Here is a 326,835-nt window from a genome sequence, read left to right as displayed (position 1 = left end):
GCCGGCAAGAAGGTGTCGAACTACCGCTATGGTTCCGTCGTCTTCGCCGACCGCGGCGGCTCCTGGTCCTGCCAGCCACCCGGCGGCTGCCCGGTGCAGCCCACCAACGGGGTCAACGTCGAGTTCGGCGGCAGCTTTGCGATGGAAGGCAGGCCCTTCCACATTCGAAGCGCCAATGTGCCCTGATCGGCCAGTTCGATCCAGCTGACTTCCGGCCCGCCTCGTGCGGGCCTTTTTTTGTCCGGCCGCGGCATGGCCTCGTCGTGTGCCCCGATCCGTCGCGCTTCGATCTAGCGACTCACCGGCGCGCCTTGCACGGTCCTGTTTCTTTCTGCGTTCAGCACAGCCAACCGCTCGGGCGTCCCGACGTCGGTCCAGGCGCCCTGGTAGAGCTCGGCGCTGATCCGACCGTCGGCCATGGCGGCGCGCAGCAGCGGCGCGAGGGGCGCCTTGACGCCGCCGGGATTGCCGGCCGGGATGTCGCAGTACGGCGGCGCGAACAGTGCCGCACGGTACAGCCCGATGGTCGAGAAAGTGTGCTTCGCCGGCGCCTCGTTCAGTGCCAGCCCGCCGGGCGAGATCCCGAAATCGCCGCGCGGATTGTGCGGCGGGTTCGGCACCAGCCACAGGTGCGCGAGCCGTGCGCCAGCCACGAAACGGTCCACCGCCGCCTGGCTGAACGCGAAATCCGGCGCGAACACGTCGCCCGCCAGCACCCAGAAGATGCCTCCCAGCAGCGGCAGCGCGCGCACGATGCCGCCCGCCGTCTCCAGCGCAGCGCCGAAGTCGCGGCCCTCGTGCGAATAGACGATGTCGGAAGCGGCGTGGCGCGGCCCGAAGCGCGTCGCGATCTGTTCGCCGAGCCAGTCGGTGTTGACCACAAGCTGCGTGAAGCCGCCGGCCGCCAGCGCCTCCATGGGCCATTGCATCAGCGGCTTGCCGTGCACCTCGAGCAGCGGCTTGGGCCGCTCGTCGGTTAGCGGCCGCATGCGTTCGCCGCGACCTGCGGCCAGAATCATGGCCCGGATGCTCATTCGGCGGCCTTTCCCGGCATGGTGCCGCGTTGCAGCGCATGCCGCTCGGCCCGGACCGGCGCGAACACCGCCTCCAGCGCCCCCATCAGCGCGCGCGCCTTGGCCGAATGGTCGGCGCCGAAATTGCAGACATAGACGTCGAGGGTCGCGCCGCGCTGCTCAGGCCAGGTGTGGATGCACAGGTGCGACTCGGCCAGCAGCACCGTGGCGGTCACGCCGCCAGGTCCTCGCGGCCCCGCCGGAAACGTGTGGAACAGCGTGCCCACGGCCTGCAGGCCCGCGGCCTCGACCGCCTTCACGCATGCGGCGCCCAGGAGCTGCGCGTCCACGAGCCAGGCCATGTCGCATGCGCAATCGTGGAGGTCGGCGGTCAGGTGCAGCCCATGCATGGCCGGCACTCTATCAGCCCTCTGCCCCGCCTCCGGGCGGGTGCCAGGCACCGCCCGCTAAAATCGCGGGCTCCCCAACTGCTCCCCAAGAAAGTTCCGACCACATGGCCAACCAAGCCCTGATGGCCAACGCGATCCGCGCGCTGGCCATGGATGCCGTTCAACTCGCGAACTCCGGGCATCCGGGCGCACCGATGGGCATGGCCGACATGGCGGTCGCCTTGTGGGGCGATCACCTCAAGCACAACCCCGTCAACCCGCAGTGGTTCGACCGGGACCGCTTCGTGCTCTCCAACGGCCATGCCTCGATGCTCATCTACGCCGTGCTGCACCTGACGGGCTACGCGCTGCCGGTGGAGGAGCTCAAGCGCTTCCGCCAGCTGCACAGCAAGACCGCCGGCCACCCCGAAACGGGTGTCACGCCCGGCGTCGAGACCACCACCGGCCCGCTGGGCCAGGGCATCACCAACGCGGTCGGCTTTGCGCTGGCCGAAAAGCTGCTGGCCGCCGAGTTCAACCGGCCCGATCACCAGATCGTCGACCACCGCACCTACGCCTTCCTCGGCGACGGCTGCCTGATGGAGGGCATCAGCCACGAGGCCGCCGCGCTGGCGGGTGCCTGGAAGCTGGGCAAGCTGATCGCGCTCTATGACGACAACGGCATCTCGATCGACGGTCCGGTCAAGCCCTGGTTCATCGACAACACGGCGGAACGCTTCAAGGCCTACGGCTGGAGCGTGATCGGCCCCATCGACGGCCACGACACCAAGGAAGTGTCGGACGCCATCCACCAGGCCCGGCAGCAGGACGAGCGCCCCACCCTCATCATCTGCAAGACGCAGATCGGCAAGGGCAGCCCCAACCGCGCCAACACCGCCAAGGCCCACGGCGAGCCCCTGGGGACGGACGAAATCGGCCTCACCCGCACGGCGCTGCAGTGGCCGCACGAGCCCTTCGAACTGCCGCACGCGGTGTACGAGGAATGGGACGCCAAGGCAGCCGGCGCGCAGCGCGAAGCGGCGTGGAACGACAAGTTCACCGCCTATGCCAGGCAGTACCCCGACCTGGCGGCCGAGTTCACCCGCCGCATGAAGGGCGAGCTGCCGAAGAACTTCCACCAGACCGCTTTCGATGCCGTGGTCACGGCCCACACCAAGGCCGAAACCGTGGCCTCGCGCAAGGCCTCGCAGCTGGCGCTCGAAGCCTTCACCGCCGCCCTGCCCGAGCTGCTGGGCGGCAGCGCCGACCTCACCGGCTCCAACCTGACCAACACCAAGAGCACGCCGGCCTTGCGCTTCGATGCCAGCGGCGCCGTGGTCCGCACCCAGGGCAACGAGCAGCTGCCCGACGGCATGCCTGGCCGCCACATCAACTACGGCGTGCGCGAGTTCGGCATGGCCGCCATCATGAACGGCGTCGCGCTGCACGGCGGCTTCATTCCCTACGGCGGCACCTTCCTGACCTTCAGCGACTACGGCCGCAATGCCATCCGCATGGCGGCGCTGATGAAGCAACGCGTGGTGCATGTCTTCACCCACGACTCCATCGGCCTCGGCGAGGACGGTCCCACGCACCAGTCCATCGAGCATGCGGCCTCGCTGCGCCTCATCCCCAATCTCGACGTCTGGCGTCCCGCCGACACGGCCGAGACCGCGGTGGCCTGGGCCGTCGCGCTGCAAAACGCTACGCGCCCGACCGCGCTGCTGCTGTCGCGCCAGAACCTGCCCTACGCGCCCAAGAAGGACCTGAGCGACATCAGCAAGGGCGCCTACGTGCTGGCCGAGCCCGACGGCTTGAAGAAGAAGCTGCAGGCCGTCATCATCGCCACCGGCTCCGAAGTGCAGCTCGCACTCAAGGCCCAGGAGCTGCTGGCCGCGAAGAAGATCGCCGTGCGCGTGGTCTCCATGCCTTCCACCACCACCTTCGACCGCCAGGACATCGCCTACAAGAAGAGCGTGCTGCCGCAGGGAACCCCGCGCATCGCAGTCGAGATGGGCGCCACCGACGGCTGGTGGAAGTACGGCGTCGCGGCCGTCGTCGGGATCGACACCTACGGCGAGTCGGCGCCCGCCGGCGTATTGTTCAAGCACTTCGGCTTCACGGCGGAGAACGTCGCTGCCACGGTCGAGACGGCGCTCGCGCGCTGATCCGGCCGCACCCAGTTTTCAACTTCCAGGAGCAAACCACATGGCTATCAAACTCGGCATCAACGGCTTCGGCCGCATCGGTCGCAACGTGCTGCGTGCGGCGGTGCAGAACTTCAAGAACGACATCGAGATCGTCGCGATCAACGACCTGCTCGAGCCCGAATACCTGGCCTACATGCTCCAGTACGACTCGGTGCACGGCCGCTTCCAGGGCGAGATCAACGTCGAGGGCAACACCCTGATCGTCAACGGCAAGAAGATCCGCCTGACGCAGGAACGCGACCCGGCCAACCTCAAGTGGGACGAAGTGGGCGCCGAGGTGGTGCTCGAATCCACCGGCCTCTTCCTCACCAAGGAGACCTGCCAGAAGCACCTCGACGCCGGCGCCAAGAAGGTGATCATGTCGGCGCCGAGCAAGGACGACACCCCCATGTTCGTCTACGGCGTGAACGACAAGAAGTACGCCAGCGAGGCCATCATCAGCAACGCCAGCTGCACCACCAACTGCCTGGCGCCGCTGGCCAAGGTGCTCAACGACAAGTGGGGCATCAAGCGCGGCCTGATGACCACCGTGCACGCCGCCACCGCCACCCAGAAGACCGTGGACGGCCCCAGCAACAAGGACTGGCGCGGCGGCCGCGGCATCCTCGAGAACATCATTCCCTCCAGCACCGGCGCGGCCAAGGCTGTCGGCGTCGTCATTCCCGAGCTCAACAAGAAGCTCACCGGCATGAGCTTCCGCGTGCCGACCTCCGACGTCTCGGTGGTCGACCTCACCGTCGAACTGGTGAAGGAAGCCACCTATAAGGAAATCTGCGCCGAGATGAAGGCACAGAGCGAGGGCGCGCTCAAGGGCGTGCTGGGCTACACCGAAGACAAGGTGGTCGCCACCGACTTCCGCGGCGACCCGCGCACCTCCATCTTCGACGCGGAGGCCGGCATCGCGCTCGATGGCACCTTCATCAAGCTGGTGAGCTGGTACGACAACGAGTGGGGCTACTCCAACAAGTGCCTGGAAATGGTGCGGGTGGTCGCGGCCAGGTAACGCGCCCTTCGCTCCCGATCGGAACGCGCCCCCTGGGGCGCGTTTTTTCTTGTGCAAACGCTTCCGGCGGCCGTGCCGCCCCCGAGCGTCGGCCCCATCGGCCGAGCCGGGTTGCCTATGCGGCGGTCGGCCTCAAACGGGCCAACGACGTGATCGGGCATGTGCTCCAGATCGCCCGCGTCGACATGGGGCGTCGTGCGTGAGCGTTGCAGCCCTTCGAAGCCTTCGCTACGTCGACGAACGGATCGCGTTCAGCCTGCGCGTGCAGCCGGCACGCAAGGCGCGGCGCATCGCCATCATGTCCAACCCGATAGGCGCGTGCTGGTTGATGTGCCGCAGGAGACGTCCGACGCCGCGCTGCAGGCGGCCGTGCAGCGGCGCGCGCACTGGATCAGCCGCCAGATCGCGGCTGTTCGAGAGCGCCTTGCGCATGCGTCGCCGCGCGCGCATGCCAGCGGCGAGTCCTTGTTCTATCTCGGCGGGCGCTACGTGCTCAAGGTCGTCGTCGACGAAGGCCGGGACGGCCCCGTGCGCTTGCGCGGAAAGCGCATCGAAGTCGCAGTTGCAAATGGCGATGCTGCCCGCGTGCAGGCGCTGCTCGATGCCTGGTACCGCAGGCGTGCCGGCGAGGTGCTGGCCGCGCGCCTCGCGGCCCTCGCGCCCTCTCTGAGCTGGGTCCGCACGCCGCCGCCGATGCAGCTGCGCGTCACGAAGAAGCGATGGGGCAGCTGCTCGCCAGCAGGCCGTCTCCCGTTCAACCCGAATCTCGTGAAGGCGCCGCGCGAATGCATCGACTACGTGCTCATCCACGAGTTGTGCCATCTCGGCGAGCACAACCACGGTCCGCGCTTCCACCAGCTGCTGGACACGCTGATGCCGGACTGGCGCCGGGTCAAGGCGCGGCTGGATGACCTGGTGGAGCAGCTGATGCCCGGCTGAGGCCCTGCGCGGCCCAGCGCCCCACCTGCGCCGCAAGCCACGCGCCATCGTCCAGCGGCAGGTCGTGCCCGGCACTGGGGTGCTCCGCGATTTCCACGCCCCACTGGCGCGCCAGTCGCCGTGAGCAGTTCGGATTCACCAGGCCATCGCAGGCACTCGCCAACACCAGCAGCGGCACCGAAGGCGCCTTCGCCGGCGCCCGATAGCGCGCCGCCGCCAGCACCTGGCGCACCGCGTTCGACGGTGACACCGGCCGCGCCTCGCGGATCGCCGTCCAGTCGTCGAGCACGGCCATGCCGCCGTCGGCGTGGCGGGTGGTGAGCCGCAGGATCGTCGCCTCGCGCTCGCGAGCGCCCTGCCGCCCGAAGGCCAGCCCGAGCAGGGCGCAGTAGTTGCCGGGTCGCAGGCGCTCGTAGAAGGGACTGAAGGGTCGCAGGCTGGTGTTGATCAGCACGCAGCCTGCGAGCTCGCGCGGATGCTGCACTGCCCAGTCCACCGCCGCCATCGCGCCCAGCGACATCGCGAGCAAGCGGTACGGCGGCGCGATGCCGAGCGCGCGAAGCTGCTCGCGGCAGGCTTCCATCGCGGGCCCGATGCGCGCCGGGCTGCGCAGCGCGTTCAGCCGCCCGTTGCCGGGGAGGTCGAGCGCCACGATCCGCGCGGCGGGAAAGCGGTCCTGCAGCAGCCCGACGAAGCGCCCCCAGTGCCCGCTCTCGCGCGTGAGTCCCCGCATCAGCACCCAGGTCTCCATCAGTGCCTCCCGTACCAGCGCGCCAGCGCCTGCTGCTCGTGCTGCGTGCGTCGCGTACCGGTGGGCAGCCAGCGTTCGTGGCTGCCGACGGCGCGGGTGATGAAGTCCAGCCATCCGATGTGCTGGCGCAGCACGCGCTGGTGACGGTGCTCGATCACCGGGTTGAAGATGCCGTGGCGCGAGAAGAGCTGGCGCGGGTTCTTCTTGACCCACAGCCACGACCCCATTTCGAGCGTCACCGGCAGGAACACGCTGCCCGGCCGGTGATCGGCGCCCAGATAGAGGTGGTCCCAGAGATCGCCGTGCGCCAGATACTGCCGGCTCTGCGGCTCCAGCTTGTAGCGATGGTGCAGCAGGCTCTGGTCGAGGATCTCGCACAGCGCGTGCATCTCCGCCAGGTGCCCGATGGGTCGCGTGGTGTGCGCATACGGGAACCAGATGCGGTCGGTCAGGCCGAAGCCCGAGTGGCAGTCCACCGCCACGCTGAGCGGCCGACCCAGCAGCTCGGTCTCGACCAGCGTGCACAGCGCGGCGCTCTCGCATTCCATCGGCGCGGTGGCAGCGCCGCGGTACCAGGGCAGGTTCGCGCTGATGCGCTGGCCGCCGATCAGGTAGGGCACGCGCTCCTTCGATTCGATGGGCGCGTTGCGCATCAGGTCGACGCCGTTGGGATTGGCGCGCGTGCCGAGCCACATGCCGCCCGGATTGACCAGCGGCATGAACACCAGCCGCATCGTCTCCAGCTGCCGATGCAGCGTCTCGTCCCAGGCGAGCCGCATCACCAGGCTGCGCAGGTAGGCAATCGCGACCTGCGCGCCGATGCGCTCCAGCCCGTGCACCCCGCCGAAGAAGCCCACGGCCGGTGCGTCCGGGCGCGTGCTGCCGAGCAGAAAGGCCTGGACCGGGAAGCGCCGCGCGCCGGCCGCCACTTCGCACAGGACGCGGGTCTCCAGGTGCGCGCCGGCCAGCTGGATCAGCTGCGCCAGCTCCAGCAGTTCGGGCATGTCCGGGGGATTCACGCGTAGGATGGCATACAGGGAAAGGGAGCGCGCAGGATAGCGGCAATGCATGCCATCAACATGTCATACAAGTCCCTTAGCGTGGCGAAAGGGCACCCGTCGAGGGCACCCGCCACACCATGCAATCCTCCCTCCTCTGGCCTCCGAACCGTCATGCCTTCCGCGCGCTCGGCGGTGCCTTGGTGTGGGGCCTGATCGAATTCGTCGCCCTGGCGCGTTCTCGGCGCAGCGCGCGGCGCGCGGCCAGGACCTGAGGACGTTCAGTCTGCGAGGAACTTCGGCAGCTTGGCCAACAATCCGCTGGCCGCCAGTTCATCGCCATGTCGCCCGCGAAACTCATTTCAGAGACTGTCCATGGCCTGCGCGACCGCCTCATGGCAGGCCGCCTCCTCCCCGGGTGAGCTCTGCTCATCGATAGGAACGATGGGGAATGAGCTGGAGCACAGGACGGGCACGTTCGGCTCAGCTTGCTTCCTGCCTTGCCGGCGACGGACCCTTCGTCGCCGTTCGAACGTGCCCCGAAACGCTCAGCCCTTCGGCGCCTCGAACACGCCGACCATCCAGCTGACCCCGAAGCGGTCCTGCACCATGCCGAAGCAGGGCGAGAAGAAGGTCCGCCCGAGCGGCATCTGAACCTGGCCGCCCTCGCCGAGCGCCGCGAACTTGCGCTTGGCATCGGCCTCGTCCGCCACGGTCAGCGACAGCGAGAAGCCACGGAAGACGGGCGCCTCCTTGGCCATGCCGTCGGAGGCCATCAGCGTGGTGTCTCCGATCTTGAACTCGGCGTGCATCACGTTGTTCTCGGGAGGCGGACCGGACATCTCGGCGCCGCCGCACATCTCGGCGTTGTCCATCGGTTCGGGGCTGTCCTTGAAGCGCATCAGCATCGTCACCTCGGCGCCGAGCTTGGCGCGGTAGAACTCGAGCGCCTCTTCGCAGCGGCCTTCGAAGAACAGGTAGGACTGGACATGCATGGCAATCTCCTTTGGGAGTGGTGGGTGGGTGAGGGATTCGATTCGTGCGGCGCTCAGGCCTGCGGGAAGGCGCTCATGTCCATGTACGCGAGCTCCCACATGTGGCCGTCGAGGTCCTGGAAGCCGTGCTGGTACATGAAGCCATGGTCCTTCGCCTCGGTGGGCGTGCTGCCGCCGGCGGCCACGGCCTTGGCGACCTGGGCATCGATCTCGGCCCGGCTCTCGCAAGACAGGCACAGCAGCACCTCGGTGGTCTTCGAGGCGTCGGCGATGGCCTTGGGGGTGAAGGTCTTGAAGTAGCTTTCGACCAGGAGCATCGCGTAAATGTCTTCGCTGATCACCATGCAGGCGCCCTGCTCGTTGGTGAAGCGCGGGTCGAAGCTGTAGCCGAGCGCCCCGTAGAAGGCCTTGGACTTCTCGAGGTTCTTGACAGGGAGGTTCACGAAGATCTTGTTGCTCATGTCTGGCTTCCTTTGGGAAAAAACGCGTTGGTAGAGGGAAATTCCGTCGTTGTGTACAACGTCCACAAAACAATAGCAAAGATAATGGACGCTGTCCACATGAATAACGACCCGACGCTCCCCAGCCCCGTGCCCCCGGCACGCAGCACTTATCGCCACGGCGATCTGCGCCGGGCATTGCTGGAGGCGGGGGTCGAGCTGGCCCGGCAGGGCGGCCCGGAGGCGGTGGTGCTGCGCGAGGCCACCCGGCGTGCCGGCGTCGTGCCCAATGCGGCCTACCGGCACTTCACCAGCCGCCAGGCGCTGCTGCTGGCCGTGCGGGCCGCGGCCCTGTCGGCGGCGGCCGGCGCCATGGAGGCCGAGCTCGCCGCGGTGCCGCGCGAAGGCTCGCCCGCGGAGATCGCCCGCGCGAGCGTTCGCGCCATCGGCGCCGGCTACCTGCGTTTCGCCCAGGAGCAGACCGGCCTGTTCCGCACTGCCTTCGGCGCACCGGTGGAGTTGGAGGACCCTCCCAACGCCGCCAAGGGCGGCGCGAGCGGTCTCAACCCTTTCGAGCTGCTGGGCGCCTCGCTCGACCAGATGGTGGCGGCCGGGGTCCTGCCCCCCGAACGTCGTCCCGGCGCCGAGTTCCTGGCCTGGTCGGCGGTCCACGGCCTGGCGCTCCTGATCATCGATGGCCCGCTGCGCGGTGCGCCCCGCGAGCAGACCGACGAACTGGGCCGCAGGCTCCTGGAAATGGTGGAAAAGGGACTATGAGCCGCACGGCCGCTGCGAAGGCGAATGGCGCAGTGAAAGCACGCATCCCCGCCGACATCGATTTCCTCGCGCCCTCGCACGAGGTGGCACCGCAACTCATCGGCCTGGTGCTGCTGGTCGGCGGCGTCGGCGGCCGCATCGTCGAGACCGAGGCCTACGACCGCGAGGACCCGGCCTCGCACAGCTTCAGCGGGCCCACCCTGCGCAACGCTGCGATGTTCGGACCGCCCGGCCGGGCTTATGTCTATCGTTCCTACGGCATCCACTGGTGCCTCAACTTCGTTTGCCGCGAAGAAGGGCACGGCGCCGGGGTGCTGATCCGCGCGCTGGCGCCCACCACCGGGCTGGAGCGCATGCGCGCGCGGCGCGGCCTCGACGACATCCGCCTGCTGTGCGCCGGCCCCGGCCGGGTGGCGCAGGCGCTGGGCATCGACGGTGGGTTCAACGGCAAGCGGCTCGACCGGCCGCCCTTCGCGCTGCTCGCCGCCCCCGACGATCACCCGGCCGTGGTGGTCGAGGCCGGGCCGCGCATCGGCATCTCGAAGGCGGCCGACGTGCCCTGGCGCTTCGGCGAAAAGGGCTCGCCCTTCCTGAGCAAGCCCTTCAGAACTCAGCGCGCCTGAAGGTTCTCCTCGCGCGCGATCTGCTGCAGGCTCTCGTAGATGAGCCGGCGCGGCGCGACCTTCCAGCCCATCAGTGCTTCGATGGCCGCGACGGCCCGCATGGCCAGCAGCGAGTGCCCGCCCAGGTCGAAGAAGTTGTCGGTGCGGCCGATCTGCTCGACCCCCAGCAGTTCCGACCAGATGCCGGCGATGAGCTGCTCGCCGTGCGTGGCCGGCGCTACGTAGCTGCGGCCGTCGGCCAGGACGACGTCCATCACCGGCGCCGGCAGTGCAGCGCGGTTGACCTTGCCGTTGGGCAGCAGCGGCATCGCGTCCAGCGAGACGAAGTGCTGCGGGATCATGTAGTGCGGCAGCCGCGTGCGCAGGTGCTCGCGCAGCACCGGCGGCGCCGGCGGCACCGGGCCGCGCGAGACGAAGTAGGCCACCAGCCGCACGTCGTCCTCGCGCTCCGCGCGCGTCACCGCCACGCAGTGCGCCAGCTCGGGATGGTCGAGCAGCGCGGATTCGATCTCGCCCATCTCGACGCGGAAGCCGCGCAGCTTCACCTGGTGGTCGGCGCGGCCCATCAGCTCGAGCAGCCCATCGTGGCGCCAGCGGCCCAGGTCGCCGGTGCGGTAGAGGCGCGCACCGGGCTCCTCGCCGAAGGGGTCGGGCACGAAGCGCTCGGCCGTGAGCTCGTCACGGTGGTAGTAGCCGAGGGTGACGCCGGCGCCGCCGATGTAGAGCTCGCCCGGCACGCCGATCGGGCAGGCATGGCCGTGCTCGTCGAGCACCCAGACGGTGACGTTGTCGATCGGCCGCCCGATCGCGATCGCCTTGCGCGGCTCGACCACCTTCCACCCGGTGGCCCAGACCGTGCTCTCGGTGGGCCCGTAGATGTTCCAGAGCTCGGCCATGCGCGCCAGCAGCTGCTCGGCCAATATCGGCGGGAGCGACTCGCCGCCGATCAGTCCGCGGAAGCCCGGCGCCCCGGCCCAGCCAGTCTCGAGCAGCGCGCGCCAGGCCGAGGGCGTGGCCTGCAGCAGCGTGGCCCGATGCGTCTCGAGCAGTTTGCGCAACGCTGCCGGATCGTGCACCTGCTGCTGCGAGGCGATGATCACCTTCGCGCGCACCACCAGCGGCAGCAGCAGGTCCAGTACCGAAGGGTCGAAGGAAGGGCTGGTGATCGCCAGCACGCAGTCCTGCGCCGTCAGGCCCGGCGCCTTCACCATCCCGGCCAGGAAGTTGACCACCCCGCGGTGCGGCACCCGCACGCCCTTGGGCTGGCCGGTGGAGCCGGAGGTGTAGATCAGGTAGGCCTCGTCCAGCGGCGTGGCGTCGAGCGCGGTGTCGGGGGCCAGCGGCTCGTCCGGATGCCCGGCCGCCAGCTGCGCGTCGTCGACGGCCAGCATCGGGATCGCCAGCCCCTCGAGGATGCCGTGCGTGTCCTGCTGCGCGAGCACCGCGGCCAGGTCTGCATCGGCCGCCATGAAGCGCAGGCGATCTGCCGGGTAGTCCGGGTCGAGCGGCACGTAGGCCGCGCCCGCCTTCATCACCGCCAGTTGCGCGATCAGCATGTCGGGGCTGCGCGCAATGCACAGGCCGACGCGCCGGCCGCGCGCGATGCCGCGCACGCGCAGCGCGTGGGCCAGCCGGTTCGAGCGCGCCTCGAGCTCGCCGTAGCTCAGCGTGCCGCCGGCTGCGTCGATCACCGCCACGCGCTCGCGCACTTCCGGCGCGCCCAGGTCCAGGTAGTCGTGCACCAGCTGCCGTGCGGGCAGCGGCGAGCGCGCGCCGTTCCAGCCATGGCGCAGCAGGTTGAGCTGCGCCGGCGCGAGCATCTCGTGGGTCGAGATCCGGCGCTCGGGCTGCGCGAGCAGCCGCTCGACGAGCGCGAGGTAGTTCTCGAGCATGCGCGCGGCGGTGGCCTCGCTGTAGAGATCGCTCGCGTATTCGAGGTGGATGCGGTGCGAGAACTCGGTGTCGATGTGCATCGACAGGTCGAACTGCGCGGCCACGCGCTCGAAGTCGAACTCGTCCACCTCCAGCCCGAAGAGCTCCGGCTCGCCCACCGGCGCATTGAGCACGTTGAAGAGCACGCGTACCGGGCCTTCCGGGTGCAGCGTGCGGTCGTGCCCCAGCGCGTCGATCAGCTCGTCGAAGGGCGCGTCCTGGTGCGTGTAGGCCTCCAGCGCGTTGCGGCGCACGCGATGCACCAGCTGGGTGAAGCTGGGGTCGCCCCCGAGATCGGTGCGCATCACCAGCGTGTTGACCAGCGTCCCCACGAGCGGCTCGGCGGCGAAGCGGTGGCGGTTCGCGATCGGCGTGCCGATCGCGATGTCCTCGCTCTTCGCGTGGCGCGACAGCATCAGCACGAAGGCCGAGAGGTAAACCACGAAGGGCGTGACCGCCTCGCGCCCGCCGAAGTCGCGCATCGCCTCGCGCAGCCGCGGCGGCAGCCCGGCCGAGACGCGCGCGCCCCGGTGGCTGGCCTTGGCGGGCCGCGGAAAGTCGGTGGGCAGGTCCAGGTCGGGCAGGTCGCGCAGGCGCTCCAGCCAGTAGTCGAGGTGCGGCCGCCGCGCTTCCACCGCCGCCGGACTGCGCTGCCAGGCCGCGTAGTCGGCATAGCCGATCGCCGGCGGCGCCGACAGCGGCTCGCGCCCGGCCGCCAGCGCGCCATACGCGGCGAGGGCTTCGCGCATCAGCAGCGCCCCGGCCCAGTTGTCGGTGATCGCGTGGTGCAGCAGCCAGAACAGCACGTGCTCGCGCTCGCCCAAGCGGATCAGGGTCGGCCGGTGCAGCGGCGCCTGCGACAGGTCGAAAGGCTGCGCCGCGCGCTCGGCGAGCAGCACGCGCGCCTGCGCGTTGCGCTCGCGCTCGGGCAGCCGGCTGAGGTCGATCTGCTCGATCGGCACTGCGAGCGCGGGGAGGATCGCCTGCATCGGCTCGTGCTCGCCCATGACAAAGCAGGTGCGCAGGCCCTCGTGCCGCTGCACCATGGCGTCGAGCGCCTGCTGGCACAGCGCCGGATCGAAGGCGCCGCGCAGCCGTATGGCGATCGGCACGTTGTAGGCGGTCGATGCGGGGTCGAAATGCTGGATCACCCACATGCGCCGCTGCGAGAGCGAGGCCGGCAGCGGCGCGCCGCGCGGCACGGGCTCGATGCCGGCCGGTGCCGCCGCCCGGCTCTCCAGCGGCTCTTGCTCGGCCTTCGCCACGTGGGCCGCCATCGCGGCCACGCTGGCATGCTCGAACAGCTCGGCCAGCGGCAGCGCCACGCCGAAGCGCGCCGACAGCCGCGAGAGCACCTGCGTCATGCGCAGCGAATTGCCGCCGAGCTCGAAAAAGCTCTCGTGCACGCCGAAGGCGCGCGTGCCCAGCACTTCGCACCAGATGTCCCACACGGCCTGCTCGCGCTCGTCGCGCGGCAGCACGTAGCCCAGGCGCTCGCGGCGCTCGGCCTCTTCCGCGCGCTCGTCGTGCACGGGCTCGGTGCCGGCATCGATCGGCACCGCCAGCGGCAGCTCTCCGGCCAGGAAGGCCTCCCGGCAGCGGTGGCGTTGCACCTTGCCGCTGGAAGTGCGCGGCAATCCGCCCGCGCGCAGCAGGGCGATGGCATGCACCGGCAGGCCGTGTTCCACCGCGATCGCGCGGCGCACCGCGCGGAACACCGCTTCGACGTCGGCCTCGGCCTGCGCGCGCCGGTCCAGCTCCAGCGCCAGCACCACGCCCTCGCCGGCCGGCGTCTCCACGGCGAAGGCCGCGCCGAAACCCGGCCGCAGCGCGGGATGGGCGCGCTCCGCGGTCCACTCCAAGTCCTGCGGATAGTGGTTCTCGCCGTGGACGATGATCAGGTCCTTCAAGCGGCCGGTGACGAACAGCTCGCCCTGGTCGAGAAAGCCGAGGTCGCCGGTGCGCAGGAAGGGTCCGGTGCCGTCCGCCAGGTGACCGCCGAAGGTGGCCTCCGTGGCTTCGGGCTGCATCCAGTAGCCGCCGCCGACGCCGGGCGAGCGCACCCAGATCTCGCCGATGCAGCGATCGGCGCAGGCGTGCTGGTTCTCGTCGACGATGAGGATTTCCGTGTCCCGCATCGCCTGTCCGCAGCCGACCAGCCGTCGCCCCTGCGCCGCGCCTTCGGGCAGCGGGTCGAAGCGATGGGCCAGCAGGGCCCCGGCGTCCGCCGACACGATGCGCGGCGCCGCTTGCAGCGTGCTCGCGCTGACGCCCAGCACCGCCTCGGCCAGGCCGTAGGACGGCGCGAACACCCGCGCGGGCATGCCCGCCGCGCCGAACACGGCGAGCACGCGATCGACCGTATCGGCCTTGACCGGTTCGGCGCCGCAGTTGAGCGACACCAGGCTGTCCAGGCGTGCGCCGAGCGGCTTGTCGCCCAGCGCCTGCAGGCAGGCGACGAAGGCCGAGTCCGGCGCGCCCGTGTGCGTGATGCGATAGGTCTCGATGGCCTCGAGCCAGCGCAGCGGCCGGCGCAGGAAGGCCACTGGGGACATCAGGTAGCCGGCGGCACCCGCCACCACCGGCGCCAGCACGCCGAAGGCCAGGCCGTAGTCGTGGAAGTGCGGCAGCCAGCTGAGCCCGCGCGAATCGGCGCTCGCATCGGCTCCGGCGATCATCGCGCGCACGTTCGCCAGCACATTCAGGTGCGACAGGCGCACGCCGCGCGGCGCGGAGGTGGAGCCCGACGTGTACTGCAGGTAGGCCAGCGCCTGCGTATCGATCACCGGCGGAACGAAGTCCTGCGCAACGGCACCCAGCTGCGCCGCATCGGGCAGCGCGGTCCAGCGCGCCATGGCCAAGGTGGCGGGGTCCAGCGCGGTGGCCGCGGCGTCGAGCAGCTTCGCGCTGGTCAGCACCAGGGCCGCGCGAGAATCCGCGATCACGCTGCGCAGGCGCGGTGCGGCGTGATGCAGGCGGATCGGATCGGGCGCCGGTACCGGCACCGCCACCCGGCCGCTGAGCAGGCAGGCCCAGAACACCCGCACGAAATCCAGCCCCGGTGGAAAGGCCAGCAACACGCGGTCGCCAGGACGGGTCGCGGTCGCCAGCCAGGCGGCGATGTGGTGGACGTCGTCACGCAGCTGCGCATAGCTGAGCTGCTGTGCGAGGGACAGGTCCTCCGCCAGGAAACCGTAGGCCAGCTGCGTCGGCCGGCTCGCGCATTGCTCCTCGAAGACAAAGGCCAGGGTGTCTGGTGCCACGGTGTCTTGTGACGGTCCGGTGGCGGCGGGCGGCAAGCTTTCGAGCGACGGCGGATTGAACATGTAAGAGCGGGCCCCGGCGGTTGAGAGGTCACATCGTGGAAGGCGCAAAAAAGCCCGGCTTTTTTGCCATTATGTTGCGCCGCAGCAGGCCGGCCGTCTTCGGCACTTCGATGGCGGCTTTGTCTGACAAGACGGGACTTTGCGCAAGGGGGCGGCCACCGGTTGCGCGCCCCGGCTGGCGAGCACAGGGCAGCCGACGCGGCAGCCTGGAACGAGGCTGCCGGGGCTTTAGAAGAGTGCTGTTGCAGGCGCGAGCGCCGCGCGCTCAGGCGTCCACCTTCACCTTGCCGTCCCGCACCACCCGCCCCCACTTCTGGATCTCGGAGGCGATGAACTGCCGGAACTTCTCGCGCGAGCCGCCGCCGTCCTCGGCGCCGTAGGTGTCGAGCCGTTCCTGCACGTCGGGCATCGCCAGCACGGTGTTGACGTCGCGGTTGATCTTTTCAGCGATCGGCGTCGGCAGCTTGCCGGGCCCGGCCAGGCCGTACCAGGTGGTGGCCTCGAAGCCTTCGAAGCCCTGCTCCTGCATCGTCGGCACGGAAGGGTGGCCCTTGGCCCGTTTCAGCCGCGTCTGCGCCACCGCCGTCACCTTGCCGCTCTTCACATGCGGCGTGGCGGCGGTCATGGTCTCGAAGCTGTACTGGATCTGGTTGCCCATCAGGTCCGCGAGCAGCGGCCCGCTGCCCTTGTAGGGCACGTGCAGCGCATCGACCTTGGCCTGCAGCTTGAACATCTCGAGCGCCAGGTGCTGCGCAGAGCCGGCGCCGGCCGAGCCGAAGCTCACCTTGCCGGGCTCCGCGCCGCACAGCGCGACGATGTCCTTCACCGTCACTGCCCTCTGCGCCGGCCCCGCGATCAGCAGGTTGGGCGTCACGCCCACCAGCACGATCGGCACGAAGTCGCGCTCCACGCTGTAGCGCAGCTTGGGCTGCAGGGTGGGCGCCAGCGCATGGCTGTTGATGTGCGCCATCAGCAGTGTCGAGCCGTCGCTCGGCTGCGTCGACACGTACTCGGCCGCGAGCACCCCGGCCACGCCGCCCTTGTTCTCCACGATCACCGACTGGTTCCACATCGTCGTCAGCTTCTGCGCCACCACCCGCGCCAGCGCGTCGGTGCCCCCGCCCGGCGGAAAGCCCACCACGATGCGCACGGGGCCGTTGGGCCATTCCTGTGCGAACACGCGCGGCACGCCGAGGGTGGCCGCCGCAGCGCCTGCTGCCTGGATCAAGGAACGTCGTTGCATGGGTGGGTCTCCTGGTTGGTTCGGTTCCGGTGGCCTCGATTCAGGCCGCCTTCTTCAGCGCCGCCGGCACCGCATGGCTCGCGAAATGCTCCATCGCCGCCTGCACCCCGCTGCCCGCGAGCTTCACGCCGGTGAGCTTCAGCCCCATCTCCACGCCGGCCACCATCGCGACCAGCGTGAGGTCGTTGCTGTCGCCCAGGTGGCCCATGCGGAACATGCGGCCCTTGAGCTTGCCCAGCCCCGTGCCCAGCGAGAGATCGAAGCGCTCGTGGATCAGCCGCCGCAGCGCATCGGCGTCCACCCCTTCGGGCGTGATCACCCCGGTCAGCACCGGCGAATGCACGGCCGGGTCGGCGCACTGCGTCGGCAGGCCCCAGGCCTTTACCGCTGCGCGCACGCCTGCGCCCCAGCGCTGGTGGCGCGCAAACACCTGTGGCAGGCCTTCGCCCAGCAGCATGTCCAGCGATTCGCTCAGCCCGTAGAGCAGGTTGGTGTTGGGCGTGTAGGGCCAATAGCCGCCCTGGTTCATCTCCACGATCTCGTCCCACGCCCAGAAGGCCTTGGGCAGTTTCGCGGTCTTGCTGCGCTCCAGCGCCTTGGGCGACAGCGCGTTGAAGCTGATGCCCGGCGGCAGCATCAGGCCCTTCTGCGAGCCGCTGATGGTCACGTCCACGCCCCACTCGTCATGGCGGTAGTCGGCGCTCGCCAGGCCCGAAATGCTGTCCACCATCAAGAGGGCGGGGTGGCCGGCCGCGTCGATCGCGCGGCGCACTGCCGCGATGTCGGAGGTCACGCCGGTGGAGGTCTCGTTGTGCACCACGCACACCGCGCGGATCTTCTTGTCCGTGTCCTGGCGCAGCCGCGCCTCGATCAGGTCGGCCTGCACGCCGTGGCGCCAGCTGCGCGGCAGGCCGGTCTCGTCCACCCCCGGCAGGCTCAGGAACTCCGGCGCCAGGCCGAGGCGCAGCGCCATCTTCTGCCATAGCGAGGCGAAGTGGCCGGTCTCGTACATCAGCACCGCGTCGCCCGGGCTCATGACATTGGCCAGCGCGGCTTCCCAGGCGCCGGTGCCCGAGGCCGGGTAGATCACCACCGGGTGCCGGGTCTGGAAGATCTGGCGGATGCCCGCGAGCACCTTCAGGCCGAGCGCCCCGAACTCGGGCCCGCGGTGGTCGATGGTGGGCAGGCTCATCGCGCGCAGGATGCGGTCGGGCACCGGGCTGGGGCCGGGGATCTGCAGAAAATGGCGGCCGGTCGGATGAAGGTCGAGTTGCAGCATGGGCGATCCTTTCCTTTTTAGTTTTGCATGCAAAATGCATTGGACCATGATGGATTACCCTGAAACAACCCCGTTGAAGCGCGTAGGTTTTGCATTCAAAATGCACCGGGAGGAAAACAAGCCATGGCAGAAGTGATCGAGATCTCGCGGCTGGCGCTGCACGACCAGGTGGCGGCGCGGCTGCGCACCATGCTGGTCGAAGGCCAGATCGCCCCGGGCGCCAAGCTCAACGAGCGCGAGCTGTGCGAGCAGCTGCGCGTCTCGCGCACGCCCCTGCGCGAAGCCATCAAGCTGCTGGCGGCGGAGGGCCTGGTCGACCTGCTGCCCAACCGGGGCGCGGTGGCCGTCAAGCTGACCGAGGCCGACGTGGAAAACGCCTTCGAGCTGCTGGCCGCGCTCGAAGGCCTGTCGGGCGAGCTGGCGGCTCGCCGCATCACCGAGCCTGAACTGGCCGAGCTGCGCGCCCTGCACTACGAAATGATGGCCTGCTTCGCGCGCCGCGATCTCTCGGGCTACTACCGCATCAATGCGCGCATCCACACCGCCATCAACGAGGCCGCCAAGAACCCGGTGCTCACCAGCACCTACCGCGCGATCAATGCCCGCGTGCAGTCGCTGCGCTTTCGCACCAACCAGGACGAGGCCAAGTGGAAGCACGCGGTGGCCGAGCACGAACGCATGATCGAGGCGCTCGCCGCCCGCGACGCGGCGGCCATGCGCGAGGTGCTCGTCGAGCACCTCAACCGCAAGCGCGACACGGTGCTTGCGCTGCTGCGCGCCGGCCAGATCTATCCCACGGCAGCCCAGGCGGGCAAGCGCTGATGCGCATCGATCCCGCCAGCCACCTGCAGCCCGCCGGCACCGTGCTGCCGCCCAACGAGGTCTGCGCCCAGCTCGCGCGCCGCCTCGCGGCCGAGACCGAGGGCGAGGTGCTGTTCGACGATGCCTCGCGCGGCCGCTACGCCACCGACGCCTCCATCTACCAGATCATGCCGGTGGGCGTGCTCGTGCCGAAGACCGAGCGCGACGTTGCCACGGCCATCGACATCGCGCGCGACCTGCAGGTGCCGGTGCTGCCGCGCGGCGGCGGCACCAGCCAGTGCGGCCAGACCACCGGCGCAGCGCTGGTCATCGACAACAGCAAGCACCTGCGGCGCGTGCTCGAGCTCGACGTCGCCGAGCGCCGCGTCACCGTCGAGCCGGGCCTGGTGCTGGACCATCTCAACGCGCAGCTCAAGCCGCACGGCTTGTGGTTCCCGGTCGATGTCTCCACCAGCGCGCAGGCCACGCTGGGCGGCATGGCGGGCAACAACTCCTGCGGCTCGCGCTCCATCGCCTACGGCAACATGGTGCACAACGTGCTGGGCGCGAGCGCCTGGCTGTCGGATGGCGAGCTGGTGGATTTCGGCCCCGTCGCCACGCTCGGCGCGCGCGCCGCCGGCATTGCGCAGCATGTGCAGCAGCTGGCCCGGCAGCACCGCGCGGAGATTGCCGAGCGCTGGCCCAAGGTGATGCGGCGCGTCGCCGGCTACAACCTGGACATCTTCGACAACCAGAGCGAGCGGCCCTACACCGCCGACGGCAGCGTCAACCTCGCGCACCTGCTGGTCGGCGCCGAGGGCACGCTGGCCTACACCCGCAGCCTGACCCTGCAGCTTTCCGAGCTGCCGCGCGCCAAGGTGCTGGGCGTCGTCAACTTCGCGAGCTTCCACGCTGCGATGGATTCGGCCCAGCACATCGTGAAGCTGGGCCCCACCGCGGTCGAACTGGTCGACCGCACGATGATCGAGCTGAGCCTCGCCAACCCGGCCTTCAAGCCGACCATCGAGAAGGCGCTGATCGGCAAGCCGGCCGCCATCCTGCTGGTCGAGTTCTCGGGCGAGGACCGCGCCGCCCTGCTGCACCGGCTGCAGCAGCTGGCCGAGCTGATGGGCGACCTGGGCCTGCCCGACAGCGTGGTGCGCATGCCCGAGGAGGCCGCGCAGAAGAACCTGTGGGAGGTGCGCAAGGCCGGCCTCAACATCATGATGAGCCTCAAGGGCGACGGCAAGCCGGTCAGCTTCATCGAGGACTGCGCGGTGCCGCTCGAGCACCTGGCCGCCTATACCGACGGCCTGACGGAGGTGTTCGCCAGGCACGGCACGCGCGGCACCTGGTACGCCCACGCGTCCGTGGGCACGCTGCACGTGCGGCCCATCCTCGACATGCGCACCGACGGCGCCGCGAAGATGCGCGCCATCGCGGAAGAAGCCGGCGAGCTGGTGCGCAAGTACAAGGGCGCCTTCAGCGGCGAGCACGGCGACGGGCTGTGCCGCGGCGAGTGGATCGAGTGGCAGTTCGGCCCCGCCATCAACGAGGCCTTCCGCGCCATCAAGAACAAGCTCGACCCGATCGGTCTCTTCAACCCCGGCAAGATCATCGACCCGCCGAAGATGGACGATGGCGCCCTCTTCCGCTTCGCGCCCGGCTCCGCGCCACGGCCCTACCAGCGCATCCCCATCACCCCGGTGCTCGACTGGTCCGCCTGGAACGTGCAGGCCGATCCGGTGACCGAGGAGACCACCCCGCCCGGCTCCGGCGGCGACGTCACCGGCGGCTTCGCCAAGGCCGTCGAGATGTGCAACAACAACGGCCATTGCCGCAAGTTCGATGCCGGCACCATGTGCCCGAGCTACCGCGTGACGCGCGACGAGCAGCACCTTACACGCGGGCGGGCCAACACGCTGCGCCTCGCGCTCTCGGGCCAGCTCGGCCCCGACGCCTTCACCGGCGACGCCGTTCGCGACGCCATGGACCTGTGCGTCGGCTGCAAGGGCTGCAAGCGCGACTGCCCGACCGGGGTGGACATGGCGAAGATGAAGATCGAGTTCCTCGCCCACTACAAGAGGAAGCACGGCCACACGCTCGCCGATCGGCTGGTCGCCCGGCTGCCGGACTACCTGCATACCGCCAGCCGCATGCCCTGGCTCTTCAACCTGCGCAATCGCATGCCTGCCCTCGCCCGCCTCGGCGAGCGGCTGCTGGGGCTGTCGGCCAGGCGTTCGCTGCCGGCGTTCCGCGCCGACACCTTCTGGAGCGCCCGCGACGCGACGCTCTTCACCAGCCGCGACATGGTCATCGCCGCCGCCTGCAGCGGTCGCAAGGCCGCGGTGCTCTTCGTCGACACCTTCAATGGCGGCTTCGAAAGCGAGAACGCCTGGGCCGCCGCGCGCGTGCTCAAGGCCGCGGGCTACCTGCTGCATACGGTCGAGAAGCACAGCGGCCACCATTGCTGCGGCCGCACCTACCTCGCCAACGGCATGGTGGACGAGGCCAGGGCGCGTGCCGGTGCCCTGGTCGACGCGCTGCTGCCCCTGGCCCAAGAGGGCGTCCCCATCGTCGGGCTGGAGCCCTCCTGCCTGCTGACCTTGCGCGACGAGACCCTGGCCATGGGCCTGGGCGACAAGGCGCAGACCGTCGCGGACCAGGCGCTGCTGTTCGAGGAATTCATCGCGCGCGAAATGCGCGAGGGCCGCTTCAAGCTCGGCTTCAAGCCCGCCGGCAAGCCCATCCTGCTGCACGGCCACTGCCACCAGAAGGCTTTCGGCGCGGTCAGCCCCATCCTCGAGGTGCTGAAGCTCATCCCCGATGCGAAGCCCGAGCTCATCGAGAGCTCCTGCTGCGGCATGGCCGGCAGCTTCGGCTACGAGGCTTCGCACTACGACGTGTCGATGCGCATGGCCGAGGCCGCCCTGCTGCCCGCGGTGCGCAGCCGGCCCGATGCGATCGTGCTGGCCGACGGCACCAGCTGCCGCCACCAGATCGCCGACGGCGCGCAGCGCGAGGCGGTGCACGTGGCGCGGCTGCTGGAGTCGCTGATCGCCTGAGCGGGCCGGCGCGAAGGCGCTTGCTAGGCGTCGCCATCGTCGATCTCGCCGCCGATCTCGTTCGCCAGCCGTACTGCCTCGGCCAGGTGCGACAGCTCCAGCGCGTGCTGCCGCGCGAGCCTTGCCAGCAACTTGCGCCCCTTGGGCAGCAGGTGCACCTCGACCAGGCGCCGGTCGACGGTGCTGGGCTGGCGCCTGACCAGGCCCGCTTCCTCGCAGCGCGACACCAGTGCCACCACCCCATGCGGCTGCGCCTGCAGGCGCTCGGCGATCTCGCTGATCGAGGCCCATTCGCGGCCCGGGAAGCCTTGCGTGTGCAGCAGCACCTGGTATTGCTGCACGGTGATGCCGGCCTCGCGCGCCGCGTCCTCGCTGAATCGCATGAAGCTGCGCAGCCGGTGCCTGAATGCCGACAGCGCCTCCAGGCGCAGCTTCGACGCGCTCTGCTCGTTATTGGACATGTTGTTCTCTACCCGCTGGAAGTCCCGCAATGTAGCAAGGCGCCTCGCCTCGTGCCGGCGTGGCACGACCGCCGGGCCAGGGTAATTACTCATGATGTGAGGTAAAAAGCCTCATACCATGAGGTAAATCGATCGCGGCGCCGTGACGGGCCTGCATTCGCATGCAGGACGGGCGTCGCCCCTGCCCGCGCGGCTTCGCGCTGCGCATGCCGACCGGCTTTCGCCGGGACGGTGGTCGTTTCCTCCTTTTCCCGATCCTTCGAAAGTGCATTCATGAAAATCAGGAGCCAAAGAGACTTCTTCGCCGGGTTGATGTTCGCCGTCGTCGGCGCCGCGTTCGCGATCGGCGCCACCAACTACAGCATCGGCACCGGCGCGCGCATGGGCCCAGGCTACTTTCCGCTCATGCTCGGCGTGCTGCTGGCCGTGCTGGGCCTCGGCGTCGTCCTCGGCGCCATGACCATCGACACCCCGGACGGCGAGCCCGTCGGCCGCATCGCCTGGAGGCCGCTGCTGCTCATCATCGGCGCCAACCTGGTCTTCGGCATCCTGCTGGGCGGCCTGCCCAGCATCGGCCTGCCGGCCATGGGGCTGATCGTCGCAATCTACGCCCTGGTCGTCGTCGCGAGCCTCGCGGGCTCCACCTTCCACATGAAGTCGGCGCTGATCCTCGCCACCGTACTGGCCATCGGCAGCTATCTCACCTTCATCCTCGGCCTGAGCCTGCAGTTCCAGGTCTGGCCCACCTTCATCACCGGCTGAGGAACGCATCGCCATGGAGCTTCTCGACAACCTCGCGCTCGGCTTCAGCCACGCCGTCTCGCTGCAGAACCTCGTCTACGCCTTCGTCGGCTGCCTGCTGGGCACGCTGATCGGTGTGCTGCCCGGCATCGGGCCCGTGCCCACCATCGCGATGCTGCTGCCGGTCACCTACGCGCTGCCGCCGGTGGCCGCGCTCATCATGCTGGCGGGCATCTACTACGGCTCGCAGTACGGCGGCTCCACCACCGCCATCCTGGTCAACCTGCCGGGCGAGTCATCGTCCGTCGTGACAGTGATCGACGGGCACCAGATGGCCAAGCGCGGCCGGGCGGGCGCAGCACTCGCGACCGCCGGCCTGGGCTCGTTCTTCGCGGGCAGCGTGGCCACACTGGTGCTCGCGGCCTTCGCGCCGCCGCTGACCGAGCTGGCCTTCAAGTTCGGCCCGGCCGAGTATTTCTCGCTGATGGTGCTGGGCCTGATCGGCGCCGTGGTGCTGGCGTCGGGCTCGCTGCTCAAGGCCATCTGCATGATCATCCTCGGCCTGCTGCTGGGCCTGGTCGGCACCGACGTGAACTCGGGCGTCGCGCGCTACAGCTTCGACATTCCGGAGCTGACCGACGGCATCAGCTTCATCGCCATCGCGATGGGCGTGTTCGGCTACGGCGAGATCATCGCCAACCTGTCGAAGCCCGACCACGAGCGGCAGATCTACACCGCCGAAGTGCACGGGCTGTGGCCCACCCGCGAGGACTTCAGGCGCATCGTGCCTGCGGCGCTGCGCGGCACCGCGCTGGGCTGCTCGCTCGGCATCCTGCCCGGCGGCGGGTCGCTGCTGTCGGCCTTCGCCTCCTACACGCTCGAGAAGAAGCTCAAGCTGGGCGCCAACGAGGTGCCGTTCGGCCAGGGCAACATTCGCGGCGTTGCCGGGCCCGAATCGGCCAACAACGCCGGCGCGCAGACCTCCTTCATCCCGCTGCTCACGCTCGGCATTCCCGGCAACCCGGTGATGGCGCTGATGGTGGGTGCGATGACCATCCACAACATCCAGCCCGGCCCGCAGGTGATGACCAGCAACCCCGAGCTCTTCTGGGGCCTCATCGCCTCGATGTGGATCGGCAACCTGATGCTCGTGGTGCTGAACCTGCCGCTGATCGGCATCTGGATCAAGTTCCTCTCCATCCCCTACCGCTGGCTCTTCCCGGCCATCGTGCTGTTCTGCGCGATCGGCGTGTACTCGACCAACAACAACACCTTCGACGTCTGGATGGTGGGCCTGTTCGGCATCGTCGGCTATGCCTTCCACAAGCTGGGCTGCGAGCCGGCGCCGCTGCTGCTGGGACTGATCCTCGGGCCGATGATGGAAGAAAACCTGCGGCGCGCGCTCCTGCTGTCGCGCGGCTCGTGGGAGGTGCTGGTGACGCGGCCGATCTCGGCCGGCCTGCTGGTCGCCGCGGGGCTGATGCTGGTGATCGTGCTGATGCCGGCGGTCAGGTCCAAGCGCGAGGAAGCCTTCGTCGAGGAAGGCTGACGGTTTGATGGTCTTGCTCCCTCCCGCCCCGGGGAGGGCTGGGGTGGGGGCACGAGCGCGCAGATAATCTTCCGATGCGGCTCGACGACACCTTGCGCACCTCGATTGCCGAGCGCCTTCGCCGCTTCGAGCTGCAGGCGCTGCACGCGCCCGGTTCGCGGCGCGCGGCCGTGGCGCTGGCGATCGTCGAGGAAGGCTTCGGCGCCGCGCTGCCCGGCATGCCGGCGCCGGCCGCGTGGAGCGACCAGGCCGCCATGCTCCTCACCCGGCGCCCCTCGCACATGCGCAACCACGCAAGCCAGTGGGCGTTGCCCGGCGGGAGCATCGACGGCGACGAAACGCCGGAACAGGCGGCATTGCGCGAGCTGCATGAAGAAGTCGGCCTGCAGCTCGACGAGCCAGCGGTCCTCGGCCGCCTCGACGACTTCGTCACGCGCTCCGGCTTCGCCATCACGCCTGTCGTCGTCTGGGCCGGCGCCGCACGCGAGCTGGTAGCCAGCGAAGCCGAGGTGGCGAGCATTCACCGCATCCCCGTCGCCGAGTTCATGCGCGCCGATGCGCCGCTGCTCGACGCCATCGACGACAGCGTGCATCCGGTGCTGCGCATGCCGGTGGGCGACACCTGGATCGCGGCGCCGACCGCGGCCTTCCTCTACCAGTTCCGCGAGCTGTGCATCGCCGGGCGCGTCACCCGCGTCGCGCATTTCGAGCAACCCGTGTTCGCGCGCAGGTAGCCGAGAACACCCCGAGGTCGACGACCATGAACCCCGTGATCGCCCGATCGATTGCCGAGAAGCGGAGGCTGCGCTTCTCCTACCACGGCCGCACCCGCCTGGTCGAGCCGCAGTGCTACGGCGTGGGCCACAAGGGGACCGAACTGCTCCGCGTCCACCAGATCCAGGGCGGCACCCAGCGCGAGCCCTTGTTCGATGTCTCGAAGATCGGGGACCTGGTCCTGCTCGACGAGGTCTTCACCCGGCCGGGGCCCAATTACAAGCGCGACGATTCCGCGATGAAGACCATCTACTGCCAGTTGTAGAAGGCGGCCGCCCCGAACTCCTCTCGGCCTGCGGACGCCCCGCCTGCATTCAGGGCTTTTTCGTGATGGTCTTGGCTGCTTCCTTCACGTCGCCGACCTTCTTCTGGACAGCCCCGCCAGCCTTGTCGGCGGCGCCTTCGCTCTGCAGCCTTTCATTGCCGGTTGCCTTGCCGACCGTCTGCTTCACGCTTCCCTTGGCTTTCTCGAGGCCGCCTTTGACTTGATCCTTGTTCATCTCAGTTCCCCTTGAAGGTGTCGCCGCGGGTGCTGCTGCACCCCCGTGCCACTGCCATCTGGCAGCAGGCGATATGTCAACCCCCGCCAGTGCACGGAGCGAACTACTTCGCCTCGTCTTGGTGTAGTACACGCCTGACTTCTCGCCGGATTACCCGTTGCGCCGGCCTCGGCCGTCTCGTGCGTGCCCGCGCAACCTGCCGCGCGGCAGCTCATCTGCAGCGCGCCCTTTGCCTACACCCACGCGCGGTGGCCTCTTCGGCCACGCGGTGGTCTGGCGGCAAGACTGCGCCTTCATTATTCAACCCGAGGAGCAAACCATGAACACAGCCACCTATGACAACCGGCCTGGACGCGACGCGACCATGCGCACGGAACCCGAGCTCTCGCGCCCAATGGGCTGGCGCCGCGTGTCATGGGGCGCGATCGTTGCGGGTGTCGTCATCGCGATGACGCTTCAGCTGCTTCTGAGCCTGCTGGGCGCAAGCCTCGGCCTGAGCACCATTGACCCGATGAAATACAGCAGTCCCGATCCGGCTACGTTCGGGCTGGCGGCCGGTGTCTGGTGGGTTGTCAGCAGCGCATTGGCGTTGTTTGCAGGCGGCTGGGTAGCCGCCCATCTTGCCGGCGCGCCCGATAAGACCGACGCCTCGCTGCACGGGCTGCTCACCTGGGGCCTCGCGACCATCGTGACCGCCTACCTCCTGACCTCTCTGCTCGGCGCTGCGCTCGCAGGCGGAGGCAAGCTGCTGGGAACGGCCGCTACCGCAGGTGCCGGCGCTTCCGCGCCCGTGGCGGATGCAGTGCGGCGCCAGATTCCTTCGGACGTCTCGATCGACAACCTGAAGAACCAGGCCCAGCAGCGACTTGCCCAGGGAGCGAGCCCGGGTGCGGCACCGGCCAATCCTTCCGCACCGCCCACGGAAGAGCAGAAGGCGCAAGCCGAAGCCAAGGCGCGCCAAGTGGCCGACGAGGCCGCGAAGCGCGGAGCCCAGGCCGCGCTCGCTTTGCTGCTCGCGATGGTGGTCGGCGCGATCGCCGCGACCTTCGGTGGTTCGCTCGCTGGTCGCCGCTACTGGGTGACGACCGACGGCGCGGTGCGTCGATGAGTTTGCGTCAGCGGCGACCCCGCACTGCACGGCCGCCAACCACACTGCAAGTGTGAGTGAGTCGGCTCTGGCGGACCTCGCGCTCTACCGAGCTCATCAATGCACCCTCTCGCCGCTCAACGCGATTTTCGTCGCCCGAGCGGCGCTACGTCCGACATTGCATGGAGCCCATGAAATCGATCTTTGATCTTGTGCCGGCTGCGGCACGACGAGGCTTACGCCCTCGAGCTCTTCCATATTCCTAAAGGAGAATGTCATGACGACTCACCGCACCGCCGCTTTGGCCTTGGTCCTCGGGCTCGCATGTGCCGTTCCTGCGGTTTCGCAGACCACCGGGGGAACCGGAAGCACAAGTGCTCCAACTACGACCACGTCGACGACCGCCCCGATCGGCGGCGACAGGGATCGAGATTGGGATTGGGGCTGGCTGGGCCTGCTCGGCCTGATAGGACTCGCCGGGCTTCGCCGTCCTCGGGACACGACGCTGGGAGGCACCGGCACCACGCGGACAGGGACCAGATAGCAAGCCTGCGCGCCGGTCGCGCTGCAGCTCTTTGCCAGCTGGACAGAGCTACGTGCGCTGGTACATCGCCCACTTCAAGGTCAAGAGGTCAGCCGCGATCTTGGCGGCGTTGACCCCGGCATACGCTTCGGAAGGATCGAACTCGAATGCCTCTTGATACCGGACGATTTCCGCGTAGTCCTTGTCGAAGACCATCGGACCCGTGAGCTCGGCCGGATCGGTCCCGGCCGGGAGTGCCAGAAATTTACTGGGATTGGTGGCACTCTGGTAGAGGTCGACGCTCAACAGGTTCATACATCAGTCCTCGATAGTCCGGCGAATAATTGCCTGCATCCGCGCCGGGCGCAATCGGCGCCGGCCTACACGGCGTTTTTCACGAATCTCAGGTGAATCACGTTCGGCGCCGGGACCGTGTTCACCAAGGCGAGCGCATGCAGGGCTTCGACGCCGTCGAACAAGCGCTCGCCCCCTCCGAGCAAGATCGGAACAAGGTGCAGCTGCATCTCGTCGACCAGGCCAGCCTTCAGGTATTGCTGCGCAGCGCGCGCGCCGCCCGCGAGCGCGACGTCCTTCCCGCCCGCCGCGCGCCGGGCCTTATCCAGCGCACTCTCGATCCCGTCGGTCACGAAGGTAAAGCTGGTGCCTCCCTCCATGATCAAGGGGTCGCGCGCGTGGTGCGTCAGCACGAACACCGGGTGATGAAACGGCGGGTTGCGGCCCCACCAGCCGTTCCACGGATCCGTCGTGTTCCACGGACCGGGACCGCCACCGTACATGTTGCGGCCCATGATGGTCGCGCCGACGTTGGCAAGCTCTTCCTCCATCACCGGCGTGCTCTCGTTCACCACGCCGCCCTCCATGCCATGCGGACGCCGCCAGGCCTCTACCGGGAACACCCACTCGTGCAATTGTTCCCCGCCAATGCCGAGTGGCTCCTGCAAACTTTGATTCGGGCCGGCGACGAACCCGTCCAGCGACATCGAGATCCTGAATCGAAGCCTTGACATGCTGTTCACCTGTTGATGCGAGGCAACGAGTCTAGGAGCCGCGGATGCGTGCGGCAATGACAATGAAACCGCGGTTCCTGCCTTGGGTGGAGATCTGGTTCTTGCCCAAGGGCCACGTCGGCAACGCGTACCCGTTCTCTCCCCGACGTAATGGGAAGCAGACCCGGAGGTAATGCGACAGCCCCAGCCGCATTGAACCGACGGACGCCAGACGAGCCAAGCTATCGGCACGACGATACATCGTCCGTTCAGTCGAGCGTCACGACCGCGACGTAGAGCTCCACCGCCAGCCAGCCGACCAATGCCGCAGCGCCGATGGCCAGGAGCACCGAAGCGGTTGCGCGCCCGGTACCAAGAGACGCCTTGCTCGCCATCGAGCGGCCAGGCGCCCAATGACCTGAAAGTCGCTTCATGAAACGATTGTCGATCGCTCGCTGCGCAACGCAAAAGGCACGCTGCACGCAGGGTCTGGCCAGCGGCCTCGGCGGGTAGAGGCCCGTCCTACTCCTTCGCGAGAAGCGGAACGCCAGCGGTCCTGCACGCTTCGATGCCGCCCGCGACAAAGCGCGCATCGAAGCCTCGTGCGCGCAATGCGAGTGCGGTAGACCGCCCGATGTCCAGACCGTGCGCGCAGTACACGAGGACCGGCTTGCTGCAATCGAGTTCGCTGCTCCAGGACCTCAGGCGGGCGGGGTCGCGCCAGTCGGCGCCGGCCACCTTGTCGCCGGCCACGAAGAAAGTGGATGCGCGCCGCACATCGATCAGCTGGTCCGCGGCAGCCGCGGCCGCCAGGTCTTCAGCCCAGGCGACGGCGTCTGCAGCGACCGCTGCGCCGTACCGTTCGTGGACGGCCTCCCACCGGATGTTCTTGATGAACGCATCGACATAGGCGCCAGCCTTCGAGCCGAAGTCCATGTGGTACGCATGCTCGTACATGTCGAGCGCCAGGACCGGCGTAGCCCCGGCCAGCAAGTGTGCATGGTCTGCAGCCCAGTGATTCACCAGACGGCCCTCGCGCGTGGACCACGACAGCAGCGCCCAGCCGGATCCGCCGCCCATCGCCTTGGCCAGCGCCATGAACTCGGCGTGCCAGCGGTCCACCGAGCCGAAGTCGCGCTCCAGCGCGATCGACAAGCCGCCGTCCGGCAGCACGCCGTCGCCACCCAGGTTGTCGAAGTACAGCTCGTGCAGCCAGGCTGAATTGAAGGCGATCAGTTCCTCTCGCTTGAGCCCGTTGACAACGAACACCGGCGTATGGGCCCAGTCCAGCTGGGACAGTTGCTGGCGGATCGCGTTCAGCCGCTTCACCGCGCCGGCGTAGTTGTTCTCGTGGTGGCTCGCCACCAGCCGCTCGGACAGCCCGTCGAGGCGGGACACGTCGACGGCCAAGGGACGCAGTTGCAGATCCATGGGACCTCCTTGACGACCTCCCGCAGCCTCGTTGGTGACGATGTCGGTCATTGGACGCGTGCCTCAGGCCTTGGTGCGCGCGGCTTCGCGCTCGAAATGCGCGTACAGCGAATCCAGCACGCCGCCGATCTCCGCGAGCAAGGCGTCGTCGTCCGGCAGGCGTTCGCGCGCGCCCGCGAGCACGGCTTCGAAGCCCGCCCCCTCGGGCGCCGATCCGCCTCCTGTGTCGAGCGAGCGCACCATCGCCCCCAGGCGCATGAGCGCCGGGTCGTCCTCCAGCCCGAAGCTCGCCACCAGCGTTTCGAAAGTCACTCTCTCGCCGACGTGGGTGAAGGCGGCGCCATCGAAGTCGAAGCCGAGCGCCTTCCGCGGGCAATCGGCGGGCCTGGCAAGCCACTGGAACCGCGCGGCCGGGTCGATGAAGCGGCGGATCAGCCATGCGCTCGCCACGCGGTCGACCCAGAGCCGACGGCGCGTTGCCCACAGGCGGCCCTGGTAGTCGGCAATGTTCAGGCGGGGAATCTGGCCCTCGGCTTCATGCGGCTCGTCGGGCGACAGCAGCGCCTCGATCCGCCGGCTGAGGTCGGTCCACGCGGCTTCGGCTTCGAGGCTCCCTTCGCCGGGGAAGAAGTCCGTGGCGAGGAGCGCTTCGTAGTCGCGGCGCAACTTTTTTTGCAGGCGCGTCAGATCGTTGACGCCCATGGAAGGAAGGGTCGCTCCTGCTTCCTTCCAGGCCTTCAGGAGTGCCGCGTAGTCCTCGCTGCGATCGAAGAGCTGCGGGTAGCCGGCGGTGTCTGCAGCGCTTGCCGGCGCAATCAGCATGAGCCAGGCGCTGCCGCCTTCGCGAATGCATTCGTCTGCCAGTTCCTGCAGGGCATCGCGATGCATGGTGTTGAACGGGAGCAGGTAGGCGCCGTCGCGCAGTGCAGCGCAGCCCAGGGTCTTGAGCGCGCGCCAGATGCGCATGCGGGCCGTCGCGCCCTGGGTCGGCAACGAAACGATCAGCAACAGCCACTGCCCGGTATCGCCGGAGGTGTCACGAGATTTCATGTAGAGAACAATACACCTATGTGATGATCGCTACAACGAATGACCCCAACCTTGGAGTAGCGGTGAATTCCAAGCCCTTTCCTCGCCCGGCATCTGGATTCGGATGGCTTTTGCCCGTGGGTGTCGATCCCGGTGCGCTGCCCTTGCTCGTCGCGAGGGGGTTGCGCGCTTTCGGCGACGGCTACATGGCCGTCCTGCTGCCGGCCTACTTGCTGGCCATCGGGCTCGGTACCCTGGAGGTCGGTATCGTGAGCACCGCGACGATGCTGGGCTCGGCGCTGGCCACGCTGGCGGTGGGTGCGTGGGGGCACCGCTTCCCGGGCGGGCGCCTGTTGCGCTGTGCGGCCCTGCTGATGGCGGCGACGGGGTTGGGATTCGCCGGCCTGTCGTCGTTCTGGCCTCTGCTGATCGTGGCAGTGGTCGGCACGCTCAACCCCAGCTCCGGCGACGTGAGCGTTTTTCTTCCGCTCGAACACGCTCGCCTCGCCTCGGCTGCGCAAGGCAATGCGCGCACCGCGCTGTTCGCACGCTACAGCCTCGCGGGCGCGCTGTGCGCGGCATTGGGGGCGTTGGCGGCTGCGGTGCCGGACTGGCTGGTGCGTCACTCCGAGCTGGCGCGCGTCGATGCGTTGCGCGGCATGTTCCTCGTGTACGCCGCGATCGGCCTGGCGGTTCTCTGGCTGTATCGCGCGCTGCCGTCACCCAATGGCCACGCCGGCGCGAACAACCTGCCTCCCGCTCCGGCGCCGCTGGGGCCTTCGCGCGGCGTCGTGATGCGCCTGGCGGCGCTCTTCAGCGTCGATGCCTTCGCGGGCGGCTTGACGGTCAACGCCTTGATGTCGCTCTGGCTGCTCGAGCGCTTCGGACTGTCGCTGTCGCAGGCCGGCGTGTTCTTCTTCTGGACCGGCCTGTTGAGCGCCGCATCCCAGCTCGCGGCACCACGGGTCGCCCAGCGCATCGGGCTGTTGAACACGATGGTTTTCACGCACTTGCCGGCCAACATCTGCCTGGTACTGGCTGCTCTTGCGCCGAGCCTTCCGATCGCCTTGGGATTGCTGTTCGTCCGCAGCGCCTTGTCGTCGATGGACGTGCCCACGCGCACTGCCTACGTCATGGCCGTCGTGACGCCAGGAGAACGCAGCGCCGCGGCGAGCTTCACGGCGGTGCCGCGGAGCCTGGCGGCGGCGATCAGCCCGACGCTGAGCGGCGCGCTCTTCGCCGCAGGCTGGATCTCGATGCCGCTTATCGCATGTGGCGTGCTCAAGATCGGCTACGACCTGGCGCTCTGGCGAGCGATGCGGCGCAGTCCGATCGACAGGCAATGATGGCGAGGCCCTACGACCGGCGCCCGTTCAGGTAGGGGTGGTGAGAACCGGAAGCACCAACGCGTGCTACCTTCAAGCTCGATGAACCGTCGACACCTGCTCCTGGCCAGCCTGCCGCTGGCCCTGGCTCTTGCAGCCTGCGGAAAACGCAAGCCTTCAAGTTCCGTACTGAAGCCCGATGCACGCGTGCTGGCGCTGGGCGACAGCCTGACCGTGGGCTATGGCGCCACGCCCGAGCAGGCGTGGCCTGCGATTCTGGCGCAACTGACCGGCTGGCAGGTCGACAACGAAGGCGTCAACGGCGACACCTCCGCCGGTGCGCTGGAGCGCTTCCAGGCGCTGCTGGCGACAAGCAGCTACGACGCGGTACTGGTCGGCATCGGTGGCAACGACATGTTGCGCGGCATGTCCCAGCAGACGACGAAGGACAACATCGCCGCCATCGTGCGCTCGGCACTTGCACACACGCCCTACGTCGCGGTGATCGCAACGCCGAAACCCGAGCCGCTTCGTGCAACGGTGGGTTCGCTCAGCGATGCCGGCTTCTACGAGGAGGTGGCCAAGGCTGAGAAGGCGCTTCTGATTCCGGACGTGTATTCCACCGTCTTGTCGGACGCGGCGTTGCGGTCAGACCGCATCCATGCCAATGCGCAGGGCTACGCCGTGATCGCACAGCAACTGGCCGACAAGCTCAGGGCCGCGGGTTGGCGCTGAGCAGTACTCGCTGATTCCTGCTCCATCGACGAGCTTCCTCAGCGACTTCGCAGCGATTGCTGCGCTGCAGGTCTGCCCGGTCATCAGAAGGTGCGTGGCCTGAAGAAGACGCCTCCGGTTCTTTTTTGCGCAACGAGTCCCAGCAGAGGTGAGCCCTAAAGTATTATTTGGTCACCCCCAGCCCACCTCGCGTACCCAATGTTCCGTACAGACGCTTCAGGCGCGCCTCGCCCCTTTGCAAGTCCCCCGCCCGCGCCTGAGCACGCCAAGGCGGCGCCCCTGTCCGCGAACCGGAGGCGAGACAGCAGCTTTCATCGGGGCGTGAAGCGCGCGCTCGACATCGTCATCGCGACGGGCCTCCTTCTTCTCCTGTCGCCGCTCCTCCTCGCGATCGCCTTGTGCGTCGCGTGCAGCAGTGGCCTGCCGCTGATCTACACGCAGAAGCGGATGGGCTGCCAGGGCCGCCCCTTCCGGTTCTTCAAGTTCCGCTCGATGCGCAACGGCGCCGATCACGCCCTGCAGCAGCACCTGCGCGCCAGCCCTTCGGCGCGCGGTGAATGGAACGCCTTCCAGCACCTCGCCGAAGACCCGCGCGTGACGCGCACCGGCCGGATCCTGCGGCGGTTCAGTCTGGACGAGCTCCCGCAACTGTGGAACGTGCTCAAGGGCGACATGAGCATCGTCGGCCCGCGCCCCTGCATGGAGCGGCAGATCAGCCTTCACGCCAGGGGATGGGCGCACTACTGTGCGATGCGCCCGGGAATGACCGGCCTCTGGCAGGTCAGCGGCAGAAACGACCTGACCTACCCACAGCGGGTCGAGCTCGATGTCGAGTACGTGAACAAGTGGTCCCTGGGGCTGGACTTCATCATCCTGCTGAAGACCCTTCGCGCAGTGCTTGCCGGCGGCGGCTGAGCGCGAACGAACGGGCCGACGCATGTTGGGCAAGAGGATTCTGCTCGTGGGCGCACATGCGGATGACGTCGAGCTCAATGCGGGAGGCTCGATCCACAAGTGGCGCGGCGAAGGGCGCGACGTTGCGATCGCCATCCTCGCAAGCCACGACTCGCAGGTTCGCCACGAAGAAGTCGAACTGGCCGGCAAGCATCTCGGCGTGGATCAGATCTTCTGGCTGGGCGGGAAGGACACGTCGCTGCACGACGGGTTCAATCATCTTCTGGTCGGGCTCGAGGAACTGTTGCGTCGCTTCGAGGCCGACACGGTGATGACGCATTTCCATGCCGACACGCACCAGGACCACGCCACGGCGTACAGGATCAGCATTGCCGCGGCGCGGAAGGTATCGAACTTCCTGATGTTCAAGCCCACCTATCCCAGCGGCAGGCCCGACATTCCCTTTCAGCCGAACGTCGTCAGCATTCTGTCGAAGACCGACATGGACGCGAAGCTGCGCGCCATCAACGCGTTCGAAAGCCAGCGGGCGAAGTACGGCGGCGATTCCTGGGCGCAATCGATGCTTGCCGTGTCGCAAGGCGATGCTTGGACCTACGGCGGCTTGCATGGCTACGCGGAGCTGTTTCAGCTGGGCCGGCTTCGTCTCTGACTGCACAGTGGGGCGAGGAAACGCCTGCCTTCATCGAGCAAAGCCTGCGCGTTCACGCTGCCTGGAAGAACGCCCGAAACCTGGTGATCGCGAGGATCAGAACGTCACCTTGACCGAGGGCGCGCTGCGCTGGGCCTCGCCGTGGAACACCGCCTCGATGTTGTTGCCGTCGGGGTCGAGCACGAAGCACGCGTAGTAGCCCGGGTGATACGGCCGCTCGCCTGGCGCGCCGTTGTCCTTGCCGCCTTGCGCGAGCACTGCCTTGTAGAAGGCGTCGACCATCGCCCTGTCCTGCGCCTGGAAGGCCAGGTGGTGGCGCCCGGTCAGGTGGCCCTGCGCGGCTTCGCTGTCGGCAGTCGATATGAACAGCTCATCGGCCCAGAAGTAGTCCTTGCCGGTGCCGCCCATCGGAATCTTCAGCACCTCGAACGCGGCCTCGTAGAAAGCCCGGCTCGCGGCCAGATCGCGCACGACGAGCTGGATGTGGTCGATCAGCCGACCGCGGTGCAACTCCTGTGTTTCCATGCATACGCTCCTTTGACTTTGGTGGCCGGTTGACGCCTCTTGCGCGGTCGTCGGACGGCACACTGCCTTTCAACCATGCGCCAACGGAATCTTCAATGAAGGAGATGCCGTTGCGCTGCCCTTTGTCCTCATCGCAGTTGTTGAAGATGATATGTGCATGCCGGACCTTGTAGGCGAGGCGAACGACTTCCTGCATGATCTCGCGCAACTCCTGGTCTGGGTGGTCGTAGTCGAAGCGCTCGGCCGCCGAGTTCGCTTCCTTCGGATAGAAGCGCCCGCAGTCGATGAGGGTCTTGTCAGTCCACGGGGCGGTTCCGACCAGGATGCTGCTCATGGCCGGATGCTAATGGCTCGAGCCATCGTGTGGCAGCCTCGTCGGGCGCCAGGCTTCGCAAGCGCTCGTCCTTCCACAGATCAGCGGCGAGCTCGTCGAGCTGATCCGGGTCGATGGTGCGCCACTGCCTCTGAAGCCGATGGGCGCAAACGGCAATCCAAATCTCGCGGTCCATGGCTATACTGTACGTCCATCCAGTATTTTTCGCATGTGTTCGCCATCGTCTACCGATGCCGCCGAGAGGGGCAACTGCTGCACCGCGACGACATCGAGGCCGAGCCGGCACACGGCGAGCTGCAGGTGTTTCGCAAGGGCATGAAGCGTGTGGCCGTGCTGCTCGGCCGCGATGGCGAGAGCTATGTGATCCCGTTGCTCGACAAGGCCAAGCTGCTGGCCCTCGACGATCGTGGCTTGCTGCTGACCGGCGTCGAGATCTACCCGACCCGCAGTGGCAAGGGCACGGGGCCGATGTTCGTTCAAACGTGGTGGTGCGAGCTCAATCCCAAGACGCGTTCGACGGTCGCGAACCCCGCGGAAGCGCGTCGGCGCGAACGGGAGCGCCAAGCGCGGGAAATGGGCGGCGCGCTTCTGCGTCGTCCGATGCGGCGCGGCAACTACGAGTCATGAGCGCGAACGCTAGCGCCCTTCCGCGCGAAAGCAGCGAACCGTCGCCATCATCCGGATGCGCCGAGTGGCGTTGATCGAAGGGGTGTGCAGCAGACGCAGGTCCATGAGAACGATGTCCCCCGCACGGCCCGACATCTCGATGACTTCGAGCCCCATGTCGCGAAGCACATCCTCGCCACCTGGTGTTGCCTTCAAGGCATGGCGCAGCTTGTGGTGGGTGGCGCTGTCGATGCGGTGCGAGCCCGCGACGGCCAAGGTCGCACCGCCGCGCGGTGCGACGTCGTCGATCAGAAAGAAGGCCTGGATGCCGGGCAGGCGATCGAGTCCGTCCGCGCCGATGTCGACGTGCCAGTCGAGTCCGCTCAGCGTCCATTCACCCTGCTGGGGTAACGACAGCAGCAGTTGAGCATCCTGCGGGCAGGACAGTGCGCCGCCCGCGAGCGCGTTCATTGCAGCAAGCAGCTGGCCGGTCATGAGGGTGCCTTGCAGGCCAGACACCTTGACCGAGTTCGACACTCTCCCGATCTGCTGGAAGACCGGCAGCTCTTTCAGTTGCCTGGAAACGACTTTCCCGGACAACCAGATATTCAGCCGCGCGAGCTCCTTCTCGATGTGGCGCTTCGGTGCCTGCATCCGGGCCTTCGGATGAAAGCCATTCAACCGAAGGTAGCCCTGCGTTCTGAAAAACTCGATGTGATCCGCCTGCATGTGCCTGATACCCCGTGAATCTCGATCTGTTGCCGATGCGGACGGCGCTCGCATCGCGTCATCGTCGTGACATTGCGGTTGCCTAGTCTCGGGACTCCCCAGTGCGAAGAACCGATGCATAAGACATGACCACGAACTCCCGCCGCAAATTCCTCCGGAACACCGCCACGACCGGCATCGCCGCCGCCACGCTGGCCGCCTTCCCTCCGAGCATCCGCCGCGCGCTGGCGATCCCCGCGCACCACGACACCGGCACCGTCAAGGACGTCAAGCACGTGGTGCTGCTGATGCAGGAGAACCGCTCCTTCGACAGCTACTTCGGCACCTTCAAGGGCGTGCGCGGCTTCGGCGACCGCTTCGCGATCCCCACGCCGAACGGCAAGAACGCGTTCTATCAGACCTACACGAAGACCACGCCGGCGAGCACCTTCGTGCCCTACCACCTCGACGGGAGCAAAGGCAACGCGCAGCGCGCCGGCAGCACCCCGCACGCCTGGTCCGACTCGCAGGCCGCCTGGGACCATGGCCGCATGTACAAGTGGCCGGACGCCAAGAACCAGCTCTCGATGGGCTACTACGAAAGCGCGGAAGTGCCGTTCCAGCGCGCGCTGGCCGACGCCTTCACGCTGTGCGACCACTACCACTGCGGCATGCACACCGGCACCATCGCCAACCGGCTGTTCTACTGGAGCGGCACCAACGGCCCGAACGGCGTCAGCCCCATCGACGGCAGCAAGGTGCAGGTCGCCGCGCTCAACAACCAGTTCAACGCCGGCAACGACATCGGCGCGTCCACGCAGGGCTGGACCTGGACCACCTATGCCGACCGCCTCGAGAAAGCCGGCGTGAAGTGGAAGGTCTACCAGAGCCTGATCGACAACTTCGGCTGCAACGAAATGATGGGCTTCCGCCACTGGCGCGCCCAGATCGAGCAGATGCCGCCGGCGCGCCGACCGGTCTACGTGCCGGCCACGGACATCACGCAGCCGGTCACCGCCGCCGGTCCCTTCTACGACCCGGTGGTCGACGATGCGCTCAGCCCGCTGGCCAAGGGCTTCCACAACACGATGCCCTACGGCTTCCTGGAGACCTTCCGCGAGGACATCCAGAACGGCAAGCTGCCCGCGGTGTCGTGGATCATCGCGCCCTCCGCCTACAGCGAGCACCCCGGACCGTCGAGCCCGGCCAAGGGCGGCTGGTACGTGCAGCAGGTGCTGGACGCGCTGACGGCCAACCCCGAGGTCTGGAGCAAGACCGTCCTCTTGATCAACTTCGACGAGAACGACGGCTTCTTCGATCACCTGCCCTCGCCCTCGGCGCCCTCGCGCAATGCCGACGGCACACTGGCCGGCGGCACCACGATGAAGGACGAGGACGTGGCGGTCGAATATCACAACTACACGCCCGCGACTCCGACCCAGCCCGCCATGGACGGCCGGCCCTACGGCCCCGGTCCGCGCGTGCCGCTGTGGGTGGTCTCGCCGTGGAGCCGCGGCGGCTGGGTCAACTCGCAGGTCTGCGACCACACCTCGACGCTGCTGTTCCTCGAGAAGTGCTTCGGCGTGGCCGAACCGCAGATCAGCGCCTATCGCCGCGCCGTCTGCGGCGACCTGACCAGCGCCTTCAACTTCGAGCGCCCCAACGACGAGGCGCTGCCCACGCTGGCCGGCCGCCGGACCAAGGCCGAGGTCGATGCGCTGACGGCCGCCCAGCAGGCGCTGCCGAAGATCGTTCCGCCGGCGGACCTCGCGCTGCCGGCGCAGGCGACCGGCGTGCGTCCCTCGCGCGCCCTGCCCTACGAGCTGCACACCACCGCGCGCGTCGATTCGTCCAGCGGCCGCGTGCAGCTCGCCTTCGCCAACAGCGGCCGTTCCGCCGCCGTGTTCCACGTCTACGACAAGCTGCACCTGGCAGACCGCGTGCCGCGCCGCTACATGGTCGAGCCGGGCAAGCAGCTCAGCGGCGACTGGGCCGCCGGCACCGACGACGCCGGCCTGTACGACCTGTGGGTGCTGGGGCCCAACGGCTTCCACCGCCATTTCAAGGGCGACTTGAACCGGCTGCGCGCCGCGGGCGCGCCGCTGCCCGAGATCCGCGTGGGCTACGACGCGCGCAAGGGCGACATCTACCTGCAGATGCGCAACGGCGGCCGGCGCGATTGCCGGTTCACCGTGCAGCACAACCTGGCCTACCCGCGCCTCGACGGACGCGGGGCCGGCGGCAAGGACGGACGCGACGACCATGACGATCACGGCCACCACGACCGCGACCATGACGGCGACCGCAACGACCGCAACGATCACGATGACCGCGGCAACAAGCCCCGCGCCCCGTGGAGCGTGCGGGTGAAGGGCGGCGACGACGCCAGCATGCGCTGGAGCCTGGACGCCACCGGCAACTGGTACGACTTCGTGGTGACCTGCGACGCCGACGCCGCCTTCTACCGTCGCTTCGCCGGTCGGGTCGAGACCGGCCGGCACTCGGTGAGCGATCCGGCGATGGGGCTGCCCGAGCGCTTCTGAAGCGGTGATGGAAGCGCCGCCGTTCACTGGAGTAGCTTCGCCTCCGGCTGCGGTGCTATTCGCCTTCGGAGCGGCCGTGCGGCTCATGGCGGCGCGCCTCCGCGCTGACCCTAGTGGTCAACCGGGCGTGCGGCTCCCATAATCCGCCCACCCCGAAGCGGGTCGCCGTGGTCGGGGGCGAACAACAACCTTCGACAAGGAGCCGAACCATGACTCAACGTGTTTCCTGGCGCGTGCGGGCCGCGCTGATCTGCCTGCCCCTGGCCGTCGTGGCATGTACGGCGATGAGGCCCGGCGGCTCGGGAAGCGGGGGCATGAGTTTCTTCGTGAGCAGCGTCGGTGGCGGCAAGGGCGCCGACCTGGGCGGGCTGGCCGGGGCCGACCGGCATTGCCAATCGCTGGCGGCGGCGGCTGGTGCCGGCGGCAAGACATGGCGTGCCTACCTGAGCACGCAAGCCAAGGACGGCGTGCCCACGGTCAATGCGCGCGACCGGATCGGCAATGGCCCCTGGTTCAACGCGAAGGGCCAGTTGATCGCGCGCAACGTCGAGCAACTGCACGCGGCCAACAACATCACCAAGCAGACGGCGCTCAACGAAAAGGGCCAGCTCGTCGAAGGGCGCGGCGACACGCCGAACCGCCACGACATCCTTACGGGCTCGCGCACCGACGGCACCGCCTTCTCGCCGAACGACACCGACATGACCTGCGGGAACTGGACGCGCAGCGGCACCGAAGGCGTCGCGATCGTGGGCCATCACGACCGCGTGGGCCCCACGACGGACCCCTGGGCCACCTCGTGGAACTCCTCGCATCAATCGCGCGGCGGGTGCAGCCAGCAGGCGTTGCGGGGGACCGGCGGAGACGGCCTGCTCTACTGCTTCGCCACGAACTAGTTGCGCTTGCCGCTATCGGTCGCCGGCCTTCTTGCCGGCAGCCGGCGGCGGTTCCTTGTTGGTCTCGGGCTCCATGTCCTCGCGCAGCCCGTAGGCAGCCGAGTCGTCATGCTCCGACGCTTCCGCGTCCTTGCGCTTGGCCGCCATGCGCTCCGGCGGCGCCGGCCCGGTGTCTTCGCTGCCGCTCTTGGAGCGCTTGCCGCTGAACTTCTCGCCGGCCCCGATGTTGTCGGTGCCGCCGCTGGTGGTGGGGCGCGTTCCGTCCCCGCTGCCGGAACCCGAAGTGTTGCTCATGCTGGTCCTTTCATGTGCGGCTACTTGCCGCCTGCCGGATGGCCGTGCTGCGTGCCCGTCGGGTCCGCAAGCTGAACCGCCCGTCCTTTCTGCCACGCGTCTGCGCCATCCGCGATGGCCGGCGCCGGTATGTCCTCCCGCTGCTTTTTCTTGTCCGCGCTGGCGATGCCGAAGCGCTTGTCGCGCTCCGCGACCATCGCTGCATCCGCCTGGCCGTCCGCCGTGAAGCCCATCATGACCTGCGGGATGCCGATGGGCAGCTGCTTGTTCTGGTCGGTGTGCCAGGTGTGGAAGGTCTTTCCGTAAGTGCCGACGAGCTTCTTCATCAGCGCATGCTCGGCCGCATCCGGAATGCCCGGTGCGATCAGCTGGCCGGACTTCACTTCATGAACGTGGCTGTGCCACAGCGCCTTCTCCTGCTCGGGCAACGTGTTGAACAGGCGTTCGCTCACGATGTACTCGACGCCCATGAGCTTCGCATCTTTGACGTTGCCGTCGTAGATCACGCACTGGATCAGCTCCTCGTTGAGGATGGCGCAGTAGTGGTGCGCCTCCATCTGCATATGAGGACTGCCGTTGTAGAAATGGAAGCCGTCCAGGTAGGCATTGATGGCTTCGATCGGCGGCTTGTCCTGCAGCGCCGCGGCACCCGCCTCCAGGGTGCGTGTGCTGGCTTCCTTGGCGGCCCCGGGCGCCGGCGCGTTGGACGCCGTGTTGCTGCCGCCGCACGACACGAGAAGCGTGCAGGCCGCAAGCAGGGTGCTGGCGATCGGCGTGCGCATCGAACTCGGATCTCCAGGCATCGGCAACTCCTTTCATTGGCTGGATGCGACCTCGGGCAGTTTGTCGCGGGGCGGCCGCCCGCTTGACGGCGCAAGCGGCCTCTTGTTGCAGGACGGGGTCGCAGTCCGTCGGTGCTGCGCGGCGCCGCGCGTTCGGCGCGCGCCTGCGGCCTTCTCATCCTGTTCCGGCGGATGGCCGCGACGCCCGGCCCGGAGTCTTCCGGCTGACGATGGGCTGCACGAAATCGGGCTGGAAGCAGCGGCGGCTCCCGTCGGCGAACTCGATCGTGATCGACAACGCATCCGCACTCACCACGCTGCCTTCGCCGTACCGCTTGACCCGGACCGGCTGGCGGGCGACGAAGGCAGGCGGCGGCAGCCGGGGCCGTGCGGGATGCCGCAGCTTCGGCGCCTCGCTGTCCGCCGCCGCGTCCGCCGCTGCCATGGCCGCCTCGTGTTGCGCGATGCGGCGGCAGTTGTCGCAGTTGCCGCAGCGCTCCTGCGGTGCTTCTTCCTCCAGGTAGGCGAGCAGCACCTGCCAGCGGCACTGCCCGCTCTGGGCATAGAACACCATCCGCTCCAGCGTCGCGTTGTCCTGCTCGCGCTTGCGGCGGTAGGCGGCCAGGAGTTCATGCACCTGGTCGGCGGCGAGGTCCGCGCGCAGCAGGCGCACGCGTCCTTCCCGATCGACGCCGACGATGCGCCGGTTGCGCAGCATGCCGACCGCCGCCTTCAGCTTGTTCTGCGGCAGGCCGGTGCTGTCCTTCAGGTCGGCCAGCGGCTGGCCGCTGGCGTGAGGCGGCTCCCGTTCCAGCGCCTGCAGGAGCGCGTCGAGCTCCTCTTCCGTGGGATAGCGCCCTGTCAGGAAGAACTGCTGCAGCGCGCGGTCCCGGCGCAGGAACAGCAGCGTGCAGGCCGACGGCTTGCCGTCGCGCCCGGCGCGGCCTGCCTCCTGGTAGTAGGTGTCCAGGCCCGAGGGCATCTGGTAGTGCAGCACGAAGCGGATGTCGGCCTTGTCGATCCCCATGCCGAAAGCATTGGTCGCCACCATCACACGCAGGCGATCCGCCATGAAGGCGTCCTGTGCCTCGCCCCGTTCGGCCGCACTGCGACGGCCGTGATACAGCCCCACCGATTCGCCCTCCGAGCGCAAGGCCTCGTACACCGCTTCCGCCGCCTTCACGGTCGCGGTATAGACGATGCCGCTGCCCTTCGTCCCGCCGACCAGCGCGAGCGTTCGGCGCAATCTTTCGTCCTCGCGTGCATGCTGTTCCACCGCGAAGTGCAGGTTGGGCCGGTAGGTGCCGGTATCGATCCACCCGGACCTGGGGATGCCGAGCTTCTCCATGATGTCGGCCGCGACCTCGCTGTTCGCCGTCGCGGTGAGTGCCAGCACGGGCGGATCGCCGATCTCCTTGGCGACGGTGCCAATGCCCAGGAATGCCGGCCGGAAATCGTGCCCCCACTGCGAGATGCAGTGCGCCTCGTCGACCACCAGAAGCGCGATCCTGCGTCCCCGCAGCAGTGCCGCGAAGCCGGCGTCGGCAAGCCGCTCCGGCGTGGCGAACACGAGGCGTGCCGAGCCGTCGCGCACGGCCTGCTCGCCCGAGCGGATCTCGTCGGCTTCCACGTGGCTGTTGAACTGCACCGCCGCAATGCCCAGCGACTGCAGCTTCTCGCATTGGTCCTTCATGAGCGCGATCAGCGGCGATACCACCACCGTGCAGCCTTCGAGCAGCAGCGCCGGGAGCTGGTAGCACAGCGACTTGCCCGCCCCCGTGGGCATGACCGCGAGCGTGGAGCGCCCGCCCAGCACGCGCTCGATCACCTGCCGCTGCCCCGGGCGCAAGGCCTGCAGTCCGAAGACGGTGCGCAACGTGCGCTGCAGCCTGCGTTCCGGAATGGGCATGACGGGTCTCCTTGGGTGCGGGCCGCGATCAGACATGAGCAGCCCCGGCCCGGCAAGTAGGACGACAGAGGTTTCGCGGACCAGCGTCCCTCGCGCTGCGTCGAGCTGCGTCGCGCCACGGATGAGCTGCAGGCGAGCCTCGCGTTCCACCCTTCCGCTTTATCGACATTTCTCCGCGGCGCGCTCCTACGCGAGTCCCGATGACGTCACCACAAGCTGTGCTTCCCCGCAACCACCCACCATTGGAGCCCACGATGCCCACCACCAAACGTTCCGAGCCCGACGCCTGCAGCCTGCTCGACACCGACCACCGCAATGTCAAGAAGATGTTCAAGGAATACGAGACGCTGACCAGCTCGAAGGCGGCCAGTTCCACCCAGAAGAGGCGCGAGCTCGCCAACGAGATCTGCATGGAGCTGACCGTGCATGCGCAGATCGAGGAAGAGATCTTCTATCCGGCCGTGCGAGAGGCCATCAAGGAGACCGACCTGCTCGACGAAGCCGAGGTCGAACACGCGAGCGCCAAGGACCTGATCGCCCAGATCCAGGAGGCGACCGAGGTCGACGACAAGTTCGACGCCAAGGTCACGGTGCTCGGCGAGTACATCGACCACCATGTGAAGGAAGAGCGCAACGAGATCTTCGTCAAGGCGCGCGCAGCGCGCGGGCTCGACCTCGTCGCCCTGCGCGAGCAACTGGAGACGCGCAAGGAAGAGCTGATGGGCGAGCTCACCGGCACGGCCGCGTGACCCTTTCCCGACGTGGGTTGGCGGTGGCCTGGCCACCGCCTTTTTTCCGCCCAGCAACGGAGCACGCCATGAACAACCTGGTTTCCCGTTTGTTGCCGACCGCAACGAACATGATTCGCCTGGACCACACGCACGTGATGTCCACCTTCCACCAGTACAAGGCCAGTGCGCCGGCCCGCGTGAGAAAGGGCCTCGCCTCCACGATCTGCACCTCGCTGGAGGTCCATGCCAGCCTGGAAGAGGAGATCTTCTACCCGGCCGTGCGCGAGGTCACCGAGGATGCGCTCATCCGCGAGAGCATGGCCGAGCACGAGGAAATGAAGCGGCTCATCGGGCTGCTGCGCCGGATGGAGCCGGAGGCCGTCGACTACGACGAGACCGTGATGGCACTGATGCGCGAGGTGCTGCATCACGTGGCCGACGAGGAAACCGTCGTCCTGCCGGCGGCCGAGCGCCTGCTCGCCGACAGCCTCGGCGAGCTGGGCGCGCGCATGACCAAGCGCCGCGTGCAGCTGGTCGCGCCCCGCAGCGGCGAGATCGCGCTCGACATGGGCCGCGCGGTCTCGGGCAACACGGCGGCGCTCTCGATCGCCGGGCTCGCGGCCCTCGGCCTGTTGTGGGCCAGCCGATCCGGGCGAGCGCGGCGCCATCTGCCGCGCAAGACGGCCTTCCATCGGTAGCCGGCCGTGGAACCGTGGTGGCCATCCGGCGGCGCATCGCTGCGCCCGCGCCGCCGGCTGCCGCTGCGGCGCTGGGTGGGCATCGCCATCGTCGTGGCGGGCGTGGTCATCCTCGCCCACCAGGCCTTCGAAGGCGTGGCGCGTGGCGACGCGCGGATCCAGGGCGCGCTGATCGGCGGCATGGTCGCCGCGCTGGCCACGGCCCTCGGCACCTTGCCGGTGCTGCTGTCGCAGCAGTTCTCGCAGCGCAGCTACGACACCATGCTCGGCTTCGGCGCCGGCGTGATGCTGGCCGCAAGCTCCTTTTCGCTGGTGATCCCCGGCCTGGCAGCGGCCAAGGCCCAGGGTGCCGGTGCGTGGGGCGCTGCCGGCATCGTCGGCGGAGGCATCGTGCTGGGTGCGCTGCTGCTGCTGGCCATCGACCGGGCCGTGCCGCATGAGCATTTCGTGAAGGGCCTCGAAGGCCCGCAGGCGCGCACCTTGCGGCGCGTCTGGCTGTTCGTGCTGGCCATCGTGCTGCACAACCTGCCGGAGGGGCTCGCGATCGGCGTCGCCTTCGCCGGCACCGATCCGGTCGGCGCCGCCGCCCTGGCCACCGGCATCTCGATCCAGGACGTGCCCGAAGGCCTGGTCGTGGCCCTGGCGTTGCGCGGCGTCGGCTACGGGCGGGTCGCCTCGGCGTCGCTCGGCGTCGTGTCGGGCCTGGTGGAGCCGGTCGCAGCGGTGGCCGGGGCGGTGCTCGTCACCATCTCCGCCACCATGCTGCCGTGGGGACTGGCCATGGCGGCGGGCGCAATGCTCTTCGTGATCAGCCACGAGGTCATTCCCGAATCGCACCGGCAGGGGCACGAGGCCTTCGCCACCGGCGGGCTGGTCCTCGGCTTCGTCGTCATGATGGTGCTGGACACCGCGCTGGGCTGATCGCGCGGTGGAGCCGGACGGCTACCGCTCTGCGCTGCCGGTGCGCCCATTCCGTTGCGCATCGATCGATCGTTCGGCCTCGAGCCAGTCTTCTTCTTCGCCGCCGGGTGCCTTGCCGCGGCGCTCATAGGCGGCGTAGGCCGCTTCCCGGATGCGGGCTTCGCGCGATGCGTCCGGCTCGGTGCTCTCCTCGCCGCCGGCGTCGGCACCGGCGTCGGCAGAGCCGAGATCGGCTGCCCTGACTTCCGCTTCGAGCGGCAGCACATCGCTCGATGGCGGCTGCTCGACGGCGTCCTGTTCGGCTTTGACGGAGCGTGGCATGTGGGTGTCTCCAGGAAGAAGTGAAGGGGCGCGCGTGAACCGGCGAGCGCTCATCATCGAAAGTGAACGCAGGCAGGCCTCGCGCTCCACGGGCAAGCGGCGGGCCCGCTCCGGAGGGCGGGCCTCGTGTGGCTCAGCGCTTCTTCACAGGCGGCGCCTGGTCGGTCTCCGTCGTGCGGTTGGTCGAGCCGTCGCCCGGATGCCGACCCGTGAGCCCGCCGGCAGTCCCCACGCCGGGCGTGCGCAGATGGCCCTCCCGGGCGGCCTTGGAGGTGGAACCGCTGGCGTCTTCCGTGCGCCGCTCTTCGACGACGCCGGTGTCGCGCTTGCGCGTGGCGGGCGGCTTCGCGCTGTTGCCTTCCGCGTTCATGGGCGCGGTGCCCTTCGGATTGCCGGTCGGCTGGGCGACGGCCGGAGCGACCGCTGCCGCCAGGGCCCAGAGGCCCCAGTGGAGATTGGCGCTTCTGCGAAAACAGGAACTCAGGGACTTGTTCATGGGGACTCCCGATGGTTGGGCCCAGACCCTCTGGGCTTCATCAGTTCCCATGCTCGGCATTCGCGCCGCCCGAGGACCCCGGCACCGGTCCTTTTTCCTTGTAGTCCAACGCTACATCGCGTCGCGCAGCCGGTAGTACAGCATGCCGAGCACCAGCGCCGGCGTTCGCAGCAGGGCCCCGCCGGGAAATGCGCGATGCCGAAGGCGCGCGAACAGATCGAAGCGTTCCACCTGCCCCGCAATCGCCTCGGCGGCCAGCTTGCCTGCCATGCCGGCCATCGCGACACCATGCCCCGAGAAGCCCTGCAGGTAGTAGATGTTGGGGTGAAGCCGGCCGAAGTCCGGCGCCTTGTTCATCGTGATGTCGACGAAGCCGCCCCACGCATGCTCGATCCTCAGGTCGGCGAGCTGGGGAAACACGGCGAGCATGCTGTCGCGCATCTTGTCGATCAGCTTGCGCGGCGTCTTTCCGCTGTAGCTGTCGCCGGAGCCGAACAGCATCCGGTCGTCGGCACTCAGGCGGAAATAGTCCAGCACGAAGTTGGTGTCCGAAGCAGCGGCCCGGCCCTGGATGAGCGCCTCGGCGCGGCTGTGGCCCATCGGTTCGGTGGCGATCATGTAGGTGCCCACGGGCATGATGCGCGACGACACCTCCGGCGCGACGTCGTCGCCGTACTCCGCGAGGTACACGTTGCCCGCCAGCAGCACGAAGTCGCAGTGCACCTCGCCCTGCGCGGTGCGCACCACCGGACGGCTGCCGCGTTCGATCACCTGCACGGCCGAGTTCTCGTGGAAGCGCACGCCCGCGGCGCGTGCGGCGGTGGCGAGGCCCAGGCAGTACTTCAGGGGATGCAGATGGCCCGAGCCGGCATCGAAGATGCCCGAATCGAAGCGCCCGCTGGCCAGCCAGCCGCCGATGTCGCTGCCTTCGATCCATTGCAACGGATAGCCGTAGAGCTGCATGACGTGATCCATCCACGCACGCAGGGCGCGCGACTTCGCCGGCTTGACCGCGAGGTTAAGAAAGCCGTCTCGCCAGTCGCAGTCGATGCGGTGGCCGGCGATGCGCTCGCGCAGCAGGCGCATGCCTTCGACCGAGATCTCCCACGCGCGCCGCGCATCCTCGCGCGAGAACTGCTTCTCGATCGCGGCCTCGCCGTCGGCGCCGAAGCCGACGATCACCTGCCCGCCGTTGCGTCCGGAAGCGCCCCACCCGATGCGCTGCGCTTCCAGCAGCGTCACCGCATAGCCACGCGCCGCCAGCTCCAGCGCGGCCGACACGCCCGCGTAGCCGCCGCCCACCACGCAGACATCGGCCGACGTGACCTTCGCCAGCGGCTCTGCCGGCGCGGGGCGCGCAACGCTGGCCTCGTAGTAGGAGTTCTCGACGACGCCGAGTTCCTTGCGCAACAGCACAATTCAGCTCACCCGGAAGTTGAGGAACTGCCACAGGTCCTCGAGGTCCTTGTCCTCTTCGAAAAGCGGGCTGCGGTCCTTCAGCGGCGTCCAGTCGCCCCAGACACCGACCACCTCGCCGAGGTAGGGCAGCGCCGTTTCCAGCACCGTCTGGTGGTCGAGATCGTCGGGCTCGACCGGGCCCGCATCCGGGTGGCGCAGTGCCCAGGCCATGCCGCCCAGGATGCCCGCCGCCACCTGCAGGCTGGTGGCGTTGTTGTAGGGAGCCAGGGCGCGCGCCTGCTCGATGGTGAGCCGCGAGCCGAACCAGTACACGCCGCGCGGATGCCCCATCAGCAGCACGCCGAGCTCGTCCATGCCTTCGACAATCTCGTCGCGCACGATGCGGTGCCTGTGCTGCAGCTGCCAGTTCTTTCCGGCCAGCTCGTGCAGCGAGAGCACGGCATCGTCGCTGGGGTGGTAGGCGTAGTGCACGGTGGGGCGGTAGACGACCGCCCCGTCCTTGCGCAGGCTCAGGTGGTCGGCGATCGAGATCGACTCGGCATGCGTCACCAGGAAGCCGTGGTAGGGGCCTTCGAGCGGCGTCCAGCTGCGCACGCGGGTCATCAAGCCCGGGCGGCGAAGGTAGATGGCGGCGTCGCTGCCGAAGCCGTGCCGTTCGGCATCCGCGGGCCAGTGCCGCTCGTGCGTGCCCCAGCCCAGCTCCGCAGGCTGCAGGCCTTCGTCGACGAAGGCCTCGACCGACCAGGTGTTGACGAACTCGTCGCGCTGCTTGCGCTGCCTGGCCATCTGCGTGTCGCGCTCCGCGACATGGATGACCTTGATCTCCAGCTTCTGCGCCAGCGCCGCCCATTCCTCGTAGCTCGCCGGCACCGCGTCGAGCTGCATCCGGTTGTCTGCCGCCATGTTGAGCAGGGCCTGCTTCACCAGCGCCGAGGCCAGGCCCGGATTGGCGCCCTGCGTCACCACGGCGGTCGGACCGCTGCGCTTGTCCAGCCTGTAGGCCAGCAGCTCCTCGCGCAGGCTGTAGTTGGAGCGCCGCGACAGCGGCAGGGAGGGGTCGTCGTAGCGCCCGCCCCAGGGCTCGTTGCAGGTGTCGAGGTAGAGCACGTTGTGCTGCCGGCAGAGCCTGATCAGTGCAAGGCTCGACACGTCGATCGAGAGATTGAGCAGAAAGCCGCCCCCGACCAGCAGCGGCTCGAGCACCGCGGCATGGTTGCCTTCTTCGAGCTTCGCGACGATCACCTCGACGCCGAATTCGGCCGCAATGCCGCTCTCGTCCTCCTCGGTCTTGACGATCTTCACGTTGGAAGGATCGAGCTCGAAGTGCCGCAGCAGCAGGGGGAGAACCGCCTGGCCCATGGCGCCGAACCCGACCATGAGCAGCCCCTTCACCCGCGTCTTCGAATTGCTTCTGGCCATCTCTGTTCGGAAAGATGTACTGCAGGATTTACACGCAGGCCGGCCGAGCCCGGCGCCTCGATCAGGCGCTGCCTTGCATCAGCCGCCCGTCAATGACCTCACGTGCCTTGCGGGCGAGCGCTTGCATCGCACTGCTGCCGTCGCGGTGGCGTGCCGACAGCATGACCCGGCACACGAACTTCGATCGCTCGTAGAGATCCGCATGTCCCGAGACGATTCCTTCCGAACTGGCACCGTCCAACTCCACCTTGACCTTCCAGCCCTGGTAGTCGAAGTCATGCGATGCCTTGTTGACTGCTCCCTGGTCGACCGTCGCCCCCTTGCTGGCCGTGCTTGTCATTCCGCTTCCCCGGTTTTCGGCGGCGGCACGATGCCGCACGTCCGATCCAGGGGAAGGTGGCAAGGTGCATGCCAGCCCTCGCAGCACCCGTTCAGGCGCCGCCGATGCCGACCGTCACATGCCCGGTGCCGCCGCAGTCGGGGCAAGACTCGTTGCCTGAAATCCGTCCGCTGCCACCACAGCGGCGGCAGATCCCTTCGCCGGTTCCCGGCGTGCCCGGCGGGGCCTCGTCGCCGGCCTTCGGCGTCGTGGGTTCGATCGCCGCGCCCGGGTCTTCCTCGCCGGCGACCGACGAACCGCTCTCGTCGTTCGGCGGCACGGCCCGCGGTTGCTGTTGCTGCTGCTGCTGGGCTTGCTTCTGCTGCTGTTCCATCTCGCCTCCTGAACGGGTCGTTGGAGCAATGGGTACAACATCTCCCGTCTGCGTGCACCGTGGCGCGGGCGCAGAGGCCGTGCCGGAGTCGGACGTTTTCCTGCACGCCGGTGTTGCCGGCGACGACGCCGCGAGCGCGGCGCGCAAGCCCTCCTCGTAGCGTGCTGCAGCGGCTTGCATCGGCGGGTCTGCCGCGGCGCACGCTGCCATGGCTTCATGGCAGCGTCCGAGCTCGAAGGCGAGGTAGCACAGGCGGCTGAAGCACAGCAGCGCCGGGTTCGGCACGCGGCCGCAGCGCGCGATCAGCCGCGCCACCTCGTCGGTGGAAAGCTCGAACTCCACCGCGGCCCCGGCGATGTCCCAGGCGAGGTCCTGGCAGCCCACCAGGTCGTGCGCCGCATGATGGTCGACCGCGTCCGTCTTGAGGATGAGCGTGCCCGCCGTGAGCCACTCCCACGCGTGCAGCCGGTTGTCGGTCTCGATGCGGCGGAGCGCACGCGACAGTTGGTCCAGTGCCGGCTCCCACGCATCCCACGCCGCGGCCAGCCCCGCGCCGAGCACGGCCTGCGTATTGAAGCGGCCCATCTCCCAGAGGCTGCGCACCGAGGCGCCGGCGCTCTCGCACGCCGGGAACGCGCGCGCACGAAAGCCCAGGTAGTCGCCGAGGCGATCGATCAGCCGGGCCCGCAGATCGCCGGCCGGCTGCGCCGGCATCGGCAGCAGGTCGTCGCGCCAGCGCTCGACCATGAAGCCGTGGCACAGCCCCGCGGGCTGGTTCACGAAGCCGGCCGCGGCCAAGGCTTTCGCGCGCACGTACTTGCGTTCCCCTTCCCGGCCCAGGCCGATGAACCTTACCAGCCAGCGGCCGTCCGCGGTGTCCGCGAGGAACTTGCGGCGCTCCCAGGCGGGATGCACCGGCGGCGCTTCAGCGGCCGGGCGGCGCTGGAGTCCGCGCCAGCGTCCGCCCGAGATGTCCTGCAGCGGCGCCCGCAGCGGCCCGACCAGCGGCGCGATCCAGTTCTCAAGGCCGTGCGCCGGCCGCTTCGGACGCAGGATCGTCTGTTCGAAGCTCGCCGCGTGCACCTGCGCGCAGCGCCACACCGCGAGCACATCCGGGCTCGCCATCGCGCCGGGCCCGTTCGCATGGCCGACGAAAAAATGGAGGCGCCCGGGCGCGACGCCGGCATCGAGGAGCCACCGTCCCACCGCCGCCATCGAGGAGCCCGACAGCCCCGGACCTTCGTCCACTACCGCGAATGCCGCCGCATGCATGTGGCTCGCGCTCGCGCCTGCCGCCAGCTGCCGTGCGAACGGATGCCCGCTCGGCCGCAAGGTCCTCGGACATCCGGCGCCGAGGCCGGCCGCGACCATGGCCGACAGGCTGGTGCCGATGCTTCGAATGCCGAACACCTGCCACGACGACGCGTCGAGGGCCCGTGCCGTCTCCAGGTAGCTCTCCGGGTAGAGGGCGTAGTAGGCATAGCCCTCGGGGCGCTTCAGTTCGATCGGCTCGTGCGGCAGGTGGTCCGCGCAAGCGGCAAGCGTGGCGGCCGGCACGCAGCCGCCGTCCTCGAAGTCGCTGTCCCACGAGAGCGCGCAGCACCGGGCCAGCGCGCGCGCGAGCGACATCGCCGCATCGGCAGCGCCGTGCTGCGCATCTGCAAGCCCCTGCGCGAACTCGCCGGCTTCGATCAACGCACCCACGAGGCGTGCATGCCGCGCGAGTCCCGGCGGCCGCAGCGCAAGCTCCCGCAGGCAGCGCCGCAGGCGGGCGAGCACGGCGGCAGCGTCTTCATGGCGGACGGTGTCTCCATAGATCAGCATCACGCACTACGTCTGGCGACTCGCATAGGCGAGTGCCTGGAACTCGTCGAAGTTCGGTACACGCCAATCGACATTGCTGGTCGAGCGATGGTTCTCCAACCACGCGCACCAGCAGGCGAACTGCTCCGGCGAAGGCGACACCAGCGGGCGCTGCTTCTTCATCATCGCGAGCGCGTCGAGTGGCGCATGGCCCCGCTGCACCAGCACGCACAGCGCGAGCGTGGCCGAGCGGCCGATGCCGTGCTCGCAATGAATCAGCACGCGCTGCCCTGCGTCGAGGAACTTGTTGGCAAAGCGGATCCCGCGATCCAGATCAGGCATCGCCACGCCGCACATGTCCTCGGTCGGCAGGTGCAGCAGCGCGATGCCGTGCCGGCGCAGCACGACGGCATCGGGCTGCGTTTCGCCGCGCAGGTCGATCACGGCCTGGATGCCGTGCTCGCGCGCGAGTCCTTCCGCGCGCTCGCTGGGGAAGCTGCCGCCGACGGCGAGCCTGTCGTCGATCCAGCTGAAGTTCGGTTGCCAGGTATTCACGGCAAACACACTAGCGCCTTTGAATGCAAAGCGCCGCAAGCGGCAGCTCATCAATAGGGTCAACCGCGGCGAAGGACTTCGTCCGGTTTCTCGCCACCGAAAACTCTGCTAGGTTTTTGTGCACTTCAACTCTCCACTCCAACTTCAGCGAGTCCACGCCATGCGCATCTACAACGCCCAACGTCGCATCCTCGTCACCGGCGGTGCCGGCTTCCTCGGCAGCCATCTGTGCGAGAAGCTGCTCGCCGAAGGGCACGAGGTGCTGTGCGTCGACAACTTCTTCACCGGCACCAAGCGCAACATCGAACACTTGCTGGAGCACCCGCGCTTCGATCTCATGCGCCACGACGTCACCTTCCCGCTGTACGTCGAGGTCGACCAGATCTACAACCTCGCCTGCCCCGCGTCGCCGGTGCACTACCAGCATGACCCGGTGCAGACCACCAAGACCAGCGTGCATGGCGCCATCAACATGCTCGGCCTGGCCAAGCGCCTGCATGCGCGCATCCTGCAGGCCTCCACCAGCGAGGTCTATGGCGACCCGGACATCCATCCTCAGCCCGAGAGCTACTGGGGGCGCGTCAATCCCATCGGCATCCGCAGCTGCTACGACGAAGGCAAGCGCTGCGCCGAGACGCTGTTCTTCGACTACCACCGCCAGCATGCGGTGGACATCCGTGTGGCGCGCATCTTCAACACCTACGGCCCGCGCATGCATCCGAATGACGGGCGCGTGGTGTCGAACTTCATCGTGCAGGCGCTGCGCGGCGACCCCATCACCATCTACGGGGAGGGCCGGCAGACGCGCAGCTTCTGCTTCGTCGACGACCTGATCGATGGCCTGCACCGCTTCATGGAATCCGAGAGCGCGGGCATCGGCCCGGTGAACATCGGCAACCCGGGCGAGTTCACCATCCGCGAGCTGGCCGAGCTCGTGATCCGCCTCACCGGCTCGCGCTCGAAGCTGAGCTTCGCCCCGCTGCCCTCGGACGATCCGCTGCAGCGGCAGCCCCGCATCGAGCTCGCGCGCGACATCCTCGGCTGGCAGCCCCGCGTGCAGCTGGAGGAAGGGCTGACGAAGACCATCGCCTACTTCGATCGCCTGCTCGGCGAAAGCGCCGCGCTGCAGGTGACTGCCCCGCGCGCGCCGCAGCACCTGGCGCCTGCTGCGGCAACCGTCGCCAAGCATCTCAAGCCGCGGGCGAAGGCGCGTCGCGCGGCGCAGGCGTGAGAAAGGGCTGAGCCAAGGGCTGCGCCACGCTGGGAAGGCCCGGCGCATAGCGCCGGACCATCCGCGCGCAGAACTCCGCGTACTCGCCGGCCACCAGCGGCGGGCTCGTGTGGTGCGCGGCCACGCCGCGGTGCTCGGGTGTGAAGCAGAAGGTCAGCGTCAGGTCGAAGTCCTCGAGTGCCCGCATCTGCCGGTCGAACCAGCGGTCCGCGCCGGGGCGGAAGCTGTCGGCCCAGCTCAGGCCGGTGCGCAGGCGCCGCACGCCGAGGCGCCGCAGCCATTGCACTGCATCGTCGAGCCGATGGTCCTCGAAGTGGAACCATTGGCAGATGCCCATCTCGGGCGTATAGGCCCCGAAGTGCCGGCTGGCCAGCTTGGGCGAGCCGTCCTCGCGCAGCAAGCCCATGTGGAAGTGCCGGTAGTAGCTCGAGCCCTCGGCCTCGCGATGCCGCGTCGTCGCCGGCCACGCCTTCGGCAGGTCGTACAGCGAGTACCAGTGGATGCGCGGTACGCGGCCCAGCAGCAGTTCGGCCGTGCGCTGCAGGCCGAACTCCTGCACCTCCTCGGCGCCGAAGGTGGAGATGCCCACTTCCGTCACCCACACCGGCAAGGGCGTCACGGCCTCGATCTCGGCAATGCGCGCCGGCCACTCGTCGATCTGCCAGTGGTTCCAGTCGAGAGGGAAGCCATGCACCGCCACCGCATCGAGCCCGTCGAGCACGCCCTGGTCGCGCAGCCGCTGCATGAAGAAGGGATCGATCGGCGAGATGCCGCCCAGCACCTGCGTCAGGTCGGCGTTTTCGGCGCGGACCGCTGCCGAGGCCTCCTTGACCATTGCGCAATAGGCGCTCCACTCCGGATCGAGTTCGAGATCCCAGTGCGACTTGTTGTTGGGCTCGTTCCAGAACTTGACGGCTTCGATCATGTCTGTCTGCTCTTGCTTTCGGGCGGAACGATCGCTTCCTCGGTGGCTTCTGCCGGCCGCGCGGACATCGGCGTGGGCGTAGGCGCGAGCGCCTCGGCATCGCCGCGGATGAAGGCTTCGACGAGCTCGCGCGCCTCGTCGTCGGTGAACTGCTGCGGTGGCGACTTCATGAAGTAGCTGGCCGGCGCGAGCACCGGGCCACCGATGCCGCGGTCGAGCGCCAGCTTGGCGCAGCGCACCGCGTCGATCACCACCCCCGCGGAGTTCGGCGAGTCCCACACCTCGAGCTTGATCTCGCAGTTGAGCGGCACGTCGCCGAAGGTGGTGCCCTCCATGCGGATGTAGCACCACTTGCGGTCCGTGAGCCAGGGCACATGATCGCTCGGCCCCACGTGCACGTCCTCAGTTTTCATGGGGTGACCGAGCTGGCTGGTCACCGCCTGCGTCTTCGAGATCTTCTTGGACACGAGGCGCTCGCGCTCCAGCATGTTGAGGAAGTCGGTGTTGCCGCCGAAGTTGAGCTGGTAGGTCCGATCGAGCTGCACCCCGCGCTTGCGGAACAGGTCGGTGAGGATGCGGTGCACGATCGTCGCGCCCACCTGCGACTTGATGTCGTCGCCGATCACCGGCAGGCCGCGCTCGGCAAAGCGCTGCTGCCAATGGCGCGACGATGCGATGAAGACCGGCACGCAGTTCACGAAGGCGCAACCCGCTTCGAGCACCTGCTCGGCATACCACTCGGTGGCCTTGGTCGAACCCACCGGCAGGTACGACACCACCACGTCCGTGCCGCTGTCCTTGAGGACCTGCGCGACGTTCACCGGCTTGGCGCGGGCCTGCGGCACCACGCCGCGCAGGTACTTGCCGATGCCGTCGAGCGTGGGGCCGCGCTGCACCTTGACGCCCAGCTGTGGCACCTGCGCGAAGCGGATCGTGTTGTTGGGCGCCTGCAGGATCGCCTCGCCGAGGTCGAGCCCCACCTTGCCCGCATGCACGTCGAAGGCCGCGCTGAACTCGACGTCGCGCGGCCGGTAGCCTGCAAGATCGACGTGCATCAGGCCCGGTACGAAGGCATTGCCCGAGGCTTCGCTGTAGAAGTGGACGCCCTGCACCAGCGACGAAGCGCAATTGCCGACGCCGATGATCGCGACGCGAATCTTGTTCATGGATCGATGACCTCTCTGCTCTTTGTTGATGCGAGCCTCCATCATGTGCGCGCATGCTGCATACCCCAGCTCAGCAGTGGCGTAACGAAGCCTTGTTCCTACATCTCAGTCAGTTGCATCGCACAGAAAACGTGGCGGCGACATAAGAGGCTCTGGCCTTCAGCAGCGGTCGACTGCCTTCATGCGCGACCGGTCCGTCAACAAACAAGAACAGGGACTTCCTTCCATGTCGCAGCTTGTACTCATTACCGGGGGGGCCGGCTTCATCGGCTCTCATCTCGCGGACGAACTTCTTGCGCGCAATCTTCGCGTGCGCGTCCTCGACAACCTCGCCTCGCAGGTGCATGGCAGCGACGCCCGAAGGCCTGACTACCTCGACCCCGACGTGGAGCTGATGCACGGCGACGTGTGCGACCCTTCGGCGGTGCGCAGTGCGCTGCGCGGCGTCGACGCCGTCTTCCACTTCGCTTCCGCGGTCGGCGTCGGGCAGAGCATGTACGAGGTGATGCACTACACGCGCACCAACAACCTCGGCACCGCGGTGCTGCTCGAGGCCTTGATCGAGAAGCCGGTCGCGCAGCTGATCGTGGCCTCCAGCATGAGCCTCTACGGAGAAGGCCTGTACCGCACCGCGGGCGGCGAGACCCGTGTCGTGGGCGAGCGTTCGCTCGAGCAGCTGCGCCGCGCCGAGTGGGAATGGCGCGACGGGGACGGAGCGCCGCTCATGCCCGCGCCGACGCCCGAGACCAAGGTGCCGGCACTGGCCTCGGTGTATGCGCTCTCCAAGTTCGACCAGGAACGCATGTGCCTGATGATCGCCCGCGCCTACGGGATGAAGGCGGTCGCGCTGCGCTTCTTCAATGCCTACGGGCCGCGCCAGGCGCTGTCGAACCCGTACACCGGCGTGCTCGCGATCTTCGCCTCGCGCCTACTGAACGACAGCCCGCCCCGAATATTCGAGGACGGATGGCAGCAGCGCGACTTCGTCAGCGTCTATGACATCGCGCGTGCCTGCCGTCTCGCGCTGGAGACGCCGGCCGCGGCGGGCGAAGTCTTCAACATCGGCAGCGGCGAAGCCCGCACCGTGCGCGAGATCGCGCAGCGGCTCGCCGCGGTGACCGGCAAGGAGCATCTGCAGCCGGAGATCACGGGCAAGTACCGGGTGGGCGACATCCGGCACTGCTTCGCCGACATCTCGAAGGCGCGCGACATCCTGGGCTACACGCCGCAGGTCAAGCTCGACGACGGACTGGCCGAGCTGGCGGCCTGGCTCGAAGGGCAGGCTGCCGTCGACCGCGTGGCGCAGGCGAGCGCCGAACTCGATGCCCGGGGGCTCGCAATATGACGCGGCCCAACGGAAGCAAAGTCAGGGTCCTCAACGCAAGTGCGGCCCGCGAAGGGCTCACGCTCATCACCGGCGGCGCCGGCTTCGTCGGCGCCAACCTCGCACATCGCCTGCTGTCCGAGAAGCAACCGGTGCTCGTGCTCGACAACCTGTCTCGCGCAGGCGTCGAGCACAACCTGGCGTGGCTGCGCAACACGCATCGCGAAGGCCTGGAGATCGCCGTCGCCGACGTGCGCGACGCGCAGGCGGTGGAGCGGGCCGTCGCGCGTGCGCGCCGCGTGTTCCACTTCGCGGCGCAGGTGGCGGTGACCACCAGCCTGGTCGATCCCCGCGAGGACTTCTCGATCAACGCGCTGGGCACGCTCAACGTGCTCGAGGCCGCGCGCGCGCAGCGCGTGCCGCCCTCGGTCATCATGACCTCGACCAACAAGGTCTACGGCGGCCTCGAGGACATCGCGCTCGAGCTGCGCGGACAGCGCTACGCGCCCGTGTCGCAGGAGCTTGCCGCGCATGGCATTCCGGAATCGCGCTTGCTCGATTTCCACAGTCCCTATGGCTGCTCGAAGGGCACCGCCGACCAGTACGTGCACGACTACGCGCGCAGCTTCGGCCTGAAGACGGTGGTGTTCCGCATGAGCTGCATCTACGGGCGGCATCAGTTCGGCACCGAGGACCAGGGCTGGGTCGCGCATTTCCTGCTGCGTGCGCTGGAGCGCAGGCCGATCACGATCTACGGCGACGGCCGGCAGGTGCGCGACATCCTCTTCGTCGACGACCTGGTCGAGGCCTTCCTGCTGGCCGACCGGCACGTCGAGCGGCTCTCGGGCCAGGCCTTCAACATCGGCGGCGGGCCGGACAACGTCATCAGCCTGCTGGACCTGCTGCAGCACATCGAGCGGCTCGACGGCATGCGGCCGCGGATCGAGGCGGGCGGCTGGCGCACCGGCGATCAGCGCTACTACGTCTCGGACATCCGCCGCTTCCGGGAGGCCACCGGCTGGACGCCGCGGATCAGCGCTGCCGAAGGCATCGAGCGCCTGCATCGCTGGCTGCGCGAGATGCGCGATGCCGCGGCCCCGGGGCTGGCAACGGACATCCGCACCGGCTGGGAGCCCCAATGCTTGCCGGCGTCATAAGCGCACCGCGCGAGGCCACGCTGGCGCGCGTGGAGCGGCCCGCACCCGGCCCGGGGCAGGTGCTGCTGCGCCTCGAAGGCTCGGGCGTGTGCGCATCGAGCCTGCCCTTGTGGGAGGGCCGCTCGTGGTTCGACTATCCGCAGGCCGCGGGTGCGCCCGGGCACGAAGGCTGGGGCCGCATCGCTGCAATCGGCGAGGGCGTGCAAGGCCTGCGCGAGGGCATGCGGGTCGCCGCGCTGAGCTATCGCGCACATGCCGAGTACGACGTGGCGGATGCCCAGGCCGTGGTGCCGATCCCGCCCGAGCTCGACCATGCCGTCATGCCGGGCGAGCCGCTCGGCTGCGCCGTGAACATCTTCCGACGCAGCGGCATTGAGGCAGGCCAGACCGTGGCCATCGTCGGCATCGGCTTCCTGGGAGCCCTGCTCACGCGACTGGCCGCGAACGCCGGTGCGCGCGTGATCGCGATCTCGCGCCGGCCCTTTGCGCTGGAAATTGCGCGGGAGGCCGGCGCCGCCGAGACCATCCTCATGGACGAGCACGCGCGCATCCTGGAAGAGGCCAAGCGGCTCACCGAAGGGCGCTGGTGCGAACGCGTCATCGAAGCCGTCGGGCTGCAGTGGCCGCTGGATCTCGCCGGCGAGCTCACGGGCGAGCGCGGGCGGCTCGTGATCGCGGGCTATCACCAGGACGGTATGCGCCAGGTCAACCTGCAGCTGTGGAACTGGCGCGGCATCGACGTCATCAACGCGCACGAGCGCGACCCGGCCCGCTACATCGAAGGCATTCGCGGGGCCATCGAGCTGATGGCCACGGGCGTGCTCGACCCCGAGCCGCTGATCACGCATCGCCTTCCGCTCGACCGGCTGGGCGAAGCGCTGGAGCTCACCCGCAAGCGCCCCGACGGATTTCTCAAGGCCGTGGTCACCAGCAGCTGACATGGGCGGAGGAGGAAAACGAAGTGAGCGACATGAGCGAAACAAGCGAACTGATGGTCGAGGGCGCACCGGCAAGCCCTGCACTCGCCCTGTCGGACGCAAAGCGCAGGCCGCGCCTGGGCTTCCTCGGCGTCGGCTGGATCGGCCGGCACCGCATGGAGGCGATCGCCGCGGATGGCGCTGCCGAGGTCGCGGCGCTGTGCGATGCCGGGCCCGAGGCGCTCGGCGCTGCGGCGGCCGCGCATCCGCGGGCGGCACGGGCATCGTCCTTCGATGCGCTGCTCGACGACGATCTCGACGGCATCGTGATCGCGACGCCGAGCGCGCTGCATGCACAGCAGGCCGAAGCCGCGCTGGCCCGCGGCCTGGCCGTCTTCTGCCAGAAACCGCTGGGCCGCACGGTCGTGGAGAACACCCGCGTGATCGATGCGGCGCGCAAGGCCGGGCTGCTGCTGGCGGTCGACCTCTCGTATCGCCACACCGCCGCCATGCGCCGCGTGCGCGAGCTGGTGGCCGGCGGCGACATCGGCGAGGTGTACGCGGTCGACCTGGTCTTCCACAACGCCTACGGGCCCGACAAGCCGTGGTTCCGCGACCCGCAGCGCTCGGGCGGCGGCTGCGTCATCGACCTGGGCATCCACCTCGTGGACCTGGCGCTGTGGACGCTCGGTTTTCCGCGCGTGCTCGAAGTGCAGAGCACGCTGTGGGCGCAGGGGCGCCGTGTCGGCCCGCGGCCGTCGGTGGTGGAAGACCATGCCATCGCGCAGTTCGAACTGGGCGGTGGCGCCGTCGCGCGGCTCGCCTGCTCGTGGAACCTGCACGCCGGCTGCGATGCCGTCATCGAGGCAACTTTCCACGGCACGCGCGGCGGCGCGCGCCTGCGCAACCTGCGCGGCTCCTTCTACGATTTCGTGGCCGAGCGCCTTGACGGCACCCGGGCCACGCTGCTGGCCGAACCTCCGGACGACTGGGGCGGCCGTGCCGCGGTCGACTGGGCGCGCCGCGTCGCGGCCGGCGCGGGCTTCGATCCCGAGGTGGCGCGCGTGGCCGAGGTGGCGGCGGTGCTGGATGCGATCTATGGCCGCTGAACGCCCGCTCCATGTCCTGATGACGGCCGACTGCGTGGGCGGCGTCTGGACCCATGCGCTGGAACTGGCGGCAGGGCTCGGCACGCTTGGGGTGCGGGTCACCCTGGCCAGCATGGGAGCGCGCCTCACCGAGGCGCAGCGCGCGCAGGCGGCAGGCATTCCGGCGCTGTCCCTGCACGAGAGCACGGGGCGGCTCGAATGGATGGACGATCCCTGGGACGATGTCGCCGCCGCGGGCCGCTGGCTGCAGCAGCTCGAGCATGCGCTGCGTCCCGACGTGGTGCACCTCAACCAGTTCGCCTTCGGTGCCTTGCGCTTTCGTGCGCCGACGCTGGTGGTGGCGCATTCGTGCGTGCTGTCGTGGTGGCGCGCGGTGCGCGGCGGCAGCGCGCCTGTGAGCTACGACCGCTACCGCCGCGTGGTGGCCGCAGGCCTTTCCGGCGCCGGCCTGGTCGCAGCGCCGACGCACGCGATGCTCGCCTCGCTGGCCGAGAACCACGGGCTTGCGCGGCCCGGCCTGGTGCTGCCCAACGGGCGCAGTCCCCTGGCCTACCGCCCAGCGGCCAAGCAGCCGGTGGTGCTGTCGGCGGGGCGCCTGTGGGACGAGGCCAAGAACCTGGCCGCGCTCGAGGCCGTGGCTGCGGAACTCCCCTGGCCAGTGCGCGTGGCCGGCGCAATGCGCAGCCCCGGCAGCCCCGGCGGCGCCATGCGCGAGACGCGCGCGGTGCAGCCGCTCGGCGAACTCTCGCCTTCAGCACTGGCTGCGCAGATGTCGCAGGCCGCGATCTATGCCTTGCCCGCGCGCTACGAGCCCTTCGGCCAGAGCGCACTCGAGGCGGCGCTGTCGGGTTGCGCGCTGGTGCTCGGCGACATCGACAGCCTGCGCGAGCTGTGGGGGCCGGCCGCGCTCTACGTGGCACCGGACGACCACGACGCACTTCGAGATGCGCTGCTGCGCCTGATCGCGCAGCCGTCGTTGCGCGACGAACTGGCGCGCAACGCGCGGGCCCGCGCGCTGCGCTTCACGCCCGCGCGCATGGCCCACGCCTACCGCCGTGCCTACCGTCAATTGATCGCGCACGCCTCGCCGCCGCGAACGCCGCGCCTGGAGGAGTTCTCATGCGCGTCGTGATCTTCTGCCACTCGCTGGTGTCCGACTGGAACCATGGCAATGCCCACTTCCTGCGCGGCGTCTGCAGCGAGCTCGTCGCGCGCGGCCATGAGCTCGCAGTCTACGAACCGCGGGACGCATGGAGCCGCGTGAACCTGCTGGCCGAGCACGGCGAGCCCGCGCTCGCCGCCTTCGCCCGTGCCTACCCGGAGCTTTGCAGCCACTTCTACGACGAGCCCACGCTCGACCTGGACGAGGCGCTGGACGGCGCCGACCTGGTGCTCGTGCACGAGTGGAACTCGCATGCGCTGGTCCGGCGCATCGGCCTGCACCGCCGCGCCAGCCGGCACTACCGTCTGCTGTTCCACGACACGCACCACCGCAGCGTGACCGATGCGCAGGCCATGGCCCGCTACGACCTGTCGGAGTACGACGGCGTGCTCGCTTTCGGCAACGTGATCCGCGACCTGTACCGCGCCCGCGGCTGGGCACGCCAGGCATGGACCTGGCACGAGGCGGCGGACGTGCGCCGCTTCCACCCCATCGAAGGCCTCGCGCGCGAGGGCGACCTGGTGTGGATCGGCAATTGGGGCGACGACGAGCGCGAGGCCGAGCTCGGCGAATTCCTGCTGGAGCCGGTGCGGCAGCTCGCGCTGAAGGCACGCATCCACGGCGTGCGCTATCCCACGCATGCGCTCGAGCGGCTGCAACGGGCCGGCATCGACTACGGCGGCTGGCTTCCCAACCACGAGGCGCCGCGCGTGTTCGCGCAGTACGCAGTCACCGTGCACGTGCCGCGCCGGCCCTATGCCAGGGCTTTGCCAGGTATCCCGACCATTCGCATGTTCGAGGCGCTGGCCTGCGGTATTCCCCTGGTTTCCGCGCCTTGGAACGACGCCGAAGGGCTGTTCCATCCCGGCCGCGACTACCTCGTGGCGGCTGACGGCCGGGCCATGAAGCGGCACCTGCGTGCGCTGCTGGCCGATCCCGAAGCCCGCCGCGAGCTGTCGGCGAACGGGCGGCGCACCGTGCTCGCGCGCCACACCTGCTCGCACCGCGTGGACGAGCTGCTCGCCATTCTTGCCGAGCTCCGGCCGGCCGCCCATGCGGCGCCCAGCATCGCGTGAACCAAGGAAGAACAAACATGGACATCGCCTTCTTCGCCTCCAGCCTGGTCTCAGCCTACTGGAACGGTGCCGCGACCTACTACCGCGGCATCGTGCGCGCGCTGCACGAGCGCGGCCACCGCGTGCGCTTCTACGAACCCGATGCCTACGGGCGCCAGGAGCACCGCGACATCGAGGACCCCGACTGGGCCGAGGTGATCGTCTACCCGGGCGAGGGCGAGCACCATGCGCTGCGCATGGTCGAACAGGCGCGCGGCGCCGACCTGGTGGTGAAGGCCAGCGGCGTGGGCGTGTTCGATGCGCTGCTGGAGGCCGCGGTGCTCGACCTCAAGAGCCCGCGCACGCGGGTCGTCTTCTGGGATGTGGACGCGCCCGCCACGCTGGAGCGCATGCACGCAGATCCGTCCGACCCCTTCCGCGCGCTGGTGCCGGGCTACGACCTGGTGCTCACCTATGGCGGCGGGGAGCCGGTGGTGAGCGCCTACGAGGCCTTCGGTGCGCGGCGCTGCGTGCCCATCTACAACGCGCTCGATCCCGCCACCCACCATCCGGTGGAGCCGCTGCCGCACTTCGTGGCGGACCTGTCCTTCCTGGGCAACCGGCTGCCGGACCGCGAAGCACGCGTCGACGAGTTCTTCCTGCGTGCCGCCGCCCAGCTGCACGAGGCCCGCTTCCTGCTCGGCGGCAGCGGCTGGCAGGACAAGGCGATGCCCAGCAACGTGAAGTACATCGGCCATGTCTACACGGCCGACCACAACGCCTTCAACGCCACGCCGAAGGCGGTGCTCAACATCAGCCGCGACAGCATGGCCCGCTACGGCTTCTCGCCCGCCACGCGGGTGTTCGAGGCCGCGGGCGCCGGCGCCTGCCTCATCACCGATGCGTGGGAAGGCATCGAGCTCTTCCTCGAGCCGGGGCGCGAGGTGCTGGTCGCATCCAGCGGCGACGAGGTGGCCGCGCACCTGGAGCGGCTGGACCCCGTCTCCGCCCACCGCATCGGCCAGGCCGCCTGCAAGCGGCTGCTGGCACATCACACCTACGCGCACCGTGCCGCGCAGCTCGAGGCCCTGCTCGAAGGCCGCGAGACGGCGCGCGTGCCGGAGCTGGCGCAGTGAGCACACCGAGCCCACTGAGCCGCGAGGAGGCCCGTCCATGAACCAAGCCCCGCTGCGCATCGCGATCATCGGCCTGTCGATCACCTCGTCGTGGGGCAACGGCCATGCGACCACCTACCGCGGCCTGGTGCGGGAGCTGGCCGCGCGCGGGCACGACGTGCTCTTCCTCGAATGCGACGTGCCCTGGTACGCCGGCCATCGCGACCTGCCGCAGCCACCCTTCGGCCGAACGGTGCTCTACGAAGACCTGGATGCGCTGCAGCGCGACCATGCCGCGGACATCGGCGCGGCGGACCTGGTGATCGTCGGTTCCTTCGTGCGCGACGGCGTCGATGTCGGCGACTGGGTGCAGGCCGAGGCCTCCGGCCTCAAGGCCTTCTACGACATCGACACGCCCGTCACGCTCGCGCGCCTGCACGAACCGCCGCCCGGCGAGGCGCCCTACCTCGAGGCGCGGCAGATCGCCGGCTACGACCTGTACCTGTCGTTCACCGGCGGCCCCACGCTGGCCAGGCTGGAGCGCGAGTTCGGCTCCCCGGCGGCCCGCGTGCTCTACTGCGCCGTCGATCCCACGCTCTATTTCCCCGAGCCGCTGCCGCTGCAATGGGACCTGGGCTACATGGGCACCTACAGCGACGACCGGCAGCCGCGTGTCGAGCGCATGCTGCTGCAGCCGGCCCGGCAGTGGCACGAGGGCCGCTTCGCCGTGGCCGGCGCGAAGTACCCGGGCGGCATCGGCTGGCCGCGCAACGTGCAGCACATCGAGCACCTGCCGCCTGCCGAGCACCGCGCCTTCTACAACCGTCAGCGCTTCACGCTCAACGTGACGCGCGACGACATGATCGAGGCCGGCTGGTCGCCCAGCGTGCGGCTGTTCGAGGCGGGGGCCTGCGGCACGCCGATCGTGAGCGACCGGTGGGAGGGCATCGAGACCCTGCTCGAGCCCGGGCGCGAGATCTTCCTGGCCGACTCGGCGGCCGAGGTGCTTCGCCTGCTGCGCGAGCTGCCGGAGGACGAACGCCTCGCCGTCGGCGAACGGGCGCGCAGCCGCATCCTGGCCCAGCACACGGCCGCGCACCGCGCTGCTCAGCTCGAAGCCTATGTGCACGCACTGCGTGCCCGCGAGGCCGCATGAAGGAGCGCGCTGCCATGTCCCGCCCCGAGGCCCGCGCCGCGGATGCCGACGCGCTGCAGCGCCGCATCGACGCGCTCGCGCCCTGGTTTCACAACCTGCACCTGCCGGGCGGCGTGCAGACCTTGCCTCATCACTTCCTGGGCGGCGACTTCCCACGCTTCAAGTGGCAGCAGATCGAGCCCTTCGTGCCGGCCGACCTGCGCGGCTGGCGCGTGCTGGATGTCGGCTGCAATGCCGGCTTCTACAGCTTCGAGCTCGCGCGCCGCGGCGCATCGGTGCTGGGCATCGACGTCGATGACCACTACCTGGAGCAGGCCCGGTGGGCGGTGCACGAGTTCGGGCTGGAGGCGCAGGTGGAGTTCCGCCGCATGGAGGTCTACGAGATCGCCCGCTCCGAGGAAGCGTTCGACCTCGTGTGGTTCATGGGCGTCTTCTATCACCTGCGCTATCCGCTGCTGGCGCTGGACCTGCTGGCCCGCCGCACGCGGCGCCTGATGATGTTCCAGACCCTGACCATGCCGGGCGATTCGGTGTATGCGAACACGGCCGACTGCTCGATCGAGGACCGCACCCCGCTCCTGGAGTCGGGCTGGCCGCGCATGGCCTTCATCGAGCACCGGCTGGCGGGCGATCCGACCAACTGGTGGGCGCCCAACCATGCCGCCGTCGAGGCCATGCTGCGCTCCAGCGGCCTGCGGGTGGCGGCGCGCCCGGGGCACGAGATCTATCTCTGCGCCCCTGACGAAGAGGCAGCGCGCGCCCGCGCGCTGTACGCCTCGCAGTTCGAGGCGGCATCGGGGGTGATCCGTGGGCGCGGATGAGCCTGCGGTTCCGCAGCCGCCGGACCCGAGCGGCGCCGGGGAGATGGCCGGCCTCGTCGAGCGCAACATCGAAGCGCTGATACAGCGGCGGCGGCAGGAACAGCGAGAGACCGGCCTGCAGGACCGGATCTCCGATGCGATCACCGCCTTCGCCGGCAGCATGAAGTTCGTCTACCTGCACCTGCTCATCTACGGCGCATGGATCGTGGTCAACCTCGGCTGGGTGCCGGCGGTGCCCCGCTTCGATCCGACCTTCGTGGTCCTCGCCATGGTGGCCTCCGTCGAGGCGATCTTCATCTCCACTTTCGTGCTGGTCAGCCAGAACCGCATGGCCGCGCAGGCGGACCAGCGCGCCGACCTGGACCTCCAGATCAGCCTGCTGGCCGAGCACGAGATCACGCGCCTGGTCACGCTGGTCGGCGAGATGGCCCGCCGCATGGGTGTGCCCGAGGCGCACGATCCGGAACTCGAGGAGCTCAAGCGCGATGTCGCGCCCGAGCAGGTGCTCGACCGCATGCAGCAAAGCGAGCGCAAGCTCGGCGAATGAGCGGCCGGAACAAGCAGTCACGCCTCGGGCATGCCCCTTGCCCACTCCCGGGGGGGCCGCGGCCCGCTCCTGAAATTCACCCCGCTGGACGAGGAGGTACTCAAGCGCGTCCGTACCGGCAGCCTGGCTCCCGCCTCGCATAATCGAACATCGACCTGAGTCGCCCGCCCAGCATGGCCCAGGCCCCACGGACTGCGAGCCATGAACGACTTCAAGCCTGACCACTTCGAGGAAGAGCATCCCGAGCTGCTCGACAACGTCGTCCCGACGCGGGGCTACCAGTTGACGCCGCTCGTCGGGCTCGGTGGCTCGGCCGGCGCGATCCAGGCACTGCAGGCCTTCCTGCACAGCGTGCCGCCCGAAAGCGGCCTCGCCTTCGTGGTCGTCCTGCACCTGGCGGCCGAGCGCGAAAGCATCCTGGCCGAGATCCTCCAGCGCGCCACCCCGATGCGTGTAATGCAGGTGCAGGAGACCAGCAAGGTCGTGCCCAACACGGTCTACGTCATCCCGCCGGGCAAGGCCATCAAGTCGGCCAACGGCTATCTGCGACTGACCGAGCTGGAGTCGCAGCCCGGTCGCCGCATGGCCGTCGACTACTTTTTCCGCGCCCTGGCGGACAGCCACGGGCCGCATTCGGCGGCCATCGTGCTGTCCGGCGGCGACGGCGACGGGGCCATCGGCATCAAGCGCGTCAAGGAGCGCGGCGGGCTCACGATCGCGCAGGACCCGAACGAGGCAGAGCATGCCAGCATGCCGGATGCGGCCATCGCGACCGGCATGGTCGACTGGGTGCTGCCGGTGTCGCACATGGCGGCCCGCCTGCTGGACTACTACAAGATCGAGAAGACGCTGCGGCTGCCGCCGGAGGAGGGCGCGCAGCCGGCCAGCGAGCCGCCGGCCAATTCCGACGAGGCCATCCTGCGCGAGATCCTCAATTTCCTGCGCGCGCGCACCGGGCGGGATTTCTCCTATTACAAGCGCGCCACCATCGTGCGCCGGATCGGCCGCCGCATGCAGGTCAACGGCGTCGACGACCTTCCGGCGTACCTGAACTGCATACGCACCCGTTCCGGCGAAGCCGGTGCGCTGCTGCAGGACCTGCTCATCAGCGTCACCAACTTCTTCCGCGACGCCGAATGCTTCGAGGCGCTCGCGTCGCACATCCCCGAGCTGTTCGTCGGCAAGGGGCCGAACGACACGGTGCGCGCCTGGGTGACGGCCTGCGCCACCGGCGAGGAGGCCTACTCGGTCGCCATGCTCCTGGCCGAGCACGCGCGCACGCTCGACGTGCCGCCCACCATCCAGGTGTTCGCCAGCGACCTGGACGAGCACGCGGTGCAGGCCGCGCGCGAGGGGGTCTACCCCGCCGCGATCGAGGCCGATGTCTCCCCGGAGCGCCTGCGCCGCTTCTTCGTGAAGGAGCGCGACGCCTATCGCGTGCGGCGTGAGCTGCGCGAGACGGTGCTGTTCGCGACGCACGACCTGCTCAAGGACTCGCCCTTCTCGCGCCTGGACCTGATCACCTGCCGCAACCTGCTGATCTACCTGGACCCGCCGGCCCAGGCGCGGGTGTTCGACGTGTTGCACTTCGCGCTGCTGCCGGGCGGGCGGCTGTTCCTCGGCACCTCCGAATCGGTGGACGAAGGAAGCCGGTATTTCACCGTGCTCGACAAGAGGCACCGCATCTACGCACACCGCGCCGTGCCGCGCGCCGCCGTGCCGGTCCAGAGCGGGCCCAGCACCCTGGCCCTGGCGCTGGACCTCCGGCACGCGGGGGCGGAAGCGCCGGTCATCGCCGGCCAGGCGTTCGAGCAGCAGAACCTGATCGCCGAACGCCGCGGGAACGCCCCGGCCACCCGGGGCAGCTCCTGGGGAGAGCTGCACCTGAAGCTGCTGGAGCACCTGGGGCCGCCGTCGGTGCTGATCGACGCCGAGCACGACATCGTGCACCTGTCCGCCAGCGCGGCGCAGCTGCTGCAGCATGCGGCGGGCGACCCGACCCGCAACCTGCTGCGGCTGGTCCCCTCGGCGCTGCGCATCGAGCTGCGCACGGCGCTGCTGCGGGCCACGCAGAGCGGCGAAGCCGTCGAGACGCCCAAGGTGCAAGTGCCGGTCGGCGGCGAGAACCGTGCGCTCACCATGCGATTGGTCCCGATCAAGGATGGCCACCATGAAATGACCCTGGTGCTCTTCGACATCGAAGCCCCCGGCGCAGCGCTCTCGCCCGCGCCGGCGTCCGAGGCGCACCCGCACTCGCCGCTCGTCACCCAGCTCGACCGGGAGCTGGAGCGCATGCGCATGCACCTGCGCGACACCGTCGAGCAGTACGAGACCTCCACGGAGGAGCTGAAGGCCAGCAACGAGGAGCTGCAGGCCATCAACGAGGAGCTGCGCTCGGCCACCGAGGAACTGGAGACCAGCCGGGAAGAACTGCAGTCCATCAACGAGGAACTGATCACCGTCAACCACGAGCTCAAGACCAAGGTCGACGAGCTCGCGCATGCCAACAGCGACATGCAGAACCTGATGGACGCCACGGCGATCGCCACCATCTTCCTGGACCGCGAGCTCTGCATCACCCGCTACACGCCCATGGCGGTGCGGCTGTTCAGCCTGATCCCGGGCGACCTGGGCCGGCCCCTGAGCGACCTGATGCCCAAGCTGCAGTACCCCGAGCTCGGCGCCGATGCGCAGCAGGTGCTCGAGCGGCTCGCGCCCATCGAGCGCGAAGTGGGGCGCCCGGACGGCAGCTGGTTCCTGGCGCGGCTGTCGCCCTACCGGGCGGCCGAGGACCGCATCGCCGGCGTCGTGCTCTCCTTCATCGACATCAGCGAACGCAAGAAGGCCGAGCAGGTGAGCCAGTGGCTGTCGGCCGTGGTCGCCTCCTCGATGGACGCCATCATCAGCTTCTCGCTGGAGGGCAAGATCCTGAGCTGGAACGCCGGCGCCCGCCGCGTGTTCGGCTATTCCGCGGAAGAAGCCGTCGGCCAGCCGCTCGACCTGCTGGCCGGCGAGGAAGGCGACGCGGAGCGCCTGCTCCAGCGGATCGCCGAGGGGCAGGGCATCGAAGCCCTGGAAACGGTGCAGCGCGCCAAGGACGGCAGCGCCATCCACGTGTCGCTCACGGTGTCTCCGGTCCGCGACGCCGATGGCGCCGTGGCCGGGGGCACCGCCACGGTGCGCGACATCGGCGAGGCCAGGGAGGCGGCGGAAGCGCTGCGCGGCAGCGAGGAACGGTTGCGCCTGGTGGTGGAGAACGCGCGCGACTACGCGATCTTCTCCACCGACCTCGAACGCACCATCACCAGCTGGAACAAGGGCGCCGAGCAACTGCTTGGCTTCACCGAGGCCGAGGCGCTGGGGCGGCTGGCCGACATGATCTTCACCGAGGAGGACCGGCGCGCCGGAGCGCCGGTGCAGGAAGCACATACCGCGTTGACCGACGGGAGAGCCGCCGACGAGCGCTTCCACCTGCGCAAGGACGGCAGCCGCTTCTGGGGCAGCGGCACGATGATGCGCATGCAGGACAGCTCCGGCGCCGCCGTCGGCTTCGTGAAGATCCTGCGCGACCAGACACAGGCCCGCGAAGCGCAGGCGGCGCTCAAGCGCAGCGAGGCCGAGCTGACGAATGCACTGCAGGAGAACGAGGCCGCGCGCACCCGGCTGGAGGAGGCCGACGCCGCCAAGGACCGCTTCCTGGCCGTGCTCTCGCACGAGCTGCGCAACCCGCTGGCCGCCGTGACCAGCGCCGCCGCCCTGCTGACCGAGGAATCCACCACGCCGCCGCAGCGCGCGCAGGCGGCACAGATCGTGAGGCGGCAATCCCGCACCATGAAGGTCCTGCTCGACGACCTGCTGGACGTGTCGCGCCTGACCGTGGGCCAGCTCGAGCTGCACCTGCAGGACGTGACGCTGTGCAGCGTCGTCGAAGCCGCGCTCGAGACGGCCGAGCCGCTGCTGAAGGCCGCGCAGCACCGGCTCGTGACCCGCGTGCCGGACCAGCCGGTCTACGTGCGCGTCGATCCGCTGCGCATCGCGCAGGTCATCGTCAACCTGCTGACCAACGCGGCCAAGTACACAGCGCCGGGCGGCGAGGTGTCGCTGCAGGTGGAACCGGGTGACGGCGAGGTGGTGATCCTCGTGGGCGACAACGGCATCGGCATGACGCCCGAGACGATCGGCCGCGTCTTCGATCTCTATGCCCAAGGGCCGGCCGCGGCGCACCGCAACAACGACGGCCTGGGCGTGGGGCTGGCGCTGGTGCGCAACATCGTCAAGCTGCACGGCGGCCAGGTGGAGGCCGAAAGCGAGGGCCCGGGGAAGGGCAGCTGTTTCCGCGTGCGGCTGCCGCTCGGCAGCGCGCCGGCCGCCGCGTCGTCACGGCCGCCGGCAGCGGCCCCCGTCCAGCTCGGCAGGACACGGGTGCTGATCGTCGATGACAACGAGGACGCCGCGTGGACCCTGTCCATGCTGCTGAAAGCCGGGGGGCACGAGACGACGGTCGCCGCGAGCGGCGCGGAAGCCCTGGTCGCCGCCGGGTCCGCGATGCCCGACGTGGCCGTGCTGGATATCGGCATGCCGGGCATGAACGGCATCGAACTGGCCGAGCGGCTGCGCGCGATGCCCTCGGGCAAGGAGCTGGTCGTGATCGCGCTTACCGGCTGGGGCAGCAAGACGGAAGGCATGAATCTGCTGGAGCGTGGCTTCGACCTGCATCTGAGCAAGCCGATCGAGGCGGATCGGCTGCTCGCCGCGATGGCGCAGTTGCTGCAGGAACGGGACGCGGCGTAGGGAAGTCGGGACACCCGTCCCGGCCGGCGCTACCAGGCGTGAACCTCGCTCGGCTCCCCCAGCAACAGCATTCCCACCAGCCGCCGCCGGTGGTCGACCACCGGCAGGCGGCGTACCCGCGCATGGCGCATCCGGCCGACCACGTCGTCAACGGACTCGTCCTCGTAGCAGCACAGCAGCTCGGCGCTCATCAGGTAGCCCAGCGGCGTATGGGCCGGCGGCAGCCCGCGGGCAACGCCGCGAACCGTGATGTCGCGGTCGCTGACCATGCCTACCAGCCGGCCGGCATCGCAGACCGGGATCACGGCCACGCCGAGCTCGGCCATCAGCTGGGCGGCGGCCTGGGCGGTATCTCGCGGCGACATCGCGCGGACGCCGCGCGTCATGTGGTCGGAGACTGTCGTCATGAAATGCTTTCGGTTCGAGTAAGGATGCGCAACGGTGCGCGTCCCCTGCCCGCGGACCGGCAAGCGGCATGCCCGGTTCGTTCCCGCCTTCTTCAGAGCCGGTATTCCTTCAGCCGGTTGTAGAGCGTCTTCATGCTGATGCCCAGAAGCGCCGCGGTGCGCTCCTTGTTCTGGCCACAGTACTCGAAGGTCGCCAGGATGAGCTGCCGCTCCACCTCCGCCAGCGGCGTCCCCACCCTGATGCTGAGCTCCCGGTGGCCGCCCCCCGGCTGCCCGGGCGGCGGCTCGGCACTTGGCCGCTGGGGTGGCCTTGCCGCTTCCGGGCCGGGCAGCTTCGGCAGCCATTCGCCGTCGATCTCCGAGCCCGCCGCCATGACCCACGCGCGCTGCACGGCATTGCGCAGCTCCCTTACGTTGCCCGGCCAGGGATAGGCCTTGAGCCGCTCCATGGCCTCGGGCGTGAAGCGCTTGGTCGTCTGCTCCTGGCGCTGCAGGTCGTCGAGGAAGCTGCGGGCCAGCAGCGGGATGTCGTCGGCACGCTCCCGCAGGGGCGGCAGCGAGATCGGGAACACGTTCAGCCGGTACAGCAGGTCTTCGCGCAGCCCGCCACGCATCACGGCCTCCGCGGCATCGCGGTTGGTGGCCGCGATGATGCGCACGTCGGTCTGCTGCAGCTGCGTGGAGCCCACGCGCATGAAGGTGCCGTTCTCCAGCACCCGCAGCAGCTTCACCTGCAGGTTCAGCGGCATCTCGGTCACCTCGTCGAGGAACAGGGTGCCGCCATGCGCCCGCTCGAAGAAGCCCTGGTGCTGGCGTTCCGCGCCGGTAAAGCTGCCGCGCTCGTGGCCGAAGATCTCGCTTTCGATCAGGTGCGGCGAAATTGCACCGCAATTGACGGCAAGAAAGGGCTGCTCGCGCCGCCGGCTGAGGTCGTGCACCGCCTTGGCCACCAGCTCCTTGCCGGTGCCGCTCTCGCCGTGGATGAAGACGCTGACCGCCGTCTCCGCGACCCGCGCGATCTGGCGATAGATGCTCTGCATGGCCTCCGAGGCGCCGATCAGCGGGCCGAAGCGGCCCGTCTCGCGCCAGTGCTCGGTGATCTCCGCCAGCTCCGCGCGCAGCTTGGACGGGCGGATGAGCCGCGACAGCAGGCCCTTGAGGTGCTGCGGATTGACGGGCTTCACCAGGTAGTCGGCCGCGCCTAGCCGCAGCGCCCGGATGGAGGTCTCCAGGCTGGCCTGGCCGGTCATGAGCACCACCTCGGTATCGGACAGCAGCCCGGCATCTTCGAACAGGTCGAGCCCGTTGCCGTCGGGCAGGTGCAGGTCCAGCAGGAGCAGGTCGGGCTGCTGCATCGCAAGATAGCGGCGCGCATCGCTCAGCGCCCTGGCGATGGACACGGAATGACCCTCGCGCTTGACCAGCATGGCCAACATGCGACCGGAGTCCTCGTCGTCTTCAACGATGAGCGCGTGTCCCAACTTGCTATCTCCTCTTGCCCTGCACTTTCCGTGAACGTGAATGCCACGAAAGGCTGAACCCGGATTGAATCATGGCGCGTACGCTGCCCATGCGGTCTACGCCTGACTGCTGAGCCGCTGTGCGGCTTTGCGCAGGGATTCTGTCAGCGCGGTCATACGGCCAAGCTGTCTTGCGATGACCTGCCGGGCCTGCGCCTGGAGTTCAGGGTCGTCACCGGATGTTTCGAGGAGTTGCAGCGCTGCCGCCGCCGCCCCGATCGGCGTGCGGAATGCGTGGTCGAGGCGGCTGGCTTCCTCCGCATGGGCCGCGAGTGCCTGGCGCAGCGCTTGCAGCTCGGCCTCGGTTTCGGGGTCGATCTCGGGCTTGGCCGCGATGTGGTCCTCGACACGCGCCGCGCGTCCGAAGACGGCGGCGGCGACGGCCGCTCCAAGGCCAAGCACCGCGAAGGATGCGGTACGGGCCGCGGAGGCGAAGGCTGTCTGTTTCATGCTGCGAGTGTCGGACAAAGCGGCGCGGGCCAGGGGCCGGATTACATCGCAAGAGTTACAGCAAAGGATGCTGCTGGAAACCCGCCCCTTGCCAAAATGAAAACAAAAGAACTCTAAAAGGCTGGGTTCTGCCCTGGCACGGGTGTTGCGCAACTCGCGGCCCCACAAGGAAGACCATGAGCTCCATCGCCCTGCAGGTCCGCCCCATCCAGACCCTGGCTTTTTCCCCACGGCTGCAGCAGGCGGTCCGCTTGCTGCAGCTCTCCGCGCTCGACTATGCGCAGGCCCTGCACGAGGCCGCCGATGCCAATCCCTTTCTGGAACTGGAAGAGCCGACGGGCCCGGATTCGGCCGGCTTCGAAGGCGCCGAGTGGTCTTCGCAGGCGGCCCTCGACCGGCTGAGCGCCGGCCCGGCCTCGCTAGGCGGGGGCCTGTCGCACGAGGAGAGCGCCGACGCGCTGCAGCGCATCCCGGCGGCGGTGTCGCTGCACGAGCACCTGCACGCGCAACTGGGCGTGCTCAGGCTCGACGCGCAGGAGCGCCTGCTGGCTGCTGCGGTGGTCGAGTCCTTGGACGACGACGGCTACCTGCGGATCTCGCTCGAGGAGATCGGCGCATTGGTCGGCGATCCCGGCGAGGATCTCATGCCCGCGCTGAAAGCGGCGCTCACCCGCGTGCAGTCGCTGGACCCCGCGGGCGTCGCTGCACGCAGCGTGTCCGAGTGCCTGCTGCTGCAACTGGGCGCCATCGACGACGCGCCCCTGCGCGAGCTGGTGCGCGGCATCGTCGCGGACCACCTCGAGGACCTGGCCGCCCGCAACTGGCAGCGCATCGCCCTCGCGCTGGGCGAGCCGGTGGCGCGGATCAAGCTCGCGGCCGAGCGCATCCGCAAGCTCGACGCCCGCCCGGGCTGGCGGCTCGATGCGCAGGCGCCGACTTTCGTCACGCCCGACGTGATCGTGCGCAAGCGGCACGGCGTGTGGACGGCCGTGCTCAACGAAGCCACCGTTCCGCGGGTGAAGCTCCATCATGCCTACGCCCGCATGTTCGAGCAGCAGAGTGCCACGGCGAGCCCGGAGCTGCGCGGCTGCCTCGAGAACGCCCGCTGGACGGTACAGAACGTGGGGCAGCGCGTGTCCACCATTCGCGACGTCGCGCAGGCCATCGTCACCAAGCAGAAGCTCTTCTTCGACTACGGCCCCCTGGCGATGAAGCCGCTGGGGTTGCGCGAGATCGCCGACGCGGTGGGCGTGCACCCCTCCACCGTCTCGCGCGCCGTTCACCACAAGTACATGGCGACGCCGGCCGGCGTCTTCGAGCTGAGGTACTTCTTCTCGCGCGGAATGCAGCACGCCCACCGCGGCGCGAGCGCGCCGACGGCGCTGCGGCAACTCGTGGGTGAACTCATCGCGGCGGAGCCGAGCGGAGCGCCGCTGAGCGATGCCGAACTCGCGCGCCGCCTGACGGACCAGGGCTTCCGCATCGCGCGGCGCACGGTGACCAAGTACCGCCAGGCGCTGCGCATCGACCCGGTCGAGCTGCGCGCCGCGGCGCGGGCCTGAAGCGCCGGCGCCCGGCCGCGCAGGGGCCGCATCACTTCTTCGTCATCTTCTCGGCGTGCGCCAGGTGCTCCTCGACCACGGGGAGCATCTTCCCGGCCAGCGCCTTCAGGTCGCCGTCCTTGGCACTGGCCTGGGTCTTCTGCAGCAGTTCGCGCGTCTTGCGGTGGTCCCCGACGCCCATCTGCGACATGTACTGACGGTCGAAGCGTGCGCCGTCCATGGTCTGCAGCGCCTTCAGCGCGGCCTTGTGCTTCGTGTCGGGCTCGCTCGGCAGCGTCATGGCCTTGACCTGGGCCAGTTGCTGGACATCCTTCAGCGCCGCCGAATGGTCGTCCACCATCATCTGGGCGAACTTCCTGACCTCGCCGTCCTGCGACTTCTCCAGAGCCAGCTTGCCGGTGGCGATCTCCGCCATGTTGGCCTGCGCGATGTCGCGCAGCATGTTCCGGTCGGCCCGCTGGAGCTTGCCGGCGGGCGACAGGGCGCCGGGCGCGACCGTGACGCGGGTGGTGTCGCTCTGCATTTGTGCGGGCACGCCGCCGATCGCGGCACAAAGAACGCCGGCCACCGCAAGCGTCCGCAGGATCCCGGTTTGCGTCATCTCGATCTCCTTCGAAACGAGTGAGGGGGCCGGGGCAGCGCGGCACGCGGCGTGCCCGACGGGGCCGACGTGAACTCATCAATGAAAAGAGACAGGAGCGCACCCGGGGGGCCTACACGGATGGGCCGGGGGCCGACGCAGATTGCACTCCCGCGGCACCAAGGCCGTCCGGTCCACCGTCCAGTCCAACCCCTCACTTCGAAGGATGCCTCCATGTTCTCTCACAACAAGCGACTTCAATACACCGTGCGCGTGAGCGAGTGCAATCCCGGCCTCGCCAACCTCATGCTCGAGCAGTTCGGCGGGCCCCAGGGCGAGCTCGCCGCCGCCATGCGCTACTTCACCCAGGCCGTCGGCGAGGACGATCCGGGCCGCAAGGACATGCTGTTCGACATCGCCACCGAGGAGCTCAGCCACCTCGAGGTGATCGGCACCATCGTCGGCATGCTCAACAAGGGCGCCAAGGGCCAGCTCGCCGAGGCCGTCGAGACCGAGGCCGAGATGTACAGGCGCATCACCGGCGCGGGCAACGACAGCCACCTCACGCAGGTGCTCTATGGCGGCGGCCCGCCGCTGGTCAACTCCGCGGGCGTGCCCTGGACTGCCGCCTACATCGACACCATCGGCGAGCCGACGGCAGACCTGCGCTCCAACATCGCGGCGGAAGCGCGCGCCAAGATCGTCTACGAGCGGCTGATCGCCTGCACGGACGACGCCGGCGTGAAGGAGGCGCTGGGCTTCCTGATGACGCGCGAGATCGCGCACCAGAAGTCGTTCGAGAAGGCGCTCTATGCAATCACGCCGAACTTCCCGCCGGGCAAGCTGCCGGGCATGCCGGAGTTCACCGGCGTGTACTTCGACATGTCCAAGGGCAACGAGGTGCGCGGCCCCTGGAACCAGGGCCCGCGCTGGGATTACCGCAGCGACCCCGAATCGCAGATGGCGGTGGACGGCGGCAGCGGCGAACCCTCCGTCTCGCTGACCGCGGACGAGCAGGCAGCCTGCGACGACATGGCCCTGCGGACTACCTCGGATCCGGCCAGCGACCCGCCGACCGGTGCCGAGCTCGGCATGGCCCCGGACGACCCGGATGCGCCCGTGAAGGCGAAGAGCGCATCCACCCGCAAGCCGAAGTGAAGCGGAGGCCGCAAGAACTGCAGCAAGCCAGGTGAAGGAAAGAAGCGGGGTTCGCCACAAGCGCACCCCGGCTCTCTGCGAGGCACGAGGTCCTGAGGTGGCACGTCGTTTGCCATGGCGAAGGGGGCAGCATTGTTTGGCGTGCTGCTGCTTTCCTTCCTCTTGCTACCCAAAAAGGAGTCTTGATGGCTTTGAACGACGACGACGATATCCTGCGCGCAGCACGCGTGCGCCGGCGCGGCTTTGCGGGCATGGACCCTGCGCGCCAGCGCGACATTGCCCGAGAGGGCGGGCGTTCGGCGCATGAGAAAGGCACGGCACACGAGTTCAATTCGGCCGAAGCGCGCGCCGCGGGATTGAAGAGCCGCATCGGCCGAAGCAAGCGCGAGGAGCCCTGAAGGGCAGAAAAGGCCCTGGGGCGGCAGCGGCGCGCAGGCATGTGCATTGCCGCGGCCAGGGCCATGAAGATCGGGCTGCTCACCTTCCACCGCTGCATCAACTACGGCTCCTACTGGCAGGCGCGCTGCCTGCTGCAGGCGCTTCGAAGTCGCGGCCACGATGCCGTGCTGCTCGACCACCGATCCCGCAGCATCGACATGGCGGAGTGGCGCTGCGCACTCCGCCCGGCGTGCCCGGCGCGCTCCCATTCGGATCCCTCGGATCGCTCGCTCTACGCCAGCAAGACACGCCGCTTCTTCGACGCGCTTGCCGCGCTTCCCTCTTCGCCCGGCTTCGACCTGGACTCGCCTCGCGGAACGGACGGTTACGACCTGGTGATCGTCGGCAGCGACGAGGTCTGGAACCTGGACCACCCCTGGTACGGCAACTGTCCCTTGTTCTTCGGTGAGCGCGTGGGGGCTCGCCGGCTGGCCGCGTACGGTGCGAGCTTCGGCAACTATCCCGCGGGCAAGGGACTTCCACGCGCCTGGGCGGAGCGGCTCTCCAGCTTCGACCTGGTCTCGGTGCGCGACGGCAACTCGCAGGCCATCGTCGCCGGCGCGTTGGGGATCGAGCCCGAAGTCGTCCTCGACCCGTGCCTTCAGTTCCCCCTGGGTGCCGAACACCGCGAAGCGAACCGCACCGAGCAGGCCGATGCCTACGTGGCTGTGTATGGCCACAGCTTCAGCGGATGGTTCGCCAATGCCGTGCGGGACTGGGCCAGGCGCAGGGACCTCAGGCTGGTGAGCATCGGTTACCGCAATGCCTGGGCCGATGACAGCTGGATCTCGGCGGGGCCGGAGGACTTCAGGCATTTCATGGCCGGGGCGCGCGCGGTCGCGACCAACTTCTTCCACGGCTGCGTCTTCGCCCTGCGCGAGTGGAAGCCTTTCGTCTGCGAACGCTCGGCCTATCGCTCGATCAAGCTCGGCGAGCTGATGGCGCTGGCCGGGACCTCGGAGCACCTGGTCTGCGAGCAGAGTCCCTGGCAGACCTACGACGCTCGCCTGGACGAGCCGCTCTCGATCGACATCGCGCGACGGCTCGAGCAACGGCGTCGTGTGTCGGAGGCCTACCTGGACCGGGTCCTGCTGCAGGACAGCCCGCTCGAGGAAGAGCCGCGTTATGCGGCGTGATGCTGCCGAAGCGATGAGCCGCACGGCCGCTTTGAAGGCGAATGGCACCGCAGCCGAAGGCGAAGGTACTCCAGTGAGTCCGCGCGACATGCAGCGCGCGGGGCTCTGCGTGGGCTGCGGCGCCTGCGTCTCCCGCGCTCCCGCTGCCGGCGCAAGGATGATGCTGGATCGCCATGGCGAGCTGAAGCCCGCCGGGCCCGAAGCGTGGATTGCGAGCCGCTCGGCCGAGTTCGCGCGGCTTTGCCCCTTCTCGCCGTCGGCGGCGGACGAAACGACGATCGCGCAGGCGCTCTACCCCGATGCGCCGCAGGTCGATCCGATGGTCGGGCGCTTCGAGTCCGCCTACGTGGGCCATGCGGCGCAGGGGCAGTTCCGCGCCGAGGGCAGCTCAGGAGGGCTGGTGAGCTGGGTGGCGGCCGAGCTGTTGCGCGTCGGCCTGGTCGATGGCGTCGCGCACGTGGGCGAGGGCGATTCGCCCGGCGACGGCGAGCCCTTCTTCCGCTACCGCATCTCGCGCAGCCCCGAGGAGGTGTGCCGCGGCGCCAAGTCGCGCTACTACCCGGTCGAGATGTCCGGCGTGCTGTCGATGATCCGCGCCGTGCCGGGCCGCTATGCCGTGGTCGGCGTGCCCTGCTTCATCAAGGCCATCCAGCTGCTGCGCCGCGAGGACCCGGTCGTGCGCGAGCGGGTGGTCTTCACGCTGGGACTGTTCTGCGGCCACATGAAGAGTGCGCGCATGGTGGAGAGCTTCGCCCATCAGGCGGGCGTTCGGTTGGAAGACGTCCGGCAACTCGACTTTCGCGTGAAGGACCCGCAGCGGCCGGCCAACTGGTACACGGTCCAGTTCACGCTGCGAGACGGGCGCACGTTGCGGCATGACTGGTTCCACCTGGCCGAAGGCGACTGGGGCTCGGGCTTTTTCCAGAATGCCGCGTGCAACTACTGCGACGACGTGGTGGCGGAGACCGCCGACATTGCTTTCGGCGATGCGTGGGTGGAGCCTTACTCCAGCGACGGACGGGGCACGAACGTGATGGTGGTGCGATCGGCTCAGTTGCGCGAGCTGATCGATGGTGCCGTTGCGGAGCAGCGCCTGCGCCTGGAGAGCGTCGACGCGGCCTTCGTGCAGCGCACGCAGGCCGCGGGCTTTCGCCAGCGGCGCGAAGGGCTGGCCTACCGCCTGACCTGGCGGCGGCGAGGCCTTCGGCCGCGCAAGCGGGTGCCGCCTTCGGCTTCGTCGCTCGGATTGCGGCGCAAGCTCGTCTATCGGATGCGTGCAGCGATCACGATGTGGAGCCGCCGCCTGTATCGCCTTGCAACTTGGATCCGGTTGCCGGGCCTGTACCTGCGCTGGGCGAGGGCGGCGACTGCGCTCTACCACGCGCTCGCGTATTCGCGCGGATGGATCGGGCGAGTGCTGGACCGCTGCGGGCTGAAGGACGAGACGGTGAGGGAGTGAGCTCTTGTTCCCTTTCCCTGAGGGAGAGGGAACAAGTCCCGCGCGCGAGCGAGCTGCTATGCCGCGTGCTCTTCGCGCAGCACCTTTGCCGCCGCGACCATCGCCTGCAGCTTGCCAACCGCCGCGTCGCGCGGCAAGTACTTCATGCCGCAGTCCGGCGCCAGGATCACGTTCTCCGGCTTCACGTAGGGCAGGGCGCGCCGGATGCGATCGACGACGGCGCCGACCGATTCCACCTCCGGCGTCGACAAATCGATGCAGCCCACCATCACCCGCTTGCCGTCGAGCGCGGCCAGTGCCGAGCAGTCCAGGTGCGATTGCGCGGTCTCGATCGACACCTGCCTGCAGCTGCACTGCGCCAGCTCGGGCAAGAAGGAATAGCCGCTCGGCCGCTCGTGGATGATCGCCGCGTAGCCGAAGCAGATGTGCACCGCCGTCGTCCCGGTGATGCCATCGAGCGCGCGGTTCAGCGCCGCCAGCCCGTACTGCCGCGCCTTCTCCGGCCGCGCCTGCATGTAGGGCTCGTCGATCTGCACCACGTCCGCGCCGGCCGCGAAGAGATCGCGGATCTCCGCGTTCACCGCCTCCGCATAGTCCATGGCGGCCTCTTCCTCGGTCTTGTAGAAATCGTTCTGCGCCTGCTGCAGCATGGTGAAGGGGCCGGGCACGGTGATCTTCACCTGCCGGTCGGTGTGGGCGCGCAGGAACTTCAGGTCGTCCACCTCCACCGGGTTCCGGCGGCGGATGCGCCCGACGATGCGCGGCACCGGGTTCGGATGGCCGGAGCGGTCCAGCGCCGTGCCGGGGTTGTCCAGGTCCACGCCATCGAGCGCGGTCGCGAAGCGGTTCGAGTAGCTCTCGCGCCGGATCTCGCCGTCGCTCACGATGTCCAGGCCGGCCTCTTCCTGCGCGCGGATCGCGATGAGCGTCGCGTCGTTCTGCGCCTCCTCCAGGTACTGCGGCGGAATGCGCCACAGCTCGCGCGCGCGCACCCGCGGCGGGAAGCGGCCCGCCAGCTTGGCACGGTCGATCAGCCAGTCCGGCTGCGGAAAGCTGCCGACGATGGTGGTGGGGAACAGCATGGGCTTCTCCAGAAAAAGGAATTGAACGGTCCGAATGGAGGATTCAAACGCCGAGGTACACGCGCTGGATCTCGGGCCGTGCCAGCAGCTCCTGCGGCAGGCCTTCGGCGACCATGCGGCCTTCCTCCAGCACATAGGCGCGCTGCGACACTTCCATCGCCATCGCGACGTTCTGCTCCACCAGCAGCACCGACACGCCGTCGGCGTTGATGCGCCGGATGGCCGCGAACATGTCGGCCACGATGAGCGGCGACAGGCCCAGCGAGGGCTCGTCCAGCAGCAGCAGGCGCGGCCGCGCCATCAGCGCGCGGGCGATCGCCACCATCTGCTGCTGGCCGCCCGAGAGCTCGCCCGCCGGGCTCGCGAGCTTCTCCTTGAGCGCCGGAAACAGCTCGAGCACCTGCGCCATCGACTGCTGCCGCTGCGCCTTGGCCTGCGGCAGCAGGCTGCCGAGCTCCAGGTTCTCCTGCACCGTCATGCCGGTGAAGAGGCGCCGGCCCTCCGGCACCAGCGCGATGCCGGCCTCGCAGAAGCGGTGCGCCGGCAGCCGCGTGATGTCCTGCCCGTCGAACACGATGCGCCCGCTGCGCGCGCGCAGCATGCCGGCGAGCGTCGCGATCAGCGTGGTCTTGCCGGCCCCGTTGGGCCCGACCACGCACAGCAGCTCGCCGCTGCGCAGCTCCAGCGACACACCCCACAGCGCGTTGGCCGCGCCGTAGGCCACCTGCAGGTCGTGTACCTCAAGCATGGGCTGCCTTTCCGAGATAGGCGCTCATCACTTCGGGCCGCTGCATCACGTCGCGCGCCGTGCCCTCGGCCAGCAGCTCGCCGTGGTTGAAGACCACGATGCGGTCCGTCAACGCCATCACCGCGCGCATCACGTGCTCGACGAAGACGATGGTGGAGCCTTGCTCACGGATGCGACGGATCAGCGCCACCGCGTCGTCGATCTCGCTGGGCGTCAGCCCGCACAGCACCTCGTCGAGCAGCACCAGCCGCGGGCGCGAGGCCAGCGCGCGCGCCAGCTCCAGGAACTTGCGCTGGTGCAGGTTCAGGTCTTCTGGCCTGGCGTCGCGCTTGGCCTCCAGGCCGGTGAACTCCAGCCAGCGCATCGCCTGGCGGTTGGCGTCCGTCGGATCGCGCACCGCGCCACCGAACATGGTGGCGATGGCCACGTTCTGCAGCACGCTCAGGTGGCCGAAGGGGCGCGGGATCTGGTAGGTGCGCGCGATGCCGCTGCCCGCGATGCGGTGCGCCGGCAGGCCGTTGAGGCTGCGGCCCTCGAACTCGATGTGCCCGGCGGTCGGCGTGTAGTGGCCGCTGACGACATTGATGAAGGTGGACTTGCCCGAGCCGTTCGGCCCCAGCAGGCCGAGGATCTCGCCGCGCCGCACTTCGACGTCCACGCCGGCCAGCGCGCGCACGCCCTTGAAGGACTTGCTCAGCCCCTTCACGCGCAGCAGCACCTCGCCTTGGGGCGCCGCACTCGCCACGGCCGCAGCGCCGAGCACTGTCGCCACCGGCGCAGGCGTCACGACGGGCGAGGCCACCGGCGCGCGCCGCCACAGCCGCTTCACCCGCTCCAGGATGCCGTCGGGCATGAACAGGATCGCCGCGATCAGGATCGCGCCGATCAGCGCCTTGCCTGCGATCGCATGGTCCGCCGCGGTAAAGCTGTAGAGCAGCCCGGTGATCGCCACCGCGCCGATGGCAGGCCCGGCCCAGTGGCGCGTGCCGCCGAGCACGCTCATCAGCACCACCGTGAGCGGCACCGTGATGGTGAACACCTCGCCCGCCGTCACGTACGACAGGAAGAGCGCATGGATGCCCCCGGCCACGCCAGCCAGCGCGCACGAGACGGCCAGCGCCATCAGCTTGTAGCGGTAGGTCGGCACGCCCAGCACCTCGGCCGCTTCCTCGTCGTCGTGGATCGCGAACAGCCCGGCGCCGAACTTCGAGACCTGGATGCCCCACGCGATCAGCAGCGTCGCCACCGCCGCGGCCAGCGCCAGCAGGTAGAAGGTGGACGAGGCCGTGGGCCCGACCTTCGGCACCGCCACCGCTGCCAGCGAGACGCCGTTGCCGCCGTCCAGCGGCGTGTTGACCACGATGGTGCCGATCACGAAGGTGATCGCCAGCGTCAGCAGCGCGAAGAGCTCGCCGCGCACCGCCTTCACCCGGAACACGATCGCGCCCAGCGCCACGCCCAGCACCATCGCCACGCCCGCCGCGGCGGGCAGTGTCCAGAGGAAGGGCCAGTCGTAGCGCGCCATCAGGTTCGCGCTGGTGTAGATGCCCGCGCCGAAGAAGGCGCCGTGCCCGAAGGAGAAGTAGCCCGAGTAGCCCGAGAGGATGTTCCACGAGGTCGCGAGCACCACCCAGTGCAGCATCAGGTAGAGCAGCGAGTCGTAGAAGGCGGGCAGGCCGAGCTGCGGGACGAAGGCGAGCAGCACGCCCGCGCCGAGGATCAGGAGCGGGGTGCGCTTTCCTGCTCCCTCCCCCTTCGGGGGAGGGCTGGGGTGGGGGCGCTGGGCGGCAGCTGCGTCCGAGGCGGTGGATACGCCGCGTGCCCCCAACCTGGCCCTCCCCCGAAGGGGAGGGGAATGAAGTCCGATGCCTTGTTTTGTCATCAAGCGGCCTTTCCCGGCCTGAACAGAAGAATCAGGATCAACAGCGTGAACGACACGATCGGCGCCCACGAAGGCGCCGTCACCGCCATCGTCACCGCCTCGCTCACGCCGATCAGCACTCCCGCGACCAGCGGCCCGAGCGCGCTGCCCAGCCCGCCCAGCATCACTGCCGCGAACACCACGCCGACCCAGGCGTACATCTGCGAGGGCGTGAGCGTGAAGCTCAGCGCCAGGCACACGCCCGCGATGCTCGCGAGCGCCGCGCAGGTGCCGGCCAGCAGCAGCCCCAGCGCCTTCTCGTTCACCCCGAAGGCCGCAGCCACCGGCCCGTCCTGCGCGGCGGCGCGCAGCGCGCGGCCCAGGTCGGTGTAGCGCAGCACGCCCCACACCGCGAAGGCGAGCGCCACCGCGATCACCAGCGTGATCAGCTCGGGCACCGGGATGTACAAGCCCGCGAGCTTGAACTTCTGCTCGCCGTAGTGCGACTCGAGCTTGCGAAAGTCCGCGGTCCAGATGGACTGGATCACGCTCTCGGCGATGCCCGTGAGCCCGAAGGTCAGCAGCAGCGAGTTGAAGGGCGTCACCGCGAAGCGCGCCATCACCCAGTGCAGCCCCGCGCCCAGCGCGAAGAACAGCGGCACGACGATGAAGAGCGTCAGCAGCGGGTCCATGCCCATCGCCGCCATCTGGTAGCACAGGTAGGCCGCCAGGAAGGCGAAGGCGAAATGCGCCAGGTTGATCAGGCGCAGCAGGCCCCAGCTGAGGCTGAGCCCCAGTCCCATCAGCCCGTAGAGCGCACCGACGAAGATGCCGGACAGGATGGACTGGGACAGCAGCGAGATGCTGGGCAGCGTAAAGCCTGACATTTCAAGGCGTGATGAGTTTCGCGCCGCCGGAAGTCACTTCCTTCGGCCACACCACCACCCACTTGCCGTCCTGGATCTGCTTGATGCGCATCAGGTCGTCGCCGAAGTTGCCGACGCCGTCGAAGCGCAGCTTGCCCTGCAGCGTGTCGACCTTGTTGGCCTTGAGCCAGGTGGCGATGGCCTTGTCGTCCAGGCTCTTGGTGGCGACCACGCCCGCCTCCAGGATCTGCCACGCGGTGTACGAGGCCGCGGCCTGCGTTTCCACCGAGGTGTCGGGGAAGCCCGCCTTGGCCGCGCGCTCGGTGTAGAGCTTCACGAATTCCGCCGCGCCCTTGTTGGCGGTGAAGGGCGGCTGCGCCTCGAAGATGGTGGCCGACAGCGCGTTCTTCGCTTCGGGCAACGCAAGCAGCGGCCCGGGCGCCGGGTACAGGTAGAAGTGCTGCGGCGGCAGGTAGTCGATCTTCTTCATCGCATCGAGCAGCAGGTTGCCTTCGAGCCCGATCGCGCCGACCCACACGAAGTCGGGCTTGGCATCCTTCACGCGATTGGCGATCGGGCCGAAGTCGCGGTTGCCGAAATCCCATTCGAGGAACAGCACCTCGGTCAGCCCGCGCTTCTTGAGCACCTCGCGCGCGCCCGCGCTCATGAACTGGATCGAGGGGAACTTGCTGGTGACCACCGCCACCGTCTTCGGCGGCTTGGGCGAGGCGGCGAGCGCATCGAAGAGCGTGTTGGGCACCGTGGTGGCCGGGTCGGAGCCGATCGACCATGCCGGGAACTGCATGTCGTACTTGGCCAGCGACGGGATGCCCAGCGTGTGGTGCACCAGCACCTTGTTGTAGCGCTGCGCCACGCCCATGGCCGAGAGGATCGCGCCCGTCGCGTAGGGCCCCATCAGCAGGTCGACCTTGTCGGCGGTCACCAGCTGCTCGTACAGCGTGCGCGCCAGGTCGGGCTTGGACTGGTCGTCCTTCACCACCCACTCCACCGGCCGGCCCAGCAGGCCGCCGCGCTTGTTGAGCTGCTCGACGTAGATCTCGCCCACCAGCTTGTGGATCTGCGCCGTGGCCGAGAGCGGGCCGGTCAACGCCAGCGTGCTGCCGATGCGGATCGGCTGGCCCGTGGGCTGCTGCGCCAGCGCGAAGCCGGCCGCGGCCAGCCCGATGGCGCCCAAGGCGGCGCGCCGCCCGATGCCTCGAAGGTTCTGCTGCGTCTTCATGGTTCCTGTCTCCTATCAGTTCTTGTGAGCGAAACGAACAAAAAGCCGTCAGTCCACCTGTGCGCCCGAGCGCTTCACCAGCCCGGCCCACTTGCCCAGCTCGGACTTGTTGAAGGGCTGCATTTCCTCGGGCTTCATCGGGCGCGACTCGATGCCCTGCTCGCGCAGCTTGGTCATTACCTCGGGCTGCGCGAGCGCGGTGGCGCCGGCGGTGCGCAGTTGCGCCAGCGTCGCGGCCGGCGTGGCGGCGGGCGCGTACAGCATGAACCATGCGACCAGGTCGAAGTCGGCAATGCCTTGCTCCATCACCGTCGGCACGTTCGGCGCTGCCGCGCTGCGCACCGCACCGCTCGCGCCCAGCGCGCGCAGCTTGCCGGCCTTGACCTGCGGCATCACCGCGGCCGGGTGATAGAACATGAAGTCGACCTGCGATGCGATCACGCCCGTCAGCGCCATCGCGCCTTCCTTGAAGGGCACGTGGATCATCTTGCCGCCCAGCCGCTGCGCCAGCAGCTCGCCCGCGAGATGGCCCGAGGTGCCATTGCCGGCCGACGCGAAGGTCACGCCCTGCGGCTTGGCGGCGGCCTGCGCCAGGTCCTTGAGCGACTTGATCGGCGAATCCGCCGCCACCACCAGCAGCGTCGGCGTGTAGCCGATGAAGGCCACCGGCGCGAAGTCGCGCATCGGGTCGTAGGGCAGCTTGCTGAAGAGCGCGGCGTTGATCGCGTGCGTGCCCACCGTGCCCATCACCAGCGTGCGTCCGTCGGGCGCCGACTTGGCGACCATGTCGCTGCCGGTGGAGCCGCCCGCGCCCGCGCGGTTGTCGACGATCACCGGCTGCTGCAGCGCCTTGCCCAGCGCCTCGCCGACCACGCGCGCCACCGTGTCGGTGGTGGTGCCGGCGCCGAAGGGCACGACCATCTTGACCGCGCCCCCCTTGTCCTGCGCCTGTGCCTGCATCTGCATCACCGCGGCGGCGAGCATCACGCCCGCGGCGAGCAGCTTGCGCAGGCTTGTGTTCATCGTCATTGCTTGTCTCCGTTGTCTTTTGTCTGTGTCGGGCTGTCTGCGCTATTTGCGCTTCAGTGCCGCGCGTATCTCGTCGTTGTGCTCGCCCAGCATGGGCGGCGGCCGCACCTGCAGCGCGCGCTCGCCATCGAAGCTCACCGGCGAGCGCACCGTGCGAAAGAGCCCCATCACCGGATGCTCGGCCGAGGTCATCAGCTGCAGGTGCTTGGCCTGCGGGTCCTCCAACGCCTCGCTGGTGTCGTACATCGGCGCGTTGGGCACGTCCTCGCGCTGCAGGCGGCGGCACCATTCGTCGCGCGTCTGCGTGGCGAAGCGCGCGCCCAGCAGCGCGATCAGCGCCTCCTGGTTCTCGATGCGCGCGTCGCGGGTGGCGAAGCGCGGGTCTTCGAAGATGTCGGGCTGCTCGATGGCCACCGCCAGCCCGCGCCAGAACTTCTCCGGCGAGGACATGTGCAGCGCGATCCACTTGTCGTCCGCGCAGCGCAGCACGTACGACTGCGACACGCTCGGCCGGCTGTACGGCCCCATCACCTCGTCGACCTGGAAGAAGTGCGTGAAGGCATCGAGGTTGAAATGCGCCATCGCCTCCAGCATCGACACCTCGACCTTGCGGCCGATGCCGGTGCGGCTGCGCTCGTAAAGCGCGCCCAGCACGCCGTAGGCCGCGTAGAAGCCGGTCAGCGAATCGGCGATGGCCGGCCCCACCACCCGCGGGTTTTCGGGATTCACCAGCAGGTTGAGAAAGCCGCTGGCCGCCTGCGCCACCGTGTCGTAGGCCGGCCGGTTGGCGGCCGGGCCCGTCGAGCCGAAGCCGCTGATCGCCACGTAGACGAGCTTCGGGTTCAGTGCCTGCAGCCGCTCGGCGCCCACGCCCAGCTTCTCCGCCACGCCGGGGCGGAAGTTCTGGATGTACACGTCCGCATCGGCGATCAGCGCGTCCAGCACCTCGCGGTCTTCGCTGCTCTTGGTGTCGAGCGTGATGCTGCGCTTGTTGCGGTTGTAGGTCTGGTAGTGCGGGCTGTACAGGCCGTTCTTGAAGGCGCGGAAGGGGTCGCCCGTGCCCGGCTGCTCCACCTTGATCACATCGGCGCCCAGGTCGCCCAGCAGCATGCCGGCGGCCGGCCCCGTGATGAAGGTGCCCTGCTCGATGACCTTGAGGCCTTGCAGCACAGGGATCATGCGTGCTTCCCGAAGCCCGCGGGCACGTCGCCGTCGTATTCCATCTCGCGCGTCGCCTGGTACGACAGCGCGAAGCCGATGGGTTGGCGAATCTCTTCCACCATGTGCGCGATCAGCCCCGCGGTGCGCGCCAGCATCGGCACGCCCTTGAGGCCTTCGACCGGGAAGCCCGCGCCCAGCAGCACCGAGGGGATTGCGCCCGATACGTTCAGCTTGAGCGGCTTGCCCAGCAGGTCGGGCAGGAGCCTTTCGCAGGCCTCCGCGATCTCCACGAAGCGCAGGCTCGTGCCCGCTGCCTTGGCCGCGTCGAACAGCGCGCCCACGCGCTCGTCGCGCTCCTTGTGCAGCGGATGGCCGTAGCCGGGAATGGAGCGCCCGGCCGCGCGCCAGGCCTGCATCACCGAAAGCGCGGCCTCGTCCAGCGCGGTGCCGGCCTGCGCCTTGGCATCGATCTCCACGTACATGCGCCCCGCCGTCTCCGACGAGCCCAGCACCACCGAGCCGCAGCCCAGGATGCCTGCCGCCACCGCGCCCTGCATCGCATCGGGTGCCGCGGCAAAGGTCATGCGCGCGGCCTGCACGCTGGGCACCAGCCCGTGCTCGGCAATCGCCACCAGCGTCGCGTTCAGCACCGCGGCCTGGCCCGCCGTCGGCATCTGGCCGGTCAGCAGCAGGAAGAAGTGGTCGACGAAGGAGATCTTGCCGATCAGCTCCTTCGACAGGTCGCGCCCGCGGATCACGATGGTGTGTTCGTCCGAGGTGCAGATGGCCGTGCGCGGCACGGTGGCCTTGCCGATCTTCATGAGGGTCCTTGCAAAAAAGAGAAAAGGGACTCAGGCCGCGGGTGCAAGCCTGACGTCGAAGCTCGCGGAGTAGTAGGGCACCTGCATCTCGCGCCCGTCCACCGCCTTGCCCGGCGCGTGCTTCTCGAAGTCGACCACCAGGCTGTCGCGCTTGCCGAACACCGCGTCCTGGTCGATGTACGGGCTGCCGCCGACGAAGACCTGCGTCGTCAGCGTCACATGGCCCGGCGCCGAGACCATGAGATGGATGTGGCCCGGCCGGAAGATGCTGCGCTTGGTGGCATGCATCATCTGCCCCACCGGCCCGTCGTCGGGGATGGGGTAGTAGGCCGGCCGAATCGACCAGAACCAGTAGCGCCCCTGCGCATCGGTTCGGAAGCGGCCGCGCGCGGCCATGGTGGGCTCGCTGCTCAGCTGCACGTCGTACTTGCCTTCGCCGTCGCCCGACCACACGTCGAGCACCGCGCCTTCCAGCGGCTTGCCGTGCACGTCGGTCACGCGGCCCATGTAGAAGGTGGGCTCGCCGCGCGCGCTGCCGCTGATGTCGGCGCCCAGCGGCATGTCGGGCGCACCGGCCCAGTAGAACGGGCCTTCGACCGTGGCCTCCGTCGCCTCGGTCGCGCCCTGCGCACCGCCGCTGGCGCGCGCCTGGTCCAGCGCCACCACCATCATCGACAGGCCCAGCGTGTCCGACAGCAGGATGAACTCGGGCCGCTTGTCGGTCGAGATCTGCCCGGTCGCCTCGAGGAACTTCATCGCCGCGAGCCATTCCCCGGGCTTCAGGTCCACCTCGCGCGCGTAGGCATGGATGTGCTTCACCAGCGTGGTCATGAGCTGGCGTAGCCGCGGATCGGGCGTCTTCGCGAAGGCGTCGAGCACGTCCTGCGTGATGCTGTCCTGGTTGTAGTCGGCCATCGCCTTGTCTCCTGTATATGGCCGGACGATAGGCCGCGCAGGAGGCCGCGACAAATGATGAATTTCCATGGATATCATCGACGGCATCGATCATTCGCAGGGGTTTTCATGGAGATGCGGCATCTACGCTATTTCGTCGCCCTGGCCGATTGCCTGAGCTTCACGCGGGCCGCCGAGCGCGTGCACGTGACCCAGTCGACCCTGTCGCACCAGATCAAGCAGCTCGAGGAGGAGCTGGGCCAGCCCCTCTTCGAGCGCATCGGCAAGAAGGTGGTGACCACCGAGGCCGGCGAGCTGCTGCGCGGCTTTGCCTCGCGCGCCCTGAAGGAGGTGGACCAGGGCGTGGCGCTGCTGAAGCCCGGCGCCGGCAACCTCACCGGCAAAGTGCGCATCGGCGCCACGCACACCTTCAACATCGGCCTCATCCCCGAGTGCGTCGCGCAGTTTCTCGCGCGGCATCCCACGGTGCGCATCAGCGTCGAGGAGCTGGCGGCCGAGGTGATTGCCAAGCGGCTCGCGGCCGGCGAGCTCGACCTCGGCATCTCCTACCGGCCGCAGGACCCGACCGGCCTGTGGTTCGAGCCGCTCTACAACGAGGAGATGGTGCTGGTGGTGTCCACCGCCCATCCGCTCGCGCACCGCAAGCGCATCCGCATGGTGGAGCTGCACCGGCAGGACCTGGTGCTCGTGGCCTCCAGCTTTTCGACGCGCACCATGCTCGACGAGTGCTTCCACGCCTGCGGCGCCGAGCCGACGGTGGTGGCCGAGATGTCGACCGTCGCGCCGATGCTCGCGCTGGTGGCGCGCACGATGATCGGCTCGATCGTGGCGATCAACGCCGTACCCGAGGCGATGGCGGGGCTGAAGATGATCCCGCTGGAGAGCCCGACGCCGGTGAGGACGCCCGGCATCCTGTGGCGGCTGGGGGAGAGCAAGCCGGCGGCGGTGCAGTCCTTCGCGGTGATCCTGCGCAAGACGGCATTGGGCAACAGCCTGCGGCGCGAAGGGCCGGGATGAAAAAGCGGCCCTTGCGGGCCGCCTTTTTTAACTACGCGATGACTCAGCGCCCATCACGATCGGAGTCGCCGGGAACTGCACGTTCGACCTTGTCGCTGACGCGTTGCCAGGCATCGCGCGTCGCGTGCTTGGCGCGCTCCCATTCGAGCGAAGAGCGGCCGCGCGAAGTGCCCCAGTCGCGGCTCAATTCCGGCTCGACCTCGTCGAAGCTGCGGTTGGGATAGCGCGAATACGCATCGACGCCGTAGCGGTACGCCGGCGAATAGTCGTCGTAGCTCGATCCCTGATCGACGTAGGGGCGCCCGGTGTAGTTGTCGCGCCAGTACGCGTCTTCCGCCTCCGGATCGGCCTTGGCCATGCGGCCGGCGACCGCTCCAGCCACCGCGCCCACTGCTGCCCCGACAGCAGCGCCGACGGGACCGGTCATGCCGCCGACAGCCGCGCCTGCAGCTGCACCTCCTGCCACTCCACCTGCGGCGCCGCCCACTACCGCGCCAACGCCAGTGGCGGCTGTCTTTTCCTTGGGGTCATTCTGTTCGGCCATCGAAGTCTCCTTGGTTGAAAGCTGGGAGAACCAAGGTTCCGACCGCCATGCCTCGAAGCACAGCGTCGATGGTCCCGTCAGGGTGAAGGGGGGCGGCTGTGCCCCGCGACAGTGCAGGCCTACATTCAATCTGGCAAGAAGCTTGAGGCCATTGGTTGCCACTGCAGGACTCTCTGCCTAGACTCGGTCGCATGACCACCACCCTTGTTTGCACCCACCTTGCATTGGCCGCACTGCTCCTCGCTGCGACCTACGCACGTGCGGTCGCAAAGAAGGCGCGTCGGCAATCGACGCCCGCACTCTCCTGAGCCCGGCGGTCCGCTCCTCCCCTTAGCGCAACCATCCACCGCCGGGCACCCAGCCCCGCGCGCCAGCGACCGCGTTTGAACACGTCCGGCCGAGGCGACGACTCGACGTAGTCGGCCACGCCCGCTGCTCGAACGCGAGCCCCTTTCTTGACACCCCGCAGCCGCGTGGCCGTCGACGCCGTCGATGCCCGCGGCGGGCGCCAGCCATTCCGAGCGATCTGCCATGACTCCTCACTCCATCCTCGCCGTCACCGATTTTTCCAGGCAAGGCGACTACGCCCTCGCCCGCGCGGGGCACCTCTGCGCGGAACACCGTGCAGCGCTCAAGCTCCTTTGCGTGGCGTATCCCGGAGAGCCGCCGCCGCCCGATGCGGCATGCCGGCTGGCGCACCATGCGCTGCAACTTCAGCAGCGCCACGGGATTCGCGTGCGCGCGCTGAACCAGATCGCCTTTTCGCCGGATGACGTCCTGGCATCCGCGCGCAGTGCCGACCTGTTGGTGTGGGGTACCGCCCGGGTTCGCGGTGTTCGCGCCTTCCTGACGGGCCAGCCCGTCGAAGCCGTGCTCCGTCAGTGCCGGCGGCCGGTTCTCGTCGTGCGGCGTCCGGCCCATGCACCTTATCGCAGCCTGGTCGTGGCGGTCGACTTCTCGGACGCATCGCGCCGGCTGGTAGACCTCGGCTTCGCGCTCAATCAGCACGCCGACGTGGAGCTGTTCCATGCCATCAGCACCGCCAACGAGGGCAAGCTTCGCTATGCCGAGGTCTCGGAGCAGGCCATCAAGGTCTACCGGGACCAGTGCCGGCGCTATGCGCAGGACCGGATGTTCTGGCTGACCGACTCCTACGACGCGCGCCGCAATCGCGTGCTCTCCGCCATCGGGCACGGGGACCCGGCACGACAAGTGCTCGTGCAACAGCAGCGCAGCGGCGCCGAGCTGGTCGTCGTGGGCAAGCATCCCGCATCGGCCCTGTCGGACTTCATCTTCGGAAGCGTTGCCCAACGCGTGCTCGACCGCGGCAGCGGCAGCGATGTGCTGGTAGTGCCTCATGACCTCGAGCCGGCATCCAGCACGACGGCAGTCGAGCGACTGCAAGCGGGACCGCGCACAGTGCGGCGGCTGCGGGCGGGGGTTGGGCGGCCCGGCGCCCTTCAGGCCCACGCGACGCTGTCTGACATAAAAGGGGCAGCTCAGCAGTAATGCTGCAAACAATGCGGAGTCTTTCAAACTCTTACACCGCTCCGGCAGGCGAATTCCGGTCCGGCGGTCCCCCCACAGCCGGCCGTCAGGACACTGACGAGCCGGACTCCGACGATTTCGATCCTTTCGCGTTCGGCGAGCTCGAGACGATCATCCCCACCACGGAGGCGCAGCGCGAAGTCTGGCTTGGCGATCGCCTGAGCGAGGAAGCAGGGCTGGCTTACAACGAAGCCAGCGCGTTGCGGCTCGCCGGTGCGCTGGACGAAGCCGCACTGCAGCGCGCGATGGTGCGCCTGGTGGAACGCCACGACAGCCTTCGCGCGACCTTCTCGCCCGACGGCACGCAGCTCTTCATTGCGCCACCTCCCGGCTCCGTGCTGCAACGCATCGACCTCTCGCATGCCGATGCGGCGGGACAGCAGCGCCTGCTGTCCAAGGCCTTCGACGCGGCGGTCCGCGAACGCTTCATCCTGGAGCAGGGCCCGCTCTTCCGCGCAACGCTCTACCGCACCGGGCCGGAAGACCACACGCTCCTCATCAGCGCCCACCATGCCGTGTGCGACGGCTGGTCCCTGAGCGTGATCTGCACAGAGCTCGGCGAGCTCTACGCGCACGAGCGGGGCCTGCGCCCACTGCCGGAGCCGGCGCCTCACTACGCGGACTATGCGCAATGGGAAGCCGACGAAACGGCCAGCCCGCGCATGCAGGCCCACATCGACTACTGGCTGGGCCGCTTCGCCGGCGGCACTGCGCCGGTGCTCGAATTGCCTCTCGACCGGCCGCGCCCCGCGGTGCGGACTTTCGAATCGCGCCGGATGGATGGCCTGCTCGACGCCGAGCTCGTCGACGGCGTTCGCAAGCTGGCCGCCGGATCGAGCGCCAGCCTCTACGCCGCGCTCTTCGGCGCCTTCGCCGGCCTGCTGCATCGCCTCACCGGACAGGACGACCTGGTCATCGGCATCGCCGCCGCCGGCCAGCTCGCCAGCGACATGCCCCGACTCGTCGGGCATTGCGCCAACCTCCTGCCGCTGCGGGTTTCGGTGAACGCCGAGACGCGGCTGGCGGAGCTGGCGAGCCAAAGCCGCGGCCTGCTGCTCGATGCCTTCGAGCATCAGAACCTCACCTACGGCACGCTCCTCAAGAAGCTGCTGGTGCCGCGCGACCCGAGCCGCCTGCCGCTGGTGAGCGTGCTCTTCAACGTCGATGCCAGCACCGAGCGCGCCGCCGGCGAGTTCCCGGGCCTGCAGGCGCAGCTGCGCAGCATCCCGCGCGCGTACGAGAACTTCGAGCTCTTCCTCAACCTCACGCCCGTCGCCGGCGGCATGCAGTGGGAAGTGCAATACAACGTCGACCTGTTCGACGAGGAGACCATCGTCCGCTGGATGGGCATGTACGAAGGTCTGCTGAGGGCCGCCGTGCGCGAACCCGGCGTGGCGCTCGGCGGCGTCGACCTTGTCGATGCCACCGAAGAAGCCCGCCTTCTTGCCCTTCAGCCGGCACCCACCCCGCTCTCGCGCGGCGGCCTCGTCCATGCAGGCTTCGAGCAGACGGCGGTGGCGCAGCCCGATCGCACCGCGCTGCGGCACGATGGCCGGCAGTGGACCTACTTCGAACTGGACGCGCGCGCCAACCGGCTGGCCCACGCCTTGCGCGCTCGCGGCATGGGGCGCGGCGAACGCGTCGGCCTGTGCCTCGAGCGGAACGCGGACATGCTGGTCGCCCTGCTGGCGGTGCTCAAGTGCGGCGCAGCCTACGTGCCGCTGGACCCGGATTTCCCGAAGGCGCGCCTCGACTACCAGGCAGAGGATGCGCGGCTCGGCCTGCTGATCACCACGTCCGGCATCGCCCACGCGCCGAGCGCCTGGTGCGAGGACGGCGATGCGCAGGTGCTCTGGCTGGACAAGGACCTCGAATGGCTGGACGCCCCGGCCACGCCGCTGCACCCCGGCCCGCGGGACGCGCAGCCCGGCGACATGGCGATCCTCATCTACACCTCCGGCTCGACCGGCAAGCCCAAGGGCGTGGGCATCGCGCACGCTGCGGTGGCCAACCTGCTCCAGAGCATGCGCGAGACGCTGCGCATCGGGCCCGAGGACCGCGTCGCGGCGGCGACCACGCTGAGCTTCGACATCGCGGTGATGGAGCTGATCCTCCCGTTGGAGACCGGCGCGGAAATCGTGCTGGTCTCGCGCGAGACGGCCAAGGACGGCCAGGCCTTCCGCCAGCTCATCGAGCGCGAGCAGGTCACCGTGCTGCAGGGCACGCCCACCGCCTGGCGCCTGCTGCTCGATGCGCAATGGCAAGGCGGGCCCGGGCTGAAGGCCATCACCGGCGGCGAGCCCCTGCCCCGCGACCTGGCCCTGGCGCTCAGCGCGCGCTGCGGCGAGCTCTGGAACATGTACGGGCCCACCGAAACCACGGTGTACTCGACCGCATGGCGCGTGGACCCTGCGCAGCTCGCGCGCAACGGCATCTCCATCGGCCGGCCCATCGCGAACACCAGCGTCTGGATCATCGATGCCCAGGGCCAGCGATGCCCCGTCGGCGTGCCCGGCGAAATCTGCATCGGCGGCGCCGGTCTGGCCATCGGCTACTTCGACCGTCCCGAGCTGACGCAGCAGTTCTTCGTTCCCGACCCCGCTTCGAGCACCGGCGGCCGGCTTTACCGCAGCGGCGACCGCGGCCGCTGGCGCAACGATGGCCTGCTGGAACACCAGGGCCGCCTCGACCACCAGGTCAAGGTGCGCGGCTACCGCATCGAGCCCGGGGAGATCGAGGCCTGCTGCAACGATGTCCCCGGCGTGGGCGCCAGCGTCGTCGTCGCGCGCGAGGACCAGCCGGGCGACGTGCGCCTGGTCGCGTATCTCATTGCGGCATCCGGCGCGCAGGTCGACACTTCGGGCGTCAAGCAGGCGCTGAGCGCGCGGCTTCCGAAGTACATGCTGCCGCAGCACTTCGTCGTGCTCGACGAGCTCCCGCGGCTGCCCAACGGCAAGATCGACAGGAAGGCCTTGCCCGCGCCCGGCGCGTCTTCTTTCGGTGCCGCGCAAGCCGCCGAGCTCGCGCACACCGCCGCACCGCGCGACGAGCGCGAGCGCATCGTGCTCGCGGCCATGGAGCAGGTGCTGAGCCTGCCGGGCCTGGGCATCCGAGACGACTTCTTCGCGCTGGGCGGCCATTCGCTCCTGGCCTCGCGCCTGGCCACGCGGCTGACGCGCGAGTTCGGCGTCACCGTGCCGCTGCGCACGCTCTTCGCGGCGCCGACGGCCGAGCGCCTGTCGGCGGCCTTGGGCGAACTGCAGGCCAGCGGCGTCGCACCGGTCGAGCACATTCCCCGCTGCGCCGGGCGCAGCACCGCACCGCTCACGCCGATGCAGGAACGCATCCTGTTTCTCGAGGAACTGCATCCCGGCCGGTCCGTCTACAACACGCCCTCGGCCCACCGGCTGACGGGCCCGCTGGACGCGAAGGTCTTTCATGACGCGCTGCGCGAGGTCGTGCAACGCCAGCCCGTGCTGCGCACATCGTTCATACGAGATCCGAAGACCGGCGAGTTCACCGCATCGATCGCCGCCGACGCGCCCGTCGAGCTGATGCGCATCGACCTGGGCGACCTCCCTGCCGACCAGCGCGAGCCGGAACTCGTCGAGAAGCTGCAGGGGGTGGCGGACCAGCTGATCGACATCCATCGTGCGCCGCTCTTCAACGCCGCCCTGATCCGCATGGGCGAAGACGACCATGTCTTCGTCTTCGTGCCGCACCGCCTGGTGTGGGATGGCGCTTCGGTCGACCTGCTCATCAACGAACTATCGGCCGTCTATCAGGCCAGGCTGAGCGGCCTGCCGCACGCGCTGCCCGAACTGGCCGTGACGCACGGCGACTATGCCGAGTGGTACCTCGACTGGCTGGCCTCGCCGCAGTTCGAGGAACAGCTGAGCTTCTGGAAGAAGCGCTTTGCCGATGCCCCGCCGCCCAAGGCCTTGCCCACCGACCGGCCGCGCGGCGCAGGCATGACCGGCCAGGGCCACACCTACTGGATGGCCGTCGACAGCGAGCTGACGCAGCAGCTGCACGCCGTGGCGCGCAGCCACGACGTCACGCTGAACATGCTCACGCTCGGCGTGTACGTGCTCCTGCTGGGCAGCGTGGCCGATGCGCGTTCGCTGGTCGTCGCCACGCCCGTGCGCGGCCGCCAGATCCCCGAGACCGAGCCGGTGATGGGCATGTTCGGCAACCTGCTGCCGCTCCCCGTCGCATTCGATCTCCAGCAGACGCTGGGCCAGTTCATGCGGTCGCTGAAACAGCAAGTGGTTTCGGCGCTCGACAACCAGCAGGTTCCGTTCGAGCGCTTCGCGGGCGAGCCGGAATTTTCCGCGCGTGCCAAGGGCGTCGGCCTGTACCAGGTGCTGTTCTCCTTCGAGGACACGCGCGAGCGGGCGCAGAGCCTGGGCCCGCTGCAGCTTCGCCAGGTCCAGGTCTCGCAGCGCGGCGCCACGGAGGACCTCGGCCTGTGGCTGACCGAGGGGTCCACCGGCCTGGAGGGCGGCCTTACCTACAACGCCGACATCTACCGGCGCGAAACCGCGTTTGCCCTGCGGGACCGTTACGTGGAGTTGCTGCGGCGCGTGGCCGAGCACCCGCAAGAGAGCCTGGCCGCCTTGGTCGCCGGCGGCGATTCGGCGGAAGCCGCGCAGCTCGTGCACCTGTCGCGCGGCGAAGCGGCCGAGCCGCCGTCTCGCGAGCGCGCCGAGCCTGCGTTGGGCCTGGCCGCGTCCGCGTCACCCCCTGTCGCGCTTGCCCCCGGGCAGCTGCAGCTGGCGCAGCTCTGGGCCGACGTGCTCAAGATCGACACGTCGGACATCCGGCCCAGCGACAACTTCTTCGACCTCGGCGGCGATTCGCTGCAGGCCATGCGCGTGATCCAGCTGGCGGAACGGACCCTCGGCTTCCGCACCGCGCCGCCGCGCTATGTCTTCGAGAACCTGGGCCAGCTCGCGTCGCGCGAGGCTGCCTTTGCCGAGCCCGTGGGCGAAGCGCGGCGCACCGGCAGCGGCGCGAAGCTCGACGATGTGCCGGTACGGAGCCTTCTCGGCCGAATGTTCTCCGGGTGGGGCAAGGCGCAGAGAAGCAGCTGAGCTCCCCGGAGCGGCTGGCCGCTCCCATTGCATCGAGAGTGCGCACCCGTCGACTGCATTTCGGTCGGCAGCGCTTGCTCAACACTCAATCCAAGCAACATGCCACGTTTTCTTCGATCCATTGCAGTCACCGTCGACGAGCCCGATCCGGGTCATTTCTATTGGGTCCTGCTGGAATCGCAAGGACCCGACGGCGAGTTTTACCTCATCAACTCGGCGCCTCGCGGGACTGACAGCTATGAGCATGCGTTGCAGGAGGGCGTGAACGCGCTTCGCAGGCTCTATGAGACGCACGAGCTCGGTCCGCGTCGCGAAGCGCTGGAAGAGGAAGAGAATCCTTCGGGCTGGACGCCGCTGATGTAGCCGCGCGGCTGCATCGGTGGCATTCCAGTCGCGCACCGTGTGCCCTACGCAAGTCGAAGCCGCAACTCCCGGAGTCGTGTTCATGCCGCAGCAGCATCAGATCTTCAAGACACCGTTTGCAAAGGTGTACCCGATGTACGTTCAAAAGGCCGAGCGCAAGAACCGTACGAAAGAGGAGGTGGATCGAATCGTTTGCTGGCTGACCGGCTACGACCAGGCGGGCCTGCAGCGGCAGATCGAACAGCAGAACGATTTCGCCACCTTCTTTGCCCAGGCCCCGGCCATGAATCCGAACAGCTCGCTGATCAAGGGCGTCGTCTGTGGTGTTCGCGTCGAAGAAGTCGACGATCCGCTCATGCAGAAGATCCGCTACCTGGACAAGCTCATCGATGAACTCGCGAAGGGCAAGAAGATGGAGAAGATCCTGCGGCAGCCGTAGTTCGCACGTCTACGAACGCCGGCTAATTCGACCTTGCGTGATCTTTCTGCGGCAGCGTCGAGTCACCTCTCACGAACAGGAGACTCGGGTTGATCCACGAATGGAGCTGGTAAGCGCGTTCTTCAAGATATTGGAGCACTGGATTGGTGTTCAGGGTGCTGGCCTCTATCCCGTGGACCTCGATAAGGATGAGGCGAGGGGCCCAACGCTTGAAGTCATGGGACTTCAAGATCTCGATGTCGTACCCTTCTGCGTCGACCAGAAGCATCTCCAGGGGCTGATCGCCAAGATGATTGTTCAGTACGTCTTCGAGGCGAAGGACGTCGGTCGAAAATACTTTCGGCTGGATCTGGAGCTTGGCTGCCGCGTCATCGGCGGCCTCTTTATCCATGGTGTTCCAGACGGACGGCTGGTCGAAAACGTAGAAGTTCGCTCTGCCGCGCTCCGGGCCTATGGCGACTTGAAGATTGATGTCTTTTGGCCGTACGCGATCGAACAGGCGTTTGGTGCCGGGGGTCGGGTCGATGTTGATGCAGCGCCAACCGCGCCTGTAGAACAGATAAGTGTTCGAAAATTTTATGGGTCGAAACGAACCCACATCTACGATCCAGCCAGGCCTGACGACAATGCCACGGTCGTGCTTCAACCGATCCAGGAATGAGGCTATATGAACATCTTCGCCGAATTGTGAGAAAGACAGAGTGCGATCTCTCAGGGCTATCAAGCGTTCGAGTACACCGGTTGCCCGGACTTTTTCGGCAGCTTTCCTGAAACGACTCATCTTTGGCCCCCCAAGACAGTTCCGAACTGCTGCGCAGCGAGGAGAGGCGGCAGCCGTAGTTCCGTGGGGCGGCCGCAGGGGGCTCAGTTGCCCAGGTGATCGGGGTCGTCTTCGTCCGCTTCGCCGGGGCCGGTGGCAGGCGGCTGGCCATTGGCCGGCACGACCAGCACGTCGGCCATGTCGGGGCTGAAGCCACCCAGCGTGGGGTCCTTTGCCAGCTGCTCCACGATCGCCATCGAGGCGTGGTAGCCGATCTTCTGGATGTAGCCGCCCGACTTGGTGCCGATGCCGCCGCGCAGCTCCAGCAGCACCGAACCTGAGCCGAGCAGGCCATAGGCGTTGCGAGAAATGCCGGGCTCCGTGCCACCGGGGTAGCGGCTCAGATTGGCATACGGGTACTGGGCCAGGGTCTCCGCAATGATCACCACCACCCGCTTGGCCATGGTTTTGCCGGCATTGAAGCGCGCCAGGGCCGTCGGGTCTACTTCCTGCAGCCGTGCCGCGGTGCCGTCTGCGGTGGGGTAGAGCGTGGAGGCGGTCACCAGCCGGCCGTCGTGCACACGGTCGCCCTGGTGGTGCATGTCGAGCGCCACCACCGGCTTGAACTGGTCGTTGATCCAGCGGACGTTCTTCGCCTCGGGCACCGGGTTGCCTTCGGACACCAGGTACGGCCCGGTGCTGTCGATGTCCTTGGTCTCGCAACTGGTGACGCCGGTGGTGAGGTTCGGATAGTTCGGATTGTCGAGCGGGCACTCGGGCCGGAAGGCGTGATACCGATTAATGTCGTAGCCGCGGCCGCGCTGGTAGAAGGCCGGCAGCGGATTGACGGTGAAGCGCGGGTCGTAGTTCTGCCGCCAGGGCACCTGGTTGCCGTTGGTGTCGGTGAGCGGCGTGCCGTCGGGCATCTCGCCGTCGAAGCCGTCGACGTTGACGCGCGGCACCACCACGACGGTGAGCGAGTTGCGTATCACCTTCGACGCGTTCGAGTTGTTCACCAGCGTGCGCACGAAGTTGACGGCCGAGTCGCTGGTCTCCATTTCGTCGCCGTGCTGCTGCGCGATGATGAGCGCGGCAGTGGGGCCGTTGCCGATCACCACATAGGGCACCAGGCGGCCGGTGTTGCTCTTGTACGGCGCGTAGCGAAGGGTGGCGGCGCCGTTGGAAGTCTGTACGGCGCTTTCGAGCGCCTTCAGCATCTGCGCATAGCTGCGCAGCGAGGCCAGGCTCTCGTTCTCCCCGTTGGGTCCGTTCGGAATGGTGGTGGGCTGGGCCGAGGCCAGGCTTGCGAGGAAAGCTGCAACTGCGGCGACGGCCGCCACTCTGGATTTGAGCATCGCTGACTCCTTCTGATTGTGGTGCCCCGACCGGACGGCGGGACGGTGGATCCTAGGGCGGGGCGGGGCCGCATGCAATGCCCGGACCAGGAACGCACTCGATGGTCCCGGCGCCTGTCGCATTTCTTCAAGATCGAGATGCGCAACGAAGAATAAGCTCGCGTCCATGCCGCGCTCCGAACGAACCCCCGCCAGCCTCCCCGTACCACCGGGTGCAGCAGAGACCCGCGCCGATGCTGCCGCAGATCCAGAGATCGAAGACCTGGTCCTGCGCGCCACGCAGGCCCACGCAGCCTTGATGCGTGGCGACCTGGACCGCTATCGCAGCTCGATCACGGTCACGGACGATTTCACCCTGATGGCGCCGTTCGGCGGCAAGCCGACACGGGCAGCCGAACTTTCGAGCGAGCGGTGGGACTCCATTGCGCGCTTCTTCCGCAACGGCAGAGATTCGACGTTGGAGGTGGTGCAGGCCTATCGCTCGGCCGACATGGTGGTGATCGCCGCCATCGAACGCACGCATGTCGAAGTCGGAGGGCTGCCGGGGCAAGACTGGGCGCTTCGCGTCACGCTCGTTTTCCGCAAGGAGAAGGACCAGTGGATGCTCGCGCATCGTCATGCCGATCCGCTCGTCGAGGGCATCAGCCTGGAACAGGCGGCCGCGCTGTCTGGAAGACACTCCTCGTCATAGCCTTGCATGGCCGTCGTAGTCGGGCGGCTTCAGGCGAGCTTGTCCTTGAGCTGGTAATAGGCCCCTACCAGCGGCAGGAACCACGGGGGCCCGACATGGCCCGGGATCGCGGGCCAGTCGAAGTCCTTCCAGGGATTGAGCTCGGTGCGCCCGTCCATGACCTCCGCCATGATCGTCCCCATCAGGGTCGACATCTGGGTGCCATGGCCGCTGTAGCCCATCGAGTAGTAGATGCCGTTGCGCTCGCCGGCGCGTGGCAGCCGGTCACGAGTCATGTCGACCATGCCACCCCAGCAATAGTCGATGCGTGCGGCGCGAAGCTCGGGGAACACGTCGTGCAGCGCGGCCCGCAGGATCGCGCCGCTCTTCTCGTCCGAGTTCGGATTGGAAACGGCGAAGCGGGCGCGTCCACCGAAGAGCAGCCGGTTGTCGGGCGTCGTCCGGAAGTAGTTGACCAGGTTCTTCGTATCGACCGCCATTCGGCGCCGCGGCAACAGCCGGTCGAGCGTCTCTGTCGGCAGTGGTTCGGTGACGATCAGGAACGCGCCGACCGGCACGATGCGGCGCCGGATCCAGCCCAGCGGGCCCGTCTGCGAGGTTCCGCTCGCCAGCAGAACCTGCCTGGCGTTGAACCGGCCCTTCGGCGTGTCGAGCTCATGGCCTCCGCCGGGCGCGGGTCGCAGGCCGGTCATCGGCGTGTGCTCGTGCATCTGGACGCCACGCCGCGCCGCCGCTTCTGCCAGGCCGCGGACGAAGCGCCCGACGTGCATGCCGGCGCCTTTGCGGTAGATGAGTCCGCCGTAGAAGCGATCCGACCCCACCTCCCCGGCCAGGTTTGCACGGCTCACCATCTCCGTGTCGGGGTCGACGTTGGCGGCCAGCAGTTCCTGGCTGCGCGCCAGCTTGTCGTAGTGCTCGGGCTTGGCAGCGAGCTTGATCTTGCCAACGCGCGCGAAGCTGCAGTCGATCTTCTCTTCCGCCACCAGGCGCTCGACCGTATCGACTCCGGCATCGAACGCGCGATACAGGCGGTTGGCGACGTCCTTGCCGAGCTTGGCCGACATCGTGCCGTAGTCCTGGGCAAAGCCGTTGTTGCACATGCCGCCGTTGCGACCCGAGGCGGCGTGCCCGATGGTCTCGGCTTCCAGAAGCACGACGCGTGCACCCTTCTTGGCAAGCGCCAGCGCAGCCGAACAGCCCGTCAGGCCGCCGCCGATCACCGCCACGTCGCAGTTGCCCTGCACCGGTCCCGCAGCGGAACTGCGGAAGGGCTCCGAGGTGTCCAGCCAATACGAGGTCAGCTTCATAACGGCCTTTCCAGCGTCTTCGAGCGCAGCATCGCGATATCTCCTAGTTGAACGACTGGTTGGCCAGCGCGAACATGCGTGCTGGCCCCGCCGGCGGGATGTGCGGCCCCTTCACCATGGTGATGGCATCGCCGACCTGGTGCAGCCCAATGCTTTCGAGCCAGTCCCCGAGCTGCGAGGCGGCAGCGGTGTCGACACGGACGAACACCTGGCCGAGACGTGCGAGCGCGGCTTCGATCAAGGTGCGCGCATCGGCCGCACTTTCGGCGACCACGGGACCGATGACGTAACCGCGGCCGAACAGGCGCGAGAGGGCATAGCCGCACGGCTCGCCGTCACGCACGAGCACGTGGCCCTCACCTGCCTGGATGAGCCCGTCGAGCATCTGCCGCCTGGCCCAGCCCGTGGCCTGCTGATCGAGACGCGCCACCGCCTCGACATCCGATGGCGCCATTGCCCTGACCAGGCTGCCCGGTGGCGCCTGGGGGTGCGCGTCGGGAACGCCTTGATGCTGTTGAATGACGCCGATGCGGACAAAGCCGCGCCTTTCATAAAGCGCCAGGCCTTCGGCCGTCGAGTTCAGCGTGAGGGTCCGCGGGTGCGCCGCTGTCAGCAGCGCATCCATCAGCCGGGCGCCGTGGCCACGGCCTTGGGCAGCCTTGGCGACGATGATCATCCCGGCTGAAGCATGGTCCTCGCCGTAGGCCCACCAGGCCGCAGTCGCGATCACTTTGCCGGCGCCGTCGCGGAGCACGAAGCCCTGGCCGAGCTCGAGCGCGAAGGCCCAGTCCTCGAGCCGATAGGGCCAGGACATCTCTTGCGAAAGCGCAAGGGCGCCTTCCAAGTGTTCCGTGCCAAACGGGACCAGCGACACCTCGTCGTGCGGCAGGCGTGGATTCCCCGGCGTCGTCGCAATCGCTTCGGCTTGCGCCTGCTTTCTGGCTGTGGCCTGGCCCAATGTCGTGCTCCGGTTGCTTGTCCGATGCGGCCTGCCGGATGCGGACCGGCGCCGCCCAAGTGAGATGACCGGATGTTGCGCCTGATCGACTGAACCTACAATTTATCGAACCTGCATAGCGAGTTAAGGTGCCACTGAATGATCAGCTCCGAGGACCTGCGCTTCTTCAACGTTCTGGCCCAGTCCGCGTCGCTCGCTGAAGCTGCCCGGAAGATGGATGTCACGCCGCCGGCCGTCACCCAGCGCCTGCAAGCATTGGAAGCGCGGATCGGCATCCGGCTGATCGACCGTTCCGGCCGCAGGCTGGTCCTCACCGACGAAGGCGATCTGGTCGCATCGCACGGCACCATCGTGGCCGATGCGCTGGAGGCGCTGTCCGAGGCATTGGCCAATCGCAAGAAGTCCGTCAGCGGACATCTGCGCATAGCCGCCCCGCACGGCTTCGGCCGGGTGCATGTCGCACCGGTGGTCGATGCGTTTGCAAAGGCGCATCCTGGCGTGACGGTGACCCTGGAGCTTGCCGACCATCCCGGCGCGCACCTGCTCGAGAGCAGCGACGTCATCGTCCACATCGGACCGCCGGGTGCCCAGAACCAGATCGTCACGACGCTGGCACCGAACCGGCGCATCCTCTGCGCCAGCCCGGACTATCTCGCCAGTGCTTCGCCGATCCAGATGCCTTCAGACTTGTTGCGGCATCGATGCCTGGTGCTGAGAGAGAACGACGAGGACGTCACGCTGTGGCGCTTCGTGCACGCTTCGCGCGAGTCGGAGACCGTCCGCATCCGTCCCACCATGTGCAGCAATGACGGCGCAGTGGTGCGCGACTGGGCGGTGGCAGGGCGGGGCGTCGCGATACGGTCGGAGTGGAACGTCGCTGCCGATCTTGCAGCCGGTCGGCTCAAGCGGGTGCTTGCGAACTGGGATGTTCCTGCGGCCGACGTCGTCGCCATGCTGGGCACCCGCTTCGGGCGCAGTGCGCGGGCTACGGCTTTTCTGGCGATGTTGCGCCAATCGCTTGCGCCGCCACCTTGGAGGAGGAGGGCGGTGCGATGACGACGCTGCTGGCCGAATAGCCTGGACGATAGATTTCCTGCGTAAGCGAGACTTTGTGCCTCGCCTCGAGGGCCAGGCTCCACCAACAATCGCGGCCTCATAAGAACAACCGGAGGCCCGCCCCGTGCCCACGAGCCAAGAACGACAACAACGCGGCAGATCCGCGAAGACCCTCGTCGCCGTCATCGCCATCGCCCTCTCGCTGAGCGGCTGCAGCACGATGGTGGCGTACACCCCCAAGGCGAACGCGCCCCTCCAGACCCTGAAGTACACCTAGGGCGTCGGCACCCTCGCCGAAAGGAACGAGACCCACGAGATCTTCATGTACCCGACGTTTCGCACGCAGGGTACGACCATGCCGACCTTCACCATTCGGCTACGCCAACAACAGCGGCGAGGCCATCGACTTCACGCCGGACAACGTCAAGGCCTTCTTCCGCGGCCAGCCGGTGCCGATCTAGCCTTCACTGATGTCTTACAGCGACGAAGAGTTCAACTACGGGCCTGTGATAGTGCTCCGCGGTAAACACAAGGGCCGGATCGGCGAGTTCGACGACGACACAGTCCGTGGGGGCAAGTTGCATGCGATCGTCAAGTTCACGCACCCTCTGATCACAGCGCACTACACCTACATTCCCGTTCACTATCTTGACGCGCCAAACACCCGGCAGTTGATGGCGCGATTTGATGAACTGTTCTGGCTGCTGTCACCATTCAGAGGGCGGTCGGTCGACGGCGAGGCCCGAGTCTCGGCGCTTGAAGAATTTGCATACGTGTCAAACCTACTAAGCGATCGCATGTTCTCCGCTCAGTTTGAAAAAGGCCCCAATGGGGCCAAGGTGTTCATATCGCACTCGTCGATTGACAAACAGTTTGTTAGGGGCTTGGCAGTTGATCTGGCTGCTAAGGGTCACCAACCTTGGCTTGATGAATGGCAAATTCTCGCGGGCGAGTCCATCGTGGAACGAGTTGGCTCAGGAGTTGAAAATGCAGACCTTATGGTTGTTGTCCTCTCTCGCGCAGCGGTAGCATCAAAGTGGGTCGAGAACGAGTGGCAGGCGAAGTACTGGACTGAAGTAGGCGAACGACGGGTGGCGGTTATCCCGGTTGTGCTCGATGATTGCGAGGTGCCAACCCTTCTGCGCCCAAAGAGGTATGTGGACTTTCGCCACGACTATACGTCTGCTCTTGAGTTGCTAATAAAGTCCATCGCTGGGCACTATGGACGAACGGGCAAGGGTTAACAGCTCAGTAGGGAGGACAGTTGATCGGCTACTCCGACCGGCTGCCGCTCATCTCGAACATCTGGCGCCGTAAATGCACACTTCACCGGTCCCGGCTTGGCTCGCCCTTCGCACGCCTGCTTTTGATCATCCGGAGCGGCTGTCTGCTTACAGCGTCGCTCGGGACTCTTGGGTGTCGGGCCTTAAGGACGCTTGCCGTGCGACGAGAGCACCACTGTTGCGTTGCGTGGTTTTCAGTTCGAAAATCCACCAGACGACGTACTTCAATCGCTGAAGGAGCGAAGCTTCATGGTCAACACTAGGATCTGTGAATACGTCAGGTTAGACGCGGACGTGTCGGTGGATAGGGCTATTCTGACCGAACTCAACTCCATGAAGGTTGAAGACCTGGAGCTCGAATTCGTTGCAGCCTGCGCTGCTCTTGATCTGTCTGGTGTTGTGGAGAATCTGCAACTCTTGCTTGGTCTGAGGATGAGAAATCCATTAAAGAGTTTGCGTACGGGAAGTCGTTCGCCGTTCGATTGCTGATTGCAACGCTTCAAAAGTCGTGCGCTAACAGGATCACCGATTTGGCTGGTCATACTCGGTGGCGGCGCAAGGCGACGCATAGTCCTCACTCCAGCGGAGCGCAAACGGTCGGCCGTTCAGCTCGTTAGCCGATCAACTCCTTTCACCTTAGCCGTATGCTGAAGACCTTTGATTCGTTCCGTAGCCACTGCCACTTGCTCAGAGGCAAGGTTCTTTACACCGGGGTCAGGGGAAGGCCATTCCGTGTTGAAGTTGAAGGCGGCGCTGTCTTCTTCGTTCCTGAGTCTTCTGGAAAGCGCCGGACAGCGAGCAGCGAGAAGACGGAACGTGTGCTTTCTCTCCTCGCGGAGTCTAACGAGTGGTCGCCGGGAAAGTACCAAGCGATCACGTATCACGCCTCATACATCCTTGCGGTTGCACAGCATGCAAGGGGCCTAACAAGTCCTTGACTGCCCTGGGCCGCGCTGTATGCCGTGCATTGCACGTCGGGGATCGGCGATGGGGCGACAGCCCCTGGCCCGAGCGGAACTCCAAGTAGCGAGTTCTGTGACTACTTTCGCTGCGAAGCCGATATTGTGTGAGCCTACACCTCGTATGTGAGCTCTGCTAAGAAGGAACTGACGTGCCATACCCGATCGATCGCAAGTTGGTGGTTGCAGTCTCCAGTCGTGCCGTGTTTGATCTGGAAGAGGCGAACGGAGTGTATGACCGGGAAGGCGTCGAAGCCTACCGAGACTACCAGCGAAAACGTCTGGACGAGAGGCTTGCAAAGGGTGTCGCATTCCCATTTGTGAAGCGGCTCCTCGCGCTAAATGACCTTTATCCGAGCCAGAAGCCGGTAGAAGTAGTGGTCCTTTCTCGGAACAGCCCTGAGACCGCTCGCCGGTTCTTTAGGTCGTGTAAGGAATATCGACTCGACATTTCCAGGGGAGCGTTTCTCTCAGGTCAAGACCCGTATCCCTTCGTTCGCCCGTTCAATGCCGCTGTCTTTCTAAGCGCCAATGCAGATGACGTCGTCGCTGCGACCGAGGCGGGCTTGCCCGCAGGACTTGTCCTTCCAGGCGCAGCAGAGGACGACGAGGGCGATCACGAGTTTCGTATCGCGTTTGACTTTGATGGCGTTCTTGCCGATGACAAGGCTGAGATTGTGTATGGCGACGGAAGACTGGATCTCTTTCACCAGCACGAGGTCGAAAAATCGGCAATCCCCCATGACCCGGGGCCACTTAATGACCTGTTCACCAAAATCGGATACTTTCAACGTTTGGAGGCCAAGAGGGCGGCGGAAGACCGAAGCTACAGGCCTGCGATGCGAGTCGCAATCGTGACTGCACGGAATCACCCTGCAGACGAACGCTTGGTAACCACACTTGACGACTGGGGAATGAATGCAGCCGAGCTTTTCCTTATGGGTGGGATTGAGAAGAGACGCGTCCTAGAGGTGTTTAAGCCTCACATATTCTTTGATGATCAACGCGTCCATCTCGACGCAGCTTCCGCGGTTGTGCCCTCCGTCTGGATACCCTTTGGATTTAGAAACAAGGAGCAAGTTGAAGCCGCGGTCCACGAAGTCGCTGCAAAGGTTCAGCATGTGCAAGATGGCGTTGCGGCGAAGTGAACTCGAGGATTTTCTTCCGCTAGACGGCAGTCGGCACACGAGCGCCCGAATTCCAACGGCGGAATCTACGGTGCAGCAACAAGCCAGGACTAGTGGCGAGGCCGCAACTCACGTTCGGTAACCAAGCGTCTGTAGAGGACTCCTAGCACCTTGACCGGAGCCTCCTACGCCGGAGCCGATTGGCGACCAGTGCATCCGGCTGTCTTCCAACGGCAGCATTGAACGGATTAATGCTGCAATGGATGCGCCTTCGCGCGCGCACTTCCGATGACCGTGAAGGGTTAGCCGAATCGAAGCGCGTCCGCAAACGTACACGAACCGCCCGACAGTTTGAGGGATTCCAAGATCGACCCCTGACCTTCTTGCCCCCGAATGAAAACGGCCCGGGGGCCTTTCTTGACCTTTGCCCAGCGCCTCAGGCTTTTCGGCAGCTTTCAGCCAGTCCTTTTCCAACGGCGTGAGTTGACCTGCCATCACTGTCCAGGGCAGTCCACGCGTACCCCGTCCTTTGAAGGAAGTGACGCCTGTCCCTAGGGTGTACCCTAGGCGTTTCGCAAGTAGCGCAACCTCAGCAGCCTCGTTCAGCGCGGCTTGAGAGTCGAGGTCGTCCATGTGAAGCGAATACGCTGTCTTTCGGCCGCGAAGGCGCTCAGGTATCCGCTCAGGTTCATAGGCATAGTTATCTCGGTCTGCGGCCCAATTACGCTGTCTAGCTCAGGGTGCAGCGGTCGGCAGTCGAAGCGTCTGAACTGCTCCGTAGCTGACACACGCGATCCCGAGGATGGACGTGACGTAAGCCAGGCAGATGCCGATCCGTATCGCTTTGCCGATCCATGGGGGCCCATTCATCATCCTCACTTCCGTGGCTTGGGGATTGAAGGATTCGCGCCACTGCTTGTGCACGGCGAGCTGGCCAAGGAGCACAAGGAACGTGATGCTGAGGGCTAGGATCATGCCGATGGTCAGCAGGTACCAACCATTGCGGATGGCGAACAGGCCGTACGGCGCCAGTGAGGGCACCGGCTTGTCGCTCAGGAAAGCGCCAATGGTGATGCTCAGGATACCTCCGTCAACGAGCAGCAGGAAGTTGCAGAACGTCCCGATCCGGTTCCCTAGATCGATCATGTGAGTATTGAAGAGCGTCGCCGCACCAGTGTCGAGCGGTTGAATTGCCACAGCGTCACCTCCTGAGGTTATGGAGCGCGCAGTCTATGCGCCAACGTCCAGGCGCCGACCTCCGCGGCCAAACCTTGAACAAGGGCGCTCCTTGTGAGTGAACTGCGGAGGAGGCTCCAGGCCGATCACTTGCTGCGCTCCCCAGCGTAGGGTCCCTCCGACAGCAACCGGGGCCCACCTCGCACAGCACGAGCCCGTCGCAGGCGCCAAATGAAGTCGTAGTTCGCTTCAAGGAAACACTATGTCCACGATCAACACCGCGCTCGCCGCGACTTGCCTGGCGCTCGCATCCTTCTGTGCCACGGCCCAGACGGGAGCACCGGGAGCAACGGGAGCACCCCCCACCCACCCCGCGACCGGCGGCAGCGACGCAACGTCCACACCGAGTCCGACCACCCCTCCCACGCATCCGGCAGGTGGCACCAGCGGCGCCACCCCTGACGCCACACGCAAGCAGAACCAATCGGGCGACGCCTCCAAGGAATCCGCGGCCGCGCGGGACAGTGCAACGCGTGCCAATGCCCGCAGCACCGATCCGGCGGCGAAGGACAACATGCCGAAGCACCCAGCCGCGCAGCCGAAGTAACGACTGCCGGAATTGGACTGGTAGGTCAGCGCGAGTTCGGCCGCGTATGCCTCGATCATTCGGGAGCGTTGGCTGACCCCCGTGCGTGTGCGCATGAATTGCGGCGCTCAAGTGCTCAATGCGTGCGCACCAATTCATGCTCCGCGATCGAGCGCCAATAGAGTGCCTCGAGCAAGACAGGCAGAGACCCGCAGACACCTGAACTGCTAGGGGACCAATCGAGCGCCTGTCTTCCAACGGCAGCACCGAACGGATCACGCCTCGGGTGACGCTGTACGAACAGGGACCTTCCATCCCTCTGTGCTGAACGAAAGCCGCAGTGTCCGCTCTACGAAAAACGCAGAGCCACCTACTCAAACCCCTTGAACTCCACCACCGCCCTCACATACCGCGCCTCTTCCTGCGGCGTCAGCGTCGCCTCGATCTCATCCAGCTCGAGCCGCTCCAGGTCATACGCAACCCACTCAAAAAGATGCGAGGCCGGCATGTCCGCCAGATCATCCTCATCCACCCAAGGCTGCAGCCGCACCGGCGCACTGTCCAGCAGCATGCGCAGGTAGATCGCCCGCTTGATCTTCAGCTCGACGCGCTCCTCCGGCGTCATGGCCAGCCGCAGCATCGTGAGCTGGTTCTCCCATGCGACCACGCTGCGCGCGCGTTCCTCCAACCGGGCCGCCCCTGCGTGCGCGCGTGACAACCAGGCGACCCGCCGGCATTGCTCGACGACCCTGGCGTGAGCCAAGCCTTGCAAACTCCGCAGTGCGGTCTGGACGATGGGGTGCATGGTGGAAGCTATCAAACAGTCGGCAGGCCGGCCTCACGAGTAGGACGATGAACACTCCGAGCGACATCGAAGGCGCACTTCATGTCAAAAGACATAGCGGCAATGGCTCATCCAAGTACGGCAAATCCGCCTACGCAGTGGATGGCTGCTGTCCCAGCGGATTCCCTGGCTCGCGCCCTACCTTTGTCCGCTTCAGATCAGAAACGGGAGAACCACATGCCAATCACAGCCACCGCGGCGCGTCCGCCCTCCAAGTTCCTGCTGCTGGCCGAAGGCCGGGCGGTATGGGAAGCCGGCGCGACGCTCGCGCTCTGGCCGCTGCTTCAGTTCGCGCCTCGCGGCGACGGCCACACGGTGATCGTGCTGCCCGGCCTCGGCGCGAGCGACGGGTCGACGGAGATGCTCCGCAAGTTCCTCGAGACTCGGGGCTACACGGTCGAAGGCTGGGGCCTCGGCACCAACTGCGGGCCTCGGCCGGGCGTGGAAAAGGGCCTGCTGGACTTGCTTCGCCGCCGGCACGAAAGCTCGGGCAGCAGGGTGAGCCTGGTGGGCTGGAGCCTCGGCGGCGTGTTCGCGCGGATGCTGGCCTCGAAGTCGCCCGAGTCGGTGCGTGGCGTGGTCACGCTGGGCAGCCCCCTGCACGGCAGCCCGAAGGCCACGCGCGCGGCCAAGGTGTACGAGCTGCTGAGCGGCCGGTCGGCCCACGACCCCAGGCGCCAGAAGTGGGTGCGGCCGACGCCGCTGGTGCCCGCCACGTCGATCTTCAGCCGCTCGGACGGAATCGTGTCCTGGCGCAGCAGCTTCCAGGAAGCGACGCCGTTCACAGAGAACATCGAGGTCGAGGCGAGCCACCTGGGCCTGGGCGTTCACCCGGCGGTGTTCTATGCGGTGGCAGACCGGTTGTCGCAGCCGGAAGAGGGGTGGGCCCCCTTCGCGGCCCCGGCGAGCCTGCGCCCGTTCTATCCCGACCCCGCGCGGCCTTGAGCCGCACGGCCGCTCCGAAGGCGAATAGCACCGCAGCCCAAGGCGAAGCTACTCCAGTGATCCCGCGGCCTGCTTGCCCGCTGTAGGCGTTTACCTCTGGCGCTCTTGTTCACTCGGATCTACCCTGTTTCCCATGACCGACCAATACCGCCGTCTTGCCGTTTTCGTGGACCGGCCGAGTCCGGGCAACTTCAACTGGATCCTCCTGGAGAGCACGGACGACCCAGCCGTCTGGCTCGACCTGGAGACGGGCGACGAGACCTACGACAACTGGCGTGAGGCCTACGACGCCGGCAACGAGGCGCTGATGGCTTACGTCGACGACGAGCTCGAAGGCCCGGTGGAGACATCCCCGGGCGATAGCGACGCCGAGTGATCGGACCAGCGGGACCTGCGAGGCCGCCGGCTGCGGCGCAGGCCCTAGAGCCGAACCTCGGCGATCCTCGCGCCCTGGAGCGAAACGCCGGCTTCCAGGCCCACGTTGGTCAGCACGAAGCCGACGACCGGCTGGCGCATCGTGTTGGTGTCGATCCTGCCGTTGGCGCCGACGGTCGCAGCGGCGACGCTGGCATCCACCCCTGCCGTCCAGCCCCTGCTGTTGCGGAACTTGTCCAGCGCGTCCTGGGTGGTGAACACATAGATGATCGCCCTCGAATGCCCACCGGCCTGGAAGCCGATCGAGCCCGCCGTCGTGCTGTAGTAGGCCTGCGTGCGGTTGCCCACGCGCAGCGCGCCGCGGCCGTACTCGGCGCCGATGCCCAGGCTTCCCCCAACCACCGACGGGAACACGAGCACGCCGCGTGACCTGGCGATCAGCTCGCGCGAATCCGGCACGGTGTCGTAGAGCTTGGAGAGGGTGGCGTCGACCTGCGCATCGATGGACGCACGCGACGAAGTGGCGCTTGCGCGGTCGTCAGGGCGCGTCGTGGTGCAGCCGACGAAGGCCGCGCTGCAGGCGGCGAGCGCCGCCATGGTGCAAAGGGTTCGGAGCTTGTTGGTGTTCATGGCCGGTCCTTTCCGAACCCCAAGATGCGACCCCTGGCGGCCATTGGTGCCGGCCGCTTGCGCATCAAGGTGTAGGACGATCCGCGCCGCCGCTCGTCCCTCCGGCATGCGGGCCATCCGCATCGCCTTTCACGCAGGCGAAGATTCAGGTCGATTGACCGGTGGCGTCACCTTCTCGCGAAGCACGCCGTTGATCTCGGCGCCGAAGATCAGCGTGGTGGCGCTGATGTACAGGAACACCAGCGTCGCGACCATCCCTGCAAAGCTCCCGTACAGCAGTGCCAGCTTTCCGGCGGTGCGCAGCGTGTAAGACAGCGTTGCGGCAGCCGTCACCCACAGCGCCGCGCCCACCAGGGCGCCCGGCAATACGGTGTACAGCCGCTGGGGAATGTCGGGCAGCCAGCCGTACAGCAGCGCGTACAGCGCTGTCAGCGTCAGATAGGCCAGGCCGTAACGCACGCTGCGGTGCATCCAGAGTGCCTCTTGCCGATCCCCGGCACTGGCCTCTATCAGCTGCCACACGTAGGGCATGACGATCACCGAGCTGAACGCAGCCAGCACTCCAAGCCCCACGACGCAGGTGAACAGCGTGACCTTCAGGCGCGCTTTCCAGAACGAGAGGCCGCGCTCGATGCCGTACGAGCGGTTGAGCGCCGTGCGCACCGCCTGCATGCCCGAAGAGGCCGTCCACAGCGTAGCCAGCACGCCGATGGTCAGCAGGGCCTGGTTGCGCTGCGCCAGCACCTGGTCGATGACGGGCTGCATGGCGTCGCGCACCAGCTGCGGCGCATAGTCCGTCACGCGCCGCGCCAGCGCCGCCACGTCGCCAGGCTGCCCGACGTAGGCAGCGGCGGCCGACACCAGGATCAGCAGCGGGAACATCGCCAGCACCCACGAGAACGCCAGGCTGCCCGCCTGGTTTGCACTCTGGTGCTGGATGTAGTTGCGTATTGCGAGCACGACGACGCCCAGTCCGGGCGCAGCCAACACGGCGCGCCGCACGCGGCTCCAGGCATCGCTCAGGAGGCTCACGACCGGCCTCCGCGCGAGCAGCCGCTATGAGAGCCGCCGCAGATAGTCGTCCACGCTCGCCGAGAGCTGCTCGCCTGCGGGCAGGCTGCCTCCGGGCGTGAAATGGTCGACCACTTCAGGCAGCAGTTCGGACAGGCCGCTGCGTGCCTCGTCGTCGCCGATGCCCGCCTGCTGCGCGATCTGGTGCAGCTGGTCGTGGCCCAGCACCTCGTCGATCGCGTGGGGCGGCAGCGCTTCGTTCGCGCCGGTGCCGACCCAGGAGTCGGCCTGCCGGCCGTAGCCCCGCTGCGTGAGCTGGCCGAGAAGGTCGCCGAGGCCCCCGCTGCCTCCGGCACCTCCTTGCTGGCCGCGCTGGCTCAGCATGCCGAGCACCACCGGCAGCAGCGCCATCAGCACGGGGCTCATGCCGCCGCCGCCGAACCGACCGCCGCCGCCGAGCTGACCGCCACGGCGACCGAGCGCGTTGCCGGCAAGGCCGCCGAGGATCTGGGTAAGCAGTCCCATGACCAACTCCTTGATTGAACTGCAGCCAGCGTCGTGCGAGGGGCACTGCACCCCTATAGGACAACGCCTCCAAACGCGCGAGGCGAAACACAGCGACCGGCGAGGCTGCAGCCCCGCTCGAAGGCCACCCTATCCCGCCACCAGAAAGCGGACGATAAGGCCCAGGCAGCCTGCAGCGATGAAAGCCGCGACCGTCGTTGTGACCAGGCCGAGGGTTCCGTCGGTGCTTTGCTGCGACGCCTGCACAGTAGCGCTGGATATCGTCGCCGCCGCCGTCTCGAACGCGGGGCTGAACGGGTTGTAGAGCGCGCCGCCGGGGCTTGCGAAATCCGGCACGGTACCCTCGGCATCGACACGGTCGAGCTGCTGGCCCGTGCCGGAATCGATGAAGGGCGCCTTGCCGCTCTCGGCCGCCGACAAAGCGCCGGCTGGGGCCAGCAAAAGCGTTGCCAGGCACAGGCCTGCCCGTGCCTGGCGCGCTCGATGCTTTCTGTTTCCGCTGGCCACCATGGAGCTCTCCTGGGTTGGCGCGGCGCACTTACCGCTTGTTGCCCGTCAGCCTGTGCGCCTGATGATTGCCGAAGGTTAGCGGAGAAGCCGTGCAACTGAGCACAATCGCCCCGGAGGTGATGACGACGCTTGCAGTGTCCGATGTGCCCGGCTCTCCGGCATCGACGAAGGTGAAGCTGATCGTCGCGGGCTGGCCATTGAAGGTTCCGGTGCCTTCGCCCACGAAGGTGTCGAAGGGCGCGGTAGGCGGTTTCTGGTCGATGGCTGGGTCGTCGCTGCAGAGGCCTTTGGTCAGCGTGGTCAGGTGGAAGTTGTCGCCACCGGAGAAGTTGATCTGGAGGTTGTTGGGCTCCGCCGGATCGGCGCCTTCGAACGCGCCGCCGGTTCCGCAGTGCAACTCGAATCCGTGGGTCACTCTTTGGGACCCACCGTAGTAGGGGCAGAAAAAGCTGCCACCGCCAGTCATTCGGCCCGCTTCGTGGGCCCATGCAGAACTGATCGTCAGCGCCGCGAGTGCTGCGCCAGCGCAGAGCACGGCTTTACCGAGAGGTTTGTTCATGATCTTCCCCTTGCCCCGCCACGGGCGGTGATACCAGGGCCAAAGCCGATCAACCCAGAAAACTGAACATGTCCACCGACAGACGCTCAGGCCCCTCGGGCGCAAACGTTGTACGCCCAAAACACGGCGCGCTCTATACAACTAATGGCCTACTTTGCAGCGCAGGCGGACCGCCTCCACGGGCCGTGCAAATCCCTTCAGCACGAGCGGGCCCGCGGGTTCGCCGTCGACGCTGCCTTCGATCGATCCCCACACGCGCTGCGACACCAGGATTTCGCCGCCCTGCGCCTCCCCGCATAGCCGCGCCGCGAGGTTGGTCACGGTGCCGATCGCACCGTAGTCGATGCGCCCCGGAAAGCCGATGCCGCCCAGCGTGGCGAAGCCCTGCGCGATGCCCACGCCCATCTGCAGCGCGTGCCCGCGCTTGCGCCAGCGCCCGGCCAGCAGCGCGACGTCGCCCTGCATCGCCAGGGCCATGCGCGCGGCGCGCAGGGCAGGGTCGGGAACCGGTGCCGGGTCGTTGAAGAAGACCATGATCCCGTCGCCGGTGAAGCGCTCCAGCGTGCCCTCGAACTCGAGGATGCGCTGCCCCATTGCCGCGTGATAGTCGGCCAGCACGGCCATCACTTCCTCCGGGTCCGCGGTCTCGGTGAAGGCGGTGAAGCCGCGCAGGTCGAGGAACACGACGGTGATCTCGCAACGATGGCTCTTGAGCGGATCGGCGGCGCCGCCGTTGACGATGGCCTCTGCGAGCTGCGGCGAGAAGAAGCGCCGCAGCCGGCCCACGCGCTCGAGCTCGCGCACGCCCTCTTGCACCCGCTGCTCCAGCGTGCGGTTCCACTCCGCCAGCGCGCTCCTCTGGCGTTCGACCTCGTCGTAGAGCTGCTTGATGCGAAGCAGCGACTTCACGCGCGCCAGCAGCTCGGCCTGCGCGACCGGCTTGCTCAGGAAGTCGTCGGCGCCGGCCTCCAGGCCCTTCACCCGTTCCCTGGCCGGATCAAGTGCGGTGACCAGTACGACGGGGAGCATCGCGTGGGCCGGATCGGCGCGGATCGCGGCGCACACCTCGTAGCCGCTCATGCCCGGCATCATCACGTCGAGCAGCACCAGGTCGGGCTTCTCGTCGGCCAGCTTCTGCAGCGCCTCGGGGCCGGAGGCGGCGATAACCGGCCGGTAGCCCTTGGCGCCGAGCAGGTCGGCCAGGAGCTTGGCGTTGAGCGGCGTGTCGTCGACGACAAGAATAGTGAAAGTCATCGCCGCAGACGCCCCTCCTTCATCATGCGCTGCACCGTCTCGCGAAACTGCTGCAGCTGGATGGGCTTGGTGATGAAGGCGTCGAAGCCGGAGCTGACGACCTTCTGCTGCTCGTCGGGCATCACCGAGGCCGACACGGCGAGCACGGGCACGGCGTCGAGCGCGGCGTCGCGGCGGATCTCGCGCAGCACGGCAATGCCGTCGATGTCGGGCAGCTGGATGTCCATCAGCACCAGGTCGGGCGGCGCCTCGCGTGCGAGGCGAAGGCCCTCGCGGCCGGTCGCTGCCTCCAGCGTGGCGTAACCCTCGTGCCGGAGGATGTCGCGCACCAGCTTCATGTTCTTTTCGTTGTCCTCGATGATCAGGACGGTGCTCAAGGTCGGGGTCATCACCTGGCTCCCGGCGTCATTCGATCACCTGGTCGGCGCTCACCAGCACGCTGTGCGGAATGGTCAGGCCGAGCGCCTTGGCCGCCTTGAGGTTGACGGCGAGTTCCAGCTTGGTGCCCTGTTCGAAGGGGATGTCGCCCGGCCTGGTGCCCTTCAGGATCTTGTCGACGAAGCTGGCGGCGCGGTAGAAGAGCGCGGACCAGTCGCCCTGGTAGGAAAGCAGGCCGCCGGCATCGAGGTAGGCCGCGCCACCCCAGACCGACGGCAGGCGGTGCTTCGTGCACAACGCGCCGAGCTGGGTGCGCTCGGTCCAGATCATGGGGTCGGCCACGAGCGAGACCGCGTTCGTGCCCGCGCCCACGATGGACGCGAAGGCGGGCTCGAAATCATCCGGCCCGCGCACCTTCTCGACCTGCAGCGCCACGCCGATGGCCGGTTCCCACCTGGCCACGCCCCGCGCCAGTTCCTCCGGCGGCACGGTGTTCGGGTTGAACACGATGGCGAAGCGGCGCGCCGTCGGCAGGACGTCCTTCAGGAGCTGCAGGCGCTTCTGCATGAGGCCGTCGAACGCGGCGGAAATGCCGGTGATGTTGCCGCCTGGGCGTATATGGTCGGCGACCAGTCCCGACTTCACCGGGTCGTCGACGCCCACCGCGATGACTGGAAGGGTCTTCACTTTCTCCTTCGCGAGCAGCGCCGGGCGCGGGCTGGTAGTCATCAGGATGTCGATGTCGAGCCGGAGCAGTTCATCCAGCAACGCGGGCAGGCGATCGAACTTTCCCTCGGCCCACCGCATGTCGATGGACAGGTTGCGCCCCTCCACATGGCCCAGCTCGCGCAGCCCCCGGCGCAACGGTTCGATCTGCGCGCGCATGGTGATCGGATCGGGGGTCGAGGCGCTGAGGATGCCCAGCCGCGCCTTGCCGGCCCCCCGCGGCTGTGCGCCCGAAGCCGCGGCGAAAGCCGCGAGCGCGGCGACGATTGCCACGCGGCGGGACAGCGGGATGACGAGTCGGTTCGATGCCATTCGATCACCTCCTCTGCGCCTGGCGCGCCGTGCGCGGGATGTGGAAGCCCGGGCGCCATGTTCCTCCTCTTGCCCTCGGCGATCAATCCCGTTCTTGGGGCGGGTCCCCCAACACCCGCCGAGGCAGCACGAAGGCGAAGGTCGAGCCCCTGCCTGGGGCGCTTTCCAGCCGCAGGGTGCCGCCGTGCAGCTCGACGAAGCGCTTCGCCAGCGCAAGGCCGAGGCCGGTCCCCTCGGCCTTGCGCAGATAGTCGCCACCGACCTGGCGGAACTCCTCGAACACCAGCGCCTGCTGGTCGGCGGGAATGCCCACGCCGGTGTCCACCACCGCGATCTCGACGGCCTGGTCGAGCGCGCGGGCACGCAGCGTCACGCGCCCGCCCGCGGGGGTGAACTTGACCGCGTTCGACAGCAGGTTGATCACCACCTGCTTGAGCTTGCGCGCGTCGGCCACCCAGTCGCCAATGGCCGGGTCGGTCTCGAGCGCCAGCGTCAGCCCGTGCCGCAGCGCGCGCTCGCGCACCAGCGTGACGGTGTTGTCGAGCAGCATCGGCAGGTTGAAGCTCGACAGGTCCAGCTCCATGCGGCCGGCCTCGATCTTGGACAGGTCGAGGATGTCGTTGATCAGGCTCAGCAGGTGGTGGCCGGAGTTGTGGATGTCCTTCAGGTATTCGAGCTGCTTGTCGTTGACCTCGCCGAACATGCGCTCGGCCAGCACCTCGCTGAAGCCGATGATCGCGTTCAGCGGCGTGCGCAGCTCGTGCGACATGTTGGCGAGGAACTCCGACTTGTGCTTGTTGGCCAACTCGAGCTGCGCCAGCGCGTCCTGGGTTTCGTTGATGAGCCGCAGGTTCTCGATGGCGATCGCGGCCTGCCCGGCGAAGGTCTCCAGCAGCTCGACCTGGCGCTGCGGCGTCTCGCCGGCGTCGGTCCAGGCCACGGCAATGGCGCCGATGGGCGTGCCGTCCTTCAGCAGCGGCACGCCGAGCATGCGGCGCCAGTGGCCGGTCGTGGCGGTGATCGGGTCGTAGACGGCCTCCGCCGAAGCGTCGACGATCGTCACCGCCTTGCGCGACGCGATCACCCGCCCGCTGATCATGCGCGGGTCCGGTGGCCCGGGGTAGAAGCGCTTGGCGTTCTCGACGGCCGAGGGCGTCCAGTTGCGCTGGCCCACCAGGTGCACCAGGCGGCCGTCGTAGCGGAACACCGCGGCGGTCGGGCTGCCGAGCAGCCGCACCGCGCAGTCGAGGATCGCCTCGAAGACCGGCTGCACGTCGGTCGGCGACTCGCTGATGACGCGCAACACCTCGCTGATGGCGGTCTGGTAGGCGAGCGCTTCGCGCAGCTCGGCGGTGCGTTGCTCGACCTTGCGTTCCAGCCCGGCATACGACTCGCGCAACTGGGCGGCCATGCGGTTGAACTGGTCGGCCAGGCCTTCGAGCTCGTCACCGGTGCGGACCTCGATGCGCCGGTCGAGGTCGCCGGCGCCGATCCGTGCCGCGCCTGCCTGCAGCGCACGCAACGGGCGCACCAGCGCGCGTGCCAGGAAGAAGGTCGCCGCGATCGAGGCCAGCACCGCCAGCACGAGCACCAGCCCCATGCGCTGCAGCATGACGTACAACGGCGCGAAGGCCTCGGCGCGGGGCGACTCGACGAACACCGTCCAGCCGAGCGACGGAATCGGCGTATGGGCCGCCAGCATTCGTTGGCCGGACAGGTCGCGCGCAAGCTCTCTCGCGCCGTCAGCCTCCGCGCCGGGCCGCAGCCGTGCCGCCACCTGTGGCAGCGCGCTCATGTCGGTCTTCTTCAGCACCAGGCTGATGTCGGGGTGGGCGATCAGCGTGCCGTCGGCGTCGACCACGTAGGCCAGGCCGCCCGCGCCGATCCGTATGCGTGACACCACGTCCCAGACGAACTTCAGGTTGAGCTCGGCCATCGTGACGCCGCCGCCGGGCCCCGCCGGGCGCGCAAGCGTCATGTAGGGCTCGGTGCCCATGCGGAAGTGCACGGGGCCGAACGCCGTCCGGCCCTCGATCGCGCTGCGGAAGGCCGGCTCGGCCGAGCGGTCGACAGCGCTGCCGAGCTCGTTCATCGCCAGGCGTGAGATGCGCAGCTGTTCGTGCCCGGTGCTGTCGATCCACGCCACCTCGGTGATCGGCGGTGCCTGGCGCAGCAGCTTCAGGTATTCGATGTAGCGTGCCTCCCGCGCATTGCTGCCGGGTCCATCGGCGCGCGGCAGCGCGGTCCAGCCCAGCTGCTGCTCGATGTTCAGCACGTATTGCTCTATGCGCGCGGCTGCGGCCTGGGCCTTCTCGGCCTGCAGGGCGACGACGTGCGACTGGTTCTCCCGGTACGAGAAGTAGATGACGACCGCGCCGCTCGCGACGAGCATGCCGCAGACCAGCGTGATGATCAGCAGCGCGTACTTGGGGAACAGGCGCCAGCGGCGCGCCGGCCGTTGCAGTGCCTCCGCTCGCGGCGCAGGGTCCGGTGCCGGCGGCGCCGGGGACGAGCCCGGTGGCGCGCGGGCCATGTTCGAATCCGCGTCGATCAGCATGGACACCTCCACCGTGTGCCGGTCCATTCATCACCGGATGGCATTGTGGTTCAGTCCCACGACGCCGCACAGGGGGAAGCTGCGGAGGCCGCGGCCAGGGGCACGACACGTTGTGCCGCCGCACGACAAGTGATACGGTCGAACGGCCCGCCCGCCCGCTCGCGAGAGCCAAGCGACCAAGGAGTGCCCCGTGGGAGACCTGCACCACCCGCTGCAACCGGGAGACCCAGCGCCCGGATTCACGCTCCCCGCCGCCAACCGCGAAGGCATGGTGTCGCTCGCGGACCTGCGCGGGCGCCCCTTCGTGCTCGGCCTCTTTCGCGGGCTGCACTGCCCCTTCTGCCGCCGCCAGGTGAGGCAGCTCGCCGACATGCAGCCGGCCCTGCGCGCCGCAGGGCTCGAGGCAGTGGCGGTCATCAACACGCCGGTGGAACGCGCCCGCCTGTACTTCCGCTACCGGCCGATGCCGCTGCTGTTGCTCGCCGACCCGGATTGCCGCACGCACAAGGCCTTCGGCGTGCCGCGCATCGAATTCCTGCCCGAGGACAGCAGCGAGACGCCCGAATGGCCTTCGCGCACGCGCATGGCGGACTTCGAGGCGGCACGCGTCAACCCCACCGGCGAGCTGCCCCAGCCCACGCAGCCGATGGCCGCGAACGCCGTGCTCAATGCGCAGGACGGCTTCGAGATGGACGACACCGACAGCGCGATCCTGGCGAGCCACGGCACGCAGCTGGCCGGGCACTTCCTGATCGATGAGGCCGGCACCATCGCCTGGGAGCACATCGAGGCGCCGGATGGGCCCAGCAGCCTGTGCTACTTCCCGGACGCGGCGCAGATCGTCGCGGCGGCCGGCGCGCTCCGGCGCTGAGCCTTCACTCGGTCACTCGGCCGCGACGGCCCGGGCGGCATTTCCAAGGACGCCGTCCGTGGCGGCATAACCGCCACCCCTGAGCAGGCTGGTGTCCGTCGACTCGAACTTGCAATAGGCCGGCACCGGCGTGAGCGACCTGCTGGGCGGGAAGGAGGGGAACTGCATGGCGCGGTCCCGCGTCGGCTCGATCGTGAAGGTGGTCACGCGGTCCGGCGTGGGGGTGCCGTCCGGCTGGGTTTCTTCCGTGTGGTAGGTGAGGGTCACTTCACGCGCGGTCGTGCCGAGGTTCACGAGCGTGCACGAGCCGATCTGATTGGCTTCCAGGAAGAAGGGCGGCGTCGCCAGAACGGTCGGCGCCCGCTTGCCCGCGCCGCCATGCTTGCGCCCGTTCTGGTCGGCCGATGCGGGCAGCGCTATCGCCATCGACCCGAGGGCCGCTGCGGCGCAGACGATCGTCCAATGCGTGAAGCTGCGCTTCGTGCCGCGTGCCGCCGGAGAAGAGAGATCTTCCATGACTGGGTCTCCATCTGAATCTGGGTTACGGATGCCGGCCTTCACTGGGCCACGATGGTGCTGAGAACGCGGCCGCCTTCCAGGACCGCGGCACTCGCCCGCAGCACGCTGGTGTCTGCCGATTCGAAGATGCACCAGTTCCCTGTCGGGAACGGAACCACCCTCGGGACGCTGAAGGTAAAGGACCGGATCGGCCCCGGCGGCAGTGTGATGGTGGTGACGGTGTCCGGAAGCGGCCCACCGCCGCCGATCAGCCTGAATTCGGTGTGCTGGGTCACGGTGACTTCCTGGGGCTCGGTGCCCACGTTCGCGACCGAGCAGACGAAGCTCTGGAGGTTGTTCCAATACAAAGGCGGCGTGGCCAGCAGCGTCGGCGGCTTCTTCCGCGGTCCGCGGTCGTCATGGTCGTTCGGGTCGGCCGATGCGGGAACCGCCATCGCCAGGCAACCGAAGGCAACCGTGGCGCAGGCGGCCACGCAATGCGCGAGTCTGCGGCTTGCGCCACTCGCAGTGGAATGAACCGGATCTTGCATGGCTCCGTCTCCAACTGAATGGCCGCTGTGTGGACGACTCGAATGCGCGGCAATAGACGAGTCGTGGGCGTTGCCCGTTTTGCCGCGAAGTGTAGGTGCGACTCGATCGAATTCAACTCCTCAACACTGAGCTTGAAAGGCCTCGCCGGCGTGGGGCCCGAAGGGCTGAAGCCGCGAGACAAGGCAGCTTCCTACAAACGGAATCGACATCCGGCCCTCGGCGCGTGCTGCAGGCCTCACCTAGATTGGCGCTCGCGCCCAGGGAGGGTTCGCGGCCGTAGACATCGGGCTTTCACGCCGAGCACCAGCCGCCCATCGGATTCATTCTTCATGATGTTCTCGCGCTCATGCGCCCTCGCCGTACTGGCCGGGGCGGGCTTCGTGATGTCGACCCCAGCCCTCGCCCAGCCTTCGCCCGCGCTGGATCGCTTCAGCTTGTCGGTCGGCGCCTTCCATGCCGAACCCACGCTCGACGCCGGGCTGAACACGCCCTACGGCCGCTTCGACACGCGCGACATCGAAGGCAGCAAGGTGACCATGCCGCGCATCACGGCCGATGTGCTGATCGGCGACAGCCATGGCTTGTCGCTCGACTACTACCGCTTCAACCGCGACTACGGCACCGGCTTTGCGAACAGCTTCGCGGTCGGGCCGACCTCGGTCACGGCGCTGGGCAACGTCAACCTCGACCTCAAGCTGGACTTCGCCAAGCTGGCCTACAAATGGTGGATCGGCTCGGGCAATACGGTGCTGGGCCTGGGCGCAGGCCTGGCTTACTACCGCGTCAGCCTCGACAGCAACGCCCTGGCCGGCGTGAACGGCGCGGTCGCGACCTTCAGCCAGCACGACAGCGACGACGCCTTCGCGCCGCTGCTGGAGATCGGCGTGCGCCACGCCATCAGCCCCGACCTGCGCCTGTTCGCCGATCTTTCGGGCGTGCGCAAGGGCGGCAGCAACCTGCGCGGCCACATCTACAACGCCGCGCTCGGCGTGGAGTGGTTCCCCGTCAAGAACGTGGGCGTGGTGCTCTCGTATGGCGTGAGCGAGATCGAGCTCAAGCGCGACTTCGACGCGCTGAGCAGCACGGGGCGGCTGCGCGTCAAGCTGAAGGGGCCTTCGGCCTTCCTCAAGGCGCGGTTCTAGGTTTTGCCGGGCTTGCTCCCTTTCCCTCCGGGAGAGGGCGGGGGCGAGGGCACCGCAGCTCACCCGGCGCACAACGTCAGTCCCGCCGCAGCCTCTCGAAGGCTCGCAACAATTGCGCCCCAGCATCTGCCAGGCTCCCATCGTTGCGCACCTCGATCGCGTGCGGCGGCGCCCTGAACACCAGCGCCCGCTGCACCCGCGACTCGACCATCTCCGGCGTCTCGCGCCCGCGCGCCAGCAGGCGCTGCCGCAGCACTTCGAGGCTGGCCGTGACGTGCACCACCGTGAGATGCGGAAACTTCGCGACAGCCTGCGGCAGGTAGGCGCGCGAGCCATTGACGAGCACCCAGTTGCCGCGATGCAGCGGCGCGAGTTCGTCGTGCCGCACGCCGTAGCGCAGGCCGTTGGCCTGCCAGTCGAGCGCGAAGGCCTGCGCCTGGTGCAGCAGCGCGAAGGCCTGCTCGCTCACGCTGTGGTGCTGCTCGTCGCCGTGGCGGGTCGGCCGCGTGATGGTGCGGCGCGCCAGGTGCAGGGGCAGGTGCGGCGGCAGGTGGTCCTTGAGCCAGGCGATCAGGCTGTCCTTGCCCGCGCCCGAGGGCCCCATCACATACACGAGCTGGCCCTTCACTGGAGTACCTTCGCCTGCGGCTGCGGTGCCATTCGCCTGCGGAGCGGCCGTGCGTCTCATGCCGCCAGCTCCATCTGCTCGACCAGCATGAAGTCCGCGCCCGGCCGGGGCTCGACGAAGAGCGAAAGGCTGTCGACGCGGCAGGCGGGCAGGGCATCGAAGCGGTGGCGCGCCGCTTCTTTCAGCGCCTCGATCGCCGCGGGGGCTGCGTCCTTCAGCGGGCCGGTGAGCGAAAGGTGGAAGCGGAAGCGCTGCAGCACGAAGGGGTAGCCCCAGCGCAGCAGCAGCGCGTCTTCCTCGGGCGTGAGCCCGGCCGCGCGGCGGCGCTCGAGCTCGGCCGGCGCAAGCGGCGCCGCCAGCGGCTGCAGGCGGGTGACGCAGGCGGCGGCCAGCGCATCGATTGCCTGCGAATCGCCGTCGGGCACCAGTGCAAGGAAGTCGTCGAGCATCGCGACCTTGAGCGCCGGCAGCGAGAAGGCTTCGAACTCGGCGGCGAGTGCGCGCAGGCTGGCGCGCAGCCGCACTTCATCGGTGCCGGGCGCCAGCGCGAAAGGCGCCTTGAGCGTCGCATGCCAGCCATAGCGGCGCGGCGCCTTCGTCAATCGATGCAGCTCGGGCGCGGACAGGCCAGGCACCGGCGGCTGCGGCAGCGGCTCCCCGCGTGCTGCGCAGCGGCCCAGCCAACGGCTGCCGGCCACCCACCACGGGCTGTGTGCACGCGGCGCGAAGTAGACCGCGAAGCGATGCGCGGACTCATTCATCGTGGGTCACCGTCAGGGTGATGCGGTCGCCCGCGAACCAGGTGCGCGCGAACTCGATCGGCTGCGCCTCGGTGTCCACGTTCACGCTCTCGACCAGCAGCACCGGCCGCGCGACGGACTGCCGCAGTTGCGCCGCCACCTCGGGCTGCGGCATCTGCGCGGTGATGCGGCTCTCGTGGCGGGTGTAGTCGTCCACGCCGTGGGCGGCGAAGGCGGCGGTGATGGAGCCTGTCTCGCGCACCACGGCCTCCAGCTTCGCGAAGCGCGGCAGCGGAAAGAAGCGCTCGCCCACGTGCAGCGGCTGCTGCTCGGCCTCGCCCAGCACCTGCAGGCGCAGCAGCGTGCTGCGCACCGGCACCTGCAGGGCGCGCGCCTGTGCCGCGCTCGCGCGCACGGTGCTCGCGTCGAGCACGCGCAGCCCGCCGCGCAGGCCGGCCAGCGCCATGTTCTGGTGGTGCCGCGTGCGCTTGGCCAGCACCAGCTCGACGGCGAACTCCTCCACGTAGGTGCCGCTGCCCTGCGTCACGCGCAGCAGGCCCTGGCTGCTGAGGCTGGCCAGCGAGCGCCGGATGGTGTGGCGGTTGACGCCGAACTGCTCGGCCAGCGCGTGCTCCGAGGGCAGGCGCTCGCCGGGCGGATAGACGCCGCGCGCGATGGCCTCGGCGAGCTCGGTGGCGATGCGGGTCCAGAAGCTGTCACGCGCAGGGCGCGGCGCGATGGCCAGCGCAGGGGAAGACGTCGTCGTGGTTGTCATGAAAAGGACATGGGTCGCGCCTAAGCTGGCGCCAGTGGTTTAATTTGTCTATACAACTTTCCCAGAGTATCACCCCGATGTTTCATGCCTTTGACAACCATCCCGCGAACCGGCCGCTGGGCCGCGCGCAGTGGATGGCCGTGTTGGCGCGGGCACCGCTTTCGATGCTGGAGTCTGCGCTGGGCGAGCATGCGCAGCGTACGCCGCAATGGCTGCGCGCGCCGGAGACGGGTCTCATGATGGTCCAGGGCCGCGCCGGCGGCACGGGCGAGCGCTTCAACCTCGGCGAGGTCACGGTCACCCGCTGCGCGCTGCGCCTGGCGGGCGTCGCGCAGGAAGGCGCGGCCGTCGGCGTCGCCTACGTGCTGGGCCGCTCGCACCGCCACGCGCAGCTCGCGGCCGTGGCCGACGCGCTGCTGCAGGACCCGGCGCAGCAGGAGGCGTTCGACGCCAGCCTGCTCGAGCCCGTGCGCCGGCACCTGGCGCAACAACGTGCCGAGCGCCATGCGCGTGCGCAGGCCAGCAAGGTCGAGTTCTTCACCGTCGCGCGCGAAGCGGGTGGTGCGGATGGCGATGAAGAGGAAGAGCAATGAGACGTCCTGCGTCGGCCTTGTCCTTGTTGGAGGATGCGGTTTTGCTCTCTTCCCCTCCGGGGGAGGGTTGGGGTGGGGCACTCGTTTCGTTCGATTTCGTACGGTGCTGTTGTGTTGAGTGCGGAGCCGGGATTTCGCCCCGGCGGGCGAGTTACTTTCTTTGTCTCGCCAAAGAAAGTAACCAAAGAAAGGCGACCCCACTGCGCGTGTCCCTTCGCTTCGCTACGGGCAACCTGCGGTGCTCGCTTCAGGCGGGGTCCGCGCAAACTCGCTTCGCTCAAACACGCGCGGCCCTTTTTCCGCCTGAAGCTGCGCTCCTCGGCGCGCGCAGAGGGGATTGGGGGACGGTCGGGCCATTGCTTCGCTCGGCCACCAACGGCCTCGCTGCGCGAGGCCTGGAACAGGTGCATGCGTGTGCGCTCGGACGTGAGCATGAGCATGGCTGCGAGCACCAGCACCAGCACCAGCACCAGCACCAGCACCAGCACGAGCGTGCGAGTGCGCGTGTGCGTGTGCGCGAGTGTCAGCGCGAGCGAGGACCCGAAGCTCACGCCAACCTGCACACCACACAAGGACGCGCCATGGCGCGTTGGACTCCAAGTCCCCTCTGCGCGTGCCGAGGAGCGGAGCTTTTCGCGGATAAAGGGCCGCGCGTGTTTGAGCCGAAGGCGAGTTTGCGCGGACCCCGCGAAAAGCGAGCACCGCAGGTTGCCCGTAGCGAAGCGGAGGGACGCGCGCAGTGGGGTCGCCTTTCTTTGGTTACTTTCTTTGGCGAGACAAAGAAAGTGACTCGCCCGCCGGGGCGAAATCCCGGCTCCGCACTCAACACAACAGCAACGTACGAACCGACAGCAGCAAGTACGACCCAACAGCAACGTACGACCCAACACCCAACCCCACCAGCCGCAACGACACCCCCAAGCTCGCACCGCAGCCGAAAGCATTCTGATGAGCACCACCATAAGCACCCCTGATCTGTCCGCCGTGGGCGCGGGCTTCTCCGACCTCGCGCTCGGCAGCCAGGCCGTGTTCCGCGCCGCGCTCGAGGCTCTCTCGCACCCCGGCCGCATCGTCGACCTGCCGCACGATGCGCAGGTGCCTTCGCGCGGACATGCTGCTTCGGCCGCGCTGCTGCTCGCGCTGCTCGATCCGGATTGCAAGCTGTGGCTATCCCCTTCGCTGGCATCCAGCGATGCCGCCGCATGGCTGCGCTTCCACAGCGGCTGCACGCTGGTGGACGATCCGGCCCAGGCCCAGTTCGCGTGGATCGCGAGCAGCGACGAGGCGCCGGCGCTGGAGCGCTTCGCGCAAGGCACGGACGTCGCGCCCGAGCAGTCCGCCACTTGCGTGGTGGACGTGCCCTCGCTCGCCGATGGCGACGACGACGAAGGCTGGACCCTGAGCGGCCCCGGCATCCGCACGCAGACGCGCCTGTGCGTCGACGGCCTGCCCAGCGACATGGCGCACCGGCTGGTGGCGCAACGCGCTGCGCAGCAGGCCGCCTTCCCGCGCGGCGTGGACCTGTTCCTCGCCACGCAGCACCAGATCGTCGGCCTGCCGCGCACCACCCGCATTGAACTGGAGGGCTGAAGCCGATGTATGTCGCAGTCAAGGGCGGTGAGACCGCCATCCTCCAGAGCTATCGGCTGCTGGCCGAACAGCGCCGCGGCGACAGCGCCACGCCCGAGCTTTCCGTCACGCAGATCCGCGAGCAGCTCAAGCTGGCCGTCGACCGCGTGATGACCGAGGGCTCGGTCTACGACCCGGAACTCGCCGCGCTCGCCATCAAGCAGGCCGCGGGCGACCTGGTCGAGGCCATCTTCCTGCTGCGTGCCTACCGCGCCACGCTGCCGCGGCTCGGCATGAGCCTGCCGCTGGACACCGCGCGCATGCAGCTGGACCGCCGCATTTCCGCCACCTTCAAGGACCTGCCTGGTGGGCAGGTGCTGGGCCCGACCTACGACTACACGCAGCGGCTGCTCGACTTCACCTTGCTCGCCAACGGCGAGGCATCCGCGCGCAGCGAGGCTCCGACGGCGGCGGTGGAAGCGCCCGCCGCCACGCCGCGCGTGGTGGACCTGCTCAACCACGAGCGCCTGATCGAGACCCGCCCCGTGCCCCCCGGCGATCCCGCGCCGGCCGACCTCACGCGCGAGCCGCTGCGCTTTCCCGCCGACCGCGCCACCCGCCTGCAGAACCTCGCGCGTGGCGACGAAGGCTTCCTGCTGGCGATGGCCTATTCGACGCAGCGCGGCTACTCGCACAGCCATCCCTTCGTCGGCGAGATCCGCTTCGGCAGCGTGGCGCTGGAGCTCGCGCCCGAGGAGCTGGGCTTTCCCATTTCCATCGGAGAGCTGGAGATCACCGAGTGCGAGATGGTCAACCAGTTCGCCGGCAGCAAGACCGAGCCGCCGCAGTTCACCCGCGGCTATGGCCTGGCCTTCGGCCACAGCGAGCGCAAGGCGATGGCGATGAGCCTGGTCGACCGCGCGCTGCGCGCCGACGAACTGGGCGAGACGGTCGAGTCGCCTGCGCAGATGCAGGAGTTCGTGCTCTCGCACAGCGACAGCCTGGAGGCCTCGGGTTTCGTGCAGCACCTGAAGCTGCCGCATTACGTGGACTTTCAGGCCGAGCTCGAGTTGGTGCGGCGTATGCGCGCCGCCGTATCGGCCGAGGCCGAGGGAGCGGACGAATGAACGAGCAGCAGCAAGACCCCCACATCAACTTCGCCTACCTCGACGAGCGCACCAAGCGCATGATCCGCCGCGCCATTCTCAAGGCGGTGGCGATCCCCGGCTACCAGGTGCCCTTCGGCTCGCGCGAGATGCCGCTGCCCTACGGCTGGGGCACCGGCGGCATCCAGGTCACGGCCTCGGTGATCGGCCCGCGCGATGTGCTCAAGGTCATCGACCAGGGCTCGGACGACACCGTCAACGCGGTCAACATCCGCCGCTTCTTCGAGCGCACCACCGGCGTCGCAACCACCACCCGCACGCAGCAAGCCACGCTCATCCAGACTCGCCACCGCATCCCCGAGACGCCGCTGGCGGAGGGCCAGGTGCTGGTCTACCAGGTGCCGGTGCCCGAGCCCATGCAGCGGCTGGAGCCGCGCGAGACCGTCACGCGCACCCTGCACGGCCTGGCCGAGTACGGGCTGATGCACGTCAAGCTCTACGAAGACATCGCGCGCTACGGCCACATCGCGACGACGTACGACTACCCGGTGCTCGTGAACGACCGCTACGTGATGTCGCCGTCGCCCATCCCCAAGTTCGACAACCCCAAGATGCACATGAACCCCGCGCTGCAGCTCTTCGGTGCCGGCCGCGAGAAGCGCATCTACGCCGTGCCGCCCTACACGCCGGTCGAGAGCCTGGGCTTCGAGGACCATCCCTTCGAGGTGCAGCGCTGGGACGCGACCTGCGCGCTGTGCGGCGCGACCGACAGCTTCCTCGACGAGCTGATCACCGACGACAAGGGCACGCGCATGCATGTGTGCTCGGACTCGGACTACTGCCAGTCGCGGCAGCAGGCGCAGGCCGAGTCGCCGGTGCCGCTGCCGGCCGGCCACATGGAGGAGCTCGCCCAATGAGCGCAGTCATGACTGCTCCCCAGCCGCTGCTGCGCGTGCGCGGCATCGGCAAGCGCTACGGCGCCCGCGTCGCGCTGCAGGACGCGAGCTTCGACCTCTGGCCCGGCGAGGTGCTGGCCATCGTGGGCGAGTCGGGCTCCGGCAAGTCCACCCTGCTCAATGCGGTGGCGGCGCGCGACAAGCCCGACGCGGGCAGCGTGCAGTTCCAGATGCGTGCGGGCGGCCTGCGCGAAGTGTTCGCGATGAGCGAAGCCGAGCAGCGCCTGCTCGCGCGCACCGACTGGGGCTTCGTCCACCAGAACGCGGCCGAGGGCCTGCGCATGGACGTCTCGGCCGGCGCCAACGTCGGCGAGCGGCTGATGGGGCTGGGCGAGCGGCACTACGGGCGCCTTCGCGCCACTGCCACCGAATGGCTGGCGCGCGTGGAGATCGACCCGGCGCGCGTCGACGACGCGCCGCGCACCTTCTCGGGCGGCATGCGCCAGCGCCTGCAGATCGCGCGCAACCTGGTCACGCGCCCGCGCCTGGTCTTCATGGACGAGCCGACCTCGGGGCTCGACGTGTCCGTGCAGGCGCGGCTGCTCGACCTGCTGCGCCAGCTCACGCGCCAGATGCAGCTCGCCGCGATCGTGGTCACGCACGACCTCGCGGTGGCCCGGCTGCTGGCGCACCGCATGATGGTGATGCAGCGCGGACGCGTGGTCGAGGCCGGCCTCACCGACCAGCTGCTCGACGACCCGCAGCATCCCTACACCCAGCTTCTCGTCTCCTCGGTGCTGCAGCCATGAGCCGCACGGGCACGCCGAAGGTACTCCAATGAACCGACCCCTGCTCCAGCTCCAGGGGGTGGCCAAGCGCTTCACCCTCCATCATCAGAACCAGCTTTCGCTGCCGGTCTTCGACGGCGTCGAGCTCAGCGTCTCGCCCGGCGAGTGCGTGGTGCTCGACGGCGCCTCGGGCCAGGGCAAGAGCACGCTGCTCAAGCTCATCTATGCCAACTACAGCGCCAGTGCCGGCCGCATCCTGGTGCAGCCGCGCGAGGGCGAAGCGGTGGACGTGACCGCGGCCACGCCGCGCGAGCTGGTGCGGCTGCGCCGCGACACGATCGGCTACGTGAGCCAGTTCCTGCGCGTGATCCCGCGGGTGCCCGCGCTCGACGTGGTGGCGGAGCCGCTGGCCGAAGACGCCGGTGACGACGCCGAGGGCATCGAGGCCGCGCGTGCCGAGGCGCGCAGGTGGCTCGAGCGACTGCGCATTCCCGAACGCCTGTGGCACCTGCCGCCCGCCACCTTTTCCGGCGGCGAGCAGCAACGCATCAACATCGCACGCAACATGATCAAGCCCAAGCCCCTGCTGCTGCTGGACGAGCCCACCGCCTCGCTCGACGCGGCCAATACCCGCACCGTGATCGAACTCATCCGCGAGGCCACCGCGCGCGGCGCGGCGCTGGTCGGCATCTTCCATGACGCCGAGGTGGGCGCCGCGGTGGCGACGCGCCGGGTCGACGTGGCGGACTTCAGGAGCGTGGCATGAGACGCCGGGCCGCTCCCGAGTCGAACAGCACCGCAGCGCATGGCGCGGAGGTCGCCCTATGAGCGGAGCCATCGTGTTCTCGAATGCCCGCATGGTGCTGCCAGGCGAAGTGGTGCGCGGCAGCCTGTCGGTGGCAGACGGCCGCATCGCCGCGCTGCACAACGGCCACACCGGCGTGGCCACGGTCGACCTCGAGGGTGACTACCTGCTGCCGGGCCTGGTCGAGGTGCACACCGACAACTTCGAGCGCCACCTGATGCCCCGCCCGAAGGTGCAATGGGCCGAGATGCCCGCGCTGCTGGCGCACGACGCCGAGGTGGCCGCCGCCGGGATCACCACCGTCTTCGACGCGCTGGGCGTCGGCGAGGCCGACACCGAGAGCCTGCGCGGCAGCACCTGGAGCAAGACCCTGGCCGCACTCGACGACTGCAGCGAGAAAGACCTGCTGCGTGCGGACCACCACCTGCACGTGCGCTGCGAGCTGCCCGCGCCCAACACCATCGAGCTTTTCGAGCCCTTCCACGGCCATCCGCGCGTGTCGCTGATCTCGCTGATGGACCACACGCCGGGCCAGCGCCAGTGGGAGAACATCGAGGTCGCGCGCATCTACTACACCGGCAAGAAGGGCTGGAGTGCCGAGAAGTTCGAGCGCCAGGTCGCGCATGCCGCCACGCTGCAGGCCCGCTACGCCGAGCCGCACCGGCGCCACTTCGTCGACTACTGCGCAACGCACGGCATCGCCCTGGCGAGCCACGACGACACCACCGTGGCCCATGTCGAGCAGGCGCATGCCGAGGGCGCGAGCATGTCGGAATTCCCGACCACCCTGGCCGCCGCCGCGGCTGCGCGCGAACGCGGGCTCTCGACCGTGATGGGCGGGCCGAACGTGGTGCGCGGCGGCTCGCATTCGGGCAATGTCTCGGCGGCCGAGCTGGCTCGGCAAGGACTGCTGGACATCCTGTCCTCCGACTACGTGCCCGGCAGCCTGCTCGGCGCAGTGATGCGGCTGGTCGCGGACGAGATCCTCACGCTGCCGCAGGCCGTGGCCACCGTCACGCGAACCCCGGCCCGGGCCACCGGCCTGCACGACCGCGGCACTCTCGAGCCCGGCCTGCGTGCCGACCTCGTGCAGGTGCGCATGGCCGAGCTGGCGGACGGCTCGCGGCATGCGGTGGTGCGCGGCGTGTGGCGCGAGGGGCGGCGCGTGCTCTAGGGGCAGGGCTGGCCTGCATGGCGCCCTCATTCGAGGGATGCGTCGCCATCCTTGCGAATCGATTCGCGGTCGCGGTGCCTCTCATGGCGACCCAGGGTACTGTCGAGCGCGCGCCTGAGTTTTTCGCTTGCGCCGCGGAAGGCCTCGTCGATGCTCGGCGCGTGCTGCGTCACGGCCAGCGGCTGCCGGCCCGCGACACGGGCTTCCATCGCGCAGCGCTTGTCGCCCGCACCCCCCTTGTCGTGGTTCTCGTCGCTCAGGTACACCTCGACGCGCGTCACGTCGGCAGAGAAGCGATCCAGCGACTGCCTGATCTCGTCGCCGGCCCAGCGCTCGAGGGCGTCCTTGTTCTCGAGGCCGTTGCCGGTGTTCACTTGTATCTGCATGTCAGCTACCTTTCGATCTGTTGAACTCGATGCAATGCGCCTTCAGTGTTGGCGCGCATCCGGCATCCCTGCGTAGGCATTTGGCGCCAGCTCCACCCAGACGGGCGCGTGGTCGCTGGCGCCGGGGCGGCCGCGCACCTCGCGGTCCACACCGGCCGCCGTGAGCAAGGGCGCGAGTTCGCCGTTGAGCAGCACGTGGTCGATGCGCAGCCCGGCGTTGCGCGGCCAGTGATTGCGCCAGTAGTCCCAGTAGGTGTAGATCGCCTCGTGCGGATGGAGCGCGCGGATCGCGTCGGTCCAGCCCTGGTCGAGCAGCCGCGCGAACGCGGCGCGGCTCTCGGGCTGCAGCAATGCATCCTTGCGCCACGATGCGGGGTTGTAGATGTCGGCATCGGTGGGAACGACGTTGAAGTCACCCGCCAGCACCGCGGGGAGACCGCAGTCGAAGAGCCTGCGCGCGTGGGCGCAAAGCCGCTCGAACCACTCCAGCTTGTAGTCGAACTTGGGGCCGGGCCATGGATTGCCGTTGGGCAGGTAGAGGCAGCCGATGATCACGCCGTCGACCACGGCTTCGATGTAGCGGCTCTGGTCGTCCTGGCTGTTGCCGTCGAGGCCACGCCCGGTCTCGATCGGATCCTTGCCGCGCGCCAGGATGGCCACGCCGTTCCACGAGCGCTGGCCGTGGAAGACGACGCCGTAGCCGGCCTCGCGCAGCGCGGACGCCGGGAAGGTCTCGTCGGGCGACTTCAGCTCCTGCAGGCAGGCCACGTCGGGCCTGGACTCGTCGAGCCATTCGAGCAGCCGCGGCAGCCGGCTGTTGATCCCGTTGACGTTGAAGCTGGCGATCTTCATGGCGAGTGCAATCCGGTAGCGGCGGAGTCGCGATCATGGCCGCAGTTCCTGCGCGAAGCACGTAGGTGCGGTGATCCATTGCGCCGATGATTTTCGGAAGCGTGCCACGCCCGCCGGCGACTGCGCGCGGCGGACCGCTGACACGTACCCGTCGCGAAAGCGTCAAGCCCACGTCACACGGCGTGATCAGACTTCGGTTGTCTAGACGACTTAGAAGCCGACGATGGAAACAGCCCTGCGCATCCGCCAGCTCAACAAGCATTTCGCCAGCGGCAGGCATGCCCTGCGCAACATCGACCTCGACGTGCAGCGCGGCGAGATGGTGGCGCTGATCGGCGCCTCCGGCTCCGGCAAGTCCACCCTGCTGCGACACGTGGCGGGACTGGTGGCGGCCGACGGCGACACGGATTCGCTGATCGAGATCGACGGCCGCCGCGTGCAGCAGCGCGGGCGCGTCGACCGCGACATCCGCCGGGTGCGCGCGCAGATCGGCTTCGTGTTCCAGCAGTTCAACCTGGTGGCGCGGCTGCCGGTGCTGGTCAACGTGCTGGTGGGCTCGCTGCACCGCATGCCCTGGTGGCGCAGCTGGACGCGGGCCTTCACCCGCGAGGAGCGCACGCTGGCCCTCGAGGCGCTGGCCCGCGTGGGCATCGCGGACTGCCAGGCGCAGCGCGCCTCCACCCTCTCCGGTGGGCAGCAGCAGCGCGCCGCCATCGCGCGCACGCTGGTGCAGGGCGCGAAGGTGGTGCTGGCCGACGAGCCCATCGCCTCGCTGGACCCGGAGTCCTCGCGCAAGGTGATGGAGATCCTGGCGCGCATCAACCGCGAAGACCGCTGCACGGTGATCGTCTCGCTGCACCAGGTCGACATCGCGATGAAGTACTGCCCGCGCGTGGTCGCGCTCAAGCAGGGCGAGATCGTCTACGACGGGCCCTCGTCGGCCCTCAGCGCGCCGCTGCTGCGCGAGCTCTACGGCGTGCAGGCCGACGAGCTGCTGGCCCCGCCTTCGAACGAGGCGCAGGTGCACGTGCTGCCGCAGCCCATGCTGGTGCCGCTGGCGGCGGCGGCCTGATTCCTCTCTTCCTCTTTCCTTCCATCTTTCAAACCTGGAGTCACTCCATGATCAAGAAACTGTGTGCGGCCCTCGCGCTGGGCCTGGGCATGACGGCCGTGCTCGCGCAGGACATCGCCTTCGGCATCATCTCGACCGAGGCGACGCAGAACCTCAAGCAGGACTGGCAGCCGCTGATCGACGACATGAGCCGCCAGACCGGGCTCAAGGTCACGGCCTTCTTCGCACCCGACTACGCCGGCATCATCGAAGGCATGCGCTTCAACAAGGTGCAGCTCGGCTGGTTCGGCAACAAGTCGGCGATGGAGGCGGTGGACCGCGCAAGCGGCGAGGTGTTCGCGCAGATGGTGAATGCCGACGGCACCCAGGGCTATTACTCGCACCTGATCGTGCACAAGGACAGCCCGCTCAACACGCTGGACGACGTGCTGAAGAACGGCAAGTCGCTGAGCTTCGGCAACGGCGACCCGAACTCCACTTCCGGCTTCCTGGTGCCCGGCTACTACGCCTTCGCGCAGAACAAGGTGGACGCCAAGTCGCTGTTCAAGGTCATCCGCAGCGCCAACCACGAGACCAACGCGCTGGCCGTGGCCAACAAGCAGGTGGACGTGGCGACCAACAACAGCGAGAACATGGACAAGATCAAGGAGCGCGTGCCGGAGAAGTTCAAGGACATCAAGATCATCTGGACCTCGCCGCTGATCCCGCTCGACCCGCTGGTCATGCGCAAGGACCTGCCGGAGGCGACCAAGACGAAGCTCAGGAACTTCTTCTACAACTACGCCAAGACCGATGCGCGCGAGAAGGAGGTCGTCATGAAGATCTCCAAGCTCTCGGGCTTCAAGGAGTCGAGCGACAAGCAGCTGATCCCGATCCGCCAGCTCGACCTGTTCGGCCAGCGCAACAAGATCGAATCCGACAGCGCGCTCGCCGATGCGGACAAGAAGACCCGCCTGGCGGACATCGACAAGAAGCTGGCAACACTGAACTGACGCCGACGCGGGCGGCCCTCGCGCTGCCTGCCTTCGCGCATTCATCCACTCATGCTCTCGACAGCCTTGACTTCCCATCCGCCGCTGCCGGTCGTTGCGCCGCCGAAGCGCAACCTCGCCTGGCACATCTCATGGGCCCTGCTGCTGTTGCTGCTGGCCGCCTCCTGGGAGGGCGCCGACATGCGGCCCCTGGAGCTGCTGCGCGACTCCGGCAACATGGCCACCTACGCGGCCGAGTTCTTCCCGCCGGACTTCACCGACTGGCGCATGTACGCGCAGGAAATGGTGGTCACGCTGCAGATCGCGCTGTGGGGCACGGCGCTGGCGGTGGTCTCGGCCGTGCCGATGGCGCTGCTGGCGTCGGCCAACATCGTGCCCTGGTGGATCTACCAGCCGATGCGCCGCTTGATGGACGCCTGCCGCGCCATCAACGAGATGGTGTTCGCCATGCTCTTCGTGGTGGCGGTGGGCCTCGGGCCCTTCGCGGGCGTGCTGGCGCTGTGGATCCACACCACCGGCGTGCTGGCCAAGCTCTTCGCAGAGGCGGTGGAAGCGATCGACCCGCAGCCGGTGGAAGGCATCCGTTCCACCGGCGCGAGCGCGCTGCACGAGATCGTCTACGGCGTCATCCCGCAGGTGATGCCGCTGTGGATCTCCTTCGCGCTCTACCGCTTCGAGTCGAACGTGCGCTCCGCCTCGGTGGTCGGCATGGTGGGCGCGGGCGGCATCGGCGTGGTGCTGTGGGAGATCATCCGCGGCTTCAAGTACGACCAGACCTGCGCCGTGATGATCATCATCGTGGTGAGCGTGAGCCTGCTCGACCTGGTGTCCGCGCGCATCCGGAAAGTGCTGGTCTGAGGCAGCAATGGCCCTGAACGTGCAAGACATCGCCCGCCTGCTCGAGGCCAAGGGCCAGCGCCAGTACGGCCGCGAAGCCGTGAGCCAGCTCGCGCATGCGCTGCAGTGCGCCGAGCTCGCCGAGGATGCCGGCGAGACGCCCGAGACCATCGTCGCGGCGCTGCTGCACGACCTCGGCCACCTGCTCGCGCCGGAGCGCGCCGAGGAAGCGGAGCAGGCGCAGCAGCAGCGGGACGACCTGCACCAGTACATCGCGCTGCCCTTCCTGCGCGGCCTGTTCGCGCTGGCGGTGCTCGAGCCGATCCGCCTGCACGTGGATGCCAAGCGCTACCTGTGCGCGGCCGAGAGCGGCTACCGGGACACGCTCTCGCCCGCATCGAAGCGCAGCCTGGAGCTGCAGGGCGGCGTCTACACCGACGAGGAAGCGCAACGCTTCTTGGGCCAGCCCTTCGCGGCCGAAGCCGTGCGGCTGCGGCGCTACGACGATGCGGCCAAGGTGCCGGGCAAGGCGACACCGCCGCTCGCCCACTTCATGGGCCTTGCCCGCTCGCTGGCCCGAAGCTGAACGCTTCTTCGTCTTTGCAGGATCGGGCAAGTTCGCGCCACGATCCGGCATGCGGCGCAAGCTCTTCGGGGCGGATACTGTTCGGCCCAGCAGAAGGAGCATCTCAATGCGATTCAGGAAATTCGGCCGCACCGGCCTCTTCGTTTCGGAACTGTGCCTCGGCACCATGACCTTCGGTGGCGAGAGCGGGATATGGAGCCAGATCGGCAACCTGCAGCAGGGCGACGTGGATGCGCTGGTCGGCCGGGCCCTCGATGCCGGCATCAACTTCATCGACACGGCGAACGTGTATGCCGACGGCCGTTCGGAGATCATGACCGGCCAGGCGCTCAGGAATCTGCAGGTGCCGCGCGAGAACGTGGTGATCGCGACCAAGGTGCTGGGCGAAACCGGCACCAAGGGCCCCAACTCGCGCGGCCTCTCGCGCTATCACATCCTCGAGAGCGTGCAGGCCAGCCTGAAGCGGCTGCAGCTGGACCACATCGACCTCTACCAGGTGCACGGCTTCGACCCGGCCACACCGATCGAGGAGACCCTGCGCGCCCTCGACAGCCTGGTGCAGCAGGGCCTGGTGCGCTACGTGGGCGTGTCGAACTGGGCGGCCTGGCAGATCGCCAAGGCGCAGGGCATCTCCGAGCGCCTGGGCCTGGCGCGCTTCGAGTCGCTGCAGGCCTACTACACCATTGCAGGCCGCGACCTGGAGCGCGAGCTGGTGCCGATGCTGCAGAGCGAGCAGGTCGGCCTGATGGTCTGGAGCCCGCTGGCGGGCGGCCTGCTCAGCGGCAAATACGGCCGCAACAGCGAAGCCGAACAGGGCAGCCGCCGCACCACCTTCGACTTCCCGCCGGTGCAGCTCGACCGCGCCTGGGACGTCATCGACGCGATGCGCAGCATTGCCGAGGCGAAGCAGGTCTCGGTCGCCCAGGTCGCGCTGGCCTGGCTGCTGCACCAGCCGGTGGTCACCAGCGTGATCATCGGCGCGAAGCGCGTGGACCAGTTGGACGACAACATCGCGGCGACTGCGGTGAAGCTGAGCGGCGAGGAGCTGGCGCAGCTGGACAAGGTGAGCGCGCTGCCTGCGGAGTATCCGGGGTGGATGCTGGAGCGGCAGGGCGGGGCGAGGCGGCAGCAGATGGCGCAGTGAGCGTCAAGCGCCGCCACTGCGGAAAGCGCACTTCAAGGGTCCATGTCTTACCGTTTGCCGGTAAGCGCCATATAATCGCGCGGTGGCGATCCAGTCGCTTTCCTGTCCCGACACTGAAGAACTGTTCACCAGGGGCAAGAACGCTCGATTCGCCAACATCAAGGAGGTCGCGACCCGGAAGCTGACGCAGCTGGAAGCAGCACCAACCTTGAATTTCATGAAGATGCCACCCGGCAACGATCTGAAGTTCTACGACGATGCATGGCACGTGAGGATCAATCAGCAGTGGCGATTGACCTTCAAGTGGGGGGATTCAGGTCCCTACGAAGTGAAGATCGAAGACCCTCACTGAGCGCTCGCGGGCAAGAGCAGAATGCCCGGAGATTTCTTTAAACCTTGCCGCGTGTTGCGGCCCGTTGGGAGACGGCTTTTACGAAAGGTACGAGGCCATGTTCAAGAATGGAATGCGCCCGGTCCATCCCGGCGAAGTCCTTCGCGAGGACTATCTGAAGCCCCTGGGCATGAGCGTCAACGCGCTCGCCAAGGCGTTGCACGTGCCCGCCTCCCGCATCAACGACATCGTGCTCGAGCGTCGCGGCATGACTCCCGATACTGCCCTGCGCGTCACCCGCTACTTCGGTGGCGACGAGACTGACGCCCAGGGGTGGGTCAACTTGCAAGCCGCCTATGACTTCAAGACGGCTGCCAGGAACGTCGGCAAGACCATTGCCAGGGAAGTGCGTCCGCGCGACCAGGACCAGACCGCGCACGCGTAGTCGGTGTGCGTGGCCGCTCCGCCCGCATCCCGGATCGGATCGGCCTACTCCGCCCGCACGCCGTTGCGCAGCACGCCGATGGCGTCGACCTCCACCTCCACCACATCCCCCGCCTTCATCCACACCGGCGGCGTGCGCTTGGCGCCGACGCCGCCCGGGGTGCCCGTCACGATCACGTCGCCGGGCGAGAGCGGTGTAAAGGCCGAGATGTGCGCGATCTGGCGCGGGATGCTGTGGATCAGCTTGTCGGTGGTGGTGCGCTGCATCTCCTGGCCGTTGAGGCGCGTGACCAGCGTCATCACCTGGTTGTCCGCGATCTCGTCGCGCGTGACCAGCCAGGGGCCGAAGCCGCCGGTGCGGAAGAAGTTCTTGCCGGCCGTCCACTGCGGCGTGGCGCTCTGCCAGTCGCGCAGGGTTGCGTCGTTGTAGCAGGCGTAGCCGGCGATGTGCTGCCAGGCCTCGGCCTCGGGGATGCGGCGCCCGCCGCGGCCGATCACGATGGCGATCTCGCCTTCGTAGTCCAGCTTGCTCGATTCGGGCGGCAGCACGATGTCCTCGCCGTGCGCAAGCTGCGACTCGGCCACGCGCAGGAAGAGCGTGGGCTGCTCGGTGACGGTGCGGCCGGTCTCGCGCACGTGCTCGCCGTAGTTGAGGCCCACGCAGACGATCTTGCCGGGGTTCGGGATCACGGGCAGCAGTTGCACGTCGGCCAGCGGCAGCGATTCCTTCGCCTGCGCCGCGGCCTGCGCAGCCCCGGCCAGCAGGTCGGCTGCGATCAGCGCCTTGAGGTCCGCCGCACGCGTGCCGAACACGGCCCGCAGGTCGATGACGCGGTCGCCCTGCACGGCGCCGTAGCTGTCCTGGTCCTGGTAGCGGTAGCTGATGAGTTTCATGATGAAGTGGAATCCGGTGTAGACAGAAAGAAGAAGAAGGGGGAGCAGGCCTTCACGCCAGCCGCGCCGCGATGCGCCCGGCGCCTTCGCTTACCAGCTGGACCAGCTTGCGCGTGTCGACGATCGCCAGGCGCGAGGTCTCCAGCACCAGCGACAGTGCGCCCCAGGCGCTGCCGTCGCTCTTGAGGATCGGCGCGGCCACGGCCGCCAGCTGCGGCTCGAGTTCGCCCACCGAGAGGTAGTGGCCGGCCCGGCGGATCGCCGCGTAGTACTTGCGGAAGTCGCTCCACTCGCCGGGCAGGCCGCAGCGCACGGCCTCCTCTCGGCGCGCCTCGAAGACCTTGCGCAGCTGGGTCGGCGTGAAGGTCGCGAGAAGCACCTTGGGCGCACCGCCCTGGAACAGGGGCCGGGGGCGGCCGCGCCCGTAGGCCAGGGTGGCGGGCATGCTGCCCATCTCGCGATGCGTGTCGAGCACCTGCGTGCCGAAGAGGCCGGAGGTCACGCAGTCGAAGCCGGTCTGCTGCACCAGCTCGCGCATGACCGGGATGCCCTCGCGCAGCACCGGGTCGGCGCGGCGGATGTAGTGGTCCAGCAGGATGATGCGCGGGCCCAGCGTGTAGTGCGAGTTCTCCACGCGCTGCAGCAGGCCGGCTTCGAGCAGCGTGCGCACGTAGCGGTAGCCGGTGGGCAGCGAGACCTCCAGCGCGGCCGCGATGTCCTCCGCCGTGCGCGAGAGGCGCTGGTCGTCGAAGAGATCGAGCACGCCGAGCATGCGTTCGAGGCTGGAGTTGGATTTTTCTTCGCTCACGCGGTGTCCTTGCAGTCGGTCTTGCAATCAGTCTTGCAGTCATGGCGCGACCGGCAGCAGTTGCGTGAGGTGATCCAACTCGCCGGCGGTGCGCGCGACCCCGACGATATATCGGTCGGGCCGCAGCACGACCGCGTCGGCTTCGTGCGCATCCAGCCACTGCGCGAGGCAGGGATCGGGCCGGTCGATCACGATCGCGGCGGCGCGCTGCCAGCGCTCGGCCGTGGCACGCGAGACGCCCGCGATCGAGCCGTTGCGCCCGATCACCGCGATGCGCCGGCCCAGCAGCTCGTCGAGCAGGCGGCCATCGGCCAGCCGCGGCTGCGGGAAAGGGCGGCCGGCCGGCGCGCCCTGGCGGATGTCGAAGGCGCCGGCGCCCAGCGCCTGCGGCGGCAGCTCGAAGACCTCGGGCTCGCCGGCGCGGAACTTCGCGTCGCGCTCGGCCGCTGCCTGCGGGTCGGTGGTCTGGATGATGTTGCCCAGCCGCACCGCCAGCTCGATCAGCGTGCGCACGTGCGGCGCCCGTTCGCTCTCGTAGCTGTCGAGCAGCGCGGGCGATGCATGTCCGCGCAGCACCGCCTCCAGCTTCCACGCCAGGTTGGCCGCATCGCGGATGCCCGCGCACATGCCCTGGCCGAGGAAGGGCGGTGTCTGGTGGCAGGCATCGCCGGCCAGCATCAGCCGGCCGCGGCGCCAGCCTTCGGCGATGACCGAGTGGAAGGTGTAGATCGCGGCGCGCTCGAGCGTCGCTTCGGCCGGCGTGATCCAGCGGCCGACCAGCCCCCACAGCGTCTCGGGGGCCAGCAGCGCTTCGCGATCGTCCTCGGGCAGCACCATGATCTCCCAGCGTCGGCGCGCGCCGGTCACGTTGCAGTAGGTCATGGGCCGGGCGGGGTCGCAGTGCTGCACCGTGTGGTCGGGCAGGTCCACGTCCTTGCGGAGCATCACGTCGAACACCAGCCAGGGCTGGCGCAGGCCGAGGTCGTGCATCGGGCTGCCCATGTGCGCGCGCACCGGCGAGCGCGCACCGTCGGCGCCGACGACATAGCGGGCATTGAAAGCGAGCGCACGGCCGTCCTCGAGGGCGCGCACCGAGAGCGTCGCGGCGTCGTCGTGCTCGTCGATGCCGACGAGCTCATGGCGCAGCAGCACCGATACGTTGTCGAAGCGCTCGAGCCCTCGGCGCAGCAGCGCCTCCAGCTCGGGCTGGTGAAAGTAGTAGTTGTTGGCGCAGCCGTGCGGCCCCAGTGCCGCGGTGCCGCCGCGGATCAGCAGGGTCTCGCCCGCGGCATTGACGAAGTGCATGCCCTGCGTGCCGGGCCGCGAGATCGCCAGCACCGCCTCGCGCAGGCCGATGCTCTGGAACACGCGCATCACCTCGCCGTCGAAATGGATCGCGCGCGGCAGCGGGTAGATGGCGCCTTCCTTCTCGATCACCAGCACCGACAGGCCCGCTCCGCCCAGCAGGTTGGCCAGCGTGGCGCCGGTGGGACCGAGGCCGACGACTGCGACGTCGAAGACGGTCGAATCATTCACGCTGGTCTTGCTCCATCTGACGGGCGACCTGGGCCTGCCATTCGGCGCGGCTCATGAACTTCGGCAAACGCTTCGCGATCGCCTCGGCGCGCGCGAGGATCTGTTCGTCCGATTCGGCCAGGTCGATGGGCTGGCGCAATGGCTGCTCGCAGTACCACGGCGTGTCGACGAAGAGCTCGAGCCGGTTGCCTTCGGGGTCGCGGCAGTAGATGGAGATGGCGTTGCCGTGCGTGACCGGCTGCACGTCCTGCGCGCCATGCTCGACCAGGCGGCGATGAAAGCGCCGCAGCGTCGCGATGTCCGGCACGCGGAACGAGATCTGGTTGATCGGGTTGAAGGGCAGCTCGGCCGGCCGGCCCGTCGCCAGCACGATCTGGTGGTGCTCGGCCGGGTCGCGGCTCAGAAATACGAGCTGCACCGCGCCCAGGTCGCCGGCGTCGGTCTGGGTGAAGCGCAGGGCCTCCTTGTAGAAGCGAGCCATGCCCGCCAAGTCGCGCACGTAGAAGCCGATGTGGCTGAACTGCAAGGACAGGGTCGGGGGGGCGGCGTCCGGTTGTTGGCTCATGACGGGTATCTCGAGACGATAACGATGAAGGTATTGTGGAACAGAAGACCTCTAAAACACAACAAGATTATCGTATTTTGACAAAGGATCGATGTTTTCGTAAAATGCCGACGACCCCACCCTCATCAGGAGACATCCATGAAGCCACCCGCCTCGCTCGCCTCCCGCCTGCTCGCCGGCGCCACCTTCGCGCTGGCCGCGCTCGCAGTCCACGCGCAGGACTACCCGGCCAAGCCGGTCCGCATCATTGCCCCCTTCCCGGCCGGCAGCGGACCCGATGCGAATGCACGCGAGATCGCGGCCGAGCTCACCAAGGTGCTGGGCCAGTCCTTCTTCGTCGAGAACCGCCCGGGCGCGTCGAACATCATCGGAACCGAGGCGGCCGCCAAGGCGCCGGCGGACGGCTACTCGCTGTACATCGGCACCACGAGTTCGCTGTCGGTGGTGCCGCATCTCTACGCGAAGCTGCCCTTCAATGCCGAGCGCGACTTCGCGCCCATCAGCCTGATGGGCGTGCTCAACACCGGCCTGATCGCCACGCCGGCGCTGCCGGCCAGGGATGCGCGCGCACTTATCGCCGAGCTCAAGGCCAAGCCCGACTCGGTGACCGTCGCGACCGCGGGCATCGGCAGCTATTCGCACCTCTCGGCCGTGTGGTTCAACGACGCGGCCGGCGTGAAGACCAGCCTCGTGCCCTACAACAGCAACAGCCCCTACACCGACCTGCTCGGCGGCCAGGTGCAGCTGATGTTCGACGGCCTGCCCGCGGCGGCCGGCAACATCCGCGCGGGCAAGCTCAAGCTGCTGGCCATCACCGGCAAGGCGCGGCATCCGAGCTTCCCCGATGTGCCGACCTTCGCGGAGGCCGGCCTGCCCGATTACGCGCCCATCGCCTGGCAGGGCCTGCTCGCGCCCGCGGGCACGCCCCAGCCCATCCTCGACAAGCTCAGCGCCGCGATGAAGAAGGCCTGCGAGTCGAAGGAGCTCGCCGACAAGTGGCGCTCCTATGGTGGCGAACTGCGCTGCAACACGCCGGCCGAGTTCAGCGCCTTCATCGAGGCCGACCGCGCGATGTGGGGCCGGGTGATCCGGCAGGCGAAGGTCAAGCTGGATTGAGGGTGGCGCCGTTGCCGGCCCGGGTCATCGCCTCGGCCTCCTGCACGATCCAGTCCTCGAACGCGCGTACGCGCTCGGGCCGCGGATCCTGGTCGCGCCAAGCCAGGTAGTACGCGCCGGCCGTCGGCACCCGCAGCGCGAAGGGCGCCACCAGCCGGCCCGAGGCCAGGTCATCGCGCACGAAGGCGTCGAGCGCGACCATCACGCCGAGCTGGTCGGCCGCCGCCTGGTAGGCCAGCGCGGCGTTCTCGAACTTCAGGCCGCTGTTGCCGTCGATCTGCGGCGCGCCCGCTGCCGCGAGCCAGGCCGGCCAGTCCTTGGGACGGTTCATCGAGCACAGCAGCACATGCCCCGCGAGCTCGCCCGGCTCGCGCAGCTGCGGACCGCGCTCCAGCAGGCCCGGCGCGCAGACCGGCACCAGCGTCTCTCCGAACAGGCGACGGAAGCCCGGGCCCATGGGTGCCTCCGGCTCGGAATGGATGCTCACGTCGACATCCTCGCGGGTGAAGTCGGCGCGCTCGTGCGAGGTGGTGATCTGCACGTCGATGCGCGGATGCAGCGCGTGGAAGCGCGCCAGCCGCGGCACCAGCCAGCGGATCGCGAACGTCGGCGGCAGCTTGATGCGCAGGCGGCGCTCGTCGGGCTTGGCCTGCAGCTGGCGCGTGCCGTACTCGATCTGGTCCAGCGCCGCACGCACCGTGCCGAAGTAGTTCTGGCCGGCCGGGGTGAGCGAGATGCCGTGGCGTCCGCGCTCGAACAGCGCCACCTGCAGCCAGCCTTCCAGCGTTGCGATGTGCCGGCTCACCGCGCCCTGCGTGACGCACAGCTCCTGGGCGGCGCGCGTGAAGTTGCCGCATCGCGCCGCGGCTTCGAAGGCGCGCAGGGCATTGAGGGGAGGCAGTCGGCGTGGCATGTGGCGTGGCTCCTTGGGCATGAGTTTTGATCATGCCTCTCATGCCTTAATTGTGATTGCCGCGAAGCGCCTGCGTTCTTAGCATCGTCCCCACTACAAGACCGGAGACAAAGCAATGACGATGAAGAAAGCGCATGCCTGCCTGATGGCCGTGCTGCTCGCCGCAAGCGCCGGGGCGGGCGCGCAGGCCGCGGGCAGCGGCTACCCCAACCAGCCCATCAAGCTCATGGTGCCCTGGCCCGCCGGCGGCGGCGTCGACACCACGGCACGCATGATCTCCGAGCCGCTGGCGCAGAAGCTGGGCCAGCCCATCGTCATCGACAACCGCGGCGGCGCGGGCGGCAACATCGGCACGGAGCTCGCGGCGCGAGCCAGGCCCGACGGCTACAACCTGCTGATGGGCTCGATCAGCCCGAACGCGGTCAACGTCCACCTCTACAACAAGCTCGGCTTCGACCCGATCAAGGACTTCGCGCCCATCGTCTACGTCTCGGCCGTGCCGAACATCCTGGTGGTGCCGGCCTCCTCGCCCTTCAAGACCGTCAAGGACGTGATCGATGCGGCCAAGGCCAACCCGGGCAAGCTCAACTACGGCTCCGGCGGCGTCGGCTCCTCGCAGCACCTGGCGGCGGTGCAGTTCATGTCGGCCGCGAAGATCGACATCGTGCACGTGCCCTACAAGGGCACCGCGCCGGCCGAGGCCGACCTGGCGGCGGGCCACATCTCGCTGATGCTCGACACCACCACCTGCCTGCCCTTCGTGGCGAGCGGCCGCATGCGCGCCCTGGCCGTGGCCTCGAAAAAGCGCAACCCGGCGCTGCCGGACGTGCCCACCTTCGACGAGGTCGGGCTGCCCGGCGTCTATGCCTCGTCCTGGTACGGACTGATGGCGCCTGCGGGCACGCCGCGGCCGATCATCGACAAGCTCAACGCGCAGGCCAACGAGGTGCTGCAGTCGCCCGACATGAAGCGCCGCATGGCCGAGTTCGGCGCCGAGGTGGGCGGCGGCACGCCGGAGGAATTCGGGCAGTTCATCGTCTCCGAGATCAAGCGCTACGAATCGATCGTGCGCCTGTCGGGGGCCAAGCTGGACTGATGCCGATGCCTGCTTCTCCCGCTCCCCGCACCCTGTTCGACAAGATCTGGTCGCAGCATGTCGTGATGCAGCGCGACGACGGGCAGAGCCTGCTCTACGTCGATCGCCACCTGGTGCAGGACGGCTCCGCGCCCGCCTTCCAGATGCTGCGCGAGCGCCGCCTGCCGGTGCGACGCCCGGACCTGGCCTTTGCCACGCCGGACCACTACGTGCCCACCGCCTCGCGCGACCTCGGCCGCATCGCCGATCCGGAAAAGCGCGCCATGGCCCAGGCGCTGGCCGACGACTGCGCCGCGTCCGGCATCCGCTTCTTCGGCCTGGACGACCTGCGCCAAGGCATCGTGCACGTGGTCGGCCCCGAGCAGGGCCTGAGCCTGCCGGGCATGCTGATCGTCTGCGGCGACAGCCACACCTCCACGCATGGCGCATTGGGCGCACTGGCCTTCGGCATCGGGGCTTCGGAGGTGGCGCATGTGCTGGCCACGCAGACCCTGTGGCAGCGCAAGCCGCGCACGCTGCGCGTCAGCGTCGACGGCCGGCTGGGTGCGGGCGTGACCGCCAAGGACATCATCCTGGCCGTCATCGGCCGCATCGGCGCCGCCGGCGCGACCGGCCATGTGATCGAGTACGCGGGCAAGGCGATCCGCGCGCTGTCGATGGAAGCGCGCATGACGGTGTGCAACATGTCCATCGAGGCCGGCGCGCGCGCCGGGATGATCGCGCCCGACGACACCACCTATGCCTGGCTGGCCGGCCGCCCGCAGGCGCCGAAGGGCGCCGACTGGGAGGCTGCGCTCGCCCGCTGGCGCCAATTGCCCGGGGACGAGGACGCCGCCTTCGACCGCGAGATCGCGCTGCATGCCGACGAGATCGCGCCCATGGTCACCTGGGGCACCAGCCCCGAGGACGTGCTGCCCATCTCGGGCCGCGTGCCCGATCCGGCCGAGGCGGCCGATGCCGACCGGCGCGCGGCGATGCAGGGCGCGCTTGCCTACATGGGCCTCGCGGCAGGCCAGCGGCTGGAAGACGTCGCCGTGCAGCGCGTCTTCATCGGCTCCTGCACCAACGGCCGCATCGAGGACCTGCGCAGTGCCGCCGCGGTGGCGCGCGGCCGCCGCGTGGCGGAGGGTGTCGAGGCCTGGGTGGTGCCCGGCTCCGGCCTGGTCAAGCAGCAGGCCGAGGAAGAGGGCCTGGACGCGGTGTTCCGCGCGGCCGGCTTCCAGTGGCGGCACGCGGGCTGCTCGATGTGCCTGGGCACCAACGGTGACCAGGTCGCGCCGGGCCAGCGCTGCGCCTCCACCTCCAACCGCAACTTCGTCGGCCGCCAGGGCCCCGGGGCGCGCACCCACCTGATGAGCCCGGCCATGGCCGCCGCCGCCGCGGTGACGGGCCGGCTGACCGACGTGCGCACACTGCTGCAGACGCACTGAGAACGCACGCCATGCAAGCCTTCACCCAGCTCGATGCCGTGGCCGCGCCGCTGCCGCGCATCAACGTCGACACCGACCAGATCGTGCCGGCGCTCTACCTGCAGAAGCCGCGCGCCGCCGACTTCGGCGAGTTCCTGTTCCGCGACGTGCGGCACGACGCACAGGGCGTACGGCGCGCGGACTTTCCGCTCAACGATCCGGCCTATGCGCAGGCACGCATCCTCGTGGCGGGCCGCAACTTCGGCTGCGGCTCCTCGCGGGAGCATGCAGTGTGGGCGCTGGTCGACGGTGGCTTCCGCGCCGTCATTGCGCCGAGCTTCGGCGACATCTTCTTTTCCAACGCGCTGAAGAACGGCCTGCTGCCGGTGCGCCTGCCCGAGCCGCGCGTCGAGGCGCTGCTGGCCCTGCTGCAGCGCGAGCGCGGCGCGCGCCTGCGCATCGACCTGGCCGCGCAGCGCGTGCACGCAAGCGACGGCGGCTGCGATGCCTTCGAGATCGATCCCTTCGCGCGCCACTGCCTGCTCGAGGGCCTGGACGAGCTGGACTACACGCTCGGCCAGTCCCGGCGCATCGAGGCCTTCGAGCGCGAGCGCGCCTCGTTCCTTCCTACCGTTCCATCTGCCTGAAGAAAGAGTTGTCCTCCATGAAGATCGCAGTGTTGCCGGGCGACGGCATCGGCCCCGAAGTCACCGCCGAGGCCGTGCGCGTGCTGAAAGCCGCGCTGGGTTCCAGCCAGGCCATCGAGCTGGTGGAAGCGCCCATCGGCCAAGCCGGCATCGACAGTGCCGGCGACCCGCTGCCGCCGGCCACGCTCGCGATTGCGCGCGCCGCGGATGCCATCCTCTTCGGCTCCGCCGGCATGCCCGGCGACGAGGCCATCCCCTTCGCCATGCGGCCGGGCGCCAGCCTGCTGCGGCTGCGGCAGGACCTGGGCCTGTTCGCCAACTTCCGGCCGGCCTTCCTCTTTCCCGAGCTGATCGGGGCCTCCACCCTCAAGCCCGAAGTCATCGAGGGCCTGGACCTGATGATCCTGCGCGAGCTCACCGGCGACGTCTACTTCGGCGAGCCGCGCGGCAGCGGCACCAATGCGCGCGGCGAGCGCGAAGCCTTCAACACCATGCGCTACTCCGAGCCCGAGGTGGAGCGCATCGCGCACGTCGCCTTCCGCACCGCGCGGGCGCGCCGGCGCAGGCTCTGCTCGGTGGACAAGGCCAACGTGCTGGAGGTGATGCAGCTGTGGCGCGAGGTGGTGACGCGCGTCGGCGCCGAGTACCCGGACGTCGAGCTCACCCATCTCTTCGTCGACGCCGCGGCAATGCAGCTGATGCGCGCGCCGAAGCAGTTCGACGTGATCGTCACCGGCAACATCTTCGGCGACATCCTCTCGGATGCGGCCGCGATGCTGACGGGCTCGATCGGCATGCTGCCTTCGGCCTCGATGGCTGCCGGCACCAAGGGGCTGTACGAGCCGGTGCACGGCACGGCGCCCGATATCGCGGGCAAGGACCTCGCGAATCCGCTCGCCGCCATCCTCTCGATGGCGATGATGCTGCGTTATTCCTTCGGGCTCGCCGGGCACGCGGACCGCGTCGAGGCGGCGGTGCGCAAGGTGCTGGCCGAGGGCCTGCGCACCGGCGACATCTTCCAGCCCGGCATGCGGCGCGTGGGCACGCGCGAGATGGGCGAGGCGGTGGTGGCGGCGGTGCGGGGCTGAGGAGGGCGCATCAGCGCGCGAAGCTGGCCTTGAGCTGCGCGTAGGCCTTCGGGTCCTCTTCCCGCAGCGCCTCGATGTCCTGCTGCAGGCGCTCCAGCCTCGGCAGTCGCGCATTCTTCTTGATGCGCGCGATGTCGTCCGCCAGCGCCTTGAAGTCCTCGATGCGCGGATCGCCCTTCGCGCCGGCCGGGAGGCGCTCGACCAGGACCGAGATCGCATCCATCAGCCGCCCGATCTGCCGCCCGTAGCTGTGCTGCTGCAGCACATCGCGCTCGATGGCCGGCGCGGAGGAGTTGTTGTAGGTGACGTTGAACAGCGACCAGCCCGGGTTGATCTGCTGGTCGAGCCGTTGCGGCGCGACCGATGACCACGGCCAGGGCGGCACGGTCCAGTTCCACCACCCGTTTCGGGCGGCGCTCAAGTCCGCCGCGCCGCTGTCGTCTGCTGCTGCCATACGTCCTCCTGCCCGGCGCATCGGGCGCCACTCGCATCGTAGTCCAGTGGCCTGCGCCGTATCATCCGCCATGAGGGGGAGCGCATGTCCCGCAAACCAGTGGCCCTCGCCAAGCTCTCGCGGCCGCGCCTGCACGACGTGCTGCCGCGCACGCGGCTCCATGGCCTGCTCGACAAGGCAGCCAGGCGTCCTGTGGTCTGGCTCTGCGCGCAGCCTGGCGCCGGCAAGACCACGCTGCTGGCCGCTCATCTGGAGGCACGCAGGCGTGGCGGCATCTGGTACCAGGTCGATGCCGCCGATGCCGATCCCGCCTCCTTCATCTATCACCTGCGCCTGGCGGCCGGCGCACCCGCGCAGCTGCCGCTGCTGACCCCGGAGTACCTGCCTGACCTGCGCGGCTTCGCGCGGCGCTTCTTCCGCGACCTGTTCGCCGGCCTCGGCGCGGAAGCGTCGCTGGTGCTCGACAACTTCCAGGAGGTGCCCGAGGCCTCCGGCTTCCACGCGATCATGGCGGAGGGCATGGCCCAGGCGCCGCCCGGCGTCAACGTCTTCGTGCTCAGCCGCGCCGAGCCGCCCGCGGCCTATGCAGCGCTGCTCGCCGGCGATGCGCTGGCGCTGGTCGACGGGGAGCCGCTGCGCCTCACGCCGGCCGAGACGCGGGCCATTGCTCGCAGGCGTGGCGTGCTGGACGAGGCGCAGGTCGATGCGCTGCAGGCGCGCTCGCACGGCTGGGCGGCCGGCCTCACGCTGCTCCTGGCGCGCACGCCCCGCCGGGCGACTGCTCACGGGGAGGACGAGGCCGAGTCCCTGCAGCATGTGTTCGGCTACTTCGCGCAGCGTGTGTTCGACGGCACCACGGCGGAGCACCGGCAGGCGCTGATGCAGCTGGCCTTCCTGCCGCTGATCACGGTCCCGCTGGCCGAGCGGCTGACCGGCCTGCAGGGCGTGGATCGGCTGCTCGACCATCACTACAAGCGCCACCTCTTCACCGACCGGCGCCGGGTCGCGGGGCCGGGCGCGAGCTACGTGTTCCAGTTCCACGCGCTGTTCCGCAGCTTTCTCCAGCACCAGGCGCGCACGGCCTGGAGCGCCGCCGAGCTGCGCTCGCTGGCGCGCCGTGCGGCGCAGTCGCTCGAGGACCAGGGCCACTGGGAGCAAGCGTTGCCACTGTTCGAGGAAGCCGGCGACGACGAGGCCTGCGTGCGGTTGGCCGTCACGCACGCCGAGAGCCTGCTCGAACAGGGCCGGCGCCAGACCTTGATCGACTGGCTCGCCCGCATCCCGGAAGCAGCGCGCGAACGCGAACCCTGGCTGGGCTACTGGGAGGGCCGCGCGCTGATGGCGACCGCGCCGGATCGGGCCCTGCAGCGCCTGCAGGCGTGCTACCAGCGCTTCGCCGGCCAGGCGGATGGGGTGGGCCAGCTCGCCTGTGGCGCGGCCGTGGTGCAGACCTTCTGGCATGCGCGCCTGGGTTGGTCCGAGATCACGCCCTGGGTCGATCGCCTGGAGCCGTTGATGGCCGGCGAGCCGGTCTTTCCCTCCCGCGGCGTCGAGCTGCTGAGCCTCTCGGCCCTGCATGCCGCGCTGGCCTTCTGCCGGCCGGGGCATCCGGCCGTTCGCACGCTGGGGCCGCGGCTGCTGGCGCTGGTGGACGACGCGGCGATCGACTGGAACCAGCGCCTGGCGACCGCCACGCACCTGATCACCTACTTCCACAACGCGGCCGAGCACGAGCTGGCGCTGCGCCTGATCGCCAAGGTGGATCCTGCCGTCGAGACGCTGCCGGCCAGCGCGCTCAATCGCGCCTTCTGGTTCGTCTTCCGCGCCATCCACGACCTGCGGCAGGCGGACTCCGATGCCGCCGCCATGCGCTTCCAGCGGGCCGAGGACCTGGCGCGCGAGGACGGGCTGCCGCACGCCGAGTTCGCCGCGCTGCAGTTTCGCGCCTACCTCGACCTGACCTTCCGCCGCGCCGCCGAGGCCCAGGCCCGCATCGCGCGCATGGAGGCCCATCCGGCGCGCGGCAGCCCTGATGCGGAGATGAACTTCTTCGTCGCCTGCACCATGCTCGCGCAGCTCAAGGGCGAGACCCGGGCGGGGCTGGCCTTTGCGCACCGCGGTCTCGAAGCCGTCAAGCGCGTCGCCGCGGCCTACTTCCAGACCGTGTTTCCCGTCCTGTTCGCGAGCGCCCTGGCCGACGGCGGCGAGGCCGACCGCGCGATGGCCATCGTCGAGCACGCACGCCGGTTGTCGCGCGGCAGCTACCTGGAGGCGATGGAGGCCCAGCTGCTGCTGGAGGAGGCCTACATCGCCCACGTGCAGGGCGATGCCGCGCGCGCCCTGGCGCGGCTGGCCGAAGGCTTCGCGCTGGCTGCCGCCGACGGCACGCGCGCGGCCTATGCGCATCGGACGATCACGCGCAAGCCGCTGCTGCTGCACCTGGCGCTGGCGGCCGGCATCGAGACCGAGTTCGTGCGCCGGATGATCCGGCGGTGGCGCATCGCGGCTCCGGCGCAGGAGCCAGCGCAGTGGCCCTGGCCGGTTCGCGTGCGCACCCTCGGCGAATTCGAGCTGCTGGTCGAGGACCGCCCGGTCGAATTCGGCCGCAAGGCGCCGCGCAAGACCTTGGCGCTCCTGAAGGCCATCGTCGCGCGCGGCGGCAGCGCGCCCGAGGGCGTGCTGGTCGACATCTTCTGGCCCGTCGAGGCTGGCGACGCGGCAGCGCGCTCATTGGCCGCCGCGGTGCGCCGCCTGCGCGCGCTGCTCGGCGAGGAAGAGGCGGTGGTCCAGCAGGGCGGACAGCTCTCGCTCGATCGCGCGCGGGTCTGGGTCGATGCCTGGACCTTCGAGCGCGCCCTGGCGGCGGCGCACGCCGCTCCCGGCGGCGACGGTGCGGTCCTGGGCGAGGCCCTGGCGCTTTACCGCGGCGCCTTCCTGGCGGAGGAAGAGGGCGAGAGCTGGCCGGTCGCCATGCGCGAGCGCCTGCGCGGCAAGTTCATCCACGCCGTGGCCGAGCATGCCGGCCGGCTCGAAGCCGCGCGGCGCGACGAGGAGGCGATCGCCTGGTACTTGCGCGGCCTCGATGCCGACCATGTGGTCGAGCCCTTCTACCAGGGCCTGATGCGTTGCTACCACCGGCTGGACCGCCTGCCCGAGGCGGTGAGCAGCTACCGCCGGCTGAAGCAGACCCTGTCCGTCACGCTCAACCTGCCGCCTTCGGCGGGGACGGAGCAGCTCTACCTGGCCCTGCGGCTGGCCGAAGCCCGGGCGCTCAGCGCACGAACGTCGCCAGCGGCCCGCCCGAGTCGCGAATAAGTAGCCAATAAGTAGAGGCCTCCTCCGGACACTGACTCCATCGAAAGAAGGAGTCACCGTGAGAGAGATACGCAGCTACCTGATCCGGGTCTACCGCCACGAGGCCGAGTCGCTCGCCGGCGTGGTGGAGGACGTGCAAAGCAGCCGGATCGCCCCCTTCCAGTCCCTGGCCGAGCTGTGCGAGGTCCTGACCGGCCGCCGCCGCTTCGCGCGCCGCACCGTGCCCCGCCGGAGGGCGGCGCCATGAATGCAGCCCTGCACCCGCTCCAGAAACGCCCAGGTCTCCGCCCTGTGGCCGGCCAGCCTGGCGCTGGGCCTGCAACCGGGCTTCTGATCCCTTTTCCCAACCACCCGAAAGAGAGACTCGCCATGACCAAGACCCTTTCCACCCTCGCCCTGTCGCTCGGCCTCGCCGCTGCCGCGTGCCTGGCCCATGCTGCCGGCAGCACCACGCCCGTGATCTATCCCGCCAAGGGCCAGAGCGCCAAGCAGCAGGACAAGGACAAGTACCAGTGCTACGGCTGGTCCCGCGAGCAGACCGGCTTCGATCCGGCCCAGCCCGCAACCGCCGCTGCGTCCGCTTCCGGCATGCCGCCTGGCGCCTCGGTCCGCGGCGCAGCCGGCGGTGCCGCGATCGCCGCGATCAGCGATCACGACCCGGCCGGCGGCGCCGCTGCCGGCGCCCTGGGCGCCGCGGTGCGCGGTCGCATGAAGGAGCGCCAGGCCGCGCAACAGCAGCAGGCCGCGCAGACCCAGCAGAAGGCGGGCTACGACCGCGCCTTCAAGGCCTGCATGGAAGGCCGCGGCTACGTGCTGCGCTGAACCGATGTCCCTGGACGACGAGGAGCTACCGATGAATTCCAGTACCGCGCTCGCCCTGCTCGGCGCTGCTGCGCTGCTCGCCGGCGGCTGCGGCCAGAAGAAGGAGCCGGCCCACGAGGAGGTGCGTCCGGTGCGCAGTATCGTCGCGGGCGAAAGCAGCGGCTCGGTGGGCGCCACCTACTCGGGCCAGGTGCAGGCCCGCTACGAGAGCAAGCTGGGCTTCCAGGCCTCCGGCCGCATCGTGGCGCGGCTGGTGGAGGTGGGCGCCCACGTGAAGCGGGGCCAGCCGCTGATGCGCCTGGACCCGGCGCAGGAGGCGCTGCAGGTGGTCGCCGCGATGGCCAGTGTCGACGCGGCGAGGAGCCGCGTCGCGCAGAACCGGGTCGACCTGCAGCGTACCGAGCAATTGCTGGCCCGCAAGTTCGCCTCGCAGGCGGAGGTGGACCAGCAGCGCCTGGCGCTGGCCGAGTCGGAATCGCAGCTGAAGTCCGCGCTGGCGCAGCAGCAGATCCGCGTCAACCAGCGCGGCTACACCGAGCTGGTGGCGGACCGCGACGGCGTGATCGCGGCGATCAACGCCGAGGCCGGCCAGGTGGTCAGTGCCGGCCAACAGGTCGTGACGCTGGCGGCCGACGGCGAGCGCGAGGTGCTGGTGAGCGTGCCCGAGTCGCGGGTCGACGAACTGCGTCGCGCAAAAACCCTGCAAGTCTCTCTGTGGGCCCAGCCCGGGCAACGCTACGAAGGCGCGCTGCGCGAACTCGCGCCCGATGCCGACAGCGTGACTCGCACCTACTCGGCGCGCATCGCCATGAAGGACGCCCACCGCGCACTGATGCTGGGCATGACGGCCTCGGTCTTCCTTCCCGACGTGGAGGGCCGCTCGGCCATTCGCCTGCCGCTCACGGCCATCCACCACCGTGACGGCCAGCCGGTCGTCTGGGTCATCGACGCCGCCAGCGGCCGGGTGGCGCCGCGCCCGGTCGCGCTCGGCAGCGCGCAGAACGACAGCGTGCTCGTGGCCAGTGGCCTGCAGGGCGGCGAGAACGTGGTCACGGCCGGCGTGCACATGCTGCACGAGGGGCAGAAGGTGAAGCTGGCAGCGACACCTTCGGGAACCGCGGGAGGCCAGCCATGAGCCGTATCAACCTCTCGGAGTGGGCGCTAGAGCACCAGCAGATGATCATGTTCCTGCTGCTCCTGCTCGGCCTGGCCGGCGTCTTCGCCTATGGCCGGCTGGGGCAGAAGGAGGACCCCGAATTCACCGTCAAGACGATGGTGGTGCAGGCCTCCTGGCCCGGCAGCTCGGCGCAGCAGATGGCCGAACAGGTCGGCGACAAGCTGGAGAAGAAGCTGCAGGAGATCGCCGAGATCGACTACACCAGCAGCTACGCCAAGCCCGGTGTCACGCAGATCAAGGTCAACCTGCGCGAGGACACGCCGCCGCAGGCCGTGCCCCAGGTGTGGTACCAGGTGCGCAAGAAGCTGGGTGACATCCAGACCTCCTTGCCCCAGGGTGTGCGCGGGCCCTTCTTCAACGACGAGTTCGGCGACACCTTCGGCAACCTCTACGCCATCACCGGCGAAGGCTTCGGCTATGCCGAGCTGCGCGACTACGCCGACGCGGCGCGCAACGAGTTCCTGCGCGTCGCGGACGTCAACAAGGTCGAGCTTGCCGGAGCGCAGGACCCGAAGATTCACGTCGAGGCCAGCAACGCGAAGCTGGCCTCGCTGGGCATCGACCCTGCGCTGATCGCCTCCACGCTCGCCGCGGCCAACACGGTGGAGGCGGCCGGCACGGTGCAGACCGCGTCGGAGCAGCTGCGCCTCGCGGTGAGCGGCGAGTTCGACTCCGTCGAGAGCATCAGGAACATGGGCATCCTCGCCGGTGGGCGCATGTTCCGCCTGGGCGACATCGCCGAGGTGCGGCGCGGCGTCGTGGACCCGCCCACCTCCAAGATGCGCTTCAACGGCCGCGAGGCCGTGGGCCTGGCGGTGAGCATGCGCAAGGGCGGCGACGTCATCCGCCTCGGAGAACAGCTGACAGCCACCGTGGCGCGCATCCAGGCCAACCTGCCGGTGGGTGCGGAGATCCATGCGGTGTCCGATCAGCCGCGGGTGGTCGCGGAGTCGGTGCACGAGTTCAAGAAGAGCCTGCTGGAGGCAGTGGCCATCGTGCTGCTGGTGAGCTTCTTCTCGCTGGGCCTGCGCACCGGGCTGGTGGTGGCGCTCAGCATCCCGCTGGTGCTGGCGCTGACCTTCCTCGTGATGTACGTGCTGGGCATCGAGCTGCAGCGCATCTCGCTGGGCGCGCTGATCATCGCGCTGGGCCTCCTGGTGGACGACGCGATCATCGCGGTGGAGATGATGGCGCTCAAGCTCGAGCAGGGCTGGGACCGCTTCCGCGCCGCTACCTACGCCTACACCGCGACCGCCTTTCCGATGCTCACCGGCACGCTGATCACCGCGGCCGGCTTCCTGCCGGTGGGCTTCGCGAAGTCGGGTGCGGGCGAGTACGTGTTCTCGCTGTTCCAGGTGGTGGGCATCTCGCTCATCCTGTCGTGGATCGTCGCGGTGCTGTTCACGCCGTGGATCGGCTTCAAGCTGCTGCGCGAGCAGCCTCATGCGGCCGGCCATGACGAGGACGCGATCTACCAGCGCGGCTTCTACCGGCGCTTTCGCGGGCTCGTCGAGTTGTGCCTGGTGCATCGGCGCTGGGTGATCGGCATCACCGTGCTGCTCTTTGCCGGCGCGATGGCGCTCTTCGGCGCAGTGCCCAAGCAGTTCTTCCCGGCCTCCGACCGGCCCGAGCTGATGGTCGATCTCTGGCTGCCGCAGTCCGCCACCTTCGAGGCCAGCCAGCGCCAGGTCGAGGCGCTCGAGGCACAGCTCAAGGCCGACCCCGACGTGGTCGCCGTCACCAGCTACGTCGGCACCGGCAGCCCGCGCTTCTACCTGCCGCTGGACGTGCAGACGCCAAACCTCAACCTCGGCGAGCTGATGGTGATGACCAAGGGCGGCGAGGCGCGCGAGCGCGTGCTGACCAAGATCCAGCAGCTCTTCGACAACGGCTTTCCGCTGGTGCGCGGGCGTGTCAACCGGCTGGAGAACGGGCCGCCGGTGGGCTACCCGCTGCAATTCCGCGTGTTCGGCCAGGAGCCGCAGAAGGTGCGCGCCATCGCCGAGGAGGTGGCCGCGATCCTGCGCGCCGAGCCGCATGTGCGGCGCGTCAACCAGGACTGGGGCGAGCGCCAGAAGCTCGTGCGGGTGGACATCGACCAGGACAAGGCGCGCCAGCTCGGCATCAGCTCGCGCCAGGTCAAGGCGGCGCTGCAGGGCTCGCTCTCGGGCACCTCGATCACGCAGTACCGCGAGGGCGACAAGGACCTGGACGTGGTGGCGCGCCTGATCGCGCCGGAGCGTACCGACCTCAACAACCTGAAGGACGCGCGCATCTACCTGCGCGACGGCAAGTTCGTGCCGGTCTCCCAGGTCGCGCATCTCTCGCTCGACAGCGAGGACAGCGTGCTGTGGCGCCGCAACCGCGTGCCCACGCTCACGGTGCGCGCCGATGTGGCCGGCGCCGAGGCGCCGGACGTGGCGCTGGCGCTGAAGCCACGCATCGCGCAACTGGCCGCGGGCCTGCCGCTCGGCTACGGCATCGACGTCGGCGGCGCGCTGGAGTCGAGCAGCAAGTCGCAGGCCTCGATCTTCGCGGTCATGCCGCTGACGGCCGCGGCCGTGCTGCTGCTCCTGATGGTGCAGCTGCAGGACCTGAAGAAGACGGCGCTGGTGCTCTTCACCGCGCCGCTGGGGCTGATCGGCGTGGCGGGGATGCTCTTCGCCTTCCGCATCCCCTTCGGCTTCGTCGCCATGCTGGGCGTGATCGCGCTGGCCGGGATGATCATCCGCAACTCGGTGATCCTGGTGGTGCAGATCGACCAGGACGTGCAGGGCGGCGTGCCGCTGTGGACCGCGATCGTCGAGTCCGCGGTGCGCCGCATGCGGCCCATCATCCTGACCGCGCTGGCGGCCATCCTCGCGATGGTGCCGCTCACGCGCTCGGTCTTCTGGGGACCGATGGCCTGGTCGATCATGGGCGGGCTCTTCGTCGCGACCCTGCTCACCCTTCTTTTCCTGCCCGCGCTCTATGCCAGCTGGTATGGCGCCCAGCGGCCGGCCGCCGCATGACTCCGCCGATGGGATCGATGATGAACAAGCGCTTTCTCTTTTCCATGCAACGCGGCGCCGTGGCGGCGCTGCTCGCCGGGCTCTCGGGCGCGGGCTTCGCGCTCGACCTCGTGGCCTCCTACGAGCACGCGCTGCGCGCCGACCCGGCCATGCGCGCGGCCGACGAGGCGGTGCTGGCCGGCCGCGAGAAGGCGGTGCAGGGTGACGCCTTGCTGAAGCCGCAGGTATCGCTCTCGGCCAGCCTGACGCGCGTGAGCGAGAAATCCACCGTCACCACCTCCACCGGCAGCTCGCAGTCGGACACCAGCGGCAACGTGCGCCAGCTGGCGGTGCAGCTGGTGCAGCCGCTCTACGACGCCAAGGCCGGCGCCGACAGGAAGCAGCTACACCAGCAGACCGCGCTGGCCGAGGTCGGCTGGCGCGATGCGCAGCAGGACCTGGTGCGGCGCGTGGCGGAGGCCTACTTCAACGTGCTGCTTGCGCGCGAGACCCTGCACGTCGCGCAGGCCGAGAAGACCGCGGTGGCGATGCAGCGCGACCGCGCCCTGGCCCGCTTCGATGTCGGCCGCGGGCGCATCACCGACCTGCAGGAGGCGCAGGCGCGCTACGACACCGTGCTGGCCCGCGAGGTCTCCGCCCAGAGCACGCTGGCGCTGCGGCAGGCGCAGTACCGCGAGCTGACCGGCGTGCCAGCCGAGGGCTTGGCGGCGCTGCGCGTCGGCTTCGTGCCCGTGCCGCCGCAGCCGGACAGCCTCGAGGCCTGGCAGACCCTGGCGCTGGACCGCAACACCCGCGTGCAGGTCAAGCAGGGCGAGCTGGTGATCGCCGGGGTGGAGATCGACAAGTACAAGTTGAGCAGCCGCCCGACGGTGGACCTGGTCGCCAGCCTCAGCCGCAAGGGCCAGAACGGCAGCCTCTCGCCCGCTGTCTCGCCCGACAGCGCGCGCGGCGCCAGCGTGGGCGTGCAGCTCACGGTGCCGCTCTATACCGGCGGTGCCCTCGACTCGCGTTGGCGCGAATCGATCACGCGCAAGAACCAGGCGGAGCAGGAGCTCGGCGTCGCGCAGCGCGAGGCCCGCCTGCAGGTGCAGGACGCCTTCCTCGCGGTGAAGACCGGCGTGGCGCGCATCGGGGCGCTGGAGCAGTCGGTGCTCTCCGCGCGCACCGCCCTCGAAGCCACCACGCTGGGCCGCGACCTGGGCACCCGCACCGAGCTGGACGTGCTCGATGCGCAGCAGCGCCTCTACACGGCCGAACTGGACCTCGCACAGGCGAAGAACGACTATCTGCTGGGCCGTGTCCGGCTCGCCTCGGCGGCGGGGGAGTTGCGCGAGGACGATCTTCGCGCGCTCAATGGCTACCTAGTTCGCTGAACCCGGCGGACCAGATCGGTGACACAAGACCAAGGAAGGAGACACACCATGGACTGCGATGTCCTCATCGTCGGCGCGGGCCCCACCGGCCTGATGCTGGCCAACCAACTCGCGCGCCGCGGGGTGCGCACGCTGATCATCGACCGCCATGCCGGCCCCGCGCGCGAGACCCGGGCCCTGGGCGTGCAGGCGCGCACGCTGGAGATCTATTCGAAGCTGGGCGTGGTGAAGCGCGCGCTCGACCTGGGCAAGCGCGGCGACGGCGCCAACATGTGGGCGGAGGGCCGCCGCATGGCGCGCGTGCCCCTGGCGGACGCCGGTGCGAGGCTCACTCCCTATCCCTACATCCTCGTGCTCGGGCAGGACGACAACGAGAAGATCCTCGGCGAGCGGCTGCACGACTTCGGCCTGTCGGTGCAGTGGAACACCGAGCTGCTCGCCCTCACCCAGACGCCCGGGCGCGCCGTGGCCACGCTCAAGCAGCCCGACGGCAGCCTGCGCGAGATCGGGGCCGCCTGGGTGGCCGGCTGCGACGGTGCCCGCAGCGCGGTGCGTGAGCAGAGCGGGATCGGCTTTCCGGGCGCGCCCTACGAGCACGTGTTCTTCGTCGCCGACGTGGAGGCGACCGGCAGCATGGTGCCCGACGAGGTCAACGTCTACCTGTGGAAGGACGGATTCCACCTGCTGTTCCCGATGCGTGGCCAGGACCACTGGCGCGTCGTCGGCATCCTGCCGCCCGCGTTGCGCGGCAAGGAGGGCGTGCGCTTCGAGGATGTGATCCCCTCGTTGCGCGAAGAGGCGGGCGCGGGGCTGGCCTTCAGGGAATGCAGCTGGTTCTCCACCTACCGCATCCATCACCGCAGCGCTTCGCGTTTCCGCGAGGGCCGCGCCTTCGTGCTCGGCGATGCGGCGCACATCCACAGCCCGGTCGGCGCGCAGGGCATGAACACCGGCCTGCAGGATGCCTACAACCTGGGGTGGAAGCTGGCCCTGGTCGTGCAGGGCCGTGCCGATGCGGCGCTGCTGCAGTCGTACGAAGCCGAGCGACTGCCGGTCGCGCGGCGCCTGCTCGACACCACCGACCGGGGCTTCAAGCTCGTGGTGTCCGACAAATGGTTCGCCGGCCTGCTGCGCACCGAGGTGCTGGCGCGCATCGGCGCGCTGGCCATGAGCCGGCCGCGCATTCAGCGCATGGCCTTCCGGGTGGTCTCGCAGATCGGCATCCACTACCGCGCGAGTGCCCTGTCGGTGTCGCTGGACGACCCGCCCCAGGGCGCGCCGCGCGCGGGCGACCGTCTTCCGTGGATGCGCTTGCGCTTCTCGGCGGACGGGCCGCAGGAGGACGTGTTCGACAAGCTCGACGACCTGCATTTCCACCTGCTCGTGTTCGGCCAGCCTGGGCCGCAGCAGCCCCTGCTGCTTCCCGCCGAACTCGTGCGCGTCCACGCAGTGCCTTCGGACCCGGACAACGCCGCAGAACTGGCACGGCAAAAGATGCCGGCGACTTCGTTCTACCTGCTGCGACCCGATGGCCATGTGGCGCTTTGCGGCGGGCACCTCGACCTCGCGGCCCTGGCGCGCCATGCGGCCGGGCCGCTGGGGCTGCGGACGCTTCCCCTTGGGTAGGATTGCTGGCGTCGCGGGCTCTCGCCAAGGTCGGTGCCGCCCAATGCCCAAAGGACGGTTCACCATGGCCTCTACGCTGACGCGCTGCATCGCCACCGCCCTGCTCGGGCTGCTCGTGCTGGCGAGCGCATGGCCTGCCCACGCCGGCACCACCAGCGCCTTCACCTTGTCCCCGCAAAGCTATTCCGGCTCGCGCGAGCGCCAGTACAAGGTCTACGTGCCCGACGGCCTCGCCACCCCGGCGCCGATGGTGATGGCGCTGCACGGCTGCCAGCAGACGCATGACGACGTGCTGCGCGACTGGGGCCTCACGGCCGCGGCCGACCGCTTCGGCTTCATCCTCGTCGCCCCCTTCATCACCAGCTACGACGGCCTGCGCAACACCAACTGCTGGGGCTTCTGGCTCGACCAGCACCGCCACCAGGGCCGCGGCGAGCCCGAGGACCTGCACCAGATCGGCCGGCAGGTGGAGGCGCGCTTCGGCATCGACCCGCGGCGGCGCTACGTGACCGGGCTGTCCTCGGGCGCGGCGATGGCGGTGGTGCTCTCGGTCACGCACAACGAGTATTTCGCGGCGGTGGCCAGCGCCTCTGGCCTGCCCTATGGCGAGGACGCGGCCTCGGTGTCCTTCTCGGGCTGTCCGGGCAACGCGAGCTTCCACGCAGTGAGCCAGGTGGTGGCGGACATGCGGCGAGAGCGCAATGCAGGCTACGAGATCCCGCTGCTGGTGTTGCAGAACAACCAGGACTGCACCGTGATCCAGCCCGCCGGCCGCAATCTTCGCGACGCGCAGCTGCAGCTCAACGGCGGCGCGGCGCACGACACGCCGGCCGAGGCGCTGGCGCAGCAGCGCCCCTGCACGCCGGTCAACGGGCCGGACTACGGCTGCCAGCAGAGCTTCTATACCGTCGATGCGCGGCCCGGCAGCCGCTCGCTGGTGGAGACGGTGTTCTACAACGGGCCCACCGCCACGCCCGATCCGGCCGACACCGACCACGGCCACTACTGGATCGGCGCGCAGGCCGGCCGCGACGGCAAATGGGCGCTGCAGCGGGGGCCGAGCTATCCGGACATCGTGTGGGACTTCTTCTCGCGCCATCCGGCCGACACGAGCAGCCCGCCTCCTCCGCCTCCGCCTCCGCCACCACCCGGCTGCACCAGCGTGGTCGCCGCGCCGGGCGCCCATGTCGGCGCCGGCCGCGCCACCGCCGGCGGCCCGTTCGGCATGCGCGCGATCAGCACCGGCGACAGGCGCGACATCGGCTTCGCCTGGGACTACTTCTTCACGAGCGTGGCCCTGCACCAGGGCGCGGATGGGCGCTGGTTCGCACGGCCGCCCGCCGGCTGCGGCTGAGTGACCCTAGCCGCGGGCGAGCACGCCCGCCGGCAGCTCGGGCCGTTCCTCGCTGCCGTCCGGATGCCGTGCAAAGCGCGCCGCATCGCGCCCATGCACCGGCGCCGTGTCGGGCCAGGGCCAGCCGCCGAACTGGGTGCGGCGGTAGTCGGCCATGGCTTGCGCGATCTCGGCCTGGGTGTTCATCACGAAGGGGCCGTACTGCGCCACCGGCTCGCCGATGGGACGGCCCTGCAGCACCAGGAACTCGCTCTCCTCGTCGCCATTGATGAGCTCCACGCGGGCATCCGCGCGCAGCTCGATCGCGGCATGGTGGTCGACCTTGTGCCCCGCCACGCTGACCGAGCGGCCCTTGAAGAAGTACAGGGTGCGCCGCGTGCCCTGGCCGGTCGCGGCGGGCAGTACCCAGCAGGCATGGGGCTCCATCTTCAGGGTCCAGATGGCCACGTCCGCGTCGGGCTGCGCGGCCCACGAATCGGGCGGTGGCGCCAGCGGACCGCCGGCGCCCGGCTCGCCTTCGATCGGCGGGATGCGCCCGGCGATGCTGGCCACCTCGGTCGAGCTGCCTTCGGCGTCCATCGCAGTGAAGCGCGGGACGTCCTCGGCCCAGAACATGGTGAAGTGCGGCTGGGCCATCTTGCTGCGCGCCGGCAGGTTGAGCCAGATCTGGAACAGCTCGAGCGGATTGGGCCCGGCCCGGTCGAGCAGCGGGAACATCTCCGCATGCACGATGCCGCGGCCCGCGGTGAGCCATTGCACGTCGCCGCCGCCGAAGCGCGCGGTCGCGCCCAGCGAATCGGAATGGTCGATCAGGCCCTTGCGCACGATGGTCACCGTTTCGAAGCCGCGATGCGGATGCGCCGGGAACCCCGGCACCGAGGTGCCGTGATACATGCTCCAGCCGTCCTTGCGGCTGAAGTCCTGGCCCAGGTCGCGGCCGGCCAGCGAGGCTTCGGGCCCCATCTGCGCATTCGCGCGCGGGTAGGCGTCGTCGTGGTAGGCGCAGAACAGGAAAGGGTCGATGGTCTTCCAGGGGAAGCCGAGGGCTTCGAGGCGGACGATGGGGCCGGCGGGGCTCATGGTGTTCTTTCCTGTGCGACAGGCATTCATTCTGATCCGATCGGAGCGACCGGGGCATGGTTCACCGCAGGTGGGGGTAATCCTGGCCGGTGGAAGTGCCGGGCGCAGGACGCTGTCCCCTCGCGAACGCAACGATCAGCACCGCGATCACCGTCCTGTTCGCGCAATGAGCGTCGGCTGGGCGGGCCCACAATCGCCGCAAACGGGGGCTTGGAAGCCCTTCGACATAACAGCGAGAGAGACCGCCGAGAGCCACAACAACATGGACCAGCACCCGCTTCAGCAGCGCAACGAGCACCGCCGTCATGGAGAGGGCGGCGTCTCCACCCGCACCATGTGCACGCAGCCCTTGCCGCTGCTCGTGCCGGACCAGGCGCCGCGCCCGGCGCCAGGTCCGGTGAGGCGCTTCGCCACGCCCTTCCTGGCCGTGCTGGGGCACTACGCGGTGGGCGTCTGCACCTTCTCGGTCATGGCTGCGGCCAACGTGCCCGGCGGCGACGTGTCGCAGCTCATCTGGTCTGCCGCCGAGAACACCGGCCCGATCGCCCTGGCCGTCGCGCTGGCCGCCGGGTGCTGGTGGGTCTGACACGAAGCCGGGACGGCGCCGCGTCCGGGCCACGGCGCCTTCCTACAGAGGGCCCGCGCGACCGAGGGATACCTTGCAATGAAGCAAGGAGTCATCCGACATGCCCATCGCCACCCCGCCCCCGGATTTCGATCCCACCATCGTGCCGCCATCGCCCAGGCAGCCCACCCAGGCGGAAGCTTGGGAAACCGGGATCGCGAGCGACCCACCTGCAAACGCCGACGCGCCTGCGAGCGACGCCAAGCGCCTGACGGACCTCGTCAAGCTGTGGCCGCAAGACCGCTCGAAGGCCTTCCTGGCGGCGAACTCCCTGGAGGCGCCTGGCGAGGGAGCGGCGTGATGGTCGCGATCCTCGCCATGCGCTACCTGTGGCTCCAGGTCACGGACAGCCGCGTCCGCACTCAGTGATGGTGCCCGTGCTCGCCATGCACGTGGCGATGCGCGATCTCTTCCTGCGTCGCGGCGCGCACGCCGGTCACGCTCAGGCTGAACTTGAGTGACTTGCCCGCGAGCGGGTGATTGCCGTCGAGGATCACCTGCGGGCCCTTGATCTTCACCACGTTGAAAACCTGCGGCTCGCCCTGGTCGTTGCGACCCTCGAGCTGCCCGCCGACCTTCACGCCGGGCGGGAAGTCCGCCTTCGAGATGGTGCGCATCAGCGACTCGTCGCGCTCGCCGAAGGCATCGCCGGGGGCCAGGTGCAGCGTGGCCTGGAAGCCCGCTTCCTTGCCCTCCAGCGCGGCCTCGATCTTGGGGAAGGTGTTGTTGTAGCCGCCATGCAGGTAGACCATCGGGTCGCGGCTTTCTTCGATCAGCTTGCTCGTGGTGGCGTCGGCGACCTTGTAGCGCAGGGTCACGACGGTGTCTTTCTGGATTTTCATGGTGGAAGAGGGGCTTGACTGTCGGAAGCGGGATTCTCGGTCAGGTCGGGCTTGTCATCGATCGCCCACATGGCGACGGAGCCGGCTCCCACGAGGCGTGCGCCGGGCGGACCAGATAACGGTTCCAACTCATCTGTGGAGAAGCCCGCCATGTCCCTCACTGCTTCCCCCCCGACCCCTTCCGCGTACCAGCTCTCCCCGGTCGTTGTGGTCACCGGCGCATCCAGCGGGATCGGGCGCGCCACCGCGCTTGCGTTCGCCGGCGAAGGCGCCGACCTGGTGCTCGCTGCCCGCGAGCGCGAATCGCTCGAGGTCGTTGCCGCCGAATGCAGCGAGGCGGGCGCGCGCGTGCTGATCCAGCCCACTGACGTCACCGACCCCGCCGCGGTCAAGCGCCTGGCCGACGCGGCCCTGGAGCGCTTCGGTCAGATCGACGTATGGATCAACAACGTGGGCGTGGGCGCCGTTGGCCTGTTCGACCAGACGCCGATCGAGGCGCATCGGCGCGTGGTCGAGGCCAATCTGCTGGGCCACATCTACGGCGCCCATGCGGTGCTGCCGCACTTCCGCGCGCGCGGCTGCGGCACGCTGATCAACATGATCTCCGTGGGCGGCTGGGTGTCGTCGCCCTATGCCGCGGCCTACAGCGCCAGCAAGTTCGGATTGCGCGGCTTCTCCGAGGCTCTGCGTGCCGAACTGGCAGACCTGCCGCAGGTGCATGTGTGCGACGTCTACCCCACCTTCGTCGACACGCCCGGCGTGACGCACGGCGCGAACTACAGCGGCCACCGGCTGAGCCCGCCGCCGGGCCTGGTCGATCCACGGCGGGTGGCCAAGGTCCTGCTGTCGCTCAGCCGGAGACCGCGCCCCTCGACCTATCTGGGCCTCGGGGCGCGGCTGGGCATCTGGGGCCATGCGCTGGCGCCGAACCTGATGGGACGGCTCATGAGATGGGTGACCGAGCGCGCGCTGGAAAGCGCCGAGCCGCGGCCGCAGACTGACGGCAATCTGTTCGCGCCCTCGCGCGGGCATGCGATCGACGGGGGCTTCATGGCATCGAGGCCGAGCCATCGCACCGCCGCGACAGTGGGCATCGCGGCCACCGCGTTCGGCGCGGCGGCGCTTGCCAGCTGGTGGGCGCTGCGGCGGCGCAGGCCGGCCAGCTACTAAGCGCGCCTGGCGGCGCTGCCGCCTCCAGGCGCTCAGAACTCCTGCGACACCGGCCGAAGCACCACTTCGTTGATGTCGACATCCGCAGGCTGCTCGACCGCATACACCACCGCCCGCGCCACGGAATCGGCGGGGATCTGGCTCGCTTCGTAGAAGGCCTGCACGCCGGCGGCGGTCTCGGCATCGGTGGTGCCGAACTTCAGCTCGGACTCGACTGCGCCGGGCGACACGATGGTCACGCGCACGCCGCTGTTGCCCACTTCCACGCGCAGGCCCTCGGAGATCGCCCGCACCGCGAACTTGGTGGCGCTGTACACGGTGCCGATGGGCGTGAACACCTTCAGTCCCGCGATCGAGGCCACGTTGACGATGTGCCCGCTGCCCTGCGCCTGCATGCGCGGCAGCACGGCGGCGATGCCGTACAGCACGCCCTTGATGTTGACGTCGATGGTGCGGTCCCACTCGTCGACCTTGAGCTTCGCCAGCGGCGACAGCGGCATCACGCCTGCGTTGTTGACCAGCACGTCGATGCGGCCGAAGGCCTCGACCGTGGCCTGGGCCAGCTTCTCGAGGTCGGCGCGCTTCGCCACGTCGGTGGCGACCGCGATGGCCTCGCCGCCGGCTTCGCGGATCTCGGCGACCAGCTGCTCGAGCCGGTCGGTGCGGCGCGCCGCCAGCACGACCTTTGCTCCGCGCGCGGCCAGGTGGCGCGCCGTCGATTCGCCGAGCCCGCTGCTGGCGCCCGTGACGATGGCGACCTTGCCCCGGATGTTGTCTTGAACGGATGTCATGGAAGCTTTCCTTTCGAAGGGTTGAGGAGGAGTGGCGTCAGTGTGGAAAATCCTGGCATTCCCGTAAATGAAACTTCTGGGCGTTCTGAATTCCAGTTTCCGGAACGCTGCCCCTCTTGAAAGTCCGCTGCAATGTCCAACCGTCTCGAAGCTTTGCGCGTCTTCTGCGCCGCCGCCGACGCGGCCAATTTCCGCGATGCGGCGATCCGCCTGTCGGTCTCGCCGCAGGTGGTGACGCGCGCGGTGCGCGAGCTGGAGGAGGAGCTCGGCGAGCCGCTGTTCCACCGCAGCACCCGCGGGGTGCAGCTCACGGACTTCGGGCGCGCCCTGGTCGAGCGGGCGCGCACCGCGGTGGGCGGCGTGGATGCGCTGTTCCATCGAACCGACCGTCGCGCGCTCTCCCAGCACGCGGGCACGGTGCGGGTGACCGTGCCCAGCGTGTTCGGCCGCCGATTCATTCCGCAGCTGCTGGCGCCGGTGCTGGCCGGCCATCCCGGGCTGGTGCTGGACCTGCGGCTGTCTGAGCAGATGGCCGATGCGGTCGACCAGCAGATCGACATCGGCGTGCGCGTGGGCAGCCAGCCCGACAGCCGCTTCGTGGCGCGCACGGTGGAGCGCATGGCGCTGATGGTGGTGGCGGCGCCGGCGCTGGTGGCCCGCACCGGTGTGCCGCGCAGCATCGAGGACCTCCAGCACCTGCCCCTCACGGCCCTGATCGACCCCAGGACCGGGCGGCCCTGGCACTGGGCCTTCAGCCGCAAGCGGCAGATGCCGGTCTCCGCGCCGGCCTTCGTGACCGACGACACCGACGCCGAATGCACCGCCGTGCTGGCCGGCCTGGGCTTCGGGCAGCTGGTGGCGCCCCTGGCCGAGCCTTGGCTGCAAGCCGGGCAACTGGTCTCGGTGCTCGATGCCGAGGCGCCCGAGCCGTGGCCGGTGCACGTGTGGCGCGCGCAGCGCTCGCCGGTGCCCGCGCGCGTGCGGCTGGTGTACGACACGCTGGTGCGCGCATGGGCTGGTGGCGCGAAGCCGACGCGCTGACGTGCGGATGGGCGGGCGCCTACTCGATCTTGCAAGCTTGCCGCACGGCGCCGGCAACGGCGCGGAACAAATTGGCCTCAACGAACTGAGAGGCCGCCATGAAGCTCAAGCACCTCTACGAACTCTGCCGCGAATCCGTGAACGCCTGGATCGACGACTACGCGCCGAGCATGGGCGCCGCGATCTCCTACTACACGATCTTTTCGCTCACGCCGCTGCTGGTGATCGTGATCGCGATCGCCGGCGCGCTGTTCGGACGAGAGGCGGCGCAGGGACAGATCGTCGAGCAGATCTCGGGCCTGGTCGGGCGCGAAGGGGCGACCGCCGTCGAGGCCATGCTGCGCAGCGTGAGCGAGCCCGACAAGGGCCTGATCGCGGGGCTGATCAGCGCGGCGGTGCTGCTGGTCGGCGCCACCACGGTGTTCGCCGAACTGCAGAGTGCGCTCGATCGCATCTGGCATGTCCCCGAGCGCGAGAAGCCCTCCGGCGTATGGGCCGTGCTGCGCGCGCGCCTGCTGTCGTTCGGGCTGATCCTGGGCCTGGCCTTCCTGTTGATCGTGTCGTTGTTCGTGAGCGCCGCGCTGTCGGCCTTCGGGAGCTGGTTCGGCGGGCTGCTGCCCGGCTGGGAGCTGCTGCTGCACGCGCTCAACCTGGTGATCTCGCTCGCGATCCTGACGCTGCTCTTCGCGATGATCTTCAAGCTGATGCCGACCGCGCGCATCGCGTGGCACGACGTCTGGATCGGCGCCTTCGTGACGGCCGTGCTCTTCGAGCTCGGCAAGTTCGGCATCGGGCTGTACCTGGGCAAGAGCGGCGTCAACGAATCCTTTGCTGCGGCCGGCTCGCTGGTGCTGCTCGTGGCGTGGGTGTACTACGCGGCGCAGATCTTCCTGCTCGGCGCCGAGTTCACCAAGGTCTACGCCAACGCGCACGGGTCGACCTCGGGCACGAAGGCGGTCGCGGCCACCAAGGTTGCGGCAGCGCACGCGGACGCGGGAACCGACCGTGTCGATGGCAAAGTCCCGCAGCCGGTGCTCGCCGAACCGGCGCCGGACTACTCGGTCATCGGGCGCACGGCACGCACGCAGGAAGAGATCGACCGCCGTGTGGAACGCGCGAGCGCCACGCTGCTGCGACAGATGCTGTGGCTGGGCGCGCTCACCCTCGGCAACGTGCTGGCCGAGCACTGGACGCGGCGCCAGCGCAAGGCCGGGCGCCGCCGCGCCGCTACACCGCCCCGACGCTCCCGGTGACCGGCAGCACGATGCCCGTGATGTAGCTTGCGCACGCAGGCGCCGCCAGGAACACGTAGGCCGGCGACAGCTCTTCAGGCTGCGCGGGCCGCTTCATGTCGGTCTGCTTGCCGAAGTTCTGCACCTCCTCGGCCGAGCGGTCGGCGGGATTGAGCGGCGTCCACACCGGGCCGGGCGCCACCGCGTTGACGCGGATGCCCTTGTCCAGCAGGTTGCTGGCCAGCGACTTCGTGAAGGCATGGATTGCGCCCTTGGTGGTCGAATAGTCCAGCAGGTGCGCGCTGCCTTCCAGTCCGGTGACCGACCCGGTGTTGATGATCGAGCCGCCGCGCGGCAGGTGCGGCACGGCGGCGCGCGCCATCTGGAAGTAGCCGTAGATGTTGGTCTTGAAGGTGAGGTCCAGCCGCTCGTCGGTGATGTCCTCGATGCTGGCCGCGTGCAGCTGGAAGGCGGCGTTGTTGACCAGGATGTCCAGCTTGCCGAAGGCCTCGATCGTTTCCTTCACCGCGCGCTGGCAGAACGCCGGGTCGCGCACGTCGCCGGGGATCAGCACGCAGTGGCGGCCTTCTTCATGAATGCAGCGACGGGTTTCCTCGGCGTCGACCTGCTCGTCCTCGAGGTAGACGATCGCCACGTCCGCGCCTTCGCGCGCGTAGAGCAGTGCGACCGCGCGCCCGATGCCGGAGTCGCCGCCGGTCACCAGCGCCACCATGCCGTCGAGCTTGCCGCTGCCGAGGTAGCCGGAGGCCTGGAAGCGCGGCTGCAGGTCCATCTCGGCCTCAATGCCGGGCTTCTCCAGGTGCTGGGCGGGCATCGGGTTCTCGGGTTCGGGGCGGTGGCCGGCCTGCACCGCCTGCTTGCTGGGCTTGGCATCGCCGGCCTTGCGGTCCTTGGCGTCCTGTTCTCGCTGCACCTTGCGCTGCTGCTCGGCGGCCTCGCTGGTGTCCTGCGAGGAAGTGTCCTGGGGGGATGGCATGGAGGGGCTCCTGCTGGTTGCTGAGTGGGAAATGAAATCCACCGTAGCCAGCAGACCGCACGCGCCATGTCGTCCGATGCCGCATCGCCCGCGCAGACTCGACGACGTCCCACAGGAGAACGCGGCCCGAGCCTATGCGGTGCCCCATGCACCCCGGCGACGTTGCGCCAATATTGAACTCAGCAGTCGAGGAATCCACGATGAGCACCCCACCCCTCAGCGGGACTCCACTCGGCGCCGGCGAAGGCCGCGGCCGCTGGTGGAGCCGGCTGGGGCCAGGGCTCATCACGGGCGCCGCCGACGACGACCCGAGCGGCATCGCCACCTATTCGCAAGCGGGCGCCCAGCTGGGCTATGGCGCGGGCTGGACGCTGCTGTTCACCTATCCGCTGATGGTGGGCATCCAGCTCGCCAGCGCGCGCATCGGCCGCGTCACCGGCAGGAGCCTGCCCGCGAGCTTCGCGAAGTTTTGCCCGCGCTGGCTGGTGGCCGCGCTGGTGCTGCTGCTGCTGACGGCCAATGTCATCAACCTCGGCGCCGACCTCAACGCGATGGGCGCCGCCGCCGCGCTGGTGCTGCCCGGGCGGGCCGACGCCTATGTGGTGGGCTTCGGGCTGGCCTCGCTGCTGCTGCAGGTCTTTCTGCCCTATCGGCGCTATGTGCGCGTGCTCAAGTGGCTGACGCTCTCGCTCTTCGCCTATGTGGGCGTGGTGTTCGCGGTGCACGTGGACTGGCCCGCCGCGCTGAAGGGCACCTTCATGCCTTCGTGGGAGTGGAACAAGGCGTATGTGACCACCGTCGTCGCCATCCTGGGCACGACCATCAGCCCCTACCTCTTCTTCTGGCAGGCCGCGCAGGAGGTCGAGGAGATCAGGCGCGTGCCGCGCGACCAGCCGCTGCGCGTGGCGCCCGAGCAGGCACGGCGCCAGCTGCGAAGGCTGCGCATCGACACCGCCGTGGGCATGGGTTTTTCCAACCTGGTGGCCTACTTCATGATCATCGCCACGGCCGCCACGCTGCATGCCCACGGCATTACCGACATCGAGACGACCGAGCAGGCCGCCGAGGCATTGCGGCCCATTGCGGGCGAAGCAGCCTTCCTGCTGTTCGCGCTCGGCATCATCGGCACCGGCATGCTCGCGCTGCCCGTGCTCGCTGGCTCGGCGGCCGATGCGGTGGCCAGCTACTTCCATCTCCGCAAGGGCCTGGACCTGCCGCTGGCCGAGGGCCGCAGCTTCTACGGCATTCTCACGGCCGCCATGATCCTCGGGCTGGCCATCGGGCTCTCGGGCGTGAACCCGATCTCGGCGCTGTACTGGTCGGCCGTGATCAACGGCGTGATCGCGGTGCCGGTGATGGTGGCCATCATGGTCGCGGCCACCAGCCGCAAGGTGATGGGCTCGATGGTGCTGCCCCTCAGGTGGAAGGTGCTGGGCTGGCTGGCCACCGCCGCAATGGCCGCGGCTTCGCTGGCGTTGGGGGTCGTCTCGGTCGGCTGAGCCGTTGTCGCGGCCTCAGGCCTTGGAGCGCCGGTGGTAGTGGGCGATGCGCTGCAGCGCGTAGTCCGCCGCGGCTTCGCGGATCTCGTTGCGTTCGCCGTGAAAGCGCTTCGTCTCGGAGAAGATCTGCGTGCGGCTGCCGTCGCGGAAGGCCCATGCGAAACACTGGGTGCCGGCCGGGATGGCGGCGTCGGTGTCGTCGGCCACGCCGGTGTTGGCGATCGCCAGGCTGGCGTCGCTGTGCGACAGGGCGCCGCGCGCCATCTCCACGGCCACGGGTTCGCTGGTGAGGTTGAAGCGCTCCAGCGTTGCCTTCTTCACACCCAGGTAGCGGTGCTTGGCCTTCGGGTCGTAGACCACGAAGGCCGACTCCAGCACCTTGCCCGCGCCCGGCGCCGAGGCCAGGCGCGAGGCGATCAGCCCCGCGGTGCAGGACTCGGCCGTGACCAGCACCAGCCCGTGCTCCTGCAGGTAGCGCGCAGCGGCCTTGCCTGCGCCGTTGCCGTCCGTGTGGTCCATGAGGCGTCCTTTCAGGCGTGCTTGGCCGTGCCGGGCTCGGCCTGCTTGCGGTGCTGCTCGGCCAGTGTGTCGGAGGGCGTGACGTGCGACAGGGCCACCTGCAGCTTGTTCTTCCAGCCCGCGATCACGTCGGCCTCGCCCTTCATCATGGCTTCGTAGCCCACCTTGGCCACCTCGGTGGGATCGGCCTTGTCTTCCTGCTGGCCGAACCTGGTGTCCAGCATGTTGGCGCGCGCGAAGAAGTGCGTGTCCGTCACGCCGGGCATCAGGCAGCTGACCGTGACGCCCGTGTCCTTGAGCTCGTTGCGCAGCGCGAGGGCGAAGGAGTCGATGAAAGCCTTGGTACCGTTGTAGACGGCCTGGAAGCTGCCGGGCTGGAAGCCCGCGATCGACCCGGTGATCAGGATGCGGCCGCGCCCGAGCTTCACCATCGCGCGCGCCACCTGCTGCAGCAGGTAGATGGTGCCGGTGATGTTGGTGTGGATCACATGCTGGACGTCGTCGAAGTCCTGATCCAGGAAGGCGCCGCCCAGGCCATGGCCTGCATTGGCGAACAGCGCCTCGATCGGGCGCCCGTCCGCAGCGGCCAGCAACTGGTCGACGCCTTGCCGGGTCGCCAGGTCGGCCTGCACGCTGCTGACCTGGGCGCCCAGCGCCTGCAGCGCGGCCTCGGCCTGCACCAGCGGCTCGTCGGCGCCGATCACCAGGTCGAAGCCGTTGCGCGCGGCCTGCTTCGCCAGTTCGAGGCCGATGCCCGAGGAGGCGCCGGTCACGACAGCGAGCGGGCGAAGATCGGATGCTTCCATGGGTGTCTCCTGTTCACGGGGTTCACCACGCTAGGAAGCGGCGGGGGTACGGCGTGTCCGTGCTGCGCGAGGACTGCTGTAGGACGGGCTCGGCGCGCCGGCGACTGTATATTCATCCAGATTGCCGCATGACGACCGATCCCTCCTCCTTGCCGGCCGCCGAGCCGGTGCCCGGCGCCGAGCTCGCGGTCTCGGTCAAGGCGCTGTGCGCCTTCGCTGCACGGGCCGGTGACCTCGACCTGCGCTTCGTGCCGGTGCCCAGCGCGCAGGAAGGCGTGGCAGGCCATCGCCTGGTGCAGGGACGGCGCGGCGCGGCGTACGAAAGCGAACTGAGCCTCGCGGCGTGCTTCGGCCGCCTGCGGGTGCGCGGCCGGGCCGACGGCTACCACCCGCAAGGCCGCCGGCTGGAGGAGATCAAGACCTTCCGCGGCGACTTCGAAGCCATCCGCGCGAACCACCGTGCGCTGCACTGGGCCCAGGCGCGCTGCTACGCGTGGATGCTGTGCGAGGCGCGCGGCCTGGAAAGCCTCGAGGTCGCGCTGGTCTACCTGGACCTGGGCTCCGACGAGGAGCACGCGCTTGCCGAGACCATGACGCGCGAGGCCCTGCGCGCCCACTTCGAGGCGCTGTGCGGCCGCTACCTCGCCTGGGCCGAGCAGGAGGCCGCGCACCGGGCGGCGCGCGATGCTGCCATGGACGCGCTGGCCTTCCCGCACGCGGGCTTCAGGCCGGGCCAGCGCGAACTGGCGCAGGCGGTCTACCGCGCCGCCATCGCGGAGCGCTGCCTGCTGGCACAGGCGCCCACGGGCATCGGCAAGACGGTTGCCACCCTCTTTCCGCTGCTCAAGGCCGGGGCGCGACAGCGCATCGGCAAGCTCATCTTCCTCACGGCCAAGACCTCGGGGCGCGCGATCGCGCTGGAGGGCCTGCGCCTGCTGGGCGGCGGCGCGGGCCGCCCGCTGCGGGTGCTGGAGCTGGCGGCGCGCGAGAAGGTCTGCGAGCACCCGGACAAAAGCTGCCATGGCGAGTCATGCCCGCTGGCGCGCGGCTTCTACGACCGCCTGCCGGCCGCGCGCGCCGAGGCCGTGGGCGCGGCCTGGCTGGATCGCGCCGAGCTGCGTCGCATCGCGCTGGCGCATGCGGTCTGCCCCTACTTCCTCGCGCAGGAACTGGCGCGCTGGTGCGATGCCATCGTCGGCGACTACAACTACTACTTCGACGGCAGTGCCTTCCTGTGGGCGCTGGGCCAGGAGGAAGGCTGGCGCGCCGCGCTGCTGGTGGACGAGGCGCACAACCTGCTGGACCGGGCGCGCGGCATGTACAGCGCCCGTCTCCATGCGGCGGCACTTGCCGCGGTGCGCCGCCAGTCGCCTGCGCTCGTCAAGAAGGCGCTGGGCAAGCTGCAGCGGGAGTGGCAGCGGCAGCAGCAGACGCAAGTGGAGCCCTACCGCGCCTCGGACACCGTCCCGGCGGCCCTGGCGCGTGCGCTGCAGGAGGCAGTGGTCGCGCTGGGGGACCACTTCGCGGCCCAGCCGCAGGAGGCACAGGGCGCGCTGCAGCAGTGCTTCTTCGACCTGGTGCAGTTCGCGCGTCTGGCGGACTCCTTCGGCGAGCACTCGGTCTTCGAGTCGACGCTGGAGGAAGACGACGGCGGCGAGGCGCTCGCGATCCGCAACCTGGTGCCCGCGCCCTTCCTGCGCGGGCGCTTCGCGGGCAGCCTCAGCAGCACCTGCTTCTCAGGGACGCTGGCGCCCTTCTCCTTCTACCGCGACATGCTCGGCCTGCCCGACGACACCGCCACGCTGGACGTGGGCTCGCCCTTTCGCAGCGAGCAGCTGACAGTGCGCATCGCGATGGATGTCTCGACGCGCTTTCGCGACCGCGCCAGTTCGCTGCAACGCCTGGTCGGCCTCATCGCCGCGCAGTACGCGCAGCAGCCGGGCAACTACCTCGCGTTCTTCAGCAGCTTCGACTACCTGTCCAGCGCCTTCGAGGCCCTGGCCGCGAGCCATCCCGAGGTGCCGGCGTGGGCGCAGGCCCGCGGCATGCGCGAGCCCGAGCGCGAGGCATTCCTCGCGCGCTTCGCGCCCGGTGGGCAGGGGGTGGGTTTCGCGGTGCTGGGCGGGGCCTTCGGCGAGGGCATCGACCTGCCCGGCGACAGGCTGGTCGGCGCCTTCGTCGCCAGCCTGGGCCTGCCGCAGCACAACCCGGCCAACGAACGGATGCGCGAACGCATGCAGGCGCTGTTCGGCGAGGGCTACGCCTACACCTATGTCTATCCGGGGCTGCAGAAGGTGGTGCAGGCGGCCGGCCGCGTCATCCGCACCGAGCAGGATGCGGGCGTGCTCTACCTGCTGGACGACCGCTTCGCGCGCGAGGACATCCGCGCGCTGCTGCCCGCCTGGTGGCGGGTGCAGCCGCTGTTCAGCGCTTCGCGTCGCCCTTCGCGTCGTCCTTCTTCGGCGTGATGACCTTGTCCACGGTGACGGACACCGGATCGCTCGCCGGGAAGGATTCCTCGACGCCGTTGTCCAGCGCCTCTTCGCTCGGCTCCTCCGCCACCGGCTTGTGCTGCTCGGGCGGGGCGTCGTGCTTCTCCGAAGTCGGAAAGGGGAAGGGTTCGTTCGATGTCGTGCCCATGGGGCCTCCTCGTGGTCGTGGAAATCCAAGCTAGGACCCGCTGCTGCGCGGTGCTGTAGGAAGCCGCGCCAAGGCCCTGCCGAGATTCGCCCCGCGACAGCGCGCGCGAATCCGCCTACGCCGCCGGGGAGTGCCGGACTGCGTCAGCCGCACGGCGCAGGCGGCAGGCTGAAGAACAGCTCCAGCTTCATGGATCGAAAGGAGATCTCAATGACCGACACCAAGGCCGACAAGGCCGCACGACCTGCCCCACCGACCCCGCTGGGCGAGCACGAGGCCCGGCTCGGCGATCGCGGCGATGCCTCCGGCCGCAACATCGAGCAGAACCGCGCACTGGGCCAGGACGACCCGCTTCACGGCAGCCGCATGGGGCGCCGGCTGTACGACGGGACCGGCCAGCCCGGCACGCCCGACATCGGCACCGACGCGGCGCAGCTCGAGGAAGCGGAGCGCGCGGAGCGCGACGGCAAGCGTTGAGTTGCGCGATCAAACTGCGCAACTGCGCAGAGGCACGCGTGCACGACGGAGGACGCTGACGTGCAATGCATCGGCGTTCCTACCTCGCTGCCTGCACGTCGGCGCAGCATGCAAGGGTCGACATCCTTGAAGGAGTGACCATGCCCAGAGGTGACAAGTCGTCCTATACGGACAAGCAGAAACGTCAAGCCGAGCACATCGAGGAAGGCTACGAGAAGCGCGGCGTGGGCGAGAAGGAAGCGGAACGCCGCGCGTGGGCCACGGTGAATGCCGAAACCGGCGGTGGCAAGAAGAGCGGCTCCGGCCGCGGCAAGGCCGAGAACCATGCGCCCTCGCGCAAGGGCGGCCACAAGGGCGGCGCCGCCTCCGCAGGCCGCACCGCCGCGCAGCGCTCGGCCTCGGCCAAGAAGGCAGCCGCCACGCGCAAGCGCAACGCGGCGGCCCACTGATCCACGAGCGGGGCGCTCAGGGCAGGGGCTGCGCGCCGCCGCGCTTGAGCAGCTCCGCCAGCTGCAGCTCGACGGCGAACAGGCGCTCGTTGAGCACCGCCGTCTGCAGCCGCACCGCTTCGATGATCGCGCGTGTCGCCGGGTCGGGCGCGTTGTTCGAGAGTTCCTGCAGCTCGTGCAGCTTCCTGCGCAATTCATTGCTCATCGTGGTTCCTCCATTGGCGATCAAGCGGATGAGATCGTAGGGGCATGAGACGTGCTCCGCCAAGCAATGAATCCGGGCATTTCGCTCCCAGCGCGTTGCCTCTGCCTTGTGGGAGGCGATCGACTTCAGCGTTGACCAGGCTCCTCAGGGCGCCAGCTCGACATGGTGCGCGCCATGCGGCACCGGGATGCGGCCCAGGTGCGTCAGTCCCGGTGACGCAGCATCCCCCACGCGCCAGACTTCGACGCCGCCCTGCGGCGCATCGCTGTCCGCGTATTCGAAGACCGACGCCAGGAAATGCCGGCCGCTGGCGTCGAAGCTGCCGCCCTCCGGCAGCATGCCCTCGAAGGGGTAGTCGCCGATCTTGGTGAGCGCGCTGCGCTCGGGGTCGAACCGGAAGTAGCTGACCGATGCCTGCCTCGTGTAGCGCGGCGAATCCGGCGCGAGCGCGGTCTCGCGCATGTTGACCGTGGCCACATGGCGGCCGTCGCGGCTGATCGCGAGGCCTTCGGAGGAGCGGTCGCTGTCCACGCTGACGGCGACTTCGTGCCGCGCCGCGCGTCCCGTGTGCTCGCGGGGCGCCAGCCTGATCAGCGACAGCCGCGAGGGCGCCGAAGGCAGCCGGCCCTCCAGGCTCCCGGCCTGGAAGTCGCGGCCCCAGTCGGCCGAGAGGTAGTGGCCGCCATCGGGCGTGAAGCGCCCGACGAAGGGATCGCGCCCGACCTCGACCGGCGCGCCCCAGGGCGCCAGCGTCACCTTTCCGTCCGGCGCGGCGGTCACTGCGAGAAAGAGGATCTGGTTGCGCGTGTTGAGATTCACCGACAGGAAACGCCCGGAGGGATGCCAGTCCGCGAAAGTGGCGTCGATGCTGCCGCGGGGGGCGCCTTCCCTGCGCGCGATGCCCAGCTCGCTCAGCTTGAAGGACTGCGGTGCGCCGAGCCGGCCGCCGTTGGTGGGAAGGATCTGCACCATGGCGTCGTCCGCGCTGTTCGCGGTCAGGGCCAGGAAGCGGCCGTCCGGGCTGACCCGCACGGACTCGAGCATGGGCCCGGCCTCGGCCGTCCCGGCGATCCTCGGCTTGGCGGGGTTGCGGATGTCGATCGCGCTGATGCGCCGGCCGGGCGGAAGGTCCCGAACCCGCCGCACGGCCTCGCTGCGCTGGCCGAGGCGTTCGACCACGTAGACGAAGTGGCCGTCCGGCGAGAGGGCCATGACTTCCGGCGGCCCGGTCACGGAGTTCGACGCCGGGACCGCGACGCGCGACGCAGGCCGGCCAGGGCGGATAACCGTCAGCAGGTCGCGCCGCTCGGGTGAAGGCGCGGCGAGCTGGCCATCGCGGTAGCTGCTGGCGCGGAAGTCGCCGTCCGAGATCACGGCAATGGCCTTCGCATCGATCTGCGACACAAAGGCCGGAAGCGCTTCGTCGGCAACGGCCGACGACACGAGGCCGAGCGCGAACACGCCGGCCGCCAGGGGGAATGCAGTGGAGAGGAAGTTCATGGCTGCTAGCCTATGGACTTCCGGCTTTGGCAAGCCATCGGCTTTTCGAATACCTGGGCGCGTCCCTGACGGAGCACGGCGTGGAACTCAAGCAATGGCGATGCTTCGTGACGCTCGCCGAGATCGGCAACATCCGGCGCGCCGCCTCGCTCCTGGCGCTGTCGCAGCCGGCGCTGAGCGTGCGCATCCAGCGCCTGGAGGAAGAGCTCGGCTATGCGCTCTTCGACCGCCAGGCGCGCGGCGTGCGGCTCACGGAAAGCGGCACCCGCCTGCTGCGGCATGCGAGGCAGCTGCTGTCGGGCGCTGCGGAAACCGAGGAGGCCGCGCGCGCCATCGGTCGCGGCGCCTTCGACCGGCTGGAGATCGGTGTCACGCCGATCGCGGCCCTGTCCTTCTTTCCGGACGCGGTGCGCGCCTTTGCTGCCGGACAGCCGGGGGTGGCGCTGGCGCTCACCGAAGGGCTGTCGGACGAGCTCGAGGAAGCAGTGGCGCATCGCAGGCTCGACTTTGCCCTCGTCCATCCGCCCTCCTCGCGCGACGACCTGGTGGTGCGCGAGGTGGCACGCGAGCGCTTCATGGTGGTGGTGCCGGCCGCTCATCCGCTGGCGGATGCGACGAGCATCGGCGCGGCCGAGCTGCGCCGGCATGCGCTGCTCGGCGTCCGGCGCGAGGTCGGGCCGGTGGTCTTCGATCGCATCGTGGGCTACTTCTCGCGCGCCGGGATCACGGCGCAGATCAGCCAGTGCGCAACCTCGTCGATCTCGCTGGTGGGGCTGGTCGCGGCGGGCGTGGGCATCGGGCTGGTCGTCGAGTCGCTGCGCTGCATCGCGCGACCCGACATCCGCTTCGTGCCGCTGGCCGACGAGCCGCCGACGCTGGGCTATGCGCTGTGCCATCGGCCCGATCTGCCGGATGACCTGCGCCACGGCTTCGCGCGCGCCGTCGCGGCGGCCCTGGCCGGCCGCGGAGATCCTCACCCCGGCGGCAGGCTCTTCAGGTAAAGGAAGAGCGCGCGAACGTCCGTGTCGTTCATCTGGCCGAGGGAGCCGAAAGGCATGACCTTGATCGGCGTGCCGTCGGGCCGGTTGCCGGTCTTGAACATGCGCGCGAAAGCGTCGGCATCGGCATAGCGCGTCATCGCGTTGTCTTCGCCCGGTACGAGCCGGGCGGCGGGCGGCCAGTCGGGCGGCGTGCCGGGGATCTTGCCGCCGGTGAGCTTGGCGCCGTGGCAGCCCACGCACATGTTGGCGACGTAAGCGCCGTGCGCCACGCTCACGTCCTCGGGCACGGCTTGCGCAGGCGGCAGCGCATGGTCGATCTTTGCGGCGGCATCCTGCACCAGGCCGAAGCCGTAGAAGACGCGCACGGGCAGGGGCAGGTCGACCACGGCGGCGCCGCCCGTGGCGGGCGGGAGCTGGCGGATGTAGGCCACCAGCGAGGCCAGGTCCTCGTCGGTGAAGCGGTTGTAGTCCTCGCTGGGCATCACCATCAACGGCCGGCCGCCGCGGGCGACGCCATGGCGAATGGCGCGCGCCCAGTCCTCGGGCGTGTAGCCGGCAACCACGCTGCCAGGGCCGGGGCTGATGTTGGGGCCGGCGATGCGCATGCCTTTGCCGTCGTCGAGGAACATGCGGCCGTTGCCCTGCGCGCCGTGGCAGTCGACGCAGCCGCGCGATGCGAAAAGATAGCGCCCGCGCTCGACGGCCGCCGAATCCTCGCGGTACGGGACCGCCTTGACCGCAATGTCCAGCTTGCGCTGCATCTTCTGGTGCGCGAGCCGGTCGCCCGCGAAGAGCACGGCGGCGGCGATCGCGACCAGGACGAGCAGCGCCAGCGCGCCGCGCTTGAGCCAGCGCCGGGCGGTCGTCGTCATGCCAGCTCCTTTGCGCGGCGCGGCGCGCCGGAGACCCGGAGATGGGGCAGCCGAGGACGAAAATCGGGGGACATGGCGAACTCGCTTTCGTGGACAGTTAGAGTAAAAATGGTGTTTGTGTCTAAAAATGGATGATGATTTGAATTTCGGAGTTCAGTCAATACCACCTTTGCCAGATGCCCTGGCCGAAAGCGTATGGCGGGCGCAACCGGGTCTGGCCAAGCGGGAGAGGACGCGGGTCCAGCTGGTGCAGGCGGCGATCCGCGTGTTCACGGCGCGCGGCTTCGCCGCCGCGACCATGCAGGAACTGGCGGCGGTCGCCGGCGTGACCACCGGCACGGTCTACAACCACTTCAAGACGAAGGACGAGGTGGCGGGCGCGGTGGCGCTACTGCTGGCCGACACGCTGTGCCGCCGCATCGACGACAGCCAGCAAGGCATCACGGAGGGCGCGCAGCGCATGGCGATCGGCAACCAGCGCTACATCTGGCTGGCCGAGCAGAGTCCGCAATGGGCGCTGATGACGCTGGACGTGGCGGCCGCCGCGCCCGAGCTGCTGCTCGAGATCCGCCACTACGTGCTCGCCGACCTGCGCTTGGGCGTGAAGCAGAAGGCCTTCCGCATTCCCAATGAGGCAGCGGCGATGGACATGATCAACGGCACCATCGCGCAAGCCATGCGCAGCGTGGCCTTGGGGCTGGCGCCGCCGAACCATGGCCGCGCGGTGGCGACCTGCGTGCTCCGCGGGCTGGGGATGGACGCTGCGGCGGCCAAGGAGGTGGCGCATCGGCCGCTGCCGCCTTTTCCGCCACTCGCGGAGGCGCCCGTTGCCCGCAAGAAGGTGCAGGCAAGGACGAAGCGCGCCTAGGGCGGGCGGAGGCCGAAGCGCGGGAACCTGGGCGAGAGCGCTATTCCCCGAGCGCGTAGCGTGCCGCCCGCACGATGCTCGCCGCATCGACACCGAAGAAGCGCCGCAGCGCCGCACGCGTGTCGCTGCGCCCGAAGCCATCGGTCCCCAGCGTGACATAGCGCCGATCCGCCGGCAGGAAGGCACGGACGCTTTCGGGCACCGCGCGCACGTAGTCCGTGGCGGCGATCACCGGCCCGCTGCCGCCGGCGAGCTGCTGCGCGATGAAGGGCTGGCCCGGCTCGGCCTCGCCCGCCAGCGCGCGCGCCTCGCAGGCCTGCCCGTCGCGCGCCAGCTCGCTCCAGCTGGTGACGCTGAAGACCTCGGCATCGATGCCTTCCTCGGCCAGCTGCCCCGCGGCCTTGAGCACCTCGGTCAGGATCGCGCCCGAACCCAGCAGCGTGATCCTGCGGCCCGCTCCGGCGGCGGCCCGGAAGCGATAGCACCCGCGCAGCACATCGGCTTCCACCCCCGGCGGCAGGTCCGGCTGGGCGTAGCTCTCGTTCATCAGCGTGAGGTAGTAGAAGGCATCCTTCTGCTCGACCATCATCTCGCGGATGCCGGCATCGACGATGACCGCCATCTCGCCCGCGAAGGCCGGGTCGTAGGCCTTGCAGTTCGGGATGGTGGCGGCGATCAGGTGGCTGGTGCCGTCCTGGTGCTGCAGGCCCTCGCCACCCAGCGTGGTGCGGCCGGAGGTGGCGCCCAGCAGGAAGCCGCGCGGGCGCTGGTCGGCGGCGGCCCAGATCTGGTCGCCCACGCGCTGGAAGCCGAACATCGAGTAGTAGATGTAGAAGGGAAGTATCGCCAGCCCGTGCACGCTGTAGCTGGTGGCGGCGGCCGTCCAGCTTGCGATGGCGCCGGCCTCGCTGATGCCCTCCTCGAGGATCTGGCCGTCGATCGCCTCGCGGTACGAGAGCACCGAGCCGATGTCCTCCGGCGCGTAGCGCTGCCCCACGCTCGAATAGATGCCGACCTGCTTGAAGAGGTTGGCCATGCCGAAGGTGCGCGCCTCGTCGGCCACGATGGGCACGATGCGCGGCCCGAGCGCCGCGTCCTTCATCAGGTTGCCCAGCATGCGCACGAAGGCCATGGTGGTGCTCATCTCCTTGCCCGCGGCGGCCACTGCGAACTGCGCGTAGGCTGCGATGTCGGGCTTGGGGACCGGGTCGCACGCGGTCTCGCGCCTCGGCATGCTGCCGCCGAGCGCGGCGCGCCTGTCCTTCAGGTAGCGCATCTCGGGGCTGTCCTCGGCCGGCTTGTAGAAGGCGGCCTGCGCGGCCTGCTCGTCGGTGAGCGGCAGGCTGAAGCGGTTGCGGAATTCGAGGAGGTCGTGCTCGCCCAGCTTCTTCTGCGAGTGCGTGGTCATCTTGCCCTGGCCCGCTTGCCCCAAGCCGTAGCCCTTCTTGGTGTGGGCCAGGATCACGGTGGGCTGGCCGCGATGCGTGGCGGCGGCCGCATAGGCGGCATGGATCTTCACCAGGTCGTGGCCGCCGCGCTTGAGGCGGTCGATCTGCTCATCGGTCATGCCCTCGACCAGGCGCGCCAGCTGCTCGTTCTGGCCGAAGAAGTTGTCCCGGTTGTAGCGGCCGTCCTTGGCGGCGAAGGTCTGCATCTGGCCGTCCACCGTGTTGGCGAAGGCGCGCACCAGCGCGCCGTCGGTGTCGCGCGCGAACAGGCCGTCCCAGTCGCTGCCCCAGACCAGCTTGATCACGTTCCAGCCCGCGCCGGCGAAGAGCTTCTCCAGCTCGTCGATGATGCGGCCGTTGCCGCGCACCGGGCCGTCCAGGCGCTGCAGGTTGCAGTTGACCACCCACACGAGGTTGTCGAGCTTCTCGCGCGCTGCCAGCGTGAGCGCGCTCATCGATTCGGGCTCGTCCATCTCGCCGTCGCCGAACACGCCCCAGACCTTTCTTCCGTCGCAGTCGAGCAGGTGCCGATGCGTGAGATAGCGCATGAAGCGCGCGTGGTAGATCGAGCTGATGGGGCCTATGCCCATCGAGCCGGTGGGGAACTGCCAGAAGTCCGGCATCAGGTAGGGGTGCGGGTAGCTGCTGAGGCCGCGCGCACCGCTGCCGCTTGCGAAAGCGGGCGCGCTGAGCTCCTGGCGGTAGTGCTGGAGGTCTTCCTCGGTGAGCCGGCCTTCCAGGTAGGCGCGTGCATAGACGCCCGGCGCGCTGTGCGGCTGGAAGAACACCAGGTCGCCGCCATGCGAGCCGTCTCGCGCACGGAAGAAGTGATTGAAGCCAGTCTCGAACAGGTCCGCCGCACTGGCATAGCTCGCGATATGGCCGCCCAGCTCGCCATAGGCCTGGTTGGCGCGCACCACCATCGCGAGCGCGTTCCAGCGCATCAGCGAGGCCAGGCGCTCCTCGATCGCGAGGTCGCCCGGGAACGGCGGCTGCTGCTCGACCGCGATGGTGTTGACATAAGGCGTGGCCAGCTCGGGCTGCCAGCCAATGCGACGGGTGCGGGCGATGCGCGCCAGCTCGTCCAGCATCCAGCGCGCGCGCTCGGGCCCGTGCGTCTCGGCCAGCGCGACGAAGGCCTCGCGCCATTCCGCGGTTTCGGCCGGGTCGGAGTCGTTGAGGGGCGTGTCGAGCAGCGCACGCAGCTGGTCGGTGGAAATCGGGGCATTCATGAACCGCACTTTAGGCCGTCGTTCGTGGAATGAGCTGCCGTTTGGTCAGCATCCATGCCTTTGTCGCGGCATAAGATGCCGCAGTTTTGGATTTTCAAGGCATCTCATGCAACTGGACACGATCGACCTGCGCATCCTCGACGAACTGCAGCGCGACGGCGCGCTGTCCAACGTGGAGCTCGCGCGCCGGGTGCACCTGTCGCCCTCGCCCTGTCTGGCACGGGTCAAGGCGCTGGAGGCGGTCGGCGTGATCCAGCGCTACGTGGCGCTGGCCAGCGCGGCGGCGCTGGGGCTCGGGCTCAATGTGTTCATCTCGATCAGCCTGCGCACGCAGAGCAAGCAGTCGCTGGCCGACTTCGAGCAGCGCATCGCCGAGCATGAGGAAGTGATGGAGTGCTACCTGATGACCGGCGACAGCGACTACCTGATCCGCGTCGCCGTGGCCGACATCGCGGCGCTCGAGAAGTTCATCCTCGAGCAGCTGACGCCCATTGCGGGCATCGAGAAGATCCGCTCGAGCTTTGCGCTCAAGCAGGTGCGCTACAAGACGGCGCTGCCGTTGCCGGCGGCGCCGTCCTGATGGCGCTTACAGCCCGACGATTCCGCCGTCGTCCTTGGTGATCACGACCGTGGCCGAGCGCGGGCGGGCATTGCCGCCGTCGGGCCAGTGGCTGCCGAACTGCGCCGGGTTGGCGATGCTGGCCGTCGGCGTGGTCTCGCCCGGGTGCTGGATGTTGACGAAGAGCGCGCGGCCGTCGCCCGACTCGGCGATGCCGGTGATCTCGCAGTCCTTCGGGCCCACCAGGAAGCGGCGCAGGCCGTCGGTGCCCGGCGCCTTGCCGACGAAGGTGGCCTGCTGCCGCGTGGTGGCGCCGTCGACGTTGGTGATGGTCCTGGCCGCGCCGTCGCCCACCTTGCCCGGAACGGCGGCGAGCAGCATGCAGTTGGTGACGTCGGTGTAGGCGCCGTCGTCGGTCTCCAGCCACAGCAGGCCGCCCGTGGCCTCGCTGAACCACAGGCCGTCGGGGCTGGAGAAGTCGTTGTCGGCGACCAGGCCCGAGAGGTTGACGTCGGCAGACGCGCCGGCGCGGGCGCCGAACAGGTACACGTCCCACTTGAAGCTCAGGGCCGCCGGGTCGCCGTTGTCGTCCACAAAACGCACGACGTGGCCGTTGGGGTTGCCGGTCTGCGCGGTGGCAGCGGCGCCCTTCGGGTCGTTGTAGAAGCGCGGGTTGGCGGCGTCGGTGGCCGTGATCGGGCGCGCGGCGGCATTGGTGTTGGTGAGCGTGACGTAGACCTCGCCCGTCTTCGGATTGACGGACGCCCACTCGGGGCGGTCCATCTTGGTGGCGCCGGCCGCATCGGCCGCGAGGCGCGTGTTGATCACCACGTCGGCCGCGTCGGCGAAGGCGTAGGCGGCGTTGCTCGAGGTGATGCCGTTGACGCCGAGCTTGAGCTCCAGCCACACGCCGGTGCCGTCGGCGTTGAACTTGGCGGCGTAGAGCCGGCCGTCGTCCATGTACTTGTCGCCGGCGGCCAGGCCACCGTTGATGTCGGCCGCGTCCCAGTTCTTCGTCGAGACGAACTTATAGATGTACTCGTTGCGCGAATCGTCGCCCATGTACCAGACGAGGGGCTTGCCGACGACCACCGGGCCGAGGCAGGCGCCTTCGTGGCCCATGCGGCCGAGCGCGGTGCGCTTCTTCGGCGTGCTGCCGGGGGTGAAGGGGTCGATCTCCACAACCCAGCCGTAGGTGTTGGCGCCGTTGCGGTAGTCGTCCGCGGCGGTGGCGCCTGTGACCTGCGCATTCCATCGGCCGTAGATGTTGTCGGCGGTGTCGGGCGTCGCGGTGGCCCACAGCTCACGCCCGGTGCCGGCGACGCCATAGCGGCTGAAGCTGGCGAGTTCCCTGGCGCTGCGGTTCGGGTTGTCGGTGGCGGCGATGCGGCGGAAGTAGCCGGCCCAGTTCTCCTCACAGGTGAGGTAGGTGCCCCAGGGCGTGGTGCCGTTGGCGCAGTTGTTGAGCGTGCCGCGGGTCTTGCTGCCGTCGGGGGAGAACTTGGTCACCAGGTAGCCGGTCTTGGCGGCGGGGCCCGAGAAGGTCATCTCGGTCAGCGTGTGGACGCGGCGGTTGAAGGCCGAGTCCTGCTTGTAGCTCCACGCGCTCGCGCCCTTGTTGACCTCGATCACGCTCACGCCGTGCAGGTAGAACTCGCGCAGCACTTCATCGGGGACGGTGCGCACCTGCGCGTTGCCGGTGCCGGTGGTGGTCTGGCCGGCCGGGTGCAGGAAGAGCGGCGTGATGGCTTCGTGGTTCATCGCCAGCAGGCCGCGCGTGGCGCTGGTCGGCGCCCACTTGCCGGACGCATCCATGCCGAAGAAGGTCATGCCGTCATGGTGGTCGCCGGCGCGGCGATCGAAGGTGGCGGCGGCATCGGTGCCGTCGTTCACGTAGGCCGGCACGCCGGGCGCGATCGGATCGCCGAGGCGGTACAGCACGGTGGCTGTGTAGCCTGCCGGGACCGTGACGACGTCGGCCAGGCTCTTGGGAACTGCGGTGAAGCCGAGCTTGGGTGCGGCGGGCGCCGGGGCCGGTGCAGGTGCGGGAGCCGGCGCGGGCGCCGGTGCGGGCGGCAGTACCGGGAAACCGTTGCTGCCGCCGCCGCCGCAGGCCTGCAGCAGGGCGGTGCCGGCCGTTCCGACGCCCAGGCCGAACAGGTGGCGGCGGCTCAGGCGGGACGCGAGCAGGTCGGTAAAGGAGGGGTTGGAACTCGGGTTGTGGCCGATGTCGTCGGGGTCGATGGGGAGGACGTCATGGCGGGTCTTGGCGGTCATGCGCGAATCTTTCAGTGGGGACGTTGTTGCGTAACCCCCGAACGCTAAAAGTTCAATATGACGCCAGGAAGTCAGCCGCGGCTCGGATGCCCGGCCGCACGCGACGGCGGCGGCGCGGCACCCACCGCTCAACGCGCGTGCTGCAGCAGTCGAATCGCCGTCTCGTACATGGCGGCGTTGTGGAAGGCCGCGAGACCCGCCGCCGCGAGCGCCATCGCCGCAGCGAGCACGGGCGGCAGCGCATGCGTGGCGAACACCGCGACCGCCATCAGCAGCGGCAGGAAATGCGCGGCGTACAGGAAGGTCTCGTCGCCATAGACCAGGTGCAGCAGCACCTGCGCGCCCAACGTGAGCCCGAGCACCGCGGCGAAGCGGCGCCAGCGTGAGTCGCGCAGCAGGCCGACGAGGCCGGCCGCGAGCAACAGGCTCCACAGGACGAGCGCGCAGACACCGGCCCACCCGCCCGAAGCCGGTGCGCTCAGCTGCACCGTGACCCAGTCGAGCTTTGGCGGCACGGATGGCACGCTGAGCACCTCCGGCAGGCTGATCGGATGCCAGAACATCGCGGCCAGCTTGTTCAGCACGGTGCCGGAGCGCTCCAGGTTTATGTAGTCGGCCTCCTCGCTGCTGCCGAGAAAGAAGAACTTGGCGAAGCGGTAGAGAAAGCGCTGCGCCACCGAGGCGGCGGCGACGATCACGAAGGCCGCGGCGCTGATCGCGAGCGCGCGCCGCCAGGGCCGATGGACCACCGCCAGCGCCAGCCCCGCGATCCAGTTGGTGACCGTGATCGCGAGGCTGGCGATGCTCGCGGCCAGCAGCAGCCGGTCGCTCACGGGCCGGTGCACCGCGAGCGCCGCGACGAGCAGCACCCACAGCAGGGTCAGCGATCCGATGCCGTAGGTCTCCGGCACCGAGAACCAGAACTGGAAGGCGGCACTGCCGATGGCCAGCAACGAGAAGCAGGCGCCCGCGATGCGCCCGCTGCCCAGCAGGCGGCACAAGGCGTAGAAGGACAGCACCCACAGTGCGGCCACCAGGTAGGCAAAGCGCATCGCCGCCTGCAGGTCGCTGCCGGGCCACAGCGCGCGCAGGCCCGTCACCACCGGATGGATGAGGATCGAGGCGATCGGATGGACCTTGGTGCGGTAGTGGTTGCTCCCCGCGTCCACCATGTTGGCCAGCGCCCGCGGGGTGTCGGACTGGAACCAGGCGTCGAGGCCGCTCTCGTGAACGAAGAGGGCGGGCGGCAACTGGCGGGCGAGCGTCGTCAGCAGGACTACGGCCGCGAACGCCAGCCCGGCGGCGATGAGTGCATCCAAGGTCAGCGCGCGTTTGGGCATCAGTCCGCCGCCCACAGCGCAAGGGCGGCGATGCCGACCGTAAGGCGGCTGACCCAGTCGCGCGCGGCGAAGACCACCGGGTCGTCGTGCAGTGCGCCGCGGATTGCCTTGAGCCACACGCGCATGGTCCAGAACAGGAACAGCGGGATCAGCACCCAGAGATATTCGGGATGGTCGTAGCGCGCCAGCATTTCCTGGTCGTGCAGGTAGAGGCCGAGCAGCAGCACCGACATCTGGCCGGCCGCTACGCCGGTGCACAGCACGAAGGTCTCGTCCCCCGGCTGGTAGCCGCGGTCGCGCTTCATGCGCTGCGCCTCGCGCGGCGGGCCGGTCAGCTCGACGTAGCGCTTGGCCAATGCCAGGCTCAGGAAGATGAACATCGAGAAGGACAGGATCCAGAAAGACAGCGGCAGCCCCGTGGCCGCGGTGCCGGCCGCGACACGGATGGTGTAGAGCCCGGCCAGCGCGAACACGTCGACCACGGCGCGGCGCTTGAGGAACAGCGAGTACGCGCTGGTCAGCGTCATGTAGAGCAGCAGCACGCCCACGAAGGCTGCGGGGAGCAGCGCGAGCGACAGCGCCAGCGATGCAGCGCACAGCAGCCCCGCGACGGCCAGCCCTTCGAGCGCGGTGATCTCGCCGGAGGCGAAGGGCCGCAGGCGCTTGCGGTGGTGCCGCCGGTCCGATTCCAGGTCGAGCAGGTCGTTGAGCACGTAGATGGCCGAGGCCATCAGCCCGAAGGCGAAGAAGGCCAGCACCGCATTCAGCACGATCGGCTGCGTGAGCTCGTGCAGCACCGGCATCAGCGGCAGGAAGATCAGCAAGTTCTTGAGCCACTGGTGCAGCCGCGCGCCATACACGTAGCGCTTGAGCGGGGTGCGCGGCGGCACGATCCGCCCCTCGAGCGTGGTCAGCCCGGCCACGCGGCGCGCCAGCGGCTCGGAGCGGCTGACCACCACTGCGGCCTCGGCCCCCCGCCAGACCGCGAGGTCCATGTGATCGTTGCCGGCATAGCTGAAGCCCCGGCCGCCTGCATCGGCCTCGATGGCGGCGCGCTTGCCTGCGCCGCGCAGGTTGTGCTCGCCGTCGGAGGCGAGCACCGCATCGAACAGCCCCAGGTGCGAGGCGATCGCGCGCGCCAGCCTGCCGTCGCTGGCGGTGGCGAGCACCGTGCGCCGGCCGGCGGCGCGGGCCCTGCGCACCAGTTCGAGCACCTCCGGCCGATAGGGGAGCGTCTGCACGTCGATGGCGGCCCGGCGCGCCACCTCCTGCTTGAGCGCGGCCTTGCCGCGCAGTAACCACAGCGGAAGCCACAGCAGCGATGCGGGCGAGGCGCGCGCCAGTTGGAGCAGGGATTCGTGCAGCGAATCGGTGGCGATCAACGTGCCGTCTAGGTCCACGTAGAGCGGGCGCATGGGTTCATCCCCTGCTCAACACGACCACGCCGACCAGGATGATGGCGATGCCGAGTACGCGCGTGGCACTCAGCGATTCGCCGAAGAGCTGCCATGCGAGCAGGGCCGCGATGACGTAGCCCATGGACAGCATGGGATAGGCGATGGTCACATCGACTCGCGTCAGTGCGAGGATCCATAGCCCGGCGCTGATGAAGTAGCAGACCAGCCCGAGCACGATCCAGGGCTGCGTGGCCGCGCTCCATGCGGCGGCCGTCAGCGAGGCGCTGCTGCCCATCGCGACGGTGCCCAGCGTGCGGGCACCGGCCTTGAGCATCAGCTGCGCGGCTGAATTCAGCAGCACGCCCGCAAAGATGATCGAGAAGGTGTGAAGGTTCATTGTGCTCCCTGTCTGCCCAGGCAGGGATCATGCCCCGCCGCCCCTTCATTTTGGCCACAACACCCACAAGCGAAGTGGCTGATTCACGCGTGCGGCCAGGCGCCCTGCTTCGGCACCGGTGCCGGCGAAGAAATCGGCGCGCACGGCGCCCACGATGGCGCTGCCCGTGTCCTGCGCCACCACCAGCCGCGCCAGCGGCAACGCCGGGCCCGGCGAGGCCAGCCACACCGGCGTGCCGTAGGGAATGCTGTCGCGGTCGACCGCGATCGAACGGCCCGCGGTGAGCGGCACGCCCTGCGCGCCGACCGGGCCGGTGCCGGCATCGATGTCGGCCAGCGGCTCCTCGCGGAAGAAGACATAGCGCGGATTGCTCCACAGCAGCTGCGACAGGCGCTGCGGGTTCTGCGCGACCCATTGCTTGGTGTCGTCGGGCCACAGGCTGACCTTGGTCGCGCCCTGGCTCTGCAGCCATTGCTGCACGCTGCGGTAGGGTTGCTCGTTGGTCGCCGAGAAGGCCACGCGCACGGTGCGCTGCGAGCCGTCAGCCTCGGTGATGCGCAGCCGGCCCGAGCCCTGGATGTGCAGCATCAGCACGTCGATCGGGTCTGCCAGCCACGCGATCTCGCGCCCGCGCAGCGCGGCCTGCGCCTGCGGCAGCGTGTCGATCTCCTGCCGCGTGAACCACGGGCGGCGCGCGACCAGGCCGGCGGGGGCCTGGTAGAGCGGCACGGTGTGCTGCGCGGTGGGACGGCGCGAGGCCTCGAAGACCGGCTCGTAGTAGCTCGTGAGCTTGCCTTCGGCAGGGCCCGAGAGCGGCTCCACGCGGTAGGGCTGCAGGCGCTCGCGCAGCCACTGGCGCTGCTCCTCGGTCTCGGCCAGCGCCAGCTGGCGCACCTCGCGGCACAGCGGCGCAAAGGCGGCGTTCGGGCGGGCGCAGTTGGCGATCATCGCGCTCCAGCCTTCGTGCAGCGCATCGTCCTCGAAGCCGGGCAGCTCGGACCAGGGCACCGGCACCCAGCGGCTCTTCGGATGGTTGAGCGAGCCGGTCAGCGGGCCCAGGTCGCGCGCGGGCGGCGCGCTCGAAGGCGCGGTCGCGACGGGTGCCTCGGGTTGCAGGGTGCCGACCGAACAGCCGGCCAGCGTTGCTACGATCGCGAGCCCGACCAGCCACTGGAGTCCTCTTTTCATGGGTTTGATTTTGCTCGAAGCGCTCGGCGCTGGAATCCTGCTGGTGCTGATCGTGTGGTGGACGATGTTCTCCGGCCGCAAGCGCGGCGAAATGCCTGAGGCGGACGAAGATGAAAACGCGCCTCCGTCCGACGACCCGCCGGCGGGCGGCTCCAGATAATGCCCAATTGCTGATCAAACGAATGTAGGAGCACACATGAAGAAGTTCGTCCTCGCCACCACCGCCGCAGCCGTCGTCCTGTCGGGCTGCGCCGGCATGAGCGACACGCAACGCAGAACCGGCATCGGTGCAGGTGTCGGCGCCCTCGGCGGGGCCGTGATCGGCTCCGCGACCGGCGGCGACAGCCGCGCCATCGGCACCGGCGCCGCCGTAGGCGCAGCCGCCGGCGCGCTCGGCGGCTATCTCTGGTCGCAGCGCATGGAAGCGCAGAAGCGCGAAATGCAGGCCGCCACCCAGGGTACCGGCATCGCAGTCACGCAGACGCCCAACAACGAGCTCAAGCTCGCGATCCCCAGCGACGTCTCCTTCGACACCGGCCGTTCCACGATCAAGCCGAACTTCGTGCCCATCCTCAACCAGTTCGCCAATGGCCTGCGCAACAACCCGAATGCCGAGGTCCGCATCATCGGCCACACGGACAGCACCGGCACCGACGCCATCAACAACCCGCTGTCGGTGGAGCGCGCGGCGAGCACGCGCGACTATCTGATCGCGCGCGGCGTGCCGCAGCAGGCCTTCCGCATCGAGGGCCGCGGCTCGCGCGAGCCGATCGCGGACAACAGCAGCGATGCGGGACGGGCGCAGAACCGGCGGGTGGAGATTTACGTGGGCGAACGGCCACAGGGCTGAGCGGTACGCCAGTACGGCTGGCGCTCTGGAGCGGGTGGTCCCGCACTTGCGCTGAGGTCAATCTTTCGCTGAAGGCTGCTGCACCGCTTGCTGTATCTGGCGGCGGCTCGCCAACGCATGCCAGGGTGCCCATGCCCTGGTTGTTCGCACACTGCGCACGCCTTCACGAAGCGGCTCTCAGCGCACCAGCCTGTGTGACCGGCAGGGCGGTTCGGTTCCACCACGTGCCACGGCACACGCGGCCTGGACGCTTCCAAGGCCAACACTCATTCAAGGAAGCACTCGAGGAGGGCCTCGCCGCGCCGTCGGTCAGAGGGGCCTCAACAGATTCGCCAGCTCCACCGCCGACTTCACTTCCATCTTCTCGAACACCCGCGCCCGGTGCACCTCCACCGTCCGCACGCTGATCGAGAGCTGGTCGGCGATGAGCTTGTTGGGCAGGCCCTCGACCACGCGCCGCATCACGTCACGCTCGCGCTCGGTCAGCTCCTCGATGCGGCGCATCAGCAGCCGGCGCGCGCGTTGCGCTTCCACCGCGCGCAGCGAGGTGCCGAGCGCATGCTCGATGCGGTCGACCAGCGCGTTGTCGGAGAAGGGCTTCTCGCAGAAGTCGAAGGCGCCGCGCTTCACCGCGTCGACCGCCGTGGGCACGTCGGCATGGCCGGTGAGGAAGATCACCGGCATCACCTCCAGCAAGCCGCGCTCCGCCAGGCGGTCGAACAGCGCGAGCCCGCTCATGCCGGGCATGCGCACGTCCAGCAGCAGGCAGTGCGGCTGATCTGCCAGCGGACCCTCGGCCAGGCGCAGCTCGAAGTCCTCGGCGCTCGCGTATTGCTCGCTCACCAGCCGCCGCGAGCGCAGCAGCCAGGCCAGCGCCTCGCGCACGCTGGCGTCGTCGTCGACGATGAAGATCAGGGCATCGATCAAGGGTTGCATCAAGGAAGAAAAGGAAGACGGGAGAGTGTCAGGCCGCCGGCAGCGTGAACCGGAACACGGTGCCGCGCGGCCGCTGCGGCTCGAAGGCCAATGCGCCGCCGTGCTGCTCGACCACCGTGCGGCACAGGCTCAGGCCCAGGCCCATGCCGTCGGGCCGCGTGGTGAAGAAGGGCGTGAAGAGGCGCGCCGCGACCTCCTCGCTGATGCCGGCGCCGCGGTCGGCCACCGAGAACTCGACCCAGCGGCGCGCGTCGGCCTTGTCGGGGGTGTCGCCGCTTTCGCCGACGGCGCGGGCGCGCGCGACGCGCAGGTGCAGCACGCGCTCGCTGAGCTCGGGCAGGTCCATCGCCTGCATCGCGTTGCGCGCCAGGTTCAGCAGCACCTGCTCGACCAGCGTGCGGTCGCACAGCACGCGCGGCAGGCGCTCCTCGTAATGCACGTCGACCCGCACGCCGAGCTTGCGCGCCTGCAGGCGCACCAGCGGCATCACGGCATCGATCAGCGCCTGCGGCGCCACGGCCTCGCGCATGCGGTCGCGGCGGCGCACGAAGTCGTGCACGCTGCGGATCACCTGGCCGGCGCGGTCGGCCTGCTCTGCGATGCGGCGCACGGCCATCGCGACCTCGCCGTGATCGCCGCCGGACGATGCGCCGGCACTGCGCAGCAGGTTGAGCGAGCCGCTGGCATAGCTGGCGATGGCGGCCAGCGGCTGGGTGAGCTCGTGGCTCAGCAGCGAGGCCATTTCGCCCACGGTCGCGAGCCGCGCGCTGGCCTGCAGCCGCTCCTGGCTGGCGCGCGAGAGCTCCTCGATGCGCCGCTGCTCGCTGACATCGATGAAGGCGCTCATCCAGCCGGTCTGGGCGCCCTGCGCGTTGATCAGCGGCGCCTCGAAGATCAGCACCGGGAAGCGCCGGCCGTCCTTGTGCATGAAGACCGACTCGAAGCCCTCGCGGGGCGGCACGCCGCCGGCCAGGCGATGGGCCTGGCGCTGGCGGTATTCCTGCGCCAGCTCGGTCGGCCAGTAGGGCACGTCGCCGCTCGCGTGGTCCATCAGCTCCTCGGCGCTAAAGCCCACCATCTCGCAGAAGGCGGGGTTCACGTAGGTGATGCGGCCCTGCAGGTCGCGTGCGCGCAGGCCGGTGATGACCGAATCCTCCATGGCCTTGCGGAAGGCCAGCGCGTCGGCCAGGTCGTGTTCGGCGCGCAGCCGCCGACGCGTATCGCGCGCCAGCAGCACCAGCACCGAGACCAGCGCGATCGAGATCGCGGTGACCAGCCCTGTCAGCAGGTTGGGAAAGAGATCGGGCGCGGCGCGCCAGCCGTCCACGCGCAGCATCAGCGCGTTGCCGGGCAGGTCGACGAGCTGCTGCGCGGTGAAGACGCGCGTGCCGACGCGGCGCGCCGCGCCCACGGCCACCAGGCGGGTGCCGTCGGGCTCGGTGAAGGCGACCTCCTGGCCGCGCGTGAGCGTGGGCGCGACCAGCTCGATGAGCGTGTCGCGCAGCGAATAGGTGGCCACCAGGTAGCCGCCGCCATCGACCGGCACACACAGCTCCATCACCTCGAGCCCGCCGCTGGGCACGAAGGGCACGTAGTGGCTCGGCGAGTACGCCGGCGCGCCCGCCTTGCGGGCGGCGGCGCAGGCCAGCGCGACGTCGGCCTGCTCGCGGCCCCGGTTCGCGTCGTCGAACACGCGCCGGCGATAGGGCGTGTCGACGGCCGCCAGCGGGCGCAGCGCCGCGTCGCGCCATTCGAGCCGTAGCCATTCGCGATGCTCGCGCAGCAGCGCCGCGGCCTCCATGGGCCAGCGCTCGCGGTCCGTGCCGTCGACCTGCGAGGCGCGCAGGCTCTGGGCATTGCGCTGGAGGCCGCTGCGCAGGTCGGAAACTGCATCGGCGGTGTCGCGGTCGAGCGCGCTCTGCACCTGCTCGACCTCGTGGCGGCCAGCGAGCCACACCACGGTGGCAAGCAGCGCGACGACCAGCACCGCAAGGATCACCCACAGGAACCAGCGCTGCCACAGCGAATGCAGCGAGCGCAGCGAACGAAGGCCGGAGAAGGCCCCCCGGATCGTTCTTGCGATGGGCAGCGTGGTCGAGGACACCGGATTCAGGCGTCAGAGCACGCGATGCGAGAGCGCGGGCAGCTGCGTACGCGTGTGCTCCACCTGCCCGGCGTCGAGTTCGAAGCTCACCACGCCGTCCTCGACCGCGCGCTGCGCGACCACCGCACCCCAGGGGTCCACCACCATCGACTGGCCCCAGGTCCGGCGCCCGTTCTCGTGCGTGCCGCCCTGGGCCGGGGCGACGACCCAGCAGAGGTTCTCGATGGCGCGTGCGCGCAGGAGCACCTCCCAATGGGCCGAGCCGGTGGTGTGGGTGAAGGCGCTGGGCACCAGCAGCAGTTCGGCGCCCTGGCGAGCGAGTGCGCGGTAGAGCTCGGGAAAGCGCAGGTCGTAGCACACGCTCATGCCGATGCGCCAGCGGTGGCCGTCGCGCGAGGGCAGGTCGAAGCAGACCGGCTCGGTGCCGGGCGCGATCACGCGGCGCTCGTCGTAGCGCTCGCGGCCGTTGTCGTAGAAGAAGAGATGGATCTTGTCGTAGCGCGCCACGCACTCGCCGTCCGGCGAGTAGGCCAGGGAGCTGTTGAACACATGGCGTTCGTCGCCGGTCTCCAGCGGCAGCGTGCCGCCGACGATCCACAGCCCGAACTCGCGCGCTGCATCGGCCAGGAAACCCTGCACCGTGCCGGCTCCGTCGGTCTCGCGGAGGGCGAGCTTGTCGATGTCGCGCGCGCCCATCGTGCAGAAGTACTCGGGCAGCACGGCCAGCTCGGCGCCGCCGGCGGCGGCCTCGCCCAGCAACGCGTGGGCGCGGGCAAGGTTGGCCTCGCGTGCGATGGCCGAGACCATCTGGATGGCGGCGACTTTCATGAGCGCTCCGTTTTCTCTCTGTGCCTGGTGTTCGTCCTGCGTCAGCGTAACGCGGGTGCGGCGGGCGCGCCCTGCGCTGCCGGCAGCAGCCGGCGCGGGATCTTGGTGATCTTGGGGTCGGCCCAGGTGCCGTCGATCTGGAACTCCTGCGTGGCCGCGGCGATGAGCGGCCGGCTCAGCACCATCTGCGCCAGGAAGGTGCCGAGCCCGATCGCGGGATTGATCGCGGTTGCGACCAGCGCGGCGGTGCCGGCGTTGATCTCGGGCACCACGACGACGCGCAGGCTCTGCGTCTCGCGGGCGATGTCGGCCGAGCCGTCCATCAGCACCGCGGCGTTGACGCCCTTCATCTGCAGGTTGTTGGTGCTGGCCACGCCCTGCTCGATGCGGGCGTCGCCGCGCAGGAAGTCGAAGCTGAAGCCCTGGCTGAACACGTCGCGGAAATCGAGGGTGAGGCGCCGCGGCAGCGCCTGCAGGCTCAGCACGCCGAGCAGCTTGGCGATGCCCGGGTCGGCCTTGAGGAACTGGCCGGATTCGACGTCGATCTTCAGCTGGCCGCCGAGGCTGGGGTAGTCGAGCGCAAAGGGCGAGCCGCTCCAGTGCACCTGGCCCTCGAGCCGGCCGCGCCCGGCGCGTACCACGTCCTTCATGCCGAAGCGCCCGAGCAGGCCGCCGGCGTCGGCGATGTCGAGCTTGAAGTCCATGGTGGTGCGGCGCGGCTCGCCGCGCCCCCGCGTGCCGCTGCCGGCGGGCGCGGCAGCCCAGGCGCCCTGCGCGGTGAAGCTGGCTTCGGGTGTCGTGAAAGCCAGCTTGTTGAGCCGCCACTCGCGCCCGGCCCCGCCGCGGTTGACCGCATCGATCTCGGCACGGCCGAGGCGCCGGCCCAGCAGCTCGAAGTCGTCGACCACGATGTCCAGCGCGGGCAGCGTGCCCGGCTGCTCGTCCAGCAGCGACTCGACGGCGTTGGCCGTGCTGGGCGCGATCTTCAGGCGCGCCAGCCGCGCATACAGGCGCCCCGCCTGCGCGCTGCGGTACTCGGCGTAGCCGCTGAGCTCGGTGGCATCGATGTTGGCGTGCCAGAGCGCGCCCTCGCGGGTGCCGCCGAGCACCACGTTGTGCAGGGTGCGGCCGCCGACGGCGAGCTCCTGCGCACGCAGCGCGAGGATGGTGGGCAGGTAAGCCGAGGCGTCGTCGCTGCCCGCGGACGCGTCGGCCGGCTTGCCGGTGGCGTCGCCGAACAGCGCCTGCCAGGCCGGCACGTCGATGCGCGCGAGCTGGATGTTGGCGAGCACGCCGCGTTCGGGCGGGGTGGCGGATTCGCCTGCGGACAGGCCGATGCCGATACTGCCGCGCAGCACCCGGGCCTCGCCGCCTGAGATGTCTCGCACGTAGGAAGCCGAGCCGATGCGGCCCAGCTCGATCGAGAGCCGGTCCTGCAGCAGCGGGGTGGCGCCGGTTCGGGTCTCGCGCTGCACGATCTTCTTCTCGATCGCGAGCGGCATCGTGTCCTCCGGCGGCTTGGCCAGCGGTGCGGGCAGTTGCAGCCCCAGGCCCTGCAGGCTGCTGGCCAGCGAGAACTCGGAGGCGCCGTCGCGCATCGAGAAGGCGGCGGTGTAGGGCGTGCTGCCGCTGGCGTGGCGGGCCAGGCGCGCCAGCCAGTCGAGCTCGCGCGCCGCGCGCATGCCATCGGCGCTGGCAGTGCCCTGGGCGCGCAGGCTCAGCTCCTGCGCGGCGCCCCAGCGGCCCGCGCCCTCGATGCGCAAGGCGCCGCCGAGTGCGCGCGCCTGCACGCCGGCCAGCGAGAAGCCGCCCTCGGTGAAGCTCAGCGTGCCGCGCGCCTGGCTCAGCGTCGGGGCCTCGGGCAGGATCTGGATGTCGTTGTCGGCCAGGGCGACGCTGGCCTGCACCTTGGTCTTGTCCATGGCAGCCAGCGGCAGCTCCAGGCGCAGCCGGTAGTCGGCGTTCCCGGTGGCGCGGGCGCGCGCCAGCGTGGGGCCGGCCTCGCCCGCGAGCGGCGATCCGGCGCGCAGCAGCTCGGCCAGCGGGCCCTTCGCCTGGGCGTCCACCTTCACCAGCACGGCGTGGTGGCCCATGTCGGGGATCTGGGCTTCGGCCTTGACCACCTCGATGCCGGGCGCGCCTGCGAGGCGCCCGCGGGCGTTGCGCACCTGCATGCCCGCGCGCTCGAACACCAGCTCGCCGCTCAGTCCCGTCAAAGCCGGCCAGGTCGTCGCCGAGCCGGCCCGCGGCGGCGCGTAGGCGTAGTGCACATCCGCCACCCGCGCGGCGATGCGGAAGTCGCCCAGCTTGGGGTCGGCGAAGGGCATGTCGTGCAGATCGCCCTTGACCTTGAAGTCCACCGCGCTGGCCGTGCCCTTCTGCACGGCCTCGCGCACGTAGTCGCGCGTGTCCTTCGGAATGTGCTGCGGCAGGTAGCGATAGACGCGGGTGCCGTCGGCGCGCGTCAGCTTGCCCTGCAGGTCGAGCACGCCTGGAAAGCGCGAGCGGCTGCTGGAGCTGGCAGGGTCGCTGGTGCGCCAGCTGGCCTGGGCCTCGCCCTCGGCATCGGCGTTGGCGAATCGGAGGCCGGAGACCTGGAGCTGGGACTTGTCGCCGTCGATCCTCCACAAGAGCTGGGCGGACAACTGGTCGACCGCGATCACGGGATCCTCGAACACGCCGGGGAAGTCCAGCGCACCGTTGGCGATGCTCAATGCGGCGCTGCCGCCGAGCTGGGTGGCGTCGAATTCGATGGTGGCGCCGCGAATGCCGGGCGCACCGGCCGGGGGCGCCGGCGCTGCGGTGTTGGCCGCGGCGGCCGCCGCTGGGGAGCGCGGCCCGGAGGCCGCCGCAGCCGCGGGCACGGTGCCGGTCTCGGCGGCCCGCGACTCGACGCCGAAGCCGCTGACGCGGCCCCTTGCCTGGTACTTGTCGGGCGCGCCCAGCGGGCCCTGCCAGCTGGCATCGATGCGCTCGACGAGGCCGCGCGGCACCAGGCCGTCGATCATGCTGCGGCTCTTGTCGTCCAGGGGCAGCCGGTCGGCGATCATGGCCAGGGCCGCGAGGTCGAGCTGGTCGGCGCGCAAGGCGCCGCGCTCGGCGATCCGGCCCTTGGCCGGCAGGTGCTGGAACCAGAGGTTGCCGCCCGGCCAGCGCATGCCGTCGGGGGTCTGGAACTGCAGGTCGGTGGTGGAGAACTCCTGGGCCTCCTGCGTCATGCGCCCGGCCAGCCGGCCGGTGACGTCGCGCAGGACCAGCGGCTCGAGCGACTTGCCCAGCGACGCGTCCACCCGCAGCAACGCGAGGTCGGCCGTGCCGCCGGCGACTTGGCCGTCGTCGATATCGGCCCAGATCCGCAGCGCGCCGTTGCCTTCGCGGATGCGGGCATCGAGCGTGACGTACTGGCCCAGCTGCCGGATGTCGATGCGCGGCAGCTCGGCGTAGGCGGTGCCGTCCCAGCTTTTCCAGTTGCCGCTGCGCACCGACAGCAGGGGCTGGCGGAATGCGCCGCGCAGGGTGAAGCGCTCGCCCCAGCCGGGCGGCGGCGTGGCGTCGAGCCGCATGGTGTGGCTGCGCGAACCGTTGCGGGCGATGAACTGGACATCGGACAACAGGAGCGACGGGGCACCCCGGCTCTCGTCAGTCCAGCGCACGAGGCCGCCCTGGATCACGAACTCGCGCTGGGCGAAGAACCAGTCGGCCCCGCGGCTCTCGCCTGTGGTGTCGGTGTCCATGCTGAGGCCGGCCACGTGCAGCTTGCCGGCGGCATCACGGCGCACCTCCAGTTCGGGACGCTCGATGTAGACCTGCTCGAAGCTAAGGCGCCACAGCGAACGCGGCGAAACGCTGGCCACCACGCGCGCCAGGCGCAGGGCCTCGCGCTGCTGCGGATCGTGCAGCACGACGTCGCGCAACTCGAAGCTGGGAAACAGGGTACCGCCCTTGGCGGTGATCGAGCCGATGCGCACCGGTACCCCGATGGCCTTGCTGGCCTGCGCTTCCAGGGCGCCACGGTACTCGCCGATTCGCGGCACAATCCACGCGTGTAGGACTAGCACTGACAGCGCAATCAGCAGCCATGCACCGACCAGCAAACCCAACAACCAGTGTGCCGCCACAGCGGTGATCTTGAGCAGACGTGAAGGGGAAGACGTCGTGTCGTTCATTGAGGATCGCGCTGTGACAGGAATTATGACTGCGAGCCTCCCACCCGGTTCCACCGATATCCATACTGAAGACGGCGCAGCGGATGGGCCGCGCATGCCGCTCGCGGCCTCTTCGCGTTTCGTGCAGCGCCTGCGGCGCCGCTACGCCGGCGAGCTGGCACTGCTGCCGGCCGGCGAACCGCGGCACGCCGCCATGGCACAGGCCTACGCCGCGCTGCGCGCGCGCGGAGACGGCGTGGCCGATGCGCTGCGCATCGTGCGGCAACTGGTGATGGAACGGCTGATCACGCTCGACTGTGAACAGCAGGCGGCGCTGGCGGTGGTCACGACCGCGGTCACCGAGCTTGCGGAGTTCGCCCTCGACATCGCCTGCCGCGAGGCCTGCACCGAGCTCGAGGCCGCGCACGGCGCACCGCTCGGCTCCGACGGCCAGCGCGCCCAGCTCTGGGTGGTGGGCATGGGCAAGCTCGGCGCGCGCGAGCTCAACGTGTCGAGCGACATCGACCTGATCTATCTCTACGACCACGACGGCGAGACCGCGGGCGACACGCAGGGGCGCGCGCGGCTGGCCAACCAGGAGTTCTTCGCGCGCGCCGTCAAGCGCATCTATGCGCTGGTGGGCGACACCACCGAGCACGGCTTCGTGTTCCGCGTCGACCTCGCGCTGCGGCCCAACGGCAACTCGGGCCCGAGCGTGGTCTCGCTCGATGCGCTGGAGGAGTATTTCCAGGTGCAGGGGCGTGAATGGGAGCGCTTCGCCTGGCTCAAGAGCCGGGTGGTGGCGCCGCGCAGCGTGATCGACGATGGATCGGCCCAGGCGCTGCGCGGCGCGGTGCTGCCCTTCGTGTTCCGGCGTTACCTGGACTACAGCGTGTTCGATTCGCTGCGCACCCTGCACCGGCAGATCCGCGAGCAGGCCGCGCGCCGTAGCGCCGGGCGACCCGAGCGCGCCAACGACGTCAAGCTCTCGCGCGGCGGCATCCGCGAGATCGAGTTCATCGTGCAGCTGCTGCAGGTGGTGCGCGGCGGCCAGTTCCCCGAGCTGCGCACCCGGCCCACGCTCGACGCGCTGCAGCGCCTGGCGCGCGCCAACCTGATGCCGCAGGAAACGGCCGATGCGCTGGCCGCGGCGTACGAGTTCCTGCGCCGGGTGGAGCACCGCATCCAGTACCTGGACGACCAGCAGACCCATGTGCTGCCGGTGCAGGACGAGGACCTGCGCTGGATCGCGCACACGCTGGGGTACGAGGGCTGCTGTCCCTTCCTGGCGCAGCTCGATGCGCATCGCGAGTTCGTGGCCCAGGAGTTCGACAAGTTGCTCGGCGGCAAGAAGGAGCCCTGCAAGCGCTGCAACGGCACGTCGGCCGGCACCGTGCCGGGCGACCTGAGCGACCTCATCGAGGAGTTGCCGCCGCCCTTTGCCGAGCGCATCCAGGCGTGGCACGACAGCCCGCGCGTGCAGGCCCTGCGCGACGAGACCCGCGCCCGCCTGCGCCAGCTGGTGCAGCGCACCGGCCAGTGGCTGCGCGAGCCCGACGGCGAGGGCCCGGGCCAGATCGCCCACCATATCGACGGTGCCTTGCGCTGGGCCGACTGGATCGAGCCGCTGATGCGCCGCGAGAACTACATCGCGCTGCTGGTCGAGCGCCCGGCGGTGCAGGAGCGGCTGCTGCGCCTGCTGGGCTCGGCGCGCTGGCCGGCCCGCTACCTGATGCAGCACCCGGGCGTGATCGACGAGCTGGCAAGCCATGAAATGCTGGCCGGCCGCTTCTCTGCCGCGGAGTTCGAGCGCGAGCTGGAAGCGCGCCACCTGTCGCTGCGCCAGACCGGCGAGGCCGACGAGGAGCGCCTGCTCAACCTGCTGCGCCATGCGCATCACGCCGAGCTGTTCCGCACGCTGGCGCGCGACGTCGAGGGCCGCATCACGGTCGAGCAGGTGGCGGACGACCTCAGCGCGCTGGCCGACGCGGTGTTGCGCGTGACGGCGCGCTGGTGCTGGCCGCAGGTGCGCAACCCGCACCGCCAGACGCCGCGCTTCGCGATCATCGGCTACGGCAAACTGGGCGGCAAGGAGCTCGGCTACGGCAGCGACCTGGACATCGTGTTCGTCTACGACGACGACGACGAGCGCGCCGGCGAGGTCTATGCGGCTTACGTGCGCAAGCTCATCAACTGGCTGACGGTCAAGACCCGCGAGGGCGACCTGTTCGAGATCGACACCGCGCTGCGGCCCAACGGCAACTCGGGCCTGCTCACCACCAGCTTCGACGCCTACGAGAAATACCAGCTGGGCCGCGGCAGCAACACCGCCTGGACCTGGGAGCACCAGGCCATGACGCGCGCGCGCTTCGTGGACATGGCTTCTGGGCCCGACGGCCGCGGCGACTGCTCGCTGTGCGAGCGCTTCGATCGCATCCGCGAGGCGGTGATCGCGGCGCCGCGCGACCGCGCCGCGCTGAAGGCCGAGATCGTCGCGATGCGCGAGAAGGTGCGTGCCGCGCGGCCGGTCAAGGCCGATCGCTTCGACGTCAAGCACAGCCCCGGCGGCATGGTGGATGCCGAGTTCGCGGTCCAGTTCCTGGTGCTCTCGGAGGCGAAGGCCCATCCCGAGCTGATCCCGAACGTGGGCAATATCGCGCTGCTGATCCGGGCCGAGGAAGCCGGCCTGCTGCCCGCGGGCATCGGCCGCAACGCCGCCGCGGCCTACCGCGAGCTGCGCCGGGTGCAGCACCGGGCGCGGCTCAACGAAGAGCCGACGCAGGTGCCGATGAGCGCGCTGGCGGCCGAGCGCGAAGCCATGCTGGCGCTGTGGAAGGCAGTGTTTGGTTAGCCCCGCGAACGCACGCGCCCTCGCGCTGGCTGCCGGCGCGGCGCTGGTGCTGCTGCTGGCGGGTTGCGCAAGCGGTCCGCGTGGCGGCACCTCGGCCATCGACCGCGATGGCGCCGACGCCAATCCGCCCGCCGGCCTCGGCCAGGTGCCCGATGCCGAGCCGCGCGTCGAAGCCATCCGCGGCAGCGGCGGCACCAGCAAGCCCTATGTGGTGCTGGGCCGCTCGTACGTGCCGATCACCGACGACCGGCCCTGGCGCGAGACCGGCCTCGCCTCCTGGTACGGCCGCAAGTTCCACGCGCAATCCACCGCCAGCGGCGAGCCCTACGACATGTACGCGATGACGGCCGCGCACAAGACCTTGCCGCTGCCCAGCTACGTGCGGGTGCGCAACCCGGCGAACGGGCGCGAGGTGGTCGTGCGCGTGAATGACCGCGGGCCCTTCCACGACGACCGCATCATCGACCTGAGCTACACCGCGGCGTACAAGCTGGACCTGCTGCGCGGGGTGGCGCCCGTGGAAATCGAGCGCATCACTAACGCGGACATCCGCGCCGGCACCTGGCGGCGCGGGGACACCGCGCTGGCGCAGGCGGTGCCCGCCCATGGATCGGTGGCGCTCGCCGGGCCTCCTGCAACCCCGGGCACCGCCGACGCCGTCGCCGTGCCCGTCGCGTTGACTTCGCCGGTCGTCGCCGCGCCGGGCGCGGAAGTGCGCGAACTGGACGCCCTGCCGCCGCTACCGGCAGCGCGGTCCGAGCCGTCGCCGGCCCGGGCCGAGTCCGAATCGGCGCGGGCTGCGCCCACAGCGGGCTTCTGGATCCAACTGGGCGCCTTCAGCCAGCGTGACGGCGTGGAGCGCTTCCAGCAGCAGGTCGCGCGCAGCCTGCCCGTGTTGGCGGGCGCGCTCAACGTGTTCGCCGAGCGCGGCACCTATCGGCTGCAGGCCGGGCCTTACGCATCGCGCGACCAGGCGCGCGACATGGCCGAGCAGGTGCGCAACGGGCTGCAACTGGCGCCGATGATCGTCGAGCGGCGCTGAGGCGCGTTCGTCCACACCTTCTCAGGCCCGGTCCTCAGGCGGCGCGGCGGTCCGCAGCGCCTCGAGTTCGGCACGCGTGATGGCCGGCACCGAGAAGCGCGCGGCGATGCGCGCCAACTTTTCCGGATTGCGTTGGGTGCGGATGCGCAGGATCCGCTCGCCATCGGTCTCGATGGTCTGCACCGACTCCAAAGCGCCGTTGTAGAAGCGCAGCAGCCCTGGCTCGCCGTTGACCTCGGCGAGCTCCAGCCGGAGCCCGCCGCGCAGCAGGCGCGGCACGGCGTAGAAGTACTGCGCGATGCGCTGGGCACCGCGCAGCATCTTGCGGAAGGCCGGCACCTTGCCTCCGCTGTCTCCGATCAGCTCGGCGTCGTCGGCGAGCAGTTCCTTCAGCCGGCGCATGTCGCCGCTGGCCGAGGCTTCGGCAAAGCCCTGCATCAGCCGCCAATGGGTATCGCGCTCTACCGCGAAGCGCGGGCGCTCGTCCTGGATCTGGGTTTTGGCGCGGTGCACCAGCTGGCGGCACGCCGCCTCGGTCTTGCCCAGGGTGCGCGCCACGTCCTCGTAGTCGGCGTCGAACACCTCCCGCAGCAGGAAAGCTGCGCGCGCCTCGGGGGCGAGGCGCTCCAGCACCGCCAGGAATGCCACGGAGATGTTGTCCGCGCGCTCCAGCATCTGCTCGGGCGATGCCGGCGTGTCGGTCAGCAGCGGTTCGGGCAGCCAGGTGCCTTCGTAGTGCTCGCGCTGGAGCTTGGCGGCGCGCAGCCGGTCGATGGACAGGCGCGTGACGACCGTGACCAGCCAGGCCTCGGGGTTGTTCAGGGCGTCGACGGTCGCGTCGTTCCAGCGCAGCCAGGCATCCTGCACCACGTCTTCGGCATCGGCCGCCGAGCCGAGCATGCGGTAGGCGATGCCCAGCAGGCGCTTGCGGTGGCGGTCGAAGGTGCGGGTGGAGTCGTCCATACCGGCAAGACGGACGAAGTGCCCGCCTTGTGACAGGCGCGCGGCGGACGCTCAGGCGCCCTGGTACTCGGCCCTCGGGCCGAGGTTGGCCGTGACTTCCTTGCGGTACCGGTTGAGCTCCTGCACGGTCTTGAAGCTGCGGTTCATCAGCAGGCTCAGGTTGTGCAGGATGCGGTCGCCGACCTTGTTTTCCCACACGGCATCGAACTTGATCTGCTTGTCCAGCCAATGCTCCAGCCAGTCCGGGTCGGGCACGCGGCTCTGGATGGTGTCCTTGGGGAAGAGCGCCTTGTTGACGTGCAGGTTGGTCGGGTGCAGCGCCTGGGCAGTGCGCCGGGCGCTGGCCATCAGCACGCCGACCTTGGTGAAGGCGGCGCGCGCCTCGTCGCCGAACTTCTCGAGCGCGCGCTTCATGTAGCGCAGGTAGGCGCCGCCGTGGCGGGCCTCGTCCTGGCTCAAGGTGGTGTAGATGTGCTTGATGACGGGCTCGGTGTGCCACTCGGCGGCCCGGCGGTACCAGTGGTTGAGGCGGATCTCGCCGCAGAAATGCAGCATCAGCGTCTCGAGCGGCGGCGCCGGGTCGAAGTCGAAGCGCACCTCATGCAGTTCCTGCTCGGTGGGGGCGTGCTGCGGGCTGAAGCGCTTGAGGTATTCCATCAACACCAGCGAATGCTTCTGCTCCTCGAAGAACCAGATCGACATGAACGCGGAGAAGTCGCTGTCGTGGCGGTTGTCGCGCAGGAACATCTCGGTGGCGGGCAGCGCCGCCCACTCGGTGATGGCGTTCATCTTGATGGTCTGGGCCTGTTCCTCGGACAGGCGGCTCGCGTCGAAGGACTGCCACGGGATGTCCTTGTCCATGTCCCAGCGGACGGATTCGAGCTGTCTGAAAAGTTCCGGGTAGAGCATCAATGACTTTCTGAACCGGGCGATTTTAGACGCGGGGTTTGGCGTCCTCGTGACAAGCGCGCGATGATGCGGTATAGCCCTACATTCATTCCAGAAACTGCCATGCGAAGCCTCCTGCGACGGCCTTTTGTTCCTCCCCTTTTCGCAACTTCCGCGGCTTTCGCAGCGGCGGCCTGCCTGGCGCCCGCTACCGCCGGCGCCCAGGGAGCCGCAGCGCCCGGTACGGCGGCGACCATCCCGGCCGGTTGCCCGCCCATCCTGCAACACACCTTCCCCCGCTTGCAAGACGAGAAACCCCAGGCGCTGTGCCAATACGCGGGCAAGGTGGTGCTGGTGGTCAACACCGCGAGCTTCTGCGGCTTCACTCCCCAGTACAAGGGCCTGGAGGCGCTGGACAGCAAGTACCGTTCGCGCGGGCTGGTGGTGCTGGGCTTCCCCTCCAACGACTTCTCGCAGGAGACCGGCACGAACAAGGAAATCGCGGACTTCTGCGAAAGCACTTTCGGCGTGAAATTCCCGATGTTCGCGAAGTCCTCGGTGCGCGGGCCGGAGGCCAATCCGCTGTTCAAGGAACTCGCGCAGGTCTCGGGCACGACGCCCAAGTGGAATTTCTACAAGTACCTCATCAGCCGCGACGGGAAGGTGGTGGAGTTCTACTCCAGCATGACCTCGCCGGACGACAAGGCCTTCGTTCGCGACCTGGAGAAGCAGCTCGGCCCGCAGTGAGGCTTGAGACTCCGGACCGCGGGCGCTCTTTCGTCACAAACGCTTACCACTAGCCCGGGAACCGCTCCGGGCGGGTGGGGCTCTTACCGGCTCGGGTGTAGAAACCCGCAAAGTTTTTATGTTGCGAGGCCTTTCGGGCGCCAGACGTCCGGATGAAATCCCGAGGCGATTCTTCTCCTCCTCCCTCCCTCCCTCCTTCGTTTCGGGGCGCCTCGCAGCATCTTTATCTCGCCCCCAGGTTGGCCCACTTCGTGTGGCCGCCCACCCCCTTCCGGGGCAACACCAGCGGCCCGGCAAAGCCGGTTCCGCGGTGTTCACCAACAAAAAGCCCCGCAGGTGCGGGGCTTTTGCTTTGGGGCGGCCTGGGGCTCAAGGCGCGGTGTCGGCGAAGCTGGGGCGAAGCATCAGCTTGTCGTAGAGCTTGCCGAGGTTCGGATGCTCGCCGCGCCAGTCGATTTCCGGGAAGCGGAACCCGATCCACCCCAGCGCACAGCCGACCGCGATGTCCGACAGGCTCAAATGAATGCCGCTGCAGAACGGCTTGTCGGCAAGCCCCTTGGCCATGGCGCGGATGCCGGCCTCGACCTTGGCGCGCTGGCGGTTCATCCATGCCTGGCTGCGCTCGCCGTCGGCGCGGCGGGCCCAGGTGGCCTCGAGCCGCCAGAGCACGCCGGCGTCCATCACGCCGTCGGCCAGGGCCTCCCAGGTCTTGACCTCGGCGCGCTCCCGGCCCTGCTGGGGGATCAGCTTCCCGACCGGTGAAAGGGTGTCGAGGTACTCGACGATCACGCGGGAGTCGAACATGGCCTCGCTGCCTTCCATGATGAGGCACGGCACTTTGCCCAAGGGATTGGAGCTGGCGATGGTGGTGTCGTCGGACCAGACGTCTTCGATCACGAACTGGTAGTCGAGCCGCTTCTCGGCCATGACCACGCGCACCTTGCGCACATAAGGGCTGGCATTGGATCCGATCAGTTTCATGCGGGCTCTCTCCCCCTGGGGGTCGTCGTTGTAGCGTTTTGATTCTAGGGGAAGGCGCGCAGTGCAGAATCCGGCTTCCATGCCAACGAGGGAGAAGGTGAAGGAACATGGTCACAGAAGCGCCCATCGATACAGACCCCGAGCGCCATCCGATCGAGTTCACGGCCAGCGGCAGCGAGTACTTCCGCATCTGGATCGTGAACCTGCTGCTCATCGTGGTCACGCTCGGCATCTATCTGCCCTGGGCCAAGGTGCGCAAGCTCAAGTACTTCTACAGCAACACCTGGGTCGGCGGCGACGCGCTGGACTTTCATGGCGAGCCCGCCAAGATGCTGCGCGGCACGTTGATCGCCGCCGGCTTCCTGATCGCCTATTCGGTGGGCAGCAACTTCTCCGGCTGGGCGGCGCTGGTGGCGGCGCTGGCCTTCGTGGCGCTGTGGCCGGCCTTGTTCCGGGCGGCAATGCGCTTCAGGCTGGCCAACACCAGCTGGCGCGGCCTGCGCTTCCGGTTCGCGGGGGACACGGCCGGCGCCTACGCCTGCATGCTGCCGCCGCTGGCTTTGGCGCTGCTGCCGGTGGCCCTCGCGGGCGCAATGGCCGGCGTGTCGGCGGACGGCAAAGCGCCTGCGCTGCCTGCCGTGGCCACTGGCCTGGTCGGCCTGGGCATGCTGGCCTTCGTGGCGGGCCTGCCTTATTTCCTTTGGCGCGTGCGGCGCTACCAGCACGACAACTACGCGATCGGCGCGCTGCAGACCCGGCTCAAGGCCGACGTGGGCGTGCTCTACGGCGTCTTCATCAAGCTGATCGCGATCAGCCTCGCGGCCTTCGCGGTCATGCTGATGGTGGCGGGCCTTTTCGCCTTCACGGGCCGCAGGACCGGCACCGGCGCGACCTTCGTCGTCGTGGCGGCACTCATGGGCATCGGCGCGATCCTGCTCATCAACATCCTGCCCAAGTCCTATCTGCAGGTGCGGCTGCAGAACCTGCTGTGGTCGACCACCGGCAACGAGGTGCTGCGCTTCGACAGCCGCCTGAAGTTCGGCAGCTACCTGGGCCTCCAGTGCAGAAACTACCTGCTGATCTTTCTCACGCTCGGCCTGTACTGGCCCTTCGCTGTGGTGAACACGCGGCGGGCCCAGATCGAGGCGGTCGAATTGCACACGCGCATCGGCCTCGACCAGCTCAGCCAGGCGGCTGGACGGGAAGACCCCGGCGCCGCGGGCGACATGGCGGCCGACCTGTTCGGGCTGGACATCGGGCTGTGAGCTCTGTACTGCCGGCTGGATGAGCTCCGCTCTCGAGGTTCGTTTCTTCGACGGCCGCAGCAGCCGCCCGCACGCGGCGCGCCTGCACGTCCAGGGCGATGTGCTGACCATCGCGCCGGCGCCCGGCGAAGACTTTGCATCGTTCAACGTGCCGCTGGCACGGCTGCGCTGGCCCGAGCGCACGCGCCACGGCGGCCGGCTCCTGCAACTGCCGCAAGGCGCCAGCGTGCAGGCTCTCGACGTCGCGGCCTGGGACGCGTGGGTCGCGCAGCTCGGCCCCAGGGAAAGCTGGGTGGTCCGGGCCCAGCAGAACTGGCGCGGCGTGGCGCTGGCCCTGGTGTTGCTGCTGGCGGCCACTGCGGCGCTGTACCAGTGGGGCCTGCCGTGGCTCGCGCGCGGCGTGACCGCGGCGGTGCCGGCCGGCGTGGACGCGGCCATCGGCGCCGAGGTGCTCGAATCCATCGACCAGTCGCTGCTGGCGCCCAGCGCGCTCCCGGCAGAGGAACAGGAGCGCATTCGCCGCAGCTTCGCGCGAATGGTGCAGGCGGCCCATCCCGAGGGCGCGCCGGCCTGGAAGCTGGAATTCCGGCGCGCCCGCGACAAGCGGCTGGGGCCCAATGCACTGGCGCTGCCCGGCGGCACCATCATCCTGACCGACGAGCTGGTGCAGCTGATGCCCGGCGATCCGGATGCGGTGCTCGGCGTGCTGGGCCACGAGTTCGGCCATGTGCGGCTGCGGCACGCGATGCGGCAGCTGGTGCAGGCGTCGGCGATCGGCTTCGCGGTGTCGGTCGCCTTCGGCGACTACGGCACGCTGATCGGCAGCGCCCCGGTGTTGCTGGCCACGCTCGGCTACTCGCGCGATGCGGAGCGCGAGGCCGACGTGGAATCGGTGCGGCTGATGCGCGCCGCCGGCATCTCGCCGCGCGTGATGATCGGCTTTTTCGAGGCGGTCGAGCGCTGGCGCGCCGGGCAGAAGCGCGCCGGGCTGGACGACGACGTCATTGGCCTGGCCTTCTCCTCGCACCCGGCCACGGCCGAGCGCATCGCCTTCTTCCGGGAAGCCGCGGCGAACTGAAATCGACGACCTGGTGCCGGCACCTAAAATTCGGCGCATGAGTTTCTCTACCGTCTCCGCCCTTTCCCCCCTCGACGGCCGCTACGCCGCCAAGCTCTCGGCCCTGCGTCCGCTGATGAGCGAACAGGGCTACATGCACCGGCGGGTACAGGTCGAAGTGGCGTGGTTCATCGCGCTGTCCGACTGCGGCTTCCCTGAATTCAAGCCCCTCACCGGCGGCGCGCGCAAGTACCTGCTGGGGCTGGTCAACAATTTCTCCGAAGCCGACGCCATCGCGATCAAGCAGATCGAAAAGACCACCAACCACGACGTCAAGGCGGTCGAGTACTGGATCAAATCCAAGTTCGAGGCGCGGCCGGAGCTGCTGGCGGCTTCGGAGTTCGTGCACTTCGCCTGCACCAGCGAGGACATCAACAACACCAGCCACGCACTGCAGATCCAGGCGGCGCGCGAGAAAGTGGTGCTGCCCGCGATCGACGGCCTGATCGCCACCCTGCGCGACATGGCGGGCCGCTTCGCCGAAGTGCCGATGCTGTCGCGCACGCACGGCCAGACCGCCAGCCCGACCACCGTCGGCAAGGAAATCGCGAACGTGGCCGTGCGCCTGGCCAAGGCGCGCGAGCGCATCGCCGGCGTGGCACTGCTGGGCAAGATGAACGGCGCGGTGGGCAACTACAACGCCCACATGGCGGCCTGGCCCGAATTCGACTGGGAGGCCTTCAGCCGCAAGGTGGTCGAGACGCCGGCGCCGCTGGGCCTGGGCCTCAGCTTCCAGCCGTACAGCATCCAGATCGAGCCGCACGACTACATGGCAGAGCTCTTCGATGCAGTGGCGCGAGCCAACACGATCCTGATCGACTTCGCGCGCGACGTCTGGGGCTACGTCGGCCTGGGCTACTTCAAGCAGCGGCTGAAGAAGGGCGAGATCGGCTCCTCGACCATGCCGCACAAGGTCAACCCGATCGACTTCGAGAACGCCGAAGGCAACCTGGGGCTCGCCAACGCGCTGCTTCGCCATCTGAGCGAGAAGCTGCCGATCAGCCGCTGGCAGCGCGACCTGACCGACAGCACCGTGCTGCGCAACATCGGCGTGGCCTTCGGCTATGCGGTGCTGGCCTACGCGAGCCTGGCGACCGGCCTTGGCAAGCTGGAGCTCAACGAGGAGGCGCTCGCCGAGGATCTCGACGCCTCCTGGGAAGTGCTGGCCGAACCGATCCAGACCGTGATGCGGCGGTTCGGCGTGCAGGGCGCGTACGAGCAGCTCAAGGAGGTCACCCGCGGCAAGACGGTGACGGCCGAAGCGCTGCACCAGCTGATCCGCTCGCTCGAGATTCCCGAAGCGGAAAAGGAACGGCTGCTGGCCATGACGCCGGCCAGCTACACCGGCAAGGCCGCCGAACTGGCGCGGCGCGCGCAGACGCCCTAAAGAAGGTGTGAGCGAGCACGCCTGGACAGGCTGCTCGGGCACGCCGGATTCACTCACACCTTCTGAGCCGAGATGGCGGGGCCGCCTACACTCGCGACCCCATGGCGCTCAAATCCACCATCTTCAAGGCCACCCTCGCGGTGGCCGACATCGACCACGGCTACTACGCCGACCATGCGCTCACGCTGGCGCGCCATCCCAGCGAGACCGACGAGCGGATGATGATCCGGCTGGTGGCGCTGGCGCTCAATGCGCACAAGCTGCAGGACGTCTGCCAGGGCGACGGCACGCTGGCTTTCGGCGCGGGCCTCTCGAACCCGGACGAGCCTGACGTCTGGCTGCGCGACTTCACGGGCGCGGTGCGCCTGTGGATCGAAGTCGGCCAGCCGGAGGACAAGCCGGTCATCAAGGCCTGCGGGAAGGCGGACGAGACGATCGTCTACGCCTTCCACCATGCGGCCGAAATCTGGTGGCGCGGCATCGAGAACAAGCTCTCGCGGCCGCAGAACCTGGCCGTCTACCGCGTGCCGACGGCCGCCTCGCAGGGACTGGCCGCGCTGGCGCAACGATCGATGCAGTTGCAGGCCACGATCCAGGAGGGCACGCTGATGCTGGGCGACGGCACGCACAGCGTGGACATCGAGCCGGTGCGCTGGAAGTAGTCCTTCTCAAGGCTCGCGGGGCATCATCGCGCCGCAGTGCCAGCACTGCTCGAAGCCGCCTTCGACCAACTCGCCGCAACCGCACTGCCAGCGCCGCTGGGGCCGGTGCTGCAGTGCGTGGAGCAGCTGCTTGGCGCGCTCGAACTGGGCTTCGTCCTCGACCCAGACCTCCGGCAGGCACTGGTCGGGCGGCAGCTGGCCGGCGGCTGCGCCGAGGTATTCGCGCTGCACCGAGGCCTCGACGCCCTCTTCCCGCAAGGCATCGGCCCAGAGGGTGGCGATTGCCAGGTTGGGGGCTTGCGCGAGGCGGCGCATGGCGCTTGCGTCCGGTTCAGCGCGGCAGCTCGGCCGCTTCGCCGAGCGCGGGCTCGTCGTCCGGCCAGGCAGGCTCGGCCTCGCGCGCTCGCTCGGCATAGCGGTTGAAGCGCCAGGCCTTGTCCTGCATCGTGATGCGGCGCCAGGTGGCTCGCTTCTCGCCCGGCGTCATCGAGGGCCAGTGCTGCACCTCGTCGAAGCTGCGGCCGCAGCCCTTGCATTCGTCATCGCCCTGGCTGGTGGAGCAGATGGCGATGCAGGGGGTGTCGGGTGTCGTCTGATACCAGGCGAGCCAGGCGTCCCAGGCCTTGGGCGGAAAGCCGACCTCGTCGGCCTCGTCCTCGTGATGGAACACCATCAGCGCGTAGACCTCGGCCAGCGCGCGCAGCTCGGGCGCGAGGGTGATGCCATCGGGCGAGGGCTTTTTCTCGCGCCAGTAGTTGATGGCGGCCTCGATGTCGGTGATGTGGATGGCGGCCATGAGGGTCGGAAAAATGCGGCTGGGCATCATAGTCCCGGCAAAGCCCGGCAGTGGGCGAAGGTCATGCATTGCTCTCGAATCCATAGCGGCAGGCGCTCTGGTGGTGCAACGTCCGAAGGCTTTTTTCTTCAAAATCTTGGAAAAATCCGGTTGCCAGCCCAGTGCCCTCGATGCTCTAATCGCCCACCGAAGGGGAGTAGCTCCCACCGTCCTCCACGAGGACGAAAATCGACAGGTCGTCAATACGAAGACAACACTTCCGGCCTGTCGGGCAGCCCAGCTGCCGAGCAAGACCTTCGATTAGAGCTCGCGCGGGTTCGATCGAAGCGTTTGCATGTCCGGGACCCGTGGGTCCTCATTCAGCCGCTTGATCCAATCCACACGGGATGAAGCAATCCGAACAGAGGACGCTATGGAACAGTTCATGACCCCAGAATTCTGGGTCGCCGTCGGTCAGATCATCATGATCGACATCCTCCTCGGCGGCGACAACGCCGTCGTCATCGCGCTGGCCTGCCGCAAGCTGCCCCCCGCGCAACGCACCCAGGGCATCCTGTGGGGCACGGCGGGCGCGATCCTGCTGCGCGTGATCCTGATCTTCTTCGCGCTCACCCTGCTGGCCATTCCGTTCCTGAAGCTGGCGGGCGCGCTGCTGCTGGTGTGGATCGGCGTCAAGCTGCTCGCCCCCGAGCATGACGACGCGCACGGCAACATCGCCGCCAGCGACAAGCTGTGGGCCGCCGTCAAGACGGTGATCGTCGCCGATCTGGTGATGAGCGTGGACAACGTGATCGCCATCGCAGGTGCCGCACAGGGCGCCGGCGAGGGCCACCAGATGCCGCTGGTGATCTTCGGCCTGCTGGTGAGCATTCCGATCATCGTCTGGGGCAGCCAGCTGGTCATCAAGCTGATGGACCGCTTCCCCATCATCATCACGGTGGGCGGCATGCTGCTGGGCTGGATCGCCGGCACGATGGCGGTGTCCGATCCCGCGGTGGTCAACCCCGCCGCCTGGACCTGGGTGCCGAAGCTGCCGCAGACCGACCTGGTGCGCTACATTGCCGGTATCGTCGGCGCGCTCTTGGTGCTGTTGATCGGCAAGTGGGTGGCGATGCGCCGGCCGAAGCCGCAGGACACCGCCACTGCGTGATCTCTCCAACAAGGAGCACCCATGGAAAAGATCATTCTGTATGTCGACGATGCAGCCTACGCGCGCGAGCTGCTCTCGCGGCTCACGCCGGAAGCGGTCGGCACGGGTGCCCGCCGTTGGGTGCTGGTGGCCTGTGCCCCGCGCATGACGCATCGCATCAGCAAATGGGTGAGCCACAGCGCGCGCGAGAACTGGCGCAACAAGTGGCTCGCGAAGACGCAGGAGCAGCTGCTGCCGCTGCTGCAGCTTGAAGGCGGCCAGGTCACCTCCGTGCTGGCCAAGGGCCCCCTGGCCGAGCTGACGCAGCGCCTGAAGATGGAGCACGGCGCAGCCCGCGTGATCGATGCGCGCCGCCCGAAGATCGGCGTGGACCTCGAGCCCGTGGCACCCGACGTGAAATCGCCCAGCCAGTCCGGCTGGACGGTGCCCGGCGCGGTGCTCGGCATGGGCGCGCTGCTGGTGCTGGCCAACGAGCTGTCCGAATAAGGCGCGCGCCACACCGCACGCATGCGCCTCGTCATCAAATGGCTGCTTAGCGCCCTCGCGCTGCTGGCACTGACCTACATCTACACCGGCGTGCAGGTGTCGAGCTTCACCTCGGCACTGATCGCCGCGGCCGTGATCGGCCTGCTCAACATGGTGGTGCGGCCGGTGCTGGTGGTGCTGACGCTGCCGGTCACCATCGTCACGCTGGGCCTCTTTCTCTTCGTGATCAACGCCCTGCTGTTCTGGGCCGCCTCGGGGCTGCTGCCGGGCTTCCACGTCAACGGCTTCGTGGCGGCGCTGATCGGCTCGCTCATCTATTCGCTGCTGGGCCTGCTCATCGAGGCTGCGCTGGGCGGGCTGTTCGCCAGGGCCTGAGCGCTATTTGAGCGGCGGCTCCGCCGCCTGCTCCCTGACCAGCACCTCGATCGCCCGCGCACGGGTGTCGACGATCGAGGCCTCGTAGTGGTCGATGGGCCCGCCTCCCCTGTGGATGAACTCCTGCGCTGCCTTGAAGCGGTCGCGCGCCCCCGGATAGTCGAGCACCGCGACGTTGGCCTCGGCATCGGCGCGGATGGCGCGCAGCGTGTCGTTCTGTGCGCCGTAGAGGCGGCCCAGCATGCGCCACGCCGTCGCATCGCGCGGATGCGACGCCACCCAGTCGCGCAGCGGGGCCACCATCGGCGCTGGCTGGCGGGTGGCGGCGGCGGCCTGCGCGGCCAGCAGCATCTCGGGCCGGTCCTTCGCCTGCGGGTCGAGCAGCGTGGCCGCCTTCGCAGCGGCATCGGCCGCGAGCTCGATCTCGGCCGAGAGCAGGCGCGCCAGCCGCGCGGCGCGCGCGTCTTCGCCCGTCCGGGTCCGCAGCCGCTCTGCCAGCGCGCGGGCCGACTTGTAGTCGCGCAGCTCGTTGGCAGCGAGCGCCGCCGCGTAGAGCGTGCCGGCCTGCTGTGCCGGCGAGCTGCGCGCGAACTCCCCGCTGCCGGCCGCGTCGATCCACAGCCGCAGCACGTCCACGCCGGGGCGCACCAGCACGCGGGCGCGCGCGGCGATCATCGCGTGGTCCATCGCCAGCGGCATGGCGATGCCGCTGCCGGGCCGGAACTGGTAGCGGCCCTGCATGTCGGCGATCCGTTCGCTGTTCAGGGGGTGGCTGCGCAGGTAGGGATAGGAGCCGTTGTCGTTGAGGCGCGCCGCGTACTGCAGCTTCTCGAACATCGCGGCCGCGCCCTGCGGCGCATAGCCGGCCTGGGTCATGACGCCGAAGCCGATGCGGTCGGCCTCCCGCTCCATGTCGCGCGAAAAGCTGAGCTGGCTCTGCGCGAACGCGGCCTGGCTGCCCATCAGCACCGCCTGCCCCGCATCGCCATTGCGGCTCTTGCCGGCGGCGATCATCCCCAGGATCATGCCGGCCAGCAGCAGCGGCATCTGCCGGCTCTGCTTGGCCATGATGCGCGAGATGTGGCGCTGCGTGACGTGCGAAAGCTCGTGGCCGAGCACGGTGGCGAGCTCGTCGCGGCTGCCGGTGACCGAGATCAGCCCGAGGTGCAGGCCCAGGTAGCCGCCTGGCAGCGCGAAGGCGTTGATGCTGCGGTCGCGGCCCAGCATCACCGTCCAGGCGAAGCGCTCGTCCAGCTCGGGCGTGACCTCCCCGCGCAGGCGCGCCGCCGCCAGCAGCCGCTGCCAGATGTCGTCCACATACTCGACCAGCACCGGGTCGTCGATGTAGTCGGGGTCGCGGTACAGCTCGCGGGCGATCTGGTCGCCGAGGCGGCGCTCGGTGCTCGCCGTCATCTCGCCGTCGCCCATGCCCGGCAGCAGCTGGGCCTGCGCCAGCGGCGGCATCGCGAGCTGGGAGGCGATCAGGAGGGAGGCGCAGAGCGTCCGCAGCAGGCGCTTCGGCTTGCGGGTCGGAGGGATGGAAGGAATCCGGCGCAGCATGAGAGAGTCGATGGCTGGGCCTCGTATGATGCTTCACTCCGCCGAACGTTCAAGCATGAGTTCTCTCACCCATTTTGATGCCCAGGGACAGGCCCACATGGTCGACGTGGCCGCCAAGCCGGCCACCCACCGGATTGCCATCGCCACCGGCCGTATCGAGATGCAAGCGGCAACGCTGGCGCTGATCGAATCGGGCACCGCGACGAAGGGCGACGTGCTGGGTATCGCGCGCATCGCGGGCATCCAGGCGGCCAAGAAGACCAGCGACCTCATCCCCTTGTGCCATCCGCTGCCGCTCACGCGGGTCGCCGTGGCGTTCGCGCTTGCCGAGGGCGGCACGCCGCAGGTGGCGTGCACCGCCACCGTCGAGACCGTCGGACCCACCGGCGTCGAGATGGAAGCCCTGACCGCCGTGCAGGTGGCGCTGCTCACCATCTACGACATGTGCAAGGCGGTAGACCGCGGGATGACCATCAACGGCGTGCGCCTGCTTGAAAAGCACGGGGGCAAGTCGGGGAGCTACATGGCATCGCGCCCCGCGAAGGGCTGAGGCGCCTGAGGCGCCGAGGCGCCCTACTCCGACGGATCGTCCATCGCCTCCCTGGCGAGCCAGCGCGCGTACTCGTCGGGAAAGGCGATCCTGAAGCGCGTGGCCTGCTCGGAGGCCTCCACCTCGCGGCCCAGCAGCATGGCGCTGTCGATGAGCTTGACGATCACGCGCGGCTCCGGCGAGAAATGAACAAGGCGCTGCGCCAGGGCATGCACCTCGCCTGCATTGGCCGTCGTGACCGGCATCAGCGCGAGCTCGGCGAACTTCACCTGGTTGGCGAAGAGCCAGGAGTCCTGCACCTTGGCCAGCGTGTCGTCCCGCCAGGCCGGCACGCGCTCTTCGCGGGCCAGATAGAGCTGGCTGACGCGGGTGTAGTCCCAGGCGGCGTAGGCGACGATCGCCATCAGGGCCAGCGCAGCGGCCAGCGAGGGCGCGAAGACCGGCCGACCTTCCGGAGAGGCGACAGTCTTCTTCGGCGATGAGGGCCACAGGAAGCCCAGGCACAGGCCGAAGACGAGCTGGAACGGGCCGTACCACAGCGGGTATTCGAGCAGGCTGTGAAGCACGATCGCGGCGAGCAGGCCCCATGCCATCAGCCTTGCGGGATCGGACTCGCGCCACGGCCGCGCGGCCAGCACCAGCCACCCGAAGCCGCCGCAGATCAGGACCGCCGCCGGGATGCCCAGCTCGACCGCCAGGTGGAGCGGCAGGTTGTGCGCGTTGTCCAGGATCTCGACGAAGCGCGGGCCTTGGTAGAGCGTGCTGTAGTGGGCGAAGCTCAGCTCGCCCCAGCCCCAGCCTGTCCAGGGACGCTGGGCGATCAGCTCGAGCACGTTGCGCCAGAGCAGGAGGCGGCTGTGCGCGGCGGGCGCGCCGTCGCGCAGGCGGTGCATCATGCCTTCGACGCCTGAGCCTGCGAGCAGGGGGAGCAGCCAGGCGGCGAAGAAGTAGGCGGGGATGAGCGCGAGCAGGGACCAAGGGGGCGGCAGGCGAGCGTCTGTTGAGCTTTCCTTCTCTTCTTGATAAGGCCGCCTTTCGCGCCAGGCGAGCCAAGCGGAGATGGTGCTGATCAGCAGTAGCTGGAGCAGGCCGGTGCGGGATGTTGAGGCGGCAAGGGCGAGAAGCAAGAGGGCGGCGGCCGGGACTAGTGCGAGGCGGGCGCGGCTGCTGCTGTTGGCGTGCAGCCAAAGCGTCGCGATGAGCGCCATGCTGATCAAGGTGGCGAACTGGTTGCGCTGGCGGAGGTTGCCGTAGGCTTGACCGAGGTCTGGGACGGTGGTCCAGGGGAACAGGGGTGCAGCGAGGCCGTAGTACTGGAGGAGGCCGAGCACCGCACTGAGAAGGCCGGCGGCGAGGAGGGCGTAGGCGATGGCGACCGGCCGAGCATTAGTGGCCGGGCGAGAGAGGCCGGTACCTACGCCAGCAGCTAGGGCAATGATCCCCAGCCCCGCGCAGGCCGGCAACCACGCTCCGAGTCCACTGTGGTTGGCTAGGGCGATAGCAACGACCCCAGCAGCCAGCCACAGGAGCAGCAGGCGCCCGGGCCATCGCGCCGGCACCAACAGCAGAAGCAACGCCACGCAGGCCCCTGAGGCAAGCAGTTGCCAGACGTTTGCTGAAGGGCCGGCCGCAAATGGGAAGAGAAACGGCGTGGCGACTGGCAGGGCCGCGAGCAATGGCAGTGCCTTGGTGCGCGTCTCGGACGCCGCGGAGCTATAGGAAACTGTCCGGTAGACGATCATCTGCCGGCATTTTGCCGGCCTGTCCACGAGCCCTCTTCGCGCAACTTCAGTTGAGACACCTCGAGCCGGTGCCGCTATAGGCCAAAGTACCCGAATTGGTCTTGGTATATGAACCGCACGGATCCCCATTCAGCGGACCCGTGGTCGTAGGCGCTGCAGTGATGGTGTAGCCCGCGCCCGCATTCTGGATCGTGAGCGTGATGGTGTACCGCGTGGTGGTCCCCGCGGGGACGCCCGTGAAGATGCTGGAGAACGCCGTGTTCGCGTTGTTTGCCGCGTTGTTGCTGTAGCGATTGTTTTCCGTATAGAAGCGTTCCAGCCAGCCCTCCGCCCTCAGCACCTCTGCCCGCGCCTCGGCTCGCTGGGATCGCCGGATGTAGTCCCGATAAGACGGGATTGCGATAGCCGCGAGCACCGCAACCACCGCCACGACGATCATCAGTTCGATCAGCGTGAAGCCTCTCGGCAGCTTGCGCTTTTTCATACATGCATTCATTGCAACCTCAGCGATTCCGGAAGATTTCGCGCCAGGTCAGGCGCCCACTGGTACAGGCTCCGCAGCGTTCCACCGTCTTGAGCGTCCCGTCCCCAGCAGAGATGATCGAGCGGAAGAGGCAAAGACCCTGGCAGAGGGGTGGAGGGCTACCGCCACCGCCACCGCTCCCGCCGCCACCGCCACCGCCACTGCCCCCTCCGCCGGATGATGCTGGTACCCGGAGCTGCCCACCGCCCGATCCTTCGAAGTAGTTCAGGTTGCTCATGCCGATGGCGCCGGTCGTGGTCACACCAGGCACTGCCTGGTCGATCGCTGTCCCCGTGATGGGATTGAGCACCATGTCGAACGATGTGCCGTCATAGCGGCAGCCGTCAGACGTGGCCGAGGGGGCCAGCGAGCGCACGTTGACCCGGGCCGTGTCTTCCGCAAACGGATTGAAGATGACGCCTTCCGAACTTACCGGAAGGTTTGCATACCAACCGAGCCTTCCACTGGCGTAAGAGACGGGGTTGCTGGTGATGTACCGAACACCATCAGCGAAGGTGATGGTCTGCTGCACGAGCTCCGTCTTGCCGGTCGTCAAGGTCGATGTCGTCCCCGGCTTGTCGTAGATGGCGTACATCGTGTTCGTGTAGACGGACGACATGGGATAGTCGGTGCTCTCCAGCGCCTTGCCCGTCGCGAAGAACAGCTGGTAGCCGCCTGACGGATGCGGGAAGGGCACGATCGGCGTCGTGATTGGCTGCGGCACAGTGGTCGTGCCGACCAAGGTGGTTGCCTTGTAGAGTGGGACGCCTACACCGGCAGTTGTGTTGAACACCTTCCAGTTGGCCGGATCGGCGCTGCTGACGTCGAATTTCCAGACATTGCCCTTCAAGTCCCCCGCATAGATCCGATCGATGACGCCATCGTTGTTGGTGTCGATGGCCGTGGGAGATGCCAGCCCGTTGTCGGCGCCATCTCCGGTTACCACAGGCGTCAGGATCTTGACGTATTGCGTTCCGGCGGTCCACGTGGTCGATGAAGGCGACGTAGGGCCGTTCGCAAAGATGATGAACAGCGCGGCCCTCCCGTTCGTGCTGTTGTAGCCGTTGCCGTAGATCGCGGCCCACTTGCCATTTGCCATGTAGCCCGTCTGGAACGGCTGCCCGTTCGAGCGACCGTTGGAGCGCCCGGTGATGTAGCCCATGTCGCTGTCCGCGGCCTCGGTGAACTCCCACTTGACCACGTCGCTGGGGCTCGCCTCGGATACCAGGTGGGGCTTGGTCACGTCGAGCGCGTACACGCCCCGTGCGCCGCGGCCGAACGTGCCGAAGAGGTAGGTCGACCACGTCGTCCCCAGCTTGATGTCGGCCGCCATCACGCTACCGTCCACAGTCAGGCGGTTCGTGCTCTCGCCCAGGTTGAAGTCCTTGGCGGTGATGGCCGCAAGTTTTGAATAGGGCGCCGCCGTGCTGGTCGTATACAAGGCGCGCGGGACGTAGGCAAAGAGCTCCCGGCCGGTGGCACCATCGAATGCATGCAGCATGCCATCATTGGCACCTACAAAGACGGCGGTCCGAGCGTTGCCGCCGTTCGCGGTGGTGATGGTGGTTCGGAAGTCGCCATAACCACCGCCGTATTGCGCGTTGGTATATCCGGCCGCCGGTGCGCCAACGTACCACGGGGTCGAATTGATGATGGCGCCGAGCACGGTCGTGGGCCGGATTCTCAAACCGCCTGAAGTTGTTTCGTTGCTGCTATCCCCACGTAACCAGTTCAGCCGATTGGTGCCGGCAGTGATGCCTGCAGTGCTCAGAGGATCGAGCGCAACGCCGGTGGACGGATTCGTGCTCAGCGCTGTCTTCTGAGCCGTCGACAGATCGGCCCAACGGAAGGCGATGGGTGCGGTTGGGGACAGCGAGAGAACCTTGCGAGTGGTGTTCCAGCCGGAACCGCCGGTGTCCACCGTCAGGCGCGCACCGGCGTCCCAATCGGAAGTGGTGTTGACGGTCCCGTCACTGGCAAAGCTGTAGCGCAAGAACTGACCGCTGGCGTCTGCGTCGACATCGTCACCAACCACCTTCGCCTTGATGCTGTGCGTGCTGGAATACACATAGCCGCCAGCCTGGGTGCGTGATGTAGTGGCGGCCGCGGGCGCCGCACCGCCTGCGCGCAGGATGGTGGAGAAAATGTTGTTCAGCGAGCGTTCGAGCTCGGCGGGGTCGATCGCATAGAAGTAGTTGTCAGGAATGCCGTCGCTGCCCACGGAACCATCGGACTTCTTTGAATCCCATGCAGCGGCCGGCAAGACCGAGCCGGAGGTGTAGCTGGGCACCACCGTGCGATCGAACCCGCCGTACTTGGCTGCATACCACATCGGATCCTGCAGCGCCTCGCCGGTAACGCCCGTCATGCCGTACACGGCTGTCGTCTTCGCCTGCTGGGAGTTGCAGTTGTTGCAGCCGCCGGTCGCATTGACGTTGGCAGCAGGCGTGACCAGCCCACCAATGCTCACCGGATCGACGAAATCGGCGTCGTTAATCCCGGAGTGGAAGTGAACGCCGTCCTTACCGTTGGTGCCCGCAATCGCATAGCCAAAGCCCAGGATGTGGGGTGTTGACTGGAAGGCTGCATAGGTGCTGACGCTGATGTTGCCACTGGCGCTGACGGAGTATTCGAGGGTGCCCCACATGTCCTGGTCGTAGTCGCCACCTTGTTCGGAGTCTTCCCATTGAACTATGAACTTGCCGTAGGTGGGCGTCTGTGAAACGACCCGAAAATCGACTAGCGCGCCGCCGCCACCGGTCCCGGAGAACAATCGCATGGCTGGTTGGATGACGACGTACTTGCCCGCCTGGTTGGGCACTGGAACCTTGATACGAGGAGTTGAAGTCGCGAGCGCGACGCCATAGGTATCTACCTTGAAAGCTCGCGTGTTGGAGGTGGGCGCGGTGATGTCCGTCCTGATGCGATTGGTATGCGCGTACAGGGCTGCGCCTACCATCTTGAATCCACCGTAACCTGTTGGCGCCTCGGGACAAATTCCGACGCTGGTTGCCAGCGCACTCATCGACTTGTCGTTGCAGAGATTGTTGGTGTTTGTCGCCGTCCGGCCGATCGACCATTTCTTGCCTGTTGCGTAGAGGCCTTCCGCAGTGCCGATGTCGTTTGTCCGTGAGGTGACGATCGCCTCCGTAAGGCCAGCGACGCCACTGGCGCTGGCCCATTGGTCATTGTCGTAGGAACTGACGCTGGCGTTGAAGTTGATCACGCTCGAGCGCCGGCAAGTGCGATCGCCGAACGCGGCCACCGTTGATGGTGCAAAAGGATCGGACCACGTGGCGACAGTCAATCCCAGCGCGGCATCCTTGCCATCAGTGGTATTGAAGGCCGCTGTCGCCGCCGACGCTCCTGCCAGGTAACGAAGAGACTCGAGATACATCTCGCCGATCGGATTGCCCCAGCTTCCGCATTGCCCTTCCGTCAGACCGATCAAGCCGAAATTGCAGTTGTCGACACCACCGGCTGTGTACGTTCCATCCGCATAGTCATAGCCGTAGATCCGCAGCTTGTTCATCGTCGAGACAATGCCGTTGACCGCATTGAACTGCCCGGTGTCGACGTTCACCTCGGGCGCGAAGGATGAAACGTTCTTGCGCAACACGCCCCCGGAGATATTCTTGGTGTAGCTCCCCGTGATCAAGCCGAACGCTGCTTCGTTGCGCTCTCCGTACTTCTGCAGCAAGCCAACGGGCTTGTACACCCCAGACGGATAAAGCTTGCACCTGCTGCTCTCGTCCTTAGTGAAGGAGGCAACGCCTGCCGCCGCGCCATCGAGCCCAGTCTTGCAGACTTCGATCCTGACTGTGTAGGTGCCTTTTTCAACGCCCGTGCCGAGACCATCGTTCGCACGAGATGGGTTGCTGCCAGCTGCACTCAGGCCCGTGATGGTGGAGTTATTTCCGTTACTCGCACCCTTGTCTTCTGACCAGTAGCATTGCCAACGCTCATTCGAATTCCACAAGGAGAAGTTGCCGTTCGCGACCAGCATGGCCGGCGGTCCCACAGGGTCGTGTGAGTAGCGGTTCGATGTGCCGTTGCGGAACGTCGCATTGCAGATCGTGATCTCGTTGGTTCCCGAGAAGGGGGTCAGCTGAGCGATGTCGGTATTGTTGTAGTACTTCGCGAACGCATGAGCGTCGGTCGGCAGATGCGCGCGCTCGAGGACCGTCGAAGTGTCGCTGTCCGTGCTCCGCGTGCCGCCGTAGAGGATGCGTCGAACCACGTCCATCCGGGTCATCGTTGCCCAGTTCAGAAAGTTGCCACTCCACTCATTGACGATCGCGCCGCCGTAGTTGCAGTAACGCGTTGTCGAATTCACTTTCCGCGAGGGTACGTAGGTATTGGCTGCGGTGCTGTAGGTGTAGCAGCGTTCGTTGTCGAAATAGCCGTAATAGCTGTAGGCGTGGCTGTACTGCGTTTCTATCGTTCCGTCGCCGTCGAGATCGGAGAACTCGTTATAGGCCTTATAGGAAAGCTGATGGTCGCGCGACAGATTGAGCATCACCATCGGAGAACCCTTGGTCTCTGTGAGATACGGGGGCAGCGGAGTGAGGTTGACCGCCTGCGTCGACGTTGCGATCAGGGCGCTTGCTGCGAGCAGAAGTGCGCCTGTCCAGCGGCTCAACGACTGAAATTTTCGGGCGATCATTTCAATGCCTTCACAGAGGTTTGCAGCATGACCTGGGTCGAGCTGTTGGCGCCGTACCCAACGGCGGTAACGCGGTAGATAAACGTTTCACCGAGCTTGAAGTACTCAATGAGGTATTGGGGCTGCTGGGAGACCACGGGCAAGGCCGTGGCCCCTGTATAGGTTCCGTAGCTTGCCGCCCGGCCAGAGGTCGTCCAGTTGGCCTTGGTCTCCCAGACGGGCGCAGTGCTGTTGGGCAGGCACAGGCCGAGTGCGCAGGTCGCGTTGAAGATGTCCGCCGTTTCCGGCGAGATGGGCGTGCTGCGGCAATTGGCGGCCACGCACGAGCCATTGATGTCCTTCTCGGCATCACGCAGCGCGGACTCGGCGGCCTGGAAGGCCAAGGTGCGGTCGGCCTCATTGCCGGCGATGCGGGCGGAGAAGGTCGAGCTTTGAATAGCCGTCACGCCGATCACGCTCAGGATGACCAGGAAGATCATGACCATGAAGAGCGAGATGCCGCGCTGGCTCGATGGGCCGCCGACTGGCGGGCGAATCGAAGAGCTTGACATGTTCATAGCGTGGCGGTGTTTCGCAGCGCAACCGTGGTACGAAGGGCGCGATAACTTTCGGATGGCCCGGCAGTGATGGCCGTTCCATAGCAATCGGTGAATTGGGCGGTGGTGTCGTTGCCTGATGCCTGCACCGTTCTCGCGAGCACGCACAGCTCGATGGCCGCAACATCTTTCCATGCAGCGGCCGTCGTGGGGGGCGTCGTGCTGAGCTTGCCAGCCGCGGAGATGTAGCCGACGTAGATCTGCTCGATGCCCGGGACCAGCGGCTGTACCTGCAGGGCCACGGTGCCGAGGACGCCATCGACAATAGCGGTGCTGTCAGAAACGCAGCTCAACTGTCCCATCGACTTGGTGCCGGAGGGCGTTTGAGCGGTGACATACGAGACGAAGAAATAAGAACGAACCTCGTAGGTCTGCACGCCGCTCACCTGCTTGCTGGCCGCTGCCTCGTTAGTGCAGCCATAGCCCTGCTGCTTGCCGGTCGACGATGCGAACTGGTCCGTCTCATACCGGGAGAAGATGGAAGCGGACTTCCGCTCCCCTGTCGGAGTTGCGGTGCGGCACCCAAGGTTGGCAAGCGTCGTCGGCGCAGTCGCATTGGTGTAGCCGAATTCGCAACCTGCTAGCTTGTCTTCCAGCGGCAATTGGGGCCCTGGTGCCGTCGGATCGACCATGGCAAACCCGGCGCTCTGGATGTACTTGGTGAGCAGGTCCAGCGCAAAGCGGCCGTTCTCTTCCATTTGCGAGTTCTCGGCAACCGCGTTGTAGGACTGCTTCGAGTACAGATAGATGGACGAGGCAATGACGACCAGAACCAATCCGATCGTAATGCCGACCATCAGTTCGATCAGCGTGACGCCGCGGTTGCGGCTGCGGGGGTAGGGAGGGGTTGGCATGCGCAGCCTTGATCAAGGAATGATCGTGAAGCGGCGGCAGCGCACGCCATCCGGAGCCGACGCTGTATCGGGGCAGCAGTTGCGCCAGTTCAGTCCTGTCGTGGTTGCTGTGCAGGTCGCCGACGTGTCCAAGGTGCCGTCGGCTTTCCGAAAGTCCTTGTCGAAGTACAGCGCCGTGATGACGAAACCGTTCGTTATCGTCCCTGTGATCTGCATCGAGCCCTGCGGCAATGAGGATTGCGCTTTCTGCAGCAGATCGGCGAGATCGTCGGCAGCAACTTGGGCGGGCGTGCAGACTGTCGTAGAGGTTCGGCAGTTCAACTTGGTCAAGCTCGCCGCTTTGCCTGTAGCGTAGTTGGCCGTGTACTGATAGTCGGCGTCGATCGCCTTGGGATTCGCGCGCACGCGTTCGCCGAAGTTGCCTGTGAATTCGGCGACGCGATGGGTGGACCATGCCGACTTCTGGAACCCGAGGGCACCGGCCTGCAGACCTGCCAAGCCGAGCAGCCCGAACGACATGATGAGGATGGAAACGAGCGCCTCAATCAGAGTTGCGCCCTGCTGGGATCTGCAGCGGTAAGGGATGCTCATGGCCATGTCCACGTTCCTAGAAGTCGGGGCAGCTCGTCACGGTGTAGGCGGCTACGCGAACGCGACCGGCCTTGCTGACGCAGACCGTTCGTCCGAAGCGGGCCTGATAGTCGGAGTCCGATGACTTGGCGTAGATCTTGAAAGACACCGCAGTACGGGCGAACCCTGCGCTGCCGAAAATCACCTTGCCCGAGGCGGCAGAGCTGTCGAAGCCCGTTTGGGCATCGCTCGGATCCACGGCCGCGGTGGTCTTGAGCAAGACCTCCGCGGCGTCGCGATCGCCATTGCCGTTCTCATCCACAAAAGCCTGGATCTCGAGAGTGTTCCAGCCGGTCTGGGAAACGCATGCGATCGTGCTGGAATTCTTCGGGCAAATCACCACATCCTGGTTCCGGACTATGGCCTCGCTGCGTGCATAGTTGACTAGGCCGATGAAGCCATTGACGTTCGTGGAGAGTCGATTGCCCACCAAGAAGTCGCGCATGCCAGGCAGTGCCAAGCTAAGCAGCAAGGCCAGAACCACGATCGTTACAAGAAGCTCGATCAACGTGAATCCTCTGGCGTGGCCACGCGCGCAGCTGGGGGCGGGTGAGGATTCGTCAGACATGTGACGAATTGTCACGGACGTGTGAGAATTTCATGCGCCGTTCAGCCACTGCTAGGGGCCGCTCGTCGGCCGTTGCGAGTGAAACTGTGCTTGTGCTTCCCCACTGCGTAAACCTTGCACTTGGAGTGCCTTACTGACGCTGAAGGGACGAAGACGCGCTGCGCAATGGACGCGGGCAGTGCCATTTTCCTGATACGCGATGCCGCGATCTAGCCGGAGAAACCGTGTAAGCGGACGCGCACTGAGAATTTTGTCCGGGACAGCGACCCAAGCAGGAACCGTGCTCGCGTATTTCTTCAAAGACGCGACTATGCTTGCGCCATCTCTGGAAAGGAGCAGCGAGTCTGCTCTCCCCGCACCGCGGCGGCACCTGACGCGCTGCCTATTTTCGACCTTGGGTTAGTACTAAATCATGCCTGGAAAATGGTTCGATGCCACGGAAGCAAAGAAGTTTGGCACGGAGATGGCGCTGCTTATCAGTCAGCGGACACTCAACGAGGCACAAAAGCAAACTCAGGCCAAGTTAAGTAGAAAGCATGAAAAGAGGCATGACGCAGCATTCAATCTGGTGGAAAAAAAGCTGGAGGAGTTCAAAAAGCACCACCGGCTCAACATCTACACGAAGGCGCAGCTTGGCAGTGCATTCAAATTCACTCTCCTCGACAACGGCTACGACGAGGAGTTCTCCGAGAAGACCACAACGTGGCTTCTTCTCAAGTGCAAATAGGCAAATAGCATGCTCAGCTCCGTCATCAATTATCTGAGGAGAGGCCGAGCCACCAGCAGCGGCAGTGTCTCCCCTCGCCAACCTGTTCAAACCTCGACGGCGGCTGCATCTGACGCGTCGGCATTCCGGCTGCAGGGAAACGCCGCGATACGGGACCAAAAATTCGCGGAAGCAGCCGATCTCTACAAGAAATCGATTGCGGCTGACGTCACTCATCCATCCGGTCACATCGGGCTTGGCTTCGCTCTTGTCCAGCTCGGAGACTTTGAAGCTGCCATCGGCCCGTTGTTGGCCGCTACTGCACTGGACCCACAAAGTGCAGACGGCTTTTATATGCTGGGGAAGGCTCATGCCGAGTTGGGCGCGATCGGCGCAGCAGAGACGGCATGGACCACCGCCCACGCTCTTGCACCTGGCCTCGAAGAGATCTACTGCGATTTTTGTCTTCTGTTGTTCAACCAGGGAAAGGCGGATCGCGCCCAGGCCCTTATTGAAGAGGGCATCCTCAACTATCCACAGAATGCCGATTTTCATTTCTATCTAGGCAATTTGCTTGCCGAGCGTGCAGATTACGCCGCAGCCGTAGTTGCCTATCAAAGGGCAGCAGCGCTGGCTCCCGACTCGCCGCATTTTCTTTCGAATCTGGGCAACTCTTTGATGCAGATCGGACGCATCGAAGAGGCTGTCGGATCGATAGGAAAGGCATTTTCGCTAGCGCCAGACGAAGCTCCAGTTCTCAGCAACTATTTGCTCTGTATTCAGTACAGCACGCAGCTTTCAGCGAAGGAGAAATTCGAGGCACATCTCGAATTCTCCCGCCGATTTGAAACCCCGCTCAGGGCGAATTGGGGAGGTTATGAGAATGATCTTTCGCCTCAAAGAAAGTTGAAAATCGGATACGTTTCAGGGGATTTTCGCAATCATTCGCTGGCTTTTTTTATTGAGCCCATCCTCAAGAATCACGATCGCCTTAAATTTGAGATCTATTGCTACTACTCGCACCCTGTTCACGATGAGGTGTCTGAGCGAATCAGGAAGCTCGCGGATCACTGGACCAACTGCACCGTAGCTTCCGACGATGATCTGGCGCAAAAAATTCGCGCCGACAGAATCGATATTCTGATCGATCTTTCCGGCCACACGGGCCGCAATCGCCTGCTCACTTTTGCGCGCAAGCCTGCTCCGGTCCAGATGACTTGGTTGGGCTACCAGGCGTCCACCGGCCTCAGCGCCATCGATTTTCGGATCACGGAAGAGTCGCTCGATCCTACTGGTACTAGCGAAATCTTTCATTCGGAGAGGCTCCTTCGTCTACCCTCCAGCGGAACTTTCAGCCCTTCGCCGGACAGTCCACCGGTCAATGGACTTCCGGTTTTGGAGGGTAGCCCATTTACGTTTGCTTGCCTCAATAATCCTTCGAAGATATCAAATGAAATTGTTCTGCTGTGGGCTGAAATACTCAGAAGAAGCCCAGGGTCCCGGCTGATGATTGGAAACTCAACTCCCAACTTTGCCGATCTGCTTGCTGCAAAATTTCGCGCGCATGGTGTCGATGAAAGTCGAGTGATGTTTCAACCGAAGGTCTCTCTAAAGGAGTATTTGGAGTTGCATCACAGGATTGATTTGGCGCTGGATACATTTCCCTATAACGGAGGAACGACCACTTTTCATTCGCTTTGGATGGGTGTTCCAATTGTCGCGCGTCATGGAGATACCGCATTATCCAAAGTAGGAGCGGCAGCGATGCACGGCCTCGGCTTCCCTGATTTTTGCGCCGACACTAAAAAAGACTACGTCGAGAAGGCGCTTTACTTTTTTAGTCACCCTGAGAAACTGGTCGACGTTCGCCAAGCTTTGAGGGAAAATATGGCGTCAGTTACAAGTGCCTTGGCGATACAGGTGACAGCTTCACTCGAGGGTGCGCTGCGAAAATGCTGGGCGGAGTACTGCCAGAATCCGGCGAAAGTGCCGCTCGAAGTTGAGTCGTAAACATCAGCCGAATGACCGCGCCTCAGTAACATATGACTCAACCAATTTACGTCGCGCAGCCTCATCTACCTCCGTTGGAGGAATTTCTACCGTATCTGGAAGAAATATGGTCCAGCAAGATGCTGACCAATGGCGGCAAATTTCACCAGCAACTCGAAGGTGCCTTGTGTGACTATTTAGGCGTCAAGCATCTGGCACTTTTCTCGAACGGCACGTTGGGCTTGGTGACGGCGCTGCAGGCGTTGCGCGTGACGGGTGAAGTCATTACCACGCCATATTCATTTGTGGCAACTGCGCACTCGCTGCTATGGAACAGGATCGAACCTGTTTTCGTGGACATCGACCCTCGAACGATGAACCTCGATCCGTCGAAGATCGAGGCGGCGATCACTCCGCGCACATCCGCCATCATGCCGGTGCATTGCTATGGTTACCCATGCGACGTCGTAGCGATCCAGGAAATCGCCGACAGGTATAACCTGAAGGTCATCTACGATGCAGCCCACGCCTTCGGTGTTCGTGACGCCGATGGCAGCGTGCTACGCCATGGTGATCTTTCGGTGCTGAGCTTTCATGCCACTAAGGTTTTCACCACCTTCGAGGGGGGCGCCATCGTGTGCCCGGACGCCAAGACAAAGCAGCATATCGACCACTTGAAGAATTTTGGCTTCGTAAATGAGACGACGGTAGTCGCCGCCGGCATTAATGGCAAGATGAGCGAAATCAACGCCGCCATTGGCATACTTCAGCTTGGGCATATTGATGCTGCACTGGCGCAACGTGAGCGCGTCGACGCAACCTACCGCGCCGCGCTCGCCGATCTGCCCGGGATCAGCCTTCCGCAGAGGAAGAGTGACCAGGTTTTCAACTACTCGTACTTTCCGATCTTGGTTGAGCCTGAATATCCGATGAGTCGCGACGCGCTGTATCAGAAGCTCAAGGACAACGGCATCCACGCACGGCGGTACTTCTATCCCTTGATTGCAAGCTTTCCGATGTATAGAAGAATGCCGTCAGCGCAAGCCGAAAACCTGCCGGCGGCTACGCTTGCCGCGCAAAGGATACTTTGTCTACCAATCTATCCGGCACTTGCGGCACAGGATTTAGCGCGAATCATCGGCCTCGTACGGGAAGCTTGGTCTTCTGATTCGCAGGTTCAGTTGGTCTCGGGGCCTGCGGCTTGGGCGTAGGCTTGATGAAAGTGCTTGACGCGGTCTTCGATGCCTTCGCCTAGGACCGCTGTACGCACTGCACACTGAAGTCCGGCTTGGACCTTCCGGCAAATTCCGCCATCCTCGTCGAAAACCCTGCGCGTGAAGGCGTGGCCGTCTGCGTAGATGTGTTCCATCATTTTGGTGCCCGCGGCGGTCGCATTGGTGAACTCCACACCCACTGTGCGGGAGTGGATGGTCGTGCAATCGGCGGCCGTAGGCTCGAAGCTTTGAACGTGAAAGCTGTAGCCCATGAATGAAGTGACGGTCAGGTTCGGGAAGATGAAGTGGTGCGTGTAGTGCTCGAAGCGCCAAGGCCATTGGCCGATCTTTGATTCCATGCGAGCGAAGCGGGCGACCCATCCGGGGTCTGCGGCGTGCTCGAGATGGCTGTGAAGGCGGTCTTGAAAGAAGAACCGCGGGGCGCTTTCCGTACTGTCCATGCCATCGACCTGCATAAACGTGCGCGAGTGCACCGCCGGCACGTGGTAGCCCTCCAGAGAATTTTCGATGGCCACCTTCCAGTTGGCTGCGACGTCCTGACGGAACTCGTCCTGCACGCTGCACATGCCCTCGCTGGCGCGCACCAGGAAGCGGTACTGGCTTCCAAGATAGTCCTGCAGTGAGGGCCCCTCGTCGGAAAGCCGAACAAAGATGAACTGTCCGGCTGCTTCGCACGCGAACTCTGTCAGCCTGAACTGGCGAGGCTCCGCCACCACGTGGGGAAAAGCCTGCTTCTGAGGAATACCCACAGGCACGCCGTCCCGGTCATACACCCAACCGTGATATGGGCAGCGCACCGGGCCGTCGTGTGGTCCGTGCTCGCACAGCTGGGCTTGGCGATGGGAGCAAACGTTCAGAAAAGCGCGGGGCGTTCCCTTGCTGTCGCATTGCAGCAGGAGATTCGTCTTGCCGACCCTGACACCCTGGTGTGAAAGTCCTTGCAGCTGGAGCCGCAGGCCTACGAAGATCCATGAGCGTCGAAAGCAGGTGTCCAATTCGGCCGCATGATGATCTGCGCTAGTGTATTGGTACGGTTTGATGCGGGGAGCACTCATGGCGCGCTTCGAGATTAAAGAGGCAGGCCTGCCTGCATCAGTAGCAGTAAAGGCAGGTATCCCAGCGCTCCTCCGTATGGTGCCTCAAGCCAATGCGGTAGTCCGGATTGAGGCGCAAGGCAGCCTCGCTGAGATCGAGCAGGTCGGACGCGCGATGATAGGCGGACAGTGCCAGCTTGGGACGGGCAGCACTCACGCACGCTGCCGCACCTTGCAGCGCAGCGAGCTCCGCCCCTTCGATGTCCATCTTGACGAGCGTGGGCTCCATATCGAGTAGGTCATCAAGCCGCGCGACATCGACGTAGTCCTCTGCCCGCAAGTCAGCCGACTCGGCAAGAGTCCCGCCGTGGCCGCCTTCGTGCCGAAACGCCATGCGCGAGGGGGCATCACTGAGCGCGCAAGCATGGATGGTTATCCGATCGGACCATGACTCGGCAAGGTTCTTCTTGAATTTGCGCAGGGTCTCAACGTTCTTGCGGTCTGGCTCAATCATCCAGATGCGCTCGAACTTGCCGTCCGTCACGTCCATGAGTGCGCTGGTGGACTCCGCAATAGAGGCACCGCAGTCCGCGAATCGCTCGCGAGAAGTGGTCGTCCAGAGACCCGATCGGAAGTACAGCGTGCAGTAAGGCCGGGCGATATGCAGAGCCCACTCCGGATTGCACGACAAATGGGTCATCAGGACGCCGTAGAGCGTGTGCCGGGAGAGCTCGTCCTCCATTCGATCGGCCAGCTGCAACCATTCAGGCCAGCGCCCAAGGATGGTGGGTCCCCAGTCCTCTACACGATGATCCTTGGCTGGATTCAGACGCAGCAGACGCATTGCCTGCTCAAAATTGAGATGGGGGATGTCATGGGTCGCCGTCAGACGCTTAAAGTGACGCCGAGAAAAGTCGTAGCGGCAGCCGCTGACCGTAATGAGGCGCTCTGATCGTCCTGCCATCGCCAGCAGAGTTGCCGTATCGATGATGGGATGACCCTCGAACAGCTCTCCCGATGGAGCTCTGAAGTCGTCCAGCACGCCGACGACGCGACAGTGGCCGCTCGCCTCCGACAAGAAGGTGCGACTGAACGGCGTCGCCCCCAGCAACACCACCTCGGTTTCCGGGCCGCTCGTATTCCAGATGCGAGATGCCTTCGTCGGTATGCAGAACAAGGGATCGCTCGAGGCCTCTTCGACCATCGCTCTGAGAAGTGATAGCGCGTTCGCAGGCTCGATATCACGGCAGCGCCAGGAGTCCGAATGAGTGGTCATTGAATCCATAACAAATCCTGTAAGTGCCCCAGATGTCATCGAAAGCTGAACCGCCGTGCCGGATTGCCCAACACCGTGACGCCGGCCGGGATTCGTCCTATGACCACACTGCCCGGAGCCACTACAGCACCGTCGCCGATCGCGGCACGGCTGGTGACAACGCTGTTGGGATGGATAGTCACGAAGTTCCCGATGCGTGCGCCGCCGGCGATGGTGCAGTGGCTGTTGATCTGGCACCAGTTGCCGATCTGGGCATCGTGGCCGACCACGGTGTATTCCTGAATGCACGTGAATTCGCCGATCTGGACGTCCACCGAGATGCCGACCTGGGGCGCAATGATGCAGCCATGGCGCAAGCGGGCGTGCCGGCTGATGTTGGCGCGCGGGTGCACGACCGTGGCGAAGTCGACGTTATGCACATCGCGCAGTACCGCGGTGAATTTGAAGCGCATTTGGGGATCCCCCAACGCCGCCATGAACACTTCGTCGGATTGGGGCTGATAGGTGAGCGGATCGCCCACGATGCCGACGCTGCGCGGCGTCGCGTCGAGCACATGGCTGCGACCGTCCAGGAAGCCCTTGACGCGAAACAGCGGGTTGTCGTCCTCGATGTATCCAAGCACTTCGCGCCCGAAGCCGCCGGCGCCGACGATCAGCAGAGTGCGGCGGTTGTCTTGCATGCTCAGCCTAGCTAATGGTCAAACCACCGTCCATGACGATGGTGGTTCCGGTGATCCAGCGGCTTGCGTCGGACAGCAGAAACACGGCCGCATTGGCCACGTCCTCGGGCTTGCCAAATCCCAATGGGTAGTTCTTGCGTTCTTCTTCCATGGAGCCAACCATCGTCGCGGTAGCGTCAAGCAAAGGAGTCTCGACCAACGCGGGAGACAGGCAGTTGGCGCGGATGCGCCGCTTCACCACCTCCATGGCCAAGCAACGCATCATCGCGATGAGCGCCGCTTTCGTTCCCGAATAGGCTGCTACGCCTGGCACGCCTATGTGAGCGGCAATGGAGGCGATGAACATGATCGAACCGTTTGCGGCGATCAGGTTGCGCTTGAGCAGTGCCTGGGTCAGCAGCATTGGCGCATCCACATTGATGGCCTGCACTTCCTGCAGGTGCTGTTGGGTCAGCATTCGGACGGGGGACAGCCGGGAAATACCGGCGCTATGGGCCAAGCCATGGATCGGCGCGCCCAGAGAGGCGACCAGTGCCTCGCGATCCGCAGCTTGCGTCAAGTCTGCGCGGACCGTGCGATGAGGCCTGGGGGACGCTGCCTCTAGCGCCTGCTGTGTGCGTCGCAGACGTTCCTCGTCCCGCCCAGCGCCGAGCACTTCTGCGCCCATGTGTGCACAGGCCAAGGCGATCGCATACCCCAGGCCGGACGTTGCGCCCGTGACGAGAATGCGCCGGTCGGTTAGCGAGAACGGGTTAGTGGATTCCATGAATCAGGATTCCAGCAGGGCCGGAAACTTTGCATTCTCGATGTCCAAAATACAGACGCCCCATGACAAGCCGATCCCGAACCCGCTTAGCAGCACCTTGTGCTTCCCCCTGGACAGCGTTTCGTTAAGGCACACCGTCATTGTCACGGGCAACGATGCGCCGCTGGTATTGCCGAAATCTTGCAGCGTAGAGGGCACCTTTTCTTGGGGAAGGCCCAACTTCTTGCGGATGGTCTCGTTGATCATCCGGTTGGCTTGGTGGAACACGAAGTGATCTACCTGGTCCTTAATGAGGCCGGCATATTCCAATGCCCGTGTGACTGAGGGGGGGACGCGCTGAGTGGAAAAGCTCAATACGGCGGGACCGTCGAGAACCAATTCGTCAGGCCAATGCAAATCGCCATGGGCGTCGCGGGTCGGGATTCCGTGATGGTAGGCATAGGGCTCTCGATGTCCGCCCACCGGCTTAATGATCGCCTTGTATCCACTGCCGTCGCTGTTTAGATCGAAGTACATGGGCGCGGCGTTTGGATCGAATTCCAAGGCCGTCGCAGTTCCCGCATCGGAAAACAAAGGATCGTTGATATTGGCCGATTTATCCCCCACCAAGAGCAGAGCCTTTTTAATGACTCCGGCAGAGATCATACTTCCAAGCAGATGAATGCCAAAAGGATATCCAGAGCAGCCCAGATTGACGTCAAAGGCAATGATGGAATGCGAGAGCTCTAATCTATCTTGGAGGATGATTGCCGTAGAAGGGATCAGGTAGTCTGGCGATTGTGTGATGACAATAAGCGCGTCGATTTCATCCCGACCCCACTCCAATTCAGCCAATAACTTCTCAGTGGCATCGAATGCTAAATCCGAAAAACATTGCCAGTCAGGGCAGATGCGGCGATTTCGAATGCCAATGTTTCGGACGAGTCGTTCTCGCTCTGATCGCTTAGTAGGAGGGCAGTCTTCCAAGTTTGACAACATCCTCTTCGGAACGCAGGAAGTCATGCCTGCAAGACGGACGTTGTGAATAGTACACAAGCCCATAATTACCCCAGAAGCTTGTAAAGATCGGCGACGGTTGCGCAATCCTTTAAATCATCCCCAACTATAGTCTTCCCATAGTCCACGTCGAACATAACAATTACGCCTAGAGCTGCAAGCGAGTCCCACTCGGGTAGTGAGCGGAGTTCAGTTTCTGGTTCAACTTTAACCATCTCCTGAAAATCAACTGCAACTAGAAAATCATCAATAAATTTTTCAATAGTGGTCATATTGCACCCTGCGTTTGACATGCTTTCCTGTTGGCCAGTGTACCTCACACACGGGGCTGTCAAAAAACACCATGTCACTGCCCGGCCAATATTGCGCAGAAAGTCGATCTACTTCGTAGCTTGGCTCAACAATGCTACCCCTTGGTCAAAAATTGGATCTTTTGCGCCATGCTGCAGAGGGTTGAGACAGCCAAGCAGTGCAGAGCAGAAGATTGCAAAAAAAGAAAGCCACCCGAGGGCGGCCTTCTCATTTAAGCGTCGCGAAATCAGGTCCGGCACTCGGCGGGGGCGTATTTGCCCTGCAGCGTGCCCTTCTGGCCCAGAACAGCGGCCGGAGTGCCTCCTGAGGTGCAAGTCCAGCTGATTGAGCCAGCCGTAGGAATCGTGGTTGAAGTCGCGGTGCCACCGGTGAACACTTGGCCCGCAGTCTTACTGCCGTTGATCGGGTTCAGAATTAACGTCTTGCTGCCGCCATCAATAGAACCGTCAAATGTGATGGTGATGTAGCCGGCAGCTTGGTCGATTGTCATGCTCGCCACGTTCTTAGTTGCAGCAGGGGCCGTCCAGCCAGAGGCGTAAGGGGCCCCGTTAGCAGCGTTCTCTGCGACAGCGGTCTTTGCTGCGCCGGCTAAGCTCAGGCCTTCTGTAACCTTCGCCCGGACGGTGTAATCCTGATAAGCCGGCAGCGCCACGGCCGCCAAGATACCGATGATCGCCACAACGATCATCAATTCGATAAGGGTGAAACCCTTTTGCACGTTGCGTGCGATAGAACGACGGTTCATTCAAGAAACTCCTGTTGGTTGATGGCCGAGGAGGGGCCCCCGGTGCGTTCAACCTTCCGCAGCATCCGTGCCACCTCGTTACAACTGCCCGACTGAAGTAAAAGAGCTTACAAGCTCCGGTGTCAGTTACAGCGTGTGACAGATTTTGTTGTTCCCGAAGAACAGCGGACCGACAAATTTGTCAGTCCGCCGACGCTCCAAGTCAGACCTGCAGCACCCTCGCCGCCTCCAGCCACCGAATGTCCCACCCCCGCCCCCCCCCGTGCATCTGCGACCCATCCGCCAGCCCGGCAATCTGGCTCATGATCTCCTCGGTCTCCGCCGGCTTGGTGTGCGTGATGTAGATCGGGTAGCCCTTGTCCACCGGAATGTGCGCCAATTCATCCGCCAGCGTCGCCGGCGACAAATGAAGGCTGCGCCGCGCCAGGGCCTGCTCCCGGTTGCTGAATGCCGTCTCGATCACCAGCATCGCCACATCCAGCTGATTCACCCGCTGCCAGAACGCCGGATTGCGCTCGGTATCCCCGCTGAAGACCCAATGCGGCCCGCCCTTGGCGCAGCGCACGGCATAGCCGCAGGCCGGCACGGTGTGGACGGCCGGCAGCACCTCGATGTTCTTCGGCGCCTGCGTTCCCAACTGGAGCTCCTGCCCGACCACGATGTCGTGGAAGCTCACGAACGGTGCCTCTAGGCTGGGAATGCTCGCGAAATCCGGCCAAATGACGTTGTTGAACACGTGGGCCCGCAGCGCCTCGATGGTCGCGCGCAGGGCATGCACGCGCAGCGGCTTGTTGCGGCGGCTGGCGACCGCGTCGAGCATCAGCGGCAATGCGGCCACGTGGTCGAGGTGGGAATGGGTGAGCACGACGTCGTCGATGGCGCCCATTTCTTCGAGGCTCAGGTCGCCGACGCCGGTGCCGGCGTCGACCAGCAGATCGCTGTCGACCAAGAACGAGGTCGTGCGGCAGTCCTTGGCGATGGCGCCCGAGCACCCCAACACGCGCACCTGCATTTTGCGAGAGCCCTTATCTGCTATTTGCTGTCGAACCGGGTTGCGCCGTCCCAGTCGGGGTCCTTGGGCCGCAACGCCAGCGAGGCTAAACGTTCGGCGTACAACTGGTAAAGGACTTTTTTGGCATCGGCAGCGAGCAGCGGGGCCAGCAGGTGTTGCGCTCGATACCAATCCTGCGCGCGGTAAGCGTCGAGTGTACGAGCCCACTGCACGAGCGCCTCGTGCGACCCCTCTGCCGAATCGCCCATCCGGCCCAGGGGGGTGAAGATCCGGACGGCCCGGGCCTTGCCCTTGACCCGCACCAGATCGAGTTCCTGCCAGACGAAGTCCGGGGCCGCGCTCTGGGTCGCGGCGCTGGCGACGATCTCGATGCCGTAGTGGCTGCTCAGCCCTTCGAGCCGGGAAGCGAGGTTGACCGCGTCGCCGACCACGGTGTAGCTACGCCGCACGGCGGAGCCCATGTCGCCGACGCTCATGAGGCCGGTGTTGATGCCGATGCCCACGCTGATCTCTGGACGCCCACTGTCGCGATGCGCGCCGTTGATCTCCCGCACGGCCGCGGCCATGTGCAGGGCGGCCTCGACGGCCAGGGCGGCGTGGCCGGGCGTGTCGACCGGTGCGCCCCAGAAGGCCATGACGCAGTCGCCCATGTACTTGTCGATGGTGCCCCGGTGCTCGCTGATGATCTGGGTCAGGCGGCTGAAGACGGTGTTCAGGAAGGCCTGCAGCTCGACGGGCGCCATCTGCTCCGACAGCCGGGTGAAGCCGCGCATGTCGCAGAACATGACGGTGAGCTGCTTGCCCTGGGCCCGCATGCTGTAGCGGCTGGGGTCGGCGCGCATCTCGTCGACCAGCTGCGGCGGCACGTAGGTGCCGAAGAGCCTGGCCAGGCTGCGGCTGGCGCGCGCCTCGACGAAATAGCCCCAGCTCATACTGAAGGCGAAGGCGAGCGGCACCATGACGAGTGCGGCTGCCAGCGGCAGCACCAGGCCGGCCTCGAGGTAGAGCCAGCTGTTCAGCCCCGCCAAGGCGGCCGCAGTGAACAAGGCAAGCAGGGCCGCCCGCGGCGCCGATAACAGCGACAGTCCGACGGCCAGCAGCAGCCCCGCGGCGAGCACCGTGACGAGCTCGTAGCCGGCGGCGTAGTCGGGCGCAACGAGCAGTCGCCGGTCCATGAGGCCGGAGATGATGTTGGCGTGCACTTCCACGCCAGGGAAGACAGCGCCGACAGGTGTCGATCGCAGGTCCTGCAGGCCGGGGGCGGTGGTGCCGATGAGCACCACCTTTCCTTCGAGCTCGCCGGGGCCGAGCGCGCCGGCCAAAACCTGTGCCGCGGGCACGTAGCGAAAGGAGCCGCCGCGCGCACCGCCGGGGCCGCGGAAGGGCACCAGCATGCTGGCGCTCTGGTCGACCGGCACGCGCAGGCGGGCGGCGCCCGTGCTCAGCTGCAGGGCTTCCAGCGCCGGCGATCCGCCCGGGCTGGCAGCCGGCGCGAACACGGGTGTCAGGGCGGGCGGCGATCCCTCGATCAGCCGGTGCACGACCAGCGCGAGCGACGCGTAGTAGCCGGGGTGTGCGTCCGGGCCGTCGTAGCGGGCGAGCAGCGGTACCGAGCGCACGACGCCATCCTCGTGCGGATCGAGCACGACATTGAAGAAGCCGGCTTCCGGCGCAGCCGTCGCCAGTGCCGGGATGTTGGCGCCGAAGCCGTTCCAGCGCGCGACGTAGTCCAGTCCCGGAGGAAAGGCCTGGGCCAGCAGCGCCGGCGTCGGCAGCCGCCCGGTGGCGCGCGCCTCCGCCGCTTGTGTGAAGTAGTAGCCGAGCGCCACGCGCCGGCCGGCGAGCGATTTCGCGAACAGGGCGTCGTGATCGAGCTGCGGCGCGAGCCGCTCGATCTCGGCGGCGAACTTCGGATCGTCGTGCCACGGTCCGGCGGCGAGCTGGCGCAGAACGGGCAGGCCCGAGCTGGTATCAGGTTCGGCGAAAAGCACATCGAAGCCCAGCACTGCGGCTCGCTGCCGCCCCATCAGCTCGTCGGTGAGGCGGGCGAGCTTGTCGCGGCTCCAGGGCCATTGCCCGAGCTGTTGCAAGCTGGGTTCGTGGATGTCGACGATCACGATGCGCGGGTCGAGCGTGCCCGGCATGGTGGCACGCAGCCGGGCGTCGTAGATGAATTGGTCCAGCCGCTCCAGCAGGGGGAGCCGCCAGGTGCCCGCCGCGTGCAGCAGCATGAGCATCACCGGCAGCAGGGTAATGGCGATGCGGGCGCCGTGCCGCCGCAGTCCCTTCATGCGGGGCGGAAGGCGCGGCGGCGCTTGCGCTTCACGCGGTCAGTTGGCGACGAACTGCATCCGCGTGCCGCCGAGCTCGAGCACGTCGCCGTCTTGCAGGGCGACCGCCTCGTTGCCCAGGGGCTCGCCATTGAGGACCGTGCCGCCGTCGATCGGCGCCACCACGTAGCCGTGCAGGCGCCGGGTGACCGCCGCCACGGCGACGCCGGGCTTGCCGATGGTGGTGACGACCTTCTGCAGCGAGAGCTCGCGCCCGGCGCCGCTGCCCGATAGAACGCGGATGACGGCCACGCCGGTGGAGCCTCCCAGCGGCGTATGGACCGTGGGCGCGGACGAAAGAGGGATCGGCTCCGAGGACGCCGCCAGAATGGTGGGGGCGTGCCCCGCGCCTTCGGCTGCGCCGCCACCCACCAGGTAGCGGATCTTGTACTTGCCGACCTCGATGACGTCGTTGTGCTCGAGTGCCTGCTTCTTGACGGCACGCCCGTTGACGTAGGTGCCGTTGGTGCTGTTGAGATCTTCCAGGTAGACATCGCCGCCGATCATGTGCAGCACGGCATGCTCACCGCTGATCGCCAGGTTGTCGATCACGATGTCGTTGTACGGGCGCCGGCCCAGCGTGGTGCGATCTTTGGCGAGCGTCACTTCCTTGATGACGACGCCGTCGATCGAAACGATCATTTTCGGCATGGCCGACTCCTGGATCTCATTTGTTGTGTCACGGAGGTCACCTGCAGCGGGTACTCGAGCCTGCCTATCCGGATGCCTGCGGCGCCTCGCTCGAACCGGCCCTGGCCAGGACAACCGAGATATTGTCCTTGCCACCATTTTCGTTCGCGGCTGCAACCAAAAGCGCTGCCTTTTCAGACAGCGCAGCTTGTTGTAACAGAATCGTGAAAAGCTGCCCCTCGGGCACCATCTCGCTGAGGCCGTCCGAACATAGCAGGAAAACGTCGCCAGCCTTCACGTTGTGCTCGTGCATTTCGAGCTCGACATGGCGCTCGATCCCCAGCGCGCGGGTCACCAGGTTGCGGTGCGGCGACAGGCTGGCCTGCTCGGGCGTGATGGCACCGGCATCGAGCTGCTCCTGCAGCAACGAATGGTCGCGCGTGAGCAACTCCAGCCTTTCATTGCGCAGTCGGTAGCAGCGCGAGTCACCGATGTGGCCGACGATCGCGCGGCGCGGGCCGAAGGCGGCCAGCACGAGCGTGGTGCCCATGCCCTGCAACTGCAGATTGGCCACGCCGGCTTCCAGGACGGCCGCATTGGCCTCGTCCGTGCCGGCTTGCAGGGCGCGCCGCACGGCTCGGGGGTTGGCGTTCGGCCCTGCGTGGGCGAGCCAGCGGCCGAAGCTGGCCTGCAGCAGCGCGACGGCCATGCCGCTGGCCACCTCGCCGCCGTTGTAGCCGCCCATCCCGTCGGCCAGCAGCACCAGGCCCAGTGAGGGGTCGAAGGCGATCGTGTCCTCGTTGTTGGCGCGCACCCTGCCAGGATCTGTGAGCGCGGCAAAGTCCCAGGTGAGCGCGCCGGTGTCAGGGGAAACGGATGCGCCGAGGTTCGCCATGAATCGATGAGCTTGGAGATCAGTGGGCCGCGATCATTGCACAGCCGTGACAGCACGCTGCTGCCACGACGAGGCCGATCCAGAGCCGGCAGTTTGCAGATATTCCATGTCTCTTTTCCACTGTTGTATTGAAAAAGCGCCCGCAATGTGAATTGCGAGCGCTTTTCTTCTTGTGGCCGGGAAAGTCGGCAGATCAGATCTGTGCTTTGAGGAGCTTGCCCAGTTCCGAGAAGTTGCGCGTGATCTTGAATCCGCATTCTTCCATGATCGCGAGCTTGGCTTCCGCCGTGTCCGCACCGCCCGAGATGAGGGCGCCCGCATGGCCCATGCGCTTGCCCGGAGGGGCAGTCACGCCGGCGATGAAGCCGACCACCGGCTTCTTCATGTGGTCCTTGCACCAGCGGGCCGCGTCGGCCTCGTCGGGGCCGCCGATTTCGCCGATCATGATGACGGCATCGGTGTCGGGATCGTCGTTGAAGGCCTTCATCACGTCGATGTGCTTGAGGCCGTTGATCGGGTCGCCGCCGATGCCCACGGCGCTCGACTGGCCGAGGCCGATCTCGGTGAGCTGCGCGACGGCCTCATAGGTCAGCGTGCCGGAGCGGCTGACGACGCCGATGCGGCCCTTGCGGTGGATGTGGCCGGGCATGATGCCGATCTTGATCTCGTCGGGCGTGATCAGGCCGGGGCAGTTTGGGCCGAGCAGCAGCGTTTCCTTGCCGCCTGCGGCGACCTTGGCCTTCATCCTGTTGCGCACCTCGAGCATGTCCCTAACCGGGATGCCCTCGGTGATGCAGATGGCCATGTCGAGGTCGGCCTCGGCCGCTTCCCAGATGGCAGCGGCGGCGCCGGCCGGCGGCACGTAGATCACCGAGACGGTGGCGCCGGTCTGCTTCGCGGCTTCCTTCACGGAGCCGAAGATCGGGATGTTGAAGATCGACTCGCCGGCCTTCTTCGGGTTCACGCCGGCCACGAAGCAGTTCTTGCCGTTCGCGTATTCCTGGCACTTCTCGGTGTGGAACTGGCCGGTCTTGCCGGTGATCCCCTGGGTGATGACTTTGGTGTCTTTGTTGATGTAGATCGACATGACGATATTCCTTAGGCGGCTTTTTTGACCGCGGCCACGACCTTCTGGGCCGCTTCCGCCATGGTGTCGGCGCTGATGATGGGGAGGCCGGAGCCGGCCAGCAGCTTCTTGCCTTCGGCCTCGTTGGTGCCCTTCATGCGCACCACCAGCGGCACTTGCAGGTTGACCGCCTTGCAGGCTGCGATCACGCCGGTGGCGATGGTGTCGCACTTCATGATGCCGCCGAAGATGTTGACCAGGATGGCCTTCACGTTCTTGTTCTTCAGCATGATCTTGAAGGCCTCGGTCACCTTCTCGGGGGTGGCGCCGCCGCCCACATCGAGGAAGTTGGCCGGTTCGCCGCCGAACAGCTTGATGGTGTCCATGGTGGCCATCGCGAGGCCGGCGCCGTTCACCAGGCAGCCGATGTTGCCGTCGAGGCTGATGTAGGCGAGGTCGAACTTGCTGGCTTCGACCTCGGCCGGGTCTTCTTCATCGAGGTCTCGCAAGGCCACGATCTCGGGGTGGCGGTACAGCGCGTTGCTGTCGAAATTGAACTTGGCGTCGAGCGCGACGATGTTGCCCTTGCTGTCGCGATTGAGCGGATTGATCTCGACCAGAGACGCGTCGGTCTCCATGTAGCAGGTGTAGAGCTTCTTGAAGACGTCCACCGCCTGCGCAGTCGAGTCGGCCGGGATGCCGATGCCGTCAGCGATCTGGCGGGCCTGCGCATCGGTCAGGCCGTCCTTGGGGTCGGCATAGACGGTGATGATCTTCTCGGGCGAGGAGTGCGCCACTTCCTCGATGTCCATGCCGCCTTCGCTGGACGCGATGAAGGCCACCTTCTGCGTCGCGCGATCTGTCACGGCGGAGACGTAGTACTCCTTCTGGATGTCGGCGCCGTCCTCGATATAGAGGCGGCGGACCTTCTGGCCTTCGGGGCCGGTCTGGTGCGTCTTGAGCTGCATGCCGAGGATCTCGCCGGCCAGCCTTTTGACATCGTCGATGCTCTTGGCGACCTTCACGCCGCCGCCCTTGCCGCGGCCACCCGCATGGATCTGGGCCTTGACCACCCACACGGGGCCGCCGAGTTTCTGGGCGGCCTCGACCGCCTCCTGAATCGTGTATGCCGGGATGCCTCGCGGCACAGGCACGCCGAACTTGGCAAGAATTTCCTTGCCTTGGTACTCGTGAATCTTCATGAGGGTGTCTCTCGGGGACGAGGGGTTGGGGAACGGGAGATTTCGTGTTGCCCTCGGGCCACGGCGCGCCGGGGGTGGCCGGGCGGAGGACAGCAGGCGACTGTATCATGGTGCGCCGCACCAACGGCGAGCGGCCGCTGCGGTCACTACGTAGTTTTTTCTTACGTCCCTTCTCAGGCATTCCGAGGCTTCCACCATGCCCAAGGTCTTCATCGACGGCGAGGCCGGCACCACCGGCCTCCAGATCCGCGAGCGGCTGCAGAAGATGCCGCAGGTCGAACTCGTGAGCATCGCCCCCGAGCTGCGCAAGGACGTGGCTGCCAAGCGCGAGCTGATGGCCGGCGTCGACCTGGTGGTGCTCTGCCTGCACGACGATGCGGCGCGCGAGTCCGTGGCGCTCATCGACCAACTCGAAGGCCAGGGCCGTCGTCCCAAGATCATCGACGCCTCGACGGCGCACCGCACCGCCCCCGGCTGGGTGTTCGGCTTTTCCGAGCTGGTGGCCGGCCAGAAGGACGCGGTCGCCAAGGCCGAGCGCGTCGCCAACCCCGGCTGCTACGCGACCGGCGCCATCGCCATCGTGCGCCCGCTGGTCGACGCCGGCCTGCTGCCGGCCGACCATGCCATCGCCCTGCCCTCCGTCAGCGGCTACTCCGGCGGTGGGCGCACCATGATCGAGGCTCACGAAAAGGGCGAAGCGCCGCTGTTCGAGACCTATGCCCTCGGCCTCAAGCACAAGCACATCCCCGAAATCATGAAGTACACCGGCCTGACGCGCCGGCCGGTGTTCATCCCTTCGGTGGGCAACTTCAAGCAGGGCATGCTGGTGCAGCTGCCGCTGCATCTGGACGAACTCCCCGGCAAGCCCAAGGCCGGCGACCTGCAGGAGGCGCTGGCGGCGCATTACGCCAAGAGCAATACGCCGGAGCAGTTCGTGAAGGTGCTGCCGCCCACCGAAGACGGCAAGCTCGATGCGCTGGGGCTGAACGGCACCAACGACCTCGAGATCCGCGTGTTCCCGAACGAGGACCACCGCCATGCGGTCGTCATCGCCCGCCTGGACAACCTGGGCAAGGGTGCCAGCGGCGCCGCTGTGCAGAACCTGAAGCTGATGCTGGGCCTCTGAGCCGCGCCGGGCTCAGGCCCTCATTCGTCGAAGTCCGCGCGCAGCACCTTGGCCACCACGGCTGCGGCGAAGCCGCGTGCCAACATGAAGCGAACCTGCCTGGCCCGCTCGCCCGCGTCCTGCGGCGGGGTGCCGAAGCGCTGCCGCCAGACCTCGCGCGCCCGGTCGAGCTCGCTGCCGGCCAGGCTGGCCACCGCCTCGGCCACCGCCTCCGGCGCAACACCCTTGTGCAGCAGTTCCTGGCGTACGCGCGCCGCACCGTGACGGGCTGCGCGCTGGTGCAATACCGACTGCACCACCCGCGCCTCGCTGATGAAGTCCTTGGCCGTCAGCTCGTCGAGCGCGCGTGCCAGCGAACCGGGCTCTTCCTCGTACCTGGCCAGCTTGCGCTCGAGTTCGGTGCGCGAGTGCTCGCGCTGCCCGAGCAGTCGCAGTGCGCGACCCTTGAGGGAAGGAGCGCTGGAAGCCATCACCGGTGATCAACCCCCGGATGCGCTCTCGCCCGCGTCCTCGGGCAGGAGCGGAATGCCCAGGGACTCGCGCACCTTGTTCTCGATCTCGCGCGAGAGCGTCGGGTTCTCGCGCAGGAACTCGCGTGCGTTGTCGCGGCCCTGCCCGATCTTCTCGCCGTTGTAGGCGTACCAGGCGCCCGACTTGTCGACGATCTTGGCGGCCACGCCCATGTCGATGATCTCGCCTTCGCGGCTGATGCCCTCGCCGAACAGGATGTCGAACTCGGCCGTCTTGAAGGGCGGCGAGACCTTGTTCTTCACCACCTTGACCTTGGTCTCGTTGCCGATCGCCTCGTCGCCCTTCTTGATGGTGCCGATACGGCGGATGTCCAGGCGCACCGAGGCGTAGAACTTCAGCGCATTGCCGCCGGTGGTGGTCTCGGGCGAGCCGAACATCACGCCGATCTTCATGCGGATCTGGTTGATGAAAATGACCATGCAGTTGGTCTTCTTGATGGTGGCGGTGAGCTTGCGCAGCGCCTGGCTCATGAGCCGCGCCTGCAGGCCGGGCAGCGAATCGCCCATCTCGCCTTCGATTTCGGCCTTGGGCGTAAGCGCGGCCACCGAGTCGACCACGATCAGGTCGACGGCGCCCGAGCGCACCAGCGAGTCGACGATCTCCAGGGCCTGCTCGCCGGTGTCGGGCTGGCTGATCAGCAGGTCGGACAGGTTCACGCCCAGCTTCTGCGCGTACTGGACGTCCAGCGCATGCTCGGCATCGACGAAGGCGCAGGTGCCGGCCTGCTTCTGCATCTGAGCGATGACCTGCAGCGTGAGCGTGGTCTTGCCCGAGGATTCCGGCCCGTAGATCTCGATCACGCGGCCGCGCGGCAGGCCACCGACCCCCAGGGCAATGTCCAGGCCCAGCGAGCCGGTGGAAACCACCTGGATGTCCTCCAGCGCCTCGCCTTCGCCCAGCCGCATGATGGTGCCCTTGCCGAATTGCTTTTCGATCTGGGCCAGGGCAGCCTGGAGGGCCTTGGCCTTTTCGCTGCCTGCGACCGAGATGCTGCTGCCTTTGACGAGTGCGTCCATGTGGAAAACTCCTTGGGGATCAATGGGTTGTGGAGGGATTCATGAGACTGCTTTTAACAACAGCCTGGATGTCTGAACAGTAGTGTAGAGGCCCATGGGTTTGAGTAAACCCGTTTTTTGGTCAGCTTGGCTTACTATCGAGGGCTGATGGTGGACCCTGCATTCCCGATCGATCCCGACGCTTGGCGCCAGACCCACCTGGGCCGCCTGCTGGGCCATGCCATGCGCCGCTTCGACGAGCGTGTGCTGGCCCTCATGGCGCACGACGCCGACGTGCCGCTCGCCTTGTCCAACCTCGCGGCGCGCGCGCAGGTGAGCGCCGCCCACATCCACATCACGCGCCACCTCGCGCGCGAGGGCTCGCGGCTGACCGAGCTGGCTGAACGCGCGGGCATGACCAAGCAGGCCATGGGCAAGCTGGTCGACCAGTGCGAGGCCTGGGGCCTGGTGACGCGCGGTCCGGATGCACACGACGCGCGCGCCCGGCGCGTGCTGTTCACCGCCGACGGCCTGGCATGGCTTGAGGCCTTCCGCAAGGCGGTGGCGCAGGCCGAACGCGAGTTCCGGGCCAGCGTGGGCGACGACATCGCCACAGTGGTTTCCATTGGGCTCGAAGCCTATGCGGCCGCCTAGAATCGCAGGCGGGAGACGGCCCGGCGGCCCGCGCAAGCCCGCCATGTCTGGAGACGCGGCATGCGAATACTGATAGCAGAAGACGACCAGGTGCTGGCCGATGCGCTGCTGCGCAGCCTGCGCACCTCGGGCTCGGCGGTGGACCACGTGGCCACCGGCTCGCAAGCCGATGCCGCGCTGATGACCAACAGCGAATTCGACCTCCTGATCCTCGACCTGGGCCTGCCCAACCTGCACGGCCTCGAAATCCTCAAGCGCCTGCGCGCCCGCGGATCGCAACTCCCGGTGCTGGTGCTGACCGCGGCCGACAGCGTCGAGGAAAGAGTCAAAGGCCTGGACTATGGCGCCGACGACTACATGGCCAAACCCTTTTCGCTGCAGGAACTCGAGGCGCGCGTGCGCGCCCTCACCCGGCGCGGCATGGGCGCCACGAGCAATTCCATCAAGCACGGCCCGCTGGTCTACGACCAGGCTGGCCGGGTGGCGACCATCGACGGCAAGATGGTCGAGCTGTCCGCGCGCGAGCTGGGCCTGCTCGAGGTGCTGCTGCAGCGCGCGGGCCGGCTGGTGAGCAAGGACCAGCTGGTCGAGCGCCTGTGCGAATGGGGCGAAGAGGTGAGCCTCAACGCGATCGAGGTCTACATCCACCGTCTTCGCAAGAAGATCGAGAAGGGGCCGATCCACATCGCCACCGTGCGCGGCCTCGGCTATTGCCTCGAAAAAATCCCCTGATCCGTCTTCCTTCCCAAAGCGCTCGGTGAAACTCTTCCAACGCGCGCAGCGCTCCCTCTTCGGCGAGATCCTCGATTGGATGCTCACGCCGCTCCTCCTGCTGGTGCCGGTCAGCATCGGCGTGACCTGGCTGGTGGCGCAGGGCATCGCCAACGCGCCCTTCGACCGCACGCTCGAATACAACATCCGCGCCCTGGCCAAGCTGGTGGACGCGACAGTGGAGCGCCAGCCCTTCGAACTGACGGCCTCGGCGCGCGAGATCTTGCGCGCGCACGAGGCGGACCACGTGTACTTCCAACTGCAGGACGGAGAAGGCCGCGTGGTCGCCGGTGAGCCCGAGCTGCCGCAGACCAACACCGAAGACGTGCCCACGCCGGGCGTGGTCTACCTGCGCGACGGGGAGCTCTACGGCCAGCCCGTCCGGGTCGCATCGCTCTGGCTCGCAGGGCGCACGCCCGAAGCGCCGTTGGCCCTGCTGCAGCTGGCCGAGACGCGCGAGAAGCAATCGGTGCTCGCCACCGAGATCATCAAGGGGGTGCTGCTGCCGCAGTTCGCGATCCTGCCGCTGGCGGTGCTGCTGATCTGGCTGGCGCTGGTGCGCGGCATCAAGCCGCTGTCGGTGATCGAGGCGCGCATCCGCGAGCGCCGCCCCGGCGACCTGAGCCCGCTGGACGAGTCCTCGGTGCCGCTCGAGGTAGTGCCGCTGGTGCTGTCGGTCAACGAGCTGCTGAACAAGCTCAACGAGTCCATCGGCACGCAGAAGCGCTTCCTGGCGGATGCGGCGCACCAGCTCAAGACGCCGCTTGCGGGGCTGCGCATGCAGGCCGACCTGGCGCAGCGCGAGGGCGCCAATGCCGACGAGCTCAAGCAGTCGCTCAAGCAGATCGGCCGGGCCAGCGTGCGCGCAACCCACACGGTGAACCAGCTGCTGTCGCTGGCACGCGCCGAGGGCAGCGGCGCGGCCGTGGCGCGCCAGCCCTGCGACCTGGCGAAGCTCACCATCGAAGTGGTGCGCGAGGCGGTACCGCGCGCCATCGAGAAGCGCATCGACCTGGGCTATGACGGAGCCGAGGCGGGTGCGCCGGGCGTGGTGCTGGAAGGCAATCCCACGCTGCTGAAGGAACTGGTGCGCAACCTCGTGGACAACGCGATCAACTACACGCCTTCAGTGCCGGGGCGGCCGGGCGTGATCACCGCGCGCGTGCTGGGCGACCCCTTCGGCCGCATCATCGTGCTGCAGGTGGAGGACAACGGTCCCGGCATCGCCGAGAGCGAGCGCGAGCTGGTGTTCCAACCCTTCTACCGTGTGCTCGGCAACGAGGCCGACGGCTCGGGCCTGGGCCTGCCGATCGTGCTCGAGATCGCGCGGCAGCACTATGCGACGGTGGTTCTGGAAGATGCACGCCCGGGCCAGCAGCCGCCCGGCGCACGCTTCAGCCTGCGCTTCGACGCCAACGAGCGGGGGCAGGCCTAGGGCTTCGGTCCGGCGGGGGCAGGGCTCTCGTCCCTGCGGATCTGCAGCAGCTGCGGACGGATCTGCTGGCTCAGCCGCTCCGGCTCGCTCTGGCTCAGGCGCGCGGGCACGGTGCCGAACAGGGCCAGCCCGCCGCGCGCCCAGGCGAAGTACAGCAGGTTCGCCAACAGCAGGAGGATGACGAGCGCGCGCAGCCGCATGTCAATCAAACGTTCGGTGGCGCCGGTCGCACGCTGACCTCGGCACTGGTGATGGTCTTCATGCCTGCCGGCGTCTGCACCAGCAGCTCGCCGCCCCAGCCGACCCCGGCACAGCGGCCGGCGCTGCCGTCGCTGAGCTGCACCTCGCGGCCCCGCAGGGCGTCCCGCGCGGCAAAGCGCTCGGCGAAGGGCACGAAGCCCCGGTCGCCGAACAGCAGCACGTGCGCCACCAGCGGCGGGACGATCTCGCGCAGCAGTTGGGGGGCGGTGGCCTCGGGGCGCCACTGCGCGATCCAGGCCGGCGCAACGCTCATGCCCGCGGCCTCGCGCGCGCCGATGTTGATGCCGATGCCGATCACCAGGTAGCGCTCGGCGGTGCCATCCTGGGGCAGGGCGGTCTCGATCAAGATGCCGCCGAGCTTGCGGTCGTCGACCCACAGGTCGTTGGGCCACTTGAGCGCGACGCGGGCCTGGTTCGATGGATCCAGGCTCTCCGCCACGCTCACGCCGACGGCGAGCGACAGCCCGGACCAGTCCCGCGGCATCAGCGGCAGGCCCAGCGAGAAGGTGAGCGATGCCGGCTGGCGCGCATCCTGTGCGCTTTGCCAGGGCCGGCCCATGCGGCCGCGGCCGGCGGTCTGCCGCTGGGCGACCAGCAGCACCGGCTGCGCGCGACCGTCGCGGGCACGCCGCATCAGCTCGCTGCTGGTCGAGTCGATCTCGTCGACGACCTCGACCGCCAGCGCCGGCAGCAGGGGGGACACGGCGGCGGCGATTTCCTCTTCGAACCAGGGGGCGGCCATGGTCAGTGCTTGCTGTCCTTCTTTCCGGCCTTCTTCGACTTCTTGTCCTTTTTCTTCTTCTTTTTCTTGTCCTTGTCCTTCTTCCCGTCCTCCTGGGTCGCGAGCAGGGTGCCGCGGCACTGGTCGGAACCACACCAGCAAGGGAACTCGGCCTTGAGCTTCCTCGTCATCGGCTCGTCGATGATCAGCCCGTAGTCGTAGCTGAGCTCCTCGCCGGCCGCGATGTTGCGCAGCGCCTTGATGAAGATCCGACCCTTGTGCTCGTCGGCCTCGCAATTGGGCTCGCAGGAATGGTTGATCCAGCGCGCCGCATTGCCCTTGACGCCGCCGTCGATCACACGCTCGTCATCGATGTGGAAATAGAAGGTGTGGTTGGGCTGGGACGGGTCGTGCGGATGGCGCCTGAGCGCCTCCTTCCAGGAGATCAGCTCGCCCTTGTACTCGATCAGCGTCTCGCCCTCCGCGATGTCCTGCACGGCGAAAACGCCATTGCCGTGGACGCCGGAGCGCCGCGTCTGGATGCGGCGACCGCTGGTTGTGGGGGATTTGGAAGCCATCGCCGAAGTCTGTTAGTTTGAATATGTACGCGTGCGCGTGCGCGTGCGCACGCGAGAAGCCGCAGATTGTAGATGTGGGCCCCACGCTGCCGCACTGCTGCCGGCGGGGCCGGCATCGGCCTGATACGAGGAACTGTTGATGAAGACTTTGGTGATTGCAGAGAAGCCGTCGGTAGCGCAGGACATCGTGCGCGCGCTGACGCCGGTGGCCGGCAAGTTCGACAAGCACGAGGAACATTTCGAGAACGAGCACTACGTGGTGACCAGCGCCGTCGGCCACCTGGTCGAGATCCAGGCGCCGGAGGAGTTCGACGTCAAGCGCGGCAAGTGGAGCTTCGCCAACCTCCCGGTGATTCCGCCGCGCTTCGACCTGAAGCCGGTGGACAAGACCAAGACCCGGCTGAATGCCGTGGTGAAGCAGGCCCGGCGGAAGGACGTGACGCAGCTCATCAACGCCTGCGACGCGGGCCGCGAGGGCGAATTGATCTTCCGCCTGATCGAGCAGTACGCGGGCGGCAAGGCGCCGCTGGGCAAGCCGGTCAAGCGCCTGTGGCTGCAGTCGATGACGCCACAGGCGATCCGCGAAGGCTTCGAGCAGTTGCGCACCGAGCAGCAGATGCAGGGCCTGGCCGACGCCGCGCGCTCGCGCTCGGAGGCCGACTGGCTGGTCGGCATCAACGGCACCCGCGCCATGACGGCGTTCAACTCGCGCGATGGCGGCTTCTTCCTCACCACGGTGGGGCGGGTGCAGACGCCCACGCTGTCGGTGGTGGTCGAGCGCGAGGAGAAGATCCGCAAGTTCGTGAGCCGCGACTACTGGGAAGTGCACGGCAGCTTCCTGGCCGAGGCGGGCACCTATCCCGGCAAGTGGTTTGACCCGTCCTGGAAAAAGCCGCCGCCCGGACCCGATGGCTTGCCCGATCCCGAGCAGCGCGCCGACCGCGTCTGGAGCGAACGCGAAGCCAGGGACATCGCCGAGGCCGCACGCGGCAAGCCGGCCAGCGTCACCGAGGAAAGCAAGCCCACCACCACCGCCTCTCCCCTGCTGTTCGACCTGACCTCGCTGCAGCGCGAGGCCAACAGCCGCTTCGGCTACAGCGCGAAGACCACGCTGGCACTGGCGCAAAGCCTCTACGAGCGCCACAAGGCGCTGACTTACCCGCGGACCGACTCGCGCGCGCTGCCCGAGGACTACCTGCCGGTGGTCAAGCAGACCATGGGTATGCTCGCCAACAGCGGCATGAAGCACCTCGCACCGTTCGCCAGGCAAGCGCTGGACGACAACTACGTGAAGCCTTCGAAGCGCATCTTCGACAACGCCAAGGTCAGCGATCACTTTGCGATCATCCCCACGCTGCAGGCGCCCAGTGGCCTCTCGGAGGCCGAGCAGAAGCTCTACGACTTCGTGGTGCGGCGCTTCCTTTCGGTGTTCTTCCCGAGCGCCGAATACCAGGTCACCACGCGCATCAGCACGGTGGAGCAGGGAGGCAAGAAGTACCCCTTCCGGACCGACGGCAAGGTGCTGGTGAAGCCGGGCTGGCTCGCGATCTACGGCAAGGAAGCCCAGGACGACGAAAAGGAAGACGACAAGGACGGCAAGCGCCTCGTGCCGGTCAAGCCCGGCGAGATCGTGCGGGTGGACTCGGCGGAGCTCAAGGCCCTCAAGACTCGGCCCCCGGCGCGCTACTCCGAAGCCACGCTGCTCGGCGCGATGGAAGGCGCCGGCAAGACCATCGACGACGACGAGCTGCGCGAGGCCATGCAGGAAAAAGGCCTGGGCACCCCAGCCACGCGCGCTGCGATCATCGAAGGGCTGTTGGCCGAGAAGTACATCCTGCGCGAAGGCCGCGAGCTGATCCCGACCGCCAAGGCCTTCCAGCTCATGACGCTGCTGCGCGGACTGGGCGTGGAGGAGCTGTCGAAGGCCGAGCTCACCGGCGAGTGGGAATACAAGCTCGCGCAGATGGAGCACGGCAAGCTCAGCCGCGCCGAATTCATGCGCGAGATCGCCCGGATGACGGAGCACATCGTCAAGAAGGCCAAGGAATACGACCGCGACACCGTGCCCGGCGACTACGCGACGCTGTCCACGCCCTGCCCGAACTGCGGCGGCGTGGTGAAGGAGAACTATCGCCGCTATGCCTGCACCGGCAAGCCGGGACAGGAGGGCTGCGGCTTTTCCTTCGGCAAGTCGCCGGCCGGCCGCACCTTCGAGGTGGCCGAGGCCGAGCAGTTGCTGCGCGACAAGCACATCGGCCCGCTGGAAGGCTTCCGCTCCAAGGCCGGCTGGCCCTTCACTTCCGAGATCATCCTCAAGTACGACGAGGAGGCGAAGAACTGGAAGCTGGAGTTCGACTTCGGGGACGACAAGAACGGCGAGACCGGCGAGATCGTCGATTTCAGCGACCAGCAGCCGCTGGGCCCCTGTCCGAAATGTGGTGCGCGGGTGTTCGAGAACGCCAGCAACTACGTCTGCGAGAAGTCGGTGCCCACCGAGGCGCAGCCGACGCCGAGCTGCGACTTCAAGACCGGCAAGATCATTTTGCAGCAGCCGATCGAGCGCGCGCAGATCGAGAAGCTGCTGGCCACCGGCAAGACCGACCTGCTGGACAAGTTCGTCTCGATGCGCACGCGCCGGCCGTTCAAGGCCTTCCTCGCCTGGAATGCCGAGGAGGGCAAGGTGAGCTTCGAGTTCGAGCCGCGCGACAGCAAGTTCCCGGCGCGCAAGAGCTTTGGCAAGGCGCCGCCGGCGGCCGCGAAGAAGACCGCTTCACCGGCCAAGGCGAAGGCGCCCGCGGCCAAGAAGGCCGCCGCACCCAAGGCGCCGCGCAAACCGGCTGCGGGCCTCAAGCCGAGCGGCGCCCTGGCCGCGGTGATCGGCGCGGAACCCGTCGCCCGCACCGAGGTCATCAAGAAGTTGTGGGACTACATCAAGGCCAACGGCCTGCAGGACGCGGCCAACAAGCGGGCCATCAACGCCGACGCCAAGCTCAGGCCGGTGTTCGGCAAGGATCAGGTGACCATGTTCGAGATCGCAGGGATCGTGGGCAAGCACCTGAGCTGACGAACCGACGAAAGGAAGATCCAGTGAAGAAGCTTTTTTCGGCCTTGTGCTTCATCGTGGCGCTGGGCGCCCTCTCGGGGTGTGCCTCGTCGCCCGCGACCGCCGACGGCGAGCGCCCGACCATCGGCAGCAGCAGCGGGGTGACGGTGTTCGGCACCATCGACGCGGGCGTCACGGGCACGCGCAACCGCTCCTCGCGCGACTAGCGCGGTGTACTAGCGCATCAGCAGCGCCTGCCGCAGCAGCCGCGCGGCGCGGTTGCGGATGCGGCCCGGGGCAGTACGCAGCGGTCCCCTCGGGCTCACCTTCGCCGTCGCGCAGGCCCAGAGGAAGTCTTCCAGGATGGGTGTGTCGTCCACCGTCTCTGTGCTGCCGTACTTGTGGAACTCCGGATGCCATTGGGTGGCGGCGATGTAGCTGCGGCCGCGTCCGTCCTTGCGGCGGATGGCTTCGGGCACATGGTCGGGAATGCTCCAGGCCTCGACCTCGAAGCCGGGCGCGAGGTCCTTCACGCCCTGATGGTGGATGCTGTTGACGCGCGCTCGCTCCATGCCTGGATAGAGCTTCGCCAGCCGCGAGCCCGGCGCGATGCCGATGTCGTGGAAGTTCTGGTCGTAGGTGACCGGGTCGCGGTGCCGCAGCGCGTTGGGATGCTGCGCCTCGATGTCCTGATAGAGCGTGCCGCCGAAGGCGACGTTGATGAGCTGCAGGCCGCGGCACACGCCGAAGATGGGCTTGCCGGCCTCCTCGAAGGCCTCGACCAGTGCGAGGTCGTAGAGGTCGCGGACGCGGTCGCCGACCCAGGCGTCCTTCAGCGGCACCTCGCCGTAGCTGCCGGGCCAGACGTCCGCGCCGCCGTGCATCACGACGCCGTCGAGCCATTCGGCGTAGTGCGAGAGCTTGGTGTCGCCGCGCGCCGTCTCGCCGGTGGGGCAGGGCACCATCACCACCATCGCGCCGGCGGACATCAGCCAGTGCGTGATCGACTGTTCGACGTACTGGAGCGTCTTGTTGGTGAACAGCGAGCGCGCCGGGTCGGCGTGGGAGAAACAGGCGGACAGGCCGATCTTCAATCGGCCGGAAACGGTTTGTGGCATCGCGATCAAGGCGCCGCGCGAACCGCCGCGGCTTCGGTAACAGTGAGAGTATTGTGAAACGTTCTAAAGCCCCTCGCCGTGGACAGCACACCCCGCCGCTGCGTCGGACAGCGCCGCGGCGATAGGATCGCCGTCTTTGGCGTGCGACTCGCCCACACAGGAGTGACCGAATGAAGACCATCCAGGGGCCCGCCATCTTCCTGGCCCAGTTCGCGGGTGACAGCGCCCCCTTCGATTCGCTCGATGCGATCGCCGGCTGGGCCGCCAGCCTCGGTTACAAGGGCGTGCAGATCCCGAGCTGGGACGCCCGGCTCTTCGACCTGCGCCTGGCCGCGGACAGCAAGACCTATTGCGAGGAGGTGCAGGGCACGTTGGCACGGCACGGCATCCGGATCACCGAGCTCTCGACCCACCTCCAGGGCCAGCTGGTGGCGGTGCACCCGGCATACGACGCGGGCTTCGACGGCTTCGCGGCCGCGGAGGTGCGCAACGACCCCGTGAAGCGCCAGGCCTGGGCCGTCGAGCAGCTGCACCTCGCGGCCAAGGCTTCGGCGAACCTCGGCCTCACGGCGCATGCCACCTTCTCGGGCGCGCTGGCCTGGCCCTACTTCTATTCCTGGCCGCCACGCCCGCCGGGGCTGATCGAAGAGGCCTTCGACGAACTTGCACGGCGCTGGCTGCCGATCCTCAACGCCTTCGACGATGCCGGCGTCGATGTCTGCTACGAGATCCATCCGGGCGAGGACCTGCACGACGGGGTGAGCTACGAGATGTTCCTGGAGCGCGTGGGCCAGCATCCGCGCGCCTGCCTGCTCTACGACCCCAGCCACTTCGTGCTGCAGCAGCTCGACTATCTCGCCTACATCGACCACTACCACGAGCGCATCAAGATCTTCCACGTGAAGGATGCGGAGTTCAATCCGACCGGCAAGCAGGGCGTCTACGGTGGCTTCCAGCCGTGGATCGACCGGGCCGGACGCTTCCGTTCCCTGGGCGACGGCCAGGTCGACTTCGGCGCCATCTTCTCGAAGATGGCGGCCTACGACTTCCCCGGATGGGCGGTGCTGGAGTGGGAATGCTGCCTCAAGCATCCGGAGGACGGCGCGCGGGAGGGCGCGCAGTTCATCGCCGACCACATCATCCGCGTGGCCGACCGGGCCTTCGACGACTTCGCGGCCGGCGGCATCGACAGCGCGGCCAACCGCCGGATACTGGGTATCCGCGGCTGAGTCAGATCCCGGTAGGCTTGCGCAGCGTCTTCATGCGGTCGACCGCATGGATGCGCACCTTGCGCGTCTCCGAGCCCTGCTGGACCGTGAGCTCCACCTCGGCGTCGGGCGCGGGGCGCTTCCAGAGCTGCTTGTAGAAGGCTTCGAGCGTGGCCACCTGGATGCCGTCCACCTCCAGCACCACGTCCCCCGGCTGGAGCCCGGCTGCCCGCGCCGGCCCCTGGCGGTCGACGCGCTCGATCTGCACACGGCCGTTGCGCTCCGACGACGACAGGCCCAGCCAGGGCCGGATGCTGGCACTGCTGCGGCCGGTCGCCTGCATCTCGTCCAGCACGGGCTGCAGCAGCTCGACCGGCACGAACATGTTGCCCGGGATCATTCGCTGCTCCCGGCCTTCCGCCGCCTCCAGGACGAACAGGCTGCCGATGCCCAGCAGCTCGCCGTTGCGGTTGAAGAGCGCAGCCCCGCTGTGGTTGGGCACCGGAGGACTGGTGAAGAGGGCCGACTCGATGTGGTACTCCCAGTAGCCCGAGAAGGGCCGCACGGCCAGCAGCCGGGTGAAGCCCACCTCGGTGCCGCTGTTGCCGCCGGTGGCGACCAGCAAGGGCTCGCCGAGGCTCAGGCCGGCCACCCCCGCCAAGGGCACCGGCGCGATGCCATGCAAGGGCACCAGCGGCCGCAACAGGCCGAAGCCGGTTGCCAGGTCGTAAGCGACCTGGCGCGCGGGGAGGGTGCGGTCGTCCTGCGTGACGACTTCGATGGTCTCGGCCTCGAGCAATAGATAGCCGATCGTGAGGATCAACCCGTCGGGCCCGATCACCACGCCGGAGCCGGAGCGCCGCGCGCCCAGGCTGTCGGCCGAGGTCGCGCCTTCGGTCGCGGTGACGCGCAGCGCCACCACAGCATCGCCCGCGCGCTGCAGTGCCTGGACCTGGGCGGACGAAGCGTCGGGCCGTGGCGGCGAGGCGGCGAGGGCCAGCGGCACCGCGGCCAACAGGAGCAGCCAGAAGACCCCGGCGACGAGCATCTGGAGCCGCCGGGACGACGCTGGATCTTTCATGGCCGCGCTCCTCGGAACGATGGTTGATGCCATGGTGCGCCGCCGGCCGCGCGCTCGCAAGAACGCTTCGCGATGTCGTTCCGGGGCCTATGGGCTTTGGCGCTGGCCGGATGACAACCAGCAACAGTCATGCCAGAGCGGTTAGAATGCGGGGTTCGCTTCGATAGTCGACGAAGCATTCGTCACTCCCCGGCCGACCTGGGTTCCTCAGGCTCTCTCTCGGCCGGCTCACGCAGTGTGTTGGTGCGCCAGACCGGGTGCCCATGAATGCCGCCACTGCCTTCGTACTCCATTGAAGCGAATAGAGCGCGCTGTCCGCTCCGGTGGGCGCCAGATCCGGCGGGCCCGCGCCCTTCTCACTGTTCCAGGCGCAAGGCGGTGTCGCCCTGCGCAGGCGCCCGATTCGAAATCATCCACGCAACATTCAGAGGTCCTCATGCCCAAGGAAGAACTGATCGAAATGAACGGTGCAGTCACCGAAGTGCTGCCCGACTCCCGCTACCGCGTGACCCTGGACAACGGTCATCAACTGATCGCCTACAGCGGCGGCAAGATGCGCAAGCACCACATCCGCATCCTGGCGGGCGACAAGGTGTCGCTGGAGCTCTCGCCCTACGACCTGACCAAGGGCCGCATCACGTTCCGGCACCTGGAGCGCCGCGGCCCGCCGCCGACCGGCGGCAACAACGGCCCGCGCCGCTGAGCACTGACATGACCGGTCCCGCCGTCGACTTTTCGACGCTGCCGCTTTCGCCGCCCGTGCTGGCGAACCTGCGGCAGCTCGGCTACCTGCAGATGACGCCGATCCAGGCGGCCAGCCTGCCGGCGGCGCTCGGGGGCGCGGACCTCATCGCCCAGGCCAGGACCGGCAGCGGCAAGACCGCCGCCTTCGCGCTCCCGCTGCTGGCCCGGCTCGACCCGCGCAACTTCGCGGTACAGGCCCTGGTGCTGTGCCCGACGCGCGAGCTGGCCGACCAGGTGACGGCCGAGATCCGCCGGCTGGCGCGGGCCGAGGAGAACATCAAGGTGGTCACGCTGTGCGGCGGCGTGGCGCTGCGCGGGCAGCTGTCCAGCCTCGCGCACGGGGCCCACGTCGTGGTCGGCACGCCCGGCCGCGTGCTCGATCACCTGGAGCGCGACAGCCTCAAGCTCGACGCTCTCGGCACGCTGGTGCTCGACGAGGCCGATCGCATGCTCGACATGGGCTTCCTCGACGACATCGCGACGGTCGCGCGCCAGTGCCCGAAGGAGCGCCAGACCCTGCTGTTCTCCGCCACCTATCCCGAGGGCATCGCCAAGCTCGCCGCGCAGTTCATGAAGAACCCGCAGCAGATCGCGGTGGCCGCGACGCAGCACGAGGAAGGCCAGATCCGCCAACGCTGGTACGAGGTGGACGACAGCCAGCGGCTGCACGCCGTCGGCCTGCTGCTGAACAGTTTCCGGCCGCAGAGCACGCTGGCCTTCTGCAACACCAAGCAGCAGTGCCGCGACCTGGCGCAGGTGCTCCAGGCGCAGGGCTTCAGCGCGCTCGCCCTGTTCGGCGAGCTCGAGCAGCGCGAGCGCGACCAGGTGCTGGTGCAGTTCGCCAACCGCAGCTGCTCGGTGCTGGTCGCCACCGACGTGGCGGCGCGCGGGCTCGACATTGCGCAACTCGAGGCCGTGATCAACGTCGACGTGACGCCCGACCCTGAGGTCCATATCCATCGCATCGGCCGCACCGGCCGCGCCGGCGCCGAAGGCCTGGCACTCAACCTGGCCAGCCTCGACGAGATGGGCCGCGTCGGCAAGATCGAGCAGCTCCAGGGCCGCCCTTCCGAGTGGCATCCGCTGGCCGCTGCCGCGAGCGATGCTGAAGGCCCGTTGCAGCCGCCCATGGCCACGCTGCAGATCACCGGCGGCCGCAAGGACAAGATCCGCGCCGGCGATGTGCTGGGCGCGCTGACCGGTGAGGCCGGCTTCACCCGCGAGCAGGTCGGCAAGATCAGCATCAACGAATTCTCGACCTACGTCGCGGTTGACCGACGCATCGCGCGCGAGGCCGCGCACAAGCTTTCGACGGGTCGCGTCAAGGGCCGCTCCGTCAAGGTACGGCTGCTCGATGTGGCCTAATGTCGCCCTTCCTTCTTTTTTGACCGAGCCTTCCATGACCCAGAAGATCCGCACCGAGGCCGACCGCAAGGCCACCCCCAAGCCCGTTCCAGCGTCCGGCTACACCCTGCCCAGGATGGGCGGAGGCCAGAAGGTGAGCCTGGAGCGCGGCACCGCGACCCGCAGCAAGAAGAACCCGGGCAAGCGGGCCAAGAAGGGCGGCTGAGCCCGGCCGGCTTCTTTCTTCACACGAACGACGCGCCTTCGGGCGCGTTTTTCTTGGGGCCAGCACATGTCCGACGACTACCAGATCCACATCCCGCCTTCCTTCTTCGCGCTCTATACCGACGCGCGGCAGCGGTTGGCCGAACCCATCGCCACCGTGCGGACGCGCTACGAGGTCTGCGAGGACCTCGCCAACCACCTCGTCTCGCACGCGCAGGTGCTGAACCATGTCGAGGTGCCGTCGGAAGCGGAGATCCTCACGCGCATCCATGACGGGCTGAGCACGCCCGAGGCCGGCGTCTCCTCGGCCGAAGCCCGCTGGATCGTCCGGCGCCTTGCGGAACTGCTCGGCTGGAACGGCGAGCCTTTCGCGCAGCCACCCACGAGCCACTGAGCTCAGCGCAGCCCGACGCGCGAGGCGTGCCAGCGCAGCACTGCGGCGCGCTGCGGGTCGGTGGCCTCGAGGCCGTTCGCGCGCTGGTGCAGCGCGCGCATCTCTTCGACTTCTTCGATGATCCTGCCGGGGCTGAACAAGGCGTCGAGCAGCGCGCCGGCTTCGTCGGCCAAGGCCTTGAACGCGCCGACCAAGCCGCCGGATGCGCGCGAGCCTGACGGGCGGTCGAGGGCTGACATGCGGGAACTCCTGGGGTTGCGGGTGGGAATGGGCCGATTTTAAGGGTTTACCCGCAATCCCTTTTCGGCCACGTTGCGGGCCCTTCCGCGCGTCCGTTCGCGGGCTAACCCGAATACGGAATCTCCGAAAAGTTGACCATGGTCAAGCCGCCTTTCGCGGCTCACGCGCAGCATTGCCGCACTGGGATTTCCACTGCGATTCCATTCAAGAAGAGCGCAGCTTCAACAGGAGACAACATGATCGACAGCATCATTTCGCGCGCCCGGACCCATGGCATCAAGGCGCTTGCCGCCGCCGCTCTCGCACTCGTCGGCGCCACCCCCGCGCTGGCGTGGGAACCAGCCAAGCCCGTGGAGTTCGTGATCCCGGCCGGCACCGGCGGCGGCGCCGACCAGATGGCGCGCCTGCTGCAGGGCATCGTCATCAAATACAAGCTGATGAAGGAGCCGCTGATCGTCGTCAACAAGTCGGGCGGCGCCGGCGCCGAAGGCTTCCTCGCGGTCAAGGAAGCGAAGGGCGATCCGCACAAGATCATCATCTCGCTGTCGAACCTGTTTACCACGCCCATGGCCACCGGCGTGCCGTTCAACTACAAGGACATGACGCCCGTCGCGATGCTGGCACTCGACCAGTTCGTGTTGTGGACCAACGCCGACCAGCCTTACAAGAATGCGAGCGAGTACATCGCCGCGGTCAAGGCGGCGGGCCCGAACAAGTTCAAGATGGCCGGCACCGGCTCCAAGCAGGAAGACCAGATCATCACGGTCGCGCTGGAGAAGGCCACCGGCACCAAGTTCATCTACGTGCCGTTCAAGGGCGGCGGCGAGGTGGCGGTGCAGCTGGTGGGCGGCCATGTGAACTCCACCGTCAACAACCCGATCGAGGCGGTTGCCCAGTGGCGTGCCGGCAAGCTGCGCGCGCTGTGCGTGTTCGACGACGAGCGCATGCCCTTCAAGACCAAGGTCACCGACACGCAGTCGTGGAACGACATCCCGACCTGCAAGGAAGCCGGCGTGCCCACCAACTACACCATGCTCCGCGGCATCTTCATGCCCGCCGGCGTGACGCCCGACCAGCTCGCCTTCTACGTGGACCTGCTGACCAAGGTGGCCGCGACGCCGGAGTGGAAGGAGTACATGGAGAAGGGTGCATTCAACCCGACCTTCATGACCGGCGAGCCCTTCGCGAAGTGGCTCGCTGCTGCAGAGGCCACCCACCGCACGCTGATGACCGAAGCCGGCTTCATGGCCAGCGCCAAGTAGCGGACACCGCGACAGAGCGCCGCGCACTTGCGCGGCCGGGTGGAGGGCGGGAACTCCGCCTCCGATCTTTCAGGACATACACGACGGGGGCTCCATGGAGCACAACGAGAATTCCGAAAACCCGGTGCGCATCGGCGTGCGCACCAACATCGTCGAGGCGGTGGTGGCAGCGGTCCTGCTGATCATCGGCCTGGTCGTGGTCTACGAGAGCCGCCGCCTCGGCGCCGGCTGGACCACGGACGGTCCGGGTGCCGGCTACTTTCCCTTCTACATCGGCGTGATCATCGTCGTCTCCGGCGCCGGCATCCTCTACCAGGCGCTGCTCGGCAAGAACAGGAACACCGAGGTCTTCGTCGACTCGGAGCAACTCAAGCGCGTGCTGTCGGTGCTGGTGCCGGCCACCGTCTACGTGCTGGCCGTCACCTTCCTGGGCCTCTACGTCGCCTCGGCGCTCTACATCGCGCTCTTCATGGTGGTGCTGGGCAAGTACTCCTGGGTGAAGAGCTCGATCATCGCGTTCGCCGTCAACGCGCTCTTCTTCCTCATGTTCGAAGTCTGGTTCAAGGTGCCGCTGTTCAAGGGCTCGCTGGATCCGCTTCGCTTTCTCGGCTATTGAACCGTACGGAGCGAACCCGAAATGGATGAAATCAGCGCCCTGATGCAGGGCTTCGCCGTGATCCTGACGCCCATGAACATCTTGCTGATGTTCGTCGGGATCATCCTGGGTGTGCTGATCGGCGTGCTGCCCGGGCTGGGCGGCGCCAACGGCGTGGCGATCCTGCTGCCCCTCACCTTCACGATGTCGCCGACCTCGGCGATCATCATGCTGTCGTGCATCTACTGGGGTGCGCTGTTCGGCGGGGCGATCACCTCCGTGCTCTTCAACATCCCCGGCGAGCCCTGGTCGGTGGCCACCACCTTCGACGGCTACCCGATGGCCCAGCAGGGCAAGGCGGGCGCGGCGCTCACCACCGCCTTTACCTCGTCCTTCGTCGGTGCCTTCCTGGCGGTGGTGATGATCACCTTCCTGGCGCCGCTGGTGGCCAAGTTCGCGCTCAAGTTCGGCTCGCCCGAATTCTTTGCCGTCTACCTGTTGACCTTCTGCAGCTTCGTGGGCATGGGCAAGGGCTCGCCCTTCAAGATCCTCGCCTCGATGGCGCTCGGCTTCGCGCTCGCCAGCGTCGGCATGGACACCGTGACGGGGCAGCTGCGCCTGACCTTCGGCCAGCCAGAGCTGATGCGCGGCTTCGACTTCCTGATTGCGGTCATCGGCCTGTTCGGCATCGGCGAGATCCTGCTGTCGATGGAGGAGGGCCTCAAGTTCTCCGGCAAGAGCGCCAAGATCGATCCGAAGGTGGTGCTGCAGACCTGGAAGCAGCTGCCGCAGTACTGGGTGACCTCGCTGCGCAGCTCGCTCATCGGCATCTGGATGGGTATCACCCCCGGTGGCGCCACGCCGGCCTCCTTCATGAGCTACGGCCTGGCCAAGAAGATGTCGAAGAAGGGGCCCAAGTTCGGCACCGGCGAGATGGAGGGCGTGGTCGCGCCCGAGACCGCGGCGCATGCGGCCGGCACCAGCGCCCTGCTGCCCATGTTGGCGCTGGGCATCCCCGGCTCGCCGACCGCTGCGGTGCTGCTGGGCGGCCTGCTGATCTGGGGCCTGCAGCCGGGCCCGCTGCTCTTCGTGGAGCAGAAGGACTTCGTCTGGGGGCTGATCGCCAGCATGTACCTGGGCAACATCGTCGGCCTGATCGTGGTGCTGAGCACGGTGCCGCTGTTCGCCTCGATCCTGCGCATTCCCTTCTCGATCATTGCGCCGGTGATCATCGTGATCTGCGCGATCGGCGCCTACACCGTGCACAACGCGATGCTCGACATCTGGTTCATGCTCGGCTTCGGCGTGGTGGGCTACATCTTCAAGAAGCTCGACTTCCCGCTGGCACCGCTGGTGCTGGCCCTGGTGCTCGGCGACAAGGCCGAGGACTCCTTCCGCCAGGCCATGCTGGTCTCGCAGGGCGAGATCGGGATCATGTGGGCGAACCCGCTGGTGGGCAGCATCACCACGCTGGCGCTGACCATGCTGTTCTGGCCGCTCATCTCGAAAGTGCTGGCGATGATCAAGCCAAAAAAGCCTGACGAGTTCGCCGCCGAGCGGCCGGTGGACTGAACCGAGGAGACCGCCATGCCCGTCATCGCCATGACCCAGGAAATGGGTTCCCTCGCCAAGGACGTGTCGCTGCAGCTTGCCAACGCGCTCGGCCTGGCCGTGATGCGCCATGAAACCATCGAGCGCGTGGCCGACCGGGCCCAGGTGTCGACGAGCCTGATCGGCCGCCTGCGCGATGGCAAGGCCGGCCTCGTGGAGCGCCTGACCACCGACCGCCGCAGCGTCGCCCTCTACACGGCGGAAGAAGTGTTCTCGCTGGCCGACGGCGGCAACGTGGTGCTGCGCGGCTGGGGCGCCACCTGCCTGCTGCGGCCGGTGCCGCATGTGGTGTGCGTGCGCGTCACGCGCTCGTTGAAGAAGCGCATCGAGTGGCTGATGGCCCATCTCGGCACCGACGATGCCGACTTCGCAGAGACCGAGATCCGGCGCAGCGACCACGCGCACGCCTCGCGCATGCACGAGCAGTTCGGCGTGACCTGGGGCGATCCGGTGCTCTACGACCTGGTGCTCAACACCGACCGCGTCTCGGTCGACAGCTGCGTGGAGCAGATCCGCCTGATGACCCAGCGCCCCGAATTCGCCGAGACGCCCGAGTCGCGCGCGCTGCTGGCCAACATGGCGCTCGAGGCGCGCGTGCGCGCCGCGCTCAAGGAGGACCCGCAGACGCGCGACACCAGCATCACCATCCAGGCGAGGCAGAGCGAAGTGAGCCTGCGCGGCATCGTGCTCGACGCCGAGGAGCGCGAGGAGGCCGAGCGTGTGGCGGCGGCAGTGCCGGGCGTTTCCGGCGTGGCCAACGAATTGAGGTTGATGACCAGCACGCGCCGCTTCGCCTCGGCGAAGCAGACCTGAGTCAGATCTTTCCGCGCTTCTTCAATCGGCTCAGGGTTTCCGCCGACAGATTGAGATAGGACGCCAGTTCCTTGCTCGGAATGCGATCCACCAGTTCCGGATGCTTGCGCATGAAGCGGTGCACGCGGCCGGGCGCGTCCAGCAGGTGCAGCGTGATGGTGTGCGCCATGATTTCGCTCATCCCGCGCATCACGCTGAACTCGAACAGCTCCTTGGCGCCCGGGTGACGGTTGAGGAAGGCGATCCATTCCTTCAGCGGCAGGCTGGCCACCCGCGCCTTGGTCACGCACACGATGCCGTACGGCGTCGGCGTGCCCAGCCGCAACGCGGCGTAGCTGGTCTCCATGTCGTTCTCGTCGGCAAAGCGAAGGATCATTTCCTTGCCCTCCGAATTGCTCACCACCCGCTTGAGGATGCCGTCGAGGATGAAGTACTGCTCCATCTCGCGCACGCCCTGGTGCAGCAGGAAGTCGCCCTTGTTGCCGTCCACCACGACGAGGTGGGATTCCAGCTCGGCGCGGTCGCCCTCGCCCAGGTCCTTGAGAAGGATGTTCTGCCGGAGCTGGGCACGAATGATGTTTTTCTCCGGGTGGTTTTCCAACAGGGTCATGGGTCCCGTCTTGCTCGATATCGCGACGACCGCCGGTTCATCGGGCCGGTGTCGTTTTCCGGAAAGTTGACCAAGGTCAACGGCTGCAGCTTGGCCTCGAATCATAGTCGTGGCTCGGCCCCTGGCCATTCATACCCAAGCACAAGGAGAGACATGTCCTCAGTCAGCACCGCCAAGCAGGCCAACCCGACCGCCGACGAGTTGGTCGCGCGGGCTCTCAAGAACATGACGGACGAGGCGCCGGACCGCGAGACGACCGACGGCTTCCACCTGGTGATCGATGCGCTGAAGCTGAACGACATCGACACCATCTTCGGCCTGCCCGGCATCCCGATCACCGACCTCACGCGTATGGCGCAGGCAGAAGGCATGCGCGTGATCTCGTTCCGCCACGAGCAGCATGCCGGCAATGCCGCCGCGGCCGCCGGCTTCCTGACGCAGAAGCCCGGCATCTGCCTCACCGTGTCTGCGCCCGGCTTCCTCAACGGCCTGACCGCGCTGGCCAACGCCACCACCAACTGCTTCCCGATGATCCTGATCAGCGGCTCCAGCGAGCGCGAGATCGTCGACCTGCAGCAGGGCGACTACGAGGAGATGGACCAGCTCGCGATCGCCAAGCCGCTGTGCAAGGCCGCCTTTCGCGTGCTGCATGCCGAGGACATCGGCGTCGGCATCGCTCGCGCCATCCGCTCGGCCCTCTCGGGCCGCCCGGGCGGCGTGTACCTGGACCTGCCGGCCAAGCTGTTCGCGCAGACCCTGGATGCCGAGGCCGGGCGCAAGTCGTTGATCAAGGTGGTCGACCCGGCGCCGCGCCAGATTCCCGCACCCGAGGCGGTGAAGCGCGCACTCGATCTGCTCAAGGGAGCGAAGAAGCCGCTGATCCTGCTGGGCAAGGGCGCGGCCTATGCGCAAGCCGACGCCGACATCCGCGCACTGATCGAGAAGACAGGCATCCCCTACCTGCCGATGTCGATGGCCAAGGGCCTCTTGCCCGACACCCACGCGCAGTCGGCCGCCGCCGCCCGCTCCTACGTGCTGCAGGAGGCCGACGTGGTGATGCTGGTCGGCGCGCGCCTCAACTGGCTGCTGTCGCACGGCAAGGGCAAGACCTGGGGCCAGGACAAGGGCAGCAAGCAGTTCATCCAGATCGACATCGCGCCGACCGAGATCGACAGCAACGTCGCGATCGCCGCGCCCTTGATCGGCGACATCGGCTCCTGCGTGTCGGCGCTGCTCGCGGGCATCGACGGCCATTGGGCCAAGCCCCCGTCCGACTGGACCGGCGGCATCGCGGAGCGCAAGGACAAGAACCTCTCGAAGATGGCGGCCACCCTGGCCGCGCGGCCCTCGCCGATGAACTTCCAGAGCGCGCTCAGCGTGATCCGCGACCAGGTGAAGGCGCGGCCCGACGCGATCGTCGTCAACGAGGGCGCCAACACGCTGGACTTCGCGCGCAGCATCGTCGACATGTACGAGCCGCGCAAGCGCCTCGACGTGGGCACCTGGGGGATCATGGGCATCGGCATGGGCTTCGCGGTCGCGGCGGCCGTGGTCACCGGCAAGCCGGTGATCGCCATCGAGGGCGACAGCGCCTTCGGCTTCAGCGGCATGGAGGTCGAGACCATCTGCCGCTACAACCTGCCGGTCTGCGTCATCGTCTTCAACAACAACGGTGTCTACCGCGGCACCGACGTGAACACCAGCGGCACCGCCGACGTGGCACCGACCGTGTTCGTCAAGGACGCGCGCTACGACAAGCTGATGGAAGCCTTCGGCGGCGTCGGCGTGCACGCCACCACCGCGGAAGAGCTGCAGAAGGCGCTGAGCGAGGCCGTCGCCTCCGGCCGGCCGACCCTGATCAACGCCGTGATCGACGAGACCGCCGGCACCGAAAGCGGCCGTATCACCAGTCTCAACCCGAGCACGGCGAAGAAGAAGTAATTCCCAGGCAACACAGGAGCATCACATGAGCAGCAACAACAAACCTCTCAACGGCATCAAGATCATCGACTTCACCCACGTCCAGGCCGGGCCCGCGTGCACGCAGATGCTGGCCTGGTTCGGAGCCGACGTCATCAAGGTCGAGCGGCCGGGGGCCGGCGACGTCACCCGCAGCCAGCTGCGCGACATCCCGAACGTCGACGCGCTCTACTTCACCATGCTCAACAGCAACAAGCGGTCGATCACGCTGGACACCAAGAAGCCGGAAGGCAAGGCGGTGCTCGAACAGCTGGTGCGCGAATCCGACGTGCTGGTCGAGAACTTCGGTCCCGGTGCGCTCGACCGCATGGGCTTCACCTGGGAACGCATCCAGGAACTCAACCCCAAGCTGATCCACGCGTCGGTCAAGGGCTTCAGCGAAGGCCACCACTACGAGGACCTGAAGGTCTACGAGAACGTGGCGCAGTGCGCCGGAGGTGCCGCCTCGACCACCGGCTGGTGGAAGGGCGAGAACTCGCAGCCCACCATCTCGGCGGCCGCACTCGGTGACTCCAACACTGGCATGCACCTGGCCATCGGCATCCTGACGGCCATCATTGGCCGCGAGAAGACCGGCAAGGGCCAGAAGGTGGCCTGCTCGATGCAGGACGCCGTGCTCAACCTTTGCCGCGTGAAGATGCGCGACCAGCAGCGCCTGGAAAGCGTGGGCTACCTGGAGGAGTACCCCCAGTACCCGCACGAGATGGAGGCGTTCAAGGACAAGGTGACGCCGCGCGGCGGCAATGCCGGCGGCGGTGGTCAGCCCGGCTGGATCCTCAAGTGCAAGGGCTGGCAGACCGACCCCAACGCCTACATCTACTTCACGGTCCAGGGCCACGCCTGGGAGCCGATCTGCGAAGCGCTGGGCAAGCCCGAGTGGAAGACCGACCCCGACTACATGACCGCCAAGGCCCGCCAGCCGCACATCGAGCAGATCTTCGCGACCATCGAGGACTTCATCAAGGACAAGACCAAGTTCGAGGCCGTCGACATCTTCCGCAAGTTCGACATCCCCTGCGCGCCCGTGCTGTCGATGAAGGAACTTCTGCGCGACGAGTCGCTGCGCAAGAGCGGCTCCATCGTCGAAGTGCCGCACAAGGAGCGCGGCACCTACTGGACCATCGGCAGCCCGATCAAGTTCTCGGACCTCAAGCCCGAGGTGACGGCCTCGCCGCTCCTGGGCGAGCACACCGACGAGGTGCTGGCGGAGCTGGGGTACACCAAGGACCAGATCGTCAATCTGCGCGAAGCCAAGGTGGTGTGAAGTCGCGAAGGGAGGTTTGGTTTGCAACCGAATGTGGATCTCGCTCAGCTCGTCGGCGGTGCTGGCGACGCGATCATGGTCGCGGACGCGCAAGGCGCCATCACGCTCTGGAACCGGGCCGCCGAGCGCATCTTCGGCTTCACCGAGGCCGAGGCGCTGGGCCGTTCGCTCGACCTGATCATCCCGGAGCGCCAGCGCGGGCGGCACTGGGAGGGCTACCAGAAGACCATGGCCACCGGCATCACCAAGTACGGCGCCGACCTGCTGCGCGTGCCCGCCCTGCACAAGGACGGGCATACGTTGTCGATCGCCTTCACCGTGTCGATGCTGTTTTCCGAGGATCGCAAGGTCACGGGTATCGTCGCGATCGTGCGCGACGAAACGGCCCGCTTCGCCGAGGAGCGCAAGCTGCGCGCCCGTCTGGCAGAAGTCGAAGCGAAGACCTAGGAGACAAACGATGAGCAAGGCCCTCGAAGGCGTCCGCATTCTGGATTTCACCCATGTGCAGTCCGGCCCCACCTGCACCCAGCTGCTTGCCTGGTTCGGCGCCGACGTGATCAAGGTCGAGCGCGCGGGCGAGGGCGACGCGACGCGCGGCCAGCTGCGCGACATTCCCGGCGTGGACAGCCTCTACTTCACGATGCTGAACCACAACAAGCGCTCGATCACGCTGGACACCAAGAAGCCCAAGGGCAAGCAGGTGCTCGACACGCTGATCAAGACCTGCGACGTGCTGGTCGAGAACTTCGCGCCCGGCGCGCTCGACCGCATGGGCATCACCTGGAGCCATATCCAGGACCTCAACCCGCGCATGATCGTGGCCTCGGTCAAGGGCTTCGGGCCCGGCAAGTACGCCGACTGCAAGGTGTACGAGAACGTCGCCCAGTGCGCCGGCGGCGCGGCGTCGACCACCGGTTTCGAGGACGGCCCGCCGGTCGTCACCGGCGCGCAGATCGGCGACAGCGGAACCGGCCTGCACCTGGCGCTCGGCATCATGGCAGCGCTCTACCAGCGCAACACCACCGGGCGCGGCCAGAAGGTGCTGGCGCCGATGCAGGACGCCGTGCTCAACCTCTGCCGCGTGAAGATGCGCGACCAGCAGCGGCTGGAGCGCACCGGCACCCTGCACGAATACCCGCAGTACCCCGACGGCAAGTTCGGCGACGCGGTGCCGCGCGCCGGCAACGCCTCGGGCGGCGGCCAGCCGGGTTCGATCCTGCGCTGCAAGGGCTGGGAGACCGATCCCAACGCCTACATCTACTTCATCACCCAGGGGGCGGTCTGGCCGGCGGTGTGCAAGGTGATCGGCGAGGAGGGCTGGATCACCGACGAGGCCTACGCCACGCCGGCCGCACGCCTGCTGCACCTGAAGCCGATCTTCGCGCGCATCGAGCAATGGACCATGACCAAGGACAAGTTCGAGGCCATGGAGATCCTCAACCAGTACGACATTCCCTGCGGGCCGATCCTCTCGATGAAGGAGATCGCCGCCGACGAATCGCTGCGCGAGAGCGGCACCATCGTCGAGGTCGAGCACCCGACCCGAGGCAAGTACCTGACGGTGGGCAATCCCATCAAGCTGTCGGACAGCCCGACCGAGGTGACGCGCTCGCCGCTCTTGGGCGAGCACACCGAGGAAGTGCTGCGCCAGCTGGGCTATGGCGCTGACGACGTGGCGATGCTGCGCCAGGAAGGCGTGATCTGAGGCGCGGGCCCTGAGCTCGGGGCTGGGCCGGACTGCGGTGCTACGCGCCCAATCCATAACTTATAGCGAATGCATTTAATAAAATAGTTTCACTGTTATTTATTGATCGATCCTCCTACATTTGACCATGCCGAGCGAATTCAATCGACCTGACCGCGGCATTCAATTTGAAGGAGAAAGCCATGATCAATGATTTGCCAATTCAATACCGAAACGACGAAATGGAGCGCAATGCCTACAACGCGGCGTTTTATGAATTGGGCTTCCGGTGGCATTGGGACAGCCGCACCTACGAAGAATTAATGGGCGCGAGCCAGGACCCGGCCGCGCGCATCTGCCATTACCTTCAGACCTGCCAGCCGCACCTGCTGAAGTCTTACGACGCGGCCTTCCTCGCCGCGGTCATCCAGCAGAAAAAGGCACAACACATCCAGCGTTGCAGCGCGCCCCCGTCCAGGTATTTCGACTGGGCGCAGGCGGGTGGCAGCGAGCTCGGCATCTGAAATTCGCCTGGACCCCCGAATAGCCGCACACCGCCATGCATATCCACGAATACCAGGGCAAGGAGTTGTTGCGGAAATTCGGCGTGGCCACGCCGCGCGGATTTCCCTGCCGCTCGGCCGACGAGGCGGCGGAGGCGGCAATGCAACTCGGTGGCGAGACCTGGGTGCTCAAAGCCCAGATCCACGCCGGCGGCCGCGGCCAGGGTGGCGGCGTGAAAGTGGCCCGATCGATCGCAGAGGTCCGGCAGCACGCCACCAACCTCCTGGGCATGCGCTTGCGGACGCCTCAGACCGGTGCCGAAGGACGGGTCGTCAAGTGCCTGCTGGTCGAGGAGGGCGCCGACATCGGCCACGAGTTCTACCTCGGCCTCGTGGTGGACCGCGAGGCGCAGCGCGTCGCCTTGATGGCCTCGGGCGAGGGCGGCATGGACATCGAGGAGGTGGCGGCCCGTTCGCCGGAACGGATCCACAAGCTCTGCATCGATCCGGGCACCGGCCTGAGACCCGCCGAGGCCGACGCCATCGCACGCGGGATCGGCCTGCCGGAAAAGGCGATCCCGCAGGCGCGCGCCCTGATGCAGAACCTCTACCGCGCCTTCGACGAATGCGATGCCTCGCTGGCCGAGATCAACCCGATGGCCCTGACCGGCGATGGCCGCGTGCTGGCGCTCGACGCCAAGTTCGACTTCGATGCGAATGCGCTGTTTCGCCATCCGGAGATCGCCGCGCTGCGCGACCTCGACGAAGAGGATCCGGCCGAGGTCGAGGCCGCGAAGTTCGAGCTCTCCTACGTCTCGCTGCCCGGCAATATCGGCTGCCTGGTCAATGGCGCCGGCCTGGCGATGGCGACCATGGACGCGATCCGGCTCTACGGCGGCGCGCCCGCCAACTTCCTCGACGTGGGCGGCAGCGCAACCGCCGAGAAGGTGGCCGAGGCCTTCAAGCTGATGCTGCGCAACCCCCGGCTCGCGGCCGTCCTGGTCAACATCTTCGGCGGCATCATGAAATGCGACCTGATCGCGCAGGGCGTGATCGCCGCCGCGCGCGAGGTCGGGCTCAAGGTGCCGATGGTCGTGCGCATGAAGGGCACCCGCGAGAAGGAGGGCCGGGCCCTGCTCGCGCAGTCGGGCCTGCCGATCGTCAGCGCCCAAGACATGGCCGATGCGGCCGAGCTGGCGGTCGCCGCCGCAAGGAGCCGATGACATGTCGATCCTCGTCAACAAGAACACCCGCGTGATCACGCAAGGCATCACCGGCAAGACCGCGCGCTTCCACACCGCCGCGTGTCGCGAGTACGGCAACGGCAGGAAGTGCTTCGTCGCCGGCGTGAACCCTCACAAGGCGGGCGAATCGCTCGACGGCATCCCGGTCTTCGGCACCGTCCGGGAGGCGAAGGAGCGGACCGGCGCGACGGTCTCGGTGATCTACGTGCCGCCGCCCTTCGCGGCCGCCGCCATCGACGAGGCGGTCGATGCGGGGCTCGACCTGGTCATCTGCATCACCGAGGGCATCCCGGTGCGCGACATGATCCGCACGCGGCATCGCATGCTTGGCGGCAAGACCCTGCTGCTGGGCCCGAACTGCCCGGGCCTGATCACGCCCGACGAGATCAAGATCGGCATCATGCCGGCCCACATCCACCAGCGCGGCCGCATCGGCGTGGTGTCGCGCTCCGGCACGCTGACCTACGAGGCCGCCAGCCAGCTCGCCGCCTTCGGCATCGGCCAGTCGACGGTGGTCGGCATCGGCGGCGACCCGGTCGGCGGGCTCGCGCACATCGACGTGCTGAAACTCTTCAATGACGACCCGCACACCGACGCCGTGATCATGGTCGGCGAGATCGGCGGCGATGCCGAGGAACGCTGCGCACGCTGGATCAAGGACCACATGCGCAAGCCCGTGGTCGGCTTCATCGCGGGCGCCAGCGCGCCGCCGGGCAAGCGCATGGGCCACGCGGGCGCCATCGTGTCCGGCGGACTGGGCACGGCGGAAGCCAAGCTGGCGGTGATGAAGGACTGCGGCATCCACGTCACGCGCAATCCCGCCGACATCGGGAAGCTGCTCGCCTCGCTGGTCATCCCCGACTACCTTCCCTTCGATTGAGAGAGACATGCAGCAACCGCAACAACGATGGGTCCGCTTCGAACGCAGCGGCAAGACCGGCTTCGGCACGCTGGACGGCAAGCACGTGCGCGAGCACCGCGGCGACATGTTCGCCGCGCCCGAGCCGACCGGCAGCGTGTTCGCGCTCGACGAGCTCAGGCTGCTCACGCCCACCCAGCCCAGCAAGGTCATCGCGCTGTGGAACAACTTCCATGCGCTCGGCGAGAAGCTCCAGCTGCCCGTGCCGGCCGAGCCCCTGTACCTGCTGAAGGCCCCCAACTCCTTCCTCGCGGCCGGGGAGCCGATCCGCAAGCCCTTGTGCGAGGGCAAGGTGGTGTTCGAGGGCGAGCTCGGCATCGTCATCGGCAAGACCTGCACCGCGGTGCCCGAAGCGCAGGCGCTGGAGCACGTGTTCGGCTACACCTGCGCCAACGACGTGACCGTGGCCGACATCCTCCACCGCGACGCTTCCTTCGCCCAATGGGCGCGCGCCAAGGGCTTCGACACCTTCTGCCCGATGGGGCCTGCAGTCGCCACCGGCCTGGACCCCACGTCGCTCACCGTCACCACGCTGCTCGACGGCGCGGCGCGGCAGCACTACCCCATCAGCGACATGCGCTTTTCCGTTGCGCAGCTGGTCAGCCTGATCTCATGCGACATGACCTTGCATCCCGGCGACGTGATCCTGTGCGGCACCTCGGTCGGCGTCGGCTCGATGAAGCCGGGCAGCCTGGTCGAGGTCGAGATCAACGGCATCGGCAGGCTGAGCAATCGATTCGGCGAGGGAGAGAAGGTATGAACGAACCCGCCATGCCCGCTCATCCTGCCCAGGCGCACCCACTCTGCGTTGCAAATGCTCGCCGTAGCTCAGGCTACGGCTGCGCTTTGCGCCTTGATTGGGTACGCCTGGACAGGCAGCTCGGGCCCGCCGGATTCATTCATACCTTCTGACGCCGCAAAAGATTCAACACTTCAAGGATCGACATGAAGATAGCAGTGATAGGCGCCGGCGCGATCGGCGGCCTGGTCGGAGCGAAGCTCGCGCTGGCCGGCGAAGACGTCACGTTCATCGTGCGGGGAGCCAACCTCGATGCCATCGCGACGAACGGCATCCGGCTGATCTCGGCCGAGGGCGAGGAGCAGGTCGCGCGCAAGGTCAAGGCGACCGACCGCTACGAGCAGGCCGGCGCACAGGACATCGTCATCCTCGCGATGAAGGCCCACCAGGTCGAAGCGGTGGCCAGTGAGGTGCCGAAGCTGTTCGGCCCGCAGACGGTCGTGGTGACGATGCAGAACGGCATCCCCTACTGGTACTTCCAGAAGCACGGAGGACCGCTCGAAGGCACGACGGTGAAGAGCGTCGATCCGCGCGGCGTGGTGGCCTCCAGCATCCCGGCGGAGCGGGTCATCGGCTGCGTGGTCTACCCCGCCTCGGAGCTGGTGGCGCCGGGCGTGGTGAAGCACATCGAGGGCGACCGCTTTCCCGTCGGCGAGCTGGACGGCACCGCAAGCGAACGCGTGAACCGGGTCTCCGCCTGCTTCAGCGAGGCGGGCTTCAAGGCGCCCGTGCTCGACAACATCCGTGCCGAGATCTGGCTCAAGCTGTGGGGCAACCTGACCTTCAACCCCATCAGCAGCCTGTCGCATTCAACGCTGGTCGACATCTGCCAGTACCCGCCTTCCCGCGAGCTGGCCACGGCGATGATGCGCGAGGCCCAGGCCGTCGCCCACAAGCTGGGCATCGAGTTCCGCGTGTCGCTGGAAAAGCGCATTGCCGGCGCCGAGAAGGTGGGCAAGCACAAGACCTCGATGCTGCAGGACGTGGAGGCCGGGCGCGCGCCGGAGATCGATGCGCTGGTGGGCGCGGTGGTGGAGCTGGCCCGCCTCACCGACACCTCGACGCCGCACATCGACACGGTGTATTCGCTCGTCAAGTTGCTGGCGCGCACGATGGAAGACCAGCGCGGGCGAGTACGTCTCCACGAGATGGCCTGAAGGCGACGCCATGAGACGCACCCGCCGCGCCCGAATCGGGCTGCGCGCCCTCGACCCGACGCGCTTACTTGGAGGACCGCATTTTTGACGGGACTGCAATCGACGCGTTCTCAGGACCGAATTGGCTGCAACCGAGTTTTTCAGTGGTAGTCGTCTTCGAGCTGATGTCGAACGGCCAGGATGTTGATGGTCGTTCCATCTTCAATCTCGTAGAGGACGACGTATCCAGCGCTGCGGAATGGAATGACCAGTTCTCGCAGGAAAGGGCTTTGGCCAGCCTTCCGAAAGATGAAGGGAGCGCGGCACAGGTGGCTTTCGACGTCTGTGGTGATGGTGTCGATCGCGATTTGCGCAGCGTCGAAATCTTCGGCGGTCTGAGCACGGTGAAGCAAGAAATCAAAGAGACGGAGCAGATCGTCGCGGGCTGTGTCGGTGTAGCGAACCTCGAAGTCACCCTTCATCCAAGCACCTGCTTGCGCCGGGCCTCCAGCCTGCGCTGAAGCTCGCCGTGCACAGCCGCCGCGGAGTGGTACTTGCCGGTGCGCTTGGCGTCCTCGCTCGACGTCAAGCCGCGAGCAAGGAACTCGGCCTGCACCCGACGGCGGTGAATGGTTTCGCGCATCGCCGTTTCGATAAGGCTCGTCAGCGTCTCGCCGTCACGAAGTACGCTCTCGGCCGCCTCGCGCAGTTCGGGCTCGACACGAAGGGATGGGAAGGTTGCGGTCTTCATGATGATGGTGCGTTGCAAATGCGATTCGATGAGTGTACCTCTGCATTGAGGCGCGCTGGCGCGCTTACATTTCCCGGATGAAGCACGCGACCCTGCGCCAGCTGAAGGTCTTCGAGGCGGTCGCGCGGCTGCTGAGCTTCTCGCGCGCCGCGGAGGAGCTCCACCTCACGCAGCCGGCCGTCTCCACCCAGATCCGCAAGCTCGAGGAGCATGCCGGCAACGTGCTGTTCGAGCAGTTCGGCAAGAAGATCTACCTGACGCCGGCCGGCACCGAGCTGCTCGCCATCAGCCGCGCCATCATCCAGCAGTTCGAGGCGGCCGAGCACGCGATGACGCAGTTCCGCGGCGTCTCGGGCGGCCGGCTCAACGTGGGCGTGATCAGCGCCGGCGACTACTTCTTTCCGCGGCTGCTGGTGGAGTTTGCCGGGCGCCACCGCGGCGTAACGCTGAACTTCACGGTCCACAACCGCGAGGACCTGCTGACCCGCATCGCCGAGAACCTCACCGACCTGGCGATCATGGTGCGCCCGCCCACCGGCATGGACACCGTCCACCAGCCCTTCGCGCCGCATCCCTACGTGATCGTCGCGGCGCCGAACCATCCGCTGGTCGGCACGAAGAACATTCCATTGACCAGGCTGATGCGCGAGCCCTTCGTCGTGCGCGAGAAAGGCTCCGACACCTGGCACTCGATGGAGGACGGCTTCGGCGGCGACCTGCGCGGCCTCAACATCGCGATGGAGATCCGCAGCACCGAGACCATCAAGCAGGCGGTGATCGCCGGCATGGGCGTGAGCTTCCTGTCGGCGCACACCATCAGCCAGGAGCTGAAGGCCGGCAGCCTGCGCGTGCTCGACGTGCAGGGCTTTCCGCTGATGCTGAACTGGTACGTGGTGCACCTGCGCACCAAGCGCCTGCCGCCCGTGGCGCAGGCCTTCAAGGACTTCCTGGTGAGCGACGGCGCCGCGCTGATCGCGCAGATCGTGCCGCTCGACGCGGCGCACTAGCGGTTTCGCTCAGCGCAGCCCGGTGCGCGAGGCGCGCGAGCGCAACCAGGCGGCGCGCGCCGCATTGCTGGACTCGACGCGTTCGGCCGCGAGCTGCAGGGCTCGCATCTGCTGGACCTCTTCGACCAGCGCGTTCGGGCCGAGCAAGGCCTTGAGGAGTTCACGAGCCTCCGCGGCCAATGCCCCGAGGAAGCGGGTCCGGGCACCGGTGGCGCGACTCGAGCTCAAGGTTCGTTGAAGGATGGACATGGCGGTTTCCTTGGAAGACGGGAGATGCATTGATCTTCGGCTCGGCTTTCCAATAAGTACAACGAGATTTATTGCCAGTTGAATGCAAAAATCATGCATTCAACCAAACAGGTGCCGCCGTGGACATCAATCTGGCCCGGACCTTCCTGGAGATCGTGGAGACGCGCAGCTTCCAGCGCGCGGCAGAGCGCCTGCACGTCACGCAGACCTCGGTCAGCGCGCGCGTGCGCACACTCGAGCAGCTGCTCGGCCGCAGGCTCTTCGTGCGCAACAAGGCGGGCGCCGTGCTCACTCCGGCCGGCGAGCAGTTCCTGCCGCACGCGACCACCTTGGTGCAGGTCTGGGCGCGTGCGCGCCACCAGGTGGCGGTGCCGACCGGCAGCCGTGCCGTCGTCGCGATGGGCTGCGAGATCAGCCTGTGGGATCCGCTGCTGCTGCGATGGCTGCTGTGGATGCGCGCCGCCGAGCCCAAGCTGGCGCTTCGCACCGAGGTGGGCGAGCCCCCGGACCTGCTCGACAAGGTGGCAGCGGGCGTGCTCGACATCGCCGTCGCCTATGCGCCCCAGCAGCGGCCCGGCCTGCGCGTGGAGCTGCTGATCGAGGAGAAGCTCGTCATGGTCACGACCGCGAAGCGGCCGCGCGTGCCGGAGCCGGCCGACTATGTGTATGTCGACTGGGGACCGGAGTTCGCGGCGCAGCACGGGCTCGCCTTTCCCGAGCTGTCGAGCGCCGCGGTGATGGCCGGGCTGGGGCCCCTCGGCCGCGAGTACCTGCTCGCGGCCGGCGGCACCGGCTACTTCCGGCTCGACGTGGTGCGCGGGCATCTCGAATCGGGCCAGCTGAGACGCGTGCCCCGCACGCCGGAGTTCCTGTATCCGGCCTACGCGGTCTACGCAGTGGGGGCCGATGCGCGCATCGTCGAGCCTGCGCTCGAAGGCCTGCGGCGGGTTGCGAGCGCCAGCCCTGGTCCGTGAGGACGACGTACCGCGCAGGCGGCAGCGACGCCCGGTGGACCGAGAAGGCCTGCGGCTCTAGTGCGCGCCCGGCATTGCCGGACTTTGCCGCTGCGACTGCAGCAGCGATTCGTAGTACAGGCACAGCGGCATGGCAATGAACACCATGCCCGCGACATAGATCACCAGGCTCGTCACGGGGAAGTCCGCCCCGCCCCAATACGGGATCGATGCGAGCGCCGCGCCGAGGGCGATGATCGCAATCACCCCCTCCAGCGCGTAGCGCATGCAGGTGGTCCAGTGCTCGCGCGTGTCAGCACGCGCAAAGCCGTCGCCCAGGTCGCCCTTGTCTCCAACTTTGTCCATGGTTTTCCTTGGTTGAGGCGCTGGCGATTCTTATCATGCGGGTCGGCCGAGGACAAGAGCAGTTGCTAGCATGCGCCTCTGGAGACAAGGGCCGAGCCTTTGTTCGACACTCTCTTTGGAACCCTCCATGAAAAAAGCAGGACTCGTCGGCCTGGGCGCCATGGGCGCTGGCATTGCGGCCACGCTGCGCAGCAAGGGCTATGAAATGCACGTGTGCGATGCGCGTCCAGGCGTCGCCGCCGCCTTTGCCGAGCAGGGCGGCGTCGCCTGGGCCACGCCGGCGCAGGTGGCGGCCCAATGCGAACTGCTCGTGTCGGTCGTGGTCAACGCCGAGCAGACCGAGGCCGTGCTGTTCGGGGAGCAGGGCGCGGCTGCCGCGATGAAGCCCGGCAGCGTGTTCGTGATGTGCTCCACCGTAGACCCGAACTGGTCGATGGCGCTCGAGGAGCGCCTCGGAACGGCCGGCATCCACTACGTTGATGCGCCGATCTCGGGCGGGGCCGCCAAGGCCGCGAGCGGCCAGATGACGGTGATGAGCTCGGCGAAGCCGCAGGCCTATGCCGGGGCCGATGCGCTGCTCGACGCCATGGCCGGCAAGGTGTACCGCCTGGGGGACCGCGCCGGCGCCGGCAGCAAGGTGAAGATCATCAACCAGCTGCTGGCCGGCGTGCACATCGCCGCCGCGGCCGAGGCCATGGCCCTGGGCCTGCGCGAGGGCGTGGCGGCCGAGGCGCTGTACGAGGTCATCACGCACAGCGCGGGCAACAGCTGGATGTTCGAGAACCGCATGGCCCATGTGCTGGCGGGCGACTACACGCCGCTGTCGGCGGTCGACATCTTCGTCAAGGACCTCGGCCTGGTGCTCGACACGGCGCGGGCCAGCAAGTTTCCGCTGCCGCTGGCCTCCACCGCGCACCAGATGTTCATGCAGGCCTCCAGCGCGGGCTTCGCCCGGGAGGACGACAGCGCCGTGATCAAGATCTTCCCGGGCATCGAGCTGCCCTCGCCTTCCAACGCCGACAAGAACGAACCATGACCTTGCTGCTGGGCTGCATCGCCGACGATTTCACCGGCGCGACCGATCTCGCCAACAACCTGGTGCGCGCCGGCATGCGCGTGGTCCAGGCCATCGGGGTGCCGAGCGCGCCGCTTGCCACCGATGTGGATGCGGTGGTGGTGGCGCTCAAGTCGCGCACCATCGCGCCGGCCGAGGCGGTGGCGCAGTCGCTCGCCGCGCTGCGCTGGCTGCAGGCGCAGGGCGCGCGGCAGGTCTACTTCAAGTACTGCTCCACCTTCGACAGCACGCCGCAGGGCAACATCGGCCCGGTGACCGAGGCGCTGATGGAGGCGCTCGGCACCGACTTCACCATCGCGACCCCCGCCTTTCCCGACAACAAGCGAACCGTGTTCAAGGGCTACCTGTTCGCGGGCGAGGTGCTGCTCAACGAGAGCGGCATGCAGAACCATCCGCTCACGCCGATGACCGACCCCAACCTCGTCCGTGTGCTGCAGGCGCAGACGCACCGCAAGGTAGGGCTGATCGACCATGCGGTGGTCGCCCGCGGACCGGAGGCGATCCGCGAGCGCATCGGCGCGCTGCGCGCCGATGGCGTGGGCATCGCCATCGTCGACGCGGTCTCGAACGAAGACCTGCTGCGCCTCGGCCCCGCGCTGGCGGACCTGCCGCTGGTGACGGCCGGCTCCGGCGTGGCCATCGGGCTGCCGGCCAACTTCGGCATCACGCCCTCCACCGAGGCCGGCGCGCTGCCGGCAGCGGGCGGCTTGCGCGCCGTGGTTTCCGGCAGCTGCTCGCTGGCCACCAATCGGCAGGTGCGTCACTTCATCGAATCGGGCAGGCCGGCGCTGGCGATCGATCCATTGGACATCGCGAAGGGCGTGGATGTGGCCGCCGAGGCACTGGCCTGGGCCGCGCCCTTGCTCGAGGACGGCCCGGTGCTGGTCTATTCGACGGCGGACTCCGGGGCCGTGCAATCGGTCCAGGGCCGGCTCGGGGTCGAGGAGGCCGGAGCGATGGTGGAGCGCACCATCGCTGCCATCGCCCGCGGCCTCGTCGCGCAGGGCGTGAGGCAGCTGGTGGTGGCGGGTGGCGAGACCTCCGGCGCCTGCGTGCAGGCGCTGGGCATCGGGCAACTGCAGATCGGCGCGCAGATCGATCCCGGCGTGCCCTGGTGCCACGCACGGGCCGAGGGCGGCGTCGGCCTGCACATCGCGCTCAAGTCCGGCAACTTCGGCACCGACGACTTCTTCACGAAAGCATTTACATTGCTCGGATGAGTGAAAGCCAGGCACGCGAAGAGATCTGCCGCATCGGCCGCAGCCTGTTCGAGCGCGGCCATGTGCACGCCACCGCCGGCAACATCAGCATGCGGCTGGACGACGGCTATCTCATCACCCCGACCGATGCCTGCCTGGGTTTCCTCGACCCGGCTAAGCTCGCCCGGCTCGACGCCAGCCTCAACCAGACCGGCGGCGACCGCGCCAGCAAGACCATCGCGCTGCACGCCCGCATCCACGCCGCCGCCACGCGCTTCGACCCCGGCACGCGCTGCGTGATCCACACCCACAGCACGCACTGCGTGGCACTCACGCTGGACGCGCCGGGCGAGGAGCTGCTGCCGGCACTCACGCCCTATTTCGTGATGAAGGTGGGTCATGTGCCGGTGGTCCCCTACCACCGACCCGGCGCGCCCGAAGCGGCCGAGCAGGTGGCGCAGGCCATCGAGCGCTACGGAGAGCGCGGCACGCCGATCCGCGCTGTGATGCTGGAGCGCCTGGGCCCCAATGTCTGGCACGACACGCCCGCCGCCGCCATGGCCGTGCTGGAGGAGCTCGAAGAGACTGCCCGGCTTTGGTTATTGAACAAGCAGTCGGCGCAGCCGCTGGCGCCGGCACGGATCGACGAGCTGCGCCGCCACTTCGGCGCGCGCTGGTAAGAGAACGAAGGACACATCCCATGCCACGGTTCGCCGCCAATCTCTCGATGCTCTATCCCGAGCTCGATTTCCTCGACCGCTTCGAGGCCGCCGCAAAGGATGGCTTCCAGGCGGTCGAGTACCTCTTCCCCTATCCCTACGAGCAGCGCGAGCTGGCGGCCCGGCTCTCGGCGAACGGCCTGCAGCAGGTGCTCTTCAACGGCCCCCCCGGCGACTGGGAGGGCGGCGAGCGCGGCCTGGCCTGTGTTCCCGGGCGCGAGGCCGAGTTCCGCGAGGGCCTGCTGAAGGCCCTGGACTATGCCGAGGCCCTGGGCTGCCCGCGCGTGCACGTGATGGCCGGCCTGGTCCCGGCCGCCGTGGAGCGAGAGGCGGTGCAGCCCACCTACATCGACAACCTGCGCTGGGCCGCGGCCGAGGCGGCCAAGGCCGGGCGCGATCTGCTGATCGAGCCCATCAACACGCGCGACATCCCTCGCTTCTTCCTGAACCGCCAGGACCATGCCCACGAAATCGCCGAAGCGGTGGGTGCGCCCAACCTCAAGGTGCAGATGGACCTGTACCACTGCCAGATCGTCGAGGGCGACGTGGCGATGAAGATCCGCAAGTACCTGCCCACCGGCCGCGTGGGGCATTTCCAGATCGCGGGCGTGCCCGAACGCCACGAGCCCGACGTCGGCGAGCTGAACCACCCCTACCTGTTCCGGGTGATCGACGAGGTGGCGGCGCAATGCGGCTGGGAGGGATGGGTCGGCTGCGAATACCGGCCTGCCCGCGGCGCCGTGGCGCGCGGCACCTCGGACGGATTGGGCTGGCTGCGCGCCCTGCCGCCTGCATGAAGCTCGAGGCGGTACGGATCCCGGCGCGCCTGCGGGGCTTCGAGGCCGGCGAGGCGGAGGTCTTCGACGTGGTGCTCGCCGGCACCCGGGTCGTCTCCGTCGCGCCGAGCTCGCAGCCCGCGCGCGGCATCCTGCTGAGCGCCTTGGTCGATGCACATGCGCACATCGACAAGAACTACACCGTGCGGGAGGTCGGTGCGGCCCAGGGCAACCTCTTCGCGGCGATCGAGCGCATGGCCGCGCACCGCGCCGGCTGGACCGCCGAGGCGCTGCGGGCGCGCATGACACGCGCGCTCGGCGAAGCCTGGCGTTCGGGCACGCGCGCGCTGCGGACGCACCTGGACTGGATCGGCGACGATGCGCCGGCTTCGCTCGCCGTCTTCGAGGCGCTGCGCGCGCAGTGGCAGGGCCGCATCGCGCTGCAGTTCGTCGCGCTGGTGCCGCTCGACGCCTACGCCGACCCGGCCGCCGGCGAGCGCATCGCCCAGGCGGTGCAAGGCGCGGGCGGCGTGCTGGGCGCCTTCGTGTATCGCAACGAAGGCATCGTCTACAAGCTGGGGCGGGTGTTCGACCTGGCGCAGCAATACGGGCTGGCGCTGGACTTCCACGTCGACGAGGGCCTCGATGCCGACGCCACCGGCCTGCGCAGCATCGCCCAACTGGCGATCGCGCGCGGCTGGCACGGGCGCGTGGTGTGCGGCCATGCCTGCTCGCTGTCGGTGCAGCACCAGGACTTCGCCCGCGAGACTCTGGCCTTGTGCGCCCAGGCCGGCCTGCACCTGGTGGGCCTGCCGACGACCAACCTCTACCTGCAGGGCGCGTGGGACCGCACGCCGGTGCCGCGCGGCATCACGCGCATCCGCGAGGCCGCGGCCGCGGGCCTGCGCGCCAGCCTGGCCACCGACAACGTGCAGGACGCCTTCTATCCCTACGGCGGCTACGACCTGGTCGAGACCTTCGGCCTGGGCGTCCAGATGGCGCACCTGGCGCCCGCCGCCGACTGGCTGGATTCGATCACCGTCAGCCCCGCGCGTGCGCTCGGGCTGCCCTGGGACGGCCGCATCGCCCCGGGCTGCCCGGCCGACCTGGTGCTGCTGGCCGCGCGCGACGAATACGAACTGCTGGACGCGGCTGGACGGCGACGCACCGTCATCCGGGCCGGCCAACTGCTGGAGCAAAGCGAATGAGCATGGGCAAACCGATGGCCAACTACGCTGCCGCCAAGCGCGTGGGCGATTTCGTCTTCATGAGCGGCGTGGTTGCGGTCGATCCGACGACCCGGCGCGCGGTCATGGGCTATGAGGACATCCCCGGCGAGGCGCGCGACGCCTTGCGCGGGCTCGGCTATGCCACTGGCCAGATGTCGGTCGACGTATTCGAGGCGCCGGTCGTGGCCCAGAGCTGGTTCGTGCTGGAGCGCATCCGCCAGATCGCGGCCGAGCATGGCGGAACCATGGACGACGTCGTCAAGCTGGTGCAGTACTTCCGCCGCCTGCCCGACTACGCGCTCTACAACCGCGTGCGCGCCCTGTTCTATGCCGGGGAGCCGCCTGTCAGCACGGTGGTGGAGGTGTCGCGTTTCCTTCCGTCGGACGACGTGCTGGTGGAGGTGGAGGCGACGATGTATCTGCCGCAGCACTGACTGGCGCCGGTCGGAACGCAAGGCGCCCGGCGACGCGCCCGGGGCTTGTGTCCGCGCGTCCCTGTGTCGAAAAGGTCTCGCGCAAATCTCGCAAATCGTGGCATTTCGCACAACGGGCGCTCGCCTTTTTGCGTAATCCCCTGAGCCGCTGAGCGGCGTGGATCGTTATCCGAGCTGAGCCCGGCACGATTGATGCAAGGCAATCGGAGAGCGGGGTCCCGCACCAGCTTTTTTTTTGATCCAGGCACCAAGACTTTTGGCCGCCCGCAGGAGACGATCATGTCGCACAGTTCTTCTTCGATGCAGACTGCAGCCGCGTTCGAGATCCGGTTTCAGTCTCTGTTCAACCAGGGCCGCGCGCTGGCCTTTCCGTGCGACAGCACGGGCATGGTCAATCTCGACGCGATGAGCGAGAAGGCCCGCAACAACTACCTCTTCGCGCGCGGCATGATCGGCCGCGAGTACGCGACCCCCTTCGTGCAGCCTCTCGAGCCTCATTGAACAGCGAGTGACGAAGTGGTCAGTCGCTGACGCGATTTGACTGTTCGATGACACCGGGCGCGCGGCGCATTCCGCCTCAGCGGACCCCGGCGCCTTTCAGCAGGAACTCCGTCACCTGCTCGGTCAGATAGCGGCGGTCCTTCTCGTCGCTGGCCGGCGTTTCCCGAAAGAAGGCCACCTGGGCCGCATGATCGGCGTAGAACTGCGTCACGGCCCAGAGATGGAACAGGAAGAGCAGCGGGTCCAACGGGTCCATCAGCCCACGCCCGATCCAGTTCTGGATGACCGCGGCAGCCTGCTGGGTGCGCTGCTTGCTCGTTCCCATCATGTCGCGGATCACCGGCGCCCCGCGCATCATCTCGGCCGCGAAGATGCGCGAGCGCAGCGGATGCTCGAAGGAGAACAGCATCTTGCGGTGGATCAGGTCCGTCAGCACCTTGCGCGGGCCGAAGGCCTCCTCGCTGAATCCGAACACGCCGATCCAGTCGTTGATGATGTCCTGCAGCACCTGGCGGTAGAGCGCCTCCTTGCTCTCGATGTAGTAGTGCAGCTGCGCCTTGGAGAGACCGGCCCGGTCGGCAATGGCCTGGGTCGAGGCGCCTGCCAGGCCGTCCGCCGCGAAGACCTCGATGGCCGCCTGGTAGATCACGCCCAGCATCTGCGTGTACTTGCGCGCCCGGCCGCGGGTGGCTGGCGCATCGGGCTCCTCGGCCATGGCGATGGCGGGGTCCTTGGCGGTGGCGCTGGGTCGGCGGGTCATGGGGACTGCATGGTGCCAGAGCACCGGTGCACGCGGTTCATCGTGGCTCAAAGGTCGAGGACCAGCTCCTCTGCGCGGGCGCGCGAGCAGCACAGCGCCACCTTGGTTGCGCGCTCGCCGCGGGTCAGGCAGAAGTCGCGGTGCTCGGCGCCCGAGCCCTCGGCACCGACCACGCAGGTGCCGCAGAGGCCCTGTTCGCAGGACACCGGGATGTCGATGCCGAAGGCGCGCAGTGCATCGACCGCGCTCTGGTCGGCGCTCACCGGCAGGGTGATGCCGCGCCGGGCGAGCCGCAGCTGAAAGGGCTTGCCGCCGCCGGCGACCGCCTCCGCCGGCGCGGCGAAGTACTCGGCGTGCAGGCCCTCCTCGGGCCAGTGGGCCGCCGCCGCCCGCACCGCCTGCATGAACCCGCCGGGGCCGCAGACGTAGAGATGGCTACCCTCGCGGTACTCTGCCAAAAGCGGGCGCAGGTCGATCTTCTGCGCCGCGCCTGCGGCATCGAAGTGCAGCCGCACATGCCGCGCCAGCAGGGGTGCACGCAGCGCCTCGGCGAAGGCCAGGTGGTCCTCGCTGCGCACGAACAGGCACAGCTCGAAGTCGGCACCGCGGCGCGCCAGCGCCTGCGCCATGGCCAGCAGCGGGGTCATGCCGATGCCGCCGGCCAGCAGCAGGTGGCGTCGGGCCTCGGCGTGGACCGGGAAGGTGTTGCGCGGCACGCTGACCGGCAGCAGATCGCCTTCCCGCACCCTGGCATGCATCGAGGCGGAGCCGCCGCGGCTTTCGGCCTCGCGCTTGACGCCGATCAGGTACGTGGAGGGCGCGGCCTCTTCATGGGCGCGCGCCAGCGAGTACTGGCGCATGAAGCCGCCCGGCATGTGCACGTCGATGTGCGCGCCGGCCTGGTAGGGCGGCAGTGCGCGGCCTGCGGGATGCGCCAGTTCGAAGGACAGGATCTCCGGCGTCTGGCGCGCGATGCGCGCCACGCGCACGGTGAGGGTGCGCTCGGGCATCACTATTTCGCCGCAGCCTTGCGCAACTCCAGCCCGATGCCCTTGTTGACGAACTGCGTGGTGTACGCCTCGGCGTAGTTGAAGTCGCTGGGCTTGTAGAGGCCGGCTGCGACGGTCTTGTCGTAGAAGTCCTTCATCCGCGCGTCGCTGATCGCGCCGATGCCTTGGGCCGCCGCGTCGCCGACGTCGATGTGGGCGCGCAGGATGGGCATGGATTTCTCGATGTAGTCGTCGCCGATGTCGGGATTGATCTTCTTGATCAGCGCGTCCGCCGCCTTGCGATCGCCGTAGAGGTAGTTGTAGTAGCCGATGTTCGAGGCCTCGACGAAGCGGCGCACCAGGTCGGGCTTGTTCTTCACCAGCTCCTGCCGCGTCTCGATCACCATGCCGTAGGTCGACCAGCCCGCATCGGCCAGCGACAGCACCACCGGCTTGAAGCCGGCCTGCTTCTCGACCGCCAGTGGCTCCGAGGTCGCATAGGCCTGCTGCACCGACTGCTTGTCGGCCAGGAACTGGGACAGGCTGTAGTTGTAGGGACGAACCTGCTCGTCGCGCATGCCGTAGGCCTTCTTCATCCATTGCCAGTAGCTGATCTGGCCGTCCTTGGCGAGCAGCACCGTCTTGGCCTTGGTGAGATCCGAAAACTTCTCGATGCCCTGGCCCGGGTGGGCGATGATCGCCTGCGGGTCCTTCTGGAAGTAGGCCGCCACCACCACCGTCGGCACCTTCTGCTTGATGTTGTCGAAGGCCATCAGCATGTTGCCGGTCATCAGGAAGTCGACCTTGCCGGCGGGCAGCATCGGCCGGTTGTTGACCTGCGGACCGCCCTGCTGGATCTCCACGTCGAGCCCATACTTCTTGTAGGTGCCGTCGGCCAGTGCCTGGTAGAAGCCGCCGTGGCCCGGCTGGGCGCGCCAGTTGGTGGCGAGCACCACCTTGTCCTGGGCGGCGGCAGCGAAGGCGCTGCCCGCGAGGAGGGCGGCGAGCAGGGGGCGGGCGAAGAAGGGGGCTTGCAGTCGCATGGTCGGTTCCTTTCGTGGGTGTGTTGTCAGGCCTCGCGGGCCATGGCGGCGGTCCAGCCGCGCGTCTTGCCGGGGTTCATGAGGCCCATCGGATCGCTGCGCTTCTTGAATTCGATCTGCTGGGTGTCGATGGTCTTCATGCCGCCGTCCTCGATGGTCACCACGTGCGGATTGAAGATGACGCAGCCGCCCTGGGACTCGATCTCGCGCATGACTTCGTACTGGTGCGCTTCGCCCTTCCAGCGCACGAGCAGGATCGAGAAGGTGCCGTACTCGCCGCCGGCGCGCGCGAACTCGTGGTGCTGCAGCACGTCGTCGCCGAAGACGGCGATGTGGCGGTCCACCACGGCCGGGTCGAAGGGCTGGGCATAGGCCACCTGGAGGTAGGTCCAGCTGCGGTCCACCTTCAGCGCCTGCAGGGTGGTGTGGTTGTAGGCGCACTCGTAAGCGGGCGGCAGGCCGGCCGCATGCAAGGCGGCCTCGGTGCCCTCGAGCGAGATGCAGCCGCCGTGGCGGGCAGTGAGTGCGCGGAAAGCCGGTATCGAGTCGGGGGCCACCATGGCGAACATGGCATGACGGTCGGTCGGGAAGCGGTCGCCCAGGCTGGCGTAATAGGGCGAGAAGCGCGCATCCACCGCCGAGAGCAGGAACAGGTCGATGGCCGGCGTGCTGGCAGCCACGCCGAACTCCAGGACCTGGCGGTAAGTAGGAAAGAGGGCGATGCAATGCACCCAGTCGACCGCGGGACTCAACGCCACCTCGACATCGAGGATGACGCCATTGGTGCCGTAGGCATGGTGCACCTGCTGGATCTCGTCGCCATGAAGCTCGATCACGCGCGGCTCGCGCTCCACCGACATCACCCGCGCGCGCAGCAGGTTGCCCGGGTCGCGCAGGATGCCGTGGCGGATCGAGCCGATGCCGCCGAAGCCGCCGGCGATAAAGCCGCCGATCGAGGCCACCTGCCAGGTAGACGGCCACATGCGCAACGCCTGGCCGGTCTCGGCGACCGCCTGTTCGATGTCGTGCATGCGCGCGCCGGCCTGCACGCGCACCCGGCCCTCGCCGATCTCCAGCACCCTGCACATCGGCGTGACGTCGAGCACCAGCCCGCCCGCGAGCGGCACGCACTGGCCGTAGTTGCCGGTGCCGCCGGCGCGCACGGTCAGGGGCAGCTTCCAACGGGCGGCGACCGCAGCGGCTTGCCGAACGTCGTCCTCGGTGCTCACTTTGACCACGAGATCGGCCACGCAGCCGGCGAGCTGCTCGGTCAGGATCGGGCTGTACCAATAGAAGTCCTTGGACAGCTGCTTGCGCTGGGCCGGCGAGGCGATGACGTTGAGGCCTCGCAGCTCGCGGGCGACGGCATCCCAGTCCACCCTGGGCGCTCTCATCGCTCCCTCCGCATCTCGCTCTCGTGCCAGTGGCCGAGCACCATGCGAGACAGGGTCGCGAAGACGACGAAGATCGCGATGCCCAGCAGCGACACGAGGAACAGCGCCGCGAACATCATCGGGATCTCGGTGCGAAAGCTCGACTCCAGGATGCGCGAAGCCAGACCGGTCTCTCGCCCGGCGGTGCCGGCGGTGAACTCGGCCACGACGGCGCCGATCAGGCTCAGGCCGCCGGCGATCTTGAGCCCGGCCATGAAGTAAGGCAGCGCGCTGGGCACCAGCAGGTAGCGGAACAGCTGCCACGGCGACGCCTTGTAGAGCTGGAACAGGTCGCGCAGATTGCTGTCGGCGCTTTTCAGGCCGATCACCGTGTTCGACAGGATCGGGAAGAAGGCCACGATCCAGGCACACAGCAGCAGGGCGGCGGTGGTGCTCGAGACATAGATCAGGATCAGCGGCGCGATGGCGATGATGGGCGTCACCTGCAGGATCACCGCGATCGGGAACAAGCCGATCTCCACCCACTTGAACAGCGCAAAGCAGATCGCCAGCAGCACTCCCCCGGCGATCGCGGCCGCCAGCGCCAACAGCGTGAGCTTGACGGTGAACCAGAGTGCGGACGAGAGGGTTCCCCAGTTGTCCACGAGCGTCGTGAAGATCAGGGAGGGGGCGGGGATGATGTAGTGCGGCACGTCGTTCACGCGCACCAGCACTTCCCAAAGCAGCAGCAGGCCGCTCACCAAGGCGGTGGGCACCGCCAGTCGCAGCAGCGATTCGCGCCGCTGCAGCCGCGCCTCGCGCGCCTGCAGCTCGGCGGCGCTGGGCGCGGCCTGCTGCATCTCGGCCAGCGCCCGGTTCTCAGTGATCGATGTCGATGCCATGGAGAGCTCCGTGCAGGGACTGCGACACCGCGGTGCAGTGCGCGTTGTAGCGGGGAGAGGTGCGGAAGGCTTCTCCGCGCGGATAGGGCTCGTCGATGCGGATCTCCTCGACCACGCGGCCGGGGCGCGGCGCCATCACGACGATGCGGTTGGACAGGTAGACCGACTCGTAGACGCTGTGCGTCACGAAGATGATCGAGAAGCGATGCTCGCGCCAGATCGCCAGCAGGTCGTTGTTGAGCCTGATGCGGGTCATCTCGTCGAGCGCGGCGAAGGGCTCGTCCATCAGCAGCAGGCGCGGCTGCGTGACCAGCGCCCGCGCGATCGATACGCGCATCTTCATGCCGCCGGACAACTCGCGCGGATAGACCTCGGCGAAGCGCGACAGGCCCACCCGCTCCAGCGCCTCCTTCACCACCGGCGCCGCGGCGTCACGCGAGACGCCGGCCAGCTTGAGCGGTAGCCAGACGTTGTCGAAGACCCGCGCCCAGGGCATCAGCGTCGGTTCCTGAAACACGAAGCCGAGCTCGCGGTCGCGGTTCGAGGGGCGCGGCTGCGCGGCCGGCCAGCGCAGTTCGCCCGAACTGGCGCGCGTGAGGCCGGCGATCAGCCGCAGGGCCGTGCTCTTGCCGCAGCCGGAGGGGCCGAGAAAGCTGATGAAGTCGTGTTCGCCGCAGTCGAGCGTCATGCCCTGCAGCGCCAGCGTGCCGTTGGCGAAGCGCTTGCCCACATTGCGCAGGCTGACCAGCGGGGCTGCAGTGGTGGAAGGGGTGGCTTGCTGCATGCTTATTGCCATGCCGGCTGGTTGGCCAGGCGCTCCAGCGGGAAGCGGTCGACTTCCTGCAGCAGCTGGACGAAGCGCCGGCCTACGTGGTCGAGCACCGCGGCGCCCTTCTCGGCAGTCGCGCGCGTGGCGTCGCCGGCGGCGCCCTGCGGGTTGATGTCGTGCATCTGCCAGCCCAGCTTGCCGCTCGGGGTGATCGAGAGGAACCTGCTTTCCTCGGCCAGGTCCTCGGTCATCGAGCGGAAGTGGCGGAACTGGGCGGTCTGCACATGATCGGGTGCCAGATGCAGCATGACCGAGCTCTCGAGGTCGCCGGCATGGACGCCGTGCCGCCCTTCGTGCGCGGTGAACAGGCCCTCGGGCAGGCCCAGCGTGTACCAGTTGGCGGCCACCACCATCATGTCGTGCTGCTCGCGCAGGTCGCGCGCCACGATGTCCATCACCGACATCTGGCCGCCGTGGCTGTTGAAGAGCACCAGCTTGCGCACGCCCGCCCGCGCGACGCAGGCACCGATCTCCATCCACATCGCGATCAGCGTGGTTGCCGAGACGGTGAGCGTGCCCGGATAGCGCGAATGCTCGTTGCTCTTGCCGTAGGCCACGGTGGGGAGGAACAGCACGGGCAAATCGCCCGGCAGATGCGGGATCGTCGCGCGAACCATGCCGTCGATGGTGGCGGTGTCGGTCGACATCGGCAGGTGCGGCCCATGCTGCTCGGTGGCGCCCACCGGGAGCACCGCGATCAGGCGCGATCGATCCAGGTGCGAGAAGGCTTCGCTGGTCAGGTCGGACCAGTACCTGCTGAGGGGACGTGTGGTGTTCATGAGACAGGCCGGTCCGCGTGGTGTGTATAGAAAAATTATCCATATGGACAAAAAAACCGACGCCATGGTTTTCCCGAACTTAAGACAGTCATGAGTAAATTTGATCACTTGGTCTACCGAACGCAGGCAACTGTTTTTGTCTGTTCAAGTACCTGAACTGACGATGACGGGCGCATCAGGCGTTGTCCGACAAGCGCGGGGGGGCCCGGGGTCAACAACGAGAACTTCCGCTTTCGAAGGCTTTCGGGCTGCCCAGATCGACGACACAGACGCCCCGGGGCTTTGCTGACGCAAGGAGTCCGACATGAACGTTCCCATGCCCGTGCAGGCGACTGCTGCGTGTGCCGCCATCAACGCGACCCGGCTGCGAGTCGCAGCGCAGATGCAGATCGTGCGGTCCTTCGGCGCGCACCTGGGCGGCGGCCCCGAGCCGTCGGACGACGAGCTGATCCTTTTCGCGCGGCTCGCGGTGTCGGAGATGCGGCTCCAGCGCCGCCTGATGGCGATCTCGCCAGAGCACGACGGCCTGACCGCCGTTCGTTGGGAGCGCTGAAATGAGCGCCGCGGCCCTCGTCTTTCCCGAGCGGCAGAGGCCGGTCCCTGCCGTTGCCTTCGGAAGCCTGCTGGACCTGATGCGCCTGCGCAGCGAACCCGCGCAAGCCGAAGTCTGCGAAGCCTGCCAGACCATCAATGCACGCCACGCGCGCTTCTGCAAAGCCTGCGACGGCAAGCTGCCGGCCTACTTCGCGACGGCGGATGGTGAAACCCATTCCTCGCCGCTGGTCACGGGAGACGATGTCCCGGCGCGCGGCTCCCGCTACCCCGTCTTCGCGCTGATCGGGCTGTGGGGCACGGTGACCGCGGTCGCGTTGTTCCTGGCACATGGCCCGCGCGACGTGGGTGCTCCTTCGCGGCCGCTGGAGCATGCGGCGCTGCCGGCGCCCATCGAGCGCGTGGTGGCGTTGGTCGATCCTCCGGCTGCTGCCGAGACCGCGCGGCTTGCGCAGGGCCTCGCGCCGGTGGCCGCAACCCAAGCCGACGCGACGCCGCCGCTGCCGGCACCGGAGGCCGCCGCCACGAACCCGGTGCGGGAGTCGCCCGCCACGGCTCGGGCGGCGCGCACGTCCTCTCCACCGGCTGCGAAGCCGGGTCCGGTGCGGAGTGCCCGCGTCGGGACTCCCGTCGCCCGCTGCGGGGGGTTGAACTTCGTGGCCCGGGCCGTCTGCATGAACCAGCAATGCGCCCGTCCCGAGATGCGCCGCAGCGCCCAGTGCGTCGAGACGGTGCGCCAGCAAAGGCTGGACGAAGCGCGGCGCAATCCGACCTTGATGGGCTGATGCGGTGGTCGGAGGGGGCTGACGGGTCAGCCCACTGCGGCGTGCCCTGCCGCCTGGGCCAGCACGCGCGCCGTTGCCTGGGCCGCGACCTCGAGGCGCCGCACATCGCGCTCGGACAGGTCGACGGTGCGTTCGACCGCGAAGCCGCACAGCGTCCCGTAGATGCTGCCGTCCGGCATCACCACCGGCACGCTGATGTGGGTGCCGATGGGCTTCGTCACCTCGGGCAGGGGTTGGCGGGTGCGCAGCACCCGCAGGTCGTGCGCGAGATTGGGCACGCGGCCGTCGAGCACCTGCTGGCAGATGCTGTCTTCCATGGCGTGGGATCCGCCCACGTGGATGATGCCCATCGCCGGGGCCGTCGCGACGTGCCGGAACACGCGCCGCCCGTCGACGAACTCGGAGACGAAGAACACGTCCATGCCGAGCTGCTCGCGGATCAGCTCCAGCATCGAGGCCAGGGCCTGGACCACGAGCGGGCCGTCGCAGTCCAGCGTGCCGAAGGCCGGCACGCCATTGTCCGACGGGCTGCCGCCGAACCCGACGCTCTCCTCGCTCCTGTTGCGCATGTTGGCCCCTCCTGGCTGGGGTCGATCCTAATGCGTCGAAGCGGACGCGGGCAGAACGCGTGGGGTCCGCGCAACTGCACTGTTCACGCCGCCCGCCTTACCATGAGCACTCTTCGCTGGGCAAGCGCACCATCGCCTTGCCGCATTCATGGGGGAGCACCATGGCCATCCAGTTGAATCACACGATCGTCCCGGCGCGCGATCCGAAGGCCTCCGCCGTCTTCCTGGCGGAGCTGCTCGGGCGCAACGAGCCCACCACCTTCGGACCTTTTTACTGCGTGCAGCTCGACAACGGCGTCACGCTCGACTACATCCGCAGCGAGGAGCAGATCCCGATCGAGCACTACGCCTTCCTGGTGGGCGAGGAAGAGTTCGACGAAATCTTCGGGCGCATCCGTGCCCGCGGACTGAGCTACTGGGCCGATCCCGGCCACCAGCAGCCGGGGCGGATCAACCACCACGACGGCGGCCGCGGCGTCTACTGGGACGACCCCGACGGCCACCGGCTCGAGATCATCACCCGCCCGTACGGCAGTGGCGCATGAGTCGCACGGCCGCTCCGAAGGCGAATAGCCCCGCAGCCGAAGGCGAAGGTACTCCAAGTGAGCCCGCCGATTGCGAGGTGCTGGTGGTCGGCGCCGGCCCGGCCGGCGGGGCTTGCGCGCAGGTGCTGGCGCGCGCGGGCCTCGATGTGCTGCTGGTCGACCGGCAGGACTTCCCCCGCGAGAAGGTCTGCGGCGACGGGCTGATCCCCGATGCCCAGGGCGCGCTCGCCCGGCTGGGCGTTCTGGATGCCGTGCTGGCGCGCGCTGCCACGGCCAGCCACGTGGCCTGCGTCGCGCCGCGCGGCCGGCGGGTGGAAGTGCCCGCCAGCCTGGCGGTGCTGCCGCGCCGTGAGCTCGACGAGATCGTGCGCGGCGCGGCCGTGGGGGCCGGAGCGCGCTGGTTCGCGCCTGCCCGCTTCGAGGCGCCCGTGACCGATGCAGCCGGGCGCGTCGAGGGCGCGCGCCTGCGCCTCGCCGACGGCACCGTGCGCACGCTGCGCGCGCGCTGGACCGTCCTGGCCACCGGCGCGGCGGCGCCGCCGCTGCTAGCGGCCGACATGTGCAGCCGGCGCGCGCCCAGCGGGATCGCCCTGCGCGGCTACGTGAGGAACGAGGCCGTGGCCGGCCGCATTCGCCAGCTCGAAGTGGTCTGGCATCGCGCGCTGCGGCGCGGCTATGGCTGGATCTTTCCCTGCGGCGCAGGGGTGTTCAACGTCGGCGTCGGCTTGCTGGACGGCACGGCCGGCATCGAGCCGGATCTCAACCTGCGCGAGCTGTTCGCGACCTTCACGCGCGTGCACGCGCCGGCGCGCGAGCTGATGCAGGGCGGTTGCCTCCAAGGCGAGCTGAAGGGGGCGCCGCTGCGCTGCTCGCTGGAAGGGGCGCGCTGGTCGCGGCCCGGCCTGCTGGTCGCGGGCGAGGCGGCGGGCAGCACCTATTCGTTCACTGGCGAGGGCATCGGCAAGGCGTTGGAGACCGGCATGCTGGCGGCTGACGCCATCGCCGGGGCCGGCACCGCCGGCGATGTCGCCGTGGGGGCGCGCTACGAGGCGGCCCTGAAGGCACTGAAGCCGCGCTTCGCGGCCTACGAGCACGCCAATCGCGTCAACCACCAGCCCTGGATCGCCGACTTCGTGATCTGGCGCGCCCAACGCAGCCAAGGCATCGTGCGCAGGCTCAGCGGGGTGCTCGACGAAAGCTACAACCCTCACCAGCTGGTGACGGCGCGCGGGCTGTTGCGCCTGCTCCTGCCGGTGAGCTGAAGCGCAGGGGAAGGGCTCAGCGCTTGGCGGCGAGCGCGCGGCCCAACGCGAACACCGAGTTGGGCGCGTTCACCCGCGGGCGCTTGGGGGCTGGCGCCGCGGCGGACACGCGCTTGACGGCCGGGCCGTCCTCGATTTTCACGCCCTTGGCCAGCTGCTCCATCACCAGGCTTTGCAGCGTGACGGAGTCGAGGAATTCCACCGTGCGGCGGTTCAGCGAGGCCCAGAGTTCCTCGGTGCTGCATTGGCTGTCGCTGCCGGCCTCGGGCTCGCTCTTGTGGGAGGGCTCGTCCTCGATGGAGAAGATGATGTCCGCCACGGTGATGTCGGCCGCCTTGCGGCCCAGCGAATAGCCGCCGCCCGGGCCCCGCGTGGACTCGACCAGCTTGTGGCGGCGCAGCTTGCCGAACAGCTGTTCCAGGTACGACAGGGAGATGCGCTGGCGCTGGCTGATGGCTGCCAGCGTTACCGGTCCCGCGCGCTCACGCAGCGCCAGGTCGATCATGGCAGTGACTGCGAAACGGCCTTTGGTGGTGAGTCGCATGAAAGGCTTTCCTGATTGTTGTGCGGTGCGGGCTGCTGTTGTCGTGGTGGACGCCGGGTCCTTGTATGCAGCCGATCATGCCTTGGGAGTCTGAGCCCCGGATTAGGTTCCCAGCCCCGGCAGGCACCTGATGCTACCCCGGCCGGCGGCGCAGCCTCCGGCTCCCCCGACAGGCGCTGGTCGTCCTCAGTCGGGCTTGATGTTGGCCCGGGCGATCACCTTCTTCCAGCGGGCCTGCTCGCCGGCGATGAACTTCGCGAACTGCTCGGGCGTGTCGCCCACCGACTCGGCGGCGTCGCCCTTGAGCCGCTCCGTCACGGCAGGCGACTTGACCGCCTTCATGGTCTCGGCCGAGAGCTTGGCCAGGTTCGCACTCGAGAAATTCGCCGGCACCAGCATGCCGTACCACTGGGTCATCTCGAAGCCCGGGAAGCCCTGCTCGGCCACGGTCGGCACCTCCGGCAGCTGCGGCAGGCGCGCCGCCGATCCGGTGGCGATGCAGCGCAGCTTGCCCGCCTTGATGAAGGGGATGACCGCCGCCGCCCCGATCGCGGAGGCGTCGAGCCGCCCGGCCATGAGGTCGGTCAGCATCGGGCCGGTGCCGCGGTAGGGCACGTGCAGCATGAAGATGTTGGCCGTCATCTTGAGGTACTCGAAGGCAAGGTGGCCGGCGCTGCCGTTGCCGGCGGAGCCGTAGCTGAGCTTGCCGGGCCTGCCCTGCACGTAGGCGATGAGTTCGCGCAGGTTCTTCGCCGGCACGTCGGGGTGCACCACGTACAGGCTGGGCACCTTGGCCAGCAGGCTGACCGGCTTGAAGTCCTTGTTGGCGTCGTAGGGCAGCTTCTCGAAGATGTACGGGTTGACTGCGAGCGTGCCGATGTGCCCGAGGATCAGCGTGTGCTGGTCGTCGCTGCGCGCCACCTCGGCCATCGCGATGTTGCCGGCGGCGCCGGGCTTGTTCTCGACGAACACGCTCTGGCCCAGCGTGCGCGAGAGCTCGGCGGCCACCGAGCGGGCCACGATCTCCGAGCTGCCGCCCGGCGCGAAGGGGACGACGAAGCGCAGCGGCTTGCTCGGCCAGGCCGCCTGGGCTCGGGCCGGGTGGGGCCAGAGCGTGGCAAGGCCGAGGGCGCCCGTGAGCCCCAGCAGGTGGCGGCGCGTGGCCAAGGATGGGGGCAGGGGCCCGGCGGGCTCTGGATTGTTCAAGTTTGTCTCCGTCGGATTTTCGAAAGGGTGATGCAGCGGGGCCCGGAGCTCAGGAATCAGTAGAGCGCTTCGCCGTGACCGCGGGCAGCAGCTTAGCGCCGCACCACGTAGCGCGTCACCACCGGCAGCGTCTCGCCCTGGTGGAAGGCCAGGCGCCGCTCGCGCAGCGCCATGTCGGCGGCGGTGGCGCGGTGGAAACGGCGCAGGTGCTCGGTCCACGATTCGTCGACGACCTCCTCGACATAGCGCCCCGGCTCGGCGATGTCGTGCAGCAGCTCCCAGCCGATCGCGCCCTGGCCCAGTCGGGCGCGGCGGGTCTGCTGCATTACCACGTGGAAGGCGGCGGCGCGAGCCGGATCGATGATGTATTCGATGGTGACCACGACGCGCCCCTCCTCGCCGGGTGCCTCGGCCGGCGGGCCCTTGGCCCAGCCCTTGCGGGCGGGTGTGGTGTCGTCCTCCTCGCCGACGCCGTCGGTCACGTAGCGGATCGCCGCCAGCATGAAGACGGTGCCGCTTGCCGCCGCGATGCCCAGGCTGATGTAGAGCGACGAGAGTTCCGCCACCTGGCCCCACAGCGCTGCGCCGAAGGCGCTGGCCCCCATGATGGCCATCTGGTAGGTGGCCATGCCGCGCGCGCGCACCCAGTCGGGCAGCGCCAGCTGGGCCGAGACCGAGAGTGAATTCGCGACCGTGATCCACGCCATGCCGGCGAGGAACATCGCGGGCACCGCCACCCAGGCGTTAGGCGCCACTGCCATCACCGCGGTGGCGGCGGACTGCAGCATCGTGCCGCGGATCACCAACTGGTCGCGCGCCAGCGCCTGGCGCAGCCGCGGCAGGAACATCACCGCCAGGATCGCGCCCGCACCCATGGCAGCCAGGAGCAGCGTGAAGGTGCCGGCCCCGCCGCCGCGCAGGTTGCGCGCCAGGAGCGGCAGCAGTGCCAGCAGCGCGGTCGAGTGCAGGAAGAAGATCGAGATGCGCGTGAGCACCGCGCGCATGCGCTGCGACTGGCGAACGAACTGCACGCCCACGCGCATCGCGCTGATCAGCCGCTCGCGGCCCAGCGGGCTCGGCGTATGCTCGCGCCGCCAGCGCAGCACGATGAAGCCCGAGGCCACGCACAGCACCGCATTGAGGCCGAACACCCAGACCGTGCCCGCACTCGCGATCAGCGTGCCGGCGAGCAGCGGTCCGACGATGCGCGACGCATTCATCGCCAGCCCGTTGAGGCCGAGCGCGGCGGGCAGGTGGGTGCGCGGCACCAGCTCCGGCACGATGGCCGAGAACACCGGCCAGCGCAGCGCCAGCCCGATGCCGTTGGCGAAGGTCAGGGCCAGCAGCAGCGGGGCGTTGATCAGGTCCATCACCACCGCGCCGCACAGCACGATCGCAGTGCCGGCCAGCCAGAACTGGGTGGCGACCAGCCAGCGCCGCCGGTCCAGGATGTCGGCCAGCGCGCCGCTCGGCAATCCGAGCAGGAAGACCGGCAGGGTGGAAGCCGACTGCACCAGCGCGACCCACATCGGCGAGGTGGTCAGCGAGGTCATCATCCAGGCCGCCGCCACGTCGTTCATCCACATGCAGATGTTGGCGACCAGCCAGGTGCTCCAGAGCATGCGGAACACCGCCAGCTTGAGCGGCTCGAAGGGGCCGATGCGCGGCGGCTGCACGCGTTTCGGGGCGACGGGGGTTTCCTCGGTCGAGATCGGTGGCATGTGCCGCTATTGTCCGGTCCCGGGCCGACCGGGCTTGCCGGTCTTGCGCGCAAGATGGCCCAGCGGCAGTGCGCGGCTGGCCTTGACCTCGCCGAGCGAGAAGCTGGTGTGCAGGTCCTTCACGTTGGGCAGGTGCATGAGGCTGTTGAGTGCGAAGCGCGAGAAGCCGTCCAGGTCCTCGGCCACCACCTGCAGCTCGAACATGCCGGTGCCGCTGATGTAGTGGCAGGCCACCACCTCGGGCAGCTTGCGGATCGCCTCCTCGATCTTGCGCGTGACCTCTCCGGTGGCGCGGTCGGTGTCCAGGCGCACGAAGGCCAGTACGCCCAGGCCGATCTTGTGGCGGTCGATCTCGGCGTGGTAGCCGCGGATGTAGCCGGCGGCCTCCAGCGCACGCACCCGGCGCCAGCACGGTGCGGCCGACAGGCCCACGCGCTGGGCCAGCTCGGCGTTGGTGAGCCGGGCATCTGCCTGCAGTTCTTGCAGGATCGCGAGATCGAACTTGTCAATGCTTTCCATAGGAGGGCATCTTAAGCAAGATCCTTTCAAACAGGGGCCTTGAACGGGCAAAGAACGCAAACACCTATCACGGCCCCAGGCATACACTTTGCGAGCATGATGGCCCGGGGAGTGTTCCTACCCGAACGCCTCGCCCAAAAACCCAAACCGCCACGCCCACGAGGCAGAGCCACGGAGACAACGACCATGAACGCACCGCTGCCGGAGCACATCCGCAAGGCACTCGAAACGGTCACGCTCGACGACAAATACAGCCTGGATTACGGCCGCGCCTTCATGAGCGGCGTGCAGGCCCTGGTAAAGCTGCCCATGCTGCAGCGCCTGCGCGACCAGCAGGCCGGCAAGAACACTGCCGGCTTCATCAGCGGCTACCGCGGCTCGCCGCTCGGCGGCTACGACCAGGCGCTGTGGAAGGCCAGCAAGTACCTGAAGGAGCGCCACATCGTGTTCCAGCCGGGCGTGAACGAGGAGCTCGCCGCCACCGCGCTCTGGGGCACGCAGCAGCTGGGCTTCGCGCCGCCGGGCACCAACAAGTACGACGGCGTGTTCGGCATCTGGTATGGCAAGGGCCCCGGCGTGGACCGCTGCTCCGATGTCTTCAAGCACGCCAACATGGCCGGCACCACGCCGTGGGGCGGCGTGATCGCCGTGGCCGGTGACGACCACATCTCCAAGAGCTCGACCGCGGCGCACCAGAGCGACCACATCTTCAAGGCCTGCGGCACGCCGGTCTTCTTTCCGACCAACGTGCAGGAGATCCTGGACCTCGGCATCCACGCCTTCGCAATGAGCCGCTTCGCTGGCATCTGGTCGGGCATGAAGACGATCCAGGAGATCGTCGAGTCGAGCGCCACCGCGATGATCGACCCCGAACGCGTCGAGATCGTGATGCCCACCGACTTCCAGATGCCGCCCGGCGGCCTGCACATCCGCTGGCCGGACCACGCGCTCGAGCAGGAAGCGCGGCTGATGCACTACAAGTGGTACGCCGCGCTGGCCTACATCCGCGCCAACCGTCTCAATCACAACGTGATCGAGGGCCCGAACGACCGCTTCGGCATCATGGCCAGCGGCAAGGCCTACAACGACACCCGCCAGGCACTGATCGACCTCGGACTCGACGACGCCGCATGCCGCCAGCTGGGCATCCGGCTGCACAAGGTGGGGGTGGTGTGGCCGCTCGAAGCCCAGCTCACGCGCGACTTCGCCACCGGCCTGCAGGAGATCCTGGTGGTGGAGGAAAAGCGCCAGGTCATCGAGTACCAGCTCAAGGAAGAGCTCTACAACTGGCGTGCCGACGTGCGGCCCAACGTGGTGGGCAAGTTCGACGAGGGCGAAGTGCACGAGGCCGAGGGCTATTCGGGTGGCGAATGGTCGATGCCCAATCCGACCGCACACACGCTGCTGCGCGCCAACGCCGACCTGAACCCCGCGCTGATCGCCAAGGCCATTGCGACGCGCCTCAAGAAGACCGGCATCCTGGCTGCTGCCGGGGCGGACATGGCGGCGCGCATCGATGCCCAGCTCGCCATCCTCGAGGCGAAGGAGCGCGCGATGGCGGCACCGCAGACCGTCGGCGTGGCCGACGCCGCGCGCCAGCCCTGGTTCTGCTCGGGCTGCCCGCACAACACCAGCACCGTGGTGCCCGAGGGCTCGCGCGCCATGGCCGGCATCGGTTGCCACTTCATGGCGACCTGGATGGACCGGTCCACCCTCGGCTTCACGCAGATGGGGGGCGAGGGCGTGCCGTGGGTCGGCCAGCAGCCGTTCACCACCGACCGGCACATCTTCGCCAACCTGGGCGACGGCACCTACTTCCACAGCGGCCTGCTGGCGATCCGCCAGAGCATCGCGGCCGGCGTCAACATCACCTACAAGATCCTCTACAACGACGCCGTCGCCATGACCGGCGGCCAGCAGGTCGGCGAGCGGCCCGAAGGCCATTCGGTGCTGCAGATCGCGGAGAGCCTGCATGCCGAAGGCGCGACCAAGGTGGTGGTGGTGACCGACGAGCCCGAGAAGTACGAGGGCGTCAACATTCCAGGCCAGGACGTGAAGGTGCGCCACCGCGACGAACTGGACGAGATCCAGCGCGAATTCCGGGAGATCAACGGCACCACCGCCATCATCTACGACCAGACCTGCGCCACCGAGAAGCGCCGCCGCCGCAAGCGCGGCACCGCCGTCGACCCGGCCAAGCGCGTGGTGATCAACGATCTGGTCTGCGAAGGCTGCGGCGACTGCAGCGTGCAGAGCAACTGCCTGTCGGTGGAGCCGCTGGAGACCGAGTTCGGCCGCAAGCGCACCATCAACCAGAGCACCTGCAACAAGGACATGAGCTGCCTCAAGGGCTTCTGCCCCAGCTTCGTGACCGTCGAGGGGGGGCAGCTCAAGAAGAAGGCGAAGAACAAGGCGTCCATGCCGGCCGAACTCGGCGCGCTGGCCGAGCCGGCGCTGCCTTCGCTCGCCGGTGGCAAGGTCTGGGGCATCGTGGTTGCCGGCGTCGGCGGCACCGGCGTGATCACCATCGGCCAGCTGCTGGGCATGGCGGCCCACATCGAGGGCAAGGGCATCGTCACGCAGGACGCCGCAGGCCTCGCGCAGAAGGGCGGCGCCACCTGGAGCCATGTGCTGATCGGCGACACGCAGGACGACATCCGCACCACCCGCGTGGGCACCGCCGCCGCCGACCTGGTGCTGGCCTGCGACCCGCTGGTCAGCGTCAACGCAGAGACCCTGGCACGCATGCGCGAGGGCCGCACCCATGTGGCGCTCAACAGCCACAGCACGCCGACCGCGGCCTTCGTGCGCAACGCCAACTGGCAGAACCCGCAGGACGCCTGCGCCGCCGAGATCGCGCGCGCGGTCGGCGCCGAGGGGCTCGGCGCCTTCGATGCCGATGCCGCCGCGACCTCGCTGATGGGCGACAGCATCTACGTCAACCCGATGATCCTGGGCTATGCCTGGCAGAAGGGCTGGGTCCCGCTCGAGCACGCGTCGCTCATGCGCGCCATCGAGCTCAACGCGGTGGCGGTCGAGAACAACAAGGCCGCCTTCGAATGGGGCCGCCAGGCGGCCCAGCGCCCCGAGGAATTGCGCAAGCGGATCTCGCCCGGGCAGATCGTCGAGTTCAAGAAGCGCGACACGGTCGAGAACCTGGTGGCGCGCCGCGTCGAGTTCCTCACGGCCTACCAGAACGCGGCCTACGCCGGGCAGTACAAGGCCTTCGTCGCCAAGGTGCAGCAGGCCGAGGCGGCACTGGGCAAGACCAGCCTCGCCGAGACCGTGGCGCGCTACCTGTTCAAGCTGATGGCCTACAAGGACGAGTACGAGGTCGCCCGCCTGCACAGCGACCGCAGCTTCCTGGAGCGCGTCGATGGCATGTTCGAGGGCGACTACAAGCTCAACTACCACCTCGCCCCGCCGATCATTGCCCAGCGCAATGCCAAGGGCGAGCTGCAGAAGCAGAAGTTCGGCCCCGCGATGTTGACCGGCTTCCGCCTGCTCGCGAAGCTCAAGGGCCTGCGCGGCACCGCGCTGGACCCCTTCGGCCGCACCGACGAACGCAAGACCGAGCGGGCGCTGATCGGCGAGTACCGCGCGAGCATCGAGGAGCTGCTGGCTGGGCTCAATGCGGGCAATCATGGGCTGGCCCTCGAGATCGCGAGCCTGCCCGAGCAGATCCGCGGCTACGGCCATGTGAAGGAGCGCAACCTCAAGGCGGCGCGCATCCGCTGGGCCGAGCTGATGGCCAAGTGGCGCAATCCGCAAGCGGCCCGCGTGGCGGCCTGAGCCTCGCGGGAGGCTACCGGCGAGGCCGTCCTGAAAGCCCTGCCCGCCCTGCCGGCTTAGCTCCGGCGGGGCGAGCGCCGCCGAATACAATGCGCGATGCTCTGCGGGGCCCGGCCCCGCCTTAGCGCGCCTGTTCCATGGCTCCTGCCATGCACTGCGCAGAACCGCGAACCCCCCAGGGGGCCGCGCTCATACCTTCCCTCTCTGCTGGAGACTTTCCTTGTTCATTTCCTCTGCTTTCGCCCAGACCGCGCCCGCTGCCGCGGGTGGCGGCGACATGATGTCCTCCCTCGGCAGCATGCTGCCGCTGGTGCTGATGTTCGTGGTGCTGTATTTCGTGATGATCCGCCCGCAGATGAAGCGCCAGAAGGAAGCCCGGGCCATGATCGAAGCCCTGGCCAAGGGCGACGAGGTCGCCACCGCGGGCGGCCTGCTCGGCAAGATCACGCAGCTGGGCGAGCAGTACCTGACGATCGAGATCGCCAAGGGCGTCGAAGTGCAACTGCAGCGCAGCGCGGTTGTCCAGGTCCTGCCCAAAGGTGCGATTAAGTAAGGAGAAAGCGTGGGTGCTTCGCACCCCCGTCCTTCGAGGTTGACTAGATGAACCGTTACCCGGTCTGGAAGTACGCGATCATCGTCGTCGTGCTGCTCGTGGGGCTGATCTATGCCCTGCCCAATTTCTTCGGCGAGGCGCCTGCGGTGCAGGTGTCGTCAGCCAAGTCGACCGTCAAGATCGACGCCGGGACCCAGGCCCGCGTGGCCGAGGCGCTCAAGGCGGCCGGCCTCACGCCGGACCTGATGACGCTCGATGCGAATTCGGTGCGGGCGCGCTTCGCCACCACCGACGACCAGCTCAAGGCCCGCGACGTGCTGCAGCGCACTCTGGTGCCGGACCCGAGCGATCCGCCCTATGTCGTGGCCCTCAACCTGGTGTCGCGCTCGCCCGCCTGGCTGGCCGCGCTGCATGCCTATCCCATGTACCTGGGCCTGGACCTGCGCGGCGGCGTGGACTTCCTGTTGCAGGTCGACATGAAGGGCGCCATCGACAAGAAGGCCGAGTCCTTCGCCAATGACCTGCGCTCGAGCCTGCGCGACAAGAACGTTCGAGGCGCCGCGGTCACGCGCAACGGCCAGACCATCGAGGTGCGCTTTCGCGATGCCGCTGCGCTGGAGACGACCAAGGCGCTGATCCAGGACCAGTTCCCCGACCTCGCAACCACCGAGAGCCAGGAAGGCAGCGAGTGGCGGCTCACGGCCACCATCAAGCCCGAGGCGGCGCGCCGGCTGCAGGACGCGGCCCTCAAGCAGAACATCACCACGCTGCACAACCGGATCAACGAGCTCGGCGTGGCCGAACCCGTAATCCAGCAGCAGGGACTGGACCGCATCGTGGTGCAGCTGCCGGGCGTGCAGGACGTGGCCAAGGCCAAGGACATCCTGGGCCGGACCGCCACGCTCGAGATGCGCCTGGTTGACGAGTCCGCCGAGGGCCGCGCAGCCGAGACCGGCAGCGGCCCGGTGCCCTTCGGCTCCGAGAAATTCCTCGACCGCGAGGGCCGCCCGGTCATCGTCAAGAAGCAGGTGCTGGTGACCGGCGAGAACCTCACCGACGCCCAGCCGGGCTTCGACTCCCAGACCCAGCAGCCCAAGGTCGACCTGACCATGGACGCCAAGGGTGGCCGCATCATGCGCGACGTCAGCCGCGAGAACTTCCGCAAGCGCATGGCGATACTGATCTTCGAGAAGGGCAAGGGCGAGGTGCTCACGGCCCCCTCGATCAATGGCGAGCTGGGCAACCGCTTCCAGATCTCGGGCTCGATGAACGTGGTGGAAGCCAACGACTTGGCGCTGCTGCTGCGCGCCGGCTCGCTGGCCGCGCCGATGGAGATCATCCAGGAGCGCACCATCGGCCCCAGCCTGGGCGCCGACAACATCCAGAAGGGTTTCGACAGCGTGATGTACGGCTTCGCCGCGATCATGGCGTTCATGTGCGTCTACTACATGCTGTTCGGCCTGTTCTCGTCGATCGCGCTGGCAGTCAACCTGCTGCTGCTGGTGGCCATCCTGTCCATGCTGCAGGCCACGCTCACGCTGCCCGGCATCGCGGCCATGGCACTGGCGATCGGCGTGGCGATCGACTCCAACGTGCTGATCAACGAGCGCGTTCGCGAGGAGCTGCGCAACGGCGCATCGCCGCAGGCCGCCATCCACGCAGGCTACGACCGAGCCTGGGGCACCATCCTCGACTCCAACGTCACCACCCTGATCGCCGGCATTGCGCTGCTGGCCTTCGGTTCCGGGCCGGTCCGCGGCTTCGCGGTGGTGCACTGCATCGGCATCGTCACCTCCATGTTCTCGGCCGTGTTCTTCTCGCGCGGCCTCGTGAATCTCTGGTACGGCCGCAAGAAGAAGCTCAAGAGCCTGTCCATCGGCACGGTCTGGAAGCCGGACGCCGACAAGGCCGCGGCCGCCGCCAAGTAAGGGAGCACTGAAACCATGGAGTTCTTCCGAATCCACCGCACGATCCCGTTCATGCGCTATGCGCTGGTGCTGAACGCGATTTCCATCCTGACCTTCCTGCTGGCGGTCTTCTTCCTGTTCCACCGCGGGCTGCACCTGTCGGTGGAGTTCACCGGCGGCACCGTCATGGAGGTCGCCTACCAGCAGTCGGTGGACGTGGGCAAGGTGCGCGAGACCGTCGCCAAGCTCGGCTATCCCGACGTGCAGGTCCAGAACTACGGCACTTCGCGCGACATCCAGATCCGCCTGCCGGTGCAGAAGGGCCAGACCTCGGCCCAGCAGAGCGAGCAGGTGATGGCCGCGCTGAAGGCGGTCGACGCCTCTGCCACCCTGCGCGGCAACGAATTCGTCGGCCCTCAGGTGGGCGAGGAGCTCACCACCAACGGCCTCAAGGCATTGGGCATGGTGGTGGTCGGGATCATGATCTACCTGGCCTTCCGCTTCGAATGGAAGTTCGCGCTTGCCACCGTGCTGGCCAACCTGCACGACGTGATCATCATCCTGGGCTTCTTCGCCTTCTTCCAGTGGGAGTTCTCGCTGGCGGTGCTGGCGGCGGTGCTGGCGGTGCTGGGCTACTCGGTCAACGAGTCGGTGGTGATCTTCGACCGGGTGCGCGAGAACTTCCGGCGCTACCGCAAGATGACCACCCGCGAGGTGATCGACAACGCCATCACCTCCACCATCAGCCGGACCATCATCACCCACGGCTCTACGCAGCTGGTGGTGCTGTCGATGTTCTTCTTCGGTGGTCCGACGCTGCACTATTTCGCCCTGGCACTGACCATCGGCATCCTGTTCGGCATCTACTCTTCTGCCTTCGTGGCGGCGGCGATCGCGATGTGGCTGGGCGTGAAGCGCGAGGACCTGGTCAAGACGGCCCCCAAGCAAGGCGATCCGGACGACCCGAACGCCGGCGCCACGGTGTGACCGGCACGGCCCCAGGTCGGCAAAATGCGGATTCGGGTTGCCGAGAGATGCAGCCGGCGGCCTTGTGCGGTTACGCTTCACGATGCAAGCTCGGACTTGTTGAATCGCTTTAATTGCCGTCCTCGCCCCTCACATGATCTCGCGGTCACCCGCCTCCTCCCAGCAGCTCGCCCGCGAGACCCGTGAGCGTTTCGTGGCCGCCACGGAGGGGGCGATCGCACCGATCGCTCTCGCGGTCCGCGAACGGCTGGCAGCATTGGCCGGCATGACCGCCAGCGTGCGCGAGATGCAGCAGCATCGCGACGACTATCTGGCCTTCCAGGCCCAGGGCTCCAGCTGGGTGCCGATGTCGCTGGCGGCATGGCGCAAGGCGCTGGGCGGCGGCAGCCAGAGCGGATCCACCGGCGGCCTGCGCCTTGAACTGATCGGCGACGAGGTAGTGGAGACCAACATCCTGTCCTCGCGCCTGGCACAGTCGATCCAGGACAAGGCCCAGTTCGAACTCAACGACCTGCGCCTGCGCATCCAATATCTGGAGGGAACAGGCGAGCTGGACGCGAAGGACGTGCTCAAGCCCGAGGCGCTGGCCCGCACCCTGGTCGACCAGTGGCTTGCCTCCGGATTGAGCCGGGAGACCTGGGCGCGCGTGCAGGATGTGGTGCAGCAGCGCCTGGTCGACGTGGTCGTGGCGGCTTACAAGGACGCCAACGCCTTCCTGATCGAACGCGGCGTGATGCCCGAGATCGATCTCAAGAGCTTCGTCAAGCGAACCGGCAGCGTGAGTTCCAACAGCGCGCCGCTGGGCGGCTCCTTTGCCCGCTCATCCCAGCCGGGCAGCGCTTCCTTCGGCATGGGCGGCGGTCAACATGCCGGGCCGGGCGGGTTCGGCGCGCCCCCGGGCAGCTTCGCCCCGGCGGCGATCGGCGTGGGCGCGGGGCGGGGGCCGGGCAGCGCGGGCGGCGACACCCTGGCCGCCACCGGCGGCTCCCCGCTGGTGCTGGCGCGCCAGCGCGCGCAAGGCGTGCTGCTCAATCTCAAGCGCTTCGTGACCGCTCGCATCGGCGGCGACCTGGGCCAGATGCGCATGCCGGGGGCCCAGGGTCCCGGTGCCGCCGGCTCCGTCGGAGGCACGGGTAGCCGTGGCGGTGGCGTCGGGCTGGCCGCGCCGGCCTTCGCGGCTGCAATCGCCGACGCCGAAGCCGCCTACCAGGCGATGGCGTCGCAGTACGTGGTCGGTGACGAGGCCACGGCCATGCACCAGACGGCGGCCGAGCTGCGCCGGCGCACCAGCGAGCTCAAGAAGAAGGCGCCGACCACCGCCGACAAGGCCACGGTCGAGATCGTCGCGCTGATGTTCCAGGCCATCCTGGCCGAGGAGCGCATCCCGTTTTCGGCGCGCGTCTGGTTCGCGCGCCTGCAGATGCCGGTGCTGCGGGTGGCGATCGCCGAGCCGGAGTTCTTCGGCACGCTGCAGCATCCGGCGCGCATGCTGATCGACCGCATGGGCTCCTGCGTGATGGGCTTCGACGCCGCCGCCATCTCGGGCAGCGCGCTGGAGGGCGAGATCCGGCGCGTGGTGCAGGTGATCGAGCAGTACCCCGAGACCGGCCAGCGCGTGTTCAAGCTGGTGTTCGACGAGTTCGTCGCCTTCCTCAACAAGTACCTGACGCAGAGCGACGCCACCCAGCGCGTGATGAGCGTGGCGCAACAGGTCGAGCAGAAGGAGACGATGGCGATCCAGTACACCATCGAGTTGCGCAAGATGCTCAACGACATGCCGGTGCGAGAGGAAATACGCGAGTTCCTGTTCAAGATCTGGGCCGAGGTGCTGGCGATCGCGGCGCTGCGTTATGGCGCCCAGGACGAGCAGACCGTTACCCTCAAGCGCGCCGCCTCCGATCTGGTGTGGGCCGCCAGCGCCAAGCCCAACCGCAACGACCGCGCCCGCGTGATCCAGGACCTGCCCCAATTGCTGCAGCGCCTGCGCCAGGGCATGGGCCTGCTGGGCATCGAGGGCGAGCCGCAGGAGGCGCAGATCAAGATCATCGGCTCGACGCTTTCCGATGCCTTCCTGTCCAAGACCGAGGCCATTCCGCCGGCCAAGATCGAGGCCATGGCCAAGCGCCTGGCCAACCTCGAGGATTTCGTCACCGACGCGGGCGACGCCACCGACCTGCCGCTGGATGCGGCCAGCATCGAGCTGCTGCTGGGCGTGGACGCCGCCTCGCTCGAGGTCGTGCCCGATACCGGCACCAAGGTCGGCGACGACATGCTCCAGTGGGCACACGAGCTGCAGGTCGGCACCTGGTTCATGCTCGACCACAACGACCGGGTGAGCCAGGTCCAGTTCGTCTGGCGCAGCGAGCGCAAGCAATTGCACCTTTTCGCCTCCAGCGACGGGCGCAGCTTCCTGATCCAGGTGGGGCGCCTGGCTTCCTACCTGCAGGCCGGGCTGCTGGTGCCGGCCGAGGAAGAGACGCTCACCGTGCGGGCCACGCGCGAAGCGCTGGCCAAGCTCGACGCCAATCCGGAACGCCTCTTGAATTGAGTTTGGCGCTCAATGCGCGACGCGGTTCACCGTGTCGTCGCAGAGCTCATCCAGCACCAGGGCGTCGGGTTCGACGCCGGTGCTCCAGTGCACCATCAGCACGATGATCTTGAGCTCGCCGAGTTCCAGCGGATCGCCTGTCGTGGCCATGGCGCGATCGATCACGATCTCGCGCAAGCCCGCCGGCAGCACGCCCGAGGACTCGAGGAAGCTGATGAAGCCCAGGCACTCGGCGCCCAGGTGTTCCTGCTCGGCCATCGAGTAGATGCGCATCGAGCCCGGCGATTGGGGCAGCGCAGCCGGGCCTTCCAGGCTCACGGTGGCGCTGGTGCCCTCGGCATGAAGGGTGAGCTGGATGCCCTGGGTGGCGAGGCTCAGGCCGTCTAGCCAGTGCAGGGCGTCGCGGATCTCCTGGGGGTCGAAGCCCTGGGCGCTCAGCTTTCGGCCCAGTTGCTCGGCTTCGGGACAGGCATCGCCGCGCCAGTAGTTTTCGTACACGTACACGAGCACTTCGAACATGGGGCCAATATAGCCCAGGTCGGCGTCGGCGCGGCTGCGTTGCCCGTACGCGACGCCGGAAGCGCTCAGCCCTGAGCGACCCGCTGGAACAACCCGCCGGGCATCCGGGCCACCTGGCCGGCGAGCTCCAGCTCCAGCAGCTGCGCCTGCAGCACGGCGACCGAGTGGCCGGTGCGCGCGCAGAGCGCATCCAGGCTTGCCGGGTCGTAGCCGATGGCCTGGAGCAGGCCCCCGGCGGGCGAGGCGGTCGCTTCTTTTTCCCGCGGCGGCACGCCCGGCGCTGGCGACACGTCGAAGCGCAGCTCCTCCAGCACGTCGCCGACCGTCTCGACCAGCTTGGCTCCCTGCCGTATCAGGGCATGGCAGCCGCGCGACTGCGGCGAATGGATGGAACCCGGGATGGCGAACACCTCCTTGCCCTGCTCGCTCGCGAGCCGCGCGGTGATCAGCGAGCCCGACTGCAGCGCCGCCTCTACCACCAGCGTGCCGCGCGAGAGGCCGGCGATGATGCGGTTGCGCTTCGGAAAGTTCTGGTTGAGCGGCGGGGTGCCCAGGGGGAACTCGCTCACGATGAGTCCCCGCTCGGCAATGCGCTGCGCCAGCGCGTGGTGCTTCGCGGGGTAGACCCGGTCGAGCCCGGTGCCGACCACCGCCACAGTCGCTGGCCAGCGCGGATCGATCGCGGCGTCCAGTGCACCCTCGTGCGCGGCGCCGTCGATGCCGAGCGCCAACCCTGACACCACCGGGATTCCGGCCTCGCCGAAAGCGCGAGCGAAGGCCCGCGCATTCGAGGCGCCCTGCGCCGTGGGATTGCGGCTGCCCACCATCGCGATGCTGCCCGCCAGCTGCGTGAGCTCGAGCGGCGCCGGCCCGATCACGTAAAGGGCCAGAGGAGGATCGGCCATCTCGAGCAGCGAGGCCGGGTAGGCAGGGTCGCCCAGGGTGAGGATGCGGTGTGTCGCGCCCTGCGGCCCGACGCTCCCGAGCCACTCGAAGGTGCGGTCGATCAGCGCGCCGAGCTCGGCCGGCGGCTCGAGTAGCGCACTCGCCTGGGCCTCGGTCACGACCTGTCCGAGCGCCGTGGCGGGTTGGGCAAAGACCTCCGCGGGCAGCCCGAAGGCGGCGAGCAGCTTGCGAGCGGCCGTGTTGCCGATGCCCGGCGTCAGCGTGAGCCGCAGCCAGCCCGCGAGTTCGTCACGTTCCACGCGAGGGTGTGGGCCGGGTCAGGGGTTGATCAGCAGGTCGCCGATGCGCGGCGCGTCGTTGATCTCGAGCACCAGTGCATACGAGACCCGCTCGAAGGGGCGGAACACCATCAGCAGGCCGATGCGCTCGTTCGGCAGCTTCAGCGTTTCCTTGGCGGCGCCGGTCTTGTCGACGATGGTGTCGCCGTTCTTGAGGATGGCCAGCACATGGCCGTTCTCGATGCCGTCGATGGTGCCCTTGTTGATGGCCACCACCTGGTTCTGGGCCGCGAACTGCACCGCGTTGCCGTAGACCGAGACGATGCGGCCGTCGGCGATGGTGTGTCCAGGGGCGCGAGGCACATAGCTCAGCAGCTGGCGCGGCGGCTCGGGCAGCAGGCGGTCGCCGGCGCGGATCTCCTCGCGAGTGGCGACGATGTCGAGGCTGGCGGGTACCGGGTACACGACCTCCTTGCCGTCCACTTCTTCCTTGGTGCTCGATTCGCCGCGCTGCAACTGGGCCTTGCCCACGTATTGCGCTTCGTAGCCGAGGATCTCGCCCGTGCCCGGGTCCTTGAGCGGGGTCGCGTTGCGGAATACGCGGTAGGTCCGGATCGGCCCGGGCGCTTCCATCAGCGGCGCGTTGGACTCACCGCGTGCATAGACCCGGTCGCCGCGCGCCAGCACCACGCGGCTGTCGTTGCCTGCCACGATGCGCGGCGCAGTCGCCAGCGTCTCGGCGTCGACCACCACCGGCTCGGCGAGGAAGGGCTCGATCACGCTGGGATTCAGCGTGGGCAACGCCATGTCCGACAGCGACTCGTAGCGCGTGCGCGGCGAGAGCTTGATGGTGCCGCCTTCGGGCATGCCACTGCCGCTGCCTCCGCGGCGCAACGCGAGTCGCGCGCGGCCGCCGCTCTTGTCGAGATAGAGCACCTGGCCGGGGTAGATGCGGTGCGGGTTCTGGATCTCGCCCATGTTCATGCCCCACAGCTCGGGCCAGCGCCAGGGGCTGCGCAGGTAAAGGCGGGAGATGCCCCACAGCGTGTCGCGGGGCTTGACCGTGTACTCGTCGGGCGCGTTCGGTGCCAGTTCGGACAGTGGCACGCCGGCTTGCGCCGCCTGCTGCGCCGTCGCCCGCTGCTGTGGGGTGACGGGGTAGCTCTGCGCCTGGGCCGTGGAGCCCAGGCCCGCCATGGTGATCGCCGCCAGCGTGGCGATGAGTTTCGGACGCAGGCTGTGGTTCATGCGGTGTTTCTTCATGGTCGGATGGTGCGCGCGCACGGAGCCGGGGAGGGCGTACGAATGCTCACAATTTGAAACCAATTTTGCGCTGAAGCCCTAGATCGGGCAACGTTTATCAAGTCGCGAAGGCTCTGGCCGTCGCGGAAATGGCGAAAATAACGACAATTTTTCCTCCCGTTCATGGCCAAAAGAAACATCCTGAGCTATCCCGACCCGCGGCTGCACAAGGTCGCCAAGCCGGTGCAGGGCGTCGATGCACGCATCAAGACCCTGGTCGCCGACATGCTCGAAACCATGTACGACGCCAATGGCATCGGCCTCGCCGCCACCCAGGTCGATGTGCACGAGCGTCTGGTGGTGATCGACGTGTCCGAGGAGCGTAACCAGCCGCTGGTCTTGATCAACCCCGAGATCGTCTGGGCCAGTGATGAAAAAGTCCTCAATGAGGAGGGTTGCCTCTCGGTGCCCGGCATCTACGACGGCGTGGAGCGTTCCACCGCTGTGCGCGTCACGGCGCTCGATGCCGAGGGCGAACCACGCACCATCGAGGCCGAGGGACTGCTGGCGGTCTGCATCCAGCACGAGCTCGATCACCTGCTGGGCAAGGTGTTCGTCGAATATCTTTCGCCCCTGAAGCGCAACCGCATCAAGAGCAAGCTGCTCAAGCAGCAGCGCGAGGACCAGCGCCTCGACCAGCGGGAAGGCCGGCGTTGATCCTGTCCCTGCGCACCGCATCGGCTGCGCTCCTTTCGGCGGCGCTGCTGGCCGGCTGCGCCGCCGAGCCGACGCGCCTGGCCCTGGGCAGCTCGCGCGAGCAGACCTTGCGGGAGCTCGGTGCGCCGACGGCGGCCTATGCCCTCCCCGGAGGCGGCGAGCGGCTGCAGTATTCGCGGGCACCGGCCGGCTTCGAGGTCAACAACGTCGATCTCGATGCGAGCGGGCGCGTGGTCTCGGTGCGGCAGGAGCTCGACGAGCGCCTGTTCGACCGCACCATCCAGCCGAATGTCGGCCGTTGGCGCGAGGCCGACGTGCTGCGCACCTACGGCCGCCCCTTCGAGATCACGCAGGTGAGCTCCTTCGACGGCACCATCTGGACTTGGCGCTACAAGTGGCAGAACTCGCCGCGGCTGCTCTACATCTACATCGATCCGACCGGCGTGGTGCAGCGCTACCACACGGGTGACGACCTGATGCTCGAGCTTCTGGCGCCGCTGTGAGGGCCGCATGAGGATCGCATTCGCGGGCACGCCCGAGTTCGCCCGCGTCGCGCTGGAGGCGATCGCCGCCGCCGGCTTCGAGATCGTCCTGGTGCTGACGCAGCCCGACCGTCCCGCGGGCCGAGGCATGAAGCTGCAGGCCTCGCCGGTCAAGCAGTTCGCGGTGGCACGCGGCTGGCCCGTGGTGCAGCCGCGCAGTCTCCGGCTGGACGGCAAGTACCCGGAAGACGCGGCCGCGGCGCGCGCCGCCATCCTCGAGGCCAGGCTCGATGCGATGGTGGTCGCGGCCTACGGCCTGATCCTGCCGCAATGGGTGCTCGACGCGCCCCGGCTGGGCTGCCTCAACATCCATGCCAGCCTGTTGCCGCGCTGGCGCGGGGCCGCGCCGATCCACCGCGCGATCGAGGCCGGCGATGCGCAGACCGGCGTCACCATCATGCAGATGGACGCCGGGCTCGATACCGGCGACATGCTGCTGCGCGAATCGCTCCCGATCGGCGAGGACAGCACCGCGCGACTGCACGATCGGCTCGCCGCGCTCGGCGGCCGATTGGTCGTGGACACGCTGAAGCAGGCCGACGCCGGAACGCTGCACCCGCAGGCTCAGCCTGCCGAAGGCGTGAGTTACGCGCACAAGGTCGAGAAGCACGAGGCGCAGATCGATTGGACGCAGGATGCAGCCGCCATCGTGCGCCGCATCCGCGCCTTCGACCCTTTTCCCGGGGCCAGCAGCACGCTGGATGGCGAGACCCTCAAGCTCTGGGCCGCGCAGGTCCGGCTGGACCCGCCAGCGCAGCCGCCTGGAACAGTGCTGGCCGTCGGCCACGATGGCGTCGAGGTGGCGGCGCGGGATGCCGTCGTGGCCCTCACCGAACTGCAGCGCCCGGGCGGCAAGCGCCTGCCGGCGGCCGACTTCCTGCGCGGCTTCGACCTGAAGCCCGGGCAGGTCTTCGGCTGATGTTCTTTCTCGCTTCCATCCGCCGCCTCCCCGAGTTCCGCCAGGGCGCGCTCGACATGTCCTCGGTCGCCCTCGGCACCGGCGCCTGGGGCCTGATGACCGGCGTCGCGATGGTCAAGGCGGGCATGAGCGTCTTCGAGTCGATCGCGATGACGCTGCTGGTCTATGCCGGCAGCTCGCAGCTGGCCGCCATTCCGCTGCTGATCGCCGGCGCCCCCGCGTGGGTCGTCCTGGCCACCGGCTTCTGCGTCAACCTGCGCTTCGTGGTGTTCAGCCTGCACTTGCGGCCCTACCTCATGCACATGCCGCGCTGGCGCCGCATGACGCATGGCTATCTCACGGCCGACATGACCTATGCCTTCTTCACCCGCCAGTACGCGCGACCGCCTGCCAATGCGGTCGAAGAGCGTGCGCAGGAGGCCTATCTGACGGGCAACTACTGCATAGTCTGGTGTTCGTGGATGGGCATGAGCGTCATCGGCGTCCTGCTCGCGAACCTGATCCCGCAGAGCTGGGGGCTGGGCTTCGCCGGCGTGCTCTGCCTCGTCGCCGTGGTCTGCTCGATGGCGACCACGCGACTGCGCATCATGGCGGCCCTGATCGCCGGCGCCACCGCAGTCGCCGCCTATGCGTTGCCGCTCAAGCTCAACATCGTCGCGGGCATCGGCGTGGCGGTGCTGCTGTGCTTCTGGCTGGAAAAGCAGTTCGGGCTCGACCCCGATGCGGAGGACGACAAATGAGCTTGGGCGCCGGCGGCACCACCGACCCCTGGACCCTGGCCGTGATCGTCGGCCTGGCCTGCGTGACCGTGCTCACGCGCTGCTTCTTCTTCATTCTCGACCGTCCCTGGGGCCTGCCCGACTGGGCGCACCGCGCGCTGCACTACGCGCCGATCGCGGCGCTCGCGGCGGTGATCATTCCCGAGATCGTCATGACGCAGGGCCACCTGATCTCGACCTGGTGGGACGCGCGGCTGTACGGCGCGGCGGCCGGCGCCGCCTACTTCTTCTGGCGGGGCGGTGTGCTGGGTACGATGCTGGCCGGCATGGCGGTCTACCTCCCGCTGCACCTCATGCTGGGCTGGTAGCCCCGCCGGCGAGCGCCAGAGTTCGCGGTCGCGTTCGGCCGTCCACGCGACGGGGTTGGCCGCGGAGGCGAACGAGACCTGCTCGCTCATTGGATGACCTCCGCCCTGTGGCCGGCGGTGCTATTCGCCTTCGAAGCGGCCCGTGCGGCTCATGCTGCTCTCCCGGCTTCGCGCGCGGCGGCAATGCATTGCAGCAGCACGGCCTGGTCGCCGCACTGATTGGCCAGCAGCAGCACCAGGCGGGCGTTGAGATCCGCACTCTGCTGCTCGGTCAGGCCTTCGTGCGCGGCCAGCCATTCGGCGTAGAAGCCGTCGGGGTCGTGGATGTTGGGTTCGGTGATCATGGATCGTGCGGCGCTTCAGTCGTGCGCCAGGGCGGTGTGGATGGCGGCGGCGAGGGCCGCCGGCGTGGGGTCGCGCAACAGCGCGGCGAGGTAGGCGTCGGGGCGAACCAGGCAGAGGCTTCCCGAGGCGTGCGCACCCAGGTGCTTCGCGAGCGCCTCGGAGGGCTCCAGCGTGGGCAGGCCGCTGTCGCCGCCGATGGCGACGAGCTGCAGCGGCAGCAAGGCCGCCGTCTGCGCCACTGCCCGCGCCTGCTCCGGCGTCGGCGCGAACCACAGCCCTAGGCAGTACGTGCCCTCGGCCAGCAGCTGCATCAGGGTGCAGGGCCGACCGTCGCGCCAGCGCAGCGGCAGGTTCTGCACGCTGCGCCCGCCGTCGGGCAGATGCGGCCCGGCAGGATAGTCGTTGGCCACCGACATGCGCCCGGTATTGACCAGCGCGCGTGCAAACGGATAGCGCGAGGCCAGGGCGACCACGGCGCGGCGCATCGTGTGCTCGGCAGGCGTTCGCGGTGCAAGGAAGCGCGCCGAGCGGCTCGTGACCTGCAGGTTCTGCGCCGCGGCGGGCCGGCGCTCGGCGTCGTAGGTGTCGAGCAGCGCCTCGCCCGCGCGTCCCTGCGCGACCAGGGCCAGCTTCCAGCCGAGGTTGGCCGCGTCCTGGATGCCGCTGTTGCCGCCGCGCGCGCCGAAGGGGCTCACCACGTGCGCCGAATCGCCGATGAAGAACAGGCGCCCATGGCGGAAGCGGTCGAGCAGGTGGTCGCGGTAGCCGTAGGGCCCGATCCAGACGAACTCGAACTCCACGCCGGGCCCGAGCTGCTCGCGCAGCCGCGCGCCCGCGACTTCCGGCTTGCTGATGTAGGCCGTGTCGCAATCCTCGGGCATCTGGTAGTCGATGCGCCAGACACCGTCGGCCATCAGGTGTTGCCACACCGCGCGGCCTTCGTTGAAGGGCGCATCCACCCAGGTCCAGCGCTCCACCGGCAGCGGCTTCTTGAAGCGCACGTCACTGATGCACCAGCGGTCGGTGCTGCGCGACACGTGGGCATCGAGCCCCAGCTGGTTGCGGATCGGGCTGTTGGCGCCGGTCGCGTCGATCAGCCAGCCGGCTTCGATCGCGTAGCTGCCGGCCGGCGTCTCGACCTCGACGCGTACGCCGTCCTGGCCCGGCACGACCTGCGTCACGCGGTTCTTCCAGCGCAGGTCGACGGTGCCGAGCTCCAGGATGCGATCCACCAGGAACCACTCGACATAGAACTGCTGCAGGTTGATGAAGGGCGGCTGCGCCGAGACGCTGCTGGCCTGCAGGTTGAAGTTGTAGACCTCGGTGTTGCCCGAGAAGGTGCGGCCGAAAGACCAGGTGATGCCCTTGTCCGCGATGCGCTGATAGATGCCCAGCCGCTCGAAGATCTCCAGGCTCTTCTGCGCATAGCAGATGCCGCGCGAGGACGCGCCGCGCACGCCGACCGTGTCGTCCTCGTCGAGCAGCAGGGCGCGCACGCCGCGCTTCGCGAGGTCGCAGGCCAGCGTCAGGCCGGCGGGGCCCGCGCCGACGATGACGATCGGGTGGCGCACGACTGCATCGCTGCCCAGCTCGGTCGGCGGGACGAAGGGCCAGCGCGGCAGCTCGTACCCGGGTGCGAAGCGGAACGCTTCCATCACTGTCCTCACAGTGCGCGCGCCCATTGCGCGATCGCATCGGCCGCGCGCGGCACCAGCTCGGGTTGGCCCGCGAGGTAGTGGTTGCCGCCCACGATGTCGACGTTGCGGATGCGGTCGCCGCCCGCCTTCATCCATGCATCGCGCGTGCTCGGGAAGGTGGACTGGTCGGCTGTGTAGGTCAGCAGCAGCTTCGGCACGCGCGTGCGCGCCAGGTTCGAGGGGCCGTCGGCCTGCGAGCGCGAGGACCATTGCGAGAGAAAGGCCGTCAGCGAGGTCGTGCGGCCCATTGCGTTGGCCGAATAGTTGACTTGCCGCGCATCGCCCCAGACGCTGCCGGGGGCGCGGTCGTTGGGGTCGATCGAGAGGTCCACGCAGCGCGGATCGGCATGCGTGCGGTAGACGATGAAGGCCTGGTCGCGCGGCGCGCCGGGCGTGCTGCGCAACAGGCGCAGGCGCTCCAGCGCCCAGGCCTCCAGCCGGTCGAGGCGTGCCTTCTGCGCGGCGCTGAAGCGCGCGAGGAAGTCGGCGTCGTAGGGCACCCGATGGCGGGCGTCGTACATGTCCAGGGCGGGATCGACCGAAAGCGGGTCGTGCTCGTCGGTGACCGACGGATCGATCCAGTCGCGCATCAGCTTCGATCGGCCCTGGTGCGCCGCGCACAGCGCGATGCCGTCGGCCGGCGGCAGGTCGTCCGGGTGCAGGTGCGTGGGGTCGCCATCGGGGAAGTGGTGGGCCGTCAGCTGCTCGGCCTGGGCCTGGTAGAAGCTCGCGAGCGCCGCGCCGCCCGAGTTGCCGATCAGCACCACCTTTTCGTAGCCCAGGCCGCGCAGGAACTGCACGCCCGCGCCGAGGTCCTGGATGGCGCGCTCCATCAGCAGCACCGTGTCGTTGCCCATGTAGCGCGAGTTCAGGCCCATGCAGCAGATCCCGCGCTCGGCCAGCGGGCCGATCAGGTAGTGGCCCATGAAATTGCTGGTGGGGTGCATCACCAGCGCGGCGATCTTCTTCGGGCCGGGCGGCGCGCGGTAGGCGCCGTAGATGCGCGGGCGCAGCATCTGCAGGCCCGACTGGCTTTCCATCGCCGCCCCCGGCTTCACGTCGATGACGGCGAGCTGCAGTTCCGTCATGCCGCCGCCTTTGCGCGCAGTTCGGCCTTGCGCAGCGTCCAGGCGTCGAGCTCGGCGCGGGCGCGCCTTGCATGCGCTTCCATCTCGGCCTGCGGCACGGTGGGCGTGGTCAGCTCCACGCGGATGCCATTGGGGTCGAAGAAGTAGATCGACTCGATGATGTGGTGGTCGGTCACGCCGAGCACCTCGACGCCGGCGGCTTCGAGCCGCGCCTTGGCGGCCAGCAGGTCGGCCACCGAGTCGACGCGCAGCGCGATGTGGTTGACCCAGGCCGGCGTGTTGGGCGAGGGCAGCGCGGCCGTGTCGTCGCCCAGGTCGAAGAAGGCGATGTACGAGCCGTCGCGCATCTGGAAGAAGATGTGGACGTAGGGGCAGTACTCGCCGGTGCTCGGCACATGGTCGCTCTTGATCACGTGCGCCAGCGGCAGGCCCAGCAGGTCCTCGTAGAAGCGGCGGGTCTCCTCGCTGTCGCGGCAGCGCCAGGCGAAGTGGTGCAGGCCGCGCACGGGCACGGGCGCGGTGGCGAGCGGCTGGGTCTCGGCAGGGGGCATGGCTTGTCTCCGTGGGGAACAGACCGAATTGGGCCTTTCTTCCTCTTATGATTCAATCGAAATAAATTCATCGATTGATGAAGTAGGCCAATGAATCTGACCCTGCGCCAGCTGCGCGCCTTCGACGCCGTGGCCGAGACCGGCAGCTTCACCGCCGCGGCCGCGCGCCTGCACCTCACGCAGTCGGCGCTGAGCGTGCTGGTGCGCGAGCTGGAGCGCGAGATGGGCGTGCAGCTCTTCGATCGGCACACGCGGCGCGTGCTGCTGTCGGAGGCCGGGCGCGCCTTCCAGCCCTCGGTGCAGCGCCTCCTGGCCGACCTCGCCGGGGCGGTGGCCGGCGTGACCGAGCTACGCGACCAGAAGCGCGGCCTGCTGCGGCTGGCGGCGCCGCAGCTGATGGCCTGCACGCTGATGCCGCGCGTGATCGCGGCCTACCGCGCGCGCCATCCGGACGTCGAGGTGCGTCTGATCGATACGCTGCCCGAGCACCTGCTGGCCGGGTTGGCCTCGGGCGAGGCGGAGCTCGCGGTGGGCCAGGACGTGGAAGTGGATGCCGCGGTCATCGAGCGCCGCACCCTGTTCCGCGATCGCCACTGGCTGATCTGCCCGCCAGACCACGCGTTTGCGCGCCGGCGCCAGGTGCGCTGGAGCGAGCTCGGGCCCTACACCTTCATCGCGCCCACGCGGGACTTCCGCCAGCGCGTGCTGCCCGAGCTGGAGGCCGACGCGCGTGCCTTCCTGATGCAGGCCTCCACGCAGGAGGTGTCGTACATGACGACCGCGCTGGGCATGGTGGCCGCGGGCCTGGGGCTGACGGTCTGCCCGACCTACTCGGCCTCGCTGGTGGAGGCCCACGGGTTGCGGATGGTCAAGCTCGACCGGCCGGACTTCCATCGCGAGGTCTGCGTCTACGCGGCGGCGCGGCGCTCGCTGTCGCCCGCCGCGGCTGGGTTCGTGCAGATTCTGGAGCGCTTCGTGCACAAGCCCGGGCCGTCGCACTGATACAGGGCGCCCGCCGGCCAAACCTACAATTGCCTTTCGCCTCTTTCGAGGGTGCTTCCCTCGCTCCCCATCCCCTTCCTACCCATGAACGTCCTTCGATTCACCGATCTCGTCGCGCAAGGCAAAGTCGCCGGCCAGCGCGTGTTCATCCGAGCCGACCTCAATGTGCCGCAGGACGATGCCGGCAACATCACCGAGGACACGCGCATCCGTGCCTCGGTCCCCTGCATCCGCCAGGCGCTGGACGCGGGTGCCGCGGTGATGGTCACCTCCCACCTCGGCCGCCCGACCGAAGGCCAGTTCAAGCCGGAGGATTCGTTGGCGCCGGTCGCAAGGCGGCTGGGCGAGTTGCTGGGCCACGAGGTGCCGCTGGTGTCGAACTGGGTCGACGGCGCACAGGTCGCGCCGGGCCAGGTCGTGCTGCTGGAGAACTGCCGGCTCAACAAGGGCGAGAAGAAGAACGACGAAGCGCTGGCCCGCAAGCTGGCCGCGCTAACCGACATCTACGTCAACGATGCCTTCGGCACGGCGCACCGCGCCGAGGCCACCACCTACGGCATCGCCCAGTTCGCGAAGATCGCCTGCGCGGGCCCGCTGCTGGCGGCCGAGATCGACGCCATCACCAAGGCCCTGGCGCAGCCGAAGCGGCCGCTGGTGGCGATCGTCGCGGGCTCGAAGGTCAGCACCAAGCTCACCATCCTCGAGAGCCTGGCCAGCAAGGTCGACCAGCTGATCGTGGGCGGCGGCATCGCCAACACCTTCATGCTGGCCTCCGGCCTTCCCATCGGCAAGTCGCTGGCCGAGCCCGACCTGCAGGGCCAGGCGAGGGCCGTGATCGAGGCCATGCGCGCGCGCGGCGCCGCGGTGCCGATCCCGGTCGACGTGGTCACCGCCAAGACCTTCTCCGCCGATGCGCCCGCCACCGTGAAGGATGCGAACGCGGTGGCCGAGGACGACCTGATCCTGGACATCGGCCCCAAGACCGCCGAGATCCTGGCGGCGCAACTGCGCGAGGCCGGCACCATCGTCTGGAACGGGCCCGTGGGCGTGTTCGAGTTCGACGCCTTCTCCAAGGGCACGGAAGCCATCGCGCGGGCCATTGCCGACAGCAGCGCCTTCTCGATCGCCGGCGGCGGCGACACGCTGGCCGCCATCGCCAAGTACGGCATCGAAAACCAGGTCGGCTACATCTCGACCGGCGGCGGCGCCTTCCTCGAAGTGCTCGAGGGCAAGACCCTGCCGGCTTTCGAGATCCTCGAAAAGCGGGCGGCTGCTTGAGTCCGGCGCGCGGGTGCGGCGGAATCGCAGCCTCGGGGGACTATCGCCGGGGCTGCAAAGTGTATACAGTATGGAATACAAACCGGAGACCCGCAGCATGAGCATGAGCACGACCCGCCTTCCCCGCCACGCCACCAAGATCGTCGCCACGCTCGGCCCGGCCTCGAGCACGCCCGAGCTGCTCGAGCAGATGATCCACCACAAGGTCAGCGTGGTGCGGCTCAACTTCAGCCACGGCACGGCGCAGGACCACATCAGCCGCGCCGCCATGGTGCGCGAGGCGGCACGCAAGGCAGGCCGCGAGGTGGCGATCATGGCCGACCTGCAGGGCCCGAAGATCCGGGTCGGCAAGTTCGCCGAGGGCAAGATCTGGCTGGAGGCCGGTGCGAAGTTCGTCCTGGACGGCGCGCGCACCGAGCCGGGCGACGTCCAAGCCGTGGGCCTGGACTACAAGGACCTGCCGCGCGATGTGAAGCCGGGCGACAGCCTGCTGCTGAACGACGGCCTCATCGTGCTCACCGTCGATGCCGTCAAGGGCGAGGCGGTCCACACCACGGTGCGGCTGGGCGGCGAGCTCTCCAACAACAAGGGCATCAACAAGCAGGGCGGCGGGCTCACGGCGCCGGCGCTGACGGCCAAGGACATGGAGGACATCAAGACCGCCATGAGCTTCCAGGCCGACTACGTGGCCGTGAGCTTTCCCAAGAACGCGACCGACATGGAGATGGCACGCCAGCTGTGCAACGTCGCGGCGGCCGAGTACGGCCACAAGCCGGGGCTGATCGCCAAGATCGAGCGCGCCGAGGCGATCCCGAAGCTGGACGAAATCCTGCGCGCCAGCGACGGCATCATGGTCGCGCGCGGCGACCTCGCGGTCGAGGTGGGCAACGCCGCGGTGCCGGCGCTGCAGAAGAAGATGATCCGCATGGCGCGCGAGATGGACAAGGTGGTCATCACCGCCACCCAGATGATGGAGTCGATGATCAGCAACCCGGTGCCCACCCGCGCCGAGGTCAGCGACGTGGCCAACGCGGTGCTCGACGGCACCGACGCGGTGATGCTCTCGGCCGAGACCGCCTCGGGCCGCTATCCGCTGGAGACCGTGCAGGAGATGAGCCGCATCTGCGAGGCCGCCGAAGCAGCCGAGGACCCGCACCTCGACGCCGACTTCAGCGGCCAGACCTACAGCCGCATCGACCAGTCGATCGCGATGGGCGCGCTCTTCACGGCGCACCACCTGGGCGCCAAGGCGATCGTCGCGCTGACCGAATCGGGCTCCACGCCGCTGTGGATGAGCCGGCACCGCGCCCACATCGCGATGTACGCCCTGACCTCACGCCTGGCCACCCAGCGCAAGATGGCGCTCTACCGCAACGTGCGCCCATTGCTGATGGACGCCGAGAGCGACCGCGACACGGCCCTGCTGCAGGCCGAGGCCCACCTGAAGAAGCGCGGCATCGTGCAGACCGGCGACATCTACGCCATCACCTGCGGCGAGCCCATGGGCGCGCCGGGCGGCACCAACATGCTGAAGATCTGCAGAGTCGGCTGAAGCGCAGCGTCCCGGCCGCGGCGTCGGAGCCGTCCGACAGGGGTGCTCAGTAGAATCGCTGTAGTTTTTCCTTCTTAATTTTCCCGCGAGGTACACCCATGGCACTTGTCTCGATGCGCGAACTGCTCGACCACGCTGCGGCCAACGGCTACGGCATTCCGGCCTATAACGTCAACAACCTGGAACAGGTGCAGGCCGTGATGGAAGCGGCCAAGGAGACCGGCGCACCGGTGATCCTGCAGGCCAGTGCAGGCGCGCGCAAGTACGCGGGCGAACCCTTCATCAAGCACCTGATCCTGGCCGCCGTCGAGGCTTACCCGAACATTCCGCTGGTGATGCACCAGGACCACGGCCAGAGTCCCGAGGTGTGCCAGGGCGCGATCAACCTGGGCTTTTCCTCCGTGATGATGGACGGCTCGCTCGAAGCCGACGGCAAGACCATCGCCAGCTACGACTACAACGTCGAGGTCACCCGCAAGGTGGTCGACATGGCCCACAAGGTCGGCGTGACCGTCGAAGGCGAGCTTGGCTGCCTGGGCTCGCTCGAGACCATGAAGGGCGACAAGGAAGACGGCCACGGCACTGACGCGACCATGACGCGCGAGCAGCTGCTGACCGACCCGGAGCAGGCCGCCGACTTCGTCAAGAAGACCCAGCTCGACGCGCTCGCCATCGCCATCGGCACCAGCCACGGCGCCTACAAGTTCACCCGCAAGCCTACCGGCGACATCCTCGCGATCGACCGCATCAAGGAAATCCACCGCCGCATCCCCAACACCCACCTGGTGATGCACGGCTCGTCTTCCGTGCCGCAGGACCTGTTGGCCATCATCCGCCAGTACGGCGGCAACATGAAGGAAACCTACGGCGTGCCGGTCGAGGAGATCCAGGAAGCCATCAAGTACGGCGTGCGCAAGATCAACATCGACACCGACATCCGCCTGGCGATGACCGGCGCGGTGCGCAAGTTCATGGCCGAGAACCCCGAGAAGTTCGACGCCCGCGAATGGCTCAAGCCCGCGCGCGAGGCCGCCAAGCAGATCTGCAAGCAGCGCTACATCGAATTCGGCTGCGAAGGCCAGGGCGCGAAGATCAAGGGCGAGACGCTGCAGGTCGTGGCCGCCAAGTACGCCAAGGGCGAGCTCGCGCAAGAAGTCGTCTGAGCGCTTCGCTTTTCCTGCCGAAGCCACCCTCGCGGTGGCTTTTTTCATCGCCGGGCCGCCCCAAAGTGAAAAAAACCCCCTCGGGGGGCAGCGATCACACGAAGTGAGGGAGCGTGGGGGCCATTTTTCATCGCCGGGCCGCCCCAAGATGAAAAACCCCCTCGGGGGGCAGCGACCACACGAAGTGAGGGAGCGTGGGGGCCATTTTTCACGCGCACAATCTCGGTCGTCCCGTTTCCGCCGTTCCACCATCCGTCCGCCATGACCACCGTCCACACTTCCTCCATCCAGAGCCTGCCCCTGCTTGCGCGCGGCAAGGTGCGCGACAACTACGCGGTCGGCGAGGACCGCATCCTGATGGTGGCCAGCGACCGCCTCTCGGCCTTCGACGTGATCATGGGCGAGCCGATCCCGGGCAAGGGCGTGATCCTGACGCAGATGGCGCTGTGGTGGTTCGACCGGCTGGGCCACCTGTGCCCCAACCACCTGACCGGCGAGGCGCCCGAGAGCGTGGTGACGGCCGCCGAAGTGCCGCAGGTGCGCGACCGTTCGATGCTGGTCAAGCGCCTCAAGCCCATCCCGGTCGAGGCGGTGGTGCGCGGCTACCTCGCAGGCAGCGGCTGGAAGGAATACCAGGAGAGCCGTTCCGTCTGCGGCGTGCCCCTGCCCGAGGGCCTGGGCAACGCCAGCAAGCTGCCGCAGCCGATCTTCACGCCGGCGGCCAAGGCGGCGGCGGGCGCGCACGACGAGAACATCAGCTACGAGCGCGTGGTCGAGGTGGTCGGCCCCGCGCTCGCGCAGCAGATCCGCGAGACCAGCATCGCCATCTACGAGACGGCTGCGACCATCGCGCTGGCCAAGGGCATGATCATTGCCGACACCAAGTTCGAGTTCGGTCTCGACGAGGCCGGAACGCTGGTGCTGATGGACGAGGTGCTGACCCCCGACAGCTCACGCTACTGGCCGGTCGAGGGCTATCAGGCCGCGCTCGCTGCGGGCGCCAACCCGCCGAGCTACGACAAGCAGTTCGTGCGCGACTGGCTGGAGGGAGTCAAGGTCAACGGCAAGCCCTGGGACAAGACGCCGCCGGCGCCGCGCCTGCCCGCCGAGGTCATCGAGAAGACGGCCGCCAAGTACCGTGAAGCGCTGGACCGGCTGACCGGCTGACCGGCTGACCGGCTGACCGGGTGGAGGGCCGGCCGGCCGCCGAAGGTGAATAAGTCACAAATCCGCGGGCAATAGTCACCGCACGGCGAAGCCACGATTTCACACACTTGTCCTCATTCCAACGGATGAGGAAAAAGTGCCATGAACACGACGATTGCCGAACTGTCCAACCCCCACAACGAAGCCCGCGCCGCAGCCCCGGCGTCCGATGCGCTGCAGGCCGTCCTGCTGGCGCGCGCGCTCGACGAGATCGACCACGGCCTGCTGCTCGTCGACCTGAGCGGGCGCGTCCTGCACGCCAACCAGCCCGCGCGACGCGAGCTGGCGGGCGGCCGCGCGCTGCGGACGGCCGACGGCCTGCTGTGCGCCGCGCTGCCCGCCTCGCAGGCCAAGCTGCGCCAGGCGCTGAAGGATGCGGAGCGCGACTGCCGCAGCATCGTGGAGCTCGACCCGGAGGGCGAGACGCTCTCGCTGGCGTTCGTGCCGCTGGCACATGGCAGCGCGAGGGTCGATGCGGTGCTGATCATCTGCAGCCGGCGCTCCAACTGCGAGACGCTCACCGTGCAGATGTTCGCCCGTGCCAAGCGCCTGACGCCGGCGGAGCAGGCCGTGTTGACGCAGCTGTGCGCCGGCCGCGGCGCGCAGGAGATCGCCTGCGAGCAGGGCATTCGCGTTTCCACCGTGCGCACCCACATCAAGAACGTGCGGCAGAAGACCGGCCGCGGCAGCGTCCGCGAGATCGTCCGCGAGCTGTCGCGCATGCCCCAGATCGTCTCGTCGCTGCGGCTCGCCGGGCAGGGCTGAACGGCGGGCGCGCGGGCGCCTTGCCCGGTCGCGCCGGCGATCGCGTCGCAAGGGGTGCGGGCCGTATAGTCCGCGCATGCCGCCGACGCCCGCTGCTCCCCGCGCCGACCCTCTTGCCGAACTGCCACCGCCGCTCCAGAAGCTCGCCGCACTCGGCGTCCAGCGCCGCTACCGTGCCCACGCCATGCTCATCGAGGAGGGCGATCAGGGCGGCGCCGTCTACATCGTGCTCTCGGGCCAGCTGCGCGCCTTCGTCTCCGATGCGCGCGGGCGCGAGGTGACCCTGGGCCTGCACGGTCCGGGCGAGTACGTGGGCGAGATGTCGCTCGACGGCGGGCCGCGCTCGGCCAGCGTTCAAGCCGTCGGCCCGACGCTGTGCGTGGTGGTGACGCGCGAGACCATGCTGCGGCATCTGGCGCTCGACCCGGAATTCGCGCGCGAGCTCATCATGCGGCTGATCCGGCGCGCGAGACTGGCCACCGAGAGCGCCAGGAGCATGGCCTTGCTCGATGTCTACAGCCGCCTGCGGGCGCTGCTCGAGGACCGATCGCAGCCGCAACCTGACGGCACCCTGCAGATGGAACGGCTGACCCACCAGGCGATGGCCAGCGAAATCGGATGCTCGCGCGAGATGGTGAGCCGGTTGTTGAAGGATCTGGAGAGCGGCGGCTACGTGGCAGTGCTCGGTCGGCGGCTGGTCCTGCTCAAGCCTCTGCCGGCCAAATGGTGAGCCGGGCGGGGCTCAACGCGCTCCGCCGTTGCTCAGGATGGCAACCGTTCGCCCGCTCGCGTCCAGCAGCGACAGCCTCGACATCCCCTGCAACCGGTAGCTGGCCGTGGCCTGCAGCGCGGCGAAGAACTGGGTCTCGTTGATGGTGCTTGCCTCGTTGGGGCAGGCCATGCGGGTCGCGCCCAGTTGCCGCACCCTGAGCGTGCTGCCGCTGCGCTCGTAGGTGCCGGTGACGCGGTTGCAGCCGCCCGAACCCGTCACCCTTCCGCTGCTCTTGTCGAACTGGATCTGGGCGTTGCGCCGCGGATCACTGCTCGGCTCGATCAGTTCGTTGCCGAGCTGCTCCAGCTGCCAGACCGGCCCTTCGATCGGCTCGTCGAGGTTGATGCCGCTGCCGCAGCCGCTCGCCAGCAGCGATGCAAACAGGGCCGTCGTCAAGAAGAGGGAGCGCATGGCCGGAGTTTCCTTTGCAACATGTCGAAACCCGCCAATCGTATGCGAGCCCGTTCAGTGCGCCAACGTCTCCCGCAGTCGGCGTGCCGGCATCGCCGATCGCGAAGATGAGCCCGCACTCACTTTGCCGGTGGCGTACATGCGTGCGGGTTCGTGCACTAGCTCAGCACCACGCTGCTGAGCCGGCGCCGGTAGGTCGCCACCGTCGGATCGTCCGGCGGGATCTGGCCGTCCGCCACCTTGGGCCTGGGCGGCTCGATGATTTCGAGGATCGCGATGTAGGTCTTGCGCGCCAGCTCCTCGTTCCAGTTCTTGTCGCGCATCAGGATCTCGAGCAGCTCGTCCATTGCCTCGGTCCAGCGCTGTGCGGCCATCAACAGCCGTGCCCGGTCGAAGCGCGCCTGGAAGTCGCGCCTGTTGGCGGCGATGCGCGCCTCGGCATCGGCGATCACCGGCGCAGCGCCCGTGGCCGGCGTCGCAAAGTCGATCGCATCCATCCAGCGCTGCAGGGCGTCGAAGCGGCGCACCGCCGGCGCCTTGGCAATCACCGGCGCGAAGGCCACCTTGGCGTCGTCGATGCGTGCTTCCTGGAGCAGCAGCTTGATGTAGTCGAAGCGCGCGTCGTCGTTGGACGGGTCGGTGGCGACCGCATGTTGCAGCCGTTCGAGCGCGCCCTCGGTGTCGCCCTCGACCAGCGCGTCCTGCGCAGCCTCTTCGTGCTGGGCGGCCTCGAGCTCGTCCTGGTCCGGCACATGCTTGTCGAGAAAGGCGCGGATCTGGTCGGCGGGGATGGCGCCGACGAAGCCGTCGATCGGCTGGCCGTCCTTGAACATCACGCAGAACGGGATGCTGCGCACGCCGAACATCTGGCTGAGCTGCTGGGAAATCTGGGGCACCTTGTCGGCGTCGAGCTTGGCCAGCGTGAAACGCCCGCCATACTCGGCCTCCAGCTTTTCGAGCACCGGCCCGAGCTGCTTGCAGGGGCCGCACCACTCGGCCCAGATGTCGAGCAGCACCGGGGTGGTCATCGAGCTGTCGATCAGCTCGGTCTGGAAGTTTTCGAGGGTGATGTCGATCATCGCGGGAAGCTGGGGGTGAAACGTAAAATTGAAACCATGAAGCAAGCCATACAGGTCGGCGTCGTGATGGGCTCGAACTCCGATTGGGAGACGATGCGCAACGCGGTCGAGATTCTCCAGCAATTCGGCATCGCCCATGAGGCGCGGGTGGTCTCCGCCCACCGAATGCCCGACGAACTCTTCGCCTACGCCGAGAACGCCGCCGCGCGCGGCTTGGCGGCCATCATCGCGGGCGCCGGCGGGGCCGCCCACCTGCCCGGCATGCTGGCGGCCAAGACCACGGTGCCGGTGCTGGGCGTGCCGGTGGCAAGCCGGCACCTGCAGGGCGTGGATTCGCTCTACAGCATCGTGCAGATGCCCAAGGGCGTGCCGGTCGCGACCTTCGCCATCGGCAACGCCGGCGCGGCCAACGCCGCCTTGTTCGCAATCGCAATGCTGGCCGTGGGCGACCCGGGCCTGCGCGAGCGGCTCGATGCGTTCCGGGCAAACCAGACCGAAGCCGCGAGATCGATGACATTGCCGCCGCCCGATGCGCCGGCGGTGTCCCCCTTCTCGCCACAGGGCGGAGGCGCATTGTGACCGCCGTCCTCCCCGGCGCCACGCTCGGCGTGGTGGGCGGCGGCCAGCTCGGCCGCATGTTCGCGCATGCGGCGCAGCGCATGGGCTATCTCACCGCGGTGCTCGACCCCGATGCCGACAGCCCCGCCGGCCGCGTGAGCCACCATCACATCCACACCGATTACGCCGACGTCGACGGCCTCGCGCGGCTCGCCGGCCTGGCCGATGCCATCACCACCGAGTTCGAGAACGTGCCGGCCGCCTCGCTGGAGCACCTCGCGGTGGCCCG

322 protein-coding genes (1 of these 322 only partly in view) are annotated in these 326,835 nt (G+C 68.1%); 169 read left to right on the top strand and 153 right to left on the bottom strand.

Annotation, left to right across the window (positions count from 1 at the left end; all coding sequences use genetic code 11):
- Positions 1 to 186: hypothetical protein (locus ACMGEZ_RS14320; protein ID WP_436822945.1), on the top strand; the 186-nt coding region annotated here is incomplete at its 5' end.
- A 104-nt stretch (positions 187 to 290) separates the two neighbouring features.
- On the opposite strand, the gene ACMGEZ_RS14315 is transcribed toward ACMGEZ_RS14320, so the two are convergent.
- Positions 291 to 1,019, bottom strand: coding sequence for a nucleotidyltransferase family protein (locus ACMGEZ_RS14315; RefSeq protein WP_436822944.1), 729 nt, complete (start codon positions 1,017 to 1,019; stop codon positions 291 to 293).
- Positions 1,020 to 1,030: 11 nt separating this feature from the next.
- Complete coding sequence (speD, locus tag ACMGEZ_RS14310) at positions 1,031 to 1,423, bottom strand: adenosylmethionine decarboxylase (RefSeq protein ID WP_436822943.1); 393 nt, start codon at positions 1,421 to 1,423, stop codon at positions 1,031 to 1,033.
- Positions 1,424 to 1,527: 104 nt separating this feature from the next.
- Between speD and tkt the strand changes: the two genes are divergently transcribed.
- The 3 genes from tkt to ACMGEZ_RS14295 all read left to right on the top strand — a co-directional run bounded on the left by tkt (position 1,528) and on the right by ACMGEZ_RS14295 (position 5,554).
- A complete protein-coding gene (gene tkt / locus ACMGEZ_RS14305) occupies positions 1,528 to 3,570 on the top strand; it encodes a transketolase (protein WP_436822942.1) in 2,043 nt (680 codons plus the stop codon).
- A 40-nt stretch (positions 3,571 to 3,610) separates the two neighbouring features.
- Complete coding sequence (gap, locus tag ACMGEZ_RS14300) at positions 3,611 to 4,615, top strand: type I glyceraldehyde-3-phosphate dehydrogenase (RefSeq protein WP_436822941.1); 1,005 nt, start codon at positions 3,611 to 3,613, stop codon at positions 4,613 to 4,615.
- 318 nt (positions 4,616 to 4,933) lie between these two features.
- Positions 4,934 to 5,554: a M48 family metallopeptidase gene (locus tag ACMGEZ_RS14295; protein ID WP_436822940.1), complete on the top strand. Its 621-nt coding sequence runs from the start codon at positions 4,934 to 4,936 to the stop codon at positions 5,552 to 5,554.
- On the opposite strand, the gene ACMGEZ_RS14290 is transcribed toward ACMGEZ_RS14295, so the two are convergent.
- Positions 5,508 to 6,305 (bottom strand): alpha/beta fold hydrolase, encoded by a 798-nt coding sequence (locus ACMGEZ_RS14290; RefSeq protein WP_436822939.1) that lies wholly within the window; start codon positions 6,303 to 6,305, stop codon positions 5,508 to 5,510. The two genes, ACMGEZ_RS14295 and ACMGEZ_RS14290, sit on opposite strands and share 47 nt — an antisense overlap.
- Positions 6,305 to 7,309 (bottom strand): M14 family zinc carboxypeptidase, encoded by a 1,005-nt coding sequence (locus ACMGEZ_RS14285; RefSeq protein ID WP_436822938.1) that lies wholly within the window; start codon positions 7,307 to 7,309, stop codon positions 6,305 to 6,307. Before ACMGEZ_RS14285 ends, ACMGEZ_RS14290 begins: the two co-directional genes overlap by 1 nt.
- Positions 7,310 to 7,443: 134 nt before the next feature.
- On the opposite strand from ACMGEZ_RS14285, the gene ACMGEZ_RS14280 reads away from it, so the two are divergent.
- Positions 7,444 to 7,578 (top strand): hypothetical protein, encoded by a 135-nt coding sequence (locus tag ACMGEZ_RS14280; protein WP_436822937.1) that lies wholly within the window; start codon positions 7,444 to 7,446, stop codon positions 7,576 to 7,578.
- A 273-nt stretch (positions 7,579 to 7,851) separates the two neighbouring features.
- Here the strand turns inward: ACMGEZ_RS14280 and ACMGEZ_RS14275 are convergent, their stop codons facing one another.
- Both ACMGEZ_RS14275 and ACMGEZ_RS14270 read right to left on the bottom strand, forming a co-directional pair.
- On the bottom strand, positions 7,852 to 8,298 hold the full coding sequence (locus ACMGEZ_RS14275) for a VOC family protein (protein WP_436822936.1): 447 nt from the start codon (positions 8,296 to 8,298) through the stop codon (positions 7,852 to 7,854).
- A gap of 53 nt (positions 8,299 to 8,351) precedes the next feature.
- Positions 8,352 to 8,759 (bottom strand): VOC family protein, encoded by a 408-nt coding sequence (locus ACMGEZ_RS14270; RefSeq protein ID WP_436822935.1) that lies wholly within the window; start codon positions 8,757 to 8,759, stop codon positions 8,352 to 8,354.
- A 99-nt stretch (positions 8,760 to 8,858) separates the two neighbouring features.
- On the opposite strand from ACMGEZ_RS14270, the gene ACMGEZ_RS14265 reads away from it, so the two are divergent.
- Positions 8,859 to 9,515: a TetR/AcrR family transcriptional regulator gene (locus tag ACMGEZ_RS14265; protein ID WP_436822934.1), complete on the top strand. Its 657-nt coding sequence runs from the start codon at positions 8,859 to 8,861 to the stop codon at positions 9,513 to 9,515.
- A 32-nt stretch (positions 9,516 to 9,547) separates the two neighbouring features.
- The gene (locus ACMGEZ_RS14260; protein WP_436822933.1) at positions 9,548 to 10,138 is read left to right on the top strand and encodes a DNA-3-methyladenine glycosylase; all 591 of its coding nucleotides are present in this window, start codon (positions 9,548 to 9,550) and stop codon (positions 10,136 to 10,138) included.
- On the opposite strand, the gene ACMGEZ_RS14255 is transcribed toward ACMGEZ_RS14260, so the two are convergent.
- From ACMGEZ_RS14255 to ACMGEZ_RS14245, 3 genes are all read right to left on the bottom strand, one after another.
- A complete protein-coding gene (locus ACMGEZ_RS14255) occupies positions 10,126 to 15,333 on the bottom strand; it encodes a non-ribosomal peptide synthetase (protein WP_436822932.1) in 5,208 nt (1,735 codons plus the stop codon). The genes ACMGEZ_RS14260 and ACMGEZ_RS14255 overlap by 13 nt on opposite strands.
- 328 nt (positions 15,334 to 15,661) lie before the next feature.
- Complete coding sequence (locus ACMGEZ_RS14250; RefSeq protein ID WP_436822931.1) at positions 15,662 to 16,639, bottom strand: Bug family tripartite tricarboxylate transporter substrate binding protein; 978 nt, start codon at positions 16,637 to 16,639, stop codon at positions 15,662 to 15,664.
- A 40-nt stretch (positions 16,640 to 16,679) separates the two neighbouring features.
- Complete coding sequence (locus tag ACMGEZ_RS14245; protein WP_436822930.1) at positions 16,680 to 17,918, bottom strand: pyridoxal-phosphate-dependent aminotransferase family protein; 1,239 nt, start codon at positions 17,916 to 17,918, stop codon at positions 16,680 to 16,682.
- A 123-nt stretch (positions 17,919 to 18,041) separates the two neighbouring features.
- On the opposite strand from ACMGEZ_RS14245, the gene ACMGEZ_RS14240 reads away from it, so the two are divergent.
- A complete protein-coding gene (locus ACMGEZ_RS14240; protein ID WP_436822929.1) occupies positions 18,042 to 18,740 on the top strand; it encodes a GntR family transcriptional regulator in 699 nt (232 codons plus the stop codon).
- Complete coding sequence (locus ACMGEZ_RS14235) at positions 18,740 to 21,784, top strand: FAD-binding and (Fe-S)-binding domain-containing protein (protein WP_436822928.1); 3,045 nt, start codon at positions 18,740 to 18,742, stop codon at positions 21,782 to 21,784. The genes ACMGEZ_RS14240 and ACMGEZ_RS14235 overlap by 1 nt, the downstream gene beginning before the upstream one ends.
- A 23-nt stretch (positions 21,785 to 21,807) precedes the next feature.
- On the opposite strand, the gene ACMGEZ_RS14230 is transcribed toward ACMGEZ_RS14235, so the two are convergent.
- Positions 21,808 to 22,245, bottom strand: coding sequence for a MarR family winged helix-turn-helix transcriptional regulator (locus ACMGEZ_RS14230; RefSeq protein WP_436822927.1), 438 nt, complete (start codon positions 22,243 to 22,245; stop codon positions 21,808 to 21,810).
- Between the two features lie 273 nt (positions 22,246 to 22,518).
- On the opposite strand from ACMGEZ_RS14230, the gene ACMGEZ_RS14225 reads away from it, so the two are divergent.
- The 4 genes from ACMGEZ_RS14225 (at position 22,519) to ACMGEZ_RS14210 (ending at position 25,574) form a co-directional block, all read left to right on the top strand.
- Complete coding sequence (locus ACMGEZ_RS14225; RefSeq protein WP_436822926.1) at positions 22,519 to 23,007, top strand: tripartite tricarboxylate transporter TctB family protein; 489 nt, start codon at positions 22,519 to 22,521, stop codon at positions 23,005 to 23,007.
- A 13-nt stretch (positions 23,008 to 23,020) separates the two neighbouring features.
- Positions 23,021 to 24,535, top strand: a complete 1,515-nt coding sequence (locus ACMGEZ_RS14220; protein ID WP_436822925.1) for a tripartite tricarboxylate transporter permease — start codon at positions 23,021 to 23,023, stop codon at positions 24,533 to 24,535.
- A 74-nt stretch (positions 24,536 to 24,609) separates the two neighbouring features.
- Positions 24,610 to 25,269, top strand: coding sequence for an NUDIX hydrolase (locus ACMGEZ_RS14215; protein WP_436822924.1), 660 nt, complete (start codon positions 24,610 to 24,612; stop codon positions 25,267 to 25,269).
- Positions 25,270 to 25,295: 26 nt separating this feature from the next.
- Complete coding sequence (locus tag ACMGEZ_RS14210) at positions 25,296 to 25,574, top strand: WYL domain-containing protein (protein WP_436822923.1); 279 nt, start codon at positions 25,296 to 25,298, stop codon at positions 25,572 to 25,574.
- 49 nt (positions 25,575 to 25,623) lie between these two features.
- Here the strand turns inward: ACMGEZ_RS14210 and ACMGEZ_RS14205 are convergent, their stop codons facing one another.
- A complete protein-coding gene (locus tag ACMGEZ_RS14205; protein ID WP_436822922.1) occupies positions 25,624 to 25,809 on the bottom strand; it encodes a CsbD family protein in 186 nt (61 codons plus the stop codon).
- 319 nt (positions 25,810 to 26,128) lie between these two features.
- Here ACMGEZ_RS14205 and ACMGEZ_RS14200 point away from each other — a divergent pair, with 319 nt between their 5' ends.
- Together ACMGEZ_RS14200 and ACMGEZ_RS14195 are read left to right on the top strand one after the other, a co-directional pair.
- On the top strand, positions 26,129 to 26,917 hold the full coding sequence (locus ACMGEZ_RS14200; protein WP_436822921.1) for a hypothetical protein: 789 nt from the start codon (positions 26,129 to 26,131) through the stop codon (positions 26,915 to 26,917).
- A 256-nt stretch (positions 26,918 to 27,173) separates the two neighbouring features.
- The gene (locus tag ACMGEZ_RS14195) at positions 27,174 to 27,440 is read left to right on the top strand and encodes a WGxxGxxG family protein (protein ID WP_436822920.1); all 267 of its coding nucleotides are present in this window, start codon (positions 27,174 to 27,176) and stop codon (positions 27,438 to 27,440) included.
- Between the two features lie 48 nt (positions 27,441 to 27,488).
- Here the strand turns inward: ACMGEZ_RS14195 and ACMGEZ_RS14190 are convergent, their stop codons facing one another.
- The 5 genes from ACMGEZ_RS14190 to ACMGEZ_RS14170 all read right to left on the bottom strand — a co-directional run bounded on the left by ACMGEZ_RS14190 (position 27,489) and on the right by ACMGEZ_RS14170 (position 30,907).
- Positions 27,489 to 27,734: a hypothetical protein gene (locus ACMGEZ_RS14190; RefSeq protein ID WP_436822919.1), complete on the bottom strand. Its 246-nt coding sequence runs from the start codon at positions 27,732 to 27,734 to the stop codon at positions 27,489 to 27,491.
- A gap of 65 nt (positions 27,735 to 27,799) precedes the next feature.
- Positions 27,800 to 28,447 carry a dihydrofolate reductase family protein gene (locus tag ACMGEZ_RS14185; protein WP_436822918.1) on the bottom strand — a complete coding sequence of 216 codons (648 nt, stop codon included), beginning with the start codon at positions 28,445 to 28,447 and terminating at the stop codon, positions 27,800 to 27,802.
- A 248-nt stretch (positions 28,448 to 28,695) separates the two neighbouring features.
- Positions 28,696 to 28,860 (bottom strand): hypothetical protein, encoded by a 165-nt coding sequence (locus ACMGEZ_RS14180; protein ID WP_436822917.1) that lies wholly within the window; start codon positions 28,858 to 28,860, stop codon positions 28,696 to 28,698.
- A gap of 88 nt (positions 28,861 to 28,948) precedes the next feature.
- The gene (locus tag ACMGEZ_RS14175; protein WP_436822916.1) at positions 28,949 to 29,857 is read right to left on the bottom strand and encodes a Fe-Mn family superoxide dismutase; all 909 of its coding nucleotides are present in this window, start codon (positions 29,855 to 29,857) and stop codon (positions 28,949 to 28,951) included.
- A gap of 63 nt (positions 29,858 to 29,920) precedes the next feature.
- Positions 29,921 to 30,907 (bottom strand): chromate resistance protein ChrB domain-containing protein, encoded by a 987-nt coding sequence (locus tag ACMGEZ_RS14170; RefSeq protein WP_436822915.1) that lies wholly within the window; start codon positions 30,905 to 30,907, stop codon positions 29,921 to 29,923.
- 62 nt (positions 30,908 to 30,969) lie between these two features.
- Here ACMGEZ_RS14170 and ACMGEZ_RS14165 point away from each other — a divergent pair, with 62 nt between their 5' ends.
- The 4 genes from ACMGEZ_RS14165 (at position 30,970) to ACMGEZ_RS14150 (ending at position 34,510) form a co-directional block, all read left to right on the top strand.
- Entirely contained in the window at positions 30,970 to 32,232 is a 1,263-nt protein-coding gene (locus ACMGEZ_RS14165; RefSeq protein ID WP_436822914.1) for an MFS transporter, read from the top strand.
- 81 nt (positions 32,233 to 32,313) lie between these two features.
- Positions 32,314 to 32,946 (top strand): GDSL-type esterase/lipase family protein, encoded by a 633-nt coding sequence (locus ACMGEZ_RS14160; RefSeq protein WP_436822913.1) that lies wholly within the window; start codon positions 32,314 to 32,316, stop codon positions 32,944 to 32,946.
- A 321-nt stretch (positions 32,947 to 33,267) separates the two neighbouring features.
- Positions 33,268 to 33,861 (top strand): sugar transferase, encoded by a 594-nt coding sequence (locus ACMGEZ_RS14155; RefSeq protein ID WP_436822912.1) that lies wholly within the window; start codon positions 33,268 to 33,270, stop codon positions 33,859 to 33,861.
- Positions 33,845 to 34,510 (top strand): PIG-L deacetylase family protein, encoded by a 666-nt coding sequence (locus ACMGEZ_RS14150; RefSeq protein ID WP_436822911.1) that lies wholly within the window; start codon positions 33,845 to 33,847, stop codon positions 34,508 to 34,510. Before ACMGEZ_RS14155 ends, ACMGEZ_RS14150 begins: the two co-directional genes overlap by 17 nt.
- 96 nt (positions 34,511 to 34,606) lie before the next feature.
- Here ACMGEZ_RS14150 and ACMGEZ_RS14145 read toward each other — a convergent pair whose 3' ends face one another.
- Together ACMGEZ_RS14145 and ACMGEZ_RS14140 are read right to left on the bottom strand one after the other, a co-directional pair.
- Complete coding sequence (locus ACMGEZ_RS14145) at positions 34,607 to 35,035, bottom strand: VOC family protein (RefSeq protein ID WP_436822910.1); 429 nt, start codon at positions 35,033 to 35,035, stop codon at positions 34,607 to 34,609.
- A 296-nt stretch (positions 35,036 to 35,331) separates the two neighbouring features.
- Complete coding sequence (locus tag ACMGEZ_RS14140) at positions 35,332 to 35,544, bottom strand: hypothetical protein (protein ID WP_436822909.1); 213 nt, start codon at positions 35,542 to 35,544, stop codon at positions 35,332 to 35,334.
- 35 nt (positions 35,545 to 35,579) lie between these two features.
- Here ACMGEZ_RS14140 and ACMGEZ_RS14135 point away from each other — a divergent pair, with 35 nt between their 5' ends.
- The gene (locus ACMGEZ_RS14135) at positions 35,580 to 35,996 is read left to right on the top strand and encodes a hypothetical protein (protein ID WP_436822908.1); all 417 of its coding nucleotides are present in this window, start codon (positions 35,580 to 35,582) and stop codon (positions 35,994 to 35,996) included.
- Positions 35,997 to 36,005: 9 nt separating this feature from the next.
- On the opposite strand, the gene ACMGEZ_RS14130 is transcribed toward ACMGEZ_RS14135, so the two are convergent.
- On the bottom strand, positions 36,006 to 36,704 hold the full coding sequence (locus ACMGEZ_RS14130) for a phytanoyl-CoA dioxygenase family protein (RefSeq protein WP_436822907.1): 699 nt from the start codon (positions 36,702 to 36,704) through the stop codon (positions 36,006 to 36,008).
- 125 nt (positions 36,705 to 36,829) lie between these two features.
- On the opposite strand from ACMGEZ_RS14130, the gene ACMGEZ_RS14125 reads away from it, so the two are divergent.
- Both ACMGEZ_RS14125 and ACMGEZ_RS14120 read left to right on the top strand, forming a co-directional pair.
- Positions 36,830 to 39,226, top strand: coding sequence for a phosphocholine-specific phospholipase C (locus ACMGEZ_RS14125; RefSeq protein WP_436822906.1), 2,397 nt, complete (start codon positions 36,830 to 36,832; stop codon positions 39,224 to 39,226).
- Between the two features lie 209 nt (positions 39,227 to 39,435).
- Entirely contained in the window at positions 39,436 to 40,122 is a 687-nt protein-coding gene (locus ACMGEZ_RS14120; RefSeq protein ID WP_436822905.1) for a hypothetical protein, read from the top strand.
- A 12-nt stretch (positions 40,123 to 40,134) separates the two neighbouring features.
- Here ACMGEZ_RS14120 and ACMGEZ_RS14115 read toward each other — a convergent pair whose 3' ends face one another.
- The 3 genes from ACMGEZ_RS14115 to ACMGEZ_RS14105 form a co-directional block, all read right to left on the bottom strand.
- Entirely contained in the window at positions 40,135 to 40,416 is a 282-nt protein-coding gene (locus ACMGEZ_RS14115) for a hypothetical protein (RefSeq protein ID WP_436822904.1), read from the bottom strand.
- A gap of 20 nt (positions 40,417 to 40,436) precedes the next feature.
- Entirely contained in the window at positions 40,437 to 41,219 is a 783-nt protein-coding gene (locus ACMGEZ_RS14110) for an OBAP family protein (RefSeq protein ID WP_436822903.1), read from the bottom strand.
- 154 nt (positions 41,220 to 41,373) lie between these two features.
- The gene (locus tag ACMGEZ_RS14105) at positions 41,374 to 43,107 is read right to left on the bottom strand and encodes a RecQ family ATP-dependent DNA helicase (RefSeq protein WP_436822902.1); all 1,734 of its coding nucleotides are present in this window, start codon (positions 43,105 to 43,107) and stop codon (positions 41,374 to 41,376) included.
- A gap of 254 nt (positions 43,108 to 43,361) precedes the next feature.
- Here ACMGEZ_RS14105 and ACMGEZ_RS14100 point away from each other — a divergent pair, with 254 nt between their 5' ends.
- The 3 genes from ACMGEZ_RS14100 (at position 43,362) to ACMGEZ_RS14090 (ending at position 45,457) form a co-directional block, all read left to right on the top strand.
- Complete coding sequence (locus tag ACMGEZ_RS14100; RefSeq protein ID WP_436822901.1) at positions 43,362 to 43,856, top strand: hemerythrin domain-containing protein; 495 nt, start codon at positions 43,362 to 43,364, stop codon at positions 43,854 to 43,856.
- 68 nt (positions 43,857 to 43,924) lie between these two features.
- Entirely contained in the window at positions 43,925 to 44,536 is a 612-nt protein-coding gene (locus ACMGEZ_RS14095; RefSeq protein ID WP_436822900.1) for a hemerythrin domain-containing protein, read from the top strand.
- A 6-nt stretch (positions 44,537 to 44,542) separates the two neighbouring features.
- Positions 44,543 to 45,457 carry a ZIP family metal transporter gene (locus tag ACMGEZ_RS14090; RefSeq protein WP_436822899.1) on the top strand — a complete coding sequence of 305 codons (915 nt, stop codon included), beginning with the start codon at positions 44,543 to 44,545 and terminating at the stop codon, positions 45,455 to 45,457.
- A gap of 21 nt (positions 45,458 to 45,478) precedes the next feature.
- Here ACMGEZ_RS14090 and ACMGEZ_RS14085 read toward each other — a convergent pair whose 3' ends face one another.
- The 7 genes from ACMGEZ_RS14085 to ACMGEZ_RS14055 all read right to left on the bottom strand — a co-directional run bounded on the left by ACMGEZ_RS14085 (position 45,479) and on the right by ACMGEZ_RS14055 (position 52,183).
- On the bottom strand, positions 45,479 to 45,778 hold the full coding sequence (locus ACMGEZ_RS14085; RefSeq protein ID WP_436822898.1) for a DUF2934 domain-containing protein: 300 nt from the start codon (positions 45,776 to 45,778) through the stop codon (positions 45,479 to 45,481).
- A 133-nt stretch (positions 45,779 to 45,911) separates the two neighbouring features.
- A complete protein-coding gene (locus ACMGEZ_RS14080) occupies positions 45,912 to 46,274 on the bottom strand; it encodes a hypothetical protein (RefSeq protein ID WP_436822897.1) in 363 nt (120 codons plus the stop codon).
- A 111-nt stretch (positions 46,275 to 46,385) separates the two neighbouring features.
- On the bottom strand, positions 46,386 to 47,690 hold the full coding sequence (locus tag ACMGEZ_RS14075) for an NAD(P)/FAD-dependent oxidoreductase (protein WP_436822896.1): 1,305 nt from the start codon (positions 47,688 to 47,690) through the stop codon (positions 46,386 to 46,388).
- Between the two features lie 3 nt (positions 47,691 to 47,693).
- Positions 47,694 to 49,112, bottom strand: coding sequence for a homospermidine synthase (locus ACMGEZ_RS14070; protein WP_436822895.1), 1,419 nt, complete (start codon positions 49,110 to 49,112; stop codon positions 47,694 to 47,696).
- A gap of 61 nt (positions 49,113 to 49,173) precedes the next feature.
- Positions 49,174 to 49,452: a hypothetical protein gene (locus tag ACMGEZ_RS14065; protein ID WP_436822894.1), complete on the bottom strand. Its 279-nt coding sequence runs from the start codon at positions 49,450 to 49,452 to the stop codon at positions 49,174 to 49,176.
- Between the two features lie 91 nt (positions 49,453 to 49,543).
- Positions 49,544 to 51,649, bottom strand: coding sequence for a hypothetical protein (locus ACMGEZ_RS14060; protein ID WP_436822893.1), 2,106 nt, complete (start codon positions 51,647 to 51,649; stop codon positions 49,544 to 49,546).
- Positions 51,650 to 51,655: 6 nt separating this feature from the next.
- Positions 51,656 to 52,183: a protein-tyrosine phosphatase family protein gene (locus tag ACMGEZ_RS14055; RefSeq protein WP_436822892.1), complete on the bottom strand. Its 528-nt coding sequence runs from the start codon at positions 52,181 to 52,183 to the stop codon at positions 51,656 to 51,658.
- Positions 52,184 to 52,343: 160 nt separating this feature from the next.
- On the opposite strand from ACMGEZ_RS14055, the gene ACMGEZ_RS14050 reads away from it, so the two are divergent.
- Positions 52,344 to 53,414: a UDP-glucuronic acid decarboxylase family protein gene (locus ACMGEZ_RS14050; protein ID WP_436822891.1), complete on the top strand. Its 1,071-nt coding sequence runs from the start codon at positions 52,344 to 52,346 to the stop codon at positions 53,412 to 53,414.
- On the opposite strand, the gene ACMGEZ_RS14045 is transcribed toward ACMGEZ_RS14050, so the two are convergent.
- Together ACMGEZ_RS14045 and ACMGEZ_RS14040 are read right to left on the bottom strand one after the other, a co-directional pair.
- A complete protein-coding gene (locus tag ACMGEZ_RS14045) occupies positions 53,374 to 54,339 on the bottom strand; it encodes a glycoside hydrolase family protein (protein ID WP_436822890.1) in 966 nt (321 codons plus the stop codon). The two genes, ACMGEZ_RS14050 and ACMGEZ_RS14045, sit on opposite strands and share 41 nt — an antisense overlap.
- A complete protein-coding gene (locus tag ACMGEZ_RS14040) occupies positions 54,336 to 55,505 on the bottom strand; it encodes an inositol-3-phosphate synthase (RefSeq protein ID WP_436822889.1) in 1,170 nt (389 codons plus the stop codon). Before ACMGEZ_RS14040 ends, ACMGEZ_RS14045 begins: the two co-directional genes overlap by 4 nt.
- Before the next feature lie 226 nt (positions 55,506 to 55,731).
- Here ACMGEZ_RS14040 and ACMGEZ_RS14035 point away from each other — a divergent pair, with 226 nt between their 5' ends.
- The 11 genes from ACMGEZ_RS14035 (at position 55,732) to ACMGEZ_RS13985 (ending at position 70,659) form a co-directional block, all read left to right on the top strand.
- Complete coding sequence (locus tag ACMGEZ_RS14035) at positions 55,732 to 56,850, top strand: NAD-dependent epimerase/dehydratase family protein (protein WP_436822888.1); 1,119 nt, start codon at positions 55,732 to 55,734, stop codon at positions 56,848 to 56,850.
- A complete protein-coding gene (locus ACMGEZ_RS14030) occupies positions 56,847 to 57,986 on the top strand; it encodes an NAD-dependent epimerase/dehydratase family protein (RefSeq protein WP_436822887.1) in 1,140 nt (379 codons plus the stop codon). The genes ACMGEZ_RS14035 and ACMGEZ_RS14030 overlap by 4 nt, the downstream gene beginning before the upstream one ends.
- Positions 57,968 to 58,924 (top strand): MDR/zinc-dependent alcohol dehydrogenase-like family protein, encoded by a 957-nt coding sequence (locus ACMGEZ_RS14025; protein WP_436822886.1) that lies wholly within the window; start codon positions 57,968 to 57,970, stop codon positions 58,922 to 58,924. Before ACMGEZ_RS14030 ends, ACMGEZ_RS14025 begins: the two co-directional genes overlap by 19 nt.
- A gap of 32 nt (positions 58,925 to 58,956) precedes the next feature.
- Positions 58,957 to 60,012 carry a Gfo/Idh/MocA family protein gene (locus ACMGEZ_RS14020; RefSeq protein WP_436822885.1) on the top strand — a complete coding sequence of 352 codons (1,056 nt, stop codon included), beginning with the start codon at positions 58,957 to 58,959 and terminating at the stop codon, positions 60,010 to 60,012.
- Positions 60,002 to 61,144 (top strand): glycosyltransferase family 4 protein, encoded by a 1,143-nt coding sequence (locus ACMGEZ_RS14015; protein WP_436822884.1) that lies wholly within the window; start codon positions 60,002 to 60,004, stop codon positions 61,142 to 61,144. Before ACMGEZ_RS14020 ends, ACMGEZ_RS14015 begins: the two co-directional genes overlap by 11 nt.
- Entirely contained in the window at positions 61,132 to 62,250 is a 1,119-nt protein-coding gene (locus tag ACMGEZ_RS14010) for a CgeB family protein (protein WP_436822883.1), read from the top strand. The genes ACMGEZ_RS14015 and ACMGEZ_RS14010 overlap by 13 nt, the downstream gene beginning before the upstream one ends.
- A gap of 17 nt (positions 62,251 to 62,267) precedes the next feature.
- Complete coding sequence (locus tag ACMGEZ_RS14005) at positions 62,268 to 63,365, top strand: CgeB family protein (protein WP_436822882.1); 1,098 nt, start codon at positions 62,268 to 62,270, stop codon at positions 63,363 to 63,365.
- 37 nt (positions 63,366 to 63,402) lie between these two features.
- The gene (locus tag ACMGEZ_RS14000; RefSeq protein ID WP_436822881.1) at positions 63,403 to 64,500 is read left to right on the top strand and encodes a CgeB family protein; all 1,098 of its coding nucleotides are present in this window, start codon (positions 63,403 to 63,405) and stop codon (positions 64,498 to 64,500) included.
- 14 nt (positions 64,501 to 64,514) lie between these two features.
- Complete coding sequence (locus tag ACMGEZ_RS13995) at positions 64,515 to 65,321, top strand: TIGR04290 family methyltransferase (RefSeq protein WP_436822880.1); 807 nt, start codon at positions 64,515 to 64,517, stop codon at positions 65,319 to 65,321.
- A 43-nt stretch (positions 65,322 to 65,364) separates the two neighbouring features.
- A complete protein-coding gene (locus ACMGEZ_RS13990) occupies positions 65,365 to 65,868 on the top strand; it encodes a DUF1003 domain-containing protein (RefSeq protein WP_436822879.1) in 504 nt (167 codons plus the stop codon).
- Between the two features lie 201 nt (positions 65,869 to 66,069).
- On the top strand, positions 66,070 to 70,659 hold the full coding sequence (locus ACMGEZ_RS13985) for a PAS domain S-box protein (protein WP_436822878.1): 4,590 nt from the start codon (positions 66,070 to 66,072) through the stop codon (positions 70,657 to 70,659).
- Positions 70,660 to 70,688: 29 nt separating this feature from the next.
- Here ACMGEZ_RS13985 and ACMGEZ_RS13980 read toward each other — a convergent pair whose 3' ends face one another.
- From ACMGEZ_RS13980 to ACMGEZ_RS13970, 3 genes are all read right to left on the bottom strand, one after another.
- Positions 70,689 to 71,066 (bottom strand): CBS domain-containing protein, encoded by a 378-nt coding sequence (locus ACMGEZ_RS13980; protein ID WP_436822877.1) that lies wholly within the window; start codon positions 71,064 to 71,066, stop codon positions 70,689 to 70,691.
- 92 nt (positions 71,067 to 71,158) lie between these two features.
- Positions 71,159 to 72,547 carry a sigma-54-dependent transcriptional regulator gene (locus ACMGEZ_RS13975; RefSeq protein ID WP_436822876.1) on the bottom strand — a complete coding sequence of 463 codons (1,389 nt, stop codon included), beginning with the start codon at positions 72,545 to 72,547 and terminating at the stop codon, positions 71,159 to 71,161.
- Positions 72,548 to 72,643: 96 nt separating this feature from the next.
- Positions 72,644 to 73,036, bottom strand: a complete 393-nt coding sequence (locus ACMGEZ_RS13970; protein ID WP_436822875.1) for a histidine kinase dimerization/phospho-acceptor domain-containing protein — start codon at positions 73,034 to 73,036, stop codon at positions 72,644 to 72,646.
- A gap of 176 nt (positions 73,037 to 73,212) precedes the next feature.
- Between ACMGEZ_RS13970 and rpoN the strand changes: the two genes are divergently transcribed.
- Entirely contained in the window at positions 73,213 to 74,598 is a 1,386-nt protein-coding gene (gene rpoN, locus ACMGEZ_RS13965) for an RNA polymerase factor sigma-54 (RefSeq protein WP_436822874.1), read from the top strand.
- Positions 74,599 to 74,629: 31 nt separating this feature from the next.
- Here the strand turns inward: rpoN and ACMGEZ_RS13960 are convergent, their stop codons facing one another.
- Complete coding sequence (locus ACMGEZ_RS13960) at positions 74,630 to 75,199, bottom strand: DUF4142 domain-containing protein (protein WP_436822873.1); 570 nt, start codon at positions 75,197 to 75,199, stop codon at positions 74,630 to 74,632.
- Positions 75,200 to 75,412: 213 nt separating this feature from the next.
- Between ACMGEZ_RS13960 and ACMGEZ_RS13955 the strand changes: the two genes are divergently transcribed.
- The 4 genes from ACMGEZ_RS13955 to ACMGEZ_RS13940 all read left to right on the top strand — a co-directional run bounded on the left by ACMGEZ_RS13955 (position 75,413) and on the right by ACMGEZ_RS13940 (position 79,369).
- Positions 75,413 to 76,336, top strand: a complete 924-nt coding sequence (locus tag ACMGEZ_RS13955; RefSeq protein WP_436822872.1) for a manganese catalase family protein — start codon at positions 75,413 to 75,415, stop codon at positions 76,334 to 76,336.
- A 185-nt stretch (positions 76,337 to 76,521) separates the two neighbouring features.
- Complete coding sequence (locus ACMGEZ_RS13950; protein ID WP_436822871.1) at positions 76,522 to 76,734, top strand: KGG domain-containing protein; 213 nt, start codon at positions 76,522 to 76,524, stop codon at positions 76,732 to 76,734.
- Between the two features lie 63 nt (positions 76,735 to 76,797).
- Positions 76,798 to 77,910: a polysaccharide pyruvyl transferase family protein gene (locus tag ACMGEZ_RS13945; protein ID WP_436822870.1), complete on the top strand. Its 1,113-nt coding sequence runs from the start codon at positions 76,798 to 76,800 to the stop codon at positions 77,908 to 77,910.
- A 73-nt stretch (positions 77,911 to 77,983) separates the two neighbouring features.
- Positions 77,984 to 79,369, top strand: coding sequence for a Coenzyme F420 hydrogenase/dehydrogenase, beta subunit C-terminal domain (locus ACMGEZ_RS13940; RefSeq protein ID WP_436822869.1), 1,386 nt, complete (start codon positions 77,984 to 77,986; stop codon positions 79,367 to 79,369).
- A gap of 56 nt (positions 79,370 to 79,425) precedes the next feature.
- Here the strand turns inward: ACMGEZ_RS13940 and ACMGEZ_RS13935 are convergent, their stop codons facing one another.
- The 9 genes from ACMGEZ_RS13935 to ACMGEZ_RS13895 form a co-directional block, all read right to left on the bottom strand.
- Positions 79,426 to 80,451 (bottom strand): uroporphyrinogen decarboxylase family protein, encoded by a 1,026-nt coding sequence (locus ACMGEZ_RS13935; RefSeq protein WP_436822868.1) that lies wholly within the window; start codon positions 80,449 to 80,451, stop codon positions 79,426 to 79,428.
- Between the two features lie 43 nt (positions 80,452 to 80,494).
- Complete coding sequence (locus ACMGEZ_RS13930) at positions 80,495 to 81,199, bottom strand: ABC transporter ATP-binding protein (RefSeq protein ID WP_436822867.1); 705 nt, start codon at positions 81,197 to 81,199, stop codon at positions 80,495 to 80,497.
- Positions 81,192 to 82,904, bottom strand: a complete 1,713-nt coding sequence (locus ACMGEZ_RS13925; RefSeq protein WP_436822866.1) for a branched-chain amino acid ABC transporter ATP-binding protein/permease — start codon at positions 82,902 to 82,904, stop codon at positions 81,192 to 81,194. The genes ACMGEZ_RS13930 and ACMGEZ_RS13925 overlap by 8 nt, the downstream gene beginning before the upstream one ends.
- Positions 82,905 to 83,080: 176 nt before the next feature.
- Entirely contained in the window at positions 83,081 to 83,947 is an 867-nt protein-coding gene (locus tag ACMGEZ_RS13920; protein WP_436822865.1) for a branched-chain amino acid ABC transporter permease, read from the bottom strand.
- Position 83,948: 1 nt separating this feature from the next.
- On the bottom strand, positions 83,949 to 85,166 hold the full coding sequence (locus tag ACMGEZ_RS13915; RefSeq protein ID WP_436822864.1) for an amino acid ABC transporter substrate-binding protein: 1,218 nt from the start codon (positions 85,164 to 85,166) through the stop codon (positions 83,949 to 83,951).
- 48 nt (positions 85,167 to 85,214) lie between these two features.
- Positions 85,215 to 86,195 (bottom strand): Bug family tripartite tricarboxylate transporter substrate binding protein, encoded by a 981-nt coding sequence (locus ACMGEZ_RS13910; RefSeq protein ID WP_436822863.1) that lies wholly within the window; start codon positions 86,193 to 86,195, stop codon positions 85,215 to 85,217.
- 42 nt (positions 86,196 to 86,237) lie between these two features.
- On the bottom strand, positions 86,238 to 87,374 hold the full coding sequence (locus ACMGEZ_RS13905; protein WP_436822862.1) for a CaiB/BaiF CoA transferase family protein: 1,137 nt from the start codon (positions 87,372 to 87,374) through the stop codon (positions 86,238 to 86,240).
- Positions 87,371 to 88,177 carry a citryl-CoA lyase gene (locus ACMGEZ_RS13900; RefSeq protein ID WP_436822861.1) on the bottom strand — a complete coding sequence of 269 codons (807 nt, stop codon included), beginning with the start codon at positions 88,175 to 88,177 and terminating at the stop codon, positions 87,371 to 87,373. The genes ACMGEZ_RS13905 and ACMGEZ_RS13900 overlap by 4 nt, the downstream gene beginning before the upstream one ends.
- A gap of 30 nt (positions 88,178 to 88,207) precedes the next feature.
- On the bottom strand, positions 88,208 to 89,092 hold the full coding sequence (locus ACMGEZ_RS13895; protein ID WP_436822860.1) for a dioxygenase family protein: 885 nt from the start codon (positions 89,090 to 89,092) through the stop codon (positions 88,208 to 88,210).
- A gap of 108 nt (positions 89,093 to 89,200) precedes the next feature.
- Between ACMGEZ_RS13895 and ACMGEZ_RS13890 the strand changes: the two genes are divergently transcribed.
- Entirely contained in the window at positions 89,201 to 90,109 is a 909-nt protein-coding gene (locus tag ACMGEZ_RS13890; RefSeq protein WP_436822859.1) for a LysR substrate-binding domain-containing protein, read from the top strand.
- Between the two features lie 43 nt (positions 90,110 to 90,152).
- On the opposite strand, the gene ACMGEZ_RS13885 is transcribed toward ACMGEZ_RS13890, so the two are convergent.
- Positions 90,153 to 90,653, bottom strand: coding sequence for a glycine zipper domain-containing protein (locus ACMGEZ_RS13885; protein ID WP_436822858.1), 501 nt, complete (start codon positions 90,651 to 90,653; stop codon positions 90,153 to 90,155).
- 492 nt (positions 90,654 to 91,145) lie between these two features.
- On the opposite strand from ACMGEZ_RS13885, the gene ACMGEZ_RS13880 reads away from it, so the two are divergent.
- The 4 genes from ACMGEZ_RS13880 (at position 91,146) to ACMGEZ_RS13865 (ending at position 98,099) form a co-directional block, all read left to right on the top strand.
- Positions 91,146 to 92,162: a universal stress protein gene (locus tag ACMGEZ_RS13880; RefSeq protein WP_436822857.1), complete on the top strand. Its 1,017-nt coding sequence runs from the start codon at positions 91,146 to 91,148 to the stop codon at positions 92,160 to 92,162.
- 11 nt (positions 92,163 to 92,173) lie between these two features.
- Positions 92,174 to 97,297 (top strand): non-ribosomal peptide synthetase, encoded by a 5,124-nt coding sequence (locus tag ACMGEZ_RS13875; protein ID WP_436822856.1) that lies wholly within the window; start codon positions 92,174 to 92,176, stop codon positions 97,295 to 97,297.
- A 99-nt stretch (positions 97,298 to 97,396) separates the two neighbouring features.
- On the top strand, positions 97,397 to 97,660 hold the full coding sequence (locus ACMGEZ_RS13870; protein WP_436822855.1) for a hypothetical protein: 264 nt from the start codon (positions 97,397 to 97,399) through the stop codon (positions 97,658 to 97,660).
- A gap of 82 nt (positions 97,661 to 97,742) precedes the next feature.
- Entirely contained in the window at positions 97,743 to 98,099 is a 357-nt protein-coding gene (locus ACMGEZ_RS13865; protein ID WP_436822951.1) for a DUF2200 domain-containing protein, read from the top strand.
- Between the two features lie 22 nt (positions 98,100 to 98,121).
- On the opposite strand, the gene ACMGEZ_RS13860 is transcribed toward ACMGEZ_RS13865, so the two are convergent.
- Together ACMGEZ_RS13860 and ACMGEZ_RS13855 are read right to left on the bottom strand one after the other, a co-directional pair.
- Positions 98,122 to 98,880, bottom strand: a complete 759-nt coding sequence (locus ACMGEZ_RS13860) for an FkbM family methyltransferase (protein WP_436822854.1) — start codon at positions 98,878 to 98,880, stop codon at positions 98,122 to 98,124.
- Between the two features lie 83 nt (positions 98,881 to 98,963).
- Entirely contained in the window at positions 98,964 to 100,214 is a 1,251-nt protein-coding gene (locus ACMGEZ_RS13855; RefSeq protein WP_436822853.1) for a M14 family zinc carboxypeptidase, read from the bottom strand.
- Positions 100,215 to 100,380: 166 nt separating this feature from the next.
- On the opposite strand from ACMGEZ_RS13855, the gene ACMGEZ_RS13850 reads away from it, so the two are divergent.
- Positions 100,381 to 100,905, top strand: coding sequence for a nuclear transport factor 2 family protein (locus ACMGEZ_RS13850; protein ID WP_436822852.1), 525 nt, complete (start codon positions 100,381 to 100,383; stop codon positions 100,903 to 100,905).
- Positions 100,906 to 100,934: 29 nt separating this feature from the next.
- Here ACMGEZ_RS13850 and ACMGEZ_RS13845 read toward each other — a convergent pair whose 3' ends face one another.
- Entirely contained in the window at positions 100,935 to 102,212 is a 1,278-nt protein-coding gene (locus ACMGEZ_RS13845; RefSeq protein ID WP_436822851.1) for an NAD(P)/FAD-dependent oxidoreductase, read from the bottom strand.
- Positions 102,213 to 102,255: 43 nt separating this feature from the next.
- Positions 102,256 to 103,170, bottom strand: coding sequence for a GNAT family N-acetyltransferase (locus ACMGEZ_RS13840; RefSeq protein WP_436822850.1), 915 nt, complete (start codon positions 103,168 to 103,170; stop codon positions 102,256 to 102,258).
- A 138-nt stretch (positions 103,171 to 103,308) separates the two neighbouring features.
- Between ACMGEZ_RS13840 and ACMGEZ_RS13835 the strand changes: the two genes are divergently transcribed.
- The 5 genes from ACMGEZ_RS13835 to ACMGEZ_RS13815 all read left to right on the top strand — a co-directional run bounded on the left by ACMGEZ_RS13835 (position 103,309) and on the right by ACMGEZ_RS13815 (position 107,616).
- Complete coding sequence (locus tag ACMGEZ_RS13835; RefSeq protein ID WP_436822849.1) at positions 103,309 to 104,226, top strand: LysR family transcriptional regulator; 918 nt, start codon at positions 103,309 to 103,311, stop codon at positions 104,224 to 104,226.
- A gap of 124 nt (positions 104,227 to 104,350) precedes the next feature.
- Positions 104,351 to 104,503: a hypothetical protein gene (locus tag ACMGEZ_RS13830; protein ID WP_436822848.1), complete on the top strand. Its 153-nt coding sequence runs from the start codon at positions 104,351 to 104,353 to the stop codon at positions 104,501 to 104,503.
- 193 nt (positions 104,504 to 104,696) lie between these two features.
- A complete protein-coding gene (locus ACMGEZ_RS13825) occupies positions 104,697 to 105,470 on the top strand; it encodes a toll/interleukin-1 receptor domain-containing protein (protein WP_436822847.1) in 774 nt (257 codons plus the stop codon).
- A 372-nt stretch (positions 105,471 to 105,842) separates the two neighbouring features.
- Positions 105,843 to 105,998, top strand: coding sequence for a hypothetical protein (locus tag ACMGEZ_RS13820; protein ID WP_436822846.1), 156 nt, complete (start codon positions 105,843 to 105,845; stop codon positions 105,996 to 105,998).
- Positions 105,999 to 106,620: 622 nt separating this feature from the next.
- Positions 106,621 to 107,616, top strand: coding sequence for a 5'-nucleotidase (locus ACMGEZ_RS13815; protein ID WP_436822845.1), 996 nt, complete (start codon positions 106,621 to 106,623; stop codon positions 107,614 to 107,616).
- 714 nt (positions 107,617 to 108,330) lie between these two features.
- Here ACMGEZ_RS13815 and ACMGEZ_RS13810 read toward each other — a convergent pair.
- Positions 108,331 to 108,792, bottom strand: a complete 462-nt coding sequence (locus ACMGEZ_RS13810; protein WP_436822844.1) for a hypothetical protein — start codon at positions 108,790 to 108,792, stop codon at positions 108,331 to 108,333.
- Positions 108,793 to 109,033: 241 nt separating this feature from the next.
- Between ACMGEZ_RS13810 and ACMGEZ_RS13805 the strand changes: the two genes are divergently transcribed.
- Entirely contained in the window at positions 109,034 to 109,378 is a 345-nt protein-coding gene (locus tag ACMGEZ_RS13805; RefSeq protein WP_436822843.1) for a hypothetical protein, read from the top strand.
- Positions 109,379 to 109,727: 349 nt separating this feature from the next.
- On the opposite strand, the gene ACMGEZ_RS13800 is transcribed toward ACMGEZ_RS13805, so the two are convergent.
- Positions 109,728 to 110,162 carry a hypothetical protein gene (locus ACMGEZ_RS13800; protein WP_436822842.1) on the bottom strand — a complete coding sequence of 145 codons (435 nt, stop codon included), beginning with the start codon at positions 110,160 to 110,162 and terminating at the stop codon, positions 109,728 to 109,730.
- Positions 110,163 to 110,378: 216 nt separating this feature from the next.
- Between ACMGEZ_RS13800 and ACMGEZ_RS13795 the strand changes: the two genes are divergently transcribed.
- Complete coding sequence (locus ACMGEZ_RS13795) at positions 110,379 to 111,146, top strand: esterase/lipase family protein (RefSeq protein WP_436822841.1); 768 nt, start codon at positions 110,379 to 110,381, stop codon at positions 111,144 to 111,146.
- Between the two features lie 133 nt (positions 111,147 to 111,279).
- Positions 111,280 to 111,522 (top strand): hypothetical protein, encoded by a 243-nt coding sequence (locus ACMGEZ_RS13790; RefSeq protein ID WP_436822840.1) that lies wholly within the window; start codon positions 111,280 to 111,282, stop codon positions 111,520 to 111,522.
- Between the two features lie 44 nt (positions 111,523 to 111,566).
- Here the strand turns inward: ACMGEZ_RS13790 and ACMGEZ_RS13785 are convergent, their stop codons facing one another.
- The 9 genes from ACMGEZ_RS13785 to ACMGEZ_RS13745 form a co-directional block, all read right to left on the bottom strand.
- Complete coding sequence (locus ACMGEZ_RS13785) at positions 111,567 to 112,151, bottom strand: BPSL1445 family SYLF domain-containing lipoprotein (RefSeq protein WP_436822839.1); 585 nt, start codon at positions 112,149 to 112,151, stop codon at positions 111,567 to 111,569.
- Positions 112,152 to 112,280: 129 nt separating this feature from the next.
- Positions 112,281 to 113,183: a YihY/virulence factor BrkB family protein gene (locus ACMGEZ_RS13780; RefSeq protein WP_436822838.1), complete on the bottom strand. Its 903-nt coding sequence runs from the start codon at positions 113,181 to 113,183 to the stop codon at positions 112,281 to 112,283.
- A 24-nt stretch (positions 113,184 to 113,207) separates the two neighbouring features.
- Complete coding sequence (locus ACMGEZ_RS13775; protein WP_436822837.1) at positions 113,208 to 113,687, bottom strand: YidB family protein; 480 nt, start codon at positions 113,685 to 113,687, stop codon at positions 113,208 to 113,210.
- A gap of 129 nt (positions 113,688 to 113,816) precedes the next feature.
- A complete protein-coding gene (locus ACMGEZ_RS13770; RefSeq protein WP_436822836.1) occupies positions 113,817 to 114,197 on the bottom strand; it encodes a hypothetical protein in 381 nt (126 codons plus the stop codon).
- Between the two features lie 28 nt (positions 114,198 to 114,225).
- Entirely contained in the window at positions 114,226 to 114,756 is a 531-nt protein-coding gene (locus ACMGEZ_RS13765; RefSeq protein ID WP_436822835.1) for a hypothetical protein, read from the bottom strand.
- Between the two features lie 141 nt (positions 114,757 to 114,897).
- The gene (locus tag ACMGEZ_RS13760; RefSeq protein ID WP_436822834.1) at positions 114,898 to 116,010 is read right to left on the bottom strand and encodes an adenylate/guanylate cyclase domain-containing protein; all 1,113 of its coding nucleotides are present in this window, start codon (positions 116,008 to 116,010) and stop codon (positions 114,898 to 114,900) included.
- Positions 116,007 to 116,399: a response regulator gene (locus ACMGEZ_RS13755; RefSeq protein WP_436822833.1), complete on the bottom strand. Its 393-nt coding sequence runs from the start codon at positions 116,397 to 116,399 to the stop codon at positions 116,007 to 116,009. The genes ACMGEZ_RS13760 and ACMGEZ_RS13755 overlap by 4 nt, the downstream gene beginning before the upstream one ends.
- A 16-nt stretch (positions 116,400 to 116,415) precedes the next feature.
- Positions 116,416 to 117,426 (bottom strand): ABC transporter substrate-binding protein, encoded by a 1,011-nt coding sequence (locus ACMGEZ_RS13750; protein WP_436822832.1) that lies wholly within the window; start codon positions 117,424 to 117,426, stop codon positions 116,416 to 116,418.
- A gap of 82 nt (positions 117,427 to 117,508) precedes the next feature.
- Positions 117,509 to 119,983, bottom strand: a complete 2,475-nt coding sequence (locus ACMGEZ_RS13745; protein WP_436822831.1) for a sensor histidine kinase — start codon at positions 119,981 to 119,983, stop codon at positions 117,509 to 117,511.
- A 190-nt stretch (positions 119,984 to 120,173) separates the two neighbouring features.
- Between ACMGEZ_RS13745 and ACMGEZ_RS13740 the strand changes: the two genes are divergently transcribed.
- Positions 120,174 to 120,854: a peroxiredoxin-like family protein gene (locus tag ACMGEZ_RS13740; protein ID WP_436822830.1), complete on the top strand. Its 681-nt coding sequence runs from the start codon at positions 120,174 to 120,176 to the stop codon at positions 120,852 to 120,854.
- A gap of 12 nt (positions 120,855 to 120,866) precedes the next feature.
- Here the strand turns inward: ACMGEZ_RS13740 and ACMGEZ_RS13735 are convergent, their stop codons facing one another.
- On the bottom strand, positions 120,867 to 121,370 hold the full coding sequence (locus ACMGEZ_RS13735) for a hypothetical protein (protein WP_436822829.1): 504 nt from the start codon (positions 121,368 to 121,370) through the stop codon (positions 120,867 to 120,869).
- 41 nt (positions 121,371 to 121,411) lie between these two features.
- Positions 121,412 to 121,903, bottom strand: a complete 492-nt coding sequence (locus tag ACMGEZ_RS13730) for a hypothetical protein (RefSeq protein WP_436822828.1) — start codon at positions 121,901 to 121,903, stop codon at positions 121,412 to 121,414.
- 384 nt (positions 121,904 to 122,287) lie between these two features.
- Here ACMGEZ_RS13730 and ACMGEZ_RS13725 point away from each other — a divergent pair, with 384 nt between their 5' ends.
- Positions 122,288 to 123,046, top strand: coding sequence for a hypothetical protein (locus tag ACMGEZ_RS13725; protein ID WP_436822827.1), 759 nt, complete (start codon positions 122,288 to 122,290; stop codon positions 123,044 to 123,046).
- 76 nt (positions 123,047 to 123,122) lie between these two features.
- Here the strand turns inward: ACMGEZ_RS13725 and phnN are convergent, their stop codons facing one another.
- From phnN to phnF, 3 genes are read right to left on the bottom strand one after another with little or no spacing between them, the layout of a single operon-like run.
- Complete coding sequence (gene phnN, locus ACMGEZ_RS13720; protein WP_436822826.1) at positions 123,123 to 123,734, bottom strand: phosphonate metabolism protein/1,5-bisphosphokinase (PRPP-forming) PhnN; 612 nt, start codon at positions 123,732 to 123,734, stop codon at positions 123,123 to 123,125.
- Entirely contained in the window at positions 123,731 to 124,435 is a 705-nt protein-coding gene (locus ACMGEZ_RS13715; RefSeq protein WP_436822825.1) for a DUF1045 domain-containing protein, read from the bottom strand. The genes phnN and ACMGEZ_RS13715 overlap by 4 nt, the downstream gene beginning before the upstream one ends.
- The gene (gene phnF / locus ACMGEZ_RS13710; RefSeq protein ID WP_436822824.1) at positions 124,428 to 125,189 is read right to left on the bottom strand and encodes a phosphonate metabolism transcriptional regulator PhnF; all 762 of its coding nucleotides are present in this window, start codon (positions 125,187 to 125,189) and stop codon (positions 124,428 to 124,430) included. The genes ACMGEZ_RS13715 and phnF overlap by 8 nt, the downstream gene beginning before the upstream one ends.
- Positions 125,190 to 125,266: 77 nt before the next feature.
- On the opposite strand from phnF, the gene phnG reads away from it, so the two are divergent.
- From phnG to ACMGEZ_RS13675, 7 genes are all read left to right on the top strand, one after another.
- On the top strand, positions 125,267 to 125,782 hold the full coding sequence (phnG, locus tag ACMGEZ_RS13705) for a phosphonate C-P lyase system protein PhnG (protein WP_436822823.1): 516 nt from the start codon (positions 125,267 to 125,269) through the stop codon (positions 125,780 to 125,782).
- Between the two features lie 948 nt (positions 125,783 to 126,730).
- Positions 126,731 to 127,372 (top strand): phosphonate C-P lyase system protein PhnH, encoded by a 642-nt coding sequence (phnH, locus tag ACMGEZ_RS13700; protein WP_436822822.1) that lies wholly within the window; start codon positions 126,731 to 126,733, stop codon positions 127,370 to 127,372.
- A 5-nt stretch (positions 127,373 to 127,377) separates the two neighbouring features.
- The gene (locus ACMGEZ_RS13695) at positions 127,378 to 128,478 is read left to right on the top strand and encodes a carbon-phosphorus lyase complex subunit (protein WP_436822821.1); all 1,101 of its coding nucleotides are present in this window, start codon (positions 127,378 to 127,380) and stop codon (positions 128,476 to 128,478) included.
- On the top strand, positions 128,475 to 129,374 hold the full coding sequence (locus tag ACMGEZ_RS13690; protein ID WP_436822820.1) for an alpha-D-ribose 1-methylphosphonate 5-phosphate C-P-lyase PhnJ: 900 nt from the start codon (positions 128,475 to 128,477) through the stop codon (positions 129,372 to 129,374). The genes ACMGEZ_RS13695 and ACMGEZ_RS13690 overlap by 4 nt, the downstream gene beginning before the upstream one ends.
- Positions 129,371 to 130,162 (top strand): phosphonate C-P lyase system protein PhnK, encoded by a 792-nt coding sequence (gene phnK / locus ACMGEZ_RS13685; RefSeq protein WP_436822819.1) that lies wholly within the window; start codon positions 129,371 to 129,373, stop codon positions 130,160 to 130,162. The genes ACMGEZ_RS13690 and phnK overlap by 4 nt, the downstream gene beginning before the upstream one ends.
- A gap of 28 nt (positions 130,163 to 130,190) precedes the next feature.
- Complete coding sequence (gene phnL, locus ACMGEZ_RS13680; RefSeq protein ID WP_436822818.1) at positions 130,191 to 130,907, top strand: phosphonate C-P lyase system protein PhnL; 717 nt, start codon at positions 130,191 to 130,193, stop codon at positions 130,905 to 130,907.
- 58 nt (positions 130,908 to 130,965) lie between these two features.
- A complete protein-coding gene (locus tag ACMGEZ_RS13675) occupies positions 130,966 to 132,120 on the top strand; it encodes an alpha-D-ribose 1-methylphosphonate 5-triphosphate diphosphatase (protein WP_436822817.1) in 1,155 nt (384 codons plus the stop codon).
- A 26-nt stretch (positions 132,121 to 132,146) separates the two neighbouring features.
- Here ACMGEZ_RS13675 and ACMGEZ_RS13670 read toward each other — a convergent pair whose 3' ends face one another.
- Positions 132,147 to 132,506: an HPF/RaiA family ribosome-associated protein gene (locus ACMGEZ_RS13670; protein WP_436822816.1), complete on the bottom strand. Its 360-nt coding sequence runs from the start codon at positions 132,504 to 132,506 to the stop codon at positions 132,147 to 132,149.
- 42 nt (positions 132,507 to 132,548) lie between these two features.
- On the bottom strand, positions 132,549 to 133,358 hold the full coding sequence (locus tag ACMGEZ_RS13665) for an exodeoxyribonuclease III (RefSeq protein ID WP_436822815.1): 810 nt from the start codon (positions 133,356 to 133,358) through the stop codon (positions 132,549 to 132,551).
- Between the two features lie 223 nt (positions 133,359 to 133,581).
- Between ACMGEZ_RS13665 and phnC the strand changes: the two genes are divergently transcribed.
- The 7 genes from phnC (at position 133,582) to ACMGEZ_RS13630 (ending at position 138,765) form a co-directional block, all read left to right on the top strand.
- A complete protein-coding gene (gene phnC, locus ACMGEZ_RS13660; RefSeq protein WP_436822814.1) occupies positions 133,582 to 134,430 on the top strand; it encodes a phosphonate ABC transporter ATP-binding protein in 849 nt (282 codons plus the stop codon).
- 47 nt (positions 134,431 to 134,477) lie between these two features.
- Positions 134,478 to 135,422: a phosphonate ABC transporter substrate-binding protein gene (gene phnD, locus ACMGEZ_RS13655; RefSeq protein WP_436822813.1), complete on the top strand. Its 945-nt coding sequence runs from the start codon at positions 134,478 to 134,480 to the stop codon at positions 135,420 to 135,422.
- A 51-nt stretch (positions 135,423 to 135,473) separates the two neighbouring features.
- Positions 135,474 to 136,280: a phosphonate ABC transporter, permease protein PhnE gene (gene phnE / locus ACMGEZ_RS13650; RefSeq protein ID WP_436822812.1), complete on the top strand. Its 807-nt coding sequence runs from the start codon at positions 135,474 to 135,476 to the stop codon at positions 136,278 to 136,280.
- Between the two features lie 7 nt (positions 136,281 to 136,287).
- Complete coding sequence (locus tag ACMGEZ_RS13645) at positions 136,288 to 136,845, top strand: phosphonate degradation HD-domain oxygenase (RefSeq protein WP_436822811.1); 558 nt, start codon at positions 136,288 to 136,290, stop codon at positions 136,843 to 136,845.
- 106 nt (positions 136,846 to 136,951) lie between these two features.
- On the top strand, positions 136,952 to 137,989 hold the full coding sequence (locus ACMGEZ_RS13640; RefSeq protein WP_436822810.1) for an aldo/keto reductase: 1,038 nt from the start codon (positions 136,952 to 136,954) through the stop codon (positions 137,987 to 137,989).
- 82 nt (positions 137,990 to 138,071) lie between these two features.
- Complete coding sequence (locus ACMGEZ_RS13635; RefSeq protein WP_436822809.1) at positions 138,072 to 138,341, top strand: type II toxin-antitoxin system RelE/ParE family toxin; 270 nt, start codon at positions 138,072 to 138,074, stop codon at positions 138,339 to 138,341.
- Positions 138,342 to 138,438: 97 nt separating this feature from the next.
- Positions 138,439 to 138,765: a HigA family addiction module antitoxin gene (locus ACMGEZ_RS13630; protein WP_436822808.1), complete on the top strand. Its 327-nt coding sequence runs from the start codon at positions 138,439 to 138,441 to the stop codon at positions 138,763 to 138,765.
- Between the two features lie 44 nt (positions 138,766 to 138,809).
- Here ACMGEZ_RS13630 and ACMGEZ_RS13625 read toward each other — a convergent pair whose 3' ends face one another.
- Genes ACMGEZ_RS13625 through ACMGEZ_RS13610 form a run of 4 tightly spaced genes read right to left on the bottom strand, consistent with a single transcriptional unit; the run spans position 138,810 to position 142,567 of the window.
- Positions 138,810 to 139,658 (bottom strand): fumarylacetoacetate hydrolase family protein, encoded by an 849-nt coding sequence (locus ACMGEZ_RS13625; RefSeq protein WP_436822807.1) that lies wholly within the window; start codon positions 139,656 to 139,658, stop codon positions 138,810 to 138,812.
- A gap of 52 nt (positions 139,659 to 139,710) precedes the next feature.
- On the bottom strand, positions 139,711 to 140,466 hold the full coding sequence (locus ACMGEZ_RS13620; RefSeq protein ID WP_436822806.1) for an IclR family transcriptional regulator: 756 nt from the start codon (positions 140,464 to 140,466) through the stop codon (positions 139,711 to 139,713).
- Between the two features lie 39 nt (positions 140,467 to 140,505).
- Positions 140,506 to 142,002, bottom strand: coding sequence for a bifunctional 3-(3-hydroxy-phenyl)propionate/3-hydroxycinnamic acid hydroxylase MhpA (gene mhpA / locus ACMGEZ_RS13615; protein WP_436822805.1), 1,497 nt, complete (start codon positions 142,000 to 142,002; stop codon positions 140,506 to 140,508).
- Entirely contained in the window at positions 141,995 to 142,567 is a 573-nt protein-coding gene (locus ACMGEZ_RS13610; protein ID WP_436822804.1) for a VOC family protein, read from the bottom strand. Before ACMGEZ_RS13610 ends, mhpA begins: the two co-directional genes overlap by 8 nt.
- Positions 142,568 to 142,705: 138 nt before the next feature.
- Here ACMGEZ_RS13610 and ACMGEZ_RS13605 point away from each other — a divergent pair, with 138 nt between their 5' ends.
- Positions 142,706 to 143,683 (top strand): Bug family tripartite tricarboxylate transporter substrate binding protein, encoded by a 978-nt coding sequence (locus ACMGEZ_RS13605; protein ID WP_436822803.1) that lies wholly within the window; start codon positions 142,706 to 142,708, stop codon positions 143,681 to 143,683.
- Here ACMGEZ_RS13605 and gcvA read toward each other — a convergent pair.
- Positions 143,670 to 144,596 (bottom strand): transcriptional regulator GcvA, encoded by a 927-nt coding sequence (gcvA, locus tag ACMGEZ_RS13600; RefSeq protein ID WP_436822802.1) that lies wholly within the window; start codon positions 144,594 to 144,596, stop codon positions 143,670 to 143,672. The genes ACMGEZ_RS13605 and gcvA overlap by 14 nt on opposite strands.
- Before the next feature lie 115 nt (positions 144,597 to 144,711).
- Between gcvA and ACMGEZ_RS13595 the strand changes: the two genes are divergently transcribed.
- The 4 genes from ACMGEZ_RS13595 to leuB are packed head-to-tail and all read left to right on the top strand — an operon-like array spanning position 144,712 to position 148,836.
- Positions 144,712 to 145,692 (top strand): Bug family tripartite tricarboxylate transporter substrate binding protein, encoded by a 981-nt coding sequence (locus tag ACMGEZ_RS13595; RefSeq protein ID WP_436822801.1) that lies wholly within the window; start codon positions 144,712 to 144,714, stop codon positions 145,690 to 145,692.
- Positions 145,692 to 147,122, top strand: coding sequence for a 3-isopropylmalate dehydratase large subunit (leuC, locus tag ACMGEZ_RS13590; protein WP_436822800.1), 1,431 nt, complete (start codon positions 145,692 to 145,694; stop codon positions 147,120 to 147,122). Before ACMGEZ_RS13595 ends, leuC begins: the two co-directional genes overlap by 1 nt.
- 11 nt (positions 147,123 to 147,133) lie before the next feature.
- Positions 147,134 to 147,748, top strand: coding sequence for a 3-isopropylmalate dehydratase small subunit (gene leuD, locus ACMGEZ_RS13585; RefSeq protein WP_436822799.1), 615 nt, complete (start codon positions 147,134 to 147,136; stop codon positions 147,746 to 147,748).
- 17 nt (positions 147,749 to 147,765) lie between these two features.
- Positions 147,766 to 148,836, top strand: a complete 1,071-nt coding sequence (leuB, locus tag ACMGEZ_RS13580; RefSeq protein ID WP_436822798.1) for a 3-isopropylmalate dehydrogenase — start codon at positions 147,766 to 147,768, stop codon at positions 148,834 to 148,836.
- A gap of 10 nt (positions 148,837 to 148,846) precedes the next feature.
- On the opposite strand, the gene ACMGEZ_RS13575 is transcribed toward leuB, so the two are convergent.
- The gene (locus ACMGEZ_RS13575; RefSeq protein WP_436822797.1) at positions 148,847 to 149,290 is read right to left on the bottom strand and encodes a hypothetical protein; all 444 of its coding nucleotides are present in this window, start codon (positions 149,288 to 149,290) and stop codon (positions 148,847 to 148,849) included.
- Between the two features lie 84 nt (positions 149,291 to 149,374).
- Between ACMGEZ_RS13575 and ACMGEZ_RS13570 the strand changes: the two genes are divergently transcribed.
- The 8 genes from ACMGEZ_RS13570 to ACMGEZ_RS13535 all read left to right on the top strand — a co-directional run bounded on the left by ACMGEZ_RS13570 (position 149,375) and on the right by ACMGEZ_RS13535 (position 161,968).
- Entirely contained in the window at positions 149,375 to 152,605 is a 3,231-nt protein-coding gene (locus ACMGEZ_RS13570; protein ID WP_436822796.1) for an AfsR/SARP family transcriptional regulator, read from the top strand.
- A 58-nt stretch (positions 152,606 to 152,663) separates the two neighbouring features.
- Positions 152,664 to 152,852 carry a hypothetical protein gene (locus ACMGEZ_RS13565; RefSeq protein WP_436822795.1) on the top strand — a complete coding sequence of 63 codons (189 nt, stop codon included), beginning with the start codon at positions 152,664 to 152,666 and terminating at the stop codon, positions 152,850 to 152,852.
- A gap of 122 nt (positions 152,853 to 152,974) precedes the next feature.
- On the top strand, positions 152,975 to 153,427 hold the full coding sequence (locus ACMGEZ_RS13560; protein ID WP_436822794.1) for a hypothetical protein: 453 nt from the start codon (positions 152,975 to 152,977) through the stop codon (positions 153,425 to 153,427).
- 31 nt (positions 153,428 to 153,458) lie between these two features.
- Positions 153,459 to 154,562 (top strand): efflux RND transporter periplasmic adaptor subunit, encoded by a 1,104-nt coding sequence (locus ACMGEZ_RS13555; protein ID WP_436822793.1) that lies wholly within the window; start codon positions 153,459 to 153,461, stop codon positions 154,560 to 154,562.
- Positions 154,559 to 157,615, top strand: coding sequence for an efflux RND transporter permease subunit (locus tag ACMGEZ_RS13550; protein ID WP_436822792.1), 3,057 nt, complete (start codon positions 154,559 to 154,561; stop codon positions 157,613 to 157,615). Before ACMGEZ_RS13555 ends, ACMGEZ_RS13550 begins: the two co-directional genes overlap by 4 nt.
- 20 nt (positions 157,616 to 157,635) lie before the next feature.
- Positions 157,636 to 158,988 (top strand): TolC family outer membrane protein, encoded by a 1,353-nt coding sequence (locus tag ACMGEZ_RS13545; protein ID WP_436822791.1) that lies wholly within the window; start codon positions 157,636 to 157,638, stop codon positions 158,986 to 158,988.
- Between the two features lie 48 nt (positions 158,989 to 159,036).
- On the top strand, positions 159,037 to 160,614 hold the full coding sequence (locus ACMGEZ_RS13540) for an FAD-dependent oxidoreductase (protein ID WP_436822790.1): 1,578 nt from the start codon (positions 159,037 to 159,039) through the stop codon (positions 160,612 to 160,614).
- A gap of 64 nt (positions 160,615 to 160,678) precedes the next feature.
- Positions 160,679 to 161,968 carry an extracellular catalytic domain type 1 short-chain-length polyhydroxyalkanoate depolymerase gene (locus ACMGEZ_RS13535; RefSeq protein WP_436822789.1) on the top strand — a complete coding sequence of 430 codons (1,290 nt, stop codon included), beginning with the start codon at positions 160,679 to 160,681 and terminating at the stop codon, positions 161,966 to 161,968.
- Positions 161,969 to 161,974: 6 nt separating this feature from the next.
- Here the strand turns inward: ACMGEZ_RS13535 and ACMGEZ_RS13530 are convergent, their stop codons facing one another.
- Positions 161,975 to 163,048: a pirin family protein gene (locus ACMGEZ_RS13530; RefSeq protein ID WP_436822788.1), complete on the bottom strand. Its 1,074-nt coding sequence runs from the start codon at positions 163,046 to 163,048 to the stop codon at positions 161,975 to 161,977.
- A 262-nt stretch (positions 163,049 to 163,310) separates the two neighbouring features.
- Between ACMGEZ_RS13530 and ACMGEZ_RS13525 the strand changes: the two genes are divergently transcribed.
- Together ACMGEZ_RS13525 and ACMGEZ_RS13520 are read left to right on the top strand one after the other, a co-directional pair.
- The gene (locus tag ACMGEZ_RS13525) at positions 163,311 to 163,634 is read left to right on the top strand and encodes a hypothetical protein (protein ID WP_436822787.1); all 324 of its coding nucleotides are present in this window, start codon (positions 163,311 to 163,313) and stop codon (positions 163,632 to 163,634) included.
- A gap of 100 nt (positions 163,635 to 163,734) precedes the next feature.
- Positions 163,735 to 163,974: a hypothetical protein gene (locus tag ACMGEZ_RS13520; protein ID WP_436822786.1), complete on the top strand. Its 240-nt coding sequence runs from the start codon at positions 163,735 to 163,737 to the stop codon at positions 163,972 to 163,974.
- 61 nt (positions 163,975 to 164,035) lie between these two features.
- Here the strand turns inward: ACMGEZ_RS13520 and ACMGEZ_RS13515 are convergent, their stop codons facing one another.
- Positions 164,036 to 164,515 carry an FKBP-type peptidyl-prolyl cis-trans isomerase gene (locus tag ACMGEZ_RS13515; RefSeq protein ID WP_436822785.1) on the bottom strand — a complete coding sequence of 160 codons (480 nt, stop codon included), beginning with the start codon at positions 164,513 to 164,515 and terminating at the stop codon, positions 164,036 to 164,038.
- 150 nt (positions 164,516 to 164,665) lie between these two features.
- Between ACMGEZ_RS13515 and ACMGEZ_RS13510 the strand changes: the two genes are divergently transcribed.
- The gene (locus ACMGEZ_RS13510) at positions 164,666 to 165,685 is read left to right on the top strand and encodes an SDR family oxidoreductase (protein WP_436822784.1); all 1,020 of its coding nucleotides are present in this window, start codon (positions 164,666 to 164,668) and stop codon (positions 165,683 to 165,685) included.
- A gap of 32 nt (positions 165,686 to 165,717) precedes the next feature.
- Here ACMGEZ_RS13510 and ACMGEZ_RS13505 read toward each other — a convergent pair whose 3' ends face one another.
- On the bottom strand, positions 165,718 to 166,476 hold the full coding sequence (locus tag ACMGEZ_RS13505) for an SDR family oxidoreductase (RefSeq protein WP_436822783.1): 759 nt from the start codon (positions 166,474 to 166,476) through the stop codon (positions 165,718 to 165,720).
- 132 nt (positions 166,477 to 166,608) lie between these two features.
- On the opposite strand from ACMGEZ_RS13505, the gene ACMGEZ_RS13500 reads away from it, so the two are divergent.
- Positions 166,609 to 167,517, top strand: coding sequence for a LysR family transcriptional regulator (locus ACMGEZ_RS13500; protein ID WP_436822782.1), 909 nt, complete (start codon positions 166,609 to 166,611; stop codon positions 167,515 to 167,517).
- Between the two features lie 98 nt (positions 167,518 to 167,615).
- The gene (locus ACMGEZ_RS13495; RefSeq protein ID WP_436822781.1) at positions 167,616 to 168,770 is read left to right on the top strand and encodes a YihY/virulence factor BrkB family protein; all 1,155 of its coding nucleotides are present in this window, start codon (positions 167,616 to 167,618) and stop codon (positions 168,768 to 168,770) included.
- Here the strand turns inward: ACMGEZ_RS13495 and ACMGEZ_RS13490 are convergent.
- Positions 168,745 to 169,746: an SDR family oxidoreductase gene (locus ACMGEZ_RS13490; RefSeq protein ID WP_436822780.1), complete on the bottom strand. Its 1,002-nt coding sequence runs from the start codon at positions 169,744 to 169,746 to the stop codon at positions 168,745 to 168,747. The two genes, ACMGEZ_RS13495 and ACMGEZ_RS13490, sit on opposite strands and share 26 nt — an antisense overlap.
- A gap of 200 nt (positions 169,747 to 169,946) precedes the next feature.
- On the opposite strand from ACMGEZ_RS13490, the gene ACMGEZ_RS13485 reads away from it, so the two are divergent.
- On the top strand, positions 169,947 to 171,245 hold the full coding sequence (locus ACMGEZ_RS13485) for an Nramp family divalent metal transporter (RefSeq protein ID WP_436822779.1): 1,299 nt from the start codon (positions 169,947 to 169,949) through the stop codon (positions 171,243 to 171,245).
- Between the two features lie 15 nt (positions 171,246 to 171,260).
- On the opposite strand, the gene ACMGEZ_RS13480 is transcribed toward ACMGEZ_RS13485, so the two are convergent.
- Together ACMGEZ_RS13480 and ACMGEZ_RS13475 are read right to left on the bottom strand one after the other, a co-directional pair.
- Positions 171,261 to 171,764 carry a CinA family protein gene (locus ACMGEZ_RS13480; RefSeq protein WP_436822778.1) on the bottom strand — a complete coding sequence of 168 codons (504 nt, stop codon included), beginning with the start codon at positions 171,762 to 171,764 and terminating at the stop codon, positions 171,261 to 171,263.
- An 11-nt stretch (positions 171,765 to 171,775) separates the two neighbouring features.
- Positions 171,776 to 172,570, bottom strand: coding sequence for an SDR family NAD(P)-dependent oxidoreductase (locus tag ACMGEZ_RS13475; RefSeq protein WP_436822777.1), 795 nt, complete (start codon positions 172,568 to 172,570; stop codon positions 171,776 to 171,778).
- A 128-nt stretch (positions 172,571 to 172,698) separates the two neighbouring features.
- On the opposite strand from ACMGEZ_RS13475, the gene ACMGEZ_RS13470 reads away from it, so the two are divergent.
- Positions 172,699 to 175,038 (top strand): helicase C-terminal domain-containing protein, encoded by a 2,340-nt coding sequence (locus tag ACMGEZ_RS13470; RefSeq protein ID WP_436822776.1) that lies wholly within the window; start codon positions 172,699 to 172,701, stop codon positions 175,036 to 175,038.
- On the opposite strand, the gene ACMGEZ_RS13465 is transcribed toward ACMGEZ_RS13470, so the two are convergent.
- Positions 174,995 to 175,210 carry a hypothetical protein gene (locus tag ACMGEZ_RS13465; protein ID WP_436822775.1) on the bottom strand — a complete coding sequence of 72 codons (216 nt, stop codon included), beginning with the start codon at positions 175,208 to 175,210 and terminating at the stop codon, positions 174,995 to 174,997. The genes ACMGEZ_RS13470 and ACMGEZ_RS13465 overlap by 44 nt on opposite strands.
- A gap of 210 nt (positions 175,211 to 175,420) precedes the next feature.
- Here ACMGEZ_RS13465 and ACMGEZ_RS13460 point away from each other — a divergent pair, with 210 nt between their 5' ends.
- Positions 175,421 to 175,687 (top strand): hypothetical protein, encoded by a 267-nt coding sequence (locus tag ACMGEZ_RS13460; protein ID WP_436822774.1) that lies wholly within the window; start codon positions 175,421 to 175,423, stop codon positions 175,685 to 175,687.
- A 140-nt stretch (positions 175,688 to 175,827) separates the two neighbouring features.
- Positions 175,828 to 176,136 (top strand): plasmid stabilization protein, encoded by a 309-nt coding sequence (locus tag ACMGEZ_RS13455; RefSeq protein WP_068683197.1) that lies wholly within the window; start codon positions 175,828 to 175,830, stop codon positions 176,134 to 176,136.
- Between the two features lie 16 nt (positions 176,137 to 176,152).
- On the opposite strand, the gene ACMGEZ_RS13450 is transcribed toward ACMGEZ_RS13455, so the two are convergent.
- Positions 176,153 to 176,341, bottom strand: a complete 189-nt coding sequence (locus ACMGEZ_RS13450; protein WP_436822773.1) for a hypothetical protein — start codon at positions 176,339 to 176,341, stop codon at positions 176,153 to 176,155.
- A gap of 144 nt (positions 176,342 to 176,485) precedes the next feature.
- Positions 176,486 to 177,841 (bottom strand): lactonase family protein, encoded by a 1,356-nt coding sequence (locus ACMGEZ_RS13445; protein WP_436822772.1) that lies wholly within the window; start codon positions 177,839 to 177,841, stop codon positions 176,486 to 176,488.
- Positions 177,842 to 177,921: 80 nt separating this feature from the next.
- On the opposite strand from ACMGEZ_RS13445, the gene ACMGEZ_RS13440 reads away from it, so the two are divergent.
- Positions 177,922 to 178,842, top strand: a complete 921-nt coding sequence (locus ACMGEZ_RS13440; protein WP_436822771.1) for a LysR family transcriptional regulator — start codon at positions 177,922 to 177,924, stop codon at positions 178,840 to 178,842.
- Here the strand turns inward: ACMGEZ_RS13440 and ACMGEZ_RS13435 are convergent.
- Positions 178,815 to 179,714 (bottom strand): c-type cytochrome, encoded by a 900-nt coding sequence (locus tag ACMGEZ_RS13435; protein WP_436822770.1) that lies wholly within the window; start codon positions 179,712 to 179,714, stop codon positions 178,815 to 178,817. The genes ACMGEZ_RS13440 and ACMGEZ_RS13435 overlap by 28 nt on opposite strands.
- A 247-nt stretch (positions 179,715 to 179,961) precedes the next feature.
- Between ACMGEZ_RS13435 and ACMGEZ_RS13430 the strand changes: the two genes are divergently transcribed.
- Positions 179,962 to 180,582 (top strand): TetR/AcrR family transcriptional regulator, encoded by a 621-nt coding sequence (locus ACMGEZ_RS13430; RefSeq protein WP_436822769.1) that lies wholly within the window; start codon positions 179,962 to 179,964, stop codon positions 180,580 to 180,582.
- Positions 180,583 to 180,622: 40 nt separating this feature from the next.
- Here the strand turns inward: ACMGEZ_RS13430 and mdeB are convergent, their stop codons facing one another.
- Complete coding sequence (mdeB, locus tag ACMGEZ_RS13425) at positions 180,623 to 183,262, bottom strand: alpha-ketoglutarate dehydrogenase (RefSeq protein WP_436822768.1); 2,640 nt, start codon at positions 183,260 to 183,262, stop codon at positions 180,623 to 180,625.
- Positions 183,263 to 183,368: 106 nt separating this feature from the next.
- On the opposite strand from mdeB, the gene ACMGEZ_RS13420 reads away from it, so the two are divergent.
- Positions 183,369 to 183,842 carry an Lrp/AsnC family transcriptional regulator gene (locus ACMGEZ_RS13420; protein ID WP_436822767.1) on the top strand — a complete coding sequence of 158 codons (474 nt, stop codon included), beginning with the start codon at positions 183,369 to 183,371 and terminating at the stop codon, positions 183,840 to 183,842.
- Positions 183,843 to 183,848: 6 nt separating this feature from the next.
- On the opposite strand, the gene ACMGEZ_RS13415 is transcribed toward ACMGEZ_RS13420, so the two are convergent.
- The 5 genes from ACMGEZ_RS13415 to mltA form a co-directional block, all read right to left on the bottom strand.
- Positions 183,849 to 186,098 (bottom strand): PhoX family protein, encoded by a 2,250-nt coding sequence (locus ACMGEZ_RS13415; protein WP_436822766.1) that lies wholly within the window; start codon positions 186,096 to 186,098, stop codon positions 183,849 to 183,851.
- Between the two features lie 128 nt (positions 186,099 to 186,226).
- Complete coding sequence (locus tag ACMGEZ_RS13410; RefSeq protein ID WP_436822765.1) at positions 186,227 to 187,438, bottom strand: hypothetical protein; 1,212 nt, start codon at positions 187,436 to 187,438, stop codon at positions 186,227 to 186,229.
- Positions 187,438 to 188,853, bottom strand: coding sequence for a UbiA family prenyltransferase (locus ACMGEZ_RS13405; protein ID WP_436822764.1), 1,416 nt, complete (start codon positions 188,851 to 188,853; stop codon positions 187,438 to 187,440). Before ACMGEZ_RS13405 ends, ACMGEZ_RS13410 begins: the two co-directional genes overlap by 1 nt.
- Positions 188,854 to 188,857: 4 nt before the next feature.
- On the bottom strand, positions 188,858 to 189,232 hold the full coding sequence (locus ACMGEZ_RS13400) for a DMT family transporter (protein ID WP_436822763.1): 375 nt from the start codon (positions 189,230 to 189,232) through the stop codon (positions 188,858 to 188,860).
- Positions 189,233 to 189,277: 45 nt separating this feature from the next.
- On the bottom strand, positions 189,278 to 190,420 hold the full coding sequence (gene mltA, locus ACMGEZ_RS13395; protein WP_436822762.1) for a murein transglycosylase A: 1,143 nt from the start codon (positions 190,418 to 190,420) through the stop codon (positions 189,278 to 189,280).
- Here mltA and ACMGEZ_RS13390 point away from each other — a divergent pair.
- Positions 190,419 to 190,580 (top strand): hypothetical protein, encoded by a 162-nt coding sequence (locus tag ACMGEZ_RS13390; protein WP_436822761.1) that lies wholly within the window; start codon positions 190,419 to 190,421, stop codon positions 190,578 to 190,580. The genes mltA and ACMGEZ_RS13390 overlap by 2 nt on opposite strands.
- 36 nt (positions 190,581 to 190,616) lie before the next feature.
- Positions 190,617 to 191,270 carry a YiaD family glycine zipper/OmpA-like lipoprotein gene (locus ACMGEZ_RS13385; RefSeq protein WP_436822760.1) on the top strand — a complete coding sequence of 218 codons (654 nt, stop codon included), beginning with the start codon at positions 190,617 to 190,619 and terminating at the stop codon, positions 191,268 to 191,270.
- Positions 191,271 to 191,579: 309 nt separating this feature from the next.
- On the opposite strand, the gene ACMGEZ_RS13380 is transcribed toward ACMGEZ_RS13385, so the two are convergent.
- The 4 genes from ACMGEZ_RS13380 to ACMGEZ_RS13365 all read right to left on the bottom strand — a co-directional run bounded on the left by ACMGEZ_RS13380 (position 191,580) and on the right by ACMGEZ_RS13365 (position 199,304).
- Complete coding sequence (locus ACMGEZ_RS13380) at positions 191,580 to 192,206, bottom strand: response regulator transcription factor (protein WP_436822759.1); 627 nt, start codon at positions 192,204 to 192,206, stop codon at positions 191,580 to 191,582.
- A 28-nt stretch (positions 192,207 to 192,234) separates the two neighbouring features.
- Complete coding sequence (locus ACMGEZ_RS13375; protein ID WP_436822950.1) at positions 192,235 to 194,247, bottom strand: two-component system sensor histidine kinase NtrB; 2,013 nt, start codon at positions 194,245 to 194,247, stop codon at positions 192,235 to 192,237.
- 75 nt (positions 194,248 to 194,322) lie between these two features.
- Positions 194,323 to 195,138 carry a carbon-nitrogen hydrolase family protein gene (locus ACMGEZ_RS13370; protein ID WP_436822758.1) on the bottom strand — a complete coding sequence of 272 codons (816 nt, stop codon included), beginning with the start codon at positions 195,136 to 195,138 and terminating at the stop codon, positions 194,323 to 194,325.
- Positions 195,139 to 195,179: 41 nt separating this feature from the next.
- Positions 195,180 to 199,304 carry a YhdP family protein gene (locus tag ACMGEZ_RS13365; protein WP_436822757.1) on the bottom strand — a complete coding sequence of 1,375 codons (4,125 nt, stop codon included), beginning with the start codon at positions 199,302 to 199,304 and terminating at the stop codon, positions 195,180 to 195,182.
- A 94-nt stretch (positions 199,305 to 199,398) separates the two neighbouring features.
- Here ACMGEZ_RS13365 and glnE point away from each other — a divergent pair, with 94 nt between their 5' ends.
- Complete coding sequence (glnE, locus tag ACMGEZ_RS13360; RefSeq protein ID WP_436822756.1) at positions 199,399 to 202,134, top strand: bifunctional [glutamate--ammonia ligase]-adenylyl-L-tyrosine phosphorylase/[glutamate--ammonia-ligase] adenylyltransferase; 2,736 nt, start codon at positions 199,399 to 199,401, stop codon at positions 202,132 to 202,134.
- On the top strand, positions 202,127 to 203,176 hold the full coding sequence (locus ACMGEZ_RS13355) for a septal ring lytic transglycosylase RlpA family protein (RefSeq protein ID WP_436822755.1): 1,050 nt from the start codon (positions 202,127 to 202,129) through the stop codon (positions 203,174 to 203,176). Before glnE ends, ACMGEZ_RS13355 begins: the two co-directional genes overlap by 8 nt.
- A 21-nt stretch (positions 203,177 to 203,197) precedes the next feature.
- Here the strand turns inward: ACMGEZ_RS13355 and ACMGEZ_RS13350 are convergent, their stop codons facing one another.
- Positions 203,198 to 204,139 carry an RNA polymerase sigma-70 factor gene (locus ACMGEZ_RS13350; RefSeq protein ID WP_436822754.1) on the bottom strand — a complete coding sequence of 314 codons (942 nt, stop codon included), beginning with the start codon at positions 204,137 to 204,139 and terminating at the stop codon, positions 203,198 to 203,200.
- A 51-nt stretch (positions 204,140 to 204,190) separates the two neighbouring features.
- Positions 204,191 to 205,048, bottom strand: a complete 858-nt coding sequence (locus ACMGEZ_RS13345; RefSeq protein WP_436822753.1) for a ferritin family protein — start codon at positions 205,046 to 205,048, stop codon at positions 204,191 to 204,193.
- Between the two features lie 102 nt (positions 205,049 to 205,150).
- Between ACMGEZ_RS13345 and ACMGEZ_RS13340 the strand changes: the two genes are divergently transcribed.
- On the top strand, positions 205,151 to 205,774 hold the full coding sequence (locus ACMGEZ_RS13340) for a glutathione peroxidase (protein WP_436822752.1): 624 nt from the start codon (positions 205,151 to 205,153) through the stop codon (positions 205,772 to 205,774).
- A gap of 369 nt (positions 205,775 to 206,143) precedes the next feature.
- Here ACMGEZ_RS13340 and ACMGEZ_RS13335 read toward each other — a convergent pair whose 3' ends face one another.
- Positions 206,144 to 206,755 carry a glutathione S-transferase N-terminal domain-containing protein gene (locus ACMGEZ_RS13335; RefSeq protein ID WP_436822751.1) on the bottom strand — a complete coding sequence of 204 codons (612 nt, stop codon included), beginning with the start codon at positions 206,753 to 206,755 and terminating at the stop codon, positions 206,144 to 206,146.
- A 107-nt stretch (positions 206,756 to 206,862) separates the two neighbouring features.
- Between ACMGEZ_RS13335 and ACMGEZ_RS13330 the strand changes: the two genes are divergently transcribed.
- The 4 genes from ACMGEZ_RS13330 (at position 206,863) to ACMGEZ_RS13315 (ending at position 211,186) form a co-directional block, all read left to right on the top strand.
- Positions 206,863 to 208,020 (top strand): YjgN family protein, encoded by a 1,158-nt coding sequence (locus ACMGEZ_RS13330; protein WP_436822750.1) that lies wholly within the window; start codon positions 206,863 to 206,865, stop codon positions 208,018 to 208,020.
- A 19-nt stretch (positions 208,021 to 208,039) separates the two neighbouring features.
- Positions 208,040 to 209,098, top strand: coding sequence for a M48 family metallopeptidase (locus ACMGEZ_RS13325; protein WP_436822749.1), 1,059 nt, complete (start codon positions 208,040 to 208,042; stop codon positions 209,096 to 209,098).
- Positions 209,099 to 209,135: 37 nt separating this feature from the next.
- Positions 209,136 to 210,524, top strand: a complete 1,389-nt coding sequence (gene purB / locus ACMGEZ_RS13320; RefSeq protein ID WP_436822748.1) for an adenylosuccinate lyase — start codon at positions 209,136 to 209,138, stop codon at positions 210,522 to 210,524.
- A 101-nt stretch (positions 210,525 to 210,625) separates the two neighbouring features.
- The gene (locus ACMGEZ_RS13315; RefSeq protein WP_436822747.1) at positions 210,626 to 211,186 is read left to right on the top strand and encodes a YaeQ family protein; all 561 of its coding nucleotides are present in this window, start codon (positions 210,626 to 210,628) and stop codon (positions 211,184 to 211,186) included.
- A gap of 6 nt (positions 211,187 to 211,192) precedes the next feature.
- On the opposite strand, the gene ACMGEZ_RS13310 is transcribed toward ACMGEZ_RS13315, so the two are convergent.
- Together ACMGEZ_RS13310 and ACMGEZ_RS13305 are read right to left on the bottom strand one after the other, a co-directional pair.
- Entirely contained in the window at positions 211,193 to 211,501 is a 309-nt protein-coding gene (locus ACMGEZ_RS13310) for a putative signal transducing protein (RefSeq protein ID WP_436822746.1), read from the bottom strand.
- Between the two features lie 16 nt (positions 211,502 to 211,517).
- A complete protein-coding gene (locus tag ACMGEZ_RS13305) occupies positions 211,518 to 211,982 on the bottom strand; it encodes a DUF3717 domain-containing protein (RefSeq protein ID WP_436822745.1) in 465 nt (154 codons plus the stop codon).
- Between the two features lie 412 nt (positions 211,983 to 212,394).
- Between ACMGEZ_RS13305 and ACMGEZ_RS13300 the strand changes: the two genes are divergently transcribed.
- From ACMGEZ_RS13300 to ACMGEZ_RS13290, 3 genes are read left to right on the top strand one after another with little or no spacing between them, the layout of a single operon-like run.
- Positions 212,395 to 213,132, top strand: coding sequence for a TerC family protein (locus ACMGEZ_RS13300; protein WP_436822744.1), 738 nt, complete (start codon positions 212,395 to 212,397; stop codon positions 213,130 to 213,132).
- A gap of 21 nt (positions 213,133 to 213,153) precedes the next feature.
- Positions 213,154 to 213,618, top strand: a complete 465-nt coding sequence (locus ACMGEZ_RS13295; RefSeq protein WP_436822743.1) for a hypothetical protein — start codon at positions 213,154 to 213,156, stop codon at positions 213,616 to 213,618.
- Positions 213,619 to 213,639: 21 nt separating this feature from the next.
- On the top strand, positions 213,640 to 213,993 hold the full coding sequence (locus ACMGEZ_RS13290) for a phage holin family protein (RefSeq protein ID WP_436822742.1): 354 nt from the start codon (positions 213,640 to 213,642) through the stop codon (positions 213,991 to 213,993).
- Positions 213,994 to 213,996: 3 nt separating this feature from the next.
- Here ACMGEZ_RS13290 and ACMGEZ_RS13285 read toward each other — a convergent pair whose 3' ends face one another.
- Positions 213,997 to 215,553 (bottom strand): M48 family metalloprotease, encoded by a 1,557-nt coding sequence (locus ACMGEZ_RS13285; protein ID WP_436822741.1) that lies wholly within the window; start codon positions 215,551 to 215,553, stop codon positions 213,997 to 213,999.
- A gap of 55 nt (positions 215,554 to 215,608) precedes the next feature.
- Here ACMGEZ_RS13285 and moaC point away from each other — a divergent pair, with 55 nt between their 5' ends.
- A complete protein-coding gene (gene moaC / locus ACMGEZ_RS13280; RefSeq protein WP_436822740.1) occupies positions 215,609 to 216,103 on the top strand; it encodes a cyclic pyranopterin monophosphate synthase MoaC in 495 nt (164 codons plus the stop codon).
- A gap of 23 nt (positions 216,104 to 216,126) precedes the next feature.
- Here moaC and ACMGEZ_RS13275 read toward each other — a convergent pair whose 3' ends face one another.
- From ACMGEZ_RS13275 to ACMGEZ_RS13245, 7 genes are read right to left on the bottom strand one after another with little or no spacing between them, the layout of a single operon-like run.
- Entirely contained in the window at positions 216,127 to 217,845 is a 1,719-nt protein-coding gene (locus tag ACMGEZ_RS13275) for a PglL family O-oligosaccharyltransferase (RefSeq protein WP_436822739.1), read from the bottom strand.
- A gap of 46 nt (positions 217,846 to 217,891) precedes the next feature.
- Complete coding sequence (locus tag ACMGEZ_RS13270) at positions 217,892 to 218,329, bottom strand: type IV pilin protein (protein ID WP_436822738.1); 438 nt, start codon at positions 218,327 to 218,329, stop codon at positions 217,892 to 217,894.
- Positions 218,330 to 218,348: 19 nt separating this feature from the next.
- Complete coding sequence (locus ACMGEZ_RS13265; RefSeq protein WP_436822737.1) at positions 218,349 to 223,034, bottom strand: pilus assembly protein; 4,686 nt, start codon at positions 223,032 to 223,034, stop codon at positions 218,349 to 218,351.
- Positions 223,031 to 223,591, bottom strand: coding sequence for a pilus assembly PilX family protein (locus ACMGEZ_RS13260; RefSeq protein ID WP_436822736.1), 561 nt, complete (start codon positions 223,589 to 223,591; stop codon positions 223,031 to 223,033). Before ACMGEZ_RS13260 ends, ACMGEZ_RS13265 begins: the two co-directional genes overlap by 4 nt.
- On the bottom strand, positions 223,588 to 224,484 hold the full coding sequence (locus ACMGEZ_RS13255; protein ID WP_436822735.1) for a PilW family protein: 897 nt from the start codon (positions 224,482 to 224,484) through the stop codon (positions 223,588 to 223,590). Before ACMGEZ_RS13255 ends, ACMGEZ_RS13260 begins: the two co-directional genes overlap by 4 nt.
- A gap of 12 nt (positions 224,485 to 224,496) precedes the next feature.
- Entirely contained in the window at positions 224,497 to 225,081 is a 585-nt protein-coding gene (pilV, locus tag ACMGEZ_RS13250; RefSeq protein ID WP_436822734.1) for a type IV pilus modification protein PilV, read from the bottom strand.
- A 10-nt stretch (positions 225,082 to 225,091) separates the two neighbouring features.
- Positions 225,092 to 225,682 carry a GspH/FimT family pseudopilin gene (locus tag ACMGEZ_RS13245; RefSeq protein WP_436822733.1) on the bottom strand — a complete coding sequence of 197 codons (591 nt, stop codon included), beginning with the start codon at positions 225,680 to 225,682 and terminating at the stop codon, positions 225,092 to 225,094.
- 412 nt (positions 225,683 to 226,094) lie between these two features.
- Here ACMGEZ_RS13245 and ACMGEZ_RS13240 point away from each other — a divergent pair, with 412 nt between their 5' ends.
- The 3 genes from ACMGEZ_RS13240 to ACMGEZ_RS13230 are packed head-to-tail and all read left to right on the top strand — an operon-like array spanning position 226,095 to position 229,588.
- Positions 226,095 to 226,409, top strand: a complete 315-nt coding sequence (locus ACMGEZ_RS13240) for a hypothetical protein (protein ID WP_436822732.1) — start codon at positions 226,095 to 226,097, stop codon at positions 226,407 to 226,409.
- 9 nt (positions 226,410 to 226,418) lie between these two features.
- On the top strand, positions 226,419 to 228,398 hold the full coding sequence (locus ACMGEZ_RS13235) for an O-linked N-acetylglucosamine transferase, SPINDLY family protein (protein WP_436822731.1): 1,980 nt from the start codon (positions 226,419 to 226,421) through the stop codon (positions 228,396 to 228,398).
- A 32-nt stretch (positions 228,399 to 228,430) separates the two neighbouring features.
- Entirely contained in the window at positions 228,431 to 229,588 is a 1,158-nt protein-coding gene (locus ACMGEZ_RS13230) for a DegT/DnrJ/EryC1/StrS family aminotransferase (protein ID WP_436822730.1), read from the top strand.
- Here ACMGEZ_RS13230 and ACMGEZ_RS13225 read toward each other — a convergent pair.
- The 13 genes from ACMGEZ_RS13225 to sucC (ACMGEZ_RS13165) form a co-directional block, all read right to left on the bottom strand.
- Positions 229,555 to 230,667: an aromatic ring-hydroxylating oxygenase subunit alpha gene (locus tag ACMGEZ_RS13225; protein ID WP_436822729.1), complete on the bottom strand. Its 1,113-nt coding sequence runs from the start codon at positions 230,665 to 230,667 to the stop codon at positions 229,555 to 229,557. The genes ACMGEZ_RS13230 and ACMGEZ_RS13225 overlap by 34 nt on opposite strands.
- A gap of 37 nt (positions 230,668 to 230,704) precedes the next feature.
- Entirely contained in the window at positions 230,705 to 231,931 is a 1,227-nt protein-coding gene (locus tag ACMGEZ_RS13220; protein WP_436822728.1) for an FkbM family methyltransferase, read from the bottom strand.
- A 26-nt stretch (positions 231,932 to 231,957) separates the two neighbouring features.
- Positions 231,958 to 232,602, bottom strand: coding sequence for a NeuD/PglB/VioB family sugar acetyltransferase (locus ACMGEZ_RS13215; protein WP_436822727.1), 645 nt, complete (start codon positions 232,600 to 232,602; stop codon positions 231,958 to 231,960).
- A gap of 7 nt (positions 232,603 to 232,609) precedes the next feature.
- A complete protein-coding gene (locus tag ACMGEZ_RS13210; protein ID WP_436822726.1) occupies positions 232,610 to 233,368 on the bottom strand; it encodes an SDR family NAD(P)-dependent oxidoreductase in 759 nt (252 codons plus the stop codon).
- Positions 233,369 to 233,371: 3 nt separating this feature from the next.
- Entirely contained in the window at positions 233,372 to 234,202 is an 831-nt protein-coding gene (locus ACMGEZ_RS13205; protein WP_436822725.1) for a ketoacyl-ACP synthase III, read from the bottom strand.
- 209 nt (positions 234,203 to 234,411) lie between these two features.
- Positions 234,412 to 234,636: an acyl carrier protein gene (locus ACMGEZ_RS13200; RefSeq protein WP_436822724.1), complete on the bottom strand. Its 225-nt coding sequence runs from the start codon at positions 234,634 to 234,636 to the stop codon at positions 234,412 to 234,414.
- Between the two features lie 266 nt (positions 234,637 to 234,902).
- Positions 234,903 to 235,421 carry a pilin gene (locus ACMGEZ_RS13195; RefSeq protein ID WP_436822723.1) on the bottom strand — a complete coding sequence of 173 codons (519 nt, stop codon included), beginning with the start codon at positions 235,419 to 235,421 and terminating at the stop codon, positions 234,903 to 234,905.
- Between the two features lie 202 nt (positions 235,422 to 235,623).
- On the bottom strand, positions 235,624 to 236,433 hold the full coding sequence (locus ACMGEZ_RS13190; RefSeq protein ID WP_436822722.1) for a 3',5'-cyclic-nucleotide phosphodiesterase: 810 nt from the start codon (positions 236,431 to 236,433) through the stop codon (positions 235,624 to 235,626).
- A 20-nt stretch (positions 236,434 to 236,453) separates the two neighbouring features.
- The gene (locus ACMGEZ_RS13185; protein ID WP_436822721.1) at positions 236,454 to 238,724 is read right to left on the bottom strand and encodes a CHASE2 domain-containing protein; all 2,271 of its coding nucleotides are present in this window, start codon (positions 238,722 to 238,724) and stop codon (positions 236,454 to 236,456) included.
- 39 nt (positions 238,725 to 238,763) lie between these two features.
- Positions 238,764 to 239,414, bottom strand: a complete 651-nt coding sequence (locus ACMGEZ_RS13180; RefSeq protein WP_436822720.1) for an FHA domain-containing protein — start codon at positions 239,412 to 239,414, stop codon at positions 238,764 to 238,766.
- A gap of 64 nt (positions 239,415 to 239,478) precedes the next feature.
- Positions 239,479 to 240,288 carry a Stp1/IreP family PP2C-type Ser/Thr phosphatase gene (locus ACMGEZ_RS13175; protein ID WP_436822719.1) on the bottom strand — a complete coding sequence of 270 codons (810 nt, stop codon included), beginning with the start codon at positions 240,286 to 240,288 and terminating at the stop codon, positions 239,479 to 239,481.
- A 193-nt stretch (positions 240,289 to 240,481) separates the two neighbouring features.
- Positions 240,482 to 241,375 carry a succinate--CoA ligase subunit alpha gene (sucD, locus tag ACMGEZ_RS13170; protein ID WP_436822718.1) on the bottom strand — a complete coding sequence of 298 codons (894 nt, stop codon included), beginning with the start codon at positions 241,373 to 241,375 and terminating at the stop codon, positions 240,482 to 240,484.
- 11 nt (positions 241,376 to 241,386) lie between these two features.
- On the bottom strand, positions 241,387 to 242,556 hold the full coding sequence (sucC, locus tag ACMGEZ_RS13165; RefSeq protein WP_436822717.1) for an ADP-forming succinate--CoA ligase subunit beta: 1,170 nt from the start codon (positions 242,554 to 242,556) through the stop codon (positions 241,387 to 241,389).
- A gap of 196 nt (positions 242,557 to 242,752) precedes the next feature.
- On the opposite strand from sucC (ACMGEZ_RS13165), the gene argC reads away from it, so the two are divergent.
- Positions 242,753 to 243,682, top strand: a complete 930-nt coding sequence (argC, locus tag ACMGEZ_RS13160) for an N-acetyl-gamma-glutamyl-phosphate reductase (RefSeq protein WP_436822716.1) — start codon at positions 242,753 to 242,755, stop codon at positions 243,680 to 243,682.
- A 20-nt stretch (positions 243,683 to 243,702) separates the two neighbouring features.
- On the opposite strand, the gene recX is transcribed toward argC, so the two are convergent.
- Positions 243,703 to 244,152 carry a recombination regulator RecX gene (gene recX, locus ACMGEZ_RS13155; RefSeq protein WP_436822715.1) on the bottom strand — a complete coding sequence of 150 codons (450 nt, stop codon included), beginning with the start codon at positions 244,150 to 244,152 and terminating at the stop codon, positions 243,703 to 243,705.
- A gap of 9 nt (positions 244,153 to 244,161) precedes the next feature.
- Positions 244,162 to 245,229 (bottom strand): recombinase RecA, encoded by a 1,068-nt coding sequence (gene recA / locus ACMGEZ_RS13150; RefSeq protein ID WP_436822714.1) that lies wholly within the window; start codon positions 245,227 to 245,229, stop codon positions 244,162 to 244,164.
- 147 nt (positions 245,230 to 245,376) lie between these two features.
- Between recA and ACMGEZ_RS13145 the strand changes: the two genes are divergently transcribed.
- The 3 genes from ACMGEZ_RS13145 to ACMGEZ_RS13135 are packed head-to-tail and all read left to right on the top strand — an operon-like array spanning position 245,377 to position 248,068.
- Positions 245,377 to 245,862, top strand: coding sequence for a MarR family winged helix-turn-helix transcriptional regulator (locus ACMGEZ_RS13145; RefSeq protein WP_436822713.1), 486 nt, complete (start codon positions 245,377 to 245,379; stop codon positions 245,860 to 245,862).
- A gap of 60 nt (positions 245,863 to 245,922) precedes the next feature.
- Positions 245,923 to 246,594 (top strand): response regulator, encoded by a 672-nt coding sequence (locus ACMGEZ_RS13140; RefSeq protein WP_436822712.1) that lies wholly within the window; start codon positions 245,923 to 245,925, stop codon positions 246,592 to 246,594.
- A 25-nt stretch (positions 246,595 to 246,619) separates the two neighbouring features.
- Positions 246,620 to 248,068 (top strand): sensor histidine kinase, encoded by a 1,449-nt coding sequence (locus tag ACMGEZ_RS13135; protein ID WP_436822711.1) that lies wholly within the window; start codon positions 246,620 to 246,622, stop codon positions 248,066 to 248,068.
- On the opposite strand, the gene ACMGEZ_RS13130 is transcribed toward ACMGEZ_RS13135, so the two are convergent.
- From ACMGEZ_RS13130 to ACMGEZ_RS13120, 3 genes are read right to left on the bottom strand one after another with little or no spacing between them, the layout of a single operon-like run.
- On the bottom strand, positions 248,065 to 248,268 hold the full coding sequence (locus tag ACMGEZ_RS13130; RefSeq protein WP_436822949.1) for a sporulation protein: 204 nt from the start codon (positions 248,266 to 248,268) through the stop codon (positions 248,065 to 248,067). The two genes, ACMGEZ_RS13135 and ACMGEZ_RS13130, sit on opposite strands and share 4 nt — an antisense overlap.
- A gap of 5 nt (positions 248,269 to 248,273) precedes the next feature.
- Positions 248,274 to 249,071, bottom strand: coding sequence for a biotin--[acetyl-CoA-carboxylase] ligase (locus ACMGEZ_RS13125; protein WP_436822710.1), 798 nt, complete (start codon positions 249,069 to 249,071; stop codon positions 248,274 to 248,276).
- A 2-nt stretch (positions 249,072 to 249,073) separates the two neighbouring features.
- Positions 249,074 to 249,628: an SET domain-containing protein gene (locus tag ACMGEZ_RS13120; protein WP_436822709.1), complete on the bottom strand. Its 555-nt coding sequence runs from the start codon at positions 249,626 to 249,628 to the stop codon at positions 249,074 to 249,076.
- A gap of 139 nt (positions 249,629 to 249,767) precedes the next feature.
- Between ACMGEZ_RS13120 and ACMGEZ_RS13115 the strand changes: the two genes are divergently transcribed.
- A complete protein-coding gene (locus ACMGEZ_RS13115; RefSeq protein ID WP_436822708.1) occupies positions 249,768 to 252,692 on the top strand; it encodes a DNA topoisomerase III in 2,925 nt (974 codons plus the stop codon).
- Between the two features lie 23 nt (positions 252,693 to 252,715).
- Complete coding sequence (locus tag ACMGEZ_RS13110) at positions 252,716 to 252,898, top strand: hypothetical protein (protein WP_436822707.1); 183 nt, start codon at positions 252,716 to 252,718, stop codon at positions 252,896 to 252,898.
- A 9-nt stretch (positions 252,899 to 252,907) separates the two neighbouring features.
- Here ACMGEZ_RS13110 and ACMGEZ_RS13105 read toward each other — a convergent pair whose 3' ends face one another.
- A complete protein-coding gene (locus tag ACMGEZ_RS13105) occupies positions 252,908 to 253,789 on the bottom strand; it encodes a gamma-glutamyl-gamma-aminobutyrate hydrolase family protein (protein WP_436822706.1) in 882 nt (293 codons plus the stop codon).
- Between the two features lie 170 nt (positions 253,790 to 253,959).
- On the opposite strand from ACMGEZ_RS13105, the gene ACMGEZ_RS13100 reads away from it, so the two are divergent.
- Entirely contained in the window at positions 253,960 to 255,018 is a 1,059-nt protein-coding gene (locus ACMGEZ_RS13100; protein WP_436822705.1) for a sugar phosphate isomerase/epimerase family protein, read from the top strand.
- Between the two features lies 1 nt (position 255,019).
- Here the strand turns inward: ACMGEZ_RS13100 and ACMGEZ_RS13095 are convergent, their stop codons facing one another.
- On the bottom strand, positions 255,020 to 256,078 hold the full coding sequence (locus tag ACMGEZ_RS13095; RefSeq protein WP_436822704.1) for a S1C family serine protease: 1,059 nt from the start codon (positions 256,076 to 256,078) through the stop codon (positions 255,020 to 255,022).
- Positions 256,079 to 256,514: 436 nt separating this feature from the next.
- Here ACMGEZ_RS13095 and infA point away from each other — a divergent pair, with 436 nt between their 5' ends.
- The 4 genes from infA to ACMGEZ_RS13075 all read left to right on the top strand — a co-directional run bounded on the left by infA (position 256,515) and on the right by ACMGEZ_RS13075 (position 258,785).
- Positions 256,515 to 256,781, top strand: coding sequence for a translation initiation factor IF-1 (gene infA, locus ACMGEZ_RS13090; protein ID WP_068679401.1), 267 nt, complete (start codon positions 256,515 to 256,517; stop codon positions 256,779 to 256,781).
- A gap of 8 nt (positions 256,782 to 256,789) precedes the next feature.
- A complete protein-coding gene (gene dbpA, locus ACMGEZ_RS13085; protein WP_436822703.1) occupies positions 256,790 to 258,187 on the top strand; it encodes an ATP-dependent RNA helicase DbpA in 1,398 nt (465 codons plus the stop codon).
- 34 nt (positions 258,188 to 258,221) lie between these two features.
- Complete coding sequence (locus tag ACMGEZ_RS13080; RefSeq protein ID WP_174263114.1) at positions 258,222 to 258,392, top strand: hypothetical protein; 171 nt, start codon at positions 258,222 to 258,224, stop codon at positions 258,390 to 258,392.
- 66 nt (positions 258,393 to 258,458) lie between these two features.
- Positions 258,459 to 258,785 carry a hypothetical protein gene (locus ACMGEZ_RS13075; protein WP_436822702.1) on the top strand — a complete coding sequence of 109 codons (327 nt, stop codon included), beginning with the start codon at positions 258,459 to 258,461 and terminating at the stop codon, positions 258,783 to 258,785.
- 2 nt (positions 258,786 to 258,787) lie between these two features.
- On the opposite strand, the gene ACMGEZ_RS13070 is transcribed toward ACMGEZ_RS13075, so the two are convergent.
- Positions 258,788 to 259,024, bottom strand: coding sequence for a hypothetical protein (locus ACMGEZ_RS13070; RefSeq protein ID WP_436822701.1), 237 nt, complete (start codon positions 259,022 to 259,024; stop codon positions 258,788 to 258,790).
- A gap of 237 nt (positions 259,025 to 259,261) precedes the next feature.
- Between ACMGEZ_RS13070 and ACMGEZ_RS13065 the strand changes: the two genes are divergently transcribed.
- The 4 genes from ACMGEZ_RS13065 (at position 259,262) to ACMGEZ_RS13050 (ending at position 263,306) form a co-directional block, all read left to right on the top strand.
- A complete protein-coding gene (locus tag ACMGEZ_RS13065) occupies positions 259,262 to 260,287 on the top strand; it encodes a Bug family tripartite tricarboxylate transporter substrate binding protein (RefSeq protein ID WP_436822700.1) in 1,026 nt (341 codons plus the stop codon).
- Between the two features lie 94 nt (positions 260,288 to 260,381).
- On the top strand, positions 260,382 to 260,903 hold the full coding sequence (locus tag ACMGEZ_RS13060) for a tripartite tricarboxylate transporter TctB family protein (RefSeq protein ID WP_436822699.1): 522 nt from the start codon (positions 260,382 to 260,384) through the stop codon (positions 260,901 to 260,903).
- A 21-nt stretch (positions 260,904 to 260,924) separates the two neighbouring features.
- The gene (locus ACMGEZ_RS13055) at positions 260,925 to 262,454 is read left to right on the top strand and encodes a tripartite tricarboxylate transporter permease (protein WP_436822698.1); all 1,530 of its coding nucleotides are present in this window, start codon (positions 260,925 to 260,927) and stop codon (positions 262,452 to 262,454) included.
- A 15-nt stretch (positions 262,455 to 262,469) separates the two neighbouring features.
- On the top strand, positions 262,470 to 263,306 hold the full coding sequence (locus ACMGEZ_RS13050) for a cytidylate kinase family protein (RefSeq protein ID WP_436822697.1): 837 nt from the start codon (positions 262,470 to 262,472) through the stop codon (positions 263,304 to 263,306).
- A 1-nt stretch (position 263,307) separates the two neighbouring features.
- Here ACMGEZ_RS13050 and ACMGEZ_RS13045 read toward each other — a convergent pair whose 3' ends face one another.
- Complete coding sequence (locus ACMGEZ_RS13045; protein WP_436822696.1) at positions 263,308 to 263,916, bottom strand: Crp/Fnr family transcriptional regulator; 609 nt, start codon at positions 263,914 to 263,916, stop codon at positions 263,308 to 263,310.
- A gap of 153 nt (positions 263,917 to 264,069) precedes the next feature.
- Between ACMGEZ_RS13045 and oxc the strand changes: the two genes are divergently transcribed.
- The 9 genes from oxc (at position 264,070) to ACMGEZ_RS13000 (ending at position 273,466) form a co-directional block, all read left to right on the top strand.
- Positions 264,070 to 265,857, top strand: a complete 1,788-nt coding sequence (gene oxc, locus ACMGEZ_RS13040; RefSeq protein ID WP_436822695.1) for an oxalyl-CoA decarboxylase — start codon at positions 264,070 to 264,072, stop codon at positions 265,855 to 265,857.
- 25 nt (positions 265,858 to 265,882) lie between these two features.
- Positions 265,883 to 267,160: a formyl-CoA transferase gene (gene frc, locus ACMGEZ_RS13035; protein WP_436822694.1), complete on the top strand. Its 1,278-nt coding sequence runs from the start codon at positions 265,883 to 265,885 to the stop codon at positions 267,158 to 267,160.
- 21 nt (positions 267,161 to 267,181) lie between these two features.
- Positions 267,182 to 267,607, top strand: coding sequence for a PAS domain-containing protein (locus ACMGEZ_RS13030; RefSeq protein WP_436822693.1), 426 nt, complete (start codon positions 267,182 to 267,184; stop codon positions 267,605 to 267,607).
- Between the two features lie 10 nt (positions 267,608 to 267,617).
- Positions 267,618 to 268,865: a formyl-CoA transferase gene (gene frc / locus ACMGEZ_RS13025; protein ID WP_436822692.1), complete on the top strand. Its 1,248-nt coding sequence runs from the start codon at positions 267,618 to 267,620 to the stop codon at positions 268,863 to 268,865.
- Between the two features lie 182 nt (positions 268,866 to 269,047).
- Complete coding sequence (locus ACMGEZ_RS13020) at positions 269,048 to 269,368, top strand: hypothetical protein (protein WP_436822691.1); 321 nt, start codon at positions 269,048 to 269,050, stop codon at positions 269,366 to 269,368.
- A gap of 35 nt (positions 269,369 to 269,403) precedes the next feature.
- Positions 269,404 to 270,570 carry an ADP-forming succinate--CoA ligase subunit beta gene (gene sucC, locus ACMGEZ_RS13015; RefSeq protein ID WP_436822690.1) on the top strand — a complete coding sequence of 389 codons (1,167 nt, stop codon included), beginning with the start codon at positions 269,404 to 269,406 and terminating at the stop codon, positions 270,568 to 270,570.
- A gap of 1 nt (position 270,571) precedes the next feature.
- On the top strand, positions 270,572 to 271,471 hold the full coding sequence (sucD, locus tag ACMGEZ_RS13010; protein ID WP_436822689.1) for a succinate--CoA ligase subunit alpha: 900 nt from the start codon (positions 270,572 to 270,574) through the stop codon (positions 271,469 to 271,471).
- Between the two features lie 7 nt (positions 271,472 to 271,478).
- Positions 271,479 to 272,270: a fumarylacetoacetate hydrolase family protein gene (locus ACMGEZ_RS13005; RefSeq protein ID WP_436822688.1), complete on the top strand. Its 792-nt coding sequence runs from the start codon at positions 271,479 to 271,481 to the stop codon at positions 272,268 to 272,270.
- 185 nt (positions 272,271 to 272,455) lie between these two features.
- Entirely contained in the window at positions 272,456 to 273,466 is a 1,011-nt protein-coding gene (locus ACMGEZ_RS13000; RefSeq protein ID WP_436822687.1) for a 2-dehydropantoate 2-reductase, read from the top strand.
- Between the two features lie 140 nt (positions 273,467 to 273,606).
- Here the strand turns inward: ACMGEZ_RS13000 and ACMGEZ_RS12995 are convergent, their stop codons facing one another.
- Positions 273,607 to 273,927: a type II toxin-antitoxin system RelE/ParE family toxin gene (locus tag ACMGEZ_RS12995; RefSeq protein WP_436822686.1), complete on the bottom strand. Its 321-nt coding sequence runs from the start codon at positions 273,925 to 273,927 to the stop codon at positions 273,607 to 273,609.
- Positions 273,924 to 274,214, bottom strand: coding sequence for a YlcI/YnfO family protein (locus tag ACMGEZ_RS12990; protein WP_436822685.1), 291 nt, complete (start codon positions 274,212 to 274,214; stop codon positions 273,924 to 273,926). Before ACMGEZ_RS12990 ends, ACMGEZ_RS12995 begins: the two co-directional genes overlap by 4 nt.
- 59 nt (positions 274,215 to 274,273) lie before the next feature.
- Here ACMGEZ_RS12990 and ACMGEZ_RS12985 point away from each other — a divergent pair, with 59 nt between their 5' ends.
- Positions 274,274 to 275,203, top strand: a complete 930-nt coding sequence (locus ACMGEZ_RS12985; protein WP_436822684.1) for a LysR family transcriptional regulator — start codon at positions 274,274 to 274,276, stop codon at positions 275,201 to 275,203.
- A 9-nt stretch (positions 275,204 to 275,212) separates the two neighbouring features.
- On the opposite strand, the gene ACMGEZ_RS12980 is transcribed toward ACMGEZ_RS12985, so the two are convergent.
- A complete protein-coding gene (locus ACMGEZ_RS12980; protein WP_436822683.1) occupies positions 275,213 to 275,452 on the bottom strand; it encodes a hypothetical protein in 240 nt (79 codons plus the stop codon).
- A 119-nt stretch (positions 275,453 to 275,571) separates the two neighbouring features.
- On the opposite strand from ACMGEZ_RS12980, the gene ACMGEZ_RS12975 reads away from it, so the two are divergent.
- On the top strand, positions 275,572 to 276,426 hold the full coding sequence (locus tag ACMGEZ_RS12975; RefSeq protein ID WP_436822682.1) for a LysR family transcriptional regulator: 855 nt from the start codon (positions 275,572 to 275,574) through the stop codon (positions 276,424 to 276,426).
- A gap of 57 nt (positions 276,427 to 276,483) precedes the next feature.
- Here the strand turns inward: ACMGEZ_RS12975 and ACMGEZ_RS12970 are convergent, their stop codons facing one another.
- Positions 276,484 to 276,771: a hypothetical protein gene (locus ACMGEZ_RS12970; RefSeq protein WP_436822681.1), complete on the bottom strand. Its 288-nt coding sequence runs from the start codon at positions 276,769 to 276,771 to the stop codon at positions 276,484 to 276,486.
- A gap of 70 nt (positions 276,772 to 276,841) precedes the next feature.
- Between ACMGEZ_RS12970 and ltnD the strand changes: the two genes are divergently transcribed.
- The 7 genes from ltnD to ACMGEZ_RS12935 all read left to right on the top strand — a co-directional run bounded on the left by ltnD (position 276,842) and on the right by ACMGEZ_RS12935 (position 282,704).
- A complete protein-coding gene (gene ltnD, locus ACMGEZ_RS12965) occupies positions 276,842 to 277,807 on the top strand; it encodes an L-threonate dehydrogenase (protein WP_436822680.1) in 966 nt (321 codons plus the stop codon).
- Positions 277,804 to 279,066: a 3-oxo-tetronate kinase gene (gene otnK, locus ACMGEZ_RS12960; protein WP_436822679.1), complete on the top strand. Its 1,263-nt coding sequence runs from the start codon at positions 277,804 to 277,806 to the stop codon at positions 279,064 to 279,066. The genes ltnD and otnK overlap by 4 nt, the downstream gene beginning before the upstream one ends.
- Positions 279,063 to 279,725: a class II aldolase/adducin family protein gene (locus ACMGEZ_RS12955; protein ID WP_436822678.1), complete on the top strand. Its 663-nt coding sequence runs from the start codon at positions 279,063 to 279,065 to the stop codon at positions 279,723 to 279,725. The genes otnK and ACMGEZ_RS12955 overlap by 4 nt, the downstream gene beginning before the upstream one ends.
- Positions 279,726 to 279,745: 20 nt before the next feature.
- On the top strand, positions 279,746 to 280,561 hold the full coding sequence (gene otnI / locus ACMGEZ_RS12950; protein ID WP_436822677.1) for a 2-oxo-tetronate isomerase: 816 nt from the start codon (positions 279,746 to 279,748) through the stop codon (positions 280,559 to 280,561).
- Positions 280,558 to 281,748 (top strand): amidohydrolase family protein, encoded by a 1,191-nt coding sequence (locus ACMGEZ_RS12945; RefSeq protein WP_436822676.1) that lies wholly within the window; start codon positions 280,558 to 280,560, stop codon positions 281,746 to 281,748. The genes otnI and ACMGEZ_RS12945 overlap by 4 nt, the downstream gene beginning before the upstream one ends.
- A complete protein-coding gene (locus ACMGEZ_RS12940; protein ID WP_436822675.1) occupies positions 281,745 to 282,203 on the top strand; it encodes a RidA family protein in 459 nt (152 codons plus the stop codon). The genes ACMGEZ_RS12945 and ACMGEZ_RS12940 overlap by 4 nt, the downstream gene beginning before the upstream one ends.
- 279 nt (positions 282,204 to 282,482) lie before the next feature.
- Positions 282,483 to 282,704, top strand: a complete 222-nt coding sequence (locus ACMGEZ_RS12935) for a hypothetical protein (RefSeq protein ID WP_068679283.1) — start codon at positions 282,483 to 282,485, stop codon at positions 282,702 to 282,704.
- A 76-nt stretch (positions 282,705 to 282,780) separates the two neighbouring features.
- On the opposite strand, the gene ACMGEZ_RS12930 is transcribed toward ACMGEZ_RS12935, so the two are convergent.
- From ACMGEZ_RS12930 to ACMGEZ_RS12900, 7 genes are read right to left on the bottom strand one after another with little or no spacing between them, the layout of a single operon-like run.
- Positions 282,781 to 283,464: a TetR family transcriptional regulator C-terminal domain-containing protein gene (locus ACMGEZ_RS12930; protein ID WP_436822674.1), complete on the bottom strand. Its 684-nt coding sequence runs from the start codon at positions 283,462 to 283,464 to the stop codon at positions 282,781 to 282,783.
- Between the two features lie 47 nt (positions 283,465 to 283,511).
- On the bottom strand, positions 283,512 to 284,477 hold the full coding sequence (locus ACMGEZ_RS12925; protein ID WP_436822673.1) for a PDR/VanB family oxidoreductase: 966 nt from the start codon (positions 284,475 to 284,477) through the stop codon (positions 283,512 to 283,514).
- Positions 284,477 to 285,496 carry an ABC transporter substrate-binding protein gene (locus ACMGEZ_RS12920; RefSeq protein WP_436822672.1) on the bottom strand — a complete coding sequence of 340 codons (1,020 nt, stop codon included), beginning with the start codon at positions 285,494 to 285,496 and terminating at the stop codon, positions 284,477 to 284,479. The genes ACMGEZ_RS12925 and ACMGEZ_RS12920 overlap by 1 nt, the downstream gene beginning before the upstream one ends.
- A gap of 26 nt (positions 285,497 to 285,522) precedes the next feature.
- A complete protein-coding gene (locus ACMGEZ_RS12915) occupies positions 285,523 to 286,890 on the bottom strand; it encodes an FAD-binding oxidoreductase (RefSeq protein WP_436822671.1) in 1,368 nt (455 codons plus the stop codon).
- Entirely contained in the window at positions 286,887 to 287,771 is an 885-nt protein-coding gene (locus tag ACMGEZ_RS12910; protein ID WP_436822670.1) for an ABC transporter permease, read from the bottom strand. Before ACMGEZ_RS12910 ends, ACMGEZ_RS12915 begins: the two co-directional genes overlap by 4 nt.
- Complete coding sequence (locus tag ACMGEZ_RS12905; RefSeq protein ID WP_436822669.1) at positions 287,749 to 288,555, bottom strand: ABC transporter ATP-binding protein; 807 nt, start codon at positions 288,553 to 288,555, stop codon at positions 287,749 to 287,751. Before ACMGEZ_RS12905 ends, ACMGEZ_RS12910 begins: the two co-directional genes overlap by 23 nt.
- Before the next feature lie 2 nt (positions 288,556 to 288,557).
- The gene (locus tag ACMGEZ_RS12900; RefSeq protein WP_436822668.1) at positions 288,558 to 289,379 is read right to left on the bottom strand and encodes a creatininase family protein; all 822 of its coding nucleotides are present in this window, start codon (positions 289,377 to 289,379) and stop codon (positions 288,558 to 288,560) included.
- Between the two features lie 304 nt (positions 289,380 to 289,683).
- On the opposite strand from ACMGEZ_RS12900, the gene ACMGEZ_RS12895 reads away from it, so the two are divergent.
- Together ACMGEZ_RS12895 and ACMGEZ_RS12890 are read left to right on the top strand one after the other, a co-directional pair.
- Positions 289,684 to 289,932: a hypothetical protein gene (locus tag ACMGEZ_RS12895; protein ID WP_436822667.1), complete on the top strand. Its 249-nt coding sequence runs from the start codon at positions 289,684 to 289,686 to the stop codon at positions 289,930 to 289,932.
- A 1-nt stretch (position 289,933) separates the two neighbouring features.
- Positions 289,934 to 290,716, top strand: coding sequence for a hypothetical protein (locus ACMGEZ_RS12890; protein ID WP_436822666.1), 783 nt, complete (start codon positions 289,934 to 289,936; stop codon positions 290,714 to 290,716).
- A gap of 26 nt (positions 290,717 to 290,742) precedes the next feature.
- Here the strand turns inward: ACMGEZ_RS12890 and ACMGEZ_RS12885 are convergent, their stop codons facing one another.
- The gene (locus tag ACMGEZ_RS12885; RefSeq protein WP_436822665.1) at positions 290,743 to 291,285 is read right to left on the bottom strand and encodes a GAF domain-containing protein; all 543 of its coding nucleotides are present in this window, start codon (positions 291,283 to 291,285) and stop codon (positions 290,743 to 290,745) included.
- A gap of 161 nt (positions 291,286 to 291,446) precedes the next feature.
- On the opposite strand from ACMGEZ_RS12885, the gene ACMGEZ_RS12880 reads away from it, so the two are divergent.
- Positions 291,447 to 291,830 (top strand): VOC family protein, encoded by a 384-nt coding sequence (locus ACMGEZ_RS12880; RefSeq protein WP_436822664.1) that lies wholly within the window; start codon positions 291,447 to 291,449, stop codon positions 291,828 to 291,830.
- Positions 291,827 to 293,092, top strand: a complete 1,266-nt coding sequence (locus ACMGEZ_RS12875; RefSeq protein ID WP_436822663.1) for an NAD(P)/FAD-dependent oxidoreductase — start codon at positions 291,827 to 291,829, stop codon at positions 293,090 to 293,092. Before ACMGEZ_RS12880 ends, ACMGEZ_RS12875 begins: the two co-directional genes overlap by 4 nt.
- Positions 293,093 to 293,108: 16 nt before the next feature.
- Here the strand turns inward: ACMGEZ_RS12875 and ACMGEZ_RS12870 are convergent, their stop codons facing one another.
- From ACMGEZ_RS12870 to ACMGEZ_RS12855, 4 genes are all read right to left on the bottom strand, one after another.
- Positions 293,109 to 293,636, bottom strand: coding sequence for an Rrf2 family transcriptional regulator (locus ACMGEZ_RS12870; RefSeq protein WP_436822662.1), 528 nt, complete (start codon positions 293,634 to 293,636; stop codon positions 293,109 to 293,111).
- A gap of 186 nt (positions 293,637 to 293,822) precedes the next feature.
- Positions 293,823 to 294,842 carry a Bug family tripartite tricarboxylate transporter substrate binding protein gene (locus tag ACMGEZ_RS12865; protein ID WP_436822661.1) on the bottom strand — a complete coding sequence of 340 codons (1,020 nt, stop codon included), beginning with the start codon at positions 294,840 to 294,842 and terminating at the stop codon, positions 293,823 to 293,825.
- 92 nt (positions 294,843 to 294,934) lie between these two features.
- Positions 294,935 to 296,563 carry an MFS transporter gene (locus ACMGEZ_RS12860; RefSeq protein ID WP_436822660.1) on the bottom strand — a complete coding sequence of 543 codons (1,629 nt, stop codon included), beginning with the start codon at positions 296,561 to 296,563 and terminating at the stop codon, positions 294,935 to 294,937.
- Between the two features lie 6 nt (positions 296,564 to 296,569).
- Entirely contained in the window at positions 296,570 to 297,082 is a 513-nt protein-coding gene (locus ACMGEZ_RS12855) for an Lrp/AsnC family transcriptional regulator (RefSeq protein ID WP_068679263.1), read from the bottom strand.
- Between the two features lie 186 nt (positions 297,083 to 297,268).
- Here ACMGEZ_RS12855 and ACMGEZ_RS12850 point away from each other — a divergent pair, with 186 nt between their 5' ends.
- From ACMGEZ_RS12850 to ACMGEZ_RS12830, 5 genes are all read left to right on the top strand, one after another.
- Positions 297,269 to 300,874, top strand: a complete 3,606-nt coding sequence (locus ACMGEZ_RS12850) for an indolepyruvate ferredoxin oxidoreductase family protein (protein ID WP_436822659.1) — start codon at positions 297,269 to 297,271, stop codon at positions 300,872 to 300,874.
- 220 nt (positions 300,875 to 301,094) lie between these two features.
- On the top strand, positions 301,095 to 301,427 hold the full coding sequence (gene yajC / locus ACMGEZ_RS12845; RefSeq protein ID WP_436822658.1) for a preprotein translocase subunit YajC: 333 nt from the start codon (positions 301,095 to 301,097) through the stop codon (positions 301,425 to 301,427).
- Positions 301,428 to 301,474: 47 nt separating this feature from the next.
- Positions 301,475 to 303,355 carry a protein translocase subunit SecD gene (gene secD, locus ACMGEZ_RS12840; RefSeq protein WP_436822657.1) on the top strand — a complete coding sequence of 627 codons (1,881 nt, stop codon included), beginning with the start codon at positions 301,475 to 301,477 and terminating at the stop codon, positions 303,353 to 303,355.
- A gap of 15 nt (positions 303,356 to 303,370) precedes the next feature.
- Positions 303,371 to 304,321 (top strand): protein translocase subunit SecF, encoded by a 951-nt coding sequence (secF, locus tag ACMGEZ_RS12835; RefSeq protein ID WP_436822656.1) that lies wholly within the window; start codon positions 303,371 to 303,373, stop codon positions 304,319 to 304,321.
- 133 nt (positions 304,322 to 304,454) lie between these two features.
- Positions 304,455 to 306,869 carry a DUF1631 family protein gene (locus ACMGEZ_RS12830; RefSeq protein ID WP_436822655.1) on the top strand — a complete coding sequence of 805 codons (2,415 nt, stop codon included), beginning with the start codon at positions 304,455 to 304,457 and terminating at the stop codon, positions 306,867 to 306,869.
- A gap of 9 nt (positions 306,870 to 306,878) precedes the next feature.
- On the opposite strand, the gene ACMGEZ_RS12825 is transcribed toward ACMGEZ_RS12830, so the two are convergent.
- The 3 genes from ACMGEZ_RS12825 to ACMGEZ_RS12815 all read right to left on the bottom strand — a co-directional run bounded on the left by ACMGEZ_RS12825 (position 306,879) and on the right by ACMGEZ_RS12815 (position 309,835).
- Positions 306,879 to 307,388, bottom strand: coding sequence for a Smg family protein (locus ACMGEZ_RS12825; protein ID WP_436822654.1), 510 nt, complete (start codon positions 307,386 to 307,388; stop codon positions 306,879 to 306,881).
- Between the two features lie 65 nt (positions 307,389 to 307,453).
- Positions 307,454 to 308,593 (bottom strand): DNA-processing protein DprA, encoded by a 1,140-nt coding sequence (dprA, locus tag ACMGEZ_RS12820; RefSeq protein ID WP_436822653.1) that lies wholly within the window; start codon positions 308,591 to 308,593, stop codon positions 307,454 to 307,456.
- Positions 308,594 to 308,611: 18 nt separating this feature from the next.
- Positions 308,612 to 309,835 carry a LysM peptidoglycan-binding domain-containing protein gene (locus tag ACMGEZ_RS12815; protein ID WP_436822652.1) on the bottom strand — a complete coding sequence of 408 codons (1,224 nt, stop codon included), beginning with the start codon at positions 309,833 to 309,835 and terminating at the stop codon, positions 308,612 to 308,614.
- 162 nt (positions 309,836 to 309,997) lie between these two features.
- Here ACMGEZ_RS12815 and def point away from each other — a divergent pair, with 162 nt between their 5' ends.
- From def to ACMGEZ_RS12790, 5 genes are read left to right on the top strand one after another with little or no spacing between them, the layout of a single operon-like run.
- Positions 309,998 to 310,531 carry a peptide deformylase gene (gene def, locus ACMGEZ_RS12810; RefSeq protein WP_436822651.1) on the top strand — a complete coding sequence of 178 codons (534 nt, stop codon included), beginning with the start codon at positions 309,998 to 310,000 and terminating at the stop codon, positions 310,529 to 310,531.
- Complete coding sequence (locus ACMGEZ_RS12805; RefSeq protein WP_436822650.1) at positions 310,528 to 311,034, top strand: hypothetical protein; 507 nt, start codon at positions 310,528 to 310,530, stop codon at positions 311,032 to 311,034. Before def ends, ACMGEZ_RS12805 begins: the two co-directional genes overlap by 4 nt.
- A 7-nt stretch (positions 311,035 to 311,041) precedes the next feature.
- Positions 311,042 to 311,992, top strand: coding sequence for a methionyl-tRNA formyltransferase (fmt, locus tag ACMGEZ_RS12800; RefSeq protein WP_436822649.1), 951 nt, complete (start codon positions 311,042 to 311,044; stop codon positions 311,990 to 311,992).
- A complete protein-coding gene (locus tag ACMGEZ_RS12795; protein WP_436822648.1) occupies positions 311,992 to 312,732 on the top strand; it encodes an AzlC family ABC transporter permease in 741 nt (246 codons plus the stop codon). The genes fmt and ACMGEZ_RS12795 overlap by 1 nt, the downstream gene beginning before the upstream one ends.
- Entirely contained in the window at positions 312,729 to 313,079 is a 351-nt protein-coding gene (locus ACMGEZ_RS12790) for an AzlD domain-containing protein (protein WP_436822647.1), read from the top strand. Before ACMGEZ_RS12795 ends, ACMGEZ_RS12790 begins: the two co-directional genes overlap by 4 nt.
- Positions 313,080 to 313,228: 149 nt before the next feature.
- On the opposite strand, the gene ACMGEZ_RS12785 is transcribed toward ACMGEZ_RS12790, so the two are convergent.
- Genes ACMGEZ_RS12785 through ACMGEZ_RS12770 form a run of 4 tightly spaced genes read right to left on the bottom strand, consistent with a single transcriptional unit; the run spans position 313,229 to position 316,760 of the window.
- Positions 313,229 to 313,423 carry a DUF2783 domain-containing protein gene (locus ACMGEZ_RS12785; RefSeq protein ID WP_436822646.1) on the bottom strand — a complete coding sequence of 65 codons (195 nt, stop codon included), beginning with the start codon at positions 313,421 to 313,423 and terminating at the stop codon, positions 313,229 to 313,231.
- 15 nt (positions 313,424 to 313,438) lie between these two features.
- Positions 313,439 to 315,079, bottom strand: coding sequence for an FAD-dependent oxidoreductase (locus ACMGEZ_RS12780; protein ID WP_436822645.1), 1,641 nt, complete (start codon positions 315,077 to 315,079; stop codon positions 313,439 to 313,441).
- 8 nt (positions 315,080 to 315,087) lie between these two features.
- Entirely contained in the window at positions 315,088 to 316,209 is a 1,122-nt protein-coding gene (locus ACMGEZ_RS12775) for an alpha/beta hydrolase family protein (RefSeq protein WP_436822644.1), read from the bottom strand.
- Positions 316,206 to 316,760, bottom strand: a complete 555-nt coding sequence (locus tag ACMGEZ_RS12770) for a VOC family protein (RefSeq protein ID WP_436822643.1) — start codon at positions 316,758 to 316,760, stop codon at positions 316,206 to 316,208. The genes ACMGEZ_RS12775 and ACMGEZ_RS12770 overlap by 4 nt, the downstream gene beginning before the upstream one ends.
- A gap of 90 nt (positions 316,761 to 316,850) precedes the next feature.
- Between ACMGEZ_RS12770 and ACMGEZ_RS12765 the strand changes: the two genes are divergently transcribed.
- From ACMGEZ_RS12765 to ACMGEZ_RS12735, 7 genes are all read left to right on the top strand, one after another.
- A complete protein-coding gene (locus ACMGEZ_RS12765; RefSeq protein WP_436822642.1) occupies positions 316,851 to 317,762 on the top strand; it encodes a LysR family transcriptional regulator in 912 nt (303 codons plus the stop codon).
- 84 nt (positions 317,763 to 317,846) lie between these two features.
- On the top strand, positions 317,847 to 319,040 hold the full coding sequence (locus tag ACMGEZ_RS12760) for a phosphoglycerate kinase (protein ID WP_436822641.1): 1,194 nt from the start codon (positions 317,847 to 317,849) through the stop codon (positions 319,038 to 319,040).
- Between the two features lie 103 nt (positions 319,041 to 319,143).
- Entirely contained in the window at positions 319,144 to 320,592 is a 1,449-nt protein-coding gene (pyk, locus tag ACMGEZ_RS12755) for a pyruvate kinase (RefSeq protein WP_436822948.1), read from the top strand.
- A 98-nt stretch (positions 320,593 to 320,690) separates the two neighbouring features.
- A complete protein-coding gene (gene fba / locus ACMGEZ_RS12750; RefSeq protein WP_436822640.1) occupies positions 320,691 to 321,755 on the top strand; it encodes a class II fructose-bisphosphate aldolase in 1,065 nt (354 codons plus the stop codon).
- A 261-nt stretch (positions 321,756 to 322,016) separates the two neighbouring features.
- Positions 322,017 to 322,922, top strand: coding sequence for a phosphoribosylaminoimidazolesuccinocarboxamide synthase (locus tag ACMGEZ_RS12745; protein WP_436822639.1), 906 nt, complete (start codon positions 322,017 to 322,019; stop codon positions 322,920 to 322,922).
- A gap of 141 nt (positions 322,923 to 323,063) precedes the next feature.
- Positions 323,064 to 323,726: a helix-turn-helix transcriptional regulator gene (locus ACMGEZ_RS12740; protein ID WP_436822638.1), complete on the top strand. Its 663-nt coding sequence runs from the start codon at positions 323,064 to 323,066 to the stop codon at positions 323,724 to 323,726.
- A 76-nt stretch (positions 323,727 to 323,802) separates the two neighbouring features.
- Positions 323,803 to 324,456 (top strand): Crp/Fnr family transcriptional regulator, encoded by a 654-nt coding sequence (locus tag ACMGEZ_RS12735; RefSeq protein WP_436822637.1) that lies wholly within the window; start codon positions 323,803 to 323,805, stop codon positions 324,454 to 324,456.
- 12 nt (positions 324,457 to 324,468) lie between these two features.
- Here ACMGEZ_RS12735 and ACMGEZ_RS12730 read toward each other — a convergent pair whose 3' ends face one another.
- Together ACMGEZ_RS12730 and ACMGEZ_RS12725 are read right to left on the bottom strand one after the other, a co-directional pair.
- Entirely contained in the window at positions 324,469 to 324,909 is a 441-nt protein-coding gene (locus ACMGEZ_RS12730) for an META domain-containing protein (protein ID WP_436822636.1), read from the bottom strand.
- A gap of 158 nt (positions 324,910 to 325,067) precedes the next feature.
- Positions 325,068 to 325,988, bottom strand: coding sequence for a tetratricopeptide repeat protein (locus ACMGEZ_RS12725; protein WP_436822635.1), 921 nt, complete (start codon positions 325,986 to 325,988; stop codon positions 325,068 to 325,070).
- A gap of 36 nt (positions 325,989 to 326,024) precedes the next feature.
- On the opposite strand from ACMGEZ_RS12725, the gene purE reads away from it, so the two are divergent.
- The gene (gene purE / locus ACMGEZ_RS12720; RefSeq protein WP_436822634.1) at positions 326,025 to 326,567 is read left to right on the top strand and encodes a 5-(carboxyamino)imidazole ribonucleotide mutase; all 543 of its coding nucleotides are present in this window, start codon (positions 326,025 to 326,027) and stop codon (positions 326,565 to 326,567) included.
- On the top strand, positions 326,564 to 326,835 hold the 5' portion of the coding sequence (locus tag ACMGEZ_RS12715) for a 5-(carboxyamino)imidazole ribonucleotide synthase (protein ID WP_436822633.1). Its footprint extends 898 nt past the window's final position; 272 of the gene's 1,170 nt are visible here — the first part of the coding sequence; it begins with the start codon at positions 326,564 to 326,566; its stop codon lies beyond the right edge, outside the window. The genes purE and ACMGEZ_RS12715 overlap by 4 nt, the downstream gene beginning before the upstream one ends.

This window comes from Variovorax stachyos (assembly GCF_051400855.1).
Lineage (GTDB): Bacteria > Pseudomonadota > Gammaproteobacteria > Burkholderiales > Burkholderiaceae_C > Variovorax.
Note: the sequence above shows the minus strand (reverse complement) of the source record. Positions and strands in the feature narration are given on the sequence as shown.

What these genes read in the sequence shown, in the direction of transcription:
- ACMGEZ_RS14315 (WP_436822944.1), bottom strand. Translation starts at nt 1,019, where the DNA reads ATGATTCTGGCCGCAGGTCGCGGCGAACGCATGCGGCCGCTAACCGAC.
- speD (WP_436822943.1), bottom strand. Translation starts at nt 1,423, where the DNA reads ATGCATGGGCTGCACCTGACCGCCGACCTCCACGATTGCGCATGCGAC.
- tkt (WP_436822942.1), top strand. Translation starts at nt 1,528, where the DNA reads ATGGCCAACCAAGCCCTGATGGCCAACGCGATCCGCGCGCTGGCCATG.
- gap (WP_436822941.1), top strand. Translation starts at nt 3,611, where the DNA reads ATGGCTATCAAACTCGGCATCAACGGCTTCGGCCGCATCGGTCGCAAC.
- ACMGEZ_RS14290 (WP_436822939.1), bottom strand. Translation starts at nt 6,305, where the DNA reads ATGGAGACCTGGGTGCTGATGCGGGGACTCACGCGCGAGAGCGGGCAC.
- ACMGEZ_RS14285 (WP_436822938.1), bottom strand. Translation starts at nt 7,309, where the DNA reads ATGCCCGAACTGCTGGAGCTGGCGCAGCTGATCCAGCTGGCCGGCGCG.
- ACMGEZ_RS14280 (WP_436822937.1), top strand. Translation starts at nt 7,444, where the DNA reads ATGCAATCCTCCCTCCTCTGGCCTCCGAACCGTCATGCCTTCCGCGCG.
- ACMGEZ_RS14275 (WP_436822936.1), bottom strand. Translation starts at nt 8,298, where the DNA reads ATGCATGTCCAGTCCTACCTGTTCTTCGAAGGCCGCTGCGAAGAGGCG.
- ACMGEZ_RS14270 (WP_436822935.1), bottom strand. Translation starts at nt 8,759, where the DNA reads ATGAGCAACAAGATCTTCGTGAACCTCCCTGTCAAGAACCTCGAGAAG.
- ACMGEZ_RS14265 (WP_436822934.1), top strand. Translation starts at nt 8,859, where the DNA reads ATGAATAACGACCCGACGCTCCCCAGCCCCGTGCCCCCGGCACGCAGC.
- ACMGEZ_RS14250 (WP_436822931.1), bottom strand. Translation starts at nt 16,639, where the DNA reads ATGCAACGACGTTCCTTGATCCAGGCAGCAGGCGCTGCGGCGGCCACC.
- ACMGEZ_RS14245 (WP_436822930.1), bottom strand. Translation starts at nt 17,918, where the DNA reads ATGCTGCAACTCGACCTTCATCCGACCGGCCGCCATTTTCTGCAGATC.
- ACMGEZ_RS14240 (WP_436822929.1), top strand. Translation starts at nt 18,042, where the DNA reads ATGGCAGAAGTGATCGAGATCTCGCGGCTGGCGCTGCACGACCAGGTG.
- ACMGEZ_RS14235 (WP_436822928.1), top strand. Translation starts at nt 18,740, where the DNA reads ATGCGCATCGATCCCGCCAGCCACCTGCAGCCCGCCGGCACCGTGCTG.
- ACMGEZ_RS14230 (WP_436822927.1), bottom strand. Translation starts at nt 22,245, where the DNA reads ATGTCCAATAACGAGCAGAGCGCGTCGAAGCTGCGCCTGGAGGCGCTG.
- ACMGEZ_RS14225 (WP_436822926.1), top strand. Translation starts at nt 22,519, where the DNA reads ATGAAAATCAGGAGCCAAAGAGACTTCTTCGCCGGGTTGATGTTCGCC.
- ACMGEZ_RS14220 (WP_436822925.1), top strand. Translation starts at nt 23,021, where the DNA reads ATGGAGCTTCTCGACAACCTCGCGCTCGGCTTCAGCCACGCCGTCTCG.
- ACMGEZ_RS14215 (WP_436822924.1), top strand. Translation starts at nt 24,610, where the DNA reads ATGCGGCTCGACGACACCTTGCGCACCTCGATTGCCGAGCGCCTTCGC.
- ACMGEZ_RS14210 (WP_436822923.1), top strand. Translation starts at nt 25,296, where the DNA reads ATGAACCCCGTGATCGCCCGATCGATTGCCGAGAAGCGGAGGCTGCGC.
- ACMGEZ_RS14205 (WP_436822922.1), bottom strand. Translation starts at nt 25,809, where the DNA reads ATGAACAAGGATCAAGTCAAAGGCGGCCTCGAGAAAGCCAAGGGAAGC.
- ACMGEZ_RS14200 (WP_436822921.1), top strand. Translation starts at nt 26,129, where the DNA reads ATGAACACAGCCACCTATGACAACCGGCCTGGACGCGACGCGACCATG.
- ACMGEZ_RS14195 (WP_436822920.1), top strand. Translation starts at nt 27,174, where the DNA reads ATGACGACTCACCGCACCGCCGCTTTGGCCTTGGTCCTCGGGCTCGCA.
- ACMGEZ_RS14190 (WP_436822919.1), bottom strand. Translation starts at nt 27,734, where the DNA reads ATGAACCTGTTGAGCGTCGACCTCTACCAGAGTGCCACCAATCCCAGT.
- ACMGEZ_RS14185 (WP_436822918.1), bottom strand. Translation starts at nt 28,447, where the DNA reads ATGTCAAGGCTTCGATTCAGGATCTCGATGTCGCTGGACGGGTTCGTC.
- ACMGEZ_RS14180 (WP_436822917.1), bottom strand. Translation starts at nt 28,860, where the DNA reads ATGAAGCGACTTTCAGGTCATTGGGCGCCTGGCCGCTCGATGGCGAGC.
- ACMGEZ_RS14175 (WP_436822916.1), bottom strand. Translation starts at nt 29,857, where the DNA reads ATGGATCTGCAACTGCGTCCCTTGGCCGTCGACGTGTCCCGCCTCGAC.
- ACMGEZ_RS14170 (WP_436822915.1), bottom strand. Translation starts at nt 30,907, where the DNA reads ATGAAATCTCGTGACACCTCCGGCGATACCGGGCAGTGGCTGTTGCTG.
- ACMGEZ_RS14160 (WP_436822913.1), top strand. Translation starts at nt 32,314, where the DNA reads ATGAACCGTCGACACCTGCTCCTGGCCAGCCTGCCGCTGGCCCTGGCT.
- ACMGEZ_RS14145 (WP_436822910.1), bottom strand. Translation starts at nt 35,035, where the DNA reads ATGGAAACACAGGAGTTGCACCGCGGTCGGCTGATCGACCACATCCAG.
- ACMGEZ_RS14140 (WP_436822909.1), bottom strand. Translation starts at nt 35,544, where the DNA reads ATGGACCGCGAGATTTGGATTGCCGTTTGCGCCCATCGGCTTCAGAGG.
- ACMGEZ_RS14130 (WP_436822907.1), bottom strand. Translation starts at nt 36,704, where the DNA reads ATGCAGGCGGATCACATCGAGTTTTTCAGAACGCAGGGCTACCTTCGG.
- ACMGEZ_RS14125 (WP_436822906.1), top strand. Translation starts at nt 36,830, where the DNA reads ATGACCACGAACTCCCGCCGCAAATTCCTCCGGAACACCGCCACGACC.
- ACMGEZ_RS14120 (WP_436822905.1), top strand. Translation starts at nt 39,436, where the DNA reads ATGACTCAACGTGTTTCCTGGCGCGTGCGGGCCGCGCTGATCTGCCTG.
- ACMGEZ_RS14115 (WP_436822904.1), bottom strand. Translation starts at nt 40,416, where the DNA reads ATGAGCAACACTTCGGGTTCCGGCAGCGGGGACGGAACGCGCCCCACC.
- ACMGEZ_RS14110 (WP_436822903.1), bottom strand. Translation starts at nt 41,219, where the DNA reads ATGCCTGGAGATCCGAGTTCGATGCGCACGCCGATCGCCAGCACCCTG.
- ACMGEZ_RS14105 (WP_436822902.1), bottom strand. Translation starts at nt 43,107, where the DNA reads ATGCCCATTCCGGAACGCAGGCTGCAGCGCACGTTGCGCACCGTCTTC.
- ACMGEZ_RS14100 (WP_436822901.1), top strand. Translation starts at nt 43,362, where the DNA reads ATGCCCACCACCAAACGTTCCGAGCCCGACGCCTGCAGCCTGCTCGAC.
- ACMGEZ_RS14095 (WP_436822900.1), top strand. Translation starts at nt 43,925, where the DNA reads ATGAACAACCTGGTTTCCCGTTTGTTGCCGACCGCAACGAACATGATT.
- ACMGEZ_RS14085 (WP_436822898.1), bottom strand. Translation starts at nt 45,778, where the DNA reads ATGCCACGCTCCGTCAAAGCCGAACAGGACGCCGTCGAGCAGCCGCCA.
- ACMGEZ_RS14080 (WP_436822897.1), bottom strand. Translation starts at nt 46,274, where the DNA reads ATGAACAAGTCCCTGAGTTCCTGTTTTCGCAGAAGCGCCAATCTCCAC.
- ACMGEZ_RS14070 (WP_436822895.1), bottom strand. Translation starts at nt 49,112, where the DNA reads ATGGCCAGAAGCAATTCGAAGACGCGGGTGAAGGGGCTGCTCATGGTC.
- ACMGEZ_RS14065 (WP_436822894.1), bottom strand. Translation starts at nt 49,452, where the DNA reads ATGACAAGCACGGCCAGCAAGGGGGCGACGGTCGACCAGGGAGCAGTC.
- ACMGEZ_RS14060 (WP_436822893.1), bottom strand. Translation starts at nt 51,649, where the DNA reads ATGCTGATCTATGGAGACACCGTCCGCCATGAAGACGCTGCCGCCGTG.
- ACMGEZ_RS14050 (WP_436822891.1), top strand. Translation starts at nt 52,344, where the DNA reads ATGCGCATCTACAACGCCCAACGTCGCATCCTCGTCACCGGCGGTGCC.
- ACMGEZ_RS14045 (WP_436822890.1), bottom strand. Translation starts at nt 54,339, where the DNA reads ATGATCGAAGCCGTCAAGTTCTGGAACGAGCCCAACAACAAGTCGCAC.
- ACMGEZ_RS14040 (WP_436822889.1), bottom strand. Translation starts at nt 55,505, where the DNA reads ATGAACAAGATTCGCGTCGCGATCATCGGCGTCGGCAATTGCGCTTCG.
- ACMGEZ_RS14035 (WP_436822888.1), top strand. Translation starts at nt 55,732, where the DNA reads ATGTCGCAGCTTGTACTCATTACCGGGGGGGCCGGCTTCATCGGCTCT.
- ACMGEZ_RS14030 (WP_436822887.1), top strand. Translation starts at nt 56,847, where the DNA reads ATGACGCGGCCCAACGGAAGCAAAGTCAGGGTCCTCAACGCAAGTGCG.
- ACMGEZ_RS14025 (WP_436822886.1), top strand. Translation starts at nt 57,968, where the DNA reads ATGCTTGCCGGCGTCATAAGCGCACCGCGCGAGGCCACGCTGGCGCGC.
- ACMGEZ_RS14020 (WP_436822885.1), top strand. Translation starts at nt 58,957, where the DNA reads ATGAGCGAAACAAGCGAACTGATGGTCGAGGGCGCACCGGCAAGCCCT.
- ACMGEZ_RS14015 (WP_436822884.1), top strand. Translation starts at nt 60,002, where the DNA reads ATGGCCGCTGAACGCCCGCTCCATGTCCTGATGACGGCCGACTGCGTG.
- ACMGEZ_RS14010 (WP_436822883.1), top strand. Translation starts at nt 61,132, where the DNA reads ATGCGCGTCGTGATCTTCTGCCACTCGCTGGTGTCCGACTGGAACCAT.
- ACMGEZ_RS14005 (WP_436822882.1), top strand. Translation starts at nt 62,268, where the DNA reads ATGGACATCGCCTTCTTCGCCTCCAGCCTGGTCTCAGCCTACTGGAAC.
- ACMGEZ_RS14000 (WP_436822881.1), top strand. Translation starts at nt 63,403, where the DNA reads ATGAACCAAGCCCCGCTGCGCATCGCGATCATCGGCCTGTCGATCACC.
- ACMGEZ_RS13995 (WP_436822880.1), top strand. Translation starts at nt 64,515, where the DNA reads ATGTCCCGCCCCGAGGCCCGCGCCGCGGATGCCGACGCGCTGCAGCGC.
- ACMGEZ_RS13990 (WP_436822879.1), top strand. Translation starts at nt 65,365, where the DNA reads ATGGCCGGCCTCGTCGAGCGCAACATCGAAGCGCTGATACAGCGGCGG.
- ACMGEZ_RS13985 (WP_436822878.1), top strand. Translation starts at nt 66,070, where the DNA reads ATGAACGACTTCAAGCCTGACCACTTCGAGGAAGAGCATCCCGAGCTG.
- ACMGEZ_RS13980 (WP_436822877.1), bottom strand. Translation starts at nt 71,066, where the DNA reads ATGACGACAGTCTCCGACCACATGACGCGCGGCGTCCGCGCGATGTCG.
- ACMGEZ_RS13970 (WP_436822875.1), bottom strand. Translation starts at nt 73,036, where the DNA reads ATGAAACAGACAGCCTTCGCCTCCGCGGCCCGTACCGCATCCTTCGCG.
- rpoN (WP_436822874.1), top strand. Translation starts at nt 73,213, where the DNA reads ATGAGCTCCATCGCCCTGCAGGTCCGCCCCATCCAGACCCTGGCTTTT.
- ACMGEZ_RS13960 (WP_436822873.1), bottom strand. Translation starts at nt 75,199, where the DNA reads ATGACGCAAACCGGGATCCTGCGGACGCTTGCGGTGGCCGGCGTTCTT.
- ACMGEZ_RS13955 (WP_436822872.1), top strand. Translation starts at nt 75,413, where the DNA reads ATGTTCTCTCACAACAAGCGACTTCAATACACCGTGCGCGTGAGCGAG.
- ACMGEZ_RS13950 (WP_436822871.1), top strand. Translation starts at nt 76,522, where the DNA reads ATGGCTTTGAACGACGACGACGATATCCTGCGCGCAGCACGCGTGCGC.
- ACMGEZ_RS13945 (WP_436822870.1), top strand. Translation starts at nt 76,798, where the DNA reads ATGAAGATCGGGCTGCTCACCTTCCACCGCTGCATCAACTACGGCTCC.
- ACMGEZ_RS13935 (WP_436822868.1), bottom strand. Translation starts at nt 80,451, where the DNA reads ATGCTGTTCCCCACCACCATCGTCGGCAGCTTTCCGCAGCCGGACTGG.
- ACMGEZ_RS13930 (WP_436822867.1), bottom strand. Translation starts at nt 81,199, where the DNA reads ATGCTTGAGGTACACGACCTGCAGGTGGCCTACGGCGCGGCCAACGCG.
- ACMGEZ_RS13920 (WP_436822865.1), bottom strand. Translation starts at nt 83,947, where the DNA reads ATGTCAGGCTTTACGCTGCCCAGCATCTCGCTGCTGTCCCAGTCCATC.
- ACMGEZ_RS13915 (WP_436822864.1), bottom strand. Translation starts at nt 85,166, where the DNA reads ATGAAGACGCAGCAGAACCTTCGAGGCATCGGGCGGCGCGCCGCCTTG.
- ACMGEZ_RS13910 (WP_436822863.1), bottom strand. Translation starts at nt 86,195, where the DNA reads ATGACGATGAACACAAGCCTGCGCAAGCTGCTCGCCGCGGGCGTGATG.
- ACMGEZ_RS13905 (WP_436822862.1), bottom strand. Translation starts at nt 87,374, where the DNA reads ATGATCCCTGTGCTGCAAGGCCTCAAGGTCATCGAGCAGGGCACCTTC.
- ACMGEZ_RS13900 (WP_436822861.1), bottom strand. Translation starts at nt 88,177, where the DNA reads ATGAAGATCGGCAAGGCCACCGTGCCGCGCACGGCCATCTGCACCTCG.
- ACMGEZ_RS13895 (WP_436822860.1), bottom strand. Translation starts at nt 89,092, where the DNA reads ATGGCCGACTACAACCAGGACAGCATCACGCAGGACGTGCTCGACGCC.
- ACMGEZ_RS13890 (WP_436822859.1), top strand. Translation starts at nt 89,201, where the DNA reads ATGGAGATGCGGCATCTACGCTATTTCGTCGCCCTGGCCGATTGCCTG.
- ACMGEZ_RS13885 (WP_436822858.1), bottom strand. Translation starts at nt 90,653, where the DNA reads ATGGCCGAACAGAATGACCCCAAGGAAAAGACAGCCGCCACTGGCGTT.
- ACMGEZ_RS13880 (WP_436822857.1), top strand. Translation starts at nt 91,146, where the DNA reads ATGCCCGCGGCGGGCGCCAGCCATTCCGAGCGATCTGCCATGACTCCT.
- ACMGEZ_RS13875 (WP_436822856.1), top strand. Translation starts at nt 92,174, where the DNA reads ATGCGGAGTCTTTCAAACTCTTACACCGCTCCGGCAGGCGAATTCCGG.
- ACMGEZ_RS13870 (WP_436822855.1), top strand. Translation starts at nt 97,397, where the DNA reads ATGCCACGTTTTCTTCGATCCATTGCAGTCACCGTCGACGAGCCCGAT.
- ACMGEZ_RS13865 (WP_436822951.1), top strand. Translation starts at nt 97,743, where the DNA reads ATGCCGCAGCAGCATCAGATCTTCAAGACACCGTTTGCAAAGGTGTAC.
- ACMGEZ_RS13860 (WP_436822854.1), bottom strand. Translation starts at nt 98,880, where the DNA reads ATGAGTCGTTTCAGGAAAGCTGCCGAAAAAGTCCGGGCAACCGGTGTA.
- ACMGEZ_RS13855 (WP_436822853.1), bottom strand. Translation starts at nt 100,214, where the DNA reads ATGCTCAAATCCAGAGTGGCGGCCGTCGCCGCAGTTGCAGCTTTCCTC.
- ACMGEZ_RS13850 (WP_436822852.1), top strand. Translation starts at nt 100,381, where the DNA reads ATGCCGCGCTCCGAACGAACCCCCGCCAGCCTCCCCGTACCACCGGGT.
- ACMGEZ_RS13845 (WP_436822851.1), bottom strand. Translation starts at nt 102,212, where the DNA reads ATGAAGCTGACCTCGTATTGGCTGGACACCTCGGAGCCCTTCCGCAGT.
- ACMGEZ_RS13835 (WP_436822849.1), top strand. Translation starts at nt 103,309, where the DNA reads ATGATCAGCTCCGAGGACCTGCGCTTCTTCAACGTTCTGGCCCAGTCC.
- ACMGEZ_RS13825 (WP_436822847.1), top strand. Translation starts at nt 104,697, where the DNA reads ATGTCTTACAGCGACGAAGAGTTCAACTACGGGCCTGTGATAGTGCTC.
- ACMGEZ_RS13820 (WP_436822846.1), top strand. Translation starts at nt 105,843, where the DNA reads ATGAAGGTTGAAGACCTGGAGCTCGAATTCGTTGCAGCCTGCGCTGCT.
- ACMGEZ_RS13805 (WP_436822843.1), top strand. Translation starts at nt 109,034, where the DNA reads ATGTCCACGATCAACACCGCGCTCGCCGCGACTTGCCTGGCGCTCGCA.
- ACMGEZ_RS13800 (WP_436822842.1), bottom strand. Translation starts at nt 110,162, where the DNA reads ATGCACCCCATCGTCCAGACCGCACTGCGGAGTTTGCAAGGCTTGGCT.
- ACMGEZ_RS13795 (WP_436822841.1), top strand. Translation starts at nt 110,379, where the DNA reads ATGCCAATCACAGCCACCGCGGCGCGTCCGCCCTCCAAGTTCCTGCTG.
- ACMGEZ_RS13790 (WP_436822840.1), top strand. Translation starts at nt 111,280, where the DNA reads ATGACCGACCAATACCGCCGTCTTGCCGTTTTCGTGGACCGGCCGAGT.
- ACMGEZ_RS13785 (WP_436822839.1), bottom strand. Translation starts at nt 112,151, where the DNA reads ATGAACACCAACAAGCTCCGAACCCTTTGCACCATGGCGGCGCTCGCC.
- ACMGEZ_RS13775 (WP_436822837.1), bottom strand. Translation starts at nt 113,687, where the DNA reads ATGGGACTGCTTACCCAGATCCTCGGCGGCCTTGCCGGCAACGCGCTC.
- ACMGEZ_RS13770 (WP_436822836.1), bottom strand. Translation starts at nt 114,197, where the DNA reads ATGGTGGCCAGCGGAAACAGAAAGCATCGAGCGCGCCAGGCACGGGCA.
- ACMGEZ_RS13765 (WP_436822835.1), bottom strand. Translation starts at nt 114,756, where the DNA reads ATGAACAAACCTCTCGGTAAAGCCGTGCTCTGCGCTGGCGCAGCACTC.
- ACMGEZ_RS13760 (WP_436822834.1), bottom strand. Translation starts at nt 116,010, where the DNA reads ATGACTTTCACTATTCTTGTCGTCGACGACACGCCGCTCAACGCCAAG.
- ACMGEZ_RS13755 (WP_436822833.1), bottom strand. Translation starts at nt 116,399, where the DNA reads ATGACCCCGACCTTGAGCACCGTCCTGATCATCGAGGACAACGAAAAG.
- ACMGEZ_RS13750 (WP_436822832.1), bottom strand. Translation starts at nt 117,426, where the DNA reads ATGGCATCGAACCGACTCGTCATCCCGCTGTCCCGCCGCGTGGCAATC.
- ACMGEZ_RS13745 (WP_436822831.1), bottom strand. Translation starts at nt 119,983, where the DNA reads ATGCTGATCGACGCGGATTCGAACATGGCCCGCGCGCCACCGGGCTCG.
- ACMGEZ_RS13735 (WP_436822829.1), bottom strand. Translation starts at nt 121,370, where the DNA reads ATGGAAGATCTCTCTTCTCCGGCGGCACGCGGCACGAAGCGCAGCTTC.
- ACMGEZ_RS13730 (WP_436822828.1), bottom strand. Translation starts at nt 121,903, where the DNA reads ATGCAAGATCCGGTTCATTCCACTGCGAGTGGCGCAAGCCGCAGACTC.
- ACMGEZ_RS13725 (WP_436822827.1), top strand. Translation starts at nt 122,288, where the DNA reads ATGTCGACCCCAGCCCTCGCCCAGCCTTCGCCCGCGCTGGATCGCTTC.
- phnN (WP_436822826.1), bottom strand. Translation starts at nt 123,734, where the DNA reads ATGAGACGCACGGCCGCTCCGCAGGCGAATGGCACCGCAGCCGCAGGC.
- ACMGEZ_RS13715 (WP_436822825.1), bottom strand. Translation starts at nt 124,435, where the DNA reads ATGAATGAGTCCGCGCATCGCTTCGCGGTCTACTTCGCGCCGCGTGCA.
- phnF (WP_436822824.1), bottom strand. Translation starts at nt 125,189, where the DNA reads ATGACAACCACGACGACGTCTTCCCCTGCGCTGGCCATCGCGCCGCGC.
- phnG (WP_436822823.1), top strand. Translation starts at nt 125,267, where the DNA reads ATGTTTCATGCCTTTGACAACCATCCCGCGAACCGGCCGCTGGGCCGC.
- phnH (WP_436822822.1), top strand. Translation starts at nt 126,731, where the DNA reads ATGAGCACCACCATAAGCACCCCTGATCTGTCCGCCGTGGGCGCGGGC.
- ACMGEZ_RS13695 (WP_436822821.1), top strand. Translation starts at nt 127,378, where the DNA reads ATGTATGTCGCAGTCAAGGGCGGTGAGACCGCCATCCTCCAGAGCTAT.
- ACMGEZ_RS13690 (WP_436822820.1), top strand. Translation starts at nt 128,475, where the DNA reads ATGAACGAGCAGCAGCAAGACCCCCACATCAACTTCGCCTACCTCGAC.
- phnK (WP_436822819.1), top strand. Translation starts at nt 129,371, where the DNA reads ATGAGCGCAGTCATGACTGCTCCCCAGCCGCTGCTGCGCGTGCGCGGC.
- phnL (WP_436822818.1), top strand. Translation starts at nt 130,191, where the DNA reads ATGAACCGACCCCTGCTCCAGCTCCAGGGGGTGGCCAAGCGCTTCACC.
- ACMGEZ_RS13675 (WP_436822817.1), top strand. Translation starts at nt 130,966, where the DNA reads ATGAGCGGAGCCATCGTGTTCTCGAATGCCCGCATGGTGCTGCCAGGC.
- ACMGEZ_RS13670 (WP_436822816.1), bottom strand. Translation starts at nt 132,506, where the DNA reads ATGCAGATACAAGTGAACACCGGCAACGGCCTCGAGAACAAGGACGCC.
- ACMGEZ_RS13665 (WP_436822815.1), bottom strand. Translation starts at nt 133,358, where the DNA reads ATGAAGATCGCCAGCTTCAACGTCAACGGGATCAACAGCCGGCTGCCG.
- phnC (WP_436822814.1), top strand. Translation starts at nt 133,582, where the DNA reads ATGGAAACAGCCCTGCGCATCCGCCAGCTCAACAAGCATTTCGCCAGC.
- phnD (WP_436822813.1), top strand. Translation starts at nt 134,478, where the DNA reads ATGATCAAGAAACTGTGTGCGGCCCTCGCGCTGGGCCTGGGCATGACG.
- phnE (WP_436822812.1), top strand. Translation starts at nt 135,474, where the DNA reads ATGCTCTCGACAGCCTTGACTTCCCATCCGCCGCTGCCGGTCGTTGCG.
- ACMGEZ_RS13645 (WP_436822811.1), top strand. Translation starts at nt 136,288, where the DNA reads ATGGCCCTGAACGTGCAAGACATCGCCCGCCTGCTCGAGGCCAAGGGC.
- ACMGEZ_RS13640 (WP_436822810.1), top strand. Translation starts at nt 136,952, where the DNA reads ATGCGATTCAGGAAATTCGGCCGCACCGGCCTCTTCGTTTCGGAACTG.
- ACMGEZ_RS13630 (WP_436822808.1), top strand. Translation starts at nt 138,439, where the DNA reads ATGTTCAAGAATGGAATGCGCCCGGTCCATCCCGGCGAAGTCCTTCGC.
- ACMGEZ_RS13625 (WP_436822807.1), bottom strand. Translation starts at nt 139,658, where the DNA reads ATGAAACTCATCAGCTACCGCTACCAGGACCAGGACAGCTACGGCGCC.
- ACMGEZ_RS13610 (WP_436822804.1), bottom strand. Translation starts at nt 142,567, where the DNA reads ATGAGCCAACAACCGGACGCCGCCCCCCCGACCCTGTCCTTGCAGTTC.
- ACMGEZ_RS13605 (WP_436822803.1), top strand. Translation starts at nt 142,706, where the DNA reads ATGAAGCCACCCGCCTCGCTCGCCTCCCGCCTGCTCGCCGGCGCCACC.
- gcvA (WP_436822802.1), bottom strand. Translation starts at nt 144,596, where the DNA reads ATGCCACGCCGACTGCCTCCCCTCAATGCCCTGCGCGCCTTCGAAGCC.
- ACMGEZ_RS13595 (WP_436822801.1), top strand. Translation starts at nt 144,712, where the DNA reads ATGACGATGAAGAAAGCGCATGCCTGCCTGATGGCCGTGCTGCTCGCC.
- leuC (WP_436822800.1), top strand. Translation starts at nt 145,692, where the DNA reads ATGCCGATGCCTGCTTCTCCCGCTCCCCGCACCCTGTTCGACAAGATC.
- leuD (WP_436822799.1), top strand. Translation starts at nt 147,134, where the DNA reads ATGCAAGCCTTCACCCAGCTCGATGCCGTGGCCGCGCCGCTGCCGCGC.
- leuB (WP_436822798.1), top strand. Translation starts at nt 147,766, where the DNA reads ATGAAGATCGCAGTGTTGCCGGGCGACGGCATCGGCCCCGAAGTCACC.
- ACMGEZ_RS13575 (WP_436822797.1), bottom strand. Translation starts at nt 149,290, where the DNA reads ATGGCAGCAGCAGACGACAGCGGCGCGGCGGACTTGAGCGCCGCCCGA.
- ACMGEZ_RS13570 (WP_436822796.1), top strand. Translation starts at nt 149,375, where the DNA reads ATGTCCCGCAAACCAGTGGCCCTCGCCAAGCTCTCGCGGCCGCGCCTG.
- ACMGEZ_RS13560 (WP_436822794.1), top strand. Translation starts at nt 152,975, where the DNA reads ATGACCAAGACCCTTTCCACCCTCGCCCTGTCGCTCGGCCTCGCCGCT.
- ACMGEZ_RS13555 (WP_436822793.1), top strand. Translation starts at nt 153,459, where the DNA reads ATGAATTCCAGTACCGCGCTCGCCCTGCTCGGCGCTGCTGCGCTGCTC.
- ACMGEZ_RS13550 (WP_436822792.1), top strand. Translation starts at nt 154,559, where the DNA reads ATGAGCCGTATCAACCTCTCGGAGTGGGCGCTAGAGCACCAGCAGATG.
- ACMGEZ_RS13545 (WP_436822791.1), top strand. Translation starts at nt 157,636, where the DNA reads ATGAACAAGCGCTTTCTCTTTTCCATGCAACGCGGCGCCGTGGCGGCG.
- ACMGEZ_RS13540 (WP_436822790.1), top strand. Translation starts at nt 159,037, where the DNA reads ATGGACTGCGATGTCCTCATCGTCGGCGCGGGCCCCACCGGCCTGATG.
- ACMGEZ_RS13535 (WP_436822789.1), top strand. Translation starts at nt 160,679, where the DNA reads ATGGCCTCTACGCTGACGCGCTGCATCGCCACCGCCCTGCTCGGGCTG.
- ACMGEZ_RS13530 (WP_436822788.1), bottom strand. Translation starts at nt 163,048, where the DNA reads ATGAGCCCCGCCGGCCCCATCGTCCGCCTCGAAGCCCTCGGCTTCCCC.
- ACMGEZ_RS13525 (WP_436822787.1), top strand. Translation starts at nt 163,311, where the DNA reads ATGGACCAGCACCCGCTTCAGCAGCGCAACGAGCACCGCCGTCATGGA.
- ACMGEZ_RS13520 (WP_436822786.1), top strand. Translation starts at nt 163,735, where the DNA reads ATGCCCATCGCCACCCCGCCCCCGGATTTCGATCCCACCATCGTGCCG.
- ACMGEZ_RS13515 (WP_436822785.1), bottom strand. Translation starts at nt 164,515, where the DNA reads ATGAAAATCCAGAAAGACACCGTCGTGACCCTGCGCTACAAGGTCGCC.
- ACMGEZ_RS13510 (WP_436822784.1), top strand. Translation starts at nt 164,666, where the DNA reads ATGTCCCTCACTGCTTCCCCCCCGACCCCTTCCGCGTACCAGCTCTCC.
- ACMGEZ_RS13505 (WP_436822783.1), bottom strand. Translation starts at nt 166,476, where the DNA reads ATGACATCCGTTCAAGACAACATCCGGGGCAAGGTCGCCATCGTCACG.
- ACMGEZ_RS13500 (WP_436822782.1), top strand. Translation starts at nt 166,609, where the DNA reads ATGTCCAACCGTCTCGAAGCTTTGCGCGTCTTCTGCGCCGCCGCCGAC.
- ACMGEZ_RS13495 (WP_436822781.1), top strand. Translation starts at nt 167,616, where the DNA reads ATGAAGCTCAAGCACCTCTACGAACTCTGCCGCGAATCCGTGAACGCC.
- ACMGEZ_RS13490 (WP_436822780.1), bottom strand. Translation starts at nt 169,746, where the DNA reads ATGCCATCCCCCCAGGACACTTCCTCGCAGGACACCAGCGAGGCCGCC.
- ACMGEZ_RS13485 (WP_436822779.1), top strand. Translation starts at nt 169,947, where the DNA reads ATGAGCACCCCACCCCTCAGCGGGACTCCACTCGGCGCCGGCGAAGGC.
- ACMGEZ_RS13480 (WP_436822778.1), bottom strand. Translation starts at nt 171,764, where the DNA reads ATGGACCACACGGACGGCAACGGCGCAGGCAAGGCCGCTGCGCGCTAC.
- ACMGEZ_RS13475 (WP_436822777.1), bottom strand. Translation starts at nt 172,570, where the DNA reads ATGGAAGCATCCGATCTTCGCCCGCTCGCTGTCGTGACCGGCGCCTCC.
- ACMGEZ_RS13470 (WP_436822776.1), top strand. Translation starts at nt 172,699, where the DNA reads ATGACGACCGATCCCTCCTCCTTGCCGGCCGCCGAGCCGGTGCCCGGC.
- ACMGEZ_RS13465 (WP_436822775.1), bottom strand. Translation starts at nt 175,210, where the DNA reads ATGGGCACGACATCGAACGAACCCTTCCCCTTTCCGACTTCGGAGAAG.
- ACMGEZ_RS13460 (WP_436822774.1), top strand. Translation starts at nt 175,421, where the DNA reads ATGACCGACACCAAGGCCGACAAGGCCGCACGACCTGCCCCACCGACC.
- ACMGEZ_RS13455 (WP_068683197.1), top strand. Translation starts at nt 175,828, where the DNA reads ATGCCCAGAGGTGACAAGTCGTCCTATACGGACAAGCAGAAACGTCAA.
- ACMGEZ_RS13450 (WP_436822773.1), bottom strand. Translation starts at nt 176,341, where the DNA reads ATGAGCAATGAATTGCGCAGGAAGCTGCACGAGCTGCAGGAACTCTCG.
- ACMGEZ_RS13445 (WP_436822772.1), bottom strand. Translation starts at nt 177,841, where the DNA reads ATGAACTTCCTCTCCACTGCATTCCCCCTGGCGGCCGGCGTGTTCGCG.
- ACMGEZ_RS13435 (WP_436822770.1), bottom strand. Translation starts at nt 179,714, where the DNA reads ATGACGACGACCGCCCGGCGCTGGCTCAAGCGCGGCGCGCTGGCGCTG.
- mdeB (WP_436822768.1), bottom strand. Translation starts at nt 183,262, where the DNA reads ATGAATGCCCCGATTTCCACCGACCAGCTGCGTGCGCTGCTCGACACG.
- ACMGEZ_RS13420 (WP_436822767.1), top strand. Translation starts at nt 183,369, where the DNA reads ATGCAACTGGACACGATCGACCTGCGCATCCTCGACGAACTGCAGCGC.
- ACMGEZ_RS13415 (WP_436822766.1), bottom strand. Translation starts at nt 186,098, where the DNA reads ATGACCGCCAAGACCCGCCATGACGTCCTCCCCATCGACCCCGACGAC.
- ACMGEZ_RS13410 (WP_436822765.1), bottom strand. Translation starts at nt 187,438, where the DNA reads ATGCCCAAACGCGCGCTGACCTTGGATGCACTCATCGCCGCCGGGCTG.
- ACMGEZ_RS13405 (WP_436822764.1), bottom strand. Translation starts at nt 188,853, where the DNA reads ATGCGCCCGCTCTACGTGGACCTAGACGGCACGTTGATCGCCACCGAT.
- ACMGEZ_RS13400 (WP_436822763.1), bottom strand. Translation starts at nt 189,232, where the DNA reads ATGAACCTTCACACCTTCTCGATCATCTTTGCGGGCGTGCTGCTGAAT.
- ACMGEZ_RS13390 (WP_436822761.1), top strand. Translation starts at nt 190,419, where the DNA reads ATGGGTTTGATTTTGCTCGAAGCGCTCGGCGCTGGAATCCTGCTGGTG.
- mltA (WP_436822762.1), bottom strand. Translation starts at nt 190,420, where the DNA reads ATGAAAAGAGGACTCCAGTGGCTGGTCGGGCTCGCGATCGTAGCAACG.
- ACMGEZ_RS13385 (WP_436822760.1), top strand. Translation starts at nt 190,617, where the DNA reads ATGAAGAAGTTCGTCCTCGCCACCACCGCCGCAGCCGTCGTCCTGTCG.
- ACMGEZ_RS13380 (WP_436822759.1), bottom strand. Translation starts at nt 192,206, where the DNA reads ATGCAACCCTTGATCGATGCCCTGATCTTCATCGTCGACGACGACGCC.
- ACMGEZ_RS13370 (WP_436822758.1), bottom strand. Translation starts at nt 195,138, where the DNA reads ATGAAAGTCGCCGCCATCCAGATGGTCTCGGCCATCGCACGCGAGGCC.
- ACMGEZ_RS13365 (WP_436822757.1), bottom strand. Translation starts at nt 199,304, where the DNA reads ATGAACGACACGACGTCTTCCCCTTCACGTCTGCTCAAGATCACCGCT.
- glnE (WP_436822756.1), top strand. Translation starts at nt 199,399, where the DNA reads ATGCCGCTCGCGGCCTCTTCGCGTTTCGTGCAGCGCCTGCGGCGCCGC.
- ACMGEZ_RS13350 (WP_436822754.1), bottom strand. Translation starts at nt 204,139, where the DNA reads ATGGACGACTCCACCCGCACCTTCGACCGCCACCGCAAGCGCCTGCTG.
- ACMGEZ_RS13345 (WP_436822753.1), bottom strand. Translation starts at nt 205,048, where the DNA reads ATGCTCTACCCGGAACTTTTCAGACAGCTCGAATCCGTCCGCTGGGAC.
- ACMGEZ_RS13340 (WP_436822752.1), top strand. Translation starts at nt 205,151, where the DNA reads ATGCGAAGCCTCCTGCGACGGCCTTTTGTTCCTCCCCTTTTCGCAACT.
- ACMGEZ_RS13335 (WP_436822751.1), bottom strand. Translation starts at nt 206,755, where the DNA reads ATGAAACTGATCGGATCCAATGCCAGCCCTTATGTGCGCAAGGTGCGC.
- ACMGEZ_RS13330 (WP_436822750.1), top strand. Translation starts at nt 206,863, where the DNA reads ATGGTCACAGAAGCGCCCATCGATACAGACCCCGAGCGCCATCCGATC.
- ACMGEZ_RS13325 (WP_436822749.1), top strand. Translation starts at nt 208,040, where the DNA reads ATGAGCTCCGCTCTCGAGGTTCGTTTCTTCGACGGCCGCAGCAGCCGC.
- purB (WP_436822748.1), top strand. Translation starts at nt 209,136, where the DNA reads ATGAGTTTCTCTACCGTCTCCGCCCTTTCCCCCCTCGACGGCCGCTAC.
- ACMGEZ_RS13315 (WP_436822747.1), top strand. Translation starts at nt 210,626, where the DNA reads ATGGCGCTCAAATCCACCATCTTCAAGGCCACCCTCGCGGTGGCCGAC.
- ACMGEZ_RS13310 (WP_436822746.1), bottom strand. Translation starts at nt 211,501, where the DNA reads ATGCGCCGCCTCGCGCAAGCCCCCAACCTGGCAATCGCCACCCTCTGG.
- ACMGEZ_RS13305 (WP_436822745.1), bottom strand. Translation starts at nt 211,982, where the DNA reads ATGGCCGCCATCCACATCACCGACATCGAGGCCGCCATCAACTACTGG.
- ACMGEZ_RS13300 (WP_436822744.1), top strand. Translation starts at nt 212,395, where the DNA reads ATGGAACAGTTCATGACCCCAGAATTCTGGGTCGCCGTCGGTCAGATC.
- ACMGEZ_RS13295 (WP_436822743.1), top strand. Translation starts at nt 213,154, where the DNA reads ATGGAAAAGATCATTCTGTATGTCGACGATGCAGCCTACGCGCGCGAG.
- ACMGEZ_RS13290 (WP_436822742.1), top strand. Translation starts at nt 213,640, where the DNA reads ATGCGCCTCGTCATCAAATGGCTGCTTAGCGCCCTCGCGCTGCTGGCA.
- ACMGEZ_RS13285 (WP_436822741.1), bottom strand. Translation starts at nt 215,553, where the DNA reads ATGCTGCGCCGGATTCCTTCCATCCCTCCGACCCGCAAGCCGAAGCGC.
- moaC (WP_436822740.1), top strand. Translation starts at nt 215,609, where the DNA reads ATGAGTTCTCTCACCCATTTTGATGCCCAGGGACAGGCCCACATGGTC.
- ACMGEZ_RS13275 (WP_436822739.1), bottom strand. Translation starts at nt 217,845, where the DNA reads ATGATCGTCTACCGGACAGTTTCCTATAGCTCCGCGGCGTCCGAGACG.
- ACMGEZ_RS13270 (WP_436822738.1), bottom strand. Translation starts at nt 218,329, where the DNA reads ATGAAAAAGCGCAAGCTGCCGAGAGGCTTCACGCTGATCGAACTGATG.
- ACMGEZ_RS13265 (WP_436822737.1), bottom strand. Translation starts at nt 223,034, where the DNA reads ATGATCGCCCGAAAATTTCAGTCGTTGAGCCGCTGGACAGGCGCACTT.
- ACMGEZ_RS13260 (WP_436822736.1), bottom strand. Translation starts at nt 223,591, where the DNA reads ATGAACATGTCAAGCTCTTCGATTCGCCCGCCAGTCGGCGGCCCATCG.
- ACMGEZ_RS13255 (WP_436822735.1), bottom strand. Translation starts at nt 224,484, where the DNA reads ATGCCAACCCCTCCCTACCCCCGCAGCCGCAACCGCGGCGTCACGCTG.
- pilV (WP_436822734.1), bottom strand. Translation starts at nt 225,081, where the DNA reads ATGGCCATGAGCATCCCTTACCGCTGCAGATCCCAGCAGGGCGCAACT.
- ACMGEZ_RS13245 (WP_436822733.1), bottom strand. Translation starts at nt 225,682, where the DNA reads ATGTCTGACGAATCCTCACCCGCCCCCAGCTGCGCGCGTGGCCACGCC.
- ACMGEZ_RS13240 (WP_436822732.1), top strand. Translation starts at nt 226,095, where the DNA reads ATGCCTGGAAAATGGTTCGATGCCACGGAAGCAAAGAAGTTTGGCACG.
- ACMGEZ_RS13235 (WP_436822731.1), top strand. Translation starts at nt 226,419, where the DNA reads ATGCTCAGCTCCGTCATCAATTATCTGAGGAGAGGCCGAGCCACCAGC.
- ACMGEZ_RS13230 (WP_436822730.1), top strand. Translation starts at nt 228,431, where the DNA reads ATGACTCAACCAATTTACGTCGCGCAGCCTCATCTACCTCCGTTGGAG.
- ACMGEZ_RS13225 (WP_436822729.1), bottom strand. Translation starts at nt 230,667, where the DNA reads ATGAGTGCTCCCCGCATCAAACCGTACCAATACACTAGCGCAGATCAT.
- ACMGEZ_RS13220 (WP_436822728.1), bottom strand. Translation starts at nt 231,931, where the DNA reads ATGGATTCAATGACCACTCATTCGGACTCCTGGCGCTGCCGTGATATC.
- ACMGEZ_RS13215 (WP_436822727.1), bottom strand. Translation starts at nt 232,602, where the DNA reads ATGCAAGACAACCGCCGCACTCTGCTGATCGTCGGCGCCGGCGGCTTC.
- ACMGEZ_RS13210 (WP_436822726.1), bottom strand. Translation starts at nt 233,368, where the DNA reads ATGGAATCCACTAACCCGTTCTCGCTAACCGACCGGCGCATTCTCGTC.
- ACMGEZ_RS13200 (WP_436822724.1), bottom strand. Translation starts at nt 234,636, where the DNA reads ATGACCACTATTGAAAAATTTATTGATGATTTTCTAGTTGCAGTTGAT.
- ACMGEZ_RS13195 (WP_436822723.1), bottom strand. Translation starts at nt 235,421, where the DNA reads ATGAACCGTCGTTCTATCGCACGCAACGTGCAAAAGGGTTTCACCCTT.
- ACMGEZ_RS13190 (WP_436822722.1), bottom strand. Translation starts at nt 236,433, where the DNA reads ATGCAGGTGCGCGTGTTGGGGTGCTCGGGCGCCATCGCCAAGGACTGC.
- ACMGEZ_RS13185 (WP_436822721.1), bottom strand. Translation starts at nt 238,724, where the DNA reads ATGAAGGGACTGCGGCGGCACGGCGCCCGCATCGCCATTACCCTGCTG.
- ACMGEZ_RS13180 (WP_436822720.1), bottom strand. Translation starts at nt 239,414, where the DNA reads ATGCCGAAAATGATCGTTTCGATCGACGGCGTCGTCATCAAGGAAGTG.
- ACMGEZ_RS13175 (WP_436822719.1), bottom strand. Translation starts at nt 240,288, where the DNA reads ATGGCGAACCTCGGCGCATCCGTTTCCCCTGACACCGGCGCGCTCACC.
- sucD (WP_436822718.1), bottom strand. Translation starts at nt 241,375, where the DNA reads ATGTCGATCTACATCAACAAAGACACCAAAGTCATCACCCAGGGGATC.
- sucC (WP_436822717.1), bottom strand. Translation starts at nt 242,556, where the DNA reads ATGAAGATTCACGAGTACCAAGGCAAGGAAATTCTTGCCAAGTTCGGC.
- argC (WP_436822716.1), top strand. Translation starts at nt 242,753, where the DNA reads ATGCCCAAGGTCTTCATCGACGGCGAGGCCGGCACCACCGGCCTCCAG.
- recX (WP_436822715.1), bottom strand. Translation starts at nt 244,152, where the DNA reads ATGGCTTCCAGCGCTCCTTCCCTCAAGGGTCGCGCACTGCGACTGCTC.
- recA (WP_436822714.1), bottom strand. Translation starts at nt 245,229, where the DNA reads ATGGACGCACTCGTCAAAGGCAGCAGCATCTCGGTCGCAGGCAGCGAA.
- ACMGEZ_RS13145 (WP_436822713.1), top strand. Translation starts at nt 245,377, where the DNA reads ATGGTGGACCCTGCATTCCCGATCGATCCCGACGCTTGGCGCCAGACC.
- ACMGEZ_RS13140 (WP_436822712.1), top strand. Translation starts at nt 245,923, where the DNA reads ATGCGAATACTGATAGCAGAAGACGACCAGGTGCTGGCCGATGCGCTG.
- ACMGEZ_RS13130 (WP_436822949.1), bottom strand. Translation starts at nt 248,268, where the DNA reads ATGCGGCTGCGCGCGCTCGTCATCCTCCTGCTGTTGGCGAACCTGCTG.
- ACMGEZ_RS13125 (WP_436822710.1), bottom strand. Translation starts at nt 249,071, where the DNA reads ATGGCCGCCCCCTGGTTCGAAGAGGAAATCGCCGCCGCCGTGTCCCCC.
- ACMGEZ_RS13120 (WP_436822709.1), bottom strand. Translation starts at nt 249,628, where the DNA reads ATGGCTTCCAAATCCCCCACAACCAGCGGTCGCCGCATCCAGACGCGG.
- ACMGEZ_RS13115 (WP_436822708.1), top strand. Translation starts at nt 249,768, where the DNA reads ATGAAGACTTTGGTGATTGCAGAGAAGCCGTCGGTAGCGCAGGACATC.
- ACMGEZ_RS13105 (WP_436822706.1), bottom strand. Translation starts at nt 253,789, where the DNA reads ATGCCACAAACCGTTTCCGGCCGATTGAAGATCGGCCTGTCCGCCTGT.
- ACMGEZ_RS13100 (WP_436822705.1), top strand. Translation starts at nt 253,960, where the DNA reads ATGAAGACCATCCAGGGGCCCGCCATCTTCCTGGCCCAGTTCGCGGGT.
- ACMGEZ_RS13095 (WP_436822704.1), bottom strand. Translation starts at nt 256,078, where the DNA reads ATGAAAGATCCAGCGTCGTCCCGGCGGCTCCAGATGCTCGTCGCCGGG.
- infA (WP_068679401.1), top strand. Translation starts at nt 256,515, where the DNA reads ATGCCCAAGGAAGAACTGATCGAAATGAACGGTGCAGTCACCGAAGTG.
- dbpA (WP_436822703.1), top strand. Translation starts at nt 256,790, where the DNA reads ATGACCGGTCCCGCCGTCGACTTTTCGACGCTGCCGCTTTCGCCGCCC.
- ACMGEZ_RS13080 (WP_174263114.1), top strand. Translation starts at nt 258,222, where the DNA reads ATGACCCAGAAGATCCGCACCGAGGCCGACCGCAAGGCCACCCCCAAG.
- ACMGEZ_RS13075 (WP_436822702.1), top strand. Translation starts at nt 258,459, where the DNA reads ATGTCCGACGACTACCAGATCCACATCCCGCCTTCCTTCTTCGCGCTC.
- ACMGEZ_RS13070 (WP_436822701.1), bottom strand. Translation starts at nt 259,024, where the DNA reads ATGTCAGCCCTCGACCGCCCGTCAGGCTCGCGCGCATCCGGCGGCTTG.
- ACMGEZ_RS13065 (WP_436822700.1), top strand. Translation starts at nt 259,262, where the DNA reads ATGATCGACAGCATCATTTCGCGCGCCCGGACCCATGGCATCAAGGCG.
- ACMGEZ_RS13060 (WP_436822699.1), top strand. Translation starts at nt 260,382, where the DNA reads ATGGAGCACAACGAGAATTCCGAAAACCCGGTGCGCATCGGCGTGCGC.
- ACMGEZ_RS13055 (WP_436822698.1), top strand. Translation starts at nt 260,925, where the DNA reads ATGGATGAAATCAGCGCCCTGATGCAGGGCTTCGCCGTGATCCTGACG.
- ACMGEZ_RS13050 (WP_436822697.1), top strand. Translation starts at nt 262,470, where the DNA reads ATGCCCGTCATCGCCATGACCCAGGAAATGGGTTCCCTCGCCAAGGAC.
- ACMGEZ_RS13045 (WP_436822696.1), bottom strand. Translation starts at nt 263,916, where the DNA reads ATGACCCTGTTGGAAAACCACCCGGAGAAAAACATCATTCGTGCCCAG.
- oxc (WP_436822695.1), top strand. Translation starts at nt 264,070, where the DNA reads ATGTCCTCAGTCAGCACCGCCAAGCAGGCCAACCCGACCGCCGACGAG.
- frc (WP_436822694.1), top strand. Translation starts at nt 265,883, where the DNA reads ATGAGCAGCAACAACAAACCTCTCAACGGCATCAAGATCATCGACTTC.
- frc (WP_436822692.1), top strand. Translation starts at nt 267,618, where the DNA reads ATGAGCAAGGCCCTCGAAGGCGTCCGCATTCTGGATTTCACCCATGTG.
- ACMGEZ_RS13020 (WP_436822691.1), top strand. Translation starts at nt 269,048, where the DNA reads ATGATCAATGATTTGCCAATTCAATACCGAAACGACGAAATGGAGCGC.
- sucC (WP_436822690.1), top strand. Translation starts at nt 269,404, where the DNA reads ATGCATATCCACGAATACCAGGGCAAGGAGTTGTTGCGGAAATTCGGC.
- sucD (WP_436822689.1), top strand. Translation starts at nt 270,572, where the DNA reads ATGTCGATCCTCGTCAACAAGAACACCCGCGTGATCACGCAAGGCATC.
- ACMGEZ_RS13005 (WP_436822688.1), top strand. Translation starts at nt 271,479, where the DNA reads ATGCAGCAACCGCAACAACGATGGGTCCGCTTCGAACGCAGCGGCAAG.
- ACMGEZ_RS13000 (WP_436822687.1), top strand. Translation starts at nt 272,456, where the DNA reads ATGAAGATAGCAGTGATAGGCGCCGGCGCGATCGGCGGCCTGGTCGGA.
- ACMGEZ_RS12995 (WP_436822686.1), bottom strand. Translation starts at nt 273,927, where the DNA reads ATGAAGGGTGACTTCGAGGTTCGCTACACCGACACAGCCCGCGACGAT.
- ACMGEZ_RS12985 (WP_436822684.1), top strand. Translation starts at nt 274,274, where the DNA reads ATGAAGCACGCGACCCTGCGCCAGCTGAAGGTCTTCGAGGCGGTCGCG.
- ACMGEZ_RS12980 (WP_436822683.1), bottom strand. Translation starts at nt 275,452, where the DNA reads ATGTCCATCCTTCAACGAACCTTGAGCTCGAGTCGCGCCACCGGTGCC.
- ACMGEZ_RS12970 (WP_436822681.1), bottom strand. Translation starts at nt 276,771, where the DNA reads ATGGACAAAGTTGGAGACAAGGGCGACCTGGGCGACGGCTTTGCGCGT.
- ltnD (WP_436822680.1), top strand. Translation starts at nt 276,842, where the DNA reads ATGCGCCTCTGGAGACAAGGGCCGAGCCTTTGTTCGACACTCTCTTTG.
- otnK (WP_436822679.1), top strand. Translation starts at nt 277,804, where the DNA reads ATGACCTTGCTGCTGGGCTGCATCGCCGACGATTTCACCGGCGCGACC.
- ACMGEZ_RS12955 (WP_436822678.1), top strand. Translation starts at nt 279,063, where the DNA reads ATGAGTGAAAGCCAGGCACGCGAAGAGATCTGCCGCATCGGCCGCAGC.
- otnI (WP_436822677.1), top strand. Translation starts at nt 279,746, where the DNA reads ATGCCACGGTTCGCCGCCAATCTCTCGATGCTCTATCCCGAGCTCGAT.
- ACMGEZ_RS12945 (WP_436822676.1), top strand. Translation starts at nt 280,558, where the DNA reads ATGAAGCTCGAGGCGGTACGGATCCCGGCGCGCCTGCGGGGCTTCGAG.
- ACMGEZ_RS12940 (WP_436822675.1), top strand. Translation starts at nt 281,745, where the DNA reads ATGAGCATGGGCAAACCGATGGCCAACTACGCTGCCGCCAAGCGCGTG.
- ACMGEZ_RS12935 (WP_068679283.1), top strand. Translation starts at nt 282,483, where the DNA reads ATGTCGCACAGTTCTTCTTCGATGCAGACTGCAGCCGCGTTCGAGATC.
- ACMGEZ_RS12930 (WP_436822674.1), bottom strand. Translation starts at nt 283,464, where the DNA reads ATGACCCGCCGACCCAGCGCCACCGCCAAGGACCCCGCCATCGCCATG.
- ACMGEZ_RS12920 (WP_436822672.1), bottom strand. Translation starts at nt 285,496, where the DNA reads ATGCGACTGCAAGCCCCCTTCTTCGCCCGCCCCCTGCTCGCCGCCCTC.
- ACMGEZ_RS12915 (WP_436822671.1), bottom strand. Translation starts at nt 286,890, where the DNA reads ATGAGAGCGCCCAGGGTGGACTGGGATGCCGTCGCCCGCGAGCTGCGA.
- ACMGEZ_RS12910 (WP_436822670.1), bottom strand. Translation starts at nt 287,771, where the DNA reads ATGGCATCGACATCGATCACTGAGAACCGGGCGCTGGCCGAGATGCAG.
- ACMGEZ_RS12905 (WP_436822669.1), bottom strand. Translation starts at nt 288,555, where the DNA reads ATGCAGCAAGCCACCCCTTCCACCACTGCAGCCCCGCTGGTCAGCCTG.
- ACMGEZ_RS12900 (WP_436822668.1), bottom strand. Translation starts at nt 289,379, where the DNA reads ATGAACACCACACGTCCCCTCAGCAGGTACTGGTCCGACCTGACCAGC.
- ACMGEZ_RS12895 (WP_436822667.1), top strand. Translation starts at nt 289,684, where the DNA reads ATGAACGTTCCCATGCCCGTGCAGGCGACTGCTGCGTGTGCCGCCATC.
- ACMGEZ_RS12890 (WP_436822666.1), top strand. Translation starts at nt 289,934, where the DNA reads ATGAGCGCCGCGGCCCTCGTCTTTCCCGAGCGGCAGAGGCCGGTCCCT.
- ACMGEZ_RS12885 (WP_436822665.1), bottom strand. Translation starts at nt 291,285, where the DNA reads ATGCGCAACAGGAGCGAGGAGAGCGTCGGGTTCGGCGGCAGCCCGTCG.
- ACMGEZ_RS12880 (WP_436822664.1), top strand. Translation starts at nt 291,447, where the DNA reads ATGGCCATCCAGTTGAATCACACGATCGTCCCGGCGCGCGATCCGAAG.
- ACMGEZ_RS12875 (WP_436822663.1), top strand. Translation starts at nt 291,827, where the DNA reads ATGAGTCGCACGGCCGCTCCGAAGGCGAATAGCCCCGCAGCCGAAGGC.
- ACMGEZ_RS12870 (WP_436822662.1), bottom strand. Translation starts at nt 293,636, where the DNA reads ATGCGACTCACCACCAAAGGCCGTTTCGCAGTCACTGCCATGATCGAC.
- ACMGEZ_RS12860 (WP_436822660.1), bottom strand. Translation starts at nt 296,563, where the DNA reads ATGCCACCGATCTCGACCGAGGAAACCCCCGTCGCCCCGAAACGCGTG.
- ACMGEZ_RS12855 (WP_068679263.1), bottom strand. Translation starts at nt 297,082, where the DNA reads ATGGAAAGCATTGACAAGTTCGATCTCGCGATCCTGCAAGAACTGCAG.
- ACMGEZ_RS12850 (WP_436822659.1), top strand. Translation starts at nt 297,269, where the DNA reads ATGAACGCACCGCTGCCGGAGCACATCCGCAAGGCACTCGAAACGGTC.
- secD (WP_436822657.1), top strand. Translation starts at nt 301,475, where the DNA reads ATGAACCGTTACCCGGTCTGGAAGTACGCGATCATCGTCGTCGTGCTG.
- secF (WP_436822656.1), top strand. Translation starts at nt 303,371, where the DNA reads ATGGAGTTCTTCCGAATCCACCGCACGATCCCGTTCATGCGCTATGCG.
- ACMGEZ_RS12830 (WP_436822655.1), top strand. Translation starts at nt 304,455, where the DNA reads ATGATCTCGCGGTCACCCGCCTCCTCCCAGCAGCTCGCCCGCGAGACC.
- ACMGEZ_RS12825 (WP_436822654.1), bottom strand. Translation starts at nt 307,388, where the DNA reads ATGTTCGAAGTGCTCGTGTACGTGTACGAAAACTACTGGCGCGGCGAT.
- ACMGEZ_RS12815 (WP_436822652.1), bottom strand. Translation starts at nt 309,835, where the DNA reads ATGAAGAAACACCGCATGAACCACAGCCTGCGTCCGAAACTCATCGCC.
- def (WP_436822651.1), top strand. Translation starts at nt 309,998, where the DNA reads ATGGCCAAAAGAAACATCCTGAGCTATCCCGACCCGCGGCTGCACAAG.
- fmt (WP_436822649.1), top strand. Translation starts at nt 311,042, where the DNA reads ATGAGGATCGCATTCGCGGGCACGCCCGAGTTCGCCCGCGTCGCGCTG.
- ACMGEZ_RS12795 (WP_436822648.1), top strand. Translation starts at nt 311,992, where the DNA reads ATGTTCTTTCTCGCTTCCATCCGCCGCCTCCCCGAGTTCCGCCAGGGC.
- ACMGEZ_RS12790 (WP_436822647.1), top strand. Translation starts at nt 312,729, where the DNA reads ATGAGCTTGGGCGCCGGCGGCACCACCGACCCCTGGACCCTGGCCGTG.
- ACMGEZ_RS12785 (WP_436822646.1), bottom strand. Translation starts at nt 313,423, where the DNA reads ATGATCACCGAACCCAACATCCACGACCCCGACGGCTTCTACGCCGAA.
- ACMGEZ_RS12780 (WP_436822645.1), bottom strand. Translation starts at nt 315,079, where the DNA reads ATGGAAGCGTTCCGCTTCGCACCCGGGTACGAGCTGCCGCGCTGGCCC.
- ACMGEZ_RS12775 (WP_436822644.1), bottom strand. Translation starts at nt 316,209, where the DNA reads ATGACGGAACTGCAGCTCGCCGTCATCGACGTGAAGCCGGGGGCGGCG.
- ACMGEZ_RS12770 (WP_436822643.1), bottom strand. Translation starts at nt 316,760, where the DNA reads ATGCCCCCTGCCGAGACCCAGCCGCTCGCCACCGCGCCCGTGCCCGTG.
- ACMGEZ_RS12765 (WP_436822642.1), top strand. Translation starts at nt 316,851, where the DNA reads ATGAATCTGACCCTGCGCCAGCTGCGCGCCTTCGACGCCGTGGCCGAG.
- ACMGEZ_RS12760 (WP_436822641.1), top strand. Translation starts at nt 317,847, where the DNA reads ATGAACGTCCTTCGATTCACCGATCTCGTCGCGCAAGGCAAAGTCGCC.
- pyk (WP_436822948.1), top strand. Translation starts at nt 319,144, where the DNA reads ATGAGCACGACCCGCCTTCCCCGCCACGCCACCAAGATCGTCGCCACG.
- fba (WP_436822640.1), top strand. Translation starts at nt 320,691, where the DNA reads ATGGCACTTGTCTCGATGCGCGAACTGCTCGACCACGCTGCGGCCAAC.
- ACMGEZ_RS12745 (WP_436822639.1), top strand. Translation starts at nt 322,017, where the DNA reads ATGACCACCGTCCACACTTCCTCCATCCAGAGCCTGCCCCTGCTTGCG.
- ACMGEZ_RS12740 (WP_436822638.1), top strand. Translation starts at nt 323,064, where the DNA reads ATGAACACGACGATTGCCGAACTGTCCAACCCCCACAACGAAGCCCGC.
- ACMGEZ_RS12735 (WP_436822637.1), top strand. Translation starts at nt 323,803, where the DNA reads ATGCCGCCGACGCCCGCTGCTCCCCGCGCCGACCCTCTTGCCGAACTG.
- ACMGEZ_RS12730 (WP_436822636.1), bottom strand. Translation starts at nt 324,909, where the DNA reads ATGCGCTCCCTCTTCTTGACGACGGCCCTGTTTGCATCGCTGCTGGCG.
- ACMGEZ_RS12725 (WP_436822635.1), bottom strand. Translation starts at nt 325,988, where the DNA reads ATGATCGACATCACCCTCGAAAACTTCCAGACCGAGCTGATCGACAGC.
- purE (WP_436822634.1), top strand. Translation starts at nt 326,025, where the DNA reads ATGAAGCAAGCCATACAGGTCGGCGTCGTGATGGGCTCGAACTCCGAT.